We start from the raw sequence: 461,373 nt of genomic DNA, 5'->3' as shown, positions 1-461,373 counted from the left end.
CGTTGGTTGCGGCACTCGAACCGGACACTTCAGCATCCTGATAATTCAACATGAAGCGAAGCTGCGGTGAAGCAAAGTAACTGACGCCTAAAGTCAGCACATCCAATTCGGTACCCTGTGAACCGGCCGCCAGGGATGGATTATTGAAACTGGCGTCGGCATTGCTGTATCGGGCATAGAGCTCCCAGGCATTGCGCACACCCTTAGGTTGCTTGAATACACCTTTGGCGGCATCGTAGTGTCGACTTTCGCCGGTCAGGAAGTAGCTGGCGGTAACATAGTAGCCATCCAGTGTTGGCTCGGGATCAGAAGACAGAACGGTATCCGCGCCACGCTCAATGTATTCCGCCTGCAAAGACAAAGGCCCTGTCACGCCCGCAAATTCCAGACCGTACTCAGTGATCTTGTCAACCGCGATAGAACTGCCACCGGCATTCGAATCCAACAGACGAACATTCGTGTTGCGAATTTCACCGCGAGCTCGGTTTCGCAAACCGTTCCCCCCGAAATCACGATAAGAACCCCAAGCACCCAAGTGCAATACCTTACCGGTTTCGGCGAACGGCGCCCAGTTCACACGACCCGTAAAGGCCAGTAGATTGTTGCCGTCCTTACTGTCTCGGCCATTACTGGAACCATCGGCCGCTTGATACAAACCTGCAGCATAACGCAGGCCAGAATTTTTAAAACGTTGATTGACTCTGACACCCCAGTTAAAAAATGGAGATACACTGTTCACGATTGCCGAGCGCGACATCGTAGTGAGATGATTACTGCTCGTGACCGCCTCAAGAGTAACATCTTCTTTGATCTTGCCCAGTTGAATCTGCGGACCACCGTTGCGCTTAAAACCGTTATAACTCAGGATAGCGTTCTGAATTCGGCCATCCTCCCGGTTGGAACCTCCACGATTGCCACCGGCAAATGCCATGACGAACTGGTACGACCAATCTTGATCCAGATTACCGGAAACCCCGATGCGGGCGCGTCGTGCGAACACGTCACTCGCGGAATCTCCATTATTTTTAGCATTGTAAGCGCCATCAAATGAATTCACATCCAGATGCAGACGGCCATTCAATTTGAAACTGCTTTTACTTTTTGGGTCTTTTACGCGCAAGCCAGCGCCAGTCAGTTTCAGCTTTGGCTGCTCTTTCAGTTTGGCTTCTAATTCAGCCAGGCGTTTTTTTAGCGCTTCGATTTCACTTTGTACTTCACCCGCATGCACGGAACCCGCACCCATGAGCACTGCAGTAGATACCGCAGCAACCAGCGTTTTTATTCTGTTATTCATACTCTCCTCGACTTTTTGATAGACATAACTTCTGTCACTTTCTGGGATTCAGCGATTGCAATCTTCAGCTTTTTAAAACCTTTTCAATAAGCCTTGCATCGATTCATCCAGATTTGATGTGGTGTCGCACTGTGCCTTCAGTCCCATCTTTTCGAGACTTCTCGCAAAGTCATCACTGAGGCACAATGTTTCCAAATAGCGTTTTATGTTCGTTTGAAGGTCAGGATCTGTTTCTCGAGAGACAAACAGAATAATGTCGGAGGCCAAAACCTCATGGGTGCCAGACACTTCTTTAAAAGTGGGCACATTGGGAAACAGATGATGACGCTCGGCGGCATCCACCGCCAACACTTGCAGAAAGTCGGTAAAGCCTTTGGCCTGCTGAACACCCATCAATGAAAAATTAACGTGCTCGCCCATCAATGAGACCCGCGTTGAGGCACCACCATTGAACGGGACGTCTTTCACCGAGAGACCGTTGGCCGCTAAAAACTCTACACCGCTCAAATAGTGGAAGCTGCCTCGCCCAGGGTGCGACCAACGATAGGCATCAGGGTTTTCCCTCAATGCTTCCAGCAGTTCTTCAACATTTGAATGGGGGCTGTTGATGGGAACGACGACTGCCGTATTCAACGAACCCAATTTGGCTACCGCCGTAAACGCCTGAAGTGGATCGAAAGTTGCACCACTGATTTTGGAAGATAAGAGAAACGAACTGGCCGAAACCAATAGAGAACTTTTACCATCAGCCGGTGCTCTTGACAGTGCGAGAGCACCGTTAACACCACCGGCGCCAGGACGGTTGAGCACGGTGAAGACAGAACGATCAGTTTCCATAGAAGCGTTGCGCAGTGCCCTAGCGTAGGCGTCAACACCACCGCCCGCTTTATAGGGGACAATCAAGTTAACACTGGAAGGCAGTTCCGCATTAGCGCTCAGAGTGACAAACGAAAGAGCGGCGCTAAACAATGCCAAGCTTGTCTTTATACTTGCACTGCGAAACATAGAAATACCCTTCGACGTCGTCACTTGTAAAAGCTCATGGGATTACTATATACCCGCACCAAACTTTCAAAAAGTGCAAATAATCGATATGCTTTTGCATAAAACGCAACTAAGACACACAACAATCGATAATAAGCCACCATGAATATCAAAGCCTTAAGAGCGTTTCGACTCACCCTGCATGAAGGGTCAATCGCAAAAGCCTGTGAAAAGCTGCACCTGAGTCAATCGGCGGTCAGCCGATTAATTTCCTCGCTGGAAAATGAATTGCACCTGGAGCTTTTTCATCGCAAGGGGCGTCGCTTGATCCCCACCCCACAAGCCCTTGCTTTTCATAAGGAAGCAGGGCGTATTCTGGATAATCTCGAAGAGATCCGACACATTGCCGATCAGATACGTAATGACCAGATAGAACGCCTGCGCGTGTTAACCATGCCTCGAATTGCACCCTCTCTGGTGTCCCCAACCGCGCAACGCTTTATGAGCATGCAGCCAGATGTCCACCTCATTCTCGATGTGCGAACACGCCGAGACGCTGAGCAATGGCTGGTTGGCAGAGAATATGATTTGGGCATAGGCGTACTCCCCATTGAACACCCGGATATTCAAACGGAAGTTTTGTTGAAGGTTCGCGCCCAAGCCCTATTGCCCAAAGGGCATCATCTGTTATCCAAAAGCAGCATCAGCGCCGAAGATCTCAGTGATGAACCCGTTATCGCCCTGCTACCGGGACTATTATTACGCACCCAACTGGAAGACTTTTTCCACTCCGCTGGTATCCAAAAGAATTTCTCTTGTGATGTGGCTTCGTCTCAGCTGGCCTGTCACCTGGTTGCGGATGGCGCCGGCATTACCATTGCCGATGCACTCACGGCGAATATTGTCGATCAATCTAAAGTTGAATTACGCCCGATCGTACCGGAACGGTGGATGTCCTTTGGTTTGCTTTACCCCAAACACAATGAATTGTCCGAAGCGGGTAAACGTTTTGTGGAATACTTGAAAGAAGACATCCAATCACTGGTGGGAGAGAACACCCTTGTGGAAGGAAAATAGCACGCCCCATTGAATGGAGCGTGCGTTCACATGTGACTCGCGACAGCTTACAGCGATCTACGCGACTTGAACGTCACTTACGTGATCTTACGTGACGCACTGCCTGTTCAACCATCTCTGGCGCTGCACCCAGATAGTTTTCTGGCGCCAGAACAGCATCCAGATCATCACCAATATGATCTTTCAACTCTGGGTTGGTCAAGATGATATCTCTTAAACTCTGGCCAGGCTCCGCTTTTTTGATCGCAGACTTAACGGCTTTGAAAGCCTTGTTTCGACCAATTTTTCTTGCCAGGTGCTGCATCACCGATTCCGACATGGAATAACCTTCCGACAGCGCCAGGTTTTTCTTCATGCGCTCAGGATAGACTTCCAACTTGGCAAACATACGTTCTGCACGATTCAGAGAAGCCGAGGTGATCAAGAACATTTCCGGAATCAGTGACCACTCCACAATCCAGGGGGAGCCCGTGCGGGTGTCGGTATGGGCGGTAATCTCAAGCATGCCCGACATACGCAAGCGAGCCATTTGGGCCAATCCACCCATGAATTCTGACGCTCGAGGGTTCTTCTTCTGAGGCATGGTACTGCTCGCACCGCCTTCGCCTTCTTTCACTTCCCCGACTTCCAGGCGTGACCAATTGTTGATGTCGGTCGCCAAACGCCCCAAAGTACCGTGTACCAACCCGGTAACCGCAACAGCTTCAGCAAAGTGATCCCGGCTGGCATTCCAAGGTAACACGGGAACATTCAAGCCCAAATCTTCAATGACTTTTTTACGAACTTTCAGCCCTTTGGGGCCTGTCGCTGCCAAGGTGCCAACAGCACCATTGGACTGGCCGATTGCGACCCTCGGCATGAGCTGGGCAATACGCTCACGGTGACGGTCCAGCTCAACCATATAACTGGCCAATCGGAAACCAAAGGTGGTTGGCGTGGCTTGCTGACCGTTGGTTCTCGCCACCATAAGTGTTGCTTTGTGTTTTTCCGCTAACACGGCCATTTGTTCAATAACGGTTTTTAACTGTCGATCCAGAATTTCGAGGCCTTGTTTCACCTGCAAAGCCGTCGCAGAATCCATCACATCCTGGGTGGTACTTCCCCAGTGGAGGTAATTGCTCACGTCCTTCCCACCGGCTTTTCTGACCAGTTTGGTCAGCGTGGAAATGGAACGACCGGTTTTGTTGGTCCCCTTACGCAATTTTTTAATGTCGATGTTTTCATAGCGAGCCGCCTTAGCGATCGCTTCGGCATTCTTCTTCGGGATCACACCGTATTGAGATTGAACGTCGGCCAGAACACGTTCGTACAAAAGCCAGTTTTTGATGAGCTGCTCATCTGAAAACACGGCACGCATTTCATCTGTGCCAAACAAATTACTGTAAATCGCCGAATCAAAGACGGAGACGTTAGGTGCCTCGGCACCCTCGGCTTGAGCAAGCGTATTCGTCGCAATGCCGCCACTGGCCAGCAACACCGCAATCGACAGACAGCTGGACGCAAATATTCTCTTCATTATTTTTCCTCACTTTTGCATATCTTGCCCGGCAAACACATCACGCCTACCAGACCATTTGAACCAACAACAACAGCAGCACAACGCACATCATGTTGAGCACTAAACCTTTTTTCATCATTTCATTGAGGGGGACTTTGCCGGATGAAAACACAATGGCATTTGGCGGTGTTGCCACCGGCAACATAAAAGCACAGGAGGCTGCGACACCAATCGTGATAGCCATGGCCATGGCCGGCACCCCTAAAGCTTCAGCAACCGGAACAAATATGGGCACCAATACCGCGGCACTGGCCGTGTTACTGGATAACTCGGTAAGAAACACCACAAAGAGCGCAATGCTTGCAATCACCAACCACATGCTGACGCCAATCAAACCGCTACTGATAGCATTGGCAATAAAATCGCTGACACCCGTTGTTTTAAGAATGGCCGAAAGGCATAGGCCGCCACCAAAGAGCAATAACACTCCCCAGTCCGCCTGCTCTTCAATGTCTTTCCAGTCGATAACACGGCTGATACCCAACAGAGTGATGGACAGCAAAGCGACCAAAACATCGAAGTTTTTAATGCCCCCAAGTGCCGCCGATATGCTTTTGGAAGATACCCACAACAAAACGGTGATCAGGAAGATCGCAATAGTGAGGACACCTTCTCGGGTAAACGTAAAACTGGTTGGCTCGTAGTCAAACTTGTGATTCAAATCCGGGCGAATCATTAGCCACAGAGCGATTAACACACAAGGCAATAACACTGCAGAAATAGGTAAGCCATACTGCAACCAACCGTAGAAGTCTAAACCCATTTCAAGAGCAATAATGGCGTTTGGCGGGCTACCCACCAAGGTCGCGATACCCCCTACACTGGCGGAATAGGCCAAACCCAGAAGTGCAAAGAGATAAAGTTTAGCGCAAGGTTTCGGGCTGCTTTGCGCAATCAAACCCAGCGCCAAGGGCATCATGACGGCAATGGTCGCTGTGTTGGACATCCACATAGACATTACGGCCGTCAGGCCAAACAGCAGCAGAATAGCCGGCAGCAAATTGCCGCGCGCGAGTTGTATGACCTTATCCGCCAGGTACATATCAATGCCCTGTTTTTTAAGGGAGGCGGCCATGGCAAAACCGGCCAAAAACAGAAAGATAATAGGGGTTGCGAAACTCGCCAACGCCTCGCGCAAAGGAAGAATCTCGGTCAATGTTGCACACAGAGGCACCAACAGAGCGGTAATGCTCAGAGGGATGGCTTCGGTTAGCCATAAGATGGCAATGAACACGAACAAACTCAGCCCTTTCACGAGCATATCGTCGAGGGGCAAAAAGATAAGTAACCCTGCGTATACCAGGACACTCAAAAGTATTAGCAAATTTTTAGGCATTTATATTTATCTTCTGGACGGTATTTATTCGCTGCCCTGAAAATAAAGGTCATTTCCCGAAGGGCAGGATTACTTTAAGTGGGCCGTCAGGGATAAAAAAGTGAATTTTTGAGCACAGCTTATGCAAGATATGCAATAAGGCTGTATTTTTCAGACAGGTAATGCACTAGAAATCTCGGGAGAGCTCCTCCGACTAGGCGACAGAGATAGACAACCGTGGTAGTGAACGGCCAGACGATATAGAACGCAATCAATGAATCTTGCTTGCCCCCAAAAAGTGGGCTTATGAAACTTCCAAGCAGAAATTTCATAAGACCATCTTCCTTTTCCTCAAAACCACACACAGAAGATTTATGACGTTATCAACCCCTATGAATCACCAGCAAGTTCGAACACTTGATCAGGCCGATCTTCACTAGGGCTTATCTCATTCTCGTCACTGAACACAGGCAAAGACAACAGCGCCGCCATAAAGCTGATGCTGAACAGGGCACTGAAAATCATGCCACCACAAATTACAGCGGCCAGCCCGCGGTAGATTTCTGCACTGCTGGCGGGACTGATCATCAAAGGGAGCATACCCAATATGCTTGTGCCGGTACTCATATAGATAGCACGTTGACGTGTTGCAATGGCTTGGAACACAGCTGCGTCTTGAGTCAAACCCTGCCTGAGCCCCTGCTGAAACTGGCTGGCGAGGAGGATGGCATTATTAATGACCAAACCCATCAGAATGATAAAACCGATCATCGTGATAATATCGAGGTTCTGGGGAACAAACAGATTGAGTAACGTCAGATTTAACATGCCCCCAAAGATGGCCAATGGCATCGACAACAATACCGCCGCCGCAAGCTTCCAGGATTTCAAACTCAAGTACATCAGAATCGCCAGGATAGCGAGTGCCGACAGAAAGATCTGCACGAATTCTTGTAGGAACTCTGCCAATTTGTCGGCACTACCACGATAACTTAGATGTAAGCCCGGGTGGTGTTGGCTCATATAGGCACTGACACTCGGACGTAATGCGTCGACGAATTCACCCATCGCCTGACCTTCCGGCGGCGTAACGGCAATTGAGGTTGCCAGCTCGCGATTCACCCGAAAAATAGACTCAGGGGCCAATTGAATACTGGCTTCCGCAAGTTGACGCAGAGGAATCAGGCCATGTCCGATCACGAATATTTCCGTGTCCAATAACTCGTCCAAATACGCCGGGTCTTGGGCTTTAAAATAAAATGGCAAGGTGTTGGAGCCTGTATAGAAATCCCCCAGGTACACACCCCCACTCAATGCCAACAAATGTCGGTTCAACTCAGCAGGGGTAATCCCCAGATGGATCAATTGATCTTGCTTGGGAATAAATTCAACCCGAGTCGCACGATTGTCCAAGGGGGTGTCTTCTTCGATTCTCGCGTCAGGGTACTGCTTCCTCAGATACGTCAGCAGCTCCCGACCTGCCAATTGCAGCTTGGCCAAGTCAGCGCCTTTTATATCCAATTGCGTTACTCGGCTATTGGGCATAGCAAAGCGCAGCAAACCGCCTTGTACCGAGAAAACCTGAACACCAACAAGATCATGGGTAATCGTTTTTTCCAACCACTCTTTAAGCGTTGAAAATTCCATACTGCCGTCGGTGTAGAAGTAAATCTGACAACCGTCGGGGAAACAAAACATACCATGGGTTCGAATGCCCAGATCTTGCCGTTGTTGAAGCTGCTGTTCCACTCGAGCGACCATCACCTTGGCGTATTCCTTTTCGATTGTTTCTACCGACAGAGGGTCTTCAAAACGGACAAAACCGGAAATAATGTTTTGTTTTGGGTCGGGCAACACATCCACCGGTGGGCGCATCCACAGACTCAAGACGATCGCCACCGGAACGGCCAGTATCAAAATAACCGCTGCCATACGCCGATCTTTTGCCGGGTACACCAAGCAACGCGTCAGCGCCATAGAACGTTTTTCATCGAGGGGAGTTTTCCCTGCTGCTGATCCAGAGGGTGCAAAACGATGATACAAAAATGGCAGCACCAACAGTGCGAATAAAGCCGATGCCGCCAGTGCCGCTGAAATCGTAAAAGCCAAGTCCTGGAACAGACGACCTTCACTTGAATTCATAAACAACATGGGTAAAAACACGATTATGCTGGAGAGAATGGAGGAAAACAGCGCCCCACGCACATCTCGCATGGCCTGTGTCCGCCTTGCTTCCGTCGCAAACTCGGAATGGTCTGAAGGGGAATCGGCATCGGTTTTCTGCACGCGATTCAGCGTTTCCACCACGATAATCGCCGCATCCAGAATTAAGCCGATCGAAAGGGCCATACCCGCCAGAGAAATGACGTTCAGACTGTAGCCCCCCCAACTCATCAACAGAGCAACTACCGCCAGGCAAAAGGGAATGCTCAAAAATACCAGCGATACCGACATCCAGTTTTTTAGAAAGACATACAGAATACCGCAAGCCAGAACAATGCCGAGGACCAAGCTCCCGTAGACCAGCAACAAGGCATTTGAAATAGCGACAGAATCATCTCGACTGATGGCAATTTCAATACCACTGTCCTGTAACGGTCCCTCATTCAGCTCCGCCATGGTTTGCTTGATTCTTCCGATCGTCTCCAATACGTTGATGTCTTTTCCGGGCTGCAAAAAGAAATACAGGGAACGTTTGCCTTCCAAAGCAAAATAGCCCCAATCTGACGCCAGACGCGTATGCACGCTGGCAATATCTCGAACGCGAACAATGTGCTGGTCTTTCACCGCAATAGCCACCTCGGCCAATTCCTCCATGGACAACTGTCCCTTGAATTGCAAATCATATTCGCGCGCACCGAAGTTTAAATTGCCTCCCGATCGGTCGACAAAGTTGTTCAGTCGCGAGATGATTTCAGTCTGGGTCAGGGAGTATTTCGCCAAGAGTTTCGGATCAAACTCAATATCCACCCGGCGATCAACCGGTGTGCCAACCACGGCACCCGAAATACCTGGAATATTGGCGAAGGCGGGTTCCACATAGAACTTGTAAGCGTCAATCAAGGCATCCGGATCGCTAACGGATTTATCTCGATGATAAACAAAGAAGCTCGCCAAAGTGGCGCCGGCACCATTGCTGTAATCTTCAATAAAAGGTTTGGGCACCTGGCTCGGCCAGTTTGGCACCTGACTGGACGCCGACAACACATCAATATACGCCTGCTTCATATCAGCATCGCTTTGAAAGGTCAGCACCGTTGTGGCCGTGTCCGCTCGAATATTCGAACGCATCTCACTCATCTGCGCGATACCGGCCAGCTGCTGTTCAAGGGGCACAATCAGGCTTTGTTCAATCTGACTGGCCGTCTTTCCAGACCAGCGACTGAACAACTCAATTTGCGGCCTGGAAATATCCGGCAGTAAGCTGTTGGGTAAACCCACACCGCTTATTATGCCCGCTAGAATAATCAATAAAGTGCTTACCAAAATAATGGGGGCAAATCGCTGTTCCTGTTTCATGAACGTTCACCTATGCCACGCACCTGTTGTTGTTCCTGCAGTTGCTTCTGTCCACGGACAACCACCGTATCGCCCGCCTTTAAAGGCGAACGCACAACAAAGTAGTCTTTGCTGGTTGAAATCACTTGGGGATTAACTTTGCTGACGGTGTTGTCCGCATTAAGTTGCCACAACTCGTAGCTGCTGCCAGCCAGAGTGACTGCATCGTAAGGTACACGGCTAACGTCCTGATAACGCTGCTGTATCTCTACTTTCACTCGCTGCCCCACCAGTAAGGGGGCTCCGCCCAAGCGTTGGTAGTGGAAATACGCTCGCAGGTTTTGCGTATCAATATCCACATTCTGACTGAGCTCGCTTAGGGACAGTTGGCCATGAAAGCGTTCCCCCTCCGATGTTTTGGGCCCGGAGTCGTGGCTTAATATAAATTCCACACCACTCAGGATATCCGACCAGACATCGCGATTACTGCCTTCCGGGTTTGCATTGTTTATGTTGGTATCACGGCCCGACAATACTGTACTGAGCAGACCCAGCTCTCGGGCTATGTCCAAAGGCAATCGGCATTCAAGCTGCTTGTGTGCCAATGGCAATAACTGGAACAAGGTTTGTCCTTGGCCGACTTGCTGCCCGGGCTCCGCACTCACGGTCAATACTTGAGCATCGAAAGGCGCACGATGTTGCAGCCGTTTGATTCTCCGCTCCAGGGTCCGCTTGTCATTGGCCAGAGCTTCCAACGTCAATTGAGCACTGATGCGCACCAGAGTTGCCTGATTCAGCTGAGCATTCGCCACCAACTTTTGCTGATCCAATACTTCCAGCCGGCGTTGTTCACTCACCGCATGATCGAGCTCAGCCTTGGCTCGCTTTTGATCTATTTCGAGCTGCCCCAGAGCCTGCATCAGATAAAAGCGGTCTTGCTCGGCAACCAACTGGCCTTTTTTCACTCGGCTGCCCTCAGGCAAGATGGTCAGCAATTCTGCCTCGCTGTGGCTGTCGGCCTGAAAGACAAAGGGCGTATTCACCACGCAATAAAGCGCATGACTCCGGCCCTGCTGCCAGGCCTTAACTTTGGCGGTTTTCACTTGGGGGATTTCCGCAACCTCAGCATGGAGAGGGCCCACCGCGCAGCTGAAGAACCCCAGCCACCCCGCTAAGACTCGCCGCAAAGGCATTCCAAGCCTTGGGTTCCTGGAAGAAAACCCTGACTGGGTGTTGTGCTCAGCTCGTGTTCTATTCATAGCTCGCCTATCGATCATCGTTTGTATATAAGCCGGCGCTTTCACAGCAGCACCGGTGTTGAAGAGCGAGCAGTTCAACAAACTGGGGCGTGACTCACCAATGAGCTTTTAGGATCTTCTGTAACCATGGTGTAAAATACGTGATCACAAATAATCACACCAGTAAGCTATTGATTTAATGGGAAATTTAGAAAAAACAGCCCCTATAGGGAAAACTGTGCTAATTGCCGATTGGCAGTTTGACCTAGGCCGCGGTGAGCTGAGTAAAGGTGATAAGGCCGTAAAGCTGGAGCCCTTACTGTGTGATTTTTTACAGTATTTGGCCAGCCGTGCCGGGGAAATTGTCACCCGGGAAGAGTTGCTCGAACATGTCTGGCAGGGCCGAGTGGTATCCGATGATTCTTTACGCAGGGCGGTAAAAAAGCTGCGCTTGGCGCTCGGTGACGATGCCCGAAACCCCCGTTACATCAAAACCAAACCCCTTCAAGGTTACATCCTGGTTGCCGATGTTCGTCGGCCGATATTGCCCTCCGAGAAAGAGAACAATACACCCTGGCGGCAGATTGGATTGGCATCCCTGTTGGCGCTGGGAATGATCGCGGCCCTGGCGTATCCGTGGCTCACACAGAACAACAGCGATACCACAACAACGATCGCCCCCCTGAAAGAAACCGCACTGACCTCACTCACGGGTTCAGAGATTGAAGGCAACTTTCACCCCGAGCTCCAACGCCTGCTGTTTACGGTACGAAACCACAGCAATGAAGACTTACATTTATATACCAAGGATCTCGACAGCGCCTTCGTTCAAAAAATAAGCTACGGAGAGGGCAGCTATTACCGAGGCCTGTTTTCACCTTCCGGGACACAAATTGCCTACAATCTTCAAAGCCAGAACGATGAGCACACACAGATCTATATTGCCGACTATGACCCCATCTCAGGCTTGAGCAATGCCAAACCCATTAGCGTGGACAGCAGCACCAAATCGCTGAGCAGCTGGTCTTCGGATGGCAAAGCGCTGTATTTCTTCAACGAAATCCAGCACAACGAGCCCTGGGAAATCTTCCGCTATCGGCTCGACACACACAGCTTTGAACAAGTCACTTATTCCAGCAAACAAGGCTATGGCGCGTTCTACGCCAAAGAATCTCCTGATGGCCGTTATCTGGCCATTCTTAAAAATGTGGTCGGCCGCCGCTATGCCATGACGCTGATGGATATGAGCGACAACAGCTTGGTGGCGGAGAGGAACTTGAATTTTTTCGGTGATCGGGTGTTGTGGCTGTCCAAAGAGAGCGCTGTAAAAAACCATGATGGTAGCGTCGCCGATCTGGCCGTCAGCAGCTTCAAAGGTGATCTCTACTATTACAGCATCGACAGCGATCGCTTATGGGAACAAAATGGCACCGCCCCTGGGCTCAATGATATTTTTTACGACTGTGGCCCACGTTGTTTTTATATGCGCCGCCACACCATGAACTACACCGATACGCTGGAGATCGCAAACCCATTCCTGCCCGACACTTTCCAGCCCAGGATACAGCTGGAATCCCGTAAGGCGGAATTTCATCCAATATACAGCCACGATGGCCGTGATTTGTTCTACACCCAAAAGGACGCACACAGCGCTGCTATTGTCCGGCACCCACTCGATGGCATGCCGGAAATATTGTGGACGTTTAATCCACGTCATGTCACGCGAGAACTGGTACTGAGCCCGAATCAGAAATTTCTGGCTGGGCGTATGGAAGACCGACTGTTTGTACTGGACCTCGACAGTCGCGAATTCAAATACATCAGCAGCGAACTGGAAAAAGTCGGCCCTCCCTCTTGGAGCCGGGATAACCAACACATCTTTTTCTCTCGACTGAAAGAAGACAGTAGCGATTTGCACGCCTATCAACTGGCCAATGGGCAAATCAGCTACCAGTCCGGAAACAGCAGTTACTATCGGGAACAAGCGGATGGTCGCAGCTTTGTGATTGACCATGAATTGAAACTGCACCAGGTGAACAATAAAGGCGAACGACAGTTTGTCCACACCTTCTTTCACCTCAGCGGCAGCACTTGGCAAGTACACAACAACACGCTGTACTTCACCGAACCCGCACACGGAAGCACCTATCTTGTCCAACTCGACCTCAACACTCAACAGAAGCAACGACAACTCTTGGCCAAGAATTCAGATTCCTGGGAATTCCACCTTCACCCAGATGGAAGTCGCCTGTTGATGACCCGTTTCCAGGCCGCCGACAGCGATTTGGTCAAAGTCCAGTGGTCCGAACCTGCTGGGACTAAGGTGCAACCATAAGCCTTATACGTCCCAGGTCATTTCGTCTGCACAAACAAACGTTTACAACCTCAGAACTCTCGTAGCGCTTCATAAAGGCCGATGCTTTTAGGAGGCGTCGGCTTTCCCTATAAAGGTTTTACTGATTATTTTCCAACCATGGCCATCATCTATGAGGTGGAAATAATTGGTAAACGCCATATTGCCAGGAAATCCGGCTTCGGTTAAAACAACCGAAGCCACTTTGCCATCAATGGAGATGCTGGTGACCTGATAAGAATAAGGTGTTTTGGCCTTATGTATCTCCATTTTCACCACATCTGCTATAAACTGAGCAGGTTTTGAAATCATAAGCTGCTTACCCAAATAGCCATTCATTACGGCACTCGGATGAAAAACCGACTCAAGCAAGGCCCGATCGCCCAGATAAGTACCTTGTGTGTAATCATTGAGTACGGCATGAATGTCCTTATAGGCATCGCCCTCCGCCAGACCAGTGCCGGTGAACGTAACCGCACAAAAAAGCATCATGATACGCATTGTTTTCTTAACCATTGTCATTCCTGTCGCCACGTTGTTGGGTCATCCATCAATTGCTCATCTTCATTCTTTGAGATCGGTCGAAACAAAATGCCTGCTTCGCCATGTCTTCGCAAAGGGAGATATTGAACTCAGACGATCAAATTCTTGATCCAACCTGAGCCGGATTTTTTCATCAGACTCCGTTTTAGGTGGGCCGGCAATCCGATCGGATTGCCCGCCAAATATGCTTTTAAACTCTCTCAACACATCAAGTTCTTTCTGTTTGTACAGTTCTACGACTAGGTGAACGAACATGCCCTGATACCAAACATAGTCATCCGCACCGACTCCTGCATACAGTTTCTCAAGCCTGAGTAAGCTGCGATCTGTTGGCCCAGGCGCATTGACATTGAGCTGGTAGGCGTAGATTTCAAACACTTTAGCCAGTTTGGGATGCTTTTCCTGCAGGAATGCGTAGGCAAAAAAGCTTGCGAGAAACTCGCCACTCCATGCACTGAGCGGTTTGATACCGTAAGCCTGAGCATAAGAGTGCCCAAGTTCATGTATGGCAATAATATCCGTATAGGTGGAGGCACCCTCTTCGAAACTCATTCCATAACTGGCCAGAGTGTTCGCATCCTCTTTCGGCAAATACTCTTTCATATGGATTGCTCCAACGGTGACAACGCCTTGATCGTTGGCGGGCAATACCGCCACCTGGCGATCCTTCGGGCCAACAATATGCGGCATGCCATAGGGGATCCGTTCATTAACAAGGGTTTTCCAATCTGCCTGGTTTAAGACCGCCACATCAATGCGGTGATCAATCGCCAAACTGGTTTGATAAAATTGAATCGCTTCTTCAAGTAGATTGCGAATTTCAATGGCTCTCTGTTTGTTTTCAGATGCTGAATAGAACACTGTGATGTCATTCTTATCCGACAGGAGTTTGTGCTTCTGGAGCAAAGCCGATCCCAGCTGGTCCATGCCTTGGTTCTCTGAATCAGCCGAGACTCCAATGTGAAACGTACTTGAAATACATAAAGCGGCCAGCAACACTAGTCGTCTGGTATTACGGTAAAAAGTCCAACGGTTCATAAGTCTAAGTCCTGAAAAAAATGACAAAGCAATATCGCTATTGCTCTGTCAAACGCCCATGTGAGGAAGGAGGCTAAAATCGATACTGAGCTTTAATGCCCAGAGTTCTTGGTCTGGTAATGTAGATGTTGTCGATGCTGACGCCTGCAGAAGGTGAATAGGTACTTGACCACCCCAGAGGCGAACGATCGTCAAAGAGATTGTTTGCATAGAAGATCAGGGACCAGGTTTCGCTGTCCAGACCTGCACTTACATTGGTGCTTACGAAATCACCCCAACGGCGATTTCTAAAGCTGTTTTCAGCGAAGTCAGTTTGAGACTCCCCGGTATAAGAGGCTGTAACATTTACGTACGCGGCCTGATCGAATGCCGTGAAACGCTGTTCGACTCCAATAAAGGCGCTGTCGGAAATGGCATTGGGAATAGGGTCGCCCTTGTTTGCAAATGGGTTGCCCACATTATCCAGCGAATCTTCTCGCAATTCTTGCTTGGAGAGTGTTAAGCCGAAAGAAAACTTAAGGCCAGAAATCGATGCTGGGCTGTAGGTTGACTCCAGTTCCCAGCCGTACAATCTGGCAGAACCCAGATTGGTGACAAACTCATTTGGTCTTGTTGCTTCCAACAGTTCGACCTGAATATCGTCCCACTCCATCAAATACACCGCGGAGTTAACAATGAGCTGCCCGTCGGCCAGACTCAATTTAGCGCCGAGCTCATAATTCGTCACATAGTCTGGACGATAACTTGTTTCTGAACGCGTGTCAGTGGGGTCGAACAGAACATTGGCGCCCCCTTGACGGAAACCTTCGCTGCGGGTTCCATAAAGCAACACATCTTCATTCACATCATACGAAACCAATATTTTGAACACCGTGTCTTTGTCCGTGCTGTCGACATCGGTGGTGTACCCTAATGGACGTCCAAAAATATCGTTTGCCGTAGATACAATATGAGTAATGTTGGTGTCGATTTCGAAACGGCGCACCCCGACGAGCACATTGAGCTTTTCATTGAGGTCGTAGCTGAGTTCACCAAAGATTGCACGAGTTTCTCGTTGGTCAAATTGATCCAGTAGAAAGTTTTGTCCTACGGGCTCGGGAATTGATCGTGGATTGTAATCCCCCGGCAACACACCAGACTGCAAATCGATCGGCCCGCTGATGCTTAGGCTGAAGGCATCATAGTCTTGATAGTAGAGCCCTGACACCAGCTGAATGGGCCCCGAGAAATCTGAAGCAAACCGCAACTCATAAGATCGCGTATCAACATTGCTCGGCCCAGACACACTGTAAGGAACCGGATTAAACGCCGACACGTCAAAACTGAAATGCCCTCGGCGTTGGCTGTCACTGCCGGAAAAAGTCAGTGTGCCCACATCGGTCTCGTGATTAAGAGTAACATTGATGTGTCTGGAATCACGTCCAAATGGATTCCGAACAAACCCCGGAACATCATTGTTATCGACCCCCACAAGCGTACCGTCCTCGACGGTGACATCCTGGCTGTGGTAGGCAAGCAAAAGATCTGTGGAATCGTTCATGTCCCACAGAAGCTGAAGACGGCTATTGTTATTTTTAAATCGATCGGATTGGGAGCGCTGAAGATCAGGACGATTCACTAAGCCGTCATTGTCCAAACGGCCCACCACCGCCCTTAGAGACAGCGTGTCGTCAATCAAGGGAACATTCAACATCGCTTGAACGGAGGTTTCATTCCCGCCACCATTGACCTTGCCCAAATCAAGTTCAACCGACCCTTCCACCTCGTCATGATTGGGCCTTCTGGTGATGTAACGCACCGTCCCTCCCTGAGAACCATCGCCATACAAGGTTCCCTGCGGCCCTCTCAATACCTCGACACGTTCAATGTCATACAATCGGTATTCTGAATCCGTTGCAGAAACCGGTATCTCGTCCAAGTATGTGGATACTTGCGTGGCACCTGCACTCGTGGTTAAACCACGGATCACCAGCGTTTTGTTGCTCGGCCCCTGATCGATTACTTCCAAACCAGCAACGGTTCGACTCAGTTCCGTCAGATTACTAATGCCATTTTTTTCGATGGCATCCGCACCCACTGCCGAAATGTTATACGGGGTATCTTGAACACTTTGGGCACCGCGTTTTGAGGCCGTAACAAGCACTTCCTCAATAAAGGTGTCTTCGGCACTCTTTTGTTCATCCGCATGGGAATACAGAGCATAATTGCTTAAACCTAAAAGCAGCGCAATCGAGGATACACTGGCCTTGTTCATATCGTTTTCCTATTTCAATACCGATCGTCTCAGAGCGTGACGCTGTTCAGCCGGATGTTATTTTTCTGGATTTGATGCGATATCACACAGAGCATGACAAACGCCGCATCAAAACTGGCGTGACTAAAGGTATCAAAGAGGTGTGGGGCAATTATTTGACTGAGAGTGCCCAGTTGTAGAGAGTGGCTGCTCTCAGCGGGAGATTTTATCTTTTCGATAACGCGCGGGGGGAGCCCCAAAATGGCTTGTGAAACTTCGGGTAAAATGAGCTAAGTCCTTGAATCCACATACATAGCAAATATCTGCAACCGAACGATCAAGCTGGGTTTTATCCAATAGGAGATCACTCGCCAAAGCCAAACGAAGATTTTTCAGCCACTGGTTAGGCGTAAGGCTTTCCCGACCAAACAAGCGATACAGCTGCCGTCGCGACAGCGCATTGTTCTGCGCAAGATCATCCATGCTCAACTCAGAGTTGCCAATATGTTTGATCGCATATGACTTTACATCGGTAAGGCGCATGGATTGACTGTCCTCATTGGACAAGAACGACTTATCAATACTCAATGCTTCACCGAGCAGCTTGGTGAGCAAATTATTTTGGACCGTTAACTGCGAGTGACTTTTTCGGGTGCTGTAGTTCAATGCATGAACGAGATAGTTCCGCAGCGCAAAGCCCGAGCCATAGCGAGTTTGAATATTGACCGCATGGCTAGGGCAGGATGCGCCCAGAATGTCTATCATCATGTGCGTCGGTATTTGTACAGAAATCTGCTCCGACATACCATCGAATTCCATCATACAGGGGTAACGTTGATCCATGACGGTAACGTCGCCCGCTTCAAGAGTTACGCCACTGCCCATCTGCTCAAAATGCGATTGCCCTTTTACCTGCAATACCACAAAGTGATGGTCATCAACTCGTTCATCTGCATCCGGATTGGCTTTCGTGATTTTTTTAGCATTAGTAGAGATCGTCGACACGCAGACTTCGTCTTGATGATGGATATCCAGAACGCCTTCAAATGAGCGGTCGCTGTGCATAAGCGTGCTGTACCGACCACAAGAACGAAACAGTGATTCGTACCATTGCTGGACCAACGTATCGTTGGTGAGAGTTTGTCTTGGTATATTGCAGGGCATAGGTCATCGAATCCAGGCGAGAACCAAATCCCTGGTTCAAATGGTTAAAAATTATTCTAGAATCAGCCTAGAAATTCAGTCCAATACTTTTAACATATGAAATTGATACTTAATACGTATCAAAACGGAGGGCTCAACTCAGCACCGCTGCCAAGGCATGCGGTACTGAGACTGAAGAAAATAATTTGTTTAACAGCGTTTTACTTCCTCAACTATGGCCGTTGAATGCTTAAGTCGTCCCGGCTTTTAAACCAGGGGGCACCGAAACGCTTGCCATTGCCCTGAATAATTTCTGCTGTGACACCAGCCTGATCCACTTTGATTTTCATATAATTGTTGCGTGTACACGCTGTTCGTTGGCCAAAACTAAGATGCGCATGCTCAGTGTCATTCTTGAATTCGAAAAACTCCACCCGATAGTCACTCTGCTCTTTTCGTGCTTGAAGCGTCTCACGCAGCTGCAAGCGGGACTCCAGCAAAGGACCATCTTCCAGTTTTGGCAATAGAATATCATTCTCTGTGACAGGCTGAACTCCAAAAACAATCCAGTTAATGGCGCTGGAAATCAAACATGGTAAAGCGAAACTTTCGTCGTCTCGATGTTTTATTTCAACCACATTGGATAGATGAATATCGCCGCTTAAAAAAATAGGCATGATGTTAATATCAGGGCTCGTACGAATGGTTTCCAGCAGGTCTTTTCTTTGCTCCGGATAGGAACGCCAGGTATCGTCATGATCAAAGATTAGCTCATCATCAGGCACACCCTCTTCCCCATACTGTTCATCAGCATTGGTGTCTGGGGCCAAGGGCACCGGCGACACCACGAATTTGTAACGACTACCATCACCCTGTCTGAGAAAAGCTAACAACCGTTCATACTGTCCAGGCTCGCCGAGTATGTTAGCCCCTTCTTGATTAGGGTTACTTCTTTCTGAGCGCACATCCAAAACCAGGAAGTCAGCCAGCCCCCAACTGAATTCATAGCCCCAGTGTTTGGGCTTTTCATTCCACCTCTCCGTGCTGTTTGGGTTCAAGACCTCAGCGCAAGCCGGCAAATCATCAATGGCTACCTGGCCTTCGGTGTGTTGATACCCACCTCCCATGGAGGCCTGGTAGGCCAAATAAGCAGTAAGGCCTTGCAATAGCGTTTTGGAATCGCCGTACTCGTCCTGCCCATCATGCTCAGGATCATAGCGATAACCTTTCCAGTTATTTTCGATTTCGTGATCATCAAAAATTCTGAAGGCTGGCATTTTCGCCATCAGTTTTCGGAAGTGTTTTTGCCGATAATAGGAACGATAATGCCGGAAGTACGCCTCCACTCTCTGGGGCTTATGCCTTCCAGCCAACCAAGCAGGCACTATGGGGAGGCCATGCGTCCCTGGATGATCGCAGTAAACCTGATCTCCCATCAGCATCATAAAATCGGACTCACAATCTCCCGATGACACGATGCGCTTGTAAACTTCCTGCCCTTTTCTTAATGGCCCATAGCCTTTATGTGCACAAGAACCCGTGAGAAAGGTGAATTCACTATTGGAGTCCGGTGCGGGACGACAGCTTCCTTTTGCGATTTTTCGAGAATTTGACCAGTGTAAGGCTGCAGGATCTGTCAGCTCCAGATTGCTTGGCACCAATGTCACTTCCACTGAAACCGCGTCTTGGTTGCCATTAAAGTCAATCTTTCGAACACCGATAAAATCGAGATTTTCCTGGAGTGGTATATCGCTGTATTGCCAATCTCCATTGGAAAACCGATAACGCAAAATGGCTTTTCGAGATCGAGTTCCCCTGATCCACACTATCGTAGACTGCTGGTTCGTATAACCAAACATGGGGCCTAGGCTGGGTTTTTTACAAGGCATGCTCATTGAATAACGTCCTTTGTTTTTATTATTCTGATACAGAAATCGTCGTTGTTTTTATACTATATAAAGAGCACGCCCAGTGAAATACCTTTTTGAACCTTATTTTGCCGCGTGAGCCATCCCTTTCAAACGGCTTTCGGGAGGTCATTTTTCTTGCAATCGTCAGTATGCATTCTCTTGTGAGTTCAGTGCTTTCGCCCATTCCACGATCTGTCCAGATATATTCTCTTCCCAGCGCCCCGGCTTGCCGTGAAAGGAATTGCTCGGAGAGTCGTGTAAGGTCGCCCAATGGTCCAGCTCTGGGTACTTGTAAACTTCTACATCTTTATTACCACTGGCCTGTAACGTGGCAGTGATCATATCAATATCGTATTCCGACATGATCCAATCGTGGCGCCCCCACCGAACCCGAGCGGGCGCTTTCAGGTTTGCCCAGCCACCCTCAAAATTGAAATCCTGAAACTGGTGATAGAAACTCATTGGCCGGCCGTACATATGCTCAGGACCGTGATAGTTGTATTTCGCAAGTTCTGGTTTGGACTTGATCACTTCCGCATAGGACCTTTTCTCAATCAACATACCGTAATAAAGCGGAATGTAAGCCTGATTCAACTGCTGCTGAATGTCAGATTGCTTCATGCCCTGCATCGCTTTGATACGACGTTCGATTTCCAGCATGTGCTCAAACCAGCTGCGGAAAAACGGCCCATCGGAAATCACACCATTCAGCTGATACTTGTTGGCCAGGTAAGGTGCCAACGCACTGCCCATGCTGTTGCCATAAACAATGACCCGTTTGCGGTCGACATTTTCACGCGCCAACAGGGCTTGCAATGCGGCTTCATACACCTGAAGCTCGGTTTGAAAATCCGTTTGCGAACAATAGCCTTCACTGTCCCCCAAGCCTGGTTTTTCGACTCGCATCACCAACATATTGCTGTTGCGCACGATGTCTTTTAGCAGGCGAATGTAATTGGATTGTCGCTTGGGCAGGATTTCAATACTCGAGCAGCTCAAACCCTGGACAACAAATATGGCAGGCCAAGTGCTCTGCGATGCTTGTTCTGGGTGAGTCACAATGGTACGAATGCCCAGTCCCGCAGGGCCCGTGAAAGAACCGTAAACGGTATTCAAGCCCGGATGCTGCTCTCGTTCCAGTGGTGTAAAACTGACCTCGGCAGTTTGTGACTGTCCCGCTCTCTCGAATTGGAGGTGATACGTCTTATGGCCAATCAAGGCATCACTGATGTCATGCCATTGGGTATTCTTGTCCACCCTCTGCTCATCGAATTCCGTAATCAGATCACCCTGTTGCAGGCCCGCCAATGCCAGGGGCGATTCAGCCTCAAGTTCCCTGATTTCAACGCCCTTATCTGTCGGCGCTTTGAATTTTGCCTGCCAGGCAGCACGTCGCTCTAATGACTCAGCTGAACTGATTGCCGCCATCATCAAGCACAGCAGAATGCTAATCTGAACGCACAAGTGTAACAGTCGGTTTGTCATGGTTTCCCCCTGAAAATTAATTGTCAGTGAGATACTAGGAATATCCGATCCGTTAGGGTTCACATTTATGCCAACAGCCGGGGTTTTTATACGATGAGTGACTTTGCCATGATGTTTGCGAAAGATCTGGGGCGCAAATACCTCCTGCCGCTCTATCAACATCGAGTAGCAAGACATATCGCTTTCTGGCTATTGTATTATGTAACCTTCAGTTTGCTCTGGGCACGTGAGGGCAATTACTTCGCCTCGTTTTATCTGGAATTTGTTTTGCTACCTGCGCGCCTAATCGCGGTGTATGCGGTACTGAATTGGCTGATTCCCCACTACCTGCTGCAACGCAACTATCAGCAATTCGTTCCACTGTACATCGCTACGTTAACTGCCTGCGCCTTATTGCACTGCGTATCTGATTATTTTTTCTATCAGGGCTTGCTATTGAATGAACAGGGGCCTCTGCTCACCTTATCGGGTCTGGGGCGCAGTGTGATGTTGATCAATTCAACGGTACTGTTCCTATCGGCCATTAAGATATTTCAGCTGTACCTTATTGAAGTGAATAAAAATGGCGAGGCAACACCCAGACACCTGGCGCTGAAATCCAATCGCCGCACCTACATCGTTTCCCCACTGGAGATCCACTACATTGAAGGCATGGGAAACTACGCCAATTATCATATGAAGGACGGACGTAAAATAGTCGTCTACACCTCAATCAAGGCCGCCCTGACCGAGCTACCAGAAGGCTTCATTCGCGTGCATCGTTCTTACATAGTGAACAGCGGGCATATTGAATCTTTTAATCAAGATTGCGTGTTTATCGCCGGCGAAGAGATTCCACGCTCTAAACATATTGCCGACACTGACCTCTTACCAGAACTGATATGAGGTGACTCAGGAAGATTGTTGCAGCTTACAAAAAGCGGCGTTCACCAGCTTCTGATCATCACAGATACTGTTCTTGCCAATGCGCTTTGCCCGATACATCAACTCATCTGCATTGAACACGCCTTGCTCCACCTTTTCCAAACAAGGAGATGCGGTATACAGACCAATGCTGGCGGTAAGGCGCCCGTATAGTCTGCCATCGCTGAATCGGACTTTGATATTGTTGATTTCTTTCAGGATACGCCGGGAAAGTTCAAGGGATTTTTTATGCCCCATATTCCCCCAAGCCAAGATAAACTCTTCACCGCCGTAGCGCGCACAGATATCTGACGCTCTCCCCGTATATCTCGACAACACTTCGGCCACCTTTTTCAAACAATCGTCACCATGTTGATGGCCGCAATTATCATTGATCAACTTAAAGTCATCCAAATCAAGAATGGCGACCGAAAGCGTATGATTATTGCGCTTACAGTGCCCCCACTCCGATTGCACAAATTCGTCGAATGTTCGTCGATTCGCGATATTGGTCAGCGCATCGATTCTGGCCAATGTCCTGGCTTCCTGTTCCAGGCGCACACGATCAGTGATGTCTTGATGAGAAACCACAAAATACATCAACTCTTCTGACACAAAGCGGTCGATACGCATGATGAACCAACGGTCCTGATTCGGACTATGACAAGGGTATTCCATGATAAAGCTGTGTCTTTGGCCTGCCCTGATATCGGCCAGGCCTTTCATAGCCAAGACGACAAATTCATCGCCGTCCTTTTCAGAAGGCAAGCAGGAAGATGGGTAATTCAAACCCAGCCAGTTAAACGCTCTCTTCTGGCCGTTCTGAACCCCAAACTCAATCCAGGATTGGTTAACAAAAACAATATTAAAGTTTTCATCCAGCACGGCTATATTACTGCTCACCGAGTCTATTATTCGAATTAAAAAACCATCGGAGAGAGTGCTCATCGTTACATTACTCCATTGTTGCACGACGCTTAGGGCTTTAAATTAAAAACAAGAAGATCGCCATTCCATTAGCTGCATCTCACTTATTTAAAACATGGTCTTGTAGTTTATTACTGAGTAGCGCTGTCACTGGGTGACGCTTAAGAACTCAGCATATATATGATTATTTATATGTTAGGGCAATAAATTCCATGTAGGCTAACAGCACTTCGCCCGGCGAGAAAATACTGATTAGTCATATGTTGGCGAGTTTTATAATGCTGGGTTATTTATTGGATTATTGTCAGGAATTACTAATTTGCCCATAGGCGACATTTTCAGTTTTGGCTGACCGAATGACATCGAGTGTTTCTGTCAGGGTTGAGCCGTTAGCGTCGTAGATGTAAACCGTGTCGCCCTGTTTTAATGGCCTGTCGTTGCTGTCGTATTGGTAGGCCGTGGTTACACCATTGATGACCGACTGGATGCGGTTGCCTACTTTGTCGTATTGGAATTCACTGCGGTGATCGCCGTTGGCGGAATCCAGTATGGTTTCACCCACCAAGCGATATAGGCTGTCGTAGCTGTAGCTGCGAGTTCTGCCGCTGTCTTCATGACGTAACTGCGTCAGGCGGCTTACGCTGTCGTACACATAGTGAACAGTGTCGCCGTTTGGTTTCGTTTCTTTGCTCAATCAGAAGATGAGAAAACCACTTCTGATATCGCTTAAGAAAATTTCATAAACCTTGGATTTCCTCCCCGATGGCTATTCTTCCTTACTCATATTCACATGAGATCATACCCAGGGACTTAACGCTTTATATTGAATCTCCGATGAAATTAAAAGTTTCTGGAGATTCAGAAACCTCTTCAATTTTTGTCAAAATATCAAAAACCTCTTTTTTCTCTACCTCCTTCCAAAACACCCCTTCAGCCGATATAACTTCAATACAAAACAAAACCTTATTCCTGCACAAACCAATACATAATTTATTCTTTCTTCTATAGTCGCAGATAAAAATTGAATCTCTTTTCCATCTAAGCAGATCTATAAGCAATTTGACTTCAAAAAGGCTTTCTACCTTTGGCGACTTCCCTACAGATCGAAACTTTAGTCTGCTGGGGATATGATAGTAAATACTATACATTATATCTCCTTTTATTTACTTGAAGTTCACATGCTCGCAAATGTCATATATCAACTGGTAATTTTAGAATTTTTGAAAGAGGTGATCATTAAATTCTAGACTCAAAGATTGGCCACGTAAAATCGTTAAAAACCGAGATCAACAGCCGAGCTTGCCTTACGCCCTCAACAGAATCAGGCCACATCGCACCATGAAAACAGAGCTTTTGATGAACCGTTTGAAATAAAAGCACAATAGGTAGCGCAGTCATCCTCCAGCAAAATAACCCTACCAGAGTACACCTTCACCATCTCCTCTTTTATCTTTGAAAAAGAGCCGCCAGGAAACTCTTCTAAAATTTGATCATAAGACTCGAACAAACTAAAGATATCTTTTAATCGTGATTTAAAGTCCTTTGTATCAACTCCACTTAACTTGAAGTTTTTTCGCTTTCTCGAGTAATCCGACTCAATCTTATCTATCGGTGTACTTTCATTATATTCCTGAGCCTCAATCCAAAGTAATTTTAAGATTTCATCATCGGAAGTAAAGTCTTGCTTCACAACCACAAAGAGCAAATTACCAATACCTTCATCTTCGGATCTTACTTCAAAAATATTCATACTCATAAAGATCTTTAGTTTATGAATGTTTAGTCACTCCGCAATCCCAACTCCGAAAGAGCTCAGATTTTCTTATCACTTGGCCTGATAGAAATACTAAAACCATTTCATCTGAAACACTGGCATCATACTTATAGCTAGCGCCGCAGCATTCACATGAGATGAAAACAGGAAGTGTGCATAATAAGCACAACCATGACTTTGACTGTTTTTGGTTTACACCTATTGTAAATATTCCCCCAAACTGGGCTTTTCACATTAAATCCATTTAACGTTCTGCATACCTCTCGCTATTGATTCCAACGATCAACTGTTAGTAGCTTTAGCTCTTCAATGTTATTCAGAGTGTAAAAGCCTAAAGCTTCCACTATCTTTGATTTATCGCTCAACAATGAGCTACCGATGTAAACAATTCCTTCCGAATCAACGTTGGAAAAAACGTATCCGGCATCGCTTGCTATTGCAGACAAATCGTCAGTACTCAGCTGAAAACCAGAAAAGTATCCATTCTTACTTATAGATTCATTCACAATTCTATTCAACGCTCCTTCGGCATCTATAGAATTTGGAACTACAATGAAGGTTTCGCTTGAATCAATACAGAGAGCAAGAAATTTCAACGTTTCTACGTCCTGTATTTTTACAACGCTAAGAACCCTATTCCCTTTCATAGTAACTCGAGATATTTCATGATTACTAGGTTTAAATTCAGGGTGCAACCTACCGTTTTCAGCCTGCCAATCTATGATATTTGCGATTTCTTCATGGTCTTTAAAATCAAAATCACTATAAATAATAAACCCATAAAATCGAGAAAATATTGCCTTGGAAAAGTTGCCAGCATCAAGCTCAGGTATATATCTGTAATCCACTTTGGCCTCAACTATTAAAATATAAATGACACATATCATTCAGCCATATCTTATTGGCCTATGGGAATTGGATCGCCTGTACCCACTAACAATGCCTTATCAGTCACGTAAAGCTCGCTTAAAATCTCTGATTCATAACCCCAAAACTGGATTTATTTTTTCCCATCAACCCCACTTCATATTTGTGATTAAATTCTAACTATTTATTCACTTTTGAATCCACTTTCTATTGCCCACTGAATCATTTCTTCCATTTCATCTGTTATGCAATCATGTGTCATAAATACATCATCGATTGTTATTTCATCAAGATTTTTTTCAAACTCAAAAAATAGTTTTAGCTTCTGATTATTAAGTTTTATAAAACGAAGGGATTGCCGAAAATATGCCATTCCACATATAAGGCAATCAAAGGCTGATCGCCCTTCAACTTTTTTTGACTCCGAATAAAAACCAGATATCGCACACTCAACAACCCAATCGTTATCCTCGTCCCTACAAAATGGCTTTCCAAGTACCATATTTAATGGTTCAACTTTCCGTCGCGAGCTTCCTATCATTATCGAATAATTATATTTTTCATCTTTCATTTTGTTTCTCTATTTACGAACCGTCACCGAGACGAGTATTGATATACTATCGAAAGTCGCCATCACACGGCCTTTTAAAAATCGAGACGAAAACTGAACTCTAGCACCTACGAAGCGCCCCTAATAAAATCTTTACCATCTTAGAGAGCCCCTTGCTGTAGATTCCTAATTGTTATTTTCTTATTGATCTACTAACATCAGATTCCTTGTCAAGAAACTCTTTGTTTTCCAATATCAGTTGAACTTCTTTTTCTATCATACCAATAATCTGAACTCTCACATTTGGATATTGAGAGAATATCTTTTGCGCGTATTTTTCTGCATCACGAAACGAATCAAATTCACACAATGGAAGATCAATTTCCCGACAGCCTAAAAGGCTTCCATCAGGAAATTTACTCTTCCCAGTTCTTCCTCGGCGAAATAGAGTCACACCTTGGAAATTTGAATAATGTATAAAATATCTACTCATATCATTTTATCGGCGTAGGTATACCTTGTATTGGCCCCACAACTAAGAACTCATATTCTCTTTTTGTGGGCCTCATTCTCTCAAAGTCAAAACTTGCTTTCCTATCTGGGCTTTTGAATATTCTAAAAGGCATAATTTATAGATCGGCCAATCACAATGACTTCCACATTTTTTCGATAAGATAATTTCAAAGTCTTTATGATTTTCATAAAAGGCTTTCTTTAATTCTTTACCGCCAATTTCAATTCCAGTGTAGTATGTGGCGTCGATAGAGATTGGGCGGCCTGTATTGAGGCTTATTCCAACAGCTTTAAGTTTACCAACATCCTTGTCTTATCCAGTTTTTATAGTCTTTTTCTCATAAGCTCTGACTTTAATCTGAATACAATCAAGAAGATCGGCTAAATTTATTGTATCACTGTCATTCTCAGTCATATTAAATCACCCTATTTTTCATATGTGAGAAAGCTATAGAAGATCATTTATATCCCTACCTTGGTCTAAGGCCACCTGAAATTTACAGTGATTAACAATTCCATCAAGATTAAGAACAGTCATTACATTACTCTCTTATCTAAACCTCATTTCAATCCCAATGCAGTTTATCGAAGTAACGGCACCGGTTCTTGTGAGTTTGATCAGTCATCTTCCTGTATTCATAAGGCTGCAAAGTGTTTATAACGTGTATTTTTCCCCATATTAATATCAACACCTGGAGGAATGGGAGGGCCTAGAACATGGAAAGGTGCTCGCCCTTCTTGAGCATGATATATCTTCTCGGGATCGCCTGAATATCGCCCGCAGCAATCCAGCCTTATATTAGTAAAGCCTTTCTCTTCAGAGATAACTGAAACATTGATCCATTCCGGTACTTTACCTTCTCGCCATAATAACTTTATTACTTTCTCATAGCTTTCAAAGGTACGCATGTTTTCTTTGCAATCCTCAGGAAAGGTAATTTCATCACCTATCAAAGGACGGCCGTCATATGAGGCTCCTAAAAAAACAATACATTTAATTTTATCCGGAAGTTCATCAACAACTAACGTTCGGGCAAATTCAAGAGCATGCCTCGAAGCATCTAGAAAATTCCTTTCAAATGCTTCTCTACTAATGTCAACCAGCTGCTTATTTAAGTTATCTGATTTAACAATCTCAATATCACTAACTTCATATTTTTTTCTTGTCATATGCCCCTACTTATGGAACTGGACTATCTAGAATCTGTCCTGACCTTCTCAAACTATCAAACAGAGAGAACACAACAGATTGAACCGTCATTTCTAACTCTGGTGATCATGTAAACCTCCCCTAATTAGGGACAATCTAAATTAGAGTTTTCCGGTTCTTTGAGGCCCTACCAAAAATCGAAGCACCCGCAACTAGAAATTTCCAGCTTCTCGATGCCGATCCCGATACTGGATCGGCGTCATATTTTCCAATGACGAATGCGGTCGAAACTCGTTGTATTCGACTCGCCACTCTTCAATTTTATCCCGCGCATCTTCCAGTGACATGAACCAGTGGCTATTCAAGCACTCATCCCGAAAGCTGCCATTGAACGATTCAATAAATGGATTGTCCGTCGGTTTTCCAGGCCTGGAGAAATCCAAGGTGACTTGGTTCTCATAAGCCCACTTGTCTAATACCTTTGAAATAAACTCGCTTCCGTTATCGACCTGTATTCGTTCAGGACAGCGATCGTGTAGTTGCTGGATCGTATCAATTACCCCAACAACATGCTCGCCACGAATGCCGTGATCAACGTGAATCGCCATGCACTCGCGACTAAAATTATCGACTATAGTTAACGCCCTTATTCGCTTTCCGTCAAACAGGTTGTCCGCCACAAAATCCATGCTCCAACACTGATCGGTGGTGGTGATCTTGGGGCGCTCCATTCGGTGTGCCGCTGCCACCCGCCTTCGAGGGCGCTTACTACGTAGATTTAGGCCTTCTTCGCGGTAGATACGCAGTACTTTCTTGTGGTTGACTCGCCAGCCTTCGCGTTGCAAGAGAATGTGTATCCGCTGGTAGCCGTATCTCACTCGGGTAGCCGCGATCTCTTTGATGCGCTCTCTCTGCGGCGTATCGAGCCGCTTCTTGGATCGGTAGTAGTACACCGACATACTGATATCCATAAGACGACAGGCTCGGCGCAGGGACGCGCGGTAGGCCTCAGACAGATAGTTTACGAGATCACGCCGCTTGGCTGGCTTTAGACCTTTTTTGACAGCACGTCTTGCAGCATCTGTTTGTCCAGACTGAGGTCTGCCACCATCCGCTTAAGCCGCTGGTTTTCATCTTCCAGCTGATTCAGGCGACGTAGCTCGGATACTCCAAGCCCACCGTATTTCTTTTTCCAATTGTAAAAAGTCGCCTCTGAAATCCCTATCTTGCGGCAGACTTCAGCGACCCGAGTGCCCGTTTCCGCCTGGCACAGGGCAAATGCGATCTGTTGCTCTGTGTATTTGGTCTTTTTCATGGCAAATCAGCTCCTTTGGCTACCTGATTTTGCCAGAATTCTCTAGTTTAGACCGCTTCGATTTTCAGGGAGGAGGTCACTCATATAGAAACCCCAACAAAACAAAACCTCTCTTTGTCTTCAAATAAAAACTCACTGTAACCACCTTTATCTTCAACGACATATGTTTTTGCCTCTGGCGATATCTCTTCAACTTTCGAAATTAAGAGGCGCAAATCAATACTCCAATCACTTAGGCTATCAATTGCATTGGCCACCGATGACGCTTCAAAATCCCCATCCAGCAAGCTCTCAAAGAAATCCTCTTTGGCATCGGCATTACCACTATATGAACATAATTTTTTTACATTCAGAGCATAAAATTCTTCTATAGATCTAACCTCATTCTTCCCAATATATGAAAAAATCCCTTCGACATCCTCACTATTGATTTCAATAAACTTAAGATTTTCAACGTTTAGCTCATCAAAGCTATCTCTCAAATCTTTCAATATATCCATATTAAACATTAACAATACCTATTTAATTATTGGGTATGCGGTCAAAATTTCATTTCCTCGAACCACCACTTTAATGTGGACTCCTTTTGGCCCATAAGGAATTATGTTTTTTACAGGAACAATCCCTCCTTTTCCTCCCGTAGCTTTATACGCGGCCAAAATTGTAGACTTGACCACTTCAGAGCTCCAGGAATCAGGAAAAAAAGTAGACACCCCGTCATTAGCCCCTTTCTTTTTATATTTTCCAGCCCCATTGACGCCATACACCTTGGCAGTATAAAACCCTCCAGGACCAGGATTAATTGACAATAAACCTCTATCCTTCGGCGTTAATCCCTGGGGATTGTGATGCCAGCCACCAAACTGCCTTCTTTTATTAAAATTTCCACGTAGTATATGGTCCCAACTAACTTCTGGCTTTTTGCAGGGCCCCATATTATGACTCAAAACAGAATCTCGACCTACATAGTAGTTATGTAGTTTGTTAATTGTTAAATTGTAAACAACCTTTTCTTCACTGTATTTTCTTAATCCACTTATTTTTACTGATGAATCATTTAGATCTTTTAGCTCATCACCAACCTTTAACTTACTAGCAACCATCCAGTTTTTCGAATCTGCTAGAAAGAACCGATGATCTTCAGTTGTTACTATTGTATTCCCTGAAGATAAGGTTATTTCAACAATTTGTTTTAATCCACTACCAACAATGAAATGATCAACTAAATTTATCTCTCGTTTTCCAGTTTTGACGTTAAAACTCCAGACGCCGTCCCCAACAGATATATCTTCAATTGACTTAAGCCCACTATCTGTTAGGACTGACGTTCCTTCCTCGAAACTGTTACAGTTTAGGATTTTCTTACGATAAAATTTTGAGGCGAATAGAGAAAATGCTATTTCTGACGCGGTCATTTCACCTTGAGCAATATTGATTAGAGTTTGAGCATTGCTGTATGCGTTAATCACAGAACTGGCCAACCTTGCCATGTTTCCAACAGCACTCATTACTGACCCAATAGAAAAATTACCCGAGGGATCAACCATATTCCCAGGATCTGCATTCGCATACAAATACTTATGAAGCGTAATCGGATCTTGTGAATTCCCCATCCACGTATCCATCTGAGTAAATCGCCCAGCACTCTGACTGTAATACCTGGCCCTTAGATAAAACTGCCCCAGTGTCGGATCGTACTGCTCCCCGGTGAATGTGTACCTATTTTCTGTACTGCCCGTTCTAAACAACACCTCACCAAAGGCGTTATAGCCGTAGGTATCCGTTATCGCACCTGCACTGTTACTCAAGGCAATAGTGCTACCCAGGCCATCATAGTGGTAGTAATGGGTTTGGCTGTTCTGGGTTTTGCTTAGCAAGTCATCACCGTAGGTATAGCGGGTGGTGACTGAGCCGTTTACGACTTCGGCCAGTACCTGGGCGTAGTCACGGTTTTTATCGACCAGGAATTCCGTGGTTACGCCGTTTTCGGTTTTGGCTGAGCGAATGCCATCGATATCGTATTGATAAGTGGTGATGGTGCCGGCTTTTGTGAGTTTGACCAGTTCGTTTTTGGCGTTGTACTCGTAGCGGGTGACATTGCCATCCAGGGTTTCGGTCAGGATTGAGCCATTATCATCGTAGGTGTAAACCGTGCCGCCCTGTTTCAGCAGCCTGTCGTTGCTGTCGTATTGGTAGGCTGTGGTTACGCCATTGATGACCGACTGGATGCGGTTGCCCACTTTATCGTATTGGAATTCGCTGCGGTAATCGCCGTTGGCGGAATCCAGTATAGTTTCATCCACCAGGCGATAAAGACTGTCGTAGCTGTAGCTGCGAGTTCTGCCGCTGGGCTCTTCGATTCGAACGCGTCGCCCGGTGGCATCCAGGCTATAGTCACGTTGCTTCAATACTACATTGCTGCTGTCTTCATGGCGTAACTGCGTCAGGCGATTTACGTTGTCATACACATAGTGAACGGTGTTGCCGTTTGGCTTGGTTTCTTTGCTCTTGTTACCAACGGCGTCGTATTCATTGGCGGTCGTACCATTACTGTCGATGGTATTTGCCAAGCGGTTCAGTACATCGAATGTGAAACGGGTAATGTTAGTTTCTGTATTAACCGTTTCTTTGAGTTGTGTGCGATTACCAGCGACATCGTATTGGTATTCGAGCACTTTGCTGTTAGGCAAGGTTTCTTTTATGACACGATTTCTAGCATCGTATTCGAAGGCCGTTGTACGGGTTGTGCCATCTAGGTTTATGGAATGGCTTACTGTATTGCCGTTGCTGTCGTAAGACCACTCTTCAATACGCCCATCCGCATAGCTCGCCTGAATTCGGCGATCTCTGTTGTCATACTCATATGTGCTCAGCTGACCATTGAAATCGGTATGGCTGATCATATTGCCGGTGGCGTCATAGGCCATGGTTTCGAATTGGCCCATGGGCAGTATGCGCTTGATCACTCTCCCCATTTCGTCATAGGCCCAACGAGTCACACGGCCTTCTGCATCGGTTTGGGTGAGTTTATTACCCAGCTCGTCGTAGCTGTAACGGGTGATACCGCCAGCGGCATCGGTCACAGAGATGAGTCGTCCGTTTTTGTCGTAACCGTAATGCGTTACACGACCTAGCTGATCGGTACTGGATTTTTTCCAGCCGTTTTTAAGATAACGTTGGCCAATGCTAGTGCCATCGGCGAAAGTAGTTTTGATTAGGCGATCTGCCTTGTCGTATTCGTAAGCGGTTCGATTACCGCGAGCGTCTACCGCGGCCACTTTTCGGCCGGCTTTATCGTACTCATAACGCATGGTGTTACCCAGAGCATCGATAATCTGGGTACGTCTGCCTGCCTTGTCGTAACGGTATTGTGTTTTCGCGCCACGAGCATCAACGGTAGCCGCCAGCCAGCCGTTGTCCAGATACTCATTTTTGATGACGCTGCCATCGGCATAACGTGTCTCGATCTGGCGATTGGCTTTGTCGTACACATAGCGCGTGGTGTTGCCATTGGCATCGGTCTCGGCAATGAGATTGCCTTCCGCGTCGTATTGCTTTAGTTCCTGACTACCGTCGGGGTACCTTACCTGGGTTTGATTGCCGCGTTTATCGTATTGGTAGCGAGTTTCACGACCTAGCGCATCCGTAGCGCTGATCATTTGATCTACGGAGTTATAGCGGGCTTTGGTTTTGCTGCCGTTTGGATACTCTGTTGCAGTTCGGTTGCCTTTGGCATCGACGGTATAGTTTGTTTTAAGTTTTTGGCTGTTGCCGTTTTCATCGGTCCAGTCGACTTCCTCACCCAGCAAATGTCCGGATTTGTTTTTGTGCAAACGACGGGAAACACCTTCAGCATCGGTTTCTATCGTTGTTTGGCCGGTTCTGCAGTTGATGGTGAAGTTACGGGTGTAGCCTTCCGCGTCTTGTACGTTCAACACCGCGCCGTAGTTACAGTCATAGCCGACCGTAAGTTTGCTGCCGTCACCGTCAGTTGCCGACGTTATCGCGCGAGTTGCAACACCGCGTGCATCATTTTTGTAAGTAAACTCAACGGTTTCACCCAACGGGTTTACTTCTTTGGTGAGTTGCTGGCCACTGTACGACATCGTTGTGGTATCACCCAGCGCATTGGTTTCCGTCAGTACGTTACCGTTGACATCGTAACTGTACGCCATGACATTACCCAAGGCATCTTCGCGGCGAATTTCATTGTCTTCCTGATCGTACGCACGTGTCGTAGTTTCACCTTCACCATTGGTTTCGGCTAAAACATTGCCGTTGATGTCGTATACGTAAGTGCTGATGTTGCCGTTGCGGTCTTTCACTTGGCTGGTTCGGCCGCTCACATTGTGACTGAATTCAGTACGATTTCCTTGAGCATCGATTTGCGCTTCCAGACGACCATCATCTGAGTACTCCATGCGACTGGCGCGGTTACCGAGAGGGTCAAACACTTCTTTCAGGTAGTGCTTAAGTTTGCCATCGTAGTAAGTGTAATGACTGATGTTGCCATTTTCATCGATACTGGACGCAAGGTTGCCCGCACTGTCATAACGGTATTCCAGTGTCTCACCATCCGGCTTGGTGATCTTGGTGACTCGTCCCTGATTATCGCGCTTGATTTCCAGATTCAGGCCTTGACTGTGCTCGATACCAAAATCGGTGAAATCCAGGCTGTGCCCCTCTGCGGTGGTTACTTTACGAATGCCGAAATTTTGATCCAGCACATATTCCACACCTTCTTTGGTAGTCAACTTGTAGTTTCTTGGGTTGATTGGCTCAACGCCACCCAGTTCATACACCCCGGTGCGGCCACCTTGTGTGCGAACTCGCACGGTGCCGTAATCCAATTGCTCGAGTGTTGAGGTGCTGCCATTGATGGCTTTATATTCCAGGCTGAAGGTCGCATGCGGGTTTGAGGCAATGCTTGAACAAGCTGGTACGGCCACAGCTTTAAAGCTGTGGTTTTCACCATCGGGTGTGGTGATCGACACATTGCGATCACCGTTGGGGTTAAAACAGAATTTGCGATTCAGACCAAAACCCGATTCTTCGAGCAGCCACTTTCTACCCAGCACACCGTTTTCGGAAATACGGATATAAGAGTAATCCAACTTCCAGCCATGACCGAAATCGCCATTGCTATTACGCGCGCGCGAATCGTAGCTACGAGTTGCCAATAGTGGAATGCCAACGGTATCAATGTTTACGTCGCTGAAGCTTAGGGAGAACTGACCAAGCTTCATATCACCGTCAAGGTTTACGTGAGTTTCTATAGCGGTTCCGTTACCACTTTCGTCTTCGGCAGAAAGCGTTAAGGAATAGATACCGTTTTCACGAAGGGTTGGGTCCAATTTGCCCACAGTCGCTTTATCAAGATTGCCACTGCCTTCAAATAATAACTCGGGCTCAGCGTTTCGGTCGCTGAGGTCTTTAAGATGCAATGTCCAGGTCAGAGCATTGTCATCCTGCACTGAGACAATCACATCAATAGGTTCTTTGATGGTTGCCATCTCAATTCCATCAACCGGATTGTGGAATTCAATTGCAGGGGCTTGCTGATCGCTCGGGTCCTGCACAAATATTACTTCTTCGATGCTGATTTCTTCATCATCATCTTTTGCGACCACAGTAATAGCGTAGCGCCCCGGCTGATCAGACGAGAAAGTGAAGCTGTTGTCGGCCGCGAGAGTTTTTGATTCGCCGTTAATCGATAAGGTCAGGCTTTGCAGTGAACCACTGACGTTGCTGACTTGCGGGCGAAGTACCATTTCTTCATTGGCGTCCAATTGATGTTTTGCCAAGGGCAAAGACAACGATAAGCCATCGCCGCCCGTGCCATTCCCACTCCCAGTCGTGGTTATGGAGAACCCTTGTAAAGTACTGTGCTCACCATCATTTGCCGACACAATAACGCGATGTTTGCCCAGCTGTCCGGCATTAGGCACCCAAGTAAATTCTCCACTTACGGCATGAACTCGCAAGCCGACCGGACCACGCAGTAATTTGTATTCGATCTCGTCGCCGTTATCGTCTACCGCTTGGGCAGTGTAATTATAAGCACTGCCTACTGCTGCTTGCTTTACGGGTACACTGGTAAAGCGGGGTGCATAGTTTACGGCCTGTTCGGTAACTTCCATTTCCAGTTGAATGTCAGTTTTGTGGGAACCGTCGCTCAGTTGAATGGTCGCCAGATAATTGCCGACCTCTTCAGGTCGCCAGTTGATTTCACCGGTTGCCGAATTGAGATTAAAACCTTCCGGAGCAAGCAATAGCTGGTGACTAATAGTGTCTCCATCGGGATCGGCACTGTTGAGGTTTAGATACCAATCGGTATTCAGTTGGATTAAATGTGAGGTAGCAACATTTACAAAAGGAGGACTTTCTCCGCCTAATGTTCCTGAAACAAAGAGCTTAAACGATTGGGTCTTGCTTCCACCGTTGTTGTCAATTGCTGTGATTTGAATCGAGTGTGTACCTGCGGTTGCAGATGGCCAACTTACCAAACCACTCTGATTATCAATAATCATCCCAAGTGGTGCTTTTGAAAAGCGATATTGAATAGGATCGCCATCAGGGTCAACGGCTTCGGCTCGGTAACTCCAGCTCTCACCGATCGTAATGTTCTGCTGCGGAGTGGATACAAAATTTGGCGCACTATTGCCATGCGGACTTCGCACATAGATAAACCCGGCTATTTCCGAGTAAGCGCCATGCTCATCTGTAGCTCGATATCGGTAAGCGACATAGGGAAGGTGTTCGACACTGGGAAGAAAAGAGATCTTCCCGGTGAGAGAATCATATTGGACATTTTTCGGGATCATGCCAATAGAAAGCTTTATATCATCTCCATCAGCATCCGTGACGTTAGGGGTGTATTCATAGGGCACTCCTATCGTCGCATTACGAGGAAGCGGTATATTGAATACCGGTTTACGATTTGGCTCTTTAAGACTGAATCTAACTTTCTTTTCGTCACTCGCACCCTTGGGGTCCGATATTCTAATATGGACCAAATGATCACCCACGACCGGGGTCCACTTGACGATACCCGCCGCATCAATTGTCATACCCGCAGGAGCTGCTACCAATTCAATAGTAACCGGATCACCATCATAGTCTCGGGCATGAACGCGATGATGAAACTCTCTACCCAGTACCGGAATTGGAAAACTGCTGTTAAAGAAAGGCTTACGATTTCGAACTTCAACGTTCAACTGGAAACTTTGACGTGCCTCTGCACCGGCGCTATCAGAGACAACAATATCAACCGTGTGCTCTCCTTCGTCATTTTCGTTTGGTATCCAACTGATGAGATTTCCATTAATCTCCATTCCTGCAGGAGCAGTATCCAAACGATAGAAGAGACTGCTGTCTTCCCTGTCGGAAGCGCGCATTTGATACCCATAACTTCGACCCGCGAGAACGGAGGTTCCAGGTGAAGAAAGAATATAAGGCGGCCGATTTGGCGTACCACTGTCAGCCCTGACCAGTAGCACAAATCTTTGTGCTACTTTACCGCCGAACCCATCGCTGATTTCCAGGTCTACAGTAACGTCTTTTTCGACATTTGGCGCAGTCCATCTAATAATCTTTTTATCCGCATCTACAGTAAAACCAGGCTCACTGGCATTCACACTAATCTGAAGCTCATCGCCATCGGGGTCAATAGCACCGGGCCGGTATACAAACTCTTCACCAAATTGAATTTGGGTTTTAGGAATCGTATTAATGTAAGGAGGAAGATTGTATTTTTTCGGATAGACCGTGATTGTAAACTCGTGCTTTCCTTTTGCTCCGGTATTGTCCTCAATATCAACGGCAATAGTATGTTTGCCAACCTGACTCTCTGTTGGCACCCACCGTACAATATTATTATCCAAACTCACGCCAGCAGGGGAACTGGCCAAACTCAGAGTATAAGGCGTGTCAGAATCAGGGTCGGTTACACCAACAAAATAAGTCCAGGTACTTTCCGCGCGAATACTCCCAGGAGGCGTTGTGTATGCGTAGGGCTCTGAACTGTATGTGGGGGGCCAAACCTCAATTTCCCAACTTTGCGTGCTGGTATTTCCTGCCGGATCGGTCGCTATCAGTTTAACAGGAAAGCTTTTTCCATAGTCTTTCTGTTTCGGTACCCACGAAATAAACGGTGAATGGTACGTGCTGACATACTGATCATTGTACATAACCATTCCATCAAGCGGATTTTCCAACTTAACGCTAACATAGGCTCCTTCTGGATCACGCACCACAATATTGTAGCGATAACTTTTACGAGCCTGAACCTGTGTCACAGGATTGCTCTCAAATATTGGAGGAAAATCCGTGCCAACCTTAACGCTCAGAATGTATCTCTGTTCACCTTGGCCGCCATCACTGTTCGTGGCGAGCAGAACGACTTCATGTTTACCCTGTTTATCAATGGTGGGCTGCCATGTCACCTCACCACTGGACGTATCGATGCTCAAGCCTTCGGGACCGGCAAGTAAGGAATACTGAATGGCTTTACCATCAAGATCTTCGGCGATGGATTGATAACGATAGGCTTGACCCGCCACGGCCGTAATCATTGGGGCCGAAATAAATTCGGGGCCTCGGTAAACTTTAAGCTCAACGGTTTCAATTCCAACTCCACCATTCTGATCAACAACGCGAATATCAAAGGTGTATTCTTTATGAAGATTGTTAGGTTCCCATGACAATTCACCCGTAAGCCGGTTTATCGTCATGTCTCTAGGCGCAGAGTGTCCAGACAGCACATAGATTAAACGGTCACCATCTTCATCTTCTGCATTGACTTGATAGCGATAAGTCGACCCAATTGAAGCACGAACCGGTGCCGTTGAATGTATTAGAGGAATGTTGTTGATTTGTCCCAGGCTTTCAGCGGTTACTTCAAACTCCTGAACAACTGCTGCACCCTTTGGATCTTTTACTTCGACCAGAAAACTGTATTGCCGTGGGCGAGAACCCACGTCCCAGCTTAACAAGCCATTATTATCGATTGATGCCGAGTTTGGACCTTTCACCAAACGGTAGGCCAATGCACCGCCATCTGGATCATCAGCTTCTATTTGATAACGATACTCTGTACCGGTTTCTGCAAAGAGATTGGGAATGGATACAATATAAGGAGCCATATTCGTGCCAGGCTCACTGATTTTCTGGGGAACATAAGCAGATTCAGTTTGTGATTGACAGATTTTTACGCCGTTTTCATTGTATTCAACCAAACGGTAGTAAACATTTTCACCTTCAGAAACATTTTGATCCAGATACGTTTTTCTGGATGCATCGAAATCGGATACATCCATAAATTCAGAAACCAGATCTTTCTTCCGTTGAAGTGTATAGCGGGCATTATTGCGCGGATTCCACTTAAGCTGAACTTTTCCGTACTTTGATCGGGAGCGAATAGGGATATGGCAACTGGCATCGTTTACCAAATTCTCTATCACAATTGGAAGATAGCCCATTACCAGGCTGGTGGCGCTAATACGAGTTTTAAACGCTTCACTTTCCCAACTACCCAGCAATGCCACTTCCTGTTCGTTTTTGTGCTGACTATCTAATAAATAACGGATAGCTGTGCGATCATGATCTTCTAGTACAACACCATTAGTTTTTAACTCGTTGAGTGTCCCCGCTACCACCGCCGTTGACAGCGCATCTCCTGCGGCATCACCTTCCTTCAATTTCCAACTGCCGTCAGCCATTTGCCTGCTTACCAATAGAGCCTTGAACTCCAGCACTTCTTGGGAAACCTGTTGCTGCAATGATGATGCGGGTAAAGCCTTGGCTAAATGCGCAAGCGCTCGCATTTTGAATGACAGCGCAATGTTGTCTGTATTGGGTGCCGTTTCATTCGCTTTCCCAAGTAGATAGTTTGCGAATTTCGGCAGCAAGGCTTCGAAATAAATGGGCAAGTCAGTATCATTCAACATATTAGGATAACGCTTACTATCCTCAATAAAGTTGACCACCACACTGATATTCATGGCCGACAACGTTGAATTCGTTGCCCACCAACCACGGTCATCATCCCGTCCCCAGTAAGCATGATCACTACGAACGAGTAATTTGGGTTTTATGAAACCCAGTGCCCGCTCTCGTACCGGGAAGGTTTGTTCCGTTTCAGGCCACAAATCGATGGCCCAGAGCATTAGCGTGGTCTGCGTAAGCGGGTCGGTACTACTAGTGTTCGGATAAAGCCCACCACCCGCAGCCTGTTTGTGAATTGCCTCACCGATCATATAGTCGGCCACATCTTTATTGATGGCGGCTTTGCCAACTGACGTACCCAAGCCAACAATAGACTGCGAATGCATATGACAACCAAAACAGCGTTTATCGCGATCCAAATACCAACGCGCGCCCTCTTCTTCGACATAAGCACTCGCCCGGTTGAGTGATTCCAACACTTCGTAATACAAGGGATCCGATGGGCTGGGATTTTGAGCGTAACTGTACTCAGGGGAAGCCAGCCCCAAACCGACGAGCAAAACAACGCTGCTTACGATGTGTTTTTGCTTTCTGACGACACTCAAAAGCGCAAGTAGCATTAGCGGATACATCCAGATCGGTAGAGGTACACCGATAACATTGCTTCCGCTGCCTCCTCCAGCACCCCCACCACCAGCGCCGCCTCCACCACTGCCGCCACCGCCGGAAGCCGCATGGCGAGTAAAAGCGACCGAATTGATATTCACTGCATCCCCGGAGTCATCGTCCACTTGCTTAAAACCACCCACGGGGCTATCTCCTAAATGCAGTTCAATAAACACGCTTTCTCCAGGTGCAAGATCGCCAAGATCGTATTGCATGGCCACCGCCACATCGTTGGCGGCGGAAGCAATATGATTGCGATTATCGAGATAAAAAAGCTGATAGGCCGCATCCAAGCGACCGCCACTGTAACCGAGCTCATCCACACTCCATCTTGAAAAACCCTGGGAGTCGTAGCCATCGCGGTCGCTATGCGGGGGCGCATCGGTCTTGACGTCGTTTACTCGCTCATTGAAATAGGTATTGCTCTGCTGATCGATTTCGAGATCAAGCAACAAAATAGATTGGCTATTCGTCAGGGTGTCAGAGGAGTTATTGGTCACTTGCCAAACGGTTTGACCAGATTTCTGCAAGGTGCCCGCGCTAAGGGCAATCTCGGAAGGAAAGGTATTGCGGGTCTGGGCGCTGCCTACATTGATTTGCTCATACATGGGCCGGCCGTCAGCCTTGAACGCAAAACGCAACTCATAGACATCCAGATTGGTCTGCGCATGAGACACAGACGAAAAACACAGCGCACACGCGACGGCGACTTTCAGTCGACTTAACATAACTATCTTCCCTAATACCCAGGATCCCTTTAAACGAATCAGTGGGCGCCCACCAGGATTAACGCCCTTCGCTGTAACAGCAGGTATCCCTTACCTATATGGCTTTGCACCATAAGGTGCGTACCCTTTTGTTGAGGTAATGATTTGACTTTATTTACTCAGAAACTTGGCTTTTCAGTCCCCGCATGGACTGATTGCCGCGCCTCAAGTTGGATGAGGCGCCGCGACACTACCACTTCATACTGGACTGGTCAATATTACGGCGCTTTGTATTATTTTTACTAAGATGCTGGAAACGTAGAATCCGAAAATAAGGTACAAAAGAACCAAAAAAGACAAACTTAAAATTTACTATAGTGCTATTGAAACCTGATTAGCACATCAGCGCCGTAACCCTGGCAACACCTTAAACACTCAACAGAAGCAACCTTGCAGCCGCAATGATGGCCGCGCAAAGTTCGTAAGGCAGCTGACTCAGGGCGTGCTCAATGGGCTACAACCCCAGGCCTTGGCCAATAACACCGTTGAATCACTGTAAAAGCAGGCATGACTACTCTATACGGCTAGCTGCTCTGCGAACGATGTTTATGGTAATAGTTAATCAACGCCTGGGTAGATGAATCCATGGTTTCATGAACGATAGTTTTTTCAGTCAGGGCGCTCAATACTGTGTTCGCCTGCTTTTTACCAAGCTCCACGCCCCACTGATCGAACGAACAAATATCCAACAATATACCTTGAGCAAAAATCTTGTGTTCATAGAGTGCAATCAACGCCCCCAGTGTATTCGGGTCTAGTCGTGGCAATAGGATAGTATTGCTCGGTCGGTTTCCTTGATGCACTTTGTGGGGAATGACCTGTTCCATCTCTTGCAGCTTACACCCCGAACTCAGTGCAGCCCGTCGCAGGCTGTTAGCATCCACACCATTCATAAGTGCCTGGCTTTGCGCAATGAGGTTTGCCAGTAAGATGTCCTGGTGGTGCTCAATATTGATTTCACTGCTTACCGAGCCAATAAAATCCGCCGGCACGACATTCATTCCCTGATGGAGGTATTGATAAAAAGCGTGCTGCCCATCAATACCGGTTTGGCCCCATATTAGGGGTACCGTTTGATAGTCGATGGGTTCACCGTGGATGTTAACCGACTTACCGTTACTTTCCATTTCAGCCTGTTGCATGTAAGCCGAAAACAAATGCAAACCTTGATCATAGGGAAGAATCGCCTGGGCACGGAAATTTAAAAACGTGGTATTCCACAGACTGAGTAAAGCCAGCAAAATCGGCGCGTTGTCGCTGATGGGCGCAGAACGAAAATGCTGGTCCATGCTCTCGGCGCCACGAAGCAGTTTTTCAAAATTGTCAAAACCCAATTCCAGTGCAATGGGCAGCCCAATCGCTGACCACAATGAAAAGCGCCCGCCGACCCAATCCCACATTTCGAAGATATTATCCGAAGGTAAACCAAACTCACGGGCTTTATCAAACGCTGAGGTCACCGCCACAAAGTGCTTTTCGACGGCCTTCTTGTCAAACAGCGCCGACTCAAGCCAGTTCAATGCCGTTCTGGCATTTGTCATAGTTTCAGTGGTGGTAAAAGTTTTGGAAGAGACCACAAACAACACGGTTTGCGGGTTCAATGGCCGTAGGGTTTCCGCCAGACTGTTGCCGTCAACATTGGACACGTAATGCACCCGCAACTCACTGTCGGCATAGGGTTTCAGGGCCTGACTGACCATCTTGGGCCCGAGGTTGGAACCGCCCACCCCCAGACTGACCACATCCCGGATTTTCTTTCGGGTGCTCCCGCGCCACTCACCATCTCGCACCAAGTCCACAAAATGCTTCATGTTCTGCAGTTCTGCAGTGATCTTGGCTTGAACCTCTTCCCCATTCACCTGAATTGGCAAACCACTGGAATCTCGCAGAGCCGTATGCAGCACCGCGCGCTGCTCGGTGGTATTGATAACTTCGCCTGAAAACATCGCCCGGGTTTTCTCCGGCAGCCCGACGTCTTCAGCCAATTGAAACAAGCTGCTCATCACCTCTTCATTGATCAGGTTCTTGGAGTAATCCAAGTAGAGAGTTGGTAGCTCAACACTGAAACGGTCGGCCCGTTCTCCATCTTGGGAAAACAATGCTTGCATGGACCAAGCTCGTGCGGCTTCGGCCAGCGCCTTCAAACGGCGCCAGCTATCCAGTTGTGTTCGCATAGATCAGGCACTCCTGCTGTATCGAATTTATGGGCTTCGCGTGTACCTGTTGCAAAAGTCACAACAAATGACAACGTTGTCATTCAGAGTAAATAGAAACGAAAGAACTGTCAACGCTCATAATCCCCCATGGTGACAGGGTTGCGGGGTGGGGCTGTACACAGTAGGCTAGCTGCGCCGAATTAGTACAAAGTATCAAGTTCAATTATGAAGACCACTATTAAGGATGTCGCCAAGCTCGCGGGCGTGTCGTTTAAGACCGTTTCACGCGTCATAAACCACGAGCCTAATGTCGCTCCTAAACTCCAAGAACAAGTCTGGGCCGCAGTAAAGGAGCTGAATTATCAGCCCAATCGCTCTGCCCGGCTGCTGCGTGGTACGGCCTCATCTCTGGGTTTGATTTACGATAACCCCAATAGCCACTACATCATTGAATTGCAGAATGGCATTTTAAAAGAATGCCATAAGCACGGTTTCGAACTGATCATTCACCCCTGTGAAGCAACCTCGAAAAACATTGTCGATGAAATTCTAAGCATGACCCAACGCAGTCAGGTCGCGGGGCTGGTGCTGACGCCTCCGCTGTCAGAAATGCCAGAAGTCATTGATGAGCTGCAGCAGGCCGGTGTTGTGCTGGTTCGAATCATCTCGGCCCAACAAGCCGATACCATTTCCAGTTGCGTCTTTATTGACGACCACCGCGCGGCCTACCAAATCACCCAGCATCTGATTGATCTGGGCCATAAAGACATTGCGTTTCTCGGTGGTGACATTGATCACCGCTCCAGTCTGGAACGTAAAGACGGTTACCTGAATGCCCTGAAGGACAATAAACTGGAAGCCAATGCCGAGTTGATTCTCGATGGCCGCTATTCTTTTGAATCTGGCGTCGCCAACAGCGACATTCTACTCCAGCAGGATAAACGCCCTTCCGCCATCTTCGCCTGTAACGATGAAATCGCCGCCGGAACCTTGTTTACTGCTCGCCGCCTGGGCCTGGAAGTGCCCTCGGATCTGTCCATCGCGGGTTTCGAAGACAGCCCCTTTTCACGACAATCCTGGCCTCAGTTGACCACGTCCCAGCAAGCCGGCCGAGAAATTGCACAGAAAGCGGCCGGCATACTCATCGACGAGATTCGCCAGCGCAAAAAGTCCACACAAGGCTATGCCTGGCAGGGTTACGGCTTTTGCCCTCAATTGGTGGAGCGGGATTCCACCGGCCCCAAAACTACCGAGTAAGCTCCTCGAGCTAAACCCTTAGATGGGCTTTTATCGAAAAGATGTGACAACGTTGTCTCAATGATATTATACTGCCCACACATTGATCATACTGACCGTTGCAATATGGCTAAGAACGACCCGATCCGCGCAATCCTTTGCCAGGAAATCTTCGATGGTGAACGCCGGCATTCCCACGCGGCGCTCTTGGTGTCTGGTTCAAGCATTCTGGGCATCAAGCCCCAGTCACAGCTGAATGGGGACGAAACCCTGATCGATTTCGGAGATCGTTTACTCGCACCGGGCCTTATTGATATTCAGGTTAACGGGGGTGGCGACACCCTGTTCAACAATCAACCGACTCTCGAAGGCTTGATCCGTATCGCCAAGGCCCATCGCCGTTTTGGCACGACCCGGATCATGCCGACCATCATCAGTGACGTAAAAACGGTTCGTCAGCAAGCTGCCCAGGCAGTAAACGATGCACAAGATGCACGGATTTCTGAAATTCTCGGCTTACACCTCGAAGGGCCTTTTTTTGCAAACCGCAAACGCGGCGCCCATAAAGCGGACTTTATTCGGGATATTCAACCGGACGATGTTCAGGAGCTCATTCAAATCGCCAAGAAGATGCGCCTCATGTCGACTCTCGCCCCGGAGACCACCAAACCGGGAATGGTGCGCGAACTGCATCAACACAATGTTCGTGTGTGGGCGGGCCACAGCAATGCCAGTTATCAACAAACCCTCGACGCCCTCGCTGAGGGGGTTTGTGGTTTTACCCATATATTCAATGCAATGAGCCCCCTTCAAGCACGCGAGCCCGGTGTTGTGGGCGCCGCCCTGGAACACCAGGACAGTTACTGCGGATTAATCGCCGACGGTCACCATGTTCACCCGAGCAATATCGCTCTGCTGCTTCGCAGTAAAGCCCCGGGCAAAGTGGTACTGGTCAGTGACGCCATGGCCACTATTGGCGGCTCGCAAGCGGCTTTTGAATTGTATGGCGAACCGCTGAGTGTGAAAGATAAGAAACTGATTAACGCTGAAGGCAAACTTGCGGGCAGTGCCATTGCGCTGATCGACGCTGTACGCGTTATGTCAGAAAACAATCTTGTCGACCTGGACGAAGCCTTGCGCATGGCTAGCCTGTACCCTGCGCAAAGTCTCGGCGTGGACAACACACTCGGCTATTTAAAAACCGGTTACTCTGCAGATTTCGTTTGTCTCGACAAACATCTGCACGTTCATGCCAGCGGCTGCGCTGGAAACATTCTTATCAACTCAATCATACGGGGCAAGACAGGGTAAGCCATGAGGATCGTCATCAAAGAAAATCGATATGAGGCATCATCGTTTGCGGCAGAAACCATCGCCATGCAGCTTCAAAAAAAGCCCAACTCCGTGCTTGGCCTCGCAACCGGGTCAACACCTACCCTGTGCTATGAACAACTGATTCGCTTGCACAAGGAACACTATGTCGATTTTTCCGCGGCCTCCAGCTTCAACCTGGATGAATATCACGGCCTGTCTCCCGATCATCCCCAAAGCTATCGCTACTTTATGCAGCAAAAACTGTTCGATCATATCAATATCGACATCAGCAATACTCACGTGCCCGATGGACTGAATGAGAACCCGATTCAAGCCTGTGCCGATTATGAGAATGAGATTAACGCGCACGGCGGGATTGATCTGCAGTTACTGGGCATCGGCCGAAATGGGCACATCGGTTTCAATGAGCCAACTTCCGGCCTGCAGTCAAGAACACGAATTAAAACCCTCACCCAATCAACCACGCATGCAAATTCACGCTTCTTTGGCGACGAGGAGTTTCAACCTGAACTCGCCCTAACCATGGGCATCGGTACGATATTGGAAGCCAAAAAGATTTTATTGCTGGCCTTTGGTAAAGAGAAGTCCGCAGCGGTGCAAACCATGATTGAAGGCGCACTGAGCGCTTACTGCCCCGCGTCTGCCCTACAGCTTCATCCCGACGCCATCATTGTATTGGACCGTGAAGCCGCCAGCCGGCTGGAACACATCGAGTTTTTTATTGAAGTTGAAGAAAAACAACAGGCCCTCATGAAGAGCCTTAATTTGTCATGACCTAACAAGAACACATCGGCATCGACATACGCGCTGGAGAATAATAATGAAAAGGCTTTGGGTCTGTATCGCACTGTTTCTATGTTCCTGTGAACATCCGCAGAAATCGCTGAATACATTAGGCGAGGTACTGGATGTACGCTACCAAGTGTTGAACAATCAGGCCGACGGGAAATGCCATATATTACACGAGAAGGCGCCCTGCTTTGAAGCTGAGCTGTTTATAGAATCCCCCATCGACTACCCAGGTAACGATTGGCAACTATACTTCAGCCACTATTCCCCGATACATGAAGTGTACAACGCGCAGTTTACGATTGAACGCCTTCAGGGTGATTTGCACCGACTGAGCCCAAGTTCAGACTTCAAAGGACTTAAAGCCCAGCATGCGTATAAAATTCCCTTCCGAGCGTCCTTCTGGCATTTGAACGAAAGCGATATCTTTCCAAACTTCTTTTTACATGCCGATGGCCTGAAACCGGTGATTGTGCAATCTACGGTAATGACCTTTGACCCTGAGACCAAACTCGAGGCTCCTGGCTATGTCATTCCCCCCAAAGATCCAGTGCAACATCACAAGCGTAACAAAGACGACCAAACGCCTATCGCCGATGCGGAATTCATCTATACCACACTTCAAGCCATAGAGCCCGAACAAAGCAACCCTCTGCTCATCAGCGATCACGTCATTCCCAAACTAAAACAGGTCACCGCTCTCAGCGACCAGACCGTAGCACTCCAATCTCTGCACATTCATCACAACGATTTCCATCGTGATGCGCATGCGGCAGCATTGGAATATTTGAGCAAACAAGGCTTGCCCAATCGCCCAGATGGATTCCGCGTGGATGTTCATCACGATTCAACCCTGGTGGCGGATGCTTACACGCTTCAAATCAACGATTCGAAAATCAGTATTCGCTCGGGCGATATCGCGGGCAGCAATTACGCGCTCTACACGCTCGGCCAACTTTGGCAAGTGGGCGACGGACATCTCCCCCAAGTGCGCGTCGACGATGAACCGCGCTACGCCTATCGCGGCATGCACATTGATCTTTCACGAAATTTTTTATCAACGACCTTTATTCTTGAACTGATCCAACAAATGGCGGCGATGAAACTCAATAAGCTGCATTTGCATCTGGCCGATGACGAAGGCTGGAGACTGGCGATTAAGAGCCTACCCGAATTAACAAGCATTGGTGCCAAACGGTGCTTGGATTTGAATGAGCAACACTGTTTGATTACTCAGTTGGGTGATGGCCCCCATCCAAAGGAAGGGCAGTTTCTCACACAAGACGAATATCTGAACATATTGAGAGCGGCCAAAGCCAGAAACATTGAAGTGATTCCTTCGTTTGATGCACCGGGGCACGCCCGCGCAGCAATCAAGTCGATGGAAGCCCGATACCAGCGATTGATTCTGGAAGAGGATCCCGATGGCGCCAGAGAATATTTGCTCAGCGATTTTGACGATCAAAGCCAGTACATTTCACATCAACACTACAACGACAACACCATCAATCCTTGCATGGAATCCAGCTACCGATTTTTTGATACGGTGATTACTGAAATTCAAGATCTTCACCAACAGGCTGGCTGGCCACTGAATACCTATCATATTGGTGCCGATGAATCTCCGGGTGCCTGGAAGGAATCACCGGTTTGCAAGACCTTTCTCAACGACAATGCCTACGGTGTGCAAGACAATAGTCAGTTAGCGGCATACTTTATCGAACGCCTGGTCGCGCTTCTGGAAGACAAAGGCATTAAGGCCGCCGCCTGGAACGACGGCCTCACCCATGTTGAGCAATCTCTGGCCGGCCGCAATATTCAATCCCATGCCTGGACACCGTTATTTTGGAAAGGACATGAAATTGCCCAGCGGCACGCCAATTTACAATGGAATGTCGTAGTTTCAACGCCAGACGCCACTTATTTTGATTTCCCTCACCAGGCGCACTACAAGGAACGTGGTTTTTATTGGGCATCGCGGGGCATCAGCAGCAAAAAAGTTTTCGACTTTATGCCAGATAACTTACCCGCTCACGCGGAAATTTGGACGGACCGAAACGGCAAAGCCTATCAAGTAAACGACAATGTTCAAACACAAAAACATCGCTTTTACGGTTTACAGGGTCAACTGTGGACCGAAGTGGTGCGCGGAGATAAACAGGCCGAATATATGGTCTACCCCAGACTTTTTGCCTTGGCCGAGCGGGCCTGGCACAAAGCGGACTGGGAACTGGCCTATACACCGAATCGACACTATTCGAAAGACAGCCACTACTTCGGTCCGAATGAACCTGCCCGGGAGCGGGATTGGTTTCGCTTCAGTTATGCCTTGAATGAAGCTTTGCAGCGTTTGGACATCTGGGGTATCGAATATCGCCTGCCCGTGGTTGGTGCCACCATTAAAGACGGACACCTGTTTTGGCAAAGCCCAATCCCCAATCTCCCCTTGCAATACGCCCGGGGGGACGGAGAGTGGCAGCCCCTAGCTGCATCACAGGGCTCAATGCTTCTGGACAAGCCGAGCGCCTTGGAACCCATAAAAATTCGCAGCATCAACCACAAGAAAAACCGCATGGGGCGCGCCATAACCATGCCAATGGAATAAGGACTTATGAATCAACCGCTGAAATTTGTCATCGTTGGTGGCGGCAGCGCAGGTTGGATGTGCGCCAGCCTGCTGCAACAGCATTTTAGCGAATGCACCGTCGTCCTGCTTGAGTCCGAGAGCCGAGGTATCATCGGCGTCGGTGAGGGTTCAACGCCCTCACTTAAACGTTTTTTCGAGGCCATAAACATATCAGAAAGCGAATGGATGCCCCAATGCAATGCGACATACAAATGTGGCATTCGTTTTCCCGGCTGGCTGGCCGACGCACAAAAAAGTTATTTTCATCCGTTCTATTCCCAGGCAGATCACAGTTGTGCCCTGAAGTTTTTCCGCAATTGCCAATTGCGACGAGCCGGCTGGGACATGCCTTCTCACCCCGATGCGTTTTTTATCAGCTCTGAAATTGCGCGCTTGGGTCTGTCACCAAAATCAGAACATGAAGCGTTTTCCCTGTTTGATTACGGCTACCATTTTGATGCTCATTTACTGGCAGAATTTTTAGCATCGGTATGCATTGCGCGTGGCGTTGAACACCGAAAGCTGGATGTCGAACGGGTGAACTGCTCAGCCGACGGGTATATTCACTCCCTGATCGGTGAATGCGGAGCAGAAATCAGCGGCGACATCTTTTTTGATGCCAGCGGTTTCAGAAGACTCTTATGTGTCGATGCACAAAAGACGGATTTTCTGGATTATTCCAACCATCTGGTGAACAACGCGGCGGTAGCCATGCCATGTCCGCTTCCCAGCGACCAGGACATCCCCTCAGAAACGCTTTCGGAAGCCATGCCGTACGGCTGGCGCTGGCAGATTCCTTTACAAAATCGTATCGGCAATGGCTATGTATTCAATCGCGATTACCTGAGCCATGATGAAGCCAGTCTTGAGCTGTGCAAGGCTATTCATGTCGACCCGAAATCAAGCACACCGTTGAAGCTCAACTGGACACCTGGCCGACTGAAAACAAATTGGACTCAAAACTGTGTGGCGATCGGTTTATCGCAGGGCTTTCTCGAACCGCTGGAAGCCGCGATGTTGCATACCATTCAAGATACCATTGAAAGCTTCATTGACTGCTTTACTCAAGCGGACTTCAGCCATCACTTGCAAGGGCAGCACAATCAGAGAGTAAATGACCTGATTGATGGCACTCGAGATTACATTCAAGCTCATTATCTTTTGAACACTCGCCAGGACACACAATACTGGAAAGACGCCCGTGAACAAATGGATGTATCAAGCGACCTGGGTGCATTGATCGACGGCTGGATGCAAAAACACAGCAAAGACCCCGATGCTCTTGAGGCCGCTATGCAAGGGCATCGGCGCCGACAAGTTTATCGCCGAACGTCCTGGTATTGTTTATTCTCAGGTATGGAACACTTTCCAGATGCCCGACGGATTCCTAATGGCGACCTGGAAGACTACGGCTACAAATTGAAACAAATGAGAGATGTGGGCTTGGACACCTTTGTCTCTCACCGAGCGGCCCTGGCTCGACATCGCCGTTAACGCACACGAGCACACATACTGACCCAATAAACAGGGGATGCATCATGAGCGATTCACATCATACAATGGCACAATCCATACTGATCGTTGGCGGTGGCACCGCAGGATGGATAACCGCCAATCTATTGAAAAAACGTTGGCCGGAGGCCAGCGTCACACTGATAGAAAGCCAACAAATAGGCACGGTGGGCGTCGGTGAAGGGTCGACACCGGCAATGAAGTTATTTTTCTCTCAGCTCGGTATTCCTGAATCAGAATGGATGCCCGCCTGCAATGCCACTTTTAAAACCGGTATCAGCTTTCCCAACTGGACCGGAGACAAAGAATACTCAAGTTATTTTCATCCCTTCTATTCTCATTTTGATTTAGAAACCGCCAAGGCTTTTTTTAAGAACTGCGATTTGAGGCGGCAAGGCTTTGAGGCGGACGCCAATCCGGATAAATTCTGGTTATCAGCACGGCTGGCCTTAGACAAACGCGCCCCAAAAACCAAAACCAGACTGCCTTTCGAGCTCGATTACGCCTATCATTTTGACGCCGGCGCCCTGGGTGAATTTCTTCGACAAAAAGCTCTGAGTGCCGGCGTTCGACATTTGGAGGGTGACATTGAACAAGTTGAACTCTGCAACGAATCGGGTTGTATCGACCGTGTGCATAGCAAACAGCATGGCCCAATCAAAAGCGATGTATACATTGACTGCAGTGGCTTTCGATCCATATTGCTGCAGCAGGCAATGAACGTACCGTTTCACAGCTACGAAGATCGCCTCTTCAATGATCGTGCTGTGGCAATTCTCACCAACAAAGACCGTTCCGCCTCCATTTCTGCACAAACTGTATCGAGCGGAATGCAACATGGTTGGCGCTGGCAGATTCCCCTCCGCAATCGTGATGGTAACGGGTATGTGTATTCTTCTTCCCATTGCAGCCCAGAGCAGGCCGAACAAGAGCTTCGACGTGAGCTGAACGTGGGCGACGAGGTTGCCGCCAAACATTTGCGCATGAAAGTCGGCAGAAACGAAAGACACTGGGAAAAGAACTGTCTTGCAGTCGGTTTGTCCCAGGGGTTTATCGAACCCTTGGAAGCCACCGCCCTGATGCTGGTGCAATTCACCGTCGAGCAGTTTGTCTCCGATTATCACAGTAATGCACAAGACCGTTATAACCGGAAAATCAATCAAGCCTTCGATGCGATTTCAGACTATGTGCAGTGTCACTATAAAATTAACAGCCGTCGCGACACCGACTACTGGATTGAAAACCGTGAGAATACCTCGGTATCCGATCAGCTGTCCAAGTTACTGGAATGTTGGACATCCGGGGGAGATCTTGACCCCATACTCAGTCAGTATCAAACGTCGGTCGCGTATTTGAAACCGAGTTGGTACACCATTTTTTCTGGTATGGGCTTTTACTCAAACCAGGCATCGACACTGTCGTCAACGATGCATCCCTCAACAGCAGAAGCCGCGCCTGCGGATATGGCCGCTATTTATTGTGAAGAAATGGCCGCCATGTTTGAGGACCACCGGCAATTCTTGAACAAGCAGTAGACTATTGCTTGCTCCACACACCTTTTCCCAAGCGTTCAGCATACATCTTCAGACAAAAAAAGCCCTGCAAAGCAGGGCCAAATCTCAGTCACTATAGAGGGGCTGGGAGATCAAAACTTATAGTTAGCCCCCAGAATAAAACGGCGCCCGTTATACAGCTGGGTAGCTTTCACATTGTGACCACCTGCAGATGAGTAGAAATCATCGATGGTTTCGTCGGTGATGTTCAAGAACTCTGCGCGAATGGTGAAGTCATCGTTTACAAAGTAGTTCAGCTGAGCATCCCATTGGCTCTGCTCGTCACCGAACAGTTTTCCAGATTCCTGAGCAGTCTTGAAAAACTCAGAGCGATAGCTGTAGTTTAAACGTGCGCTGAACTTATCCTGCTCGTAGTAAACCGTACCACTCAACACATCTTTTGAAGCGTCTGGAAAGGGAATGCTTCGATTCACCAAGGCACCATCTTCGATGTCCTGTACCACACCATCACCCACATCCGAATAGGTGTAGCTCGCCGCAAAACCCAAACCATTATCAAAGGCATACTGCGCCGTAAGTTCCAAACCTTCAATTTCGGCCTGGCCACCATTCTCAAAGGTACTCAGTCGATTGATTTCCTGACCATTGATCACCGCTTTTTTGGTTAAGCTGTAAACAAAGTTCTGAATGTCCTTTTTAAAATAGGTTGCGCTCAACATAGAGGCGTTACCTATGTACCATTCAAGTCCCAATTCGTATTGATTGGACTCCTCAGGTCTCAGGTTCGGATTTCCTGCGGTTCCTGAACTTGTTTCAACCGTCAAATTCACCGCATAAGACAGAGCAAATGGTGCTGGACGAGCAATCGACTTACCGGCGGCAAATCGCATCACCACATCTTCACTTAGGTCGTAAACAATGTTGATACTCGGCAATACATTGTCGTAACTTCCGCTCTCGGAGATAGGGCGGTTGTTATTGAAATCCCAGCCTTTTGAATCCGTATCTGTTTCCACATAGCGAACCCCAACATTACCCCTTAAATTGTCGGTTTCAAATTTCGCCATTGCGTAGAATGCCGTGATATCTTCATCAATCGTATAAGAGGACTCGTTCCTGATCTGACTTCCTGTTCTACAGAGTTCACCGCTTGAATCACAAATTGGCAAGTTGAAGAATGCCGCCCGCATTCCAGCCAGATCTGGATTGAACACTGTTACGCTGCCCATCGTCGTCTCGTCATGCGACACAGTGATGGTGCCATTGCTCAGATTTCCGGCATAACCCAGTGCTTCGGTGCCAATAACGGCGTTTTGAATGTCGTCACTGAAACGGGTCTGTTGAAAGCTTCGATCCCGAAACTTGCTGCCCAACTTGATTTCATTGACCGCACCAAACTCCACATCGAAACTGACATCAAGTTGGGCATAGTCTTCCGTGTCTTCTGATCGAGTTTGACGATCAAACACATTCGTCAGTGACATTTCATCCGTTGGAGAAGCAAGCCAAGGACTGCGACTGTAGTCAATTCTAGGCGCCTGTCCTCCAGGGTTATAGAAATCAAAGTTGGCACGTGGATCTTGAGAACTGGCAAAGAATTCTGTGAAGAAGTCATTATTCGTCCCCTCACCCGTTGTAGTACCCAATCGACCTTCAATGGTGAAGTTTTCACCGCTGAATTCCAAATCCAGATCGATTACCTCGGTATCCATTTTTGAACCGGGACGATAGATCGTGTCGTAAGCAATGTGATTTGCCCACACCGCAGGATCGCCACCGTCAACATGCAGTTCAGTGACAATACCGTTTTCAACCACACCTTCAGAAGGATTGTTCGCCGCGAAAATGCCGCGGAACGGAATCCCAATAAAGTTGGAGTTAATGTTATCGGCCTTCAGTTCAGAATTCAGATAATGCAGCCCTAGGCTCAGATTGTCATTCGGCTTCCACTGCAGATTCAGGTCGACACCTGTGCGCTCGCGCTCCTGGGTAAACAACGCGGAACCAATCCCCCAAGGCAGCAGCCCTTGTTCGGTCGCACCCGATGGTGGGTTAAAAGGTGTGTCGGGGTTGGTTGCCGCGTTCCAGTCCCGATCGAACTGAGTAAAGTAGGCAGGAATAAACATTTCCGTTGCTTCACGTCGGACCGTGCGCTCCTGGCGAGACACAACAATCGAAGCACCGAAAGTTTCATCTTCGTTCTTCCAGGAATACAGGCCCGAGATGGAAGGGTCGGTTTCTTCGGCCAAATCACCATACTGAGCTTCAATGGAAACGCTGCCTTGACCGGATTCCATATCCAATGGTCGGCGGGTCTTCAGGTTTACCGTACCCCCCAAGCCACCTTCATCAATATCAGCTTGGGCAGACTTATACACTTCCACGCCAGCAAGCATTTCTGATGCCAGCAACTCATAGTTAAAGTTGCGCGTCGCGTCGGCGAGAATAAACCACTGTGAGGTTCCCACAGCCTGGCCATTAACCAGAGTCAGATTTCGGCCAGCACCCAATCCGCGAATCGTCACGCCCTGCCCTTCACCGAAAGTCCGGGAGATGGTAACACCCGGAATTCGAGCCAGTGACTCAGCCACGTTCTTATCGGGAAATTTGCCGACGTCTTCAGCACTAACCGCATCGACAACGGCAGAAGAAAAACGCTTTACATCCATGCTGTCCTGCAGGCTGCGTCGAATACCTGTCACGACGATTTCTTCTAACTCCGTCGCGTCGTTTTGGGCGAGTGCCGGGGCCGTAGACATACCGCCCAATGCAACGGCCGCTGCCAAATAACCGCATCGACTTGAGGCCCTGTTTATTGCCTGAATGGCTCTCCTAAGTTTAGGTGACATACTTAATCCTCATACTCTTTATTGTAATGATTTGATTTAGCCAAAAGTACTACCTGCTGACAACGTTGTCTAAACTATCCAGCAAATACAACGTTGTCAAGAAAAAGCAAACTGAATTTCAAATCCTTCTAAAAACCAAGCGCCTTATGCGGCGCTGTATTCCTTGGGTAATGCTTTTTTGTACGCGAGGGTCAACGTTAGCAGTCCGAGGACTGCCAAACTCAGTGCCAACCATTCGCGATCAAACAACCAAGCGCCCGTGGAAAACAAGGCGCTGTAAACAAACACGGTTCCAAACAGGGCGGCCCACATTCCTTTTCTGATCTCGCCGTCTTTCAAATCAACCGTTTGTTTGAATTCGTTAATTTTTTCAGATTTTTCGCCCTTGCTGAGCAAGGTCACCGCGATCCAGCAAGCGGTTGTCAGGGCAATGCTGTACACCAGCTTTTGCCATTCCACAATATGATCAAACGGTCCGAACTCAATAGCCAAACTGATCACGAACGACGCGACCATCGCGGTGATTTCGCTCCAGGCATTGATGCGCATCCAGAACCAGCGAAGTAAAAACAGCAAACCGGTACCCGCACCGATGGTCAGTAAAAGTCGAAAGGCCTGCAGCGCACTTTCGAGCAGGAGCGCAATGCTGCACGCCACCAACATCAACAGAACCGTGGACAATCGACCGACCAGAACCTTTTTCTTCTCGCTGGCCTCTGGATGAACAAAGCGAGCGTACACATCGTTCACAATATACGACGCCCCCCAATTCAAGCTGGTTGAAATAGTCGATACATAAGCGGACACCAGTGAGGCCACAACGATTCCTAAAACCCCCGCCGGCAAGAAAGTAAGCATCGCAGAGTAAGCCAAATCATCCTGAATCAAATGTTTTGGAACATTCGGCAAGGCCTTTTCCAATGAAGATAAATCAGGGAACACCACCAGCGAGGCCAATGCCACGAGAATCCACGGCCAGGGTCTTAGCGCGTAGTGGCAAAAATTAAAGAATGCCGAGGCACCAATAGCGTGTTTCTCGTTTTTCGCCGCGAGCATGCGTTGGGCAACATAACCACCGCCACCAGGTTCTGAACCGGGATACCACACACTCCACCACTGCACGAACAAAGGAATAATCAACAATGGAATGAACTGTTGAGGGTCATCAAAGCTGGGGAGAAACGATAATTTGTCTTTTACATTATCATGCTCAATCAATGCCGACAGACCACCAACTTCGGGATGGTTGACAGAGTAATAGGCCACCGCCACTGACCCCACCATCGCAATCACGAACAAGATTATATCGGTGAGGATGACGCCTAGAAAACCGCCCACAGCACTGAAAATCACCGTGATGATTCCTGCAATCAAAACAAGCTGTTTGGGTTCACTGCCAAACAACACTGCACCAATCTTTACCGCCGCCAGAGTGACTCCGGCCATAATCATAATATTGAAGAAAACACCGAGATATATAGCGCGAAACCCACGAAGAAAACCGGCCATTTTGCCACTGTAACGGAACTCATAGAACTCCAGATCTGTGGCAACACCCAAGCGACGCCACAAGCGTGCATAGACAAAAGTTGTCAACATTCCAGTAATCAACATTGACCACCAAATCCAGTTTCCACCCACACCGTTACTTCGGACAATATTAGTCACCAGATTGGGCGTGTCTGTGGCAAAGGTTGTCGCAACCATTGAACCACCCAATAACCACCAGGGCATATTCCGGCTTGCCAGAAAGAACGAATTACTGTCTGCAGACGATCGTTTACTCACCCAGAGACCAATAAATAAGGTAGTCCCCAGTACGGCGATGACGATTGACCAGTCGAGCATGCTTAAATGCATAATGTCCTCGTTATTATTATTTTGTTTCCGAATATCCTGCTTTCAGAAATAAGCGTTTACGTCTTAGTGTTTTTCAGCAATGAGTAAACCGCGCCCATTTCCGGATTCGCCAAGGGCCGCGAAATATGTTCTCTCAATCGATGATTCAAGAGCGGCATCAGAAATGGAGCAATGCCACCCACCAGTGAAAGCCGTGGTGGACCATATTCTAATATCGAGTGGGCCATGGCCTCAATGTAATCGATCGCTTCATTCAGAATACCCGCAGCTTGCACATCACCTTGTTTGTTCGCAGCAAAAACCGTTTTCGCCAACTGGGCATATTGCGCCGAACTGGCACCAACCATTCGAATCGCGAGATCTTCCGGTTTACAGGACAAACTCGTACACAGCAATTCCTTCATCAGCGTTGGCGGCCCCATGCCATCTTTCGCCAGCAGCGCGGCCTTCATAGCCTGTAATCCCAACCAGGCGCCACTGCCTTTATCGCCTACGGGAAAACCGTGGCCACCAAAACTTTTGCTTTGGCCATTCACGCAAACATAACCGCAGGAACCAGTGCCCACAATAATCACCGCGCCATCCCGCCCTTCATGAGCACCCAAACAGGCCGCGTGCCAATCTGTAATAAGACGCATGGAATGGAACGGGTGCGACCACTCATTCACTCTTTGGAAAACATGATCAAAGTTGACCCCGGCCAGAGCCAAACCCAATTCAATACGATGCTGCTCTTTGGACAATCCGGCCTCAGCCAAGGCACGGCCACACGATTCCGTAATCGAATCGATGGCCAGCTGGTAATCTACACAGGGATTCGCCGGCCCAGCAATGGCTGAACCTAAAATTTCCAGATTATGGTTGACGACCACCGCTTTGCATTTGCTGCCACCGCCATCCACACCAAGGTAGAAAGAAGAACTCTGGTTTCGCTGCACAGATTTACCCTGCTAATTCGAATGTTTCGTTTTTATTTGAGCCAAGAGTAAGATCACGAGACAACGTTGTCAACACGATTTTTCAACAAGTTAACAACCTGAAGCGTAAATAGGGGCTTATTTCAGTCGGGAATCGAGCTCTCGGAAGGAGCCCTATGAAAGGGAAATCTCCTTATACAAGGTGGCGTATTCTGGTCCTTTTTTCAGGATGCCAGGGGCAGTACAACCAGAATAGTTGTTAAAAATCAGTGGCCTATGGGAATCTCTATGCGTCTATTCCCGTAATCAGCGCAAGGCTCTCACCGCTCTAACGGGGTTTGAGCATCAGTCGCCACAGACTTCCGCAGTAAAGGAGGCAAAATAAACAAACCCGAAAGACCAAATAAAATGATTCCGAGCCAAATCACCATGGCGTAGTCCGCACCTTCCAGCAGAATCGCTGCCAACGCCGGGGCCAGAGCCAAGCCCAACATTTGCGCTGCCACACCCAGCTGTACCGCACGCCCTTCATTGTCGAAATCCGCCAGTAAGGCCAACATAAAGGGATGAGTTTTATTCCAGGCAAAATTAAACAAGCAAACCGAAATGGCAAACAAACTGGCACTGAGATCGCCCAATAGCATCAACAAGGCCACGATACTTGAGAGAATTCCCACTTGCAGAGGCATCAAACGACCATAACGGTTGGCCAAGGTCGCCGCGCAGACCGCACCCGTAATACCCAGCAATTGAGATATCGTTAAGCCCCAGGCAACCGTCTCTTCGCCCAGCCCCCCATTCACACCAATCAAAAATAAATAGGCCCACACCACACCTTGCGCCAGGAAATAGAAAAACAAGGCACTGATCGCATACCAGGCCAGACCTGTGGTTTTGATTGGATTCTGCTGTGTGTCCGCTGGCTGCGCTGGCATAAAACGCAGCACAGCCAAGCCGCTTAGATTAAAGGCGGCCCAAAACAACAACAAAGCATCAAGCCCAAATATGTTTACGATCGCAGGCATACAGGCGAAACCAATGGCGCCATAGATCAGGATCCACATAATCATAAACCCGAAATTCCGATCCGAATCTCGACTCAACCCAATAGCGGTGAAACTCAGGGAAATCATGGTGCCGGAACCCAAACCCGTTATAAAACGAACCCCGGCAAAACTGGCGGGCCCCTCCGGCATCACCGACACACCATTTCCTAAAGCCGTAACGAGAACGGAAAAGAACAGCACCCGCTGCCAATTGACATAGCGAGCACCGATGGTCAGCAGCAAAGTAGCGACAGCAATGCCCCACATTTCCGCCGACGCCACATAGCCCGCCTGGGCCTCACTGAAGTTCATCTCGCTCACCAAGCTCTGCACAAAGCCCGGCTGTACAATGAAGACAGCCGGCCCCAGTACACCAAAATAAATAGCGGCATAACGACTGGCACGACGGTCGGGATTGAAATCGAGTGAAGAATTCAGAAGGTAGTTTATGGTCATAAGCCTGCTCGGCAAAGGTTTCCAGGCAGTATAGGTAGAGCTGCCATAACACCCTATCCACCAAATGGTGGATAGCCGATAATGCCTTGATGTCAGCAAAAATCTTGTGGTAGTTTGGCTATTCAACAGCGGTTTCTACTATGTCGATAAAATCTCCCCCTAGTGATTTTCCTCAGCAGTTTCAAACGCAAGCACTCAAGCTGCTGGAAGATCTTTTGCCAATCAGCTCGGCTGCTTTTTATCTCTTGGACCCGGATATGCGCCATCGTGGTGTCGTGCTATCCAATATGTCGCCCGGAGTCGAGCGCCGTTATCATGAAGAGTTCAGTAATCTTGATCCTCTGGACGCTCGAAAATTTCATCATCGCGAAGAGAAAGTCGCGACTATTGACGAGCAAATGCCTTTCTCTCTTCTCCGGCAAACCATTTACTATCAGGACTTTATGTTGCCGCACGGGCATCGCTATGTGGCCGATATGTTCTTTCGCTACGAAGGCATGGTTGTGGCCGTCATCACCTTATTACGCCATGAATCTCTCGGCCAATATTCAGAAAATGAATTAGGTATGCTGCGAAAAATACAGCCTTTTTTGGAATACACCCTTAACAGCGTGTACATGCCCAAGCGCGTTGAAGAACGCCAATCTTTAGGGAACAAATATCAGTTAACCCCAAGAGAGCTGGATGTCCTGGAACACATTATCGCGGGCGCGAGCAACAAGCAGCTTGCCAAGGATTTAAACCTGGGACTGGCGACCATCAAAACCCACCTGCTGCATATCTTTCAAAAAATGTCGGTCGGTTCGCGTGCAGAATTACTGGCTAAGGTCATCTCCGATCTGCGCTAAGTCTGTTTGAAAACCATAATATCGAGCACTCCACCATTCGGTGGATGCTGATTGCTCGCACTTCTACTTACCATAGCTCCACCATTAACCCTAAGCTGTGGCCACAACGGAGCGCAACATGAGCAACCGTCTTTTGCAACGACGCAATCACCTGATCGGTGAACATGCCCCCCTGTTTTACGATGAACCGCTCACCCTGATCAAAGGCGAAGGCGTGTGGCTACATGATGCTCAAGGCAAACGCTATCTGGATGTCTATAACAATGTACCCAATGTCGGTCACTGTCACCCTCATGTTGTAGAGGCTCTGCACCGACAGGCCAGTCAAATTAACGTTCACAGCCGCTATCTACATCCAGCGTTGGTTGAGTATGGCGAGCAACTGACTGCAAGCTTCGATCCCAGTTTGTCCATGCTGTTTCCCACCTGTTCCGGCAGTGAAGCAAATGAGTTGGCTCTGCGTATGACCCGTCAGCATACCGGCAATATGGGCATCATCTGCAGCAACGCTACGTACCATGGCAATACGGCCGCCGTTGATGAACTGGCCACCTTGTTCAATGATGGCAAAGCCAAAGGCCCTAATGTGAAAGCCGTTGACTTTCCTGACAGCTATCGCTCCCTGAACGGGCTGAGCGGCGAAGCTTTGGCTCGCGCCTATCTTCAACAGGTCGAAGAAGCGATTGCTGAGTTTCAGAATTCGGACATTGGTTTTGCGGGCTTACTAGTCTGCCCGATTTTCGCCAATGAAGGCTTACCCAATGTTCCTGCAAACTATATGGCGCGTCTTGCCAAACTCGTGCGTGACGCCGGTGGCCTGTTAATTTTCGATGAAGTTCAAGCAGGCTTTGGACGCACAGGCGACATGTGGGCCTACCAGCATATCAATGTAGTTCCCGATATTGTTGTATTGGGAAAACCTATGGGTAACGGTCATCCATTAGCCGGTCTGGTGTGTAGCCAGGCACTTGGAAAAGCATTCCGGTCACAGGTTATGTACTTCAATACTTTTGCAGGCAACCCTGTTTCCTGCGCAGTGGGCAAAGCCGTATTAGAAGTGATTGAACAAGAAAAGTTATTGGATAACTGCCGTGATGTCGGAAGCTACATCAAACAAAACCTACAGCACTTCGCCGAACGTTATGAACTTGTTGGCGATGTACGCGGCAGCGGTTTATTTTTTGCTGTTGAGCTGGTGAAAGATCGTCAATGCAAAACCCCTGCACCAATTGCCGCTGCGCATATCGTCAACCGTATGAAGGAACGCGGTGTTTTAATTAGTAAAATCGGTGTATACGGCAACATTCTAAAAATGCGCCCCCCAATTTGTTTTTCTCGAGAACACGCTGATCTTTTGCTGAGAGAACTCGATCAGGTCTTACACGAGGTTTCTAAGGAGGGCGTGCTATGAACGCTGCTGAAGAGAGAGCCGTCAACACCACCGAGGAAGGCCTGTTTGTCGCCGCCCAAGAAGCACTCGGCTTTTGGGAATTGGAAGGTAAGCTAAACCTGATCAAGCATCGAGAAAATGCTGTCTTCGCACTGCAATGCAATACCGGCGAACGTTTTGCACTTCGCATCCACAGAGCTCATTATCATTGCAATGAAGCACTGCGGTCCGAGCTGCAGTGGATGAGGGCACTGGCCGAAGCGGGCATATCGGTACCGAACGTCATTCCCACCAAAAGCGGAGAATATTTCGCCATGTTGGATTCTTCTGCCCTCCCTGAAGCTCGTCAAGTTGATTTGCTAGCGTGGGTCGACGGTGAGCAGATCGGCAGTATTGAAGAACGTTTGGAAGATGACCCCAAGCGGGTTCATTTTTGTTACTCCCGCCTGGGTCAATTGGCGGCGCAACTGCACAATCATTCTGCTCAGTGGACACCGCCCGCCAAATTCAAGCGACACCATTGGGACAAGGCCGGGCTGGTCGGAGAGCAACCTTTTTGGGGCCGCTTCTGGGAACTGAAACGTCTGACAGACGAAGAACGCCGCAAAATAATTCGAGCCAGGGACACCATTGCCGGCGAGTTGGAGAAACTGGATAAACACCCCGAGCACTACGGCATGATCCATGCCGATTTTGTGCCTGAAAATGCCCTGCTGCATGGCGAGCAACTGCAATTAATTGATTTTGATGATGCCGGTTTTTCCTGGTATCTCTTTGAACTGGCAACCGCCCTATACTTTATTCAAGGCGATAAGCACTATACGTTGGCGAAGCAATCCCTAATCGAAGGCTATCGGGAGTATCGCTCTCTAAGCGATGAATCTCTGGCGCAACTGCCCTTGTTTATGGCCGCTCGCAGTTTGACCTACCTTGGCTGGGTCCATACCCGCGAAGGCAATCCAACGGCGGATGATATGCAAGCGGATTTGATTGCTCTGTGCCTGAAGACTATTGCAGCGTATCTGGACGGGTAAATTCCTTACCGAGCGATGAGGTGCGCGGGTTTCTCTTGAAGCACTAACCGAAAGTCGTTATTCCGAGCCTCTATTCGCATACGGCGCATAGCAACGTATTGATCATTGTCGACCAAAATTGCTGTAAACACACCACCGTGAGATTTTGCAATCTGTGTTTGATAATTCAGGAGAGGCGAAGGGCCTGCTGGTCGGTGTTGCTCAGCCATCGAAACCTCGCTTAAAACGGGATGATGCGCAGAAGACAACAATGAAAATGCGAATCCTACGCCGAACACTGACAACATCAACGCGAGCAGCGAAAGACCGAGAGTTTGGAGATAACGGCTTGAGTTCAGCCAGTAGTCCCTAGGCATGTTCCCACTCCGAAGCGCATTCTTCCATTCTCGGTCGCTCATCGGCTATCGACGCTTTAATCTGTCCGTCACTGATCGTTAACAGCTGATCAACGTGGCGTAAAATGGACTGTCGATGCGTGGCAAGGACAACGATTTTCCCCTTTTCTTTCAAATTCTTGATCGCTCGATGCAGACATTGTTCACCAAAGCGATCGAGGTTTGCATTGGGTTCATCCAACACAACAATTTGTGGTTCGTGGTATAGCGCACGAGCCAGAGCAATGCGTTGCTTTTGTCCGCCCGACAAGGGCATGCCTTCCGCGCCGATAGGCGTTTCATAACCACGCGGTAAACGCAGAATCAAACTGTGCAAACCTGCCTCTCGGGCAGCTTTAATCACTTTCGCCGGTTCTGGCGTAGAAAAGCGCGCGATGTTTTCGGCAATACTGCCATCAAACAATTGTACATCCTGAGGAAGATAGCCGATCAAGTTTTGCCTGAGCACTTCATCACAGCTCGACATTTCCATGTGATCGAGACGCAAGCGACCTTCTCGCACAGGCCAAATACCAACAATGGATTTAAGCAGACTCGATTTTCCAACACCACTTTCCCCAATGATTGCCGTCACGGTACCTGGCGTCAACTGGAAGTGAACATTGCGCAACGTCATCAGCTCTGAGCCTGGCGCAGCGATTGCAACATCACGAGCATAGATATTACCCATCGTATAAGGCAAATCATTCGCTAGCGAACCATCAGCATTCGTGCGCTCGGGATTGCGTTGCAAAGCCCGATCCAGCAAACGAAAGTTGCGCCTGACCTGAACAAAGGTGCTCCAGGAGCGAACCACCTGTTCGATGGGCGCCAGACTACGCCCCAGTAGTATCGAACTTACAATCATCAAGCCCAAGGTCAGTTCCTGTTGTATCAGCAAATACGCACCTAAACCCAAAATCGCCAATTGCGCAATAAGACGCAGGTGTTTCGATGCGATGGAAAAGCTGGATGTGTAAATATCCAGCTCGGCCGTCTTCAATGATTGTGAGCGTCGTGTTTCCTTCCAACGCCTTGCCAAAGCGGGCAACATTCCCATGGCCAAAGCGGCGTCAGAATTACGCAAATTCGATTGCAATAGCCGACTCGACTCACTGTCATGAAGCTGAACCGAACGACTCAGGTATTCGTTGGCAAACGCAATGACAAGCAGCAGGAGTACGCATGTCAACGCAAACAAACCAATGAAAAAGTGAAACGCAAACAGCGCGATGAGGAACACTGGAATCCAGGGCACATCAAAAAACGCCGTGATATTGGGGCCGGTGATGAAACGTTTAATGGATTCCAGCTCAGAGATGCCATTAACCCTATTGTCAGCTTCGATCGAATCGGCTTTCTGGGAAACATTGCAACGATAGAGACTTTCGAGCAAGCCATCTTCAAAGTGATTCCCCAAGCGAATCAGCATTTGTGAACGCACCCAATCGAAAAACGCCATGCACAGCATTAATGACAAGGCCACCGCAGTAAAGGCCAGCAAAGCATCCAGATTGTTCGTGCTGATCACCTGGCTGTATAACTGCAGCATGTATATTGGTGGCACCAACAACAGCAAATTGACACAAAAGCTGAACAGAAAAACGTAGACCAAGCTTTTCTTCAGGCCATCGTATGCGGTTCTAACTAAGCTGCGTGGTTCCATACGCCGTCTCAAAAAAAAGGGTGCGCACAGGCACACCCGTAATGGTGCAGGCAAAACTGGGAAGGGTTATCCAGCTAATTCTGCGGGGAAATCAAAGCTGGTTATCGTGTCCATGTCGTTACTGAGCGATGTCAGATCCAAAGTATCGAAGCTGATACTGTCATCAAACCGGGCCTCAGGATGCTGTTCATAATAGGCTTCGATTTTCTGGTAAATGTCGTTAACTTGTTTTTTCTCACTGGCATTTAAACTTTCATAGGATCGAACCCCATACAGCTTATCCAGTGCGTCGTACTGTTTGCTCAGTTCCCGCTCCTGATGCAAACTAAGCTCCCCTTTTTTGGAGGCTTCCATAATCTTTTCAATCGATTCAGAGATTTGCTTTTCCCTGGCCTGCTCCTGAGCATTCAACGCGGTTTTTGGAATACCGAATATGCCATCCAATTGCTGGTACAAGGCCTTCAGCTCTGCCGGCATGACGACGCTGCCGAATGGATGAGATGCTTCGCTCATGTTGGCTACCTTAATCATATTCTGCTGTTCGACCCAGGGCATCGCCCAGCTTCATGGCCTGCTATTTAAGCCAACATCCCTTATCAGGTAAAACAATAAAATGTTTGCAGTTGTTTCCAAATACCGATGCTCGCGTTACACCTGGATACATTCAGATACATAGCGCGCATTTGATCGTATTTTCTCGCCAAGTTTGCGGAAAGTGATAAACTATAAGGCTGTATTTTGACCCATTTGAGACCGCCGTTTTGCGACGTTTGTTTTTCAACATCATGCTATCGATTGTTATCAGCATATGCGTTGTGGCTGGTCTCACCTTCGCGTTTCTCGAATATACCAATCACGCCCGCTACAGCGCCCACTTGCGCAGCCAGCTCACACCAACCGCCACCTTATTGCGATTGGGTGTAGAGCGGCAGAAAGCGGAACATCTGGAACAATGGCTTGAAATTGTCTCGGGCATTATGCAAATCGAACTGGATATCGAATCCCAGTCAGGAAGAGACTCCATCGCTGTGAGCACCAATCCTCGTGGCGAGTTTGTTCTGACCACCCCAATTGATCATGGCCGGCACATTGATCTCAAGCTGAATGGTTTGAATGAATCGGTAATCAGTGCAACGGCTTTTTTGATTCTCAATGAATTGGGTGTCCACCCCAGCTCACAAAGGCAGGCCATTTTTGATCGTATTCGCTCTTCTGCACCCTATCCGGTTTATCGCTCCCTGAAAGTAAAGGACCGCCTGAACGACAAACAATTGGAACGATTAAGAAACGGCGAAATAGTTGTCGAATGGAAAAAAGTGTATGACAAAGGTGATCAGATTTACGCCTACGCCCCTTGGGGAAACAGTGGGCATATTTTGGTGCTGGGCCCTATCCCTTTGTTTGAGCCCTACCCAATCGAAATTATTCTGGTGACTTTTGCATTTTCCTTTCTGCTGATCACAGCCTGTGTATTACTCATTGTTAGCCTGCTAACCTCACGTTTAACCCGCGTGAAGCTCAGTATTGACGACATCAGCTCAGAAAAACTTGGCCTTGAAAACCTGGAACAACACAGCCATGATCCCATTGACGACATTACTCAGAAAATTCGTTGGTTGGGGAATCGAGTCCAGGCATTATTGCAAGAGCGAACCTATACCGTTCGGGCCATATCCCACGACTTGCGTACGCCCATTTCCAAACTTCACTTTCGAGTAGACACCCTGGCTGAAATGTTGCCGAAGGAAGAAAAGCTGATCAACGATTTAAAAGAAGACCTGTTCAGCATTAATCACCTTATTGAGCAATTGCTGACGTTTGAACAAGCTGAAGATAAACAGAACTTCGCGAGCATTGATATCGATGAGCTGTGTCAGGAACTGATAGAGGAATACCGTCTGATCAGTCCTAACGTCGAATTTGCGTATAAAGCGCAGCCAGGCTGTCGTTACACCATCAAAGGCAATCGTGCGCTGATCAAACGCAGCTTTGAAAACATCATCCAAAACGGTATACGGCACTGCTCAAAACGCTTCTGGATACAACTGGATTTCAACGAGAGCGAATTGATCTGCCGATTTTGTGATGACGGCCAAGGCCTGTCCGAAGTTTCTTTACCGCAGCTGTTCGACCCCTTTTATCGAGGCGACAGCAGTCGCAGCGGGAGCGGAACGGGTATAGGCTTTGGTTTTGGACTGGCCATCGTGAAACGCGTGACGACCCAACACGACGGTTCTGTGTCCGCACGCAATGCGAGCTATGGAGGCGCTATCTTCGAAATTGAGTTCCCATTGTTACGGACATCGGTCATGACGGAGGCTCTGTCATGACGGTACGTCTATTGATCATGCTTCTGTCCACATTGCTGATGATCAGTCCTACGGCCTGGTGCTCGGATGAAGACAAACCACAACATAACGAAAACCATCATAAAAAAGAGAATCAAAAGAAGAAGCCCCAATCTACTGAAAGCAACAAGGGCCCCAAGAACGATAAAGAAGAAATTGACTGGGGTTACTGGAATAAGAAACCAGGAAAAGACGGCAAGCAGTATGGCGTTGGTATTAAAGGGAAGCTGGAAGAGCGGCTAAACTCTCTGGATGAGAGCAGCTTAGTAGATGATCCAAGCGGGGTACTACTCGACGAGGAAATGGAAAATGATATTTAAAACGGGAATAGGATTCTTATTCTTTTCCTTGCTGCTGCTCTCATCAATCAGCCGAGCTACCGACAGCGCTCAGGATCGTCTGGAAAGCGCTTTGAATGCTATTGCTCAGGGCAATTTCAGCTCCGCTGAGCGTCAGTTGATTTTAATGCTCAGCGGCGATCCAAGCGCTCACCGGGCCAGATTGGAATTGGCTCGAATTCTAGCGCTCAGGGGGTCCTGTGATCGCGCTTTGGGTCAAATTAGAATTTTGAAACAATCCGTGGAATTGCCCGATAATGTCGATGAACGAGTCACCGCAATTTCAAATCGCTGCATCAAACGCTTTAAGCAGGATCGGCTCTACGCCAAAGTGGCCTACAACACCGGACGCGACAGTAACGCCTTGCTGTGGAGTGATCCCAGCCTCTTTGGCTTTACCAGTATTGCCGTCTTGGATGATTTGTTTGTGGGCCGTGCACAGGAAGTCTTTGTCTTTGATAACTACGGCCTACCCATCGGCAGTGATACCAACTCACTGTTTTTCCCCGATCGTGCTGAATGTGAAGGCAGCAGTTGCGCGGTGAGTACCGCCAGCAATTTTCACAAGGTAAGTTTTCAAGGCGTCATGCAACGCAATATGTTGACCGACAGCGAACGCCCTCTGTACTGGAACACCACATTGAAACTGTCGAATAAAACGTTTTCCGAAGACAGTGTGGATGATCATCGCAGCTACCAACTCAACACTGGTCTGCGTCGGCTGTTCGGAGAACACAGTTATTTGTCTGGCAAGATCCACACTCGCAAAATTGATCGGGATAATCTCGGCCATCTTACCTATAACGGCTTTAATGTGGGCCTGGAGCACTTCTTTTCAGTAGGCCGCTTCAGTGCGAATTACCACAAAATGCAGCAGAAATACCTCGGCCCAGACAGCACGGGCCATTCCAATCGATACCAATCCATTACTTTGCATCAGACATTTCCATTGTCACCCAAAGTACGCCTGTCTGCGCATATGAAGAGCATTAAGGTGAAATCCCGAGCGGTCGACCAGATCGACTATCGCTATGTCTATCCATACGAAGACAGCACGTTAAATCTTAATTACCGTGCTATCAGCAGCGGACTGAATCTTAACTATCGCCACAGTGCCCGACTGAATGTCGGGCTGTCTGGTCGATACATCGATTACAATTATGAGCAACAGTCGGATAGGCAGTTCTATCGCCTCGGCCTGGAAAGTTCTTATAAACTCAATTCGCGCTGGAAGCTGTTGGCCTCCTTCCGAAGAGAGCATCGTAGCCATCTCGGTCCGAATGCCGATGACAGAAACCTGTTTACCCTGGGCGTAGAGTGGAAACCCAATGGCAAAAAGTAAACTACTGATCGTCGAAGACGACGAAGGGCTTGCTCAACTCATCGCCGATTTTTTCTCTCGGTATGAGTTTGATTGCGGCATGGAACTCAATGCTGTTCAAGCGCCAGAGCGAATCTTGAATGAGCAGCCCGACTTACTGATTCTCGACTTAATGATGCCCGATATCGATGGTGTGGAGATCTGTCGACAGGTGCGAGATAAATTTCGCGGCAAGATCATTATGTTGACCGCACGCACGGACCTAATGGATCAGATTGCCGGACTTGAAATGGGGGCAGATGATTATATACCCAAACCCGTGGAGCCCAGATTGTTGTTGGCCAAAGCCCGTTCAGTACTGAGGCGAGACAGTCATACAACGAGCACACCCGAGAACAGTGATCAGAATCGCTTCGCCTTCGGGGATATTACCATCAATCTACGTCATCGAACCGTACAGAAAGGCGAAGACCTTGTGAATTTAAGCGGCCCAGAAGTTGAAATTCTAACGCTGTTTCTAAAAAATCCAGGCAAAGTGATTGATCGGGAATTCATTCTTCAAAACCTGCGTGGCATTGAGTATGACGGCCGCAATCGGCAAGTGGATATTACCGTTTCCCGTCTACGCTCAAAGCTGGAACATGACACTAAGAACCCAAAGCTGATCAAAACAATTCGCAATCGGGGCTATGTATTTGTGGGCGAGATGGAATGATGGATGGCACGATGCTCACAATTCAGAGCACTCAGCCCGCTCACCACAATGCAAAGGCTGATACCCGGACAGAGCTTTAATGGCCTTTTGAATCTTCGCCGATTGTAACTGCCGAATAAAAGATTCCAGTCGTTGTGAGACGATACGTTCTTTGTGGTACGCAAATAAATACTGTTCTTTGCACAACGGCAAAAAATCCAGCCCGAACTGCCGGGCAGCCTGTTCCACCCCAAACCCTACATCCGCCATCCCCGCCGCGATATGCGCCGCGACAGCGGAATGAGTGAACTCTTCACTGGTGTAACCATTGATATGCTCGGTTTTAATGCCCGCTCGTTCAAGAAACTGATCAAACAGAAAACGCGTACCCGAACTTTGCTGTCGATTTACAAAGCGAACATTCTCTCGTGCCAGATCACTGATCTGACGAATACCCAGTGGATTGTCGGTTGTCACCATTAAGCCCTGACGGCGCTGAATAAATCGAATCAAGCCGAAATTTCGATCGCTCAGATAACGATCAAAAGCATCGATGCGTTGTAAGTCGCTGTCACTCTCCGGCACATGAAAACCGGCCAAGTCGCATTCACCTGCTGATAAAGAACGCAAGGCATCTTCGGCGCTGGTAAACGTCAGTTTCAGAGAAGGCGATTCAATGTGTTCCGTTAACAAGGCCACGGCATAGCCGTGGCTGGCGTTGATCTTCAAAGGTGCGGCGCTATCGGGATTGAGTGCCCTTATGTGCAGATTGATCTCTGAAGTAATGTTCTCCAACTCGGGTTCCAGTTTGGCATCAATGCGCTTTTGTGCCCACAGCAACTTCTCACCGAAGGAGCTCAATTGTGCCCCTCGACCTTTTTGTAAATGCACAAGAGCGACGCCAAAGAACGCTTCCCAGTGCTGCAATTGATTCCAGGCGTGGCGATAGGATAAGCCACAGTGCTGAGCAGCAGCGGTGAGCTTGCCCATACTGTCGATGGCTTTCAACAGCTCAAACATATTGGCGCTGAGTTGCTGACCGGATTCGTCGGTGAATACCCAGCGCGCCTCAATGCCAAACTTTTCATATGTATTTTTGTTCATATTTTCACTCAAAAAATAGAGTGTTAATGTTAATACTGCTCGATAATAGATCAAATATATGCATTTTTTTACATATATCAAGTGCTCACCTTAAACAGAACATGCCGCGAATTATGTCTGACGATGACCTGAAACATGCCTTGGCCGAACTGGCCCTGGCCCACCGGGATCAACTGGGGGGATTACTGCCCTTGTTGCATGCGGTGCAAAAGCAATACGGATTTATTCCTGAGATATGCGCCGTCACTGTCGCTCCGATCTTTCGCCTGTCCACCGCCGAAGTGGACGGCGTAATCAGTTTTTACCATCAGTTCAAACGTCAACCTCAAGGCAAACACCGTGTGCAAATCTGCCGCGCTGAAGCCTGTCAGGCTAATGGCTGTCGATCCCTGGAACAATTCAGCAAGGACTATCTGCAATTGGACTTCGGCGAATCCAGCACCGACGGCCTGATCAGTTTGGACAGCGTCTACTGTCTTGGCTTGTGCAGCCACGGCCCCGCTGTGCGCGTTGACGATGAGCTCTTCGTGCAGGTCGATCAGGACAAAATGAAAACCATTATTCGGGAGCTGAGCTCATGACCCGAAAAATCTACATACCCGCTGACAGCTGCGCCATCGCATTGGGCGCCAATGACGTCGCGACAACACTCCGCTCAACATTGGGCACTGACTTTACCTTTGTCCGCAATGGCTCGAGGGGCTTATTTTGGTTGGAACCCTTAGTTGAAATCGACAGTGATCAGGGGCGAATCGCCTATGGTCCAATTCGACCTGGGGACATCGATGACACGTTCATTCAGGCGCTTCGAAACGCTGGCGAACATCCCCTGTGCCTGGGGCTCACCGAAGACATACCACAACTGAAATGTCAGCAACGCTTGAGCTTTGCTCGTCTGGGCATCATCGACCCTTTAGATATCGATGATTATATTGCCCACGGCGGCTTCGACGGCTTACACAAAGCCCTGAGCCTATCGGCACAAGAAATTGTCGACGAAGTTCAAACCTCAGGTTTACGTGGCCGCGGCGGGGCGGCCTTTCCGACCGGAATCAAATGGCAAACCGTTTTGTCGACGGAAGCTCCACAAAAATACATTGTTTGTAATGCTGACGAGGGTGACTCGGGTACCTTCGCTGACCGCCTCATGATGGAGGGCGATCCCTTTTGTCTGATCGAAGGCATGATTATCGCCGGTTTGGCCGTGGGGGCTGATACGGGCTTTATTTACTTGAGATCGGAATACCCTCGCGCGGCCACGCAACTGCAGAAAGCCATTGATATCGCCTACAACAAAGGATTGCTCGGGAATCGTATTGCCGGGAGTGATCAGCGCTTCCACCTTGAACTTCGTATCGGAGCTGAAGCGTATATTTGCGGAGAAGAAACGTCATTATTACGCAGCCTGGAAGGCAAACGGGGCATGGTGTCGGCCAAACCTCCAATCCCCGCCATCTGCGGTTTACTGGAACAGCCTACGATTGTAAATAATGTGATTACTCTGGCCAGCGTTCCCTTTATCCTCGTCGAAGGCGGTGAACACTATGAATCTTTTGGTTTAGGCCGCTCAAGGGGGAGCCTCGCTTTTCAGCTAGCAGGCAATATACAACGTGGTGGCCTGTATGAATTCGCCTTTGGACTCAGTTTACGAGAGTTAGTATTTGATCTTGCAGGAGGCTGCCGACATGGCGAGGCTCGTGCCATTCAGATTGGCGGACCGCTCGGTGCCTATTTGCCAGAATCGCTCTGGGATACTCAGTTGGATTATGAAGCCTTCGCCGAAATCGGCGCCGGTATCGGTCACGGCGGAATCGTGTTGTTTAACGATGAAGTGGACCTGTCCCAGCAAGCACGCTTTGCAATGGAATTCTGCGCCGCTGAGTCCTGTGGAAAATGCACGCCTTGTCGCATCGGCTCAACACGCGGTGTTGAAGTAATGGATCGCATTATCGCCAGACAATCTTCCGAACAACACCTGACCTTGCTGGACGATCTTTGTGACACCATGGAACTGGGCTCTCTTTGCGCAATGGGCAGCATGACCGTCATTCCTGTTCGCAGTGCAAAAAAACACTTTCCTGAAGACTTTCACTCGGAAGCAAAGCCACATGATTAATTTCTTTGATCCGAATATTGATTTGGGGACCCCCTCCGCCACGACAGAAAAAACCGTCACGGTGGTCATCGACGGCCAACCTCTGGAGGTAGCGGATGGCAGTTCGGTCATGCGAGCGGCGTTGGAAAATGCCATTTACATTCCCAAACTCTGCGCCACCGACAGCTTAGAGGCCTATGGCAGCTGTCGTATTTGCGCTGTCGAAATTGAAGGCGCCCGCGGCACGCCCGCCGCCTGCACCACACCGGTTCGCGAGGGTATGGTCGTGCACACCCAAAGCGAAAAGTTGCAAAAACTTCGACGCAATATCATGGAGTTGTATATTTCCGACCATCCGCTGGATTGCCTGAGCTGCAGCGCCAATGGAGAATGCGAGCTTCAGGATACCGCCGCCGCAGTTGGCCTGCGTGAAGTTCGCTATGGCTTCGAAGGGGAAAACCACCTGTCTCTGGAAAAGGACCAGAGCAATCCCTACTTTGATTTTGAACCCAGCAAATGCATTGTCTGCAGTCGTTGCGTGCGAGCTTGCGAGGAAACCCAGGGAACCTTCGCATTAACATTGGAAGGTCGAGGCTTTGATTCTCAAATAAGCGCTGCTGCGGACAATATTTTGGCGTCTGATTGTGTTTCTTGTGGTGCTTGCGTACAAGCTTGTCCAACCGCCAGCCTGATGGAAAAGCCTTATGCCGAAGGGCGTAATGCCACTCGCACCGTAAAAACCACCTGCGCCTACTGCGGCGTAGGGTGCGGTTTTGAAGTCGACCTTCAAGGTGAGCAACCCTTGCGTATGCGTCCGGATAAAAACAGTCAGTCTAATCATGGCCATGCATGTGTCAAAGGTCGTTTCGCTTTTGCCTATGTAAACCATCCTGATCGCATTCGAAGCCCACTGATTCGTGATTCTATTGACGAGGCCTGGCGTGAAGTCAGTTGGGAAGAGGCCATTCAATTCGCTGCGGGAAAACTAAAAGCCGTGCAGAAGAAATACGGTCGCCATTCCATTGGAGCAATCACCTCATCACGTTGCACCAACGAAGAAACGTATTTGGTTCAAAAATTGGTTCGCGCTGCATTTGGCAATAACAATACTGATACCTGCGCACGGGTCTGCCATTCACCCACGGGTTACGGTTTAAAAGCAACACTGGGAGAATCCGCCGGCACCCAGACCTTCGACTCCGTCTTAGCATCGGATTTAATTTTAGTCATCGGCGCCAATCCCACAGATGCCCACCCGGTCTTTGGTTCACTTCTGAGAAAACGTCTCCGCCAAGGTGCTGAGCTGATTGTGGCCGACCCAAGGCGCATTGATCTTCTGAATACGGTTCACAGTAAAGCGCCACAGCATTTACCTTTGCTCCCCGGGAGCAATGTCGCCCTGATTAATGCCATGGCCCATACCGTGATCACCGAAGGCCTGGAAGACCAACATTTTATTGCCGAACGTTGTCACAGCGACAGCTACCAACAATGGCGCGCATTTATTGCGGACAGTCGACACGCTCCAGAAAACATGGCCCACTATATTGGTGTCGATGCTGATGAGATTCGATTGGCTGCGCGACGTTATGCGACCGCCAAAAATGCCGCTATTTATTACGGTCTTGGGGTAACGGAACACAGCCAAGGATCCAGCATGGTGATGGGCATTGCCAATCTCGCCCTGGCCACAGGAAACATCGGTCGGGAGGGTGTGGGAATCAATCCTTTGCGTGGGCAAAACAATGTTCAGGGTTCCTGTGATATGGGCTCCTTTCCCCATGAATATCCGGGCTATCAGCACGTCAGCGACAAAGCCGTACAGGAAAAGTTTGAGGCAGCCTGGGGACGAGCACTGGATCCCGAGCCCGGTTTTCGAATCCCCAATATGTTTGATGCAGCCATCGCCGGACAGTTTAAAGGTTTGTATTGCCAGGGCGAGGACATAGCCCAATCTGATCCCAATACACAACATGTCGAAGCCGCCTTGCGTGAATTGGACTGCTTGATTGTTCAGGATATTTTTCTGAACGAAACCTCACGCTTTGCCCACGTGGTGTTGCCCGGCAGTTCCTTTCTCGAAAAGGACGGCACCTTCACCAACGCCGAACGAAGGATCAACCGCGTTCGAAAAGCGATTGAGCCTCTGGCAGGAAAAGCAGACTGGCAAACCACCATGGCCCTCAGTGAAGCGTTGGGCTACCCGATGACATATTCTCACCCCCGTGAAATTATGGATGAAATAGCCAGCTTGACCCCAAGTTTTGCCGGAGTCGACTATGAGCTGTTGGATGAGAAAGGCAGCATTCAATGGCCATGCAACGAACAGAACCCAGAAGGCATGGCCATCATGCACCGCGACAGCTTTCCGATCGGACAAGCTCGTTTTGCGATTACGGAATTTATTCCGACAGAAGAAAAGGTCAATCGGCGCTTTCCCCTACTGCTGACAACTGGGCGTGTACTCAGTCAGTACAATGTTGGCGCCCAAACCCGACGTACACCCAATCAAACTTGGCATACCGAAGACGTTTTGGAAATACACCCTTTTGATGCCGAACAACGTGGCATTCACCATGGTGATCGCTTGATGATTAAAAGCCGGGTCGGCGAAACCAGTTTGCTGGCCCATATATCGGAGCGCATGCAAGCCGGTGTCGTGTACACCACCTTCCACCATCCACTCAGTGGTGCCAATGTGGTAACCACTGAAAATTCTGACTGGGCAACCAACTGCCCTGAGTACAAAGTCACGGCGGTTCAAGTTGAAAAATGCATGAACGAAACCCAATGGCAATCAGATTTGCGCAATGCACGGCAGATATCGGTTCAGCCCAATGAACAAATAGAGATCCCCAATGGACGGGATTGAAATCAACCCATCACAGCTTCAGCCTTTGAATGAAAGGCAAGAAGAAGCTGTTGCACAGGAATCTCCCGTTGCATTGGTTTACAACGGTATTTCCCATGCTGTTCTTATGGCCAGCCCCTGTCAACTCGACGAACTGGCACTTGGTTTTAGCTTGAGTGAAGGCATTATTGAACGCCCCGGCGAATTTTATGGCTGTGACATTCAATCGCAGGATTTGGGGTGGGAAGTTGCCATCGACATCGCCAGCTCAGCAATGATAAAACTGAAACAAAGACGTCGTTTTTTGATGGGGCCCAGTGGCTGCGGCCTTTGTGGTCTGGATGCTTTGGAAAACCTTCCGCGTCCTTCGGTAGCGATTCAACCGCAACCCGCACCCGGCATGACGGCAATTCGAGAAGCCATTAGCCAACTGAATAGTTTTCAAACTATCCGACAAAAAACCGGGGCGACACATTGTGCCGCTGCCTGCCAGGAGGATGGGACCATATTGCAACTGCGTGAAGATGTCGGGCGACACAATGCGCTGGATAAACTCATTGGTGCCCAGGCCCGCGAAACTGCAGCCGCGAATTTTTATATCGCTTCCAGTCGAGCCAGTTACGAGATGGTCAGCAAAACCATCAGCCAGGGCGTCCCAAGCTTGGTTTGCCTATCGGCTGCGACCAGTTTGGCGATTTCAACCGCCAAAGCACACGGCTTAAACCTGATTGGTTTTGCTCGTGCTGACAAACACCGAATGTACTCAGGATTTCACCATGAATAGCCAGAGCCTGGTCAGTATGGCCGAGCAGATTATTGCCAATCAGGCGATAGCCAATACCCAAGACGCCGCAAATGCTCTTACACTGCACTTAAAAAAATTTTGGGCACCGCAAATGAGAAATGAATTAGTCCATGCCCTGATGGAAAACCCAAACCGTTCTTCGGAGGTTTTGGATATGACAATTCGCGAACTTCAACCCAAACCTTAGTCATGGGCCGGCAGAAACATGATCAGTTTCACGCCACCAAGATCACTCTCTCCAATGTTGACATGCCCACCATGCAACTCAGCAATGGATTTTACGATGGCCAATCCGAGACCACTGCCACCGGAATCTCGCGAGCGGCTGGGGTCCAATCGAGTAAAAGGTTCAAACACTCGCTCACGTTTCCCCGGGGGAATTCCTGGACCATCATCCTCGATAATCAAGGTAAAACCCCGGCGATCATGGTCGCAACTCACTCGACACTCTGATCTGGCGTAACGCCCGGCATTGCGCAGTACATTGATCACTGCTCGTTCAATCAATCGTTCATTCGCCAATATGCGAAGGGAATGATCAAGCTCATTAACAAAAATCAGCTTGGGGTAAATGGTTTTTAAGTTTTCTTTCACCCGATCAACCAGGGCAGCCATCTCGACGCTGTCTTTGCACTCATAACTGCCCCGATGCGCCAATCTGGAAAAGCTCAATAACTCTGCGATCAAATCGTTCAGCTCATTGATGTTCTGTTCCAGCGTTTGCTTCAGTTGATTTTGTTCAGGGGTGTCCTGGCTCAGCATTTCCAGCGCAAACTCCATTCGTGCCAGAGGGCTTCTGAATTCATGGGCCACACCGTGCAATAAATCTTTATGGTTTTGGATCTGCTCATCAATCAGTGCGGAACGGTTTTTTTCATCGTCGATCAATGCCTGGATAACATCTTGTAAACTTACCGCTGAATTCCCTCGATCGGAAGCATAGCGTTCCACCAGGTTAAGATGCTTACTTTCATATCGGTAGTGCGCCAGCAGCAAAATAGATGCGTTGATGAGAAATAATACACCAGCCAAAATCAGCTCATTCAAGAACATCAGTACCCATGGCAAATTGCCCATGTGTATCATGGCCATGGTATCGGACTCGACTCGCCAGTAGAGCACACCATCCTCGTCGGCACGGTATTCCGTTGGCGCTAAATCGGGTAGGTCACTGAGGAAACCCTCCATAGCGAACAAATCAACATTCACACCATAGAACGCGTCAATCTTATTCTCTATGGCTTCGGTCAGCGTGCCACCGCTGTTTACATATTCCTGATGCAGTTGTTCGAATTGTTTAAGGAAAGCATCATCATGCTGTTCAGTTTTTCTGAATTGATATTCGGCAATGATATTCTCGGTCAGAGAAACATGAATCAACAAGTACACGGCATTTAACGGCAAAGCCAACAGAAGATATTGAACGCTACGCTTAATCATCATTCTATCAACTGATAACCGCTGTTTCTGACGGTGACAATAAGGCTGGCTGAATACGCTGCCATCTTTTTTCGAATTCTCGAAATGCGTAAATCAATAGAGCGGTCCAGGCCGTCATATTCCAGGCGAAATATTGACTGATACAAGCTTTCACGACTCATGGCCCGACCTTTGTTCTCAGCCAACAACCAGAGCAAGTCAAACTCAGCGCTGCTTAGATCCAGAATATTGCCTTTATACCGGGCTTGCCGGCGCCCTTGATCTACTATTAATTCACCGTCGGCAGCCAAAATCTGCATATCCACATCGTCTTTCTGACGACCGTAACGCCGCAACTGGGAACGGATATGCGCCAACAGAACTCGTGGCTTAATCGGCTTGCTCAGATAATCGTCGGCGCCGAGTTCCAACCCGGTCACTTCGTCGATCTCGTCATCCAATGCCGTTAACATGATAATGGGCCCTGGAAAATCATCACGAATCGCCTGGCATATTGCTAAACCATCGGAACCGGGCAACAGCAGGTCCAACACGATCAGATCCGGCCGGAGCTGTTTTATGCTCTCAATCGCCCGACTGCCATCGTTTTCGACCTCAACAACATAGCCATTGTTTGCCAGATACTGAGATATCAGTCCGGTTAGCTGGGTGTCGTCATCCACCAACAACAGAGTTTCCGCCGCCATTCGCCCCCCGGCATGTGAGTCAAAAGAGATCATACTACCTCATTTTTCGAGCGAGTGAGCGGCAAACGGATTACTGAGAGAAAACGGGTGATCCAGTTCGGGCAAACCCACAATGATGGTTTTCAAGTAGGCTTTTCTTCGGCATTTGTCTGCCTGGTGCCGAATGAGTCGAATTTGTCGGTTTTCGTAGCTGAGACTGAAGTCTCTTGCTCGCGTGCACCCTGTTGATTTGACTTTGAACTCGATGCGTTGCTCGTCCAGTACACTGACGCCGTAAACAGGCTCTGGTTTAACACCCGTTTCAGCGCTCGTAAAGGCACTGAACAGGCCCAGCATAATCAGGTTCATTGGCATAGCCTCCTTGTCTACAGAATAAAAACCGGCGCAGCCATTGCTGCGCCAATATCTCAGCGAGTGAAAGCCATCAACTCCAGGCCTTCATAATCACTAAATGCCCCGATCGCAATATGCCAAACACCCGGCTTGGGATTGCGAAGCAAAATCTTTTCAACACTGCCATCCATCAACGGCGCATAGTCGTAATCGGATTCCGTTACTTTGCCGCCGTGTTTTAAATACAGATCGGCATCACCATTGTTACCTTTGATATCCACCCAAAGGATGCGCGCACCCTGTGGCACATGGATGCTGAAATGTTTGAGACCACTGGTCTGGTCACTCAAGCCATGTACCAAGCGACCACTTTCCAGCATGCCATCGGCCACGGGGCTTGGCGTCGAAGTCCCACCGCCCTGATTGCCTCCACCGCCAGAACTATTACCGCCCGCTGCCACTTGCCCGCTCTTAACCTGAGCGACCCATTGGGTGAACGAAGCCACTCGCGCGTACACGCCGTATTTATTGGGCAAGGCACAACCATCGCCCCAGCTCACAACACCCAACTGAATCGGTTTACCTTGTCGCATTGTCACCAGAGGGCCTCCGCTGTCACCTTGGCAAGAGTCTTTTCCACCTGCCGCTAACCCCGCGCAAATTTCAGTATCCGCAATCTGCCCGTTATAGGCTTGCGGGCCATTGCATTGCTCACGACTGACCAGAGGCACATTGACCTGATGAAGTTTTGTGGAAAAATCCCCACCGGAAGCACTGCGATTACCCCAACCACTCACCGTCGTTGTGATCCCCGGACGCACATGACTTGTCATAAACTGACTGTCAGCAATAGTCACTGGCTCTACCGTGGCCGGTGTTGCCAATTTCAACAAAGCAATATCGGCTGCGGCCCCTTGGCTGTAACTTGCGTGGGGATACACCGCCGTTACGGCGATTGTTTCACCTTCATTCGCATTCGCCAGGTCCATAACATTGAGTCGCACATTAAAAGACGACATTTCGTTTGCCTGAATATCTTCAACACAATGAGCGGCAGTCAATACCCACTGCTTGTCGATCAGCGAGCCACCACAAATCTGTTGGCCACCGATCGTCAAAGCGGCCATCCAGGGGCGTTCACCTTTAACACTGGGTTTACCACCAATAATGCGATGCAGAGTGGTCTCTTGTTTTAATTTGAGTTTGAGGTTGTAGCGCTCTCCCTGTGCACTGGCTTTTTGGCTGGCTTCCGCAAATGGCAAACTCAGCGCGCTTATTCCCAAAGCAGACAACAAAACGGTTTTTACAGATACAGTCACGATATTGCTCCTATCCGAGTAGTGTAGGCGCATTAAAGCCATCGCAGCGGCAAAGTATTAGTGTTGATATGTAGATGATTTGTATCGGATTGTACGAGGCCGAGCTACTCGTTCAACTCGCCAGACAAGCACTGCTCAATGGTCCTCAGTAATAACTGACTGTTGTTTGCTGACCACGCCCTATTCGACACATCGCACAACAACCAGCGTACCGTGAAGCCCAGCGTCTGGCCTTTATCTAAAGATCTCGCCGCACTTTGGACTTCCAATTCCATATAAGGCGCTGTGCTGCTGATGTATATCTCAACGTCACCCTCGCCTGTCGCCAGCTCGTCAAGAGGAACAGGCTCATAACGCTTGATATACAACAGGCCCGCGTTGAACCAAGCCAGCCAGCCATTGACGCTATTGCCAATCAGCTTTCCTTCATGGCTGGCTTGTGAAAAATCCACCAGCACCAGCCCATCAGGGGTTGAGGTATAATCCACCGTCCCCATGATGGTTTTAATTGAACCCGGTCGAGCTTTGAAAACGGCCAGCCCCTGCCGTTTAAAGCGACTCACCTCCCAGGCGGCAATTCGGGGGGTTGTAGCCTGAGCGTGAATGTCATAATTCATCAATATTTGATTGCCGTATTCGGCATCCAGAGTCAGCGTTTTCTCAACCACCAGAGACATCGCCTCCTGACTTCGCAAACGTACACTCTGGGCCGAGCGATCCAATTCGATGTACGCATCAGAATCAAACCGGCTGACCGGCGGCCAACCCCAAAGAGATTGAGGGCTGATCCAAAATGTTGACCCCCAATTGTTGGACGTTTCCGTATTTTCAGGCCGATACAAAATTTCTTGACCGCGCCAGGTCAATGACGACACACGAGCGCCCTGCGCAGGCAGTATTTCTACACGAAGCTGTTCGCCATTCAGGATACGCGCCGGCGCTTCTGCTTTAGTGCCGATTGCAATCAAACATAGGACGGCGGTCAGGCAAAGTGGCGGGACATACTTCATAGCTCGCTTCCAATATCAGGCATTTGAATATCAGTACAGATCACAAAGCGACTCATGGCGGCTACCACCACGAAACGTAGAATGCGGTTAACACCAACACCACACCTGCGGCCAGTAGATTAAACTGTTGGCTTGTTGCAAAACTCATATCCGATAGTTTGGCCACATCAGGTTGCGCTTTCTTGCCTTCGACCAACACCACAAACACTGCAAGCAACACACAGGCGATAAAAACCAGGCCCACACGATCAATAAACGGCAGCGCCGGCCAAAACAGCTTGAACGCCAGCGAAAATAGCGCCGAACCGATGGCTGCTGCCAAGGCCGAGTTGGCACTGGCCTGCTTCCAAAACATACCCAAAATAAACAGCGCCACAATGCCGGGCGTGAAGAATCCGGTGAATTCCTGAATGTACTGAAAAGCTTGTTCAAAGTTGCCCAATAACGGCTTTGCACAAAGAACACCGACAATCAGTGCAAACAAGCTGACCGATCTTCCAACAGTGACATAGTGTTTCTGATTCTTTCCAGGGCGATAGTAAGCATAGATATCCATCGTGAAGATGGTCGATATGCTGTTGGTCATCGAGCCCAGCGATGACACGATGGCCGCAACTAACGCTGCGAATACCAGGCCTTTTATGCCTTCAGGCATAAACTGCATCATCATAGGGTAAGCCGCATCGGGTGTTTCCAGATCTGTCAGCAAGACCGCGGCCGCTATCCCTGGCAACACAACAATGACCGGCATGAGTAATTTCAAATAGGCTGCAAACATAATGCCTTTCTGGCCTTCCTGCAGGGTTTTTGCCGCCAACGCTCGCTGAATAATGTACTGATTAAAACCCCAGTAAGAGAGGTTCATGATCCACATACCACCGATCAGCACGGAAATGCCGGGCAAGTTTGCGTAAAAAGGATGGTCTTTATCCAAGACCATATCGAATTTTTCGGGCACCCGATCTTGCAACAGCTGGAATCCAGCAATTGCACCCTGCCCTTCAGAAACCATATCCAGTGAGATGTAAGACAAAAACAAGCCGCCAAGAACCAAGATAACAACCTGGATTATGTCTGTGAATGCAACCGCTTTAAGCCCACCATACAACGAGTAAGCCGCAGCAAAAGCGGCCAGAAAAATCATTCCATACAGGTTGTCGACACCAGTGATGGTCTTGATGGCCAATGCACCTAACCAGAATATGGCCGTCAGGTTTACGAATACATAGACACCTAGCCAAAAAACGGCCATCACGGTTTTTACCCGACGGTCAAATCGGTGTTCGAGAAATTCCGGCATGGTGTAGATGCCATGCTTCAGAAAAATGGGTAAGCAATACTTTGCCACAATAATCAATGTTGCGGCCGCCATCCATTCATAGGAAGCAATGCCCAAACCAATAGCAAAACCGGAACCGGACATTCCTATGATTTGTTCAGCTGATATATTGGCGGCGATAAGTGATGCACCAATCGCCCACCAGGGCAAACTCCCCCCTGCCAGGAAATAATCTTTGGTGCTTTTTTCGTGGCCTACTTTTTCACGAGAGATAATGTAAGCGATCGCCAGGAGAACCACTACGTAGATGAAAAATACAGATACATCCAACTTAGACATCTGTGTATTACCTTATTATTGTGTAAAAAGAGGCGCTCACCGTGAGCGCCTATCAACGCACACTATCCCGAACAGGAGAGCATAGGGGTAACGCCTTTCACAGGTACAATTTTCACATTAGAAAGCTGAAGCGTGTTTTTGTCTTTTGACTGTAGAGAAAAGGCCGTTTTCACCTGGGTGAAGTCAACACCCTGCTTGGCCAGGCACGCCAGAGGAATATCCACTTTCTGCCAGGTTTTCAAATGATTCTGATCAACAAATTTTGAAAACGGAATATTTGCGCCACATGCGTCGCCACAGGACAAGGCCAGTTCAACTTCTCCATTGAGCGGTGCATCAAGACGAACTTCAAAGGTCAGTGCGGAACCTTCTTCCAAGTAGGGCTTGAAATCCTGATGAGACTTTGCACTGAATCTGATCGAAGCTTCAGCAGCTCCGCTCCAGACAATTTCACGCGCATCTTCCTGGGAAACGCGATCAATAGACATCACTTTAACAGCTTTGGATTCTGGACTGACCGCGACATTGCCATCAACACTGATCTCAGCACCATTCTTTTCCTGTAAAAACAATGTCCATGGTGGCATAACTCTGGACACCAGAACCCAAGCATCGTCTAACCTGCCAAAGTCGAACTTTCCACCATCTTCATTAAGAGAATCACTCAACTCGACATTCGATGCATAACTCAAACCGTATCCGTATGGGAAGAGAGGATCGTAATTTTCATCGCCCTTGTTCAGAACCGTCTGATTGACATACTTGGGCCAGGAAAAAGACAAACGTCCCTGGAAGTCATGCTGAACATTCCCCTTACTGTCACTCAAAATGACGTCGGCGATGCCCGCACCTTCGGAGCCCGGCAACCAGGCAGCCACGAACGCATCTGAAGCATTGAGTTCTTTATTCACCCACAGAGGTCTTCCGGACAAAAACACGCTAACCAGCGGAGCCTTGTACTTGGCAAGTTTCTTCAACACATTCAGATCGACTTTATCACCAAGCTGGTATTCAATGCCGGCAATGTCTCCATGCCATTCAGCATAAGGCTGTTCGCCATAGACAAAAATAATTGCATCGGGTCCCATAGCGTTCGCAAATTTAAAATTATCGATGTCGTCTGATTTAACAAAGTTGGCCTCACCGCCGGCCTTACTGACTTGCGCTTTGATGCCTTCAAAAATGGTCGTCGCATTTTTAAAGTCTTCTCGCTTGTTACCCGTCCCCTGCCAACTGATGGTCCAGCCACCGCTTTGCTGACTGACATCGTTCGCCGCATCACCCACCACCAAGATATTGGCCTTCGGCTGGATAGGCAGTACCTTGCCATTATTCTTCAACAGAACCAGTGACTTTCGAACGGCTTCTCGAGCCAATAAACGATTCTTCTTGCCTCCCATCACCCCTTCTCGACCGGCCAGCTTTCGACCGTCCACTGGACCTTTATCAAACAGGCCTGCGCGAAACTTCACTCGAAGAATCCGTCGGACGGCATCATCCACCCTGGCCATGGGAATCTCTCCCTCCTTAACTTGGCGCAAGGTATTTTCATATAGGGGCTTCCAATCCGAAGGCGTCATGAACATATCGAGTCCCGCGTTGATGGCGGCAGCACAGCTGTCAACGGAACAACCATCAACAAAACGGTGGGCATTCCAATCGCCAACCACAAAGCCATCGAAACCAAGTCTATTCTTCAGGACATCGGTGAGAATGTATCGGCTGCCGTGAAGCTTTTCACCATTCCAACTGTTAAACGAAGCCATGATGGTTTGTGCACCCGATTCCAGCGCCGACAGAAAACCAGCCGCGTGCAGGTCTACCAGTTCTTGTTCGGAAATTTTGGCATCACCTCGATCGATACCTCGATGAGTTCCACCGTCGGCCAAAAAATGTTTAGCGGTTGCTACGACATGCTCTTCATCCAGAAAGGACGGTTTGCTCACCACACCTTGCAGGCCATCCACCATCATTTTCGCGTACTGCTCAACAATTTCAGGATCTTCGGAATAGCTCTCGTAGGTTCTCCCCCAACGATCATCACGAGCAACAGCAACCGTGGGGGCAAAAGTCCAGTCAACACCGGTGACAGCAACCTCTTTTGCCGTGGCATCGCCGATGCGGCGAATCAACTCAGGGTCTCGAGCGGCACCCAAACCAATATTGTGAGGAAACAATGTCGCACCAACGACATTATTGTGACCGTGTACTGCATCACTTCCCCAGATCAACGGAACGGCAAGCTTTCCATCGGAATCGTCCATCGACGCTTGGTAGTAGGCATTCGTCATCTCCACCCAATCGCCCACACTTGAGTATTTATTGTTGTTGGGAGCGGTACCACCCCCATTCAACACGGAACCCAAGTGGTATTTTCGCACGTCATCTGCCGTCGCGAATTTGATTTCAGGTTGTATCAGCTGCCCCACTTTTTCCTCGACAGACATTGCAGATAGCAAGCCATCGATTTTGGATTCCAGCTGTTCGTCACGTGGAATCACCGGCGCCAGTGTTGGCCACCGCTTCAGATCTCGTTCGGTATCATGAGTTTTTATCGATGGGCTGTCCGAGATACTCTCCGTGCTCACAGAAAGCAAAGCGCCCAGTGCCAGTACCTTTATCCAGGAACCCGTGCACGTCATTTTGCACAACATACGTCACCCTTTTGTCACTTTCGAATGCTCAGAAAACAGGGGGCAAGCCCCCTAGCTGTATTGATATCGATTAGAAGTTCACTTTGAGACGCATGCCGTAAGTACGCGGCAGGTTTGTAAAGCGCAGGTTGTTACCGTGATCAATAATACCCTTGGATGAATAGACTTCATCAGTCAGGTTGGCACCAAATAGTTCGATTCGGAAACGCGCATCTTCACCGAAGTTGGCTCCAATACCCGCATCCAGATTCACATAGCCATCAACATCATCCGTATACTGAGGGTCATTGCCCAGCACGGATTGACCATCCACCAGATCGTAATCCTTGTTGTTCCAGATACTGAGGAAATAGTCACTGCGATACTGCGCAGAAACGATCCAATCGAACGATCCCCAAGACGTGTCCAAAACCTGAGACAGCGCCAGGTTGATCGTCACTTCTGGTGCAACAGGCAAACGATTACCGGACAAATCCACTGTGGGCACATCCGGGCCCCAGGCCTGACGTGTATCGGCCAGCGATCCATCTTTAATTTCAGTTTCCAGAAACAAAACATTGGCGTCGATCACCAACTGATTGGCGAACACTGCTTTGCCTTCCAGTTCCAGACCAAAAATCTCAGAGTTGGCAACGTTGACGTTCTGCAGCGAACTGGCACTGTCATCATCACCAATCGCTTCAATGACTTGAAACACCTGGTCGGAATAGTCGTAGTAGAACGCAGAAGCATTTAAACGCGCGGCAACGTCCCCCATCTGGAATTCGTTCTTGCTGCCCACTTCATACATCACCAGCGATTCCGGGTCGTATTGCTGGGAAGACAGGCTGCCATCGGGCATCACCAAGGTATCGTTGAAACCACCCGATTTATGACCGGTGGAAATGGTGGCGTACACCATACTGTCGTCATCCAACTGATAACTGGCGCCTACGCGAAAATCGACAAAGCTGTCCTTATAACGGCCTCGTTGCTGAATGGGCGAACTCCCACTCCAAGGCATCACCACATCATTGCAGTTGGGATCCAACACACAATTAAGTTGATCGTCTAACGTGTCATCGCTGCCCCAGCTGCTCACACCTTCCAGCAAAAAGCGGAACATATCCTCTTGCGAGGCCCCTTCCACATTGAAGTCGCTTCGACCGAGGCCGTTCCATACAAATCCTGGTGACCCAATTCGTGAAGGAATGGCGGTACCCCAAACATCATCTGGCGTGAAGAAGGCAAACGCCCAGTTACCACCAATACCGAAACGGGATTTTTCTTCGCGGGTATAACGCACACCACCATAGACGCTCAGTTTGTCGTCGATATCGTAAGAACCATCAATGTAAAAAGCCGTGGATTCACCCTGCACATCCGGCATGGTGTATTCCGTACCGGAATACCAAGTGCCGAAATCATTCAGACTGAACAGTCCCGCCTGCTGATCTTCATCGAAATAAAACACACCGGATGTCCAGCTCAGAGGACCCTCATCTGTTGAATAGAGACGTGCCTCAAAAATTTTCGATTCAGAGCGGGTATCCCAAATCTGAGTGCTGTAGTTCTCGGGATTCACTTCGCCGTGACCCGGGTAGAAGATACCGTCGTTTGAGGCATTGCGCTGGTAAAAATCCAGATCACGGAAGCTGCCGCTCAGCTCCAGGGCCACCGAACCAAAATCATGGGTCAACGTCGCCATAACGCCCTTGTGGACCGAATCAAGCTCACCTTCTTGACCGCGATACAGAACCCTGCGTGGATCACCTACATCTTCAAAGCTGGAGCCACCAAGCAAGGCCGAGCGGGTTTGAGCACCGGGATAGCCAGTACCTTCTTCATCAACTTGGTCCGCCACTAGATAGAGAGAGGTGTTTTCGCCGATATTCCACAACATTGAGAGACGCACAGAGAGATTGTCTTCTTCTCCCGCCGCCTTCAGAGAACTGTTGGGGCTGGCATTTTCAAAATATGGATCGTGCTCATTGCTTAATAAAGCAGCACGAAACGCCAGATCATCGGATACCGGCAGATTCACTGCTGCGCGGACGCCGCGTGTGCTGAAATTACCCACCGTAAGATCAACGTTCCCGTGAACGCCATCGAAGTCCGGCTTTTTAGCGACGATATTCAAACTACCCGCCGTAGCATTGCGCCCACGCAAAGTTCCCTGAGGGCCTTTATTTACTTCGACACGTTCGAGATCGAAAAACATGGAGCCGACACCACGAGGTCTCGGAATGTACACACCATTCACATGGGTGGCCGCGCCAGGGTCACCCAATTCGGTGTTATTACTGGAACCCACACCCCGTATGTAAACTTCGATATTGCCTTCCTGATTGGCAATATTCATTCCGGGTACGATGTTCTGCAAGTTTTGTATCTGGGTACCAACACCCAGTTTATCGAGAGCATCTTGATTGAAGGCCTGTGCGACACCCGCATAGTCTTGCAAACTTTGTTCTTTCCGTTCGACGGTAACGATAACCTCTTCCAATACCACTTCTTCAGCCAAAGCAAAGTGTGACCCAGTATACATACCGGTCGAGAGCGCGATCACCGCTGCCAAAGGTTTAGTCGGAAACTTATTCATCGGTTTCTCCATGAGTTTATTCTTATTTAAGCCAGAAGCCGTTTTGAGCTAATGCCATTTTTTGTTTTTGCATGGTTTGGGGGCTTACAAAAACCGAGTTAAACTTATCGATCTCCAGTTAATTCTGCGTCCGACTTTAGGTAATATCGGATATTAGTACGTCTAAACTCATAATTACTTGAACTCGTACTGTTAAAACCGACGATAATTGAAGGTCTGGTTATTAAGAATAAAAATATCAACAAATATAGTTATAAGCATTTCGCCAGACAATATGGATACTCTGTTATTTAATTTTCACGACCTCGTACTCGTTGGAACCACCTACCAGTGTTTATTGTTCGCACTGTTGCTGTTGCTGAGTCCAAACAAGAACCGAGTCAGCCAAATTCTGTTAGCGTGTTTTTTGCTCACCCAAGCGTTCATTCCGATGGATATCCTGGTGAATTTTGGTGCCGGCTTTAAAAGCTGGGCACTGGAAGCATCCCCCGATCTGTTCTATGCCTTTGGTGTAGCCTACTGGTTGGAAGGCCCTTTATTGCTTTGGTATACCCGGTCGCTGCTCTATAAAAACTACCAGTTTCGAGTCACGGATCTTCGCCTGCTGGTCCCAACACTTCTGTACCTTGTTTATATTTTCCTCGTATTTTGGAGCCTGTCCGCTGAAGATCAAATCATGTTGATTGAAAATTCCGCAGACGATTACCCCATTACCCATCACGCGATTTATTTATTCCGAGAAGTGTTCCGGTTTTCCCTGGGGGCCTATTGCCTGTACGAACTAAGAAAATACAGCAGCGCCGCTCTGAATGTGCACTCTGATATTGAGAAAATCGACTTTTCCTGGTTGCGCCTGCTCACCAGCGGATTTCTGATTTTGCGCGCCTGGGCCATTTTGGTTTCCCTGGCCATCATAACGTCGAAGGAATGGTTCTTCCCGATTAACTACGCCTTTATGGGATTGCTGTCGAATTATGTCGCTTTTGTATTGATATGCGCCCTGATCTTCCAAAGCCTCAGCAAAGCGTCAAAGCTGGAACGCTTGCTCGAACCCGAGTCCGCAGAGAATACGACGCCCTCACAAGAGGAAACCAAGACCTGTGATTTTCATGAGAATAGCGAACAGTTAATGGCTTATATGGACAGCGAGAAGCCATTCTTAAAGCCTTCACTGACCCTTGAACAACTGGCCAAGCAAATGAATTGGCCCCAGCGAAACCTGTCAAACACGATCAATCGGGCACTGGATAAGAATTTCTTTGAATTTATCAATGAGTTTCGCGTAAATGAAGCCACACGCCAGTTACGTGATGGCGAAATTTCCGACAAGAGCATTACCGACATCATGTTGGACTCGGGCTTTAACAGCAAAGCAACCTTCAACAGTTACTTTAAGAAAATAACCGGCACAACACCGTCGCAATATCGGAAACAGGGTCAGGGAAATGAGGGGGTCTGAGCCCTCCGTGGTATCCGTTCACTGAGACTGCTCGTTCAGCCCTTCCTCAAGTTTAAGTAAGATGGCGTTAGTCCAACCAAAGCCGTACTGGTTTTGATATTCCCCACCATCGGCAAAGCGTTCGGTGTTGACCACATCGTATTTTTCATACAACCTGCCAGTGCGGGAATATAACGCAGTGACATTCTTCAGCCAGGCTTCAGCGCCCTTGCGCGCCAAATCTTCAAAACCGTAATTGCGTAAACCTCGATACACCGTCCACTGTAAAGGCGCCCAACCATTGGGGAAATCCCACTGTTGATCGCTGCGCGCCGTCGATGTTACCCAGCCCCCCGGATACAGAAAATCGCTCTGTAAATGCTCAGCAATCACCGCCGCCTGCTCAGCTGTCGCCAACTCCGAATAAAGCGGATAGGCGGCCGCGAGGGTCTTCGTGGGCCGAAACGAGGCATCTTCTCGGTTCAAATCACAAAACCAATTTTGCTCGGGATTAAAAAATAATTCCTGAATGGCCTGCTTACGATGCTCGGCAAAGCCTTGATAACGTGTTGCCTGATCATCATTTCCGGCCAAGGTATACGCTCGTGCCAGAGTTGCCTCCAACTCATGCATTAAACAATTGAGATCAACGGGAATGACTCGAGTCGTCTCGATACTGCTAAAGTCTTGTTTGTCCGCGAACCAGCGCGAAGAAAAATCCCAGCCGCTTTCACAGGCACTGCGAATATCACGAAACAAGTTTACCTTGTTTGCCTTGAGCTGCTTTTCGAGCTGCTTGTCCTCAAAGAAACTTTCAGGGCGAGGCTCATTGAGATCATCATGGTATCGATTCAGGAAAAAAGTCTTTAACTTTACGACCCGGCTGTGGGCATCACCACTGTGAGTCAATCGCTCCTGCCCTTTCATCCAATAGGCGTACTCGGCCTCCATCACATCAATGTAACCCAACAGCAAACGCTCATTCTTCCTCAGCTTGGCGAGCAATTGAAGCATCAAGGCAAAATACGGTGGCTGTGTGCGACTCAAATAATATTCCCGATTCCCATTGGGAATCACACCATAATTGCGCATCAAGCTGGCGAAATTTTCAACCATGTCCTCTACTAGATCAACATGACCGCTCTTGGCCAAGCCCAGCATAGTGAAGTAACTGTCCCAGTAATAGATTTCCCGGAAGCGTCCCCCTGGCACCACATAGGGCCTGGGGAGATGCAACAAGGAGCTGTTATCAAAATCAGGACGACGGGTGAGCGTTAACCAAAGCTGATCAATATAGGTCCAGACATCCATTTTTTCGGTTGAAAGTTGCATGTCATGGTCAAGCGGTAAATCAAAGTGTCTTTCAACAAACGCCACAAGATCAACGTCCTGCTCGTTTTTCAGTTTCAGGTATTTTTCCCGGATGCTGCACAAGTCCATTTTTGGACTGGCATCGGCAAACATTTTTGAATCTGGAAATACCCTTTGCGTCTGCACATCAACGAACAGTTCTGGAACGTCCTTTGACAGACAGATGGATTTTAAGGTTTGCTGCTTCACACGTGTTAACTCTCTACACCCAAATCCTGGGAACGGCTTTGAGCATCCACTTTTGTCTTAAAGAGGTATAAACAAGCAACTAATCCAACGATCGGAATTAAGGAAAAATAAAAGGCTTCCTGTCCGCCAACAACTTCAAACAATTTGCCGGTGAGGATCGAACCTGTCGTCCCTCCCAAGGCTGAAAATACAACAATCAAGCCAGCCATGGCCGCATGCATTTTTAACGGCAGGGAAGACAGGATCAATGAGTTGACCGCAGGGTATATCGGTGCCAGACAGAAACCAATCAAAGGAAAAATAAACGCCGCCAAAGGAGCAGCTGACCAACTCTCTACCAGACGACCATCGTGGCCTGCTGCCAGCGGCATCGCTAACAAAACCAGGCCAGCGGCCGCAAACAGACAAATATTCAACAGGCTATACCAGCTGAAACGTTGCAAGGCGAAACCTGCACAGAACCGACCAATCGCTGTCGCAGCTGCTAACATACTCGCCATTTGAATACTCAGACTTGCCGACATATTCAGGACGCGGGAATTAAACGTTGGTAGCCAGCTCATAATGCTCTGCTCGACCAATACGTATAAAAAAACACTGACAACAAATACGGTAACCAAGGGTTTGGCGCACAATGACAACATCCCCAAGAAATCATCCTTAATACTCTTCGACTGCTCGGTCTCGGCGACGAGCCTGGATTCATTCAGCGGGGAGAAAAGCAACAGAAGAAAGGCCATCAAGGCCAAACCGGACATCAGGAAATACACATTCAGCCAGACCAAATTTCCTGGGTCTTTATTGTCGACATAAAACGAAAATAAAAAGTACCCGGAAAGTACACCAACCATAAACATAGCTTCAAGAAAGTTCATAAAACTGGCATGTTCCTGACGCTTTTCCGCGAACAGGGCGATACAGGCAAACGTGGACACTTTTACCAGAGCAAAACAAAACCCTGTGACGGCGAACAATAGTTTTATGGACCAGAAGCCAGGAATGTAGGGAATGCAAAAACAACAGATCGCGATCAGTAACAGGGACATCAGCATTGAACGCTTGTAACCGATCTTGGCAATAAAGGAACCCACCAAAAAAGACGTCAGTGCAATACTCAAGTCTTTATACGCTTCAATCACACTGGCCGCCGTTTCGCCCACCGCAAAGCTGTTTTGTACTTGAAAAATTACGGTGCCTACGCTGTTTAACAACATCGCAAACAAAAAGTAATTGATAAACAGTGAAAGCTTAACGGCCCAAAGTGATTTCATACCGTTCCAACTCCTAAAAAAGCTTGCTATCGCCCAACACTTGTCCAACTAGCGATAGCAAGCAACAGGGCACACTAAAATGCGTAAGAAATGCTGAATTTCGTAGTTCTTGGCAAAATGTAACGACCATTCGGCGCTGAAGGATTGCGAGGGTCTCCTTCTGTCAGACCTTCTTCGTCCGTCACATTATCAACCAATAACTGCACACTTAACTGCTCGTTGGGATAAAAAATCACCCCCAGATCGACTTTTTCATAAGCCGGTAAAACCACTGTGTTGCCGTTGTCACTAAAACGATCGTCCACTGCGGTCAATGTTCCGTAAAGCGTTGCCGACATACCGTCACTCAAATCAAAGTCGTAGCTCGGCGAGAGACGAATTTGATAAGGGGGTTGGCGCTGGGCTTCATTGCCATTGTTGTTCGGGCTTTCGGTGATTTCGGTCTCTTGAATGGTGGCATTGGCCAACAATGAGAAACCACTGTCATGAACCCACTTCACATCGACTTCAAGGCCATAAGCCTCGTTTGTAAACACCTGAGCTGGTGCACCAGGCTGAGCGACAAAGGTATCACCGATCACTTCATTACCAAAGAAGGTCAAGTACGCGGACACCGTTTCGAAGCTCGCCTTGTAGCCCAACTCGAATTGTTTCACTTCCTTGATCAGATCTTCACCGTTCTGGAACGCGCCGTAGTTATCTCTAAAATCATCGAAGTACGGCAACTTGAAACCTTTGCTTACCCGAGCGAACAAGCCCTGATCATCATTTAGGGCGTAATTCGCACCCAAGGTAAACGAGGTTTTGGTTTCGTTGTAGTTTACAAACTTACTGATGTTGCCAGTCAAACCTTCATCGACACTGTACTCAACATCGTGTTCTTCGTTACGAACACCGAGATCAACACTCAAGTCATCGTTGAAACGGTAGGTCACGGTGGTATAGATCGCATTCTGAGTCATGTCACCGGTGGCATCGATATCATAATTCCAACCACAGCTGTCAACATCCGCAGCGTTACAGGCAATACCGTTGACACGTTCACCGCCCTGACCCACGACATAGTATTTTTGATTGCCCAAAGACCAGAACTCATCCACTGATGTGGTGGCCGTGTAATAACCCAACACCAGATCAAATGCATCGTAACTGCCCGTTAAAGACAGATTGTTGGTGAAGGACTCGATATCTTTACGAACTTCCCACACACCAAATTGCTGAAGGTAACGATCACCCGAAATGGCGTTGCCCGTCACCGCACCGGTGATATCACCCACAACAACGGCAGAGGCATCGGCACTCGGGTTCGCCAATAACTGCGCCACATTTACCGCCCCACCATTAGGTACAAAACCCAGAGTGTCGGCATCGCCCTGGGTTACATTCAGGTTGTTACTCAGGGACCAATTGTCATTAATATCAAAGTCAGCGTTCAAGCCACTGACCGAGCCGTCCCAGCCGCGGCCATCACCCAAGTCGACATTGCGTACATCACCATTGGGGCCTACCTGGATTTGGGCCTGTCGATTCAAGGTGCCCACTTGTGTATACGACGCATCGACACCTGGCACATTGAGCGCACCGGGCAGATACCAGGTTCCATGGTCATCGGTAACACGGTGGTAAACGGACAAGCTGCCGTTTTCCAATTCCTTAGTGATGTTCACCGTAAACTGACGGCCCTTCTCAGCACTGAAGCCGGCATCGCGAACACCAGGCGACGATTTCACATAACCGCCTACCATGTAGTACAAGCCCTCGGTGATTTTGCCACTTGCGACAGCGTCGAATCGCTGCAGATCGTAATCAGAGGTAGTGTATTTGATGAGGCCTTCACTCTCATCGTGGCCGCGCTTGAGAATAAAGTTTGTCGTCAAGCCGGGTTGACCATTGTCCTGAACTGGTTGCGGACCACCGCGCAGACCTTCCACACGCTCGATAGTTTCGTCTACGCGAAACAACGTGGTGTTTTCCAAAAACGATAACGTTGATGGTGGGAAAATCGGAGCGCCTTCCAGCTGCAGCGTGTAAAACGGAGCATCACCGCCGGCCGGGAAGCCACGCACAAATACGTTAGCACCGGCAACACCGCCCGAGCTTTCCGCCCAGACACCAGGGATGGATTTCAACAGATCTGCCGTACTTTTGGGGGAAAGCTTAGCAATATCTTCATCATTCACATTGGTAATCGCAAAGGCAGCATCGAGCTTGCGCATCTCACTGCCATTTGCCGTACCCGTGACGACCACTTCCTCAAGGGCTGATTCTTGAGCCATAGCTGCTGTGCTCGCGCACGCCATTGCTGCCTGGATAGCCAGGGGTAAAAACTTGGCTTTCATTATTATTCTCCTCTTTTTCACAGAGCAATATATGAGTGTCTTACCGACAATGGCGAATTGCGCGCGTTTGTCCAAGGTCGATGAGCAGATATTAGCCACTAATGAAATCGATTTCAACAACTTTATGAAATGCATTTCATAACTTTTTCATAAATACCGAAAACCCCTGCATCACCGTTATTACAATCGATTTCAATGTTAATGCTGGTTTCCCCTTATGGGTGGTGATAGAGTTTTGTTTTTAAACAGATTTATCGATGGAGCAAGTGAGTGTCACGACAGAACCCGGTCACAATGGATGAGGTAGCCGCAGCGGCGAATGTTTCCAAGCCTACCGTTTCTCGGGCACTCAGTGGCAGTGAGTTGGTCAGCCCGGCCACTCGGGACAAGGTACTGAAAGTCGCCCAGGAACTGGGTTATACCGTCAACCGTAATGCCCAAAAACTCCGCCACAAACGCAGCAATACCATCGCGGTGTCCATCGATTTTTTATCTCATCGCCAAAATCATATTTCCGACCCTTTTATCTTTGAACTGTTGGCCGGTGTTTCAGAAGCGTTGGGCGAACACAACCAGGATTTACTTCTCACTGCCCCCAATCACAACAACAGCAACGATTTCCAACAGATGTTGTTGTCGCGAGGGGTGGATGGCTTTATTTTTCTCGGCCAGGGCCAGCGGGAAGACATGTTGATTGAGTTTGCCAAACTCAAATCACCCATGGTGGTGTGGGGCGCGAAACGCAAGAAAGAACCCTACTGCGTGGTTGGCAGTGATAACTTCGGCGGCGGCCAGATGGCGGCTGACTACTTATACCAGCAAGGCCGACGCAATATTTTGTTTGTCGGTAATACCGACCACACAGAAATCTATTGGCGTTTTAAAGGTCTGGAAGAAACGCTCAAGCAACACGAAGAAACGTCTGTTAGCAAATTGCAGCTTGATTCTTTTTCATACGAAAGCAGTTATCAATCCGCTGTGGATTATTTTGACCGTGTTGATGCCATGCCCGACGGCATTTTTACCTACAGCGATACCGCGGCGATGGCCATCATCATGGCGTTGAAGAAAATGGGGCTCCAGGTTCCGACGGATGTTTCTCTCGTTGGCTATAACGACCAGCCCAGTGCAGGTTTTTTTAACCCTCGCATCACAACCATTCGGCAGGACCCTTATGCCGCGGGCAAGCTCCTGGTCAGCAAACTCATGAGAATTATTGAGCAGAAACAGGTACGATCAGAAACCATCGACACTGAATTAGTGGTGCGCGAGACCTAATGTTGCAGTGCCCAAACTTAATCCGCCAGAGCACAGCCTTTCAGCCCAGGTTGTTCGGCAGTAACCAGGGCAATTGGCGTTTGGCGACATAAAGATTCAAAGCGGCCTTTGTTACTGAAGGTGTTTCGAAATCGTTCAACGTCAATGTGATTGTATAGTCTCGGCGTTACACCACCGGTCATATAAACCGCTGACCAAGCTCCCATCGCCAATGCCAGGTCTCCCGCAACTGCAGCCAGAATATCAAAAAAATCATTCACGCAGGCAAGGGCAACCGGATCTTTCGCGTTCAGTGCTGAAGTGATTTCCGGCGCGCTTAACTGACGCTCATCGCCATGTATCAATGAATTGGCCCAGTACAGATTCTCCAAACCGGGGCCAGACAGAAATCGCTCAACTGAAACCCGTGGAAAGCGTCGCTGCAACAATTGCAACAACTCGTTTTGATGCGCATTAATAGGCGCAAAAGCGATATGCCCACCTTCCGAGGGCACCAGCTCACCACTCGGCATAATGGCCGAAACCCCGAGGCCCGTGCCGGCCCCAAGCACCAGACGCATTCCCTTAACCGGGCCATCTGGATGATGATCCAACCACTGCACCTCTGTATTATCAATCTGCCGAACATAATATGCCTGAGCATCGAAATCATTAATACAGCGCAGAGGTAACTGCATTGTTTCAGACAGCGCTTTTTGACTGAATGTCCAATGGCTGTTCACCAGGGTGATCCGGTCCTGCTCTACCGGGCCAGGTACCGCCAGGCAAATCTTTTCAGGTCGGGCGATGTCGGGCTGATCCAAATAGTGATGCAAAGCAGCATCAATATTGTCGAAATCCTTGCAGGCATACTCCATCAAATTTGACAGGCCTTGATGATCACTATCGACGCTTGCAAAACGTGCATTGGTGCCGCCAATATCAGCAACCAGAGTCGATTTTTCAGAAAAGGCGGTACGGGCTTTCACAACTTAATCCCAATGTTTTCATGCGTATTTAGGTATTTTAAAACAGACACTGAGCCTCGATATCAGACACTCAGAACCTTCATGGTATTCGTGCTGCCCAGAACATTATCACAGTCGCCCAGAGTTACAATCACCAAATCTCCCGCACGGACCAATTGACGATCGCGCAGGTTTTGAATCGCCATGTTCAGACGTTCTTCTTTTGGATAACTGTTGATATCGAAAGTAACCGGCATCACACCTCGGTATAAAGCGACTCGATTTTCCGTTTTCTCATGGCGGGTAAAGGCAAAGATCGGTAATTTGGAATTAATGCGGCTGGTCAACAGAGGCGTGTTGCCCGTTTCTGTCATGGAAATAATTGCCTTCACACCGAGCAAGTGGTTGGCGGTGTACATTACGGCCATAGCGATGGATTCATCCACAGCATTAAAATCCTGATGCAGGCGATGCCCAGAATGAAACGCCAAGGGGTGGTCTTCCGCACCAATAATGATTCGGTGCATCGCTTCAACCGCTTCCACCGGGTAGCGGCCGGCCGCCGTTTCAGCAGACAACATAACCGCATCAGTACCGTCTAACACCGCATTGGCCACATCAAAAACTTCTGCTCGTGTTGGCAAGCAGTTTTCAATCATGGATTCCATCATTTGAGTGGCGGTGATCACAACACGATTCAGTTCACGTGATCGTTGAATCATATGCTTTTGCACGGCCACCAATGCAGCATCACCAATCTCGACCCCGAGATCTCCACGAGCCACCATGATGGCATCAGAAGCCAGAATAATATCATCGAGCAAACCATAATCGGCGACCGCTTCTGCCCGCTCGATTTTCGCGACAATATGCGCATCACTGCCCGCCTGTTTTAAGGCCGCGCGGGCGCGCTCAATATCTTCTGCGCTACGCACAAAAGACACTGCCAGATAATCCACACCAATATCTGCCGCCAACTCGATATCGCAAAAATCTTTTTCCGTCAGCGCCGGTGCCGATAGGCCGCCACCTTCTTTGTTGATGCCTTTGTTATCAGACAGACGTCCGCCAACCACCACCAGGGTTTCAATCTTCTGGCCAACAACCTTACTAACCTCTAGCACCAAGCGACCGTCATCCAACAGCAAGCGATCACCCGCTTGGACCTCATCGGGTAACCCTTCGTAGTCCAATCCTACGCACTCGCTGTTCCCATCCAATGGTGACATGGCACTGTCCAGGACGAAACTCTGCCCTTTTTCCAGTTGCACCGCACCGTCTTGAAAACGTGCAATGCGTATTTTCGGTCCTTGCAAATCACCCAGTACAGCGACACTGCGTTTCAACTTGCTGGCCAGTTCTCGTACGTTTTTAATGCGTTGACGGTGGTCGTCCGCATCACCGTGGGAAAAATTCAAGCGAACCACATTGGCGCCAGCTCGGATGAGTTGCTCTAAGGCATCACCTTTGTCAGTTGCGGGTCCAAGGGTCGTAACAATTTTTGTACGACGGATCATGCCACCGCCTCACTGAGACGCGCGGCAGCAATCAACGCTCGAGTATTGTCGAGCATGCGATTTGCGAAGGCCCACTCATTGTCGTACCAGGACATCACCTTCACCAGATTGCCATTCACTTTGGTTTGAGTGGCATCGAAGTTGGAAGAAGCCATTTCGTGATTGAAATCCACCGATACCAAAGGCAGCTGATTGTAGGCCAAAACACCCGGCATATCTTCAGAGGCTTTGCGCAGCAACTCATTCACTTCTTCAATGCTGGTTTCGCGCTGGGCGACAAAACTGAAATCCACCAATGAAACATTGGCCGTTGGAACTCGCACGGCCATGCCGTCAAGCTTGCCGGCCAGCTCAGGCAACACCAGAGCCACCGCTTGGGCTGCCCCGGTTTTGGTTGGGATCATCGATTGTGCTGCGGCACGTGCACGATAAATGTCGCTGTGAAAGGCATCATGCACCTGTTGATCATTGGTGTAGGCATGGATCGTCGTCATTATGCCGCGCTCGATACCCAAGTCCTGATTCAACACCATTGCCAGAGGTGCAAGACAGTTGGTGGTACAGGACGCATTGGAAATAATCTGGCTATCGGCATTCAACACATGATGATTGACACCATATACAACGGTCGCATCCACATCTTTGGCCGGGGCTGAAATAATGACCTTATGCGCGCCGGCATTGATGTGGGCCTGGGCCGCTTCACGGCTGGTAAAGAATCCAGTGCATTCCAGTACCACATCAATCGCCAACTCGGCCCAAGGCAAGTCTTCTGGATTACGCTCCGAACATAAGCGAATGTCATGCCCGTTAACTCGCAGGGTGTTGCCCTGATGTTCCACCCGCCCAGAGAAACGGCCGTGCACTGAATCGAATTGCGCCAAATGCGCATTGAAATCAGCGGGCGCTAAATCATTAATGGCAACCAACTCAATGCCGCTGTGCTGCTCGCTTTCGTACAGAGCTCGAAATACATTTCGACCGATACGGCCAAATCCATTGATGGCAATTCGAATTGTCATGGAAAACCTCTTGATAGTAATGACGGCGAGGGAAACGCTATCCTTTTGTAATTTAATAAAATATTAGTTTAATTTTCGTTACAAACCAATAGATTTGTGTAACTTAATTAAATACACTTGTTTGAATTAGGCGCTTTCCAAGCTCTGATTTGCTCAACTTTTAGGGCATAATCAATAACTTAAGCGATATCCAGCGGATCAAGATGAATCTTTTAATTCAGTTACAGAAAGAACTCGCCACCCTGAGTAAATCGGAAGCGCGTATCGCTGAGGCGATTCTGGCGCAGCCCGAAGCGGCCACGAACTACACCACGGCCCAGCTGGCTCGCCTGGCTGAAGTGAGTGACCCAATGATTTCTCGCTTTTGTAAATCCATTGGCTGCAGCAGCTTTCCCGACTTCAAAGTGAAGCTTGCCAAGAGCCTTGCCAGCGAAAGTTCTTTTATCAGCAAGGCCGTGAGCCCTGGAGATAACGCCCGGGATTTAATTGAAAAACGCGTCAGCGCCAATCAGCTCGCCCTGGCTTTTATTCGCGAAGAACTGGACCCTGAACTGATCGAAAAATGCATTGCGACCCTGAAGGCATCCAAGCGCATTGAAATTTTTGGCATGGGAGGCGCGGCCGCAATTGCAAAAGACGCCCAGCACAAACTGTTTCGACTGGGGATTCCCTGTATCGCCCACGAAGATCATTTGATGCAGAGAATGTCTGCTGCCGGTGCCGATAAAGACTCCGCCATTCTGCTCTTTTCCTTTACCGGACGCACCAAAGCCATGGTGGAAGTTGCACAGATCGCTGCCGCCAAAGGTGCCAAGCTGATTGCAATAACCAGCCCCGATTCACCACTTGCCAATGAAGTTGATCTGGCCATCCCCTCTGGTAACGAGCTGGAAGACACTACTATCTATGTTCCCATGACGGTGAGAATTGTGGTCCTCACCATCATTGACATTCTGGCAACCGGTCTTGCATTGGCACTGGGTGACGATATGGATGATCGTCTGCGTGAAATCAAACACAGTCTGGACGACACCAAGACCCAATAACCCTTAGCCGCACATTATCGGTACACCATTGCTGGGTTTGTTAAGCCAGGCTGGCCGCTTCACGCGCCTTGCGTTCAATGGCATCCCAGTTCTTTTCAGCAATGTCGCTTTTTTCCAGCATCCAACTGCCACCCACACAGAGGATATTTTTCTGAGCGAGATAATCCACGGCTTTTTCCGGATTAATGCCGCCAGTGGGGCAAAAACGTAATTGTGGCAAGGGTCCGGCAATGGCTTTCAGTACTTTTAAACCACCGACCGCTTCAGCTGGGAAAAACTTCAAGTGACGAATGCCTTTCGCCAACATTTTCATGGCTTCACTGGGCGTCGCGACACCGGGCAAAATCGGAACATTCAAGACCAAAGCACGATCAACCAATTCATCGGTGTGACCCGGGCTCACCAAAAACTCGGCACCGGCAGCAACCGAATTTTCAGCGTCTTCCGCACTGATTACGGTACCTGCACCCACAATCGCATCGGGCAGTTCCTGTTTGATTTTTCGAATCGCCGCCAATCCGTGTTCCGTGCGCAAAGTGACTTCCAGCACTTTCAAACCGCCAGCCAGAAGGGCCTTGGCCATTGGCACGGCATCGTCCAAGTCTTCGATCACAATCACCGGAATGACCGGGCTGCTTGTCATTATGTCTTCAATTCTGCTCATCATTAGTCCTGACTGTTTGTCCTTAAGCGTTTTTTAGTTAAGGCGCGTAAAACACATGAATGTCTTTTTCATACTGTTGCAAAAGAGCCGCCACCGGATGATCCTCAACGGAGGCGGTTTTTGACGCCTGGTATACCGCCAGTTTTTCGGGGCCGCTGATCATCAATGCGACGGTTTTGGCCTTCAGCACGGCTTTTTTATTTAAAGTAATTCGTTCGGTGTGAGGGCCTGTCACCTTACTCGGCTGTGCATTCACAACGCTGAGCAAAGTATGTTCGTGACCGGTGTTGCTCAACGCGTCGTCAAGTCCTTCCGCGTGAGGAAACCAAGAGGCTGTATGCCCATCCGTTCCCATTCCTAACAACGCAAAGTCGAACGAACGGCCCAGCTGGTGATACCGTTCCTCAGCCTCAGACAAACCCTCTGCAGCGTTGTCCGCTTGAGTTTTCAGACCAACAATATCCACATTGTCCTGGCCACTTTTGGTAAAGCAAGCTTCGATAAATGCTTCGTTGCTGGCGCTGTGATGTTTATCAACCCAGCGCTCATCGACCAGGGCAATTTTAATACTCCGCCAATCCAAATCCTGCTGCCCCAGAGATTCATACAGCGGTTTGGGACTGCTGCCACCGGAAAGTGCAAGCAGGGCCTGGCCATATTCCTGCTGAGCAGAAGTGATGGATTCCACCATCAACGTCTGGACGGCAGCCAACATTTCCGGCTTGGCATTAAAAAATGATTCAATCAGCAAACCGAATTCCTATTGATTCTCACCGGCATTAAACCAGTTGCGTCCATCTCGACGAATTAATTCGTTGGCCGCTTCCGGCCCCCAACTTCCCGCGCGATACAAATGAGGACTTTGCTTCTTCTCGGCCCAACTATTAATGATCGGATCGATCCAGCGCCAGGCACTGCGTACTTCATCGCGATGAATAAACAGGGCCGGGTCACCGGCAACCGCATCCATCAACAGTCGCATGTAAGCATCGCCATGGGGTTTGTTGTAGTTCAAATTAAGTGTCACGGGTTCAAGTTCAACACCCATTGACTGCATATTTTTGGAAGTGATGGTCAGCTGAATCAATTCTTCTTCCTGCAGACGAATCACCAATCGATTGGGATCGATGTTTCCGGCCGATTCCTCATACACCCGGTGTGGAATGGTTTTGAATTGAATAATAATCTCAGCGCAACGCTGTCTCAATCGCTTGCCCGTACGCAAATAGAAAGGCACTTCGGACCAACGCCAATTGTCGATGAAGCACTTTAAGGCCACGAACGTTTCTGTTTCGCTGCCACTGTTCAGCTCTTCCAGATAGCCAGGCACCATGTCGCCGTTTTGTTCTCCGGCGACGTATTGACCACGCACCGTCTGCTGCCCCATATTTTCCGGGAGAATAGGACGCAAGGCTTCCAGCACTTTGATCTTTTCACTGCGGATGCTGTTGGCATCCAGTTTGTTCGGTGGTTCCATAGCCACCAGACACAAGAGCTGAAGCAAGTGGTTTTGTACCATATCGCGCAATGCGCCCACTTCGTCATAGAAGCTTACGCGCCCTTCCAAACCAACCGTTTCCGAAATGCTGATCTGCACATGGTCGATTGCTCTGCCATCCCAAAGTTGGGCAAAAATCTGATTGGCAAAACGCAACGCCAGTAAGTTCTGGACCGTTTCTTTTCCAAGATAATGATCAATGCGGTAGATATTGTTTTCAGGAAAAAACTGAGCAATGTCTTCATTGATTGACTCTGCAGAAGCTTCGTCATAACCCAAAGGCTTTTCAACCACAACTCGGCTGTTGTCATTACACAAGCCATGTTCTGACAACAATCGACAACACACAGAAAACACGCCTGGCGGAATCGCCAAATAGTACACGCGATGGTGATCAGCCTGAGCATCCAGAATATTCGCGAGCTCTTGCCATTGGCCATCGTCGCAGGAAACATCCAGCAGCAGCGTCACCACACGACGCTGAAAGCTTTCCCAGCCCTCTTGGCTAAAAACGTCTTCTCCACTCAGGTAGCTTTCCAGCTTGCCACCTAGCTTTTCAAAATAATCATCGAGATCATCCGCCTGCCTGGCGGTGACAATAATTCGGCAATCATCTTGCAGGCTGCCCGCCTGATGAGCCCGAAACAAGGCCGGAATCAATTTGCGTTCAGACAAATCACCGGTGCCACCAAAAATGACGATATCGGTTTTATTCGACATGGTTTACCCCCGCCAGACGTCGAAGATGTTTATTCTGTAAATACACTTGCACCTTGCTCCGCATTACCCACCAGAGAACGAAAACCTTGGAACAATTCCCGTCCCATACCCGTTGTCTGCTGAATATCATAGGTTTTTGCTGGCCGTTGTAACACCGACTCGTCCAACACATTCAATCGACCTTCATTGGCATCCAACTCTATCATATCGCCCGTCTTAAGCTTTGCGATAGCACCGCCTTCAATGGCTTCCGGTTGCAAGTGAATAGCGGCCGGAACTTTGCCGGACGCACCGGACATTCGCCCATCCGTCAACAGCGCCACTTTAAACCCTTGGTCCTGCAACAAACCCAGCACTGGTGTGAGTTTGTGTAGCTCTGGCATACCGTTGGCCTTGGGCCCTTGCAATCGCACCACCGCCACAAAATCTTTTTCCAACTCACCTGCATCAAACAACGTCTGTAGTTCATCTTGATGCTCAATCACAATGGCCGGAGCACACACTTTGCGATGAGCTTCATTCACCGCAGAAATTTTGATAACCGAACGCCCCAGATTGCCGCTGAGTAATTTCAAGCCACCTTCTTTGCTGAACGGTTGTTCAATGTTACTGATTACATCGGCATCAAGACTTTGTTCAATACCATTTCGCCAGGCTACACGCCCTTCTTCAAGAAACGGTTCCTGACAGTAATTTTCCAAACCCTGACCTGCGATAGTATTCACATCCGGATGCAAATAGCCGCCTTTGAGCAACTCCCGAATCAATAGTGCAGTTCCACCAGCAGCCTGAAAATGATTAATGTCCGCCTGACCATTCGGATAAATCCGACAGAGCAAAGGCACGATGGCCGACAGCTCGGACATGTCCTGCCAGTCGATCATAATGCCAGCAGCACGTGCAATGGCCACCAAATGAATCGCATGATTGGTTGAGCCACCACTGGCCAGTAAACCAACGATGCCATTGACGATCGCACGCTCATCCAGAATCTCGACCAGCGGTTGAAAACCATCAACCAATGCCGTTTGTTGCAATATGGTTTCACTGGCTTCTCGAGTCAGGGCCTCGCGTAATTCGGTATCGGGGTTTACAAAAGAACTGCCTGGCAATTGCAAACCCATAAATTCCATCAACAACTGATTGCTGTTGGCCGTTCCATAAAAGGTACAAGTACCTGCACTGTGATAAGACTGACTTTCCGATTCCAGTAATTCCTGACGCCCCACTTTTCCGGCGGCAAACAGCTGACGCACACGGTGCTTTTCAGAATTGGATATCCCGGTTCGCATGGGGCCAGCCGGCACAAACACGACCGGTAAATGGCCGAAAGACAATGCACCAATAAGCAGGCCTGGTACGATTTTGTCGCACACACCCAGGCACATGACGCCATCAAACATATTGTGAGACAAAGAGATCGCGGTAGACATGGCGATCAGGTCCCGGGAAAACAATGACAACTCCATGCCATCCTGCCCTTGGGTCACGCCATCACACATAGCCGGCACCATGCCCGCCACCTGCGCAACCGCGCCCTGCTCGCGCACGGCATCTTTAATAATATCCGGGTAGTCTTTAAAAGGATGATGGGCTGACAACATGTCATTATAAGAAGAGACAATACCGATATTTGCACTGCGGTCGACCGCCAGCACCGATTTATCATCTTTACCGCAAGCCGCAAAACCATGGGCCAAATTACCGCAGGACAAACCACTGCGGTAAACACCACGCTGACGCGCCTCACTGATTTTTTCCAAATAGCGGGTTCGGCTGTCCTGACTGCGCTCCCGTATTCTTTGGGTAACGGCTGCAACGATTGAATGGAGCATAAATTCTTATTACCTTGGCAGTAACAGAGGATTCCTTCTTATCGGGAATCTGGGGGTTCCAGAAAGCTTAACGGGATCTCGGGCAAAAAGATGCCCCCATACTGCGGGGGCCATGGATAATACTTGAAACGAGACTCAATCCATTAAAAGCTGACAGTTACACGTGACACCCGTGTAACTAAATTAAATAATACACAATGTTTGACACAAAACAAGTAATTAAATTAAATTAATCATCGCCATACCACAAAGCTTCTCCCCATAGATGTAATTCAATGACATTAGGAAGCCACACCAGGATTATCGAGACTCTATGAGCACTGTGCACCACCCCTTATTGGATTACTTTGACACCATGGACAGCAGCCGATGCACCGTGATCTGGCGCGGTTACAAGGTGTTTCTATTCAAGCAACCCTGGGGAACACTGGCGATAGCTGAGCAAGGTGCCCAAATCCTGCACTATCAACCCCGGGGCTCGCAGCCTGTACTTTGGCTCAGCGCACAGAGTGCCGGACCTGGAAAAGCCATACGTGGCGGCATTCCATTATGCTGGCCCTGGTTTGGCAGCCACCCCGAGCGGGCAGATCAACCCAGCCACGGACTGGCACGCACCGCCAAGTGGTCACTGACCGGAGAAAGCCATCAGACCGAGCAAAGCGAATGGGTTCTCGACGCCCCATCGCTAATGGAGAATATCCTCCTGCAACTCCGCATCAGCGCCAGCCCACAACGGCTTCAAGTGCATCTCCGTACAGAAAACACAGGACAGGGGATCGTCACCGTGACCCAAGCGCTGCACAGCTATCTGCAACTATCCGATACCCGCAACATCGATATACAAGGCCCTGAAAACGCCGAGTTTTACGATAAGCTTGAACAACGTTATGCCCGTCGCCAGGCGCATTCCTGGGCATTGGCCATGGACCGCATCTATCAACATCAGGGCGACACCCAGCTTTCCGATAAAGGACTCGATCGCCGGTTGCGAATCGCTAAAGAGAGCAGCAAATCAACCGTAATCTGGAACCCTGGACCCAACACCTCGCTGACCGATATCGAGCCGTCTGAGCTGTCGAAATTTATCTGCATCGAAGCAGCCAATACCGAAGAATATGATTCAGTGACATTGCATGCTGGTGAAAATTTCAGCATCGGCACCACCATCGAATGCACCCCAAACAAGAAATAAACTAATCTCATATGAGAAAATATTTCCATGCTTGCTGCATGGAAATATTTTCATTAAGTCATTGAAATAGCTAAATAAACTGAAAGAAAAAATCTACTCCCACTACACAAGCGCTCACTAAACATTCAAAAACCACTTTACATTAGTTTCATATAAGAACATTATGAACAGCATAAAGCCTGTTTTGGAATGCTAATAACACCAGTGGGGGTAGTATGAACATCAAGCAAATCCATCATGTAGCCTATCGTTGCAAGGACGCCAAAGAGACGGTCGAGTTTTATCGAGATGTTCTCAATATGGACTTTATTCTGGCTATCTCCGAGGACAAAGTGCCTTCGACCAAAGAACCTGATCCGTATATGCACCTCTTTATGGATGCCGGCAACGGCAACATTCTGGCCTTCTTCGAAATCCCCAATTCACCTCCGATGGGGCGCGACCCAAACACACCAGAGTGGGTACAACACATCGCCTTTGAGCTGGAGAGCGAAGAAGAATTGATGGCGGCCAAGGGTGAACTTGAAGCAAAAGGTATTGAAGTTCTTGGCCCAACCAACCACGAAATCATCAAATCCATCTACTTTTTCGACCCAAGTGGCCATCGTCTTGAGTTGACAGTACGCACCGACAAGCCGGGACAAATCGAAGAGCTGAATCACATCGCCCCAGAAATGCTGGAAGAGTGGAGCCAGAAGAAAACCACCGTGAAACAAGCGGCCTGGTTACACAGCGATGAATTCTCAGGCGAATAAAACAGAGACAGGATGAGTGAGATTGGGAGGCAAAACCTATGTTAAATACCTACAGTTATCCGGAATTTAAATATCAGCAATCGCCCGAGCAAGCATCGGGAGACGTCAAACGTCATCCGGTGGTCATCATTGGCGCGGGCCCGATTGGCCTCACTGCCGCACTGGAATGCGCCGCTCAGGGGATTCCAGTCATCGTACTCGACGATAACAATACGGTGAGCATCGGCTCCCGGGCAGTGTGCTACGCCAAACGCCCACTGGAAATCTGGGACCGCCTCGGCGTTGCAGCACCAATGCTTGAGAAAGGCATCAGCTGGAAAATTGGCAAGGTTTTTTTCAAGGAAAAGCTGGCATACCAGTTCGATTTACTGCCTGAAGAAGGGCACAAGATGCCCGCGATGATCAATCTCCAACAGTATTATCTGGAGGAGTACATGGTCGCCGAGTGCGAACGCCAGGAACGGATCGATCTGCGCTGGAAACACAAACTACTCAGCCTCTCCCAAAATGACGAGTTCGCTACGCTCGTCGTTGAAACCCCTGACGGGGTGTTTACCATGGAAGCTCAATGGGTTATTGCCTGCGATGGCGCCAACAGCGATACACGCAATATGCTGGACGGTGAATTCAGCGGGCAGTTTTTTCAGGATCGTTTTTTGATTGCCGACGTCGTCATGAAAAACGACTTCCCCACCGAACGCTGGTTTTGGTTCGATCCGGTTTTCCACAAAAATCAGTCTGCTCTATTGCACAAACAATCTGACGATGTGTGGCGCATCGACTTTCAACTGGGTTGGGATGCAGACCCAGAAGAAGCCAAAAAACCTGAAAATGTCATCCCCCTCCTAAAACAAATGCTCGGAGAAGAGTGTGAATTTGAATTGGAGTGGGTATCGGTGTATCAATTTGCCTGTCGCCGAATGGATAAATTCCGTTATGGTCGCGTACTGTTTGCCGGCGATTCCGCCCATCAGGTTTCCCCCTTTGGCGCTCGTGGCGCAAACACTGGTGTTCAAGACATCGACAATCTCGGCTGGAAACTGAAACTGAACCTCGACGGTAAAGCACCTGCCGAACTTGTGGAAAGCTACAGCGAAGAACGTGTATTTGCGGCCGACGACAATTTAATGAATTCAACTCGCTCTACCGATTTCATTACCCCTAAAAGCAAAAGCAGCCGTGTCTTTCGCGACGCGGTGTTGCAACTGGCTGAACAACACGAGTTTGCTCGCCCACTGGTAAACAGCGGACGGCTGTCAACCCCAACGCCTTACCTTCATTCCAGTTTAAACACTGAAGACGAAGACTCGTTTGCCGGCAACATGCGGCCGGGAACCAACTGCGCGGATGCACCAATTCAGATCGAGGGCAACAATAGCTGGTTACTGCCGACGCTTGGAGGTGAATTCACGTTGCTCGTCATCAATAATGACACCGCCCATTCTGTCGAACAGGGTGGTGTTCACGCCAAGGTACTGCGTCTCGGCCAAGACTTTGACGATAGCGAAGGTTTGGTCTCTCAACGCTACGATGGCGAGCAAGGGGCCATCTACCTGATTCGACCAGACCAACACATTGCCGCCCGCTGGCGCAGCTTTGATGAAATTAAAATCAAAGCAGCCATCGCCAAAGCCTGTTGTCAGCATTGAGGAGAGCCATCATGAGTTTGATTGTCACTGCCAATATTCCCAACCCTGACCATTTCTATAATCGCCTTATTGATATGCAACGGGATTTGAGTGAAGACGACGTGCACATGATGAATGCCAAATTGATTCTTTTACTTGCCAATCATATTGGTGATACAGCACTGTTAAATGAAGCGATGGATCTGGCCAAGCCCGCAGAATCTTAAATATTACCCAAGCATAAAAAAGCCCCTTGCGAGGGGCTTTTATTGCTACCGTTTGCGATAGGCTTCCAATAGGTCATCAACTTTACTTGACCACACAGGCTCTGTTTCCACCCCATCCCATGGAATACTTGGCCACCAACGTTGATTCTCGGGTGGCTGACTGGGTTCAAAAGCCTGACCCGGTTTAGGAATAATAATGCGACTGTCGGAATTCGATTCGTCGGCAGCCATCAGAAGACGCTCAATCGGCGCAGTCCAGGCGTGGCGAGAGAGATTAAATCCCGCCCAATGAACCGGCAACATGGCCTTCGCCTGCAGTAATTGATGAGCAATAAAAGCCTGCTCGGGGCCAAGATGATTGTCTCGCCAGAGCGGGTTATAAGCACCGATTTCAATAATGGATAAATCGAAGGGCCCAAGACGTTTGCCTACTTCAGCAAAATCCGGATGCATGGATGTATCACCGGAATACACTACGCTGTGCTCTGGTCCGTTAATCGCCCAACCCGACCATAAAGTTTTCTTATGTTCACGGCCAGACAAGGTACGACCAGAGCTGTGGCGGCTGGGTATCGAACTGATGGTCACGTCGCCCAATGTTTGTTGCTGCCACCAATCCATCTCATAAATTTTGTCCTCATTCACTCCCCAGTAACGCAAATGGGATCCGACACCGAGAGGAACATACCAGTTCAAATCTTGCTCTTTCAATCGCTTCACTGTTTCCATATCCAAATGATCATAGTGATCGTGGGATATTAGAACAGCATCAATGTCGGGAAGATCCTCAAAAGCCAACGGTGAAGGATAAAAGCGCTTGGCCCCCATAAAGCTGAATGGCGAAGCACGCTCAGACCAAACAGGATCAATCAATATACGTTTGTCATCAATTTCCAACAATAAAATAGAATGCCCCAACCAAGTCACGCGCAAACCGCTGGCCGGTGCTTGTGCATAAATATTGGCATCCGTCGCATCCACTTCCAAGGCTGGATCAGGTTCAGTATTGGGATTGGAGGCCAGGAAAAAAGCACGTGCAGCTTTCCAACGATCCACCGGTTCCTGAGCCAGGGTATTCTTGAAATACTGTCCGTCCCATTGCGGTGACCGTTCAAATTTCTCGGTAACCTTGTCATCACTTAAATCGGGTAATTTGCCAAAGGAGCTGCAGGCAGAAATATAAACAGCGACAAGCACGGCAACGAATGCAATCAGGAAGTACTTAAGGGTTGTTGATAGAGCTTTTAACATGCTACGCAAATCTTACAGAGCCGGAGTTCAGCCGGCACTGTAAGCGTGGAACGATATTTGTACAAGTAAGAGAGTGTTAACTTAACGATTCTCTACACGCCCTTCATCGGTCGAACCTGCAGGTCTTACTTCCGAGTATGGAATCCAGACTCTAAACATAGACCTTTAACACAGATGTTGGACCCAGCCCCGAAACAAGCTTCCTCGTAAAAGGCAAAACATAAAGTGGAATGAAGAAAACCAACACTTAGTTTTTCGCCCAGCGAACAATATTACTCAAGGACTTCTGTAAGCCATTCATAGGCTGAACAATGTAAGCACTGCCCGCCAAACGCTGTTCACCTGTGCGTTGTAATTGCTGATGCAGCTCGGCCAACTGATCAACCGTCATGGTCATGGGCGCTTCCTGAGCCTGATATACACTGCCGATATCATAAGCCTTTCCTGCGTCGCTACTCATTTCAACATGGGAACCCAGAATATAACTCACCGGATGTTTTTCAGCGAAGGCGTGAAGTTTGGCAATACTGCTTTTGTAGTCTTGCCAATGCTTTACGTACAAAACGCCTGGGTAGAAGCTGTCGCCGGTGAGCAGCCATTGTGTTTTGGAATCATAAACCGCAATGGCTTCTTCCTGATGACCCGGGGTTTTGATAATCGTTAGCGCACGGTCACCCATCGCAATAGTGCTTATGTCATTTTTATGGAAGTCGGCAAACGATTGCTTATCCGCATTGACCACCCGAGTATTGTCAAGCGACGCGAACACCTCATCACCGGCTGTATGATCACTGTGATGATGGCTATGCAATACTAATAAGGCTTTGCTGTTTCCGTGCTGGTGAATAAGCTTCTGAACAATATGAGCCAATTCCTCACCACCGTCATTGCTTTTGGCGCCGGTATCCAACAACACATTTTGGCGCTCGCCCAACAATAAATACATCATAGGAGACTCGGGGTTACTGCACTTGTTTTGGCGAATGATGTAACTGCTTTTGTCGTACTGGTGAATCTCGTAATTGGACAAGACTGACTCTTTCATTAGACGGCTGTCACAATCATCTTTTCCCGAGTTCCAGTATTTATATTGCAGGTCTTTCCCGGCAGCCATGCGTTCAATACGAGGCGCATTAAAACGAACATCGCTTTGAGAAACGGCTTCTGTAGAGGTGGTATTGGCGCATGCGGCCAAACTGATGGAACTGAATGCTATGGCTATGGCGATTATTTTTTTCACGATCCTTCCCTCATCTTGGTATTGCAAATTTAGACGAGGGAATATCGAGAACAGTTTAAAAAAAGTAAAAATAGCGCCTGAATCAACAGGCGCTCACTCTCGCAGGAACAAATTTATGCAGAGGGGTACCAATGAATCGATCGCGATGAAAAACGCTGGTGAGTTCATTCACGTACACACCCGTATCTTCCAACTCATTGTTTTCATTTACAAAGCGCATGCCCTGGCCATTCGGCACTGAAATGGTACCAAGGTGCATGCGCTCATCATACGCCAACTCAACTTCCGCTTGTCCGGTTTCAGTCTCCAACAACACCCGCTTGCCTTCTTCCAGGCCGAAACGCTGAGCGTCTTCGGGGTGCATGGTCAATGCGGTCACTGCTCTTCCCTTCGCCCATTGCGGATCGCGAATATTACAATTGGCGGTATACGCACGGCGAACACCCGCCACCAGTGCAAAAGGATATTCATCGCTGGTTTTATGTAAGGGCTCAAGTTTGTCCAGCACATCCACCTCATCGAGCAACTCCCCCATCAACATTTGCAGCTTGTTGTCCGGATGTGGAATACGCGCCCAACTTTCCTCATATGTAGAAACACCAATTTCAACGGCTGTCGGGCTATCAACCAGCGCCTGGAACAAATCACTCCCAGCCGTTGGTCCACTGAAGCCTGCACGCGCCGCTTCAGCACTGTGCTTGAGCACATACATCTGGCACAAGCCCCAGATCGCCGCGGTGGCCTCCTGACCTGCTGGCAACGCTGGCCCAAGGGTTCGGTAAAGAACATAAGGCAGATAACTGGCGATCTTTCGATTGCTCCCCATTTGGGTAAACAATTCCCCTTGGTAGGCGGCTAAACCCGTTTGTGCAGCAGCCTTCAAACTGTCCAGCTCGCCGTCTTCAAACACCGCCAACGCTTCTAACAAACGTGCATGCATTTCTGGCTCGCCCAGAGTATTGGGCATCGGCTTAAGCACGGGCTCACGCAAATAGAAAATATTCGCCGGGAAGTTTCTGGGAAAGAACGTGGCTTCCCACTTTTCATATTGGCTGGATGCTGGCAGAACATAATCGCATTCCAGAGCGGTTTCACTCATGACCACATCGATGGCCAAACTGAAATCGAGGTGACGCAGAGCTTTGCGCATACGTTTGGCGTCGGACAATGAGTGTACCGGATTGGAACTTTCAACAATCAGGGCACGTGGACGTCGCGGGTCCTCGTTGAGAATTTCTTCGGTCAGATAGTTGGCGGGAAACAGGCCGCTGACAATAGGCGCCCCAGTGACCGGAAGGGTACGACGCTCTGTCTCATAACCGTTTTCGTCCACCGGGCCGTAATCGACCGCAATCATTTCCGCCAACTGAGTAAACATACCCATGGTACCAGGCTTACCGTAGTTGCCATTCATGAGCATCAAAAGGAAATTCAGGTAGGTAACCAAGGTTGAATGTGGTGCCATCTGCACCCCGATATCCTCTTCCAATGCAAAAGATTCCGCCTTGGCAATAATTTCAGCGGTATCTCTTACCTGACTCGGACTGATTCCGGCAAACTCGGCATAACGATCAACATCAATCGCCTTGAAACGCTCAATCACCTTTTCGTAACCACTGGCATGCTCAGCCAGCCAGTCCATGGGCAATAGATCACTTTGAACGATATGCGCCAGTATGGCACCCAGGCACCAAGCATCACGCCCTGGCCGCACCGCCAGATGGATGTCAGCGTGGTCCGCTGTTTCACTCCGCCGCGGGTCTATCACGATTAAAGTACGCTCAGGGTCTTTTTTGATCTCTTTGAGGAACAATCGTGCCCGATCCAGACCATTACTCATGAAAGGGTTTTTGCCCACAAACATGGCCACCTTCGCATGATGCACTTCTGGATGGACCAGGCCACCGATCATGCGGCTGAACACCCAGGAAAGGCCGGTTTTTTCCTGTGAGATCGCGCTGCTTTTGTAACGAATGCCGAGGGCTTTGCGCAGGCTGGTCGCATAGGCGCCACCCAGATGATTTCCCTGACCACCGCCTCCGTAGTACAGGATTTTATCGCCGCCATGCTCATCCCTTATCGCTTGAAGCTTTCCGGCAATCTCGCCAATGGCCGTATCCCAATCGACGGCTTCATAGCGACCATCAGCCGTGCGACGCATGGGACTGCTGATTCTGGCCTGACTGTTTTGGTAGTAGTCGAGTCGCGACGCTTTATTGCAGATGTACCCCTGGGAGGTTGGGTGATCCTTGTCACCGCGCACCTTGAGGATCTGACGCTCATTGTCGCCACCTAACTTGAGTTGAATACCACAATTGACAAAACACAGATTGCAGGCGGTACTGTGCCATTCTTCATTGGCTTGCTCGGACTTGGCCATCATCTCTACCTTTAGGCTGGGGCATGGGCGCTTACCGGGTCCCATGCTTTATTATCGATGCTCGTATGATGATTATTTTATACAGGTATCTTTTTGGAACCCACTGATACTAGTGCGTCAGAAAGAAGAATGTCAAGATTTATCGGGGGCAAACCAAGATCAAGCCACGAGCCCAATCCAGCCTGACCGCACCACTTGCAACAGGCATGCCCAGACTCTTGCTTTGCCAATACTCGGAAATACTGGCAGCATGGCCCTATGTGTTTACTCTGACTGTGTTGGAGCCCTAGGAATGACTGCTCTATATGACCACATTGGAACACGGTATTCCCTCGGTCGCAGAACCGATCCCGAGATAGCTGAGCGTATTCACGCCCATTTGATGACAGCTGACTCCATTCTCAATATTGGTGCAGGAACAGGATCTTACGAACCCCAAGGGGCCAATCTCATCGCGGTTGAACCCTCACTCACCATGATTCAACAGCGCCCAAGCAATGCACACCTTGCCAAACAGGCGACGGCAGAAGCCCTTCCCTTTGAGGATAACGCTTTCAGCCACGGAATGACGGTATTGTCGATGCATCACTGGTCCGATCGTCAAGCGGCCTTTGATGAAATAAAACGTGTAGTGCGAAAGCGCTTTGTCGCCCTGACCTGGAATCCAGATTCCAAACCCTACTGGCTGAGCGAACGATATTTTCCTGAAATCCACCAGATCGATCAGTCAATATTTCCGACCTTGGCCGAGTTAGAGGAGGCATTTCCCGGAATCAAATTCATCACCCTGCCCATTCCGGCGAACTGTAAGGACGGTTTCACCGCATCCTTTTGGGCTAGACCGGAGGCCTATCTCAATCCAGAAGTGCGTGCATCTATGTCAACATTCTCAAAAATAAACGCACTCGAATCCGGCCTACAAAAGCTCGAAGTTGAATTGAACAATGGCTTTTGGCAAACTCAATATGGAGATCTACGACACAGAAGTCATCTGGACACGGGTTATATCATCGCGGTTTGGGATCAATAGATCGACGTCAGTCACAAAGGAACTCAGCATGACAAATTACGTAACCTGGGGCATTGTTATCGGTTCTATTATCGGTTTGTTTGCCGGTATTTTCTGGTTTGAAATGGGCCTGTCCATGCTTGCCGGGGTTTCCCTTGGCATCCTTGTCTCGACAGCACTGGCAACTTTCCGTGGAAAGCGCTCTTCAGCGTAATCCCTCGCGAGCCCGGTTCCAACACAAACTCATTCCTTTTGCTTAGGTTTTGTGTCTGTGAACCTTAAAATTTTAATAATTGGTTCGAACTTCCTATTGGCCTGAGCTCACCGCCCAGTACCATCCTCTTTTAAATTTCCCGGAACTCGGTAAAAAGAGGAGAGGCTGTGCGCGCTATTCTGTGCTGTATCGTATGTCTGATGGGCGCCAATGCATATGCCGATTGTCAATCGGCCCTTTTACAAAGCCAGTACAACATTGCGATTAAACACGCTGAGCAATCCATAACGGAAAGCAAGGCTGGTTATCAAACGTATCTCTGCCTCGGTCAGGTTTACCAGAACACCGGGAGATTTCAGGACGCGATTCACTATCTTAAAAAAGCCATTCCCCTTGCAAACTCTGAACAAGACAAAAACAATCTTTATTTTGACCTGAGTGTCGCGTTCAAATACACCGGAGACCTCAAGCAATCTCTGGCCTATATTAATAAGAAACTGGCCTTTGATCGCCGAACTCAAAACAGCGCCGAGATGGGGGTCAGCCTCGCAACAAAAGCCGCCATTCTGGGAGACATCGGCCGCCACAATCAAGCGATTGAATTATCCATCGAATCGATTCAATATCTGGAACGCGACACTGATCGCGCCTCCACCTACAACAATATCGCAACTGGCTACTCTTCTCTCGGCGATTTCAGAAATGCCTTTAAGTACATTAATCTGGCGATTGCAATCGATCGCCGACAAGCCGCGGCCGGCCAGAAAGATCTGGCCATACACCTAATGAATAAAGCGTATCTTTATCGTCAGCAAGGCGAATACCAACGAGCGTTAGCGACAATTAATGAGAGTTTGAACATTATTGAAACCCAGAATCATCAGTATTGGTTAATGAGCGGCCTGATTCACCGCGCCAAGACCCACGAGCTTTCTCAAAACTACGACCATGCCCTTCTTGATTTTCAAAATGCCGCCGGCCTTGCCAAGACGACCAAAGCCCAGGAGCTGCACTATCTTCTGAGTAAGGTGGACCAAATGGAAGATCTGACCGATCAATCTTCTGACAATAAAAAATTACTGACTCAGCTCAGCCAGTGATGTGCAAATACACCACGCAATGAAGTTCTTGAACTTTTCTATTACGAAACACTGAAGCTTTAACAAAAGCCCCATTGCATATAACTCACCGCGATGGCACAAGAGACAGAACCGACCCAATCGCCAGCTCACCACGGGAATCAAACAGAACACGTTTAAACGGTTTTAAACTTGCCGACGTTGAGCACCAGCTCGCGACTTTGGTCCACCATCGCGCTGCTCAGACCTTCACTCTGGGTAGCACGATCCTTATTTGAGCGTGACAGTTCCTGGATCTGCTCTATGTTTGCCACCATGCCCTGCACCAATTGCTGTTGTTCAACCGAAGAGTTTTCAACACCGGCCACGATATCCGACAGTGTATTCAAGTTACCCTGCACACGCTGTAAAACTTGTACCGTCGCCTGGGTTTTATCCACACAACGCTCGGCATTTTTACGGCTGCTGTCCATAGCCGACATCGATTGCTTGGAACTCTGCTGTAAGGCTTCCAATGTTTCCTGGACCTCGTTGGTGGTTGATTGTGTACGCTGGGCCAAGACACGAACCTCATCGGCAACGACCGCAAAGCCTCTTCCCTGATCCCCGGCACGCGCCGCCTCGATGGCCGCATTCAATGCCAACAGGTTGGTCTGTTCCGAGATACTTTGAATGGTGCCCAATAGGGCGTATATTTGCTCGCAGTGGCTTTCCATTTCACTCACTTTGCCAGACGCATTGCCAATCAAAGAATTCAAACTTTGAATGTCGCGCAGGGAGGCGTCACCCGCCTCAGTACCGCGACTGGAATCTTGATTGGCTTCGTCGAGTTGAGCCGTCGCTTGCTTAACCGACTCTGCAACTCGACCAGCCCCATCACTCAGTTGAATCACTGAACTTGCAATCTCGTCCGTCTGCTGACCTTGTTCCACCAGTTCTCGGGCGATCGCATTATTGCTCACATTCAGTTCACTTCCCTGGTCAGCGAGCTGGCAGGCTGTCGTTTTGACTTGCGCGGCTAACTGTTCTGTAGATTCCAGAAAGGTATTGAGTACATTCACGACTTCACAGTCCATGTCCGCTCGAGCCATCAGATTAACTTCACCTTCGGTTTGCATCACTGTATCAATACAACTGTTGACCGCTTCGGTTTGAGCGTATTCCCGCTTAGCATCAAGTGCCATCCAGACGACCACGGCGGTTTCGAAAACAACATAACCCGCGTGAAGGAAAACCAAACCCCAGGACTGATTGTCGGGGTTCAACATATACACTGGCTTGCCCTGACTCTGCAGATAATAAAACGACAAGTGATGAACCGCCGCCACACCGGCCGCAACTACAGGAGGCGCCCAGTCGCGGTAATAGAGCAATAACGCCAACAACACAAAAATACCGAAATGGTATTCGATCAATCCATGCCCCTGTTGAATATGCATCGCACAAAAAACCATAAAAACCGCCGCGACGGTACAACGCATGATTCGTGTGCCTGGAACAATATGGTTGAGCAGAAAGACCAATGCAAGACAGCTGCCTCCTGTCAATAAAGCCAGCATCCAAGTGTCGTATAAACCAGCCAAGGCCAGTCCATAGAGAAACAGACCGCAGCATATGCCCAACATCAGCTTGTCGGCTTTACGATAGTGATTGTGAATATTCATGAAATGACAACTCTCGATTAGTAGCTAGACGCGAGATCGCGTATCTGGCCAGGGACAAAAGCAACCGACACCCGCTGTGTTGTTTATCTGCGGGTTTTCACCGGTTTTCAGTTGGTTTAAAACCGGTTCAATAAAACTGGTTTTAGCATTACAAATAACGCCATTGCTGTATGGCCCAAAGTAGGCCAAGCGACCGTCACGATCCCAAATAGCCACCGCGGGACTGGAGGGAACCGCTGCCGCTGTCAGCGAAGAAGGTGTGAGTAATTCAAAGCGAATGCTCTGCGAGCTGTAACGTGCTTGCAGCTCCTCTCGGTGCTCACGCACATAGCGATTGCAGGGACAGTCCGGGTCAATAAATTGTTGCACGGTTATCTGGCCATTGGAGATCGCGAGAAGGTTCTGCCCATCAAATTGCGCCAATGAATTGTCGAACTTACCTAGCCAACGCCACTCCAGCAACCAGAGTGACAATAACGCGACAGAGCCCAAAACCCCGATCAGCGTGAAGGCCAGTGCTTCACGTTTTGTCATGCCAAATTCACCTTCCTTTGACTAGGCTATCGACAAAACGGGAATGAACTTTATATTTGCAGGGATATTTTGCCGACAGGAATGTCGAATCAGACGCAAACTGCTGGAGGCGGGTTGTGAAGGAATAAAGGGATTAAAGCGAGCGCAACGCCTCACCGACATCCATATCCAGCTTAAGCTGCAACAAGGCATCGGCTCGGGTCATCCCCAGGTTGATGGCCGCTATCGGCTTATTGATTTCCTCAGCGTATTTGCAGAAGCGAAACCCGGAAAACACCATGAGCGAACTGCCTATGATCAGCAAACCATCGGCTCTGCGGATAGCGTCTTTGGCGAGCGCCACCCGTGCTTTTGGAACCGTACCACCGAAAAATACCACATCCGGTTTTAGCGTCTCCTGCCCACACCTGGGGCAAACTGGGCAACGCACCTGGGCCATGTCCCAATCGTCAACATTAGCATCGCCATCAGGGCCCGCATCTATACCCGCCCCTTTAACGTAATCCCATAAGTCCGGATTCCGTTCGATCAACTGTGTTTGCACGGTTTCTCGTTGTGCAATGTGATAACAACTTAAACACTGCACACGATCGAGACGGCCGTGCAGATTCAATACATTATTCGAGCCGGCTTTTCGGTGTAAGCCATCGACATTCTGGGAAATCAATAACTCTATGCGCCCTTCTCGCTCCCACTGTGCGAGAGTCTTGTGAGCACGATTGGGTTTCGACGCAGAAACCAATTGCCAACCCAACACGCTGCGTGCCCAATAGCGCTGACGTTCAGAAAGCTCCTGAACAAATCGCTGATGCTGAATGGGCTCTCTCCTCAACCAATTACCTTCAGCGTCGCGGTAAGTAGGAATTCCCGACTCCGCACTCAAACCAGCCCCACTGATCACAACCAGGCGCGGGTGTTGTTGCAGAAACTCTCGCATGGCAAGAATGTCATTTGAGTTCAGAGATTGGGACATAATATCGAGAAACGTTTATGCGCTTTGTCGCTGCAGCATTTCAGCAAACCAATGGGGATCGACATTCCCGCCACTAGCGATGACCACACAGCGCTTATTCGCCACATCAATCTTCCGAGCAAGAAGTGCAGCCAGAGCCGCCGCCCCACCCGGTTCGATCACCAACTTTAAATGCTTCCAGGCAAAGTACACCGCGGCCTCGACTTCTTCATCACTGACCGTAAGAACATCGTTAACGTATTCCTGGTTGATGGGAAACGTCAGCTCGCCCGGAGCGGGTGTCATCAGGGAATCACAGATCGAGCTTCCTGTCTGGGAAACACTTTGTCGCTCCCCACTCTCAAGGGACAATTGAGTATCGTTGTACCCCTCAGGTTCAACACCATAGACTGTCAGGCTCGGCCAATGATGTTTGGCTGCCATCGCACTGCCTGAACACAAACCACCGCCCCCCAGGGGACTCAGCAAAACATCCGCCTCACCATCCATTTGTTCACAGATTTCCAGGCCCACTGTACCTTGGCCTGCAATGACGTCTGCATGATCAAACGGCGGCACGAAGGTCGCATTCAATCGTTCACAAAGCTCGTGGGCAATCTGCTCACGATTTTCGCTATAGCGATCATAAAACTGAACGTCGGCACCGTATGAGCGGGTGCGCTCGACTTTAATGGCCGGTGCATCTTTCGGCATCACAATGGTGGCTTGGATACCCAGCATTTGTGCCGTCGCTGCAACCCCCTGTGCATGGTTCCCAGAGGAACACGCTACAACACCCGCCTGTTTCTGCGCGTCGCTTAGCTGTGCAATTCGATTATAAGCACCGCGGAATTTGAACGCGCCTACATGTTGCAGATTATCGGCCTTGACGAATATTTGCCCAGAGCATATTTGGTCGAGCTCACGGCTGTGTAATAATGGTGTGACTTCAGCAACACCACGCAGCCTCTGCGCGGCACGTTCGATGTCCTGATAAGAAATGGCTAGGCTCATAGGTAATGGGTTCCCCTTTCATGGCGGGAACATTATGCCAGAGTTAAACCGTATCAGAAATGCACTTCGGAGCTCGACCCTATGCCCACTACTCAGGCGACTGAACTCAGTATTTTTTTCGATGGCACCTGCCCCCTGTGCGTCAAGGAGGTTGAGGCGCTCAAACGGCTCAATCAAAAAGAGAAGCTGGCGTTTCTGGATATTGAAGCGGAGGGCTTTCACGCACAGTATCCCTCAATCGATCTGAACGCTGCACGCCAAATACTGCACGGCCAAAGATCAGATGGCTCTTTTATCTATGGTCTGGATGTCAGCCAGCTTGCCTGGCGCCTGGTTGAATCCGGCTCCTGGCGCCATATCGTATTTTCAATCACACGCTGGCCGGTAATCCGCCCTATCGCCGACCTTGCGTACATCACTTTTGCACGAAATCGTTATCGGATATCCTTCCTGTTCACCGGAAAATCACGCTGCGAGAATGGTCATTGCAAAATTCGATAAAAGCGTTTTTTACCGTGAAGACACTCAAGCATTCGAAGACACAACAAACCTTCTAATCAATCTAAAATACAGTCCGTAGGGTAAGGCTCGCAGAAGCGACATAAACTGCGAAAATACCCACGGGAAGCGAATCTCAAACCCGCTTTTATCCAACCCTTTCACTATTGTCTTTGCCGCCCACTCCGCGGTAACACGTTGTGGCATGGTAAATTCATTTTTGTCGGTCAAAGGGGTTTCCACAAAACCCGGATTAACAATCTTGATCTCAATATTATGAGCATGAAGTTCTGTGTAGAGGGACTCTGCCAAATGAATCAGTGCCGACTTACTTGCGCCATAAGCGGCAGAATCCGGCAGACCTCGATATGCCGCCAGCGACGCCACGAGAACAATTTGCCCGCCCCCCTGAAGCCGCAATGTCTTGAGGCAAGCTTCCAAACAATGGGCTGTACCGAATACATTCAGCTCAAAAAGCTCCCTTAAGGCTTGGCAGTTAAACTCTGTTGCCGGGGCCGGATGATACGTGCCAGCATTTAAAATAATCTTGTCCAGCCTCCCCTCGTGCTGAATGTCCTCACAAACACGATGCACATCATCGGCTTTACAGATATCCAGCGGCTTGGGAATCAACAAACCCGGATAGCCAAGGCTTTCGATTTCTTGCTTTAACTCTTGTAAGGCCAGTTCGTTGCGAGCGGATGCATAGATATGCCGCTTTTCTTTCGCCAGTTCTATTGCCAGCGCTCGGCCAATTCCTTGACTTGCGCCTGTTAGCCATACCGACTCCATCGCTCGCCCCTCTACTCTGGTTTCGTCAGTTCAAACAAACGCACATCCACCGACTGGTAGTTGAAACCTGCTTCGCAGTAACACAGATAGTACTCCCACATACGCTTGAAACGCTCATCAAAGCCCTGGGTTTGAAGTTCCGGCCAAGCCTGAGTAAAAGATCGGCGCCAGACATTCAGCGTTTTCGCATAGTCAGCGCCAAATTCTCTCTCCCCTGTTAATGCCAAACCAACAGCTTCCGCCAATTCGCGGACTTTATTCGGGCTGGGTAACATCCCTCCTGGAAAAATATACTTCTGTATGAAGTCAGTATTCTCGCGATAGTGTTCAAAACGATGCTCGTCAATACAGATCACTTGCAAAACAGCCTTTGCCCCGGGTTTGAGTTTCTCCATGAGAATCTCAAAATAAGCAGGCCAATGTTCCTCACCGACCGCCTCGAACATTTCAATGCTGACAATCGCGTCGTATTGGCCATCCAAGTCTCGATAATCCTTCAGCTCCAGGCGAGCGCGATCAGACTCCCGGATACGAGCCATTCGTTCCTGCGCCCACATCAGCTGTTCCATTGACAATGTCACGCCATGCAGTTCCGTACCCAATACCGACATTAGCTCTTCTGCAAAGCCACCCCAACCACAACCAATTTCAAGCACCCTGTCGTGAGGGGCGATATTGGCCATACGAATGACCTCCCGATATTTTTTTGTCTGTGCTTCCCGTAGCGACAGTTCTTGATTGTCATACAGAGCGGAGGAATAACTCATGGACCGGTCCAGCCAGAGACGATAAAAATCGTTCCCAAGATCGTAGTGATATTCGATATTTCTTTTACTGCCTTCCCGACTGTTGGCATTTTTTCGATGCGCTAAGCGATTCCATAATTGACTGAGGAAGCTACCCGAAAAGCCTTGTTCGATATTGTCCAGATTGGCCATTGCCCAGTTACATACATCGATCAGACTGTCTGTATCCCAATGCCCCTTGAGATAGGCTTCCGACCAGCCAAGAACACCGGAACTCAGAGCTGCAGTCAATGCTTTGATGCTGACAATTCGAACCTTGGCAACCGCTATCCCTGGTTTGATAACCCCTAATGTCACAGTCGACTGCTCTTTAGTGCCGAAACTGATTTCAAATCGACTCAAACCCAAAGACTCGAGATGTCGAACCAAATATCGCTGCCATAGATTCAGCATAGGATAGTTATCAGACTGCTTGGCAACACCGTTCTGAAAATAAGAACCTGACATTTCACTCACCGTTGTTTTTTTGATTTGATACGACCCATGCTCACAGCAGGTCCGGTTTGGGTTTGAAAGCGATACCACGGAACCGATCGCAGAAAAAGCTTCAGAGCATGCCAGTGAATAGCCAGGATGACTTTGAAGTTATTGAAGATCGATTGTTTGAAAAAGTGAAGGAGAGATCGCTTTTCTAAACATTCAAAGCGACCGTCCCATACCGCATGGAATGCCAGTTCATCTCGATTTGAAAAACGGATAACCAAACGGAATGCTCCTTCTGACAACGACAATTTGAAACGATACTCTCCCTCCATGGTAGAAAAGGGTGAAACATACATCTGCTTTTTAGCCACATGCCAGGGCAATTCTCCTGCGCTTGTCTGCTCCTCAGGAAGATTCACGACGTAATGATGCCTCTCCCCTCGAGTGTTCCTGACCTCGTAAACGATCGTATCTATTTTTCTTTCCTCATTGAGGCACAGCCACACACTCAATGGATTAAACGCATAAGTGAGTATTCTTGGACTGCACAAGAGCATGACTTGATGAGGAATCGGGCAGTCGTGTTTGCACAACAACTCATTAATGAATGCTCGTACCGAATGAGCACCACCTTGGCCATAATCCTTATCATGAAACGCCATTGCGGCCGTCTTATTTCGGCTGAACAGCGGCGAAAGCGCGCAACATGCCTCCAGTTCATCGATATCCAACAGCATACAATTATGCGCTTGCGCTAACTGGTATCGCTCGGGTTGCAAACGTGTGTGTTTTACCGAGCCATAGACCAACTTACTGTTCATCAGGCAGCCTCTGTAGAAAGTTTGCCACGGCACCAAGATTCCGGGAGGGGAATTCGCGCGTTCCAATGATCCCTGCGGTCAGACCAGGGGCGAGCCAATCCGCTCAATGCTTCGGCCACAAGTAAGCCTGACTGCAGACCATCTTCATGAAAGCCGTGGCCACACCAAGCGCCGCAGAACCAAGTATTGTTCTTACCCTGAAGATCCCAGAGTTGGGTTTGAGCCTGTTTGGTCTCATGGTTGAACATTGGATGGTCATACAAAAAACTGGCGTGAATTTTGTCTTCCCGAGGCATATTGAGCGGATTCAGGCTGACAATCATTGCCTCAGGGCAGTCCAGGTGTTGCAACTTATTCATCCAATAACTGACCGAAACATCAGAGGCGCCGTCGGATAAATAATTCCAGGCCGCCCAGGCCGCCTTGTTCTTCGGCATTAGAGTTTCGTCGCTATGAAGAATGGCGCGATTGCGTTGATAGTGAAACGCTCCCAGTAGCGCCGTCTCCTCGGCATTCGCATCGCTGAGCATCTTCAAACTTTGATCTGGGTGGCATGCAAATACCAATTCATCAAAGTCCTCTCGATTACCTTGCCAGTCTTCCAGCAGAATTCGACCGCCCATCCGTCGTACAGACTTTACCGCTCGGTTGCAAAGCAATTGCCCGCGATAATCATTCACGATGCGCGTTACGTATTCCCGACTGCCACCGACGACCGAATGCCATTGCGGGCGATTCGCCAATTGCAGAAGGCCATGATTGCGACAGAACTCAATAAAGCTGCTGGCGGAATATTCCAGCATTTTCTCCATGGGAGTCGACCAAATGGCCGCCCCCATGGGCAGCAAATGGTTGTAGATAAAAGAGCGGCTGAGTTTTTGTTGCTTCAATAGCTCACCCAGACTGATGTCATTGGGAATCGATGCGTTCTCGCTCCCCATTCGGCGATAAAAGCGGACAATATCAATCAACATGCGCCAGAATTCGGGGCGCAGGCCATTCGAGCCCTGCGCAAAAATCCCTCCCAGACCTTCTCCTCCCGCATATTCCATATGATGATTGCTCACTGAGAATGACATGGAGCACGCCTGGGTTTCGACACCTAGATAGTCAAATAAGGCCGTTAGATTGGGGTAGTTATGCTCGTTGTACACAATGAACCCCGTATCAACAGGCAATGTTCCAATGCTGCTGTTGACGTCAACGGTATTGCTGTGCCCACCGAGTCGATTGTCTTTTTCATACAAGCAAACCTCATGACGCTGTGATAGCAACCATGCACACGATAAGCCGGCAATACCTGAACCAATAACTGCGATTTTTTTAGACATTTTCTTAGACAATATTTATCGTTGGGTATACCTAGTCATACGCTGCCCTTAGTCGAGTGGATCAGTTCAGATTTTGTTATTTTTTGGTGATCCAAATACTGATCCCCGTCGTATAGAGAGTATGCAAACGGGAAATTCGATGAGTGAAGCCCAAGTAGAGTCAGTCGTGGAAATGGATTGGAACCAGTGCCTGGAGCAAATAGCGATAACAGGCGACAAACGCCTGTTCATGAAATTTTATGATCATTTTTCGCCGCGCCTGCATTCCTGGATGCTAAAACTCTGTGCCGACGCAACGCTCGCCGAGGAACTCTGCCAAGAGGCCTTCCTGCAAGCCTGGCGTAAAGCCGCCAGCTATGAACCCCGCAAAGCCAGCGCTTCCACTTGGCTCTTCACGATTGCACGAAACCTGTTCATTGATGCCAAGCGCCGACACAAAGTCGAGCAGAAGCACCTACACAGCCTGAAGAGCGAAGACATTCAAATCGAGCACTTCAATTTGGATTCCAACACTGTGAAAGAGGCTATTGCCAAGCTCCCACATCGACAGGCCCAGGTCATATACCAATCGTATTATCTTGGACACAGTCACAGCGAGATCGCCGAGATCATGGGGCTGCCCTTGGGCAGCATTAAGTCCAGTATCCGCCTGGCCTTTCAGAAACTCTGTAAAGACTTAGATGTAACGCCATGAATATCAATCACCACCCAGACGATTCCACACTCTTAAGTTACGCCGCCGGCAGCCTGCCAGAGTCATTTGATGTTGTGGTTGCCTGTCACCTGCAACGCTGTGCCCACTGCCATGAAAAAACCTTTCAGGCCGAGGCCGTAGCCGGTCAATTGCTTGAAGCACTCAGTAATCAGGCGCCCTCACACAGCCGTGCATTCAGAGATGATTTTTTCCAGAAACTGGAAAGAGAGCCCCTACCGGAACCGAATACTGATCTGATTGACCCACGTCCCGAAACGATACCTGAGGCAATTCACGCTATTTTGTCCGGTAACAGCGAGGACCTACCCTGGAAGCGCCTCGTCCCTGGAATGCACAGTATTGCTCTGGAATCGAGTGATGGCGGCCTTAAGTTACTGCGCATCGCGCCTGGCCGAAACCTCCCGATGCACAGCCACCAAGGCACCGAACTTACTCTGGTTCTGCAAGGCGCCTTCCAGGATGAGCTGGGCTGCTTTAATCCCGGAGACGTTGCTGACCTGAATCATGAGGTGGAACACCAGCCAATTACCATCGGCAATGAAGCCTGCATCTGCCTGGTGGCCATGGATGCCCCTCTGCAATTCAAAGGTTTGGTCCCCAAATTACTGCAACCTTTCATCGGCTTTTGATTTGATTCACCCCATTTTGTCTAATTTTATTAGACAAAAATTAGAAATAATCATACTTGTATAGAAAAAATTGAGTATTCATAGGCTGATATTGCTATATCTATAGTCATAACTTAGGCAGGGCAGGAAATAGCTATGAATCAATTTGCTGAATTTGGCATTGCTACCGTATCCAGACAAACAGGCATTAGCGCGCATCGGCTGCGCGCCTGGGAGCGTCGCCACCCTAGTCTACTGGTAGGTCGTAGCGACACCGGACGTCGACGCTATTCAGAGAAGGACATTCTCAAACTGCAAACCATCAAGCAATTGATCGATGACGGCTATAAGATTGGAGAACTCGCGACCTTGACTCAAAGCGAGCTTTCAAATCTTTGCGGCCGGCATATCGACGGTTCGAACCTCAGTCCCTCCCGTCCAGAAGGCGATCAGCTCCGCATACTGAGCTGCGGAGAATCGATTCCACCCTTGCTGATCAATAAGCTAAGCAACCATCAGGGCATGGATACACATACCCGTTTACGCAGCTTTGCCCAGATTGCCGAGGCGCTGCAGGGACATCACTTTGATATTGCGGTATTGCAGATTGAAACCCTGAACGCTGCCGCATTGCATAGCCTGCGAGAGCTTCATCACAGCCAGAAAATCAATTCTGTATTTATTCTGTTTCATTATGGCCTGCGTGAGCTGGTCGAAGAACTGAGAAGCTATGGTTTCAAGCTCTGGCGTGCACCCGTAAACATTGCCGAGCTGTATCAGGCCATTAGCCAGCTGGCGAATCCTGAGAATGAACACGAGATCGACAGCTCGGGCATGGCACCGGCGCATATTTTCAACCCTTCCCAACTGAACAAATTGAGTAGCGTCAGTACTGCCATGGACTGCGAGTGTCCCAAACACATCTCAGAACTCATACAAGCCTTGTGCGCATTCGAGAGTTACAGTCAACAGTGTGAAAACCGTGACACTGAAGATGCCATTCTTCATCACCGAATTTACCTGCAAACCGCACATGCACGCCATACCATGGAGAAAATGCTGCAACAGGTCATCGAAGCGGAGAACATTCAACTTTGAAAATACCATGAGCCGCTCACAAGACCGAAGGCGATTGTTGCTGGCGGCAGGCCTTATCCAAACCCACGGGCAATACCAGGATGGGACCTATCATCTCGATCACGTGCAACTTGATCAGGGCCCTGATGGCGACCAGATTTGCTTACCTTACTAAGGGTGTTAATCTGAATCTGGGTTTTCATCACATACTTAACAGCGACGCCCAGCCGTCGAGAACTGGAAGAGGTGTACGAGCGGTTGGGCAGAATCATTAAAAAACCATTCTTCGCTCGATCGCTGATTCTCCCTCAACCCTCAACATCGAAAAACGTCAGCGCACGCTGACGCGCTGCCTTGTAATCAACAATTGGGGCAGGATAGTTTCTCATCAACCGTTGTTCATGACTCGGCCAATGAATGGAGGCATTGTCGAGATCCGCAAGCTCAGGGAGGAACCGTTTGATGTATTCACCGGAGTCATCGAATTTTCGGGATTGAGTGATTGGATTAAAAATTCGAAACCAAGGTGAGGCATCACAGCCCGTTGAAGCACTCCACTGCCAACCACCGTTGTTCGAAGCAAAATCACCATCCACAAGATGCGCCATAAAAAAACGCTCTCCCTCACGCCAATCCAAACACAGCAATTTGCAATAGAAACTCGCAAGCAGCATGCGTAAGCGATTATGCACCCAACCGGTTTGAGCCAACTGTTGCATGGCAGCATCGATGATCGGGAAACCCGTTCTCCCCATTTCCCAGGCTTGCCGAGCCTTCTGATTTGACAACCACTTCCGAGTCAACGGCTCGCGTTTAAAGTCTTCGCCTCGACTCAAGTGATCAAAATTGAGCATGAGGCAACGATAAAAATCTCTCCAGGCCAGCTCTCTTACCCAGCTATGATGCAAACATTCTTCATAGTTCAAGCCCTGTTTGGCACAAACAGAAAATAAGACGTGTAAACAACGCCGGGCACTTAACAGGCCAACCGCCAGATAAGGTGACAATGCACTGGTGCCCGCGATAGAGGGGTAATCTCGCTTTTCGTGATAGTGTTTGGCCTTTTGCTGACAAAACCGTAGCAGTTGCTCATGCGCCTTTTTCTCTTCACCCTGCCATAAATCGTCCCGAAACGTCTCTGCTCTGGAAATGCAAACGGGCTCGGGTATGTTAACGGTCTTTGCAATGGCTTGAGGGCCAGGTAATACTTGTGGCAGCTCATCACGAAGCACGCTTAACCAGTTGTTATACCAGGGTGTAAACACTCGATAAACCGCCCCCTGCTTGTTAAGTAAAGGGGTATGAATAATCCGATCATCAGCGTACTGCTGCACAGACACTCCCTCGCTAACCAGTGTTTCAATAACAGCCTCATCTCGGCGTCTTTCGTTGAGAGGAATTTCACCGTTGAAGTGCAAATTGTTAATGCCGTTGTTCTGACAATAGTGCAGCAATGCCTTTGGAATATCGTCAAAGAGCGGGACCTTCAACCGCTCAAATGTAATCCCCAAATTTGCGAGCGTTTTTTGCAAGGCTCGTAATGCTGACTGGAGAACACCCAATTTTCGAGGCGACTCATTGTGCAAGCACCATTGTTCCGGGCAATCGATAAAAACAGCGTGTACTGCCTCACTATTATTTATAGCGTGTTGACAGGCGTAATACAGTGCTGGATTGTCATCTATTCGGATGTCATTTCGAAACCAAACAAGTTGCATTGTAACAACACCTCAAAGTCCATTGCGCAAGCCCAGTGCTTCGGGGTATGGATCAAAGTAGCTTTGATCATTGATATAGTCACCACCAAATCTTGGGGTGTAGTGTTTCAACAAAGTCATTGGTGCAATCAAAGGCAGTTCACCTCTGCGGTAACTCTTAATCACAGAGACCAAATTCTGACGCGACTTGCTATCCACATGCTGCTTTAGAAAGCCGAGAATATGCATCATGGTATTGCAGTACCCTGCTCTCGATGCTGGCTTAGCAAGAATATCCATAAAGCGGCGTTCATACTCCTCAGCCCCATCGATCAATGCTTCGCGTTCAAGCCCGGCAAGGAATCTCCCCAAGGCAACGGTTTTGTTGTAGTCGTGCGCTTGCATAATGAATTTGTGTCGACTGTGAAATTTCATCATCTCACCGACGCTCACTTTTTTCATAACCTGGCTACGCCATTGGTGATAACAAAACACTCTCAGTACAAAATTTTCAAATAGGTATTTATCATGCAGGCGCCCCTCTTCTTCAATCGGCAGGTTGGGGTAGGTTTTACGAAGCTGTTCAGTGAACAACCCCTCACGCGTTTTTGAGTGGGGATGGCCATTATCTTGGTACACCTTGATACGCTCGAGGCCACAACTAGGGGAATTTTTCATCAAAATGTAACCATGGATAGCCTGCATTTTTGGCATTGCCTCTCGGCTTGCGGTAATTAACTGCGCACTGACATCAGCGTTATGATCATCTCTGTAACTGAGTCGCGGCTTGTCTGGGTTACCGGTCAAACGCATGCTTGGACGAGGCACAGAAAACCCCGCGGCCACCTCTGGACAAAACGCGCTGTAATGAAAATGCTCGCTTAAGGTCTTGAGGCACAAGCTCGACTGACAGTGGCCGCCGTTGTAGCGAACTTCCTGCCCAATGAGGCAGGCACTGATTCCGATCTGTATTTTCTGTTGCATGGCATGTCTCCTGTTGTTTTCGGATCAAGGCTTTCAGCAAACGACGACTGACCATAGTTCATTGATAGGTAAACCTGATATTGCCCCCTTTACACGGGATCAATGAGGAACTGTTTTAAGTAAGGGCGCAGAGCTTCAACCGTAGGCGCTTGAGGAGCACCCCAATTACACGACATCACCGCTGTCGGAGCACGTCCTACCTTTTGATGGGGGTTTGAGATCTCTGCCAAACAAGCCACAGGCCTGTACTCCAATCCACTAGGTGACTGAAATAATTGTACAGAGCATTGAATCTCGCAATGGAATGGAGAAAAAGAACAGATTTTGCCTAACTAAATACGTTATTTATTAGGCAAAATCTTGTCAGAAATACGATATTGGACACTCAATCCAATAAACTGCGGTAGTTGTCAGAAAAGACATCACGACCAATGATCAACTTCATGATCTCGGAACTTCCAGCCAGAATGCGATTGATGCGCGCATCTGTGAACATTGTACAAATTGGGTATTCCTTCATGTAACCTGCACCGCCGTGAAGCTGCACCCCCAGATCCAACATGCGACCTTCAATTTCCGTAGCCTGCAATTTCGCCTTGGCCGCCATATTCACGGTCAACTCACCCTTGTTGTGCAAGCTCACACAGGTATCCACATACGCCTGCATAATATCAATCTCGGCATCCATTTCTGCCATGGTGAACTGGGTGTTCTGCATATGAGACAGCGGTTTGCCAAACACCTTACGCTCCATAACGAACTGACGCGTGAGATCAAATGCACGACGGGCATTCGCAGTTGACCCAACAGCAGCAATCAGGCGCTCTTCGGCCAATCCCTTCATCAAATAAAAGAAACCGTGCCCATGCTCACCCAAGACATTGTCTTTTGGAATGCGTACATTATTGAAAAACAATTCGGCGGTGTCTTGAGCTTTCATGCCCATCTTGTCGAGATTGCGACCTCGCTCGAAGCCGTCCATTCCGCGCTCAACCACTACCAGAGTCATGGCGTGAGGGTTGTTCTCGGGATCGGACTTGGCAGCAACAATCACTAAATCTGCATTGATGCCGTTGGAAATGTAGGTTTTCGAACCATTGAGAATAAAATCGTCGCCATCAGGCTTCAGTGTGCTACGCATGCCAGCCAGATCGCTCCCCGCGTCGGGTTCTGTCATGGCGATCGCCAAAATTTTCTCACCGCGAACACAAGGAGGCAGGAAACGCTTTTTCTGCTCATCATTCCCAAAGTGATCCAAATAGGGGCCAACCAATCGGCTGTGCAGTGTCGCAAACCACTCACCAGTCCCGACTCGAGCATTTTCCTCAATAATGATCTGTTCATAACGAAAATCACGATCGCCCATGCCACCGTACTCTTCATCGGGCCAGATCATTAAAAAGCCCTGCTCGCCGGCTTTTAAAAAGGCTTCACGATCGACAATTTCCTGCTCGCGCCATCGTTCCATATGAGGCGCAATTTCCAGCTCCAGAAATTTGCGATAAGCCTCGCGAAACATGGTTTGTTCTTCAGTAAAGCTTCTCATGGTGACTCTCCTCTTTTACAACATCATATGATGTTGTCGATGGGCATCACCATGGCGAAGTTTATCAAGCGAGAGACGAAAACTCTCAAATAGCGGGTTAATCCCGGACTCGAATCAAGCCTTCCTGAGCGGTGGAAGCGACCAAACGGCCATCGTGGCTGTAAAAGCTTCCCCGATTAAAGGCCCGGCTGCCACCGCTCTTGGGGCTGTCTAAATGGTAATAAAGCCATTCATCGACGCGCACCGGCTGATGAAACCACATGGAATGATCGAGACTGGCGCCCTGAATTTTTTCCATCAAGCCACGAACACGATGAGGCCTTAAGCCTGTGGTCATTAATTTGTAGTCTGAAATGTAGGTCAACAGAGTTCGGTGAACATTGATATCGTCCGACAACCTGCCGTTAAAGCGAAACCAAAAACCGTGCTCAGGCTCCGCTGGCTCCGGATCAATCGGGTGTTGCGGCTGCGAAGAACGGATATCCACCATACTCAGCGGAAAGATAAACGGGGCACTTTTATCATTGTGCTCAGCATAAATACGCTCGTTGCGGCTCTGGTCACTCTCCAAGTCTTCAGGCATCGGGGTGCCTTCGGGCAGGTCCATTTGATGCTCAAGCCCTTTTTCGACTTTCTGGAAGGATATTGAACAATTGAAGATTGCTGCACCATTCTGCTTGGCAACAACACGACGGGTATTGAAACTGCCACCATCTCGAATCGGGTCCACATCAAAAATAATTGGACGCTTGGCGTCTCCAGGGCGCAAGAAATACGCGTGCATGGAGTGTGGTTGGCGTTCACTGTCTATGGTTCTGGCAGCCGCATTGATCGACTGGGCAAGCACTTGCCCGCCATACACTCTAGGCAACGCCAGAGGAAGAGAATTACCTCGGAATAAATATTTATCCAGTTGCTCGACTTCCAAAGTATCGAGCAATTGATTGAGTTTATACATCGGGGATATCGAACCTGTTTACATTACTATGGGCATCACTTCAGATTTTGCGCCGCAAAACAGGCCTTGTGGAAGTCTTGGTGCTTCTTACATTGACGTGTACTGTTGAACGACAAAGCTCACTTTACTGAGCCTCGATCAAAAGAACAACTCATAATCCGCCAAGAAACAGGCACAGTAAACCGAGCGAGCGGTATTTTGCAATAAAAAGGGCGCTTGAAAACACCCGCGTTTCTTTACCAGCTTTCCACCCAGGGCCTCAGATCCATCTCAAATGTCCAGGCGTCTCGAGGCTGGCGATGCAATTGAACGTAGGCATCGGCAATGGATTCAGGGCGCACGATATCATCTTCCTGCCGGTCGGTTTTGTGGACCAAGAAATTCTCTCGTATCCAGGCGGTGTCCACCGCCGCATCAATCACCACATGGGCTACATGAATATTTTGAGGTGCCAGCTCACGTGCCATGCTCTGGGCCAGGGCTCGCAAACCATGCTTGGCACTGGCAAAGGCTGCAAACCCCGCAGCCCCCCGGACACTGGCCGTCGCTCCGGTGAAAATAATGGTGCCCTTGTTTCGAGGCAACATCGTTTTGGCCGCTTCACGACCGCTCAGAAATCCAGCAAAACAAGCCATTTCCCAAATTTTGGAGAATTTGCGGCTGCTGGTTTCAAGGATCTTCATGGGGACATTGGCACCGACATTGAACACCACCACCGCCAGCGGCCCAACGTCAGATTCAATACGAGCAAATAAGGCGACGATCGCCTCCTCGTCGCGGGCATCTACCGACCAACCATGAGCTTTGCCACCCGAAGCTTCGATCTCTTCGACCAAACCCTTCAAGCGATCACCATTGCGACGCACCGCAACCACGGTATAACCCTCTTGGGAAAAACGCCTGGCAATTGCACTGCCAATCGCGTCTCCTGCACCCACAATCAAAGCGACCTCACCTTTGCCTGCCATCTCTTCACCCACGCCCGTCACCTCACGCTATCGTATTGATCAGACCTTGCGAACTGACCCTCTTATGATTTTCACCATCATCAAACAATGGGTTCCATTTTGCAACCATATAGTGGAATGTATCCAAAACCCGAAAGCCAGACGGGTATTATCAGGAAGATTTAAGTGCGCGGATTCCCGGACGCAGCTCGTCCAGATCCAAATTTGACAGCGCCGGACCCGCCACAGGCTTCATATCTTGGGGGCGAATAGGGTCTTTGCATTCCGGACAAAAGTAGGTGGGCTTAATTCGCTGGCCGCAGGATTTATGCACATACTCAATCGGTGCTCCCTGGTCACCTGCCATCCAACGGTCACCCCACTGTACCAATGCCAGCATAATGGGGTACAAATCCAGGCCCTTTTCAGTCAATAGGTATTCGTAACGGGGAGGCTTTTCCTGGTACAGCACTTTCTCAAATACGCCTTGCTCTACCAGCTTGTGTAAGCGATCGGATAGGCGGTGCTTGGTCAGGCCAATATCAGACTGGAAATCTGAAAATCGACGGGCCTTCAGAAAGGCGCTGCGGATGATCAGCAGACTCCAGCGGTCACCCACGACCGACAGGGCTCGGGATACCGAACAAGTCTCGTTGCCAATGTCGTTCCAGCGCATGATATGTACCTTTTATGACCGTAAAGGGATTATAGGGCGATGGGAACGGGCTGGCAAAACCGCATATAACTCATTTGAGTACTTGATAAATATTTCACATGTATGACAATTGCCTTACCCATTCATGACGCAAGGATTATTCGCGGATTCTTCATTGATGCCCAGCTTTACACTCAGCGCCTCAATACTCCTGTTTACCATCGCGCTAGGACTCACCACCCGATTCACATTTAAGCAGACAACCCGCACGGTTTGTTTTTTACTCGCCATACTGTGGGTCATCTTAAGCTGTACGTTTTTTGTGGCGGACTATTTCAGCGGAAACGGAATCGACGAAGCAACCGTATATCACATGCAATACGGACTGGTGGGAGCAGGCTTCGGGGAATACCTGGAGCTGATCGCGGGAAGTTCGGCGGGGTTGATCCTCATCCTGGCATTGTTGATCTATTCGTTCTTTTTTATTCGTAGGCCCACAGCGCCAAAACATATAGCCGCTTTACTGCCAATCGGCTTACTTGCTGCAGTACTCTGTAATCCTGCAAGCCTTAACTTGTATCGCCTTTCCGGTCTCGACCGGCCTCAACAAGATTCTGACTTTCAGCAGTACTATCAAGCACCAAGTATTTCCGCGACCCGGAGCAAAACCAAAAACATCGTCTATATTTACGCCGAAAGCCTGGAGCAGAACTATTTCGACGAGACGCTTTTCCCTGGCTTGATGCCTAAACTCAACGCCTTGACGGCAGACGCTTCACTGTTTACCAATATTCATCAGGTCTACGGAACCAGTTGGACGATTGCCGGAATCGCCGCCAGCCAATGCGGCATCTCACTGGTCACACCGTCACATGGCAATTCCATGTCGGGAATGCCTGAATTTTTACCTGGTGCGACTTGCCTGGGTGACCTCTTAAGCAAAGAAGGTTACCAACTCAACTTTATGGGGGGGGCTCGACTGAAGTTTGCCGGCAAGGGAAAGTTTTTGAAGAACCACGGCTTTCAGAGCATCAAAGGCCTCAATCATTTTAAGAAAAACGACACCATCAACAAGAATACCTCGTCCTGGGGGCTCTACGATGATCAGTTGTTAAGTCTTGCCCGAGACGAATTCAAACAGCTGCAGCGCCAAGGCAAACCTTTTGGCTTATTTGCGCTCACCCTTGATACCCACCACCCGAAGGGACATGTATCCAAAAGTTGCCGTGAAAGCCGTTACCAGGATGGCAGCAATCCCATGCTCAACGCAGTCCACTGCACCGATACGCTGTTGGCAGACTTCATACAATCCATTCGAGCCTTGGATACGGACAATAATACGGTTATTGTTTTGGCCTCTGATCACCTGGCCCTGAAGAATCTCGCCTGGGACACACTCAAAAAGAAACCTCGAAAAAACTTTTTGATGATCTTCGATCCAGAGACAGACGGACAATCCATTCATACCAAAGGGTCTCCACTCGATATCGCGCCTACACTGCTGTCATCCGTGGGATTCGACGCAAACATTGGACTGGGTAAAAACCTCTTTGATCCCAGCGTGACAAGTTCAGCGAACATCAATGACAAACTGCCAAGCTGGCAAATGGACTTCTTGGCATTTTGGGAGTTTCCACAGTTGTATGGGCACACGACCATCGACTCAAATGAAAAGAAAGTGTCTTTTTCCAAGCAGGCACTGAATATTCCTGTACTGATTGAAGTGAAGCCCGATCTCAGAACGATTGCCCGTTTTCAATTTGATCGTTCCGTGGGACACCATTCCTTTTTAGACCATATATCGGAATTACCGCCCGGCTCTCATTTCCTCTGGATTGATTATTGCAAAAACATGCCATCATTAGAGCAGGAAGGCATCTTGAAGGGCACGTTCTGCCTGGGTGGTGGAAAACCGGGCAAAGTAAAAAATATTAAAGTCCTTGAGCCGAAGGAACGACTTTCAATCAAAGAGCTTCGACACTTAATGGATATGAGCTCCTGAGCCGGTCGATGCGGGCAATCATTGTGCGTAGGTCACGATAAATTTGAACCGCTTCGTCACCGGAAAAAATACATCGAGTAAAATACACGTAAAAATAACGGAAGAACCCGCTGCAAAATGGGAACTGCACGCCTTGAACACACAAGGCCACCCTCTGGAAGAACTGATGAAACCTAGCTACAGCACTACCTTTATTGCCTTGATTCTTGGCTTTGTACTTTCCTATTACTACTTAAACCAAGTACGCCCCATCAAGTACGAGTTCATTGTTGAACAGCTTGATGGACAAGGTCCCGCGCAGTTTTTTTGCGACGCCGGCGCAGGTTATCACGGGAAATATCACGCTTTATTCCCCTATTCAGACGATACGGCATTGGGAGGGAAACACTACAAATACTACGGGCAGATACCCTGTTCAGGGGAAGCCGAAAAACTGCGCTTCGATTTTGCCGTTGGGCCAGGAAAAATACTTGTTAAAAGCGTAAAAATCAGAACGTTTCGCTGGATCGATGTTGATCTGCAAACCATCCACGATGAACACCTGAGAGCCTTAAACGCCGTCAAATCAATGAATTTAACGGAGCGCGGACTGGTATTGGAAGCCTCCGCAAGCGATCCTCACGTACAAATACTCAACAACATTCAGAACTTTCGCACCGTTGACCCATTGTCTTATGGAGTCACCGTACTGTTCTTTTCCCTCATAAGCTATCTGTTCATGAGGGTGCTGATTAGATTGTGGGTATTCTTTGCCAACATTGCCATGAGCATTGAATCGGTACGCTATCGGCTTGGCGGGCATGCCGACTCTCTGGTCAAAGCTTTCGGTAAGTACTGCCTTGACGTCGTGAAACGATCCTCCGAGCTTAATTACATTATTGTTGTCGGCTGCTTTCTGATCGCCAGCATTGCCAATGTGTTGTTCATCAAGCACATTTATCAGAGCTATTCCTACGGCGCTCTGTCTGCATTATTTGCAGCGGAGCTGAGGATTACCGCACTTCTTATTGTCAGTGTGATTGTGTGTAGCTTGGTAAAACACCATAAGCGTCTGTATACATTGCTGCTGACCTTGGTTTTCCTGTCTTCCGTTGCTTATCTGGCCGATGCACTGCTGTATCGAATTAACGGTATGCATGTATCCCACGGTATCGGCATGCTTTTGGATGGCGGCATCGGTAATTTCTTCAGGAACCTGAAATTTACCAAGCTCACCCCGGTTGAATTGGTGATTTACCCTCTGCTCTTGCTTGCCGCGATTGTGGGCACCTATCTGATCAGTTTTTTGAGTGTAAACTACACTCGCACGAGACCGGTCACGGTGAACAACGCGCTTATGTTGTTCGTTTGTCTGCTTATTTTTTCCGGTCTGCTTGTTGAACAAAAATTCAGTGATACCATTAAATCATCCAAACTCTATGCCATAGAACAACAGGAATTGCCTCTCTACCTGAAAATCTACGAAGCTCGATCTTACCTGTTTTCTCTGGAGATCAAACTGAGAAACGACCAAACAAATTGGACAGCTACGGAAGAGGTCGAAGCCCTTAAAAAGCCCGACATTTACTTGTTTATTCTGGAGTCTGTCCGTCAGGATGTCACCAGTCCACACGTTACGCCCAGCCTGGAAAAATTAAGACAAGATGCCATTGAGTACCATTCTTCCATTTCCGACGGCAACGCCACGCACTACGGCTGGTATTCCATTGTTAACTCCCAATTCCCGCTGCACTGGGAATCGTACCGAAACTCTCAGGGCGTTTTGGGCTCAACGGCTTTGAGGCTCTTTAAAGACGCAGGCTATGCCATCAATGTTCACAGTGCCAAAGACCTCAACTATCTCGATTCCAAACGCATCATGTTTGGCGAGAAAGAAAAAGTGTACGACTACTTAACACCGGTTTCCTCGCTGTCAGCACCCGAGAGAGACGTTCGAGTCACTGAGGATTTAAAAGCATCCATCGCACAAGCACACAATGCGCAGCCCAGCTTGAACATTATTTTTTATGATTCCACTCACTATCCGTATACCTGGCCCGAAAATTATCCTGCCAACTTTGAGCCATATGCCGGCGAACCTGTATCCGCCATATCGTTAAACACAGCTCGGGATCTTTCGATCAGTGACCGGAAAATGATTGTTAATCGATACAAAAACTCTATTCATTTTACCGACCACTTAGTGGGTCAAGTGATGGATGCCTTAAAGGCCAATGACCAGTACGAAGATTCGATTGTGGTTGCGGTGGGCGATCACGGCCAGCAGTTTATGGAACATAATTTCTTGATGCACGGCAAATCCCTTTATGCTGAAGATTTAAGCATCCCCTTGATTCTGAAAATTCCTCAGCAAACGCCTGGAAAACGCCCTGGTGTTGCGTCTCAAATTGATATTATGCCGACGCTTCTCGACGCAGTTGGCCTCAAGCAGTACGCCGCTTTCGTGAGTGACGGCACCTCACTTCTTGACGACACACGAAGACACGAGTTTGCCATTAGCGCGGCAGCTGGCATTCAGAACACGCCTTTTAATATGATCTTAGAAACTCAACAAGGTAAATTGCTGTTTGATTTGGAACAACGAGCCCCTTTGAATTCGCGCAAGATTTTCATTAAAGGCTTGTTCACAAAGGACGATAAAGAGTTTGTTCCAGGAAATGGTAATCTTGAGGATTATCGCGACCACATCAACAAGCATTATTTGCATCACTTGGGGCATGCGCATTTCTTTCAACTCAGGCAGGCTATTTAGGGGTCAGCAATCGCTTTGCCACGAACCGCCAACGTGATGTAGTGCCATAATAGGCCTCTCTCTTTGCTCATGAATAACAGCAAAGATGTTTTGATGAGAAAGCGTAGAAAATCTCTGACTTTCCACGCGCTGGGCGCATAGGGTTGTTTGTATAAATCCAAGCGGTTCTTTGTGGTGTAGTAACTGCGTCTGGGCTTGTGTTGCTTTAGCCCCAGCAGTTTAAAAAAAGAGTTCGTTTGCTCTTCTCCAATGGAATGTACAAGTTGTGCGGCATCGCAACCAAGTACCGACATATTTTTGGAAAGGGCTCTGAAACACCATTCCAAATCAATGTTATCGATAAAGTATTCTTCCTTCATGAGGCCAACTTTATCGATACTGCGGAGGGGAATATAGCTCCCCGATGTGATCACAAAATCACTGTAGTAAATTCCGGGCAGATCAACGACCGCAACATCATTTTGATTAAAAGGCCATCTGAATTGCTTGAATCGGGTCGTCTCTTGAGTATCTGGATGTATGAGCCGAGGACCAATCAAGGCACAGTCTAACGAAGACTCTGCCTGTACCATGGCATAGCAATCATCCATATTCTTCACAAAGCCCTCTATCGGCAAACTATCCTGGTCGAACAATAAAACTGCTTTGTAGGTATGTTCCTGAGCACAGCGGATGCCTATATTCAAAGCCGCCGCTAAACCAATATTGGATGATTGAGGCAGAAAATACGTCAACTTGGAAGCAAACCGATCTCCCAACTCTTCAGCATTATGTGAGCCATTATCCACCAAGCAGACATCACTCTGCTCCGCCAACGATGCAATCAACTTGTCCAGTTCCGTGAGATCCGGATTAAAGCTGACAATTACAGAGAGTAATCTTCCTTCGTTGGCCACTTCAGCAGAATCGCTCATCAGTGTTTACACCAAGCGCTTCAGCTTTTGCTTGACGAAATGTTTAACCCTGAGGCCGAGTGACGGGTTCCAAACTGCAGCATTCTGGGCTTGAGCAACGGAATCGGCCAATGTAAAGAACTCCTTGGGACTTAAATCCAAACGCAGAATCTTTTGCTTTTCGAGTGCCTGTTGATAAGCCTCATCAAGTTTCTCTTGTCGGTCCAAAGAGGTTTGCGGACAGTGCGGCACGCGATACTTCGATGTGGTTTTATCCACCATGACAAAGTCATCTTCAAAGGTATACTTTGTCCACAGATTCCAGTCTTCGAGTTGATCCATATCGACTTCAAAGCCACCCCAGCGCTTGTACACATCACGGTGAAATAGAACCGTTTGAATCGGCAGATAATTTTGTTGCCACATTAATGGACGACAGAAGGGCTGGCGGTAAACCGTTTTACTGCTGTATTCGCGGTAACTCAACGGCGCAACAGAGGCCACATCGGTAGCCACTTCCCAAGCGGTGCCGTATACACCCTTCACTTTATGGCCGAGTGCTGCTTGAATCATGACTTCGACATGATCACAGAAAAACTGATCATCATCATCCAAAAAGCCCAACCATTCCCCTTTCGCCATTTCCAAACCGAGATTTCCTGCGGCCGAACGGCCGACGCATTCTCCAGTCGCGTGATATTGAATTCTCGCATCGGAGAATTCATTTTCAATCAGCGTTCGAGCATTGTCTTCGCCATCTTCAACCACCACAATTTCCAAATTATCGTAGCTTTGATTGACCAGGCTGAGTAGAGCTTCGCGCAGAAATTCGGGGCGCTTATGTGTGCGAACTACAATACTGACCAGCGGCTGCTCACCCTGTTCACTATTGCGTCTAAATTCAAAAAAGGCACCATCTCTGTGTTGAGAATAATCCCAGCCCGGGAAACTGGCCTTAAAATTCTCTCGATACTCACGATTGGCCTTTCTCACCGCCCATAAGCGTTTCAAAAATCTAGGCACCAACAAAGCCATATGCAAACGGCGACCCGGAAAGCTTGCAGGGCGACGAGCCTCATTCACCACGCCTAGAATTCCAGCACGGATGTCAGCCCAACTACCGTATTTAGCCCGCATCAACAAATTGTTCAGTGTGCCTTCGATAACCTGCAGGGGTTTAACGGCACCCGCTTCTGAATAAGTGTCGTGAAAAACTGCCGCCCGGGGAATATAATTCAAGGTATGCCCTTTAGCGCGCAGGCGCCAAGAGATATCCACATCTTCGGCATACATAAAGAAGTTTTCATCAAAGCCGCCCACTGCTTCATAGGCTGAGCGACGATAAACCACTGCGGCACCGGAATTCCACTCGGTTTCAAGGGTCGATGGATTGTAGACTTTCGGGTGCTCAAAAGGAATCTGTCGGCATTCCCAAGCCACAACATGTTCATCAGACTGTTCGATTCTTGCAGACAATTCCGCCAGGGTATTGTTTTCGGGAATCGCATCTTGATTTAATAGAAAAATCCACGGAGCTGAAGTCCGATCAGCCAAACGATTATTGGAGCGTCCAAAGCCCAGATTATCCTGGCTCTTTTCCCACACGAAGCTCTCAAAACTGTCGCCGTACTGAGCTTCCAGCTCAGTCAGCCCGGCGACATGTTCGCTGTTTATAGAGTTGTCCCATATATTAATATTAATTCCATCAAACCCATGCGCATTCTGGTGCAACAAGGAATCAAAGATCTCATTCAGATCTTTTACATTCGGATGAAAAATAACTAGAAATATATCTAGCGTTCCGATGCTCACAACTTTAATCTCTCTTTAATGTATCGAATCAAATATGACTTCAAATTTTTCAAAATCTGTTTTAAGGAAAATCGTGCTCGGTGGAGTTCTGCTTCGCTTAACTCAAGCTTTTCCGATGTTATCTCAAGTTTCTGACTGAGTTCTGTTTCTCGCTTGTCGAGAATGGCCTTGGTTTCAGCCAGTTCCTCAATCATCTTACTTTGGGAAGCGAGATCTTCTTCAAGCTTTGCTTGCCATTGTTTATGGCTGTCTTCAATAGATTCGGCCCAAGCTTTACGCTCACTGGCCAGTCGATCCAATGAGCGGACTTCTTCCTGGGCTATTTTCAGCTGACCTTCCAAATACGATTCAACTTCCGACAATCTTCGCAGTTCGGTGCGATACGGAAGCTGATCAACACTGTAGTGCTGTAGATGTTCCTGCAAAGAGTGAAAATTCGCCAAATCCAGGGTGTTAGTATTCACATGCAGCTCCTTAATATACATATCGAGAGTCTCCGCATAACCCTGTTCCTGAAGTTTATTTCGTTTAGACGGTACAAAATCAACAAGATATTTTGCCACTTCCTGATAGCTGGCGTCAGCAGGCAGCACATGGGTGTGGCCATACAGCTTTTCCACCCTTTCCCCAAGTGCCCCCAAACCATGAACCAACACGGGTACAGGTGACGCCAGCACATCCGATAAAGCATAGCAGTAAGACTCTGGAACGCCGAGGGGAAAATAGACAAGGTCCACTTGATATAATGCCAACATGTCGGGCAATGATTCCGGCTCATAGGCTCCGGTCACGATATAATTGGCTTGCACGCTCTGGCCGCTGATTTTGTCCGAATAGCCGATATGCAGCCAATTCAAACTGGGGCCATCACTTAAGGTGAGTTCCCTCAGCGATTCAAAATAGTCAAACCCCTTATGTTTTCCTAAGGCGCCGACTACAGCAATGGTTTTTTTCCCGCAATCAAATGCCTGTTCGCGCAGCTGAACAATATGTTCTGCCTGCTCGGTTTGGATAGCTTTGGGGTTTAAGGGTCGGTCCGGGCAGAAAACATAGCCATGATTTTCATTGGAATCGCTCTCAGAAAAAACCTTGCCGTACAGCGCTTTCAGGTATTCGCTGGGGAAGAAAAGTGCAGAGGCTGATTGCCTGAGAGGTTCGCAAGCATCGATCCACTCCTGCGAACGATAACGTTCGATTTGCTTAAAATCGATGCCATTTATATCCGAGAAAATATCACTTTTGAGAAAACTGATGTCGTGATAGGTGATGTACAGTTTGATGCGCGTGAAATCGATGCCACTGAACACATCAATAATTTCCGAACTGAAGCGATGCAGATGGACATTCGAAAAAGCGAGTTGTTCAAAAAGCAACCCCAGCAACGCTTCTTTTCTATCGTAGGTATTTAGATTGTAAAAAACAAAAGTATTCAAATCCTGGAGATAGCAATACTCACCATTGATCAGCAACGCAAAGTGTTTGAGCCTGTCTTTGGTTTCCTCTACCAAAGACTGAACATACTTGAAACTGCCCCCCCCGTCCAAACCCAACACATGCAGTATCGTTTTTTCAGATCTCAGATTTTTATACAGTGCTTGCCATTGGGCCTCTGCCAGCAAACGTAACTGATAAGGTTCTGCTTCGTTCTTCTCCAGGTAACGCTGCAATAACGATTTATACTCGGGATGCAGAGACTGCAATATTTGTTCAGCTTTCTGCTTTCTTTCTGAAGATTCGCTGGAAAAGCTCACCTCACCTTCGTGATGTACGAAGACATCCATCGCCATGACATGGTTTAGCCCGGATGCGATGCAACGCATACAAAAATCATTTTCTTCACCGTAACCTTTGCCGAAATGCGCCTCATCAAAATACCCGATCTGTTCAAGACAGTTACGCTTGATGTACATGCAAAAGCCTACAGCGGTGGGAATCTCCACGGTACTAGCGGCATTCAGCTCTGCGGCCAACGCATCAACCTCAGATACATCCAACGCACCGCCTTCGTATACCTTCGCGATACCGGGCACTGAGCATATGGTTGCATTATTCGATAAGGGCGTCGCGGTGGCAATTGTTTCCGATTGGTATGCCGCTGCCTGCAATCGCTTCAGCCAGTCGTTGCTGACCAGCGCATCGCTATTCAGCAACACGACATCACGATCGCTGTCGCTCATCGCTTTATTCACGCTGGCGACAAAGCCCAGATTGCGTTCGTTCACGATCAAACGAATGCCATTCAGGGCGGATTGTTCTTTGAGATACGCTGAAATTGCTGTTTCTGGGGAGCAGTCATCAACCAATACTAAGTTTACATTGGGAAAACACAGGCTGTATTTGGCCGCCTCGACACAGGCGACGGTCTCATCAAGGCCTCGATAGACCGGAATGATAATATCAACAGCTTGGCTCAGCGTTTCGCTCATAGACCATTATTACCGCTTGCGAAATCGGAGGGTAACATTGTCATTCCAAGCCCAGGTCTGGTTAATCTGCCAAAGTTTTTCGGTTCGGTCTCTTAGTTGAACAAGGGCTTGCTGCTGTCTATCCAATGTTGTTTTAAGAACGTGGACATCCTGAAGTTCAGCTCGACTGGCAATGCCCAGTCGCGACAGTATTCTTTGCCACCAAGATTGGGGAGCCGCGATACGTTCTTCCGGCTGCGTGGGAAAATCAATGGGCTCAGGTGTTTCAGCAAACGGGAACACCTGATGAGGCTGCTCATCATAGCTGCTCCACTCAAGGCTCAAACCATGCACAGACGCGATGGTGCTAATCAGCTCGGGATGGTAAAAGCGAACGTGTTCAGGGTCGCGCCAAAAACCAAGCAGTTGCGAACGAATCGATTCCGGATCGGGGAAGGTCAATACGGCGATACCCTCGCTGGGCAAACAATTTGCGATCTGCTCAATCAGCGACTCAACGAGTTCAATGGGTAAGTGTTCAACAAAGTGAGAGCAATAAATACCATCAATATCCTGCGTACCAGAGTCCAGATATTTCAGAGCGTCGTCACACATAATATTCAGACCTGTCGCCCGACCATATTCGGCAACGATGGGATCGCGCTCTACCCCACATGCGGCAATACCCTGTTCCTCCAGTAACTGCAGGAACAAGCCCGCACCGCAACCTAGATCCAGCACCTGCTTACAGTGTTCGAAGTGTCTAACATCTCCCTGCTGCATCGACATGAGCAGTGGGTGGTCGCGCAAACAGAATTCATAAATACTGTAGTCGAACTCAAAGCTCGTTTCCGCCAGCGTCTCCCGCGCCCAATCACTCCCCCAGGGCTGCAAGACGGTTTCGCAGCAGTTGCGCCAACCCTCTGTAACCTTGTCATCTGCAATATAAATGTTTGCTGCGCTCTTAAGGCAAGCGTTTAACCATTTGCCTTCGGCTGAACTTAATGACTGGGGAGCAGCACCATCAATCAATAGATCCGCCGCAACCCCCATTAAGGTCGCCACCCGAAGTAAATCAATACTGGCCCCATTGGCCCCAATGATCAGAACCCGGTTTGGCCTGAGACTCAATATTTTTTGAGCCAGTAGACGATTCAATGCTTGCTGTCGATAAACTCCGGCAAACCCTTCACACTCATTTTTTACCTGTATAAGGCCATCATCACCCCAGGCACTGAGCCCATTCCTTGAGGGTTCTGCGTTAAACGCATAGTCCATATAATGCAATTCAAAGCCATGGGCCAACTCATCGGGCTGCCGCTTCGACTCTGAGATCACTAATACCTTGTTCTGTTTTGTTTCTTCCATTTCAAATCGCTCCTTAAAGTACATCAGCAAAGCCGCGCTTTACGCGATTAAAAAACAGAAAAGCAAGTACATAACTGAGCAACGCTAACCCGGTCGCTTTAGCTAAGGCCACCCAATTTGGCCATTCACCCAAAACGACAATGGTGCGTGTTGCTTCAATATAGAAACTCAGTGGGTTAACTTCCATCACTCGAGCAAAGGATTCGGGAACGGCTTCAATGGGATAAAATATGGGACTCAGGAAAAACAAGGCGGTCGATAAAAATGTCGCCACATACACGGTATCTCGAACAAAAACACCCAGAGCAGACACAAACCACACCAAGGCCACTAATTGAATACTGAGCACCAGGGTTAGCGGTATCATTGACAGTAAACTGAGGCTTAAACCACTGCCCCATATCGCCACAAAGACCAGCAAGACCAGCAAGGACAATAAAAAGTGAAAAAGAGAGGAAAACACGGACACCCACGCCAGGGCATCCAGTGGAAACACGACTTTCTTTACAAAGTTGCTGTGCCTCAATATCAGAGTTGGCGAACTGGTGAGCTGTTCCGAAAAGTACATATAAATGACGATGCCACTGAACAACAAGGCGGCAAAGTTTTCATCTACGCCATTGGATTGCGGCCAACGCGCCTGAAATATCACCCCAAATACGAACATATACACCAACAGCAATAATATGGGTGTAATCAAACTCCACAGCATCCCCAACCAGGACCCTTTATACCTGGCTAAGACTTCGCGTTTGCTCAATCCGAAGATCAAGGATCTGTGGGTCCAAAATGCTAACATACTAACGTTTTCTGATTGGAGTCTGCGCAGCCCAGAGGCTACACGGGTTTAATCTGGCAATAGGACATGTGCACACCGATCAGGCCGTGCACCATGTGATCACTTAGCACATTCATCACCAGAGCGTCGTGACACCAGCAATGTTGCACATGCTCATCTTGCGTACCACTGGCGACACCCGCTGACATTACGTACTCCGCAGAGACCAAGTAGGGCAGACTGATGGCAAACTGTGCCTTGTATACGCTTCCGGCTTTGACAACCACCGGACTGTTCTTCAGGCTCAGGTAACTGTTATCACCAAACAGAACTTGTCCTTGAATTGTTTTAAACAGAAAGCCGACGATCACACTCTCAAGGTCCTCAAAGGCCCGAAAGCGTATCTCCACCACGGCTTTTTCGCCGCCAACGGCATACGATAACTTCTTTCCGTCTTCATTTCTTAGAAAAACGTCGATTATCTCAGCTTTTCCGGTTCCAAACGATGAACTTGTTGTATCAAAAGGTTGCAGCTTGATATCGTTTCTTAAAGAAGAACTGGCCAGAAAATCCCGCCGCCCATCATGCCAATACTCAAATTCAGCCATGGCTTCGGGGGCTTCATCACTCGGTGCCTGAAAAGTACTGATGGATATATCCTGCTGCTTGGCATAGATGTGCTCCAGGTAACCCTCCGTCACTTCCTTGGCTGTCCCCTCACAGCGCAGCCGGCCTTTTTCCAACCAGATCGCCCGATCACAGAGTCGAGTAACCGCACTGGAATCATGGCTGACAAACAGGATCGAGCCGCTTTCTTTGAAGTCTTCCAGGAAACGCATGCACTTTTGGGAAAACAGTGCATCCCCCACAGCAAGGGCTTCATCAATGATCAAAATATCAGCATCAACATGAACAATGACAGCAAAAGCCAGACGCACAAACATGCCTGAGGAATAGGTTTTAACAGGTTGTTCAATAAATTCACCGATATCCGCGAAGGCACAAATGCTGTCAAAACGTTGATCCATTTGCTCCTTGCTCAAGCCATAAATAGACCCGTTTAAATAGATATTTTCTCGACCGGTAAACTCGGGATTAAAACCAGCACCCAATTCAAGCAAAGCGGCGATCTTACCCTGACAGCTAATCTCACCAGAGCTGGGCGTCAATGTATTGCATATACACTGTAATAACGTTGATTTCCCAGCGCCGTTTTGACCCACGATTCCCACCGTTTCCCCTTTCTTAAGAGAAAATGAGACATCATCCAACGCCTGGTATTGATTGGGAGAGGAAGCCGCCCAAGGAAGCATGAGTTCCATTAGGCGGCGAGCGGGATTATCGTAAATTGGAAACGCTTTACTGAGGTTTTGCACCTGCAATACCGTTTCTACACGGCTAGTATCAATTCCGCTCATTCAAAGTTACACGTAATATTACTTAGAGCCGAAGCTGGACTGCAGGGATTTCAAAGACTTTTCATCAAATTCCAGTTTGCTTCCACTCAGCACGGATTGAACAAAGTCTTGGCGGAACTTCGCGGCCAGACGCTGTTTCAGTTCAGGAATGATCAACGGCTTTACTTCTTCAAAGGGCTTCTGTATTGGATCAAGACGAGCGGTAAACTTCAGAATATGGTAACCAAATTGGGTTTTCACCAGATCGCTGATCTCACCAGGCTTATTCATTTTTTTGGCGGCAGCCTCAAATTCAGGCACCATCTTACCTGCCCCGAAAAAGCCCACATCGCCCGAGTTGATTTTCGCGGAAGGATCATCGGAAAACTCTTTTGCCAAAGCCGCAAAGTCTTCGCCCTTTTCAATACGGGCCTTCAAGCTTTTTGCAAGTTCAAGTGCTTCTTCGTCTTTCTTAAGCTTATTGCTCACCAGAATGTGCGAAACACGGTTTTTCTCTTCAGACATAAATGACGCTTTTTCTTTTTCATAAATGTCTTTAGCCATGCTATCAAAGTTAACACTGCCCAAAGAAGCCTCAGCTACCTTGGCGAGTACCGACTCTTTCAACTCGTTGTCCGTTTGATATTCCCCTACCCAACGAATACGTTCGACGTCGATAGACTTATCATTGCTCGCTAGTGAGGCCAACTTCTTAGTGAGAAACAAATTTTCGGCAATCTGACGGTAAATATCCTTATCTGCCAAAGCCGCCTTACGTTTATCGGCAGAAATGCCCTGCTCAATAAAATACTTAACATCGGATTCCGTAACAACAATATCACCCGCCGTTAGTACCGCGTCGCCGATGGCCAAACTGGACAGGGAAAACATGGCCAGTACTTTCAAACTCTTTTTAATCATCATGTGCACAGCCATCGCTTACTTGTGGTAAACCCACCATTGGTTTTCAATACGGATCCACTTTTCATCAAGCGGGCGAGTAATGGGCAACCCTAACTGTGGAGAGGTGTAGGTTACATCGATCACCACATCACACACGTCTTCTTCGCAGGTCACTTTGTTTACTTTGGCAGCATTCCACATACCACGCCCAGCAACCCGAGCATTGTACTGTTCTGGAGTGGTGTACTGCCTGAATGAAGGCGTGGTGAATTTAAACGCTTCACCCAAACCTTCCATATTTTTCTGCATCAAACCGTCGTAGCGCTCTTGAGCGCGTTCGGCGACAATTTCTTCAGGGGTGCGATTGTCTTGCATCAAACCTGCGCAACCGCTGCTCACAGCAACAGCAAATAACACGGCTGTTTTTTTAATATCGATCACTTTTCACCTACAAATCTATGTTTAGTATTTGCCTTCAAGCAGGCTCAAATCGCTGATTCGAGCACGCATCTCACGGCTGATATCACGCATGTCCTGCTCATTAAATAATACCCGCGGAGTAAGAATCACCAGCAACTCCGTCTTCACAGAAGTCGTGCTCTTCTTACCAAACAAGGCTCCAACAACCGGAAGACTGTGCAGACCCGGCACACCGCTGGAACCATTGGTTTTGTTTTCCCGAATTAAACCACCCAAAACCGCCGACTCACCGGAACGAATAGCGATTCGAGTTTGAATCTCACGCGTTTGGAAACTTCTCTGACCAGACACTTCATCTTGCGCGCCAACATCTGACACTTTCTGCAAAATATCAAGCGTGACCATCCCCCCCGCATTAACCGAAGGCGTCACCTCCAAATCAACCCCCGTATCCTTGAACTCAATATTATTGGTCACAATACCCGTAGAGGTTGTCGAGCTTCCTACCTGGACCGGAGTCTGGCTGCCCACCTTGATCTTCGCTTCATTATTATCCAGCACCATAACGGACGGTGTAGAAATCACGTTCAGCAAAGAATCGGTGGCGAGGGCGTTCAAAATTGCCTGGATATTACCTGCCGAATTCACCAATGAATAGGAGAACCCTGGACGGATGGCTGCGGGTGCATTTCTTGTATTCGCCAATCCTCCCAAACCTTGATCACCACCCCCAAAGCCACCTTTAAAGGACCACTCCAAACCATACTCTAATGTATCGTTCAGAGTGACTTCGATGATACTGGCCTCAATCATGATTTGAGCTGGCGAGACATCCAGCTTCTTCATGGCTTGTTCAATTTTACGGTATTGCTTGCTGGTGGCGTAAATCAGCAAAGCATTGTTATCTTCATCGGCAACAACTTTGATATCACCTTCAATCGACACACTGGAGCTGCCGCCGCCCCTTTTGTTGGCGCTGGAGGATTTTTTACTGCTGGAGGCCGTGCTGCCTTTGTTTGCTGAATCGGTCACCGATTGACGTTTCATGCCCGGCGCAACACCTGAACGGCTGGAGCTGCCACCGTTACCGCTGCCAAACAATTGGCCCAGCAAATCCGCAATATGGCTGGCGGTACCATTTTGAACCGGATAGACATAGAGCTGAGGCTCTGCACCGCTGTCAGGCACAATATCAAGACGCTTGATCCAGGTTTTTACCTGCTCAAGCAAGCTCGCTCTGGGTGTAATGACCAGCAAGCTGCCTAACCGCTCCAAGGGGATCAGCTTAACGACTTTGGATGCCGCCGTTGCTTCTTCGCCATTACTCTCGATAATCTGGGTGATCGCCGCTTCAATTTCTGCAGGCTCAGCGTATTCGATCGGAAACACACCAACAGACATGCCCTTCAAAGTATCAATATCGAAGGCATTGATAATGTCCACCCAACCTGACATCTGCACGCGAGTACCGGCCATAATCAGGATATTACGCGCCACATCAATTCGAACAAAAGAGGCATCTCCGGCTACAGGGCGAAGAATATCCGCCATTTCGGCCGCACCGATATGTTGCAAAGGGATAATCGTGGTCGAGAAGCCAGCCCCTTGACTGTTCGGGCTTTCGTACTGAGGCACCATGGTCTTAATGGCTTTGGACGACGACACAAAATAGCGGTCATTCGGATCTCGAACCATCAACACGCCGTTGGCGTGCAGCAGGGATTCCAAAACTTCCAGCAATTGGTCTCGGGGAATCGGGCTGCGAGTTCGTAGAGTAATCTTGCCCTTGATTGGGTGTTCGATCACATAATCCAGTTTCAGGGTATCACCCAATATCGCGTGGACAACATCCGCTAAAGGCGCGCCTTCGAAATTCATCTGGACCGCATCGCCATCCAGGCGAATAGCGGGGCGAGCCTTGGGAAGATTCAGCTGGCGATCATTGCCTTTGTAAATCGTATCCGTTGCTTTGCGTACGTTATCGTCTTTGACTTCCACCTTAGGGGCTTCTGCTGCAACGTAAGGATCGTCGGATTGGAGAATGCGATCAAAGGAAAACTGATTTTGTTTCTCATCATTATGGGCGCAACCACTCAGAGCGATAATCGACGCCGCCAGTAATGAAACTTGTTTTTTCATAGATTGTGTCGCTTCTTACTACACTGTAAAAGCCGCTAGAGCCCACGGTGTGGTGTGTTTTTTGGGCCGTTGTGGGCCATTCTCTGGACGATAAGTCAAAGGGCGAGAGTATACCCTAAATGTATCGCATGCGTGACACCCTCAAACTCCGCTTTTATGGGGTTTCACACAATAGCTCTTAGGTAGGATATTGTTGAAAAGTTCACTGGAACGTCCGCAATAGCTCCCAGCGGAACGAATCCAGTGTTCAACGGTGCTTCAGGCGATGCTCAGCCAACGCTTTTTGCCAACAAACGGCCTGGCAGCCATTTCAACAGACGTGCGACCACGCACCAGGGCCAGCTGGGAATGTAGCTACGTGGGCATTTGGCCTCAATGGCATCAACCAAAGCCCGGGCGCCGACCTCCGGCCCCACCAGAAATGGCCGGCTCGCAGCCCCCTGATTGATGGGGGTATCGATATACCCAGGCTTGAGTAAAGTGATGTCGATATTCTCGTTCAGGCATTCCAAGCGAAGGCTCTCTGTATAACAGCTGATCGCTGCTTTTGACGCACAATAGTCAGCGGCTCCGGGCATTCCCCGTTCACCAGCAACTGAACTGATGGCGACCAACTGCCCGGCCCCCTGTTCCCTCAATAGCTCCACGCCATGATGCAATGTCGCCATGGCGGCAATCACATTGACTTCGATCGTTGCCCGGGTACTGGAAAAATCACCTTTGCCAATAGGCGAACTTTCCCCGATTCCGGCATTCGCAATGATGACATCCAAACCGTGAAGATCTTGGCGAGCCTGCGCCATCACGGCTCTCTGGGCTTCTTCATCCCGGACGTCCAGCGTATAGGCATAAACCTCCACTTGAAATTCACGACGGATTCGATCCGCCAACTCCTCGAGCTTTTCCATCCGACGGGCCGCCAATGCCAGACCATGACCTCGACGAGCAAACTCCAACGCCATATACCAACCAAGCCCGGATGACGCCCCCGTGATAAATATCTTTGCCATAACAAGCGATCTCTTTAGTCCTTGGCGCTACGGGTTATTCGGCGGCTAAATTCAGCCATCTCAGCAACGGTCTGTTTGGCCTCGGGGAAAAAAGGGTAAAAGACGGGCCAAACGTGGGGTTGATCATTCCAAACCCGAAGCTCTGCATCAACACCCGCTTCCTGAGCTTTATCAAAAATGCGCAGGGAGTCATCTTCCAATACCTCCGTATTGCCGACATAGATCCGAAGCGGCGGCAAATCGGACAGCTCACCATACAGCGGAGAAATAAACGGATTCAGTGGATCATCATCTCCCACATAGTGCTCAGCGGCATTACGAATCATATCGCCGGTGAAAAATGCACAGGATTCCGTATTGGCCTGCAGACTGGCTCCTGTGCCAGCCAAATCTACCCAAGGCGATAACAAAAGAGCACCGGCCGGCATAGGAAGCCCCTGCGCTTTCAACTTGAGCAACAAGGCAGTACTCAAGCCGCCCCCAGCGGAATCACCCGCCACGACAATGGAGCTAGCGTCAATTCCCTGCTCCAGCAAATACTCGTAGGCAGCAAGCGCGTCTTCCAACGCTGCCGGGTATGGGTTCTCCGGCGCCAAGCGATAGTCCACGCTGAATAATTGCGCACCCGCCTGTTCTGCCCAGGCGCGGGTCATATTCGCGTGGGTTTTGATGGAGCAGAACACATAGCCACCGCCGTGCAAATACAAAATGGTGTGACTACAATCACCCGACTTGGGACGCTGCCATTGCCCTCTTACCGCGGCCTGGCCATCATCTCCGGCGATATCCACATCGTCACAGACCACATCTGGCATGGACTTGAGGCGGCTGGCCTTGTTAACCGCCGCACGAATTTTGGCAGAGTCCCACGGTTTAGAGGTATCGGAAAATTTTGCTTTAAAGTTTTTGCGAATCGTCCAACTGAAAAAACGAGACCGCAGAGAGGGCGCATCCAAACGCGCCTGAATAGGGCCTGGGTCTAATGCTGAACGATTATCCTCCCCTAAAAAACGCTTCAGCACTTTCGGATAGGAGGCCGGCAATAGACGCTGAAAAAAGGATAGAATTTTGGCGTCGTTGCCAACCAGAATGCGATGTTTACGCTTACGTACCCCCGTTAAAATAATATCGGCGGCTTTTTCTGGCGGCATCACCAGGAATTTTTCATTGCTGCGCTTGAGCAGCTCTTCGCGGCTTTCATTGCCCTCATCAAACTCGGCACTGTTCGCTATATTGGTACTCACTCCACCGGGATGCACACTGGCGACGTGCACGCCGAATTCCGCAAACTCCTGGCGAATCGATTCATTAAACCCACGCACCGCAAACTTACTCGCGCAGTAGTGGGTGTTCCCGGGTACGCCGATCAATCCAAAGAGACTGGAGATATTAACGAACACCCCCTGACGGAGTTTTATCTGTGGAAGGAATGCCCGCGTGCCATAAACCACCCCCCAGAAATTAACATCCACCACTTTTTGAAATGCTGGAGATTCGGTGTGTTCAAAGCGGCCCACACGAGCAATACCCGCATTATTGAACAGCAAATCCGCCATGCCCAGCGCTTGCTCAACCTCATCCGCAAATGCCAACCAGGCGTTTTCATCAACAACATCCAGAACCCAGTGCTTGGCGCTGGGGGCGCCGGCCGCCTCAGCTTCTTGTGCAACAGCCGCAACGCTATCTTCATTAATATCAGCAAGGGCCAGTGAGGCGCCCTCTTTTGCAAGGGCCAGAGCCAAAGCTCGACCGATGCCCGAGCCAGCACCAGTGATGACCGCAAGGCGGGATTTAAAACGGATCATATTCGCTTCCAGTAATTAATTATTGTTCTTGGTTAGCGAATACCATACCGAAAAGAAAAGCGACTTTTTAGCGCTAGCTTTGACTAAAGACGCAACATTTGTTGCGACCGTCATTTTTGGCTTGATAGAGGGCCTTATCAGCCCGAGAGAAAACCGCACTCAGGTCATCGTCTTCGCGAAATCCGGACAAGCCAAACGATACTGTTAAACGCACCGGTTCATCCCGAAAGCGTAAGGGAGCCTCCGCGATCATACCGCGCACTTCATCCAGTAACGTTAACGCTCCCGCTTCATCGGTTTCCGGCAGCAGCAATACGAATTCCTCCCCCCCATAACGCGCCATAAAATCCACCTGTCGCAATCTCTGGCTGATCGCCCTCGCCACCAGCTTGAGAACCCGATCGCCGACTTGATGGCCGTAGTTGTCATTGAACGATTTAAAATGATCAATATCGCAAACCGCCAATACCAGACCATGACCGTATCGACGACAGCGCTGGATTTCATGTTCAGCGCGCAATAAATAGGCTTCCCGATTCGGCAAACCGGTCAGAGAATCACTTTGGGCGCGCTCACGCTCCTCCTGCAAGGCTTGCTCCTGTTGCTGGGCTTCCTCTTCCATATCTTTGACACGCCCGAGAAGCTGACGCATTTCTTCCAGCAGACCGCCGCTCTGCTGAGCATCACCATGCTGTGAAACAGCCGAACGTAAAGTTGCGATGTTGCCTGTGAGCATGGTTTTAAGTTCATCGACGCTGCCCGCCGTTTTTACGGTGTGCTCGAGTACATCAATCTCCGCATTAAGCGTGTCCTGCAAGGCAATATCAGCATCAGCCTGCTGGGCTTGCACTTCCAATGCCACTCCCAGAGACTCCCCCACTAAAGCAAGCTCACTGTTCAACTGTTGAAGATAATTCTGGAAATTCAATTCAGCCGCCAAAAACGCCTGCATAATGAGGTCGCGAATGTCTTCCAAGGTCGGAACCAGTTCGTACCAATTCAAGCCCCGGGCGATACGATTCTGGGCGCGCAAAGCCTGAGCAGCAACACACGCTTCCGGCTGCAAACCGTCGAGCAACTCAGTCAATACACGGGTAATATGATTGGAGATTCGACTGAATGCAGGCTCTTTCCTGGGACGATCCAAACCCGCTTCCAATTCGGCTTCGATTTCTACCCGGCTCAGGAATTGCCCTTCAATACCCATGTCGTCTTGACGAGCGCTCGCAGTAGCAGCGCCGTCAACACTGGCCCTAGATTCAGCATGAGGGTCTGACAGCTCAAGCGGCTGAGTCTGATCGAGAGATTCCTCTGCGGCCCTATCCGGTGCAAGTTGTTGATCCTGGACTTCCTCCCCATCGTCCTCGGAGGTTTCTTCAAGCGGGATGACCTGGCGCTTATTCTTAAGCTTGTCCCAGAAGCCGGATGGCCCTAACGCAACACTGTCGATTACCTGACTCTGTAAATCGGCCAGCTCTTCCAACATAACCGAGTACTGATATTGCTGCTCGACTCTGGACTTGAGCCCACGCCTAAAGCGTTTAAGCCTCTTGTCAGCTTGCTTGTCTCGTGAGATTGTTTGTAACTGCTCACTTACTGATTTGAGCGCTTCAAGACTGGCCGCGGCACGTTGATCCCGTCGACTGTCGTAGGCCACCACACTGGCATCCAGCCGGCTGAGCAAAGGGCCCAAGGGCTTGGGCTGAGCGCTGCGCAACTGGCGCCGCAGATCATCCAGACGCTTATCCAACTCTTCATCCAAACCCGTCGCAGCCACACTTAAGCGACCCAGAGCCTTCTTCAAGCTGTCCTGTTGGTCGTCAAAACGCTTCTTTTGACGCTCGTTGGAATCGATAAGGTTAAGGTATTTTTCTTTCCAGTTTTGATCGCTGCTTGTCATGTGTTCGCCGTCGCCTGGGTTAGCCATAAAATTCAGGCATAGATATCAGTTGCTAGCGGCGGGAAGCGCAGAAAATTGAGAGAACAAAGGACATGTCGATACGAATGAAAAGCGCACACAATGGAAGGGTTCTGAAACGAAAGAAGGCCCCGTAGGGCCTTCTGTATCGCGTCTTGTCGGCAGCTTTTATTTGGCCGCTTTTTCCTGGCGAATCTTGTTAATCAGGAAATCCGTAATCTTCAGCATATTGCCTTGACCACCCGCTTTCCGAGCACTCACCACATAGCGGCCATCAACCACAATCTCTGGTGTGCCTGAGATTTTGGCGCCACGAGAGCGAGAATGGGCAACGCGAACCTGAGTGGTAACACCAAAGGAATTGAAGATCTTTTCAAACTTCTTCGGATCAACACCATGCTTTTCAAACAAGGCTTTCAGCTCATCTTCGTCAGACATGTTTTTCTGCTCGACAAAAATGCCATCAAAGATAGGCATATGCACCTTGTCCAAGACTTTCAGCGCCTTGGCAGCGTAGAACGCTTTCGCCAGAGCAACCATCGCATACCCACGCTGGCCTTTGTTGACCAACTGCCAGGCAACGGGTGTTTGAACCAGCTCAACATCATCAGCCAGGGTTTTCTTCCACTGAGAAATAACCGGTTCAAATTTGTAGCAGTGACCACAGCTGTACGAAAAATATTCGTCCACCTGAATCTTATCGCTACCGGTTTTCAGCGGAACCGCCAGCTCAATGTAATCCTTGCCTACTTCGTATTGGGCAAAAGCCGTAAGGGAAAACAGCATCGCAGCTAAAGCCATAATGGCACGCATATTTCTTCTCCATAAACTGTGGTAGATAGCATTAGACAGCTAAATTTAGTGTAGTTCCGAGTACTCAACGAATACGGAAAGTGCAGACTCACTCGTCGGCACAAAAAAGGCGGCTTAAAGCCGCCTTCAGGGAAATTCTGCCGTAAGCTCGTGCTTAGTTCAAACCAGCAATGTAGTTCGCCACGGCTTTAATTTCAGCATCGGTCATATATTGAGCAACGCTGCGCATGGTCTTGTTATCACCATCGTTTACACGATCGCCATTGCGGAAGGCTTTCAATTGCTTCTCAATGTAATCCGCGTGTTGACCGCTCAAGCGAGGGTAGCCTGCGGGGGCATTGCCCTGACCGCGTGGAGAGTGGCAACCCGTACAAGCCGGCGTACCGGATTCAGCGTTACCAGCGCGATACACTTTTGCACCGAAGGCAATAGGATCTTCTGAACGCAGACCAGACTGCAACTGCACATCGATTTCCTTGGCACCACTGAGCTGCATGTTCTTGCTGCTGAAGTAAGCTGCGATGTCAGCCAGGTCCTGGTCGTTCATCGCATCCAGCATGCCCGTCATTTCCAGCACCGGACGGGTACCGGATTTAATGTCCTGCATTTGTTTGATCAGGTATTTTTCACCCAGATTAGCCAGTTTGGGGAAGTTAGGTGCAGCACTGTTGCCATCTTTCCCGTGACAAGCGGCACACACGACGGTTTTTGCTTCACCCGCAGCGGCATCACCCGCCGCCATCGCGGAAGGGGCAGTCGCTAAGGCTGCTAAGGATACAAGGGCGTATTTATATAGATTCTTCATTGGCTAATCCGTAATCCGGTTATGATTTCGCCTCTCAGGCGAGACTATCACTTATAAACCTGCTGCATTGGCATGGCTAGACCCTATTGTAGACGGCCAGCTCACCGAGTGCGTAATTTGCCTAAGTTAATCATGGAACCAAACCCGATTGGAACCAGAGCAGGGGCATCCGCCGTCATCGACAGCAACTTGGTATCCTGCACTCGACAGGCTACAATGCGCCCCCTCACCGAGGCCAAAGCCGCGACATTATATACACAACTCATTGATAACACACTATTTATAAAGGGTTTTGCAGCCGGATATGGCCCAGATCAAATACAGCGACGCTATTTTTACCCAAAGTGCCCCTACGATTCGTCAGTGTCCAACTGACACAGGTGCCGAGGTAGCCTTTGCCGGTCGTTCCAATGCTGGCAAGTCCAGTGCCATCAACACCCTGTGCCAGAATCATAAACTGGCGCGCACCAGTAAGACCCCCGGCCGCACTCAGCTGATTAACTTCTTCGAGCTGACGGAAGCACAACGATTGGTAGATCTCCCTGGTTACGGTTTCGCGAAAGTGCCACTGGCCATGAAGAAAGAGTGGGAAAGGCACCTGTCGGAATACCTTGCAGAACGCCAATGTCTAAAGGGGCTCATCTTGCTTATGGATGTCCGCCACCCCATGCAGGAATTCGACACTATGATGCTGAACTGGGCCATTGATCGAGAGATGCCTGTCCACATCCTGCTGACCAAGGCCGATAAGCTCAAAAAAGGCCCCGCACAAAGTACGCTGCTAAAAGTACGCAAACACCTCCGTGACGCCGAGGTTGAAGACCTTGTCAGCGCACAACTTTTTTCCTCCCTCAAGAAAACCGGCATCAAAGAACTCGAAACCAAACTCGACAATTGGTTAAGAATCGAACAAGACGTCCAGTAAAGCGAAGAACACCCTAACATATAAAGTTTTTTGTATAAAAAACCGTCGCCATATTCATCCGAAAAAGTACTCGTCATAGCCACTGTTTATTTGCATTTCTTAACGAATGCGGTAATCTCAAACAAGCGTCCAAATAATTTAATAATAAGGACGTAAAAACCAAAAGATTCTGCAAACTGGCAGTCAAAAGCCAGGCAAATTCCCTAATAAACATAAAAATGAAGTTGCAACAGAGGATGTCACCATGACACTACACCACCGACCAACATTGTTGGCTACAGCTATAGCCATGGCTGTAGGAGCAAGCTCAACATTTGCACAACAAAGCACCGAGCTTGAAGAAATCGTTGTCTATGCTCAGAAACGAGAGCAGTCAATTCTCGAAGTACCCGTTTCCGTATCCAGCTATAGCGCCGATTCTCTGGATCAGGCCAAAGTTCGTGATATCAATGACCTAACTCAAATTGCCCCCTCGCTGAGTATCGATAACTCAACCGGTGCATCCGATACCTCTATTTATATTCGTGGTATGGGTACCTCGGGCAACAACGCTGGCTTCGAACAGTCCGTCGGTATTTTTATTGATGGCGTTTATCGTGGTCGTCCTGGTTCAGCCATGTCGGACTATGTGGACATTGAAGGCATCGAAGTATTGAAAGGCCCACAGGGTACCCTGTTTGGTCGTAACACTTCTGCGGGTGTTGTCAGTGTGCGTACTGCAGCCCCATCCCATGAAGCTGGCGGTACCATGGAAGTCAGTGTTGGTAACTACGGTTACAAGCAAGTACGCGCGTCTGCGACCGGTTCACTGGTAGAAGACAAGTTGGCTGGCCGTATTTCCGGCTCTTGGCACGAACGCGATGCCTTTATGGATAACCCATTCACCGGCGCAGAAGCTCAAAACCGTGATCGCTACAGCATCCGCGGACAGTTATTGTGGGACATCAGTGATGACGCCACGCTGCGCATTATTGCCGACAAGTCTCACAGCGATGAAAACTGTTGCGCCGCCACACCACTGCTTTACGGTCCCGCGCAAAATGCAATCGACTTTGTTGATGGCTCTCAATTTGCACGCCTGTCAGCAACGCCGATTAACTATTCCAACTTGCCGGGCGCAACCATTCGCGACGTATTCGACCGCCAGTTCGCCTCTGACCAGCCTTATATTGACAAGATTGATGACAAAGGCATTTCGGCTGAGCTGAACTGGGATTTAGGTGAAACCGCGTTAACCGTTATTGCGTCAAGCCGAAACTTTGAAAACTTCCAATCTCTGGATGCCGACCACAACTCAGCCGATATCCTGAGCCGTATCCAGACATTCGATAATGACGAAAAGAGTTTGGAAATTCGTCTGGCTTCCACAGGTTCAAACACCATCGACTGGACCGTTGGCGCCTACGTATTTGATCAAGAGATTGAATACAACTCGCCATTACCTTTCGGAGCCGATCTTCGCGCTTATGTAAACGCACTAACCTCTCTCGATGCCGATCCTACCAACGGTGCCAACCTGTTTACGCTTGCTGAACTGGGTCAAGCCGCGCTGGGTAATATTTCCCCTGCTCAAATCGGTTCTCTGTACTTCGGTGCAGACGGCAAAGGTGGCAGCGGTAACGATTACTCCGCAGAAAGTTTCGCCTTCTTTGGTCAGGCTACCTGGAACGTTAATGATGACCTGAGCTTCACTCTGGGTCTGCGCTACTCTGACGAAGAGAAAAAAGCGGATTACATCCCAGACTACAACAACCCATGGTCACGTATTAATTCCCAGGACTTGACCAATGCTTACCTAGCAGCTCTGGCCGTTCAAAATGGCTTATTCCCGCTGGGCACTCCAACGGATGTTGTGAATGGCACCTTGGCAGCCATTCAGGCAGGTGCTGCAGCAGGTGATCCAGGTTCGGCCGCGTTGGTGGGCGGTGCACAACAATTGGCCGCTGGCGCTCGCGGTGTGCAATTGGTTGTACCTTATGAGCCCTTTACCGCGAATTACGCTGATGACAACATTTCCGGGACTGTGAGCGTAAACTATCAGTTCAATGAAGACATGAGTGCTTACGCGCGCTTTGCCCGTGGCTACAAGTCGGGTGGTTTGAACCTCGATCGTGCCGGACCAAGCACAACCCCGGACAGCCAAGTGGTTGCTGATCCCAACGTTGTGGTTTTCCAGCCTGAACTGGTTGATACATTTGAAGTTGGTTTCAAGTCTCGCTTGATGGATAACCGCCTGCAATTGAATGCTGCAATATTCGTTCAAGAGTTGGAAGATTATCAATTCCAAAGCTTTACCAGCACCGGCTTTGTCGTACGTAATGCGGCCAAGACCGAAGGTACAGGTCTGGAACTTGATTTCGCCTTCAAACCATCCGAAAACTGGTTCATCAGTGGTGGTGCAGTATGGCAAGACGTTACTTATGACGAATTCCCAGATGGCCCAATCACGATTGCGCAAACACTTGCCGGTCAAGCAGCAAATACCAACGACCTGTCCGGACAGCGTGTTGTTCAATCGTCTGACTTCAGCGCGTCACTGTTGGTTGCCTACAATCAGCCGATCACCGACGATCTGGAATTCAACGCTAACGTGAGTGGTAATTATCGCTCTGACTACTTCCGCCAGTCCTCGAATGAGCCATTGAGTGAGCAGAATGTCAGCTTGATTAACGCAACCATTGGCATTGGTTCCCAAGACGGTAGCTGGGCCCTGGAGTTGTGGGGCAAGAACCTGACTGACGATGAAAGCTACGCGTCATTCACGTCGACCTTCCAGACCAACAGCTTGAGCGCCTTCATTCAACAGGCGCCACGCACTTACGGTTTGACCGCGAAGTACAACTTCTAAGTTAACCCAACGCGTGATCAAAACCCGGCCCTGGCGCCGGGTTTTTTATTGCCTGGGAACTGGCACTGCGAGAGTGATGATAAACACCCGTATTTTCGATAGGCAATAAAAAACCCCGTACCATCCGGCCGGGGTCGCTTAACATTCTAGCAAGTACTGAAATTTCAGTTAATCAATAGAGAGGAGAGTCACATTAACTGTTACTTATGACTCGGCCCATTCGGGGAAGTTCCCCCAAACATGACAAATTTTTAATGTTTTTCACTTTCTCTATCGATTATGCCTGGGCTTAGTGGGCTTCATCCCAGTTATCACCCACTCCCGCCTCTACCACCAGAGGTACATCAAGATTTGCCGCACCTGACATCGCCTCGACCAAACCAGCCGTGACCGCATCGAGATCTGATTCGGCCACTTCTAACACCAATTCGTCATGAACTTGCATGATCATGCGGGCATCCAGACCGCTTTTTTCCAGCCAGCTGTTCACCGAAATCATGGCCAGTTTGATGATATCCGCTGCCGTTCCCTGCATTGGGGCATTGATGGCCGTTCGTTCGGCGGCTTGGCGACGCATTCCATTGCGTGAATTAATCTCAGGCAAGTACAAGCGGCGACCAAACAAGGTTTCCACGTAGCCCTTCTCAGCCGCAAGGGCACGGGTATCGTTCATATAATCCTGCACACCCGGATAACGCTCAAAATACAAGTCCATATACTGCTGGGCATCGTTACGGCCAATATGCAGTTGCTTTGCCAAGCCAAAGGCGGACATCCCATAGATCAAACCAAAGTTAATCGCCTTGGCGCTGCGGCGCTGTTCTGTACTGACCGCATCAATATCACAATCAAAAACCTCTGCGGCTGTCGCCCGGTGCACATCCAGCCCCTGGGCAAAGGCATTCAATAAACCTTTATCTTGGGAGAGATGAGCCATGATGCGAAGCTCGATCTGGGAATAATCCGCGGCCACAATCTTGTAACCCTCTGGAGCAACGAAGGCTTGGCGCACACGACGCCCTTCTTCGGTTCGAATCGGAATATTCTGGAGGTTAGGGTCGGAGGACGACAAGCGCCCTGTCGCCGTCACAGCCTGGTGATAAGAGGTGTGCACTCGCCCAGTTTCCGGCTGTACCATTTGCGGCAATTTGTCGGTATAAGTCGACTTCAGCTTCGAAAGCCCACGATACTCCATCAACAGCTTCGGCAATGGATAATCCAACGCCAGCTCTTGCAGCACTTCTTCAGCGGTAGACGGCGCCCCTTTGGGAGTCTTTTTAATCACCGGCAACTCAAGCTTTTCAAACAAAATCGCTCCCAGCTGCTTGGGCGAACCCAAGTTGAATTCTTCACCAGCCAGTTCAAAAGCGTCCTTTTCCAGAGTGCTCATGCGTTCAGCAAGCTCCAGGCTTTGCTGGCCCAAGCGCTGACAATCCAAATAGGCCCCCTGTCGTTCGATCTTCGACAAAATAGGCACCAAAGGCAGCTCGATCTTCTCAAATACCGAACACGGACCCTCGTCCTCTTGCAACTGAGGCCAAAGAGTCTGATGCAAACGCAAAGTTATATCCGCATCTTCCGCAGCGTAGTGGCCGGCGGTATCCAGTTCAATTTGATTAAAGGTGAGCTGCTTGGCGCCTTTGCCTGCGATATCTTCAAAGTGCACGGTATCCACGTCGAGGTGGGTTTTAGCAAGGGTATCCATATCGTGACGATTCGCGGTGCTGTTCAGGCAATAAGACTCCAGCATGGTGTCGTAGGCAATGCCATTGAGTTCTACACCATAATTGGCCAATACGCTCTTATCGTATTTGAGGTTTTGCCCCACCTTAGCTTTGTCTGGATCTTCTAAAATAGGCCTCAATAGAGTAAGTAAGCGCTCCCTATCAATTTGATTGGGCGCATCCAGATAATCGTGAGCACAGGGTACATAAGCGGCTTTCCCCGCCTCCACTGCAAAGGACACACCTACCAATTGCGCCTGCATATAGTTAAGGCTGTCGGTCTCGGTATCAAAGGCAAATAACTCAGCCTTTTGCAGCACATCCAACCAGGGCATCAATTCTTCTTCACTCAGAATGATCTGATAATCCACGTCCTCAATCTTGGGCGCTGCGATGTTCTCACTGATTTCTGCACCGTCTGCATCTGCCAGTTCACTGACCCAGGATTTAAATTCCATTTCCTGAAAGAGATCCAACAAGACGTCCTGCTCAGGCGCAGATTGTTTGAGGTCTGCCGGCCCCATGTCCATATCCACGTCCAGCTTGATCGTGGCCAATTCGTAGGATAGGAAGGCCTGCTCACGATTGTCGATCAGCTTCTGCTTCATGGTTTTGGAGCCTCGAAAACCAAGCGCGGCAATATCATCCAGTCGTTCGTAGATATCATTCAAGCCGCCCAGCCCCTGCAACAAGGCCAATGCGGTTTTCTCGCCGACACCTGGCACGCCTGGGATGTTATCGACCTTGTCGCCCATCAGCGCGAGGTAATCGATGATCAACTCCGGAGGCAAACCGAATTTATTTTCCACGCCCGCTATATCCATGACGGTCTCGGTCATGGTGTTAACCAAGGTTACGTGCTGATTGACCAGCTGGGCCATATCTTTGTCGCCCGTCGACACCACCACATCCATTCCAATGCCTGTGGCCTGTTCAGCAAACGTCCCAATCACATCATCCGCTTCAACACCGGGAATGGCGATTAAGGGCAGCCCCATAGCGCGGATAATCGAATGAATAGGCTCTATCTGACTGCGAAGCTCATCGGGCATAGGCGGACGATTGGCCTTGTAGTCCGGGTATATGTCATCGCGAAAGGTTTTGCCCTTGGCGTCGAAAATCACCGCAATTTCACTGCCTTGATAATCTTTTTGCAGTCGCCTCAGCATATTGATCACCCCTTTTACAGCACCCGTGGGCTGACCTTTTGAATTCGTAAGTGGGGGGAGAGCATGAAAAGCGCGGTATAAATAAGAAGAGCCATCCACCAAAACCAGTGGGGCCTGCTGAGTGTCCGACATAGGGTGTCTCTTGCTGGGTAAATAGCGAAGCATACACTAGATTGCCCCAGCATTGGGTCTACCGCCGATTGGGCTGCGCAACTTCCCTTTTGTTACCCATTGTTACGCCAAATTTAACATTTACCTCATAAGATAAGGTTTGTATTTACTTACGTTACAGCCCTGTAATATAAGCCTTACCAATCTTTACCATTAACCCATCTAGCGCATTTATTGAACAGCGACTACAATATGTAACGCAAAGTAACAAAACGAATTGATTTGAAGTAACACCAATCAATTCGCTCGTATTTTGAATTCCAAGTGATCAGTGAAACCAAGCGGGTCACTTTTATTTTTGCCTTTAGAAAGGAGGGCTACAGTATGAAAAAACTTGGTTTGTACGTTGCCCTAGCACTGTTTGTACCCAGTGTTATGGCCAAGGAAGTTGCGGTATCCAATATCGCCGTTGCCATTGCTGAAGCAGGCGCGAATTACAGTTGGGCGGTAGAAAAAATGACTACCAGCACCACTGAATCCAAGCTGCTTGAGCTTGAAGCACAGCATGAAGAGTTAACCAATAAGCTGAACGCTAAGCTGGAGCGTAAGATGACGGTAAAAGCCGAGCGTCAGTTCCAGCTGCCACCGAAGCAGTAATTTCCAATAAAAAGGCCAACAATGATGTTGGCCTTTTTATTATCTATCCCTCGACAACGTCGTCGAAACAGTGGCTAAGATTCGACATCATGCTCTCCATCCAGGGGTGATAAAACGATTCGCCCCCCTCGTTCGCCAACGGGTCTACCCACACCAGCTTCAAGCCTTCTTGACTGGCCAATTGCCTGGCTCGCTCAGCCTCACTGTAGGGTTCAGCCAAAAGGCAGCTGGCCGCCTTTAACTGGGATTTTAATTGAATCCGCTTGGCAATGCTGATGCCTTTACCTTCACCCGCCGATACCGCTGCCAGCACTTCAAGACCAAAAGGTTTGGCTAAATGATCATAGCCGTCGTGGTAGACCGCCAGCTTCTTCCCAGCCAGACGGGCTTGCCAGCGCTTCAACAATGCATCCTGCTCGTCTTGGTAGGCCTGGAGTTGCTGCTCAGAAAGGTTCAAGTGTTGCGCCATCGCAGCGGCCATCGCCGACGCTCGTCTGGGACTCAACCAGTAGTGCGGGTCTTCATGCAAACCTGAGTTATGACTTGTGTCTGATTGAAAATTAATGTGCGCTACGTCGGTTTTGTCCACAGCCACACTCAAATAGGGTTCAAGCCCAGGGCCATTCCATATCAAGAGAGATGCGGACTTAATACGCGCCAAGTCGGAGATTTTCAACGCATATTGGTGAGGATTAGCCCCCGCAGGAAGCAGCACTTCGACTTCGGCCGAATCCCCCAGAAGCTCGCGCGCAATCTTGGCCAGAGGCTCGATGCTGGCCAACACCTTAGGTTTTTCTTCATCGGCCCAGCTCGCCGGAAGCGCCATCAAAAACAGCAGAACCAGCCGCTGCAAACTACTCCACATGTGTACCACATACCTCAAGATTGATCGTTATGTTATATTGTAACACGATATCAGTTGGACACTTTGCCTATGCTAAGCAATATGGACTCCCCAGTCGCACATCCGGACCATGACCATCAGGCCTGTATTGACGCAGCCTTGGGTGCTGCCCGAGAACTCTGCAAAGAAAAGCAGCAAAAGCTCACCAAAACTCGGGAAAAAGTACTCAGGCTCATCTGGGATAGCCATCGCCCGGTTGGAGCGTACACCATTATGGACGGCTTGGCCGAGGGCGAGCAGAAACGCATTGCACCGCCAACAGTTTATCGGGCTCTGGATTTCCTGCTTGAACTGGGTTTGATTCATCGAATCAATTCACTGAACGCCTATATCGGCTGTCAGGATCCGAGTCATGAACACCATTGCTATTTCTTAATCTGCACCTCATGTAATCTTGCCATCGAAGTAGATCCAGAGAGTTTCCAGGCGCCTGTCGGAAAACTGCAGGAGCGTAGCGGTTTCGACATCCGCCAACAGAATATGGAACTCAGCGGATTGTGCCAGCACTGCCGGGAGGCAGGAAGTGACTGAAAGTTTTCTCCTACAAGCTGACGCGCTCTCTATACACCGACAAGGGCGAACCCTCGTCGACAACGCCAGCCTGACGTTGCAGGCCGGTAAAGTCGTCAGTCTTATTGGTCCGAATGGCGCAGGTAAAACAACTCTGATTCGAGCCCTAATGGGATTGACCCAAATTGACAGCGGGGGCCTTCAGGTTCAGGAAGGCCTGCGCACTGGCTACATGCCCCAAAAGCTCAATCTCGATGCCAGCCTCCCAATCACCGTGATGGCGTTTTTGTCGCTGAATCAACGGCGCGATGAACACTTTTTTGAAAGTGCTGATAAAACGGATGTCCGTTGTATTTTCGAACGCCCAATGCAATCTTTGTCCGGAGGCGAGCTGCAACGGGTCCTGCTTTGCCGAGCAATTTTGCAACAGCCACAACTTCTCATTTTAGATGAGCCCGCCCAGGGGCTCGACGTGAATGGCCAGGCTGAACTCTATCGCTTGATAGCCCAGCTTCGCGATGAACTCAATTGCGGGGTACTGATGGTCTCCCATGATTTGCATTTTGTGATGGCCGCTACCGATGAAGTCATTTGCTTGAATCAACACATCTGCTGCCATGGCCACCCTGAAAAAGTCAGCTTACACCCTGAATACCTGAAACTGTTCGGACAACAGCAAGCGGCCAACGTTGCCTTGTATACCCACCACCACGATCACCAACACGGTGTTCACGGCGATCTCATCGACTCTTGCAAACACCATCACTGATATGCTGGATTTACTACTCGCCCCGATTCTCACCGGAATTTTTATTGCGCTTATGGCCGGCCCGCTGGGTTGCTTCGTTGTCTGGCGTCGCCTCGCTTATTTTGGCGACGCTCTGGCCCATGCCGCCCTGCTCGGAGTGGCACTGGGTCTAGTCACTAGCGTTTCTCCCCAATTGGCCATTGTGATGAGCTGTGTCGTATTGGCACTGCTTTTGTCCCAGGTTCGCCAGGACAGTCAACTGAGTGGCGACACCTGGTTAGGGGTGCTATCACACGGTAGCCTCGCGATCAGCATCATCGCCATCAGTGTGGCTGGCGCCGGGCGCGTGGATTTATACGGCTACCTTTTTGGCGACTTGCTTGCTGCCACACTCAGAGATGTCATTCTCCTGGGTTTCTGTGGTGCCATTCTGGCAATTTACTTGATTCGCCATTGGGACTCTCTGGTTTGTCTCTGCCTGAACGAAGATCTCGCAAAAGTGGAAGGCATCGCTGTGGAACGCCATAAGGTCATCTTGATGATCGCGATTGCTTTTATTACTGCCATGGCCATGAAGCTTGTCGGGGCTTTGCTCATTACGGCATTGATGATTGTTCCTGCTGCCAGTGCCCGCATGCTGTCCAATGGACCAGGAAAAATGGCTCTCACCGCTATGGGCAGCGCACTACTGGCACTCGCGGTTGGCATGCTCGCCTCATTTCAATGGGATGTACCAACGGGCCCCAGCATTGTCACCGCAGCGTGTGCTGTGTTCGCATTCACCAAAATCGCCGCTTCAGTTCTCAGCCAAAAATAATCGTTCTTGCTGCTCGTTTGTCGCTCCTTTAAACTGATTAACACGCTTTAAAATGGCGGCATTGAAACGGAATTCTGATGTCAATCTTGTGGATGTTAGGTTTTCATTATGAACCGCGTTTCATGGCTAAATCTGTCGGCCTTTGCTCTTATCTGTTGCTCTGCTGCCAGCAGTGCCGAACAAAACGATCGTGCTTTTCGATTTACCACTGTGGCCTACCCGCCGTTTGTGATCTGTGATGAAAACAATATGGCAGTAGACGGGCTTGATATCCGCATTATTAATCGAGCGATGGCGAAAGCCAATGTTGAACTTGAGATCCATTGCACCCCCTGGCGACGAAGTATCCATGAAGTTGCTACGGGCAATTTTGATGGTGTATTGCCCATCTATCTCAATCAGAAACGACTCAGTTGGGGCCGTTACTTAATGACGCCACTGCACTATGAATCCTATGTAATTGTCAGTAAGAAAGAAAACGACGAAGCCGTTGAAAGATTCAGCGATCTGTTCGATAAAACCATTGGTTTGAACTCCGGCTTTTACGTCAATAAACAGTTCAGCCAGGCGCGAGAAGAAAAGCGTTTTGAATTAAAACAATTCAATACCACAGAGCTCGGTATAAAAGCCTTACAACGAGATCGCCTGCAGTACTACTTGAGTAATATCACGGTCCTTGGTTATACAACAACTCAAATGGGGGTTGAAGACGCTCTTCACATCCAGCCCAAGCGCTTCACCATGCCTAAGCCGACCTATATCGCGCTGTCCAGAAAGAGCCCACGCGCCATGGAACTCGCTCCACTGCTTGGCCCCATTCTTGAAGAGATGCGCAGCAGCGGCGAGCTAAAGAGAATTAATGATCAGTATTTGGATAAAGAACTTATGCTGAGCGATCACTACTGCCCACAACACGTCGATGCAGTAACCATCGACTGGTAGGTTAGCTTCATGCGTGCCAAATCCAATGGCGTACTCAGAAAGCCGTGATAATCCCCACGCGGATTAATGATCACAACCTGACCACCATGATCGATGGTATAGCTATCACCTTGGGGCACTTTAACGAAGGGCACATTCAACTGATTCCCTAATCGTTTCAAACTCAAAAAATCCCCAGTCACACCGGTAAACTCTGGATTGAAAAAGGGAACGTACTCCGCCAGTTTCTCGACCGTATCACGCGCAGGATCAGCGGTTACCATAACCACCTGACTTTGATCCAATATGCTGCCGTTCAGTTCGGTCATCAGTTGGTTTAACAAAGCCATAGTCGTCGGGCAGATGTCCGGACAATGAGTAAAGCCAAAGAACACCAAACTCCATTTACCTTTCAAGCTGTCCTTGGTAAAAGACTCACCGCGATGATTCTGCAATTCAAAATCAGAGAGAATTCTGGGCTGATCCAAAATGAAGAGTCCATTGATGCGCAACTCTTCATTGCTCAGCACTCGAGGGGAATTGATTTTGTGGATAAACATCATCAGCATGATTGCAATAGCGATGAGAATACCCACAACGGTTTTAATGATGCCCGCTTTTTGTTTTGCACTGACTGCATCAGATGCAGAACTGAAATCGTGTTCAGTGTGTACTTCTGTCACCGAAATCTCCTTGTGGGCAAATGAATCAACATCTAAGGCGCAATCACCATACGGACCGGGAAGGCATAGTGATCGATCAACATAACAACGAACAAACACATCAAGTAAATAATCGAATATTTGAACGTTTGCATGCCGGCATTTTTTCGATCAGTCAATAACATAACCAAGGCCCAATAAAGAAACCCAAGCCCCAAGCCTACCGCACCCAACAGATAAAACCAATTCAACATGCCCGTAGCAAAAGGCAAGAGGCTCACTGCCAGCAAAATGAAGGTATAGAGCAAGATATGGATCTTGGTATAGCGCTCACCATGAGTCACCGGCAGCATAGGGATATCCGCTTTGGCGTACTCGTCTTTACGGTGTACAGCCAAGGCCCAGAAATGCGGTGGCGTCCAGGCAAAAATAATCAGCATCAACAATAGGCCATGTCCCGCCACTTCCCCGGTTACCGCTGTCCAGCCTAACAATGGTGGCGCGGCACCGGCGATACCGCCAATGACAATATTTTGTGGTGTCGCACGCTTCAGGAACAAGGTGTACACCACCGCATATCCCAGCAATGAAGCGAGGGTCAGGTAGGCGGTAATTTCATTCACGAACAACAACAGAATGGCCATTCCCACAGTACCGAGTACCAGTGCAAATATGGCCGCATTTAATGGCTCCACACGCCCCCTCGCCACGGGGCGATTCAGGGTGCGCGCCATCTTCTGATCAATCTGACGGTCAACCAGGTGATTAATCGTCGCAGCAGAGCCTGCGCACAATGCGATACCCAGATTGCCCAACAGGAAAATATCCAGAGGCACCGCACCAGGAACGGCCAACAGCATGCCAATGACACTGGTAAGTATCATGAGAAGCACAACTCCCGGTTTACAAAGCTCGAGATAGTCGCGCCAGTTGGTATGATTTGATTTTACGACACTTGTTGTGCTCATCACGCTACCCTCATCGCCGTGAGTTGGTTATTTTTGTATAGCTTGTAAATAATGCTGATCAGAACCAGCAATAGAATGGCACCACCAATATTGTGAGCCACCGCCACTGCCAAAGGCAAGGCAAAAAAGACATTACTCAGCCCTAACGCCACTTGGATGCTTATTGCCGCCAACATGGCTAGGGCTGAACCATTAAAGTGCTTTGTCCATAATCTGAAAACAAACGCCAATCCCACCAATAAAACGATAACAGCGCCAATTCGATGGGCCAGGTGAATCGCTGTTCTCGCCTCAAGACCCAGTAAACCGCCCTCGTAATTTGGCCCGATTTGATGAGTTAACTCAAAACCTTCGGAAAAATCAGCGGCTGGCCACCATTGCCCCTGACAGGTCGGCAAGTCGGCACAGGCCAAGGCGGCATAATTTGAGCTGACCCAGCCTCCCAAGGCAATTTGCAAAACCACTAGGCACAGCAACACTACCGCAAGTTTGATCGGACCGCGATTTTGGTAGGCTTTTATTTCCGTAAATCGGGATCGAATTCGAAGACTCAGAAGCCAGAGCAGAGACAGTGTACAAAAGCCACCTAACAAGTGTGCCGTTACCACCTGAGGCAACAATTTCAGCGTGACAGTCCACATGCCAAACGCTGCCTGCAAGGTAACGAGAGCTATCAAAGCGACAGGTAATTTGATCGGTACACCCAAACCTTCCTTGCGACCCCGAAAGGCAAAATAAGCAATGGCTACAATGAGTAAACCAAGACTGCCTGCAAAATACCGATGGACCATCTCGGGCCAGGTTTTTTGTGTATCTACTGGTGAATCGGGAAATCTTTCTGCAGCCACTTGTTGTTCCGCAACGGTGTCGGGCCACAGTAAATGACCGTAACAACCCGGCCAGTCCGGGCAACCCAAGCCCGCATCAACCAAACGAGTAAACGCACCCAGACCGACAACCACGAAGGCCAGGCCCACAGCGGCCAAAACCAAACGATACTGCCATAGTAAATTCGACATTCCTGCCCGCATCATAACTACTCTTCGTTGGTAAACTTCAGAACGCGCTTGATATCTTTTAACAGCTGATTGCCATCGTGTTCAGCGTTATACGCCATCATGGCAAAACCATCTTCATCAACAAGAAAATAATGTTGGAGAATGTTGCTGTTTTCTGGAAGAGAACTGCTTGCCAACCAGTTTGAATACACCACGCTGTCTACTGGCATGACGCGCAAACGAGGATGTTCGAGCAAAAGTTTTTCCAACGTGGGGGTCATAGCATCGAGTGACACCATTACCCGCTCTACCCGACGAGCTTTTTCGCCCAAACGAATATGCACCTGACGAGTGACGTACAGCTTATTCAAACAAGCTTCATCGCAGTTCGCATTGTATGGAATTAACAGCCGCCATTTTTTACCGCTTGCCAAGAGACTCTGGCCTTCAGTATCCGCACGTGCAAACACATCAACCTGTTTGGCCGGGGTCAACATGATCCCCTCATTAATGGTTGAGCCGGGCATTCCGACACCCGTTTTATAAATCAACAAGGCCAACACCATCGGTAGGGCAATAATCCCAAAAAGAAACACGGCCTGCCAATTGCCGATTCTTTTCTTGGGTTTAGTGCTGTTATCAGCGTCTTGTACTTGTGCAACCATAGAATACTACTCAGCTTCTTCTTTATTGGAATGTTTATCTTTATTGAAACCTGCCAGCGTCAAAATATTGCTGCTGTAAATGATATACATGGTTAACAAGGCAAATGCCATAGCAAACCACTGAACGGCATAGGCCGTGTGCTTTTGTGGCAATACATTGACCGCCGGCCAATCGGTTATCAGCGCAGCCCGGCTATCTTGTTGCAGTCGGATAATATTATCAGCTACGTTTACCGCGTTGTTCTGGTCCAAGCTGCTGTACATGGCCTCAAGATGAACACGGCTGATCAGCTTTGGCCAACTCTCACTGCTCTGGAACGCGACCAGGGCATTCTCCATCGCGACGTGCACCCTCCCGATAATGGTCAGTTCACCCGTTGGAGTGATTACATCAGGCAGTGAACGACGACTCAAATCACCTTCAACCCATCCACGATTGACTAGAGCCACCGCGCCATCGGTATAAAACGGCATAATGATTTCGAAGCCGACCTTTCCTCGATGAATTCGGTTGTCCAACAACCAGTATTTTTGAGTTTCGAAATGCCCCGTCGCTTCAACCAAGCGTCCACTCTCAAGGGTATTGGCGTTCCACTGGATACCTGGCAGGCGTTTTACCTCTTCCAGAGCAGACAGTATCTGTATTTTTTCCTTAGCTCGATCCAATTGCCAAAACCCGAGGCTGACTAATAGCGGCAACAGCATTACCACGAGAAGGCTTAGTGGTATATTGAATTTAAATGTTAAACTTCGCAACGCTTACTACCAACAGAGGATGGACCAATGGCGATTAAAATAATTATTGTTCTGCTGTTTGTCGGGGTCTTGCTGTCTCTCTCGAGTGGCCTGTATTTTTTGCTTAAAGATTTTGGCCGTAAAGAATCCGATCGTTTGCGCATGGCGCTGGGCATTCGTATTGTCCTGGCAGCTGCCTTGCTGGGAGCGGTGTACTACGGTTTTTCCAGTGGAGAACTGCGTAGCCAGGCACCTTGGGATAAACGCCTGCACAGCAGCCAAGGCTCTGTGCAGGACGGCAACTGAGCGGTTGCCAATCAACCAAAGACGTAAACGTATAGGAACAAGCCTACCCACACGACATCAACAAAGTGCCAATACCAACTGGCCGATTCAAAACCAAAATGGTCATCCGACTTGAAATGGCCTTTCATCACGGAACGCAACCACATCACCAGTAACATAAAGGTGCCGAGGGTTACGTGGGCGCCGTGAAAGCCAGTCAACAAGAAGAAAGTCGCGCCGTAAATACCGGATTCAAGAGTCAGACCCATTTCCTGATAGGCGTGCACGTATTCTTCGATCTGAAGAATAATAAAGGCAATACCCAACAGTACGGTGAGCCCCAACCACAAGTTGAACTGACTACGGTTGTCTTTTTTCAGCGCACCGTGTGCAATATGAACCGTCACACTGGATGTCAAAAGAATGGCCGTGTTCCAGAATGGCAACCAGCCACCCCAATTGGTGAGACCGGGGTTACTCATATTCTGATCTGGACCACGCATCGTCGCAGCTTCACCATTTGCCGCCATATCGGGCGTGGTCATCACTGGCCACTCATGTTCATAACCAGGCCAAATCAAGTGATTACCCAAACCGGCATCCCCTTCTCCCGCCAGCCATGGTCCAGCTAGGCTGCGCACGTAAAACAATGCACCAAAGAACGCCGCGAAGAACATCACTTCGGAAAAAATAAACCACGCCATGCCAATGACATAAGACTTTTTCAACTGCGGACTGTTCAAGCCTTGAATATTTTCACTGATGACAATGGAAAACCAATTCCAGAGCACAAAGGCAAACATCAGTGCACCGCCGAAGAAAATCATCGGACCGTTTTCGCTGCCATTCAACCAGTTCGCTGCGCCCCAAACCGTTAGGAATAAACCAATAGAAGCAAAAATGGGCAGCTTACTTTGTTCTGGAACATAATACTCTTCATGCTCAACAGTGTTATTTTGACTACTCGACATAACTATCCCCGCCTTTTCAGTTATTTATGGGGTGGCCTTATGATTGGCCATTTAATTTTGGGCGATCGATTGCTGCGTTGCCGCCGCCGTAATATCAAACAAGGTGTATGACAATGTAATTGTATTGACCGATTTAGCGACACCGATATCTACAATAAAGCGCAGAGCCATCTCAGTACTCTCTCCCGCTTTTAGCGGTTGATTGTTAAAACAGAAACACTCTGTCTTATGGAAATACTCTGCCGCTTTAAAAGGAATTACACTCGGCACCGCTTGAGCAACCATGTTCTCGGCCGTTGGATTAGTGGCGAAATACTTAACCTCCACCTCTTCACCCGGGTGAACATAAATCTCGCTTTGCATTGGCTTGAACTGCCAAGGCATTGATTCATTGTTCGTCGCCAGGAATTGCACTTTGACCTTGCGGCTCTTATCCACTTCCGCCGATATGGCCTGGTACTGATCACCGGTCTTTCCATTCAAACCGGTTATCTCACAAAACACGTCATAGATGGGCGGCATAATAAATACAGCAAAGATAAACATGGCGACGACCGTGAACAGCAGTCGCCAGGTAACTCGCATGGTATCTTTTGCCGCCATGCTTACGCTCCTAGTCTACCTGAGGTGGTTTACTGAAGGTGTGGTACGGAGCAGGTGAAGCCACTGTCCATTCCAAACCTTCCGGATTTTCCCAAACCTCATCGGTCGCTTTCTTGTCACTGCGAATCGTTGCAATCACATTAAACAAGAACATGATTTGCGCAGCACCGAACAGGAATGCACCGACGGAAGACACCATATTCCAATCCGCAAACATCATGTTGTAATCCGGGATACGACGCGGCATACCCGACAGACCGGCGAAGTGCATTGGGAAGAACGTCAGGTTCAAGCCGATAAACGCAAGCCAGAAATGCGTCTTACCCATGGTTTCGTTGTACATATTTCCGCACCACTTGGGCAACCAGTAGTAGACCCCTGCGGTAATCGAGAAAATGGCACCCGGCACCAGAACATAGTGGAAGTGCGCAACCACAAAGTAGGTATCGTGATACTGGAAATCCGCCGGTGCGATGGCAAGCATCAATCCGGAAAAACCACCGATGGTAAACAGAATCACAAAGGCCACCGAGAACAACATCGGCGTTTCAAAGGTCATGGACCCTCGGAACATAGTCGTTACCCAGTTAAACACTTTCACACCCGTTGGCACTGCGATCAGCATGGTCATGTACATAAAGGCCAGTTCACCCGCCAGCGGCATGCCGACCGTAAACATATGGTGCGCCCACACCACAAAGCTCAAGAAAGCAATGGAAGCGGTGGCATACACCATGGAAGAGTAACCAAACAGCGGTTTACGCGCAAAGGTCGGAATGATTGCACTGACAATACCGAAGGCCGGTAAAATCATAATGTACACTTCCGGGTGACCAAAGAACCAGAATACATGCTGGAACAAAACGGGATCACCGCCACCGGCAGCATCAAAGAAGCTGGTACCGAAGTGGATATCAAACAGCATCATCGTAACCACACCGGCGAGAACCGGCATCACCGCAATCAGTAGATAAGCGGTGATGAACCAAGTCCACACGAACAGTGGCATCTTCATGTAAGTCATGCCCGGCGCGCGCATATTCATAATGGTCGCGATGATATTGATCGCACCCATAATGGAAGACGCACCCATGATATGAACAGCGAAGATAAAGAACGTTACGCTTGGAGGCGCATAGGTTGTCGATAATGGTGCATAGAATGTCCAGCCGAAGTTAGGCGCCCCGCCTTCCATAAATAACGTGGAAGTCATCATTGCGAACGCGAAGGGAAGAATCCAGAAACTCCAGTTGTTCATTCGTGGCAGAGCCATATCCGGAGCACCGATCATCATCGGGATCATCCAGTTTGCCAAGCCAACAAAGGCCGGCATAACAGCACCGAACACCATCACCAAGCCATGCATGGTGGTCATCTGGTTAAACAGTTCGGGCTCAACAATTTGCAAACCCGGCTCAAACAGTTCGGCGCGAATCACCAGGGCGAAAACACCGCCCAGTAAAAACATGGCAAAGCTGAACCAGAGGTACATGCTGCCAATATCTTTGTGGTTGGTCGTATACAACCAACGAGTAAAACCTTTTGCAGGACCGTGTGCCATGACGTGCCTCCTTATTGTTGTTTTGCTTTGAGCACATCAATGGGCTGAATGGTATCGCCCATATTATTGCCAAAGGCATTGCGCTGGTAAGTGACTACGGCTGCGAGATCAACTTCAGATAGCTGATCACCAAAAGCCGCCATGGCAGGGTTTGTCCGGCTACCGTTGATAACGATATCCATATGTTCTGCAAGTGGACCTGTGGCAATCGCGCTGCCTTTAATGGCCGGGAAGGTAGGAGGAATACCTTCACCATTTGGCTGGTGACAGGCAGCACACACGGTGTTGTAAACCTGCTCGCCTTTGGTATAAAGCTCATCGAAGGTAAACGTCTGATTGGCCATTTCTTTCAGCTTAGCCGCCATTTCCCGGCGTTCGCTAATCCACTGATCGTATTCTTCCTGGGGAACAGCTTTCACCACAATCGGCATAAAGCCATGATCTTTACCGCAGAGCTCCGCACACTGCCCGCGATAAATGCCCGGCTCTTCTACACGGGTCCAAGCGGCATTCATAAAGCCAGGGATCGCGTCTTTCTTCACCGCAAGATCGGGTACCCACCAAGAGTGGATCACATCGTTTGCCGTAATAAGGAAACGTACCTTCTTATTAATTGGAATGACCAGGGGCTCATCCACTTCCAACAAATAATTGGGATTTTTCTTTTGCTGGTTTTGAATTTCAGCAACGGGGGTACTCAACAGAGAGAAAAAGCTGACATCCTGACCGAGGTATTCGTATTTCCATTTCCACTGATAGCCGGTAATCACAACATCCATGTCAGCCTCTTCGGTGTCATAGATCTGCTTTAGGGTGGTGGTAGCGGGAATCGCCATAATGATCAGAATGACGAAAGGGATAATCGTCCAGATAATTTCCAGAGTGGTACTCTCATGAAAATTTTCAGCCTTGGCGCCCTTGGATTTACGGTGAGCCAACATGGTGTAAAACATCACACCAAACACCACAACGCCGATGCCAACGCACCACCAAAGGATATTCATATGAAGGCCGAAAATATCGCGACTGACGGTGGTGACACCTTCAGTCATGTTGAGCCCCCATCGCTCAACTTCTTCTTCGGCCATAGACTGCGTCGAAAAGGCGGCCAAAAAACAGGCGGCCAGCAGCCGGCTTAACAAGCTACGCGCTTGATATAACATTGCTTTTTATCTCCGTGTAGTCTTATACATTTTTATTACTACTTCTGGAGATGCCTAAATAATACGACCCAGCTTTATATCACTGGGAATGGGCACCCCCATTGGTCCGGAGCAGTTGTTGTTGCAACTACGACCAACTGGAGAACAAGGATCTACGTCAGTGTCGGCTATATACACTGTTAGCAACTTACGGTTGCTTTATGGTTTATTATTTTACTGCTGCGTGGTGGTTAACTCGCTTTCTATAAAGCGGACTACATAACTCCCGGCAAAACCCCAAACCGTTGTTTTCCAGAAGGCAGAACCAATGCTGTGCGACAAAACGTCGCAACAACAGCAGCACTAGAAGGCCACAGCATCAACATAAAGTCAATGTTTGATATTTAATTAATTCCTTTAGAAAAGGCCTTTGATCTCGTTTTGCTATAGCGATCATTTTATATTCGACTGCACTAATAATCGTATAATTAACGATATTTATGACTAAACTTTGCACGTTCAAAGTTGTTTGGAGATTTTTTTGGAAAATACACTTGCGCATCGCAAGGTTTTTAATCTTGCCATTCCAATGTTGCTATCGAGCATCAGCGTCCCCCTGTTTGGCTTGGTTGATACCGCCATTTTGGGGCACCTGGATACACCGGATTATCTCGCAGCAGTTGCCGTTGGCGCATCAGTCGTCAGTTTTCTGTTGTGGGCTTTTGGGTTTTTGCGCATGGGAACCACCAGTCTGGCAGCGCGAGCCTATGGAGCGGGGCACAATACCCAACTAAAACAGCTCTTCGGGCAATCCAGCGTGCTTGCCCTCGGCATTGGCTTGCTGATTGTGCTGCTGTCTCCCCTGCTCGTTCCGCTGGCCGTGGCATTGATGCAAAGCGATCAACAACTTGGTGAACTCAGCCAGGAATACATTCGTATTCGCCTGTTGGCAGCACCGGCCGTGCTCCTGTCTTATGCCATTATCGGCTGGTTTATCGGCCTACAAAATACTCGGGTGCCTCTTTATATGGCCGTCGCGGCCAACGCTGTGAATATCATTGGTGATGTGGTCTTCGTTCTGTATTGGGATATGGGAAGCCGCGGCGCCGCACTTGCCAGTCTCCTGGGTGATTTCACCAATCTGGCTCTCGGCCTCTATTTCGTGTTCCAGCAACTCAAACGCTTTTCTGACTCGCCATTTAACCTCAGAGTGCTCACCCAACTCGCCCCCTATCGGGAACTGCTCCAGGTCAATCGCCATTTATTTGTTCGAACACTGGTTTTGCTCGGCAGCTTGAGCTTTTTTACAGCACAAGGGGCCGCACAAGGCCCTTTGATTCTCGCAGCAAACGCTATTTTGTTGCAGCTGGTGCACCTCTCCTCCTATGCTTTGGACGGCTTTGCCCATGCCACAGAGGCGCTGGTGGGCAAGGCTGTCGGGCAGAAAAGCCCCGAATTATTCAAAGAGGCCTGCCTGAGCACTGCCTTTTGGTCCCTCATCGTAGCGGTTTTCATTGTACTGCTCTTCCATATTGGCCAGAGTTCCTTAATCACCCTATTCAGCGACGACCCAATGCTCCAACAGCAGGTCATTCACTATTATCCCTGGGTACTCGCCCTGCCTCTGGTCTCTGCCACCTGCTATTTTCTCGATGGGGTCTTTATTGGAACCGCCTATACCTTTGATATGCAGATCACCATGATTCTGTCCTCGTTTGTGGTGTTCCTGCCCACCTGGTGGCTCACCCAGGACCTGGGCAACCACGGTTTGTGGCTGTCGTTTTGTGCGTTTAATGGCGCTAGAGGCATTTTTTTGGCAATGATGTTCTGCTATCGTCAGCGGTCTGATTGGGGATTAGTCAATTAAAGGGAAATAAAAGACATTGGCATTGTCTATACTTAGCAGTACACCCTGAAAGCGACAGCTTTAAACACAGCACAATACACTGAAGATCAGCCCTATCATTTGATTTGTTTGAATTTGAGTCTATGTTTATCTGATTAAGATAATCATCGTCAGCAGAAAGATTTACGAAAAGAATGACTGATAATGAATGACGAACTGGTTCCACTGTCCGAGCTAAGGCGAGCGATCGACGTCGCCTTCAGCGAGAGTATGAACGATGTGAGCTTACATCGTTTTCTCGCGAGTCGAGCAAAAACGATGCATCGTAGCATCGGCTTTGCGGATGGTGATCAAGTAGAGCTTTTGCAACAGTTTGTTCATCGATACATCAAACAGGTCCCCGATGTTCTGGATCACTTCCATAAAATTTCAGTTGCTGCTGGTGTTGAAAGCGAACTCGAAGCGTTTTTAAACATCGCTATCGATTATTTTTTGCAACCATTGGACATCACCGCCAGCCACCGTGGTTTGATGAAAATTATGGATGCGGCTTACCTCGCACACCGTTTAATCGAAGAAGTGAATGATCGCTTTATGTCGAATGCAGGTGTGTCGATATCACCAATCGATAACACCGAAGATAATGTCGTGATGCACTTTCTGATCGGTGAAACCTTGGCCAATGAACTCGACTTGGCGGTTCACTATTCGGTCGAAATGCTCATCAGCCAGGATGCGCTGTTTAGCAAACATTCACTGATGCTTTATGTCGAGGCGCAGAAGTGCAGCCAAAAGAAAGCCAGAGAAAGCGACGACGCTAAAAGCGATAACGCTGTTCATCTGGCTCTGCTGCGCTAAGCTGACTCAAATTTATTCAAAACAACTCAATGCTTCTTGCCTAGCGGTTCGATTTGAATCACTTGCAGCTGATCCTGCTTTTCCTCTTCGGTGACATTCACTCGTGTGTCCAGTTCTCGAACCTGCGCTTGGAAATTCATTTTATCCTGATAACCACAAGATACGCACGCACGCCAATCGTGACCGTCTTCTTTATACATAACGATCTTATCCATCTTGGAACACTTGGGACATACGGCTCCGGCAATAAATCGCTTACTCATACTATCTCCTAAGCCATGCCATTGTGACGCAGCAAAGCCTGGCTGCTTGGGGCTCGTCCACGAAATCGTTCATACAAATCAGCAATATCTTCACTACCACCCCGGCTCAACAGCGTTTCCAAAAACCATTGGCCAGCTTCTGAACTGAAAATACCTTTCTCTTCAAAATAGGAGAAAGCATCAGCCGACAGAACTTCAGCCCATTTGTAGCTGTAATAACCCGCTGCATAACCACCCGCAAAAATATGGGAAAAGCCATTTTGGAATTTATTGAACGCGGGTGGTTTAATCAATGCGATTTCATCGCGAACCTGATCAAGCACTCGCTGGGGGTCGACTGGGGCATCAGCCTGATAATCTCTGTGTAACAGAAAATCAAACAATGCAAATTCAATTTGTCGCAGCATCTGCAAACCCGCCTGGAAATTTTTCGCAGCCAGCAACTTGTCCAACATATCCTGAGGTAAACTCTCGCCGGTTTCATAGTGAGCCGATATCATCGCAATCGATTCCGCCTGCCAGCACCAGTTTTCCAGGAATTGACTGGGCAGTTCAACTGCATCCCAAGGTACACCATTAATACCACTGACTGCCGCAACGTCGATCTCAGTCAACATATGATGCAGGCCATGGCCGAATTCATGAAATAATGTGGTTACTTCATCGTGACTCAGCAAGGCAGGTTTATCCCCCACCGGAGCCGTGAAATTACACACGAGATACGCAACCGGCAGCTGCAAACCGCTTTCGGTTTTTCGGCGTACTCGACATTCGTCCATCCAGGCACCACCGCGCTTATGTTCTCGGGCAAAAAGATCCAGATAAAAACGCGCTAACACCTGGCCGGATTTTTCGATACGAAAGAACTTCACATCCTCGTGCCATAAATCGGCTTCCGGCTCTTCAAATATATCAATACCGAAGAGTTTGTTGACGATATCAAACAAACCTTTAATAACAACCGGTGCCGGGAAATAAGGCCTTAGCGCTTCATCCGACACGTCAAAGGTTTCCTGTTTGAGCTTTTCGCCGTAGTAATTCAAGTCCCAGGCTTGCAAGTCACCTTGAAGGCCTTGTGCGATGGCAAAGCTTTGCAACTCCTGAAAGTCCTTCTCAGCAACCTCACGGCTGCTGTCGGCCAGTTCTCGCAGAAAATTCACAACGTCATCGGTTTGCTTCGCCATTTTCCTGGCAATGGAAAGCTCGGCATAATTATTGAAGCCCAACAAATCAGCCAATTGGTGACGCAACTGCAAGGTTTCTTCAATCAAGGGGCTGTTGTCCCATGGACCTTCTTCATCATTCAAACGCACCGTATTTTCACTGGCACGACTGACGTAGGCACGGTACATAGTCTCACGTAACTCTCGACGATCTGCGTACTGCATAACCGCCAAATAGGATGGAATATCAAGCGTCAACACAAAGCCTTGCAATGACTTGGCTTCTGCCGTCTGCTTCGCAATGTCCCGTTGCATCTGTGGCAATCCCGCCAACAGGGTTTCGTCTTCGGTATGGAAATACCAAGCCTGATTCGCATCCATGACATTGTTAGAGAACTGCGTACTGAGTTCGGACAGACGAGACTTAATCTCCCCAAAGCGGGCTTTATCTTGCTCAGATAAACTTACCCCTGCCAACTTGAAATCTCGCAATGCCTGCTCAATCGTGCTTTGCTGCGCTGCACTGAGTTGCGAGTACTCGGCACTGTCGGCGAGCTGCTGATAGGCTTTGAACAAGGCTTCATTCTGACCAAGGCCAGTGCTGTACTCTGTCAGCTTTCCAATACAAGCTTGGTAGGCTGCTCGTAGACCATCATTATTCACCACTGAATGCATATGGCTGACGGGCGACCAAGCCTTGGAAAGACGATCAGAGCGGGCCTCCAAAGGGTCAATCAGAGAGGCCCAACTGGGTTGGCTCCCCAGCTGAGCCAATTGTGTTTCCAATTCGGTTTTGGACTGATCAATCAACGAGCTGATCGCTGACTCAATATGTTCATTGTCAATTTTGGAAAACGGAGGCAAGAGAGTGTCTTGCAGCAAGGGATTGGAATTCATGTCTCTGGGATCTCATCATACCGAGGTGATCCGCCTATTTTAGCTGAAATCCATTCGAGAAATAAGCCGCCGGGCTGAGTCCAGTCCAGCGCTTGAAAGAACGTTTGAAGTTGTGCTTATCATGATAATTCAGTTTCGCCGCAATCTGCTCGGTATTGAGCTGACCACTGAGCAGATAGTAGATGGCCTGGTGCCGGCGAGCGCTGTCCAGCAACTGTTGATAACGGCTGCCTTCGGCCTTCAGATAGCGTTTAAAAGTCGCCACGCTCAAATCGAACTGCTCGGCCAATTGTTCCAAACTCGGCGGATCACTGATTTGCCTTTGCAGCTGATCATAAACCAATAAGGCAAGACTGCGACAAGGAACCGCCCCCTGCTCCCGAACACTGTCTGCACAGGCTTCCAGAGCCATACTGTACTGCGCCTGAGAACCTCGCGGTAACGTTTGGTGCAGGCAGGCCCGAGGAATAACAATCGCATTTATATGGGTATTAAAGCTGGGTGAATTTCCGTAGTGAACCAAATATTGTTCGCGGTAGGCCGGCGTCTTAAACGCATGCAGGTATTGCCAATGACGGGTATCCGCCCCAAGCCAACGACACAATGATAAGCAGGCACTGTTAACGGCTTCGAGTAGAAAGTCATGGATGTAATCATCTGCGTCGAGGCTCAGCAGTTGAACATAGAGCTCTTGATCATTGTAATGACAACGAAATTCCACTAAAGGCAAAGCCAGAGACCCGTAGGCCACCAACAGTTCAAAAACATCTTGAACCGTAGGCGAGGCCAAAATAGCCCGACTGAATTGCGGATGGTTGCCCGGTAAAAGATATTGCCCCAATAAAAAGCTGCAATCATCGGCCGAAAAACACCGCCTGGCATTTTGATAGAGTAACAGTAATTGCGCAGCGGAAATCATGTGCTTACGGTGCTCGATATCCTGCGCAAAGATTCCGGTACCACGCAATAGCTTGTCTAAATGAATCGAACGACTCTGCGCCAGCTCGAAGACTCCCAGTAACTGCTCCTGAGCGACAATTCGTTTTTCATGCAGGTCAATATAGGAACGATTCATTACGCTACCTTAAGAACTCGTTCTTCTTTCGCTTTCGCCAATCGATAGTTGGCGCGACGAAGCAATTGCTCAACAGGATCATCATCCGTAAGCTGCACATCAAGGCCATCGGTCGCTATACCGGTGCTTACCGTATGAAACTGGGCCAAGTCGCTATTGCGTGCGTGAAACGCAAAATGTTTGCAAACACCTTCCAATTGCTGAGCCAGTAATTCAGCCATAAGTTGGCAGGTCGCCGGTAACACAATCGCAAAGCGGTCACCTGCATAACGACATAACAAATCCCGACGCCTTAGATTCAGCAATAATAATTCCGTCAACTCTCGCAACAGACGGTCGCCCTCACCCATTCCCAAGCTACGATTGATTTCCCGAAAGTCATCAATATCCAGCATCAGTATTGACGTCGGCAAACCTTCAGCTCTCGCCATATTCAACTCCGCTTCCAATTGCTGGCGCAGGTATTGGGCATCCGCCAAACCGGTAATTTTATCCATTCGGCGATGGTCTCTTAAGCCCCGTTCGCGTTTGCGCAGCTGCTCATTCAACGCTTGCTGCTCACGATACCAGTACAATAAACCGATACTCATCAACAGCATTCCGATGGGCATGGGTATGGACTCTACAGCGTGGTTCCAGACAGTGGCCTCGGGTAGTCGCACAATTTCATCCAGCAGATCCTGTCCACTTGCAATTAAAAAGCAGGCAAATCCCCAAAACAGCAAACGAGTCACCGGTCCGTCTGGACGAGTGGACAAAACCCCAACAAGCCACACGAGGCACAACCAGACTGCGCCACCTTCACCCGCGATATCCAGCCAGTCAATTTCTTGCCAACTCTTGCTGTTACCCAGCGCAAAGGTGCTAAGAATTTGGATATTAAGTAAGACAAAAATCAGTGCCAGCTTGCGGCCATGATTTTTTAACTGTTGCAACATATTGAACCCTTCTCGATGTCGGTCCAATAAAACAGGCCGGCGTGACACATTTATGACAGACAGAATTCACCTGAAACCGGCCTGTGGCCCATCAGCTCAACACTTTTTGGAAAAAGCACTTTAAAAAAGGTTTTTTCTTCGCGTCTTTGATCAATATTCGGGCCTGTAACGCAACTTTAGGGGGTCTTAAAAGCTCAAGTTGCGGTCTTTTTCAACACCTTGTCACCCCGCCAGTCCCTCTCCTTCCTCACTGACATACGTTCGTCACCAATCTGTCACATAGTCTTCCTAACGTTCGCTGCAAAGCCTCAAGGCATATTGACAAAGGGAGCCACCATGGCCAACGCAACGCATCAACCATTTTTACCCAGCCGATTGGCTGTGGCGATTGCCACTTCCATTGCCGCCAGCGGATTCGTCAGCCACAGCACAGCACAGAGCAATGAAAAACTGGAAGAGATCATCGTTTTCGGGAACGCCGCCAGCTTGAACCGTGCACTGGAAAAGCAGCGTATGGCGGACAACATCAAGAGCGTGATCAGTGCAGATTCTATCGGTAAATTGCCCGACACCAACGTTTCCGAAGCTTTGCAACGAGTTCCAGGCGTCTCTATCGAACGAGACCAGGGCGAAGGACGATTTGTCAGTGTGCGCGGTCTGTCCGCCGATCTGAACTCGGTCAGTATTAATGGCATGAGCACCCCCTCCCCTGAATCCGATCGTCGCGCCGTTGCTCTGGATGTCATTCCCTCTGATCTGGTTGAAACTCTCGAAGTAACCAAATCGATTACACCGGATATGGACCCCGACGCTATTGGTGGCTCAGTGGACGTAAAAAGCGTTTCTGGTTTTGATCGCGACGGTTTGTTTTATTCTGTCAGCAGTGAAGGCAGCTACGACGATCTGAGTGGCGAAAGCAGTCCAAAATTTGCCGCCAGCGCCAGTAATATTTTCAGTGTCGGAAAAGGCTCAGATAATCTGGCGATTGCCGGTGCCATCAGCTGGTTCGATCGTGAGTTTGGCTCCAACAACAGTGAAACCGGAGGCAAGTGGGAGATTGAAGAGGGTGAAGCCAAACTGGAAGAGTTCGAGCAGCGCAATTACGACATCACCCGTGAGCGATTAGGCGCCGCGTTTAATGTCGATTATAAAATCAACGACAACCATCAAATCTACCTGCGCAACCTGTTCAGTGAATACACCGATACTGAGCAACGCCTGGCCAACATTATTGAGTTTGAAGATCCTCTGGCACCCGGTGAGCTGGGTGGTTTAAAAGAAGATGATTTTATTGACGGTGACGGCAATGAGCTCGAAGACACTCCCATCGCCGTTCGCGAATTAAAGCAGCGTTTGGAAACTCAAAAAATCTACTCATCTGTCTTTGGCGGCGAATACCAATTGAACGACTGGACATTGGAATACAATGTTGGCTACAGCAAATCCGAGGAAGTCGAACCTGAACATATTGCCGAAGCTAAGTTCGTGGCCCATATTGAGGGCGATGTGGGTTTTACTCAAGGTAGCCAACCTCAGCCAATGGTTCCAGAAAGTTTCTATGACCCCAATCGCTACTTTCTCGAGTCCGTCGAATTGGCTCGCTCCCACGCCCAGGACGAAGCCAGCAGCTTTAAGTTTGATGTGTCTAAATCTACCGAAATCGCCGGGAACCCAACGCTTTTAAAGTTCGGTGCCAAAATGACCCAGCGTGAAAAGACCGCCGATGAAACCGTCAATAAAGTCGAAGAAACGTTGCACCCACTGAGCGATTTTGCCAACAGTGATGTAAATTATAAACTGCATCGTTTTGGACCCGGCATTAACTCCAGTGCCGTGTTGGCCGCTATTCAGGGTGAAGAACGTGAATTGGATATCGAAGAATCCAACGCGGGAGACTGGACCATTGAAGAAGACTTGCGGGCTGTTTACGCCATGGCCACTATGGATATTGATCAATTGCGTGTGGTGTTCGGTGCGCGTTATCAGGAGGTCGATTTCGATGCGAACGGTTTTGCTTATGATGATGACGCCGATGATGGACAACAAATCAGCCCACGTCGTGCCCGTCGTAAGGATTCACACTTCTTGCCGGCCTTCCACCTGCGCTACTCGGTAAGCGAAAACACCCAGCTGCGTGCTGCTTGGACCAATTCCGTTGTTCGCCCAACCTTCGAGCAGGCACGTCCCGGTTATATTCTGGAAGACGACGGTGAAAAAGGTTCCTTCGGTAACCCTATGCTGCAGCCTTGGGAAACCAGCAACTTGGACCTGGGCGTCGAACACTATATGGGATTTGCCGGTGTTGTTTCAGCCTTTGCATTCTATAAAGACATTGATACTTTTATTTACGATACCGTTACTGATCAATTGGCGGGCTTTGATGCCATCGAAGAAGCCGAGATCGCCTTGAATGGCCAAGACGCTAAACTGTACGGTGTAGAATTTGCGTGGTCAAAACAACTGAATGAGCTCCCGGAACCTTTTAACGGTTTACTGTTGTCCGCCAATTTGACACTGGCCGAATCCGACGCACAAATCGACACTATTGAAGGCTCACGCAGTATTCGTCTGCCTCAGCAGTCGGATACGACGGGTAATTTCACCATTGGCTATGACAACGACAAATTGAGCCTGCGTTTAGCTGCCAATTACAAATCCAACTATCTGGACGAAATCAATGCTGAAAGCCCGGTGAACGACATTATCGTCGATGACCATTTCCAACTGGATTTCAGTGCGCGTTACTTTATCCAGGACAATATTCAAATCTTCTTTGAAGCAATCAATATTAACGACGAGCCATTCTACGCCTATGTGAGCAATCCTCGCTGGAATGCCCAGTTCGAAGATTACGGCCCCACCTTCAAACTGGGCGCCACCATTACCAACTTTTAATGGTTCCATTTTCCCAGTGGTACTGTCGAGTCTCCCCTATAACTCGGCAGTGCCGCTGATTTTAAGAAGACAGTTATGCAAACATATACTTTTCTGAAAAATACTCTGCCCTACAGTATTGCCCTGGCAATTCTTGGCTTAGGCCTTGCCGCCTGTGGCGAACAGAACAAAGCACCGGAACAGAATCATTCCCCGGATATTCAAGCAACAAACAAACATCTTACAGAAGACATTTCCGTTATATCTACCTTCTCGATCGATCAGGCTGATCAGTTGATTACCGCACCGGGATTTTTAATCGCTGTCAGCGAGGCCTTTGGTCTTCAGTTACTGGATAACAACGGAACCTTAATTGACCACTACAACGGAAAATTTGAATTGGGTGATCATCGTTTTCTTGACGGGCAACTTCGTTTGCTATTGGTGGATAAAAACACCAACATCCCAACCTTATTTACGATTGTTGATCGTCGTTTAACGCGAGTGAATCAATTCGAGAGTCCACATTTTAATATTGATGGCTTGTGTTTGAGCCAGAATGCCCATCAGTTATTCAGCTTTTATCTCGATGGCGAAGGCCACGCCCAGCAATGGTTGTTGGCGGATTATGGCGATGCTCGTTTAGTCCGTAGTTTTACCACCGCGCCGGGAAGCTATTGCGCCGTCGATGATTCAGCACAGCGACTCTACATCAGCGAAGAAAACAGTGGCGTCTGGTCATATGAAGCACAAGCGGAAGCGGAAGCCGGCCGTGAACTGATCGCTCTCAGTAAAACCTGGGGTGGCATACTAGGCACGGACATTGCGGCTATCAGCCCGGTTGCTGGCGGCTTCGCGGCTATCTCACCGAGCGATCACTCCGTTACGCTTGTCCAAAACGGTGAACTCACTGCCCGCTTCGCTTTGGAAAGCGCCGCCGAAAGCGAACAACTCGCCGTGCAGCACAGTGGGACTCAAATCACCTTCAGCACGGTGGATGAACATGGCCAGGCCTATCGTTGGGACTATGCTGTTCAGCCCCAGAAACCTGACTCTACTAACATGATTGTCGAGATTCCCGCTGAGATGGAAACTCTTGCTATGCCTCGACATGGGGATGTTGCGGACGACCCTGCTATCTGGTTTAACAAGGCCGCGCCCAAGCGCTCCCTGATTCTGGGCACAAACAAAACCGCCGGTTTGCACAGTTATACCCTAGACGGCAAACAGCGTCAGTTCCTTGGGACCGGCCGCCTGAATAATGTCGACATTACCTACCAAACCATATTGAGTGACGGGGAAAGCGATATCGCTGCCGCCAGTTTACGCAATAACAACAGCATCGCCATGTTTCGGATTTCAGGCAACGGCAATTTGTCGGAAGCCGGACAAATTGCCACCAATATGCATGAAATTTATGGCCTCTGTATGTTCCAGGCTGAGGATAAAACCTATGTACTGGCCAACGATAAAAGCGGCCTCTACCAACAATATGAAATTGCTGGCTCATCCACAAACATGACCGGCACCCTGAGAAGAGAATTCAGCTTACCCGGTCAGCCCGAAGGTTGCGCGATCGATGAAAAGCAGGGCCTGTTGTTTATGGGCGAAGAAGATGCTGGCATCTGGGTTGTGAATAGCCAGGCCGATAGCCAGGATACCCCCGAGCTTATCCATAAGATTGGCGACTACCTGCACGACGATGTCGAAGGCATAACCGTGTACCAAGGTAAACAACAAAATTATTTAATTGTATCCAGTCAAGGGAACAACAGCTATGCGGTGTTCGAAACAACGGCACCTTACCGATATCGCGGCTCCTTTAGAATCGGCATGAACCCAGTTCTCGGCATCGACGGCACGTCAGAAACCGATGGCCTGCACGTCAGCAATGCAAACTTTGGTGGCAACTTCAAAGAAGGCATGCTGGTGGTCCAGGATGGCCACAACGTCCTGCCCACGGAACCACAAAACTTCAAAGCGATCTCCTGGACGGCCATTAAATCCACCTTGCAATTGGATTAGCGTTTGCCCTCAGCCTCCTGTTTTTTGAGGTGGTCCATTTTGTTAACTCACCGTTAACAAAATGGACCTTGTCTGCGCTTGTTCCCCCAGATGAATATCGGTAGCGTAGATCAGCCAATGTATTCTGGGGAACATCATGAAATCCATCGCGACAACTATTCTGTTTGGCGGCGCCTGCATGCTGACCACGGCCACCAGTATTGCCGATAAAGGCCGTGCTGAAGCTCTGGCCTGGCCCCCAAAACAGGACTCAAATTCCAGCTATATTCTTCGCTATGACAGCATCCATCACAGCGTGAACAGCCGAAAAGGTATGGTGGTGAGTCAAAACGCTGTCGCGAGCCAAGTCGGGCGCGATATTCTGGCCAAAGGAGGTAATGCGGTCGATGCCGCCGTTGCCGTTGGCTTTGCTCTGGCCGTCACTCTGCCCCGGGCAGGCAATCTGGGCGGAGGGGGATTTATGCTGATGTATTCCGCAGACGACGGCAACACCACCGCCATTGATTACCGGGGCGAAGCGCCCTCCTCGATCCGCTCAGATGACTATATTGACGACAAGGGCAAAGTTGATCGCAATAAGACTCGACTGGGCCATACCGCCTCCACGGTACCGGGTACAGTCTCTGGCTTATACGCTGCCCATCGGGCCCGGGGCAAACTACCCTGGGCCAGCCTGCTGGAACCGGCTATCCGATTGGCGGAGAAAGGGATTACGGTGACCGAAGACCTCTCCTGGGCCTTGAAAGCAAAAGCCAAAGTGCTGACCCAAAACCCGGAGAGCTGTCGCATCTTTTTCAAAAATTGCAGCGGCTATCTCGAAGCTGGGGATACACTGGTTCAAAAGGATCTTGCTGACTCTCTACGTCTCGTTGCCAAACACGGAGAATCCGCTTTTTATAAGGGTGAACTGGCCGAGAAAATCATTGCCGACATGAACGCCAATGGTGGTTTTTTCCAGGCCAAGGACCTCGCCAGCTATCAGGCTCGCACCGTTGCCCCCCTGAGCAGCGCCTATCGCGACCATCAGGTACTGACCATGCCCCCACCCGCCGGTGGTTTGCCCCTGCTGCAGATTCTCAATATCCTGGAACATTATGATGTACGCGCCATGGGGGCTGGCTCTGCAGACAATCTTCACGTCCTCGCCGAAGCGATGAAGCAAGCCTATGCCGATCGTTTTGAGTATCTTGGCGACCCACGCTTCAGCACAGTGCCCGTGGACGCATTGCTGGACAAGAAGCTGGCGAAACGACAAGCCGAACGTATCCACTTGAATCAAACCTTGGACGCCCGCAAGCTCAACGCCAGTGTGCTGGAAGGCCCTGCACCCGGACCCGATACCACCCATTACTCTATTGCCGACAGTGAAGGTAACTTGGTGTCCAATACCTACACCCTCAGCGCGTCCTTTGGTTCCGGCGTGACGATACGAGGCACCGGTATATTGATGAATAACCAAATCAATAACTTTGTGATTCGACCAAGCCATGTCTACCAAGACAGTCCCCGTGAGCCCAATGCCATCGCCCCTGGCAAGCGCACAAAGAGTACCCAGTCACCCACGCTGGTATTCAAAGACGGCAAGCCGGTTCTGGTCACAGGCACTCCGGGTGGACGCCGAATCATTACCACCGTCGCTCAGCTGATCTCCAATGTCGTAGACCACCAGATGAACGTGGCCGATGCCACAGATTTTCCTCGCATTCATCAGGGCTGGGGCAACCGGGATTACAAACTGGAGCACGAGGCGGGTTTCAGTCCAGATACTCTCAAGTTGTTGAAAGACAAGGGCCATCAGCTCAAAGCCGGGGCCACCATGGGCAGCACCCAATCGATCGCCATCGAAGACGGCCTCTATCGAGGTGCTGCTGACAGTCGGAGACCGGGCGCCGCGGCCATTGCCTTGTAAGGTGGCCTGTAACAATTCATTTACAGCCTGTTACAACTTATCACAGGCTTGCAGCAGTTGGTTTACTCACGGTCGTTAGTATGGAATGGCTGGAATTTGCCCATTGGACAACCGACGGGCCCAGCCCATGACTGTCACATGATGCTGAACAATAATAAAGGCTGACTCTGAAGTCAGTCTGATACCGGAGAGTCCATATGTTTAAACCGCACCCATTAAGCATTGCCATACTGGCAAGCTTAAGCGCAGGGTCTGCAGTAGCCCAAGAGACATCTTCCCTCGAAGAAGTCATCGTCACTGGTACCCACATTAAAGGCGTTGATGTTGCTGGCGCCTTACCTGTTAGCCAACTCGGAAAAGAAGATCTCGATTTGGCAGGCGCCTTAAGCACCGAAGAGTTAATTGGAGAACTGCCCCAGGCAGGTCAAGTTGAATTCAACAGTTCCAGTGAAGGTACGTCATCGAACAATGTCCGTGGTGATGTTGCTTCAATCAATTTGCGAGGCCTCGGCGCCGACAGCACATTGGTTCTGGTCAACGGTCGTCGCATGGTATTAAACCCGTCTTCCTCTACCCGCGATGGTGTACCCATTCAATTTGTGAACAGCGCCATGATCCCAGCCTCCGGACTTGATCGTGTTGAAGTGCTGCGTGATGGTGCTGCCGCCATTTACGGTACCGACGCAATTGCTGGTGTTGTTAACTATGTCCTGGATACGGACTACGAGGGTTTCGAAATCAAAACCCGTTACGGTTCCGGGCACTCCAACAGTCTAGGTGAAACCTCCGTTCAGCTGCGCGGCGGCTTTGAGTTTAACGAAGGTGCATCCAATCTCACTTTGTTCGCCAGCGATTTCAATCGCTCTGGTGTCACGGCTCAGGAAATTGATTACACCCGCAGCAGTGATTTCCGAGATACCGATCGCACCCCAGCGTTGTTTGTGGGTGATGCTTCCCTGCGTAATCTGTCGACCTTTACCCCTTGGGGGCAATTTAATCTGGGTCAGCTAAACAGTGACGGCAGTTTCACACCGGTTGGTGTTTCCGGTATTGCCCGCAGCAGTGATGGTCGCTTTCACTTACAACCCGAAGGTGCTTCGGGTGGTGTCAGCTATCAAGGCGGCCTGGAAATTGATGACGGGACGTTGAACAGCGATCTGCGCTACAACATTAATGATCTGCGCATGATCATACCCAACCTTGAACGTCGTCAATTTTTTACGACGTTTACCCATGAATTTGACAATGGTATGGAATTCTTCTCGGAAGGTTCTTACTACGAGTCGGAGTACGATACCTTTTTCGGACCAAACGTCATCTCCGACGTGAATAAAATGTACATCCCAAGCACCGCTTACTACAACCCCTTTGGTGCGGTTGGAAACCCAAATCGCCTGGCAGGCTTAAGTACCGATGATGTTCCCGCTGAAGGACTGGATGTAAAAATTGATCGTTTACGTTTATACGATACCGGTCCTCGTAAGATTCAAACCGAAAGCGATTCTTACCGCTTCCTGTTTGGCCTTCGCGGTACCTGGGATGACTGGGATTGGGAAACCGCGGCATACAGCTCTGCGGCCAAAGCAGAAGACAGTCAGTTGAGTGTGAGCCGCAGTAAATTTTACGCAGCTGTTTCTCGCTCTACCCCGGACGCTTACAACCCCTTCACCGGTGGTAACTTTGCCGATCCGGCCAACGGAGACCCAAGCAGTGGCGGTGATGCCTCTGAGTTCACCGTGAATGTCCAGCGCAAAAACAAAACGGAAATCAGCGGTGTAGACTTCAAGGCTTCCACGCCAAACCTGTTCACTTGGGCCGGTGGTGATGTCGGTGCGGCTTTTGGTATTGAACAACGTCGTGAGACCTATAGAGATGATCGCGATCCGTTATTGGACGGTACCATCACCTTCACACACCCATTGAGCGGCGAGTTTTTCAGCAGCGATGTAATGGGCGTAAGTGCAACACCGGATACCTACGGTGCTCGCGATGTCTATTCCGCATACGCTGAATTCTTGGTGCCATTGATGGACGAATCTATGGGCGTACCTTGGGTACAAAGCCTGGATGCTCAAATCGCATTACGTGCCGAAAACTATTCCGATGTTGATGAAGATATTCTGAAACCAAAATTTGCGCTGTCCTGGCGCCCGAGCGAATGGTTACAAGTGCGCAGCGCTTACTCTAAAGGTTTCCGCGCCCCCAACCTCGAAACACTGAACCTCACCGTACAAGAGCGCTTTAACAACAACCAAAGTGACTTCCTGCGCTGTGAGGCCGGTCAGTCACTGGGTACGCCTGAAAGTGATGTGGATGCCTGCTCCCAGTCAATCAACACTCGTCGTTTAGGCAATAAAGACCTGCAAAGTGAGGAGTCGGAAAACCTGACCTTTGGTTTTGTACTTGAACCTCTGGAAGGCCTGGTGTTTACCGCGGATTGGTGGCGCATCGAACAGGAAGGTGTTGTCGGCTTATTCGGTCGCGATAACCACCTGATTCTGGATCAAATCATGCGCTTAAACGGCAGCAGCAATCCCAATGTGATTCGCGCAGATGTCACCGCACAGGATCAGGCTGAGATCGATGCTTACAACGCCGCAAACGGTACCAGCCTTAGCGCCGTAGGGGCATTGTTGCACGTAAACGACACGTTCCTGAATTTGCAGCCACGCACAATTGAAGGTGCTGACCTGAGTGTAAGCTACGATACGGAAGAATACAGCTTCGGTAGTTTCACCCTGAAGTTCGACGGTGCCTACATCGCCAAGTGGGATCAGGAAGCATCCCCTCAAGTTGAAGAACTTCAGCAAGCGGTCGCGAATAATCCTCTGGTTACCGGTTCAGTATCGGCGTTCAGCAGTGGTTCCCGTATTCAAGACGAAGCCACACCACGCTGGCGTGCAAAAGCCAGTGTCACCTGGCGCAACGAAAACTGGCGCGCCGGTGTCAGTGCTCGCTACGTTGGCAAAGTTTACGATCCCGACGTAAAACAGGATGACGATCCTAGTATTATTTTGAAGATCCCATCCTGGACAACCGTAAACACCTACGTGAACTATCGCTTCGAAGGTGGTGTACTCGACAAAACCAACATCCGTTTGGGTGCGAACAATCTGTTCGACGAAGAGCCACCTTTGTTTGATGCTTCACGAGGTTACAGCCCGGCACTGCATTCCGCCCGTGGCCGTTATGTTTATCTTGATGTGAGCAAGAAGTTTTAGGGGCCTGATGGCCCCACCCCTCACCCTCGTATAGCAAAGAGGCGGCTACCCGCATGCTTGATCTCTACTGTGAGTGCAGTTTATACGAGTTTTTGCCCGTCTCTGCTACGGGCTTTTTTTCCGTCTTATCCGCTGATGAATTATGAATATATCGATTAAAAAAGCTTGTGTTCTCGCCTGTAGCAGTCTGCTACTGTTCAACACCCAAGTGCCCAGCTCTCAGGCGCAAACCGCCCATGGCTCAGAAGCGATCATCGATTTGGCCGGCCAGTTCCACCCCGTGGTTGGCCGTAAGGGTATGGTGTCCAGCCAGGAAGCCAGAGCCAGTCAAATCGGCGTCGACATACTTCGTCAGGGTGGCAACGCCGTCGATGCGGCTGTCGCTGTCGGCTTCGCTCTCGCCGTTACTCTGCCCAAAGCCGGTAATATAGGTGGTGGTGGTTTTATGCTGGTGCACAATGCAAATACTCAGGACACCCACGCCATTGATTATCGAGAAACGGCGCCGGCCGCCGCTCATCGAAATATATTCCTTGATAAGGACGGTAGCGTAAACAAGCAAAAAGCGCGCAACAGTTTTCAAAGTGCCGGTGTTCCCGGCACCGTAGCGGGCCTACTGCTGGCATTAAAAAAATACGGCAGCATGAAACCCATTCAGGTTATGGCTCCGGCTATTAAACTCGCCAGAGAAGGATTTGTATTGTCAGAAGAACTGGCGCTGGAACTCCAACAACGTCATTCCCAATTAAGCCGTTCAAAGGCCGGACAGCACATTTTTTACAAACCCGATGGCAGCTTTTATAAAGCCGGTGAAAAGTTGGTGCAAAGGGATCTGGCCAACACGCTGGAAAAAATAGCCTTGTCGAATGGTGAATCGTTCTATCAAGGCGAAACCGCTGAGTTGATTGTCAAAGATTCACAACGACACGCTGGCTTAATGACCCGCGAAGACCTCAAACACTACAAACCGGTTTTACGCAACGCTGCCACTGGAAAATATCGTGGCTATGAATTGGTCACCATGCCACCACCCAGCGCCAGTGGTATTCATATTATTCAAATGCTCAATATTCTGGAAAACAGCCAATTGCAAAATGTTCCCCATAATAGTGCGGCACATTTGCACCAGCTGAGCAGCGCCATGCAATTTGCTTTTGCCGATCGCAGTGAACATTTGGGTGATCCCGATTTCTATGATGTCCCGGTTGATATCATCACCAGCAAGTCCTACGCCAAAAAGCTTGCGGAAACAATCAACCCGAATCAAGCCAAGACCGCAGCCGAAGTTAAGCCGCTGGATGTTCAGGTCTTTAAAGAAAGCCCCGACACTACCCATTTTTCGGTAATTGATAAAGACGGCAATGCCGTTTCTAACACCTACACTCTGAACTTCAGCTATGGCTCAGGCATTGTGGTTAAAGGTGCCGGTTTCATTTTAAATAATGAGATGGACGACTTTTCTGCAAAGCCTGGTGAGCCCAACGCCTTCGGTTTGCTCGGCAATGAAGCCAACGCCATCGAAGCCGGCAAGCGCCCATTGAGCTCTATGGCACCCACTATTATTTTCAAAAACAATAAACCTTTTATGATTACGGGTAGCCCGGGTGGCAGCAAGATTGCAAATGCCGTGCTGCAAACCATCAGCAATGTGATTGATTATGATATGAACATTGCTCAGGCCTCTTCAGTACCCAGAATCCACCACCAATGGTTGCCCGATGTCCTGAACTATGAATCGGGCATCAGTGCCGACACCGTAAAGATTTTGAATCAAATGGGTTACACCACTAAAACCAGTAAGGGCATTGGCAGCACACAGTCCATATTGGTCAAAGGTGGAATCGTCTACGGGGCTTCCGACCCGAGACGACCCGGCGCAGCAACCATCGCTGAATAAGCTATCTGGAAATGGAAAGGCATACCTGCACGCTGTCGGCGTGCAGGTTTAGAACGTTTTCAAAAATCGATCTTCGTCAGGGCTGTTCATCCGTTCGCCCATAATTTTCGCCAGCGAGCCATTATCGTCCAAACGCTGATAACTCGCTTTGAGTTCTTCCAGCATCTGTTTATCCGTCTCGAGACTGGCAGCGATATAAAGCCCTTTGGAAATACCCTCCAGTTTAATGACGGGCTCAAAACGATTGCAGTCCACTTTTTCCTTTTCGCACAGCGTTAACAGCCCGGCAGAACTCGAGGCAAACAGCTCAACCCGTTTGCGCAAGAGCTTGTGGAAGTTTTGCCGGTTGGAGTTTACCTGCTCGACATTATCAACACCGTGCGCACTCAAATAGACGTGGTGCGCATGAAAATTAACCACACCCACTTTGTAACGATTGATCTCATCCAGAGAATCGACCGTAATATCAGTGCGTTCACGCAGCTTGAAAAGATAATAGTGAACCGGTGTAATTTGACCAATCCAGTGAAATTTATCTTCCCGAACCGAGGTTCTGGCCAAGGGGTAAATAATGACATTCGCCTCTGTTTCCGCACGGCGATAAGCGCGCTTCCAAGGCGTAAAGTATAAATTGTAGTCAAAGCCTGTTTGAGCAATAAGCTCCTGTACCAGCTCAGTCGCCTGGCCATCGGCCAGATTATCGCGGCTGCGATAAGTGATGGGGGTTTTTTCTGTGAGGACGTCCAGCTTGGGTTCCGCCAGACTGCTTGATGCTCCAAGTCCGCTCCCCAATAACAGTGCCGCTAACACACTCCAGGAGAAACGCCGAGGTAATCGCTTCATTATTATTTACATCTTATTCGGCTGATATTGATTGATTGCACTCTGCGTTATTCTCATTGTTTTCATCCACAGCGCATACGTCGCGGGGCTCAATATACCATCATCGTCAGCGAAACTCTCAAATAAATCGAGCATGCCTTTGAGACCGAAATTGCCAGCCAGGCCCTTCAACTTGTGTAACTGCTCCTTGCTGATCACTTGTCCAGCAACAACGCCCTCTTCTTCAGACATGTTTTTTTGAAGTTCTTGCAAGGCTTTGTCATACAGCTGAGCCGCAGGCTCCAAGCCCAGATTACTGAAATGCTCGTGCACGATATGGTTGTCCAGAGCCAGATTTTGGCAAGCGATGTCATCGGCTAGCAGTTTGATCAGTTCCGGATAGTCCACCGGTTTTTCAATCACGCCATCCATACCCGCCTGATAGCAGCGCGACTTGGTTTGTGGGTCAACATGGGCAGTAACACCATAAATCACGCCACAGTAACCCATTTGCCGCAGCTGCCGCGTGGCTTCAATTCCATCCAGACTGGGCATATTGACATCCATCAACACGGCCTGGGGATTCTCTTCGTTCGCCAGGGCAATGGCTTCTAAACCATTTTCCGCACTCAGTACACTGTGCTGGCTTTCTTCAAAATACCATTTCGCCAGATTCACATTCATCTCAACATCATCAGCGACCAGAATGCGCATGGGACTGATTGAATGCCCTTGTTGCTTTTCATCAATAGTGGGCATTTGCTGAGCGTTTTTAACAGGCACTTCAAAGAAGAACTCCGAGCCTTCCGACTCTCGGCTGCTGTAGTCAATCCTGCCGCCCATTTTTTCAACAATGGCTTTACAAATAGCCAGCCCCATGCCCGCACCGCCATACATGGCGTGAATGTTTTTATCCGCTTGTTGATAGGGAGCAAAAATAATGTCTTTCGCATCTTTTGTAATGCCCACACCGGTATCACTGATGGTGAATTTTAAAAGGCTCGTTTCGGCAGTTTTCTCCAGACAAACCACATCGAGGTGAATCTCACCGTCACGCGTGAACTTAATCGCATTGTTGATCAGATTCAGTATCACCTGGCGCAATCTTTCTGAATCAAGCTCTATATATCGTTCAACATCACGGGCAATGTGATAGCTGAGTTGATTCTGGTTTTTCTTCGCCGATGTGCTCATTAAAAAAACAATGGAGCCAATCAGCCTTTCCAGATCAAACACCTTATCCGTCAGTTCCAGCTCGCCCTGCTCATTGCGCGTATATTCCAAGGCATTGTTCATAAGACTCAACAGCGATTCACAGGCATCGTTAATCGAGTCCACGTATTGCGCCTGGGCTTGGGGCAGGCCGCTGTCCGAGAGAATTCTCAGCAGACCCAATATTCCGTTCATTGGCGTCCTGATTTCATGACTCATTACCGCCAGAAAATCAGACTTGGCTTTACTTGCAGCCAAGGCGGATTGTTGTTCTTTTTTCAGCTCTGATGTTCGCTCGAGCACCTGGGCCTCAAGGTTTCGATTGGCCGCTAAGATCTGCTGGTGTTGGTGCTCAATGGTCTTCAATTGCTGATTGAAGGCCATCAACAACATACCGATTTCATCCCTCTGATGCGCCTCTGGGACATCAATACTTTGAATTTTCTCTGGCCGACTAACCTGCTGGCTCGCCAACAAAATCGACTTGGTCACACCGAAGTAGAACACCAGCATGATGCAGGCCGCCAACACAATGTTGCGGATAATGCCAAACACAAAGGTCAGCATTGACCGTTGAATAAAGGCCTGCGCTTCATTGGCGGGATCCACTTGAATAAAGAGAACTCCCACATTATCAGACGTCTGATGTTGAAGGGACGTTTCAATATTACGCAAATCACCGAATAACCATCGCCCAAGATGCGACACCTCCTCTGGCGCCTTGCTCGCGCTCGCCAACACATTGCCGTAGTTATCCTGAATACTGGCCTTAAGAATAAAACGGTTATTGAGCAGTCCGGCAACAATTTCACCCGCCGTCGCATCATCCAGATTGTAGGCCGCAAATTGCGCGGACTTAATCGCTGTACTCAGAATTCTCTGGACGTCATTGTCGTGATTGTTTCTTTGCTGAAAATAATCCGCCGTCAGCTGGCCGCCGGTCAGAAGTAATCCAATCAGAAATGCGACCAGAACAATGTTTCTGGTTTGCTTAAACGCCAGACGTTGGTGAAGGGGAAGCTTATGCTGCTTATACGGCACGGTCAGGAATCTGCCGATTCGATAGGTGCAATAAATAGATAACCTGCGCCGTGTACGGTGCTGATGTATTTCGGCGAACCTTTATCGTCGTTGAGCTTTTTTCTCAAACGCGCAACCATCACATCGATGGTACGATCTGTAGGGTACCAATCCCGACGCTGCATTTTATTCATGAGTTGATCACGACTCAGCACCAACCCCGGATTGGCCAGCAATGCCGCCAGGAGCTTGTACTCGCCCTCAGTCAAGCTCACTTCCTGACCGTCCTTGTGAATTAACAGGCGGCGACCGGGCAAAAAGCTCCAACAGTCAAAATTAATCTGTTCGCCCAATTGATGAGTATTGTTGAGCGTTTCCTGGTGCAGTCTCGAACTCAGGTTTTTCACTCTCACCATCAGCTCGCGAATATTGTAGGGTTTAGTGACGTAATCATCGGCCCCTAACTCCAGCCCGACGATACGATCAATATCATCAGAACGCTGGGTTACCAGAATGATGCCCATATTCGAACGACTGCGAATTTCACGGGTTAAGGCGAGGCCATCACCATCGGGCAAAGTGATGTCCAATAACACGATATCGATGGTCTTCTGGGCAAGCAGTTCTCTCGCCTGGCTGCAATTGTGGGCTTTATAAACCTCATAAGGCTGCTGATTAAAATAGCTGTACAGCAGTTCCATACTGGCTAACTCATCTTCAACAATGAGAAGCGTCGTAACTTTATTGGTGGCCTTGCTGGATGGATTAATCATTTATCGGTCTGCGCACATAGGGACTGTTCAAATTATAACCCATCTGCCGTTGGCTCCAACGGCCAGCAAGGGCTTTTTTGTAAACCAATGATTATCCTTTAATATGCCCGCATAATCTAAACGACCCAAATCTTTCATGAGGCCCCTATGAGCACTGATGTACCTTCAACCCCCAGCCCAGCCATCCGGTCTCACAAAGGCATGAGCCCCAAGCTCGGCGAGCGGGTAATGATTGATCCTGCCGCTGTGGTGATTGGCGATGTCGAACTCGGTGACGACTGTTCCGTATGGCCCTGCACGGTAATTCGGGGAGATATGCACTCTATTCGCATTGGGCAGCGTTGCAGTATTCAGGATGGTTCGGTTTTACACATCACCCACGCCAGTGATTTCAATCCCGGTGGCTGGCCATTGACTCTGGGCGATGATGTGACCGTTGGCCACTCGGTTAATCTGCACGGTTGCACCCTGGGCAGTCGAATTCTGGTTGGCGTCGGCTCGACCATCATGGATGGTGCCGTAGTTGAAGATGAGGTGATTATTGGCGCCGGCAGTCTGGTGCCACCGGGTAAACGTCTGGAATCCGGCCACCTCTATGTCGGCTCACCGGTTAAAAAAGCCCGTCCGTTGAAGGAAAAGGAACGTAACTTCTTTCCCTACACTGCCGGTAATTACGTCAAACTCAAAGATGAATATCTGGCGGAACTGGAAGAATAGTTTTCGCGGGCCGAAAAGAAAAAGGGCAGCTGAGCTGCCCTTTTTTATTTACGCCTTATTCTTAGCGATATACTGGTCAACTTGCTCTTCCAGAATATCGAGAGGCAGCATACCGTTACGCAAAATCACGTCGTGGAACTTGCGAATATCAAATGCTTTACCCAGTGCTTTTTTCGCTTTCTCGCGCAGCTGCTGAATTTTGATTTGACCGATCTTATAGGCTGTTGCCTGACCTGGCATAACAATGTAACGCTCAATGGCTTTCACCACGTCAAGTTCAGGGCTTGGAGTATTGTCACGCAAGTACTGGATCGCCTGCTCACGAGTCCATTTTTTATCGTGAATGCCAGTGTCGACAACCAGTCGGCAAGCGCGCCACAATTCCATGGACAGACGACCAAAGTCAGAATATGGATCCTGGTAGAAACCAATTTCTTTTGGCAGGGTTTCTGAGTACAGACCCCAACCTTCAGTATAGGCTGTGTAACCACCTATTTTACGGAACGTTGGAATGCCATCCAGCTCCTGAGCAATCGCTAACTGCATGTGGTGACCCGGAATACCTTCGTGGTAAGCCAAAGCTTCCAGTTCATAAACAGCCATTTGATCCATGTCGGCCAAATTTACGTAGTAGCGACCTGGACGGCTGCCATCCAGAGCAGGACGTTGATAAAACGCGCGACCGGCCGAATCTTCACGGAATGGTTCGACGCGAGTAACCTCAAGATCGGCCTTCGGTTTGGTCAGGAACAACTCGTCCAAACGAGACTTCATAACATCGATGGTTTTAACTGCATCGTCCAGATACTTCTGACGGCCTTCATCGGTATTTGGCAGTTTAAACTGCTCATCTGTGCGCATAAATTTGAAGAAGGCTTGCAGATCACCTTTAAAGCCAACCTTGTCTTTAATCGCACGCATTTCATTGTGAATACGAGCCACTTCTTCCAGACCCAATTTGTGGATCTCGTCAGCGGTCATATCGGTGGTGGTCATGTCCTTCAGGCGATACTTGTAGTATTCCTCACCCTTTGGAAATTTCCATACACCGTCACGGGTATCTGCGCGTTTTTCCTGCTCACCCAGAAAATCTACGAGTTCGCTATAAGCGGTTTTAAATTCACCCAACAACGCCGTTTTACCGCTGTCCAACAGCTTGGTTTTTTCTTCCGCACTGATTTCGAGTTTGTTTACTTTGCCCTGGAAGTCCGCCCAGATTGGGTTATCTTTGTCAGCTTTGGCATCGAAAGGTTTACCCGCCAGGATGTTTTTGCTGTCGCGAATCACCATGGGGAAAACAAACTTCGGTGGAACCACGCCAAGCTTTTCACTGGCTTTCAAACGTACGATCAGCTGATCGAACAGCGGCTTCACTTTTTGCAGGCGGGAAATATAGGCTTCAGCGTCGCTGACATTATCGATACGGTGCATATTGATCAGGAAAGACGGCAGCTGGGACTGAATACCGTGCATCTGATTCACAGGGTAATCGTAGTCACGATAACGATCCGCGTAGATATCGTCTTTGGCTTCAGCTTCGAACAGGCGATAGCTCAGCTTTTCCTGTTCACTGAGTTTGCTGAAGTCGAGTTTCTTCAACTCTTCCAGATGCTTTTTAGTCAGGGCCAGATCACGGTCATCCTGGGCTGATGAAAAATCACCCCACTCGCCGTATTTCTTCTTCATCCCCAGGTATGTCAGATACATGGGTTTGTCGGCCAGCGCCTCTTTGAAGGTTCGATCAAAAAAGGCAGCGGCCTTTTCCGATTCAGTCTCCTGAGCCAAAGCAAGGTGGGCACTGCTGGCAGCCACCAGCGCTACCGCCATGCGGGTCGCTTTCGTCATCAACTTCATTAGTCTTCCTCATGCTATAGCTCCTGACGGCGGCTCAATGTGAAAGCCGACCAACAGAGCAAATATTGCCCTTTTGAGGCACGTGTTAAGAAATTTGGATTCGGTGCTTTGATTGATTGCACCCTACTATTGCACTTTTATTGCACTTTCTATGGCAGTTTTTATTGTATTTAAACTTACAATACTGATTTACAGTACTTAGACGAACAAGGGCCAGTGATCGCCACCGGCCCTTGTGAAAAAAGTGCTCTATTTAACGCTTATAGCTCAAATAGGCGAGTTCGATCATTCCATACAACCAAAGCAGACACGGCCAACATGCTAAGGCCCAGACCCAACAGTGTCGCCCAGTTTGCGCTCGGCTGGGTGAAAATTGAGGCGAAGCCCTGCAACATCGATTGTATGGGCAAAATGGCGACTACGATGGCAGTGGAGATAATGCCCGACCAGATCACCAGGCGATTCGGCTTGGCTTTGGCACGCTCGGGCTTGGCCGGTAACTGGGCCATTAATGCCGCCGTAAAGCCATCGTCTTCAATATAGTCGTTTTGGGCCTTCAGCTCACGCTGAAGAAATAATTCAAATTCTTGATCATTCATTGCTACTTATTCCCCCGCTACTTGAGCGGTTGCGGGTATGGCCAACAAACTCTTCAACTTCTGTTTTGCCCGCTGAACATGGGATTTTACCGAACCCACGGGACACTGCAAGATTTCCGCAGCTTCACTATGGCTCATACCTTGAGTATAACACAGGTCAATGGTTTGCCTTTGAATCTCCGGCAGCTGGGCCAGGGCTTGATCAAGGTCCCTGCTATCACCCACATGCTCCAGATCAGAGCCTGCTGCCGAATGCACATTATCAATGTCTTCAAAGGTGTCCTGGAAATTGTTCTTCTTAATCTTCTTATAATCGAGGAAGGTATTATAAGCGATTCTATATAACCAGGTACTCAGCTTAGCGTTGGACTGAAAACTGTCCAGCTTGCGGAAGGCCTTAAGAAAGGTCTCCTGCGCCAGATCATCAGCCAAAGCATCGTTCTGACACCACTGCCGCAACGACGCGCGCAGTCCAGATTGATGCCGATTAACCAGTACAGCAAAGGCGCGTTGGTTACCCGCCTTTACTACCAGGTCAATCAGTTGTTGGTCGCTAAGCTCTATCACTAATGTGGCCTAAGTTATTCTGTCGTTATGCTGATTGGCTGTTATCGTCTTTCTGCTGAGCCTGCTCGGTCTTCCAAATGAAGAGGTGAGCCGCACCAATCAAGGCTGGAATCAGGCCTACAGCGCCGACTTCTCCGGCCACAGCTCCCAGGAAGCCCATCAGGCCAAGGCCAATGGCGATCAGCATGACGCCTTTACTCAGGGTGCTCTTTTCGTCTTTACCTGTCGCTTCCTGGAAAATTTCAGCCGGGATCTCCTGGCCACTTTCCAGCATTTTGTCGATGCTCTTGTTAATCAGCTCGCGGCGTTTGTAGCGACCGTACATGACTACACCCACGATAAGTACAGGCATACCGAAGATCAGGACAATGGCGACCACAGCAACCAGGGCCTCCAGGAAATCACCGATGGAGTTGGTAAAGATATTCCCGCCTTCCTTATAAACCACGCGGCCTTCCTGCTCACTTTCGCTGCGTCGTTCCTGTTCTTTTTCTCGTTGCTTCTCGGCATCACTCTCAATGACGATCTTGCCATCTATGTTGACGCCTTCCTTTTCCAACTCAGAGGCAATCTCTTTAAGGATGCTTTCTCCCAGGAAAGACCCCAATTGAATGGTGACCTTATCCTCGTCACCACTCTCATTGGAGCGCACGATGATTTCGCCGGATTCGACGTTCAGGTCGATGGTTTTCTCAATATCACCATCTTTCACCACAATAACTTTGCGGTGGCTATCAGTATCGCTTTCGGCCGCAACCACTGCTGCACCCATCAAGGTGCACAGCATGAGCAGCGCGGCGAACAGCTGCTTCAGGTTTAAAGGGTTCATATCTATCTTCCTCATATGTTTGATAAGGGCAATGATCACTTGCCCTGCTATTGCACAGGCGTTTATCGCTTGGTATTGCTTAAGACGGCGTAAACCACCGATTGGATGCAAGTACCCGAAAAACTTTGACTTTTTATTAAGATAATTGGAGCGTCTGGCGCAGTTCGGAGAGTACAGGGCCGGTATCCGGGCGTTTGCCACGCCAAAGATAGAAGGACTCTGCCGCCTGTTCCACCAGCATTCCCAGTCCATCGGCTACTGCCAGAGCCCGGTTTTCCATGGCCCAACGCATGAATACCGTAGGCTCCGCCCCATACATCATGTCATAGCAGGCGCAGTCGGCAGCAACGTCATCCGCCAGCGGCGGCCGATCGCCTTGCAAGCTCGCGGCACTGCCATTAATAATCAGATCGAATTGGCCAGGACCAATGTCTTCAAAACCGGAGGCGGTAATACTCGCCAAATCGTCAAATTCAGCGGCCAAGGCGTCAGCCTTGCTGACGGTTCGGTTGGCGATATGAATCATGCTGGGTTGCACCGCCAGAAGGGGCTCCAGGATACCGCGAACCGCACCCCCAGCCCCCAGAATCAGGACTCGTTTGCCGGCAATCGGCCAGGCCAGATTACTCTCAATGTCTCGCACTAAGCCCACGCCATCTGTGTTTTCGGCCTGGACGCGGCCACTGTCGTCCAGGATCAGCGTATTACTCGCCCCGGCCCTTGCAGCACGCGGACTGAGCTCATCAGCAAAATTCAACGCATCTAACTTAAAGGGCACGGTCACGTTCATGCCTTTGCCACCGTCCCGGAAGAAGACCTCGGCTTCTCGAGCAAAATCTTCGGCACAAATGGCCTCATAACTCAGCCGTTCCCCGCACTGCTGGGCAAAAGCCCGGTGAATAACTGGAGATTTTGAATGGGCAATAGGGTTACCGACGACCGCATAGCGGTCTGTTTGCTGATCAGTCACGTTAAGCGAACTCTCTATTGTAAGGTTTGAACACTCTGGCTATCAGGACAACCAATCACGAGCCGGCAGGAATGCTTCTGTTAATTCGGCTTCCGGGCTTCCAGGCTCAGGCTGATAGTCATATTCCCAGCGCACCAGCGGTGGCATGGACATCAGAATAGACTCCGTGCGCCCACCGGTCTGCAAGCCAAACAATGTACCCCGGTCCCAAACCAGATTAAATTCCACATAGCGCCCGCGGCGATAGAGCTGGAATTGACGCTCGCGTTCGCCAAAGGCCCTATCCTTGCGACGCTCCACGATCGGTAAATAGGCGCGGGTATAACTGTCACCGACCGCTTTCATGAATTCAAAGCTGCGCTCAAACCCCCACTCATTGAGGTCATCGAAGAACAAACCACCAACGCCGCGCGCCTCTTGACGATGTTTCAGATAGAAATAGTCATCGCACCATTGTTTATAGCGTGGGTAGACGTCCTCACCAAAAGGCTCACAGGCTTGTCGGGCGGTCTCGTGCCAGCTGCGGCAGTCGTCTTCATCGCCATAATAAGGTGTCAGATCATACCCGCCACCAAACCACCAGACCGGATCGGCACCGGGTTTCTCGGCGATAAAAAAGCGCACATTGGCGTGGCTGGTTGGCACATAAGGGTTGTTGGGATGAATCACCAGAGACACCCCCATTGCCTCAAAGGATCGTCCCGCTAATTCTGGACGATGCGCTGTAGCAGAGGCCGGCATCGCAGCACCACTGACATGGGAAAAGTTGACGCCGCCCTTTTCAAATACTTGGCCATTCTCGATCACCCGCGAGCGACCGCCGCCGCCCTCTTCCCGGGTCCACTCATCCTGCTTGAATTCAGAGCCGTTATCGGCTGCTGCCAGTTCGGCACAGATTCGGTCTTGGAGCTGCATTAAATAGGCTTTCACCGCGTGTTTATCAACCAGGCTCATAACTGCGTCTTCTATCGTGTCAGGGGTTGGGCATAGTACCAAAAGCCACACTGGAGCGCTGCCGGCAATTCATGTTCACCGGGCGAGTTCGATGCAGAGAATAGATGTATAAAAGGGGCGTCTAGGCGCGAATAATGTCGCCGCTGCGCAGATCACGAATCGTCGACGGCTTTGCCTGAGTATTCACCACTCCCGGAGCGAGCCCATCCAGGCTGCCACGAAAATAACGCTCGGCTTGCATAGCGTTGAGTGCGGGGGGTAAACCCTGGGGGTTTGCCGAGGTGGAAACAATCGGGCCACCGAAAGCCTGACATAATCCAGACACTACAGGGTGAGCACTTACCCTAAGCGCAACCGAGTCAAATCGACCACTGATCCATTCTGGACAATAGCCATTAACGGGAACCAACCAAGTATGGGGTCCAGGCCAGCTGTCCTCGAGTAGTTGCAATTGTTCTTGGGAGAGTCCGGCCAGAAACGGCTCGAACTGATTGATGTCGGCCGCGACCAATATCAAGCCTTTCGCTTGAGCTCGGCCTTTGAGCCAGAGAATTTTTTCAACGGCAGGTTGCTCAAAAGGATCACAGCCCAGGCCCCAAACCGCTTCAGTGGGATAGGCGATAACGCCGCCACCCTGCATAACAAACGCAAGGCGGCGAATTCGCGGATTCAGGGCCCAGTTCACAGTCAATTAGCGCTGAGCTAATTTTTCCTGCAAAGATGCGTCTTTGGCGATCACGGCATCCGCATTCGCTTTACGCTCGTCGATCAACTTCTGGTGCAGATCCGCGTCGGACACACCCAGAATCTGAGCCGCCAAATATGCAGCGTTCTTGGCACCGGCTTTACCAATCGCTACGGTTGCTACCGGAATACCGCCAGGCATCTGTACGGTAGACAGCAACGCGTCCAAGCCATCCAGAGAAGAATTAATGGGTACACCAATTACTGGCTTCAGCGTGTTGGCAGACACTGCACCGGCCAGGTGAGCAGCCATACCAGCAGCACAGATAAAGGCGCCAGCACCACGGGCATCGGCATCTTTAACATAGGTATGAGTGGCTTCCGGGGTACGGTGGGCAGAGCTAACTTTAGCTTCAAACGGAACACCCAGCTTGTCCAGAGTATCGAAAGCGGCTTCCATAATAGGCAGGTCTGAATCAGAACCCATCAAAATAGCAACAAATGGTTTGCTCATTGGCGTAGTCTCTTGTGCGAAAAAGCGGCAAATTTACCCGAACTCTTAATCGCGCTCAAGCCTTTTTGCACACCTTAAATTCCCTATTTTATGCGTTGATATAGCCCGGCCTGCTGGCAGATCAGGCCGCTGATCTCTAACTCCATGAGTTGTACCGATATTTCTTCTGCCGTCAGGCCCGAAGCAATCTGAATTTCATCCAGACTGATGGGATCAAATCCGACATGCCGCAACAGGCCAGCCTGCTCGGAATGCGCCTCTTGAACCGATTCATCGTCTGTTTCCTCCCGCGCAGGCAACAGTGCCAGTTGACCTTGAATCGTCGAACTGAGCTGCTCGGCAATATCTTTCGCACTTTCAACCAAAATAGCCCCCTGTTTAATCAGTTTATGGCAACCACGGCTCAGGGGATTGTTGATGGAACCCGGAATTGCGAATACCTCTCGGTTTTCTTCCAGCGCCAGGGAAGCACTTATCAAGGAGCCACTGCGCTCAGCAGCTTCGACCACCAACGTACCCAGCGCCATACCGGTCACGATGCGATTGCGCTTTGGGAAATTAGCTGGCAGGGGAGGCATCCCAAAAGGGTACTCACTGATGATGACACCACCTTCCGTAATGATCTGCTGACTCAATTGAAGATGACGCTTGGGGTACAAGCGATCCAGCCCACTGCCAAGTACCGCAACGGTTCTGCCGCCTGCGCGTAAGCAACCGCGATGAGCAGCCGCATCAATTCCCAACGCCAATCCACTGCTGATCGCCAAGCCCACTGACGCCAAATCAGCCGCAATCTGCTCTGCCTGTTTTATGCCCGACGGGCTGGCCTTACGGCTCCCCACAATGGCCAGTTGGGGCCAATGCAGAACCTCCAAACAACCGCTAACAAACAATAACTCAGGTGGATCTGCAGTTTCCTTCAGTAAGGACGGAAATTCATCGTCCGAGGAAAAAAGCAAACTAACACCCAGCGTGCGACAGCGTTCCAAGGTATTTTGAATCTGGCTCCCCAGCAGACTGTGTTCCCTTTTTTGTATATAAGGAAGCAGCTGCTCATAAGCATCCGATGCCAACCGCTGGCGCTGTTCGTTTACAGGTAAGGCAAAAAACTGGCAGGCCGATTCCAGCCCCTGCAGTGAACGGCGCAAATAACGCCCCTGCCAGTGTTGGCACATCAGCAGGGCCAGACGACTCTCTCTTTCGCTATCCAACTCCATATGAACCTCGCTCTCAAACCTTTATCAACCACCTCGGTATCGGGCATAAGCTCGCACCGAAAGAGGAAGAAACATAAACGGCTTCACATAAATTGAAACGAGCCAAATTTCTTATTAGTCTGTAACCCCTGTCGGGTGGAGATGCATAAAATAAGCTGTCAAACCTGACATTTAGCAATCATGGAAGGAATTTAAGGCAAAAGCTTCATTCCCGTGTGCACAGTCAAATAATGTCGTCTAGTATAGAAATTAGACGTCTCAAAGGATGCCTTTATGCCTGAATACAGTTTTCTGAGTAATGAAAAGCCCCAATTTGAGCCTAAGCCGGTTCTTGGGGATCCGTGGAAAGTGCTCGTTGTTGATGATGAACCGGATATCCATACCATTACTGAGTTAGCCTTAAGCGATTTTGAGTATCAAAATCGCGGTATTGAGCTTCTGCACGCCAACTCCGCCGCCGAGGCCAAAGAGATACTGAAACGGGAAGAGGATGTCGGTCTTATCCTCTTGGACGTCGTAATGGAGTCGAGGGATGCTGGTCTCTTGCTCGTGGTCTGGATTCGCGAAGAGCTGAAAAACAAACAAGTCCGTATTGTCTTGCGCACAGGGCAACCTGGCGACGCACCAGAGCGCCAGGTTGTGCGTGACTACGACATCAATGGCTATAAAGAAAAATCTGAACTGACCGCAAATAAACTGTATACCGTCACCTGCAGTTCCTTGCGCTCCTATCAGGATATTCATTCCCTGATGGCCCATGAAGCGGGCATGAAAAAAGTCATCGAATCAACCGGTGATGTGTTTGGCAAACGCTCCCTCGGTTTATTTGTGGAAGGCGTGCTCGAACAGATTTTTTCTCTCAGCAGTCTTGAACGCAGCGCCAATTTGGTCATCGAAGATAATGCCATCGCAATTCAACGCAACGACGGCAAGTATGAAGTCGTGGCTGCCACCGGTTGTTATCGTGGCATCAGTGATATTGATGTCAAAGCCGAGTTTGGCACGACCGTTGAAAAGTTACTGGCCATTGATGAAACTCTGGTTAATTTACCGCACGACAAATTGGCCATTATTTTACGCTGCCCGTTCGCCGACCCTACCGTCTTGCTGTTAAACAACATGGCCTACAAGCAAGAGGAAAATAATCAGTATTCACTACTGAATCTGTTTATTAACAACGTCAATATCGCTTACGAAAGTTTGTCATTGGAAGCGCAAACCGAGCGCACTCAAAAAGAAATTGCCTACCGTCTCGGTGAAGCCATCGAAAACCGTTCCAATGAATCCGGCAACCATGTAAAGCGTGTAGCCATGATATCGGAGCTATTAGCACTGGGCTGTGGTTTATCAGAAGCGAAAGCGCAAATTATTAAAATTGCCTCACCGCTGCACGATATTGGCAAGATTGCTGTACCCGACGCTATTTTGCATAAGGAAGGCAAACTTGATCCCGATGAATGGGAGATCATGAAGCAACACGCCATTATCGGCGAGGAAATGTTGTCAGGCTCTGATCTGGAAATTATTCGTACCGCCGCGAACCTCGCGGGTGGTCATCACGAACGCTGGGAAGGCGGCGGCTACCCTCGAAATCTATCCGGGAGTGATATTCCTGTCGAAGCTCGCATCACCGCAGTTGCCGATGTGTTCGATGCCTTGCTGTCTAAGCGCTGCTACAAAGATGCCTGGAGTCTTGACGACGCCTTGGGTTTGATTAAATCGGAAAGAGGAAAGCAGTTCGATCCGAGGGTGGTCGATGCCTTATTGGACAACCTGGAAGATATCCTGGACATATACAAACACTATAAATAAGCCTCCCGCCAATTCTACTCGACTGCACAGTGGTCACTTTAACGTTGCCAGTGGCCGCTGTGCAGATCAACCCTTTGCGCTTGCCTCGATATAATTCAATCAAAAAGGAGATATCGAGATGAAGTACTTAGCAGGCATTTTCAGCGTATTGGCTGTCGGTTTTTTAATTGTCCTGAGTTTATATACATCAGCCTTCTCGCCCTACAAGGTGGAGCCGTCGGTACACCCGATTCTCGAAATGAAAGGGCAACGCGCGGATAAACCACAACTCATCAAGATAGGTGACCGCATTCACCAGGCGTTTGCTTATGACTTTTCCAATATCTTTTTTATTGAAGGTGACAATGGCCTGATTGTTATCGATTCAGGTTGGTCGGCCGATGCTACCGCACGCGCACTGAATGATTATCGCACCATAACGAAGAAACCGGTTGTGGCATTGATCTATACCCACGGTCACGGTGATCACCTCGGTGGCGCCAGAGTATTGACTGAAGAAAACCCAAATGTTCCGGTTAAGGTGTATGCCGCTGATCGCTGGCATCAACATTACGCCCATTTTAATACCGCGTTGGCGCCTCACCTCACCATGCGCGCTGCGGCGCAACTCGGGGCATTGCTTCCCGATGGTCCACATGGGCGAGTGAACATTGGCGTTGGAAAAATGCAGCTCAAGGATGATATCTCGATTGATTTTGTTGCGCCCACTGAAGAAGTGTCTGAATTGACTGACATTACGATCGAGGGTGTTCGTCTGCAATTAATTCCCATGGCATCGGAAACCATTGATCAAATGTTAATTTGGCTGCCCGATGATCAAGTCATGCACGCAGCGGATGTCGCCGCCAGTGCGGTACCCATTCTATCGACACCACGAAATGAACCGGATCGATCACCGGTTGGCTTCATTGATTCGATTGAATTAATGATGGAAAAACCCGCCGTAAATCTGATTGCGGGTCATTCTCTTCCCGTATTAGGTAAAGAAAACGTTCAAGAAGCATTACTGGTACAACGCGATGCCGCACAGTTTATTTACGATCAAACCCTTCGAGCCCTGAACAATAACCTCGGGCCAAGAGAAACAGCTGAAACCGTTCAACTGCCAGACCATCTCGCCAATCACCCTGTTTTGTCACAAACCTATCACCGAGTACCCTGGTTGGTTAGAGGTTTGTACTCGCGTTACGGTGGCTGGTTCAGTGGTGATACCGTGGACCTGAATCCACTGACAAAATCTGAAGAAGCAAAACGCATGATTGTTCTGGCCGGTGGTATCGAAGCGTTTCTCAAGCATGCCGACAATGCCTTCCATCAAGGGGATTATCAATGGGCTGCTCAGCTCGCCAACTATATGTTGGCTGCAAACATGAAAGAAAAAACCGCTCGCGATCTTAAGATCGCCGCGCTAAAAGGTATGGCCTATGCCTCTTACAGTGGCAACCAGCGCCACTACATGCTCACCGAAGCGCTGGCACTGCAACTTGATGTCAACCCAAATAAGGCGAGACTGTTGCCGACTGATGCAGCACCTTTACGCTTGCTTTCCACGAAAGAACTGCTGAGATTAATGGGGCCACATGTGAATCCGGATGCCTGTACCGACAAAACCACCACCATGGCCATCCACATTGACGACGGTTTAGAAAACAGTGACGATAAACACTTTATTACCTTGCGCCGAGGGGTATTCCACTATCACAGGCACCACAAGGGTGAGACAGATACTGAAATAAAGACAGAGCGCGCCATGTTAGAGTCCATTCTTGCCAATCGATCCAGCTGGAAAAAAGAGGTAAACGAAGGCCGGATCACCATTATCGGTGACGCCTCCCAGTTAAATGAATTTCTGGGCTGTTTTGATTTCTATGAATTGTGATAAAGAAGCCTATTATCTGAAATGACCAAGCCATCGTCTTTGTGCTATTCACATTTTATACGGCCAGCCTTGAGGGTCTTGGAAAGCCGTTGTGTGGATACTGAAGACGTTTTACTGCGCAGTGGCTTTCGCTCCTCGATTGCTGAACACCCATACCACAAAATCAGCTCACTTCAATTGACACAATTTTTCTACAATATCCTTGAGTTGGATATCTCACCCAGTCTGGGTTTGGACATCGGTCAACACATTCGACTTGCTGATAAAAGCGCGCTCGGTCACGCTCAACTGTCTGCTCAAACCATGCGTCATGTTATGGCGCTTGGGCAAAAGTATATGCCCATGTTGATGCCTCTTGTTCGATGGGATATGAAAATCAACCAGAAAACCATTCAGTTGCACTATTCTACGTCAATCCCCAACGATTTCTCACTCTCGCAAGACTCTGATGGTTTGCAAACACTGGAACGTTTTCTGATTGAAATTATTTTGAGTATGCACATCAACCAAGCCTGTCTGGTATCCGAGGAGCTCTGCCCTCGACTATTGGAAGTTCCGTACAGTAAAACGGAGAAACAACCACACTACTCATCGATGTATCAAGGCGATATTGCTTACGGTCATGACGCATACCGCCTCAGCTTTCCCATGGACATCTTCGACCAGACATTGCCCAACTATGATCAACATATGGTTGATTTGATTGAGCAGCACTGTATAAAAATGCGCGAAAGCTTGAACCAGGAAATGAATACCCTGGATGAAGTAGAGTACCACCTAAACGCCAGGCTTGGGCACTTTCCAGGTTTGGAACAAATTGCCGCAAAGATGGACATTTCACCACGTGCATTGCGTCGCCGCTTGCAACAGAGTGGCAGCAGCTATCAACAATTGCTGCAACACAGTAAGCATCAACTCGCCTTGGATTTACTCGGAAACAGCGAACTGTCAATCACGCAAATTTCAACGTTGTGTGGTTTCAGCGAAACTCGCAACTTCAGCAGCAGCTTTAAACGCTGGCAAAGCTGCTCACCCCAAACCTACCGACATCAACACAAAACCTAGTGCTTTTCGACCATAAAAAAACCCGGCGTGTTGTGCCGGGTTTTTGGCGTCTCAGAACAAAAGCCTGACTCAGGGAGATCTCAACTCATCACCCGTACGCAAAGGGCGCTCTGCTTCAAGAACAATACCGAAAGACATTTTCTCAAACACACTAAACACCATCAACACACCGGATTTTTCAGCGGGCAATTGAATGACCTCATCCGTGATTCGATCACGAACCGTGTCACCCTTTTTATAAATCAGCAACACATCACCAATTTGAATCTCGTCTCTCTCACCTTTATTCAGTGCGACAACATCCAGTTTACCCACCTGGTTCACACCACCTTCAACACCGATAATTTCGGCTCGGGTTTCCTCCGCCGGAGGGCGTGGGAAAAACGTTGAATCAATTGAACGCTCAACGGTTTCCAGCAGGCGGTCACCCAGACGAACTTCTTGCGTGGTACGAATAATATCGAAGGTACCAATATCACCGTTCAAGGCTTTTTGCTTCACTGACGCAACATCTATAGCCTGAACACCCAAGGCCTCTTTTGTCTGTGGGTCAACATAGACTTCGCCCTGACGATAAACGCCGTAAGATTTCACCTCGGTATTAAACTTGCCTCGTGCATACATGGTATCGCCGGCACCGGTCACAACGTGCTCATCACCCCCAGCCAAAACATAGGGCGCAGCATCCAGAAGACCCACTTCCACTACGCGACTGCGTGACAGGAACGCATTGATTCGTTCCAGGGGAATGGTGGTGATCGCCTGCTCTTTAGGCACGACATGAATCTCAGGGCCCAGCTTCGCTTTGTAGGTACGCCCAGCTTCACCGCGATCCAATGTCAGGCGAGGTTTACCGTCGAGATACACCAGGCGGATACGATCGCCGGGGAAAATCAGGTGCGGGTTCGCAATTTGGTCATTGGCGTGCCAGATTTCAGGCCACATCCACGGGTTTTCCAGAAAACGGGCAGAGATATCCCAAAGGGTATCCCCTTTCACCACCGAATAGGTATCCGGGTGGGTATTTTTCAGGCGTGGCTCATCGGCCCAGCCGAGCAGTGGCGCGGCTAAGGCGGACAGGCTGACCAATGACGCCAGCAGTGTTTTTTTCATAGAAAATGCCCTTTGTGGTCGGCCCCTTCACAGAATCCCGGTATAATGAACCGCTTAATACCTGCATTTTGCCGATGAAAGTCGATGTTAAGTCACTAATATAGCAGCTTCGCTAGCAAGACGGCAGGTTAAGGGGACGATAAGTCGTCCAATATTTGCTGCTTGATCATAATGTTAGCAGCGCTCCTTACATTTTTACTAGAAGTTTGTCACAGGCAGTTTATCTACTCACATGGCCATTTTAGAAATTTTAGAATTCCCAGACCCAAGGTTGCGTACCACTGCTGAAGATGTCAGTGAAGTGAACGATGAAATTCGCAGCCTGGTCGATGATATGTTTGACACCATGTATGACGCACCCGGCGTCGGACTGGCGGCCACCCAGGTGAATGTGCACAAACGTGTCGTTGTAATCGATGTCAGCGAGGAACAGGATCAACCCCTGGTCTTTATCAACCCGCAGGTTGAGGTGTTGGATCAGGATAGCCTTCACGATTACGATGAAGGCTGTCTATCTGTGCCCGGATTTTACGAAACCGTCAGCCGTCCAGATCGCATACGCGTGACGGCACTGGACCGCGATGGGAAGACCTTCAGCTTAGAGCCCGATGGCCTCTTAGCCGTCTGCATCCAGCACGAGCTGGATCATCTCAACGGCAAGCTCTTTGTGGACTACATCTCCAATATGAAACGCCAGCGAATCCGTAAAAAGCTGGAAAAGCAGCATCGCACCCAAGCCTGAGAGCGCTGATACCTTCATGCCTTTGAATATTGTTTTTGCCGGTACACCGGATTTTGCCGCCGCTCACCTGAAAACCCTGTTGGAAAGTGAACATCGCATCGTCGCGGTGTACACCCAACCCGACCGCCCGGCTAACCGAGGCAAGAGCCTGCAAGCCAGCCCCGTTAAACAACTCGCCCAGGAACACGACATTGCGGTTCATCAGCCGCTGAATTTCAAGGAAGCCGGTGACCGGGACGCGCTCGCCGCACTCAATGCGGATCTGATGGTGGTGGTGGCCTATGGCCTGCTGCTGCCCCAAAGCGTTCTGGATATTCCCAGACTCGGTTGTATAAATGTGCACGCCTCCTTATTGCCCCGCTGGCGCGGCGCGGCGCCGATTCAGCGCGCTGTGGAAGCGGGTGATGCTGAATCCGGTGTCTGCATTATGCAAATGGACGCCGGTTTGGATACCGGCCCGGTACTGGTGACACGCCGCTGCCAACTTACCCCGGAAGAAACCGGCGGCAGCTTACACGATAAGCTCTTAGGTCTCGGAGGGCCGGCATTGTTAGAGGCTCTGGATAAACTTGAGGCCGGCGAGAGTCAGCCTCAGAACCAGGTCCAAGACGGGATTACCTACGCCCACAAGTTCAGTAAGGTCGACGCCGCCATCGACTGGCAACGCCCAGCTATTGAGTTGGAAAGAACCGTTCGAGCTTATAACCCCTTCCCCGTTGCCCACTGCGGCTTTGAAGACAAAGGTAAAGAACAGCGTCTGAGAATATGGCAAGCCAGTGTCGAAGAAACCGAAACCACTTTAGCACCCGGTGAAATTGCCAAGGTATCCGTTGACGGGCTTTGGGTGGCTTGCGGCGATGGCCGCCTGTTGCACATCCATTGTCTACAGTTGCCTGGCAAGAAAGCCATGACCTTGAAAGACCTACTCAATGGCCGAGCCGATTTGTTTGTCGCCGGCGGGCGACTGAGCTAACCATGGCTCTGGATACCCGCGCTGCTGCTGCCAAAGCCATAGCCCAAGTGTTTCGACAACAGGGCTCTCTGGCCAGCGCCTTGCCGCCTGTTCTCAAGCAAGTCAAACCCCAGGATAAAGGCTTACTGCAAGAACTTTGCTATGGCAGCCTGCGTTACTTCCATCGCTTGAATCATTCCCTGCAAGGCTTGTTAACCCAGCCCTTAAAAGCCAAGGATCAAGATATTCAGGCGCTCTTGTTGATTGGCTGCTATCAACTGGATTACAGCCGAATCCCCGCCCATGCTGCCGTCGCCAGTTGCGTTGAAGCCTGTCGGGCTTTGAAAAAGCCCTGGGCCTGCAAACTGGTGAATGGCGTATTACGCAATTATCAGCGCCAGGCCACAAACCAACACGACATGAGCGCTCAGCCCTGGTTGGAACACAGCCACCCCAAGTGGTTTTACAACAGACTGCAGAAAGCCTGGCCAGATTATGCCGACGACATTCTGTTGCAAAACAATCAGCACCCGCCTTTCAGCTTGCGCTTGAATCTGGAACGCCTGTCGGTGGATCAATATCTGGATTTGCTCTCCCAACGCGGTATTTCAGCTCGAGCCTGCCCATTCAGTCCCAACGGCATTACTCTGGAAAAACCCTGCCCTGTTGAACAGCTGCCTCATTTCGAGGATGGTTGGCTCAGTGTGCAGGACGAAGCCGCGCAATTCAGCGCCCATTTATTGGAACTGGCGGATGATCAACACATTCTGGATGCCTGTTGTGCACCAGGCGGGAAAACCGGGCATATACTTGAGCTGGCAAAAAACCCTTCGCTGACCGCCATCGATACGGAAGCCAAGCGTCTGAAACGAGTTGAAGAGAATCTGGCACGCCTGGGATTCAGCGCTAAACTCCTCTGTGCAGATGCTTCGGATACCAGGCTGTGGTTTGATGGTGAGCAGTTCGATCGCATTTTGCTGGATGCACCTTGTTCGGCCACCGGCGTGATTCGCCGCCACCCGGACATCAAGTTATTGCGTAAGCCACAGAATATTGAAGAGTTGTGCGAAATCCAAAAGCGCCTGCTCGAAAGCCTCTGGCCACTGCTAAAGCCCGGCGGCATTTTGCTCTACGCCACCTGCTCAGTGTTGCCAGAAGAAAACGACGAACAGATAACACAATTCCTCGCTCATCATGCCGATGCTGAGGAATACGCCATTGAGGCTCCCTGGGGGGTCGCGGTCGCCCATGGCCGCCAGCTTTTCCCACAAGCCCAAGGGCACGATGGTTTTTATTACGCACGCCTGCAAAAAAACAAACAAAAGGCGTAGAATTAGTCAGCAAAGGCCGAAATAAGCCGCAATGGATTAGCTAAGCTGCTCAACCTATGAAAATTATTATACTCGGGGCCGGCCAGGTCGGTGGCACCCTGGCCGAAAACCTGGCCAATGAAGCTAATGACATTACCATTGTCGATACCGATGAAAACCGCCTGCGTGAGTTGCGGGATCATATGGATATCGGCGTGGTCACGGGGCACGCCTGTCACCCCAACACCCTGTTGCGTGCGGGGCTCGATGAAGCCGATATGTTGGTTGCCGTCACCAACAACGACGAAATCAATATGATTGCGTGTCAGGTGGCGTACAGCTTATTCAAAACACCCACCAAAATTGCCCGCATTCGCGCTCAGTCTTATTTGAACAAGCCCGGACTGTTCGCCGATGAAAATATTCCTATCGATGTACTCATCAGCCCAGAGCAATTGGTCTCTAACTATATCTTCCGCCTAATAGAACACCCAGGTGCACTGCAGGTTGTGGACTTTGCCGACGGCAAGGTGCAACTGGTGGCCGTGCGGGCTTACCATGGCGGGCCACTGGTGGGGCAGGAATTGCGCTTTTTGCGCCAACATATGCCGTCAGTAGACACTCGAGTGGCCGCTATTTACCGTCGCGGCCGAGCCATCACACCAGAAGGCTCAACCGTTATTGAAGTCGACGATGAAGTCTTTTTCATTGCCGCCAAAGCCAACATCCGTGCCGTGATGAGTGAACTGCGTCGATTGGAAACGCACTACAAGCGCATCATTGTTGCCGGCGGCGGAAACATTGGTTATCGCCTGGCGAAGAAGCTGGAAAGTCGTTACGCCGTTAAAGTCATCGAATACTATGCCCAACGCTGCCAGTTTTTATCGGAACAGCTGGAACGCACCATTGTTTTGCACGGCTCCGCTTCTGATCAGGAAATGTTGTTGGAAGAGAACATTGAAAATACCGATGTCTTCCTCGCTGTGACCAATGATGACGAAGCCAATATCATGTCTTCCATGTTGGCCAAACGATTAGGCGCCCGCAAAGTCATGGCCTTGATCAGTAACCCAGCCTACGTCGATTTAGTGCAGGGCGGCGATATTGATATTGCGATATCGCCCCAGCAAACCACCCTGGGCAGTCTGCTCACCCATGTGCGAGAAGGCGATACCGTTAACGTACACTCCCTGCGACGCGGCGCGGCCGAAGCCATTGAAATTGTGGCCCACGGTGATCAAAGTAATTCCAAAGTGGTTGGAAAAGCCATTGAAGACATTGACCTGCCGGATGGCGCCACCATCGGCGCCATTGTTCGAGAAAGCAGTCGAGGCAGTGAAGTTCTGATCGCCCATGACCATGTAGTTGTGGAAGATGGGGATCACGTAATTTTGTTTCTTGTTAATAAAAAATACACCCGCGATATCGAGCACCTTTTCCAAACCGGTATCAGTTTTTTTTAGCGGCGTACTAAATAGGCAACGCAAACACTAATGCATTTTTCAGTTATCTTTCGCGTACTGGGCATTCTGCTCATGCTATTCAGCATGACTTTGCTGCCGCCTATTTTTGTTTCGATTTACTACAGCGATGAGTCTCTCGTTGCGTTTCTTTCCGCAATGGGTTTGATTTTTGCCACCGGTTGTTTGCTTTGGTTACCCAGCAATAAAACCCGTCATGATTTACGCACACGTGATGGCTTTTTAATTACCGTTTTGTTCTGGGCCGTTTTGGGTATTGCCGGTTGTCTGCCCTTTATTTTCTCTGATCAGCCCGGGCTGAGTTTTACCGACGCCATGTTTGAATCGCTCTCTGGGCTGACAACCACTGGCGCCACCGTCATCACAGGTTTGGATGATTTACCCAAATCCATTTTGTATTATCGCCAGCAACTACAGTGGCTGGGGGGAATCGGTATTATCGTTATTGCGGTGGCGATTTTACCCATGCTCGGTATTGGCGGTATGCAGCTTTACCGGGCTGAAACACCTGGACCTGTCAAAGATTCAAAGCTCACACCTCGAATTACTGAAACCGCAAAAGCGCTGTTTTTAATTTACTGCACACTGACCATTACCTGTGCCCTATCTTATTGGGCTGCGGGCATGACCTTGTTTGACGCTATTGGGCATGCGTTTTCAACCGTCGCTATTGGCGGCTTTTCAACCCACGATGCCAGCATGGGGTATTTCGACAGCCCAATTATTCTGATTGTATGCATGCTCTTTATGATCCTTTCCGGTGTTAATTTTGCGTTGCATTTTTATACCAGTCGCAATCGCAGCATCAGCCATTATTGGCATGATCCGGAATTTAAGTTTTATATCAGCTGTTTGGCAGTGGGCATTCCCATCACCATCGCCTATCTTGCCCACACAGATACCTACGATCTGGAAACCAGCGCACTTCATGGCAGTTTTGAATTTATTTCGATTTTAACCACCACGGGTTTCGGTACTGCCGACTTCACCATCTGGCCAGGATTTCTGCCTTTCTTTCTGTTTTTATTTGCCTTTATGGGTGGCTGTGCCGGCTCTACCGGTGGCGGCATGAAAGTGATTCGTGTACTGCTGATCTGCAAGCAGGGTATCCGGGAAATCAAGCGCCTGATCAACCCCAATGCTGTCATTCCCATTAAGCTGGGCCAAACATCCGTCTCCGATCGCGTGGTTGAAGCCGTGTGGGGATTCTTTGCCGTATTCGTAATCAGCTATATGATCATGTTTATTTTGCTGATGGCCACAGGCTTGGATTTCCTGACCTCGGTTTCAGCGGTCGGCGCTTGCATATCAAACCTCGGCCCTGGCATGGGTGACGTTGCCTTGAATTACACCGACATTAACAACCCAGCGAAGTGGATTCTGTGCTTTGCCATGTTATTGGGGCGCTTGGAAATTTTTACTTTGCTGGTGTTATTTTCACCCAGCTTCTGGCGCCGCTAAACTCTATGAACACCATTCAAAACACACATACAATGACAATGAAAACGAAACTCGTCTCCGCTCTGTTATGCCTCAGTGCGACCAACCTGGCTTACGGTGAAAATGCACTCAACACTTTATTGGAAAGGGTTCTGAGCAAACAATTGCCTGAAGTGCTGTTCGACGCTAAGGATATCCCCTGGCAATACGGCCATTACAATTTACACATCAGCAAGGCAGGTGACGCTGGCATTGGCAGTGACCCTGAAACCATTACGGCAAAACTACCGTTGAACATTCAATTAAGCGGCAAGGTGAAACAGAAACTGTTTGGTCAGGACATTGATATCGATTGCTCAACCGAATTTGAAACCAATAGTGAAATGATCTTCAAGCCCGTCTTTGCCGAAACCTTGAGCAGTAAGCTGGATATGCAAATTCCAATTCCGGAAACCGAGCTCGACTGCCAGGGCTTAAGGCTTCCAATCAAATCAGCATTGGAACAGCTGATTGCCAAAGAGAAGCCGGAATGGGAAGCCCAGGCCGAAGCCGAACTGACAAAGCGCTTGGCAGAATTCGGCCTGTAATAAAATAAGAGCTCAGCTCAGTTGGGTATAGGGGTCTTGGTACCCCTCCTCAAAACACTTATAACGTTTGTACTCCCATTGATACTGACTGGGAATCTCTTTGATCGCATCTTCGACGCTGCGATTCAAAGCTCGCAGTGATTCGTCACAGTCCTCATTGTACAACTCCGGACAAGGCTTCTTGAACACCAATTTAAAACCACCGGGAATGCGCTCCGCGTAACTCACCAAGGCTTCGCAACCGGTTTTGCTGATCAGATTACACAGCAGAGTCATTGTATACGCCGGGCGGCCAAAGAACTCGACCAACTCACCCGCACCATCGTCAGGCACTTGATCAGGCAGAATACCGGAAATTCCCCCGGCTTTAATGGCCTTAAGCAATCTCATTACCCCCCGGCGATCCGTCGGCACCAATGTGGCGCCGGACTTTTCACGGGATTCCTGAATGATTGCGCCCACTTCAGCGTTTTTGGGTGGCTCAAACAGACTGGTAATCGGGCCCAATGTGGCCGCGTACAAACCGACGACCTCCCAATTTCCGAGATGGGGAGCAATCAACACCATGCCCTTCCCTTTGGCCAGGGCTTCTTCCACCAGATCACAGCCTTCGGTTTCCAGCACTTTCGCTCGCAACCAATCCATGTCCTGCATCCACACGGCCGGGGTTTCCATCAACATGACCCCGGTTTCCTTCAAGCTTTGCTTGGCAAGTGTGAGACGTTCTGCCTCAGGCATATCCGGGAAACACATCGCCAGATTCCGTCGGGTAACCTTGGCTTCGCGGCTGTTACAAAGCCACAGCAAACTGCCTATGGCTCGGCCTATCGCGCGGCTGAGTCGCAGGGGCAAACGAGCCACAATGGCCATAATCAGGTAAATAAGTCCTCGCTTGGGAACAGGCGAGTTACTGGCGTTTGTCATAACTTAGTTGTACTTCAGGTGTATCAAGGGCGCAGCTTAACGTAAACCGCTTTGAGTCCCAAGTGAAAGTAGGCTTTTGTCCGCTCTCGAGCCCCTTCCGCCATAGAGTTATTGCGCTGCCGACGATATAATCCGCCCCTTTGATTCATTCTGCCGGAGGCAATGTCGCGGTGTCCGACCCCAAAGCTGATACAAGTACTTTTCAAGGGCTGATTCTCGCCCTGCAACAATATTGGGCCCAACAGGGCTGTGTGGTTTTACAGCCCTTGGATATGGAAGTCGGTGCCGGTACCTTTCACCCAGCCACTACGCTGCGCGCGGTTGGCCCGGAAAGCTGGAACGCCGCCTATGTGCAGCCTTGCCGTCGTCCGACCGATGGCCGTTATGGTGAAAACCCGAACCGCCTGCAACACTACTATCAGTTCCAGGTGGTAATGAAACCCAATCCGGAAAATTTCCAAGAGCTCTATCTTGGTTCTTTGGATGCCCTAGGTATTGATACCACCGTTCACGATGTTCGCTTTGTGGAAGACAACTGGGAGTCGCCTACTCTGGGAGCCTGGGGTCTGGGATGGGAAGTTTGGCTAAACGGTATGGAAGTCACCCAGTTTACCTATTTCCAACAAGTCGGTGGCCTAGAGTGCATGCCAGTCATGGGTGAAATCACCTACGGCCTGGAACGTATAGCCATGTATCTGCAGGGCGTCGACAGCATCTACGATCTTATTTGGACCGTTGGCCCACAGGGTCCTGTGACCTACGGCGATGTCTTCCATCAGAATGAAGTGGAAATGTCCCGCTACAACTTCGAAGAAGCAGATGTGGATTTCCTGTTTCAGTGTTTCGATAAATACGAGAGCGAATCCGCTCGCTTGGTAGAAGCCGGTCTCCCCCTGCCCGCCTACGAGATGGTCATGAAAGCCTCCCATACCTTTAACTTGTTGGATGCGCGTCACGCAATCTCAGTGACTGAACGCCAGCGTTATATTCTGCGCGTTCGAACCCTGGCTCGTGCCGTTTGCCAGGCCTACTATGACGCACGTAAAGAACTGGGCTTCCCACTTGCCGAGGAAGGTCTTCGCAATGAGTTCTTGGCCAAGGAGGAGGACGCCTGATGAAAAAAGATTTTTTAGTTGAGCTCGGTACTGAAGAACTGCCTCCAAAAGCCCTGAAAACCTTATCCGATGCCTTTCAACAAGGCATTGAAAGTGGCTTGAACGAATTGGAGCTGTCTTTTGATTCGGTAAAAGCTTACGCAGCACCACGTCGCTTAGCGGTATTGGTTAATGGCCTGGATGAACAAACCCCATTAAAAGAAGTAACCGTATGGGGCCCGCCAGCCAAAATCGCCTTTGATGCCGAAGGCAATCCGAGCAAAGCTGCTGAGGCCTTCGCCAACAAAAACGGTATTGCGGTTGATGAACTAAAAACCGAAAACGACGGTAAGCAAGACAAACTGGTTTATCGTAAAAAAGCCGGTGGCGAATTCACCACTGGCAAACTCGAAGCCATCGTGCAGAATTCTCTGGCCAAATTACCGATCGCCAAGCGCATGCGCTGGGGCGCTCGCCGCGATGAATTTGTTCGTCCAGTGCAATGGTTATTGATGCTGTTTGGCAACGAGTTGGTTGAAGCCGAAGTCTATGGTGTCAAAGCCAACCGCGAAACTCGCGGTCATCGTTTCCATTACAATCAAACTTTGATTATCGATCAGCCCAGTGAGTATTTTGAAAAGCTTCAGTCTGTTGCCTATGTCATGGCGGACTTTGAACAACGTCGAGACCTGATCAAGCAACAGGTTCTGGCCGAAGCCGCGAAAGTGAATGGCGAAGCCATGCTCGACGAAGATTTGTTGGATGAAGTGACGGCTTTGGTTGAATGGCCCGTTGCCCTGACCGGTAAGTTTGAAGAAAGCTTCCTGGAAGTGCCTTCGGAAGCTCTGGTTTACTCGATGAAAGAGCACCAGAAATACTTCCCGATTCAGCAAGCTGACGGCCAGCTGATGCCTTACTTTATCACCATCAGCAACATTGAAAGTAAAGATCCAGCCCAGGTCATTTCCGGTAACGAAAAAGTAATTCGCCCTCGCCTTGCCGACGCAGCCTTCTTTTTTGAGACCGACAAGAAAACCAGCTTGAGCGATATGCGCAAGCGTTTGAAACCTATTGTCTTCCAAGCGCAGCTCGGTTCGATTTTCGACAAAACCGAACGCATTCGCAATCTGTCCCAGATGATAGTTCAACAAATTGATGGTGATCTGGCAAAATGCCAACGTGCCGCAGAGCTCTGTAAGAGTGATCTGGTGTCTGACATGGTGGGCGAATTCGACAAAATGCAGGGTGTGGCGGGTTACTACTACGCCAAACACGCAGGTGAAGACGAGGAAGTTGCTCTGGCACTGCAGGAGCAATACCTGCCTAAGTTTGCCGGTGATAAGTTGCCCAGCAGCACAACGGGTACCATTATCGCACTGGCGGACCGACTCGATACTTTAAGCGGTATTTTTGGTATTGGCCAAAAGCCCACCGGTTCAAAAGATCCTTTCGCTCTGCGCCGCGCCAGCGTTGCCGTATTGCGTCTGCTGGTCGAAAAGGCATTGCCCCTGGACCTTGGGCAACTTTTGAAGCTGGCCACCATTAATCACGGCGATAACATTAAAGACAGCGAAACTTCCGTAAACACCGCTCTTGAATATATGCTGGAGCGTTTCCGCGCCTGGTATGAAGAAGAAAAAATAGCCGCCGAGGTCTTTATGGCCGTTAGCGCCAAAAACCTCACCGTTCCTTTGGACATTAACCGTCGTGTTCACGCGGTTCATGCCTTTAGCCAATTGGAAGATGCCACGGCATTGGCCGCAGCCAATAAACGTGTATCCAATATTCTTGCCAAACTTGATAGTCCGGTTGCCGATGAGGTGAATGACACTTTATTGACCGAAGCCGCAGAACAGGCATTGGCCAAAGCCGTTGCCGAAAAAGCTGAGCAAGTTGCACCGTTGTTCGCCGCGGCTAATTACACTGAAGCATTGAGTGCGCTGGCGGACTTGCGCCCGGTAGTCGATCGCTTCTTTGATGAGGTTATGGTGATGGCCGATGATATGGATCTGCGCAACAACCGTTTAGCTCTGCTGAATAAGCTTCGCCAATTGTTCTTGCAGGTTGCCGACATTTCCCTGCTGGCACCGGCTAAGTAAGAGGCCTTCGTGAAACTGGTTATCCTCGACAGAGACGGTGTCATCAACCACGATTCAGCTGACTATATTAAGTCGGCTGAAGAATGGCAGCCGATCGAAGGCAGTCTTGAAGCGATTGCCAAACTGTCTCGTCTCGGCTTTACCGTTGTAATCGCAACAAATCAGTCTGGCCTGGCCCGAGGACTGTTCGACCTCGACGACCTGGAAGCCATGCACAGCAAACTTACCGAGATGGTAGAAACCCGGGGCGGCAATATTGCGGCTATATTCTACTGTCCGCACGGCCCCGACGATAACTGCAGTTGTCGCAAACCTAAAACGGGTTTGGTTGATGCCATCGAAGTGGAGTTTGATGTCTGCGCCGAAGGAGCACCATTCGTTGGTGACAGCCTGCGCGATCTGCAAACCGGCCTGGCCAAGGGCTGCCAGCCGATTCTCGTGCGCACAGGCAAAGGCGAACAGACGCTGGCCAAGCTCGCCGGAGAGCCCCTAAGCGGGCTGGAAAACACCCCAGTATTTGATGATCTCGCAGCAGCGGCTGCGTATATCGCCGATCATTTCGGTTAAGGTATGGACTCTTGATAGCAAAGCTACGCGCAATTGTTTTTTATATTGGTTATGTCATTACCGGTATTCTCTTTGGCGCATTGGCACTGCCACTTATGTTGCTCCCCTATTCTCTGCGCGCACCGGTCCTGGTCGGCTGGAATCGTTTTTGTTTGTTCTGGCTCAGAGTCTGTTGCGGTGTTCGAATTGATATTCGAGGCAATGCTGAACGATTGACTCAGCCCTGTGTGATTCTGGCTAATCACCAGAGCAGCTGGGAAACACTCTTCTTACAAGCGTACTTTAGTCCCGTTGCCACCATCCTTAAGCAAGAGCTTTTGTATATCCCGTTTTTTGGCTGGGGCTTAAAGGCACTGCGATCCATTCCTATTGATCGCGGTAATCCTAGAGAAGCCCTCAAGAAAATCCGCAAGGAAGGCGTTTCGCGTCTGGATGATGGCATCAGTGTACTGGTCTTCCCCGAAGGCACTCGAAAAAAACCCGGCGAGCTCGGTAGTTTCGCCCGCAGTGGCGCAGATATTGCCATCGCCGCCAACGTTCCCGTCATTGCCGTCGCGCACAACGCTGGTGTCTCCTGGGCACCACATAAACTAGCAAAGCAAGCCGGCGTCGTCACTGTCTCAATTAGTGATATGATCAGCAGTGAAGACCGCAATAGCAAAGAACTCACCCAAGAAGTACGGAACTGGATCGAGCAACACAACGTCTAAAAATGCGCTCGATTCATTGGTAACTCCAGCATCCCATCGAAGGGGTGCTGCCCAATCATAAGGAGCCAGCTATGGGCTTGTCTTTTCGTAAAACCCTGATTGCGTCAGCGATCATTGCCGCCAGTACATTATCTCAAGGTATTTTGGCGAAACCTGTCAAAGTCACCGAAGTTGAAGGTATCAGTGAATACCGCCTGGACAACGGCCTACGCGTTCTCCTCTTTCCAGATGTCACTCAGGAAACCGTAACCGTAAACGTCACGTATCAAGTTGGTTCCAAGCACGAAAACTACGGTGAAACCGGTATGGCTCACCTGTTGGAACATCTGGTATTCAAAGGCAGCCCAAAGCACAAAGACATCCCCAAAGAATTGAGCGAGCACGGTGCTCGCCCTAATGGTACGACCTGGACAGACCGAACCAACTATTTCGAAACGTTTAACGCAACCGAGAAAAACATCGATTGGGCTTTGGATATGGAAGCCGATCGTATGGTGAATTCTTTTATTGCCCAGAAAGATCTCGACAGTGAGATGACGGTGGTGCGCAATGAATTCGAACGCGGCGAAAACAGTCCTTACAACGTACTGGCAAAACGAGTGATGGCATCCGCCTACAGTTGGCACAATTATGGGAAATCTACCATTGGTGCTCGCTCTGATATCGAAAACGTATCGATTGATCGCCTGAAAGCCTTCTATAAGAAGTATTACCAACCCGACAATGCCACCCTGATTGTTGCTGGTAAGTTCGAACTGAAAGATATGCTGAAAAAGGTCGAAGCTGCTTTCGGCCCCATCCCCAAACCCGAACGGGTTATTGAACCTCTCTATACCCAGGAACCAGCGCAAGATGGCGAAAAGCTGGTTACAGTACGACGTGTTGGTGATGTGCAGGTTTATTTGATGGCCTATCATGTACCCGCCGGCTCCCATGAGGACTTTGCTGCTCTGGAAGTCCTGTCCGGTATTATGAGTGAAACGCCGCGCGGCCGTTTACATCAGGAAGTGGTTGAAAAGAAGCTCGCGACCCAAAGTTATGGTTTTAATTTTCAATGGGCCGAACCTGGCTTGATGATGTATGGCCTGGTTGTCGACAAAGCGGAAGATCTAAACAAAGCCATTGATGCCAGCCATTCAGTGCTGGAAAACCTAGCGAAAACGCCCATCACCAAAAAAGAAGTTGAGCGCACCAAACGCAAGCTGATCAAAAATTTTGAACTCGGTTTTAATTCTTCTGAAAGCGTTGCATTGGAATTGAGTGAATGGCTTGGCATGGGTGATTGGCGCCTACTGTTTTTGAATCGCGACCGCATTGAAACCGTCAGTGTTGAAGATGTACAACGAGTAGCTGAAAAATATCTGACCCGCAACAATCGAACAGCCGGACGCTACCTTCCTGCCGAGACCCCTGAGCGGGTTGAGATTCCGGCCGTCGCCAGTGTCAGCGATATGTTGAAAGACTATAAAGGTCGCAAAGCCGTTAGCGCCGGCGAAGTATTCGATGCTTCTTTCGACAACATTGATAAACGCACCGATAACTTTACGATCGCTAAAGATTTGAAGGTGTCTTTGTTACCTAAGAAAACGCGCGGCGAGTCCGTTGAGTTTTATATGAGCTTGAACTTGGGTGATGAAAAGTCATTGATGTCGAAGTCGAACATTGGCAGTGCGACAGCGAGTTTACTTATGCACGGCACCAGCAAGTATACGCGCGAACAACTACAGGATGAATTCGACAAACTCAAATCCAGTGTTTCCATCGGTGGTGGCGCAACGGGTATTGGGATTCGTGCGAACACCAAACGTGAAAACCTACCGAAGGTTATTGAACTCGTTGCACATGTATTGAAAGAAGCCAATTTTGATTCAAAAGAGTTCGATCAGTACAAAGCCAAAACCAAAGTGAATCTTGAACAAAGCATGCAAAACCCGCAGTCGTTGGTTTTCCGTGAATACAGCCGACGCCATCGCCAGGTTAGTCAAGATCACCCGCATTATGTACCAACCTTTGATGAAAGCCTGACGCGTCTGGAAGCCTTGAAGCTGGAAGATATTAAGTCTTTCCATGAGCTATTTTACGGCAGCCAATTTGGTGAAATTGCTATCGTAGGTGACTTCGATGAAAAAGCCATTCGCAAACAATTGAAAACACTCTTCGCCGACTGGAAACCGAAAACGGATTATCAGCGCATTGAACGTGCCTATAAAGCGGTGGACAATAAGGCACAACAGTTTAATACACCAGACAAAGAAAACGCCGTTTTTGCGGCGACCATTTCCTTGCCAATCAACGACGATCACCAGGACAGCCCGGCGCTGGTTCTCGGAAACTATATGCTCGGTGGCGGCTTTTTGAACAGTCGCTTGGCAACCAAATTACGCCAGGAAGATGGATTGAGCTACAGTGCGGGTTCTTTCCTGAATCAAAGTGAGTTGGACAACCGTTCCGCACTGGGCATTTACGCAATCTGTGCCCCACAAAATCTGGCAAAAGTGGAAGCCGGCGTGAAAGAGGTTTTGCAGAAAGTGATTGATTCCGGTTTCACCGAGGAAGAAATTGCCAGTGCAAAATCCGGTTACCTGCAGCAACGTAAAATTGCACGTTCGAAGGATGATGAGCTGGCACCGGCTTTGGGTAACAATGCGTACCTGAAGCGAAACATGCAGTGGTCAAAAGACTTTGAAGCTAAAATTGAGTCCCTTACAGCCAAGGATATTCATGACGTTATGAAACGTTACTTGGGTATTAAGGAGTTTGCGATTCTTACCGGAGCCGATTTTAGTAAAACCAAATAAGCGAAAAGCACGTTTATTCTAAGCCGCCTCCGGGCGGCTTTTTTGTTTTCTCGCTCCTTTCCTAGCACCCTCCCCATTCTGGGCTATGATAATTTTGTATTAACTTTTTTTGAGAAGAGCCGATAAGTAGCTTACTTCTTAGGTTCACGGACGAGATTAATCGACAGAGGTACTTGGGCAGGAACTCTATCCAGCCTTCATGGATGTGTCTTAAGGCAAGTCACCATACATCATCAAGGAAAAAGGGTGGATCAATGTTCGTATTACAATCAAAATATCGACAATTAGAACAAGAAAATGATGAGCTTCGTAAGCAGATTCGCTTACTTGAGCAGGAAAACCAGCAACTCAAAACACCGGTGGAAACCGAAGTCCTTCCTGAGCAACACAGTTCTGCCGACGCATTTGAATCAAAACTGCTCGGCTACACCCTGGAATGTTTAGGCCAGATCGAACGCATTCGTGAATCGGTTCTCTCTTCCCACCAATCCATTGAAGCCGAAAGTCAGTCCTCAGATAAGATTAACGAACTTCTTGATGTCTCGAATGAATCCCTAAAACAAATCGTCAGCGAAATGCAGGGCCTGACCAACAATATGGGCGGCATGACAGAAAATATCTCGGGGTTGTCAGAAATGGCAGACAACATTAATTCTTTTGTTGAGACCATCTCTAAAATCTCAGATCAAACCAACCTCCTGGCGTTGAACGCCGCTATTGAGGCGGCCCGTGCAGGGGAAGCCGGTCGGGGGTTCAGCGTAGTAGCAGACGAGGTTCGCTCCCTGGCCAACAATACCAACACATCCGCCAATGAAGTTTCCGAGCTGGTGGGCCAGATTATCCAATCCACCTCTGAAACGGTGGACTCTGTGAACACGATCCAAAGCAGCAATAATGACCTTTCGGAAGGCGTCGGCCGCCTTAATGAAGATTACGGTGCCATCATTGGTTGCTGTAACACCATGAAATCCACCATCAGCAACGCATCCATGCGTACCTTTGTTCAGACCGTCAAGCTTGATCATATTGTCTGGAAGAGTGAGGTTTACGCCGTCGCGTCCGGCAAAAGTGATAAGGCTATAGGTGACTTTTCTAGCCACATGAACTGTCGACTGGGGCTTTGGTATAAAGATGAAGGCATGGCAAAGTATGGTGACCTGGCGGCCTTTAAGAATATCGACCTGCCACACAAGCGAGTCCACGACTGCGGGATCGCCGCCATAAACGCTCTCGCAGAAAACCAGCAGGACCTGGCCGGCCAATATCTGGAAGAAATGGAGCAAGCCAGCCACCAAGTCATGGATTCCCTGGAAGAACTCAGCCAGCTATGCAGTAATCAACAAGCTGTCGCTTAAATCACCTCACGTCTCAAGGTGACCCTACTACAGGGTTACCTTTCTCCCGTTTGTTATACTTTTTAATCAACTTGTGATTTTTTCTTTAGAAAGCAGTGACTGGATAGTGTGTTTTGCTCTGTAACGTTATCTGCGGTTTTGCAGTTAGTACCCAACGTCGCAATAGAGGAAATCACAGCATGTCTCTTAAGAAAACACTTATCGCTTCAACGGCTATTTTGGCCGCAGGTTTGAGCTTGTCCACCAGTGTGTCTGCCCAGGCTCTGGAAACTTATCGAGTTAAAATCACGAACATTACCCACGGTATTACGTTTACCCCCTTTTTAGCCGCGTCCCATAAAAGCGATTTAAAGGTATTTGAAGTCGGCCAGGCGGCCAGCGATGAAGTTGCTCGCGTTGCGGAAGGCGGTGATGTAGGCCCATTGGCGACCCAATTGGATGCCTCTTCAAGTGTTGCCGACACCGCTACAACCAGTGGTTTATTGGGCCCAGGTGAAAGTACTGAGTTTGAACTTCAATCTCGTCCATTTGTGAGTTTTGTCAGTATTGTTTCAATGTTGCTACCCACCAACGACACGATGGTGGCATTGAACCAGGCCGTGCTGCCCGGTTTCAGAACCGCGAAACTGACCTACTACATGAACGCTTACGATGCCGGAACCGAAACCAACTCCGAGTTGTGTGCGGATATTCCAGGCCCTCGTTGTGGAGGTAGCCCATTTTCTCCCGACGATTCTGGTGAAGGCTATGTATTCCCGAGCCCTGGTATCCACGGTGAAGCCGATTTGACCCGTGCACGTTACAACTGGGGTGGCGCAGTTGCTAAAGTAGAAATTGAGCGCATTCGCTAATTTCGCCATATGGCTGCATTAAAGTCTGAGTGGTTGTTGTGCTGATATAGTTAACAGCAGCGACTCAGGTTTTGTCTTGTCGAGACAAGTTTATTTCCAGCCTATCTTATATTGTTGCATGCGACTTCCATTATTTATTTTAATTCCTCATTTCTCTTCAGAAAACCGAACCACTCAAGCAACTTATTGGCAACTTTATCGATTACGACGATAAAAATTGCCCTCTCCCTTTATTTCCTGTTATTCCAAATGCATAGTAGACCCTCCATGGGGATCACCAATAATAAATGGATATAAACCTATTCATTTTTACGAATAGAAATTGTACACACCTAGCAATAAGTATTTGAATATCTCGTTTCGCATGAAGCAGAGTTGATTTTCCAATTCAAGGTGACAACTTTTGCATACATGCTCTTTTCACTACAGAGTTTCTTGTTCGTGTACAGTGAATATGAATTGAAATGTTGGCGCCCCAAATATCAACATTAAAGTCAAGTAACGTGCAGGACGTATGTCAGAAAGGAATCAATCAAAACACTCGATGCCCGGGTTAACGGGACTCAGAGGAGTTGCCGCGTTTATGGTGTTGCTCTTTCATTGCTGGGGAGAAACTGGATTCTCGCCCTTGCCCATTGCATTGGGAAAAATCAATATTCAGATAGATCTTCTGCTATCAATCGGCTGGTCTGGGGTTCAGATTCTTTTTGTTCTCTCTGCTTTTTTGCTATCTCGCCCGTTTATACGGGCTAATAGCCATCTGAAACCTTGTCCCTCTACACAGTCCTATTTACTTCATCGCGCGTCGAGAGTATTTCCTGCCTACTACGCACAACTGCTCATCTTGGTAATCGTATTCTATGCCATCAATGGGGTGCTGCCCTTTGGCTTGGAGAAAGTTCATGGTTATGCACTGATGTTATTTGTTCCCGAACCCCTTGGGATCGGAAACCCGAATTTGAATGGCGTATGGTGGACCCTGCCCATCGAACTGTCTTTTTATCTTTTTTTACCTCTGCTGGCACCGTTTCTGACATGGAAAAATAGATTTTATTTATTGGCATTTTTTTTACTGTGTATGGTGATCTGGCGTTATTACGTCGTCAGTGTGTTGACAGGAATTAACGTCACCGGCTGGACATTGCAACTTCCTGGGAGTATGGATTCCTTTGGCATAGGCATAATGGCGGCTTTAATTCATGTACACTATTTTGAATGTCTGAATTCACGACGGTATCTCTTCTGGCTTCGACTTGCCTTCACGCTTTCAATACCCGCGTATATGCTTCTGGTCATCTGGATGGGAAACGAAAAACTCCTGTACTGGAAAAACAGTTTAATCTTTTTCAGCTGGACAATGGCCTTTAGCGCGGTAACGGCAGTGGTCATTCTCGCCTGCGCAGCTAATCTGGATAGTGCTCGACGACTACTCGCGAATCGGTATGTATTCTATCTGGGCCTGATCAGTTACGGTTTGTATTTGTGGCATTTTCCAGTCATGAAATGGCTTTATCAATACAGTCCGATTTCAACGATGGCTGAAAACCGTTTCCTATATTTAACCTTTACAACCAGTATTCTGACCTTTCTGCTTGCAGCCTTCTCTTGGCACTTTATTGAATCCAAGGTCATCGCCTGGGTGAAGCACAGAACCGACACACCTGAACAGAGAACTTCTGTGAACAATGGACTCGCTCAACAAACCTAATGTTTATCAGAAAAATGCCATTTGGTACCTACTGTCGGACTTGTTAGAATCACATAACAGCCAAGCTCTATCTTTATTGTTGCGGAGTGATTGCCATGAACGAAAGTAAACTTCTTGCCGATTTGCTTGCTCTGAAGTTACAGCGTTCAAGTGGGAAGGCTCTGCATCAACAAGTTTATGAAGTAATTCGCCAAGCCATTATTGATGGTGTGCTTGCACCCGCATCCAAAATTCCCTCAAGCCGTTCCTTGGCGTCTTCCCTGAGTTTGTCCCGCACTACAGTGTCCACTGCTTTAGATCAGCTGTTTGCAGAAGGTTTTTTGTTTACCAAGCAGGGAGACGGCACTTATATTGCAGAACTCAACTTGACGACGCGCTCACACCAACAAGAAACCAGCGAGCATTCTTCGCAGGCTAACATTGATATATCGGTGTCTAGCCGCTTAGGCAAAACGCCTTTGAAAGGTCGCAGTATTGTTTTCAATGGAAAATCACTGCTTCCAGGTTTTGTCGATCATTCTCTCTTTCCTTATGGGCTGTGGAACAAACTCTGCAAAAAACACAGCCTTCAAATTAATGAGGCCTTACCGCAGTTTGCCTCCGGTAACGGTTACTTTCCTCTTTGCCAATCGATTGCTCGGCATCTGGCCATATCGCGGGGTGTTCATGTTCAAGCGGAACAGGTTTTTATTACTCACGGCGCATCACAATCGGTTTCCTTAATTGCCAAGGTTTTGAGCGAACCAGGCGACAGTGCCTGGATTGAAAATCCGGGCTATCCTGTTATTGCTGAGACTCTGGAAATGGAAGGCTTGGAATTGGTAAACACCGCCATAGATCAAGAGGGTTTATGTCCGAGCCGCGAGCAAATCGAGCGTTCTTCACCCCGTTTGATGTGCACCTCAACGTCGTATCAATTTCCGCTTGGCTACACCATGCCAATCCGCCGCCGCTTGGAACTGATCAACCTCGCGGAATCAAAAAACTGTTGGCTGCTCGAAGACGATTATGATGGCGAGTTTCGATACAAAGGCAATCCCATTCCCGCTATGTTTGGTTTGGAAAACAACCGCCGCACTCTGTACATGGGTACATTCAGTAAAACCTTGTCATTGGGTTTGCGGGTGAGTTTTGTGGTTGTACCGCAATCTCTAGTGGAAAGTTTCCAGGCCATTTACCCTATGTTTGGAAATTTCAGTAGCATTGTTACCCAAGCAGCACTCACCGAACTGATCAGCTCAGGCCAATTTGCCAAGCATGTTTCTAATATGAGAAAAGTGTATGGCAAGCGTCGACGGGTACTTGAAAATGCCCTCGTTGGCGATCAAAGCGAATACCATAGGCCATTTAACCCCGGTGGGTTGCATATTGTTGCTGAGCTGCGGAGTGAGAATGATGAGCTCAGTGACTCAGAGATCATGGAAGCGATATCTGATACTCACATCAGCTGCATCCCTCTTTCTTTCCTCTACCGAGAACCCGCCCAGGCCAAGCAGGGCTTTCTTCTCGGGTTCACATCCGGTAGCGAAGACGAAATTCTGGCTTCAGTGTCGATATTGCAATCCGCTGTTCAAGCACGGGGCGCAACATTGGCCCCGCTATAGGATAGAAAGAATGCACAATCAGGCAGGCGTGATATAGAAACGAAAATCACTGGCTTCAGCGTATTGATCATACAAGGATCTCGCTGTGGAATTCCCGTCCTGGGTTAATAATGTCAGTGCCGGCCAACCCTGTTCTTTACACACCGCCATTAAGTATTGATAAAGTGTTTTACCGACACCTTTCCCTCTAAACGACGTCGACACAAACAGATCACTCAAATAACACACTTCTTTGCCATAGATGCTTAAAGGCCAAGCGTGATAGTGAGCCAATCCAGCGAGATCGCCGTGTTCGTCGCAGGCAACCAGCCCTTGAAGCATATTGGTCTCATCGTGTAGCCAATTCCATTCGGTCATCACCTTTTCTTGATCGGCCGGGCTATCGTAGAAGTCACAATAACCTTTGAACAGCGCCTTCCACTGGTCAAAGTCATCTTTGCTTAGCGCTCTTACCTGAATACTCATTTTCGTCCTCGTTCGCGTCTTATTTGACCTCAGTCTCGCTCAGTTGGCTGGCCTTAAAAAGGTCCACTTTTTTCCAATTCTAAGAGGCCAATATTCAGAGCTATCCAAATAACTATAATATTGAAGTATTTTTATATTCAGCTATAATTTTGGAAAGCTTGAGGAGAAAGACCATGAGCCAATTTGCCAATTTCACTACCGAAAAGCGAAAAGAGGCCGCCGGGCCTTTAATCAAAACCATCCTGCAGATTTTCGAACGTTGGAAGCTCAATAATGGCCAGCAACAGGCTTTATTAGGCCTACATAATGAAGGGACTTTTTATAATTGGAAGAAAAAGCCCGAATCCGCCACGCTCACCAATGATCTCCTCGAGAGAACCAGTTACATACTGGGCATCTGGCGGTCACTTCAAATTCTTATTCCGGAAGAACGCATTTCCGATACCTGGATCACCTCCCCCAACAGCAGCACTGCATTCAATGGGCAGTCCCCTCTTGAGCGCATGTTGGCAGGACACATAGTGGATTTGGCACACGTTCGCCAATACCTGGACGCTGAGCGAGGCGGCTAGGAATGGATGTCGCTGACCTGGAAGTCACTCCTGTTAAAGAGACCACTTACCGCTTAATCCCCAGCCGATTTCCGCCCATCGACCTGTATGAGCGTGTTGCCGGACCAGAGGAATTTGACATTCTTCATGAAATCGAATCCCTTACCAATGACCGTTTAAGGGATGAGGTTGGCGACATCAATTTGGTTGCGCGAGAAGACCGCATCGCCGGTCCTGGAACCAGCTATATCATGGCGGCCTTTACCCACGCTCGTGTCAACGAAGATGGCGGCCGCTTCGATCGTGGCTATGGGATGTTCTACTGCGCCAAAGAATTGGAAACAGCCATTGAGGAAACCAAATATCACCGCGCCAAGTTTTTCACCGATTTCAACAGCAGCCCGACCACGGTCGATATGCGCTCCCTGCTAACCGACCTGGAACAAACACTGCATACCGTTTTGGGTAGACAGGAAGAACTGCCTGATATTTACCATTTTGACGATTATTCCGCGGGACAAGCGCTCGGCAGGCAATTGAAAAGCGCCCGCTCCTGGGGCATTGAGTTTTCCAGTGTGCGGCGAGATGGAGGCACTTGCTATGGTATTTTCAGGCCGCCGGCCTTATCGAACTGCCGACAAAGCAAACATTACGAGTATCACTTTGATGGTAAGACCATTTCCCATGTAATGGAAAAGACACTGCTCAACCTTTAAGCAAAAAAGGCAGCTCGAAAGCTGCCTTTTTTATTGTCTCACTAACGAGCAAACTTACACATCCAGGTTCGCCACCGAAAGCGCATTACTTTCGATAAAGTCACGGCGGGGCTCCACCTGATCCCCCATCAACGTGTTGAACATCTGATCAGCACTGATGGCATCTTCGATAGTCACCTGCAACATGCGGCGAGTCTCCGGATCCATGGTGGTTTCCCAAAGTTGTTCGGGGTTCATCTCACCCAGACCTTTATAGCGCTGAACATTGTAACCACGCTTGGATTCCTTCATGAGCCATTCCAGGCCATCTTTGAAATCACGGGTTTCGAGCTTTCGCTCACCTTTTGAGAAGTAAGCGCCGTCTTCCATCAATCCATTGAGTTTTTTGCCTAACTCAACCATCGATTGATACTCGCCAGACTGGAAGAAATCATGCCCAAAATGATATTCAGTATCGACACCGTGGGCAGTCACCTTGAAGGTAGGCAAGAAGACATGACGCTCATTGTCTTCGCTCACCGTTACATCGTAGCGGTGGCTACCGGTGGAATTATCCTTCTGAATACTTTGTAGTAAGGACTCACTCCAACCTTGAACATGTTCTTCAGTCGTCAGATCATCCAGACTGATTGCAGAGTGATAGATCATCTGCTCGAGCACTTCAGAAGGGTACAAACGTGATAGACGCTCAATCGTTCCCATGACCGCACGATAGGCGTTCACCAATTCTTGCAAAGAACCGCCTGTGATGGCGGGCGCATCCGGATTTACATGCAATGCACCGGACTCCAAGGCTACATTGGTCAAGAACTCTTCCAGTGCCGCCTCGTCTTTCAGATACTGTTCCTGCTTGCCTTTACTGATCTTGTACAGCGGGGGTTGAGCAATATACACGTGACCACGCTCAATCAACTCTCGAGTTTGACGGAAGAAGAAGGTTAATAGCAATGTACGGATGTGCGATCCATCCACATCCGCATCGGTCATGATAATGATGCGGTGATAACGCAGCTTGTCTGGATCAAACTCTTCGGCTCCAATGCCACATCCCAAAGCGGTAATCAAGGTTCCCACTTCTGCACTGGACAGCATCTTATCAAAACGCGCTTTTTCTACGTTCAAGATCTTACCTTTCAAAGGTAGGATCGCTTGGGTTCGGCGATCACGGCCCTGCTTGGCAGAACCACCCGCCGAGTCACCCTCCACCAGGTAGACTTCTGATAGAGCTGGGTCTTTTTCCTGGCAGTCTGCCAATTTTCCAGGCAGTCCGGCAATATCCAAGGCCCCTTTGCGGCGAGTCATTTCGCGAGCTTTACGGGCGGCTTCGCGAGCTTTCGCCGCTTCAATCATCTTGCCCACAACCGCTTTGGCTTCTTGGGGATTTTCCAGCAGATAGTCGCTGAAAGCGGCACCCATTTCCTGTTCCACCGCCCCTTTCACTTCCGAAGAAACCAGCTTATCTTTGGTTTGGGAAGAGAATTTCGGGTCAGGAACTTTCACAGAAATAATGGCGGTAAGGCCTTCACGGGCATCATCACCGGTAGTGGAAACCTTCTCCTTCTTACCCATGCCCTCTTTTTCGATATAGTTGTTCAGTCCACGGGTCAGGGCCGAGCGAAAACCCGCCAGATGAGTCCCCCCATCACGTTGAGGAATGTTGTTGGTGTAGCAGAAGATGCCTTCCTGGAATGAGTCGTTCCACTGCAAAGCAACCTCGACACCAATACCATCGTCGCGTTGCACATCGAAATGCATTACTTGGTTTACCGCATTCTTATTCTGATTGAGGTATTCAACAAACGCTCGCAGACCACCTTCATACTCAAAAACATCTTCTTTGGCGGTACGTTCGTCCTTCAAAACAATGCGTACACCAGAGTTCAGGAAGGACAGTTCGCGCAGACGCTTAGCAAGCTGATCATAGTGGAACTGAATATTATTAAATGTATCAGGAGACGGAGTGAAGTGAATCTCTGTACCACTGATTTCAGTATCCCCCACTACGGTTAATGGGGCCTGTGGAACACCATGATGGTAAACCTGCTCATGAATTTTACCTTCACGTCGGATAGTCAGTTTCAGCTCGGAGGACAAAGCATTGACCACCGATACACCCACACCATGCAGACCACCGGAGACTTTATAGGTATTGTCATCAAATTTACCGCCTGCGTGCAGAACGGTCATGATCACTTCCGCAGCGGAAACCCCTTCTTCATGCATTTCAGTCGGGATTCCACGGCCATTATCCGATACAGAGACCGATTCATCGGGGTGGATAACAATCCTAATCTCAGAACAGTGGCCAGCAAGCGCTTCATCAATCGAGTTATCGACAATTTCGAACACCATATGATGCAAACCTGTGCCATCATCCGTGTCACCAATGTACATACCTGGGCGCTTACGCACAGCATCCAGGCCTTTCAATACCTTAATACTGGACGAATCATAAGATGATTCTTCTGACATAGCATACTCCGTTGTTATATAGGCGCTTGTTTCGGCGCCGGTCGGCCTCTGATATTACGGCCGATTTGTATGTTCCACTAAGCCATGTTTCACGTGAAACATGGCTGTTTGTTCTTTTTCGCTTCCAGGCCAAGCATTCAATAGAGCCTGTTTCTCCACTGCAGTCACAAAAACCTGTGCTCCAATAAGACTTAACCAGTTAGCCAATCGCTTTTGGTTGTCGCTATCAAGCTCAGCGGGCAAATCATCAACCAGATAGATACAAGGTTTACCCGTAAGTTCGCTATACGTCTTGCCTATCGAGATTTTTAACGCGCACACCAGAAGTTTTTGCTGTCCCCTAGAAAGCGCTTGTTCCGCCGGATGACCTTCTATTTTTATTTTGATATCAGCCTTTTGCGCCCCATACCAGGTGTAACCCAGCTTAGTGTCGCGCTCCTTGCCTATCTCAAGTTGCTGTTCCAGAGTTTTGTCTCTATCCCAGCCCTTATAAAAGTCGATACTAATGCCCTCAAGAGGAACAAAGTCACGAATAACTTCATTCAAATTAAGCTTCAGCTTGTCGAAACATTCCTCTCGCATTAGAGCCAGCTGCTCGGCCTTAGAGCACATTTCCTGCTCCCAGGGCCGCAGTTCAAAGCCTTCTATTCTACCACGTCGGAGCAGACTATTCCGTTGTTTCAGGGCTTTTGAGTAGCCTTTCCAGCAATCATGGAAGGAGTGTTTCACGTGAAACACTAACCAATCAAGGTAAGATCGCCGTTCCTTAGGAGCGCCCTCGATCAACTCAAAGCTGTGAGCATCAATAATTAACGTAGGCAGTAACGAGGCCAGAGAGGATGCTGAATACACAGCTTTCCCGTCGATTTTGGTTTTAGCCACATTTGCGCCCTGCCTCTCTAGACCGATACTGTGCTCCAAGTCCTGAGATATCAGTTTGGCAAACAAGATCAAGCTGTCCGCGTCATGTTTGATCAACGGTTTAACCTTGTGAGAACGGAAGGAACGCCCTGTTCCCAAAAAGAAAATGGCTTCCAGCAAGCTCGTCTTGCCACTGCCATTGGCGCCGAATATAAAATTAAGGCTGGGGCTTGGGTGCAGATTCACTGCACCCAAATTGCGTAGATTAGAAATATTAAGGCGGGTTAAGGGCATCTAATAGGAAAAGCCCAAGCCTTACAGGCGCATAGGCATCACAACATACACGGCGTTGCCACCATCTTCGGCTTCTACCAAAGCGGAGCTGTTCGAATCGGACAATGTGAATTTTACATTTTCAGACTGAAGAACGTTCACCACATCCTGTAAATAGCTGACGTTAAAACCAATTTCCAGGCTATCACCGCTGTAGTTTACAGTAACTTGTTCTTCGGCTTCTTCCTGTTCGGGGTTGTTGGCGGTGACAGTGAGCTGACCGTCGCTCAACAACAAGCGTACGCCACGGTATTTTTCGTTAGACAGAATCGCGGTACGGGCGAAGGCTTGCTTCAATTCCGCTCGCTCACCAATCACGGTCTTGTTGCCATTCTTCGGCAATACGCGCTCATAGTCAGGGAACTTACCGTCAACCAATTTCGAGGTAAAAGTATAGTGCTCGGTAATAGCGCGGACATGGTTACTGCCCAGACTGACCGTCACTTCGGCATCACTGTCTTCCAACAGGCGGGACAATTCAACCACACCCTTGCGAGGCAAAATTGCGTGCTTGTTCTCGGGGCAGTTGATATCGATTTGTTCGGTGCTCAACGCCAAGCGGTGACCGTCTGTAGCCACAAAGCGTAGTTGGCCCTGACTTACTTCCCACAACATGCCGTTTAAATAATAACGAACATCTTGTTGTGCCATCGCGAAACCAGTGCTGTCGATCAAGCCCTTGATGATGGCCTGACCACAGGAAAACTGCAGGTCCTGGGCGGAATCTTCAACATTCGGGAAATCATTCGCCGGTAAAGTCGCCAAGCTGAATCGACTGCGCCCGCTTTTCACCGTCACTTTTTGGCCGTCTTCAATAAAATCAATCAGCGCTCCATCGGGCAATGAACGACAAATATCAAACAGCTTACGTGCCGGCACCGTAATCTGACCGGAATCGCCAGCTTGCTCCAACTGAACGCGCCCAACGATTTCCACTTCCAGATCCGTACCGGTCAGGGATAGCTGATCGCCCTCAAGAACAACCAGTACATTCGCCAGAACAGGCAGAGTTTGTCTGCGCTCGACAACCCCCGCAACCAGCTGCAGGGGTTTTAATAAGGCATCTCGAGAGATTGTAAATTTCATCAATTTATCCCAAATCCTAATGGTTTTATATTAGACACTTCTTATATAAATTCAACGTAGTTAAGTCGTCAGGGAACGCAGAAGATTCTTCACATCTTCGCGGATATCGGCATCTTCTTCCCTTAACTCCTTAATTTTACGGCAGGCGTGCAATACGGTTGTATGATCTCGTCCGCCGAAGGAGTCACCAATTTCAGGCAAACTGTGATTGGTTAATTCCTTTGCTAACGCCATCGCGACCTGGCGAGGTCGGGCAACGGATCGGCTACGCCGCTTCGACAGCAGGTCAGCAACCTTGATTTTATAGTATTCCGCCACAACGCGCTGAATATTATCGATGCCAACTTGCTTATCCTGAAGAGCCAGTAAATCCTTCAACGCCTCGCGAACCAAAGGCACATCTATATCGCGTCCGGTAAACTGCGCATTGGCAATCACCCGCTTCAAAGCGCCTTCCAATTCCCGAACATTGGAACGAATACGCTGAGCTATAAAGAACGCAGCATCATTCGGCAACAACATGTTAGATTGTGCGGCCTTCTTCATCAAAATGGCCACTCGAGTTTCCAACTCTGGAGGTTCAACAGACACCGTTAATCCCCAGCCAAAACGACTTTTCAACCGCTCTTCCAAGCCCTGGATCTCTTTTGGATAGCGATCACAGGTCAGAATAATTTGCTGGCCACCTTCCAATAGCGCATTAAAGGTGTGGAAAAACTCTTCCTGAGAACGCTCCTTGCCCGCAAAGAATTGAATATCATCAATCAAAAGAGCGTCAACAGAGCGGTAAAATCGCTTAAAATCGTTGATTGCGTTCAACTGCAGAGCTTTAACCATGTCCGCTACAAAACGCTCTGAATGCAAATACACGACTTTGGCATGGGGGTTTTGCTCCACCAAATGGTGGCCAACCGCATGCATCAAGTGGGTTTTACCCAAACCCACACCACCGTAGATAAACAGCGGGTTGTAGGAACCGCCGGGGTTTTCGGCAACCTGACGTGCTGCGGCCAAACCCAACTGATTTGATTTACCTTCAACGAAACTCTTAAAGGTAAACCCAGCATTCAAATAAGTCCGATGCTTCAGACCGCCTTCAACTTCAATATCCCCACTGGGTTTGATGATTTCAGGGGCCGCTTTGGCAATTTCGACGGGTGCCGCTGGATTTGAGTCCAGAGACATCTGCCCGGATAAAGCAGCATCAATAGCCCCATGGCTGTCCGCCAGGCCGCTGCCGTTCAAATTCATCGTCTCGGAGAGCGAATCACTCGGGCGTGTACTCAAAATATTGGATGTGGGTCTATCCACATCACGATGATCAACGACCGGAACTGGATTCATCGTTGGCGTGGCAACCGCCGTTTGAATTGGCTCTGGGTTTGCTCTCTGGCTGCGACGCTGAAAGCGGGTCGCCTGACGATTGGCCACCGCGACACTCACATTCAGGCGAGCACCCTCGGCATAGTTGTTGGCCAACTCAATAATACGAGATAGGTACTTATCGTTTACCCAATCGTGGATAAACCGATTGGGCGCCAACAAGCATAAGCCGCCAGCATCATCCGATTGTGCTTGCAGCGGTTTGATCCAGGTATTGAACTGCTGAGAGGGCAACTCCTGACTTAAGCTGCTCAAGCATTTATCCCAAATAAGACCTGACAAAAAATCCCCCAATAACCCAGCAGGTTTGTTTTATTCTTGTAAGCTTTCACCCACAACCACGCAGCAAGGACCAACATAAGGCCGCTATGTTGATAGGCTTGTGCGCAACAATATCTATATATAAAGAAGGAAGACTTTATTCTTCGGATCGCCCAATCTGCTTTTTGCCTTCTTTTTATGTAAAGACATGGCGACTTTCATGAGCTATAGCATGATGAAAGCCTATGGCGACGTGTGTATAAGTCTTCTTTCCCAGCTGTGTTTGTTCAAATAACTCAAGTTAACCACAGCAATTGGCCTAGACTACCTCAATAGGGATGAGTTATCCACAAAAACCGTATTTAATTTCCCAGCTCTCATCAAAAACTTCCCTTATATCAACAACTCATCCAACTATCGCTTATGACTGACTAGGCCGCTAAAAAACAATTTCTGTGGAAAAGTCTGTTGAAAACCTGGATATAGACTGTACAAATGCAGTTTAAAAACCGTTAATCCATCCATATCTGATCATTTTCTAATTATTCATTGCATTTTCTGGGTGGATTCATTAAAATCGCGCCTCATTTTTCCACGAGCTCGGCTGTTCAAATGGGTTTCAGTTAAGCTCTAAAGCCGACATGATTGAACAACGGGTATTATCATGAAAAGAACTTTTCAGCCAAGCGTATTGAAGCGCAAGCGCACTCACGGTTTCCGCTCTCGCATGGCCACTAAGAACGGTCGTAAATTGCTTGCTCGCCGTCGTAGCAAGGGCCGTAAAGTATTGGCAGCATAATTAGCGCCAGTACCGCCCTGACACTGGAGTTTTCGCTTGTCGCACCATTTAGGTTTTGATAAATCCCTGCGACTGCTGAACTCCAGTGACTTTAAGCCTGTCTTTGACTCGCCTTCCTTTCGTGCTTCACATCAGCACTTTCTTATCCTCGTAAAACGCAATCAGCTCGATCACCCTCGACTGGGTTTGGTTATTGCCAAAAAGAATGTTCGCCACGCTGTGGATCGCAATCGCCTAAAACGTGTGATTCGGGAATCTTTTCGGCTACAGCAACACCAATTGCCTTCATTCGATGCTATAGTGCTCGCTCGCCGCGGCATGGACACCCTCGATAATGCGGCGCTGACACGTCAGTTAAATAAACAGTGGCAAAAGCTGATTCGCAAAGCTTCGAGCAATGACTAATGAAAGCGCTATTGCTGGGTTTGATAAAAATCTATCAATACCTCGCCAGCCCTTGGGTTGGCAACCAATGCCGTTTTTACCCAAGCTGCTCTAATTATGCGAAAGAGGCGATCGAAACCCACGGCAGTTTGAAAGGCTGCTATTTAGCCTCATGTCGATTGGCCAAATGCCACCCCTGGCATCCAGGTGGAATGGACCCGGTGCCAACTAAACCTTCAACTTCTCAAGACCAAGAATAGATATTATGGATTGGCAAAAGTATTTATTGATCATCGCCATGGCAGTGGTCTCTTATCTTTTGGTGCTGGAATGGAATGACTTCCAGGATCGTAAGCTGGCCGCAAGCAAACCCGTCGCCGCCAGTGAGGAAACCCTGGCTTCCGCCGTCGCCAGTGAACTTCCAACACCGGCCCCTTCGAAAACTACGGTGGCAAGTGACTTACCAAGCACAGGTACTGAACCGCTTGAAGATACCTCAACCAGTTCACAGCTGATCCACGTTAAAACCGATGCGCTTGAGCTGATCATCGATACCCACGGTGGCGATATTATTAAAGCAGCCCTGCCTCAGCATTATGCTGAGCTGAATCGCCCAGAGCTGCCTTTTGTTATATTGAATCGCACCGCCGACAAAACCTATATTGCCCAGAGTGGTTTGATTGGTCCGAACGCGACTGATACTGCGAAAGGCCGTCCGGTATTCCAGACCAGTCAAAGCCAATATGAACTGGCACCAGGTAAAGATAACCTGGCCGTGGATCTGGTACTGCAGCAAGGTGATGTGCAAATCACCAAACGCTTTAATTTCGCACGCGGCGAAAACCTGATCAAAATCCAGTATCTGATCGACAATAAAAGCAGCAGCAACTGGAAGGCGAATTTCTACGCTCAAATCAAACGTGACCGCTCGCCAGTGGCAACCGGCAGCAGCGCCATTGGCCTCCAACCCTATCTCGGTGCCGCACTGACCACACCCGATGAAAACTACAAGAAAGTTGATTTCGACGATCTCGATGAAGAATCCGTAAAAGTTGATATCCAGGGTGGTTGGGTAGCCATGGTTCAGCACTACTTTATTGGTGCCTGGATTGCCGATAAAGAACAAGACAACAGCTTTACCCTGCGTCGGATTCGCAACACTCAAATGTACACCTTTGGTTATACCGCGCCTCAAGTGTTGGTTGAGCCGGGCACTTTGGGCGTTATTGATTCTGAGTTTTATGTGGGCCCGAAAGATGTTTATCGCCTGGAGGAAATCGCTCCTCACCTGGATCTGACCGTTGACTACGGTTGGTTGTGGTGGATCGCCAAACCACTGTTCTATTTGCTGACCTGGATCCAGGGCTTTATCGGTAACTGGGGCTGGTCCATTGTGGTGCTTACGCTGATTATTAAAGCGGCCTTCTTTAAACTGACCGCGACCAGCTATCGCAGCATGGCCAACATGCGCAAACTGCAACCAAAGATGCAACAATTGAAAGAACTTTATGGGGATGATCGTCAAAAGATGTCCCAGGAAACCATGAAGCTCTATCAAAAAGAAAAAGTAAACCCGCTGGGTGGTTGCTTGCCTATTCTGATTCAAATGCCAGTGTTCATTGCCTTGTACTGGGTGCTTTCTGAATCTGTAGAACTGCGCCATGCGCCATTTATATTGTGGATTCAAGATTTGTCGGTGAAAGATCCTTACTTTATTTTGCCGCTGATCATGGGCGCGACCCAATGGTTTATGATGAAGATGAACCCGACACCGCCCGATCCAATGCAGGCAAAAATCATGAGCTATATGCCCATCGTATTTACTTTCCTGTTTATGTGGTTCCCGGCAGGTCTGGTATTGTACTGGGTAGTGAACAACACGATCTCAATGATTCAACAGTACATTATTACCAAACAGATCGAAGCAGAAGCCTAAGCTTTTAGCTTTACCAAAAGGGGCTTTTAGCCCCTTTTTTTATAGAGTGAAATCGATATTGATTATTTTTTGTAAAACTATTTTTACAAAATAGCGAGCCAAAAAACATGCAACAATCCTATCAATTCAACGACACCATTGCCGCAATTGCCACAGCACCTGGACGAGGAGGTGTCGGCATTATTCGTGTTTCAGGTAAACTCGCCGCCGATATTTCTGAAAAAATTTGCGCAAAAAAATTAAGCGCTCGGCATGCTCATTACTGCGATTTTCATTCCAGTGAGGGGGATGTTTTAGATTCCGGGATCGCACTGTTTTTTCAGAACCCGGATTCTTTTACTGGCGAAGACGTGTTGGAATTACAAGGTCATGGTGGTCCGGTTATTTTGGATTTACTGCTGTCTGAAGTATGTAAGCTGGGTGCTCGCATGGCCCGCCCCGGAGAATTTTCCGAACGCGCCTTTATCAATGACAAAATGGATTTGGCGCAAGCCGAAGCCATTGCTGATTTGATTGAAGCCAGTTCGGCGCAAGCGGCTCGCAACGCATTACACTCATTACAGGGCGTATTTTCAAAGCAGGTTCATGAATTAGTAGAATCATTAATCCGCTTACGTATTTACGTGGAAGCAGCAATTGATTTCCCTGAAGAAGAAATTGATTTTCTCAGCGACGGTAAGGTGGCCGGCGATCTCACTCAACTACAGGAACAACTCCAACAATTGCTGGCAGACGCCAAGCAAGGTGTCCTGGTACGTGAAGGCATGAATGTGGTCATTGCCGGTAAGCCCAATGCAGGGAAATCCAGTTTATTGAATGCTCTGGCAGGAACCGACAAAGCCATTGTGACGGATATTGCGGGAACCACCCGAGACATATTGCAGGAACAGATCCATATCGACGGCATGCCTTTGCACATCATCGATACCGCCGGCTTGCGTGAAAGCCCGGATGAAGTTGAGCGCATTGGTATCGAACGTGCATGGCAAGCCATTGAAAAGGCCGACCGTGTTCTCTTATTAGTGGACGGTCAAACCGTTGACCCCCAATTTAGTAAAAACACGATCTGGCCGGAGTTTACCCAAAAGCTGCCAAATCTTGAGCAATTAACAGTCATTCTGAACAAAGCCGATTTAAGCCAGCACGGAGTAGGTATTCTCAACTCAGAAACAGACGATTGCCTGGGAATCAGTGCCAAGACAGGTACTGGGCTGGATGAGCTTAAACAGCATCTGAAATCCGTTATGGGTTATCAGGGCGCCAGCGAAGGTGGCTTTACGGCGCGGCGCAGACATCTGGAAGCCATTGAAAAAGCTCAGGAATCCTTGGACAACGGCGCATTGCAGCTACACGAGCTGGGTGCAGGTGAACTGCTTGCAGAAGACCTGCGAGCGGCTCAGGAAGCCTTGGGGGAGATTACCGGCAGCTTTACACCGGATGAGTTACTTGGGCGGATCTTTTCCAGTTTTTGTATTGGGAAATAAGCTGCTTCAGCTGCCTCGATCAACAGCTTCTCTATATAGAAAACTTCGAGTCCGCACACAAGCACTGGAGTTTTCTATCTGAAACGCGCTTAAACCATCCACGGGCGCTCGGGTCGCGTCTTCCATGACGCTCTACGGTTCCAGATAGAAAACTCCAGTACTTATGCGCTACCTATTTACAGGCCTTCAGCGAGTTACTGCTTTTATATAGAGTAAGAAAAAGTTTGTCGCTTCACCCAGTCACAGATCCCCCAATAATCATAACGCCCCATTATCTGATCTTTCCTCAAAAGCTCTCCCAATCTCCAATACAAAGACTCAATAGCACGCAACCGGTATAAGAAGCTGTCAGGAACCGTAGAGCGTCACGGAAGACGCGACCCGAGCGCCCGCGGATGGCTTGAGCGTGTTCCAGGCAACTTCTTATACCGCTTGTGTGCGGCCGAATTCCCATTAATTTTGAAAAAATACTCATCAACAAACGCCATTCTGTTTTTCGGCTTCTTTCAATTTTCACAAAAAAACAGAGGTGGTCAAATCAGGCCAAACAAAGTTATCCCAAGTTACCCACAGAAAATTTGAATAAATACGGTTACTTAGATAGGGTTATCCACAATTACCCACAGCTTTATCACATAAGTGCTTAATTCTGCAGGTTTTTTGTTCGATTCAAAGTATTTAAAAAGCGGTTGTGAATAAATCATGGTAGAAGTGTTGAGCTTCTTCGGCGTAAAAATGTGAATAAACCTGACTTGACCACAAGCCCCAAATTTATCCAGATTTCATCCTAGGTTTAAACAACGCTTTTACCCCCGTTCAACAAAAGCTTTTGTACAGAGTTAGACAAGACCTAAGTAACTGATATTAAAAGAGTAAAGTGGCTTATCCACAGAAATTTCGCTCACTATATATAACAATAAACATAATCTTCTTTATCTATACATATATATAAATATTTATTTATCTACTTATATATTTAATGATTTAAAAATTAAGAAAATCATTCCTGATTAATATTTAACCAAGTTTTGAACTATTGGATAAAGATCCCTATAATGCCTGCCCTTTTTCTTACCCCTGCCTGGTTCAGGCAAAGGCGATACGGTGGATTACAAAAAGACCTTTGATGTCATTATTATTGGTGGTGGACACGCTGGCACAGAAGCGGCCTTGGCGGCTGCGCGTATGGGCAGCTCTACCCTATTGCTGACCCACAATATTGATACCCTCGGTCAAATGTCCTGCAACCCAGCTATTGGGGGTATCGGTAAGTCTCATTTGGTGAAAGAAATTGATGCTCTGGGCGGTGCTATGGCGTTGGCGACCGATCGAGCCGGCATTCAATTTCGGGTATTGAATAGCCGCAAGGGCCCAGCAGTCAGGGCTACACGTGCACAAGCCGACCGAATTCTCTATAAAGCGGCGATACGCGAAACCCTCGAGAACCAGGAAAACCTGCAGATCTTCCAGCAATCGGTTGATGATCTGATTCTTCAAGGCGAAGAAGTTCGCGGTGTGGTCACACAAATGGGGCTGCGTTTTTACGCTCCCGCCGTAGTACTTACGGCCGGTACCTTCCTGGGTGGCAAAATTCATATCGGTTTGGAAAACCACTCCGGTGGTCGAGCCGGAGATCCTCCTTCCATTGCTTTGGCTGACCGCCTGCGGGAATTGCCATTACGAGTCGAGCGACTCAAAACTGGAACACCGCCCAGAATTGATGCGCGATCGGTTAACTTTGAAGGCCTAGCTGAGCAATGGGGGGATAAGCCCGCTCCTATCATGTCTTACATGGGCAAAGCCGAAGATAAACCTGAGCAAACCTGCTGCTGGATTACCCATACCAACAGCCGCACCCATGACATCATCATGGCGGGGCTGGATCGTTCGCCCTTGTATACGGGGGTGATCGACGGAGTTGGACCACGTTACTGCCCCTCCGTCGAAGACAAAGTAAAACGTTTTGCCGATAAAGATTCCCACCAGGTCTTTATCGAACCCGAAGGGCTCACTACTCATGAGCTCTACCCCAACGGTATTTCCACCAGCCTGCCGTTTGATGTCCAGCTGGATCTCGTCCACTCCATCAAAGGTTTTGAACACGCTCATATCACCCGCCCGGGTTATGCGATCGAGTACGATTTCTTCAACCCTCAGGATCTGCAATACAGCTTGGAGACCAAACACATCAAAGGCCTGTTCTTTGCGGGTCAGATCAATGGCACCACCGGTTATGAAGAAGCCGGCGCGCAGGGCTTACTGGCTGGAAGCAACGCGGCCTTGCTTGCCCAGGGGCAAGCTCCTTGGCATCCCCGTCGAGATGAGGCTTACCTCGGCGTGTTGGTGGATGACTTGATAACCCTGGGGACTCAAGAGCCCTACCGCATGTTTACCAGCCGTGCGGAATACCGCTTGCTCTTGCGTGAAGACAATGCCGATGCCCGTTTGACTGAACAGGGTCGGAATATTGGTTTGGTGGATGATGCCCGCTGGCAGCATTTTTGCGAAAAGCAGGAAGCCATCGCCCAGGAAGAGCAGCGTTTGAAGAGCACCTGGGTCCAGGCGGGTAGCGAAGCGGCCACCTTGTTGGCGCCCAAGCTGAAATCCCCTTTGAGCCGTGAATACAGTTTGATGGATTTGTTGCGTCGCCCTGAATTGGAATACGGCGATATCGCTGAACTCCCTTATCCCAAAGGGGATATTGCGAAGGAAGTGTCTGAACAGGTTCAAATCAGCGCAAAATATGCGGGCTATATCGAGCGTCAAATGGGCGATATCGAAAAGCTTCGCCAGAATGAGAACACCCTGATTCCTCAAGACTTCCCCTACGATTCCGTCGAGGGTTTGTCGAATGAAGTAAAACAGAAACTGAAAGAATCTCTGCCCGGTACCTTGGCCCAGGCTTCCCGAATCCCCGGTGTTACGCCCGCTGCGGTGTCATTGTTGCTGGTGTATTTGAAAAAACATGGCCTGCTGCGCAAGCAAAGTGCTTGATAACGTGACTGAGTTTGCCGCGAAATTGAAGGATCGTCCCTAAACATGTCCACCGCACAGCGTACCCGCCTGGATGCAGGCCTTAAGCAACTCGGACTGCATCTGCCCGATGACATCGTCGAGCGCCTCCTCGCGTATATTCAGCTTTTTGAAAAGTGGAACAAAACTTACAATTTGTCCGCCGTGCGTGATATCAATGCCATGATTTCTCGTCATCTGCTGGACAGTTTGGCCATCCTGCCCTTTGTCGAAGGCCAGCGCTTGATTGATGTCGGGACCGGGGGCGGCTTGCCGGGCATCCCCATGGCGATTTGCCACCCTGAGCGTGAAGTGCACCTATTGGACAGCAATGGCAAGAAAACCCGCTTTCTCTTTCAAGTGAAAACTTTGCTCGGGCTGGACAATGTGCAGGTGCACAACTGTCGGGTTGAGAGCTATCAACCGGAAGCGCTCTTTGATGGCGTGATGAGCCGGGCGTTTGCCAGCCTGGAAGACATGACCAATGGTTGCCAGCATTTGATTAAGGAAAATGGGCGCTTTTGGGCAATGAAGGGAATTTATCCAACAGATGAATTGAAGCCGTTGGAAAAAAACTATATCGTCGCTAACTCCCATGCATTAACGATTCCGGGTGAAGAGGGTGAACGCCACCTTTTGGAGATCCGCCCCCGCTAATGGGCGAGAGCAATCCCCCGCACGGCGACAATAAAGCTTGTGAGCGCACACTTAGCTGCCAGAGCAGGCTAGAAGGATAACGACATTGAGTACCCAAGGCCCTTGCCACTTATACGCCATTGCCAACCAGAAAGGTGGAGTGGGTAAAACCACCACCACGGTCAATCTGGCCGCCTCCCTTGTAGCCACAAAAAAGCGGGTCCTACTGGTGGATTTGGATCCCCAAGGCAATGCGACCATGGGCTCGGGCATCAACAAGAACGAGCTTGAGCTGTCCATTTACGATGTCATGATGGGTGAGGTCGTTGCGAAAGAGGCCTTAGTCAAATCCGAAGATGGGGGGTATTTCGTTTTGCCGGCCAATGGCGACTTAACGGCCGCCGAAGTGGAAATGCTCGGTCTTGAGCAGAAAGAGCGCCGATTGCAGCTCGCGTTGGAAGAGTTGAAGAAAGAATTTGATTATATTCTGGTCGACTGCCCGCCATCCCTGAACATGCTGACCCTGAATGCCCTGGTAGCTTGCCAGGGCATTATCATCCCGATGCAGTGTGAGTACTATGCACTGGAAGGTCTGTCGGCGCTGATTAATACGATCAATCAGATTCAAGCAAACTTGAATTCCAGCTTACAGATCGAGGGTATCCTGCGCACGATGTACGATCCGCGTAACAGTCTGACCAATGATGTTTCTGCTCAATTGACGGATTTCTTTGGGGATAAACTCTACCGCACCTGCATTCCAAGGAATGTTCGCTTGGCGGAAGCCCCGAGTTTCGGGCAGCCAGTATTGGTTTATGATCGCCAATCCAAAGGGGCGACCGCTTATCTGGCTTTGGCTGGTGAGCTGATTCGACGTAATGAGCACAGCCAAAAAAATGTGGCGAAAGCCGAAGCATAAGATCAACGTAAACAGTATTCGCAATTTTTTAAGAAGTAGGAATCACGATGGCGGGGAAACGCAAAGGTTTAGGTAAAGGCTTGGATGCACTCTTGGGCAGCAGTGGCACGAGTCAGGTGGAAAATGCCACCCAGGCAATTGCGGCCGTGTCCTCCCCCGAGCCTGGCCGAGATGGCACCTTGGCCGATATCCCTGTGGAATTCATCCAACGCGGTAAATACCAGCCCCGCCGGGACATGCACCCGGATGCTTTGGAAGAGCTGTCGGAATCCATTAAAGCCCAAGGGGTGATGCAGCCCATTGTGGTTCGCCCCATCGATTCGGGCAATGACACCGTTAAATACGAAATCATCGCCGGTGAGCGTCGCTGGCGGGCTACCCAGCTGGCTGGCCTGGATAAAATCCCGGCCGTCATCCGCGAAGTGGCTGATGAAGCCGCCATTGCTATGGCGCTGATCGAAAATATTCAGCGTGAAGACCTGAACCCCATCGAAGAAGCCATTGCTTTGAAGCGTTTGCAGGATGAATTCGAACTCACTCAACAGGAAGTGGCCGCCGCGGTGGGGAAATCCCGCACCACCGTGACCAATCTCCTGCGTTTGATCAGCCTCTCGGATGAGGTGAAAAAAATGCTCGAACACGGTGATTTGGAAATGGGCCATGCTCGCGCACTTCTGCCCTTGCCCAGCCATGAGCAAAAAGACGTGGCTCGACAGGTATCGGCAAAAGGCTTATCGGTTCGCCAGACCGAGGCATTGGTGCGTCGCCTGCAACAGCTGGAGCAGAACGAAGTGGGCTTCAAAGCCGATAAAGCGGTCGATCCCGATATCAAAAAACTTCAGGATGGTCTGTCCGAGAAGATCGGTGTACCGGTCATGGTTCAGCACGGTGCCAAAGGTAAGGGCAAGTTGGTTTTGAGCTATTCCAGCCTTGATGAGCTGGACGGCATTTTGAACCATCTGAATTACGAAGCCTGATCACTCCCAATACAGAGACCTTTGCGGTATCAGCTTGGGTCTCCGCCCCCTATTCGTTCGTAGGCTTCCCGAAATTTTCCGGTACGGGTAAAAACACATTACGCCTTAGTGTAATGCCCCAATATCGCATCGACTTTTGCCTGAATGATCAAAAATCATCCCGAAACTTTAGATGATAACGCTACAAGCAATATAATTATTATGAATATTCTGAATAGTGATTGCTGAATTGCTGGGTGTTTTTTGAACGTCGATTCTCGTGCTCGGGTTTTGCTGATTAGTAAGTGTTTACATATCCCGAAATTGCCAATTTTAGGGGATTTTATCGCCTTGAATGCAAGGTCTCTTAACACTATAATGCGCGACGCCTAACTGCGCCCGAAATAAGCGCAGATGCAGGCATATTCGGTGCTAAAAGTGGGGCTTATTGGAAATCGGCGTTGCCATCATGCATAGCAATACCATCGATAAACCCGCAATTTTGCGTGTGATGTTACAGCTTTTCCTGCTCAGTGGAGTGATATCTCTGCTGGTGTATGGTCTGCGCCCTGTTGTCGGGCAGTCGATCATGGCAGGCGCTTGCCTCTACATCATCCCGCAAAGTTATTTTGCCCTGTATGCCTTTCGCTTTCGTGGTGCGAGGGCCAGTCGTTTGATTGCCCAGTCGTTCTACCGAGGTGAAGTAGGCAAATACCTGTTAACACTGGTGGGCTTTGCTTGTGTGTTTAACAGCCCGGTGAGTTGGTCGATTGCTGCTGTTTTTGCCGCGTATGCCCTTACCCTGCTGCTGGGCAATCTATTGCAAACCCGGGCCATTAGTCAGGTTCGTTGGTAAGGCTTCGGCCACCACGAGAGCGAGACGAGCGCTGCGCTCGTAGCTAGGGGTTCTAAAAGCGCTTTTGGATGGCAAAAGAGTGTTTTTACAACTTCTATCTTTTAGCTTTTAAATTTAAGGTGCTTGAGACATGGCAAGCGAAGGTCAAACTTCAACGGAATATATCCAACACCACCTCCAGAACCTCGCCTATGGCAAGTTGGAAGCCGGGTATACCCGTGCTGACGGGACGGTGTTGACCCAGGATATCTGGACCATTGCCCACTCTTCCAAAGAGGCGGCGGACATGGGCTTTTGGGCAATCCACTTGGATACCCTGGGCTGGTCAGTCGTATTGGCGTTAATTCTGGGTTTTGTGTTCCGCAAAGCAATTTCCGGTGCCAGCACCGGTACTCCAAAAGGCGTTCAGAGCTTCGTTGAGATGATCGTCGATTTTGTTAACAACACCGTTACCGATATTTTCCATCATAAAAATCGCCTGATCGCCCCGATGGCTTTAACCATCTTCACGTGGGTGTTCATGATGAACCTGATGGACTTGATCCCCGTTGATTGGCTTCCCTGGGCAGCCACCAAAATCACGGGCGACCCGCACTTCTTCTTTAAAGTCGTACCGACAACTGATCCGAATGCCACTATGGGCATGGCCTTAACTGTATTTATGTTGATGATTTTCTTCAGCATCAAAGAAAAAGGCTTCATGGGTTTTGTGAAGGAACTGACTCTACATCCGTTCCATAGCGGAAAGATTTATATCGATATCTTCCTGATTCCAATCAACCTGATCTTGGAAACGGTTTCTTTGATCGCCAAGCCTATCTCTCTCGGCTTGCGTTTGTTCGGAAACCTGTACGCAGGTGAGATGATCTTCATCCTGATCGCTCTGATGTTCAGCGCAGGTTTGATCATGGGTATCGGTGGCTTCTTCTTGCAAATGGGTTGGGCAATTTTCCACATTCTGGTAATTACCCTGCAGGCCTTTGTGTTCATGGTATTAACTACCGTTTACATGGCCATGGCCCACGACGTAGAAGAACACTAAGAATTCAGCGCAGTGCCCTGGCACTGCGCTAATAATTTAAACCTAAACTTTTAATTTTAAACTTAACTACTCTCTTAAGGAGAACACAATGGAAGCACTTGGTTTAGTATATGTTGCGGCAGCTCTGTTGATCGGTCTGGGCGCTCTGGGTACTGCGATTGGTTTCGGTACTTTGGGTGGCAAACTGTTGGAAGGTTCTGCTCGTCAACCTGAGCAAGGTCCTGCCCTGCAAGGTAAAATGTTCCTGATGGCTGGTCTGTTGGATGCGGTTCCAATGATTGGTGTAGGTATCGGCATGTACCTGATCTTCGTTGTTGCTCCAGGTTTGGCTGCTTAATTCACCGCTTTTTGCTGAATTTAACGTTAACTAAGCAAGAGGTGTTAGTGTGAATATCAACCTAACTCTGATTGGTCAATCGATTACTTTTGTAGCCTTCATCTGGTTCTGCATGAAGTACGTTTGGCCTGCACTCATTTCCGTAATGGAAGAGCGTGAGAAGAAAATCGCCGATGGTCTGGAAGCTGCGGATCGTGCGGACAAGGATTTAGAACTGGCTCAGAAAAAAGCCGTTGAAACCCTGTCCGAAGCCAAGCAACAGGCGGCGGAAATTATCGAGCAAGCTAACAAGCGTGCTAACCAAATTGTTGATGAAGCCAAAGATCAAGCGCGCGCCGAAGGCGATCGTTTGAAGGCGGCTGCTCAAGCTGAGATCGAACAGGAAGCAAACCGTGCGAAAGAAGAACTGCGCGCGAAGGTTGCAACCTTGGCTCTGGCTGGTGCTGAAAAAGTACTGGGCAATGCTATCGATGCCAATGCACACAACGACTTGGTAGACAAGTTGGCGGCAGAGCTTTAAGCGAGGAATATCATGGCTGAACTCACAACGTTAGCCAGACCATACGCCAAAGCTGTATTCGAATTTGCCGATGCGGCGGGTGATCTGGCCTCCTGGTCAAACACCTTAGCAGTGTCGGCAGCGGTGGCCCAACAAGGTGCCATGCAAAAAACCCTGGCAAACCCAAGCCTGACCGCAGCACAAAAAGCAGAAGCTTTTGTTACTGTCTGCGGCGATGAAATTTCAGAGAAGGCAGCTAACTTGCTGCACGTTTTATCTGAAAATAAGCGCTTGGAATTACTGCCTGAGATTGCTGTTTTGTTTGAACAGTTTAAATCTCTACGGGAAAAAGCAGTCGACGTTCACGTCGAAACCGCTTTCGAACTGTCTGGCGACTTGGAAACAAAATTGGCGAAAGCATTGAGTGCCAAACTGGACCGCGAAGTCACTGTACAGAGCTCTGTTGATCAGAGTCTTTTGGGCGGTGTAGTGGTACGCGCCGGCGATACAGTAATCGATGGTTCGGTGCGAGGCCGTTTGGCTAAGCTGGCCGAAGCAATGAACTCCTAACACGATTTAGGAATTGAGGAACAGAGCATGCAGCAACTGAATCCTTCTGAAATCAGTGAAATTATCAAGCAGCGAATCGACAGTCTCGACGTTGCAACTGAAGCACAGAACGAAGGTACTGTAGTTTCCGTAACCGACGGTATCATCCGCATCCACGGCCTGGCCGATGTGATGTACGGTGAGATGATCGAGTTCGAAGGCGGCATCTACGGTATGGCACTGAACCTGGAGCAAGACTCCGTAGGTGCCGTGATCTTGGGCGCCTATGAAGGCGTGGCCGAAGGTCAGAAATGTAAATGTACAGGTCGAATCCTGGAAGTACCGGTAGGTAATGAATTGCTGGGTCGCGTTGTTGACGCGCTGGGTAATCCTATCGATGGTAAGGGTCCAATCGGCAATGCAACTACCGATGCGGTAGAAAAAATCGCACCGGGCGTAATTGAGCGTCAGTCGGTTGATGAGCCTGTACAATTTGGTTTGAAAGCGGTCGACTCCATGGTACCTGTGGGTCGTGGTCAGCGTGAGCTGATCATTGGTGACCGTCAAACCGGTAAAACCGCCATTGCCGTTGATGCCATCATCAACCAGAAAGGTAAAGGCATTAAGTGTGTTTACGTCGCTGTTGGCCAGAAAGCATCTTCTGTTGCCGCGGTTGTACGTAAGTTGGAAGAGCACGGCGCAATGGATCACACCATTGTTGTTGCTGCAACCGCTTCCGATCCAGCTGCGATGCAGTTCCTGGCACCTTTCGGTGGTTGTACCATGGGTGAATACTTCCGCGACCGCGGTGAAGATGCCCTGATCGTATACGATGATTTGACCAAGCAGGCTTGGGCCTACCGTCAGATTTCCCTGTTGTTACGTCGTCCACCGGGTCGTGAAGCTTACCCTGGTGACGTTTTCTACTTGCACTCACGTCTGCTGGAACGCGCTTCTCGCGTAAACGCTGACTACGTAGAAAAATTCACCAACGGTGAAGTAAAAGGCCAAACCGGTTCTTTGACCGCTCTGCCTATTATTGAAACCCAGGCGGGTGACGTATCTGCATTCGTACCTACCAACGTAATTTCGATTACTGATGGTCAGATCTTCCTGGAGACTGACTTGTTCAACGCCGGTATCCGTCCTGCAATGAACGCCGGTATTTCGGTATCTCGAGTTGGTGGTTCTGCACAGACTAAAGTGATCAAGAAGCTGTCTGGTGGTATTCGTACTGCCTTGGCACAGTATCGTGAATTGGCGGCGTTCTCTCAGTTCGCTTCTGATCTGGACGATGCAACCAAAGCCCAGCTGGATCACGGTGAGCGCGTAACCGAGCTGATGAAGCAGAAGCAGTACTCTCCTCTGTCAATTGCAGAGATGGGTGTTGTGCTTTACGCCGCGAACGAAGGCTACTTAAACGATGTTGCTGTGAATAAGATCGGCGACTTCGAAGCCTCTCTGTTGTCCTACATGGGCGCAGAGCATGCTGACCTGATGAACAAGATTAACGATACCGGTGATTTCAACGGCGAAATCGAAGGCGGCTTCAAAGCAGCCTTGGATAAGTTCAAAGAAACTCAAACCTGGTAATTTATTCATGCCTTCGGTTGGCTAGCTAACTGAAGGCCTTGTTCGAGGGCCGGTTATGGCAGGCGGAAAAGAAATACGTACTCAGATAACGAGTATTAAATCTACGCAGAAAATCACCAGCGCCATGGAAATGGTTGCGGCGAGTAAGATGCGTAAAGCCCAAGACCGCATGCAATTAGGCAAACCTTACGCACAACGTATTCGCGATGTTGTTGGTCATATCGCCAACGCCACGCCTGAATACAAGCATATTTATATGCAAGAGCGTGAAGTTAAGCGGGTTGGATTTATTTTAGTTTCCACCGACCGTGGCCTCTGTGGTGGCTTAAACATTAACTTGTTTAAAGCAGCCATTAAGTCCATGAAAGAGTGGGACGACTTGGATGTGGGTATCGACCTGTGTTTGATCGGTGCAAAGGCCCAGGCATTTTTTAACAGCTATGGTGGTAACGTCGTTGCAGCAGTACGCGACTTGGGTGAAGACCCGTCCATCGCCGATTTGATCGGCAGTGTTAAGACCATGCTCGATGCTTTCGCCGAGGGCAAGATCGACAAACTGTACCTGGTTGGCAATGAGTTCGTGAACACCATGACTCAGAACCCGAGTGTACAGCAGTTGCTGCCATTACAAGCGCAAGAAGACACCGAGAGAAAGCACGCTTGGGACTATATCTACGAGCCGGATGCACGTCAGTTGCTGGATGGCCTTTTGACTCGCTATGTTGAGTCTCAGGTTTATCAGGCGGTCGTAGAAAATGGTGCTTGTGAGCAAGCCTCGCGCATGATCGCGATGAAGAACGCTACCGAAAATGCGGGCGATCTTATCGATGATCTTGAGCTGGTTTACAACAAAGCTCGTCAGGCAGCAATTACCCAAGAATTGTCTGAAATTGTAAGCGGTGCCGCGGCAGTTTAAGCCGAAGCATCCAAGGAATTCATTATTTAAGAGGATCCGGAAATGAGTAGCGGACGTATCGTACAAATTATTGGCGCCGTTATTGACGTGGAATTTCCCCGTGATTCCGTACCTAAGGTTTACGACGCATTGACCGTTGCTGAAAAGGGTTTGACCCTTGAAGTTCAGCAGCAGCTCGGTGACGGCGTGGTACGTGCAATCGCCATGGGCTCATCAGAAGGTTTGAGCCGTGGTTTAAGCGTTGATAACACCAGTGCCCCTATCTCTGTACCTGTAGGTACTGAGACTTTGGGTCGTATTATGGATGTATTGGGTAACCCAATCGATGAGTGTGGCCCTATCGGTGAGAAAGAGCGCAGTGCTATTCACCGTAAAGCACCTGCTTACGATGAGTTGTCAGCATCCAGCGACCTGTTGGAAACAGGTATTAAAGTCATCGACTTGGTATGCCCATTCGCCAAGGGTGGTAAAGTTGGTCTGTTCGGTGGTGCGGGTGTAGGTAAAACCGTAAACATGATGGAATTGATCAACAACATCGCTTTGGAGCACAGCGGTTTGTCTGTGTTCGCAGGTGTTGGTGAGCGTACTCGTGAAGGTAACGATTTCTACTACGAAATGCAGGAGTCTGGCGTTGTAAACGTTGAAGACCAGAGCAAATCCAAAGTAGCGATGGTTTACGGTCAGATGAATGAGCCACCAGGTAACCGTCTACGCGTTGCGTTGACCGGTCTGACCATGGCGGAAAAATTCCGTGATGAAGGTAAAGACGTACTGTTGTTCGTAGACAACATTTACCGTTACACCCTTGCAGGTACTGAGGTATCGGCACTGTTGGGTCGTATGCCTTCTGCGGTAGGTTATCAGCCTACTCTGGCGGAAGAAATGGGTGCTCTGCAAGAGCGTATTACCTCCACTAAAAATGGATCGATCACCTCGGTTCAGGCGGTATACGTACCTGCGGATGACTTGACTGACCCATCTCCAGCAACCACCTTTGCACACTTGGATTCAACCGTAGTATTGAGCCGTGATATTGCTTCCAAGGGTATCTACCCGGCGATCGATCCTCTGGACTCTACTTCACGTCAGTTGGACCCACTGATCATTGGTCAAGAGCACTATGATGTGGCTCGTGGTGTACAGACTGTTCTGCAGCGCTACAAAGAGTTGAAAGACATCATTGCGATTCTGGGTATGGACGAACTGTCTGAAGAAGACAAGTTGACCGTATCTCGTGCTCGTAAGATCGAGCGTTTCTTGTCACAGCCTTTCCACGTAGCGGAAGTATTTACCGGTGCTCCTGGTAAGTACGTGCCACTGAAAGAAACCATCCGTGGTTTCACTGGTCTGCTGGCGGGTGAGTACGACGATCTGCCTGAGCAGGCGTTCTACATGGTTGGTTCTATCGACGAAGCTATCGAAAAAGCCAAAAACATGTAAGGGGCTGGGGGCTGAACCTGAAAGGGAGTAGCCCCCACCACACACCCGAAAGAGGCTAGAACAATGGCAATGACTGTCCACTGCGAAATTGCAAGTGCAGAAGAACAGCTCTACTCCGGTTTGGTAGAAATGGTAATTGCTGCAGGTACAGAAGGTGATATCGGTGTCGCTTACGGCCACGCCCCACTTCTGACTTCATTGCAGCCAGGCCCAATTCGCATCATCAAGCAAGATGGTGAAGAAGAGATCTACTACATCTCCGGTGGCTATTTGGAAGTGCAAGCCAGCCAGGTATCTGTTTTGGCGGATACGGCGTTGCGTGCTGATGATATGGATGAATCCAAAGCATTGGCCGCTCAGAAAGAAGCTCAACAGGCACTGACCAATCAGTCTGGTGAGTTTGACTACTCGGCTGCAGCCGTACAGTTGGCGGAAGCCTCTGCACAGCTACGCACCTTGCAGGCCATTCGCAAAAAACTGGGTAAGTAAGTTACTTAGCCGGTGTAAAAAAGGCAGCTTCGGCTGCCTTTTTTTTCCTCATCGTTTGAGCACTTTTTTGCATTAAACTGTCAAACACTCATAGTATCGTGAGAGTATTCAAAGTACCTGCCCAATTGAGCGAGACGCCAATAGCAGTTACCTTAAAAAACAACAAGGAACCCCTATGTTATTAGACATCGTGATCCTGGCGGCCGGTAAAGGGACAAGGATGAAGTCCAGCCTGCCCAAAGTATTGCACAAGGTGGGTGGGCACAGCTTGCTGTCTCATGTACTCGGCGCGGCCAAAGACCTGGAATCCGACAATATCAATATTATTGTGGGCCATGGTGCCGATATCGTTAAATCTGAATTCTCAGGCGAGTCGGTTAACTTTATTGAACAAACCGAACAATTGGGTACCGGCCATGCCATGCAACAGGCCCTGCCTCAGCTGCGCGATAATGCCACGGTGTTAATTCTGTATGGGGATGTTCCCCTGACCCCAACGGCCACCTTGCTTGAGCTATTGGATCGAGTCAGCGAAGACGCGATGTCACTACTGACCGTAGAACTGGACGACCCCAGTGGTTATGGTCGCATCATTCGAAATGCCCAAGGTAATGCCAGAGCGATCGTCGAGCAAAAAGACGCCAATAAAGATCAACTGGCCATCAGTGAAATCAATACCGGCATCATGGCTGTACCTTCTGCGTTACTCAAAGAGTGGTTGCCGAAGCTGTCCAACGATAATGCCCAGGGCGAATACTACCTGACCGATATTGTCGAAATGGCGAGTGAAAATCACATCGACATCAACATTGTTCAGGCCGATGATGAAATGGACGTGCTCGGTGTGAATAACCGCGTGCAACAGGCCGAACTGGAACGCTATTACCAGTCTGTACAAGCCATGATTCTGCTCGAAGAAGGCGTTGGCCTATTGGACCCGGATCGTTTTGACTGCCGAGGCGAACTCAACGCCGGTAGCGATGTGACCATCGACGTGAATTGTGTTTTCGAAGGCACAGTAAGCATCGGCAACAATGTGTATATTGGTCCGAACTGTGTGATCAGTGATTGTGAAATTGGCGACAATACCACAATTAAAGCCAACAGCGTTTTGGAAGACACCGTCATCGCAGGCGATTCTGATATTGGCCCGTTTGCGCGTTTACGCCCCGGAACCCAGTTGGCCAAAGGTGCAAAAATCGGCAACTTTGTAGAAACCAAAAAAGCCATTATTGGTGAAGGCTCCAAAGTGAATCATCTCAGTTATGTGGGTGATGCGGAGCTTGGCAGCAATGTAAATGTGGGCGCGGGTACTATTACCTGTAACTACGATGGCGTGAACAAATCCAAAACCACGATTGGTGACGGTGCCTTTATTGGCTCCAACACTGCATTGGTTGCCCCGGTTACCGTGGGCAGCGAAGCGACCGTCGGTGCGGGTACCACTTTGGCAAAAGATGTTGCCGATGGTGAATTGGCCGTGGCACGAGCAAAACAACGCAATATTTCAAACTGGCAAAAGCCAGAGAAAAAATAAGCCAGGACGACATTCAAATACACTGGCCACTCTGTCACTGAAAAAGCAGAGTTATAGAAAAACGAAAATTAGAAAAATTAAAAGCTGTAAAAAAGATAGGAAAGACTATGTGTGGAATTGTCGGCGGAGTAACACAAAGGAATGTGCTGGGTATTCTTGTTGAAGGTTTAAAACGCCTGGAATATCGCGGTTACGATTCAGCAGGTGTTGCCTTGGTAGAACCCTCGGGCGATCTCACTATACGTAAAGCCTTGGGCAAAGTCAGTGAACTTGAAAAAGAATTGGCCGACAAACCTACGCGCGGCAATCTGGGTATTGCGCACACGCGTTGGGCAACCCACGGGAAGCCCAGTCAGGCGAATGCCCACCCACACTACTCCGACCACATCGCCATCGTTCACAACGGTATTATCGAAAACCATGAACCACTGCGTGAACAGCTCACGGCCGACGGTTACGAATTTATCACTGAGACTGATACTGAAGTCATTGCTCATTTATTGCATAAAGTCTACGAGCAAGAACAAAACCTATTTAATGCATTACAAAAAACCGTTGCCCAGCTTGAAGGAGCTTACGGCTTGGCGGTGATTTCCAGTCGTGAACCCGAACGCATCGTGGCGGCGCGCAGTGGAAGTCCTCTGGTGGTGGGTATTGGTATCGAAGAAAACTTTCTCGCCTCAGACCAAATGGCCCTGCGTCAAGTTACTGATCGTTTTGTGTATCTTGAAGAAGGTGACATGGTCGACCTGCGCCGTGAAACCTACCGTATTGTGAGCCGTACCGGCGAACCCGTCGAGCGTCCGATCACCAAAATCGCCGAGGCAGACGAAGTAGTCGACAAAGGTCACTATCGTCACTTCATGCAAAAAGAAATCTTTGAGCAGGCTCGAGTGATCGGCAATACTTTACAAGGCCGAATTGGCCAACACAAAGTTTTAGAGCAGGTCTTTGGCACTTCAGCTGCGGATATTTTCGATCAGGTTCAACGCGTACAAATTATTGCCTGTGGCACCAGTTACCATTCTGGTTTGGTGTGTAAATACTGGTTGGAAGATTGGGCCGGGATCCCCTGCGATATCGAAGTTGCCTCAGAATATCGTTATCGCAAGGTAGTGGTCAGCCCTGGTACTTTGTTTGTTACCATTTCTCAATCAGGAGAAACCGCCGATACACTTGCCGCATTGCGTCTGGCGAAAGAGCTGAACTATCTGGCATCGCTCACCATTTGTAATGTACCAAACAGCTCACTGGCTCGTGAGTCTGATTTGGTGTTTATGACCCAGGCGGGTCCAGAAATTGGTGTAGCCTCAACGAAAGCGTTTACCACCCAATTGGTTTCCCTTCAGTTATTAACGATTGTTCTTGGCCGTCGTCATCAACTCACGGCCGAGCGCGAAGCGGAATTGGTTGAAGCGCTACACAACTTACCCTCTTTGTGCGAAGAGGTTTTATCACTCGATCCTGAAGTCTTGGAAATGTCCGAGCACTTCTCCGAGAAACACCACTCGCTCTTTTTAGGGCGTGGTCCGCAGTATCCTGTGGCTATGGAAGGGGCACTCAAGCTCAAAGAGATTTCTTACATCCATGCTGAAGCCTATCCGGCGGGCGAATTAAAACACGGCCCACTGGCACTTGTCGATTCCGATATGCCTATCGTAGCGGTGGCACCGAACAACGACCTGCTGGAAAAACTGAAATCAAACTTGGAAGAAGTTCAAGCGCGTGGCGGAATGCTGTTTGTATTCGCCGATAAAGATGCCGGCTTCAAAAACAATGGCAGCACTAAAGTTATTAACCTACCCCACGTTCCCGCCAGTCTGGAACCCATCATCTATACCCTACCCTTACAGCAACTGTCTTATCATGTAGCAGTACTAAAAGGTACAGATGTGGATCAGCCGCGGAATTTGGCTAAGTCGGTGACGGTGGAGTAGGTTTTTTCTGTCCTTGTATCTTGTTGTGGGTGAACAATAAAGTTGTTAATTACACAATAAAGTTACTAACTAAACAATATAGTTGTTAACAAATACAGTTTAGGTTATCTTTTATACAGGATGGCTTAAGTGGTGTTTGCGTATGTGCAGAAGGCAATACTGGAACTCTGAAGCCAAAAATGTTCGCTGGCGTAAACAAGGTCGTGGACAAGGCACAGGTTCTAACTACAAACCTTGGTTCACTGTTAGGGATGTTCCCTCGGAAGGCCGGTCTCACCGTGTCTTTGGCCACCTAACTAAACGCACCCACCACCTTCTGTCTGATCTCGAGCTAGCCACCTTCCTCCTTCTCAGTGGCGCACCACAGTCACCGATATCCGTGAACAGTTCCCACTAGAGCGCGAGCTAACCCAAGACATTTGCAATCGCTTGGGAATCGAGCACCCAAATAACCAAGGTGTAGACCAATATATGAGCAGCGATTTTGTCGTTGATTCAAAGGAAAAAGGTCGTACTCGCTTTGCCTTGCAAGTGAAATCAGTAGAGGCTTTTAAGAGCGCAAGGACAGTTGAGAAGCTACAGGTTGAGCGAACTTATTGGCAGGAGAAACACATACCGTTTCTGTTAGTGACCGAGAACCAGATTCCGGCAACGGTATTTGAAAACATTAATATTCTCTATAATCATGCGTGCGGCAGGTTGGATCAGAACGAACTAAATGAATTACTGATTCACCTTCAGTTATTTCAACAACAACTCCCCCAATATGAGACCCTACGTCTGAAGGATTTATGCATTCATCTCGATACGGTCTACACGCATGAACCTGGCGAAAGCCTCTACCAAATAAAACGTCTGTTGGCACTACGACACTTCCACTTTGATATAACCAAACCATTTATAGAATTGCGTTGTTCAGATTTAACTGCTGAAAATACCGATGCGCTTCAGGAGGGCTGGCGTGTTTCAAGTTAATGAAGTCGTTCTTCTTGTAGATGATCTTTATCGAATACTGCTTACCACCAATACTCATGCGATATGGGTAGCGCTCGAAGATCCCAAAGCCTTTCCTAATATTGTTGAACTATCTGAGCTTGACGCACTGGTCTTACAAGAAAAGCTGAGTCGCACCGAAGATCCGTACTTATATGTTCAAAGCCTACTTGCGGAGTCGGGTTCAAAAGAAGCTAAGATTAGAGATAATAACTACCAAACAATAAAACCACTCGTAGAAGACCCTCAGTTTTACCTAAAAAAAGTTAGATCTAAGCACGCAGCAGAAATCATAGCGACAGGAAAGGTTTCAAAACCATACTTCTACAAATTGATTCGCCGATACTGGCAAAGAGGCCAAACGCCAAATGCGTTGCTCCCAGATTACAAAAACTCAGGCGCAAAGGGTCAGAAGCGAATAGCTAAAGACAAAAAACTTGGTAGGCCAAGAGTTATAATGGAAGGCGTTGGCGCGATAGTAGATGAATCTGTCGAACGGTTATTTCGAATTATCATAGATAGATACATTATTAAGAAAAAATTTTCCATTGCAAAAGCTCATCGCAGGTTCAAAAGGCTGTATAACAATATAGCTCCCGATACCCCCGAAGCTGAAAAGCCTACCAAGCGCCAGCTAAGCTATTTCTATGACAGGGAATATAGCCATATTGAAAAAATTAGGGCCCGTGTGCCAATTATTACCTACAGGAAAGATGTCAAACCACTAAAAAGTACCGCTACCACACAAGCTTTAGGCCCTGGTTCTCGCTTCGAGATTGATGCAACAATCGCTGATGTTATCTTGGTTTCCGATCATGACAGGAATCAGCCTGTTGGCAGACCTACAATATATGTTGTGATTGATGTTTTCTCCCGGCTTATTGTTGGTTGGTACATTGGTTTCGAGAATCCATCTTACGTAGCAGCCATTCAAGCGTTACATATGGCGCTTTCGGACAAAAGCCACACCCTTCAAAGCCTTGAGATTGAAACCGATGACTTTACTTGGCCAACTCCTGGTCTACCCGAAGCAATTCTTGCAGATCGCGGCGAGCTCCTGGGTCATCAGATTGAAGGCCTGGAGTCCAGTTTCAAAGTACGAATAGAAAATACGCCGCCCTACCGAGGTGATGCGAAGGGTATCGTCGAACGACGCTTCCGTACTCTTCAGGCGGAATTCAAAGGCTTTACACCTGGGGAGGTTATTGGCCCAACGGTAAGAAAGCGCGGGGGGAAAAACTACTGGCTTGACGGAGTTCTAACAGTTTCTGAGTTCACCGAAATTATTGTCTCATCAATCGTCATGAGGAATTTCATAGATCCAATGGCTAAGTATGATAGGGCGCGAGATATGCCCGCCGACCTACCGTCAATACCTATTCATCTGTGGAACTGGGGCCTGCAAAATAGAACCGGTCGACTACGGAAAGCTGAAGCAGGCGGAGTTCGCATCGCTTTACTTCCTCAAGCTGACGCGACCAGTTCTGAGCAAGGCATTTGCCTATTTGGTATCTATTACTCAGCAACGGAGATTATTGAGCTAGGCTGGATGCATCGAACCGACCACACCATAAGGCCCGACAAAGTCAAAGTTGCTTACGATCCCAACTATACAGATGAAATTTACCTATTTCACACGCCAGGAAGCAGAGAGCATTGGGTCTGTAGAATCACGGATATGTCGCGTGAATACAGAGGATGCACTTTTTGGGAGGTCTGGCGTAAGAGAAAGCAGACTAAACAGCAGCAATCTAAAGATGCCTTACACGCGGATAAAATCCGGGAGCAACAAGAGGATCGAGTTGAGAAAATTATTAATAAAGCCACCAAACAAACACCCAAGCCCTCAAAAACTAATACTGAACGAATGCGTGGAGTTAGTTCTGCGCGTACGGAGCAACTCGATAAAGAGCGTGACAAGCGCCGACCCGATAAACCCAGGAATGAAAAAACAGAAAATGTAGTTAACCTAACCACAACAGAGGATAGCGACGACTACCCGGATTTTGAAGATGAATTGTTTGATGACGGAGATGACTAATGCAACAGCCTAATCACTTTGTGGTTGCTTCGTATCAGCCGACAAACATCAAACGCTACGACGGCAACCCTTTTATTGAAGCTCTACCGCCAATCTTATCAGTTGCACAGGCAGGCAAGAGCATTAAAGGGCAAGTTGAATTTCACCCTTCGGATCGACTAGCCGACCCAAAGTCTAGAATGCACATGGTAGTTTCTTTGCTAGACGACTATTTCCAACCTCTTTCTCAACATGTTCAACTTCAAGAAAAGATCGATATGATGCTACGTATGGGCTACGTAGGACGAAATATAAATGATGGTTCACTAAACAGAAAACTCCAAGAAGGCTATGAGCTGATCAAAGCCGGGGGAGAGGTCAATGCTAATTTTTCAACAGAGAAAACAACGGCTCGAAGCATGTCGCTCATTGGGGTTTCAGGAGGAGGGAAAAGTAAGTCCCTAGAACGGGTCCTTGAAACCTATCCACAAGTTATTTTCCACGAAAAACACAATTTCTTTCAAATTTCCTACTTAAAAATTGAATGCCCAAGTAATGGAGATCTTGAAAGCCTATGCTTGAATTTCTTTAGTGCTGTTGATCGTATCTTAGATACAGATTATGAGCGCCGCTATGCCAAACAACGACTTTCAGTTCCAAAAATGCTCGCGTTAATGCGGCAAGTTGCCAATGACCGAGCAATAGGAATTTTGGTTATCGATGAAATTCAACGCTTAAGCCAAGTACGCTCGGGTGGTAAAGAACTCATGCTGGAGTTTTTTGTTGAACTGGTAAACACCGTGGGTATTCCAATCGTACTTGTTGGTACGCCAAAAGCTCGCCCTATATTTGAACTTGAATTACAGTCAGGTAGGCGAAGTGCCGGTCTAGGTTCTGTTTACTGGGAGACAATTCCACAAAAAGTGAGCACAAGGGGCAATGTATCACTAAACCCAAATTGGATTCGGTTTTCAAATGATCTTTGGAAATATCAATGGGTACGAAATGGTGATGACGAACTTACGGACGAGATCAGAGATTGTTGGTATGACCTTTCTCAAGGTGTTTTGGACATAGTTGTAAAGCTATTTGTTTTGGCTCAGCTACGCGCAATTGCAAATAAAAAAGAGCGAATTACCGTCGGTATTTTGCAATCAGTGTATAAGCAAGAGTTAAAGCCAATTCACCCAATGATGGACGCGCTCCGATCAGGAGATGCCGATAAGATTATTAAATACTCAGACATGCGTATAGTGGACCTGGATAAACGCCTCGTACAGTTAGGTGCTGAGATTCTATCTAAAGTTCAAAAACAAGAAAAAAGCCTGTTTAAGGATAATCAAGAAGCGCTTCGGTTGTATAACTTAATTCTTCAGATCGAAAACTCGTTTAATGAAGAAATAGTAGCTCGATTGGTAAAACGTATTTTTAGCGAGCAACCGAATCTTAGCCTTGCCAGTATGATCCCGGTTGTAGTGGATTGGTATAATTCAGGCAGCAAACCTAAGGTTCCTAAGAGGCCAAATACTCGGGTCAGGCAAAAAGACTGGCTTAACCTGGACGCTACTGATTTTCGCTACCAATACATATACTGCAAAGAAGAAAAGCTCAATCTTGTTGAGCGGCTTGAGCAAAATGATGAAATGTTCGATCTAGATAGCTGGGCTGCAGGTCATTAATGTTAGGGTTTCCAAAACCTTACTCTGAAGAATTGCTCTATAGTACTGTGGCTAGGGCTGGTGCCCACGCTGGAGAAACCTCCCCAAAACAGCTATTGGATCAAGTATTTGCTAACCGTAAAGTCATAGCGACAGTAGATCTTCCTAACTACGTAAATTCATTGGCGAGGCATTACCCAAGCGGACTCAACCTGGATACCGAAGCGCTTATTTCTCGGCATACACTGTTGCCCATCTATGCTCCTTTTATGCCAACTGAGCGAAACAAACAACTTAAGCGCTGGATGGCTGACAGATCTCAAGGAGCTGTGCATTTGGCAAGCGGCGTAGCTGCCTCCCGAGTAAAAGCTAAATCCCGACTATATGTTTGTAGAGAATGTTTGAAAGAACAAAAGACAAAATATGGAGAATGCTATTGGCAGCGACTCTGGCAAGTCCCACTGGTAAAAATATGCCCTGTACACGGTCGGTTGAGCGTTACCAATATTGAGCTTGACGGTGAGCATCGCCATCGATTTTTTGCTGTAGAAGAAGCTGTGATACAGAATGAGGTTGAAGTTAAAGCCTCTGATGAGATTTTTTCCCAAAAAGTGATTAAGGCTCTACAAGTATTAAGCAACGGCGCCAGCTTTGATCAATGGAGTGCTTTCTACAAGCAGCTTGCAAGCGAATTTTCATTTGTAACCGGGACGAGAATTGCCCATGCCGATATTCACGACACTGTCGTTGATTTTTGGGGAACGGAATGGCTCAAAGATGCTGGAATCCACCCTACCAGATCCGATAGCTCATGGCTAAAAGGGTTATTTCGTAAGCATAGAAAAAGCTTTAGTTTTGCTGAGCACATAGTCGCGATAACAGCTTTATCTGATGGAACGCTCAGTTTACATAAAGCTGCTGAAAAAGCGGCGAATATAGAGGTACACCCGAAAGTACTAAGTCATCGAAATATTTACACCCTGCCAGACGCAGATCACCTAAACGAAGATCAAAGTCAATGGGTGAAACTACTGGTGCTAGGCTCGGCTAGTGCAGCACGTAAAAAAAGCCCAGCACTATATGCTCGATTATATCGAAATCACCGCGATTGGTTATTAAATATTGATAGCAAGTTCCACAGTAGGAATGTATCGGTCAATAAACGTGTTGATTGGCAAAAAAGGGATCGACAAGTAGCTAAAGTGCTTCGCCACAAGTGTGAGGTGTTAGGCGAGGATCTAGAAGTGCCCCACCTTAGCCGTACTTATCTTATTCATCAGCTCGATCAAAGGGCAACTATTGAAAAGAATCTTCATCGCCTACCCCATTGTGAGCATTTACTCTCCTTATATTCTGAAAGTACTACAGAGTACCAGGCAAGAAGGCTTACCCGTGCCTATTTAGAAATGCTTACAAACCGTCAAGAAATTAAACGTTGGTCCCTACTTAGGAAAGCTGGATTGAGTGATGATCGAATGTGTAAAATTGTTGCTGAGTTACTACAGAGGATATTAAGTGAGCAAGCGTAAAGCTAGGTTCAAGAAACTTGAGGATGACTCAAAAATCCTTGGGGTTGGAACCCTCTTTCGTGGCCAGGGTAGAAAGAGCTGGGCTATTAATGTTGCTCTTTCTGGCAAAAACCCTAATAGCTTGCAATTTAGCAATGTTCCCATTATTGCGAGGAGGCGTATCCTAAATCCAACGGTATACCACAGGCCCGCCGGTAGACTTTTAGAGTTCGATATAGAAGACGCCCAGGCTTGGGAAGTCGCTAAGGCATCAGATTGCCCAGCATTTTATACTCTTGGGCACAGCAATGATGGTGACCAGCTTTGTTTCGTTATTCAAGTTGAAAACGTACAGGTATTCATACCGCAACTGGAGATGGCGCGGGCTCTTTTTTACCACGACCCGTTTCTTGCTCGACTTAGCCTCCAGCATAACGCATTGGCCGAAGACTTCTTTCTTGATTACAGGAAAGATGGTCAGCCTCTTGTTGTGGTTCGAGAGGGAGCAGAATACCCAATATTTTATTTTAACTGTGAAGATAATCGGCGTTTCTTGAGCTGGGTATTACTTGATAGCGAAGCAAGGGCTTCTTTTGAAAGCATTAATGTTTTACTCACTAAGAACAGCTATCTTAAAAGCAACTATCAGCATTGGAACTATGAGTTTGTACCGCCCCCATTGACTGGAGTATCAATTGAGGTTAGAGGTTGGGAAGAGAAAAACTTAGGAAGCTTTTTCGTGTGGGAAGTTAGCAAGTTGGAAAGCTTACCTTCAGATGTATCAGGAGAAATTGATTTTTATCACCCTGGTTATGAACGAAGAGTCGGAGGCAGACCAACTAAAGGCAATGGTGGAAACAACCCACCACTTGATGAACACGATCTCGACGATGACGAGCTATCTGATTCAGATAAGGCAACCTTAGCGCTAATATCAGGACAAGTAACCGTAACGTTCAAGAATCCACATGTAACGAACCGTGTGGCGAAAAGAATTAAGTCTGTGAACGGCGCTGTTGGCGATAATGAAACAGAGGATTCGGGTAAAGATCTGAGCCCAAATGAGAAAGAGGAATCGGGCACTTTGCCATCAGGAGCATGGAATAATCTGGACGACCAGACAGATGATACTCACCTTTACATGAGTAAGTTCGATTCTTTCTTCAGAGTGATTGATAGCTTAATCTCAAAGCACGACTGTAAGAAAGTCGGATTTAAGTTATTGAAGCTACCAAAGGTAGGAGAGGGGAAAAAACACCGGTTGAGTGACACACAAAATCCTCGCTGTATGGCTATTGTTGAACTGGAGCACTGTGGTCAATTTTTCACGCTATTGGAGATCGATACATCTGATGGTGCAGCAAAGCTATCAACCATGCTTCTCTCGTCCGCTTCTGGCTGGGCGTTAAATAATAAAAAGAGTTTATTGCTGCGGATCATGAAGAAGTCTCTCGGGTGGCCAACTGATTTTTTCAAAGAGAAGCTAGGCGAAAAAGCGTACAGCGGCATACCGCATCCCAAATCCAAGCATTCAGGCGTATTACCCCCTGAAGTTATTGAGCCATGGGCGCAACGGATTGCGAACTGGATCGAGAGAAGCGCTTAAGTTGCATCCCTGACTTTGAATACCGCGCAAGCGGAAAGCATCACGTTAGATAAGCACACTATTCATTTAGAATAGCTGACAATATTGGCTTTATGACTTTCTAAGAACTTGTTAGAACCATCAAACCGGGCAAACAATAGTCGGTCAAAGGATTTGACACATCTGAGTGCATGCACCGGCCAGATTTGCTTGTCCTGCTGGTGGGAACTGACCACCTTTTCCAGTATGGGCTGCGCACTTTGCTGTTAAAAGTGATCACTATCGACTATAGATGGGTGTTCTACCAAATTACCACTCCGGCGTTCGATTAGCATTTTATATAGTAAACGAGAAATTCAGAGGTGTTTCCGATCTCGAACAATGGAGCTTTAGGCCAATGAACTTGGGTGTCCTATATAACTTCATCATTGACCTATTAACTAGTTTGTCACTCTCTTTAACCAAACATTTTTTTCTAAAGACCATTCGAATATCACATTTCCACACAAGACATAATCAGCATCAACCAAAAAAGCACTTCCAGAATATATTTCATAAACCCCTTTAACTCTACAAAGCTTACCTTCCTTAATAAATTCATAAATTTCTGAGCTATTCTCCCTGAGTTTTACGAAAGCCGAGTTAAGAATTATACTGCTTTGCATATCTTGCTCCGAAAAATAAAGATTCATTCCTTCACCAGGAGGCCTTGACAACCATCCCACTGTAGCTATCTTGTCACCCTCTATGCTTTTATCTAAGCTAATTAACTTTGCCATAGAATAGGTATTGTTTTTCCATTCAGAATCTTTTTTATAAACATACACAATGCTCACAGCCATTAAAACTGCTAATACTATTGATATAGCTTTCTTCACAAGACACTCCATAAAGAACTATCCAGAAACAACATTCTCTACTGCCAATTATTAATCAACAACATATAATTGATTAGTAATTTGTCGGGCATTTATCAATGCCCTCTCCCAAAATAGTTTCACAACCACCATCCTGCGTGAACTTTCTTACGGCTCCTGAAGGTGCTGCATAATATCCATACATGTAATTCTGTTGCCGTAGAATTTCATACATTCTAGCACCCGGTATTTCAGAAAGTTGACTCACTCCGTTATCAAAACCAGCTCCTATAACCCAAGCCACTGCATCAGGAGGCCTTCTCAGATTAAGACCAAGACCATACCTTTCCAAACCTGTTGTGCCATCTTCAGACGGCTTTCCAAAGGAATAAGGAGGCCCATCATTATCACTGTTAAACAACAGTCTTTCATCTGTTCCCCATATTAGTACCCCTGCAGGTATGTTGTGCGGTCGTTGATCATTATACAAATTTGAACCGGAAAGAGCCTTCTGCATATTATGAACGGCGTTTGCAGCTGCAATTGCTGCTTCATCTAGATCGCTGTATCCCATACCGGTCACTCCATCTGTCGATCCAGTTCCCTTTTGAACAAAATTATACTTATCGATTGTAGTACTTACATTTGATGGTGAATCACCACCCAAAGCATCCAAATCCTGCAGTGCAACGAAACCATAATTCCTCGCGATATTTGCGATGACAGAATCTAATGTTCTATTCACTAAGTTTTCTATCCATAATAAATAAGCAGGTATACCATTAATTGTCCTGTCATAGAGGTCATCATGGTATTTCGATTTATAATTTGGGTTCCACCCACCTATACCGACTACAGGTGTTAACGGTTCACCAATTTCATATCCATTGAGATCCACGTATCGAAGCGGATTATTAAAGGCATAACTATACCGATTATAATTCCGCCCATTATCAGGCTCAGCCGTCACAGGGTCAGGACTCATCATCTTACCCAGCTCGGCCGAATAAACCCGCCCATTCATATGAATAATATCCACGCCTGAAAGGTGTTCATGACCTGTGTAACCGCGATCAAAGTTATCGAAACTTGCCGGTGCTTGATAAGCGCTGGCCCAATCGCTGGCACTGCGTCGTTTACCCCAGGCGTCGTAGCTTACTTCGCCTAGAGCACTGCCATCACTTTCTTTACTGATAGTCGTGATCGATCCTAGATGATCACGGTGCAGGTACTCATGATCTGTGCTGGGTGTGCTCCCAGTTTTTTCACGGCGCATCATCACCACTTGACCGTTCGCCCGAACTAAATGTCGATACTCGGTCGTGCTGCCTTGGGCAATGACTTCAAAGTTACCCCCAACATAATGCGTGACACGATCCGCTTGTCCAGTCTCTTTATAGAGTTGGCGATAACGAGCTCGATTCGGTCCGTAACTGAACTCATAGCGATGGCTACCTTCGGTTAAGGTCAGTGGCTTGTTATAGCTACTCCAGGTGGCACCAGGCATATTGTCGCCGGCAAAGAGGTTGCCATTGTTATCGTAGCTGTAGTTGGAGGCTACGCCATTCAATACGGTATTAATCACCGCATTTGCTCTGGCGGCGCTGTAACCGTAGCTGCCAATGTCAGATTTCAAGGTGATGTTATCGGCTTCGTCAAAGCCATAATCGACTTTGGTTTGACCTGCTACCTGAGCATTGGTTAAACGATCCAAATTGTCGTAGGTAAAAGCTTCGCTCAGATTACGCGTAACATCCTGGCGTTGTGTCATATTACCCAGATTATCGTAGGCGTAGTTAAAATGTTGTAAGTCGTTATTGTCTGCTTTTACCGTTTTCTGCGAAGTCACTCGCAAACTGTTCGCCGCGTAAGCCTGGGTTAAAGTACTGCCATCCCCCATCCATTGCTCGGTTAGGCGTCCTGCTGCATCCGTATTGACCAACTGGTAATACACTTCGGTATCGGCATCGTTCGTAACACGCTCCAAGAAGCCCAAATCATTGTATTGATAACGTGCTTTCCAACCGCTCGGACTACCCGGAGTCGCCGGATACGTTATGGTTTCCAGATTACCTTCACTGTCATAACTCACTCCCTCGGTGTAGCTCACACTTTGAATCTGAGTAGTGGTTGACGTTAAACGGCCAAACTGACCCGCCGCGTAAGCGTATTGTCGACTGAAGCCGGTCATGCTTTCGCGATGCAGTTTACCCAGGCCCATATTGCCATTGGCGGTATTGTCATACTCCCATGTGGTTGTGCCTTCAGGCTCGTAACGGTGAGTCATACGCCCCAAGAGATCGTAGGCAAACTGCACACTTTGGCTGGCCGCCCACATTTTCGGGCTGACTTCTTTTACTCGTTGCCCCAGAGCGTTGTATTCGTAACTGTAAACGCCGTGGCTTGGATCATCCTGCTGCGTCATACGCCCCAAACGGTCGTATTGATACAACACCGAAAACTGTTTGCTTAAGCCCACCGCGCTACGAACGCGAGTGCGCTGGCCGGCCGCGTTGTAACTGAAATCGGTTTTGGTACCCGCCTTGTCAACAGACTCAATCAACCAACTATTGGCATTGGTTTTTACTACCTGACGTCGATTGGCACTATCACGCATACCTGTTTCTAAACCATCGTAATCAAACGTGGTATCTGAAACATTATCAGCGGCATCAATCGAACTGATTCGGTGATAGGCGTCATAGTGCGTGGTATTCCAAACAGGAGCTACGCCATCGAAATAGGGTTCTGACACTCTATACTGGCGACCATAGGAATCGTATTGAGTATCTTGATTTAGGTAGCGGCCATCGAAGCTTTGAGTACGAACTCGCACTTCACGACCCAACATATCATAGAAAGTACGGACGGCTGGCTTACCGGCAGGAACAACCTCCGTGTAATACTTGGCTCCGTTATTTTGACCTGTTGTATCAAAATTCAAGGCGTAGCGAGTGATGTTTCCATTGGGGGATGTACTTGTTCTCAAAAGCGTTCGATCATAGCTATTGGATACCGACAGTCCATTAGGATCGGTCTGAGTGCTCAACATGCCGCCTCGTGTCCACTGGAAACTGGTTTGATGACCCAACGCATTGGAGGTTTGCGTTGGCAACAAACCTAAGCTGCCGTACTGTGTTGTCGTTGCGCGCGTTGCAATGCCTGGCCCAGAAACTTCCGATTTGGTGACACGCCCTTGAGGGTTATATTCAAAACGCTGTGTCAACTCCAAAGGAGCACCGGCATTCGGTTCTTGGTAGCGATGATGGACAAGACCATTAGCGTAATAATTAAAACCTGTGGTGCGAGTGAGCGCAGAATCAAATACACCACCTTGGCCAAACTGCACCTGCTCTTGGTCCAATTGGGCTAAACGCCAAGTACTTGTATTCACCGTAAAGTTACGCTGTTTCTGAGTATTAAACGTCACACCCGATTCATGATCGTTCAGCTCGGTATTGGATAAAGTCACATTGCCATAACTATCAACGGTATTGTTCACAATGCGAGTGCTCAGCAAGCGGCCATCTTCAGGGTCGTACTTTTGACTCGTAGAGCTGCTCACATATGGGAAGACAGGGCCACTGCCAACCGTGCCATGAGTAGCATAGGTATATTGCGTACGAGACAGGCGACGTGAACTGGCAATATGCTGTTTTTCAATTTCGATGGGACGACCCACGGTAGGGAAAGCTTGAGAATAGCTTGTTTTGGTAGCAATGCCTGTTTGCGAGTTACTCACCGTAATACGTTCAAAGCCAAGATCACCACGACCATCAATACTTAACTTGCGCCCCTGATAATGGTAGGTCTTGGTCCATTGACCACCAATCCCATTGGGTTGTTTTAAGGTATGAACCACGGTTCGACCACCGTTAACATCCCTGACCGGTAGTACAGAACCACTACTTGCAGTATGAACAGCGCTATTCCCAATCGAGTCGTAACTAAACTCGACATGCGTACCCAAACCATTGGTAATCTTACTGACTTTATTGGCATTAACCGTTTGGTTAATCTGCAGAAGCATTTTGCCTTTTTCCGCAAATTGCGCGGTCGGATAGCTGGACTGGTATGCGTTATGACAAATACTCGCCAAAGAAATAACACTGTCGAGCTTTCCATCATTATTGAAGTCTACAGTGTTATTGTAAAAGGTGTGCCCCTTGTTGTTATATCCTCCCGGCAAGCCTGCAAGCATATTGATACTACCTCCACCAGCTGTCCCTAGAGGAGGATTGAGCACGGATAGGGAGGCGCTCACCGAATAACTGTGAGAAGCTAGATTGACAACGTTATTGCCACCATGTACATAGCTGGGCCCGTAGGAGGAAAAATTCAGAGCATCAACAAACCCATCACCATTGACGTCTGATATGATTCCAGCGCTGGTAAAAAGGCCCTCTAATTCAAACCCGGTGCCATTGTTCAGTCGTCGGTACCAACCTACTTGCCCATTGATATCCTTGCGCTCCAAGCGGTCAGGCAACCCATCCTGATTAATATCGATAAATCGAGCTTTGTAGTAATTGCCTGCATAACCGCTTGCGAGACTATACCCTTGCCCACCAGGATTATTGGTCCAGTGTTCGCCGGCCAAAAAGGTACTGCCATTATTAATGTAGACTTTGTGGTCAACACCTATTAGGTCAACTTGACCATCATTATTGATGTCGACCCAAGCCGATGACATATTTGTCTTGGCATCATTCGCGGACGCAACTTCTGCGGCCCATAGCGTCTCAGCCCCAAACTGCGTACCTGTATTCAAACTCACATAGACATCCATCCAGTAGTCTGTGCGATGAGTATTTACATAAGGTCGAGTGTGATCAAATACATAAAAGCTTACCAAATCTGGCAAGCCGTCACCGTTTACGTCTCGTAGAGCATACTCAACGCTTGACGCATTCTGGGAATACTGGCTACCACCGAAATTGGTTACGGACTTATCTAAAGGAGCAAGTCCCCAGTTTTGAGTCGTAAAACTTGTCCCTGTTGAAACCGACACTTCAATATTACCTGAAACGTCTTTATCGACATTAACAATATCAATACGACCATCGTTGTTAACGTCTCCGAACAGCAGCTTTTCAACATCGTTGGCCGCATCACTGGGCCAAGTTTCTATTGCATTGCGACTGCTGACCCAGAGTTTTGCGTCCAAAGTAGAGGACGCATCAAACACGAAAGAGTCTTGGGGTTTAAAGAACAAATAGTCTACCCGACCATCGCCATCAAAATCATGCCAGCGAGGGTAATCCTGCATATTCTTTGGGCAGTAATTCGGGCCAGTATTTTTGAAAGGTTCATAGGGTACATCCAATACTTGGGATGTCGCAGCTAAATTACTTTTCCCAGCCCATTCGATGTTAAGTCGCGAAGGACACCCCGAATATTGACCGCATTTTTTTATTGATTTAAGTTGATAAATTGTTCGGTAATCGGCGGTGTTATAGTATTCGAACTCATAATCTGAGATTCCATCGCCTTTAACATAGGTTTTGATTCTGGTGATGTAGCGCGGCGCGGCAATTTTGCGCTGCCCACCTTCAAAAATGGTCCTCGTCCAGCCCGCTGTGGTAAAAACCAACCTTTCACGGATACCAAAGTTATTGTTGCGCCCAAAGCGAATTTCCGTAACATGAAAATTGGTATAGTCGTACATGTATTTGAACATATTGCCCAAGCGATCTTCGACCTTACCCAGTGCCCAGGTCACAATATTTGCTTGATCGCTCGTATGATATTTAGCGGTCTCTACACCATAGTATTTTGTGAGGCCGGATTTAGTTTCAACCTTGAACGACTCGGGGCCACTGCCTTTCTGGCCGATTGAAGTAATGCGTGCGAAACGATCATTCTCAGTCCGGTATTCTGTGCCATTTGCGCCGTATGTGCCTTGCACTGCAATCAGACGCTGGCCATTCAAACAATAACGGTCATCACTGTCGTATTTAATGCTTCCTGCTTGGCCATCTTGAGCCTTGGTTTTTGCACAGCGTTCGATCTTGTCATCAAGCCCACGGATCGTCCAACCCATGCCCAAGGAGCCTTCTTTGGCATTGCTGTTGTAATAAATACTTAGATTGGGACGTAAAGCACCGATGTGCTCAGGGATTTCGAAAGGAATTTCATAGACAGCCCCTCCCAGATGATCGACTCGAGCTTGTCCAGGCAGTTCACCACGATACACGCCACCGAGGTTTGATTCGAGGGTTATATTAGGAAGACTTAATCCCGGGGGCGTTGCCGTTTGGGCCGCCTGGGCACCAAGTGCAAAAACAAGGCTACTGGAGAGAAATGCAAGTGCAGACGAACGGAGGGCATGCAGGGTACGAGAGGCCATAATCTATCCTTGAAAAACTGCGTTACCAATAAAGCCCATCCTAATGCCTAATGGCGAGCCAATTAAGATTGGTTATTATTCATGCTGTTGCATAAAAAACAACCCCCTGAACTAATGCAGTCAAATGTTGAGGCAAAACAGAGCAGCTAATCTTTAGAGGCTGCTACTGATTACTCGGGCCGTATAATTTTGTGACAAGGCCATATCAAATCACTTCAAAGAAGCTTATTTTGTTGATGTTTTCATTGGAGAATGAACTTTCCGCTTGGATTCACCTTTTAGGTTGAAGGTATATGCACGTTGGACAATACGATCTAAAATCGCGTCGGCAATGGCGGGCTTTCCCATAAAATCTTGCCATTGAGCATAGCTGGTAGTTGATCAGGGAATCTCTATCTGTTCGGTCTTCAGGAATTTCAAAAGGGCCCTGACAATGAGCGTTCGATAGTCAACAGGTGGTTTACGGAACAACCTTATTTCGTGAAAATGAAGTCATGGTCAGAGGTTCAAACGCCAATTTCTAGCTTCCCTGCCAAATACCTCTAATCTTGCGGTATTAGGTAGTAGTTACACCTAAAAACAATAGGAACCAACCCAGTTTACAGCTACGCTTGAGTTGGTTCCTCTGATTGACCTATTCTAAAATATCACTCATTAATGCTAAAAGAGTAGGCTCCAGTGTTTCAAAATTAATTGCTAACTGCCTAGCATTCCCTGCATAGAATACGGGGTCATGTTTAGAGGCATTCCCTATATCAGCAATATCCTTTAAAGCAGCCCTAATTGATGCGCCATGAGATGAAGCAATATTCCAAACAGACAACCTGTTTTTACTGAAAAATGCCTGAAAGTCACCACTATAATTTTGTTCTGATTTATGAGAGTAAAAACTGCAAAGAGTTTCGATAAAAGACCAAGCCCCAACATAAGAAAGAGCTGGGTGACTATCTAAAGAAGTTGAGCAGAGGGAGTTATATAGGCTCTTTAATTTATTTGAGCCTAATTGATTTAGCTTTTCAACAATTTTATCTGAAGAGGCTATTCTTGTGTTTCCCGACTTATTAATTTCTACAGATTCACCTTTAGGAGGATCATCTTTGGGAGATTCTGAATCAGATCCATTATTGATGTTACTATCAACCCCCTCAGTATATTGATTAGTATTCGGGGCAATATTGGATGGTGTTATGTTATTTTGCTGAAAGCCAGCTTCGTTTTTATCATTGGAGTCATCATGGCTAGATTCGTCGTTGGGCGATTCAGGAGTTGGAGATATCTTTGACTTTCTCTTTCTAAAATTATTGGTCTGCTTGAAATAGTCTTCGCCAGAACCGTTACCTTTAAGTAGCACATTCAAATAATCATACACTTCGTTTAATTCATCGTCGAAATCTGTTTTCATAAAATTAACTCTAAAGTCATTTAGTGTTAATTCGCCATATATCCTTTGGGCTCCATATTTGTTAGCGGTTTTTAACAGTAAAGGGGGTCTATTCTGTCTGCCTCCCCCTTGAGTCCCGACTATCACCCTATTATTGCGGAGCAGCCGTATCCCTGGCTGATGGTAACCACCTGTTTCCATTATCATAATAAACCCTTTAACCTGCTTGCCATTGACTGTAAAGTCAACTTTCATCTTCCATTCTTTATCATTACTGGTTATCGGATTACTACTCGCATCTACTGGTGGATAAACTAACGGCTTGGGCAATTTCAAGAAGGCTTTATCTGAATTAAGAACCTCACCATCATAATTCATTGAAATAGAAAAAAATTTAAATTTAAAAAATGTTTCTTGGAGATAAGGAAGGACGTTATCTTGAAATAATGATTTTTGATCCTTTAACTTTCTCAAAGAGTCCTTGATAATAATTTTTGTATAGTGTTGATTTATTTCCTGTGGTTCTGAATTTACAGGTATTCTTACATCGCCTGTTTCTAATAGCCTGTTTAAATCAAACTCAGCAATCAACTTTTCATTCGAACCAAGAGCTGATGTTTCAATTACCCAGCGATTTGAGAACCAGATAGCTGAAGATTTCATCCCTATACCATAAACAGATAAGCTTTCATCGTTATGAGCTAAATTAGCATCTAACCCCATTTTTATAGCTCTTTGAAAATCAGCCCTATTTATTCCACTTGCATTATCTTCAATAATGATTTCATTCTTATTGGAATCTATAGATATTCTAATACTTAAGGTGGCGTCTTTGCCCTCTATTGCCGTGATTGCTTTTTTCTTATCTATAAATGCTTGAATAGAGTTATCAATAAATTCCGCAATAGCAGTGCCTACCCCGTAGGATTGTCTCTGCAATATTTTGTAAAGCTGCATTTCTGGAGAAACATCAACAAAGAACTTGTCGTTTGACATCATACTATCCTTGTAATTTTATTAATTTCTTAGCAATCAATTCAACCACTTTAGCATTCACAGCATTACCAAAAGCTTTAAAGGCTCTAGTGTCATTTTTAGGTATAGACTTTAGCTTATGAAGATTTTGTAATTTAGCCGCTTCATGCTTTGAGAGGTATCGCATTTGAGACCCAACAATAGGAATCTGTGTTGGTGTCATGGATATTAGTGACGGTGCTCTAACTGCCCTTATAATTCTTATTCCCGAAGCCCTAAACTGTATCAGATGTCTATCAAAATTTAAATAGTCGCGATGACCTCTCCATTCTAGTATTTGCCAACTATTATTTTCTTTTTGTAGGTTTTTGTGCCAACTATTCAAGAACCTTTTATGTTTACGATAAAAAGAACGACTATATTCGACCGATTCCAGCATCCACTCGGGAGCTGCCTTGTTCTTTTGTACATAACTAGGCATTAACATCATAACTTCAGACCAAGATTTACAGTCTTTTAAGCTCTTTCCGTATGCGCCTTTATAGTTCTGCATGTCTTTTACCCGAAGATTATGAAAATCTAATGGGTATGTTGCTCCAAACTCAGGCGCACATAATGAAATTGGCGGCATAGTTTTCAAGCCACAATCAATCAGTAAGCGTTGCCAGTGCTCAAGCTGTAAACGTTTTCCATCCTCAAGCCTTTTATGGTTACGTTTAATCTTTTTCTCTATGACAGCCTCAAGCGTTTTTTCTTTTTTCTGCAATGGCCACTCAAAACAATCTAACAACTGATGATCAAGAGAACCAACTATAAAAAGCCTCTTACGATTTTGGGGAATACCTACTTCATCAGGCGATATAACCTTGTGTATGATTTTGTAACCCAAGCCCTCAAAAGAGCTTTTGATGTAATGCCAGAAACTGCCATTTTCAATGGTCAGGACATTTGGCACATTCTCTAACATTAAAAAGTTAGGCCGCCTATATTCTGCTATCCGTATAATGTCGTTAATAAGCTTTCCTGATTCTGGACATTTAGCGCCTTTTTTCGAACCTGCTAACGAGAACGGTTGACAAGGAAAGCCCGCGCATAAAACATCGTGCTCTGGGACAGATGACTCATGAACTTTAGTAATATCGCCATGAGGCGATAGTCCATGATTATTGGCATATATTTCTCGGAGGGATTCATCAATTTCTGAAGCAAAAACACATTCAAACCCACCGGCATTCACCAAGCCTTGATGGAAGCCTCCTAGTCCAGCAAAAAGATCAATAAATTTCATATTAATTAACATCCCTATCGTTAGAGGCAGTCAAAGCTGCTAGAAAGTTCATCAACCCGCCAAAGCGCCGCACTAGTAATGGGTTCTCCGACAAGTATTTTTCAAAATCGATAATTTGTTCAGAGAGAGCTACCAAAGGCTGGTTATTATTTTTTTGCTTTGTTGTTCGCACTTCTAAAAATTCGCACAGTTTTAGTATGCGAGGAGACAGCACCTCAAATTTCTTTCTCTTGACGCGAGAAAGAAAATCCTTATTTAAAGCCCTTACCTCTCTGTTTTCTATAGCTTTTTTATATTTTCTGTTGTGCTGCTCACAACATTCTTCAAGCGTCCAGCTCTTTGCGTGGATGGCTTGTGAAATGGAATCAGCAATATCTGAATGGGGTAACTCTGCAAGCATAGTTATTACTATATTGATAAATATTGGTTAATATTATCATTATTTTGATATACATCAAGTAATAAAAACAAACTGAAAAGAGAGCTGGCCCCTTTCCTTTGAACAACTCATCCCCATTCTATAAGTGGATCTCTGTCCTTGGTTAAGCCACCAGGGACAGCGGTGGTATATCGAAATAAACCCCATCCGGGGTTTGCCGGTCAAGGCTCGAGGGTGGCCGTTGTAAAACTGGAAGTTACGATCCAGCCCTGACCGAGCTGCCGATACTGTGTCGTAAGCGTGCAAATAAACCTCTTCGTATTTCACCGAGCGCCAGAGCCGCTCAACAAACACATTGTCCCGCCAACAGCCTTTGCCACCCATGCTGATGAGAATGTTTTTGTCCTTGAGCATTTGCGTAAAGGCCAAGCTGGTGAACTGGCTGCCCTGATCAGTGTTCATGATCTCTGGCGCACCATACCTAGCTAAAGCCTCCTCCATCGCATCAACGCAGAAGTGCAACTCCATGGTGGTGGAGAGCTTCCAGCTCAGCACCCGGCGCGTGTGCCAATCCACTACAGCGGCCAGATATACAAAACCTCGTGCCATTGGGATATAGGTGATATCCATGGCCCAGAACTGATTGGGGCGGGTAATGGCGAGTTGGGGCAGCAGGTACGGGTAGACCTTGTGGCCAGGATGACGCTGCATGGGCTTGCGATACAGCGCCTCAATGCCCATCTGCCTCATCAAGCTGGTGACCTGTTTGCGTCCCACTTGATAGCTTTCACGGCGCAACAGGTCACGCAGCATGCGACTGCCAGCAAAGGGATAATCCAGGTGCAGGCGGTCAATACGGTTCATCAGCGCCATTGTGTCAGGGCTGACCGGTTGCGGCTGGTAGTACACACTGCCACGACTGATGGAGAGTTTATGGTCGCGGTCGATCATCTTTTTTCGCTCAGCAACCCCGCCTTGGTGAGCGCACCTTCTAAAAAATCGTTTTCCAGCGTCAGCTCACCAATTTGTTGCGAGCAGAAAAATACGTGCTTGCTTAAGCAGGATAAGTCCGTCTGGACTTTGCAATTGTGCAGAGTTCAGACGGAAAACCGACACCTTGAGGGGCTTTTACGTTCAAATTTCGAGATATTGGTCGTGCGTTTTTGAAAAGTGCGAAAATCGAGTGATTTTCAGAGGTGCCCTAAAGCCTTTGATACCTAAATCCAAGCTTATGCATGGGCTTCTGAAACTGAACAAAGCATCACTCCCGAAGGTATCGTCAAAGGTAAAACGCTTGGAGATTCATTTCTTCGTTACTGTGATGAAGTTTCCCTCACCAAAAAAGCCATCGCAACGAGTACAACCGCCTTAACCGACTGATCAAACAATCCATATCAAAACGCTTACTCATTGATACAAGACCGCATCATTTTGAACTATGGATTAAGGAAGAACTCAGGCATAGTAAAAGCAGCAATGCTAGCCGTGACCTCAATGTCATGAGTGCTGTATTTGAACTAGAAACCGCTATGCACTAAGGTGAGATATGGAATCTTGACTGGAAAGACGTATTTCTCAAGAAGCGTTATGCTCGCCTGCATGAAACTAAAAATGTCACGAGAAGAGATGTGCCGCTTTCCTCAGAAGCCATACGTCTGCTCAAACTTCTAAGACGAAATAAAAGTGTAAAGGTTTTAAATACCAGTTAAGTCTCATCCACCACTCGCTAGAAAGCTAAGGGGGATTGCATTTAGTCAGAATGGTCGGGAATCGTGACCCTATCATTGATGATTTAGTATACGCTAGCGCAGGGGAAATTGCCCAGCGGCTAGGTTAGCGGCACCATTCGTGGCATTTAATTCATCCAAAGACAGGCGTTTTGCGCGCAAAATAAGAAACTATCTAAATTATGAGCGAAATTATTGAGTTGCTAGTAAAGTTAAACGACCCGAAGTTTCAACCTATAGAACAGTTCGGTTCAGCTCGACTAAGAAGAATTGCTAAATCTGTTTGCTCAGAATCTATTCAGGCAGAGACTCTTGGAGGTGAGATTGCCTCTAGATTGTCAAAATTGAGCCCAAAGAGTAATGTCGCAAATGGATTCAAAATGGCGGCAGAAGACGAAAAATATCATGCCGATTTTTTTCGCTGTTACCAGCGAAAGTATTGGAACGAAACTGATTCGCAGTATTCTCAAGACATAGATATATTGAGAGATGAGCTATTGGGTGACACAGATTTCAGTAGTTTGGCTGCAAAACATGCTGCATTGGAGGCAATGGCTACCGTCGAATTTGACTATTTATCAAAGTTATTTGACACCACCATTCTTGGAGAAGGGTATTCGCGCGCGCGTATAGATGAATTGAGACATGTTCGACTTGGGGTCAGTGTTGTTAGGCGTTTTCCTCCAGCAAAAATAGAACCCATCATCGAATTTATTTTTTTTAAAGCCATGCCGCCCCGTAAGACTTTAATTTTTTTTTCTAACCTATTGCAGGTTGATTATATTTCAATCTACAATGATTTTAAATCAAGCATCAACGATCTCATGAGGGCATTAACAGTGGATAAAAGCTTAGTTAATCAGTTTGAAGAAGAGTTCTATAGCGAAGAGATTAATTCTTATAGAGTTCTTCCCGAAGACGATGATGAGGATGAAGACGAAGAAACAACCAGCCCTTCTCCCGATAGTCCCGACGAAACCGATGAAGAAAAGTAAGAAAATTTAGAGTATCAAATTTTCTTACTTAAGGTGGTGGATTAGTGCATAGCTCAATTGAAGCTAGAGATTTCGCGCAGACACACTGGGAAAAAGTTAAATATTTTTACCCTCTATTGTTTCCTGAGATAAGCTGGAAAGAAGTTATAGAGGGTCTAGCCTCTGCCTCACCACAAAACAAAGAGACTTGCTTTAAGAGGTCATTGATTTACTTTGGTAATGATAAACACGCCAAACTCTCAAAGCACCCTGATATTTCTCCTGACGTCAAAGAATCTCCCGAAAAATACCTATCTCGCATTACTGAAGTTTTTTCTAATGAAAAAGAATATCTACTGGTAATCAATGATGCCCAGATTTTAATTCCCGAGCTTCACCGTAAATTGATTTCGCCTTTTAATGGTATTTTCTCGAAAGAGCTAACAAGACCAAGAAACAATAAAGCCTCAAAGGGTGGTTCTGACCTTGCGATTTTTATTGGGAGATATCCTCAAACTCCCATTGGCATACACAAAGACCCTAATCATAATTTTTTTATTAATCTTCTTGGAGAAAAGAGTATATTTGTTTTTCCTGACTCAGATGATTTACCAAATGATATTGTTAAATCTAAAAACCCAAGTAAGTTTCTATATCACGGGGAAAAAATTGATTTAGAGAATGGGAAAGCAATTTATTGGCATCCCTCAGTTTGGCATACTGCCGAAAACAACCATTCAGGAGTAACAGTCAGTCTTGGACTTGGAATATTCTAAATATATTGATGTCGATGATTCTTATTTGTCTCAGTTAATTGACGAGGACGGCGTACCTTTGAGAATTCGATACCAATCTGACGATTGGAAACACAATTTTCGCCTAGCAACACTCCAACTTAAAAGAGAACTCAAAAATTCAGAAGAACTTATAAAAAATGTTATAGAGTCTAGATTCTCCATGGAAGGTAATTCTGCGATAGGCTTTTACCCAAGAGTTGCATTCATAAGAGATATTTTAGCGTTATATTGTATGGGACAAGATACCATACCAGCCTCGGTGAGCGTCGCTTACCGTTCATCTCGCGGATTACTAGATGCAGCATTATTATTTGCCATAAATCACCCTTCTTCTTCGCCCTCTCATCTCATAAAGTTCTCAACAAAAAGAAATATGTTCACCAACATCGCAAGCTGTCCCGCTACTAAAGAGAGCATTTCAATACTAATTGAAACAATTCTCACTTCCTATAACAATTCCAAAAAAAACGACACGATATATTTAGAATCACAACTCAACGATCTCCTGCACCTTAGAGTAATTCAACCTCTAGCAGCAATATTATATGTAACCGATACTAAACATGATGCCACTTCCCCTGCACTAAAGCAGTATGGTCAGTGGGTAAGAAGAAACTCAACCAAAAAACATAAATTAGTTAGTCAGCATATCAGTGGAATTCTTGATCAAATCAACCACGAAACACCTAAGAGATTGCTTTTATCAGAAAATACCATATTGGCCTATCGAAAAAAATTCATGAAGACTGACTATTTTTTGAAGGCAAAGAAAACCACCGACTCGATTATAGATACGCTTATCTACAACTAACTCATACCGTTTTTTTACAAAAATCAGTTCTGAATATATATTTTATGTAACGACTTCGTGCCAAGTTAAAACACATACTAACTTCTATTTTATTGGCTCTCTATTTTTTCAACCCCTATAATCACTTCGTTCCTATACCATCTACCATCGCCGCCTTCCCAAGCCATTTTCAGTAGGAATTCAAACAGCACGCGGGAAATCTTTACGACATATTACCCTCGATTGTACCGACGAGGTAATAAAGCGCATATAACGAGCTATATCACTGGCATTTCAAAGCTCTGTAAACCTCCCCTAAACTAGTAGGGGCATCCACATTTAGGGTTCTCCGGCGTAAACTACGCTCATAGGGAGAGCTAATAATGAAAAGATCGCGCTACACGGAAACGCAGATCGTAAAGATTCTGAAGGAAGTAGAAGGCGGCAGGCTGGTCAAAGAAGTCTGCCGAGAATACGGGATATCCAACGCCATCTATTACAACTGGAAATCCAAATCCGGTGGTATGGAAGCGTCCGATATCAAACGGCTCAAGGAGCTGGAGGAAGAGAATCGTCGCCTAAAGTCGATGTTCGCTGAACTTAGCCTAGAGCATAAGATTCTCAAGGACATCGTAGAAAAAAGCTGTAAAGCCAGCGATAAGGCGTGAGCTGGTTGACTATGCCTAACAAGAGCATGGCGCCAGTCTCCGCATGGCCTGTCGCGCAGTTGGCATCAGCGATTCCGAGTATCGGTATCGGTCCATTCCCTACCGGAATGACGAGGTGATCGCCAAGCCCCAAGAGGTAGTGGAACGCTACCCGGCTTACGGGTTCGACAAGTTGTTAAAAATTCTGCGTCGCTGGGGACATGCCTGGAATCACAAAAGAGTTCGCCGCCTGTACTGCGAGTTAAACCTGAATAAGCGTCGTAGAGGCAAGAAAGGGCTACCCGGCAGAAACCCGGAGGCGCTGTCGGTTCCAGCTGAGGCGAACCACTGCTGGTCGATGGACTTTATGAGCGATAGCTTGTTCGGTGGTCGCCGCTTTCGAACCTTCAATCGGGAAGCACTGGCCATCGAAATCGACCTGAACCTGCCGGCACCACGGGTAATCAGGGTCCTCGAGCGGGCCGTGGCCTGGCGAGGCTATCCCAACAAGCTGCGAATGGATAATGGCCCGGAGTTCATCTCCACCGCATTGGCTGAGTGGGCGGAGGAGCACAGCATCGAATTGGAATTTATTAAACCTGGCAAGCCAACACAGAACTCGTATGTTGAGCGATTCAACCGTACCTACCGTGACGAGATCTTAAACATGTATGTGTTCCGCACGCTGAACGAGTTGCGTGAGCTGACCGAAAACTGGATCAGGGAATACAACGAAGAACGGCCACATGACTCACTGGGAGATCTCACTCCCTGGGAGTATCTGGCCAAACATAAAGGGCTGGGAAACTCTAATTTAGAGTGTCACTAATTAGAGGAGGTTTACACGTCCAGGGTAATGCAAAAACAGCACGAAGTTTAACTATTGACATGCTGGAACAAAATAAAAGTCATTTTCAAAGTGACGATTAGCATTCCTGGCTGGGTCTAGATAAAGGTCGAAACAACTCATCTATATCACTCATCAGAAAATTTATCACAGAATGTCTGCCTACCCTATAAAAGTACAATACTTGTTATCAATCAAAAAATATATTGCCTGTTAACAACTTTATTGTTCTGTGATGGCTCGTTTGGTAGTGTGTGTTAACAAAAAGTTAACAGCTTTATTTAATTGAGCTACGACTCAACAAACAATAATCAATAACTTGCAGAGCTAATTGTTAACAACTTTATTGTCTATCAACACTTGTTAAAAAATTTTTAAAAAGTCGAAAGATATAGTATGCGAAGCTAAAAAATATGCTTATAAAACCTTAATGTTTTTAGCTTTGTTTCGGTATCTTTCTAGTAAGGTAGTTGATAAATCAACAAATTAAACACTAAGAAAAGGGATGCAGAATAGTGCTTAAAAGGAAGTTGTCTGTTTTCTTGTCATAAAATCTTTAATCCTAAAATGGTTATCGGCTCCATTAGGTCACAGAGTTGAATTTCCTGTACTGTAAATTTTATATAAAGAAAAAGATATGAAATATATATTTACGATTATTCTTTTATTTATAACACAAATATCTATTGCTAAAGAGCAGTGTGATCCAATTTCTATTGGCCTTGACAAGGAATCTAGCAAAATAGAGAAACATTTTTATACTGGTACTTGTCACTATAGAAATAAAGATTATTTACTTTCTGTAAAAAACTGGGAAAAGTTATCTAGTTTAAAGTCTGAGTCAGCGAGTGATAAAGAGTTAAAGGTGGATGTTCTCAATAACCTCGGATATATGAAGTTCTTTGGGTTTGGAACTGAAAGAGATCAAAAAACAGCTGTTTTATACTGGGAAGAAGCAATCCTACTTGGACATTCTGAAGCAGAATACCATCTTTGCCATGCTTTCGCAGATCAAAATGAAACAACATTCAATCTTTCCAAAGCTATAAAACACTGTGAAAAAGCTAGATCTATATACAGTAGGAAAGATAATCTTGATCCCCAAATTCTTTCAATTATTGAGTCATACATACAGAAAATAAGTGACTAACATATCTTATACGTTTAACCGGTTATATATGAAAATTATTGCAGGATTTATAACTCTCTTATTTTTAGGGCTTGGGTTTGGTCATCTGTTTGTAGATAGTTTTGAAGTTGATGTTATTTCCATTGTACTTTTAATTCTTGCAGCATTACCTTGGGTTTTTCCTTATTTAAAATCTTTAGAATTGCCTGGTGGTGTAAAAATTGAACTAAAAGATGTACAAAGTGCCATTGGTAAGATTACAGGTGAGACTGAGTTAAGTGAGAGTAATTCACCTCAATATGTCGATCCCCAGCTAGCTCTTGTAGCATTACGTATAGATATAGAAAAACTAATACGCTCCTATCAAGTGGATATTGGACCAAAAAATCATTCGCTGTCAATTCGTCTACAGATACTAGAAAATGAAGGTGTGTTAACCAAAGAAGTAGTCAACGGCGTTCTTGATATTATAAAACTAGGTAATTCAGCAGCACACGGAGTTGAAGTGGATAAAGATGCTGCAGAATTCACTTTGTTTAAATCTGGTTCAATCATTAGGCAATTGGAAGCGCAGTTAAAGCAAGCAAAAAATGGGAATTGAGATATGTAGGTCTTCTATAGCTTCATTGCCCAATATTCAAAAATCTTCATAAAAAAAATTGCTTAAACAAAGTTTGGTTTGTAGTACTTGTGATAACCTCTCTACACAATGCACGTTTTAACACTGATAAAAATTAATATGCCTGTTGTATGAGACGTTTGAAACTTACTTTTTCTTCCTTATATTTTCGTTGTAATAACGAAAACCCGTAAACCCCCGATCAGGACAAAAAGTGTAAATATTGTCCTGATTTCTTCTCTTCCCCTCTCCGATTGTCCACCGGAAAGTTAAGCAATGATCCGGACCATCCAATTCGATAATTTCTATTCTTGTTGGTCTGCGTGAGTTGTATTCTCGTACTTCGCCCTGTTTCCAATAACCCAGCGGAAATTTACTCCCCAGGCCGTCGTAGGTTCGGGTGCCCCATTGTTTTCGTTGATCGTAAATTCTGACCAGTCCATCTTTGGAATTATTGATGGTGAAAAAAGATTCTACCTGGCTCTCTCGGATCTTGAATATTCTTCGGTAGTAGGGAATTTCATCACCACGCCATTCAATCTTGGTGTTGTTTTCTTCAGTCTTGAACGGCCCAGTGATTTGGAATTGACTGCAGGGTCTTTTCTTTCCGATGAAAGTAACGCAAGTGGAAGCGGAGACTTCTTTCATTACCAATTCATGCTTTCCATCCCACTTTGCTCCTGTGAAAAGTTCAACAGGAATGAATCTTTGTTTTACTGGGCTATCCACCTCTTTATGTTTGGTTGTACTGTCTTCTGCAAACAACCTGGCCGAGCCAAAGATTGAGATACATAAAAAGGCTATAAGATAAGGGTTTAAATAAATTTTCATTGTCACGGTTTCTCATATACAGAATTCTGTATAAGCCTTATTCATTATCTATGTCCTTAGGAAAGTTGAATAGACGCCTGCGAGGATCAGTCGAATAATTGAGGTAGTCCGAGCCTCATTCTTGAGTTAGACGTTTATTGCAATGAAATCGTACGTTTTTGATCGTGGTGTACAGAAACGGACAGGTGACCATGGAATCCTGAAAGGATTGTCATTCCATATCGTTAGAGAATAAAGTAGTAAAACTTAGAGATGAATCTGATCTGTGTGTTGCAGATTAACAGAGATCATTCAGTAAAAACTTTTCGAGTTTAGTGGAATATGTTTATTGGATGTTGAAAGCCCCAGGGTTCATGCTAGGGCTTTCCAATAGATTGATCGATTAAATTAAGCAAGCGGATTCGCTGCAACAAAAGCCGCAACGACTTCAGCGAGCTTTTCTCCCTGGTCTTCCTGCAAGAAGTGTCCACCGTTGACGATGGTCGTATGTTCTTGCCCCTGACAACCGGGAATCAGCTTTTGCATAACGGCATCGCCGCCTTTTGTGATCGGGTCCGAGTCACTGAATGCGGTGAGGAAAGGTTTGTTCCACTGCGTCAACACGCCCCAAGCTGCTCGGTTGGCTTCTGATGCTGGGTCGTCCGGTGTGATGGGCACTAGCGTTGGAAACTGACGCGCCCCCTCTTTATAGGACTCGTCGGGGAAGGGTGCATCGTATGCTGCCACAACCTCTGGTGATAAATCGGTGGTGGTTGCGCCAGAGATAATGCCACCCACAGGGAACTCTGGAACTTCTTGAGAGAATTTTCGCCAGTCCAGAAACGCTTGCCCTGGATCATGATCGCCCGTGGGTAACATGGTGTTTGCGGCGACAGCACGAACAAAGCGATCCGGGTTTTCAGCCAGCAATCGCAAACCGATTAAGCCGCCCCAGTCCTGGCAGACCAGGGTGATGTGGTTAATATCGAGTTGGTCCAATGCGGATTGCATCCAGTTCACATGGCGTTGGTAGGTATAATCGCTGCGTTTGCTGGGTTTATCCGAGCGGCCAAACCCCGGTAAATCGGGGGCGATGACTCGCAAACCGGCGTCCACTAAAACCGGTATCATCTTACGATACAGATAACACCATGAAGGTTCGCCATGCATTAACAACACGATGTCACCATCGCGTGGCCCTTCGTCTAAATAGTGCACACGCAGTTGCCCACCGTCGCAATCATCAATATTGAGATAGTTGGCTTGGTAGGGAAAACCAGGCAGAGCTTCAAAACGTTCGTCGGGTGTTCTTAAATATTCCATCATGGCCTCTCGTTCTAATTGTGCAGAATGATGTCTGCGGGCTTAGCTATTTATTTATACGGTGCTATTCAAAGCTTTCAGGTCAAAGTTGTTCAGGCGTACTGATTAATTCGACATAAGTAGTTCACGAACGCTCGTCATGGCATTTTTCAGCCAACGCTTGTCAGTGGCACCGCGCCACTGCACCAACATGCCGTTGAACATTAATGAGAGGGATTGCGCCCTCTGACGGTAATCAACAGTGCTACTCAATTGCCCCTTCGCTTGTGCCCCGTTCAAACTGTACTGAATGCCTTGTAAGACTTTTCTCATAGCCTCCGTTGTGCGTTGGCGTACGGTTTCCTCATGGGGGCCAAGTTCTACGGAGGTATTGACCATCAAGCATCCCAAGCACAGCTCGGCCGGGCCCGGCTCAAATGCAGTGGCAATAAAATTTTCGATGCCTTGTAAGGGGGCTTCCTGATATTCGCGAATGGCCGGTTTCAAGTAATGGCGGACTCGTTCGCCGATGACGGTGTCGTTGTAATGATCGAGACAAGCCAGAAATAGGCCATCTTTCGAACCAAAGCTGTTGTATAAACTTCCCGGGGTTAAACCGGTAGCCTGCTCCAGATGCTTCATACTGGTAGCGGTATAACCGTGCTGCCAAAAGCACTCGGTAGCGCGATCCAAAACGTGCTCTTGCTGATATTCTTTAGGGCGTGGCATTCAGCTTTTCCGTCGTTGCTGTTGTGTAGGCGGATTATAGGCAATGGGCCTTGGATTTAATACATTTTAGAGTGATCATTCTAGAATGAAAAGCAAGGTGCTGCAATTGCTAAAGACATCAAAATGTTCCATCATTTATGCCAATCGATTCTTACTGTGAAGAGTTCTATACATTCTTATGGAATGTGGGAATGGGCATATTCCCTTGTGATGGCGGTGTTTCCCGTATGGCCCATCAGACAGGTTGAGGTCGTGCTTTGGAGGTTATATTCTGATTGTACGCGATGTTGATAATGACGATTGGCGACTGATTTCCAAGCTTGTAAAAAAACAGTGGAATTCAGAGACATTATCCTTGCAAGGAGAGGCGCCGCCAGGACGGCATATTGAGTTTGCCTGTATAAATAGGAGCATAAACGAGATTACTCTTCTCGATGAGTATCTGCCTGGGCATATTCTTTATACAAAGAACAAAACCAAAACATCGCGAAGCTCATCAATAATAAACCCAAACCACCTAAAAATGTACCGATTGCGCTGAGTGCGTCCATGTTTCGCTCCCAAAATCAAAATACGGATCCTAGGAAGACTCGAGTCTTAGGTCAATATCATGGGGTTTGATTTGGGCGCGCAATCGGGTCGTTTAATCTAAACGATGCCGTTAGGACGCCTCCCCAAGCTGCGTATGCGACGATTTGTGCAGAGCTTGGGTTTGGCTTCTTACAGGCTAGGGTCAGGCGACCTCTTGTTCGGGGAAGTCATCGGGTTCAGTGTGACAGTTTTGGTTCCGTAGCAATTGGCCCATCTGAACCTTACCCAGGTCTTTTCCAAAAGAATCGTCTTTCCAGGCAATGTGCCCGCTAACCATCACCAGTGGGACAACCCCTTCCGAGCGATTCACCAGTTGATGATGCTGGAATTCATCGCGCATGACTCGTTGGGTATTGGCTTCGCCGTCGTAGTGTTTAAGCGCTTCAGGGTCAATCAGAATCAAGTCGGCTTTGTCACCCACATTGATGCTGCCGCCTTCCACATTAAATAAATCGGCGGCGTCTTTACTCAGGCGTTTCACCATAAAGCTGACGTCTTCATCGCCTCCTTCGGCGGCCAGTTTCAAGCTGCGCAGATTCACATCATAAAACGCCATATTGGTTAGGTGTGCGCCGCTGTCATTAAAGCCGGGCATCAGCAGTGGATCCATAATCAGTTCGCGTACGGTTTTCAGGTCGCGGTTTGCCGTTACCGTACTCCAGCTCAATTCCAGATCAAAGGTTCGTAGGGTTTGCAGTACAAAATCAGCTTCATCGCTGATCCAGAAAAAATCCCGTTTCAGAATTTCGGCTTCGTCTTCAAGCAAATCTGGGATAGAAACGCCCCGTTTAAAGTCGAGTACACGATCAAACAATTCTTGAAAGTTTTTTCCTTGCCAGTATTCTACTGGGCACAGATCGACGAGCATGTCTTCTAAGGTTCGATTGAAGGCGTAGTCTTCCATGTTCAGTAAGCGTTTCAAACGTGCAATACCAAAGCCGGATTTGCCTTTAAGCCACATGTCACGGAAAGTCTGAATGTATTCGGGATCGTTTAATATTTGGCGACGGCCTTCTTTGTCTTCCAGATCGGTTTCGTTTAGACGTCGAAGTTCGGGAATTTCTTCAGCCAAGGGAGTTACTGCACCATCGGACCAGACTTTAAAAGGCGCCCCCAATGCCTGCAAATGAAAATCACCTCTCAAAAAACTCGAGTTCAAGGTGCGTGACAGCAAGCGCCCCAATTTTAGAATCTTCCAGTTATTGAAAATATCCAGTGCCGCAACAACGGTCGTTTTCAGTGGTTTTCCATGGAAGAAACCACTCGACAACATAAATGTTTTTAGGGTCCCAATGGCGCTATCTTTCGGTGGTGTCGCCTGCCAAAGAGCGTCTTTTTCACGTAACACGTGTGTCAGGGTTTTGATTTCTTCGTATTTGGCGAATTGAGTGGGAATGGTTTTGTCGCTGTGCGCAGCACTGGCCAGGTAATGGAAGGGCAAGGCATCGGTGGACATACCAACGTAACCGAGGTCAATGGCCTCAGCCAGAGTTGTTTCCATTGATTTAACTTCCGCGTCACTGGGGTCGCGGCTAATACTGTCTTCAAAACCCATCGCATCGATACGCAACATGGAATGCGGTAATAAAGTAGCCACATTCGGGCCGAGCTTTAAGGTATCCAGATGATTTAAATAGGCCTTGGGTGTTTCCCAATCTACCTTGTCCGCGCAACTGCGCAGAATAGATTTGGGTACATTTTCAACCCGTGCAAAGCAATCGACTATTGGGTCGTTACGACCGTCTCGTTGATTTCCAAACGCCAAGCCCAAGCTGCAGTTTGCGATGATCACTGAGGTGGTACCGTGGCGAATGGATTCAGGAAGACCAGGAGAAACTTCGAGCTCCAAGTCATAGTGCGTGTGGATATCAAACAGGCCAGGCATCAGCCATTGGCTCTGACCGTCAATTACCTGTGCGGCTTGGGCGGCGTCCAGGTTTTTTCCGCGGGCGATTACAGTTCCATCTTTGATGGCCAAGTCTTCAATGAGAGGGGTTTTACCTTCATTGAAGATCTTCGCACCCTTAATGAGGGTGTCATAGGCTAATGGATTATCACTCATTTTTATTCTCTTTGTCTTTGTGACAGCGTGTGCTGATGGTTAAAAGTAATGGGTTTAGTGGGACTCACATTCGAAATAACAGGCGAGCATTTTGGCTCCCAGATCTAAGGTTTCTTCCTTACTGCTGCCTGGCTGGCCGAAGACATGGCGGTGCACTAAACCCTCAGCCATTGCGAACAGGTTATACGCAACCGCATCGGGATTTGGGGTGTTGTGTGCCTTTACATAAGCCAGGACTTTCTCTTCCATGACCCCTTCCGAGCGCAGCAGAATGTCATCCAGGTCTTTGTCGATGAAGCGTCGTTGCTCCATGACCTGATGCAATTCAGCTTCACTCTCGTGATAGTCGTACACAATTTCCAGTACCTGGCGGAACAGGGTTTCGGTGGAATATTCGGTAAGCTTGCTTTCAGTACCATCAATGGCCTGAGTATTTAAGCCTGGGACAGCTTGATAGATTTCGTCACGTTTCTGCTGGGCGATGACGCGTAGCAGCTCGTCCTTGTTTTCAAAATTCTGGTAAAAAGTGCCGGTGGCCACGCCGGCCGCTTCGGCTATGATTTTAGCCGTCGTGTGTTCATAACCACGTTCAGCGAAGTTTACCCTGGCGGCCTCGATCAGAGCGCGGCGTTTTTCCAAAGCCCGTTTTTGGGTGGGGAGTGTTTTCATTATTTTCGTCATCCAGAGATCAATAATTGCACTCTAATTAAAATATGAACTAGAAGTCAAGTTCGTATATGTTTTACACTACGACGAAGACAAAAACACCTGGAAACGGGATACACAACAAGAATAAACGACACAGGAAGACGCGATCATGACCGAAACGGCCGAGAAACAGTCGCTATCTGAAGCGAATATTAGCAAAGCGATCGAAAGTTGGCGGAGTAAGGGGGAATATCGCCAGCTGTGCGGCCATCGCCTGTTTACGATTGACGAGCAGTCTGGGAGTGCGGACAAGCCGGTGATTGTATTGATTCACGGCTTCCCTACCTCGAGTTGGGACTGGCAAGGTATATGGGATGGCCTGCTCTCGAGCTATCGCCTGATCAGCCTCGATATGTTGGGCTTTGGCTTTTCAGACAAACCCAACCAACGTAATTACCGCATTCATGGTCAGGCCGATCTATTTGAGGCCTTGATTGCTGAGTTGGGCGTGAAGGAATACCACCTGCTGGCTCATGATTACGGCGATACCGTAGCTCAAGAACTGCTCGCCCGACAATCTGAAGGACGAGGCGTGGGTCAATGTCTGTCGGCATGCTTTCTCAATGGTGGCCTGTTTCCTGAAACTCACCGCGCCTTGCTTACTCAAAAGCTCTTGCTTTCTCCGTTGGGGCCATTGATTAATCGCTTCAACGGTTTTGCATCATTTAAAAAGAACTTCAGCAGTGTGTTCGGGCCTGAGAGCAAGCCCAGTGAGTTTGACTTGAAGGTATTTTGGCAGTTGATCAATGAGCATAACGGCAAGCATCTGTTCCACAATCTGATTACCTATATCAATGATCGCAAACAACATCGAGAACGTTGGCTCAAGCCCTTGCAGGAATCGGAGATTCCCCTTGCTCTCATCAATGGTTCGGTCGATCCGGTGTCCGGTGAACATATGGTAGCGCGGTACAAAGAACTGAACTGTCGCTTGGATTATGTGAAAGAATTGCCTGGCATTGGGCACTACCCTCAAGTGGAGGATAGTGAAGCGGTGTTATCGGCGTATTTGGAATTTTTACATCACTGAACTTTGCAACCTACATGGCGGCGAACAGAGGACATCTTTTGAGTACAATAAACATAAAAACCCCATTCACTTTTAGAAATGGTACGCAAAGTAAAAATCGATTTTTCAAATCGGCTATGAGTGAACAATTAGCGGATGAGAATCACAACCCGGGTGAAGGTCTCTGTAAGCTCTATAAACTGTGGGCCAAGGGTGGTGCGGGAATTGTGGTGACTGGAAACATCATGATTGATCGAGAGCACCTTGGGGAACCTAAAAACATCGTGTTAGATAAAGAAAGCGAACTCGGGACATTCAGAGATTGGGTGGCCTCAGGAACGGAAAACAATACGCAGTTATGGGCCCAACTCAACCATCCCGGAAAACAGTCACCTAAGTTTATTCAAGCCGTGCCGCTTGCGCCTTCGGCCATCCCACTAGAAGGGGCATTACAAAATAACTTTAATCTTCCAAGAGCGTTGGAAGAAGACGACATTCATCACATTGTCTCGAAGTTTTGGGAAAGTGCTGCGCTGGCGAAATCCGCTGGGTTCTGTGGTGTGCAAATTCATGCCGCCCATGGTTATTTAATCAGCCAGTTTTTGTCTCCACGGCACAACAAGCGAAAGGATAACTGGGGTGGTAGCCTGGAAAATAGAATGCGCTTTCTAATGGAAGTGTATCGTGGCATTCGCAACGCAGTAGGTGACGACTTCCCTATCGCAGTAAAACTAAACTCTGCCGACTTTATGAAGGGTGGTTTCAGTGAAAGTGACTCCATGGAAGTTGCTCGCGCTTTGGCAGACGCGGGTATTGATTTGATTGAAATTTCCGGCGGTTCGTATGAAGCACCGGCTATGGCAGAAGGCATAAAACAGAAGAGCAGCACACAAAAGCGCGAGGCCTATTTTCTTGAGTTCGCAAAGAGATTGCGCGAAACCGTGAGTGTTCCCATTGTGGTAACCGGTGGGTTTCGTTCGGTAGACGCTATGAATCAGGCACTTTCAAGACACGCAAGCGATCTAATCGGCATTGCTCGCCCGTTGGCGGTGGACCCGGATTTACCCAATAAAGCCTTGGCAGACCCCAATTTCAAGATTCAATTAAGGCCGTTATCAACAGGGCTGAAGAAAATTGATGACATGATCCTGCTGAACATGAGTTGGTACGAAGCACAGTTTGATCGAATTGCGAAGGGCAAAGCCCCCAAACCGGAACTCAATGAATGGTATGCTGCTTGGAAAGTGTTCCTTAATCTGGGTGTGTACGCGTTTCGAAAGCGCCGAGCTTGAATGGTGTTAAGCTATACCCCATACAAACGATGTCGATACTGCAGAGGCGAAAGCTGATGTCTCTGGCTAAAGGCTTTTGAAAACGCTGAGCTGTCTGCAAAGCCGCATTCGCTGGCGATCTGTTTGATGGGGATATCTTTATCGCCGAGTAAGGTTTTGGCTTGTTCCAGTCGTAATTCATTAAACATTTTTGCCGGTGAGAGATGCAAGCTGTCCTGGCAATAGCGATGAAGGCTGCGCACTGAGGTCGCCATGTGATCCGCCATGGCTTCGACGTTGATGGGTTCTGCCAGATTGTCCTGCAACCATTTAATCAATTTGAGTAAACTGGTATCCGAGGCTTTTTCCTGCAAGCTGATGGGCAGCGACAGTTGCGGCTGGTGCCCTTCTCTGAACATAAAAGCCAGAAGGTTTTTGGCAATTCTTAAGGCCAGAGAATGATTGTGATCTCGGGCGACCAGGGCCAGGGCCATGTCTACGCCGGCTAACACACCAGCCGAGGTCCATAGCTGGCCATCGTTCACATAAAGATTATTTTCAAGCACGGTGCTGGCAGGACACATTTGTTCTAAGTGGGAAAGTGCCGCCCAGTGACTGGTAATACGCTTACCTTCCAGCAAACCGGCTTTGGCGAGCAACAGGCTGCCGCTGCATACTGAACAGAGAGTGTCAGCGTGAGGAGCCACTTCGGCAATCCAGGAAATAAACGCCTCTCTTTCACTGGCAGCAAATAAGGGGTCGGCATTGGCGCCGGGCACAAACAAGTAATCCACCGGAGCCTCGCAGACCGACAGCGGCTCGCAAACAATAGGCAGGCCCGAAGCACTGGCGAGTTTTTCTTCTTCAGCGATATAGCGCAGCGTATACACCTCTTTACCGAGTTCCTGATTTGCCTGGGCAAAGACATCCGCGGGGCCCGCGACATCCAATAATTGGAAGCCCGGGTAGCAAAGAATATAAATCTGTTTGGCAGAATTTGACATCTGATTATCATAACGGCCATTTCACGTAATTGCTATGGTGAGCTTATCTCAATCATGAGCCTCAAATCAGAGCTCACACAGGAGTTGACCATGAAGATATTGATGTTGATCTATCCCGGCATGACCCCATTGGATTTCCTGGGCCCATTGCAGGTGTGGTCGCAGTGGCCAGAGGCGGAAATTCAGGTGGTGTGGAAAAATCACGAGGTGGTTCCCACCGACACTGTCGCAGGCATCATGCCCAGCCACAGCTTCGATAACTGCTTCAGTGAGCCCGATATTCTCTTCGTTCCAGGCGGCGGTCTGCCCACCTTGGAGCTGATGGAAAACCAGACCGTTCTGAGCTTCCTCAAAAATAAAGCCCAAAATGCTCAGTGGATTACCAGCGTCTGTACCGGTTCTTTGGTATTGGCGGCCGCGGGCCTGCTGGAAGGTAAGCGCGCAACCACTCATTGGGCAGCACTGGATGCCTTGAAAACCATGGGAGTTGAGGTGGTGAAAGCGCGCTATGTGATTGATGAAGGGGTTGCCAGCGGAGGTGGTGTAACGGCTGGAATCGATTTTGGCTTGGCGCTGTTGGAAAACCTTGCGGGCCGCGATGTGGCGGAAGCAGTGCAATTGGCGCTGGAGTACAACCCCCAGGCGCCCTTTTCTTCAGGGACCCCGGATCAAGCTCGGCCAGAGATTGTCGATGCGGTATTAAACCGGTATTTGAGTGTTAGTCAGGGATTGCAGAGCTAAAGATAATATTGTTGAGGCTTTACAAGCTTGGAAAGAAGTAAAAAGTGGGCTGGAGGTCGTGATTTGGAGTGACTAGGCTCCTGGATGGAACGGGTGGCTGCATGGATGCAGCATTCGGAACGGAAAAGCGCGGCCTCCTGCCCGCTTTTGGTCCGTCCCGCACTGAATCGTCAGAGCCGGTGTTTACTTCAACTTAACGGCCGTGCCGCTGACGCTGACCATCATCATGCTGCCGCCTTGACCGACAACCTCGTAATCAATATCGATACCCACAATGGCGTCTGCACCAGCGGCTCGGGCTTTGGCTTCCATTTCCTGAAAGGCAATCTCTCTGGCCTTGCCCATCTCCTGCTCATAGGCGTTTGAACGTCCACCGACAACATCGCGCACCATGCCGAAAATGTCCTTGAAAATGTTTGCACCCAAAATGGCTTCACCCACAACGATATCCAAATACGTATCGATGGTTTGGCCTTCAATATTGGTGGTAGTGGTCTTTAACATAGTCGACTCCATAAATGATGTATTCCCGATGTTAGACGAGGGATCACCGCAAATGGAGGCAAATTCCGGCCGCTTTACGAGTTTTTACACTCATGAGGCTAACCGGGAAAAGAAGGTGTGGGTTGAAAAGAGTTAAACGGCGCGCTTGAGTTCGGTCAATAATTCACCGCTTTTGAAAATCTGAAAAGGTGCTCGGCCAAAACGCAGTTTGCCGCGTTTGCGTTCCACCAGTTTGTTAATGCCGATTAAGTCTGGCATGGCATCGCTCAACTGTTTACGCAGACGGTAGAGCTGAATGTTGATATGGGCCAGGTCCATGCCCATTTCCCGGCACAGGAGATTGTTGTCGATCCAACCCTGATCGTATTCATTGATGCCCTTGGCTTCATCGATAGCTCGGCAGCGAGCCAAATGCAAAAGCACATAGTGATGGCTGCGCTCACCCAGATCGCATTGATTGCCACCATTACTGAGGATCAGGCTGGTATTTTCCTCATCCTGAGTGGTATTAAAGCGAAACAGAAAATTATCCACAGACCAGTCAGCGTCGATGACCATGGTTGGGGAGTTCGACTTGTCGGTGAGGTGAAGTACCCAGCGAAAATCCCCAAGCACGATTTCATCGCCGTGCTTAAGTTCTCGTACTTCGTGGGATTCGTCGAGCGATTCTAGAAGCCACTGATGGTTATCCGGGGACAGATGCAGCGCCAGCTTGGGGTTTTCATCGTCGGGCAGCAACATTAGCTCGCTCATGGGAATGGCTCCATCGCGGCTGTGCTGGGGGACGATATAACTGTCGGGGGCGGAAATATCTTCCACCAAAAAGCGCAGTTCCTTGCTGACGAACTGGATTAATTGTCCGGCCTGAATGGGGTAGTTTTGTTGACTTTCAATCTTCTTGCCGTCCACCCACACACCATTGCGGCTGATATCCTTGAGTAACCACTGCGCGCCATCCCATTCGATGGAAGCATGGATTTTGGATATTTGCGGAGCATCGAGAAAGGTATCTACCTTATCTTCCCGGCGACCAAAAGTGTGATGTGGTAATAAGTGACAGAGCTGTTTGCTCTGGACATTAATCAGGCTAGCCATATTGTTATTGCATTTGTCAGGGTTAACACAGGCTGCCCCCATCTACAGCTTAACTAGGGTGGCAATTGAGTTGGATTCTACCAGACTCACTATATAAACGGTTAGTGATGTTATTGTTTGGATTCGCATTTTAACGACCTATATAGCTAAAAGCCTTTAACTTATGGTTAAAGGTCATTTTGCATCGCTACTTCCTTGGTTTACCATCCTCCACCTTGTTTTAGTAAGGTAACAGAATCATGGATCTTCAGGCGATTAACCAAGAGTTAGCCTCAGCCAGTCCGGCCGACATTGTTAAATGGGCCTTAGGCTTGGGTAAAAAATCGATTTTAACCACCAACTTTGGGCCAGGTGAGGCATCAATTATTCATGCCGTGTGCGCGCAAGACCCGAATGTGCCGGTGGTCTGGATCGATTCCGGTTACGCGCTGAAAGCGACGTATCAATTTGCGGATAAAGTCATCAAGCGTTTTGATCTCAATCTGGATGTGTATACACCGAAAGTCAGCGCGGCCCGTCGCGATGCTGTAATGGGTGGCATTCCAATGGTGGATGAGCCTGAGCACGCTGAATTTACTGAGCAGTTCAAACTGGAACCGTTTAATCGTGCGATGAGTGAGCACCAACCTGAAGTGTGGTTTACCAATTTGCGTAAGCACCAAACCGCTTTGCGTCAAACTTTGGATATTGTTTCTGTCAGTAGTGATGGCGTGATTAAAGTGTCACCATTCTTTCATTACAGTGATGAAGCACTTGCAGAATATTTGCAGGAAAATGATTTGCCGAACGAAGAAAACTACTACGATCCAACCAAAGCATTGGCCAATCGCGAGTGTGGTTTGCACACCCGCTAATGATTAGCTTGGATAGTGTTCCTGTTGTGGGTATAGCAGGAACACTATCAAGTCGCTTCCAGAGTACGCTTTCGCCACTCTTCGGGTGATAGCGTGGAGTAACGCTTAAAGGCCCGCGAAAAAGCGCTCAATTCACTGTACGCAATCAACTCTGAAATTTCCGTCAACAGTATATCCGAGTTCAGCAGCAGTTCCTGTGCAATCTCCATTCTTGTCTGTAACAACAAGGCCTTAAAGCTGATTCCCTCTTTCAATAAACCTCGCTGCAGTGCGCGGGGGTGCATGTTTAATAATTCTGACATCTTGTTTAAATCCGCATTGCCGCTACTCAGGCCCTGCTGAATCAATTTGCGTACAACGGTTTTCAGTTGACCGCCGAGCTCAAAATGTTTTTTCAATTGATCTGCATGGTTTTGCAAAATATCGAGAAGCTCTTCGTCTGAACTGCGAAGGGGCAGATATAAATCCTCTTCGGGAAAACAGTAGCTGTCCGCTTCGCGGTTAAAATACACCGGCGTGCCGAATAGGCGTTCATAGGGGCCTGGGCCAGGTTGTGAAAAGGAAAAACTGATGGACTGTGGCCGCCAGTCTTCCCGTAGCAGCAATTGCCCCAGGACAAAAGCTCGGGTCAGGGTAAAAAAACGATGCTGGCGGGTATCGAAGTGGAAGGGAGCATTGTAGAAGCGGTGAACAATGGCGAGCCCCTCTTCCACCACGACTTTAAAAAAAGTGACCTCTGATTCCAAGCCCCGGTAGCGCTCTGACAGCTCCTGGGCGGCCGCGAGATTGGGGCTGCGCTTAATGATTTGCAAGAAGGTATCAAACGGGGCGCTTTCGTGCATTTTCGCGCATAAAACACCGAAATAGGGACAATCCAGGCGTTCGGCACCGAGATTCAGCAAGCGATTAAAATCCACAAAAGCGAACAGGTCATTCGGCCGCTCGATCAGCCCTGGATCCAGCTTCAATTCTTCGAATAGTGGCCGGTGGTCACCCCCCAGGCTGCGCACGGCCTGGTCAAAACCGTATAAATTGCTGGCGCGTACCTGTAAAGGATTGATGATGGCATTGCTCATGGTCTTAAGTGTCAATCTCTAGTGTTTAAATGTCAAATGTAAATCCTCCAGATTGCTAGCATGTAGGCCTCTATAAAAATAATGAGAGGAGCCCTGTATGCGCCTGTACACCAAAGCCCTGATTACTTTGGCCACCTCAAGTGTGCTGTCGATGTCCAGCATCGTTCTGGCCAAGCCTGAAATTACTGTCACTGACCAGGATGGCAAGCCATTGGCAACTGCCATGGTGAGCCGATTGTTAGACGATAAGCCCCAACAGGACCTGAGTGACAACGGTTACAGCCCCCATGGGATAGCGAATACGATGGCTTTGGAACACAACCGTTTCAGCGATAAAACCGGTAAGGTTTTGTTTGATTCTCTGGTTGGAAATTCGGGCACGGTAACGTATCGGGTGCGTAAGCCAGGCTATCAGGACCGGTTACTCAGCCAACAGGATGCAGACACTGAAATCACCATCCGCCTCCAGGCCAATAAGGATCCCAAATCTCTGGCCGAGGATAAGCCCAGCAATGTGTGGATCAATGCCATGGATTTTGAAGGCGATCAGGAACTGAAAAAGCATTTCCAGTTGAACTGTGCTTTCTGCCATCAGCAGGGCTCCGCGTTCATGCGTGCTGAGCGAAGCCCCGAGCAGTGGTTGGACATCATCAACCGTATGGGCAAATACGGTGCCCGTGTTGCCGATGAAGATAAAGAACGTTTGGCTGGAGTGTTGAGTCGCCAATACAAAAAACTGAACGCGAATTTCGAGAATCTACTTGAGCCGCGCCCTTGGTCCGACACCTTGTCCGGTGTTGAAATTATCGAGTACCCCATTGGGGATGCGTTCTCGCAAATGCATGATTTTCTGGTACACCCCAATGGGTTTGTTTACGTGGGTGACAATTTACAAGACCGTATTTACGAAGTTAATCCAGAGACAGGCGACTATAAAGTCTATGTAGTGCCGCACGAAAAAGGCGCCAAACTGGGTGGTATTTTAGGGAATCGCTTCGGTGAGATGATTCCTAAACTGTACAACTATATGGGGGTGCACTCTTTCGCTGTATCACCAAAAGATGGCCATATTTTTATCACACCGTCCATGCAGCAGGCGTTGATTGAATTCAATCCGCACACCAAAGAATTCACGACGCATAAAATGGATGATGGCTATTATCCACATACCATCCGTGCGGACGGCAAAGGTCGCATCTGGTTTACCTTGGCGGTTTCTTCTCAGGTTGCCAGTTGGGACAGGAATAAAAAAGAATTCAAAATTTACAACCTTCCCGCTCGTTCATTTAAAGAGTGGATGATCATTAAGTCGATCCCCTTTATTTTGAGTCTGGATGTTGAAGATCGCCCGCTGCCCAAAGTGGATCGCAAATCCACCGGCGTGCCTATGCCTTATGGGATTGATGTGGCACCGGACGGCAAAATCTGGTTTGCACGCTTATACGGTGACGATATCGGTTTTATCGATCCAGAAACGGATGAAGTCTCAATGATTCAAACCCCGTTTAAAGGTCCGCGTCGTTTGCGTGTGGATGCGGATAACAATTTATGGATCGTTGCCTTCCAGGATTCTCAGTTGGCGAAGTACGACCCAAAAACCAAAAAATTCACCATGTACGATTTGCCGGTGGTGAATGAGTTGCCTTACTCGCTCAACATCGATCGCCCTCGACGTATGGTGTGGGTCAACGGTAACCAGTCCGATACTATTTTCAGTTTTGATATCGATAAAGAAGAGTGGCTGGTGTATCCCATGCCCCGCAAGCGCACTTTTACCCGCGATATTGAAGTGGGCGAAGACGGTTCGATCTATACCTCCAATTCCCATTTTCCCAGCTGGCAGATTGAAGGTGGCCAACCCACGCTTATCCGCGTGAAGCCAAGCAATGGTGAACGCGTTAAGGCCACTAAAACGGAAGTGTCGGTTCGCTGAAGCCTAAGGAAATGAGCATGATGAAAAAAATAGTGACATTGATGAGTTGTTTTCTGGTGCAACTCAGTTGGGCAGCGGAATCTCCCTTTCTGGGTGTGGGAGTCGTAGTCGATGACATTCCCAGTGCACTGCCGGCGTACCAACAGGCCTTAGGCATCAAGCAGTGGAAATACATAGATCTCAATGTGGCGTCCGGCGCTATTCGTATGGCCCGTGCCGAATTCAAGGGCAAACATTTTGATTTGCTGCAGCCCTTATACGGTCAAAGTAAAGTAGCGGATTTTCTGGCGCAAAGAGGTCCGGGTATTTTTCATGTGCAAGTGGCGCCAGACTATTTGCAGGACCAGGCAGCCAAACGATTGGCAACGCTTGAAATGGCCACGTCCGACAACAGCCATCTGACGAACAGCAAGCCTTATCAACAAACATGGTTGGACAGCTACGCGCAGTTGGGTGTGTATCTGAGCAGCTCAGAAAGCTCGCCAAAGAAAAATCAGTTCTGGGGGGTTGCGGACGTAACTGAAGAGCAGGCGTCCGCACCACTCGACAATGCTCGCCTCGCCCAAATTGGTATCGTGGTCGCTTCTGCGGATAAAACGGCGAAAGCCTGGAAGCAACTGTTGGGCTTGGGGCCCTGGTTGTTTGTGGATTTCAAACCACCAATGACCAGCAATGGACAGTATCTGGGCGCGGTCGGCCAGGCTTATAGTGAGGTACATGTGGCGTATGGCCAATGGTTCGACCTGCAAATTGAATTGCTACAGCCCGTCGCAGGCCCAACGCCCCACCGAGATTATTTGCGTCGATACGGCAATGGCGCACATCATTTCAGCCTGGGGCGCTTGCCCGAACACGATCAGTTGCAGGCGCATCTGCAGTCAGCGGGTATCCAGCTGCAAATGCAATCCGACAACGGTGGCGAAGGTCGTACAGCAACCTATATGGCCAGTGAAAAAGAGCTGGGCTGGGTGTTGGAGTTTACGAAAGCCTTCAAAGGTTTGGGCTCATTAAAAGTCGTTAAGCAACTGCCTTAATCAGTACACGCGAAAAAGAATCGAGCTTATGTATCGTTATTGGAAATCGTCTCTGACCGCGCTGACGCTGTTTGCCTGTGCTCACAGTTCATCGACTCAGGCCGAACAATGGTTGCATTACCGTGCGAACGAAGGTGCTTCGGCCTTTGCGGATTTGCGCCAGATTAACAGCAGCAATGTTAAAAACCTAGCCTTGGCCTGGCAGTTCCGCACAGGTGACAGCGAACACATGGCCGAACATATGTCGCGCACCTCAACTCAAGTGACGCCGATTCTGTTGCCGAAAGCCGCGGGCGGGCATCTGGCGTTTTGCACGCCGTTTAATCGCGTGATTGCACTCGACCCAAAAACCGGGCACGAGCGTTGGTCCTTTGATCCCAAAGTGAATCTGAGTGGCACACGCCCTATGCGGTGTCGAGCGGTGAGTTATTGGCAGCATCCAGAAGCCTCTGAGCAGGATAAGCACTGCGGTCGACGTTTATACGTGGCCACCCATGATCGCCGCATAGTGGCGATTGATGCCAAGCAAGGGCAGCGCTGCAAAAGCTTCGGCGACAATGGGGAAATCGCTCTCTATAACAAGGCCTTAGGTTACCAGCCCGACTACGTCAATAATTCTTCGGCCGCCGTTGTTGTGGGAAATAATATTGTGGTGGGCTCCGCCATCATCGACTTTGCTGAGTCCCATGCGCCCCAGGGTACAGTGGTTGCATTTGATGCCTTCACGGGTGAACAGCGGTGGAGCTTTGATCCGATACCCAAGCACAATGATCACCCGATGGCCAAAGATTGGCCTCGTGTTAAAGGAAAAACCCCACAGCATTTCGCGGGTGGGGCCAACGCTTGGGCGCCCTTGTCAGTCGACAGTGAACGAGACCTGGTGTTTATTCCCACCAGCAGCCCGTCACCGGATTTTTACGGTGGCATGCGCCCCGGTGATAACCGCTACGCGAATTCGGTTGTGGCATTAAAAGGGTCTACGGGTGAAGTGGTTTGGCATCAGCAAATTGTTCATCATGATTTATGGGACTACGATGCCCCAGCCGCTCCGGTACTGGTTGATATAGAAAAAGACGGCAAACAACGGGCCGTCGTGATTCAAGTGACCAAACAGGGGCTGGTGTTCACTTTTGATCGAGAGACTGGTGAGCCGGTATTTGGTCAGGAAGAACGCCCGGTCCCCCAATCCAAAATGGCGGGTGAATACAGTTCGCCTACTCAACCCTTTCCGCTTAAACCTCGGCCACTCATCGACGTGAACCTCGATCCGAAAAACGATGCCTTTGGCATGTTGTGGTTTGACCGAAAGGCCTGTGAAAAACGGTTGGCGTCTCTGCACAGTGAAGGGCTATTTACGCCTTTATCCGAGCAACGCACTCTGATGCTGCCAGGAAGTTTAGGGGGTGCGAATTGGGGCGGCGCCAGTTTTTGGCCGCGTCGAAATCTATTGTTTGTCAATTTAAACACCGCGCCGTTTGAAGGGCAGCTCAAACCCATCGACCCCAGTAATCCGGGTGACCATATCGTCGCTCATGGCAGCGAAATGAAAGTCACCATGAAAGACTCGCCCTATATGGTGATTACCGACACCGTTACCTCGCCGCTGGGTGCTCCCTGCACCAAACCACCTTGGGGAAAAATGGTGGCGATTGATATGGGCAGCGGTGATGTGCGTTGGGAATCCCCTTTGGGCTCAATTCACGATATGGCTCCTTTTCCCGTACCTTTTGATATCAACTGGGGCACGCCCAATTTAGGTGGCTCGATGACCACCGCAGGTGGGCTAACGTTTATTGCCGCGACCATGGATAAACGCTTTCGCGCCTATGACAGCCTCAGCGGAAAAGTCCTCTGGACCGCCAAACTCCCTGTGGATGCCACAGCCGTTCCTATGAGTTACGAATTGGATGGCAAGCAGTATGTCATCCTGGCGGCGGGAGGCCACAAAATGTTTAACCGGGGCACGGGTGATTATATTCTCGCCTATGCCTTGCCTGATTGAATGCCCTGATAAAAAAGCCATTAGCCTGGAACACATAAAACGAGTATCACCATGAAAACTCTGAGTCGATTAGCCCTGACCTTAAGCGCCCTGATTCCAGCCGTCCTGGGCGGTAATGCCCTAGCGGGAGAAATGAACAACGCCCAAAAAGGTGAGCAACTCTATAAAAAATATTGCGCGGCCTGCCATGATCAAGGCCTGGATAAAGCGCCCAAGGTAGAAGATTTAAAACGCCTGAGCCAAAGTCAGATTATGCTGACGATTTCCATTGGCCGTATGCAACCCCAGGCTGCGGCGATGAGCAAGGATGAACGCAGTTGGGTGTCGGAATATCTATCCGGTGGTGGTGAAGTCGATAACAGCTGGTTAGAAAGCAATCGCTGTGACAAGTATCCAGTGAATACCCAAGCGAATAGCGAAGTGATCAGTGGCGATTGGGGCATGGGTAAATTCAACAGCCGTCTGCAGGAAAACAGTCTGATCACGCCTGACAATGTGCATAAGCTGAAATTGAAATGGGCGTTCGGTTTTCAAAAAGTGAACGATATGCGCAATCAGCCGGTGTATACAGAAGACGCACTGTACGTTGGTAGTAAGAGCGCGCATGTGATGGCGCTAGACCCTGAAAGCGGTTGTATTAAGTGGCAAAAGCAAACCGCAGCAGGTGTTCGTTCCAGTCTCGTGCTGGGAGAGATCGCCGGCGAGCGAGTTTTGTTTTTCGCTGATGAACTGGCGAACGTCTACGCAGTGCGCGCAAAAGACGGTAGCCAAATCTGGAAGGAAAACCTGGGTGTATTCCCTACGTCATTGATCACCGGCACTCCGGCTTTCTTTAAAGGGACCGTCAAAGGCCAGAAAAAAGAAAGCGCACAGTTAATTGTGCCCATCTCTTCCTTTGAAGTCGCCGCTGCCGGAATGCCCGGTTACCCCTGTTGCCGTTCCCATGGGATGGTGATCTCGCTGGATGCCAACACCGGTAAAACCCAATGGCAGTGGCATGCTACCGAACAAGCGAAGCTTCTGGGTAAAACCGCTAGCGGTGTGCCCAAGTTTGGTCCTTCCGGTGCGGTGGTGTGGACAACGCCTACGATCGATGCGGCGCGTGGTCTGGTGTATATCGGTACGGGTGAAAACACCTCCAAGCCGGCGACCGATACCAGTGATTCGGTGATCGCGCTTGAAATGACCACAGGCAAAATGCGCTGGAAATTCCAAGCGCTCGCCAACGATATCTGGAACGCCGCTTGTCTCAACGGCGGTGAAGCTTGTCCCGAAGACATGGGGCCGGATTTCGATTTTGGTGCGCCTATGATTCTGCATCATATGAGTGATGGCCGCCCGGTCTTGTTAGCGGGTCAAAAGTCTTCAGAAGTATTTGCCTTAAACCCAGATACAGGAACACTCTACTGGCGCAAACGCCTGAGTATGGGAACCACCAATGGTGGCATTCATTGGGGCATGACGGTGTATAAAAATTCGGTTTATGTTCCTTTGGCTGATCCAGAGCGTGATATTCCCGGGTATACACCCAAGCCTGGTCTGTATCGATTGAATATCGATAACGGCAAGGTGGAATGGGCTAAGCCTGCTGAGCGTGGTTGCGAGTTTGATATGGCTTACGCGCCGAAAATTGGTTTGGAGCAAGTCCGTAGCGGTAAAAAACGTAAGCTGGAAGATCGTTATGCCTGCTCTTGGTATTACGGCTTATCCGCTGCGCCGAGCGCGGTACCTGAATTGGTTTTTGCGGCAGGTTTGGATGGCAAGCTCGCCGCCTACCGCATGAGTGATGGCAAGGTGCTTTGGCAAAGCAAAACCGCAGTGCCGTTTAATACCGTAAATGGCATTCCTGCACATGGTGGTGCGATTGATGTCGATGGTGCCGTATTGGGCAAGGACAAGCTGTTTATTAACTCTGGCTACAGCATGTTTGGTCAACTGCCGGGTAATGTCTTGCTCGCTTTTGAGTTGGAACAACAGAGTGACGCAAAAGAAGAGAGATAGCGAAACACCATGCCGATAGCCGTACTTATTTTTTGCCTGGCCTACGCGACTTTGCGCTACATCGTATTTGGCGACGTCGCGCTTGAGCAATGGCCAGTGCTTATCGTCAACAAAAGTGTGAGCTTTTTTATCGCCGCCTGCATGGCCGCTTCAGCGTTCTATTCCCTGAAGTTAAAGAAAGAACCGCAAGATCAGCAGTCCGCAAACGGTTCTGCTCGCTATGGCCGCTGGGCATGGCATGCACTGATATTGCATATTCTTTTATCCATCGCTTTATTGAACCCCGCATACTTCGCAAAATTCTATGAAGAACAAAAGCTCAATTTGCTTGGTAATCTTATGTTGCTGGCAGGTGCACTGGGTAGCTACGCCTTTTATCGTCTGCAAACTGAGCGTTTAAATAACCTGATTAAAGCCCTGGCTTCCCTGGCCTTGTTTGCTCATCTTTTGCCGATGTCCAGCTCTTGGGCAAGCCCTGATCAATGGCCTGCCTACTTCCCGCCCATTTCCATGCTGAGTGCCCTGCTGGCGGCATACGCTATGTTAGGTTTTGGTCGCTGCGCCATTTTCTGCCAAAGCCAGAACAGCTAAATACCAACCGGGTGTTTACCTTGTAAGCATCACCGAAAAGCAATACATTAGCTGCCACAACGGCTCAGGGATGACGGTTACCTTATTGATACGCCTTCCCGATAGTTAACGATTATTTTTCAGGAGCAAACTGTGCCCCATTGTATTGCCGAGCATTCATCAACGATTGATGGTAACAAACTGTTAAACGCTGTTTTTCAGGGAAGTCTGAAATCCGAGCTGTTTGAAGCGGATGGCAGCGACATAAAAGCTCGCTGCATTGCCTATGATCACTATATGACCGGCCCGGAAAAAACCGACTTTGTGCATGTTCAACTCAAATTGCTTTCTGGCCGAAGCCTAGAGCAAAAGGAAGCATTTTCTGAAAGCGTTTTTAATGAAGTGAAAGCCCTTAATCTGGGGCGTTGTTCAATAACGGTAGAAGTAATTGATATTGATATCGACAGTTATTCCAAGTGTGTCGGCTAAAAACAACAAAGATTCTTCTGGATAAGGCGAATGAATAAAGATATCGAAAATGCTATTCGATGCTATATCAGGGCGAAAGACGACAATAAACCCCATCTGATGAGTTGTGTGTTTTCAGAACACGCTACGCTCGAAATGGAAGTAAGAACCGGCGCTATTGATTTCCCTTCGGCAACCCAGGGTAGAGATGAAATCACCAAAACACTGGTTCGGGACTTCAATAAAACCTATGAAAATATTTACACCTTTTGCCTAAACGATACCGTGATAGAGAAAGAAAATACTCTGGATTGCCAATGGTTTGTCGTGATGTCTGAAAAGCTATCGGGAAGTATTCGCGTGGGGTACGGGAATTATAAGTGGAGATTCTCCAATGATAATTCATATTTCGTAGATAAGTTAACGATAGTGATTGAGGACGTGATGATATTATCGAGCTCTGAGGAAGGTCAAATACTGTCTTGGGTTTCAAGTTTGCCCTATCCTTGTCTTCCCTCGTCTGACGTTTTAAATTCTATGCCAGGTATTCATTCACTTACTGAGTGGCCACGCAAATGGTCTGATTGAATGTTCAAGGACGGGATCGATTCAATACTGAAAGGGAAGGAATTCATTGAAAATCTGTGTCAACCTGGATAAACGCGACCTCCCATTTTTTACTCTCTTTGGTTTCCTAATATCTTCGATGATGTGGTGGGTTGATAAGTTTAACTTACCAGCACATATGGAGAGAGGATACTTAGTTGATCTATTGTTTGATCATATTCCGTTTATAAGTATTGCTACACTGTTGGTAGTTATGGCACTGATTGAACTTCTATCGATAGCGATATCGACGCAGCGAGCTTTTCTGGTTCGACAGAACATTCATATTGCCAGGCGCATATCACAGTTCTCTTCTCCAGCATTTTTTATTGTTATTGGTTTCTCTATTCCAGTTTTATTTGCAGGCGCCTGGATGAGAAATGTCGAGTATATCAGTCAGTTTTTCATACTCTTACAATTTTCGCTAATGATATGGCTGTTATCGTTTTTGTCTTCCCAAATCGTACACCAGTCTAAATTTCTTCATGAAGCAATACCTCGGGGCGTAGCGGTTCTTATAATATTTGCAATATTGGGAGCTACAATACTCATTCCCGGATTTAACGGAGAGCCGAAATCAATACGGCTTGATTTAGATTTGGGCACCTACCAAATGGCCGAAAAAGCGGCGGAAAGTCGTAATATGACGATTGATCAATACATCCAGTTTTCCGTAAATAGCCAACTTAATGAATACAATGACTCAAAGCAGTAAGTTCCAAGATGGAAAATCAGGTATGATGCCCTAATCGCAATCAGGAATTCCCGAAATGACAATCTGGGTCGACGCCGACGCTTGTCCGGTGGCCATTAAAGAAATCTTATTTCGTGCCGCGAATCGCGCTGAAATGCCCTGCTGTTTGATTGCCAATCAGTATATCCCCGTGCCCAAGTCAAAATTTATCAGCAGTGTGCAGGTATCCCACGGTTTTGATGTAGCGGACAATGAAATTGTGCAACGTTGTGCTGAGGGGGATCTGGTGATTACGTCGGATATTCCTTTGGCGGCTGAAGTGATCGAAAAAGGTGCCAAAGCTCTGAGTCCACGTGGGGAACCGTTCAGTAAAGCCAATATAGGTGCGCGTTTAAATATGCGGGATTTTATGGACACCATGCGAGCCAGTGGCATTCAGAGTGGTGGGCCACCGCCACTGGGCGTGAAGGAAAAACAAGCCTTTGCCAATCAATTAGATAAGTACTTGGCAAAATGTAAGCGTGATCAATCGAAAACTTGAGCATTGACAAGACTGGCTTTGTCACCCAGTATTAAAACCATGAACCCGTTTATGACACAGCAACACCACACCAGCCTGATTATTACCATCATTAAACATCAATGGTGGGTTTGCTAGTGTCTGACTGATTTTTAAAAACCCGCCCACGAGGCGGGTTTTTTGTATCTGCCTCTGGGCCAGGCCATGAGGAGGCAATATGAACACCCCAGTAGGCATGCTCACACTGTTTTGCGGCAAGATGGGCGCCGGTAAATCAACTGCAGCCAGACAGTTGGCAGAGGAAAGCCATTCGATTCTACTTTCAGAGGACGATTGGTTAGCTGCGCTGTATCCTGAGCAGATTCGAACGCTTGAAAACTACATTGAGTTTTCTGCCCGACTAAAGCCACAAGTCAAACCTCTGGTGCAATCTATCCTGTGTGCAGGTACGGATGTAGTGATGGATTTTCCGGCCAATACTCTGGCGCAGCGAGCTTGGTTACGCAGTATTTTTTCAGAGGTGAAGGCTCCCCATAAACTGGTTTATCTGGCATTGAGTGATGAAGAATGTTTAAAGCAAATCGCTCAACGACGTATTGAGCAAGCTGAGCGGACGGCGACGGATACGCGTGACATGTTTGAACAGCTTACACGGTATTTTGTCGCACCCACGCCCAGCGAAGGTTTTCATATCGTGCTGGAGCGTTGGGCCGACTATTGATGGCATGGTTATATTCTGGGATCGGTTTCCTTAACCATCGTCTGGCTGTCGCTGCTGTGTTTAAAGGCCTGCAAGGAGGGATACGATGCAAGATCGTAGAGTTCGCGAAACTCAATCCAGTCCAGCAGACAGTAAAGACAAATGGCGGGGTACTGCCATTCGTTGAACTCGCCGCTTTGGCATTTTGCTTCAAGTATATTGAGCGTTTGCTCGATGCGATCGCGCTGAAGATTGGCGATCAAAATATCCTGGCTGTTATCGATGCCCGAGCGATCCATCATGATCATGATGACAAAGGAATCGTTAACGGCGTCAATAAGTGTCAGGGTATTTTGTTGTTCCCAGCTGAGCTGCTCTTTCTTCAGCTTCCGGTTGAGGTATTCGTAGATAACACGGGAGTCATAGACCGTGTGCTCGCTATCGATCAGCACCGGGATTTTCATGGCAGGAGTGTGTCGGCGCAGGGCTTCGCGTCCTTCAGGGCCTAGAATGTCCAGTTGCACATAGTCATAGTTTTCGGCTGCCAACCATAGGCGCAGGCGTCGAACATAGGGGGAAGGTTTTGAGCCAATTAGTTTCATAGCATGGTCCATTACGGAAGGGCCTTTATTTATTGTAGTCCTGTGCAGCACAATGCAAAAGGCTGTTCCCCGACCGCTGGGCTTATAGAGGCTTGTTGTTGCTTTGGCACGGAACTCGTGGTGCCAGAGCCCGGTCTGATGAAATTGACAGGCTTCGAATGTGGCTCTATACCTTCACCGACATTGAAAAAATGCGTTTGGTTCAGGCCAGATTTACCTTCAATGATTAGAATTTACCGCCGTTAAGTTGAGCGACGCGACTTGTTTGGTAAAGCTCGACCGATGACACAAAAGTGTCATAGAGGCTCGGCTATACTCGCGCCGCTTGATGGATTTGTCTTAGGAAATTGTTTTGCGAAAAGTGCTTATCACCGGAAATTCAGGTTCCGGTAAATCAACATTAGCCAACTACTTAGCCACCACGGAAGGTTTGGGGTATTTGGATTTGGATACGGTTGCCTGGTTGCCGGAGCTGCCGCCCAAGCGAATGCCTCTGGATGAATCCATGGGTCTGATCACCGCTTTTGTGGAACAACATGAAGGTTGGGTGATTGAAGGCTGCTATGCCGACTTATTGGAACTGATGGAAGAGGATGCCAACGAATTGATCTTCCTGAATTTGCCCATCGAGGATTGTGTGGCCAATGCCCAGGCCCGCCCCTGGGAGCCCCATAAGTACTCCAGTAAGGCGTCACAGGATAAGAATCTTGAGATGCTGACCCAGTGGATTCATGATTACGCCCACCGGGAAGATGCCTGCTCACTGTCTGCTCACCAGGCGTTTTTTGAGCGCTTTGAGGGCAAGAAAACCGAACTCGACGGACGCCCGTTGATTCAGGACGAATCCGGGAATCAGGACAAGAAAGCTTCTTAGCCTTCTTGTTCGAACGAGTCCTGATGCCCTTCAGATCAACAGTTTGTATCGATTGGTGTCGATCAAGCTGATAACTTCGCCGAAAACTCCTTGATGTAGCTCAGAGCAATCGCTGCCGTCTTGGTGATGCGAAGGCGCAGACGCTCTTTCCCGTCGGCTTCGGCATTCGGCTCAAAAATATTGTGCAGTTGGCGACGCAACGCGCGGATATGCTCAACTGTGCGAGCCCCCTTACTGAGTCCTTTGCTGCGTTTTTCCATCAGGAAATTTCCCTTGTTTTCACCGCGAACCAGCAGCGCGGACTCTGGCTTGCCAATTTTCTTTGCCGTGGCGGCGACATAGCGGATGGCCAGGCCAATACGGCGATCATCGCTTTGGTTCGGGTCCGAGCCATGCACCAGCATAAAGTGGTGCAAGGACATCTGTCCGGGTTCCAGCTCCATATATACTTGTTTTTCGGGCTCGAGCTCAGTGTCGGGAATGGCTTGCCCGCGAGTCAGCAAATTATCCTTGGCGTAGGTGTTTACCTGAGAACGCTCGCGGGTGTGGCTGCCGGGCTCGACTTTCATCACACCGGATTCCGCGGTAGCGGGGCTTAAGGCAATCCAGGCGGTGACCACATCATCGGCATCGACTCCCCAGTAGGCGGCGTCCTGATGCATAGACACATAACTGCCGGTGCCCGCCTCTTTGGTGAAGAGGTTGGTCATATAGCAGAGAATATTGGGGCCAATTAAGGCTTCCACTGCGTCGAGTACTTTGGGGTGGTGAACCAGTTCATCGGCCCAGTCGTACAACAAGTAGGTTTTATTGCACTGAATTCGATCCATGGGTTTGCCCTGCAGTTCTTCCATGGCTTCTAATTGAGCGCGACTTACCTTGGCCTCTTCAGGGCTTAAAATATCCACCGGACAGATAAAGCCCTGCGTTTTATATTGCTCAACTTGAGCCGGGTTTAATGTACTCATCTCAGGCCACTCCTAAATGATGTATGGGCTGCTTATGCCACTGAATTCAGGTTGATCAGTTCAAGGGCGGTCATGGCGCCCCCCGCCAGGGCGCATACCAGCAGTATGGCCAGTGCACCCAGGCGCTCACGGGTGCCGCCGTTGGGGTCCATGCGAGTGAACAACATGGCGTACAGGTTTCCGGCCATAAATGTCCAGGCGACGAGCATCATCACCAGTCCGTACAGCTGGTTCAAATTGAACGCACTAAAGGCCAACAGAGCGCAGGCCGCGTAATCATCCAGGGACAGAGGCCAATATTTCTCGGTTTTAACCAATACCAGGGTCTCCCCAATCGTAAGCACCACGGCCACAATCAAGGCAAAATAGAACAGAACATCCAACATAGAGATCACCAACTAAAGAATATTACGTTTTTATGCTTATGGGAAACATTGTTTCCCATAAGCATAAAGGAGTCAATAGTTGAGTGATAAAAGTACAGAAAGAGGTATGCAACCGCGCGAATAAGCGTGGTAGCTTGGATTGAGTGGCGTCGACAGCATGGATGCAGTCGACGAACACTCAGGCGGTGGGCATTAACAAAGCTTCACAACCCGTGCCTGCCATCCAGGAACTCACACGTTGTTGATCATGTGCGCTGAGCTGTCGATATTCTTCATTAATCCATTGCAGGCATTTGCCCTGATAAGGAAAGCTTCTTTGAGACCACAGCTGGCCATCAATGTCTGTTGCCCATTCCTTTTCACCTGCCATGAGAGCCTGGGCATTGGCCAACAAGGCCGGGACATAGCTTTGCCCAATCTCTTTAAGGATTTCATAGGTGGTGTTGGGCAGCGATTCCAGTTCCGTCCAAGGGTTTTTCTCAAGATCGAGACCAGCGCGATCTTCCATCGTCCCCACCCAAGCCACCGTGCGCGGAGAAACCTCATGAGCAATGGCTCGGGGTGTAGGATCGAAGCCCACAAGCTGGGTCAGTTGTCCGAAGATGGCAAAATCACCGGAACCGGGTCGATGGCCGAGCAGAAAAGGCAAAGTCTTGAAATGCGCTTCCAGCAAACTCAAAAAGCGACGATAACAACGATCGATAATTGGCGCTGTGCTGTCATTGGAACCCACATACCCCAAGCGCCCTATTTGTCGCTCACTGAAAAAGCGTTTGAAATCCAGCAGCGCAGCATCGGGCAATGTCACATCCCGACACAAAGGCAACTCGGTGCCTGCATTGTCTGCGTCTTCCGAGAAATGCCAGCGATAATGAAACATAAACTTGGTGCACCATTCATCACCAAAATCTTCAAGAAGATAATTGATAAACGCCAGAGCGGGGTCATCCGGAATGACCGAACGTTCTGTTTGCAGCTGCTCCAGTCGATGAATAATCGGTGTTGAATCACATACCGCTTCGGCTTGCCCTTTGGCATTCTCAAAAATAAAGGTTGGTAAAAATGGAATTTTCGGCTTCTCAATTCCCATCTCATCCAACACCAATGAAGGGTCGTCCCACAAAATATAGTGAGGAATGCGACGATAACGCAGCAGCGATAACATCTTGCGAGTATAGGGAGAGCCAACGGCACCAATTAAGGGAATGGGTTTCGACAGGGACATAGTTATTATTCTCAGAGTTTTTTAGCCAAGGCGATATCGACAAAGTACCTTATTGTGAATCTGAAAGCACTGTCTATTGGAATTTATGTAGGCGTTACGGCGTAAGACAGTTTGCAGCCGAGTTAGTTTGTAGTGACTAGGCTCCTGGATGGAACGGGTCGCTGCATGGATGCAGCATTCGGAACGGAAAACTGACTCGGCTGTAAACTGTCTGGGAAAAGAACTACGATTGGACGGCCTTCACTCCATCGGCCATTGGATTTGACGCAGACTCTGCCCCACCCAAGGGTCCACCTCTAGACCTTCATCCTCAAAGCGCGCCCTGCGCAGACCCGCCACACTGGCATCATTAAACGCCGTCGACTTACGACTGCGCTCATCCACATTAATCGACATACACTCATTCATGGCCACGAGTGACAAATTATCGGCCGTTAGCATCTTATGCAGATAGTGCACTTTATTGTGGTCGTAACCCAGCAACTGACTGTGGATCACAAAGGCGTCACCCAGCCGCAATTCTTTGCGATAACAAAGGCGGGATTCAATCGAAAAGATCGTGTGGCCATCGTTCAGATGACACACACCACCAATATTTAAATCACGATAAAAATTGGCCGTTGCCAGATCGAAGACCACCAGATAGTAGCCCATATTCATATGTTGATTCAGATCGATCCAGGATTCTTCAACACAAGCACTAAACGTTTCTCTCACCGCGAATTCCTACTGAACATAAAAAGTTAGCTTAACTGACTCCAATGTTTAAGCATATGCTCAGCGCCCATCAAGCTCAAGGCCGTCACCGTAAAGGTAGGGTTTACCGCACCGCTGCTGGGAAATAGACTGGGGCCAGCAACAAACACATTGGCCACATCATGTAATTGGCCATAAGGATTGCACACAGAGTTTTTGGCCGAATCCCCCATGACGGTGCCTCCCATAATATGCATACCGGCTCTTGGCCCGGTCCAGGGTTCTTTCGCCCCGGCGGCCTTAAAAATCTCCAGCCCCTCCTGCACCATATGGTCGGTTAATCTGGCGACACGAGGGTCAAGATCATGATGGGTCTTTGCGATCGGCAGGTTCGAGGAGTCCTTGGTCTGACTGAGTGTGATGCGATTCTTGGCCAGTGGAATGTCATCACAAATACCCACCATCGTACCGAAATGTTGAGTAGCCTCTTGCATAAAAGTTTTCAGTTTTTCGCCAAAAAGATCAGCTCTTGAGGTTGCAATGCCGAGTAAATCATTGGGTTTGCTGGCATTGGCAATTAACCACTGATAACTGCCATAGCGTTCATCACTTGCACGCTTATTGGCATAGGCGTCCTGACACATCAGTTGACCGCCGCTTAAGCCCATATGAGGTTGTGTCTCTTCCTGGAACAGGCCCCAAATGGTATGGGCGGGATGGGTCATCAAATAACGGCCCAACAAGTCGTGATTATTGCCGAGGCCTCTGGGGTGTTTTTCGTGTTCAGACAGCCACAGCAGGCGCGCGGTTTGAACGGTAAACGCTGCGAGTACCACGACCTTGGCTTTTTGAACAAAAACCTCTCCGGCAGCGTTTTGATATTCTACTCCGATCGCTTTATCGCCCTGTGGGTTTAACAACAGGCGTCGGACCGTGCATTCATGAAACAACGTAGCGCCGTGTTGCTTGGCCTCGGCGAGACTGGTGACCAAGGGATTGGCCAGTGCGCCGTTCGGGCAACCGGCGTCACACCAGCCATCAAAAATACAGGATTGGCGCTCACCCCTGGGAAGGGAATTGACGGCGTAAGGTATTGGAGCCGTGTGCATGCCTTTGGCTTGGAAGCCCTTGGCAATAACACGACCTTGAGAAAAAATCGGTAAGGGTGGCATAGGGTACGCATCCCCTTTGGGGCGCCAGCGTTCGGCGTTCGCGTCTCCACTCAAGCCAATGTGAGCTTGAACCCGATCGTAAAAAGGCTGTAGATCGGCGTAATTTATTGGCCAGTCCAAGCCCGTGCCGTATTCGCTTTGGGTGTTAAAATCGTTCGCGTGTAAACGCGGCCAAACACCATAGTGATGGATGGCGCTGCCGCCGGTACCAAAGCCTGAATTAAAATTATGCCCTATTTTATGATTGCCACTTTCCTCTACGGGGCTGCCCGCCCACTTTAATTGACGAGCCCAAATCTGTGAGCTTTGCAAATCCGCTAATGTTCTTTCCGGACCTGCTTCGAGAATCATCACTTGCTTGCCCGCTTTCGCGGTAACGGCGGCGTAAAGACTGCCAGCGGCACCAGAACCAACTACTAACACATCGACTTCGTCACGTTGAATCACTGTACTCACGACATCACCAGGAAGTTTTGGGTTTGATATGGGCCATATAAGGCACGGAAAGCTCAGCGAAACCTTGCTCAGTGCCGTAGGTGACATCAACAGCGTCAGCGCGCAGAACGAAATAGAAAAAAGAGGCTGGCGGTCCCTGCCAGCCATCGAGAGCATCACTTGCCATCTTCCCAATAAACTCTGAACGTTCTTTTTTATTCAGCTCAGCAAGCGCCTTGTTGAAATGTGTCTGAGCGGATTTTTGCGCGGCCTTTAATCCTGCCAGATAAAATGACTTGAACGGTGGGGCTACGCCCAAATAACGAATCATCAGCAGGCAGTCGTGATCGCCATCGCGTTGCAATTGCTGATCAAGAAAATGAACCACACCCTGCTGAGCAGCACCGGGCACCAGCCCATCCGCCAAATGCGCCAGATCATGGGCCTGGTCTTTATCAAAATGATGGTAAGGCAGTTTCAAGCTTGCAGCTTGGGCACAACTTAATTCCAGTAAACTGCCGGCGACATTAACACTGACAACCAACGCACTGGCTTGTAAAAACTGACGGCGTTTCATCACGTTATCTCCAACGAAACAAGGTTGGAAGAATGCGGCGCTTGTTCGCGCCGCGGCTTGCATTTTATAGCAGTGTAATCAGATTCACTGATTTTAAAAGCGATACTTAATGTTCACACCCGTCCAGCGCGGATCACGATAGGACACCTCATTACAACCACAGAGTGTGGCCAAATCGAAGCCTTGTACGCCAGCACGCTCGTCGGTAACGTTGCGTACAATCAGTGACGCTTCCCAGCTGTCATCACTGCTGGCCCAGCCCAGGCGTGCATTGGTCATGACATAGCTGTCAAATTTATCGGCGTCAAAGTTACGCAGATTGTAATAAAATTCATCGGAATAACTGACGTCGGCCGCGACATGCATCATGCCACCAAACGCTTCCCACTCATAACGAACCAGAGCGGTTGCCTGAACTTCCGGTGCGTAAGTAGGGCGTACATCGCGAGGCGGCAAAGGTGAGCCAGAGCGCAACAAAATATCTTTTACGGTGGCGTCCAAATAGGATGCACTGAGCAGAATATCCCAGCCATCGGCAGGGCTCGTGATTAACTCAAGCTCCACCCCTTTGTTGACGGCATCGGCATTTATCACAACACCGCCCACACCCACAAACAGGAAGGCCTGGTAATCGCTGTAATCGTAATAATAGGCAGAACCGTTCAGGCGCGTGCTGCCGTCACCCAAAGTGGCCTTAAAGCCGGCTTCGTACGCAAGTAGAATTTCTTCATCATAAGGCAAAGCGGCTTCGCCCCCGGAACCGAGATAAGCTCCCAGCAATGGCGCATTAAAGCTGCCGGCTTTTACACCGCGATTTATGCCCGCGTATAACAGCAAGTCATCATTCGGGCGATAATCCAACTGTACCTTGCCTGTCCATAAAGTATCCGAGCTTTCCAGTTGATGATTGAATGGTGAACCCGCACCAAAAGCGTTTGGAATCGGTGAACCTTGATTGACCGTGTCATTGCCTTGGGAGATATACACACCGACTTCGATATCAAAATCTTTTTTCTCTTCCATCACACGCAGACCAGCCGTTAATGCCAGTTGGTCGGTAATGTCGTATTCGATTTGACCAAAGACGCTGTAAGAATTGGTTTCCAGATTGGCCTGCACGCCAATATCCACAGGTGGGAAGAGCGCATCAACAATGCTGTTGACAGGTGCTTTCAAGCCATTGTCAGAATGATTGTCGATATTCAGATAATACAAACCCGCAACCCAGCGACTCGATTCTGTTTCGCCATTAAAACGAATTTCCTGGGAAAAACTGTTGGCATCCACACCGGCATAGTTGGCGAGCTGATTAATCGGTGCGGCATCCACATCAATAAAGAGCAGTTTTTCATAATCTTTGTAATCGGTAATGGCCGTCATGGTGACACTGTCACTGAGTTCTTTCGACAGATTGACGTTCAAGCCCCAGGTATCAGTCGAGCCTTGATCTTCAAACGCAAAGTCGCCCGAGAAGGTAAAATCATCGCCATCCGGATCGACATAACCAAAGAAGTCGCCGCCAGGAACCGGGCGGCCGCTTAAGCCAATACCACCCCCAGGAATAAATTGATCACCGTCGATCACATCGCCACCACCATCGCCGTCACCTTGGATGCTCAAGCGGGTTTCGCCAGCAGGGGTATCGATCACATTAATCAATTCCCCGTTCGCATCCACAATCGCAATGGTGGATTTGGATTGATAAGGGCCGGTACTGGCCTCTGAGCTGGCATAGTTTGCAGAAAACTGAAGGGTTGTGGTGTCGTTGGCTTCGTAGCTCAAATTCAAACGTCCGGCGGTGGTGTCATCGCCACCCAGATCGGCGCCTGAACCGGTTCCGGGTGCACCACCGCCGGGTAAATTGCTGTTGGCCCCAAAGGGATACACATTTTTCAGATGGCCATCTTGCTGGTTGGTTTTAAACGCGACACGTGCGCCGAGCTTGTCGGTCAGTGGGCCGCCCACAGCGCCTTCCAACGTCCACTTGTTGGCATCGGCTGGAGTATCAAAGCGGCCAAAGGTCAGATCCAGATAACCTTCCACTTCCTCCATATTCGGTTTCCGGGATATATAGTGTACGAGGCCGCCAGTGGCATTTCGTCCAAACAATGTGCCTTGAGGGCCTTTCAAAATTTCCACGCGATCAACGTCGAAGACAGCAAAGGTCTGCGCTTGGGCAATGGCTAGATAACCTTCGTCGAGATACACCGCATTGGGCGCCTCGACGATATCGTTGAAGTCATTTTGTGTGACACCACGAATGGTGAACTGAGTGTTTTGTCCGGCCAGGTTCCCCGAGATATGCACACCGGGGCTGAAGGTGGCGATGTCGTGGCTTTGAGTAACGCCCAGCGCCGACATCTGGTCTCCGCTGAAGGCGGTAACGGCGATGCCGACATCCTGCAGACTTTGCTCACGCTTTTGTGCGGTTACGGTTACTTCTTCCAGAACAGAGGCATGGCTAGAGTAGGAAATCAGGGCGGTGCTTAAAAATGCGATGGTTGAGCTTAGAACGTTCTTCTTGAAAGTCATCGTGCTGTCCTATTTTTTATTATCTTGGGTTTTTATTATGTTTGGGCATTAACGCTGTGGATTATTCATGAGAATGGGAATAAAAATTACAGGTTAATTTAAGCGTTACAATAATAATTTAAACATAAGTGTTTTATATGTAAATAACTATTTGACGGCAATCGCGTATTTGAGAGCAATTAGGCGGATCGCTGCATATACATGAAATTTCATGCTTTTTGTCGCAAGATGGCGTCTTTCTTGAGTCAAGCAGGCGGAATCAGCCGACACCGAATCGCTTGCAAGGCCTTGGTATTCGCAGGGTTACTGGGGAAAACGATGGGCTGAAAAGTAAGGCCGTAGACTGTCTGGGGCCCGTCGAGTGGACCTCAGACAGCATTCCGATGGGGGGCGCTTATTTAGAGCGATCTTCAGGCTGAATACGCAATGAGCGCAGGCCTTGTTTCAACTTAAACAGATGATCATGCAACTCAGGTCCTTTGCGCTGGGCAACACCAATGGCCAATACATCGATAATGACCAAGTGGGCGATGCGTGAGGACAGCGGTGTGTAGATTTCAATATCTTCTTCTACGTCCACTTCGATTGGGATGCTGGCGTTTTTGATGACGGGGGTGCCGCTTGGGGCCAGGCCAATCACAATACCGCCCATGGCTTTTACCATTTCCATGGAGTGCAGCAGTGCTTTGGTTCGGCCACTTTGGGAAATTGCAACCACCACATCACCGGGCTGCATGCTCATGGCGGACATATTCTGAATGTGGTGATCCGAGTGGGCGGCCGTTGCTAACTGCAAACGGAAGAATTTATGTTGCGCATCCGCAGCGACGGCACCGGAGGCCCCAAAGCCGTAAAACTCCACTCGGTTCGCAACACAGAGCGCGGTTACTGCCTGGTCGAGGATTTCCGGATTCAATCGATCTCGCACTTGTAGCAGAGTATCCACCGTGGAATCGAAGACCTTCTGGGTAAACTCTTCTACCGCATCGGTCTCGGTTACGGCGATTTGACCAAAGCTGGGGCTGGAGGCCAGTTGCTGCGCCAGCTGTAATTTGAATTCTTGAAAGCCATCACAATCGACCGCGCGGCAAAAGCGCACTACGGTGGGTTCACTCACCTCGGACTTCGCCGCCAGATCAACAATGCGCATATGGATAATGTCACTGGGGTGGCTCAGCACATACTCGGCAACCTTGCGCTCGGATTTGCGCATATCGTCCAATGATTCGGAGATTCGTTGTGTTAATTCGGCGGGTTTCACGGTGATTTCAGCTCCATACTACTGACAATCTTTTGCTGTAATCGGGTTTAATATCGTTTTGATTACGTTGCTTGGTTACGTTTTGGAAAATAGTAGCCAAGATATGTAGTAAATACAGCAAAAACATGTAAATTTTCTACATAAGCTGACAAAGTTCAGCTCAGCTGCTTGAAATATAAACAAATCCAACCATCTGGTGATCGAGTGATGCGAACCTTTATGCAAAAAGCCGTGCTTGGCATGGCTTCCCTGTTAACACCGCTGAGTCTTATGGCGGCAGAATTTAGTACTGAAAACCTTGAGCAGGCAAAAGCCCTGGCCGAAAAAGCCGGCAAATCGGAACTGGCTTACGAACTGGACGAAAGCCTGAGCACAGAAGTGGGCCCTCGCCGCGTGGGAACACCGGGTGACAAAGCGGGCATCGAATGGGCGGTCGCAAAAATGAAAGCCCTGGGTTTCGATCGCGTTTGGACCGAAACCGTCACGACGCCAGGTTGGGAGCGTGGAGAAATCCATGTGGAGGCCGTTGCGCCTTTCCCTCAGCGCATGGTGGCCATCGCTTTGGGTGGCAGTGTGCCGACTCCGGCAGATGGCATTCAGGCTGATGTTGTGGCCTTTGATAATCTGGATGCCCTGAAAGCCGCAGAAGCTGGCAGCCTGAAAGGCAAGATTGCCTATATCGGTTATCAAATGAAGCCTTCGATTGATGGGGCGGATTACGGTGTGGCCGGCAAGCAGCGCTATCTGGGTTCTGAAGTGGCGGCCAGTAAAGGGGCGTCGGCGGTACTGATTCGTTCTGTAGGCACAGACAATGATCGCATTGGCCATACGGGTGCTCAAGGCGACAAGTCCACCATCCCGGCTGCGGCTCTCTCCATTCCCGATGCTGATTTGCTGGAAAGCATGTTGAAGCGCGCTGATAAAGTGACTCTGAAAGTGACCATCAGCTCACGCAAAACCGCCGACGTAAAAACGGCCAATGTGATCGGTGAAGTCACCGGTACTGAGCGTCCAGAAGACTTTGTGGTTCTGGGCTCCCACTTGGACAGCTGGGATGTAGGTACGGGTGCCGTTGATGATGGCATGGGTGTTGCCATCACTATGGCGGCGGCCAAGCACATTATCGACAGCGGTAAAAAGCCCAAGCGTTCCATCCGTGTGATTCTTTTCGGCGCCGAAGAGATTGGCCTGTACGGTGTTAAGCAGTACTACGAGAAGCACAAAGACAAGCTGGGCAATCACATCATTGGTGCCGAGTGGGATTCCGGTACCCGTATGATCCACCAATTGCGTCCGGGTGTGGGTGAAGAGTCTTTGGCGGCCATCAAGCAAATGGCGGAACTGCTGAAACCTTATGGCGTTGCGTTGCACCCTTCCAACAGTGCCAAGGGCCAGTCGGATATTTCAGTACTGGGTAAAGCGGGTATGCCGGCGATCAATTTCGATTCGGATCTGACCGACTACTTTGATTACCACCACACCGAAAACGACACCATGGCCAATGTGCCCCCGGAAACCATGCGTCAAGCTTCGGCGGTTTATACGGCATTTGCCTGGTTAACGGCGAACAGCCTGATTGATTTTCGAAAGTAAGTGAATGGGCCCTCATCTTAAGTTTTCACAGCTTGGATGGGGGCGCATAATTGCCCGCCTTACAGTGCCAGTTTTGCTCCTCACTCTGTCAAACGTTTAAGCAAATGTCCGTATCTTGCGAGCGCCATTCTTCCTGTAAGACCTTGAATACGATGAGCCATTATCGTGAGTTGTTAGTTGATAAACATCATATATAGTAGCCTATTGCGAATCGTTTGATGCACAGCTGAAGGCTTATCGAAATAGGAGATATACGTGTCCAGAAAACGCACCGTTCATGAAGTGGCCTTTCGCCTAAGCCACGATATGGCCTTGCAAATCACCCCCCGGATGGGCGAGCTTGGCTCAGGCTTGGCCTCACAACAATTACGGACCCTACGCCTTATTTGGTCCGGTGATCATGCCACGCTGGTCGATGTCGCCAAGACATTGAAGCGCGACAAGGCGCAGGTGACCCGTCTGATCGATGAGCTGTGCAAGGCCGGTCTGGTTGAGCGAAAGCCCAACCCGAATGATGGCCGATCCAAAATTCTGGCGTTGACCCCGAAAGCCTATACCTTTTTCGAGCGTGTGGAGACCATAGAAGATGAGTTCGCCAATGAGCTTATTGATGGGATTGACCCAAAAGACCTCGACACTTTTTTCAAGGTTTCTGATCAGCTGTCACGCAATCTAAGAGAAATCAGTGCTGATAAGGACTAGCCACCTTGGCTCCCTGCGCGCGAAGAAGGTAAATGGCGACTTGGGAGATTGCGAACAGGCCAAAAGTTAAAATCAAACCACGGATCATCACCGGTTCGTAGCCCTCACCAATCAAAGAAATCACCCTGGCCGAGCCATTAAACAGGAAATAGAGAGAGGCTGGGAGCACAAAGCGCCAGTCACGTCGAATAAGGCCAAATAGCGCGGTTAAGGCCAATGCCAAGGTGGGTGCACCAAGCGTGCGGACATTGGTGATTCCATAATTCGTCTGAGCGCTGAACCCGGAGGCTTCGCTCACAAGGTGCGGATTAAAGATGCTCATGATCGCGGCGGTTCCAAGCACCAGAATGCAGAGCGCGGTAATTGCCTGGGCGATACGGATCAGAGTATTGCCTTCTACGGTTTTTCCGGGCGCTTGCTGAGTGGAGGAGTTTTTCATGGTTACGGTCCTTTTTACTTGCTTAAGGGTTGTTGAAATATAGTTGATGTTTGACAACTAAATATCATTGGTTGTTAATTGTCAACTATAATCGGCGCTATTCCGGCGGTTTACCCTGAGTTTGAGCTTGGAAAAGGCGTTGTTTGGCTGAATTAATGAGGGGTTGTAAGGCCGGGGTCAGGGCCTTTGCGGGATGGACCACGTCAATTCGGCTCCTCGAATATCACTCAAAGCTAATAAAACCCAGCCATGATCTGGATTGGGTATTTCCCAGACAATAGTGCGATAATGCCGCCGACTATGGGGTCAGCCCCATCGCTTTATTGGAGAGAAATATGACTACCCGTATCGAGGCCGTCGATTACCAGGCCCCAGATGCCCAAGCCCGTTTTGTGCAATCCCTGAGAGACACCGGATTTGGTGTTCTCAAAAACCATCCGATCTCGAAAGATCTGGTGAGCTCAATTTATGCCAACTGGAAGCAGTTCTTCGACAGCGAAGAAAAAGACCAGTACGAATTCAATGTGGATACCCAGGACGGCTTCTTCCCGAAATCGGTTTCCGAGGTTGCCAAGGGCCACGAAGTGAAAGACATCAAAGAGTACTTTCACTACTACACCTGGGGTCAGTGCCCACCAGAATTGAAAGATGAAATTCACAACTACTATGAGCAGGCGAATGGCCTGGCCCGAGAATTACTGACCTGGGTAGAAGGTCATAGCCCTGAAGATGTGGCCAGTCATTACAGCGAGCCTTTGACGACTATGATTGAAGGCAGCGAAAAAACCCTTCTGCGTGTATTGCACTACCCGGAATTTAAAGGCGATGAAGAACCCGGTGCCATTCGCGCCGCGGCCCATGAAGACATCAACCTGCTGACCATTTTGCCGGCCGCCAATGAGCCTGGACTGCAAGTAAAAACCAAAGAAGGCGACTGGCTGGATATCCCCTGCGAATTTGGCAATCTGATCATCAATATCGGTGATATGTTGCAAGAGGCTTCCGGGCACTACTTCCCATCGACCACTCACCGAGTGATTAACCCCGAAGGTAGCGACAGTCGCCGCGCGCGCATCTCCCTGCCTTTATTCCTGCATCCACGCCCGAATGTAAAGTTGTCGGATCGCTACACTGCCAAAGAGTATCTGCAGGAACGCCTGCGTGAGCTGGGTGTAATGTAAACCTCGTCTAAGTGGGCTACACTGCCGAAAAATTCGGTTTCTGAAATAGGAAGGTAAGACTATGGAAGCCCCCAAATATGCCGGCTTTTGGATTCGCCTGGTAGCCCACATTATCGATGGTTTTGTTTTTTCCCTGCTGATCGTACCCCTGGCCTTATGGATGGTGGATTTCGATCTCGCCCGCTACAGTGAAAATAGCGCGGGTGCCAGCATCGTACAAAATATTTTGCCTATGCTGGCGGTGTGGCTGTTCTGGTATTACAAATCGGCAACGCCAGGCAAGATGGTGTTTCGAATTAAAATTGTCGATGCCGAAACCCTTGGGCGTTTAAGTATTGGTCAAACCATTGGTCGTTACTTTGCTTACATCGTATCCATCTTGCCTCTCTTGCTGGGATTGATCTGGGTGGCTTTCGATAAACGCAAGCAAGGTTGGCACGATAAGCTGGCCGGAACGCTGGTGATTATTGACGAGCCCAAGGCGTCGGTACCTGCCCAGGAAACCGCAGCCAATCAGAATACTTAAGCCCGCTCAGGAAAATAAAATGCGTTTGGAATTAAAAATACCGCCATTGTTATTGATGTTTGTATTTATTGGTCTGGTGTTTTTACTTCACCAAGTGTTGCCGATGTTATCGCTCAACTTTGGGGCTCAATCGGCATTGGCGGCTTTGATGTGTTTTGCGGCGGCGGGCATTTGTGCGGTTGCCGTGTTGCAGTGTCATTTTGCGGGCACCACGGTTGACCCGCGCAATCCCAGAGCGAGCAGCGAATTAATTACCTCGGGTGTGTTTCGTTTCAGCCGCAATCCCATGTATCTGGGCTTTGCGATGTTTATTGCCGCTGCCATTTTGCTTAGCGGAAACTTGTTATCTATTGCGGCGTTGCCAGTGTTCGTTTGGTATCTGAACAAATACCAAATTGTGCCTGAAGAAAAACAGCTGCAGAAAAAGTTTTCTGACGCCTACAGTGATTACCAGCGAAAGGTTCGTCGCTGGGTTTAGGGGGCTGCTGGGTATAGAGTTGAGAAAACCTTACTCTTCTTCATCTCCGCCATCACGCCAACGCAGATCATCCAGTGGATAACCCCCCATCCATTTGGGGGTGTCCATGACAATGCGGGTATCGATCCGCTGAATGCCCAAATCCTGCCCGAGCAATTCATCACACAACTCATTCAATTCTGCGACCGATGAGCACACACTGAATGCCATATAGTCGGAACCGCCCGACATGCGCATGCAATCCACGATATTACCGTGCTCTCTAACGGCCTTCTCAAATCGCCTTAAGGTGGGTTGCTCATGATGACTCATGGTGATGTCGAGATAGGCTGTGACGTTTTCACAGATCTTATTGAGATTCACCACAGTGAGGTAGCTGTGAATATAACCCGCCTCTTCCAGAGCCTTGGTACGCTGTAAGCAGGCACTGGGCGACAAGCCGACATCATTGGCCAAATCGATATTACTGATGCGCGCGTTATTTTGTAAAAAGGTCAAAATTCGACGATTCAATCGATCGAGCTTGATACTACGTTTCATGGCTCCGCTCCCGTAAGTGCCCGCTTAGCCTAACTGTCCTTTGTGGCGGGGGTCAACCATTGCCACTTTGCCGTACAGGCTTGCGCAGACGCAGCCGATAAAAAATATCCTTCTGCCCACCGGCACGCGAACGAAATCATATGCAGCCGCATCTTGGTACCGTAGAGAAACATAACGACTACCCAATGTTGAGTGAGAAGATAAGCAATGAATCTGCGAGTGGCGACTGATGTCGGGGGCACTTTCACCGATCTGGTGTATATCCAGGACGGCGAAATTAAGGCCGTCAAAAGTGATACGGTTTACCCCAACTTTGACCAGGGGGTAATCAATGCAACCGCCAAAGCTCAATTGAGTTTGAGCGATGTGAGCTTCTTTGCCCATGGTACGACGGTTGTCATCAATGCATTGACCGAACGAAAAGGCGTCAAAACGGCCTTGATCACGACCGCAGGCTTCCGCGATGTTCTGGAAATCGCTCGGGGAAACACACCGGACATTTTCAACAACTATTACCGCAAACCTGAGCCCTTTGTGCCGCGGTATCTACGCCGGGAGGTTCGAGAGCGCTTGGATCACGGCGGGCACGTTATTGAGGCGCCTCAACTGGAAGCGCTGGATGCGATCATCAGTGATTTCCAAAACGAGGGCGTTGAGGCTATTGCCCTGTGTTTTCTGCACGCCTATCTGAATCCCGCGCACGAACAACTTGCCGCAGACTATATTCGCGCGCGTTGGTCCTCTGTGCACATCATTTGCTCCCACGAGATTTGTGCGGAATGGCGGGAGTATGAAAGAAGCAGCACCACGGTACTTTCCGCATACGTTTTGCCACCGGCGCAGAATTACCTCAATACCTTAAAGGATCAATTGAGTCGCCGAGGTTTGCTCAACGACCCGTTCATTATGCAATCCAATGGTGGAATAGCGACCTTGCAGGCGGCGAAAGCCAATCCTATCAGCCTCGTAGAGTCCGGCCCCGTTGGCGGTATGCTGGGTGCGGTGGCTTATGGTCGTTTGATTGATGAAAGCAATATTATGGCACTGGATATCGGTGGCACGACGGCAAAGTGTTCATTGGTGCATCAGGGCCGCACGCGAGTGACGACGGAATACATCATTGAAAAAACCGCCACCACGGCGGGTTATCCAATTAAAACGCCCGTGATCGATATTGTTGAGATCGGCAATGGCGGAGGCAGTATTGCGCATCTGGATGCCGCAGGTTCCCTGAGAGTCGGCCCTAAAAGTGCAGGCTCCACACCCGGGCCGGTGGCGTATGGCCGTGGTGGCGAACAAGCCACCACCACGGATGCCAATTTAATGACTGGAAAAATCAACCCCGATAATTTTGCTGGCGGTGACATCGAGCCAGATATGGCCGCTGTACACAGCGCTTTCGATACTTTGGCGAAACCACTGGCTGTTGAAGCGATCGACGTGGCGCATGGCGTTATTCGAATTGCCAATGCCAATATGGTTAATGCCCTCAAGTTGATTTCTGTGAATCGTGGTCACGACCCCAGAGATTTTGCCTTAATGGCTTTTGGCGGTGGGGGGGCCATGCATGCCTGTGCGCTGGCCCGTGAGTTAAATGCCCGCAAAGTCATTATCCCTCCATTGGCGGGTGTGTTCTCGGCCTTCGGTATGTTGATGATTGACTTGCGTCGCGACTATGTGCGGACTCACCGTTTGGATCTGAACGAAGCCGGTATCACTGAAATTCGAAATGGGTTTGCTGAGCAGTTGAAGCAAGCGGAAACGGATTATGGCCACGACGGATTCGGTTCAGAGCAATTGCTGCATGAACTGCACCTTGATGCTCGTTATCAGGGCCAGGAGCATACCGTGAAAGTCAGGGTGGCGGATTTGGATGCAGACGGTCCGGCATTTATTGATGCTTTATCAGCCGCATTCCATAAACGTCATGAACAGGAATACAGCTTTCAATTGGCAGACTCCCCCATTGAAGTGGTGAACTTTCATTTAGTGTCTTATGCCCTGCTTGATAAAGCGGAATTAAAAGCCCAGGAAAAAACAGGCAGCGATGCCTCCTCGGCGGTATTGGAAACGCGGTCGGTCGATTACGACGATTTGGGGGTGCACGAAGCCTCGGTGTATCAACGTGAAAAACTGCGGCATGGCATGAGCTTACTAGGGCCAGCGATTATCGAAGAAGACACCACCACCACCGTTGTTGAGCCTAATACGCATGTAGAAGTGGATGGCTTTGGTGGTTTACATATTTATCTGGAGGCCTAGGGTATGCAAAAAACCATGGATATTTTTACCATTGAAGTGATTAAAAATTCACTGGTGGCCATCGGGGAAGAGATGTTTCTGGCCCTTAAACGCAGCAGTAAAAGCCCGATTATTTATGAGTCTCTGGATTATGGTATTGGCATTACCGATGCCAAGGGGCGTTTGATTGCCCAAGGCAATGGCATTCCCGGTTTTATTGGAACACTGGACGGTGGTGTGCAAACTTTGCTGAAAAAATTCAGCGCCGAAGCTATTTTCCCGGGGGACGTCTATATCTTGAATGATCCCTATGCGGGAGGCGGCACACACCTTTCGGATGTGTGTATGATTCGCCCGGTGTTTTTCAGTGATGAGCTGGTTGCGTGGACGGCGAACAAAGCTCACTGGACAGAAATCGGTGGTAAGGACCCAGGCAGCTACAGCGCCGATGCGAGTGAGGTCTATCAGGAAGGTTTACAGTTTCCAGGCATCAAAGTCTTTGAGCGGGGCAAAGCCAATCAGGCATTGCTGGATTTAATTGCCGCGAACGTTCGTCTGCCCGACATGACGCTTGGGGATCTGCACGCCTGTGCGGCGTCCTTGCAAGTGGGTGAGCAGCGTTTTTTGTCGGTAATGGAAAAGTACGGCCGCGACATCACTCTTCAAGCCATTGACAGCTTACTTGATCATGGTGACACCATGGTACGTGAACGTTTCAAAGATTTACCGAAGGGTTGTTGGTCTGCTGAAGACGTGATTGACGAAGACGGTGTGGGCCATGGCCCCTTTACGGTAAAAGTCAGTGTCAGCATCAGCGATGATGAATTCCTGTTGGATTACACGGGTACCGATGCGCAGGCACCGGGTCCGATTAATTGTTCAATGGGGGTGTTGGTCTCTGCCGCTCGTGAGGTGTTTATGGGCGTAGTGCAACCCGATGCACCCGCCACTGAAGGTTGCTTTCGCCGCCTGAAAGTTATCTGCCCGGAAGGTACGCTGTTAACGGCTCAACGCCCGGCACCGGTATCGTCCTATTTCGAGGCGATGGTTTGTGCGGCGGATGTCGCGCGCCGAGCGCTGGCCGAAGTGTTACCCGGTGTTGTGACCGCCGGACAATTCGGTTCGGTGTGTACAATGAATCTGTCGGGTCGCTTACCGGACAGAGATGAAAACTATTTGTTAGTCGAGCCTTTAGTTGGCGGTTGGGGCGCCGGTGTGGATAAACACGGTGAGTCGGGTCAGTTTTGTGTCGGCAATGGTGAGACCAGCAATATTCCGATCGAAATTTTGGAGGCGCGTTACGGCATCCGCGTTGAGCGTTACAGCTTTGATACTGATTCCGGTGCCGGTGCGGGTGAATATCGAGGTGGCTTAGGAGTGATCCATGAGTACCGTGTGTTATCGGCACCCGCGGATATTTCCAGTTTTTTTGGTCGCGCGAAAACCCCACCTTGGGGCATTGATGGCGGCCACGAAGGCAGTTGCAATCGAATCGAAGTATTCGACAAAGAGGGAAACCTCAAAGGCCGCTTTGCGCGAACCAGTCGCTTTTCATTGTCGGAAGGTGATTTAATTCGTTTGACCACCGGTACCGGAGGCGGTTGGGGTCACCCTGATCAGCGCTGTCGGGAATCGTTAATGAACGATATCAAAAACGGCTATATCAGTCGCACACGAGCTGAAGAGATTTACGGCCTGTAAAACCGGTATCAGCAGACAGCAAGGACATAGTATGAATCCAACTCGCGCCGGAAGAGAAGCCATCCACCCGGGTGTTGCCGGTACAATTTGTGCTCTGGTGGGCTACTCGGTGATTTTTCTGCTTCCTTCTTTTGTTGAAGCGGCGGCGCAACATTATGCCTTGAATGATCAACAACTCGGTTGGTTGGGTGCAGCCGATACAGCCGGTCTCGCCCTGTCCACGACGGTGATGGCCATCAGTTTGCAGCGGTTTAAATTGCCCCAGCTGTTAATGGCAGGAGTCGTGATCGCGGTTTCGGCGAATGTTTACAGTCTGCTCGCTGGTAACCTGGGTCATTTATTGGGGTCTCGTTTTTTTGCGGGCCTCGGTGAAGGCTTATTAGTCGTGGTTGGTATGTCAACCCTTGCGCAAACGCGGGATACCAATCGCTGGTTCGCAATCTATACCGCAGCGGCCGTGGTACTGCAGGCCATCGGTTTATTTGTTTTGCCCCGAATCATTGAGCTATGGGGATTCGACGGCGTCATTGTCTGCTTTTTAATACTGTTGCTGAGCCCTTTGCTTTTCCGGGCTGACATTGTGCCCTTGGTTTCAAACGAGCAGCCCGTTTCGGTACCGCACACAGTATCGCGTTTTTCAAGCCTTCCACTCTATAGCGCTTTGCTCGCCGTTCTGGGTTTTTACATCAGCATTGGTACGTTCTGGACCTACGCGGCCACTTTGGGCACTGCACAGGGTTTCAGTTTTGATTCGGTATCCGAAGCCTTGAGCTTGTCCATGATAGGCGGCTTTGCGGGTGCGTTGCTGTTGATGTTTTTGGGTACGGCTGCGAAGAATTACCGAATTTACCTGATCTCTGCGTTGGTAATGGTGGCAAGTCTTTTGGCATTGCGAAGTGGTTTTACGCAGTTCTTGTATCTCGGTGCCTTGATAGCCTACAGCGTGGTATGGAGTGTCATTGCCTCCAAGCTGTACGCCGACGTCGCTGAGGGCGATGGCAGTGGCCGCTTTATTACAGCCTGCCAACCGTTAATCAATATCGGCTTTGCCTTGGGCCCTCTATTGGCTTCGCAGTGGGTATTGGTCCACGGGAATCAGGTGGTGATTTATGTTGCGGTGATGGCATTGCTTGTTTCCATGGTATGCATCTACCCCCTGGTCCATTTTCTTGGAAAAAGGCGCCGTACAGAAGCCCTCGAGGTTACCCATTGAACAGCTGCAAGATTGTTATGCACACAAGTTTAGGCTCGATGATCTTCGAACTTTATCCCGATTGCGCTCCGAATACGGTCGCCAATTTTTTACGCTATGTGGCATCACAACGTTTTGATGGCAGTGACTTCTTTCGGATTGTGACTGAGGACCATGAGCAAGCGGGAGATCCGGTGAAAATTGAAGCCATTCAAGGTGGTTTGAATATTGATCATCCCGATTTACTTAATGGGATCGAACACGAATCCACAAGCGCCAGCGGTTTACATCATCAACGTGGCAGCTTGTCCATGGCCCGTTATGAAGTGGGTAGCGCCAATGGCAGTTTTTTTATTTGTTTCCGGGATGAGCCCGCTTTGGATTTTGCGGGCGCTCGTCAGGCGGACGGTCAAGGTTTTGCCGTCTTTGGCCAACTGATAGAAGGTTTCTCTGTGTTGGATGCAATGTACAAGCGTGCGGAAGCGCGTGAGTATTTGCAATCACCGATTGCGATTGAACAGGTCAAAAGCTTAGACCGTCCCTAAACTCGCACAATTTTTCCTATCGCTTTTTCAGCATCATTAAAATACGACAACGCGCGAGGATCGCACCAAGGTGTTTCCAGGCTGCCTTGACTGCTGGTATGCCAGCCAAAGTGTTGTTGATTCTGAGCTGCGTGTTTTGCCTGGCTCAAGGCGGCGAGTGCAGGGTCGATTACGGGCACAGATACGCGATTCTGTAGATGTCGGTATATTCCCAGATTTGCTGAACAGCCCAATATGATCGCTTCGGCCTGATCTTCTTGAATGGCTTTTTGTGCCAGGTTTAAAAATGGCTCCAGATCGTCCTCAGTTTGCTTGAGATACTCACTCACCTGGCATTGGCTCTCGGGCAGTGAGCTGATAAAGTCATGATATCCATAACGATGCAGATTTTCACGGATGCGTTGCTGCCATTTGTTTCGACCAATGATAATCGAAGCTCGATTGGCCAGTAGGCTGGTGGTTTGTAGTGAGCTTTGGCAAGGAGCGGTCACGATCATGCGCTCACAAATTTCACGAGCTTCATGAAGGCATAAATCGTAAAAGCATCCAATGACAGCGGCATCATAGCCGGCTTTTTCAGCCCAGTAGATAGCTTTCATCAAATCGCCACTGACCAGGGCTTCGTAGCTGTGGTATTCCAAATTGTCCCAGGGTAAACCTGGTCTCAGTGACAGCACATCGATTTGAGTGTCGTCGTCTTTTAAGCATTGAAAGTGATGACTCAGTGCCGGTAAAAAGTCGGGGCTGCTAACCGGATCGATGTAACAGAGTTTGGTGCTGGCCATGGTGTCGCTCTCCAAGACAAAAAAAGCCGCGATGGATTGCGGCTTCAAGAGGGTTTGCTGCGATGTACCGGCTCCGTTTGGGAGCTTAGTAAAAGTTAAAACTCACCTCAATGCCATAACTACGAGGCTGTTGACGATAATATTGCGCACCTGAATAAAAGTTGGCGGCCGAGTAAGTGACATCGCGGCTGTCGGCCAGATTTTTACCCCACAGGGACACTTCCCAGTTGTCGCTTTCACTGCCGACGCTTAAACGAGCTGAGCTGTTATTAATGGGGCCATAGATGCCATTGGGGTCAGCCAATGCAGCGGCTTGTTCTTCCACACGACTGAAACTGGCGAAGGCGCGCGCGTAAAGCTCGTCACTTAAATTCCAACGATAGGCCATGGCGAGGTTGTAACTCCATTCCGGAGCTTGAGCGAGCGCAGTGCCGGGCGTGACCGGTGTGAACAGCGTCAGGCCACGCAGGCTGTTTGGAGCAACAGTAACTTCGGCATCCAGATAGGAAATGCCCGCGCGAATATCCAGACCATCAAGGGGTAACCATTCCAGTTCCACTTCGGCGCCGTCGATTTCAGATTCCGGAATATTGTCCAGGGTCACGATAAAGATATTGTCCGGAGTTGCCCCTAGCAGTAGCGACTGACGGTTGTCGTAATCGTAGTGGAAGTAAGCGGCATTCAAGCGCAGAGTTTGATCCAACAGATCGCTTTTAAACCCGATCTCATAGGAAAATACTTCTTCGGGGCGAGTGTAGCCCCAGACTTCCGGGGCGAGGGCCGGGCTGCCGTAAAACACACCGGTTTTGTAACCGGTGGCCACATTGGCGTACAGCAGAGTGTTGTCATTGAGGTCGTAATCCAGCCCGACGCGATACGATACGTCCGATTCAGTGCGACTGTCATTTAAGCGGGCCACTTCGGCACCTGGGTAGGTGAAAATCACATTGCCATCCACATCAACAGTATTACCGTTGAAGCTGCGTTTATCGTGGGAATAACGCAGGCCCACGGACAAATGCAGCAATTCACTCAAATCTGTTTCGGTGTGGATAAAGGCGCCTAATGAATCGGTTTCCTGAACATAATTCGCCGCTGCGCGAGAACGGCTGGGGAATACGCCAAAGGGAACGGCGGAATCACTGATGTCCCGAACGGTGATTTCGTCATTCGAAAAGCTGATTCCGGCTACCCAGCTGAAACGGTCACCGACATCAGAATTAACACGGAATTCCTGGGAGTACTGGCTGACTTCGCTGTCTTGAAAGAAATCAAAAGTCGGAAAAGGGTCGCCATCAAGGTTATCAATGACCTTACGCTCATAGTCGTCCCAAGCGGTGATGGAGGTCAGGGTGAGCTTATCGAATTCATAGGTCAGATTTAAAGCACTGCCTACGCCCTGCTCATCGCGCATGACATTCAGATCGCCAACGCGCACTTTATCTGGAGCGTCAGTGCCCGTAGCGATATCAAAACCGGCTGGTGCAAAAGGACCCCCGGTACTCTGAGGGGATTCCGGGGTTGAATCGTCCTTTGACACATGAATGTTCAACAGGCCGGACAAACGTTCATTGAGATCAAAAGCCAATAGTCCCCGTGCCGCAAAACGATCAGTCAAACCAAATTCCCGGCCAGTATCCAGATCCTGTTGCCAGCCCTGATCTGACTTTTCATAGTCAAAGGCGACACGGGCACGCACATCGTCACTCAGTGAGCCGCTGATAAAGCCGGTGGCGCTGGAGGTGCGCCAGTTACCATAGCCCAAGGTAAGGCCAGCTTCGAATTCATCGCCCGGTTTGTTGGAAATAAAGTTTATGGCACCACCGGTGGTGTTTTTACCGTACAAGGTACCCTGCGGGCCTTTCAGCACTTCCACGCGCTCAATGTCGAAGAGCTGGCCACTCAGCAGAGCAGGCGAGCTGGCAAAGACTTCATCCGTGTACACACCCACACCGCTGTTATTATTGATGTTGAAGTCATCCAGACCAATGCCGCGAATGGCAAAAATAGGTGTGCCGCCCGAAGTGGCATTCGCTGTGCTTAAACCCGGTGTAAACGTGGCCAGATCTTTGGGTGAGCTCAAATTCATATCACTGACTTGCTCACCATTAAAGGCACTGACGGTGACACCGATGTCCTGCACTGATTGTGCGCGTTTCTGCGCCGTAACGACAACCTCTTCGAGAGTCTGTTGTGCTTGTGACTGGCCGCTGACTGCCAGTGGCAACGCCGCGAGTAAAAGACGGTTTATACGCATCGCCTGGGTTCCCCTCATTATATTTTTATCGATTCGCACTGAAGTCAGTGCCGATTGATGGATTTCTAAACAGTCTATCAACAGGCTGCGAAACAAGAGGCGTTACTCGGGGGTGAGCGATAAACATTATGCGGTAATCAAGAGTGGCGCTGAATATCCTGCGGTGGCAGAAAATCGTGCTGCAGGTATTCTGCAATCCAGGCGGGGAGTCTGATAAACTAAGGCCATGGACGTATCCCCTATTTTAGATCAATTGAACGATGCCCAGCGCCAGGCGGTTTCTGCGCCGGCGGGCAATCAACTTATTCTCGCGGGTGCCGGCTCGGGTAAAACCCGTGTACTGGTGCACCGTATCGCCTGGTTGATTCAGGTTGAGCGCATTTCGCCGTTTTCGATTATGGCCGTTACCTTTACCAATAAGGCGGCCAGAGAAATGCGCGGCCGAATTGAAGAGCTGTTGGGCTTGAATCCACGTGGTATGTGGGTAGGCACTTTTCACGGAATTGCCCATCGTTTGTTAAAGGCACATTGGCAAGACGCTCGCCTGCCACAGAATTTTCAAATTCTGGACAGCGATGATCAGTTGCGATTGATCAAACGTGTCAGTCAGGGATTGCAGCTTGATGAAGAACGCTGGCCTGCCAAGCAAACTCAGTGGTTTATCAATCACAATAAAGATGAAGGCCTTCGCCCGGATTATATTCAAACTCACGGCGACCCACATCAGGAAACGCTGGTCAGAATCTATCGCGCTTATGAGGAAGCTTGTCAGCGTGGTGGCATGGTGGACTTTGGCGAGTTGTTGTTGCGTGCCCATGAACTGTGGTTAAACAATCCAAGATTGCTGCAACACTATCAGGATCGTTTTCCCTTCTTGCTGGTGGACGAGTTTCAGGACACCAATACCATCCAATACGCCTGGCTACGGGTGTTGGCGGGTGATCGCTGTGCGGTGACGGCGGTGGGTGATGATGACCAATCTATTTACGGCTGGCGCGGCGCCAAGATTGAAAACATCCAGCGTTTTAGCCAGGATTTTCAACAAGTTGAAACGGTTCGTTTGGAGCAGAACTATCGCTCTACCCGTACAATTTTGAATGCGGCCAATGCGGTGATCGAAAATAACTTTGGTCGCTTGGGTAAAACTCTGCGCACTGATGGTGACGATGGCGAAAAGATTTCGCTGTATGCGGGCTTCAACGAGCAGGATGAAGCTCGGTTTATCGTAGAGCGCATTGAAGATTGGCAGCGCAAAGGAAAAAAACTGGAAAGTTGTGCGATTTTGTATCGTTCAAACGCACAGTCACGCATTTTGGAAGAAGCCCTATTGCGTGAATCGGTGCCCTATCGCATCTATGGCGGCCAGCGATTCTACGAGCGTTTGGAAATTAAAAACGCATTGGCGTATATGCGTCTGATCATCAACCGTAATGATGATGCGGCTTTTGAACGCGTTATTAACACCCCCACACGAGGGGTTGGCAGTAAGACCGTGGACAGTGTGCGCTTGTTTGCTCGAGAACAAGGCTGTTCTATGTGGGATGCGGCCGAGCAAATGGTCAGCAATAAAGGTCTGAGTGCGCGCGCGGCAAATTCCGTTGGTGGTTTTTGTGCGCTCTTGAACGAGTTGGATAGGCAGACCCAGGAACTGAGACTGGAGAAAATTGCGTCGACGGTCATTAACAGTTCTGGCCTGATCGAATTCCATGAAAAAGAAAAAGGTGAAAAAGGTCAGGCTCGTGTCGAAAACTTGCAGGAACTGGTGAACGCCTGTCGTGCCTTCAATCCAGAGAATGATGACTTAAGCCCTCTCGAAGAGTTTCTTGATGGTGCCGCTCTAGATGCCGGTGAAGCCCAGGCAGATGAGTTTGAAGATGCCGTGCAATTGATGACGTTGCATACTGCCAAAGGTCTGGAGTTCCCGCTGGTGTTTATGGCGGGTGTTGAGGAAGGTTTATTCCCTCACAGAATGTCGGCTGAAGAACCCGGCCGTTTGGAAGAGGAACGTCGCCTGTGTTATGTGGGCATTACCCGGGCGATGGAAAAGTTGTACATCAGTTACGCCGAAAGCCGTCGCATGTATGGTTCCGAAACGTTCAATAATGTGTCGCGCTTTGTGAAGGAAATCCCCGATGACCTGATCGAAGAAGTGCGTTTAAAAACCGCGATTACTCGTCCGGTCAGTTTTGGTAGCTCCTATGGCGAAAGTGCCCAGAGTCGCCCGAGGCTGGGCCAGCGAAAGCTTGCTGGACGATTGTCAGACGATGGCGGTGATACCGGTTTGAGTCTGGGGCAGCGCGTTTTGCACCCGAGTTTTGGCGAAGGTACAGTCCTCCACTTTGAAGGCAATAAAATTCAAATCAACTTTGATGATGTTGGCAGTAAGTGGTTGATCGCTGGTGCCAAGTTGGAGCCGTTGTAACAACGCTCTTTTTTAACGTGTTTTATCGTCTTTATTCTCTCGGCAGTGGCTCAATATGGGCAACTGCCGGCCCTCTCCTTATATTTCTCCTAAGTTTGTCAGACTGGCTTATTATCGCCACGGGTCGTTCTTATTGACTCGCCTGAGCCCCTAAGCAAGCGCGACTTCTGTTGTATTGTCCACTCAAGGAAGCGGCATGCGTTCAAAGTAAGGCGGTGATGTACTGGAGAATGTCGAACGTTTAGTTCACGCTAAGCTTTGTGGTCGGCGTGGTCATTATTTATTTTGGTATGAGCCAAATTGTGAACTACAGCTCAATTCGAGTGGTTCCTGATCGTTTGCCAATGTATCGTAGCCCGCTGCCATTATTAGTTGGTAAATCCATTGCGCGGAGCGATATTGAGTAACTGTACGTTCATCAGCACAACCCCGTACTCAAATGGAATGATCATCAGTTTCGAATGGCGAATGCCAAGCCGGAGCGGGAAAGATGATTGTCTGCTGAAACAGCTGACTGAAAAAATCAGCAAGCAATACCTTGAACAGGAAACCGGTGTGCCTCACTAGAATTGGGTAATCGGTGCGTGCAGAAAACAGACAGGCAAAAAAAACGGGCCAGAGGCCCGTGCTTAAGCAGTTGTGTTCTTTACAGCTTGCAGGTATGGGGCCTAGCGGCCGAACAACTTACCTGCCATATTGAGTGCGCCAGAGACGCCCCCAACCATATCCAATAGGCTACCATCATTGGAAGATTTATCCACAATATTGGGTATCGCCTCCTGCAAACCGGATATCGCTTGATCTTCATTGAGCGATAGCTGGGATGCGAAGTCGCTGATTTTATTTTGTCCTAAAATCTGGGTCAACTGATTTGCTGAAATTCCTTCATTAGAACCGTTACCCAACCACGATTGGGCGATATTGACCAAATCACCCGCATCCATGTTGGATACCAAGGACCCGATGTCGACATTGCCTTTACCGTCAGACAGCAGACCGGTCAATGCTGGTAAAATCGACCCCAGGTCAAGTTGCTGACCTTGTTCGGATAATTTGCTCTGAAACAGCTGAGCGCCAATTTGTAAAATACTGTTGATGTCCATGCTAAACACCCTTTGTGAAGCTTTGATTAACGGGCCCCGAGCTTAGTCTTGCTTGGGAATTCGGATCTTCTGGCCTGGGTAAATCAGATCAGGGTCTTTGATCACTTCGCGGTTTGCTTCAAATATGGCCTGGTATTTTGCACCATTACCATAGAATTCCGAGGCAATTTTCCACAGTGAATCACCCGACTGGATCACATAATACTGAACGTCTTCAACCGCAGGCTCAACGGCAGGTTCACCCTGAACCGTCATTTCTTCGGCTTGTACTGAGCTGATGCCCAATGCATTACCGACCATTAAAATGGCTTTTTCAAACGCGCTCGGAGATTCGGCTTCGCCGCTCACCTTGGCCACACCGTCCTGTACGTCGACTTTAAGGTCTTTTACACCCGGATTGTCGCTTTCAACGTGTTCCTTGAGCTTATCGCCGGCCTCGTCTTCGCTGCCGAACAGTTTCTTACCCAGATCGCTGGCAAAATCAAATAGTCCCATTTCTCTTTACCTTTGTTGTGATGGATGGGGGCTTCCCCTAAAACACGCGCCGCCGACTGCTCAATAGCGACGCCAATGTTAAAATCATTCTGTTATGTTGCGGTTATTTCAGCAGTGAACCCAGCACGCCGCGAATCAACTTGCGGCCAATGCTGGAACCAATGCTACGTGCAATGCTCTTCATAAAAGCCTCGCCAACGCTTTGTCGATTGCTGCTGCGACGTTTGGGGCGACTGCTTTGCGGAGTATCTTCGGCTTCCTCTTCAGCCCGGGCGGTTTGCTCAGCCCGTCGCTGCAACATCTCGCGCGCAGAATCCGTATCGACCGCATCCAGGTACTTGCGGTGAAAGGGATTACCATTGACCAGTTGTTCTCTTTCCTGAGGGGTAACGGGCCCCATGCGCGATTCGGGTGGGCGGACCAAAACCCGCTCAACCTGACTGGGCACCCCGCCTTCCTGCAGGACCGAAACGATTGCTTCACCAATGCCGAGTTCAGTGATGACCTCAGCCGTATCAAAATCCGGGTTTGCCCGAAAGGACTGGGCTGCGGCACGAACCGCTTTTTGGTCTTTGGGGGTATAGGCACGCAAGGTGTGCTGAATGCGGTTGCCCAGTTGCCCAAGAATATCCTCGGGAATATCCGCTGGGCTCTGGCTTACAAAGTAAATACCGACACCTTTTGAGCGAATCAGGCGAGCCACCTGTTCGATTTTTTCTACCAGTGCACGAGAAGCGTTTTTAAACAGCAGGTGCGCTTCATCGAAAAAGAACACCAGCTTGGGTTTGTCAGGGTCACCGACTTCGGGCAGGCTTTCGAACAGTTCAGACAGCAACCACAGCAGAAAAGTCGCGTACAAACGTGGGCTTTGCACCAGCTTGTCGGCGGCCAGAATGTTGATGATGCCTTCACCGCGTCGGCTGTGGCTGATGAAGTCGTCCAGCTGCAGGGCGGGCTCGCCAAAAAATAAATCCCCGCCTTCGCGTTCGATCATAATCAAGCGACGGAGGATGGCATTCACAGACGCTTTTGAAACTTTCAGGCCGACACCAAGCTTGCCATTGTTTTCGGCCAGGTATTCGAGAACGGAGCGCAAGTCGTTTAAATCAACAAGCAGCAAACCCTCATCGTCAGCAAACTCAAAGGCCAGGGTCATTACGCTTTGCTGGGTTTCGTTCAAATCCAGAAGTTCAGACAGCAGCTGTGGGCCCATCTCGGAAATTGTTGAGCGCACGGGTGTGCCTTGATCCCCAAAAACATCCCACAGGTTTACCGGGAATGGCAAGTGTTCGAAGTTGTCGATACCAATGCTGTCGATGCGTTCCTGAATCTTGGGATGGGGCTTGCCGGCCTGACCGAGGCCAGCCAGATCGCCTTTCACGTCGGCCATAAAAACGGGTACACCGAGCTTGCTAAAGCCTTCAGCAAGAATCTGCAGTGTCACGGTTTTACCGCTGCCGGTGGCACCGGCAATCAGGCCATGGCGATTCGCATAACGGGGATCGATACTGATTTGACCGTTGCTACTGCCGCCAACCAATACCTTCGCTTCACTCATTTCAGCCGATTCCTTATCGCGTCAGAAAGCCCCTAACTTAAAGCAAAGCGGTAGCTGGATCAAAGGAAATAATTTCACGCAATTCAGCATGAATTCAGATAGTAATTAACAAGCTAGAGGCTAGAGAGTTCGCCATCCCCAGGCGCAAGCAGTACACTGGGAGATGTCTCTAATGACTTAATGCTTCGTCGGTTTGGAGCGATTAAGAATTGGGGCGGACGTTTCATCCTGGGTGGCAACACCTGATCATATATTGAACAGTTTGATGGAGTAAGAAATGGCTAAGTTGTCAGATATTGAAGGTATCGGTGAAGTATACGCGTCCAAACTTGAAGCGGCTGGCGTGACTTCCTTGGAAAATTTACTGGAAAAATGCGCTCAGAAAGCGGGCCGTAAAGAAGTGGCTGAGTCTTCCGGCCTGAGTGAGAAGCAAATTTTAAATTGGGCCAACCGTGCTGACCTGGCCCGAGTGAAAGGCGTAAGCACCCAGTATGCTGACCTACTGGAGTTTGCCGGAGTGGACACTGTCCCAGAGCTGGCCCAACGCAATGCGGAAAATCTGGCCGCTAAAATGGCCGAAGTGAACGAAGAGAAAAATCTGGTTCGCCAAGTACCTTCGGCCAACCAAGTTGCTGATTGGGTTGCACAGGCGAAAGAATTACCTCGCGCGATTCACTATTGATCCCCAAAGCACGGGGCGCTCAAATCGCCCCGTGCTGTCTAAAATAGCCTCATGATCCCTCCATTTCTTTTGTCAGTATTCCCTGCTGTCCAGCACAACCTTCCAGATTGTTTTTTTGCGTCAATCTTTCCGAAAAATATCCGCACGCCGTAGAAGCGAAACGAAACAACAGCGCCACTTCAGTCGTGCTCGAAAAAGACGACCGATGTCGGTTGGGGAGTCCCGTCTATGGCCTTGATGGACGATATCTATTACCCTAATCGGAAATGATAACGACATAGCGCAATGACAATGACAAAACGTGTGAACTGGTCCCCTCTGGTCATCATCCTATTATTGGCGGCACTGGTGGCCACCGTCTCCCAGCTTGTGGTTCAAAAGGCCGACCAGCAGCCCACCCAACTCACGGAAAGCAGCAAACAACAAAAGCACTATGAGTGGCGCATGGTGACAACTTGGCCGAAAGGTTTACCCGGACTGGGATTGGCCGCAGAAAACTTTGCCCGCATAGTTGAACAGTCCAGCAATGGCCGTTTGAAAGTGAAAGTGTACGGCGCTGGAGACCTGGTGCCGGCACTTGGGGTATTTGATGCCGTGTCGTCGGGCAGTGTAGAAATGGGTCACGGTGCTGCGTACTACTGGAAAGGAAAAATTCCCGCTTCGCCATTTTTCACCTCCGTGCCCTTTGGCATGAACGCCCAGGAAATGAATGGCTGGTTGTATTACGGCGGCGGTCTGGAATTGTACCGCGAAGCCTATGCGCCTTTTAATCTGATGCCTTTCCCAGCCGGCAATACCGGCGTACAAATGGCGGGTTGGTTTAACAAAGAAATCAATACTATCGACGATATTCAGGGTACCAAAATGCGTATCCCCGGTTTGGCTGGGGAAGTCTGGAACCGCGCCGGTGGTGTTGCGGTGAATATTCCCGGTGGTGAGTTATATACCGCCCTGCAAACCGGGGTAATCGATGCCACCGAATGGGTGGGCCCATACAATGATCTGGCTTTGGGGTTTCACCAGGTTGCCAAGTATTACTATTACCCGGGCTGGCATGAACCCGGCCCAACTCTGGAGTTGCTGGTTAATAAGGAAGCTTTTGAATCCCTGCCGAAAGATTTGCAGTCTATTGTGGAATCCGCAGCCCGAGTGGTGAATCAGGATATGCTTGATGAATACACCGCGCGTAACAATGCCGCCTTAAAAACCCTGATCAGCGAACACGGTGTGCAACTCAAGCCGCTGCCCAAAGATGTTTTGCAGGAACTGCGCAAACACGCCGATGCCATGTACAGCGAATTCGCTGCAAAAGACCCGTTCTTTGCCAAGGTGTATGAGCACTATCGCCGCTTTGCGGATCAAGTGGCTCAGTATCACGACATCTCAGAGCAAGCGTACTACGAAGCGAATTAATGATGATCAAAAAGGTTGGACCCCGCGTCTACCTTTGAAATGACAATAGATAAAAATATCAAAGGTAGCTTTATGCCCCTGGCCATTCGGGTTTGTGCCTATCTGGCGGATTTGCTGGATAGTGTGTCGGAGTTTATCGGTCGCAGCGTTTCCTGGTTGACCATCATTATGGTGCTGATCAGCTGTGTGGTAGTGCTGTTGCGTTATGTTTTTGAGATTGGCGCGACGGCCTTACAGGACAGCGTCACTTATATGCACGCGACGGTGTTCCTGTTGGGGGCCGCCTATGCTCTGAATCATAATGGGCAAGTCAGGGTGGATGTTTTCTATCGCCATTTTAATCGTCGCCAAAAAGCCTGGGTGGATGCGGTTGGCAGCGTTCTGTTTCTGTTGCCCATGTGTGGTTTGATTTTTTTTAGCAGTCTCGATTATGTTGAGCAATCCTGGGCAGTGAAGGAAAGTTCACGCGACCCGAATGGTTTGCCCTTTGTGTATCTTCTCAAAACCCTGTTACCGGTGGCGGCGGCTACTTTAGCTTTGCAAGCGGTGGCCGAGTGTTGTCACGCTTTGGCTACGCTAATGCACCCACACTCCAGTGAAGATGGTGAGGTGGATCATGCTTGAGTTAATTCCCCTCTTTATGTTCGCCGTCGTCTGCCTGGCGTTAATGGCGGGCTATCCGGTTGCGTTTACCCTGGCGGGTGTGGCGTTGATTTTTGCGGCGGGCGGCATCGTGTTGGGTCACTTTGATGCCAATTTGTTGCTGACGATGCCGGATCGACTGTTTGGCACCATGAGCAATATAACGCTCATAGCGGTTCCCCTCTTCGTATTAATGGGGGTGATGTTGGAGAAATCCCGATTGGCCGAAGAGCTGCTGGAAAATATGGCGAAACTCAGTGGCAGCTTGCCCGGTGGACTGGGTATTGCTGTGGTGATTGTGGGCATGTTGCTGGCGGCCAGCACCGGTATTGTTGGTGCGACGGTGGTGACGATGGGCCTGATGAGTTTGCCAACGATGTTGAAGCGCGGTTACAGCCCAAGTTTTGCGACAGGTACCATTTGTGCGACCGGGACATTGGGGCAGATCATTCCGCCGTCCATTGCATTGGTATTGTTGGGGGACACGTTATCGACGGCCTACCAAAAAGCTCAGTTGAGTGCAGGTGTGTTTAATCCCAAACCGGTTTCCGTCGGCGATTTATTCGTCGGCGCCCTGGTGCCGGGTTTGCTTCTGGTGATTTTCTACTTGCTGTACGTCTATTTTACCGCCAAGTTAAAACCTGAGCTGGCGCCCGCCAATCAAGACGTGGAAGAGGTGGATCGCGGTAAGATCCTGTTAAGCTTGGCACCTCCAATTTTGCTGATCGTATTGGTGTTGGGGTCGATCACTTCCGGCGTGGCGACACCGACCGAAGCCGCTGCGGTGGGAGCCTTAGGGGCGACCGTGCTGGCCTTTCTGAAAGGTCAGTTGAGTAAAGCCCGCCTGGCCGAAGTCTGCCATTCGACCACCTTGGTAACGGCCATGGTGTTTACCATTTTGGTGGGTGCTTCCATTTTCTCATTGGTGTTTCGGGGCTTTGGTGGCGAAGAGCTTATCGAGCGCTGGTTCTCGGAATTGGGCGGCAATGTTGCCCTCGCGGTTCTGATCGTAATGGTGCTGATCTTCCTGCTCGGTTTTATTCTGGACTTTATCGAGATTACGTTCGTGGTCGTGCCGATTATTGGTCCGGTTTTGCTGGCGATGGGTGTCGACCCTATTTGGTTAGGGGTGATGATTGCCATTAATTTGCAAACGTCCTTCCTGACCCCGCCCTTTGGCTTTGCCTTATTCTATTTACGAGGGGTGGCACCGGAGTCAGTTCGCACTGGTGAAATTTATCGTGGCGTTATTCCATTTATTGTGCTGCAATTGGCGCTGCTGCTCGCCCTGGCTGTATGGCCAGAATTGGCAACCTATTTACCTGAGGCCATCAAAGCCGACAAATAGAGGGCTGCATAGCGAGCAAGCATTTACGTAGAATATATATAAAGAATGATATTGAAGGTTATACATAGCGATGAGTTCCCTGGATGAAGAACCCACCCCAACGGGCAAATTAACTCTACAAACCCTGACCATGCCGGCGGCAACCAATCCGAACGGCGATGTTTTTGCCGGTTGGCTGATGTCCCAGATGGACTTGGCTGGTGCTATCCTGGCCCAGCAAATTGCCAAAGGGCGTTGCACCACCGTGGCAGTCGGCAGTATGGCGTTTTTGCGCCCGGTACCGGTAGGCGCAACGGTGAGCTGCTATTCTGAGGCTCTGGAAGTTGGCCGCTCTTCCATCCGCACCTTGGTGGATGTGTGGTTGACCGATGTGGAAAGTGGCGAGTGCAGCAAGGTCACAGAAGGTGAGTTTGTGTACGTGGCCATAGATGATAAAGGGCGTACCCGCCCCATCCGCTAGCGTTATCGACGGGCCGAGATGAGCGGTAAAGTCGATGCTAAATAAAAAGGCGAGCTTAAAGCTCGCCTTTTTTGTGTTCATTCACCGTAGGTAGGCCCCGAAACTCAGGGGCAGCTGCTGTTGCTCATTAAGCGAACAATGTTGATCTCACCGCTTAGGCCAAGACTTGGCATGTCATAGCGTGCCAGACCTTTTTTACAGCTGTCGAGGTCCACTTCCAGTGTGCCGACCTTTGTGGTGTTCACACTGTTATTGGCATCGAATCGGCCATTGCGCGATTGGTACAGGTCGAGCACGGCGCGGCGCCCAGAGTATTTGCCCTGGGCGGTAAACCAGCGTTGCTCTGCGCCTGGAATCTGACCGCTATCACTGCCCGCCTCGTTGTTATAGGTAAACCAGGCCCCGAACAACTGTTTGTTGCGGTCATCCAGATCCAGTAGCAGGCCCTGCCCGCTGGTGGCGGGCTCATACCAGCTCCCCACGGATTGTTGGCCGAAGCTGTGTTGGCTGATCTGATAAATCCAGTCATACATAGCATTCGCGATGCTTTGGCCACCCGTCACTGTCACAGTAAAGGGATCGATGGCACCAAAGCCGTGTCCGCCACCTTGAATAACGTGATATTCATGGTCCAGCCCAACCTCTTTTGCGCGCCTATCCAACAGTACGGAATAATTGAAGGCGACAATCACATCGCTGCTGCCATGGACAATGAACATGGGGGCCTCGCCGGCCTCAACACTGTTGACGGCCTCGGCTGGATTACCGAAAGGCAACAGCACCCCACCCCAAAAATCCACCACGAAACTGATTCGGTGTTTCTGGGGAGACTCGACGGAAAAGTCATCAGTGAGGTACGCGACGTTGATGGCGGTAATTGCTCCCGCTGAACTGCCAATGATGCCGATATCTGAGATTCGATAACGTTCAGACACGGAGACCAGCCATTCCAGGGCGGTCAGGGCATCTTCGAAAGCGGCCTGAGCGGCAATTTGCTGAGCGACGGGGGCAATGACGCCTGTTTCAGTGGGGATATGGGAAACCCGAGACGATGGCAGCGGGTTATCGCCCTGCAGGCGGTAATTGATGCTCGCCGCAACATAGCCCCGCGCGGCAAGATCGCGAGCCATGGCCACTAGAGTGGCGTTTTCCTTACTGCCTGTCTGGAAAGAACCGCCATGAATCAGCAGCACAGCGGGGCGTTGTTTGATGGTGAAGGCCGTCTCTACGGGCCGGTATAAATCCAGCAGCAGTGATTTTTGACCCCCCTCGATATCTCCCAGGCCATATTCGATGTCCCTGTCGACCTGCACGTCATAGATGGGCTCAAGGTTTTGTGACAGGGCGAATTGGCATATCAGTAAACTGATCACCGCACAGCAGCGTTGTAATAATTGAGGCAAGAGGCGTACTCCTTACGCGAATAAAATAGGACCCTCGTGACTTAAGGGCGCGTGGCCTGAGGGCGTTAGCAACTATATATAGGGATGAGTAAAAGGCAATAATACAAGGTGTAGGTATGCTTATTTAGATGCCAGCTCTGTAACACTTCTGTCATATTACATTCATAGAATTGTCACTCGTAAAATCTAGTATCGCCCTTGATTGAACACTCGGCTCAGTAGCCAGTTCATTAACATAGCGCGACTACAAGCAAACAGCGCTTTCGACTAGAAAACACGATCCTCAGGAGGATAACGTGAAAAAGACTCTCATGACCGCAACACTGGCTGCTGCAGCACTGGCTGGTACTCAAGTCGCTTCTGCTGCCCGCGATTACATCACGGTAGTAGGTTCTTCAACCGTATATCCGTTCGCAACCGTTGTTGCTGAGCGCTTTGGTAAGTCTACCCAGTTTAAAACGCCTAAAATCGAGTCTACCGGTTCTGGCGGTGGTTTGAAGTTGTTCTGTCAGGGCGTTGGTACTCAGCACCCAGACGTCACTAACGCATCTCGTCGCATCAAGTCTTCTGAAGTTGATCTGTGTGCGTCTAACGGCGTTAAAGACATTGTTGAAGTACTGATCGGTTATGACGGTATCGTTATCGGTAACGCTAAAGCAGCCGACACTATGAAGCTGACTCGTCGCGATCTGTTCCTGGCTTTGGCTAAAGAAGTTCCAAACCCAGACGGTTCTGAAACTCTGGTTGCCAACCCATACAAAACGTGGAAAGAAGTAAACCCAGCACTGCCTGCTAAGAAGATTGAAGTATTGGGTCCTCCTCCAACGTCCGGTACCCGTGATGCATTCGCCGAGTTGGCAATGGAAGGTGGCTGTAAGAAGTTTGGTTGGATCAAGGACATCAAGAAGCAGTCCAAGAAAGCCAAGAAAGCTGGCGACAAAGCCAAAGCGAAGACTCTGAAGAAGAAGTACAAGGCAATTTGTCACAGCGTTCGTGAAGATGGCCCTTACATCGAAGCGGGTGAAAACGATAACCTGATCGTTCAGAAGCTGAATGCCAACAAAAATGCGTTGGGCATCTTCGGTTTCTCTTTCCTGGATCAGAATTCTGACATGATCCAAGGTTCTATCGTTGACGGTAAAGAGCCTACTTTCGAATCCATCGCAGACGGTTCTTACCCGGTATCTCGTCCACTTTACTTCTACGTTAAGAAAGCACACATCGGTGTTGTTCCAGGTATCAAAGAGTACTTGGCTGAATTCACCAGCGAGAAGGCGTTCGGTGAAGAAGGTTACTTGACTGAGAAAGGCATGATCCCACTGGGTGATTCCAAGCGCACTCAAGTTGCTGCTGACGTTAAAAACTTGAAGAACCTGAGCATGTAATTGGGTTCGGAAAAGCAGCGATAGGATAGCCCAGCCATCGAGCTGGGCTATTCGTTTCTACTCCAGGTCTTTCGGTTGTTTCAGAAATAGCCTTGTAGACGAGAATTAAATAAAGTGGTGCTTTTCGATTTACACTCTTGGTATATAAGGACGTATTGATGTCCAAGAGTGTAATTCTAAAAGTACCTGAACCAACGATTGCAGAGACACGGTGATATGGACACCTCGACATTATTTGCCTTTTTAGCACTGCTAATGGCTGGCGCATTTATTTTGGGTCGCGGACGCTCGCTTGCCCAAGCTTCCAATGCTGGCGGTGTGCGTGCCTTGAACTCACTGCCTTCCTACTACGGCATGCTGACCCTGTTATGGTGTGGCATTCCAAGTTTGGCGGTATTGGGTGCCTGGATTGTGTTTGATGATTTGATCATCCAGCAACTGTTGATTCAGTCCTTGCCAGAGAACATTCGCAATCTGGATCCAACGGAACTCAGTTTGCGCATCAATACGATCGAAAACCTGGCCGCCTCTGGTATGGGCGAAGGCGCTGAACCCTATGTTCAGCAGGCCATCGCTACTCTGGATCGTCTGCACCAGACCAGCAACTATGCTTTGACGGGTGTCGCTCTGTTGGTTGCCGTGATGACCGGTGTGTGGGGTTGGAGTCGCATTCAACCTCAATTGAAAGCACGTAATCAAGTTGAGAACGCCTTTAAAATTATTTTGCTGGCCTGTTCCTGTCTGGCCATTTTGACCACTGTGGGCATTGTGTTGTCGGTATTGTTCGAATCGATTCGCTTCTTCAGCATGATTCCAATTACCGACTTTGTGTTTGGTGCTGAGTGGAGTCCACAAATGGCGATTCGCGCCGACCAGGTGGGTGGCTCCGGTGCCTTTGGTGCGATCCCTCTGTTCGTGGGTACTTTGCTGATTTCCTTGATTGCAATGATTGTCGCTGTGCCGGCGGGTTTGATGGCTGCGATTTATCTGTCTGAATACGCCAGCACACGAGTTCGCTCTCTGGTTAAGCCTGCTCTGGAAATTCTGGCTGGTATTCCTACGGTTGTTTACGGTTTCTTTGCGGCCCTGACGGTTGCACCGATGATTCGAGACGCTGGCGGCCTTGTGGGTTTGAGTGTGTCCTCTGAGAGTGCACTTGCCGCAGGTCTGGTCATGGGCATCATGATCATTCCTTTCGTTTCATCACTGTCCGACGATGTGATTAACGCGGTGCCGCAATCGTTGCGCGACGGCTCTTTGGGTTTGGGGTCAACGCAATCTGAAACCATTCGCCAAGTGGTTATTCCTGCCGCGCTGCCCGGTATTGTTGGCGGTATTTTGCTGGCGGTTTCCCGAGCCATTGGTGAAACCATGATTGTGGTTATGGCGGCGAGCCTGGCGGCAAATTTGACGGCAAACCCTTTGGAGCCGGTGACCACCGTAACGGTACAGATCGTAACCCTGCTTGTGGGTGACCAAGAGTTTGACAGCCCGAAAACGCTGGCCGCGTTTGCATTGGGTTTGATGCTCTTTATCGTGACCCTGGGGCTGAACTTCCTTGCCCTGCATGTGGTGAAAAAGTATCGCGAGCAGTACGACTAATAGATAGTCCGCTCGATTGTTCTACTGACTTGCTAACTGAGTGAATAAAAACATGAACTCAACAGAAAAAATGAACGCCATCGATTTGGTGAACAAAAATCTGGCTAAGCGTTACCGTGCAGAAAAGCGCTTTAAGGCGTACGGTATCGCCTCAATCACTTTTGGTTTGATCTGCCTGGTATTTTTGTTCACTGATATTATCGGTAAAGGCTATACCGCCTTTGTTCAGAACTACATCAAGCTGGAAATCAATCTTGATGCCGAGGCTCTGGACATTCGTGACCCAAGTGATGGCAACCAAGTTGCTGGTGCCAACTATATGGGGGTGGTGAAACAAGCATTGCGAGAGCGCTTCCCTGACGTCAGCGGCCGCAAAAATAAACGTACCTTGTATAAGCTGGTCAGCAATGGCAGTGGTTTTGATCTGCGTAAAATGCTGGAAGCTGACCCCTCAATTTTGAACACCACTCAAACCGTTTGGCTGATGGCCGACGATGATATTGATACCTATATAAAGTCGGCTTCTAAAGATGGCAAAGTATTTACCGGTCGCGTAAATGATATGCAGCAAGGTTGGGTGAAAAGCCTCGAAGACAATGGCGAAATTGAATCTCGTTTCAATACCGTGTTTTTCACCAATGGTGATTCCCGAGAGCCTGAGCAAGCCGGTATTCGTGGCGCCATCATGGGCTCCCTGTTTACCATGTTGGTGACATTGATTCTGTCTTTTCCAATTGGTGTGGCTGCAGCGGTTTATCTGGAAGAGTATGCACCGAAGAATAAGTGGACGGATCTGATTGAAGTTAACATCAATAATCTGGCAGCGGTTCCCTCGATTATCTTTGGTCTGTTAGGTGTTGCAATCTTTGTGGGGATGTTTGGCATGCAGCGTTCCCTGCCGTTGGTAGGTGGCATGGTGCTGACGCTGATGACCTTACCCACCATTATTATCTCCAGTCGTGCGGCGATCAAAGCCGTTCCGCCTTCCATCCGTGAAGCGGCTTTGGGTATTGGTGCGTCAAAAATGCAAATGATTCTTCACCATGTGTTGCCTCTGGCTATGCCGGGTATGTTGACTGGCGCCATTATCGGCCTGGCCCAGGCTTTGGGTGAAACGGCACCATTGCTGATGATCGGCATGGTGGCCTTCATTGTGGATATTCCCGGTGGGGTATCTGATCCGGCGACCGTTTTGCCGGTACAAATTTTCTTGTGGTCTGACAGCCCTGAGCGCGCTTTTGTGGAGCGTACCTCGGCGGCTATTATGGTGCTGCTTGGCTTCCTGATCGTGATGAATGCCCTGGCAGTCTGGTTGCGTAAACGTCTGGAGCGCCGCTGGTAATCCCGGCCTTACAGCAAAGAATGAATACAGGTGATACTATGGAAGCCACTGCAAGTGTCGACAATGCCGTGCAAGCGGAAGAAAACAAGTTAAAAACTATGAAAGAAGATGTAATAGCGCAACCTAATGTTGATGATATCGAAGGTACTGTAGGTACGCCTTTCGTTGAAAATGCCAAGATGTCCATGCGTGATGTAAACGTCTTTTATGCGGAAAAGCAGGCCATTTTCAATGTCGGTCTGGATATCGGTAAAAATGAAGTTGTTGCGATGATCGGTCCATCAGGTTGTGGTAAATCCACATTCCTGCGCTGTCTGAACCGTATGAACGACACCATTGATATTTGTCGCGTTCAAGGTTCACTGACATTGGAAGGTCAGGACATTTACGATCCGAAACTGGATGTTGTGCCTTTACGTGCACGCGTTGGCATGGTGTTTCAGAAGCCCAACCCGTTTCCAAAGTCCATTTACGATAATGTTGCCTACGGCCCGCGCATTCATGGTTTGACCAGCCGTAAAGCCGAGTTGGATGAAATTGTGGAAACCAGCTTGCGTAAAGCCAGTTTGTGGGACGAAGTTAAAGATCGTTTGCACGCGCCAGGCACCGGTCTTTCCGGTGGTCAGCAGCAACGTCTGTGTATTGCGCGCACCATCGCGGTAAGCCCTGAAGTGATTCTGATGGATGAACCTTGTTCGGCGTTGGATCCTATCGCTACCGCTAAAATTGAAGAGCTGATCGCAGAGTTGAGTGAAAATTTCACCATTGCCATCGTGACTCACTCCATGCAGCAGGCTGCACGTGTTTCCAATCGCACCGCGTATTTCCACCTGGGCAAACTGATTGAAGTGAATGACACCGAAAAAGTCTTCACTAACCCGGAACATGAACTGACCGAAGCCTATATCACCGGTCGATTTGGTTAATTGCTGGTTGAGCTAAGATCGAGGAGCTTTAACAATGGATAATCTTAATCTGGACCAGCACATTTCTGGTCAATTTAATGCCGATTTAGAAGAGCTGAAAACCCAGCTTTTGGAAATGGGCGGTGTTGTACAACAGCAGATCATCGATGCCGTTGATGCCATCGAACAAGCTGATAGCGAGCTTGCCGAAAAAGTGATGGTGATAGAAGACGAGGTCGACAATCGTGAAGTGAGCCTCGATGAAAACTGCACCACCGTATTGGCGCGCCGCCAGCCGGCCGCTTCTGATTTGCGTATGGTTCTGGCCGTATCAAAAGCGACGCGTGATTTGGAGCGCATGGGTGATGAAGCCCAGAAGATCGCCAAAATGGCGATTGCCCTGAACGAAGAAGGACAAGCCCCCCACGGCTATGTTGAGCTGCGCCATATTGGTGATATCGTTGAGAAGATGGTGAATTCCACTTTGGACGCTTTTGCCCGCTTTGATGTTGATGCTGCGGTGAAAGTGGCGCGTGATGACAAAGCCGTTGATCGTGAATACAAATCCGCCATGCGTGAGCTGGTGACCTATATGATGGAAGATCCGCGTTCTATTGGTCGAGTCATGAATATCATTTGGGCGCTGCGTTCATTGGAGCGTATCGGTGATCACGCTCGAAACATTGCTGAACACATTGTTTATCTGGTGAAAGGCCTGGATGTTCGCCACACCTCCGTTAAGGAAATGGAACGCCAGGTTAAAGACGCCTAAGCTTCCTCCACCTCTCTGAACGCCGTTACTCTTTCGCGGAAAACCCGTCGAAGGAATAACGGCGTTTCCATGTCTTGATGGATATCAAGAAAAAGTATGGGTGATTCAAGCGGCATGGCCTATACTGTCTGGCAGTTTATGTACTACTAGGCTCAGTCATTCGGATGATCGCATGGTCATTCATGGCGCTTTGGTGGGCTTTAGTGTTGGTTTAAGCTATTGCCAGGAAGTCAGAGCGGTCTCATGTCACAACATACGGTCAAAGAAATACTGCAATCCGTATCACCCGGTGACCAGGCATTTTTCCCCTCAATTGTCAGAGCGTTAGCCGAAGCCCTCAGCGCGAATATGGTTTTCATCGCGAGCATCGATAACGACACAAATACCGCAAAAACCATCAGTACCTACAGTCCCGACGGTGAACTTGAGGACTTTAACTACCAACTGCAAGATACCCCCTGTTGCCAGGTGGCCGAATCCGGCGATTTGGTTTGTACTTACAACGGCAATGTGCAAGCCAATTTTCCTGAAGACGATATGCTGATTGATATGGGCATCAACAGCTATATGGGCACACCGCTGCGCAATGCTGATCATGAAGTAATCGGTATCTTGGTCTCATTGTTTTCAGGCACTATTCCCGATCTTAAGCATGCAGAGCTCATGTTTAATTTATTTTCCGGATTGATCTCTCGAGAATTAGTGGTCGTTGAAAGTATGCGTCAACTCAGTGTGGCGAATCAGGTTTTCAGTAGCCTGGATGAAGCCATCGTTATTTTTGATCCGCAATTTAAAATCAGATTGGTCAATCGAGCGTATGAACGTATTAGTGGCTATCAGTTTGAAGAGCTAAGTAATAGACATATTTACGACACCGAATTTCTCGGGCGTAATAAGCAACTGTTGTACACCTTTTCGGAATCTATGGAGACCGTTGGGAGTTGGGTGGGAGAAATTAATGGTCGCCACAAGGATGGGGTTTTCTACACGGTTCAAGTTCAGGTAACAGCCAGCCGAAATCGAAGCGGCGATATTGAAAACTACGTGGCCGTACTGAACGATATCACCAGTAAAAAGCACGCTGAAAAAACCATTCACTTGCAAGCGAACTATGATAGTTTGACTGGCCTTCCCAATCGTCAGCTGTTTAATGATCGTCTTGATCAGGCCATTCGAATTTCCCGCCGTAAAAGCAAAAAGTTTGCCGTTATATTTATGGACATTGATATGTTCAAGTCCATCAATGACAGCTTGGGGCATTCCTGGGGAGATGTGCTGCTGGCTGAAGTATCCTTGCGTTTAAAACAAACCTTGAGATCCAGTGATACAATCGCCCGCTTTGGTGGCGATGAGTTTACGTTTATTGTTGACCCGATTGATAAAATGTCTGATGCAATTGCCGTATTGGAACAGATCACCAAAGCCATGCAGGAGCCCTTTAACCTACAGTCCAATCGCCTGTTTGTGACCAGCAGCTTGGGCATTGCGTTGTATCCAAGCGATGGTTCTGATCGGGAACAATTGATTGCACACGCCGATCAGGCGATGTATAGCGCTAAGAGCTTAGGAAGAAATCAGTATCAGTTCTTCACCTCTGATATGCATCAGGCGATGGAAGAAAAGTTGGCGTTGAAGAATGCGCTACAAGAAGCCATCATCAATCGGGAGCTTGATGTCTGTTTTCAGGAAATCCGAAACGAAAACGACAAAGAACAGTTGAAACTGGAGGTGTTGGCGCGCTGGTGTTACGAAGGAGAGTACGTGGCGCCAGATGTGTTTATCGATATTGCCGAAGAGTTTAACTTAATATCGAAGTTGGACGATTTGATTCTGGAACAAGCTTGTTATGCGGGGTTTCAGTTGCAGCAGGCGGGCATTCGTAATTTGATGCTGTGCACGAACCGCTCGCCGAAAGAGTTGGCCAAACGACGCAACCCCGTCGAGCGTTGGACAGACATTATTGAATCCTTTGGCTTGTCTGTGAATCAGTTCAATATCGAGGTGACAGAAAATATTTTGGCCCAGGACAGTGATGGTCATTTTGATGTTTTGTGTCAGTTGGCGGACGCCGGTTTTTCTATATCGGTGGATGATTTTGGTACCGGTTATTGTTCCCTGGGCTATCTTAATAAATTCCCGATCGACACCATCAAGATAGACAAAAGCTTCATCGACGAACTCGGCCAGAATGATCAACAGTCAGCGATCATTGATGCCATGATGGCCATGGCCAAAGCACTGAATAAACAGGTGGTTGCCGAAGGTGTTGAGCATCAGCATCAATACGAAGCCTTGCAACGTTTGGGGTGTCGCCAATTTCAAGGGTATCTGTTCAGTAAGCCGGTGCGACTGGCCGAGTTGATGTCCTCGCTGAACGAACGGGGGTTCATTTCCCGCTAGTGTGTTAAGGGCATGAGTCATGCCGCTTCTTGTTCGTTACACATAGAACAAGCCTCGAACAAAATAATCCTTAATTCAAACTACAAGGTACATTGAATGTTAGCAAAATACTGGCGTAGGAAGTCGAGCCTGGGTGTCGCCCTGCTGGCCCTGACTTCGGGTGGCGCGCAAGCTGAACAAGCGTTTACAGAAGAACAAGCCAAAGCAATGGCGAATTTGGCCTCCAGCTGCATTCACAAGGAGTTTCCCAATGTGGTGAAGCATTATTTTCTGGGCCCCCAGGATGTGCGAACCCCTAAGGAATTATACCCGTCATTTTACGGCTGCCTGGATTGGCATTCTTCGGTTCATGGGCACTGGTTATTGTTGCGCATGCTGCACAAAGCCGGAGACAAGCTGGACAGTGAGGCTATCCGCAGGCAGTTGGACCAGAGTTTTCAGCCGAGTAAGCTCACCGGTGAGTTAGCCTATTTCAATCGCCCTAATTCCGGCACTAGCTTTGAACGCCCTTATGGTCTTGCCTGGTTTTTGCAGTTGACCACAGAGTTACGCCAATGGGGCGACCCTCAAGCGAAGGAGTGGCTGCAGCGTTTGTTGCCCTTGGAACAAAAGATCGTTGCAAACATTTCCGGTTGGCTGCCTAAGCTGGCTTACCCCATCCGCGTTGGAGAACACAGCCAAACGGCTTTCGCCTTTGGTTTGATGTTGGATTGGGCGCGGGAAGCAAAGGATGAGAAGTTTGAAACTCTGCTGACCTCCCGCATCAAACACTATTATTTAAAAGATAAGAATTGCCCGCTGGCCTATGAACCCTCGGGTCAGGATTTTCTGTCACCATGCCTGGCCGAGGCTGATTTAATGCGCCGGGTTATGGATAAGAAGGCGTACCAGAAATGGTTGGGCGATTTCTTCCCAAGCTTACCCACGGACGGCAGCGCGGACTGGATGCCAGTCGCCACCGTCACGGATCGAAGTGATGGCAAACTGGCCCATCTTGATGGCCTGAACCTGAGTCGAGCCTGGATGCTGGAAGGCATCGCCAGCGCTTTGCCTGAATCTGACCTACGACGCGCGTCGGTAATGGCAGCGGCCGATGCACACAAAGACGCCAGTTTACCCGTGGTAATGGGCGACCTGCATTATATGGGCAGTCATTGGCTCGGCAGTTTTGCTACCTACCTGATCAGTAAACGCGGCTTGTAACACACAAAAAATATAAGGCCTCATTCGAGGCCTTTTTTCAGTCAAGCAATCAGTGCTGTTAGCGGCGGCGTTGTTGAGAGGGTTGCTGGCCGGGCTGCTGAGGATAAATCTGATGCATTCGTTGTTGTGCTCGCTTGCCCAGCTCGCCACCTGAAGCGGCGGCAAACTGGTAATATTCGTAAGCTTTGCGGCTGTTGCCTTCTTTTAGTTCAAGCTCGCCTAAATGAAAAGTAGCATACTGGGTTGGTAACATACTCAGACTGGTTTCAAAATCGATACGGGCACGCTGATCGTCGCCCATATTTTTACGTACGATACCGCGGCCGACATAAGGCCCAAAGTAGTTCGGATTGATCTCAATGGCGCGCGAAAAGGCTTTCAAGGCGGGTTCGCTGCGTTTCTGGTTTAACAGCAGCTTGCCTTTGGTATCCCAAAACAGGGCCTCTTTCGGTTGTTTGCGGATGGCTTGTTCGGTCAAGCTTAGGGCTTTATCCATCTGCTTTTTATTTGCCGCTGCCAAGGCTTCCTGGTGCAGTTTGTAGGCGGGGGCATCTTTGCGCAATTGTGCCATGGCACGATCAAACGCCTTCTTGTTGCGAACCCCTGGGGGCATTTGTTGTGCGCGGGCTCGGTTGGCGGCAACCCGTTCCTGGGACGGTGGGTGACTGGCAAACAGATTATTTAACCAGTTACTTTGACGACCCTCCGAGAGCTTCACAAAGGTTTCCTGCAATTCAACCGCGCCTTGAGGGTCATAGCCGGCGGCTACCATGTACTCCATGCCATAGGCATCCGCCTCCAATTCCTGGCCACGGCCGTAACTGGCGTGGAAGGCCGCTGAACCCATCCCAATGCCCTGCTGAATCAAACCACCGTAACGGCTTTGGCTGGCGGCGACAGCGGCCAATTGACCGCCAACCCCCAGGAGCTGACGTTGGCTCATCTGCTGGGCACTGTGGCTGGCTGCTGCGTGCACAATTTCATGACCGAGCACGGCGGCGAGTTGAGCTTCATCCTGCAAATGAATCAGCAGGCCGCGGTTGAAGGCTATTTTCCCACCCGGCAGAGCCCAGGCATTGGGTACATCATTGTTGAGCACCACAAATTCATAAGGCAGATTCGGGCGATCACTGAGTTTGGCCAGTTTCTGGCCAACGGAATTGATGTAGTGACTCAGGGCGGGGTCCACCTCATACGCACCTCCCTGGCTTTGTTGCGAAGGGCCGTATTGTTTTGTGCCCAGGGCGACTTCTTGGGCAGGTGAGATAAAGTTGATTTGGCTTTTGCCGGTTACGGGGTTGGTGCTACAGCCAACCACTGTGGATGCAAGGGCCAGCATAGCGATCAGCTTTGCAAATCCTTTCTTCACGGTGACACCTCCAAGACCTTGATTCGGGTATAATGCCGCTCATTCTAGCAGCCTGTCCTGGGGCTGACATTAGCAGGGTCGCCTTAACCAAGACTTAACTACTGACCCGCCACGTTTAAAGAGATCAAAGACATGCAAGCCCTACAAGTGATCGAGCTGTTCGCTGGATTGGACGCCAATGGCCAGGCCGTTATCGAAAGAATGCCTGTTAAAATCAGCGAAGAAGATGACAGTTGCCAGCTCGTAAAATCACCCGCATTTGTCAAGGGTATTGCCAGTGGAGACACAATTAAACTTCGTCCGGGTAGCCAGGACTTCGAATTGATTAAACGCAGTGGCAATCTCTGCATCCGAGTTCTTAGTCGTGATGATATTGGGCCTGTGGCGGAATCACTGGCGCCGGAGTTGGAAAAACTCGGTGGCGAACTGGATACCGAAACCGAACGCATGTTGGTGTTCAGCATTCACGTCAGTTGTGGCTTTCAGGCCATCGAAGCCCTGTTGAACAAGCACATTGATGGCCAGAGCAGCGTTTGGCTGTATGGCAATGTTTATGACCCACAGGATGGTGAGACTCCGCTGAACTGGTGGCAGTCTATTCTGGAAGAAAAATAATCGATCGTTAGCAATTAAACGTATTGTTATCTTTAATTGTTCTTGGCTGGCGAAATCCCTAATAATGTCAGACTTGAAACCAAATGCGAGGAACGTCTATGTTAATGGTGGTATCCCCGGCGAAAAATCTGGATTATGACACGCCGGCCAAAACCAAGCAGTTTACCGAAGCGGATTTCCTGGATCAGGCAGAAATCCTGATGGAAGATCTGCGTGAATTGGCGCCCCACGATTTGTCCAAATTGATGAGCATTAGCGATAAACTGGGCACATTGAACTACGATCGCAACCAATCCTGGGGGCAGCCTTTCACCACCGACAATGCCAAGCAAGCGGTATTGGCCTTTAATGGTGATGTGTACACCGGTTTGGATGCCCCGAGCTTCAAGGCCGACGATTTTAAATTTGCCCAGAAGCATCTGCGGATTTTATCAGGCTTGTATGGGTTATTACGCCCACTGGATTTAATGCAACCCTATCGCCTGGAAATGGGCACAAAGTTCGCCAATCAACGGGGTAAGAACCTCTATGAATTTTGGGGTGACATCATTACCGATGCTTTGAACGCCCAGCTGAAGAAGCTCAAAAGTGATGTGGTTTTGAATCTGGCGTCTAATGAGTACTTCAAATCGGTAAAACCCAAGCAACTTAATGCGAACATCATGACGCCGGCGTTTAAAGACCTTAAAAACGGTCAGTATAAAATGATCAGCTTTTATGCCAAAAAAGCACGAGGTTTGATGGCCGCGTATGTGATTAAAAACCGCATTACCGATATGAAAGACATTAAGAAATTCGACAGTGAAGGTTATGGCTTTAATAAAGAGCTATCTACCGAAAAACAGTGGGTATTTACCCGCGATCACGCTGAATAAATATATCACAGCCTGTTCACTGTGCATGGTGGGCAGGCCCTCTTGTTGTGATCGAACAGCTGTTTTAAAACCCTTTCTGTATTTTATTTTTACTCCCCGAATCATTAAAATAAGTCTGTCAGACGAATAGAACGATTGAGTTATGAGTGATTTAGATTCCGGTAAGCCGTTTTCACAGGCTTGTGAAAATAATCGTGAACCGATTTTTGATGTACTGAAAAATACCTTTGCCGAGAAAAAAAGCATTTTGGAAATTGGCAGCGGTACCGGGCAGCATGCGGTTTATATGGCACCGCGCATGGAACATTTGTTGTGGCAAACCAGTGATCTTTCGGAAAATGCAGAAGGCATTAATCGCTGGATTAACGATGAGAAAGTTGTCAATGTATTGCGTCCATTGGAAATCGATATTGAAAAGCATTGGCCAAACACCGAGTTACTGAATAACTTCGACGGTTTATATACGGCCAATACTTGCCACATTATGCCTTGGGAAACCGTACAGAAGTTTTTCGTCGGTTTGAAGGCCATGCGGGAAGGCTCACATCTGGCTATTTATGGCCCCTTCAAATACAGTGGCCAATTTACCAGTGAGAGTAATGAACGTTTCGAACATTGGTTAAAAGCTCAGGAAGCCCATCGCGGCATTCGGGATTTTGAAGCAATTGCCGATGAAGCGCACAAATCCGGTTTTGAGTTGCAGGACGACCATAAAATGCCCGCCAATAATCAATTGTTGATTTGGCGGAAGCGCTGATGCGAACGCTGCCGTTACGGCGGTAGCGTTCATCTTTCCTAAATAGCCGTGAACCTCAGGCTTCGTTTTGTTCCAATACTAGACGGATGCGTGTGGCGAGCTCACTAAGAGCGGTTGTCAGTTGTTCGATTGCGTGAGGGTAGCCATCACGGCTTAGATCCCGTTTAATATTAAACGAATGGATATTGAGGTCCTTACTTTCACCTTTCACCCAGAAATTTCCTGATACCACTGCCGTAGAATTTTCCGTGATTAAAAAATGCTTCAATTCGACAAAGAGGTGTTGTGCAGTTCCGTCTCCTAGTTGTTTCCGGTTGAGGTAAAGAATATCTTGGGATTGCTGATTTAAGCTATTTAATAAGGCTTTCTCGACGCTGACGTGAAGGTTTTCGGCCCACCGATGCTTGTTGGAAAACTGCAGCTTATTGGTGCTGAGTTGCATAACAATATGACGACTTTGAAGGTACTCGGCCAGTTCCAGCGATTGCAACACAACCTTTTGCTTCGCTTGTGGTTTGTTCAAGTCAGATAGATGGTCAGGGTTACTCAACAGATAGTAGTGAATACTTTCAGGCTGAGAGGCGCAAGCACTCAGGAGAACAAGCAATGGGGCGAGGCTCAGGGCTCGTTTTAAATGTGTCATTGTTGATGTCCTTTGGGTTCCACTTCAGGGCTTTCTGCTGGCGGGAAAACCAGACTGTTTGGTGCGCGATTCAGTTGTTTGATCAGGGGCTGCAGATCGCCTAACAATTGTTGAACGCTTTTCATGGTGCGGTTAATTTCAGTATTCGTAACGGAGCCCTGTTGGTAATCGCTGAGCAGACGATTGACCTCGACCAGAGTTCTGCTCATCTCGGCGATGATAAGCTTGTCGGCATTGTCACTGCTTGCTTTGATTGAACGGGCGGTATCGGAGAATTGCTTGAGCATGTGGTTGGTATTCTTGCCAATATCGTCCAGCGGCATGTGGTTAATCTTATTGAGAATCTGATTCATTTTTTCTGCAATCTGACCAAACTCTTCTGGAATGCTTGGAATCACTGGAATGTCCATAAAGCTTTCGATGGTCTCAGGCGGTGTCATTTCAGGGTAAATATCCACATCCACATACAGCGCGCCAGTGAGTAAATTTCCCGTTTCCAACGTTGCCCGGAAACCACGGTGAATCCAATGCAGAGTTTGCTGCTTAACAAATTCAACCCCTTCATCGGTGTCGGGTTGCTGTACTCGGCCAGGCTGAATTTCGATAATGACGGGGATGGAATACCCCTCGTCCAGAATAATTTGCTGTGAGTAGAATTCGGGGTTGATGTCTACCACCTGACCGATAACTAAGCCACGATACTCGACAGGTGCGCCAACTTTCAGACCGCGAACGGTGTCTTCAATCATCAGGGCGAACTTAACCCCCCGTTTGTATCGCTGATCACTGGCGGCTTGATGGTCCGGGTAGATATCAAAATAATCTCGCTCGGTGATGCGCTCTCCCAGTGACATTCCTTCGGGTACGCCAAAAGTGACACCGTTGGTGAGCAAGGTTTCGACGCTGCCCGTTTGTACTTCAAGGCCGTTTGCACCCAATTCAAAATTAATGCCGCTGACGTTCCAGAAGCGAGTGTTTTTGGTAATCAGTTGGTGATAGGGGGCCTCAATGAAGACATTGTAGTAAACCACCCGCTCTTCCAGGTTGAAATAAATGTCTTCAAACTCACCGACTTTCAATCCCTTATAAACAACGGCATCGCCCTTTTCATAAGCAAACTCATCATTGCTGTTTAAGGTAATGTGCAACCCTGGCGTCCCAATCGGTGTTACCGGTGGTTCGCTGCGGGCGATAAAGTCTGACTCAGAATCGCCCTCAAGGCTTGGTTCCATATTGATGTAAGGGCCTGACAAGAGTGTGCTCATGCCCGATACCCCACTGAGGGAGATGCGTGGAGTCACAATCCAGAATTCGGTGTTTTCCGTGAGCATCGTTTCAGCTTCTTTCGACATTTGAGCCGTGATCACAACGCCACTCAGATCGTCATTCAGCTTGATGTTTTTAACCAAGCCGATGTCGACTTCCCTGGCTTTGATTTTGGTTTTGCCCGCTTCCAGGCCTTCAGCGTTTTCAAAGGCGATGGTGATGACCGGCCCCTGATTGCTCAATTGATAATAGACAAACCAGAGGCCAATCCCCAGGGCGATTATGGGTACCAGCCAGACCGAAGACAGCCTCTTGGATTCTTTAATCGCAGCCAATTCGGAGAATTGCGTATCGTCACTCATTGTTGCTTATCCGCCCCATGATTGTTGTCTGTACGTTGATCATTATTCCACATCAGCCGTGTGTCGAAGGTCATGGCCGCTAACATCGTCGCTATGACAACACCGCAAAATGCCATGGCGGCTGGTCCAGGGTAAATACTCATCAAATTGCCCAGCTGAATCAAACTGACCAATATGGCCACCACAAAGACGTCGACCATTGACCAGCGTCCGATAAATTCCGTGACTCGATACCAAAAGATTCGGCTCTGGGTATTGCCGGTAAACCCCTTTTGCACGGTGTAGTTCAACCAGATCAGGATGATCATTTTGGCCACGGGTACAAAAACGCTGGCGATAAAAATAACCAAGGCAATCGGGTATGAACCCAATTTCCACAGTAAGAGCACGCCACCCATTATGGTGCTGGGTTCATCCTGGCCCAAGGTGCGAGTGTACATAATTGGCAGTAGATTGGCCGGGACATAGAGAATAACCGAGGTAAGCAACAGAGCCCAGGTGCGCTGAATGCTGAGACTCTGATTGATCTTACTGTGAGGGAAATCCACATCGAAGGTTTTTTTGATTTGGTGCTTGTCGACATACACCAGCGTAGCCACTGTCGTTAGGGTAAAACCGATATAACTGTAAAACGATAAGCCCAAACCGACATCAGCAAGGGAAACAATTTTAATCAGGCTGACGGTCACGCCCACCAGAAAGATTTCCACCATGCTCCAGGGGAGAAAGAGGTAAATCATCTTTGCCAGACGGGCGGCTCCCAGTGGTTTGACCTTCAGCAGGTGGCAGGTGTACAGATACAACAAGCTCAGCAAGATTGCCGCGGGTAGAATGAAAATCACCAGCAATAAGAGCGCGGCAAGCCCAAGGTACTCGTTGTTGGCCAGAATACGGATGCTGCCAGGTAAGTTCATGGATTGAGCGAGGCCCTGACTGGAAAAAGACAGAAACTCAAAGGGCAAGGAAAAGCCCAGAAAAATCAGCGCGGTCAGTGCCAGTGAGACAATGGCCTGTTCGTGATTGCGCTTATGGGAGGTTAACCGATAGCCACAGCGTGGGCAGTGCGCATTCTGATTATGGGTCAGCTCGGGAATAGCAAGCGGCAACTCGCATTCATGGCATGTGATGCTCTCGTGATTGTCCGCTGCCATGGTCGCTTCCTGGGTTCCTGCCATCTGCTCGGGGCCTATCTCTCGTTGTATTGCTGTGCAGTCTTATTGGACGTTTTGGGAGCTAAAGTCGACAAAAAGACATATGAGGCCAAAATTCTGATTCTCATCTCGGAATTCCTACAGGCATGTCATAAACTGGCCAAGTATGGATTGCCATAATAACAAGATAATAAGCCGTCGCTACTACGGCCCAAGGTACCGGAGATTGCCATGCCCTTTGCTGCCAAGCTACAACTTGCTGTACGTAAACTCGCTATATCCCTTATCGCTCAACCTAAACCGATCACCTACGTTGGTGAAAATTCTTCCCTGAAGCTTTGTGAGTCTGTGGCTCAGTTTGATGTGCGCAAGGTGCTCATTGTAACCGATGCCATGTTATGTGAATTAGGCTTAATAGATCCTTTACAGAAGTCGCTGAGCGATGCGGGTGTTGAAGTGGTGGTGTATCAAGGCGTCACGCCAGACCCCGTGTGGACAGTCGTAGAAGAGGGTTTGACCCTGTTACAGGCAGAGCAATGCGATGGCGTGCTTGGTGTCGGCGGTGGTTCTTCTATTGATGCTGCAAAAGTCATCGCCCTGGCGGCAAATAATATTTCCATGCCGCTGAGGGATCTGGCGGGCTTTAAGAAAGCCAAGCAGGACAGCCTACCTCTGTTTGCCATTCCCACCACGGCGGGTACGGGCTCCGAGGTAACCGTTGCGGCGGTCATTTCCGACCCCGATACCCATAAAAAAGACCTGATTGGCGATCCCAGAGTGATTCCCCGCGCCGCGGCTCTGGACCCTTCTTTGATGCTGGGTTTGCCGCCAGCGGTAACTGCGGCAACCGGTATGGACGCGTTGACTCACGCGATTGAGTCGTATATTGGCGAATGGGCCAATGAGGAAACTGACGCGCTGGCGAAAGCGGCCATCAAATTAATTTTTGAGAACCTGCCGACGGCGGTTGCGGAAGGTTCGAATGTGAAAGCCCGTGAAGCCATGGCATTGGCGTCTTACTATGCGGGTTTGGCGTTCACTAAAGCCATGGTGGGCTATGTTCACGGTATCGCACATCAACTGGGTGGCAAATATGGTATTCCCCATGGCCTGGCCAATGCGGTGGTTTTACCCGAGGTTTTGAGTTTTTCCAAAGATGCCGCGTCCTACCGATTGGCGGAGCTCGCTATTCATACGGGTCTGGGTGAACACTATGAAGGCGATGCAGTGCTAAGTCAGAAGTTTATCGATCATATCAAAGCGATGAACGAAAAAATTGGCATCCCCGTGGGGTTTGAACAAATCAAGAGTGCGGACATTCCTGAGCTGGCCGAAGCTGCTTTGGAAGAATCCCACGGAACCTATCCGGTGCCAGAGTATATGGATCAATCTCAATGTGAGGCGATGATTGGACGTTTGATGTTGCCGGCGTCGTAATAGAGTTGTTTAAAACGGTGGCTGTCGTTGGATTCGGCAGCCACCCTCTCCATCTAGAAACCTGATTGTTCCAACTCAGTTCTTTCACGCTGCGTTTTATTTTCTTTGTACCTTGTTATTAAATGGAAAAGTGTTAATAGCATGTTGTGCTTGAGCAAGACGCTTGTGTACTTGATAATCGTCTGCCATCGAAAGAAGAACTTGGCAAGAATATGGAGAACGAAATCAAGGAGTTTGTTGGAGAGAAAAGGCCCATTACTCACATTATAATACTGTCCATTTGTATGCCTTTGTTCTTTTTGATTTTAGAACGGTGGAAGGAAATGGACTTGGGCCAGCTTGCTGTCGTGTTAATTGTGGCTGTCTTGTTGGTTTTCGTGATGGTAAAAATCTCTCCCAAATTTGAGCCAAGAAAGAGGATTCGCTTCGGTGAACGTTCCTTGGCGATGTATCAGGATGACGCCATTCACTGGCATATCCCCTATTCTGACATCCATAGTTTTAGTATTGCTCTATCTGAGTCTGTGTACTTGAATCGGGGCAATAGGCTAACCGTTTTTAATAGCATCGGTGAGCAACTGATTGATCAGGACGTGAGTTTTCTATCTGCCAATCAAAGAGACGAGTTACTTGAAATGCTTAGCCGTCGGCATGGTGACCACTAAGCTGGCTTATTGTCAGATTCTTTAAACGGCAAATACGTTTTTGCATCTTTTTGATACATCTGTATATGCTCTTTTTCCTGATCCAGAAAATCGGCAATAGCGGGGCGAAATTCGTCGGCGGCAATCCAATGCAGTGAGTAAACGAAGCTGGGGATAAAGCCTCGTTGAATCTTGTGTTCGCCCTGAGCGCCTGGGTCGAATTTCAGTAATTGCTTTTCAATAGCGTATTCAATGCCCTGGTAATAACAAGCTTCAAAGTGAAGCGCATCAAATTCATCCAGGCAACCCCAGTATCGCCCATAAAGTGTTTTATGATCTTTAAAATACAAGGCACCAGCCACCATTTGCCCATCGAAGAAGGCCTGCACCATCATGAGCGATTCCTGGCAGGTTTTGGAAAGTCGTTGAAAAAAATCTCGGTTGAGATAACCCTGCCGACCGCTTCGTTTTAGATAAGTGAGGTGGTAACAATGATAAAACTGATGCCATTGTTCTTCCGTAATATCCTCTCCTTCGACTCTGCGCATGTCAACGCCTTGCTGCACAACTTTTCGGCGTTCGCTATTCAGGCTTTTCCGTTTTCTGGATTTGAAGGTAGCAAGAAAGTCATCAAAGTGTCGGTATTGATCGTTTATCCAGTGAAACTGCACAGCATAGCGTTGCAAAAAATCATGGCTATTTTCCAACATGGTGAATTGTTCGGCGTTGGGGAACAGGCTGTGAAAACTCGAAGCACCCAACCTTTGGCTTTCTTCTTTTAACTGCTGGATCAGTATTTTGGAAAAGAGTTCTGCATCGAGTTCGGCTTTCAGAGCAAAACGAGGACCGGTAGCCGGCGTAAATGGAATCGCATTGAGCAGCTTTGGGTAATAGTCCTGGCCGTAGCGATGGTAGGCATCGGCCCAAGCCCAATCGAATACATATTCGCCATAGGAGTGGCTCTTAATGTACAGGGGCATGGCGAGTAGTGGTTCGCCCTTATCCTCTGCGTGATCGCCCGACCAGAGTAAAAAGTGATGAGGTATCCAGCCGCTGTCTTTACTGACGCTGCCGCTTTGTTCCAGGGCCAACAAAAACTCATACTGAACAAAGGGGTAATCGCTCGCCCAAAGCGCTTGCCAGTGTTCACGGTTGATGGATTCAATGGATGAAATAAATTCTGCAAGCATGGTGAGCGTTTATTTGTAAAGGCCCACCATCATAACGTTTGCCAAGCGCAAGGCAAGTGATGTTAGACCGCCTTACTCCGCCGCTTCCAGGGTTTCCTGTTTCAGCACTTGGTATCGATCCCTCGGGAAGATGCAGCTGAAGGTGCTGCCTTTGCCGAGTTTGCTTTCGATACTCAAATGCGCGTCGTGGCGCAATAGAATGTGTTTAACGATAGCCAGCCCCAGACCGGTGCCGCCCGCGTCGGAATTGCGGCTGCCGTTATCAACGCGGTAAAAGCGTTCGGTCAGGCGAGGTATATGGATGGGATCGATTCCGTCACCTTGATCTTTTACCGAAAAGATCAAGGCTGATTCATCAATGGCGATAGTAAGTTTGATGTCACTGTCTGGTTTGGAATATTTCACCGCATTGAAGGCCAGGTTGGAAAATGCGCTATGCAGTTCTTTTTCATTCCCGATCAGTGCAATGTCCTCGTCGCAATTTACTGTGACGTTATGCTGGCGATCATCGCTCAGAGCCATGGCATCTGCAGCAATGATGTTCAGCAAGGGTTTTAGCGGCACGGTTTGTTGATTGCGTTCACTGTCATCGGTTTCCAGATTGGAGAGTACCAACAGATCGTTGATCAACAAGTTCATGCGATCACTTTGCTGTTGCATCTGTTCGAATGCCCGGTTCATCACGGGATTTAAGTCCGGTGACATGCTCAGAGTTTCGATGTAACCACGTAAAACGGTCAGAGGAGTGCGCAGCTCGTGAGACACGTTGGCGACAAAATCTTTACGAACCTGCTCAAGGCGATGCACGCGGGTCACATCGCGCACCACCACCAGACGCTCGCCTTTGCCAAAGCGATTGATTTGATATTGCAGTTGCTTGGATTCATTGCGGGGCGAAGGCAGATCGAGGGGCTCGTAGTAATCGCAGGCTTCGAAGTAGGCAATGAAGCTTGGATGGCGGACAAAATTCACCAGCGGGTGGCCTTGATCGATAGGTTGTAAACCCAATAGGGTTTCAGCGGCTTGGTTCCACCAGTTCAAGCCCCCATTGGCATCAAGCAGTACAACTGCGTCGCGTAAGGCGGCGGTGGTTTGCTGGCCGCGTCGAATCATTCCCTGCAAGCGTCGGCGCTCTTTTTCATGGCGCTTTTGCATACGGTAAATATTGTCGAAAATTTCACCCCAAATGCCAACAGTATCAGGTGGGGGTTCGCGTCGGCGAGACGTAACCCATAAATACAGCTGGCGAATTTGCAGCAGTACCCAGCCCATGTACAGGCCGCCACCAATGATCAGCGTCCAGCTGATGTAACCATTCAGCCACCCAAAGATCAGACAAATCAGAGTAAAGAATGCAATGCGCTTGAGTTCAGCGCCTAAGCCCTGGTGCAATTAGAATACCTGCCATTGGTTGTGGAAGCTCAATGCCTGAAAGTGTATCAGGCCAGATGTTACGACAAGAAGACGTTTAAGGCCTGTTGTTGCTCATTGGTTATCGCACAATGCCTCCATGAGTATGCACAGGCTCTTGCCTAATTGACGGCTGTTACCTTGGTTGAGAAGCGGTAACCGGTTCCACGCACAGTTTGGATGAAGCGGTCATGATCGTCCAGTGTCAGTGCTTTGCGCAAACGGCGAATATGCACATCGACGGTCCGCTCTTCCACATAGACATTGCCGCCCCAGACGTGGTCCAGCAACTGGCTGCGGGTGTAGACGCGTTCCTGGTGGGTCAGGAAGAATTCCAATAGGCGGTATTCGGTGGGGCCCATTTGCACTGGGGTGTCGCCGATAGTGACGCGATGACTGATTGGGTCCAGGCACAGCTCGCCTACCATAATCGGGTCGGCATCCTGATGATTGTCGGTGCGTCGCAGTACCGCTTTGAGGCGAGCAACCAGCTCGCGTGGAGAGAAGGGCTTGGTGATGTAGTCGTCGGCGCCGATTTCCAATCCCTGCACTTTGTTGTCTTCTTCACCTTTGGCGGTCAACATGATGATGGGGATGCGGGAGGTAACTTCATCGCGCTTCAGGCGGCGAGCCAGTTCGATGCCGCTGGTTCCGGGCATCATCCAGTCCAGCAAAATAAGATCCGGTTTTTCATCGATGATCAGACTGTGCGCCTCTTGGGCATCACCTGCTTCAAGGCACTGATAATCGGCCATCTCCAACGCTATGCGCAGCATGTCGCGGATGGCCTTTTCGTCATCGACGATGAGAATTGTCTTATTAGGCATGGTAGCCCCTCTATCAACAACAGGGCTTTACACAATCGTAATGCCCCAAGGTCTGTGAAGAAGGCATTATTAAATAAAGGTTTTGTTGCAACTTTATGACAATTTCTTGTCTGGCAACAGACCTGCCGTCCGATATTGTGTCTCTTTCAGTCGATATGGCTGAAGATAATACCAAGGAAAATGGCCGCACCGACATAGTTATTGCTGAGAAATGCCTTGAAACAGGCCTGGCGTTCTCGGCCTCGAATGAGGACTTGTTGATACATAAACAGAGCAGCGGCAACAGCCAGGCTCATATAAAACGCAAAACCCAGCTCAAATCGATTGGCGATGACGACGAGGGACATCAGCGTGAGCCCCTGCAGGCAGGCAATGATCATCTTGTCTTGTTCACCAAATAGAATGGCGGTGGATTTGATTCCAATTTTCAGATCATCCTCGCGATCCACCATGGCGTATTGCGTGTCGTAAACCACTGTCCACAGTAGGTTCGCAGTGAAGATCAGCCAGGCGGTTGCAGGCAGCTCGTTCAGGCTGGCGCTAAACGCCATGGGAATACCCCAGGAAAAAGCGGCCCCCAGTACCAATTGAGGCAAGTGGGTATGACGCTTCATGAACGGGTAGCAGGCAGCGAGAGCCAAGCCGCCCACCGATAACAGCACCGTAAAGGTATTGGTGAGCAGAACCAGTCCAAAGGCAATTAGGCCAAGCGCCGCAAACAGAATTAAGGCATGTTTGGGAGGAATTTTGCCCATCGCCAGTGGGCGCTGTCGGGTGCGTTCGACATGACCATCAAAATGACGATCGGCGTAGTCATTGATGACACAGCCCGCCGCACGCATGACAAAAACACCCAGGGTAAATATGATCAATATCGACCAGGAAGGCATGCCTTCATTCGCGATCCACAGCGCCCAATAGGTCGGCCAAAGCAGCAGCAGGGTCCCGATGGGTCGGTCGATTCGCATCAGCTGCGCATAGGCTTGGAGTTTTTGCTTCCAGCTCAAAGCCGGGGTCGCGCTGGCGCTCATAAATAATCCTGTCTGCTGGCCTGTAAAAGGTTCTGGCGAATGATTCTGGAACTCTATCGTTTCCCGTAAAAGTGAGCAAACTCGGGCAGGAACACTTCAGCCACGAGCAGTGGTTTCTGGTCGAGATAAAAGACGGATCGCCTGGCCCAGCAGCGTTCTTCGCAGGGGTAGCGAAAGTGTTCCGCCGCCAGCGGGCAGATTTCAATCGCGCTCCGTTTCATGCTGGGGTCTTTGAAGAGCAATGCGCCCAGGGGACGATTATCCAGGGTTTTCAGCTGTCGAAGTCGCCCGGTTAAGGTGCTCAAGGGCAATACCGAGCGGGCAAACACCCAATCCTGGCCGTGGCCAGACATCACAATCTCACGAATGAGGGCTTGTTGCCGAAGCGGCAGGCCCAGCGCTTTTGCTTCGTCGGCACGGGGGGTAGCAAGGCCCTGACGGAGAATGCGTAGGGAAAATTCGCCCTCACAGGCGTCTTGTAATTTTCGGGTCAGGGAGCCTTCACCAAGTAACCACTGGCGCTGAATTTGGGTGAGTTCGGCATGGGCGTGCTTATGCCAGCGGGGAGCGTGTGTTCTCAAACAGGGGATTCCGAAATCTTGCGGGCAACGGGCCGCGCATCGTTATGCTTAACAAAGGCGCTATTTTAGTGGTCATTGACCTATGGCGCCAGCCCAGATGCCCTTTGTGGAGGCTAAAGCCGGTTCAACCCTTGGTTTATGGGCGCGGGCTTGGTTTAATGTGGGGCCAATCCAACAGCAATAAGAACAGGATAAGAATTATGCATAAGACCGATCTTGTGGCCGCCGTGGCGGATCAGGCCGATCTACCAAAAGAAAAAGCCAGCGATGTACTGAATGCCATTCTGGATGAAATCACCAATGCCGTGAGCCGCAATGAAACTGTGAGCCTGGTGGGCTTTGGGTCGTTCAGCCAACGCCACCGTGCCGCGCGAACGGGTCGCAGCCCGAAGACGGGTGCCAGTATTGAAATCGCGGCCAGCAATACCGTGGGCTTTAAAGCGGGTAAAGCGTTGAAAGACGCGGTTAACAGCTAATTTACAATCCCCTTCGTGCCTTATTCGGCAAAGTAGTATTTACTCAAGCGATGTATCCATGATTTGCCTCCGAGTGCTGGGTAGCTAAGCAGTCGGTGGCATTCAACTTTCATAGGTTTTTTATGAGTTTAACAACACGAATTCTCCTGGCCATGGGCCTGGGTTTGCTGGTCGGTATCATCTTCAAGTCGGTGATTGCCGGCGGTGGTGATTTCGGCCAATGGCTGCAGTTATATATGGTTGAAGGCGTTTTTGATGTTGTGGGGCAGATTTTTGTAAAGTCCCTGAAGTTATTGGTTGTGCCGTTGGTACTGGTTTCTCTGATTTGTGGTTCCGGTGCTTTGGGTGAGCAAGGTCGTGTTGGCCCTATGGCGGGTAAAACAGTGGGCCTGTATTTGTTGACGACTTGTATCGCCATCAGTTTTGCACTGTTGGCTGCGACGTTTATTAATCCAGGTGCGGGTATGGATCTGCCCACGGCTTCTGATTACGTTGCGAAAGAAGCCCCACCATTTAAACAGGTGCTGATCGATATTTTCCCAAGCAATCCCGTGGCATCAATGAGTGCGGGAAATATGTTGCAGATTATTGTTTTTGCACTGTTGTTTGGAATCTCCATGTCGCGTGCGGGTGACGCGGGCAAGCGTTTGCTGTCTTGGTTTGAAGATGTCAACGAAGTGATTATGAAAATGGTCATGATGTTGATGAACCTGGCTCCATACGGCGTATTTTGTCTGTTGGCGAAATTGTTTTCGGGTTTGGGCTTCGACGGTATTAATAAGCTGGCTGCGTACTTCTTCACCGTATTTGGTGTATTGGTACTGCATGGTATTGTGGTGTACCCAACCCTCCTGCGCTTATTTGGCGGTTTGAACCCTCTGGTCTTTCTGTCCAAGCTGCGCCCATTGATGATGTTTGCGTTCAGCACTTCGTCTTCCAATGCTTCTATTCCCGTTACCCTGCGTACCGCTGAAGAGCGCCTGGGGGTCGACAATCGTATCGCCTCGTTTACGGTTCCTTTGGGGGCAACGATCAATATGGACGGCACAGCCGTAATGCAGGGTGTGGCGACGGTCTTTATTGCACAGGCTTATGGCTTGGATATTGGTCTGACGGGATACTTAATGGTGATCCTGACAGCTACCATGGCATCCATTGGTACGGCGGGCGTGCCGGGTGTTGGCTTGATTACTCTGGCGCTGGTACTTGAGCAGGCTGGCCTGCCTGTTGAAGGCATTGCCTTAATCATTGGCGTCGACCGTTTATTGGATATGGCTCGTACCGTGGTGAATGTGACGGGTGATTCTGCGGTGACGGCGATTGTTGCCAAAAGTGAGGGCGCTTTGGACCAAAACTGTTTTGATGGTCCCGTAAAACCCATGGAAGATCACTAGAATTGGTTAGTGCCGATGAACGGTTTTCAGAAATGAAAAAGGAGAGCTAAAAGCTCTCCTTTTTTTGTCCATTCGGGCGTCATCCAACGTGCCTGCCCCTATTGCATGCTCCCTGCGCCTCTCCCTGAATAGTTTTCGTCACGGTCCCTGTGACAGGCCCTCTTCCCTCAAGACGAAAACTACTCACGAACGGCGCCTGTCCTTCTCATATATAACGCGAAAGCTATGTGCCTGCCGAGCTGCACTGATTACTTCCTGTATCGTGCGCCTTCCATGTAGCTGCGAAATATCGAGTTTTCTGATCGCTTCTTACGAAGTGCCACTCCTTGTGGCCATTAACGATCACGCCGGATCGTGAGATTTGAATATAGTACAGGCGACAGCATTTCTGTATTACAGCATATTACACTTACCGGCGTATTATGGTGTAATAAAGCGCTTAAACGGCGGCGGCAAAATAACGTAAATTGTTTCACATTGAACGCCGTCATTGTCGCACGTTAATTCAGGGTCGGCGTATGCTGCGTCATAAAGCCTGAATAGAGCCTGACTACTAAAAGTGTTGTTTGGCCGAGATAAAATTATAGCTACGACTTGAGTAGTTGAGCGTTACGCTACCAAGGACTTCGGGAGTAAAAACATGGCGCAGATGCGGGATCTTGGATCTGGCCGCGTTCAGCCCTTGCGTGCCCATCACACTTTTGGTCGTTTAGCCGATCAGGTGGATAGCTGCGTTGATTTGGCCGCTGTGTCACGAATTCACGCGGCCATTGAATGGAATGGTGCGGCTTGGTTGCTGCGCGATTTGAGCCGAAACGGCACGTGGCTGGATGAAGAAAAATTACAAACCGGAGAATCTTACCCGCTCAAGCTTGGTCAGGAAGTCCGCTTTGGTTCACCGCAGCACAAAGGCTGGCAGGTGGACTGTCTTGAGCCACCTCAGGATTTATTACTGAACCAGGACGGTGGACAAACCTTCGGCCTGGAAAAGTATCACTTTCTTCCCAACGACGAGTCCCCGGAGCTGGCCCTGAGCCTGAGCGCTGAAGATGGCCAGTGGCATATCGAAGATATCTCCACAGGAGAGTCCCGCGTTTTGCGCCACGGTGACAGCTTTGATTGTCACCGTCAGCGCTGGCAATTGTTTTTGGTGGAACACCTTGTTGCAACCGAGCAAATGAGCTTTGAGCCACGGCACTTTGCCGATTACGAATTTTGTTTCGAAACCAGTTTGGATGAAGAAAACAGCCGCCTGAACTTATCCGCGGATGGTGAGCAAATTGATTTGGGCGAGCGATCTCATCATTATGTGTTGTTGCACTTGGCCCGCCGCCGAGCCGAAGATGCCGACAATGGTTTGGATGTGAACAGCCAGGGTTGGGTGGATACCGAATTACTGGCAAAGGAGCTTGGTCTCGATGCCGGGCATCTGAATATTCTGATTTTCCGGGCTCGTAAACAATTGGCTGAAGCCTTGCCCGCTGTAACGGGGTTGAACAAATTGATTCAACGCATGCGCGGTCGTCTGCGTTTTGGTGGCAGTTGTTACAGTGTTTGCAAAGGCGCAGAAGTCACCCATCGTTTGACCGCCAAAGCTGAATAATCCCCGCTATGGACAGTGCAGATCATCCCCAATCTATCGCTAATTACCGTGTGCATTCCGTCATCGGACAAGGCGGTATGGGGGTGGTTTACCTTGCAGAAGATGATCGTTTACAGCGGCAGGTTGCGATCAAATGCATCAATGAGCACATCACCGACGACATCCTCACTGAACGCCTGCGCCATGAGGCGCAGCTATTGGCGCAATTAAATCATCCGAATGTGGTCCAGGTTTACGATTTCATCGACGATGGTGACAATCTTGCCTTGGTCATGGAATACGTCGAAGGGCGCACCCTGCGTCAGTATCTGCGAGAAAACCTTTGTGACCAAAAGCAGAAGCTGCTTTTTCTTGCGCAAATTGCCGATGGTCTGGCAGCAGCGCACAATGCGGGCATCGTGCATCGCGACTTAAAACTGGATAACGTTTTAGTTAACCGACAGGGGTTGCTGAAGTTGACCGACTTCGGGGTTGCCAAATCCCAGGACCCCGATGCAACCCAGCTTACACAGCACGACGCAGTGTCCGGCAGTTACAGCGCCATGTCACCGGAGCAAATTCGCGGTGAAAAAGTAGGACCGGGCAGTGACCTGTTTGCCTTTGGCATTTTAGCCTGGCGAATGTTCCTGGGGCGCCACCCCTTTGGAGACGAAGCTGGCCAGTTAGTTATGGTCGAAAAAATCCTTAACAACGAAGCTGAAAAGCTGAGTGCATCCGAAACGGATTTACCCGCGGAGTTGTGCCAGCTTATTGATCAGTTATTGATTAAAGACCCAAAGCAAAGACCGTCGAATGCCGCGTGGTTGGCCAGGCAGTTGCAGATATTGCTGCCCCAGGTGTCGGATGAGCTAAGTGGCGAAATGACGGCGCACAATATTCTACGTTCCGACTACGAGAGCTCCTCAGATCAATCTCGATATTTGCTGCGTTTTGCCAAAGTTCTATCGCTGGCCTGTCTGCTGGGGCTTGCGGCTTTCGCTGTGATCAAATTTAAACCATTGGATTTGCTCTTTGCCAAACCGGTGAAACACATTGCGGTGATTGAACCGGAATTTGAAGGCGACAACTCCGAACAATATCGCGAGTTGCAGGCCTCTCTTTTTCTGGCCTTGCAGGATGGAGTTCGCAGCCTGGAAAACAGTCAGTTGGTGTCCCCCGAAGAAGTGCATTCTGCCCGACGCAGTGGCGGTAAATTGGGGGCGGCCGTAGGGGCCGATATTGTTCTGAGCAGTCAGTTGCAATGCCAGTTACAACGATGTCAGTTAACCCTGTCAAAACTGGCGGGCCAACGCTGGACGGTACTGAAGCAAGATCGTTTAACGTTGGTGCATAAAAATTTACTGGATGCCTATGCCAGTGGGCAACAAGCGGTTCGTAAGCTGTTCAATGCGACAGGCAGTGCTAAACCCTTGTCGGAAGTTGTATCGGAAGAAGACTACCAAACCTATCTGGCCATCCTTCGGCAGAAAGACGATGATCCCCGAACAGCGGATCATCTATTGGCTCAGTTAGAAGCCATTCAACGGCGTGCCCCGCGCTTTGCACAGGTTTATGAACTGTACGCCGATATCAGCCTGGCTTTGCAACGCCGCCACAATCACGGTGACTATCTGAGCAAACTCAGAAGCATGTTGGAAAAAGCATCTTCGCAGTTCTCCCAATCCATTTTCTACCACCAGCTGTGGTTCGAACTGTATCTACGGAGCGAAGAATACAACAAAGCCACGGGAAGCATTGAAGTCCTTGAAAAGCTCAAGTTGGATCGTTGGGTCAGTGAGCGTATGCGTGCGCAAATTGCCCTGGCAAAAGGAGAAAATCAGGAAGCCATTCAGCGCTTTAAAGAGCGCTTGGCCAAGCGCAGTAGCAGCCAAGCCTACCGTGATCTGGCGATGGCGTATTGGAAAGATGGCAATAAAGAGCTGGCCATTCAAAATCTTGAAAGCAGTTTGAAGTACAGCCCCGAAAGCATACAAAGCTATAACCTGATGGCCAGTATCTTCTTGAGTCGTGGAGATTTGGCCGAAGCCAGAACAATCTATGAAACCGTTCTGGAAAAGCACCCGGTTGTTGGTGTGTATGAAAGTTTGGGTTTGTTAGCTCTACTGGAACGGCAGTACGGTTCTGCTGTTGAGTATTTTTCAGAAGCCAAAGCGCTTAAACCCGAAGAACGTTTGTACACACTTTACCTTGGGGACAGTTACCTTCTTGCAGGCAAAGCCTCTGAAGCCAAGAAAGAATATCAGCAGTTGAGTGAAATGCCGCTGGATGAAGATAATGCTAAAGAATATAGCTATCTAGCCCGAGCGTTGATTCAACAGGATCAAACTATGGATGCTTTGCGTGTCCTGCAAAAGGCTCAAACGCTGGACGCAAGAGACAAAAGTGTCGCCTTTGCATCCGCGCTGGTCTACAGCAAAGTAGGCAATACCGCTTCAGGTTTGCTCTGGATCGAAACATCCTTGGAACTGGGGCTCGAAAAAAATTGGTTCGCCTTGCCCTGGTTTGATGGCTTGTGTCGTTCGCCAGATTCCGCTGGAGAATTTGAAAGTGTCACAGGCTTGCAATGCCCAGTTGCAAATTCGGGCCCCGTGGTTGCCACTCCATAATTCGTCAAAACTGACAAATAAAAAACGACTTGTTAATTACTTCTTTTGGCTGATACTTCAGTGTATTGCAGGTATCGGTACATAGTGCTTCGTATTTTCCTGTGTTAGCATCTGCCGCAATCTGAAATTCTACATAGCAAATCGCAATGAAGTACCCGGAGTTACCCCAAAAAATAGCCCACTACAAAATCTTGGCTGTGTTAGGGCGTGGCGGCATGGGTATTGTGTATTTGGCTGAAGACAGCCGCCTGCGTCGCCAGGTCGCGATTAAGTGCCTGTACAAGCAGCAATCCGATATTCTCGTCAAGCGCCTACGCCGCGAAGCCAAAGTGTTGGCAACTCTGAACCACCCAAACGTAGTTCATTTATACGATGTTGTTGAAGGCGAACAGGGCTTTGCTTTGGTCATGGAGCATGTGAAGGGCAACTCACTGGACCAGCATCTGCGAGAAAACTCCCTGAGTGAACAAGATAAGTTGGCTTTGCTTGGCCAGATTTTGGAGGGACTGGCAGCTGCGCATCGTGAGGGCATTGTTCATCGTGATTTAAAACTGGAAAACATTTTGATCGATGCAAACGGGCGTGCAAAGATCAGCGATTTTGGTATCGCAAAATATCACCATGGCAATACCATAGAACTTTCTCAACACCAAAATCCATCGGGCAGCCTAAGTGCGATGTCTCCCGAACAGATCCGTGGAGAGCGGCTTAGTCCAGCCAGTGATGTATTTTCTTTCGGCCTATTGGCTTGGCAAATATTGCAAGGCCATCACCCCTTTGAGGGCAAGACGGATCTGGTTCGTGTGGAGAAAATTCTGAATGAACCCGCGCCTTCGTTAAATTTGGAAGCGTTTCCTGCCGGCTTTGTTCAATCAATGGATGCCGCGCTTAAAAAAGAATCAGAAGACCGGCCAAAGAATGCTGATGCACTAATTTCTCTGTTAAAGCATTATTTACCGATCAAAAACATTCTTGTTTCAGATTTTGCCTCTGATTCGACTGTTGATGATAACCAAAAAAACTTGCTGACTTTTCGGCGTATGTGTATTACGGCAATTATATTTGCTCTAGTGTCACTGCTGATCGTTTGTGGAAAGCTAAGTGGTTGGTTTTATCCAGAGTCCAAGCCGGTATATGTTGCGATATTGCCCACAGCCATCAAATTCAAAGATGAATTTGATTATGAAGATATCCAGCAAACTGTTTATTACGCCTTGCAAGATGGAATCATCGATCTCAGTGGTAGTAATCTCATACCACGCCGGGAAGTCGAGAGTTATGAAGGTGAAAGTAATCAGATGACCATGGCTCTTGGCGCAGATGTTGTCATCAGAAGTGATCTCGTATGTTATGAGTTGAAATGCGATTTGACCCTTACCTTGTCTGAAGATAAGGGTCAAATTAAAAGTAAAAAGCTTAGTATCATCGAAGATCGATTGTTAGAAGTTCACAGGATCACACAACTTAAGTTGGCAGAACTTTTTCCAAATCGAAAAGGTTTGGACCCCTTGAGTGAGGTAATAAATGAAGAAGACTACAAGGAATATATTAAGCTAGTTCAAATTGCAAGGGAAAATGAAAGCCATCACGCCGATATCTTTAGAAAGCTCCGAGTTTTACTGGATAAGGCACCAAAATTTGGCCCCCTTTATCGTTTGTATACAAAGATAGGCCTCGATTTGTTTTCTGAAACAAAAGACAATTATTTCGCGGAACAGGTAAAGCAAGTCTTAGAATCGTCTGATCAGTCGAGACTTAGCGACAAAGATGTCCGGTTACTATGGGTAGAAGCTCATGCTGAGTTGGGTGAATTAGATCTAGCTTTAAGTAAGATCCAACAAATTGAAAAAATTTATCTCGAGGACAGGCAAACTAAGTCTCTGAGGGGGCTGATTGAGGAGAGTCGAGAAAATTACGAATTAGCTATTCGTTATTATCAAGAAGCAAATGACATGCGCTTCAGTGTGAGAACCTACAGAGATATTGCCATAAATTACTGGTTCCTAGGTGATGTCAAAAAAGCAATTTTTGCTCTTGAAAAGGCCCTAGCGTTGAATCCTAAAGATATACATGCAGGCTTAACTCTGGCGACTTTCCATATGACGTCTGGAAATCTTGATAAAGCTGAAGACATGTTTCTTAGTTTAGAAGAAAAATCAAAAATCACTTCGACTTACGATAATCTAGGGTTGCTATATATGCTGAAAAGGGATTACAAGCGAGCGGAGCAATACTTTGTAAAAACCAGTAGGATTTCCAGTGATTCAAGGTTTTGGTCACTTAATTTGGCGGATACCTATGCTTTGCAAGGAGAGGATAAAAAAGCTAGGGAGCATTATCTTCTAGCCTTGAAGAGGCTGAGTAATTCAAGTCATAGTGGCGAATTGGGAGCTATTGCTCAGGCGTACATACATCTTGGAGAGTCAAAAAAAGCACTAGCGGCACTAAAACAAGCAAAAGAAATAGCGCCGGATAATTCTGATATTATTTATGCGGAAGCCATTATCTATTCAAAACTTGAGGATTACCCGTCAGCGCTAATTGCGATAGAAAGATCTATTTTCCTTGGTTTAGGGAAAATCTGGTATTCCTTGCCTTGGTTTGATGCTCTTTGCAAACATGAAAAATACGGAATAGAGTTTAGACGGCTGACTGACCAGTCTTGCCTAGAGTAATTTTGGTTAAGCATTGATTAGCTTGAGTTGAGCGCATCGATATGGTCTTGCTTCTGCTATATGCCCAATAGTTTCGATTGTTTGGCTGTGCTAGCATTCCTTTTCAGAAAACATCAATAATAAGCAGACAATCATGAAATACCCAGAGCTCCCCGAAAATATTGCCCACTATAAGATTCTGAGCATCCTTGGACGCGGTGGTATGGGTATTGTCTACCTGGCGGAAGACAGTCGCTTAAGGCGTCAGGTAGCGATTAAGTGCCTTTATAAGCAGCAACAGTCCGAAGCGCTCGTCGAGCGCTTGCGCCGGGAAGCCAAGGTGCTCGCCAAGCTCAATCACCCTAATGTTGTTCATATCTATGATGTGGTAGACGATGAGCAGGGTTTTGCTCTGGTGATGGAATACGTAAAGGGTCGTTCGCTTAAACACTACTTGAAAGAAAATAACCTAAGTCAGCGCCAGCAATTGGCCCTGCTTGTGCAGATTCTGGAAGGCTTATCAGCTGCTCATAGTCAAGGCATTATCCATCGTGATTTAAAGCTCGATAATATTTTGATTGATGAACATGGGCGCGCCAAGATAGGCGATTTTGGTATTGCCAAACGCCAAAGCGGTGACACGGTAGAGCTCACCAAACATAATAATATTTCTGGCAGCCTGAGTGCCATGTCGCCGGAACAGATTCGAGGTGAAACGCTGACAACCGCAAGTGATACTTTCTCTTTTGGTTTGTTGGCCTGGCAGATTCTGCGTTCACAGCACCCTTTTGAAGCCGATAGCGAACTGCTTCGTGTTGAAAAGATATTGAACGAAGCTGCGCCTTCACTTTCAAGTGAGGATCTCCCCAAAGGTTTTACCGATTGCCTCGATGAAACGCTTCATAAGGAACCTGGACAGCGGCCGCAAGATATTGCAGCTTTGGTTAGGTCGTTAAAGTCGTATGCGGCTGAGCTGAGCGAAGAAGTTGAAGACCCTACTCTCACCTTGCGACCAAGTTTTTTACGGCCGGTTTCCTCTAATCAAGCTTGGGTATACCTTGCAAGCATTCTTTTAGCGTTATTGCTTGTAGTGGTTTCTGTAAGAGAGGCGTATCTTTGGTTACAGCCTGAGCCGGATTCGGTTTATGTGGCAGTGTTGCCCCCTAAACTCGATGCGAAAGATGAGTTGGATTACGAGGACATTCAGAAAACAGTTTATTTTGCCTTGCAAGATGGTGTTATTGCATTGCAAAACAGCTTCTTAATTCCTGCGGGTGAAGTTGAAGGCTTCGAGGGCGGAAATGAACTATTGGCTAAGGCAATTGGCGCGGATGTGGTCGTTGAAAGTCAACTTGATTGTGAAAACTTAGTTTGTAATTTGAATCTTAGTAGCGTTACCGAAAGCGTTACTTTAGAGGCTACCATCGAAATTGATGACAAGCTGTTAGAAACGCACCAGTTGTCACAATATAGATTGGCAGATTTATTTCCGAATAGAGATGGTTTAGTTAAGCTTAGTGAGCTGATAAGCGAGGAAGACTATAAAGAGTATTTTGAATTAGATGCTCTTGTTAAAGAGAGCGAAAATAATCATCTAAAAGTTATTGAGTCTTTGGAAAATTTACAAGAAAGAGCTCCAAGATTTGAACCGATTTATTTTCTTCATGCACAAATATCTCTGGATTTGTATGTGGAAAAGAGAATGAAGTCTTTTGCTGAAAGAACTGAAGTTTTACTAAATAAGGCTCGATTGGAAATTCCTAGAAGCACTTTAGTAATGAGGCTTTTAGCTGAGTTATATTCAGAAACTGATAGGCATGACCTTTCTGAAAAAATGATATCTGAATTTAAGGTCGCAGGTGGTAACCCGCGTGAGATCGAAGTCTTGAAAGGGTTACAGCGAGAATCAGAGAAAAGCTATAATGAGGCGATTGTTCACTTTTCTCGTGCCAACGAATATAGAACCAGTGTTCGAACTTTGAGGGACTTAGGAATTAACTATTGGTATCTGGGAAATGCAGAAAAAGCAATTGAATATATGAGAAAGGCAAGGAAAGTTGATCCAGATAATATACATGCGGGATTAACTTTAGCTACGTTTTTAGTGGCTGCAGGTGAGCTTGATGAGGCTGAAGTACTTTTTTTGCATTTTGTAGAGTTATCAAACATTGGATCTACTCATTCCAATTTAGGTGTACTATATTTGTTTAAACGAGACTATGAAAAGGCGATTTACTATTTTGAAAAAGCGCGGAGTTTGACGAATGACCAAATTTCTAGTCGTTTAAACTTGGCAGACACTTATATGTCTATGGGTGATTCTGATAGGGCTCTCGAACTTTATACTGATGTTGTAAATAACGTTTCCGACGAAGCTGGATTTAAAGACTTAACTTTTAAGGCTCAGGCGTTAATCCATTTAGGTTATATCAGGCGTGCACTAAAATTGCTCGATAAACTTAAATCAATGTCAAACAGTGTTGAAACAAGTTACGCGGAGGCATTATTGAATGTGAAATTAGAGGACTATCCTTCAACAATAATTGCTATTGAAAAGTCTCTAAAAGGTGGGATGGGAAAGGTTTGGTTTACATTACCATGGTTTGACAGCTTATGCTCGGACCCAGTTTATGGATCCGAGTATGCGAATTTGATTGATGTTAAGTGTGAAAGTTAACGTCTAATTTCTAATCCTGGGTCTGGAGACTGATAAATATTTACACTTCCATCATCCGAAGTGAGAGCTGCTACAAAGGCAAAACCAACAGCTTCTCCAACCTTGCTCAAACTTTTTATGGTTGCAGTTAAAACTTTTCCGTTTGCAGTGATTGCGGTTTCTACGTCATGCAGCTGATCTGTAGTGTTAATTTCGCTCAGGCAGCTTTTGGTACCTCCAAGAACAAAACGCCAACCAGGCTCATCCATGGTCACAACTAAGACGCAAACTTCCGATTGGCGTTGCAGCCAATTCGAATTTGGATCAAAACTAATATCCAAATTTTCAACAGCTTGCTGAGAACCATCACTTTCAATCGTTTGAAAAACCCAATCCCCAGGTTGGCCATTTGCAGGCAAACTTGGCTTAAGAGTAAAATTTTTAATTTGCCCCTGACCTTTTGGGACGGTAATCGTTAAAGTATCTGATGTTGACATAGCAGTCTCCGTATTGCTGTTTCTTATTAATTAGTATGGCGACAAGAAGAGTACTTAGGCGACTTCCCTGCTGCCATTACGCAGTATTACAACGACTTACAATAAGTCGTTGTAATGATTTGGAAATGATTCAGAACCTAGCAGAGTTCTTTGACGATAGAGAGCAATTCGTCTTTTGATTCGGCGATACTTTCGACCGCTTCTTCAACTTGCTCGCGTTTCAAATGCAAAGCATTAAGCAGTGAATCATCGACGTTTAAGGCGGGGCCATGAATTAAATTTTCCTGGCACAATAATGCACGGGCGGTGTAAACCAATTGCGCATAGGCTATTTGATCATCCTCAGCTTCCGGTACACCTTGCAAGCGTAGCGCGGCGACCACTTCTGGAGGCATATTCCACAAATCCATTAACCAAGCGCTGAGTTGATCTCGACTGACATCGAGAACGTGACGATCAATAGCCTGATAAGGAATGTGGGGATTCGCTTCTTGGAGGCGACAAATGTCGCTGTAGTGCGGACTGAATACTTCCGCCATGATCAGGGTTCCGAAATTGCTTAGCAGTCCAGACAAGTAAGACATGCCAAAGCCTGGACGATGTTCGCGTGGAATTTTTGTGACCAGCGCTTCAACCATGGCAGCGGTAAAAACGGATTGGTGCCAGTAGTTGGTAGAACCAAACGGTCCGTCCTGGGGCATGTTCAAGGTTTTGCCCAGAGCCAGTCCCAGAGCCAGGTTTAACACCATATCAAAACCCAGTACGCGCACGATGGCATCGTGAATGGATTTAATTTTTCCCGGTGCAGAGTAATACGGTGAGCTCGCCCAGCTGACCACCTGCGCCGCCAAGCTTGGGTCCATTTCCACAATACTTGCCAGATCTGAAATATCTGCATTGGGGTCGACGCGTAAATTAATAATTCTTTGAGCGGTTTCAGGAAGCGAGGGTAGTTCCAGTGTTTCTTCCAGGCGTTGTTCAACTCGGCGCTTGGTAAACGATTGCACTGACTGGGTAATTGCGAGGACATCGTCTCCCAAGGCATCGGCTTTGATGGCTGTGCTGATGTCTCCAATCTCGGCGTCGTTCATCGCGAGCTTGAAATCTGAGGTGCGCACCGCCAACACTTCACCGAGGCTGCCGGATGCCAGCAGGAGGTTATCCGTTTGCAACAAACTGGCATCAACAATCGTTGGCATGCCTGCAAGTTTTGGCAGCGCGGGAATATTTTGAAGCTTGTATTTATCAAATAAGGGCTGCAGATCTTTTTGCCGAGTCGCTCTCAGCTCTCGACCAAGAATTTCGTTGACCAGACGCACATCCAGTAGGCGGTCGGCAGGCAGCAGCGCCTGCAACTGCCCAAGATCATCTTGCAGAATTGTGGCACGAACACGGCGGCCGCTGCCGGGCGGGAATTTGGCACTGGCAATCTGATAGCCGATTTTTTGTGTGTCCAGTTGCTCCATTACACTGGTAGGTACGCTAGACAATCTGACCTCCTTACGTCGTTGTGCAGAACGTGGCTAAGCAACGCGATAGCATGTAATAGGATTTCGGCCTATTTCCCTTAAACCTGAGCATATTCTTCAGCTTGGCCCAACCAACGCTGAATTATGGGTTCTTGCAGGTGGGGATGATGCTCGGCAATGTCCTGGGCAGAGCGCCTGATACTCTTAATTAAGTTAGCATCTCGTTGCAAATCTGCCAGTTTGAACTGCATTTCTCCGGTTTGTTTGGTGCCAAGCACCTCACCGGGTCCACGTAGCTCCAAATCGCGTTCCGCAATCTTGAATCCATCGCTGGTTTCTCGCATCGCGCTGAGCCTGGCTCGTCCGTATTCCGACAGGGGTTGGCCATAGAGCAGGACGCAGTGGCTGGCGATGCTGCCACGCCCGACTCGGCCGCGTAATTGGTGTAATTGGGCCAGGCCCAGACGTTCGGGGTTTTCAATGATCATCAAGCTGGCATTAGGTACATCAACACCGACCTCAATCACCGTCGTGGCAACGAGTACCTGCAGCTGCCCAGCTTTGAACTGCGACATGATCTCTTCTTTCTCGGCGGCTTTGAGGCGTCCATGAATCAAACCCACTTTAAGTTGTGAGAGCTGTTGCTGGAGTTCGTTGGCCGTCACTTCCGCTGCCTGAGCTTCCAGAGCTTCGGATTCTTCAATCAGGGTGCATACCCAGTAGGCCTGTCGCCCTTCTCCGCAAGCTGCCCGGACTCGGTCGATGACTTGCTGACGCCGTTCGTTGGCGATCAACACGGTTGTTACCGGGCTGCGGCCGGGTGGTAGCTCATCGATGATGGAGATGTCCAGGTCGGCATAGGCGCTCATGGCCAAGGTGCGCGGGATGGGGGTTGCAGTCATGACCAGTTGATGTGGCCGTGCCTGATCGCTGTCGTTGTCTTTGCTGTGACCCTTGGCTCGCAGCGCCATACGTTGATGCACTCCGAAGCGATGTTGCTCATCAATAATGGCGAGCCCGAGATCGGCAAATTCAACGCCGTCCTGGAACAGCGCGTGGGTGCCAATGACCAATTGATTTTCGCCACTGAGAGTCGCGGCCAGCTGAGTCTTTCGCTCACTGGCTTTTTGTTTACCGTTTAACTGACCTACCGTGATGCCCAAGGGTTCAAACCATTGACTGAAGTTCTGCCGGTGCTGTTCGGCGAGAATTTCGGTAGGAGCCATCAATGCCACTTGGAAGCCATTAGCAATAGCCTGTAGAGCCGCTGCTGCTGCCACCAGGGTTTTGCCCGAACCAACGTCACCTTGCACCAGGCGTAACATTGGCACGCCTTTGGCCATATCGGTGCTGATTTCGTGGATGACGCGTTGTTGGGCCTCCGTAGGGGAAAAGCTCAAGCTGTCGAGAAACTTCTGTTGGCTTAGATCGTTAGCCGGCAAGGCCGGCGCCTGGGTGGCCTGGATCTTCTGGCGCACTCTGAGCAGGCTCAGGTTATGGGCAAGCAGTTCCTCGAAGGCCAGCCGCTGTTGATAGGGGTGCTGACGCTCCATGAGCTGGTCGACATCGGCATTCGTCGGGGGCTGATGCAGATACTTCAAGGCATCAGCCAGGCTGACACTGCTCCCCTTCCCACTAGGCAGTAGCTCTGGCACGTTCTGCTCATTGACCTGGGGCAGCAGCTGAGCAATCAGCCCGCGCAGGCGGGATTGAGTAATGCCCTCTCCGACGGGATAGACGGGTGTGAGGCTGTCGGGCAGGACGAGCTGTGATTGCTCATCGTAAAACTCGTATTCCGGATGGTACATCTCCAGGCCGGAGGAGCCTCGGCGGGCCTCTCCGTAACAGCGAACATGGCTGCCCGGAGCCAATTTGGCTTTCTGGCTGCCTGAGAAATGATAGAAACGCAGGGTTAGGGTCCCGGTTCCGTCTTGCAAGCGGCACATCAAGCTGCGCCGCCTTCCGTAGACTACATCACTGGCTTTGATAATGCCCTGTACAACGGCGTTCTGGCCGGGCTGTAAGCCGCCGATAGGGGTGATTTTGGTGCGATCTAAATAGCGACTGGGCAGGTGAAAGAGTAAATCCTGCAGGTTGATTATGTGCAGGCGAGCCAGCTTTTCAGCCAGCTGCTTGCCAACCCCTTTCAGAGCGGTGACATCAATGTGCGCGAGGCTTGGGGCAGCCTGTTTGCTCATGAATCTTAACGCTCAAGAATGGTGCAAATACCGTGGCCATCGCAGATGGCACTTCGCAGGGCATCGATGGCTTGGTGACGTGGAAAGCTGGCCCGCCAGGCCAGGCCAACGGTGCGTGTTGGGGCTGGGTCCTGAAATTGGCGTGTTGTTAATACGCCCTGTGCATAATGGCTAGTGCCGGCTGCGGATTGCGGTAATACGGTAATCCCTAAGCCAGACGCCACCATATGGCGCAGGGTTTCCAGGGAACTGCCTTCGGTTGCGGCCTGCAATGTAGTCGTACTGCTGCTGTCGAATTTGGCCTGCAGGTTCGGGCAGGCCTCAAGGATTTGGTCACGAAAGCAATGACCTTCGCCTAAGAGCAGCACATTGTAGTCGTCGAGATCACTGGCTTCGATGTGGGTTTTTTCGGCCAGGGGGTGATCCACGGGGATCAGCACCTCGAAGGGCTCTTCATAGAGCGCCTGGGTGACCACATCCGCTTCGGTGAATGGCAGTGCGACGATAATGACGTCCAGTTCACCGTTACGCAGGCGATGGCGCAAAGTGGCGGTGTAGCCCTCTTCGATGTACAGCGGCATCTGTTTGGCGTTTTTTTGCAGCTCTGGAATAAAGTGCGGGAACAGATAGGGACCAATGGTAAAGATGGCGCCAATTTTTAACGGGCTGGACAACTGGTCTTTACCAGCGGTGGCGAGATCCTTGATGGCCGCGGTTTGCTCCAGCGCGATCTGGGCTTGGGCAACAATTTTCTCGCCCAGAGGGGTTGGGTGCACGCGGGTTTTGCTGCGCTCAAACAGAGCCACATCCAACTCTTCTTCCAGCTTCTTTACGGCGATGCTCAAGGTGGGCTGGGAGACAAAACAACGCTCGGCGGCGCGGCCAAAATGCTCTTCCTGGGCGAGGGTAACGATGTAACGTAGCTCGGTTAAAGTCATGTTTGGGTCTCGCGGTAGCCAAAGTAATGTTTTAGAATTTAACTATTAATAAATTAAAGTCAATAGCTAAATTCTAATCAGTTGGTGTTTACGTGCCAGTACCTCCCATAGGAACTGGCGGTGGAGCGACTTAATTTCTTTGAGGGCAGTATGAATCGGGAAGACAAAAACCTCCGCATCGCGGTCTTGGGGCATGGCGATATAGGCCAGCGTCTGTTGACGCGCTTGCAGGGTAAGGCAAGTGGTTATGCATTCAGTCGCAGCGAGAAAGTCCTACCCGAGGGCTTTCGCTGGCACCAGGCCGATACGCGGGATGTGGAAAGCTACGGGGCATGCTTGCCGGAACTGGATGCCTTGTTGATTACCCTAACCCCCTTCGACAGAGGGGATGAAGCGTATCGCCTGAGCTATGTGGAGCCCATTCGCCAGCTGGTCGAGTTTGGTAAAACCCTGGCGCGTTGCCCTCTGTTGATGTTTGTTTCCAGCACCGCAGTGTATGGGCAGAACGATGGCAGCCGCTTGAGCGATGACTCCCCCACCGAACCGCAACAATACAATGGTATTCGCATGCTGGAAGCAGAGCAGCTGCTCGCCGACAGTGGTTTGCCCCATTGCCGGGTGCGCTTCTCAGGTATTTATGGTCCGGAACGCAAACGTCTATTTCACAAGCTGGTGGATGAGGTTCAACAAGGCGGTCAATACACCGACGCCGATGCTCATTGGGGGAACCGTATTCACGTTGAGGATTGTGCGGGTGTGCTGGAACATATTTTGAATTTGCCAGAGGCGCAGCGCGAGAATATGTACCTGGCGACAGATACTGAGCCCGTGTTGCGCGGCCAGCTGAAGGCGTATCTGGCAACTCAGTTAAGTGCTGAGGGTTTGCCGGAATTTCAATGCGATGCCGCCAGTGGCAAACAGTTGTTTCCCGAGCGCCTGTTGCGATCCGAGTATTCCTATCGTTACCCCAGCTATCGAAAAGGTTACCAAGCTCAATTGGCAGCGCTGAAATAAGATCAATAATTTACCTAAGTCGAGTTTCATGGAGTGAATGTGAGCCAGAGTATCCGTTTAGATGAACGTATCAACAGCATTGATACGATTCGTGGTGTGGCGTTGCTAGGTTTGTTGACAATGAACCTGGTGGGTATGGCAATGCCCTTTGGGGCGTATTTACAGCCCTTGGCATATCGTGCAGATGATATGTTGAATCTCCCGATTTTTTCGATCTTTTTTGTGTTTTCCGATCAGAAATTTATGGGGATGTTTTCTCTGCTGTTTGGTGCCAGTGTGATGCTGTTGATCGAGCGTTTGCAATCGAAGGGTGAACCCAGTCTGGGGGTGCACTACCGACGCAATATCATTCTGATCGTGATGGGGCTTGCTCATGGCGCGTATCTGTGGGAAGGCGATGTTTTACTGATTTATGGTTTTTGCGCATTATTTCTTTACCCATTACACCGCTGTTCGCCGTGGGTGCTTACGTTATTTGCCGTTGTTCTGTTGGCTGCTTCTGCGTACAGCGCAGGAAACTTTGCCGGGAGCATTGTTGACTACAGTGTCGATGAATTATATGAGCTTCGTCAGCTGTTTAATCCCAGTGCAGAATCCATTGCCGACGACAAACAATTATACTCCCTTAGTTATCAGGAAATTGTCGCTGCTCGATGGTCTATAGACGAGGAGATTGATGTAGCACTGATGCAGTTTGATGTCATGATGCTTATGAGCAGTTTGTATCGCGCAATGGGCATGATGTGCTTAGGTATGGCCCTATACAAATGGCGTTATTTACACGGTCAGTTGCCTATGGCCTTGTACAAATACGGTGTGTCTGCAGGGCTACTGATTGGCCTGCCTCTTGCGTTCTGGGCCTGGTTTGCCGGAGTTAATTCACATTGGTCAATCGAAGGTTATCTCGATCATTGGGGGGTTTTACCGGTGAACACCCTGGCGTCGGTGTTTTTGGTTTTGGCGTATATTTCTGGCATCGCGCTGCTGTGCCGAATTCAATGGGCGCCGTATGTTCAAAAACGTTTTCAAGCTGTGGGGCAAACAGCGTTGAGTAACTACTTGCTGCAATCTCTGATTGGCACCACGCTGATGTATGGCTATGGTCTTGGGCTATGGGGAGAATTGGCCCGCTGGCAACTGGTGATGATTATGTTGATGATCTGGGGCTTGCAGTTGTGGTTGGCACCATGGTGGTTGCGTTACTTTCGCCAAGGTCCGGTGGAATACATTTGGCGTTGTCTGACGTATTTTTCACTGCCGCCTTTGCGAAAATAAGGCGTAAACACTCACCAGAAAATATCAGGTGAGTGTTTACGGTGAGGTTAATTGATCACGACACGGTGCAAAATTCGTTCATGGCCTTCATAACCGCCGTTGGCCTTATGCAAAACAGAACGGTTATCCCACATCACCAGCATATTGGGTTCCCAGTTGTGACTGTATTGAAACGCTTCGCGGGTTTGCCAATTATAGAGGTCTTCCATTAAACGTTGCTCTTCCTCGGGAGTGGTGTCTTCAATGCCTACGATGTAGCCGAAAATTGTCCCGAAGACTCCTTCTTTCCCACTTTCTGGGTGTTTGCGAATAATCGGATGGGTCTCTACGTGATACGCCTCGTCGGAGTACAAAATTTTCATGCCACGCTTGGCGTCTTTTTCCCGCTCTCCGTAAAGCCCGTCGGGCGCGTAGGCAAGCTTGGCGGAGTGTTGGGCAATCTTTCCTTCCAGGCGTTCGCGCAAATCAGCGGGCATATCGTCCAGCACTTTGTGCAGATTAATAAAATCTGTATGGCCACCCACCGGAGGAATTTTAATGCCGTAAAGGATCGTGCCTGCAGGTGGGTCAGCACGAAAGCTCCAGTCGCTATGCCAGGCTTCGGCGAAAATCGGGGTGGTTTCATCGGCGGCACGGCGCAGTTCCGCAACATACTCGCGTCCTTCAATGGGGGGGAAGAACGGGTCGCCTGCGAAACTTCCGAAATATTGGCTGAAGCGTTCCAGGTCATCATCGCTGAGTTCTTGATTGGGGAAGGCCAGAACATGGTGTTCCAGCCAGGCAGCGCGCAGTTGATCCACCTGTTCCTGACTGAGTTCTTTGGAGAGATCGATGCCTTCGACTCGAGCACCACAAGCGCCATCGGATGGAGTGATCAACATGTTGAATTCCTGATTATGGTTGTTAGGTGGGCTCATTGTCGCGGACAATTGGCGGTTTGCCATTGACAGTGAGTGTAAAAAATTAACATTATGCGACTGAATAATTGACGTAATTTGTAAATAATACAGGTACTTCTCATGCGGCATTCCCATATTACTCATTTGTGGATCAGCGGTGTCCTGGCGGGCTTTGAACGCTTGGGGCTCGATGTGTCTGCGTTGATGGAGGCCGAATCAAGCTTGCCCGAAAATTCTGGCGCAGCTCCGAATGCCGGGACGATGGAGCTGGGTGATGCGCGACGCTTATGGCATAGAGCCGAAGCGCTCAGCGATATGTCGAGTCTGGGGGTGCAACTGGGACTGCTGCAAAACCAGCGAGCGAGCGGTGTGCTTATGCCGATTTGCTGGCACAGCCCAACGCCAATTCAAGCCCTCCGTCATATTGCGAGCTTTCAGAACTTGATCAGTGACAACGGCGTGTATCGCATACGGGAAGATGAGGCGCAGGGGCTCAACCATTGTGATTATGTTCCCAGTGCGCATGCCGTTCCTCCCAGTCAACAGCAGATCTTATCGGTGATTACTGGCACGGTATTATTGTTGCGGGCCATCAGTCCAGAGGATCCCGTTTTAGCGATTCATATCCCGGAAGGGATGGCCGAAGGTAATATTTCCGAATTGTTGAATGTCACTGTGCAGCCGCTTGGTCTCGACTTTTCCTTGCAGTTAGATCGAGCGCGAATGCATCGGCCGATTGTCGGACGAGATGAACATCTTTATGAAATTAATCTTGCTTACGCTGAAGGTATGATTCGTCATAAGCGGGAAGGCAAATCTCTACGCGAGCAGGTTAAGCAAATAATCGAGCAAGGCCCCCCTGCTCTTGTCAGCATCGAGCAAGTGGCGCGGGCTTTGGAAGTCAATAAACGTGTTTTGCAACGTACGCTGGCGGAACAAGGCAGCAGCTTTCGTCAGCTGAAAGAAAGTTTATTGAAAGAAAAGGCGTTGGCTATGTTGATCACTCAGCGAGAGGATATCGCTGATATTGCTCAGACATTGGGCTACTCGGAAGTGAGTGCCTTCCACCGAGCGTTCAAAAACTGGTTTGGCGCCAGCCCGAAGCAGTTTCGTGATATTGCTATGACTTAGCCATCGCTGACATTTTCGCTCACTCTATGGTACTGACTTGATGTTCATTCGGCGGCTGAATGAGTGGTGCGGCGGCTGGAAGGTCGAGATGCTTTCTAAAAAATGCGTCCAGGCGAGAGTAAAACTCATAGTAACTTTGTAACTGGCTAAAACCGTGGACTTCATCAGGGAGCAATAAATATTCGGCGGTCTTGCCGTACTTTTCCAATACATGGCGCATTCGGTAAAAATGTTCTTTATCGACCACTCGGTCTTTTTCGCCCTGAGCCAAAAACACCGGTACGGTTAAGCGTTGAGCCTGATAAACCGGCGAATGACGCATCAGTTCCTGCTGTTGGGCTTTGGGGTCGCCAACATAGTCTTTGCGCCAATTCAGAATGCTGTTGGAATTGTGCACGTCATTGTTGTACATCAAACTGATATCGGTAACCCCCACATAGGAGGCCGCACACTTGAATAAGTCAGGGGATCGGATGGCACTCATTAAAGCGGAATAGCCGCCGTAACTGCTGCCGTAAATGCACACTTTGTTGCCGTCAACGAGACCTTGAGCAATCACTTCGCGTACCGCGGATTCAATGTCATCCTCGATCAGCTTTCCCCACTGCTGTTTGCCGGCTTCGATAAATTCCCGCCCATAGCCTGAGGAGCCTCGAAAATTAGGGCGTAACACAGCGTAGCCGAGGCTGGCCAGGTACTGTACATGAGGGTCGTAGTCCGCAGACGATCTTACGGATATGGGCCCACCGTGTGGCATAACAATCAAAGGGGCCTTCTTTGTTTCATGATTGCTAGGCAGAGTCAGATAGCTTTCGATTTCCAAGTCATCGCTGGATTTAGAAGTAATGGCGAGTGTATCGCCCAACTGAAATTGTTTCAGCCAGGGTTGAGTGTCGGCCAGTTCCGTCAGTTGCCATTGGCGCGTGTTAAACAGGTAAAAAATACCCGGATTCTTACCGTCGCGCTTTAAGGCGATAATGATTTTATCGTTCAGGCTGTTGTCGACAACCCAGATGTTCGGTGTGTTGAGGTCGCGCTTCAAACTGTTGCTGAGGAAGTCTCCGAGCTCATTCATGTAGTGGCGTCTATGGTTGCCATCCTGCGTATAACTGGCAAACAAAATATCATCGCGACGTTTGTTCAGTTCGACAGATTCAATATCATAGCCTGGAATTTTTAACACGGTATCGACAAAGGTTTTTGTTTTAATGTCGAAACGTAACAGTTCAACAAAGTTTCGTTGAAAATTACTCAGTACCAGAATTTGCTGTTTGTCTTCTTCGAATAGAATGGGTCTGAATGTCGTACGTTTTTCGCCTTCCCATATGATGCTCCAGCGTTTGCTGTCCTGGGGGCGATACCATACTTTCTTTGCTCCGTGGCGAGGAGAAACATAGCCGATTCTGAGGGCGCCTGAAGTGTCGCTCAGCCAATGCTCGGCGGCGGGTGCCAAGCGGTTCAATTTGAAACGGTTGCGCAATTGACCGCTGATATTTCTGGCGGCGAGATTCAAATTATAGATATACGATTTTGATTCACGAAATTGTTTTACTAAAACCCGATCTTCTTTGTAAGGCAAGGTGTCAATGACAACGGCATTGTTCAGCAGAGGGCGCTGGTAGATGTTGCTCAGTTGGCGATCGATAAAGTTAATGGACAGCTGAGACAGGGATTGTCGATAATCTCGATCGACTTCGTGGAGTACCAGAGTGTCATTATCAATCCAGGAATAATGGTTGATTTTACCCTCAAGATCGTTCAGTAGAATCTGCAAGCTTTCATCTTGCAAATTCAACAGCATCAAACGCTGACCGTGATCGAGCCTTTCAATGTACGTGATCAACGACCCTTCAGGGTTGCTGTCGACCAAATAGTAAATCGAGCTACGAAAAATATCTTTCGCGTGTTGATAAGCAGCACCGTTATCGTGCTCAGCAATCGCTGTTTGTGATGCGGAAGCCAAGGAGATCGCAACAAGTAAGCATAGGCGGCTCAACCGATTTCTAAAACCTGTCATGGTTACTGAGTCCCTTGATCGAGTTTCAAAAAGTCCAGAAAAGGATCAGGGTAAGAACCGGTAAAGCTGAGTGGATAGCGCTGCAAAATTTCCGCACAGCAGTTGCGCAAGTATTCATGGGCTTGGCTGCTGCGGTTTCGATAGACGAAGTCTATTTCCTGTTCTCCGTACATTTCACTGATAAAGTGTCCGGAATAGGAAACGGTATCGGCTTTGACATCAATATAATAGTCAAAATCCAAAATGTCCCAATAGGCTGACTCGTCCTTCTTACCATCATTGTAAACCTGGCTGAAATAGTAGCGCCCGGCAGGCACCGGCATCAGACGATAGTTATTGCCAGGTTCGATGGATTGCACACTGGGGCTGGAAAAAAGTTTGGGGCCTTTCAATAGAATTTTGTTGGGTGTTGTTCCCAGGCTTTCGATGGCGAGTAATAAGTACCCATATCCTTCTTTTAAGGCCTCTGTATTCCTCTCAACACCTTGAGCCGGTACCGCCGGAACGGGCAGAACCAATAGTGCAGCAAGAGTGAGGTAGGCAATGGCTTTCATAAAACGCTTATGTGCGAGGCAACAGAACGAATTGGCAGTTTAACTGCTTATCGGGGGTTGGGCAATTTGACGATATCGTCACAATGGAGTGAGGCCTCTGCAGTCAGAGGCCTCTACCGATGACATGAGCGCTATTTCACCAGCACTTTGGCTTCGGGTAAATCCAGACTTTTGCGGAAGAAGGCGTCCAAAGCTGAATACAGCTCGACATTGGTGTTGAGATATTTCAGACCGTGTCTCTCATTACTCAAAATCAGGCTGCTTGCGGGATTGCCGTTTCTTTTCAACTCGGCCTTCATGCGATAGAAATGTTCTATATCCACAACCATGTCCTTCAATCCGTGAGCCAGGAAGACCGGTGTCTTAAACTTATCTGCTTGATAAACAGGTGATTTAAGCAACAGTTCCTGTTGGTTCGTTTCAGGATTGCCATAGTATTCTTTAATCCAGCTTAGGGTATCCTCTTTGTCAGATTCGAAGTGATTGCTGAGCATTAGATTGATATCGCTGACGCCATTAAGCGAGGCCGAACATTTGTACATGTCTGGGCGTCGAATTCCACTGATTAACGCGGAATAGCCACCGTAACTCGCACCGTAAATGCATATTTTATGTTTATCGATCAGGCCTGAGTCGATAACTGCTTGAGTGGCAGAATCGATGTCATCCTCGATCAATTTCCCCCATTGCTGTTTGGCCGCTTCTTTGAATTTCTTTCCGAAGCCTAAAGAGCCACGGAAGTTTGGGCGCAGAACGGCATACCCTAAACTGGCAAGATATTGCACCGTTGCATTGTAATTACTGCTGGCACGAACATTCACTGGTCCACCGTGAGGAATCACAATAAGAGGCGGTTTTACGGTGTCACTATCTGCGGGCAGAGTTAGGTAGCTTTCAATTTCCAGGCCATCACTGGATTTGGATTTTATGGTTTGATTTTTACCAAGTCTGAACTTGGAAAGCAAAGGCTTAGTTTCGGTGAGAACACTAAGGCGAGTTTGATTGGTTTCGAATAGATAGTAAATTCCCGGTTGCTGGCTGTTACGCTTCAGCGCGAGTACGACAGAATTATCGAGGCTCTTGTCGTGAACCCAAAAGCCAGAGGCTTTGATGGATTTGTTGAGCTGCTGTTTAATGAACGATCCCAAATCAGAGAAGTATTCTCTCTGTTCAACTCCATTCACTTGATAAGATGCATACAGAATGCCATCACGTTTTTGATTCAATTGGACAGACTCAACATCGTGATTGTCAATCTTGAACAGTGTTTCTCCGAATGTCTTATCGTGTACGTTGTACCGTATCACTTCAGTGAAATTTCTATCATGATTGCTGAGAACCAAAAGCTCTTCAGTATCTGAGTTGAAACTTAACGGAATGAAAGTGGTAGCTTGTTTTTCATTCCATATTTCAATCCAGCGGCCTTTCTCCGGTTCTTTATACCAAGCAGTGATTTTACCGTCCTTTCTGGCACTCATGACTTTCAGGTTGCCGTGCGTATCGAATATCCAGTCATCTCCGTCAGGGGCATTTTTGTTCAGTTTATGCCGGCCGCCAAGTTGGCTGCTGATGTTCTTGGCATTCAAGTCGAATGTGTAGATATCTGGTTCATCTTCGCTGTAGTAGGCAACTGCAATTTTGTTTGTCAGCGAAGGTAAGGCATCAATCAGGTAGGCGTTGTTCAGAATAAGCTTTGACTCGATGTTCTTTAGCAAGCCATTTTCATAAACAAAATCAAACTTATAGAGTGAGCGGTTGAAATCCAAGTAGCGCACAGAGGCGACTATTGTGTCTTCATCAACCCAGACATAGTTTTTGATTCGATTGTCATCGTCTACAAACACTGCTTGCATGTTGTTGCTTTTCAGATCCAGAAACATCAGTGTATCTTTAGTTTTATCGTGCTCGATAAAACTGACCCTTTGCCCGCTTGGATCAATCTTAGCCGAAGAATATTTGCTTTTTTGGAAAATTTCTCTGGCGTGCTTGGCACTGATGGGCTCCGGACTTGCTGTTTTTTTGTCTTCACTTTCGGCCTGTGCAAAACTTGCAAGGCTAAAAAGCAGGCTACCTGTTACGACAAAGATTTGCAGGACAATATTCATTATTTCTTCTCCTGCAGTTTTGTCAGGTAAGGGTCGGTCACTTTGCCGGTATATTTGAGTTTGTAGTTTTCCAAAAGACTAGAGCAGCAGTATTCCAAATATTCCAAAGCTTGGCTGCCCCGATTGCGTAAACGAAAAATGGCTTGTCGACTGGCCTGAACTTCACTGATTAAATGGCCGCCATAGCTGATGGTTCCCGGCTCAACTTTCACCGTAAAATCTATGGCCTCCAGGTCCCAATAGATCTTGTCATTGAGTAGAGCATTGTTGTATACCCGGTCAAAGGTGTATTCACCCGCTTTTACGGCAATCAAGTCGTATTGATCTCCGGGAATTAGGTCTGTCATGCTTTCCGTCGATAGAAAGCCATCACCTTTTAACATGATCTTGCTGGGAATAATGTCATGTACATAAAGGCCCAGCAGTAAATACCCTTCGCCCTCGCCTAATTTGGGGATCTCTAATTTGTCTTCGCTGAAAGCACTGAATGAAACGAGAAGCATTGCACCAAGCAGATAGTGGCGCAAGATATGGGAGGCCATAAAACATCCTTATTGTTGTTGAGTAAAGTGACTAAGAAAGGGAAGTCTCAACGTGTTCCAGACTTCCCTGTCTGGATGATGAAGTTTATACGACTAGGATGCCGTCCGCTTCAATCAAGGAATCTTTGGGCAGCTGGCTGATACCGATCGCTGCACGTGCGGGGTAAGGTTGCTCGAAGTATTGGGACATCACCTCGTTAACAACCGGAAAATTGCCGAGATCGGTCAGATAGATGTTCAGTTTAACGATCTGCTGAATGTCGCCACCCGAGGCTTTGCATACCGCCGCCAGGTTTTTAAATACCTGATGAGCCTGCGCTTCGAAATCACCTTCTACCAAAGTCATGGTTTCGGGAACCAAAGGAATTTGGCCTGACAGATAAACAGTGTTGTTGACTTTTACGGCCTGTGAGTAAGTGCCGATTGCAGAAGGTGCGTTGCTGGTTTCTACGATAGAACGATTTGGCATGGTGTTTCTCAAATAAATATAAGCGATTAATTTTTGCTACGGGTTAGTTTAATGACCGAATGCATATTACGTACCCGGCGGATGACGTTGGCCAGGTGTACACGGTTTTGTACGCCAATACACAATTCGATCACGCTGTTATGCGCATCGCGCTCATCAACATTAATGCGTTCAATATGAGCGCCCGCCTCCGCCATGCGATTGGCTAGGCTGGCAATAATGCCGCGTTGTGACTCTACTTCGACTTTGATGTCGACGAGAAATTCGCCGGTAACATTGGGTGCCCAGTTTACCAAACTGATTTTCTCTGGGGAGTGACGCAGTTCGGCAATATTATTGCAGTCCTCTACATGGACCACCAAGCCTTTTCCTGCGCTGAGGTGTCCGATAATCGGGTCACCCGGAATAGGTCGACAGCAGCGGGCAAAGCTGATCAGCATGCCTTCATCGCTGTCAATCATCAGGGGCGAGTGAATGTGCGTGGCTTTCGAATCTTCCTGATCCTGTTGTAGAAGGTTGGCCACCGCGTTCGCCAGACGATTGCCGAGGCCAATGTCTTCCAGCAAGGCTTCCATATTATTCATATGGGTCTCATCCAGCAGGTGCTGGATCTGCTGTTCACTGAGCTCGTCGAGGCGCATATTGATATTGCCAAGGGCACGTCCAAGCAGACGTTCGCCGAGTTCTATCGATTCGTGATGACGTTGGTTTTTCAGGAAGTGGCGGATGGAGCTGCGAGCCTTACCGGAGGTGGTGAAGTTCAGCCAGGCAGGGTTGGGCTGAGCGCCCGCCGCGGTAATAATTTTCACTTTTTCGCCGCTCTGCAAGGGTTGTGACAGGGGCGCCAAACGGTCATTGATTCGACAGGCCACACAGCGGTGCCCCACTCCAGTGTGTACGGCGTAGGCGAAATCTACGGCGGTGGCACCGGAAGGCAGGCTGATAATTTTGCCTTTGGGCGTAAAGACGTATACCTCATCGGGGAAGAGGTCAATCTTAACGTTTTCGATAAACTCCAGAGAGTTACCGGCCTGTTTTTGAATTTCCAGCAAGCCTTGCACCCATTGGCGTGCTCGCGCCTGGTTACTGACGGGGCTGTCTTCGTCCGCTTTGTATAACCAGTGAGCGGCAATACCGGTGTTGGCCAGCTCGTCCATTTCCTTAGTGCGAATTTGAACCTCAATGGGGACACCGTGCATGCCGACCAAAACGGTATGCAGGGACTGATAACCGTTGGCTTTGGGAATGGCGATATAGTCTTTGAATTCGCTGATGACAGGCTTGTAGAGATTGTGCATTACGCCGAGAACGCGGTAGCAGGTGTCGACGTCTTCAACAATGATGCGGAAGGCGTAGACATCCATGATTTCGCGGAAGGATTTCTTTTTTGCTCGCATCTTCTGGTAGATACTGTACAGATGCTTTTCCCTGCCCAGTACCAACGAGGCGATGTCTTCCGTTTCCAGGCGGGCTTCAATGGCGCTTTGAATATTTTCGACCAGCTCTTTGCGATTGCCTCGCGCTTCCTGCAAAGCGGCTTGCAGGCGTCGCGCTCGCAGTGGGTACATGGCAGAAAAACCACGGTTCTCGAATTCGATACGCATATCGTTCATACCGAGGCGGTGAGCAATAGGGGCGTAGATATCGAGGGTTTCGGTGGCGATACGTCGCATCTTTTCCGATGCCAGAGCGCCCAGCGTTCGCATATTATGAAGACGGTCGGCCAGCTTTACCAAGATGACACGAATGTCATTGGCCATTGCAAGGGCCATTTTCTGAAAGTTTTCGGCCTGTTTTTCTTCGCGTGAACCAAACTCAATCTGGGTCAGCTTGCTCACGCCGTCGACGAGTTCGGCAACGGTATCGCCGAATTGATTGGCCAGCGCTTTTTTAGGAATGCCAGTGTCTTCAATCACGTCGTGTAGCATGGCGGCCATCAAGCTTTGATGGTCCATGTGCATGGAGCTCAAAATGCCTGCAACGGCCAGGGGGTGAGTTACGTAGGGCTCACCGCTACGTCGGGTTTGGCCATCATGGGCCTGCTCGGCGTAATAGTAGGCGCGCCGCACCAGGTTGATTTGCTCGGAATCAAGATAAGATGAGAGTCGGTTGCTGAGGGACTCAATGGTTTGCAATGTAGGCTCCAGTAACTCAAGAACCCCGTTGATAAATCACATCACACGGCGGCCAGAAAACAAAAAAGCTAGGGCGTTAGCTCTTGCTAACGTACCTAGCTTTTAAAGTAACACATTCCGTGGCTATTGGCAGCCGGGTGGCTGAGCCATTCGTAGTGTGATTACAGCTCGATGCCGGGCTCTTGCTGAGGCATGATGGGCATTTCGTCCTGCTCGTCTTCTTCAACATCGAACATGGTCGGATCGATCAGGCCTTCTTCGATTTCGCGCAGAGCGAGAACGGTAGGCTTATCGTTTTCTTCCGGAACCATAGGCTCTTTGCCCTGGACAGCAATCTGGCGGGCGCGTTTGCTGCCTACAATTACCAGTTCAAAACGGTTATCAACGTGGTTGAGGCAATCTTCAACGGTGATACGGGCCATCAGTATTTCCTTCAATATGCCTGCCATGGGGCAGGTCTTTGGCAAATGTCTTCTGTCGCTGAGTTATAGCCCGAAAGAAGCGCTTTTGCAAAAGCTCGGGACTAATTTATCGCGACAGATATAAAAAAGGGGGCGCTAGTGTACGCATTTTGACCAGCTCAGGCAAGCATTGGTCGTGTATGGGCGCCTATTTCAGCAGTTCCTGCAGGAGAGTTTTATGGCGCTGTTGTTGCTTGCCTTGTTGTAAGCGTTGGCCGCGCAGGATAGCCTCAAAATCGATCAATGCTTCCTCAAAATCATCATTGATCACGATAAAATCCGCTTCCACATAGTGGCTCATTTCACTGACCGCTTCCGCCATGCGCCCGTCGATAATGCTGTCATCGTCCTGGCCACGACCGGTCAGGCGTTGGCGAAGGGCCGATTGGCTCGGAGGGAGGATAAATACCCCAAGTGTTTCTGGCATCAAGCGTTTCACCTGTTGAGCACCCTGCCAGTCGATTTCCAGAATCACATCGCCTCCTCTGGCCAGGGTTTCTTCCACCCAGGCTTGAGAGGTGCCGTACCAGTTGCCGAATACCTCGGCATGCTCCAGAAAGGCGCTATTGCCCAGCATCTCTTGAAATCTCTCCTGGGAGACAAAGTGATAGTTCACGCCATCTTCCTCCCCTGGGCGCATGGCTCGGGTGGTGTGGGAGATGGAAACCTGAACATCACTCAGGTTGTCGATCAAAGCTTTGACCAGGCTGGTTTTGCCGGCGCCAGAGGGCGCAGATACCGTATAGAGAGTACCGCTGTTACTCATGTAAAATCTCGTTATTAAGCGTGGGTAAGGTTTTCGTCACGTATGATGCGTATTTTAACCTAAGCCCTGCGGCCTTGCTCGTTGAGTTTATTGTGCCAAGGCATGTCGAAAGCAAAAAAATGAGGGAAACCGATGAAATGGCGAAATAGCCGTCGCAGCAGCAATGTCGATGACCAACGTAGCAGTTCTCCTGCCCGCTTTGGTGGTGGTAGAGGCGGTCTTGCGAATTTCCTGCCTATTATTCGCATGCTGATTGGGACCAAAGTGGGGCGTATTGTTCTGGTGGTCGGCGCCATCGCCTATTTTCTGGGCTTTAATCCAATGAACCTTCTGCAGCCCGGCCAGCAAGGCATTAGTCAGGCCAACGTGCAGAACAGTCAGGAAGATAATCAGCGTGCGGATTTTGTGACCGCAGTGCTGGGGCAAACCGAGGATGTGTGGCGCAGTGTCTTTAAGCAGAGTTTTGGTAAGGCTTACCCGGAACCGCGCTTGGTGTTGTTCCGCAATGGTGTTCGCAGTGCCTGTGGGCAAGCGTCGTCCGCGATGGGGCCCTTTTACTGCCCAGGTGACAATAAAGTGTATCTGGACCTCGGATTTTTTGATGAGCTGGCTCGCCGGCATGGGGCGCCGGGTGATTTTGCCCAAGCTTATGTGATCGCCCATGAAGTTGGGCACCATCTGCAAAATGTTTTTGGTGTGTTGGATAAAACTCATCAAGCTAAACGCCGATTAAGCAAAACCGAGGGCAATGCTCTGCAGGTTCGAGTTGAGTTGCAGGCCGATTGCTATGCTGGTGTTTGGGCTCACCATGCGCAGAAACAGCAGAAGATTTTAGAAGCTGGTGATGTGGAAGAAGCTTTGCAGGCAGCCAGTGCTATTGGTGATGATACCTTGCAAAAGCAGGCACAGGGTTATGTGGTGCCAGATGCCTTTACCCACGGTTCGGCTGAGCAGCGAATTCGCTGGTTTTCGACAGGTTTGGAAAAAGGCAGCTTACAGGCTTGCGACACATTTAAAGCCGCAAGCCTGTAAGGATGACACTGGTTTACAGATGGGACTCGGCGTATTCGGCCAGGATTGAGCGTGGTACGCCTTGCAGTTGAATATTCCCGCCCTGCTGGAAGCCCTTGAAGCGTTCGCTTAAATAGGTCAGGCCTGAACTGGTGGCGTTCAGGTAAGGCGTATCAATTTGCGCCAGGTTACCCAGACAAATAACTTTAGAACCCGAGCCGGCACGGGTAATGATGGTTTTAATTTGGTGAGGTGTCAGGTTTTGGCACTCATCAATTAAAATCAAGCTATGTTGAAAACTCCGTCCCCGAATGTAATTCAATGATTTAAAGTGCAAAGGCACTTTGTTCAGCACGTAATCCACACTGCCAGAACAGTCTTCGTCATCACAATGCAAGGCCTCCAGGTTATCGGTAATGGCGCCAAGCCAGGGCTCCATTTTTTCCGCCTCCGTGCCTGGTAAGAAACCAATATCTTCGTCAAGCCCTTGTGTAGAACGCGTAGCGATAATTCGGCGATACAGTTTATTGGCCACGGTCATTTCGATAGCCGCGGCAAGCGCCAGAATGGTCTTGCCCGAACCGGCTGACCCGGTGAGGTTGACGATGTGCACATCGGGATCAAGAAGAAGGTTCAAGGCGCAGGCCTGATAAATGTCTCTGGGTTTCAGGCCCCAAGCTTCGGTTTCCAACAGTTGGTGATGGTCGAGGTGCAGTAATGAGACCTCTTGATCGTTGACTTCCAGAACCCGACCGACGAAGGCCTGCTCATCTAAAATAAATTGATTGGGTGTGCACTCCGATAAAATGCTGCAACGCTCCAGGCGATGCACGGTTCTGCCCATTTCCTGCCGGGTGTCCACCTGATTAATTTTTTCCCAGAAGCTACCCGGAAACTCAAGAAAGCCTTTATTGAGTTTTTCAATGTCAGTGACGAGCTGATCGTTATGGTAATCCTCAGCTTCGATTCCGCACCCCTTGGCTTTCAGACGCATATTGATGTCTTTGCTGATGAGAACAATATGCTCCTCGGGGTTTTGGCGTTGTAAAAAGTAAATGTCGTTAAGAATTTTATTGTCGTTCAAGTGAGTGGGTAAGGTGCTCACTCCGTCGGGGTTTTCGCGCATGATGATAGACAGGCTGCCCAAAGCCTGGCTTTTGTCTCCGCGTTTTATGGGAACGCCTGCCTCGATGTCGTCGAGATTGGCGCGACCTAAAATTTTGTCGAGTTCTCTGATGGCTTGTCGGCAATCGGCGGCGACCGCATTGCGACCACTTTTCAGGGAGTCCAGCTCCTCCAGCACAGTCATTGGAATGGAAATTTTGTGTTCTTCAAAGTTCAGAAGAGCGGTTGGGTCGTGAATCAATACATTGGTATCGAGTACATAGCGAGTGCGTTTATTGTGTGTATTCCTAACGGACAACAGCGATTCACCCATATGCGATCCCTTTGGTTGTTGAGTTGGCATTGGAAGCTGAATCGGTCGGCTGTCATAGCGTGTTCGAATAGCCCCCTGACGTTCTTATAGCAGTATTAAAGGGTGAAAACTAGGGCAGTCATATGACGTTTTTGTCATATATAAAGGAATGAGGGCTGGACTTTTTACGGCAGGGTGAACTCACCATGCTTTCAGTTTTTTCCGTTTTTAGCAAGAAAAAAATACACAGAATAAAAACTAAAAAAGTTTCTTAAAAACACCCTATAAATCATTGGCTTATGACATCGTTCATGGCATGGTTTTTGAATTTTTAACAATTGCTGAGAGATTGTCGATGATTTACCGAGACGGAACGTTCACTGAGTGATGCTGAAAATTTTATTCAATAGATGGACGGTGGTCACACCTATTGAATAGAAAAGAGAAATGACGTCGATCTGTAACCTTAAGCGCTTATTGCCTGGGGATTTTCCTGGCGAAGCTTGTACATGGCTTCTTCGGTAACATCGTACACAATGACGCAGATATGATTGACCTCACCCGTAGTGGAAACCAGGGGAATAATCGTTGTGTTCTGATACATATGAGGGGCGGTACAAGTGATGGGGCGATAGGTTTTGAACTTGAACAAATAAGGACGCTGTTCCCAACTGCTGAACGCACTGCTCTGTAATAGGAATACTGATTCGGCTTTACTTCTAAAGCGTGCCTTATCAATTTCCGGAAAGAGTTCAAAGAGGTTTTTATCTTTTGTGGAATTGGGGTGGTGGCCGCTGTGGTTTTCCATAAAACCATTCCACAATTGAATGTTGTATTCCCGGTCCAGCACAGCCAATCCGACATCGACATTTTGCAGGATGTCGATGTACCAATAAAATTCTTTCAACTGATCATCTTGTTCGATCATAGCGATTAATCATCCAGTAAATAAGAAGCGTGATGAGCCAGGTGCGGGATGCTGTCTTCGGTGAAGAACAGCAACAGATCACATTTAATGGGGTAGTCTTCGATGGCGTAACTCAGCTCAATGGCGAGGGTGCGGCTCCAGGCCTGGTTTTTGGTTTGCAGTAACTGAGTGACATCGCAATGTTGTCCTAATACAACCGGTGCGCCTCGACTGAAATGTAAATCCAATTGCTCGGCCAGACCTTTCAAATAGGCACCAACCAGAATATTGGAAATGTCCATTAAGACTTCCAGTTCTGCACTGTCATCAAGTTGGCCTTTGTAGTTTAACAGGGCTGCCATGTCGCCGAAGCTGGAATCGTTCAGGATTAACAAGGCTTCGCCGCTGATGCCTGAGCCGATAAACCCCTGGCACACGCCCGATGTTTCATCAAAATCTTCAACGGAAGCGAAGGCCATGCACAATTCACTGACTTCAATCAGATTGACGTTAGGGATAGGCAGTTCGACAAAGACTTTCAGCAGACGTGCCAGCATATCGCCGGCCTGACCCATCGCAACATTGGACAATTCCTGCAAACAATCACGCAGTTGAGGGTCCAGCTCAGTGATGGTGGTGTCTTCAGTGACTGCTTGCCGTGGGGCAGCAGTCACTTCGGACTTAGGTTCAGCCGCCTTAGCGGGTTCGTCTGCTTCAGTGTTGGCAGCTTTCATCAATTCGGCATCGATGATGCCATAGTCCAACAGCATGCCCGTGAGTTTTTCTTTATCGACAGGCTTTTTAATGAAATCGATGGCGCCCAATTGTTTAACCCGGCTTCGCGCTTCAGGTTGTATATCACCGGAAATAACTACGACCATGGTTTCCAAATCCTGGGCGCGAATCGCTTCGAGTACCTCGTAGCCATCCATTACAGGCATGTTGAGGTCTAACAGCAAGAGTTCAGCCTTGCCTTCTTTTATCGCCTCGACGCCTTCCTCTCCATTGGTGGCGAAGCTGATATCAACTGGCCAGCCATCGGGTAGAGAACGAGCGCATTGCTTGCGCGCCATGTTCGAGTCATCACAAATGAGTACGGGAGTTGCCATGATTTGCTCTTATCGTTAATCACTACTCATTAAATGTAGCAGAGAATTTCTGACTTTCTTGGGGATCTCGGCCCTGTGTATTTTGAGCGGGGATACTGAGGCTTTTTGCGCCATATTTGCACGCTAAATAATCAAGTTGTGCGTTTTATTTCCTTAAATTCGTTAGCGCTATTCATTTAGGGTTCAAGTTGAACCCGCATAATATTTGGTTCTTAAGTACTAGGTGGCAGTGAGCACTTTAATCAGTCTTACTAGCCTTAAGTTTGGGAGCTAGGGATTACCCACAGGGAAGAATCATGAACAAACAGAAAGTTGTTTTTGTCGGGCCGTCCGGTGCGGGAAAAACCACAGCAATTCAAACAGTTAGCCGATCCAGAGCAGGCTTTAGTGAACATCAGCAAAACGGCCAGGAGCTACAGCATAATATGCTGTTTGGGCAGTCCGTCGACTATGAACTGATCAATCTGCGAGATGGCCAAACTCTGCAACTTTTGGGCACTCAAGGGAGCCAGAACAGCGAAACCATCCAGGTGTTATTGCACCGTGGGGTTGCGGCCGTCGTGATTCTGATCAGCAATGCCGTTTCTAACCCATTGGCTAAGCTTCGGGAGCAGCTTCTGCAAATTGGGGAGCTGGCTAAGACGACCCGCATTGTTGTAGGCGTCAGCCATATGGACGTTAAGCCCGACCCAGGTGCTACGGTGTTTAGCTGCGAGCTGCACAAGTTTGAAGTTTTTGAATGTCTGGAGCACAACATCCCTTTATTGGTTGTTGATCCCAGAGACCCACAGGATATGGGGCTGCTGCTCGAAACCGCCTTATACATTCGAAAAGACGATGCAGAGCTGGAGCTGGCGTAACGTCAGCTCCAGTGCGTATTCCCCCGCGCTTTGTGCAAGGCGCTATTGGACCCCTTCCATAAAATCCAACATGGCTTGATGACGCACGGTTTTGCGGTGCTTGGCCCACAGCTCCTGAATTTTATCGGTATTGCAGACTTTGCGATCCACCAGAACCCGGGTTTGCAATTCCCCAACGGCTTGAGTGGCCGGACATTTACTGAAAATAGTCTGATGACTGATAAGGTCCATAAAGGGGCCGGACTTGCTGGTGGGCATAATGAATAACAATTGAAGGCCTAAGGATTCGGTCAGGTAATGGATCACTTGGCGCGAGCGGGTTTCATCCATTTTGGAGAAGGCCTCATCCACCAGCACCATGCGACAATGGGTATTGCCTTCGTTGAAACGGAAAGCCGAGGTGACGGCCGCCGCGCGAATAATGTAGGCCGGGGTTTCCAGCTGACCACCGGAGCCGGTACCGTAGGTGCTGAGGGCAATGGCTTCTTTATTGAGCGGCTCTTTGTAGATCTCATAACTGCGGTAGTTGCGGTAATCACTGATACGGTTGAGTTCTCGCAGTGCGGTCTGCTCGTCCTTGTCCAATAGCATGGCCAACAATTTATCGCGTACCTGCTGAGACTTTTTACTGAGCTCGGCATCAAATAACGAGTTGCCGTCACCAAGATCCGGTGTGTCGATGACCTCTTTGAAGAACTTCTGGTATTCGCGAAATTCCGGTATCCAGTTGAAGCCGAAAAAGAAACGCTCGCGATCATCACCAAAGCGATGGTGCTCCAGTTCCTGGTTCAGTAGTTCCAATTGTTCCTTGCCGTCGCCAATCGCTTGATAGATAGAATGGCAAAGATTACTGACGAAGGCCGTATTAAAGCTGTCTTTCAACGCCAGCAAATTTTCATGTTTGCCAACCAATACATTGTTTTTCAGTGAGTGGTAAATCGATTCAATGTTTTGTTGGGCGTGCTGTACCTGTTGGTACATGGCGATACTGTCGCGGCGATCGCTGTTCGCCAAGTACGGAATCACACAATGGCTGTTACAGAGTTGATTGTGTTGAGCAAGCTGTTGGTCGAGTCGGCGCTCCACTTGCTCAAGTTGGCCTCGCAAATCATGACACTGGGGCAATAAACTGTCACCGGCCTGCCCGGCCAGAACTTCAGCGTTGCTTAGAGCTTCCTGACTGTCGAAGTGTCGGCTGTGTTTGGCAATATCATCAACGGCGGCTTCACCCTGTTCCAGCTGCATTTGCAGGGCGTCCTGTTCGTCTGCCAGTTTATCAATCGCCAATTCCAGTTGTTGGGCTTTGGTTTGGTATCCGCCCTGAGCCTGGTGTTGGTGATTAATCTCTTTCTCGATATCGCTGTGATCGCGCTTGAGCTGCTGCAGTTGTGCTTCAAGATCATCGAACTCACTCAAGTCGAGATTATTCATGGCCTGCTCGGCTTGTTCGAGCTTGCGATAGCAATCGAGCAGCTCGTGAACAATCATGGCCGACTGAGGTGCGGTGATATTGTCGCAGGCATCCAGACAGTTGGCGACTTCGCGGTAGGCGCTTTCCAGATGTTGGCTTTGCTGAAGCAGTTCGTCAAGTTGTTCGCGCTTGGCGAGCAACGCTCGATCACGAGCGCCTTGGCCGAACAATAAATCGCTGGCATCGATGTCACAACGGAACATGGCGTAGTTACCTGCACCCACGCCGCTGGCGCAGAGGCCGCGATGCAAGCCGCGTAACTCCTCTTCACTTGCTGCGCGTACGACGCTGCCATAGGAAGCGCGCACGTAGTATTCGGCGGTTTTATGGCTGAACTCCATCAATTCCAGAATGGAGCCTTGAGGTAATTTCACGCGATGGGCATCGCGTGCGGCTTTCTGCCCTTGAATAACCCGGGCTTTATTTTTGCGACCACTGATGGCGCGCACAATGGCGATGGCCTGGGCTTCAAACTCGGGTTCGACAATGATGCCAAAACGAGCCCCGCCAATGTAGCCTTCAATGGCCATTTGCCATTGTGGATCTCTGACCTCAATGAAGTCACACAAGACACTGGGCTTGGCGGCTGGGCATTCCTGTTCGATGGCCTGCAAAGCGTGTTGCACATAAGCCGGATAACTGATTTTACTTTGGCCCAGGCGCTGAATCTCCAACTCACGATTTTCGATCTTTTGACGGTTTTTGTCTTGTCGCTCGCGGCGTTTCTGGCTCAGGCTGAACAGTTGATCCCGTAAGCTGTTCTGATGTTCAGTGGCCTGATGAATAAGGGCCTGTAAATGCTGGTGGCTGCTGTCGCGTTTGACCAGATCTTCCAGTTTTTTCTCCAGATCACCGCTGCCCAGAAAGTCGATGGTCATCAGCTTCTGCGCATCGATGCCCGTATCATCTCCCAGGCCAACCACCTGCTTCAGGGCCTTTTGTATAGGGCTTTGGGTCAGTGCAGGGCATTCGAGTTCAAGGGAGCTTTGTTGTATCGACCGTTGCAAATTTTGGGCTTGGCGGAAATTTTCACTGAAGCTGTGAAGTTGCTGTAATAACTGTGGTGCCTGTTTCGTGAGTTGTTGTTGGGCGAGATCGGCTTGATGCTGAAGTTCATCTTTGTCTTTGAGGGCGGCAATGCCTTTGCGTTTCGCGGTAAGCTCGGTGATCTGATCAAATAGGATCGATTTTTTGCGTTCAGCCAATTCAATGCTGTGTAAGCCGTCTTGAATCGCCAGCTGATTGCTCTGCTGTTGTTCTTTTTTAGCGAGATAACTTTTCTGCAGGCTGCGCTGACGGCGGTAAAGTTCGGCGTACTCCATGATTCGAATCTGCTGCCAGATATCGATAAACTCATTGGCATTGCCGTTGGCTTGTTCCAAGCGTTCTATGGATTCGTTGAGGGAACGGGTTTCCTGTTCCATGCCGTGAATGGTTTTCATCAGCTCGGAGACCTGGCGAATGTCTTCACTGAGATCCTTGGGCTCCAGAACTTCCCGGGCAACAAAATCGTTAATGCTTTTAACGGGCTTATACGCCATAAAGTTTGAAAAGGTTTTTGCGGCGTGCTTGGCTTCTCTGTCTGAGACCGCGGCAGGCTGTCCACGCAGGGCGCCATATAAGCGTCGTAAATAGGCGCTCTTCTTGTCGTAGACTTCGATGGCCTCCTGGCCAAATTCGATGCGCAAGTTTTTACCCAGGTTGGCCATAGGGAGGATGTACTTACCACCCTTGTCCTCTTTAACAAAACTGCCGAGAGTGATCGCCCCAATGGGAACCTGATCACCGGGTAAAATGAAGAACAGCAGTTCGTCCTGGCGAGCCTGGCGTTGTTTACCGGCCGTTTCTAAACTGGCTTGCACGGCCATAATCGCCCAAAAGGCCTGACCGCTTTCTCCTTGGGTGGGGTGAAACTGAGCGGCTATGTACCCCTGACATTTGCCTGGACGAGCGTAGCTGCCATCGTCACAGCCGAGAATATAGGAAGCGAGGGTACGTACCTGTTTACCACCGCGACCGCGTTGACTGGTTTCATCTTGACCCGGATTGTAGTTAAACAGATTTTCATGGGCGGCCGTCATTAATGTTTGAAGGGCATCGGCGGCGGTTGTCTTACCCGAGCCGTTACCGCCAGAAAACAAATTCACGGGGCCGAAGTCAAACTCGATGGGGGGAATATTGCCCCAGTTTACCAAAATGGCTTTCTTACAAAACATCAGGCTTGCCCCCCATCGCTATGAACGAGCTGATTGTCTGTGGCCAGTTCGGGGTCAAGCTGCGCGAGCACCTCATGGTTGACGAGGCTGCTGATGCCAGGTTGGATACTGATCCAGTTTTCAGCTTCTTCGGTACTGCTGTCGGTATTGAAACGAATGATTCGGAGTTGGCGTAAGTTGCGAAACAGTTGCTTTCTTTCCTGTAAGCCATCGGGCAGCTTGCGCTTCAACAGATTGTTCAGGCTAATAGCAATCTCTTCCATCGAAATTAATACGCAGCCTTTGTCATCCACCAAACCTTCACGCAGGGATTTTTCGTATTCCACCCGCAACACGAGAATCAACGCCATTTCCATCTGATTGGGGCGATGACGAAAACCCTGGTTAAAAGGGCTGTGCTCCTCGTCCTGCAGATTTGGAGCGCTTGCTCCGGGAGGGTAGAGGCGAACAGAACAAAACTGCTCATCGTGTTCGATGCGCACACCGATAACAGAAAGGTAGTCGTCGACCAGATCCTGACACTGCAGGTAGCGATCATAGAGACTGGCTTCGACCTGACTTTCATCGCGATTGATGATGCCGTAATCGAGCAAGCGGATCATCAGCTCGGAAAAGTCTTCGGGACGTATGGCCTGTTCTTTTAAGGCCTGTTGTAGCATTTGGTTGAACATAAATTGTTTTTAGTCGTCGCTTACGGGCGTTTTGCCGCGCAGCTCAATAGTGAATTCATCAAATTGCTGAAAGTACTCATTACCTTCAACGGCGGCGCGCTGAAACTGAACATCGAATTGTAATTCCGAGCTCTGATTGTTCACGGCGCCAATCTCAATAGCTGAGGCCATACTCATTAGGCTGTATGCATCGTCGATTTGCAGTTCGCGGGTGGAAATGTGTCGGCCGCCACGTAGAGAATCAACAATGTAATTTCGTAAACCTTGTTTGTTGCTGACAAATGCTTGATCCAGTAATTGCTGGATCATCAGCTCTCGCTGGGCGTCACTGTCCAATTCCGGACTTTCCTGAACCTGAGTGTTGAGTACGGCTGTGCTTTTGCGTTCCTGCCACTTGATTTGTGCGGGGTCAATAAACCCGAGGCGCATACTGGCGCATTCTTCCGCAGCGGCTTCCAGGCGCTGTTGGTAGTCCTTTTCGTCGAGGTCAGCGAGTTCCCGACAAATTTCCACCAAGTCGTTGTCGGCTTGACTGTGCAAATAACTCAGCTGGCGAATAATAATATCTGCGCGCTTGGTAAAGCCATGCAGGGCGCTGCGCAAGGCCGGCAGCATAATGTCAGCTGCACTGCGCATGCGTTGTTCGATCTGTTCCAACAAATAATACAGATAGGATTGTTCATTGGAGCAAAGGTCCGGAACGACGCGACGCAGTTCCTTTTCGGCCTGCTGTTTGACCTCTTTGGGTCGGCCGCGAATTTTGCGAATGACTTTTTTAATATCGTCGCGGTATTTTTCCACACTGTCGGCGGAGAGCCGCACCTGAATATCCGGTTGAAAGCGTTTTTCCATAAAGTCGAAAAACTGCTCGCTGGCCTGCTGGACCAACTGTTGGGCTTCAACTTCGCGCACCAATTCACGTTTACGCTCTTCGAGTTCAGAAATAATATCGGTGAAGTCGGTGATGATTCGCTCAGAATGATCAAAGGCATCCAGCAGGTCATACACTTCGGCGCGGCTGTGAAAGGCCTCCAGAGCGTTTAGGGTGTTGCGTGTATTGCGATGGCGTGTGCGAATCTGGCTACTATCCGACTCCAGAATTGCCTGGGCAAAAATCCTACCCATTCGGCTGAAGGGATAACTGGTGGCCAGCGTGGCTGGATCGACCTGGCGTTCTACCCAGCCGCAATCAATCAGTACTTTCAGTACCCAACTGGCTTGCTCGCGAGGGTGTTTGAAGCGTGGTTCATTATCGGCCGTATCCTTGTCTTCGCTGTCGAGAACCAGCTTGGCGTTCCGGGCCAGGGCCTCGCTGATGATATCGACAATCAGCTCACGATCAGGGGCGTGGCCGTAATCCGCGGTAGCGCTGTATTGGCGTTGATAGAGAAGCGTCAAGCAAGCGGCCACCTGGCCCCGGTACTTCCCGGTTAAGGCCTTAAAAAAGTGTAGACGCTCATCGCTGAAAAACATGGTTAACCCTCGGCATTCCCTGCCATCGCGGGGCCAAAAGCGGAGATTCTAGCGCTTTGGGCCACGGGGGTAAATAAGACTTGTGAAGTCGAGGACGTGGGGGATTCAGCGACGGGAGGTCAGCGGCTAGATATAGACCGCAGGTCCTGGATAGACGTCTTGGGGAAGAGCGGACATTGGGGTGCCCCTCCCCATTTGACCCGCTGAGTTCGAGGTAGGCTACTTCGCCATGATAAAGACCCTATCCGAAATAGACTTGCTGCGTTGGAAGCTCTTCAGGCGTGAAATCACAGCATCGCTGGTTCGAATGCCCTTGGAGAGCAACAGGGTGCCAGCCTCGGTTTCGACATCGCGTGCGAGTGTCATGTTGGTGTCCAACTTGGCAATTTCGATCAATTCTTCGCCCGTATGGGTAATGAACTTAAGAGATTTTTTAAACAGTTCTATAAATTTGGGGTCGTAATAGATACCTGATTTCGCCTCCAATTTTTTCATGGCGATATCGGCATTCCCAAAGAGGGACTCATAGTGGTCAAAGTCGATAATGACTTTAAGAAGCCGGGAGGCGACGGGAATATTGCTGCCCTCCATTTCGACGTCCGGGAAGCCAGAGCCATTGAAGTTCTTGTTTTGATAGCGAATGGAGTTGGCGACATCCTCCATGCGGGGAATCTTACTGATCAGTTGATGGGCCAATTCCGGATGGTGGTTGTACATTTGAACGAAATTGGCGTCCAATCGTTGGCCCTGATTGATTGCTTTAATGGCCTCATCAGGCATGCTGACCAAACCCACTAGACACAACATGGACAAGGCTTCATAGCGCCAGGTCTCTTTGACACCCAGAAGCTCAACGCAACGGGTGACATGACCCTTCAAGCGCGAGGTGCGCCCAAAGATCTCTGGGCTGGCGAGAGCCAGGGTTTCGCTCAAGGCTTCAATGCTGGAGCGCAAAGTGTTTTCTAAGAGGTCTTCTTCGAGGGTTGAAAGTTGGTATTGCTGAATGGCCGCGTGCAACGTTTCGGAGACAAACTGTGGAGTCGACGGTTTATTGATGAAGCGGAAAATATTGCCCTGATTGATGGCATCAATGGCCGTCTGTTGATCGGCATTGCCTGTTAACATCACTCTGACAGCATTGGGTTGAACGCTCTTAGACTTTTCCAAAAATTCGATGCCATTCATGTCGGGCATTTGCATGTCGGATACAATGACCGAAAATGAAACTTCAGAATCCAAAACTTCCAGGCCCTTGGGGCCGCTTTCCGCAACATGGACGTCAAATTCTTCGCGAAGATTTCTGCGGAAGGCTCGCAGTACATTGGGTTCGTCGTCGACTAATAATACAGAGTGTTTCATGTTGACCTCGCTTCCTTAGTTCTGGCCGTCGGCAAGCAGCAACCAGTCGTCAATGGTTTCCTGTTCAAAATAGGTTAATAGGGTTTTCTGATAATCGCGTTGACCTTTTCGAATCAACACAATTTTGTGTGCAATAAACACCAGTTCTGCAGAATTCATGGTATCAAAATTCAAATGCGCCTCTTGATGAAGCAGTGCCAGGCTGGTGGATATGCTTGAGGGCAGTCCCCAAAGATCCAAAAGGTAAGCGCCGACTATGTCATGGCTGAAGCCAAAAACGTGTTGTTCGGCCTCAATCAATGTCATGCCTTGATTGAGGCAAAGTGCCTCAACGTTTCCGTACTGTTCGGCCAATTCGTGGCGCAGAATAATTTCGCCAATATTATGTAAAAGGCCTCCGGTATACGCCTGATTAATCAGCGATTTGTCGCACCCTGCCTTGCTGGCGATAGCCTTAGCGAGCATGGCGGTTGATTGGCTGTCAAGCCAAATGCTTTCCAGTTTTTCCTTGGGCATACCGGTTTCAGAAAACTGTTCAAAAATCTTAATTGTTAAAATTAAACTCTTAATGGTGTCAATACCCAGGTAGTTGACGGCATCAACCGGCGAGTCAATGTTTCGGTTCAGTCCGAAATACGCTGAGTTGCATATCTGCAGCAGCTTGGCTGTCATGCTGACATCTGCGCTGATGAGTTCTGATATGGTTTGGAGGTTAACATCCTCTTTTTTCAGTTCGTTGTTAATGTCGTCGTATATTTTCGGAAGGCTAGGTAAGTTTTCCAGTTTGGAGATGGCCGTTGACAGGGCTTCGTTGGCTAATAGGTGTTTTAGTCGAAGAGCCTTTTCTACAGTTGATTTTATGGTTTTATAGTCCGTAGGCTTGGGCAAATACTGATGAGCGACTTTGACACAGCTCAAAATCAGTTCGGTTTCGCTATAGCCGGATAACACAACACGAAGCGTTTCCGGATACAGATCTTTAATTTGAGTCAGTAACTCAACACCGTTCATTTGCGGCATTCTCATGTCGCTGATGACAACGTCAAAATCTTCTGCCTTCATTTGTTCCAGTGCTTCCTTGCCTGAATTTGCAAAACTCATAGACCAGTCCTTGCGAGCCGGGTGCAAAACTCTTCTCAAGCCTTTAAGGACATTTTCTTCATCATCAACAAAAATAACGTTCATTTTCATGTTCCTGCAATCAAAGTCTGCCTCTAACCTTCGAGTGGAAGGGTGATGTGAAAGGCAGTTCCTTTTCCTTCCTCGCTGTCTATACTGATGGAACCATTGTGTTTATCCTTAATAACCGAGTAGGAAATGGAAAGCCCCTGACCCGTGCCTTTGCCAACACCTTTCGTGGTAAAGAAGGGGTCGAACACCTTATTGATAATATTTTGTGGAATACCACAGCCATCGTCGTAAATAGAGATCAGTACATCGTTCTCTTGCTTTTTTGTCGTGATCTTGATTTTTCCCATGCTGCTGCCTTGATACTTCTGTTCAATGGCATGGGCAGCATTGACGATGATATTGAGAAAAACCTGGTTTAGCTCACTCGGGTGGCAACTCAGTGGTGGGAGATTATCTTCCAATTCCAAAACCATTTCAGCCAAGTACTTCCATTCGTTTTTGGAGATAATGGAAGTACTTTCAATCGCTTTGTTTAAATCAATTTTTTGCATTTCTTCGCCGTCAGGGTGCGAGAAGTTTTTCATGGCTCCAACAATGCGATTGATTCGGTCTAAACCCTCTTTAGATTGTTGAATGGCATCGGGGAGTTCTTCTTCCAGAAATTCAAAGTCAAGTTCTTCAAGCAGGCTGTTCAATTTCTCCAGGCTGACGGTATCGCTGTCTGATTGAATGCTGTCTTTAACATATGAGATCAAGTCTTTGCTTGAAGAATCGATAAAGGTGAGGTTGTCACCGACAAATTGTGCTGGGGTGTTGATTTCATGAGCGATCCCGGCGGCGAGTTGGCCTATGGACTCAAGTTTTTGGGCTTGCCTCAGTTGAGCTTCAATTTCCTGGTTTTTCAGCTCCTGGATTTTTTGCTTGGATATATCTATATACACTCCGCGTAAGCGATGCAGTTTTCCATGTTTGTACACTCGGGTAACCAGGCCCTTAAGCCAAATTTTCTCTTTATTGGCGCGCTGACTGCTGAACTCTAATTGAAAGCTATTGTTTTTTTCGGGTTGGTCCCGCATCTTTTCAGCAATGTCGCTTTGGCCAGCGCCTTCCATGAGCGTACCGATTACAAAGTTTCCCTGGGTGAATTTCTCTGGAGTGAAACCCAAGATGCGTTCCACTTGATCGCTGACATAAGTGTATCTCATGGTTTTGGGATCGCCTTCCCATAGAATGCCATCGACAGAATTGGTCAGTGCGGTTAGTTCATCATTAGATTCCTGCAGTTTTTCGAACAGAGCCGTTGATTTGTTGACTTGGCTTTGAAGTTGATTCTTAGCCTCTTCCAGCTCCTTGGTTTTCAGCTTAACTTTGTGATTAATGACTTGAGTTTCTATCGATTTGGCGCGAATGTAATACAAGCTGGCGAGTGTCAGGGTCAAGCCGAAAATAAATGGCAGATAGTCCAGCCAGCTGTCCAGATTATAAAAATCATTCCCCGGGTCAAAGGCGATGGAGATTTCCAGGTCAGCGTAGCTTGCAACATAAGGCAAGAGAATCAGATTTTGACGCTGTGTCCTTAGTTCATCGACTCCTATCGGTTGTGACAGCGTTTCTGGATAAGAGTATAAATGACTGAAGCCTTTAATTCGGTTGCCGGTATAGAGGTGGGTTTGCTGCCATTCTTCGCTGGATCGTTCTATGACTTTGGCAAGCAAGCTCTCCAGACTGCTGCAAATGATCAGTCGGGCATGCGTGACATCAGGTATCTTGGTCACCATGCAAATTTCATTGTGAAGTTCGTCCTCAGACTTGATTAATATAGAAAATTGATCCGGTTTTTCTTTCAATTCAACCATTGATTTCATGATGTCTGATTTCAGATCCAGATTTGAGACTTTCTCCAGAGAATGTAAGGCTTCTGATTCACCATTGGGTTCCAGATAAATATAAAACGACTCGTAGTTGGAAAGCTTATTTACAAGGTGTCTAGCCTTGTCCTTGTAATCTTCAATGTTATTGAAATTATGGTCCGATACCTCGGAAATGGATATTGCCAATAGATTGGAGTAGTCCTGCTTGTTTTTTAAGGTATCGCCGATAATCAACGTCAGACTTGCTATTTTGGATTCAAAGTCGATTTTTTTCTGGTTTCGATATTCGGTCAGTTTTGAATTTTGGGCCAATATAGAGACCGACAAACCTATGGCGAGCACGATAAAAAAAACGAGTACATCTCTTCGAGTGTTTTTAATCTTCATTGTCTTATCGATCTGATATAGATAACCAGAGACTCAATCTCATGGCTAAGCAATTCATATTTCCAGGCTGGCATTTTATTGGATCGCCCCATTTGTTCGCCGCCATCAAGAATAATCCCCTTTAAATAGTCGGCGTCCTGCCGACTCTTTGTCAGATCAAACGGTGGCGGGTTGTTAATGACCTTGCCTGATAAGACACCGTCGCCTTCCCCGTTCTCACCGTGGCAGATTTTGCAGCGGGTTAGGTAAATCTTTCGTCCGGTTAACCTGCTGCTAGGCAGGTTTTTAGAGGCTTGATCGATATCCTGCCGAGCGGCATCGGCGTGATTTCGCATCTTTATGATGAATTTCGACACCGATCGGATTTCCTGGTCGTTAAGCTCGCCCTTCCAGGGAGGTGAAAGAGGACTCATGTTTCCCTGAGATCCGCCCCAGCTGATGACTTCGGCGATTTGTTCCAGTTTATTTCCATACTGAGGTTCAAACAGACTGGTGTTCGGATACTGGTTCAGTGACAGAGGAATGTAGCCATCTCCGTAGCCGTAATTACCATGGCATAGGGCGCAGCGTTTAATATATATAGACGCACCCGTACCAGCGGTGCTTTCCGCTTTCGCGCTAGCGTTGCAGGCAACAACAGTTAAAAGCAGTGCAGTGATCGTATGTCTGAGCAGACGGATCACTACTCCACTTTGATTTTCATTTTCATAAACGGATGTATGGCGCATTGCACGACAACCTCTCCCTGCTTTTCGAACTTGACGGATTTGGAATTCCCTTTCGCGTACGATCCTAAATCAAACGCGGTTGTTTCGGACATGCTGTAAACATTGTGAAAAAAGGGATCTTGGTTAGTGAAATGAACAGTATCGCCGACTTTCACCTTCAAGGTCTTTTGGGAAAACGCTTTGTTTTTTTGCCCGACTTCATGCTCACTGGAATAAGCATTCGAGCAAACGATGATACTCAATAAAAATACGATGGCTGCGATCTTCATGATCATTGTCTCACTGCAGAGTCTTGAGAAAGGAGACCAGCTTTGACTTATCTTCCTTGCTCAGTGCGATGTTAATTAGGCTTGGTGATAGATTGTCCTTGGCGATAATGCCATCCTGATAATGGTCGACGACTTCTTCAAGGGTATTGGCACTGCCATCATGAAAATACGGTGCAGTTAAAGGGGCACCGCGCAGGCTGGGTGTCTTAAAGGCCCCTTTCATGATGTTTAAAGGCGTTTGGTTGAACCTTCCCAAGTCGGCCGATTGCCCTTCCAATGTGGCGACACCAACATTGTGAAAACCATGGTCGGTGAAATTGGGTGGGTTGTGGCAGTTAATGCAGCCGCTTTTCTGGCCATCCAGGAATATTTTGAAGCCTTCTCGCTCGGTCACGGTCATGGCTTCTGAGTCGCCTTTTAGCCAGCGATCGAAGCGTGTATTGCGTGCTGTAATGGTGCGTTCAAATTCAGCGATGGCTAGGCCCACTTTATTGATCGTGATCGCATCGTTATCGAAAGCCGCGTCGAAAAGTTTTGCGTAGTCGGGGTTTTGCTCAATTCGCTTCACCAACAGATCAGCATTCAAGCCCATTTCATCTGGATTAAAGATAGGTAGTAGAGCTTGATGCTCGAGACTGGGCGAGCGCCCATCCCACATAAAGGTGAGTGAATAAGCCGTATTGATAATAGACGGGGTTGCTCTTTTGAGCGTTTTATTTCTCAGACCAATAGCCTTAGCCTGCCCGTCTGACCAAGCGTACTTGGGGTCGTGACAGGTCGCGCATGACGTACTGGAGTCAATGCTCAAATTGCTGTCAAAAAAGAGCTTTTTCCCCAGAGCGACAAGCTGCTGATGCCGCTCTCGATAACTGAGTTCGGGCAGTAGCCATTGTTGTTTCAACAAATCCATTTCCCCCTTCTCGAAAAGGGACTCCGCTAAGCAAGGGCTCATACAAGCTAATGATAGATACATCCAAACTCTCATAACTCGACATACCTAGTTTTTAACAGTACCTCAGTACTCGTTATGCATATCTGTTTTTATACAAATATAGGACAAGAACATGATTTGGCAATTATTGGCTTGACTATCGGACGCCGTTTGTCTTTTGGGGTGTGCTATTTGTCTTTGTGAGGCAAGGTGTCGTTTACCTCAACTTAAAATAACAAACCCTCATGTGTAATTGAAAATGAATAACCAGTGAAAATGGGAAGATGGAGAGTATGATGAGATTGCTCAGAACGGGATAAACCTGAGTAAAATTCTAGGTTAATTCTGGGGTTTCATAGACGGCTTCGATGGCCTTGTGGGTTTTCAAAATGGGTATGGAAACTTGATCGTATGCAGTCGTACTTGGCTGTTCTCATTTCTTCAGAAAGTATTTATTCATGCACTCGGTTGTTAGGTTTCACTGGAAAGATAGCGGCTAACTTAAAAGCAGAGTAGATCTTCCAAACCCAAACCCAAACCCAAACCCAAACCCAAACCCAAACCCAAACCCAAACCCAAACCCAAAAGTAGTGGCCAGGATACGGTAGAGCATCAGCTCAACAAGTTTGTTGCCAATCGTTATCTGAGTCGCGAGCGGAGTCCAGAATGTTGTCTATGCGATGGATTCATTGTCATGCTTCATTCAATTCCCATCGGGAACGAAACTTCGATGACATCTTAGGGGACGTTTTGGCAGGGGCATGAGTACCCCTGTTTTTTGTTATCAAGGGTGGCAGCGTCGTTACGTGGAAAGTTCTACCTTACCGAAACGTTATTCAATATTTTGAATCTGCTCTCGCATCTGTTCAATCAACACTTTCAGTTCTACGGCGGCTGCGGTTGTATCTGTGACAATGGATTTGGAAGACAAGGTATTGGCTTCGCGATTGAGTTCCTGCATTAGGAAATCGAGGCGGCGACCAATGGCGCCTTTCTGTTTTAGGGTGCGGCGCACTTCGGTGACATGAGTGTCCAGGCGATCCAGCTCTTCGTCGACGTCGGCTTTTTGGGCAAGGATAACAATCTCCTGCTCTACGCGATCTGCGTCCAATTCAGCCTTCAGATCACCCAAGCGTTCTTGCAGTTTTTCCCGCTGAGCCTGGAGAATGTGTGGCATTAATCCGCGCACCAAGGTGACCTGTTCGCTAATGCCCTGCAGGCGCTGTTCGATCATATTGGCCAGTTCAGTACCTTCACGGTTGCGGCTATCGATCAGTTGATCGATAGTGCCGCTAAATTGTTCTAAGGCATCTTGCTTGAGTTGTTCGGCATTGATGCGATCTTCAACAATGACACCAGGCCATTTCAACAGCTCCAGTGGGTCCAGTGGGCTGAATTCACCAAGCCCTTGAAGTTGTTTGTTGGCTGTAATGAGTTGATCAATCAAGTCTTGATTAAGGCCCAGTTGGCCCTGCTCAAGGCTGCCGAGCTGGATGTTCAAACTGATATCCAGTTTGCCTCGGCTGAGTTTATTGCGAATTTGTTCGCGCAAGTTAGGTTCCAGATTACGGTGGGCTTCAGGTAAGCGGAAATTTGGCTCCAGGTAGCGATGGTTAACGCTGCGCAGTTCCCAGCTGATGTTGCCCCAAGAGTATTGTTGTTCGGAGCGTGCAAATCCCGTCATACTGCGTGGCATAATGCTTACCTTTTAATCAACTCATATTTGCCGTGACAACGGATAGAGGATCCGCAAGTCGCCTGAAGCGGAATCTTATCATAAAGGGTATACTGCGCGGCTAACTCAACACAAAGGTTTATCTATGAGCAGCATCGAGCGCCCCAGCGGCCGTCAACCCCAGGACTTACGTCCTGTACGTATTACCCGTAACTTTACTTGCCACGCTGAAGGCTCGGTTCTGGTGGAGTTTGGAAATACCAAGGTGATTTGTACAGCCAGTGTGGCGGATGGTGTCCCTCGTTTTATGCGCGGTGAAGGCCGTGGTTGGGTCACGGCTGAATACGGAATGCTCCCCCGCTCCACAGGTGATCGTATGAACCGGGAAGCGGCTCGTGGTAAACAAGGTGGCCGCACCGTAGAGATTCAGCGCTTGATTGGCCGCTCATTGCGTGCGGCTGTGGATATGGAAGCTTTGGGTGAAAATACCATCACCATCGATTGTGATGTGATTCAAGCCGACGGCGGCACTCGTACGGCGTCAATTACCGGCGCCTGTGTTGCCCTGGCCGATGCCGTTCGCTGGATGAAAGCCAACGGTAAGATTAAAGACGGCGTAGAGCCTTTGGCGCGCATGATCGCTTCCGTATCGGTGGGTATTTACAAAGGTGAGCCGGTACTGGACCTGGATTACCCAGAAGACTCCAATGCTGAAACCGATATGAATATCGTGATGGCCAGCGATGGTGGCATTATCGAAATTCAAGGTACGGCCGAAGGCGAGCCTTTTAGCGAAGCTGAGTTTATGTCGATGCTGGGTTTGGCGAAAAGTGGGATTAAAGAATTGCTGAATTTACAGCAGGAGGCACTGGCCGTTTGACGATTGTCAGAATATGTCAGTAGGAAAAAAGGCAGAGTAAAAAACTCTGCCTTTTTTGTTTGAGAGATGCGATAGTTAGCGCATCATTTGGAGCGAAGCGTGAGTGCTTTGCACAGATTATTTTGACTATCACAGGAGCAAGACCATGATCGGATACGTTACTTTAGGCACGAATGATTTTGCCAAGGCCGCAGATTTTTATGATGGCTTATTGGGCTCGATTGGTGCTACGCGTTTTATGGAAATGGACACTTTTATGGCGTGGGCAGTGGACCCCGGTAAGCCGATGATTTGTATTTCCAAGCCGTTCGATGGCAATGAAGCCACCGTGGGCAATGGTTGTATGACCGCTGTGGCGATGGATGATCAGAGCAAGGTTGATGCTTTTTATCAAAAGGCGCTGGAACTGGGTGCCCGTGATGAAGGCGAGCCAGGTTTGCGCGGCGACACGTTCTATGCCGCGTATTTCCGTGATTTGGACGGCAATAAGCTCTGCGCATTTACCATTCTGGGTTAATGGGCTACGTGAGAGAGATCAGAGCCCTTGCTCTGATCTCTCATTTTCTTTTCTATCAAATTGCTTTCACTTCAACCGGAACACCATTGAGGGCGGCATTGCCCGACACTTGATCGTAAAATTTCTCATCCGTCAGATCGTTACAATTCACGCCGGCCTGTTCATTGGCGATGCTCATCTTCACACCCTTGCGGGAATTGTGTCCCCAGCCGTGAGGAATGCTCACGACGCCAGGCATCATTTCATCCGTTGCTTTAACGGCGACATTTAGTTGGCCCACTCTGGATTGAATACTAACTGTATCGCCATCGTTAATGCCTCGGGCGATCAAGTCATCTGGGTGCATATAGAGCTGCCAGCGATCTTTACCTTTGGTTAGTCGGTGGCTGTTGTGCATCCAGGAATTGCAATCTCGAACATGTCGACGCCCAATCAATAACAGGCCGTCCCGAGCCGTATGATTAAGTTGCTGTTCCAGTCGGGAAACATCTTCTGGAATTAATTCTGGCAAGCAGTGAATCAATCCGTCTTCGGTGCACAGGCGGCCTTCGGTAAGGGATGGTTTTAAGGGGCCGAGATCCAGGCCGTGCTGATGTTTGTTGAGTTCATCGACGTTGAGTGCCCAATCATTATCGGCTGCTTCACCATAAGGGCCCATTTGAATGGCAAAGTCGATAATGTGCTTGGGTTCTGGAAGTGCCTGAAAATCAATGCCTTGTTTGTGTGCTAATGCCGCCGCGAGTTCATTGAAAATTTGCCAGTCGTGCTTACTGCCTTCACCTGGTTCAAAGACCGCTTCGTTGAAGCGCACAGTATTTCTTACGGCCAATCGTAAAAAGGCTAAATCAAAATGGTCGTGCTCAAGTGTGGTGGTGGGTGGCAAGATGACATCGGCATGACGTGTGGTCTCATTGATGTAAATGTCGACGGCGACCATAAAATCAAGCTGTTCCAAAGCCTTGTCGAGTTGTTGACCATTTGGCGAAGAGGAAACGGGGTTGCCGGCCATGATGAACAAACCTTTGGCCTGGCCCTCGCCTTCCGTCAACATTTCTTCAGCCATCGCCGCAGCTGGGATTTCGCCGTTGAATTCGGGCAGTTGGCTGACGCGACTTTTCCAACGACCAAAATTACCGGCGCCGGCTTCACCTGGCTTCACCATGCCAACGGCGGGATGAGTCAGCAATGTGCCACCTTGTTTGTCGAGATTGCCGGCTAAAATATTAATGATTTGAATCGCCCAGTTACACAAGGTGCCGTATTGCTGAGTAGAAATGCCCATGCGCCCGTAAAAGGCGGCTCGCTCCGTGTTGGCCAGTTTGCGAGCCAGTTCCCGACACTGTTCTGCACGAATGCCTGTGTGTGCTTCGATGAGTTCAGGTTTAAAAGGCTTGGCGAGATGTTCAATATCGGCAATGTCTTTCAGAAGCGGTTCCAGGTGGCCGAGGCGAACAAGGTTTTCTTCAAACAGCGTGTGAATAATGGCCATCAATAAAAAGGCATCACTGCCGGGGCGGATGGGCCAATGTTCACTGGCAACCTCGGCAGTTTCGCTGCGCCTCGGGTCGATAACCAGCACTTCACCATCGCGTTGCTTAATCGCTTTCAAACGCTTGGCAATATCCGGTACGGTCATCATGCTGCCATTACTGGCCATGGGATTCCCACCCATAATGACGAAGAAATCGCATTGATCAATGTCTGCGATTGGCACGCCGAGCTGATGACCATACATCCAGTAACACACCAATTGGCAAGGCAGTTGGTCGAGGGAGGTGGCAGAAAAGCGATTCTTGCTGCGCAGTAATTTGGACAGCATGCTGCCGTGGGTCAGGCTGCCATAATTGTGCACATTGGGGTTGCCGGCGTAGATGGCCAGTGCATCTCTACCGTGGGCCTGCTGCAGTTTGACAATACCATCAGCAGTCATTTCGATAGCTTCTTCCCAGCTGATTTCCTGCCACTGACCATCGACTTTTTTTACGGGTTTGCGCAGCCGTTCAGGGTCATTGTGGAGATCTTGCAAAGCAACGGCCTTGGGACAGATATGCCCACGTCCGAGCGGATCGTTTTTATCCCCTTTAATCGAAAGGATTTCGTCGCCCTGGGTTTTAATTTCGATGCCACAGATGGCTTCGCAGAGATTGCAGGCTCGATAATGGGTTTTGATTTCATTTGCAGACATGACGGCGCTCACGGGTATTATTATTTATGAAAGTATTTAAGGGTTATTCGTTTTATTTCACAAGAGTGAAAACTGACATTTAGCCACCCTGTAGTTGGGTGTTATGGACGATGATTATGAACATACCGGAATTAGAGACCGACAGCTTGCGCCTGCGTGCGTGGCAGGAAAGTGACATTGAACCTTATATCAATATGTGCGCCGATGCGGAAGTCATGCGTCATCTCACCGGTAAACCCATGACGCGCCAGGAAGGGTGGCGCCATGCAGCTTATATTATCGGGCACTGGCAGATCCGGGGTTATGGCCATTGGGCGTTGGAACACAAGGACAGCGGTCGATTTGTTGGGCGCTTGGGTTTCTTCAATCCAGAAGATTGGCCTGGTTTTGAAATTGGTTGGGCAATCAGCCGGCCTTTCTGGCGCCAGGGGTTAGCGGAAGAAGGTGCCAGAGCAGCACTGGCCTACGCCTTTGAGGAGATGGGGCGAGAGGATGTGATCAGTGTGATTAACCCGGAGAATGTGGCCTCTATCGCTCTGGCGGAAAAGCTGGGTGAGCGCTATCGGCGCGACGGTGAGATATTGGGCCACAAGGTATCGATTTATGGGATGGACAAGCAGGATTGGCTCCGGACACAACAAGGCTAGCTGTTTGCCCAAATATCCCGGGCCCAGTGCCAGATCGATTCGGCGGCCTCTTCGGTGGTTTCACCGCCGCTCCACAGCACAATTTCATCGTCTTGGGTAACCGCGTAATACCCTTCAGGGCAAGGACAGACCGGTAACAGTTCTCGTGGCAGTCCCTGTTCCCAAGCATCGGGCGCCATATCGGCGAGATAACTGTGGGAGCTTGGGTCAGCGGCCGTTGCCGGTTCCAGGCTGCCAATGATCAAATCGCTGGCATACAATAAAAAGTCCCGGTAGAGGGGAGGAATAGGCAATAAAATGGCTTCCTCGATATCCACCAGGTCATCGTGTTCCGGGAGATCCAGGGGTACTGGCACGCTCTCGGCTATATCCTGCAAGGCTTCCAGAACGTCTTCAAAATCTTCGTTGAGTGCCATACTTACCACATCAAGTCGTCGGGAATTTGATAGTCCGCGTATGGATCGTCCTCTTCCGCTAGGTCGGTACTGCGTTCATTCTGCAGGACGACTCGGGCGGCGTCGCGTTGGGCAATCTTGTCCGCCACGGGCTTGGGGACAAGCTCATAGCGTTCACCTTCGGCCACGATCGCAATTTGGCCTCGAGCCAGCTGACCCTGCAGGGTTTCGTTGACGTAGAGCTTCTTGACCTTCTTCTCATGGGTAAAGGAGTAGGCAATCTCACCGTCTTTGCGGGCGATGGCATTTTGCTTAATCAGCTGCCGGATTTGTGCTTGAATCTCCTTGGCTTCCACCGCTTTCTGGCGCTCCTGATTCATGGCGCGATCGCGCTCGGCTTTTTCTGCGAGCTTTTGCTTGGCGGCGGCCTTGATCTCGTCTTCCTGCTGATGCCCCTTAGGGGTCTGTTTGGCCTTTTTGCGCTTTTCTTTGCTGATTGCTTTGGCCTTCTTTTGGTCGACCAAACCTGCGCCCATCAGCTGCTCTTGTAGGGATTTACTCATTTCCCAAAATCCTGCCTTGAAACCGAAAAGTCCATTATAAGCAAACTCCCGGCTCTGAAATAGGTCATGGAGAATCTTCTTCAAAACTAGGTGATCAGAACAGATCGATGAAGAGACGTACGAAGCTCGGTCTTTCGCGTCATCTCGCCTGCGTCAAAAGCGAGCCAGGAAAACTACTAGTTTTGGGGGGACATACTTGTCAGGTTCTCACGTAGTATTGGCACCTCACTTATCACACCTTTTATGGCTCTAGCCTCCAGTAACGACTAGCCCCTGTGTCCAACCAAGCCATTTACCAAATTGCCGATTTTCATCTTGACCTGAAGCGTCGTCAGTTGTGCTTTATGGACGCGCTAGTGAGCGATGATGAAAAGCTGATTCAATTGTTGTTGAGTCTGGTGGAAGCCTATCCACAATCCCTAAGCAAGCAAACCTTGCTGGATGAGGTCTGGGGGGAGGTTGTGGTATCGGAGGCCTCTCTGGCCAAGTTGGTTTCGGAAGGGAGGCGCTTGTTTAAGCAATACGCTCCTGATGTCGAGTTGGTTAAAACGGCACATGGCAAGGGGTATCGTTTGGGGCTTGAACCCCAACTGCAATCGCAACCAGTTGCTGAGTCTCGCGGAGATTGCGATCCGATCGCCGTCGTCACTCCTGCTTCACAAAGTCCTGAACATATTGCTTCAACCAAAGGTCGAGATGGGGCGTTTACCTGGATATTTATTCTGAGTCTGTTGCTGGCAGCAATACTGGCGTTTGCCGGCGGTGCTTATTTTTTCCCGAGAGAGAAAGAGCCGGATTCCATTGAAGGGCGATGGCAGCTCATTGATAACAATGTGGTGACTAAGACCGGCATTAACAGTGATGGGTTTCCCCATTGTGAAGATAATGTTGAGTATATGAATGCCAAGCTGGTGCGACGTGACGGGGCGTATTTTATGGTCACCCCATTGCTGGAAATTAATCTGGGCTTGAGTATTGAATACGGAAAAACCGTGTGGGCCAATTTCCATTATCGCGATGGTCACGGTACCACTAGAACACAGCTGGAACTGATCTTTGAAAGCCCAGGTAAAATGTTAGGTAAATCCAAATGGACATGGGAAATGGAGGGCACCGGCGTACTTTGTGAAGGTATCAGTACAATGGTCAGCGAGCGCTAATGTTGGGCTTACGCCCCCGAAAAGCCGATATGATAAGCGATTCATAATTTTTCAGAATTCATAAAAGCCTTTCAGGCCTTTCATTCTGGTCAGGCTTATCGTGTCGCTGTTGGTCGAGCGGCAGGGCTCTATGGATGCGCTATCTTATCCATCGAGCTGGTTTGAGAGTCCCTTCTGCCGTTTTGACCACGCTCTGAATATACATTTTCAATGTTAGGCGCTTTTTTCTTGTCTCGTTTTGTAGAGCTAGTGAGATGTGCTCAGAAGACATCCCACAGCGTTCAATGATCTAACCGTTTGAGTTCCATCAGTGGCTCAATAAAAACTCACTGATTTTCTCCAGAGCCAAGTCGGCTTCCGGCAAAAAGGGCGCGAAGCCCTGAAAGACGTGGGGCATGTCTGGCCACAAATCCACTTCCACTTCCGAACCTTGTTCTTTCGCCGCGTCGGCGAAAATAATGCTGTCACCGAGCAAGACTTCCCGTTCTCCTGTTTGCAACAAAGTGGGCGGCAGTTGGCTTAAATCGCCTTTTGATGGTGATACCAGCGGATCGTTTACATCGGCACCTTGAGTGTAGTTTTCGACAACTAATGGGAGCAGGTCGGCATTAATAATCGGGTCGATATCCTTGTTGGTGTGAACCGTTGGACTGGCAAAATCCAAACTGGTCGCGGGCGAAATGGCAGCGACCGCATCAGGCACACGAATGCCCTTTTGTTGCAGGGCTAAGACGAGGCTCAAGCTCAGATTACCCCCAGCAGAATCGCCGGAGACATAGATTTTTTCCGCGGTTGATTGTTCTTCCCGCCCGTTTTCCAGTAACCATTGATAACTGGCAATGCAATCATTTAAACCGTTCGGGAACGGAAACTCCGGTGCCAGGCGGTAAGCAATTGCCAGAACTTCACAGCCCGTCAGTTCTGCCAGACGTGAGGTGACCGAGCGATGACTTGTTGGGGAACCGGCCATCCAGGAGCCGCCGTGTATGTACAACAGACGTTTGCCGGGTGTGCTGTTAGGGGCAATCACCCATTCGGCTGTCACACTCAATTCACCCTCACTGGCAATAACCGGATAGATGCGAGATCGAATTGCGCTGATGCTTGGGTCTGCTGCGCAGTACATATCCAGCAGGGCCCGCTTGGCAACGGTTTCGCCTCCGGATTGGCGAGTGGCCGCGGATACGGCTTCCATATGTTCAATGACTTGTTGGTATTTTTGATCATCGATAGGCATCGTCAGGTTCCCTCGCCGTGTGTTCATTGCTATGTATGGTCATGCCGAGGACGGTGTTCCCCGGCGGTTTTCATTCAAATCTGCGTCGGGTATTCAGCGGTCGCTTTGATCACCCCAGCGCCCTTCGGCGGCCGCGGTAAAGACAACATCAGTCGAGCTGTTTAACGCGGTTTCCGCTGAATCTTGTATCACTCCGATAATAAAACCAACCGCAACCACTTGCATGGCGACATCGTTATCGATGCCAAATAGGCCGCATGCCAGAGGAATCAATAAGAGTGAGCCGCCGGCGACACCGGAAGCGCCACAGGCGCATACCGCTGCGACCACACTTAATAACAGAGCTGAGGCAATATCCACGTCAATGCCGAGTGTGTTGACGGCAGCCAGAGTCAGTACGGTTACCGTAATGGCGGCACCGGCCATATTGATGGTGGCGCCCAAAGGAATGGATACGGAATAGGTGTCTTCGTGCAGATCCAGTGTTTTACACAGGTTCATGTTGACGGGAATATTGGCCGCCGAGCTACGAGTAAAGAAGGCTGTGACACCACTTTCACGCAAGCAGCGGAACACCAGTGGGTATGGATTGCGACGGGTGCGAACAAAAACAATTACAGGGTTGACGATCAGCGCCATGATTAGCATAGCGCTGAGCAATACCATCAGTAGTTGAGCGTATTCGGCCAGTGCACTGAAACCGGTTGTGGCAATCACGCCGGCAACCAGACCGAAAATACCAATAGGGGCGAGGCGAATCAGAACCTTCACAACGGCGGTAACCGCATCGGCGCCGTCGGCCAGAAAGTTGCGGGTGTTGTCGCTGGCTTGACGAAATGCCAGACCGAGACCAATGGCCCACACCAGAATACCAATGAAGTTACCACTGCTGATGGCATTGATGGGGTTATCAACCATCTTCATCAACACACCTTGCAAGACTTGGGCAATCCCTTCGGGAGGGGTCAGTGAAGATTCATTGGTCACCAGCGTCAGGCTTACGGGAAAGGTAAAGCTCAACAGCACAGCAACAAAAGCGGCCGATACGGTACCAATCCCATACAGCACCAGAATGGGTTTCATATGTGTTTCTTGCCCCTTCTGATGGTTTGCTAAAGAAGACATTACCAGCACAAACACCAGTATGGGTGCCACGGCTTTTAATGCGCCGACGAATAAGGCGCCGAGCAAAGACAGCTTTTGGCTGAACTCAGGCAGCAGGCTACCGGCAATAATGCCCAGAACAATGCCGATGGCGATTTGCAACACCAATGAACCTTGTAAGAGGCGTTGAAAAGGAGATGGTGAGTGTGATGGAGAGGTAGCTGAGGTCATCGCGAACCCTATTATTTTGTGAGCAAAGCCGCCCTTGTGAGGCGTTTCAGTGTACGATTTTGTTCTAATCGATTTGTTAACACAACGATTGAGCCTGAAAATGATTCAATTTGCACTGTCTCGAGTGTTGACAGGCCCTACAATAAACGCCAGTTTTAAAATCAGACGCACTCCGTATAAGGGAATAGACCGATGAAAAGAATAACAATAACTGTAATCAGTATATTGCTGGTGTTGCTGCTCGCGATGGGTCTGCTGCGCTTGCTGGCGCCGCCAATGATTGAAAAAGATTTGAATAAAGTGATTCCACACGAACCCTGGCGCATTTCCGAACAAGCCAACGCCTTGCATGAAACCTTGTTAATTGGCGATTGGCACAGTGATTCCACATTATGGGATCGAGACTTGAATGCGCATGCCGATCGCGGCCATATGGATGTACCTCGCCTGCAGGCAGGTAATGTAGCGATGCAGATGTTCACCAGTGTGACCAAAAGCCCTTCTGGTCAAAATTATGATCGAAATGAAAGTTCTGCCGGCGATAACATCACCTTGTTGGCGGTGGTACAAGGTTGGCCAGTTCGTACTTGGAGCAGTTTAACGGAGCGCGCCTTATATCAGGCGGAGCGTTTGCAGGCAGTTGTCGATAGCAATCCCGGTGCTATCCAATTGGTGCGTAATCAGGCCGAGTTGCAAAACGTTTTGCAGCAACGTCAGCAGGGTAAGAAAACCATTGCGGCGCTGTTGGGCACCGAAGGCTCCCATGCTTTGGATGGTGAGCTGGGTAACATCCAACGCCTGTACGATGCGGGTTTTCGCATGATGGGTTTGCAGCATTTTTTCGATAATAAACTGGGGGGCTCACTTCACGGCACCAGTGGCGCCGGTCTCAGTGACTTTGGTCGAAAAGCAGTCGAGCAAATGGAGCAGCTGGAGATCATTGTGGATGTGGCGCATTCTTCTGAGGCGGTGGTACGGGATGTGCTCGCAATCGTGAATCGCCCCGTGGTGGTCAGCCACACCGGCTTTAATGGCCACTGCCCTGGCCCGCGCAATATTTCCGATGAGTTAATGCAGGCGATTGCCGCGAAGGGTGGTTTGATCGCGGTGGGGTATTGGGATGCAGCCGTGTGTGATATCAGCCCGGCGAATATTGTCAAAGCCATGCGCTTTGGTATCGATTTGCTTGGCCTAGAGCACATCAGCCTGGGGTCTGACTACGACGGTTCCACCGAAGTACAATTTGATACCTCTGAGTTGGCAATCCTGACCGAAGAAATGTTGAAAGCGGGTTTTACGGAAACTGAAATTCGCGCCGTGATGGGTGAGAATATGAAACGCTTCTTGATGAGTCACCTGCCCTCAAAGTAAGGCGGAGCGATGCCAGATTATGATGCGGTTATTATCGGTGCGGGCATAATTGGCGCCGCTACGGCTTGGCGCTTGCAACAGTGCAAGCCGGCGTGGCGAATAGCCGTTATTGAGAAAGAAAGTGCCTGTGCCCAGCATCAAAGTGGGCGTAATTCGGGGGTCATCCATGCCGGTGTTTACTACGCGCCCGGCAGTCTCAAGGCCAAACTTTGTGTGGCAGGCAACCAGCGCACCAAGGATTTTTGCCGGGAACATGACGTTGCCTTTGAGGAATGCGGAAAATTACTGGTGGCCTGCAGTGAGCGTGAATTGCAGGGGCTGGCCCAGCTTAAAACACGTGCCGAGCAAAATAGTCTGGAAGTCGATACGCTGGATGAGCGGCAACTTCGACAGCGCGAACCTCATATACAGGGTCTAGGCGCCCTCTTTGTGCCCGCCAGCGGCATTGTGGACTATGCCGAGATTTGTCGGGAGTTGCTGAATCAGTTTTGTGAGCATGGCGGTGAGGTTTTGTATCATCACCAGGTGCACCGTCTGGTCGAGGAGCACGCTGAGGTGCGATTGTTTTGTAAGGCGGCGAACGATTCTGAACATGTGATCTCCTGTCAGCAATTGATTGCCTGTTCCGGAATTCAGGCTGACAAGCTGGTGCAGAGTTTGGGGTTGGATCTGTCGTTTCGTATGATGCCCTTTCGTGGGGAATATTTTCAGCTCGCAGCGGAACACAATCAGATTATTCGCCACCTCATCTATCCCGTCCCCGACCCCAGTATGCCGTTTCTGGGGGTGCACCTTACCCGCATGATTGATGGTTCGGTGACGGTGGGACCAAATGCGGTATTGGCCCTTGGGCGCGAAGCCTATCGTAAAAGCCAAGTCTCATGGCCAGATCTCGCCTATATGGCGACGTATCCTGGCAGTTATCGTTTGCTGGGGCGTTTCTGGAAAGCGGGGCTGGGTGAGCTGCGGGACAGTCTGCTTAAAGGAGCATACCTGAAGCGTGTCCAGCAGTATTGCCCTGGTTTGAAGAAGGCGGACTTGAAACCCTATCGTGCCGGTATTCGTGCCCAGGCGGTAGACAGTCAAGGTCGTATGATTGACGACTTTTTGTTTGCCCGGGGTAAGCACAGTTTGGTGGTATGTAATGCGCCCTCACCGGCGGCCACCTCGGCCTTGCCGATTGCGGATCACATTCTGGCCGAACTGGGCTTACACTGAGGGTTGTCGTCACGGCGGTAGGCGCGATGTCAGGATCAGAGTTGATCAAAATAGCATCGCTTTTGCCTGGCCTTTCTGCTACTGTGCGCGCCCTTTATATGCCTAGTCCTGAGAAAAGCCATGAGTCACGAGTTCAAGCAATTAGCCCTGCGTCCGGAATTACTGGATAACCTCAATAGTCTGGGGTACCAGCAAATGACGGACATTCAGGCGGCCTGTTTGCCACTGGCTCTGGATGGCAAAGACTTGATTGCTCAGGCGAAGACCGGCAGCGGCAAAACCGCCGCTTTTGCGTTAGCGCTTTTGCAGCGCTTGAACGTAGAACGCTTTCGCATTCAAAGTCTGGTGCTGTGCCCCACTCGTGAGTTGGCGGATCAAGTGGCCAAGGAAATTCGTCGTTTGGCGCGCCGGGTTCATAACATCAAGGTGCTCACTCTCTGTGGCGGCATGCCTATTGGCCCACAAATCGGTTCCTTGGAGCACGGTGCCCATATTGTGGTGGGAACTCCGGGCCGCATTCAGGATCATTTGCGCAAGGGCACTTTAGATTTGGGAAATATTCACAGTCTGGTTCTGGATGAAGCTGATCGCATGTTGGATATGGGCTTTGCCGATGCCATCTCGGCAATTCTGGCAGAATGCCCATCTGAGCGACAAACCCAGCTTTATTCAGCAACTTACCCAGAAGGTATTGAGGCCATCAGCCGCCAGTATCAACGCGAACCCCAGCGAATCACTGTCAGTCGTACCCACAGCGAATCCAATATTGCCCAGCAGGCTTATGCGGTTGAAGGTGGTGAGCAGGAAAAAAACGATTTGAGTCATCGCTTACTGGCTCGCCAACAGCCCAGCTCCTGCGTTATTTTTTGCGCCACCAAAAAGCAAACTGTGGATATTGCGCAATCACTCAATGAGCAGGGTTGGTATTGTCTGGCTCTGCATGGTGATATGGAACAACGCGAGCGCGATTTGAGCCTGCTGCGCTTCGCCAACGGCAGTGCAACCGTTTTGGTGGCGACCGATGTTGCTGCACGCGGTCTGGATGTCGACACCGTTGAATTGGTGATTAACTACGATTTGCCAAGAGACGCCGAAGTGTATGTGCACCGGATCGGCCGTACGGGTCGAGCCGGTCGCAGTGGTTTAGCGGTGAGCCTGGTTAATGACAAACAGCGCCGTGCCATGGGTGACATTGAGAAGTATATTGGTCAGGACATCGAATGGGCAGAGCCAGCCGCGGTGGACGATATCTCGATGGTCGACCAGCGCCCAGCCATGATCACCATTGGTATGGACGCGGGAAAAAAGAACAAATTGCGTCCCGGTGATATTCTCGGGGCGTTGACCGGGGATGCCGGTATTGAAGGGAAATACGTTGGTAAGATTAACGTGTTACTGTTTCAATCTTATGTGGCTGTACAACGTGCCGTTGCCAATAAAGCGTTAAAGCAATTGCAGGCAGGCAAGATCAAAGGCCGTAAAATTAAGGTGCGTAAAATCAGTCGCCCGAATGTGTAACGATAAGCAAGAAGGGGCTCTCTTATGTCGACGGCCAGTGCTCGCCATATTTTGGTAAAAACCGAAGCTGAGGCGAACAAAATCAAACAGCAGCTTGCTCAGGGGAAAGACTTTGGGCAATTAGCCAAGCGGCACTCCACTTGCCCTTCGGGCAAAAAGGGAGGCAATCTCGGTGAGTTTCGTCGTGGGCAAATGGTTAAAGCCTTTGATGATGTGGTATTCAAAAAACCAATTCTCACCGTGCATGGGCCAGTCAAAACCAAGTTTGGTTATCATCTGATCGAAACGATTTATCGGGATTAAGCAAAGCAAATGACAACAGACATAAAACAAGCCGACTATACCAACCCGGAAGATGCCCAGGCCGTGGTCAACGTTTTGAACTCCTACGCCTGTGATCCGATGGGTGGCGGAGAAGCGTTGAGTGCGCAGGTGCAGGCGACGTTGGCTGATAGCCTTGCTGCAGTTCCTGGAGCGTTTTCGATCCTCGCGTATGTGGACGGTAAACCCGCGGGACTGGTTAATTGCTTTATGGGGTTTTCAACGTTTAAGTGTAAGCCGCTGGTGAACATTCATGACGTTGCTGTGGTGCCTGAATATCGAGGTCTGGGGCTGAGTCGTTTGATGATCGATAAAGTTGAGGGCATTGCACGTCAGCGTGGTTGCTGCAAACTGACCCTTGAGGTGTTGGAGGGTAACACCTTGGCGCAAGCGGCCTATCGCAAGTTTGGTTTCAGTGGCTATGAGTTGGATGACGCTCAGGGTAAAGCCATGTTTTGGGAAAAGACCTTGAGCTAAACCGCTATGTGCGAGTGTTAGAAAAACTTCTACCATTGTCACGCTGAGGAATTTTAAAATACGGAAGCCAAACCCAGGATAAGGCTTAGAATGGGGGCTGCGACGTATTAACTGGATACAACAATAATAATATTACCGCCACACTAGCCGGATCAGGAACGACGATGGATAGACGACATTTTTTACAGGCAACCGCTTTGCTTAGTGGTGCCTTTGCGACTCGGGCCTTGGCGGATCTATCCGGTTCGGTTCTATCGAATTCCAAAGACGCTCAACCGCTGCTGTCCGGCCCTTCAATCGGGGACTTCCCTGTTAGCTTATTTACGCCCCAAGCACGCGTTGATATCGCTGCAATGGTTGAAACCGTCATCCCTCGGACCGATACGCCGGGCGCTATCGATGCCGGCGTGCCCAATTTTGTTGAGCATATGGTTCAACATTGGTTGTCGGATGCCGAACGGCAGATTTTCTTGGACGGATTCGAAAAATTACGCACTTTCAGCCGGGCAGAATATTCACAAGCCTTTTCGAAACTGTCATCAGAACAACAGATCGATTTGTTAACGTCTCTTGAAGATGAGGCCAGCGATTCCCCTTGGTACGATTTTGCCAATGTACAGCGCCAATATGTGGAAGGCGCGCCCTTTATCTGCCAGTTGAAAGAACTGACCATTTTCGGCTTCTATTCTTCTGAGGTGGGTGCGACCCAGGTATTGAGACATGACCCAATGCCGATGCAGTTTGATGGTGAATTGGCACTTAAAGAAGACGACAGCACCTGGTCAATGATTCGCCTGATGTAGAGTGCCCCGCGCACAAATACGCATAAATTCCAATCAATGGACACGGGAATATACCTTGAGCAATAGCAATAAAAAATACGACGCGATTGTGGTCGGTTCGGGAATTTCAGGTGGTTGGGCAGCAAAAGAACTGTGTGAAAAGGGTTTAAGAGTACTGCTGCTTGAGCGTGGTCGCAATATTGAGCACGGTCTCGATTATCTTGGGGAACATGCGCCCCCTTGGAAGATACCGTTTGCAAATAAAGCAGATCGCAAATCCTATGAAGATGATTATCCCATTCAAAGTAAATGTTATGCCTTTGATGCGGCGACGAAAGACTTTTTTAGCAAGGACAGCGATGCTCCTTACCAGCAGGATTCAGATAAACCCTACGAATGGATTCGCGCAAACGGTGTCGGTGGTCGCTCGCTGATTTGGGGGCGGCAGAGTTATCGTTGGAGCGACTTCGATTTTAAGGCCAATAAAGAAGATGGTCACGGTTGTGAGTGGCCCATCGCGTACGATGATATTAAAGATTGGTACAGCTATGTGGAGCGCTTCGTCGGTATTTCTGGAGCGAAAGAAGGTTTGGCTGAATTGCCCGACAGCGAGTTCCTTCCACCAATGGAAATGTACGCCATTGAAAAAACCATTCAAGGTCGACTGAAAAAATACATGCCTGAGGTCACCATGACCATGGGGCGTACAGCCATTTTAAGCCAGAATCACAATGGTCGCGCTGCTTGTCATTATTGTGGTCCTTGCCCTCGAGGTTGCTCGACAGGCAGTTACTTCAGCAGCCAGGTGTCCACGCTTCCGGCCGCGCAGGCAACTGGGAATCTGGAATTGCGACCTTACAGTGTGGTTGAGAAACTGGAGTACGATGCGGAGAAAAACCGGGTTTCTGCCGTTCAAGTAATCGATGCCGAAAGTAAGGAGCGTTTGAGTTTTTCTGCTGACTTGGTGTTTCTCTGTGCATCCACTCTGGGCAGCACTCAAATATTATTAAATTCAAAGTCGGAACATTTTCCGAACGGTTTGGCGAATCGCAGTGGTACCCTTGGGCACTATTTGATGGATCATTTCAAAATGCAGCACGTGGCGGTATTTGCAGATAACCTTGATCACTATTATAAGGGCTTTCGTCCGACCGGCAGCTATATCCCTCGTTTTAAGAATCTCCCTGGGAAAGAGAAGGCCTCCTATCTTCGTGGCTTTGGTGTGCAGGCCGATCCAGTTCGACCCGATTGGCGTTTTCATTTTAATCAGAAAGGTTTTGGTAAGGGACTGAAAGATACTTTGCGAAAGCCTGCCCCATATTGGATTTGGGTGCTTGGAGCCTTTGGTGAATGTTTGCCAAGCTACGACAATAAAGTCAGCCTGGATGAAGATAATCTGGACCCGTACGGTATCCCGCAAATTAGAGTCTCAATGAGCTTTGGTGACAATGAACACAAGATGGCGAAAGATATTATCCAAAGCGGAGAGAAAATTTTTAAAGCAGCCGGGGCGGTATACATTGAAACCTCAGACAAAATGAGCGTGCCCGGCAGTGCGATTCATGAGATGGGAACGGCCAGAATGGGCAAAGACCCGAAGACCTCAGTTTTGAATAAATGGAACCAAAGCCATGATGTGCCCAATTTATTTGTGACTGACGGTTCCTGCATGGCTTCCAGCTCATGCGTTAACCCTTCGCTGACTTATATGGCGTTGACAGCGAGAGCCTGTGACTACGCGGTTAAACAATGGCAGCAGGGAAATATCTAAACACATTCGGATTTTTCATTCAGGAAAGTAAAAAATGCTAAAGCTATTACGCACGATTCTGATATTTACCCTGATCGCCGTGTTGTCGATTGCGGCTTATGTGACTTATCAGTTATGGCGTTATGAGGTGTTCAAAACGCCGGTTTATGAACAGACGGCTCCCGAGCTTCCCGAAATGCCTTCAACGACGAGCGTATTGTTGTTTTCCAAAACCAACAGCTTTCGCCATTTGGAAGCCATTCCGGCTGCCGAGGCCTTGTTTCAAGAATTCGCTGACAAACATCAATGGGATCTTTTCATTACAGAAAATGCAGCAGTTCATCGTTCGGATTTATTGAATCAATTTGATCTCATTGTGTGGAACAATGTCACTGGTGATGTGCTTACCGAAGCACAACGAACCGCGCTGAAACAGCATATGTTGAAAGGCGGCCGATTTCTCGCTTTGCATGGCACGGGAGGAAATGAACATTACGATTGGTCCTGGTTCCCGAAACAGTTGATTAAATCCCAGTTTATCGGCCACCCGATGTTTCCGCAGTTTCGGGATGGGACGCTGACGATTGAAAACCGTACCCACCCTGCCACCGCTCACCTTCCCGAAACCAAGGCCTGGCATGAAGAGTGGTACAGTTTTGATACGAGCCCCCGAGATGATGTCAATGTGCTGATCAGTGTCGATGAAAACGGATACGATGTGCCAGAGTCTTTGAAGATGGGTGAGGATCACCCCTTGGTTTGGCACCATAAAGTTGGGGATGGCACAGTGTTTTTCAGTGCTTTAGGGCATCTGGCTGAGGCTTATGATGATAAGGAATACCAAACCTTGCTTGAGAATGCTTCGATCTGGTTGCTGCATCAGTAAATTATTTTCGCCGGCCTCATGATGTGCGCCGGCGTTGCCGTAACCACACCATTAAAGCCAAGGCGATTCCTGCCATCACGGCGCTGGCTTCAAAAAACGCCCAGCGCGGATAATAAACGGATAACGCCTTAAACCCGGAGTAGAGATAATAAAGGGGCTCCACTTTAGTAAAGTGGTACAGCTTGAATAAAGCGTCGCTGGTGCTTGGTAGCAGGAACAGCAGAAAAATGCTCAACAGCATTCCGTAAGAAATAGAGCGTAAGCAAAACGGCAAATCACAATCCTCACTGTTGAATGATCTGTTGTCATTCTATCGTAAGAATCGTCGGTCAACTCTTCGATTTCAAAATAGATGGGTTGTTTTTGGTGGAAAATCTATCACGGGATAGCTTTTTATAGCAAAGGGCTATGCTTGTGATGGCCATTCATTGAGGTTGTCATGATGGCTGTTGATGGAGAGGAATTAGGCGACAAAATATCAGCAAAGGAAAGAAAGTTCTTGCAATGCTAATGATAACAATTATCATTAGCAAAGGTTGAGTGTTAGCGATAACGTCAACCGGAAGCGGCTTGTGCCACTTCTCCTTATCAGGCTAATCACGGTTGTCGGTCACCTTCGGGTGACCGTTTTTTTATCGCTCGGTTTTATTCTGCTTTTTCCAGGCGCTCGGCCTGAGACCATACCAGCGTTCAAAGGCGCGACCGAAAGCGGTTTGGCTTGAATACCCCAGGGTCTCGCTGAGATGGCTGACTGAAATGTCTGAGGTTAAGAGCTTTTCCTTGGCAATGGCCTTGCGCTGCTGGTCGAGAATATTCTGAAATGTTTGCTCTTCTTTGATGAGCCGGTATTGCAGTTGTTGTTTACTCAGACCCAGGCTATGAGCCACCCCCTCTATAGTGCAGCTTTGGTTTCCAAGGCGAGTCGCAATAGTGCTTGCCACTTTGTCACTCGTACTTTGTGGGAGCCTTTCAAACAGCTCTTCGACATGTTCCAGCACGCTCATATAGAAGAGTTCGCTGTGATTGGGGAGGGGCAAATCAAGCAGCTTTCGTTCATAAACAATGGCATTGCTATCGTGGTTGAAGACTACTGGAGCCCCCAACAACTGGCGATAAGCATCATTGGGCATGGGGTTCGCGTGTGCGAGATACACGGTTTTGATCGCGTTCGCCTGTCGGGTTAGTGTTCTGACGATATTGCAACTGATCCCAATGGCCATATCGATGGTGGTGGCCGCGTCTTCTATGCCTCCAGTGACTTGAAAGGTATAGATTGCCAGGCGCTCGCTTTCCTCTAGAGAATGCCGAATACCTTCGGCGTGTAACTGGAAAAAGTGGATGCCGTTGAGTACGGCGGAGCGAACGTCCGGCGATGTTTCCATCAGAACCCCAATCAGCCCAAGGGTATGGTAGCTCTGCTGTTTAGCGAGTTTAAGGCCAAAACAGGGGTCCCCACAGCGCTCGGCGCTGAGGGTCAGCAGGCGGTTCAACTGTGTTGAGAATATCTGGCCTTGTTGTGAGCGCAGTTGCTCAATATCGAGCCCACACTCGCTCAGCAAGGTTTGAGCATCAATACCATAGCGCTCAATGAGCTGTAGGTATCCATGCAGTGCGGTGATATTGGTTTGGCTGTCCATGGTATGAGAAAATTCTTAAGTTCATATCAAATATAATATTTACAAGTCTAAATGTAACATGTATGTCGCTTGGCTTTGTATCCTGTTGCTGGCCACCTGTTTTCAGGTTCGGCTGGTTAGAGAACAGATACGCAATGGGACAATGATGACGATTAAAAAAGTGGCAGCCATTCAAATGGAATCTCGCATCGGGAACCTGGACTACAACCTTTCTCATGTTCGAGAACTGGCCCTTGAAGCAATAGAGCAAGGCGCAGAAATTATTGCCTTGCCGGAATTTTTTACGACATCCATCGCCCTGGATGATCGCGTGTATGCGGCGGTGCTTCCCCCTGAAAATCCAGCTCTGGATTTGTTGATGGAGTTGGCGGCAGACCACAATGTTTTGATCGGTGGTTCGTATCTGGAAAAGCGTGGCGCAGAGGTTTACAACAGTTACAAGTTGGTCGGCCCTGAAGGGCTCATTGGTCACCATGATAAAGATCAGCCAACGATGATTGAAAATGCGTTTTATATTGGTGGGGATACGACAGGCATTCATCAAACCCGGTTCGGGCGAGTCGGAACGGCCGTTTGTTGGGAAACGATTCGCTCGCGCACCGTCGCGAGGCTGGCCAATAACATTGATTTTTTAATGACTGGCAGCCATTGGTGGACAAGTGCACAGAATTGGACGGCGTTAAGCTCTATTGGGGAATCAGTTGATGCGGAAAGTCGCGCGACATTGTTTGACGCTCCGGGTAAGCTGTCGCGATATTTAAAAGTGGCGAATATTCACGCTTCTCATTGTGGCAAATTACATGGGGGCTTTCCTTTGTTGCCGATGCAGTCTTTGGCGATCCCAATGGAAACGACATTAATTGGCGAGGCTCAGATTATCGACCGTAACGGGCAGATCGTTGCTCGCCGAAGGGAAAGTGAAGGGGCGGGTATCGTTTCAGCGACGTTGGATTTGCGCCCTCGAGAAGAAGAGCCAATCATTCCCGATGGGTTTTGGATATCAAAACCGGGCTTATTCATTAATCTGTCTTGGTGGCAACAAAACTGGGTGGGAAAGCGGATTTATAAGCAGGCGAAAAAAGAAGGCAAGTTTTGAAAATGTTGAAGTGCTATAAACGCACTTCAACACCTTGCTCACGCATATACTGTTTGGCTTGCGGTACACTGTATTCGCCAAAGTGAAAAATGCTGGCTGCTAATACCGCATCCGCTTTGCCCTGTTTTACGCCGTCCACTAAATGTTGCAGATTGCCCACTCCGCCGGAGGCAATCACCGGCACGTGCACGGCTTCACTGATGGCTGACGTGACATCGAGATCAAAACCATTTTTCATGCCGTCTTGATCCATACTGGTCAATAAAATTTCGCCGGCGCCATAGGCCGTCATTTTTTTTGCCCATTCCACGGCATCAATGCCAGTGGCTTTACGCCCACCATGAGTGAAAATTTCCCAGCGTTTGCGTTCGCCTGCTGCGCTGACGCACTTTGCATCGATCGCGACAACGATACACTGGGAGCCAAAGCGATCGGCGGCTTCTTTTACAAAATCCGGATTGAAAATAGCGGCCGAATTAATGCTGACTTTATCGGCGCCGGCATTGAGCATGGTGCGAATATCGTCAACGGTGCGAATACCTCCCCCTACCGTGAGTGGAATAAACACTTCACTGGCAATTTTTTCAACGGTATGCACAGTTGTGTCTCGACCTTCATGGGTAGCGGTAATGTCGAGAAAGGTGATTTCATCGGCACCCTGCTCATTGTAACGTTTGGAGACTTCCACTGGGTCGCCGGCATCACGAATATCCACAAACTGTACGCCTTTCACCACGCGGCCGTTTTCTACATCCAGGCAAGGAATGATGCGTTTTGCTAAAGCCATGGGATACCTTTTTTATTGATCGCAAAAGCTCTGGGCTTCGGCCATGTTCAATGTGCCTTCGTAAATAGCGCGGCCGGTAATCGCGCCACAAATACCTTTATCGGCAACGTCTTTAAGGGCACGAATATCGTCCATATTCGTGACACCCCCTGAAGCGATAACGGGAATACTGGATGCTTGTGCCATGGTTACAGTGGCCTCAACATTGACACCCTGCATCATGCCATCGCGAGCGATGTCGGTGTACACAATAGAACTGACACCATCTTGCTCAAAACGCTTGGCCAGTTCAGTTGCTTTTACTTCGGAAACCTCTGCCCAGCCATCGGTGGCTACCAGACCATCCTTTGCGTCCAGGCCAACGATAATATGGCCGGCAAATTGTTTGCACATGTCGGTGACAAATTCAGGTTCTTTCACGGCTTTGGTACCGATAATCACGTAATCGACACCGGCATTGAGGTAATATTCGATGGTGTCGGCGCTGCGAATACCGCCGCCAATTTGAATGGGCAGCTCCGGGTGGGCTTTGGCAATAGCGGTAACCACATCGCCATTAACCGGTTTGCCTTCAAAGGCGCCATTGAGGTCTACCAAGTGCAAACGGCGGCAACCCTGTTCAACCCACTGCGTCGCCATGGCGGCAGGGTCATCTGAAAACACTGTGGAATCTTCCATCAGGCCCTGACGTAAACGTACACAGGCGCCGTCTTTTAAATCAATCGCTGGAATAATTAACATGCTATGGTTCTCGTATAATTTTGTTATGAGTCAGTTTGCCACTGACTGAAATTCTTTAACAATTGCAGGCCATTGCTGTGGCTCTTTTCTGGATGGAATTGCACGGCGGCCAGATTGTCTTTTGCCAGCACCACATCGAATTCCAAGCCGTATTGGCACTGCCCGATGACCACCTCGGGATTGTCGCTCTTGGCGTAATAACTGTGCACGAAATAAAAGTGCGAGTGGTTATCTATATTGTGCCAGAGAGGATGCTCAGCATTCTGTTGTACGGTGTTCCAGCCCATATGTGGGACTTTCAAGCGCTCGCCGTTCTCGGTGAGATCGTCTCCAAAAAAGGTTACTTGGCCGGGCAGTTGATCGATGGCATCGACGCCACCGTTTTCTTCACTGTGGCTCATCAGAGCCTGCATGCCGACGCAAATTCCCAGGACGGGTTTGCCATCGGAAATTAATTCCGGCACGAGTTTATGAAAATTCAGACGCTTAATTTCGGCCATGCAGTCTCGCATGGCGCCCACACCGGGAAAGATGATTCGTTCGGCGTTGCCGATCACTTCGGCGTCACTGCTGATCACAATATCGTGATTGGGGGCCACATGTTCCAACGCGCTAGCGACAGAGTGGAGGTTGCCCATGCCGTAATCAATAACGGCGATTGTTGCTTTGCTCATGGCGATTACTAATATGTATTTTTATGCTTGGCCTGGTGGGGCATCAGGGCTGTAGGGCGCCGTGAACCCATCCCTGTGGGCTTGGTCTTTCGCTTCCGACGAAAGACGCCTTCGGCCCCAATGCCCCACCAGGTCTCAGTGCAGAACTTCAACTACAAAGTTCTATTTATAAACTGCCCTTGGTCGACGGCATCATGCCCGCCATACGTGGATCGGTTTCCAGAGCCATGCGCAGGGCACGACCAAAGGCTTTGTATACGGTTTCGATCTGGTGGTGGGCATTCGCGCCACGCAGACAATCAATGTGCAAGGTAACCTGTGCGTGATTTACAAAGCCGTGGAAGAATTCACTGAACAATTCCGTATCGAAGGCCCCAACCCGCTTTTGAGTAAATGGCACATTCATGACGAGGCCCGGGCGGCCGGAAAAGTCGATCACTACGCGGCTCAACGCTTCGTCCAAGGGGACATAGGCGTGGCCATAGCGGCGGATACCTTTTTTGTCACCCACGGCCTGGGCAATGGCTTGACCCAGAGTGATACCAATATCTTCCACGGTATGGTGATCATCGATATGGGTGTCACCATCACACTGAATATCAAGATCGATCAGACCGTGGCGGGCAATCTGATCCATCATATGCTCTAGAAAAGGAACCCCGGTATCAAACTGGCCTTTGCCAGTGCCGTCCAGGTTCAGGCTAACGCTAATCTTGGTTTCCAGTGTGTCGCGTTTTACGCTGGCACAACGATCGGACATGTTTCTATCCTCGGTAAGCAGCTGGCTCCAGCCCGCCTGGACCAGCAAAAAGAGGCCGGATTATAGCCTCTCAGCCTGTTCGTACCAAGGCACATGTATCGAGAGCCACCCCATTAGACGAATGATTATTGCGTCCGATGATGTTTACCTTGGGAATTGAAGTGTTATAACATAACAGCATGAAGTTCTCTCTGTCTCGATTTTTGCCCCAATCACTCTGGCTATTCGTTCTAGCCAGTGCTTTGCTGTGGGGACAAATCGTCAATGCTCAGCACATCCATTTGGAGAACCATGCCCCCCATGAGTGTATTAGCTGCCAGCAGCTGAACACCAGTGAGGCGGCAGCAAGTCCCCCGCTCCTGTTCTCTCAAACTGAGACCGCTGAGCCTGGCTTTTCTGAGAAAGACAACGCCCCCCTTGCGTCGGCTCTGACTTTCAATGCAATTCGAGCGCCGCCGTCCATCTAGGCTCCCTTGAGCCCTTCCTGATTGTTGAAACACTCGGCTAAGCCTTGGGCTTATCGCCGTATCTTTACTTTGGCGCCCCGCGCCCGAAATTGAATTTGGAAGACCGATGAACAAGCGTCCATTATGCGCAGCAATTGCTGTAGCAAGCTCTTTGATGATTGCAAGTACTAACTTACAGGCTGAGGCTGCACCAGGTATCAGCCAACATGCCGAGCACCAAAACACCATTGAAGAAGTGATTGTCAGTGCTTCACCGCTGGATAAAACCCACTCGGACAATACCCGTCCTGCGGCGATTATGAGTGGCGACCAATTGCGCCAGGCGGCGGCCGCGACCCTAGGGGAAACCCTGAAGGGGCAATTGGGGGTTGCGAGTGCCTCTTTCGGTCCAGGTGTCGGGACACCCGTCATTCGTGGCCAGCAGGGTAATCGCGTAAAAGTGATGCAGGACAATCTTGACACTCTGGATGCGGCCAACGCCTCCTCCGACCACGCCAATGCGGTTGAGGCCTTATTGGCTGAGCGTATTGAGGTGCTGCGCGGCCCCCAGACTCTGCGCTACGGCAGCGGCGCCATCGGTGGTGTGATCAACGTCATCGACAATCGCATTCCCTCGTCAGTCCCTAATGAGATCAACGGGAGTGTCGAAACGCGTTACAACAGTGTGAACGAAGAAAGTGCGACGGTATTTAAAATTGAAGGTGGTTCTGGAAACCTGGCCTGGCATCTGGATGGCTTGTACCGCAGCAGTGACGATGTGGACATTCCCGGCTACGCCGATATCCATGGTGACGAACATCCGGAAGACACAAGCAACGGTTTTATCGAAAACAGTGACAGTGAAAGCAAGAGCGTTACGGGTGGTCTGAGCTGGGTCGGTAATGACGGAAGTTTTATGGGTTTCAGTGTGAGCCGCCTGGACAATGAATACGGGATTCCCGCTGGCGCTCATGCCCATGAGGATGAAGAAGAGCACGATCATGATGAAGATCATGACGAGGACGAGCATGGCCATGAAGACGAAGATGAGCACGGTCATGGGGAAGAAAATGTCCGTATCGATATGGAACAAACCCGTTACGACATCAAAGGCCAGTTTCTCAAGCCAATAAGTGGTATTGAGAAAATGACCCTACGCTTGGGGTATGTGGATTATCAGCACAAAGAATTGGAAGGTGCAGAGATTGGTACCGTGTTTGACAGTGAAGCCTTCGAGGGTCGCATCGAAATGGTTCACAACCGTTGGATGGATGGCAAAGCGCGCGGTGCTTTCGGCTTGCAGTTTCTGGACAAAGACTTTCAAGCAGTCGGTGCCGAAGCCTTTATTCCTGGCAGCACCACCGAGAACGTCGGTGTCTTCTTGATCGAAGAATGGGATTTCGACAGCTGGTTACTGGAAGCGGGTGCTCGTCTTGAGCGCACGGAAGTGGATGCCCAGGGTCACAGCACCGTAGATTTCAATACACACAGCTTAAGTCTGGCAGCCCAGTATCGTTTCAGTGATCAACAGCAACTCAATTTGGTGCTGAGTCGCGCTCAGCGTGCGCCTTCCGTCGAAGAGTTGTTCTCTGATGGTGTCCATGTGGCCACCCAAAGCTACGAATTGGGTAATGCGGATCTGGATGAAGAGACGAGCCACAATATCGAATTCGGTTACAAATATCATGTGCCAATGGGAAGTGATTATATCGAACTGGATATCGGTGTTTTCTACAATGATATTCACGATTTTATTTACCGGGATAACACCGGTGACCTCCGTGAAGAGCAACCTCTTTTCCAATATCGCCAACAAGGCGCCGAGTTCTCGGGTGTTGAAGCGGCTCTGACCTTACCGATTTATCGCGCAGAGGGGCACAGCTGGGACGTTCAGTTTTTTGCTGACAGCGTAAGAGCCGAACTGGATTCTGGAGAAGATGTGCCTCGTATTACTCCACGTCGTTTGGGGATGCAGGTCGATTATCACGGTGAGCTGGCGTCCAATCCTTTTGATGCCCAATTGCGCTTCACTCATGTGGCGGAACAGGACCGCCCCGGGCGCAACGAAGAAACAACAGAGAGCTACAAGCGCCTGGATGCGAAATTGAATTACCGTATAGAAAGCGGTCAGGGTGAGTGGACAGTGTTTGTACGTGGCGACAATCTTTTGGACGAAGAGATTCGCAATGCGAGTTCCTTCCTGAGAGAGATCGCGCCCGAACCGGGCCGGGGCGTGACTTTGGGTGCGCGCTTTAGCTTCTAAATAAAACACCGAATGGTTGGCCTGTCGATAAGCCTGAGCTGTTTTCAGCTCAGGCTTATCGACCTGAACAGTTTTAGGTGTAAACAATGTGAATTCTTTGTGGAGTTTTTCATTAGCCCGCCACCATGGGGAGGTCACTTTCAAGGATTCTCTCCGATTTTTTCGGTAAATGCGCAGAATATGACGGCAAATTGCAAGCGGATTGGCTTGTCCTTCTGACCTCCGTGAAGTTTTGTAAAAACCCGCCGTTCGGGCGCTCTACCCCCACCTTTTTCCCTTTTCCCAAATCCTCTACACTCGCCACTTAATTCTGATTCAGACTGAATAACAGTGGGCAGTTTAGATGCGTAAAAAATGGATATCCGTCGCGATTGTCGCGGCCTTCGCTATGTTGATTTTCGTGATCAGCAGTAATCCGCCATCGGCAAAACGACGGGGTGGTAAGCCTCCGGCTGACATCGCCGTGGATGTACAAGCCATTGAGGCACGCGAATATGCCATCCAGTTGGACAGTTATGGTCTGATTCGTCCACGTACACAAACCCAGTTGCTGCCTGAAGTCTCTGCTCGCATCACCTGGGTCAGTCCCCAGTTTCGCGCGGGTGGTTTCTTCGAAGCGGGCGAAGCGCTTTTGCGCTTGGAAGACCGGGATTATCAAGTTGCCCTGGTAAAAGCCCGAGCCAGTCTGGCCAGTGCAGAGCAATTGCTCAGTGAAGAAGAAGCCAGAGTTAAGCAGGCGAAAGCGGATTGGAAACGCTCCGGTAAAAAAGGCGAGGCGCCAGATATCGTTACACGTAAACCCCAGTTGCTGGCGGCACAGGCGAATGTGCAGTCGGCTGAAGCCAGCCTCAGTCAGGCTGAGCTGGATGTGGAGCGCACCCATATTCGCGCGCCTTTTGCTGGACGGGTGTTGAGTAAATCCGTTGACTTAGGGCAGTTTGTCTCGAGCGGGACGGTGTTAGCGACGATATACGGAGTCGATACAATTGAGGTCAGGCTACCAATCAAAAGTCGCGACTTGGCCTATATTCAACTGCCGGAGCGCTATCGTTTCAATCAAAGCTCGGAAGAAAAGCCCTCTGTCGAGTTTATATCGACCTTGATCCGCCCGGAGCATTGGTTTGGTCAGGTGATCGAAACCGAAGGTGCCATCGACAGTGGCAGTCGGCAGCTTTATGTTATTGCCGAAATCAAAGACCCATACGGTGCGGCGGCATTGAGTGATGGGGATCAGAAAAAGGCACCATTAAAAATAGGTCAATATGTGCAAGCCAAAATCAGTGGTAAAACACTGAACAATGCCATCGTGATTCCCAATCGTGTGATTTACCAAGGCAGTTATGTTTATGTGGAAGTGGATGGCACTTTGCAGCGACGAAATATTCATATTGCTTGGCAGAACGAACACGAGGCCTTGATTGATGATGGGCTGCAGGTAGGCGATAACTTGGTTGTGACCAGTCTCGGTCAGCTGCCATCCGGCACAGCGGTGCGAGTGATTACAGACAAGCCCGAACAGCGTCGAGCCGTCTCCGGTCGACAAGGTCAAGGCCCGCAGCTGGGTAAGCCCCGACAGGCAGGTGAGCGTGGGCAGAAAAAATCCTCGGAAAGGCGCCGCACGAACGCCCCCGAAGCGCATGTTCAGCGAGGTGATTCATGATTGCCTGGTTTACCAAAAATCATGTTGCGGCCAATTTATTGATGATCGTTATCGTCATCGCTGGTGTGTTCTCTTTGAAAACCCAGGTGCCGCTGGAAATCTTCCCAAGCGTTGAACCCAATATTATCAATGTGTCGGTGAGTTTACGTGGGTCCAGCCCGGAAGACGCCGAGCAGGGTTTGGCCATGCGGATTGAAAATGCGGTGGCTGATCTCGAAGGCATCAAGGAATTGAGTAGTCGTTCTGTAGAAGGTGGTAGTACCGTTAGCATCGAAGTTGATGACAGTTACGATCCGCGTGAATTGTTGGCCGATGTAAAAGCACGGGTAGATGAAATCAATACCTTTCCAGTAGAAGCTGAAAAGCCGGTTGTAGCCTTGGCGATTCGCAAACGGGAAGTCATTACGGTCGCAATTTCCGGAAAGCTCAGCGAACAGGAGCTGCGACATTATGCCGAGAAAGTTCGTGACGATTTACTGCAGTTGCCAGGCATTACTCAACTGGAGTTGGTGGGCGTGCGCAATTATGAAATGACGGTAGAAGTCAGTAAAAATACTCTGCGTGAGTATGATCTGGCCCTGGATGATATCGCAAACAAAGTGGGCGATGACTCTCTCGACCTTTCAGCGGGTAATGTGAAAACTGACGTAGGTGAAATACTGGTGCGCTCGAAAGGCCAGGCCTATGTGCGTAATGAGTTTGAAAGCATTCCCGTGAAAACCAACAGCGATGGCAGTGTGATAGCGTTAGGCACCGTCGCGACCGTTCGAGATGGCTTTGAAGAAACACCTCTGCGCAGTCGATTCAATGGTGAGCTCGCCGTGATGATCGAGGTGTATCGTGTTGGTGATCAAAGTGCAATCGAAGTTGCAGAAAAAGTAAGGAACTATATCGCTGAGCAACAAGAGCGTTTGCCGGCTGGAATGTCCCTGAGTTATTGGGATGACGATTCTGAAATTGTCAAAGGTCGCCTCAGTACCTTGATCAGCAATGCTATGCAAGGTGGCATTTTGGTTCTGGCATTACTAAGCCTGTTTTTACGGCCGTCGATTGCCTTTTGGGTGTTCCTGGGCATTCCTGTGAGTTTCATGGGCGCGTTTATTTTTATGCCCTTTTTTGGTGTCACTCTGAATGTCATGTCGTTGTTCGGTTTTATTCTGGTGCTGGGCATCGTGGTAGATGATGCCATTGTGACGGGAGAAAATGTCTACAGTCATCTCGAGCGCAGCGACAACGGTATGGAGGCTGCGATTCGAGGTACCGGAGAAGTGGCGGTGCCGGTAACCTTCGGTATTCTGACAACTGTCGCCGCATTTATGCCTATTGCGTTTATGGAAGGGCGCCGTGGCGCATTCTTTGCCCAGATTCCGTTTATCGTCGTACCGGTGCTGATTTTCTCTTTGATTGAATCAAAATTTGTATTGCCTGCACACTTGAAAAATGTTCGCTTTCGAGAAGAGCGAGGCCGTCTTTCACGCTGGCAGCGGAACTTTGCTAAAGGTTTCGAGCGTTTTATTATCACCTCGTATCAACCCGTGCTGGCGATCGCCCTGCGTAATCGTTTGAATACACTGCTGTTGTTCTGTGGAGTATTTGGCTTAATTCTAACGTTGATCATGACCGGTTGGACGAAGTTTATCTTTTTTCCGCGCATCCAGAGTGACACGGCAAGGGCGACGGTTGTTATGCCCGCAGGGACGGCGTTCGAAGTGACGGATCAAGTCGTTCTGAATATGGTCAATGCCGCCAGAAATATCCAAGACCGATATCGAGATGATGAGACCGGCGAAAGTGTGATACTGAATATCTATTCCAGTACAGGACACCGAGGGCAAGCTGAAAATGGCAATGTACGCTTTGAATTGGTGCCTTCTGAAAAACGCGATCCGGAGTTGAGTACTGCACATTTGGTTAAAGAATGGCGTCAGCTTATTGGTGAGGTTCCTGGTTCAGAGTCATTGACGTTTCGGGCAGAGATTGGCCGCAGCAGCGACCCTATTGATGTGCGTATGAGCTCCAGCAATGCTAACGATCTGGAAAAGATGGCCGGGCAGTTGAAGGAGCGCTTGGCTACTTATCCCACGGTTTTCGATATATCGGATAATTTGTCGGACGGCAAGGAAGAGCTGCGCCTTGAATTGACACAGCAAGCAAAAACCTTGGGCATCAGCCGTAGCCAGATCATTCGACAAGTGCGGCAAAGTTTCTTCGGCATTGAAGTTCAGCGTATTCAACGTGGCCGTGATGAAGTGAGAGTGATGGTTCGTTTGCCGGCGGATGAACGTCGGGCGATCAGTGATCTTCGAAATATTGATATTAAAACGCCGGCCGGTTTGATTCCTCTTGATGAGCTGGCGCAGCTGATTCCTGATCGGGGGGCGGCCGCAATCTACCGAATTAATCAGCGTCGTACAGCCAGCGTTGTCGCAGACTTCGACAAAGGCAGTACCAATGCCACCGTGTTGTATCGTGATCTGTCTGAATTTCTTAATGAACTGAGTCAACAATACCCAGGTTCAAGTTTCAGTTTGGAAGGTGAAGCTCAGGAACAGCGCGAATCGTTCTCCTCTCTGGGCATCGGTATTGCTCTGGTGTTGTTTGTGATCTATGCGTTGCTGGCGATCCCTTTTGGTTCATATTCTCAACCCTTGATTGTGATGTCGATCATTCCTTTCGGGGCCATTGGGGCAATCGTTGGGCATTGGATTATGGGAATGGATCTCACCATCATGAGTTTACTTGGGTTGTTGGCTCTGGTGGGGGTTGTCGTAAACGATAGTCTTGTTTTGGTTGAATTCTGCAACCGGCGTCGTGAAGAGCTGGCAAAAACCATGTCATCTGCTCAAGCTTTGATGGAGTCGGTATTACAGGCAGGTGCAGCGCGTTTCCGCCCGGTGATGCTGACTTCTCTGACGACGTTTTTGGGTTTGATGCCGCTACTGTTTGAGAAAGCCGTTCAGGCGCAATTCTTGATTCCGATGGCAGTCTCGTTGGGCTTCGGTATTCTATTTGCGACCCTGGTCACGTTGATTCTCGTTCCCGTCAATATATTGTTATTGGAGAGCGCTAAGGATTTTCTCAAAGACAAACCGGCGCCAGTTGTACAGCCCTGAATCAGACGGCAGATTTGGCGGAAAAAAACAACAAAATAAACGGTTACTAAAAAGGTGGCTACTGCCACCTTGTTATCATGACCCGTCGGGGCGTATTCCTCAGGCTTGACTGCGACCGCCATCCACTACCAGGGTATGTCCAACGACATAACTGGATTGGTCGGAACACAGCCAGCAAATCGCATTGGCAACTTCATTGCTGCGCCCCATACGCTTGAGGGGAATGCGCGATTCAATTTCTTTTAAACGGTTTTCGGGGCTGGGTGCGCTGTCGATTTGCTGCTGAACTCGAGGCGTTAAGGTCGCGCCCGGGGCGACCGAATTGATTCGAATGCCTTGTTGAATATATTCCAGAGCCAGAGATTTAGTAATGCCTTCCAGACCGAACTTGGCGGCACTGAAGGCCGCGGCACCAGGAGTTGCAGAGAGGCCATTAACGGACGATACGTTCACTATCTTTCCGCCACTGGGCATAAGTGCGATTTCTCTTTGCAGACAGAACATCTGAGACCAGAGATCAGCATCAAGGGTTTCTTTCAGCTTTGCCGTGGGGACATTGGCAAACAGGCCATGAGACGCCACGGTGGGTGAGGCATTGTTGATGGCGATATCCAAACGGCCATGAGTTTGTTCGATACGCTTAAATAGAATTTCTGTTGCGTGCTCATTATTCAGGTCGGTAGCAATGAACTCGACGGCATCTTTCAGTTCTGGGTTAGCCTCAACAGCATTTTCCCAATTTTTCTGACTGCGACCACAGCAAATTACCTGGGCACCTTGGCGAACCAATTGATTGACCGTGGCCAAGCCGATGCCTTGGCTACCACCAGTGATCAATGCGACTTTATCCTGAAATTGCATATCAGTAGTACTGTTCATAAGATTTCCGACGTCAAATGGTCAAATATAGAGAGGGCTTGTTATTCCAAGCCTGTTCTTTTAAATATAGCGTATAGATGAAAGTTTGCTTGGGCAGTAGATCGGGGATGACTAAGTAAGATGGATAGCGCCCGTTGCTGGGCGCTGTAGACAATGGCAGATGATCAGGCGTCTAGTTTACTGTCGGGCGAGAGATCAGTCGTTTTGCCATTTGATTTGAAATTCAATCTCTTCCTCATTGCCTTCACGTTCGTGCTCGATATTGTAAATCGCGCGCACTGGCACATAAATGCGTTCACCGGCAATTTGAATTTCAAACTTCTCACCTGTCTCCAAGGCGTCAGCCAGGCGGCGCAGCTTGGACACAAACTCAGCAGTTGAGTAGGACTTTTCGATATCGCGATCACTTTTATGGCTCATGATGTTCCTCATTTTTGGCGTTGGTTTGATCAATCCCTTCCTTAGACGAGTCTTTTGAGCAAAGGGGAATCTGTTTCAGCACGGGTTTCAGCAATGAGACCTCTTCCAACCCTTTGCCATCTTCCATAACCTGCCTGGTTACCAGATACCACTGTGCGTCGTTCAGATGGTCTTCAAAGCCTTTCATGACACAGCTGCAGTGCTGCCAGGCTTTGCTCAGAGATTCACTTTCACGGTATTCCGATTCCATACAGCCTGCGCGAATGCCCATTTTAAAGGTGAATACCTGCCAGGGGTTCATGGCAGAATCTGCCAATGTGGCGGGACTTAGAAAAAGAAGTAGAAGTACGTAGAGAGAAAATGCTTTGCTCATTAATGTTCCGCGGCGAATAATAATGTCCTTATTAAAGCATGTTCAGAATCCGTTGCCGAATCAGAAGCGAAGCAGATATCCGTTCACAACGGATATCTGCAGCATAAGCGAGAATGATGTCAAGGTTGCTCGATACGCTGATCCTGACTCAGATAAATCGCTTCACCATCCACTTCCAGATTGGCGGCGCTGTGAATGGTGATTGGGCCTTTGTATTGCGGGTTTAACTCGAAAAGTTGTTTGAAGCTTTTGGTCTCATAAGGTGCAATCTCGATGTCTACAGTCTGTACACTGTTCTTCACGGCTTGGCTGGGCATAACATCAATGCGTACTGTGCCATGGGTTTTCCCAGAATAAGGGCCGGTAATTTTAATCAGATTTTGCAGCTTCCCGTCACGTAGGTTGTTGCGATCGACCAGGCAGACACCATCGAAGCCAGGGTTGTCAAACGTCTCATTGACGGTGAAATGTCGACCTTTCCATGTGACTCGTTGGGTTAAATTCAGTTTGCGGGCTTTGACATTGTGAAGGTCTACTACCGCGCGGTTTGAAAGGGATTGCTCAATTTTCTGGTCGAGATGCTGGTCCTGCTGCTGCCAGCTGAGCGTGCTATTGAGTTTGGCATCGCCGGAAATTTCGCTCAGTAGTTGTGGTTTGCCTCCGTTGTAACGCAAGCGATTGCTCAGGCCGGCAAGTTGTTTCAGGGTCTCGGCGTTGTTGCTGTCAAGCAAAGCACGTTCAAGTGTATCCAATGACGCTGAAGCCAGTTGATGCTGCTGGCTGTCGTCCAGTTGGGCGTATACCTTAGGCAGTGTTTGGGCGCAGGGCTCCGCCAGCTGAGTACTCTGTTCCTGTAAACAGGCGCGGAATATGCGTTGCAATTTCGGCATGTCGGCGAATTGCCAGGGATTACTGATGAGCGTTGCGTGTTGGCGAGTGGCCGCCCTTGCAGGAAACTGCAAATACGGCGTTAGACGGTGACTGACATCATTCGCGAGTAAGCTTATCGCTCGAGTTCTGAGGCGTTCCATGTGATCGCGGGAAAGTGGGATGTTTTCGATCTGGCTGATGAGTGTGCCCTGATGTGAACCACGGATTTCAATGGTGATGTGCTCCCGGGAGAGTTTCACATTCACACCCAGTGCAGCGCCCTCTTCATTTTGTGCGTGCAATGCGTCGGCCAGCCGAGGTGATAGTGCAAAGGCTTGATATTGTGGGCCTTCAAAAATCAGGTAGCGCCCTTCTTTGATCCATAGAGGGAAGTAATGGTCGAGCCGATAGTTCGGGCGTTTGTTGCCGCTTGTTTGTTGGCTGTCAGTTTTTGTGTCTTCCGTGTTCGGCTTCTCTTCTTTAACGATTTGATAGTCGGTACGGTAAGCCTGGTTTTCCGGATGAAGCTCAAGCCCCAAGCCAATCCCCACTTGGCCACGATGCAGTTGGCCAGGTTGATATGTCACCAGTAATCCCAGTTGAGATTCCGTAGCGGGAATGATCAGTGGGTTGTCCAAAGGGCCAGGAAAATCGACGGCCTTTTGCATGGCGCTGAGCAGTTCACCTTTGGGATTAATGCCGATATCCAGGCGGGGTTGTTGTTTTTCTTCCTGAACGCGAATCCAATAGGCGTTGCCATCCTGCTCCCAGGGGCCGGATGCAATGTGAAAGCTGCTGTGCTGACTTTTGACGTACTTCTGAAATGCCGCTTCAAGTTGCTCCCAGTCAGGGAACACATCTTTCAGTAATTGATTGGCTGTCGGTAAAGTGGCTTCTGAATGTGGGTTAGCCGCCATCAGCTGATCACGGAACCAGGCAAAATATTGGGCGCGTTCGGGGTCGCTCAATAAAAAGTGAATGATAAAAAAGTTGAGGCCGCGCTTGAGTGCGGGGTTGTCATTGATTTCGGCAATGCCTGGTTCATCGGCGGCATAAAATTGCTTGAGGCCGCTGATCAGATAGCTCATGGGAGCCCGGTCTCGCACCATAACCGCCAACTGTTGGCGTTCAGGGTAATAAACGTGGCTGGCGATTGAGTCCGCGAGACCTTCGGTGATCCAGTTTGGTGCCCAGCTGGAATGGCCACTCAGTGCCATATGGTAGGCGTGCATGGTTTCGTGGATCACAATATAACGTTGATGCTGTTCCCGGCTGGAAGGAAAGCTGTAACCAGCTCGGTTGTAATACATGGTTTCTCCGCCCGCGTTTTTGTGAACCCCTCGACGAAAGCCATCATCAAGCATGGTATTGCGGGTGCTGGCCCGGCTTTTGCCATAGACCACCGCGATACGTTGGTTGTCGATATTGGCGGGCTCGGCTCCAAACAGCTCCACATAATGGGGATAAGACATCTCCAGAAGCTCCAGATAGAGCCTTACTTTATCTTCAGGCAGATCGCTTTTGATGGCAAAGTGCTTGCTAACCCACCACTCATAACCCGGGCTGTTGGCGATTTTACCGGCGCTGTAGGTATAAGGAATTTGCCGTCCCAGTTTTTTAATGTCCATGTTCAGGAGGGTGGAAAGCCGCCCCTCGACGTGTACGTCGGCTCTCATTTCGGTGGGCTTGGGAATGCTCACTTCCATCTTTGCGGCCATAGCATCCGGGGACTTAGGCGCCTGCGGGCTACAGGAGCTCAAGCCAAGAGCTGCGAGACAACAGGCGCTCAGAATACCGGTGTGGCGCAGGAATGTGCGGGTTCTGGATGGATGGGGACCCTGGGACTGACGAATCGAGTGAGTGCGCGCCAGGGGCGTAAAATGATTATTCGTCATGCCGGGTCCTTTATCATTGACTAAATTGTATATTTTATACAATATGCCCTATTACAGGACAAGTGCATAATGCGACAATTGTGAATGGGCCCTCTCATCCGGCAGCGTCGCGCTGCGCTTAGCGTCCAATATCCAGGGCGGCGTTGAGACTTGCCCCAAAGATCACAATAACAACAGACAATGGTGGCGATTTCATGTCTACGACAGCAGCCTCGCCGGCGAGCTCGGCATTTCCCAGGTCTTTCTATGTTGCCAATGGCATGGAAATTTTTGAGCGCCTGGCCTGGTACGGTTTTTTTACCGTATCTTCGGTGTATATGACGACCCCGGTTGATCAAGGGGGCGTGGGTTTTACAGAATCTCAACGCGGTGCGCTGCAAGGCATCATTCCCTTCTTTCTTTATATTCTGCCAGTCATTACCGGTGCCCTCGCCGACCGCTATGGCTTTAAGAAAATGTTCTTGCTGTCCTTCGCCATCATGGCACCGAGTTATTATCTGCTCGGGCAGGTCAGCAGTTTCGGAGGGTTTTTCCTGGCTTTTTTTGCCGTCGCACTCGGGGCGGCTTGTTTTAAGCCCGTCGTGCAGGGAACCATTTCCCTGACCACCAATAAACACAACCGAGGCTTGGGTTTCGGTATTTTTTATACCATGGTGAATGTCGGTGGTTTCCTAGGGCCTTTTGTGGCGGGTTATGTGCGGGCCATCAGTTGGGATGCGGTCTTTTTGATGTCGGCGTTGTGGATTTGCATCAACTTTTTTCCGGCCGCGTTCTTATATTCCGATCCTCGTGATCCGGAGCATGCGGATGCACAAGCCAGCAAGAGTTTGAAACAGGTGCTTCAGGAAGCCCAAGAGGTTTTAGGCAATGCGCGGTTTGCCATGACCATCTTTCCCTGCATTCTTTTATTGATGTGCGCCGGTGCGAGCTGGCTCAGTTACCCCGTGGCTTTTGCCGGTATTGTGGCTTGGTTGTTGTTGAATGTTGTCTGGAATAAATTTGCTTTGGACAATGAAGATGCAACGTGGTGGCAACAAAAAGTTCGCGTCAGTAATGTGCCCTTTGCTATCTATTTGGGAATTCTTTCTGGTTTCTGGGCGATCTATAACCAATTGTTTTACACCTTGCCGCTGTATCTTCGCGACTATATTGATACCGCAGACGTGATTGCCTTTATCAGTGTGTTTGGTCAGGGAGCGGTGGACTATTTTGCAATTGTGAATGTCGATGCACTGACTGAAAAACTGCAGGCGCTGGCGGGGCAGGACGTGCTCGCCAGTTTGGATACGCTGCGGCTAGAGTTGGTGCACTTAAAGGTGATGGTGCCTCAGACTGAAATTGCCTCGGCTATGGAGGCTATTCGCCAGGGTACAGAAGCTCGCGACATTGCGTTGCAATGGCAACAAGATTACCGGCAAATTAACCCGGAATACATTGTGAATATCGGCTTCGCTATGATTATTTTTGGTCAAATCGCTGTCAGTTATGTCTGTCAGCGTTTTAAAGCCATTAATGTGATTGTTGCCGGTGTGATCATTTTTGTGTTGGGCTTACTGGTTGCATTGACATCGGGCAGTGTTGCCTTGGGTGGCAGCACCATTGTGTTGGCCGTAGTGATGATGTCCTTCGGTGAAATGGTGACGGTACCTAAAAGCCAGGAATACGTAGCCAATATTGCGCCGAAGAATCAAGCGGCTTTGTACATGGGCTACTATTTTGTGTCCATGGCCTTGGGTTTTCTGTTCGCGGGATTGTTGTCGGGTTGGGGTTACGGAACCGTGGCCAAGGAGTGGGGGCGA

Annotated in this window: 374 protein-coding genes and 3 pseudogenes (2 of these 377 running past the window's edge); 177 read left to right on the top strand and 200 right to left on the bottom strand. The window is 48.9% G+C overall.

From position 1 onward, the window contains the following. A protein-coding gene (locus ABWW03_RS05050; protein WP_353406761.1) for a porin crosses the window boundary here: on the bottom strand, window positions 1–1,294 show its 5' portion. 62 nt of this gene lie to the left of the window's left edge; 1,294 of the gene's 1,356 nt are visible here — the first part of the coding sequence; the start codon lies at window positions 1,292–1,294; its stop codon lies off the left edge, out of view. A 72-nt stretch (window positions 1,295–1,366) separates the two neighbouring features. Beyond that, window positions 1,367–2,299 carry a tripartite tricarboxylate transporter substrate binding protein gene (locus ABWW03_RS05045; protein ID WP_353406760.1) on the bottom strand — a complete coding sequence of 311 codons (933 nt, stop codon included), beginning with the start codon at window positions 2,297–2,299 and terminating at the stop codon, window positions 1,367–1,369. Between the two features lie 141 nt (window positions 2,300–2,440). On the opposite strand from ABWW03_RS05045, the gene ABWW03_RS05040 reads away from it, so the two are divergent. After that, window positions 2,441–3,355 carry a LysR family transcriptional regulator gene (locus tag ABWW03_RS05040; RefSeq protein WP_353406759.1) on the top strand — a complete coding sequence of 305 codons (915 nt, stop codon included), beginning with the start codon at window positions 2,441–2,443 and terminating at the stop codon, window positions 3,353–3,355. Between the two features lie 73 nt (window positions 3,356–3,428). On the opposite strand, the gene ABWW03_RS05035 is transcribed toward ABWW03_RS05040, so the two are convergent. The 4 genes from ABWW03_RS05035 to ABWW03_RS05020 all read right to left on the bottom strand — a co-directional run bounded on the left by ABWW03_RS05035 (window position 3,429) and on the right by ABWW03_RS05020 (window position 10,985). Then, window positions 3,429–4,871 (bottom strand): class-II fumarase/aspartase family protein, encoded by a 1,443-nt coding sequence (locus ABWW03_RS05035; protein ID WP_353406758.1) that lies wholly within the window; start codon window positions 4,869–4,871, stop codon window positions 3,429–3,431. 46 nt (window positions 4,872–4,917) lie between these two features. After that, complete coding sequence (locus ABWW03_RS05030) at window positions 4,918–6,168, bottom strand: SLC13 family permease (RefSeq protein ID WP_353406757.1); 1,251 nt, start codon at window positions 6,166–6,168, stop codon at window positions 4,918–4,920. A gap of 450 nt (window positions 6,169–6,618) precedes the next feature. After that, window positions 6,619–9,747 (bottom strand): efflux RND transporter permease subunit, encoded by a 3,129-nt coding sequence (locus tag ABWW03_RS05025; protein WP_353406756.1) that lies wholly within the window; start codon window positions 9,745–9,747, stop codon window positions 6,619–6,621. Continuing rightward, complete coding sequence (locus ABWW03_RS05020; protein WP_353406755.1) at window positions 9,744–10,985, bottom strand: efflux RND transporter periplasmic adaptor subunit; 1,242 nt, start codon at window positions 10,983–10,985, stop codon at window positions 9,744–9,746. The genes ABWW03_RS05025 and ABWW03_RS05020 overlap by 4 nt, the downstream gene beginning before the upstream one ends. 217 nt (window positions 10,986–11,202) lie before the next feature. Here ABWW03_RS05020 and ABWW03_RS05015 point away from each other — a divergent pair, with 217 nt between their 5' ends. After that, the gene (locus ABWW03_RS05015) at window positions 11,203–13,299 is read left to right on the top strand and encodes a winged helix-turn-helix domain-containing protein (protein ID WP_353406754.1); all 2,097 of its coding nucleotides are present in this window, start codon (window positions 11,203–11,205) and stop codon (window positions 13,297–13,299) included. A gap of 87 nt (window positions 13,300–13,386) precedes the next feature. Here ABWW03_RS05015 and ABWW03_RS05010 read toward each other — a convergent pair whose 3' ends face one another. The 6 genes from ABWW03_RS05010 to ABWW03_RS04985 all read right to left on the bottom strand — a co-directional run bounded on the left by ABWW03_RS05010 (window position 13,387) and on the right by ABWW03_RS04985 (window position 21,669). After that, entirely contained in the window at window positions 13,387–13,833 is a 447-nt protein-coding gene (locus ABWW03_RS05010; protein WP_353406753.1) for a nuclear transport factor 2 family protein, read from the bottom strand. 48 nt (window positions 13,834–13,881) lie between these two features. Beyond that, entirely contained in the window at window positions 13,882–14,925 is a 1,044-nt protein-coding gene (locus tag ABWW03_RS05005) for a hypothetical protein (protein WP_353406752.1), read from the bottom strand. 46 nt (window positions 14,926–14,971) lie between these two features. Next, on the bottom strand, window positions 14,972–17,152 hold the full coding sequence (locus ABWW03_RS05000) for a TonB-dependent receptor (RefSeq protein ID WP_353406751.1): 2,181 nt from the start codon (window positions 17,150–17,152) through the stop codon (window positions 14,972–14,974). 192 nt (window positions 17,153–17,344) lie between these two features. Continuing rightward, window positions 17,345–18,295, bottom strand: a complete 951-nt coding sequence (locus ABWW03_RS04995; RefSeq protein ID WP_353406750.1) for a helix-turn-helix domain-containing protein — start codon at window positions 18,293–18,295, stop codon at window positions 17,345–17,347. A 212-nt stretch (window positions 18,296–18,507) separates the two neighbouring features. Beyond that, the gene (locus ABWW03_RS04990; RefSeq protein WP_353406749.1) at window positions 18,508–20,169 is read right to left on the bottom strand and encodes an alkaline phosphatase D family protein; all 1,662 of its coding nucleotides are present in this window, start codon (window positions 20,167–20,169) and stop codon (window positions 18,508–18,510) included. A 159-nt stretch (window positions 20,170–20,328) separates the two neighbouring features. Continuing rightward, a complete protein-coding gene (locus ABWW03_RS04985; RefSeq protein ID WP_353406748.1) occupies window positions 20,329–21,669 on the bottom strand; it encodes an alpha/beta fold hydrolase in 1,341 nt (446 codons plus the stop codon). Window positions 21,670–21,762: 93 nt separating this feature from the next. On the opposite strand from ABWW03_RS04985, the gene ABWW03_RS04980 reads away from it, so the two are divergent. Next, window positions 21,763–22,554, top strand: a complete 792-nt coding sequence (locus ABWW03_RS04980) for a LytR/AlgR family response regulator transcription factor (protein WP_353406747.1) — start codon at window positions 21,763–21,765, stop codon at window positions 22,552–22,554. Between the two features lie 6 nt (window positions 22,555–22,560). Here ABWW03_RS04980 and ABWW03_RS04975 read toward each other — a convergent pair whose 3' ends face one another. The 12 genes from ABWW03_RS04975 to pgi all read right to left on the bottom strand — a co-directional run bounded on the left by ABWW03_RS04975 (window position 22,561) and on the right by pgi (window position 43,220). Continuing rightward, window positions 22,561–23,520, bottom strand: coding sequence for a sensor domain-containing diguanylate cyclase (locus ABWW03_RS04975; RefSeq protein WP_353406746.1), 960 nt, complete (start codon window positions 23,518–23,520; stop codon window positions 22,561–22,563). 283 nt (window positions 23,521–23,803) lie between these two features. Beyond that, entirely contained in the window at window positions 23,804–24,193 is a 390-nt protein-coding gene (locus ABWW03_RS04970) for a hypothetical protein (RefSeq protein ID WP_353406745.1), read from the bottom strand. 124 nt (window positions 24,194–24,317) lie between these two features. Continuing rightward, a complete protein-coding gene (locus tag ABWW03_RS04965) occupies window positions 24,318–24,647 on the bottom strand; it encodes a hypothetical protein (RefSeq protein WP_353406744.1) in 330 nt (109 codons plus the stop codon). Window positions 24,648–24,820: 173 nt separating this feature from the next. Next, entirely contained in the window at window positions 24,821–25,255 is a 435-nt protein-coding gene (locus ABWW03_RS04960) for a hypothetical protein (protein WP_353406743.1), read from the bottom strand. A gap of 284 nt (window positions 25,256–25,539) precedes the next feature. Next, window positions 25,540–26,160 (bottom strand): hypothetical protein, encoded by a 621-nt coding sequence (locus ABWW03_RS04955; protein ID WP_353406742.1) that lies wholly within the window; start codon window positions 26,158–26,160, stop codon window positions 25,540–25,542. 164 nt (window positions 26,161–26,324) lie between these two features. Beyond that, entirely contained in the window at window positions 26,325–26,711 is a 387-nt protein-coding gene (locus ABWW03_RS04950) for a hypothetical protein (RefSeq protein WP_353406741.1), read from the bottom strand. A 172-nt stretch (window positions 26,712–26,883) separates the two neighbouring features. Next, window positions 26,884–27,183: a hypothetical protein gene (locus tag ABWW03_RS04945; protein ID WP_353406740.1), complete on the bottom strand. Its 300-nt coding sequence runs from the start codon at window positions 27,181–27,183 to the stop codon at window positions 26,884–26,886. 656 nt (window positions 27,184–27,839) lie between these two features. After that, window positions 27,840–28,373 (bottom strand): hypothetical protein, encoded by a 534-nt coding sequence (locus ABWW03_RS04940; protein WP_353406739.1) that lies wholly within the window; start codon window positions 28,371–28,373, stop codon window positions 27,840–27,842. A gap of 192 nt (window positions 28,374–28,565) precedes the next feature. Then, window positions 28,566–29,668, bottom strand: a protein-coding gene (locus ABWW03_RS04935; protein ID WP_353406738.1) for an IS3 family transposase whose coding sequence is annotated in 2 segments (ribosomal slippage) — window positions 28,566–29,407 and window positions 29,407–29,668 — 1,104 coding nt in all. Because the reading frame shifts where the segments join, the coding sequence is not laid out codon by codon here. A gap of 80 nt (window positions 29,669–29,748) precedes the next feature. After that, window positions 29,749–30,177, bottom strand: a complete 429-nt coding sequence (locus ABWW03_RS04930) for a hypothetical protein (RefSeq protein ID WP_353406737.1) — start codon at window positions 30,175–30,177, stop codon at window positions 29,749–29,751. 9 nt (window positions 30,178–30,186) lie between these two features. Beyond that, window positions 30,187–41,007 (bottom strand): putative Ig domain-containing protein, encoded by a 10,821-nt coding sequence (locus tag ABWW03_RS04925; RefSeq protein ID WP_353406736.1) that lies wholly within the window; start codon window positions 41,005–41,007, stop codon window positions 30,187–30,189. Between the two features lie 563 nt (window positions 41,008–41,570). Beyond that, a complete protein-coding gene (gene pgi, locus ABWW03_RS04920) occupies window positions 41,571–43,220 on the bottom strand; it encodes a glucose-6-phosphate isomerase (protein ID WP_353406735.1) in 1,650 nt (549 codons plus the stop codon). A 207-nt stretch (window positions 43,221–43,427) separates the two neighbouring features. Here pgi and ABWW03_RS04915 point away from each other — a divergent pair, with 207 nt between their 5' ends. The 6 genes from ABWW03_RS04915 to ABWW03_RS04890 all read left to right on the top strand — a co-directional run bounded on the left by ABWW03_RS04915 (window position 43,428) and on the right by ABWW03_RS04890 (window position 52,235). Further along, the gene (locus tag ABWW03_RS04915) at window positions 43,428–44,459 is read left to right on the top strand and encodes a LacI family DNA-binding transcriptional regulator (RefSeq protein WP_353406734.1); all 1,032 of its coding nucleotides are present in this window, start codon (window positions 43,428–43,430) and stop codon (window positions 44,457–44,459) included. A 105-nt stretch (window positions 44,460–44,564) separates the two neighbouring features. Beyond that, window positions 44,565–45,749: an N-acetylglucosamine-6-phosphate deacetylase gene (nagA, locus tag ABWW03_RS04910; RefSeq protein ID WP_353406733.1), complete on the top strand. Its 1,185-nt coding sequence runs from the start codon at window positions 44,565–44,567 to the stop codon at window positions 45,747–45,749. Between the two features lie 3 nt (window positions 45,750–45,752). Continuing rightward, complete coding sequence (nagB, locus tag ABWW03_RS04905) at window positions 45,753–46,547, top strand: glucosamine-6-phosphate deaminase (RefSeq protein WP_353406732.1); 795 nt, start codon at window positions 45,753–45,755, stop codon at window positions 46,545–46,547. A gap of 46 nt (window positions 46,548–46,593) precedes the next feature. Continuing rightward, complete coding sequence (locus tag ABWW03_RS04900) at window positions 46,594–49,167, top strand: family 20 glycosylhydrolase (RefSeq protein WP_353406730.1); 2,574 nt, start codon at window positions 46,594–46,596, stop codon at window positions 49,165–49,167. Between the two features lie 6 nt (window positions 49,168–49,173). Continuing rightward, window positions 49,174–50,682, top strand: coding sequence for a tryptophan halogenase family protein (locus ABWW03_RS04895; protein WP_353406728.1), 1,509 nt, complete (start codon window positions 49,174–49,176; stop codon window positions 50,680–50,682). Between the two features lie 44 nt (window positions 50,683–50,726). Then, entirely contained in the window at window positions 50,727–52,235 is a 1,509-nt protein-coding gene (locus tag ABWW03_RS04890; protein ID WP_353406727.1) for a tryptophan halogenase family protein, read from the top strand. A 110-nt stretch (window positions 52,236–52,345) separates the two neighbouring features. On the opposite strand, the gene ABWW03_RS04885 is transcribed toward ABWW03_RS04890, so the two are convergent. From ABWW03_RS04885 to ABWW03_RS04870, 4 genes are all read right to left on the bottom strand, one after another. Next, entirely contained in the window at window positions 52,346–54,973 is a 2,628-nt protein-coding gene (locus ABWW03_RS04885; RefSeq protein ID WP_353406726.1) for a TonB-dependent receptor, read from the bottom strand. Window positions 54,974–55,207: 234 nt separating this feature from the next. Then, complete coding sequence (locus ABWW03_RS04880) at window positions 55,208–56,923, bottom strand: sodium:solute symporter family protein (protein ID WP_353406725.1); 1,716 nt, start codon at window positions 56,921–56,923, stop codon at window positions 55,208–55,210. A 56-nt stretch (window positions 56,924–56,979) separates the two neighbouring features. Next, window positions 56,980–57,861 carry a BadF/BadG/BcrA/BcrD ATPase family protein gene (locus ABWW03_RS04875; protein WP_353406724.1) on the bottom strand — a complete coding sequence of 294 codons (882 nt, stop codon included), beginning with the start codon at window positions 57,859–57,861 and terminating at the stop codon, window positions 56,980–56,982. Window positions 57,862–58,160: 299 nt separating this feature from the next. Continuing rightward, a complete protein-coding gene (locus ABWW03_RS04870) occupies window positions 58,161–59,342 on the bottom strand; it encodes an MFS transporter (RefSeq protein WP_353406723.1) in 1,182 nt (393 codons plus the stop codon). Between the two features lie 140 nt (window positions 59,343–59,482). On the opposite strand from ABWW03_RS04870, the gene ABWW03_RS04865 reads away from it, so the two are divergent. From ABWW03_RS04865 to ABWW03_RS04855, 3 genes are all read left to right on the top strand, one after another. Continuing rightward, window positions 59,483–60,190: a response regulator transcription factor gene (locus ABWW03_RS04865; protein ID WP_353406722.1), complete on the top strand. Its 708-nt coding sequence runs from the start codon at window positions 59,483–59,485 to the stop codon at window positions 60,188–60,190. A gap of 118 nt (window positions 60,191–60,308) precedes the next feature. After that, a complete protein-coding gene (locus tag ABWW03_RS04860) occupies window positions 60,309–61,601 on the top strand; it encodes an aspartate aminotransferase family protein (RefSeq protein WP_353406721.1) in 1,293 nt (430 codons plus the stop codon). Beyond that, entirely contained in the window at window positions 61,598–62,614 is a 1,017-nt protein-coding gene (locus ABWW03_RS04855; protein WP_353406720.1) for a phosphotransferase enzyme family protein, read from the top strand. Before ABWW03_RS04860 ends, ABWW03_RS04855 begins: the two co-directional genes overlap by 4 nt. A 5-nt stretch (window positions 62,615–62,619) precedes the next feature. Here the strand turns inward: ABWW03_RS04855 and ABWW03_RS04850 are convergent, their stop codons facing one another. The 3 genes from ABWW03_RS04850 to ABWW03_RS04840 form a co-directional block, all read right to left on the bottom strand. Further along, window positions 62,620–62,970: a hypothetical protein gene (locus tag ABWW03_RS04850; protein ID WP_353406719.1), complete on the bottom strand. Its 351-nt coding sequence runs from the start codon at window positions 62,968–62,970 to the stop codon at window positions 62,620–62,622. Further along, window positions 62,963–64,654, bottom strand: a complete 1,692-nt coding sequence (locus ABWW03_RS04845) for a type I secretion system permease/ATPase (RefSeq protein WP_353406718.1) — start codon at window positions 64,652–64,654, stop codon at window positions 62,963–62,965. The genes ABWW03_RS04850 and ABWW03_RS04845 overlap by 8 nt, the downstream gene beginning before the upstream one ends. A gap of 66 nt (window positions 64,655–64,720) precedes the next feature. Further along, the gene (locus ABWW03_RS04840; RefSeq protein WP_353406717.1) at window positions 64,721–65,167 is read right to left on the bottom strand and encodes a hypothetical protein; all 447 of its coding nucleotides are present in this window, start codon (window positions 65,165–65,167) and stop codon (window positions 64,721–64,723) included. Between the two features lie 302 nt (window positions 65,168–65,469). Here ABWW03_RS04840 and ABWW03_RS04835 point away from each other — a divergent pair, with 302 nt between their 5' ends. The 4 genes from ABWW03_RS04835 to ABWW03_RS04820 are packed head-to-tail and all read left to right on the top strand — an operon-like array spanning window position 65,470 to window position 69,376. Next, window positions 65,470–66,984, top strand: coding sequence for a sensor histidine kinase (locus ABWW03_RS04835; RefSeq protein ID WP_353406716.1), 1,515 nt, complete (start codon window positions 65,470–65,472; stop codon window positions 66,982–66,984). Beyond that, complete coding sequence (locus ABWW03_RS04830) at window positions 66,981–67,322, top strand: hypothetical protein (protein WP_353406715.1); 342 nt, start codon at window positions 66,981–66,983, stop codon at window positions 67,320–67,322. The genes ABWW03_RS04835 and ABWW03_RS04830 overlap by 4 nt, the downstream gene beginning before the upstream one ends. Continuing rightward, complete coding sequence (locus ABWW03_RS04825; RefSeq protein ID WP_353406714.1) at window positions 67,312–68,682, top strand: hypothetical protein; 1,371 nt, start codon at window positions 67,312–67,314, stop codon at window positions 68,680–68,682. Before ABWW03_RS04830 ends, ABWW03_RS04825 begins: the two co-directional genes overlap by 11 nt. Beyond that, window positions 68,669–69,376, top strand: coding sequence for a response regulator transcription factor (locus tag ABWW03_RS04820; RefSeq protein ID WP_353406713.1), 708 nt, complete (start codon window positions 68,669–68,671; stop codon window positions 69,374–69,376). The genes ABWW03_RS04825 and ABWW03_RS04820 overlap by 14 nt, the downstream gene beginning before the upstream one ends. Before the next feature lie 15 nt (window positions 69,377–69,391). On the opposite strand, the gene ABWW03_RS04815 is transcribed toward ABWW03_RS04820, so the two are convergent. Next, a complete protein-coding gene (locus tag ABWW03_RS04815) occupies window positions 69,392–70,459 on the bottom strand; it encodes a substrate-binding domain-containing protein (protein ID WP_353406712.1) in 1,068 nt (355 codons plus the stop codon). A 113-nt stretch (window positions 70,460–70,572) separates the two neighbouring features. On the opposite strand from ABWW03_RS04815, the gene ABWW03_RS04810 reads away from it, so the two are divergent. Genes ABWW03_RS04810 through ABWW03_RS04790 form a run of 5 tightly spaced genes read left to right on the top strand, consistent with a single transcriptional unit; the run spans window position 70,573 to window position 76,397 of the window. Further along, complete coding sequence (locus ABWW03_RS04810) at window positions 70,573–71,040, top strand: NAD(P)H-dependent oxidoreductase subunit E (RefSeq protein WP_353406711.1); 468 nt, start codon at window positions 70,573–70,575, stop codon at window positions 71,038–71,040. Next, window positions 71,037–72,575 (top strand): formate dehydrogenase beta subunit, encoded by a 1,539-nt coding sequence (locus ABWW03_RS04805; protein WP_353406710.1) that lies wholly within the window; start codon window positions 71,037–71,039, stop codon window positions 72,573–72,575. Before ABWW03_RS04810 ends, ABWW03_RS04805 begins: the two co-directional genes overlap by 4 nt. Then, window positions 72,568–75,426 (top strand): formate dehydrogenase subunit alpha, encoded by a 2,859-nt coding sequence (fdhF, locus tag ABWW03_RS04800; protein WP_353406709.1) that lies wholly within the window; start codon window positions 72,568–72,570, stop codon window positions 75,424–75,426. The genes ABWW03_RS04805 and fdhF overlap by 8 nt, the downstream gene beginning before the upstream one ends. Next, a complete protein-coding gene (gene fdhD / locus ABWW03_RS04795; RefSeq protein ID WP_353406707.1) occupies window positions 75,413–76,189 on the top strand; it encodes a formate dehydrogenase accessory sulfurtransferase FdhD in 777 nt (258 codons plus the stop codon). The genes fdhF and fdhD overlap by 14 nt, the downstream gene beginning before the upstream one ends. Beyond that, window positions 76,182–76,397: a formate dehydrogenase subunit delta gene (locus ABWW03_RS04790; protein ID WP_353406706.1), complete on the top strand. Its 216-nt coding sequence runs from the start codon at window positions 76,182–76,184 to the stop codon at window positions 76,395–76,397. Before fdhD ends, ABWW03_RS04790 begins: the two co-directional genes overlap by 8 nt. Here the strand turns inward: ABWW03_RS04790 and ABWW03_RS04785 are convergent. The 8 genes from ABWW03_RS04785 to ABWW03_RS04750 form a co-directional block, all read right to left on the bottom strand. Further along, window positions 76,394–77,653: an ATP-binding protein gene (locus ABWW03_RS04785; RefSeq protein WP_353406705.1), complete on the bottom strand. Its 1,260-nt coding sequence runs from the start codon at window positions 77,651–77,653 to the stop codon at window positions 76,394–76,396. The genes ABWW03_RS04790 and ABWW03_RS04785 overlap by 4 nt on opposite strands. After that, window positions 77,650–78,369: a response regulator transcription factor gene (locus ABWW03_RS04780; protein ID WP_353406704.1), complete on the bottom strand. Its 720-nt coding sequence runs from the start codon at window positions 78,367–78,369 to the stop codon at window positions 77,650–77,652. The genes ABWW03_RS04785 and ABWW03_RS04780 overlap by 4 nt, the downstream gene beginning before the upstream one ends. A 6-nt stretch (window positions 78,370–78,375) precedes the next feature. Continuing rightward, complete coding sequence (locus tag ABWW03_RS04775) at window positions 78,376–78,684, bottom strand: hypothetical protein (protein WP_353406702.1); 309 nt, start codon at window positions 78,682–78,684, stop codon at window positions 78,376–78,378. A 59-nt stretch (window positions 78,685–78,743) separates the two neighbouring features. Further along, on the bottom strand, window positions 78,744–79,988 hold the full coding sequence (locus tag ABWW03_RS04770; RefSeq protein ID WP_353406701.1) for a DUF1986 domain-containing protein: 1,245 nt from the start codon (window positions 79,986–79,988) through the stop codon (window positions 78,744–78,746). Window positions 79,989–80,092: 104 nt separating this feature from the next. Then, window positions 80,093–80,998, bottom strand: coding sequence for a DUF4380 domain-containing protein (locus ABWW03_RS04765; protein ID WP_353406700.1), 906 nt, complete (start codon window positions 80,996–80,998; stop codon window positions 80,093–80,095). Window positions 80,999–81,059: 61 nt separating this feature from the next. After that, window positions 81,060–82,616: a sodium/sugar symporter gene (locus tag ABWW03_RS04760; protein WP_353406699.1), complete on the bottom strand. Its 1,557-nt coding sequence runs from the start codon at window positions 82,614–82,616 to the stop codon at window positions 81,060–81,062. Window positions 82,617–82,678: 62 nt separating this feature from the next. Further along, window positions 82,679–85,270: a glycoside hydrolase family 3 protein gene (locus tag ABWW03_RS04755; RefSeq protein WP_353406698.1), complete on the bottom strand. Its 2,592-nt coding sequence runs from the start codon at window positions 85,268–85,270 to the stop codon at window positions 82,679–82,681. Window positions 85,271–85,340: 70 nt separating this feature from the next. Continuing rightward, window positions 85,341–87,851, bottom strand: coding sequence for a TonB-dependent receptor (locus ABWW03_RS04750; RefSeq protein ID WP_353406697.1), 2,511 nt, complete (start codon window positions 87,849–87,851; stop codon window positions 85,341–85,343). Between the two features lie 274 nt (window positions 87,852–88,125). Here ABWW03_RS04750 and ABWW03_RS04745 point away from each other — a divergent pair, with 274 nt between their 5' ends. Further along, complete coding sequence (locus ABWW03_RS04745) at window positions 88,126–89,310, top strand: helix-turn-helix domain-containing protein (RefSeq protein ID WP_353406696.1); 1,185 nt, start codon at window positions 88,126–88,128, stop codon at window positions 89,308–89,310. A gap of 18 nt (window positions 89,311–89,328) precedes the next feature. On the opposite strand, the gene ABWW03_RS04740 is transcribed toward ABWW03_RS04745, so the two are convergent. The 3 genes from ABWW03_RS04740 to ABWW03_RS04730 all read right to left on the bottom strand — a co-directional run bounded on the left by ABWW03_RS04740 (window position 89,329) and on the right by ABWW03_RS04730 (window position 94,459). Then, the gene (locus ABWW03_RS04740; protein WP_353406695.1) at window positions 89,329–90,849 is read right to left on the bottom strand and encodes a trehalase family glycosidase; all 1,521 of its coding nucleotides are present in this window, start codon (window positions 90,847–90,849) and stop codon (window positions 89,329–89,331) included. 5 nt (window positions 90,850–90,854) lie between these two features. Continuing rightward, window positions 90,855–92,120: an MFS transporter gene (locus tag ABWW03_RS04735; protein WP_353406694.1), complete on the bottom strand. Its 1,266-nt coding sequence runs from the start codon at window positions 92,118–92,120 to the stop codon at window positions 90,855–90,857. A gap of 74 nt (window positions 92,121–92,194) precedes the next feature. Beyond that, the gene (locus ABWW03_RS04730; protein WP_353406693.1) at window positions 92,195–94,459 is read right to left on the bottom strand and encodes a TonB-dependent receptor; all 2,265 of its coding nucleotides are present in this window, start codon (window positions 94,457–94,459) and stop codon (window positions 92,195–92,197) included. A 270-nt stretch (window positions 94,460–94,729) separates the two neighbouring features. Between ABWW03_RS04730 and ABWW03_RS04725 the strand changes: the two genes are divergently transcribed. Further along, entirely contained in the window at window positions 94,730–95,737 is a 1,008-nt protein-coding gene (locus ABWW03_RS04725; RefSeq protein ID WP_353406692.1) for a LacI family DNA-binding transcriptional regulator, read from the top strand. 17 nt (window positions 95,738–95,754) lie between these two features. Here the strand turns inward: ABWW03_RS04725 and ABWW03_RS04720 are convergent, their stop codons facing one another. The 3 genes from ABWW03_RS04720 to gap form a co-directional block, all read right to left on the bottom strand. Further along, entirely contained in the window at window positions 95,755–96,705 is a 951-nt protein-coding gene (locus ABWW03_RS04720; protein ID WP_353406691.1) for a glucokinase, read from the bottom strand. 62 nt (window positions 96,706–96,767) lie between these two features. Next, a complete protein-coding gene (gene pyk, locus ABWW03_RS04715; RefSeq protein WP_353406690.1) occupies window positions 96,768–98,201 on the bottom strand; it encodes a pyruvate kinase in 1,434 nt (477 codons plus the stop codon). Beyond that, on the bottom strand, window positions 98,198–99,223 hold the full coding sequence (gene gap, locus ABWW03_RS04710; RefSeq protein WP_353406689.1) for a type I glyceraldehyde-3-phosphate dehydrogenase: 1,026 nt from the start codon (window positions 99,221–99,223) through the stop codon (window positions 98,198–98,200). Before gap ends, pyk begins: the two co-directional genes overlap by 4 nt. A gap of 203 nt (window positions 99,224–99,426) precedes the next feature. On the opposite strand from gap, the gene ABWW03_RS04705 reads away from it, so the two are divergent. Then, window positions 99,427–100,269, top strand: a complete 843-nt coding sequence (locus tag ABWW03_RS04705) for an SIS domain-containing protein (protein WP_353406688.1) — start codon at window positions 99,427–99,429, stop codon at window positions 100,267–100,269. A 40-nt stretch (window positions 100,270–100,309) separates the two neighbouring features. Here ABWW03_RS04705 and ABWW03_RS04700 read toward each other — a convergent pair whose 3' ends face one another. From ABWW03_RS04700 to edd, 4 genes are read right to left on the bottom strand one after another with little or no spacing between them, the layout of a single operon-like run. Then, entirely contained in the window at window positions 100,310–100,933 is a 624-nt protein-coding gene (locus ABWW03_RS04700; protein ID WP_353406686.1) for a bifunctional 4-hydroxy-2-oxoglutarate aldolase/2-dehydro-3-deoxy-phosphogluconate aldolase, read from the bottom strand. A 37-nt stretch (window positions 100,934–100,970) separates the two neighbouring features. Further along, the gene (gene pgl / locus ABWW03_RS04695) at window positions 100,971–101,684 is read right to left on the bottom strand and encodes a 6-phosphogluconolactonase (RefSeq protein WP_353406685.1); all 714 of its coding nucleotides are present in this window, start codon (window positions 101,682–101,684) and stop codon (window positions 100,971–100,973) included. A gap of 9 nt (window positions 101,685–101,693) precedes the next feature. After that, entirely contained in the window at window positions 101,694–103,151 is a 1,458-nt protein-coding gene (gene zwf, locus ABWW03_RS04690; protein ID WP_353406684.1) for a glucose-6-phosphate dehydrogenase, read from the bottom strand. A 29-nt stretch (window positions 103,152–103,180) separates the two neighbouring features. Beyond that, window positions 103,181–104,986: a phosphogluconate dehydratase gene (edd, locus tag ABWW03_RS04685; protein WP_353406683.1), complete on the bottom strand. Its 1,806-nt coding sequence runs from the start codon at window positions 104,984–104,986 to the stop codon at window positions 103,181–103,183. A 313-nt stretch (window positions 104,987–105,299) separates the two neighbouring features. Between edd and ABWW03_RS04680 the strand changes: the two genes are divergently transcribed. The 4 genes from ABWW03_RS04680 (at window position 105,300) to ABWW03_RS04665 (ending at window position 108,788) form a co-directional block, all read left to right on the top strand. Next, window positions 105,300–106,178 carry a D-hexose-6-phosphate mutarotase gene (locus ABWW03_RS04680; RefSeq protein ID WP_353406682.1) on the top strand — a complete coding sequence of 293 codons (879 nt, stop codon included), beginning with the start codon at window positions 105,300–105,302 and terminating at the stop codon, window positions 106,176–106,178. Between the two features lie 215 nt (window positions 106,179–106,393). Then, window positions 106,394–106,933, top strand: a complete 540-nt coding sequence (locus ABWW03_RS04675) for a VOC family protein (RefSeq protein ID WP_353406681.1) — start codon at window positions 106,394–106,396, stop codon at window positions 106,931–106,933. Window positions 106,934–106,971: 38 nt separating this feature from the next. Further along, complete coding sequence (locus tag ABWW03_RS04670) at window positions 106,972–108,582, top strand: FAD-dependent oxidoreductase (protein ID WP_353406680.1); 1,611 nt, start codon at window positions 106,972–106,974, stop codon at window positions 108,580–108,582. An 11-nt stretch (window positions 108,583–108,593) separates the two neighbouring features. Next, on the top strand, window positions 108,594–108,788 hold the full coding sequence (locus ABWW03_RS04665) for a DUF2783 domain-containing protein (RefSeq protein ID WP_353406679.1): 195 nt from the start codon (window positions 108,594–108,596) through the stop codon (window positions 108,786–108,788). Window positions 108,789–108,833: 45 nt separating this feature from the next. Here the strand turns inward: ABWW03_RS04665 and ABWW03_RS04660 are convergent, their stop codons facing one another. From ABWW03_RS04660 to ABWW03_RS04650, 3 genes are all read right to left on the bottom strand, one after another. Then, window positions 108,834–110,039 (bottom strand): MBL fold metallo-hydrolase, encoded by a 1,206-nt coding sequence (locus ABWW03_RS04660; protein WP_353406677.1) that lies wholly within the window; start codon window positions 110,037–110,039, stop codon window positions 108,834–108,836. Between the two features lie 247 nt (window positions 110,040–110,286). Continuing rightward, a complete protein-coding gene (locus ABWW03_RS04655; protein WP_353406674.1) occupies window positions 110,287–111,279 on the bottom strand; it encodes an MBL fold metallo-hydrolase in 993 nt (330 codons plus the stop codon). A gap of 82 nt (window positions 111,280–111,361) precedes the next feature. Continuing rightward, window positions 111,362–113,662 carry a molybdopterin-dependent oxidoreductase gene (locus ABWW03_RS04650; protein WP_353406673.1) on the bottom strand — a complete coding sequence of 767 codons (2,301 nt, stop codon included), beginning with the start codon at window positions 113,660–113,662 and terminating at the stop codon, window positions 111,362–111,364. A 289-nt stretch (window positions 113,663–113,951) separates the two neighbouring features. Here ABWW03_RS04650 and ABWW03_RS04645 point away from each other — a divergent pair, with 289 nt between their 5' ends. From ABWW03_RS04645 to ABWW03_RS04635, 3 genes are all read left to right on the top strand, one after another. After that, a complete protein-coding gene (locus ABWW03_RS04645; RefSeq protein ID WP_353406672.1) occupies window positions 113,952–114,689 on the top strand; it encodes a class I SAM-dependent methyltransferase in 738 nt (245 codons plus the stop codon). Between the two features lie 28 nt (window positions 114,690–114,717). Further along, on the top strand, window positions 114,718–114,882 hold the full coding sequence (locus tag ABWW03_RS04640) for a hypothetical protein (RefSeq protein ID WP_353406671.1): 165 nt from the start codon (window positions 114,718–114,720) through the stop codon (window positions 114,880–114,882). Between the two features lie 167 nt (window positions 114,883–115,049). Beyond that, on the top strand, window positions 115,050–115,982 hold the full coding sequence (locus ABWW03_RS04635; RefSeq protein WP_353406670.1) for a tetratricopeptide repeat protein: 933 nt from the start codon (window positions 115,050–115,052) through the stop codon (window positions 115,980–115,982). A 155-nt stretch (window positions 115,983–116,137) separates the two neighbouring features. Here ABWW03_RS04635 and ABWW03_RS04630 read toward each other — a convergent pair whose 3' ends face one another. The 4 genes from ABWW03_RS04630 to ABWW03_RS04615 all read right to left on the bottom strand — a co-directional run bounded on the left by ABWW03_RS04630 (window position 116,138) and on the right by ABWW03_RS04615 (window position 120,125). After that, the gene (locus tag ABWW03_RS04630; RefSeq protein ID WP_353406669.1) at window positions 116,138–117,625 is read right to left on the bottom strand and encodes a methyl-accepting chemotaxis protein; all 1,488 of its coding nucleotides are present in this window, start codon (window positions 117,623–117,625) and stop codon (window positions 116,138–116,140) included. A gap of 24 nt (window positions 117,626–117,649) precedes the next feature. Continuing rightward, the gene (locus ABWW03_RS04625) at window positions 117,650–118,159 is read right to left on the bottom strand and encodes a DUF6436 domain-containing protein (RefSeq protein ID WP_353406668.1); all 510 of its coding nucleotides are present in this window, start codon (window positions 118,157–118,159) and stop codon (window positions 117,650–117,652) included. Window positions 118,160–118,292: 133 nt separating this feature from the next. Then, complete coding sequence (locus tag ABWW03_RS04620; protein WP_353406666.1) at window positions 118,293–119,132, bottom strand: NAD-dependent protein deacetylase; 840 nt, start codon at window positions 119,130–119,132, stop codon at window positions 118,293–118,295. 15 nt (window positions 119,133–119,147) lie between these two features. Next, window positions 119,148–120,125 (bottom strand): threonine ammonia-lyase, encoded by a 978-nt coding sequence (locus ABWW03_RS04615; RefSeq protein ID WP_353406664.1) that lies wholly within the window; start codon window positions 120,123–120,125, stop codon window positions 119,148–119,150. Window positions 120,126–120,206: 81 nt separating this feature from the next. Between ABWW03_RS04615 and ABWW03_RS04610 the strand changes: the two genes are divergently transcribed. Then, window positions 120,207–120,626 (top strand): thiol-disulfide oxidoreductase DCC family protein, encoded by a 420-nt coding sequence (locus tag ABWW03_RS04610; protein ID WP_353406663.1) that lies wholly within the window; start codon window positions 120,207–120,209, stop codon window positions 120,624–120,626. Between the two features lie 24 nt (window positions 120,627–120,650). On the opposite strand, the gene ABWW03_RS04605 is transcribed toward ABWW03_RS04610, so the two are convergent. From ABWW03_RS04605 to ABWW03_RS04590, 4 genes are read right to left on the bottom strand one after another with little or no spacing between them, the layout of a single operon-like run. After that, complete coding sequence (locus tag ABWW03_RS04605) at window positions 120,651–121,415, bottom strand: SDR family NAD(P)-dependent oxidoreductase (RefSeq protein WP_353406662.1); 765 nt, start codon at window positions 121,413–121,415, stop codon at window positions 120,651–120,653. Between the two features lie 11 nt (window positions 121,416–121,426). Then, window positions 121,427–122,668: a cyclopropane-fatty-acyl-phospholipid synthase family protein gene (locus ABWW03_RS04600; protein ID WP_353406660.1), complete on the bottom strand. Its 1,242-nt coding sequence runs from the start codon at window positions 122,666–122,668 to the stop codon at window positions 121,427–121,429. Between the two features lie 5 nt (window positions 122,669–122,673). Then, a complete protein-coding gene (locus tag ABWW03_RS04595) occupies window positions 122,674–123,465 on the bottom strand; it encodes a DUF1365 domain-containing protein (RefSeq protein ID WP_353406659.1) in 792 nt (263 codons plus the stop codon). Next, a complete protein-coding gene (locus ABWW03_RS04590; RefSeq protein ID WP_353406658.1) occupies window positions 123,465–124,796 on the bottom strand; it encodes an NAD(P)/FAD-dependent oxidoreductase in 1,332 nt (443 codons plus the stop codon). The genes ABWW03_RS04595 and ABWW03_RS04590 overlap by 1 nt, the downstream gene beginning before the upstream one ends. A gap of 139 nt (window positions 124,797–124,935) precedes the next feature. Here ABWW03_RS04590 and ABWW03_RS04585 point away from each other — a divergent pair, with 139 nt between their 5' ends. The 4 genes from ABWW03_RS04585 to ABWW03_RS04570 all read left to right on the top strand — a co-directional run bounded on the left by ABWW03_RS04585 (window position 124,936) and on the right by ABWW03_RS04570 (window position 127,371). After that, a complete protein-coding gene (locus tag ABWW03_RS04585) occupies window positions 124,936–125,490 on the top strand; it encodes a sigma-70 family RNA polymerase sigma factor (protein ID WP_353406657.1) in 555 nt (184 codons plus the stop codon). Continuing rightward, window positions 125,487–126,140: a ChrR family anti-sigma-E factor gene (locus ABWW03_RS04580; protein ID WP_353406656.1), complete on the top strand. Its 654-nt coding sequence runs from the start codon at window positions 125,487–125,489 to the stop codon at window positions 126,138–126,140. Before ABWW03_RS04585 ends, ABWW03_RS04580 begins: the two co-directional genes overlap by 4 nt. A gap of 135 nt (window positions 126,141–126,275) precedes the next feature. Next, entirely contained in the window at window positions 126,276–127,217 is a 942-nt protein-coding gene (locus ABWW03_RS04575) for a MerR family transcriptional regulator (RefSeq protein WP_353406655.1), read from the top strand. Between the two features lie 7 nt (window positions 127,218–127,224). Next, window positions 127,225–127,371 (top strand): hypothetical protein, encoded by a 147-nt coding sequence (locus ABWW03_RS04570; protein ID WP_353406654.1) that lies wholly within the window; start codon window positions 127,225–127,227, stop codon window positions 127,369–127,371. A gap of 133 nt (window positions 127,372–127,504) precedes the next feature. On the opposite strand, the gene ABWW03_RS04565 is transcribed toward ABWW03_RS04570, so the two are convergent. The 6 genes from ABWW03_RS04565 to ABWW03_RS04540 all read right to left on the bottom strand — a co-directional run bounded on the left by ABWW03_RS04565 (window position 127,505) and on the right by ABWW03_RS04540 (window position 134,004). Continuing rightward, the gene (locus ABWW03_RS04565; protein ID WP_353406653.1) at window positions 127,505–128,914 is read right to left on the bottom strand and encodes a cryptochrome/photolyase family protein; all 1,410 of its coding nucleotides are present in this window, start codon (window positions 128,912–128,914) and stop codon (window positions 127,505–127,507) included. Window positions 128,915–128,926: 12 nt separating this feature from the next. After that, window positions 128,927–129,877, bottom strand: coding sequence for a YbgA family protein (locus ABWW03_RS04560; RefSeq protein ID WP_353406652.1), 951 nt, complete (start codon window positions 129,875–129,877; stop codon window positions 128,927–128,929). 385 nt (window positions 129,878–130,262) lie between these two features. Further along, on the bottom strand, window positions 130,263–131,423 hold the full coding sequence (locus ABWW03_RS04555) for an acyl-CoA dehydrogenase family protein (protein WP_353406651.1): 1,161 nt from the start codon (window positions 131,421–131,423) through the stop codon (window positions 130,263–130,265). A 97-nt stretch (window positions 131,424–131,520) separates the two neighbouring features. Beyond that, a complete protein-coding gene (locus tag ABWW03_RS04550) occupies window positions 131,521–132,381 on the bottom strand; it encodes an acyl-CoA thioesterase (RefSeq protein WP_353406650.1) in 861 nt (286 codons plus the stop codon). 236 nt (window positions 132,382–132,617) lie between these two features. Further along, window positions 132,618–133,361, bottom strand: coding sequence for an SDR family NAD(P)-dependent oxidoreductase (locus tag ABWW03_RS04545; RefSeq protein ID WP_353406649.1), 744 nt, complete (start codon window positions 133,359–133,361; stop codon window positions 132,618–132,620). 139 nt (window positions 133,362–133,500) lie between these two features. Further along, window positions 133,501–134,004, bottom strand: coding sequence for a winged helix-turn-helix transcriptional regulator (locus tag ABWW03_RS04540; protein ID WP_353406647.1), 504 nt, complete (start codon window positions 134,002–134,004; stop codon window positions 133,501–133,503). A gap of 157 nt (window positions 134,005–134,161) precedes the next feature. On the opposite strand from ABWW03_RS04540, the gene ABWW03_RS04535 reads away from it, so the two are divergent. Together ABWW03_RS04535 and ABWW03_RS04530 are read left to right on the top strand one after the other, a co-directional pair. Then, window positions 134,162–135,985 (top strand): sulfatase-like hydrolase/transferase, encoded by a 1,824-nt coding sequence (locus ABWW03_RS04535; protein ID WP_353406646.1) that lies wholly within the window; start codon window positions 134,162–134,164, stop codon window positions 135,983–135,985. A gap of 43 nt (window positions 135,986–136,028) precedes the next feature. Then, the gene (locus tag ABWW03_RS04530) at window positions 136,029–138,737 is read left to right on the top strand and encodes a sulfatase-like hydrolase/transferase (RefSeq protein WP_353406645.1); all 2,709 of its coding nucleotides are present in this window, start codon (window positions 136,029–136,031) and stop codon (window positions 138,735–138,737) included. Here the strand turns inward: ABWW03_RS04530 and ABWW03_RS04525 are convergent. From ABWW03_RS04525 to ABWW03_RS04455, 15 genes are all read right to left on the bottom strand, one after another. Beyond that, window positions 138,734–139,651, bottom strand: coding sequence for a glycosyltransferase family 2 protein (locus ABWW03_RS04525; RefSeq protein WP_353406643.1), 918 nt, complete (start codon window positions 139,649–139,651; stop codon window positions 138,734–138,736). The genes ABWW03_RS04530 and ABWW03_RS04525 overlap by 4 nt on opposite strands. Before the next feature lie 6 nt (window positions 139,652–139,657). Further along, window positions 139,658–141,442 carry a glycosyltransferase family 2 protein gene (locus ABWW03_RS04520; protein WP_353406642.1) on the bottom strand — a complete coding sequence of 595 codons (1,785 nt, stop codon included), beginning with the start codon at window positions 141,440–141,442 and terminating at the stop codon, window positions 139,658–139,660. Further along, entirely contained in the window at window positions 141,439–143,868 is a 2,430-nt protein-coding gene (locus ABWW03_RS04515) for a glycosyltransferase (protein ID WP_353406641.1), read from the bottom strand. The genes ABWW03_RS04520 and ABWW03_RS04515 overlap by 4 nt, the downstream gene beginning before the upstream one ends. A 9-nt stretch (window positions 143,869–143,877) precedes the next feature. Further along, window positions 143,878–145,215, bottom strand: a complete 1,338-nt coding sequence (locus ABWW03_RS04510; RefSeq protein ID WP_353406640.1) for a class I SAM-dependent methyltransferase — start codon at window positions 145,213–145,215, stop codon at window positions 143,878–143,880. A gap of 13 nt (window positions 145,216–145,228) precedes the next feature. Continuing rightward, window positions 145,229–146,014: an ABC transporter permease gene (locus ABWW03_RS04505; protein WP_353406639.1), complete on the bottom strand. Its 786-nt coding sequence runs from the start codon at window positions 146,012–146,014 to the stop codon at window positions 145,229–145,231. Window positions 146,015–146,052: 38 nt separating this feature from the next. Next, window positions 146,053–147,411, bottom strand: coding sequence for an ABC transporter ATP-binding protein (locus ABWW03_RS04500; RefSeq protein WP_353406638.1), 1,359 nt, complete (start codon window positions 147,409–147,411; stop codon window positions 146,053–146,055). An 18-nt stretch (window positions 147,412–147,429) separates the two neighbouring features. Next, window positions 147,430–148,314, bottom strand: coding sequence for a peptidylprolyl isomerase (locus ABWW03_RS04495; RefSeq protein WP_353406636.1), 885 nt, complete (start codon window positions 148,312–148,314; stop codon window positions 147,430–147,432). Between the two features lie 15 nt (window positions 148,315–148,329). Continuing rightward, window positions 148,330–148,734: a hypothetical protein gene (locus ABWW03_RS04490; protein WP_353406634.1), complete on the bottom strand. Its 405-nt coding sequence runs from the start codon at window positions 148,732–148,734 to the stop codon at window positions 148,330–148,332. A 21-nt stretch (window positions 148,735–148,755) separates the two neighbouring features. Next, entirely contained in the window at window positions 148,756–150,852 is a 2,097-nt protein-coding gene (gene gspD / locus ABWW03_RS04485) for a type II secretion system secretin GspD (RefSeq protein WP_353406633.1), read from the bottom strand. 269 nt (window positions 150,853–151,121) lie between these two features. Beyond that, window positions 151,122–151,862: an SDR family oxidoreductase gene (locus ABWW03_RS04480; protein ID WP_353406631.1), complete on the bottom strand. Its 741-nt coding sequence runs from the start codon at window positions 151,860–151,862 to the stop codon at window positions 151,122–151,124. Window positions 151,863–151,876: 14 nt separating this feature from the next. Further along, window positions 151,877–153,667, bottom strand: a complete 1,791-nt coding sequence (locus ABWW03_RS04475) for an SDR family NAD(P)-dependent oxidoreductase (protein WP_353406630.1) — start codon at window positions 153,665–153,667, stop codon at window positions 151,877–151,879. Window positions 153,668–153,740: 73 nt separating this feature from the next. Next, on the bottom strand, window positions 153,741–155,567 hold the full coding sequence (locus ABWW03_RS04470; protein ID WP_353406628.1) for a GGDEF domain-containing protein: 1,827 nt from the start codon (window positions 155,565–155,567) through the stop codon (window positions 153,741–153,743). Between the two features lie 186 nt (window positions 155,568–155,753). After that, window positions 155,754–156,398 carry a thiol:disulfide interchange protein DsbA/DsbL gene (locus ABWW03_RS04465; protein WP_353406626.1) on the bottom strand — a complete coding sequence of 215 codons (645 nt, stop codon included), beginning with the start codon at window positions 156,396–156,398 and terminating at the stop codon, window positions 155,754–155,756. A 154-nt stretch (window positions 156,399–156,552) separates the two neighbouring features. Continuing rightward, complete coding sequence (locus tag ABWW03_RS04460; protein ID WP_353406624.1) at window positions 156,553–157,203, bottom strand: c-type cytochrome; 651 nt, start codon at window positions 157,201–157,203, stop codon at window positions 156,553–156,555. Between the two features lie 101 nt (window positions 157,204–157,304). Next, window positions 157,305–157,469, bottom strand: a complete 165-nt coding sequence (locus ABWW03_RS04455) for a hypothetical protein (RefSeq protein ID WP_353406622.1) — start codon at window positions 157,467–157,469, stop codon at window positions 157,305–157,307. Window positions 157,470–157,507: 38 nt separating this feature from the next. Here ABWW03_RS04455 and yihA point away from each other — a divergent pair, with 38 nt between their 5' ends. Both yihA and ABWW03_RS04445 read left to right on the top strand, forming a co-directional pair. Beyond that, window positions 157,508–158,128: a ribosome biogenesis GTP-binding protein YihA/YsxC gene (gene yihA / locus ABWW03_RS04450; protein WP_353406621.1), complete on the top strand. Its 621-nt coding sequence runs from the start codon at window positions 157,508–157,510 to the stop codon at window positions 158,126–158,128. Between the two features lie 244 nt (window positions 158,129–158,372). Further along, window positions 158,373–160,976, top strand: coding sequence for a TonB-dependent receptor (locus ABWW03_RS04445; RefSeq protein WP_353406620.1), 2,604 nt, complete (start codon window positions 158,373–158,375; stop codon window positions 160,974–160,976). Window positions 160,977–161,265: 289 nt separating this feature from the next. Here ABWW03_RS04445 and polA read toward each other — a convergent pair whose 3' ends face one another. Further along, window positions 161,266–164,001 carry a DNA polymerase I gene (gene polA / locus ABWW03_RS04440; RefSeq protein WP_353406619.1) on the bottom strand — a complete coding sequence of 912 codons (2,736 nt, stop codon included), beginning with the start codon at window positions 163,999–164,001 and terminating at the stop codon, window positions 161,266–161,268. A gap of 363 nt (window positions 164,002–164,364) precedes the next feature. On the opposite strand from polA, the gene ABWW03_RS04435 reads away from it, so the two are divergent. Then, window positions 164,365–164,637, top strand: coding sequence for a hypothetical protein (locus ABWW03_RS04435; RefSeq protein WP_353406618.1), 273 nt, complete (start codon window positions 164,365–164,367; stop codon window positions 164,635–164,637). 43 nt (window positions 164,638–164,680) lie between these two features. Here ABWW03_RS04435 and ABWW03_RS04430 read toward each other — a convergent pair whose 3' ends face one another. Further along, window positions 164,681–165,502 (bottom strand): metal ABC transporter substrate-binding protein, encoded by an 822-nt coding sequence (locus tag ABWW03_RS04430; protein WP_353406617.1) that lies wholly within the window; start codon window positions 165,500–165,502, stop codon window positions 164,681–164,683. A gap of 69 nt (window positions 165,503–165,571) precedes the next feature. Between ABWW03_RS04430 and ABWW03_RS04425 the strand changes: the two genes are divergently transcribed. From ABWW03_RS04425 to ABWW03_RS04410, 4 genes are all read left to right on the top strand, one after another. Then, entirely contained in the window at window positions 165,572–166,072 is a 501-nt protein-coding gene (locus ABWW03_RS04425) for a Fur family transcriptional regulator (protein ID WP_353406616.1), read from the top strand. Next, window positions 166,065–166,820: a zinc ABC transporter ATP-binding protein ZnuC gene (gene znuC, locus ABWW03_RS04420; RefSeq protein ID WP_353406615.1), complete on the top strand. Its 756-nt coding sequence runs from the start codon at window positions 166,065–166,067 to the stop codon at window positions 166,818–166,820. Before ABWW03_RS04425 ends, znuC begins: the two co-directional genes overlap by 8 nt. Then, window positions 166,741–167,616, top strand: coding sequence for an iron chelate uptake ABC transporter family permease subunit (locus ABWW03_RS04415; protein WP_353406613.1), 876 nt, complete (start codon window positions 166,741–166,743; stop codon window positions 167,614–167,616). The genes znuC and ABWW03_RS04415 overlap by 80 nt, the downstream gene beginning before the upstream one ends. 108 nt (window positions 167,617–167,724) lie before the next feature. Then, complete coding sequence (locus tag ABWW03_RS04410) at window positions 167,725–168,558, top strand: substrate-binding periplasmic protein (RefSeq protein ID WP_353406611.1); 834 nt, start codon at window positions 167,725–167,727, stop codon at window positions 168,556–168,558. Here ABWW03_RS04410 and ABWW03_RS04405 read toward each other — a convergent pair. From ABWW03_RS04405 to ABWW03_RS04385, 5 genes are read right to left on the bottom strand one after another with little or no spacing between them, the layout of a single operon-like run. After that, window positions 168,516–169,220, bottom strand: coding sequence for an SCO family protein (locus ABWW03_RS04405; RefSeq protein WP_353406609.1), 705 nt, complete (start codon window positions 169,218–169,220; stop codon window positions 168,516–168,518). The genes ABWW03_RS04410 and ABWW03_RS04405 overlap by 43 nt on opposite strands. 32 nt (window positions 169,221–169,252) lie before the next feature. Continuing rightward, on the bottom strand, window positions 169,253–170,167 hold the full coding sequence (gene cyoE / locus ABWW03_RS04400; protein ID WP_353406608.1) for a heme o synthase: 915 nt from the start codon (window positions 170,165–170,167) through the stop codon (window positions 169,253–169,255). Further along, on the bottom strand, window positions 170,167–171,186 hold the full coding sequence (locus ABWW03_RS04395; protein ID WP_353406607.1) for a COX15/CtaA family protein: 1,020 nt from the start codon (window positions 171,184–171,186) through the stop codon (window positions 170,167–170,169). Before ABWW03_RS04395 ends, cyoE begins: the two co-directional genes overlap by 1 nt. A gap of 17 nt (window positions 171,187–171,203) precedes the next feature. Then, window positions 171,204–171,830, bottom strand: coding sequence for a hypothetical protein (locus ABWW03_RS04390; protein WP_353406606.1), 627 nt, complete (start codon window positions 171,828–171,830; stop codon window positions 171,204–171,206). Between the two features lie 6 nt (window positions 171,831–171,836). Next, window positions 171,837–172,535 carry an SURF1 family protein gene (locus tag ABWW03_RS04385; protein ID WP_353406605.1) on the bottom strand — a complete coding sequence of 233 codons (699 nt, stop codon included), beginning with the start codon at window positions 172,533–172,535 and terminating at the stop codon, window positions 171,837–171,839. Between the two features lie 78 nt (window positions 172,536–172,613). Here ABWW03_RS04385 and ABWW03_RS04380 point away from each other — a divergent pair, with 78 nt between their 5' ends. Beyond that, complete coding sequence (locus ABWW03_RS04380) at window positions 172,614–172,871, top strand: DUF2909 domain-containing protein (RefSeq protein ID WP_353406604.1); 258 nt, start codon at window positions 172,614–172,616, stop codon at window positions 172,869–172,871. An 11-nt stretch (window positions 172,872–172,882) separates the two neighbouring features. Here ABWW03_RS04380 and ABWW03_RS04375 read toward each other — a convergent pair whose 3' ends face one another. Genes ABWW03_RS04375 through coxB form a run of 4 tightly spaced genes read right to left on the bottom strand, consistent with a single transcriptional unit; the run spans window position 172,883 to window position 177,148 of the window. After that, window positions 172,883–173,821, bottom strand: coding sequence for a cytochrome c oxidase subunit 3 (locus ABWW03_RS04375; protein WP_353406603.1), 939 nt, complete (start codon window positions 173,819–173,821; stop codon window positions 172,883–172,885). Window positions 173,822–173,872: 51 nt separating this feature from the next. Next, window positions 173,873–174,424, bottom strand: coding sequence for a cytochrome c oxidase assembly protein (locus ABWW03_RS04370; RefSeq protein WP_353406602.1), 552 nt, complete (start codon window positions 174,422–174,424; stop codon window positions 173,873–173,875). Between the two features lie 10 nt (window positions 174,425–174,434). Further along, window positions 174,435–175,985, bottom strand: a complete 1,551-nt coding sequence (ctaD, locus tag ABWW03_RS04365; RefSeq protein WP_353406601.1) for a cytochrome c oxidase subunit I — start codon at window positions 175,983–175,985, stop codon at window positions 174,435–174,437. Between the two features lie 11 nt (window positions 175,986–175,996). Further along, window positions 175,997–177,148: a cytochrome c oxidase subunit II gene (coxB, locus tag ABWW03_RS04360; RefSeq protein WP_353406600.1), complete on the bottom strand. Its 1,152-nt coding sequence runs from the start codon at window positions 177,146–177,148 to the stop codon at window positions 175,997–175,999. 520 nt (window positions 177,149–177,668) lie between these two features. Here coxB and ABWW03_RS04355 point away from each other — a divergent pair. Beyond that, entirely contained in the window at window positions 177,669–178,994 is a 1,326-nt protein-coding gene (locus ABWW03_RS04355; RefSeq protein ID WP_353406599.1) for an MATE family efflux transporter, read from the top strand. 183 nt (window positions 178,995–179,177) lie between these two features. Further along, on the top strand, window positions 179,178–179,831 hold the full coding sequence (locus ABWW03_RS04350) for a hypothetical protein (RefSeq protein ID WP_353406598.1): 654 nt from the start codon (window positions 179,178–179,180) through the stop codon (window positions 179,829–179,831). A gap of 26 nt (window positions 179,832–179,857) precedes the next feature. Here the strand turns inward: ABWW03_RS04350 and ABWW03_RS04345 are convergent, their stop codons facing one another. From ABWW03_RS04345 to ABWW03_RS04330, 4 genes are read right to left on the bottom strand one after another with little or no spacing between them, the layout of a single operon-like run. Beyond that, window positions 179,858–180,094, bottom strand: a complete 237-nt coding sequence (locus tag ABWW03_RS04345; RefSeq protein ID WP_353406597.1) for a YheV family putative zinc ribbon protein — start codon at window positions 180,092–180,094, stop codon at window positions 179,858–179,860. A gap of 8 nt (window positions 180,095–180,102) precedes the next feature. Then, on the bottom strand, window positions 180,103–182,154 hold the full coding sequence (locus ABWW03_RS04340) for a M3 family metallopeptidase (RefSeq protein WP_353406596.1): 2,052 nt from the start codon (window positions 182,152–182,154) through the stop codon (window positions 180,103–180,105). A 34-nt stretch (window positions 182,155–182,188) separates the two neighbouring features. Continuing rightward, entirely contained in the window at window positions 182,189–183,229 is a 1,041-nt protein-coding gene (locus tag ABWW03_RS04335; RefSeq protein ID WP_353406595.1) for an AraC family transcriptional regulator, read from the bottom strand. Next, window positions 183,229–184,167 (bottom strand): GGDEF domain-containing protein, encoded by a 939-nt coding sequence (locus ABWW03_RS04330; protein WP_353406594.1) that lies wholly within the window; start codon window positions 184,165–184,167, stop codon window positions 183,229–183,231. The genes ABWW03_RS04335 and ABWW03_RS04330 overlap by 1 nt, the downstream gene beginning before the upstream one ends. A gap of 336 nt (window positions 184,168–184,503) precedes the next feature. Here ABWW03_RS04330 and ABWW03_RS04325 point away from each other — a divergent pair, with 336 nt between their 5' ends. The 5 genes from ABWW03_RS04325 to ggt (ABWW03_RS04305) all read left to right on the top strand — a co-directional run bounded on the left by ABWW03_RS04325 (window position 184,504) and on the right by ggt (ABWW03_RS04305) (window position 196,093). Further along, window positions 184,504–187,062, top strand: a complete 2,559-nt coding sequence (locus tag ABWW03_RS04325) for a TonB-dependent receptor (protein ID WP_353406592.1) — start codon at window positions 184,504–184,506, stop codon at window positions 187,060–187,062. A gap of 75 nt (window positions 187,063–187,137) precedes the next feature. After that, window positions 187,138–189,066, top strand: coding sequence for a phytase (locus ABWW03_RS04320; RefSeq protein ID WP_353406590.1), 1,929 nt, complete (start codon window positions 187,138–187,140; stop codon window positions 189,064–189,066). A 136-nt stretch (window positions 189,067–189,202) separates the two neighbouring features. Then, window positions 189,203–190,975, top strand: a complete 1,773-nt coding sequence (gene ggt / locus ABWW03_RS04315) for a gamma-glutamyltransferase (RefSeq protein ID WP_353406588.1) — start codon at window positions 189,203–189,205, stop codon at window positions 190,973–190,975. A gap of 197 nt (window positions 190,976–191,172) precedes the next feature. After that, window positions 191,173–194,196, top strand: coding sequence for a TonB-dependent receptor domain-containing protein (locus tag ABWW03_RS04310; RefSeq protein ID WP_353406586.1), 3,024 nt, complete (start codon window positions 191,173–191,175; stop codon window positions 194,194–194,196). A gap of 142 nt (window positions 194,197–194,338) precedes the next feature. Beyond that, window positions 194,339–196,093 carry a gamma-glutamyltransferase gene (gene ggt / locus ABWW03_RS04305; protein WP_353406584.1) on the top strand — a complete coding sequence of 585 codons (1,755 nt, stop codon included), beginning with the start codon at window positions 194,339–194,341 and terminating at the stop codon, window positions 196,091–196,093. A 48-nt stretch (window positions 196,094–196,141) separates the two neighbouring features. Here the strand turns inward: ggt (ABWW03_RS04305) and ABWW03_RS04300 are convergent, their stop codons facing one another. Genes ABWW03_RS04300 through ABWW03_RS04290 form a run of 3 tightly spaced genes read right to left on the bottom strand, consistent with a single transcriptional unit; the run spans window position 196,142 to window position 199,920 of the window. Continuing rightward, entirely contained in the window at window positions 196,142–196,936 is a 795-nt protein-coding gene (locus ABWW03_RS04300; protein WP_353406583.1) for a substrate-binding periplasmic protein, read from the bottom strand. A gap of 6 nt (window positions 196,937–196,942) precedes the next feature. After that, complete coding sequence (locus tag ABWW03_RS04295) at window positions 196,943–199,168, bottom strand: ATP-binding protein (RefSeq protein ID WP_353406582.1); 2,226 nt, start codon at window positions 199,166–199,168, stop codon at window positions 196,943–196,945. A gap of 2 nt (window positions 199,169–199,170) precedes the next feature. Further along, window positions 199,171–199,920, bottom strand: coding sequence for a response regulator (locus ABWW03_RS04290; protein ID WP_353406580.1), 750 nt, complete (start codon window positions 199,918–199,920; stop codon window positions 199,171–199,173). A 147-nt stretch (window positions 199,921–200,067) separates the two neighbouring features. Between ABWW03_RS04290 and ABWW03_RS04285 the strand changes: the two genes are divergently transcribed. Then, on the top strand, window positions 200,068–200,637 hold the full coding sequence (locus ABWW03_RS04285) for a gamma carbonic anhydrase family protein (protein WP_353406579.1): 570 nt from the start codon (window positions 200,068–200,070) through the stop codon (window positions 200,635–200,637). Between the two features lie 48 nt (window positions 200,638–200,685). On the opposite strand, the gene ABWW03_RS04280 is transcribed toward ABWW03_RS04285, so the two are convergent. From ABWW03_RS04280 to dprA, 9 genes are all read right to left on the bottom strand, one after another. After that, entirely contained in the window at window positions 200,686–202,491 is a 1,806-nt protein-coding gene (locus ABWW03_RS04280; protein WP_353406578.1) for a DUF885 domain-containing protein, read from the bottom strand. A 260-nt stretch (window positions 202,492–202,751) separates the two neighbouring features. Then, window positions 202,752–203,090 carry a hypothetical protein gene (locus ABWW03_RS04275; protein WP_353406577.1) on the bottom strand — a complete coding sequence of 113 codons (339 nt, stop codon included), beginning with the start codon at window positions 203,088–203,090 and terminating at the stop codon, window positions 202,752–202,754. Between the two features lie 6 nt (window positions 203,091–203,096). Then, the gene (locus ABWW03_RS04270; RefSeq protein WP_353406575.1) at window positions 203,097–203,657 is read right to left on the bottom strand and encodes an RNA polymerase sigma factor; all 561 of its coding nucleotides are present in this window, start codon (window positions 203,655–203,657) and stop codon (window positions 203,097–203,099) included. Window positions 203,658–203,682: 25 nt separating this feature from the next. After that, entirely contained in the window at window positions 203,683–204,486 is an 804-nt protein-coding gene (locus ABWW03_RS04265; RefSeq protein ID WP_353406573.1) for a DUF6249 domain-containing protein, read from the bottom strand. 136 nt (window positions 204,487–204,622) lie between these two features. Next, the gene (aroE, locus tag ABWW03_RS04260) at window positions 204,623–205,456 is read right to left on the bottom strand and encodes a shikimate dehydrogenase (protein ID WP_353406571.1); all 834 of its coding nucleotides are present in this window, start codon (window positions 205,454–205,456) and stop codon (window positions 204,623–204,625) included. 42 nt (window positions 205,457–205,498) lie between these two features. Then, complete coding sequence (gene hemF / locus ABWW03_RS04255; protein ID WP_353406570.1) at window positions 205,499–206,410, bottom strand: oxygen-dependent coproporphyrinogen oxidase; 912 nt, start codon at window positions 206,408–206,410, stop codon at window positions 205,499–205,501. A gap of 121 nt (window positions 206,411–206,531) precedes the next feature. Further along, window positions 206,532–207,095, bottom strand: a complete 564-nt coding sequence (locus ABWW03_RS04250; protein ID WP_435372738.1) for an L-threonylcarbamoyladenylate synthase — start codon at window positions 207,093–207,095, stop codon at window positions 206,532–206,534. A gap of 6 nt (window positions 207,096–207,101) precedes the next feature. After that, window positions 207,102–207,608, bottom strand: a complete 507-nt coding sequence (purE, locus tag ABWW03_RS04245) for a 5-(carboxyamino)imidazole ribonucleotide mutase (protein ID WP_166852077.1) — start codon at window positions 207,606–207,608, stop codon at window positions 207,102–207,104. An 83-nt stretch (window positions 207,609–207,691) separates the two neighbouring features. Beyond that, window positions 207,692–208,825, bottom strand: coding sequence for a DNA-processing protein DprA (dprA, locus tag ABWW03_RS04240; protein WP_353406569.1), 1,134 nt, complete (start codon window positions 208,823–208,825; stop codon window positions 207,692–207,694). 273 nt (window positions 208,826–209,098) lie between these two features. Between dprA and ABWW03_RS04235 the strand changes: the two genes are divergently transcribed. The 3 genes from ABWW03_RS04235 to ABWW03_RS04225 all read left to right on the top strand — a co-directional run bounded on the left by ABWW03_RS04235 (window position 209,099) and on the right by ABWW03_RS04225 (window position 213,581). After that, window positions 209,099–210,637, top strand: a complete 1,539-nt coding sequence (locus ABWW03_RS04235) for an HD domain-containing phosphohydrolase (RefSeq protein WP_353406568.1) — start codon at window positions 209,099–209,101, stop codon at window positions 210,635–210,637. Between the two features lie 118 nt (window positions 210,638–210,755). After that, complete coding sequence (locus ABWW03_RS04230) at window positions 210,756–212,516, top strand: alkyl sulfatase dimerization domain-containing protein (protein WP_353406567.1); 1,761 nt, start codon at window positions 210,756–210,758, stop codon at window positions 212,514–212,516. 93 nt (window positions 212,517–212,609) lie between these two features. Next, on the top strand, window positions 212,610–213,581 hold the full coding sequence (locus ABWW03_RS04225) for a helix-turn-helix transcriptional regulator (RefSeq protein ID WP_353406565.1): 972 nt from the start codon (window positions 212,610–212,612) through the stop codon (window positions 213,579–213,581). A 69-nt stretch (window positions 213,582–213,650) separates the two neighbouring features. Here ABWW03_RS04225 and ABWW03_RS04220 read toward each other — a convergent pair whose 3' ends face one another. Then, window positions 213,651–214,694 carry a LysM peptidoglycan-binding domain-containing protein gene (locus ABWW03_RS04220; RefSeq protein WP_353406563.1) on the bottom strand — a complete coding sequence of 348 codons (1,044 nt, stop codon included), beginning with the start codon at window positions 214,692–214,694 and terminating at the stop codon, window positions 213,651–213,653. A 232-nt stretch (window positions 214,695–214,926) separates the two neighbouring features. On the opposite strand from ABWW03_RS04220, the gene def reads away from it, so the two are divergent. From def to ABWW03_RS04190, 6 genes are read left to right on the top strand one after another with little or no spacing between them, the layout of a single operon-like run. Further along, the gene (def, locus tag ABWW03_RS04215) at window positions 214,927–215,436 is read left to right on the top strand and encodes a peptide deformylase (RefSeq protein ID WP_353406562.1); all 510 of its coding nucleotides are present in this window, start codon (window positions 214,927–214,929) and stop codon (window positions 215,434–215,436) included. A 16-nt stretch (window positions 215,437–215,452) separates the two neighbouring features. Continuing rightward, window positions 215,453–216,409, top strand: coding sequence for a methionyl-tRNA formyltransferase (gene fmt / locus ABWW03_RS04210; protein WP_353406560.1), 957 nt, complete (start codon window positions 215,453–215,455; stop codon window positions 216,407–216,409). 2 nt (window positions 216,410–216,411) lie between these two features. Continuing rightward, a complete protein-coding gene (gene rsmB, locus ABWW03_RS04205) occupies window positions 216,412–217,719 on the top strand; it encodes a 16S rRNA (cytosine(967)-C(5))-methyltransferase RsmB (RefSeq protein ID WP_353406559.1) in 1,308 nt (435 codons plus the stop codon). Window positions 217,720–217,775: 56 nt separating this feature from the next. Next, window positions 217,776–219,161 carry a Trk system potassium transporter TrkA gene (trkA, locus tag ABWW03_RS04200; RefSeq protein ID WP_353406557.1) on the top strand — a complete coding sequence of 462 codons (1,386 nt, stop codon included), beginning with the start codon at window positions 217,776–217,778 and terminating at the stop codon, window positions 219,159–219,161. A gap of 30 nt (window positions 219,162–219,191) precedes the next feature. After that, a complete protein-coding gene (locus ABWW03_RS04195) occupies window positions 219,192–220,640 on the top strand; it encodes a TrkH family potassium uptake protein (RefSeq protein WP_353406556.1) in 1,449 nt (482 codons plus the stop codon). 38 nt (window positions 220,641–220,678) lie between these two features. Further along, a complete protein-coding gene (locus ABWW03_RS04190; RefSeq protein WP_353406555.1) occupies window positions 220,679–221,206 on the top strand; it encodes a DUF4403 family protein in 528 nt (175 codons plus the stop codon). A 12-nt stretch (window positions 221,207–221,218) separates the two neighbouring features. On the opposite strand, the gene ABWW03_RS04185 is transcribed toward ABWW03_RS04190, so the two are convergent. Continuing rightward, complete coding sequence (locus tag ABWW03_RS04185; RefSeq protein ID WP_353406554.1) at window positions 221,219–222,130, bottom strand: lysophospholipid acyltransferase family protein; 912 nt, start codon at window positions 222,128–222,130, stop codon at window positions 221,219–221,221. A 170-nt stretch (window positions 222,131–222,300) separates the two neighbouring features. On the opposite strand from ABWW03_RS04185, the gene glyQ reads away from it, so the two are divergent. The 9 genes from glyQ (at window position 222,301) to ABWW03_RS04140 (ending at window position 234,916) form a co-directional block, all read left to right on the top strand. Next, complete coding sequence (gene glyQ, locus ABWW03_RS04180; protein WP_353406553.1) at window positions 222,301–223,245, top strand: glycine--tRNA ligase subunit alpha; 945 nt, start codon at window positions 222,301–222,303, stop codon at window positions 223,243–223,245. Then, complete coding sequence (gene glyS, locus ABWW03_RS04175) at window positions 223,245–225,323, top strand: glycine--tRNA ligase subunit beta (protein WP_353406552.1); 2,079 nt, start codon at window positions 223,245–223,247, stop codon at window positions 225,321–225,323. The genes glyQ and glyS overlap by 1 nt, the downstream gene beginning before the upstream one ends. Window positions 225,324–225,332: 9 nt before the next feature. After that, the gene (gmhB, locus tag ABWW03_RS04170) at window positions 225,333–225,890 is read left to right on the top strand and encodes a D-glycero-beta-D-manno-heptose 1,7-bisphosphate 7-phosphatase (RefSeq protein ID WP_353406551.1); all 558 of its coding nucleotides are present in this window, start codon (window positions 225,333–225,335) and stop codon (window positions 225,888–225,890) included. 11 nt (window positions 225,891–225,901) lie between these two features. Continuing rightward, a complete protein-coding gene (locus tag ABWW03_RS04165; RefSeq protein ID WP_353406550.1) occupies window positions 225,902–226,600 on the top strand; it encodes a lysophospholipid acyltransferase family protein in 699 nt (232 codons plus the stop codon). A 71-nt stretch (window positions 226,601–226,671) separates the two neighbouring features. After that, window positions 226,672–229,398 (top strand): M16 family metallopeptidase, encoded by a 2,727-nt coding sequence (locus ABWW03_RS04160; protein WP_353406549.1) that lies wholly within the window; start codon window positions 226,672–226,674, stop codon window positions 229,396–229,398. A 254-nt stretch (window positions 229,399–229,652) separates the two neighbouring features. Further along, entirely contained in the window at window positions 229,653–230,753 is a 1,101-nt protein-coding gene (locus tag ABWW03_RS04155) for a methyl-accepting chemotaxis protein (RefSeq protein WP_353406548.1), read from the top strand. Window positions 230,754–230,932: 179 nt separating this feature from the next. Next, entirely contained in the window at window positions 230,933–231,604 is a 672-nt protein-coding gene (locus ABWW03_RS04150; RefSeq protein ID WP_353406546.1) for a spondin domain-containing protein, read from the top strand. A gap of 514 nt (window positions 231,605–232,118) precedes the next feature. Beyond that, the gene (locus tag ABWW03_RS04145; RefSeq protein WP_353406545.1) at window positions 232,119–233,312 is read left to right on the top strand and encodes an acyltransferase family protein; all 1,194 of its coding nucleotides are present in this window, start codon (window positions 232,119–232,121) and stop codon (window positions 233,310–233,312) included. A gap of 95 nt (window positions 233,313–233,407) precedes the next feature. Beyond that, entirely contained in the window at window positions 233,408–234,916 is a 1,509-nt protein-coding gene (locus ABWW03_RS04140; RefSeq protein WP_353406544.1) for a PLP-dependent aminotransferase family protein, read from the top strand. Window positions 234,917–234,934: 18 nt separating this feature from the next. Here ABWW03_RS04140 and ABWW03_RS04135 read toward each other — a convergent pair whose 3' ends face one another. After that, a complete protein-coding gene (locus ABWW03_RS04135; RefSeq protein WP_353406542.1) occupies window positions 234,935–235,381 on the bottom strand; it encodes a GNAT family N-acetyltransferase in 447 nt (148 codons plus the stop codon). A 173-nt stretch (window positions 235,382–235,554) separates the two neighbouring features. Here ABWW03_RS04135 and ABWW03_RS04130 point away from each other — a divergent pair, with 173 nt between their 5' ends. Continuing rightward, on the top strand, window positions 235,555–235,953 hold the full coding sequence (locus ABWW03_RS04130; RefSeq protein ID WP_353406540.1) for an MbcA/ParS/Xre antitoxin family protein: 399 nt from the start codon (window positions 235,555–235,557) through the stop codon (window positions 235,951–235,953). A 2-nt stretch (window positions 235,954–235,955) separates the two neighbouring features. Continuing rightward, window positions 235,956–236,648: an RES family NAD+ phosphorylase gene (locus tag ABWW03_RS04125; protein WP_353406539.1), complete on the top strand. Its 693-nt coding sequence runs from the start codon at window positions 235,956–235,958 to the stop codon at window positions 236,646–236,648. A 54-nt stretch (window positions 236,649–236,702) separates the two neighbouring features. Here the strand turns inward: ABWW03_RS04125 and gyrB are convergent, their stop codons facing one another. Genes gyrB through dnaA form a run of 4 tightly spaced genes read right to left on the bottom strand, consistent with a single transcriptional unit; the run spans window position 236,703 to window position 243,038 of the window. Then, window positions 236,703–239,120 carry a DNA topoisomerase (ATP-hydrolyzing) subunit B gene (gene gyrB / locus ABWW03_RS04120; protein ID WP_353406537.1) on the bottom strand — a complete coding sequence of 806 codons (2,418 nt, stop codon included), beginning with the start codon at window positions 239,118–239,120 and terminating at the stop codon, window positions 236,703–236,705. A gap of 54 nt (window positions 239,121–239,174) precedes the next feature. Further along, window positions 239,175–240,275 (bottom strand): DNA replication/repair protein RecF, encoded by a 1,101-nt coding sequence (gene recF, locus ABWW03_RS04115; RefSeq protein WP_353406536.1) that lies wholly within the window; start codon window positions 240,273–240,275, stop codon window positions 239,175–239,177. 21 nt (window positions 240,276–240,296) lie between these two features. Further along, on the bottom strand, window positions 240,297–241,400 hold the full coding sequence (gene dnaN, locus ABWW03_RS04110) for a DNA polymerase III subunit beta (protein ID WP_353406535.1): 1,104 nt from the start codon (window positions 241,398–241,400) through the stop codon (window positions 240,297–240,299). A gap of 60 nt (window positions 241,401–241,460) precedes the next feature. After that, window positions 241,461–243,038 carry a chromosomal replication initiator protein DnaA gene (gene dnaA / locus ABWW03_RS04105; protein WP_435372737.1) on the bottom strand — a complete coding sequence of 526 codons (1,578 nt, stop codon included), beginning with the start codon at window positions 243,036–243,038 and terminating at the stop codon, window positions 241,461–241,463. Window positions 243,039–243,708: 670 nt separating this feature from the next. Here dnaA and rpmH point away from each other — a divergent pair. The 25 genes from rpmH to ABWW03_RS03980 all read left to right on the top strand — a co-directional run bounded on the left by rpmH (window position 243,709) and on the right by ABWW03_RS03980 (window position 272,150). Further along, complete coding sequence (gene rpmH, locus ABWW03_RS04100; protein ID WP_166851970.1) at window positions 243,709–243,843, top strand: 50S ribosomal protein L34; 135 nt, start codon at window positions 243,709–243,711, stop codon at window positions 243,841–243,843. 36 nt (window positions 243,844–243,879) lie between these two features. Then, entirely contained in the window at window positions 243,880–244,248 is a 369-nt protein-coding gene (gene rnpA / locus ABWW03_RS04095; protein ID WP_353406533.1) for a ribonuclease P protein component, read from the top strand. Next, a complete protein-coding gene (gene yidD / locus ABWW03_RS04090) occupies window positions 244,248–244,487 on the top strand; it encodes a membrane protein insertion efficiency factor YidD (RefSeq protein ID WP_353406532.1) in 240 nt (79 codons plus the stop codon). The genes rnpA and yidD overlap by 1 nt, the downstream gene beginning before the upstream one ends. A gap of 5 nt (window positions 244,488–244,492) precedes the next feature. Further along, window positions 244,493–246,163, top strand: coding sequence for a membrane protein insertase YidC (gene yidC, locus ABWW03_RS04085; RefSeq protein ID WP_353406531.1), 1,671 nt, complete (start codon window positions 244,493–244,495; stop codon window positions 246,161–246,163). A 107-nt stretch (window positions 246,164–246,270) separates the two neighbouring features. Next, window positions 246,271–247,647, top strand: a complete 1,377-nt coding sequence (gene mnmE, locus ABWW03_RS04080) for a tRNA uridine-5-carboxymethylaminomethyl(34) synthesis GTPase MnmE (protein WP_353406530.1) — start codon at window positions 246,271–246,273, stop codon at window positions 247,645–247,647. 1,104 nt (window positions 247,648–248,751) lie between these two features. Beyond that, complete coding sequence (gene mnmG / locus ABWW03_RS04075) at window positions 248,752–250,641, top strand: tRNA uridine-5-carboxymethylaminomethyl(34) synthesis enzyme MnmG (RefSeq protein ID WP_353406529.1); 1,890 nt, start codon at window positions 248,752–248,754, stop codon at window positions 250,639–250,641. Window positions 250,642–250,686: 45 nt separating this feature from the next. Continuing rightward, on the top strand, window positions 250,687–251,316 hold the full coding sequence (gene rsmG, locus ABWW03_RS04070; protein ID WP_353406527.1) for a 16S rRNA (guanine(527)-N(7))-methyltransferase RsmG: 630 nt from the start codon (window positions 250,687–250,689) through the stop codon (window positions 251,314–251,316). 85 nt (window positions 251,317–251,401) lie between these two features. Beyond that, window positions 251,402–252,214 (top strand): ParA family protein, encoded by an 813-nt coding sequence (locus tag ABWW03_RS04065; RefSeq protein WP_353406526.1) that lies wholly within the window; start codon window positions 251,402–251,404, stop codon window positions 252,212–252,214. A gap of 47 nt (window positions 252,215–252,261) precedes the next feature. Then, window positions 252,262–253,191 carry a ParB/RepB/Spo0J family partition protein gene (locus ABWW03_RS04060; protein WP_353406525.1) on the top strand — a complete coding sequence of 310 codons (930 nt, stop codon included), beginning with the start codon at window positions 252,262–252,264 and terminating at the stop codon, window positions 253,189–253,191. Between the two features lie 448 nt (window positions 253,192–253,639). After that, a complete protein-coding gene (locus tag ABWW03_RS04055) occupies window positions 253,640–254,026 on the top strand; it encodes an ATP synthase subunit I (protein WP_353406524.1) in 387 nt (128 codons plus the stop codon). 130 nt (window positions 254,027–254,156) lie between these two features. After that, window positions 254,157–255,068, top strand: a complete 912-nt coding sequence (atpB, locus tag ABWW03_RS04050; protein WP_353406523.1) for a F0F1 ATP synthase subunit A — start codon at window positions 254,157–254,159, stop codon at window positions 255,066–255,068. A gap of 88 nt (window positions 255,069–255,156) precedes the next feature. Next, window positions 255,157–255,405, top strand: a complete 249-nt coding sequence (atpE, locus tag ABWW03_RS04045; protein WP_166851939.1) for a F0F1 ATP synthase subunit C — start codon at window positions 255,157–255,159, stop codon at window positions 255,403–255,405. Window positions 255,406–255,454: 49 nt separating this feature from the next. After that, the gene (locus ABWW03_RS04040; RefSeq protein WP_166851936.1) at window positions 255,455–255,925 is read left to right on the top strand and encodes a F0F1 ATP synthase subunit B; all 471 of its coding nucleotides are present in this window, start codon (window positions 255,455–255,457) and stop codon (window positions 255,923–255,925) included. Between the two features lie 12 nt (window positions 255,926–255,937). Then, complete coding sequence (locus tag ABWW03_RS04035) at window positions 255,938–256,474, top strand: F0F1 ATP synthase subunit delta (protein ID WP_353406520.1); 537 nt, start codon at window positions 255,938–255,940, stop codon at window positions 256,472–256,474. Between the two features lie 27 nt (window positions 256,475–256,501). After that, complete coding sequence (gene atpA, locus ABWW03_RS04030) at window positions 256,502–258,046, top strand: F0F1 ATP synthase subunit alpha (protein WP_166851930.1); 1,545 nt, start codon at window positions 256,502–256,504, stop codon at window positions 258,044–258,046. 55 nt (window positions 258,047–258,101) lie between these two features. After that, window positions 258,102–258,962 carry a F0F1 ATP synthase subunit gamma gene (gene atpG / locus ABWW03_RS04025; protein ID WP_353406519.1) on the top strand — a complete coding sequence of 287 codons (861 nt, stop codon included), beginning with the start codon at window positions 258,102–258,104 and terminating at the stop codon, window positions 258,960–258,962. A 42-nt stretch (window positions 258,963–259,004) separates the two neighbouring features. Beyond that, entirely contained in the window at window positions 259,005–260,402 is a 1,398-nt protein-coding gene (gene atpD, locus ABWW03_RS04020; protein ID WP_353406518.1) for a F0F1 ATP synthase subunit beta, read from the top strand. 63 nt (window positions 260,403–260,465) lie between these two features. Beyond that, on the top strand, window positions 260,466–260,891 hold the full coding sequence (locus tag ABWW03_RS04015; protein WP_166851921.1) for a F0F1 ATP synthase subunit epsilon: 426 nt from the start codon (window positions 260,466–260,468) through the stop codon (window positions 260,889–260,891). 175 nt (window positions 260,892–261,066) lie between these two features. Next, a complete protein-coding gene (gene glmU / locus ABWW03_RS04010; RefSeq protein ID WP_353406517.1) occupies window positions 261,067–262,428 on the top strand; it encodes a bifunctional UDP-N-acetylglucosamine diphosphorylase/glucosamine-1-phosphate N-acetyltransferase GlmU in 1,362 nt (453 codons plus the stop codon). A gap of 107 nt (window positions 262,429–262,535) precedes the next feature. Next, window positions 262,536–264,365 carry a glutamine--fructose-6-phosphate transaminase (isomerizing) gene (glmS, locus tag ABWW03_RS04005; RefSeq protein WP_353406516.1) on the top strand — a complete coding sequence of 610 codons (1,830 nt, stop codon included), beginning with the start codon at window positions 262,536–262,538 and terminating at the stop codon, window positions 264,363–264,365. 375 nt (window positions 264,366–264,740) lie between these two features. Beyond that, complete coding sequence (locus tag ABWW03_RS04000; protein ID WP_353407122.1) at window positions 264,741–265,340, top strand: TnsA endonuclease N-terminal domain-containing protein; 600 nt, start codon at window positions 264,741–264,743, stop codon at window positions 265,338–265,340. Next, window positions 265,327–267,399 carry a Mu transposase C-terminal domain-containing protein gene (locus ABWW03_RS03995; RefSeq protein WP_353406515.1) on the top strand — a complete coding sequence of 691 codons (2,073 nt, stop codon included), beginning with the start codon at window positions 265,327–265,329 and terminating at the stop codon, window positions 267,397–267,399. The genes ABWW03_RS04000 and ABWW03_RS03995 overlap by 14 nt, the downstream gene beginning before the upstream one ends. Further along, window positions 267,399–269,057: an ATP-binding protein gene (locus ABWW03_RS03990; protein WP_353406513.1), complete on the top strand. Its 1,659-nt coding sequence runs from the start codon at window positions 267,399–267,401 to the stop codon at window positions 269,055–269,057. The genes ABWW03_RS03995 and ABWW03_RS03990 overlap by 1 nt, the downstream gene beginning before the upstream one ends. Further along, window positions 269,057–270,565: a TnsD family Tn7-like transposition protein gene (locus tag ABWW03_RS03985; RefSeq protein WP_353406512.1), complete on the top strand. Its 1,509-nt coding sequence runs from the start codon at window positions 269,057–269,059 to the stop codon at window positions 270,563–270,565. The genes ABWW03_RS03990 and ABWW03_RS03985 overlap by 1 nt, the downstream gene beginning before the upstream one ends. Beyond that, window positions 270,552–272,150, top strand: a complete 1,599-nt coding sequence (locus ABWW03_RS03980; protein ID WP_353406511.1) for a Tn7-like element transposition protein TnsE — start codon at window positions 270,552–270,554, stop codon at window positions 272,148–272,150. Before ABWW03_RS03985 ends, ABWW03_RS03980 begins: the two co-directional genes overlap by 14 nt. A gap of 419 nt (window positions 272,151–272,569) precedes the next feature. Here ABWW03_RS03980 and ABWW03_RS03975 read toward each other — a convergent pair whose 3' ends face one another. The 7 genes and pseudogenes from ABWW03_RS03975 to ABWW03_RS03945 form a co-directional block, all read right to left on the bottom strand. Then, window positions 272,570–273,007, bottom strand: coding sequence for a hypothetical protein (locus tag ABWW03_RS03975; RefSeq protein WP_353406510.1), 438 nt, complete (start codon window positions 273,005–273,007; stop codon window positions 272,570–272,572). Window positions 273,008–273,080: 73 nt separating this feature from the next. Next, window positions 273,081–279,335, bottom strand: a complete 6,255-nt coding sequence (locus ABWW03_RS03970; RefSeq protein ID WP_353406509.1) for an RHS repeat-associated core domain-containing protein — start codon at window positions 279,333–279,335, stop codon at window positions 273,081–273,083. 225 nt (window positions 279,336–279,560) lie between these two features. Further along, a pseudogene (locus ABWW03_RS03965) lies at window positions 279,561–279,701 on the bottom strand (ATP-binding protein); the annotation flags it as partial. A gap of 268 nt (window positions 279,702–279,969) precedes the next feature. Then, window positions 279,970–281,712, bottom strand: coding sequence for an ATP-binding protein (locus tag ABWW03_RS03960; protein ID WP_353406508.1), 1,743 nt, complete (start codon window positions 281,710–281,712; stop codon window positions 279,970–279,972). Window positions 281,713–281,716: 4 nt separating this feature from the next. Beyond that, window positions 281,717–282,979, bottom strand: coding sequence for a DNA cytosine methyltransferase (locus ABWW03_RS03955; protein ID WP_353406507.1), 1,263 nt, complete (start codon window positions 282,977–282,979; stop codon window positions 281,717–281,719). Between the two features lies 1 nt (window position 282,980). Beyond that, window positions 282,981–283,379, bottom strand: a complete 399-nt coding sequence (locus tag ABWW03_RS03950; protein WP_353406505.1) for a hypothetical protein — start codon at window positions 283,377–283,379, stop codon at window positions 282,981–282,983. Window positions 283,380–283,521: 142 nt separating this feature from the next. Further along, a pseudogene (locus ABWW03_RS03945) lies at window positions 283,522–284,386 on the bottom strand (IS3 family transposase); the annotation flags it as partial. 516 nt (window positions 284,387–284,902) lie between these two features. Between ABWW03_RS03945 and ABWW03_RS03940 the strand changes: the two are divergent. The 7 genes and pseudogenes from ABWW03_RS03940 (at window position 284,903) to ABWW03_RS03910 (ending at window position 290,870) form a co-directional block, all read left to right on the top strand. Continuing rightward, entirely contained in the window at window positions 284,903–285,067 is a 165-nt protein-coding gene (locus ABWW03_RS03940) for a hypothetical protein (RefSeq protein WP_353407121.1), read from the top strand. A 200-nt stretch (window positions 285,068–285,267) separates the two neighbouring features. After that, on the top strand, window positions 285,268–286,080 hold the full coding sequence (locus ABWW03_RS03935) for a hypothetical protein (RefSeq protein WP_353406504.1): 813 nt from the start codon (window positions 285,268–285,270) through the stop codon (window positions 286,078–286,080). Window positions 286,081–286,124: 44 nt separating this feature from the next. Beyond that, the gene (locus ABWW03_RS03930; RefSeq protein WP_353406502.1) at window positions 286,125–286,835 is read left to right on the top strand and encodes a hypothetical protein; all 711 of its coding nucleotides are present in this window, start codon (window positions 286,125–286,127) and stop codon (window positions 286,833–286,835) included. After that, window positions 286,816–287,667, top strand: coding sequence for a hypothetical protein (locus ABWW03_RS03925; RefSeq protein WP_353406501.1), 852 nt, complete (start codon window positions 286,816–286,818; stop codon window positions 287,665–287,667). Before ABWW03_RS03930 ends, ABWW03_RS03925 begins: the two co-directional genes overlap by 20 nt. Before the next feature lie 362 nt (window positions 287,668–288,029). Continuing rightward, window positions 288,030–289,122 (top strand): annotated as a pseudogene (locus tag ABWW03_RS03920) (IS3 family transposase). A 655-nt stretch (window positions 289,123–289,777) separates the two neighbouring features. Next, a complete protein-coding gene (locus ABWW03_RS03915; RefSeq protein ID WP_353406500.1) occupies window positions 289,778–290,290 on the top strand; it encodes a sel1 repeat family protein in 513 nt (170 codons plus the stop codon). Between the two features lie 28 nt (window positions 290,291–290,318). Continuing rightward, a complete protein-coding gene (locus tag ABWW03_RS03910) occupies window positions 290,319–290,870 on the top strand; it encodes a DUF4145 domain-containing protein (protein ID WP_353406499.1) in 552 nt (183 codons plus the stop codon). A 165-nt stretch (window positions 290,871–291,035) separates the two neighbouring features. Here ABWW03_RS03910 and ABWW03_RS03905 read toward each other — a convergent pair whose 3' ends face one another. From ABWW03_RS03905 to ABWW03_RS03880, 6 genes are all read right to left on the bottom strand, one after another. Further along, window positions 291,036–291,719: a hypothetical protein gene (locus ABWW03_RS03905; RefSeq protein WP_353406498.1), complete on the bottom strand. Its 684-nt coding sequence runs from the start codon at window positions 291,717–291,719 to the stop codon at window positions 291,036–291,038. A 387-nt stretch (window positions 291,720–292,106) separates the two neighbouring features. Further along, window positions 292,107–293,024 (bottom strand): haloalkane dehalogenase, encoded by a 918-nt coding sequence (locus ABWW03_RS03900; protein ID WP_353406496.1) that lies wholly within the window; start codon window positions 293,022–293,024, stop codon window positions 292,107–292,109. Window positions 293,025–293,126: 102 nt separating this feature from the next. Beyond that, window positions 293,127–293,729 carry a TetR/AcrR family transcriptional regulator gene (locus tag ABWW03_RS03895; protein WP_353406495.1) on the bottom strand — a complete coding sequence of 201 codons (603 nt, stop codon included), beginning with the start codon at window positions 293,727–293,729 and terminating at the stop codon, window positions 293,127–293,129. A gap of 422 nt (window positions 293,730–294,151) precedes the next feature. After that, window positions 294,152–294,280 (bottom strand): hypothetical protein, encoded by a 129-nt coding sequence (locus ABWW03_RS03890; protein WP_353406494.1) that lies wholly within the window; start codon window positions 294,278–294,280, stop codon window positions 294,152–294,154. A 182-nt stretch (window positions 294,281–294,462) separates the two neighbouring features. Beyond that, on the bottom strand, window positions 294,463–296,382 hold the full coding sequence (locus ABWW03_RS03885) for an N-acyl-D-amino-acid deacylase family protein (protein WP_353406493.1): 1,920 nt from the start codon (window positions 296,380–296,382) through the stop codon (window positions 294,463–294,465). 54 nt (window positions 296,383–296,436) lie between these two features. Next, complete coding sequence (locus ABWW03_RS03880; RefSeq protein WP_353406491.1) at window positions 296,437–297,051, bottom strand: TetR/AcrR family transcriptional regulator; 615 nt, start codon at window positions 297,049–297,051, stop codon at window positions 296,437–296,439. Window positions 297,052–297,199: 148 nt separating this feature from the next. On the opposite strand from ABWW03_RS03880, the gene ABWW03_RS03875 reads away from it, so the two are divergent. Both ABWW03_RS03875 and ABWW03_RS03870 read left to right on the top strand, forming a co-directional pair. Further along, window positions 297,200–298,120, top strand: a complete 921-nt coding sequence (locus ABWW03_RS03875; protein WP_353406489.1) for an alpha/beta fold hydrolase — start codon at window positions 297,200–297,202, stop codon at window positions 298,118–298,120. 14 nt (window positions 298,121–298,134) lie between these two features. After that, entirely contained in the window at window positions 298,135–299,391 is a 1,257-nt protein-coding gene (locus ABWW03_RS03870) for an NADH:flavin oxidoreductase/NADH oxidase family protein (RefSeq protein ID WP_353406488.1), read from the top strand. 11 nt (window positions 299,392–299,402) lie between these two features. Here ABWW03_RS03870 and ABWW03_RS03865 read toward each other — a convergent pair whose 3' ends face one another. After that, window positions 299,403–300,374: a GlxA family transcriptional regulator gene (locus ABWW03_RS03865; RefSeq protein WP_353406487.1), complete on the bottom strand. Its 972-nt coding sequence runs from the start codon at window positions 300,372–300,374 to the stop codon at window positions 299,403–299,405. A gap of 90 nt (window positions 300,375–300,464) precedes the next feature. Here ABWW03_RS03865 and ABWW03_RS03860 point away from each other — a divergent pair, with 90 nt between their 5' ends. Next, a complete protein-coding gene (locus ABWW03_RS03860) occupies window positions 300,465–301,115 on the top strand; it encodes a DJ-1/PfpI family protein (RefSeq protein WP_353406486.1) in 651 nt (216 codons plus the stop codon). 183 nt (window positions 301,116–301,298) lie between these two features. Here the strand turns inward: ABWW03_RS03860 and ABWW03_RS03855 are convergent, their stop codons facing one another. Together ABWW03_RS03855 and ABWW03_RS03850 are read right to left on the bottom strand one after the other, a co-directional pair. Further along, window positions 301,299–301,619: a heavy metal-binding domain-containing protein gene (locus ABWW03_RS03855; RefSeq protein ID WP_353406485.1), complete on the bottom strand. Its 321-nt coding sequence runs from the start codon at window positions 301,617–301,619 to the stop codon at window positions 301,299–301,301. A 132-nt stretch (window positions 301,620–301,751) separates the two neighbouring features. Continuing rightward, complete coding sequence (locus ABWW03_RS03850; RefSeq protein ID WP_353406484.1) at window positions 301,752–302,714, bottom strand: FHA domain-containing protein; 963 nt, start codon at window positions 302,712–302,714, stop codon at window positions 301,752–301,754. Between the two features lie 239 nt (window positions 302,715–302,953). Between ABWW03_RS03850 and ABWW03_RS03845 the strand changes: the two genes are divergently transcribed. Further along, window positions 302,954–303,568 carry a phosphoadenosine phosphosulfate reductase family protein gene (locus ABWW03_RS03845; protein ID WP_353406483.1) on the top strand — a complete coding sequence of 205 codons (615 nt, stop codon included), beginning with the start codon at window positions 302,954–302,956 and terminating at the stop codon, window positions 303,566–303,568. Window positions 303,569–303,615: 47 nt separating this feature from the next. Here the strand turns inward: ABWW03_RS03845 and ABWW03_RS03840 are convergent, their stop codons facing one another. Then, window positions 303,616–304,644 (bottom strand): helix-turn-helix transcriptional regulator, encoded by a 1,029-nt coding sequence (locus ABWW03_RS03840; protein ID WP_353406482.1) that lies wholly within the window; start codon window positions 304,642–304,644, stop codon window positions 303,616–303,618. 97 nt (window positions 304,645–304,741) lie between these two features. On the opposite strand from ABWW03_RS03840, the gene ABWW03_RS03835 reads away from it, so the two are divergent. From ABWW03_RS03835 to ABWW03_RS03790, 10 genes are all read left to right on the top strand, one after another. Continuing rightward, window positions 304,742–306,577 (top strand): virginiamycin B lyase family protein, encoded by a 1,836-nt coding sequence (locus ABWW03_RS03835; RefSeq protein WP_353406480.1) that lies wholly within the window; start codon window positions 304,742–304,744, stop codon window positions 306,575–306,577. Window positions 306,578–306,594: 17 nt separating this feature from the next. Continuing rightward, window positions 306,595–307,611: a VOC family protein gene (locus tag ABWW03_RS03830; RefSeq protein ID WP_353406479.1), complete on the top strand. Its 1,017-nt coding sequence runs from the start codon at window positions 306,595–306,597 to the stop codon at window positions 307,609–307,611. 28 nt (window positions 307,612–307,639) lie between these two features. Continuing rightward, a complete protein-coding gene (locus ABWW03_RS03825) occupies window positions 307,640–309,613 on the top strand; it encodes a pyrroloquinoline quinone-dependent dehydrogenase (protein WP_353406478.1) in 1,974 nt (657 codons plus the stop codon). 51 nt (window positions 309,614–309,664) lie between these two features. Then, on the top strand, window positions 309,665–311,614 hold the full coding sequence (locus ABWW03_RS03820; protein WP_353406477.1) for a PQQ-binding-like beta-propeller repeat protein: 1,950 nt from the start codon (window positions 309,665–309,667) through the stop codon (window positions 311,612–311,614). A 9-nt stretch (window positions 311,615–311,623) separates the two neighbouring features. Next, window positions 311,624–312,205, top strand: coding sequence for a hypothetical protein (locus tag ABWW03_RS03815; protein ID WP_353406476.1), 582 nt, complete (start codon window positions 311,624–311,626; stop codon window positions 312,203–312,205). Window positions 312,206–312,337: 132 nt separating this feature from the next. Continuing rightward, window positions 312,338–312,673 (top strand): 5-carboxymethyl-2-hydroxymuconate Delta-isomerase, encoded by a 336-nt coding sequence (locus tag ABWW03_RS03810; protein ID WP_353406474.1) that lies wholly within the window; start codon window positions 312,338–312,340, stop codon window positions 312,671–312,673. A gap of 30 nt (window positions 312,674–312,703) precedes the next feature. Beyond that, window positions 312,704–313,240: a hypothetical protein gene (locus ABWW03_RS03805; protein ID WP_353406471.1), complete on the top strand. Its 537-nt coding sequence runs from the start codon at window positions 312,704–312,706 to the stop codon at window positions 313,238–313,240. A 46-nt stretch (window positions 313,241–313,286) separates the two neighbouring features. Then, on the top strand, window positions 313,287–313,973 hold the full coding sequence (locus ABWW03_RS03800) for a hypothetical protein (protein ID WP_353406470.1): 687 nt from the start codon (window positions 313,287–313,289) through the stop codon (window positions 313,971–313,973). 55 nt (window positions 313,974–314,028) lie between these two features. Continuing rightward, window positions 314,029–314,493 carry a YaiI/YqxD family protein gene (locus ABWW03_RS03795; protein ID WP_353406469.1) on the top strand — a complete coding sequence of 155 codons (465 nt, stop codon included), beginning with the start codon at window positions 314,029–314,031 and terminating at the stop codon, window positions 314,491–314,493. Window positions 314,494–314,689: 196 nt separating this feature from the next. Then, window positions 314,690–315,193 (top strand): AAA family ATPase, encoded by a 504-nt coding sequence (locus ABWW03_RS03790; protein ID WP_353406468.1) that lies wholly within the window; start codon window positions 314,690–314,692, stop codon window positions 315,191–315,193. Window positions 315,194–315,201: 8 nt separating this feature from the next. On the opposite strand, the gene ABWW03_RS03785 is transcribed toward ABWW03_RS03790, so the two are convergent. Next, window positions 315,202–315,774, bottom strand: coding sequence for a glutathione S-transferase family protein (locus tag ABWW03_RS03785; protein ID WP_353406466.1), 573 nt, complete (start codon window positions 315,772–315,774; stop codon window positions 315,202–315,204). 361 nt (window positions 315,775–316,135) lie between these two features. Between ABWW03_RS03785 and ABWW03_RS03780 the strand changes: the two genes are divergently transcribed. Beyond that, complete coding sequence (locus ABWW03_RS03780) at window positions 316,136–316,648, top strand: AAA family ATPase (protein WP_353407119.1); 513 nt, start codon at window positions 316,136–316,138, stop codon at window positions 316,646–316,648. Window positions 316,649–316,710: 62 nt separating this feature from the next. On the opposite strand, the gene ABWW03_RS03775 is transcribed toward ABWW03_RS03780, so the two are convergent. The 8 genes from ABWW03_RS03775 to hexR all read right to left on the bottom strand — a co-directional run bounded on the left by ABWW03_RS03775 (window position 316,711) and on the right by hexR (window position 325,900). Then, window positions 316,711–317,616, bottom strand: coding sequence for a phytanoyl-CoA dioxygenase family protein (locus tag ABWW03_RS03775; RefSeq protein WP_353406464.1), 906 nt, complete (start codon window positions 317,614–317,616; stop codon window positions 316,711–316,713). A 32-nt stretch (window positions 317,617–317,648) separates the two neighbouring features. Continuing rightward, window positions 317,649–318,002, bottom strand: a complete 354-nt coding sequence (locus tag ABWW03_RS03770; protein ID WP_353406463.1) for a hypothetical protein — start codon at window positions 318,000–318,002, stop codon at window positions 317,649–317,651. 178 nt (window positions 318,003–318,180) lie between these two features. Continuing rightward, the gene (locus ABWW03_RS03765) at window positions 318,181–319,227 is read right to left on the bottom strand and encodes a glutathione S-transferase family protein (protein ID WP_353406462.1); all 1,047 of its coding nucleotides are present in this window, start codon (window positions 319,225–319,227) and stop codon (window positions 318,181–318,183) included. A 240-nt stretch (window positions 319,228–319,467) separates the two neighbouring features. Next, the gene (locus ABWW03_RS03760) at window positions 319,468–319,944 is read right to left on the bottom strand and encodes a thioesterase family protein (RefSeq protein WP_353406461.1); all 477 of its coding nucleotides are present in this window, start codon (window positions 319,942–319,944) and stop codon (window positions 319,468–319,470) included. A gap of 26 nt (window positions 319,945–319,970) precedes the next feature. Beyond that, window positions 319,971–321,551, bottom strand: a complete 1,581-nt coding sequence (locus tag ABWW03_RS03755) for a GMC family oxidoreductase (RefSeq protein ID WP_353406459.1) — start codon at window positions 321,549–321,551, stop codon at window positions 319,971–319,973. Window positions 321,552–321,555: 4 nt separating this feature from the next. Continuing rightward, complete coding sequence (locus ABWW03_RS03750) at window positions 321,556–322,107, bottom strand: gluconate 2-dehydrogenase subunit 3 family protein (protein ID WP_353406457.1); 552 nt, start codon at window positions 322,105–322,107, stop codon at window positions 321,556–321,558. 93 nt (window positions 322,108–322,200) lie between these two features. After that, window positions 322,201–324,639, bottom strand: coding sequence for a TonB-dependent receptor (locus ABWW03_RS03745; RefSeq protein ID WP_353406456.1), 2,439 nt, complete (start codon window positions 324,637–324,639; stop codon window positions 322,201–322,203). 394 nt (window positions 324,640–325,033) lie between these two features. Then, complete coding sequence (gene hexR, locus ABWW03_RS03740; protein ID WP_353406455.1) at window positions 325,034–325,900, bottom strand: transcriptional regulator HexR; 867 nt, start codon at window positions 325,898–325,900, stop codon at window positions 325,034–325,036. Window positions 325,901–326,119: 219 nt separating this feature from the next. On the opposite strand from hexR, the gene ABWW03_RS03735 reads away from it, so the two are divergent. Then, a complete protein-coding gene (locus ABWW03_RS03735; protein ID WP_353406454.1) occupies window positions 326,120–327,493 on the top strand; it encodes a M20/M25/M40 family metallo-hydrolase in 1,374 nt (457 codons plus the stop codon). A 255-nt stretch (window positions 327,494–327,748) separates the two neighbouring features. After that, a complete protein-coding gene (locus tag ABWW03_RS03730) occupies window positions 327,749–328,195 on the top strand; it encodes a MarR family winged helix-turn-helix transcriptional regulator (protein WP_353406451.1) in 447 nt (148 codons plus the stop codon). Here ABWW03_RS03730 and ABWW03_RS03725 read toward each other — a convergent pair. Continuing rightward, on the bottom strand, window positions 328,176–328,634 hold the full coding sequence (locus ABWW03_RS03725; RefSeq protein WP_353406449.1) for a hypothetical protein: 459 nt from the start codon (window positions 328,632–328,634) through the stop codon (window positions 328,176–328,178). The two genes, ABWW03_RS03730 and ABWW03_RS03725, sit on opposite strands and share 20 nt — an antisense overlap. A gap of 335 nt (window positions 328,635–328,969) precedes the next feature. On the opposite strand from ABWW03_RS03725, the gene ABWW03_RS03720 reads away from it, so the two are divergent. The 3 genes from ABWW03_RS03720 (at window position 328,970) to ABWW03_RS03710 (ending at window position 330,819) form a co-directional block, all read left to right on the top strand. Next, the gene (locus ABWW03_RS03720; protein ID WP_353406447.1) at window positions 328,970–329,815 is read left to right on the top strand and encodes an isopenicillin N synthase family dioxygenase; all 846 of its coding nucleotides are present in this window, start codon (window positions 328,970–328,972) and stop codon (window positions 329,813–329,815) included. Window positions 329,816–329,876: 61 nt separating this feature from the next. Beyond that, on the top strand, window positions 329,877–330,341 hold the full coding sequence (locus ABWW03_RS03715; RefSeq protein ID WP_353406445.1) for an RDD family protein: 465 nt from the start codon (window positions 329,877–329,879) through the stop codon (window positions 330,339–330,341). Between the two features lie 19 nt (window positions 330,342–330,360). Further along, on the top strand, window positions 330,361–330,819 hold the full coding sequence (locus ABWW03_RS03710; protein ID WP_353406444.1) for a methyltransferase family protein: 459 nt from the start codon (window positions 330,361–330,363) through the stop codon (window positions 330,817–330,819). Between the two features lie 30 nt (window positions 330,820–330,849). Here ABWW03_RS03710 and ABWW03_RS03705 read toward each other — a convergent pair whose 3' ends face one another. Next, window positions 330,850–331,359 (bottom strand): Lrp/AsnC family transcriptional regulator, encoded by a 510-nt coding sequence (locus ABWW03_RS03705; protein ID WP_353406443.1) that lies wholly within the window; start codon window positions 331,357–331,359, stop codon window positions 330,850–330,852. A gap of 207 nt (window positions 331,360–331,566) precedes the next feature. Here ABWW03_RS03705 and ABWW03_RS03700 point away from each other — a divergent pair, with 207 nt between their 5' ends. Genes ABWW03_RS03700 through ABWW03_RS03685 form a run of 4 tightly spaced genes read left to right on the top strand, consistent with a single transcriptional unit; the run spans window position 331,567 to window position 337,038 of the window. Next, window positions 331,567–333,621 (top strand): hydantoinase/oxoprolinase family protein, encoded by a 2,055-nt coding sequence (locus ABWW03_RS03700; protein WP_353406441.1) that lies wholly within the window; start codon window positions 331,567–331,569, stop codon window positions 333,619–333,621. Window positions 333,622–333,624: 3 nt separating this feature from the next. Beyond that, a complete protein-coding gene (locus ABWW03_RS03695) occupies window positions 333,625–335,301 on the top strand; it encodes a hydantoinase B/oxoprolinase family protein (protein WP_353406440.1) in 1,677 nt (558 codons plus the stop codon). 31 nt (window positions 335,302–335,332) lie between these two features. Then, complete coding sequence (locus tag ABWW03_RS03690) at window positions 335,333–336,514, top strand: MFS transporter (RefSeq protein WP_353406439.1); 1,182 nt, start codon at window positions 335,333–335,335, stop codon at window positions 336,512–336,514. A 17-nt stretch (window positions 336,515–336,531) separates the two neighbouring features. After that, window positions 336,532–337,038 (top strand): peptidylprolyl isomerase, encoded by a 507-nt coding sequence (locus ABWW03_RS03685; protein WP_353406437.1) that lies wholly within the window; start codon window positions 336,532–336,534, stop codon window positions 337,036–337,038. Here ABWW03_RS03685 and ABWW03_RS03680 read toward each other — a convergent pair. Both ABWW03_RS03680 and ABWW03_RS03675 read right to left on the bottom strand, forming a co-directional pair. Beyond that, window positions 337,035–337,823 (bottom strand): aspartate/glutamate racemase family protein, encoded by a 789-nt coding sequence (locus tag ABWW03_RS03680; RefSeq protein ID WP_353406436.1) that lies wholly within the window; start codon window positions 337,821–337,823, stop codon window positions 337,035–337,037. The two genes, ABWW03_RS03685 and ABWW03_RS03680, sit on opposite strands and share 4 nt — an antisense overlap. An 85-nt stretch (window positions 337,824–337,908) precedes the next feature. Then, window positions 337,909–340,080 carry a TonB-dependent receptor gene (locus ABWW03_RS03675; protein WP_353406435.1) on the bottom strand — a complete coding sequence of 724 codons (2,172 nt, stop codon included), beginning with the start codon at window positions 340,078–340,080 and terminating at the stop codon, window positions 337,909–337,911. Between the two features lie 226 nt (window positions 340,081–340,306). Here ABWW03_RS03675 and uvrD point away from each other — a divergent pair, with 226 nt between their 5' ends. Together uvrD and ABWW03_RS03665 are read left to right on the top strand one after the other, a co-directional pair. After that, window positions 340,307–342,502, top strand: coding sequence for a DNA helicase II (gene uvrD, locus ABWW03_RS03670; RefSeq protein ID WP_353406433.1), 2,196 nt, complete (start codon window positions 340,307–340,309; stop codon window positions 342,500–342,502). Between the two features lie 399 nt (window positions 342,503–342,901). Then, complete coding sequence (locus ABWW03_RS03665; RefSeq protein ID WP_353406432.1) at window positions 342,902–343,069, top strand: hypothetical protein; 168 nt, start codon at window positions 342,902–342,904, stop codon at window positions 343,067–343,069. Between the two features lie 101 nt (window positions 343,070–343,170). Here ABWW03_RS03665 and ABWW03_RS03660 read toward each other — a convergent pair whose 3' ends face one another. The 3 genes from ABWW03_RS03660 to ABWW03_RS03650 form a co-directional block, all read right to left on the bottom strand. Then, window positions 343,171–343,605, bottom strand: a complete 435-nt coding sequence (locus tag ABWW03_RS03660; RefSeq protein ID WP_353406431.1) for a YidB family protein — start codon at window positions 343,603–343,605, stop codon at window positions 343,171–343,173. A 42-nt stretch (window positions 343,606–343,647) separates the two neighbouring features. After that, on the bottom strand, window positions 343,648–344,100 hold the full coding sequence (gene lysM, locus ABWW03_RS03655) for a peptidoglycan-binding protein LysM (protein ID WP_353406430.1): 453 nt from the start codon (window positions 344,098–344,100) through the stop codon (window positions 343,648–343,650). 103 nt (window positions 344,101–344,203) lie between these two features. Next, window positions 344,204–345,658: a helicase HerA-like domain-containing protein gene (locus ABWW03_RS03650; RefSeq protein ID WP_353406429.1), complete on the bottom strand. Its 1,455-nt coding sequence runs from the start codon at window positions 345,656–345,658 to the stop codon at window positions 344,204–344,206. Window positions 345,659–345,935: 277 nt separating this feature from the next. Here ABWW03_RS03650 and ABWW03_RS03645 point away from each other — a divergent pair, with 277 nt between their 5' ends. The 5 genes from ABWW03_RS03645 to ABWW03_RS03625 all read left to right on the top strand — a co-directional run bounded on the left by ABWW03_RS03645 (window position 345,936) and on the right by ABWW03_RS03625 (window position 350,203). After that, window positions 345,936–346,340, top strand: coding sequence for a DUF4332 domain-containing protein (locus ABWW03_RS03645; protein WP_353406428.1), 405 nt, complete (start codon window positions 345,936–345,938; stop codon window positions 346,338–346,340). Between the two features lie 291 nt (window positions 346,341–346,631). Beyond that, complete coding sequence (locus ABWW03_RS03640) at window positions 346,632–347,753, top strand: TRAP transporter substrate-binding protein (protein WP_435372746.1); 1,122 nt, start codon at window positions 346,632–346,634, stop codon at window positions 347,751–347,753. A 72-nt stretch (window positions 347,754–347,825) separates the two neighbouring features. After that, window positions 347,826–348,377 (top strand): TRAP transporter small permease subunit, encoded by a 552-nt coding sequence (locus tag ABWW03_RS03635; RefSeq protein ID WP_353406426.1) that lies wholly within the window; start codon window positions 347,826–347,828, stop codon window positions 348,375–348,377. Next, complete coding sequence (locus ABWW03_RS03630) at window positions 348,370–349,743, top strand: TRAP transporter large permease (protein ID WP_353406425.1); 1,374 nt, start codon at window positions 348,370–348,372, stop codon at window positions 349,741–349,743. Before ABWW03_RS03635 ends, ABWW03_RS03630 begins: the two co-directional genes overlap by 8 nt. A gap of 70 nt (window positions 349,744–349,813) precedes the next feature. Beyond that, window positions 349,814–350,203 (top strand): acyl-CoA thioesterase, encoded by a 390-nt coding sequence (locus ABWW03_RS03625; protein ID WP_353406424.1) that lies wholly within the window; start codon window positions 349,814–349,816, stop codon window positions 350,201–350,203. Between the two features lie 104 nt (window positions 350,204–350,307). Here ABWW03_RS03625 and ABWW03_RS03620 read toward each other — a convergent pair whose 3' ends face one another. Then, window positions 350,308–351,606: an alpha/beta hydrolase gene (locus ABWW03_RS03620; protein WP_353406422.1), complete on the bottom strand. Its 1,299-nt coding sequence runs from the start codon at window positions 351,604–351,606 to the stop codon at window positions 350,308–350,310. Window positions 351,607–351,917: 311 nt separating this feature from the next. Between ABWW03_RS03620 and ABWW03_RS03615 the strand changes: the two genes are divergently transcribed. The 7 genes from ABWW03_RS03615 (at window position 351,918) to ABWW03_RS03585 (ending at window position 361,215) form a co-directional block, all read left to right on the top strand. Further along, window positions 351,918–352,991 carry a PstS family phosphate ABC transporter substrate-binding protein gene (locus ABWW03_RS03615; RefSeq protein WP_353407118.1) on the top strand — a complete coding sequence of 358 codons (1,074 nt, stop codon included), beginning with the start codon at window positions 351,918–351,920 and terminating at the stop codon, window positions 352,989–352,991. 216 nt (window positions 352,992–353,207) lie between these two features. Further along, entirely contained in the window at window positions 353,208–354,593 is a 1,386-nt protein-coding gene (gene pstC, locus ABWW03_RS03610; RefSeq protein WP_353406421.1) for a phosphate ABC transporter permease subunit PstC, read from the top strand. Between the two features lie 52 nt (window positions 354,594–354,645). Next, entirely contained in the window at window positions 354,646–355,935 is a 1,290-nt protein-coding gene (pstA, locus tag ABWW03_RS03605) for a phosphate ABC transporter permease PstA (RefSeq protein WP_353406420.1), read from the top strand. 98 nt (window positions 355,936–356,033) lie between these two features. Then, window positions 356,034–356,861 carry a phosphate ABC transporter ATP-binding protein PstB gene (gene pstB, locus ABWW03_RS03600; RefSeq protein WP_435372745.1) on the top strand — a complete coding sequence of 276 codons (828 nt, stop codon included), beginning with the start codon at window positions 356,034–356,036 and terminating at the stop codon, window positions 356,859–356,861. Window positions 356,862–356,895: 34 nt separating this feature from the next. After that, the gene (phoU, locus tag ABWW03_RS03595) at window positions 356,896–357,612 is read left to right on the top strand and encodes a phosphate signaling complex protein PhoU (protein WP_353406419.1); all 717 of its coding nucleotides are present in this window, start codon (window positions 356,896–356,898) and stop codon (window positions 357,610–357,612) included. Window positions 357,613–357,855: 243 nt separating this feature from the next. Further along, a complete protein-coding gene (locus ABWW03_RS03590) occupies window positions 357,856–360,012 on the top strand; it encodes a putative bifunctional diguanylate cyclase/phosphodiesterase (RefSeq protein WP_353406418.1) in 2,157 nt (718 codons plus the stop codon). A 96-nt stretch (window positions 360,013–360,108) separates the two neighbouring features. Beyond that, a complete protein-coding gene (locus ABWW03_RS03585; protein WP_353406417.1) occupies window positions 360,109–361,215 on the top strand; it encodes a DUF2891 domain-containing protein in 1,107 nt (368 codons plus the stop codon). Window positions 361,216–361,273: 58 nt separating this feature from the next. Here the strand turns inward: ABWW03_RS03585 and ABWW03_RS03580 are convergent, their stop codons facing one another. Then, on the bottom strand, window positions 361,274–362,554 hold the full coding sequence (locus ABWW03_RS03580; protein WP_435372744.1) for a M48 family metalloprotease: 1,281 nt from the start codon (window positions 362,552–362,554) through the stop codon (window positions 361,274–361,276). A gap of 162 nt (window positions 362,555–362,716) precedes the next feature. On the opposite strand from ABWW03_RS03580, the gene ABWW03_RS03575 reads away from it, so the two are divergent. From ABWW03_RS03575 to ABWW03_RS03565, 3 genes are all read left to right on the top strand, one after another. Beyond that, complete coding sequence (locus ABWW03_RS03575; RefSeq protein ID WP_353406414.1) at window positions 362,717–363,199, top strand: DUF4265 domain-containing protein; 483 nt, start codon at window positions 362,717–362,719, stop codon at window positions 363,197–363,199. Between the two features lie 98 nt (window positions 363,200–363,297). Beyond that, on the top strand, window positions 363,298–364,074 hold the full coding sequence (gene yaaA, locus ABWW03_RS03570) for a peroxide stress protein YaaA (RefSeq protein WP_353406412.1): 777 nt from the start codon (window positions 363,298–363,300) through the stop codon (window positions 364,072–364,074). 142 nt (window positions 364,075–364,216) lie between these two features. Further along, on the top strand, window positions 364,217–364,831 hold the full coding sequence (locus ABWW03_RS03565) for a DUF938 domain-containing protein (RefSeq protein WP_353406411.1): 615 nt from the start codon (window positions 364,217–364,219) through the stop codon (window positions 364,829–364,831). Window positions 364,832–364,886: 55 nt separating this feature from the next. Here the strand turns inward: ABWW03_RS03565 and ABWW03_RS03560 are convergent, their stop codons facing one another. From ABWW03_RS03560 to ABWW03_RS03550, 3 genes are read right to left on the bottom strand one after another with little or no spacing between them, the layout of a single operon-like run. Continuing rightward, window positions 364,887–365,474, bottom strand: coding sequence for a PqiC family protein (locus tag ABWW03_RS03560; RefSeq protein WP_353406410.1), 588 nt, complete (start codon window positions 365,472–365,474; stop codon window positions 364,887–364,889). After that, the gene (gene pqiB / locus ABWW03_RS03555; RefSeq protein WP_353406409.1) at window positions 365,471–367,102 is read right to left on the bottom strand and encodes an intermembrane transport protein PqiB; all 1,632 of its coding nucleotides are present in this window, start codon (window positions 367,100–367,102) and stop codon (window positions 365,471–365,473) included. Before pqiB ends, ABWW03_RS03560 begins: the two co-directional genes overlap by 4 nt. Beyond that, window positions 367,099–368,253 (bottom strand): paraquat-inducible protein A, encoded by a 1,155-nt coding sequence (locus ABWW03_RS03550; protein WP_353406408.1) that lies wholly within the window; start codon window positions 368,251–368,253, stop codon window positions 367,099–367,101. The genes pqiB and ABWW03_RS03550 overlap by 4 nt, the downstream gene beginning before the upstream one ends. Window positions 368,254–368,484: 231 nt before the next feature. Between ABWW03_RS03550 and ABWW03_RS03545 the strand changes: the two genes are divergently transcribed. Continuing rightward, window positions 368,485–369,690: an iron-containing alcohol dehydrogenase gene (locus ABWW03_RS03545; RefSeq protein WP_353406407.1), complete on the top strand. Its 1,206-nt coding sequence runs from the start codon at window positions 368,485–368,487 to the stop codon at window positions 369,688–369,690. Between the two features lie 146 nt (window positions 369,691–369,836). Next, on the top strand, window positions 369,837–370,355 hold the full coding sequence (locus ABWW03_RS03540; protein WP_353406406.1) for a hypothetical protein: 519 nt from the start codon (window positions 369,837–369,839) through the stop codon (window positions 370,353–370,355). Here ABWW03_RS03540 and ABWW03_RS03535 read toward each other — a convergent pair. The 5 genes from ABWW03_RS03535 to ABWW03_RS03515 all read right to left on the bottom strand — a co-directional run bounded on the left by ABWW03_RS03535 (window position 370,352) and on the right by ABWW03_RS03515 (window position 375,373). After that, entirely contained in the window at window positions 370,352–371,524 is a 1,173-nt protein-coding gene (locus ABWW03_RS03535) for a GNAT family N-acetyltransferase (protein WP_353406404.1), read from the bottom strand. The two genes, ABWW03_RS03540 and ABWW03_RS03535, sit on opposite strands and share 4 nt — an antisense overlap. Before the next feature lie 72 nt (window positions 371,525–371,596). Beyond that, the gene (gene phoR / locus ABWW03_RS03530; RefSeq protein ID WP_353406402.1) at window positions 371,597–372,916 is read right to left on the bottom strand and encodes a phosphate regulon sensor histidine kinase PhoR; all 1,320 of its coding nucleotides are present in this window, start codon (window positions 372,914–372,916) and stop codon (window positions 371,597–371,599) included. Between the two features lie 140 nt (window positions 372,917–373,056). Beyond that, window positions 373,057–373,761, bottom strand: coding sequence for a phosphate regulon transcriptional regulator PhoB (gene phoB / locus ABWW03_RS03525; protein WP_353406399.1), 705 nt, complete (start codon window positions 373,759–373,761; stop codon window positions 373,057–373,059). Between the two features lie 146 nt (window positions 373,762–373,907). Continuing rightward, a complete protein-coding gene (ubiA, locus tag ABWW03_RS03520; protein WP_353406398.1) occupies window positions 373,908–374,792 on the bottom strand; it encodes a 4-hydroxybenzoate octaprenyltransferase in 885 nt (294 codons plus the stop codon). 53 nt (window positions 374,793–374,845) lie between these two features. Then, window positions 374,846–375,373, bottom strand: coding sequence for a chorismate--pyruvate lyase family protein (locus tag ABWW03_RS03515; RefSeq protein WP_353406396.1), 528 nt, complete (start codon window positions 375,371–375,373; stop codon window positions 374,846–374,848). A gap of 200 nt (window positions 375,374–375,573) precedes the next feature. Between ABWW03_RS03515 and ABWW03_RS03510 the strand changes: the two genes are divergently transcribed. From ABWW03_RS03510 to ABWW03_RS03485, 6 genes are all read left to right on the top strand, one after another. Beyond that, complete coding sequence (locus tag ABWW03_RS03510; protein WP_353406394.1) at window positions 375,574–375,849, top strand: HU family DNA-binding protein; 276 nt, start codon at window positions 375,574–375,576, stop codon at window positions 375,847–375,849. Between the two features lie 122 nt (window positions 375,850–375,971). Continuing rightward, complete coding sequence (locus tag ABWW03_RS03505; protein WP_353406393.1) at window positions 375,972–377,243, top strand: dicarboxylate/amino acid:cation symporter; 1,272 nt, start codon at window positions 375,972–375,974, stop codon at window positions 377,241–377,243. Window positions 377,244–377,883: 640 nt separating this feature from the next. Then, window positions 377,884–378,846, top strand: a complete 963-nt coding sequence (locus ABWW03_RS03500) for an FHA domain-containing protein (RefSeq protein WP_353406392.1) — start codon at window positions 377,884–377,886, stop codon at window positions 378,844–378,846. 8 nt (window positions 378,847–378,854) lie between these two features. Further along, on the top strand, window positions 378,855–381,452 hold the full coding sequence (locus ABWW03_RS03495; protein ID WP_353406391.1) for a protein kinase domain-containing protein: 2,598 nt from the start codon (window positions 378,855–378,857) through the stop codon (window positions 381,450–381,452). Window positions 381,453–381,598: 146 nt separating this feature from the next. Further along, on the top strand, window positions 381,599–384,127 hold the full coding sequence (locus ABWW03_RS03490; protein ID WP_353406390.1) for a protein kinase domain-containing protein: 2,529 nt from the start codon (window positions 381,599–381,601) through the stop codon (window positions 384,125–384,127). Between the two features lie 133 nt (window positions 384,128–384,260). After that, window positions 384,261–386,783: a protein kinase domain-containing protein gene (locus tag ABWW03_RS03485; RefSeq protein ID WP_353406389.1), complete on the top strand. Its 2,523-nt coding sequence runs from the start codon at window positions 384,261–384,263 to the stop codon at window positions 386,781–386,783. Here the strand turns inward: ABWW03_RS03485 and ABWW03_RS03480 are convergent. The 4 genes from ABWW03_RS03480 to ABWW03_RS03465 form a co-directional block, all read right to left on the bottom strand. Next, on the bottom strand, window positions 386,780–387,259 hold the full coding sequence (locus tag ABWW03_RS03480; RefSeq protein WP_353406388.1) for a DP-EP family protein: 480 nt from the start codon (window positions 387,257–387,259) through the stop codon (window positions 386,780–386,782). The two genes, ABWW03_RS03485 and ABWW03_RS03480, sit on opposite strands and share 4 nt — an antisense overlap. A 137-nt stretch (window positions 387,260–387,396) precedes the next feature. Continuing rightward, window positions 387,397–388,749 carry an aminoacyl-tRNA deacylase and HDOD domain-containing protein gene (locus tag ABWW03_RS03475; protein WP_353406386.1) on the bottom strand — a complete coding sequence of 451 codons (1,353 nt, stop codon included), beginning with the start codon at window positions 388,747–388,749 and terminating at the stop codon, window positions 387,397–387,399. Between the two features lie 77 nt (window positions 388,750–388,826). Further along, window positions 388,827–390,926 (bottom strand): ATP-dependent DNA helicase RecG, encoded by a 2,100-nt coding sequence (gene recG / locus ABWW03_RS03470; protein WP_353406385.1) that lies wholly within the window; start codon window positions 390,924–390,926, stop codon window positions 388,827–388,829. A gap of 5 nt (window positions 390,927–390,931) precedes the next feature. After that, entirely contained in the window at window positions 390,932–391,864 is a 933-nt protein-coding gene (locus ABWW03_RS03465; protein ID WP_353406384.1) for a hydrogen peroxide-inducible genes activator, read from the bottom strand. A 120-nt stretch (window positions 391,865–391,984) separates the two neighbouring features. Here ABWW03_RS03465 and ABWW03_RS03460 point away from each other — a divergent pair, with 120 nt between their 5' ends. Then, a complete protein-coding gene (locus ABWW03_RS03460) occupies window positions 391,985–392,878 on the top strand; it encodes an NAD-dependent epimerase/dehydratase family protein (RefSeq protein WP_353406383.1) in 894 nt (297 codons plus the stop codon). A gap of 39 nt (window positions 392,879–392,917) precedes the next feature. Next, window positions 392,918–394,153 carry a DUF418 domain-containing protein gene (locus ABWW03_RS03455; protein ID WP_353406381.1) on the top strand — a complete coding sequence of 412 codons (1,236 nt, stop codon included), beginning with the start codon at window positions 392,918–392,920 and terminating at the stop codon, window positions 394,151–394,153. Between the two features lie 47 nt (window positions 394,154–394,200). Here ABWW03_RS03455 and ABWW03_RS03450 read toward each other — a convergent pair whose 3' ends face one another. Next, window positions 394,201–395,034, bottom strand: a complete 834-nt coding sequence (locus ABWW03_RS03450) for a TauD/TfdA dioxygenase family protein (protein WP_353406380.1) — start codon at window positions 395,032–395,034, stop codon at window positions 394,201–394,203. Window positions 395,035–395,172: 138 nt separating this feature from the next. On the opposite strand from ABWW03_RS03450, the gene ABWW03_RS03445 reads away from it, so the two are divergent. Further along, a complete protein-coding gene (locus ABWW03_RS03445; protein ID WP_353406379.1) occupies window positions 395,173–396,183 on the top strand; it encodes a helix-turn-helix transcriptional regulator in 1,011 nt (336 codons plus the stop codon). Between the two features lie 19 nt (window positions 396,184–396,202). Here the strand turns inward: ABWW03_RS03445 and ABWW03_RS03440 are convergent, their stop codons facing one another. The 8 genes from ABWW03_RS03440 to gmk form a co-directional block, all read right to left on the bottom strand. Then, complete coding sequence (locus ABWW03_RS03440) at window positions 396,203–398,200, bottom strand: alpha/beta hydrolase family protein (protein WP_353406378.1); 1,998 nt, start codon at window positions 398,198–398,200, stop codon at window positions 396,203–396,205. A gap of 2 nt (window positions 398,201–398,202) precedes the next feature. Continuing rightward, complete coding sequence (locus ABWW03_RS03435; RefSeq protein WP_353406377.1) at window positions 398,203–398,754, bottom strand: hypothetical protein; 552 nt, start codon at window positions 398,752–398,754, stop codon at window positions 398,203–398,205. Window positions 398,755–398,885: 131 nt separating this feature from the next. Next, window positions 398,886–400,859 (bottom strand): alpha/beta hydrolase family protein, encoded by a 1,974-nt coding sequence (locus ABWW03_RS03430; RefSeq protein ID WP_353406375.1) that lies wholly within the window; start codon window positions 400,857–400,859, stop codon window positions 398,886–398,888. After that, window positions 400,859–401,401, bottom strand: a complete 543-nt coding sequence (locus ABWW03_RS03425) for a hypothetical protein (RefSeq protein WP_353406373.1) — start codon at window positions 401,399–401,401, stop codon at window positions 400,859–400,861. The genes ABWW03_RS03430 and ABWW03_RS03425 overlap by 1 nt, the downstream gene beginning before the upstream one ends. Before the next feature lie 85 nt (window positions 401,402–401,486). Then, complete coding sequence (locus tag ABWW03_RS03420) at window positions 401,487–401,870, bottom strand: RidA family protein (protein WP_353406372.1); 384 nt, start codon at window positions 401,868–401,870, stop codon at window positions 401,487–401,489. Window positions 401,871–401,896: 26 nt separating this feature from the next. Beyond that, window positions 401,897–404,005 (bottom strand): bifunctional GTP diphosphokinase/guanosine-3',5'-bis pyrophosphate 3'-pyrophosphohydrolase, encoded by a 2,109-nt coding sequence (spoT, locus tag ABWW03_RS03415; protein WP_353406371.1) that lies wholly within the window; start codon window positions 404,003–404,005, stop codon window positions 401,897–401,899. A gap of 161 nt (window positions 404,006–404,166) precedes the next feature. After that, complete coding sequence (rpoZ, locus tag ABWW03_RS03410) at window positions 404,167–404,427, bottom strand: DNA-directed RNA polymerase subunit omega (RefSeq protein WP_353406370.1); 261 nt, start codon at window positions 404,425–404,427, stop codon at window positions 404,167–404,169. A 187-nt stretch (window positions 404,428–404,614) separates the two neighbouring features. Next, on the bottom strand, window positions 404,615–405,232 hold the full coding sequence (gmk, locus tag ABWW03_RS03405; RefSeq protein WP_353406369.1) for a guanylate kinase: 618 nt from the start codon (window positions 405,230–405,232) through the stop codon (window positions 404,615–404,617). Between the two features lie 132 nt (window positions 405,233–405,364). On the opposite strand from gmk, the gene ypfJ reads away from it, so the two are divergent. Beyond that, a complete protein-coding gene (gene ypfJ, locus ABWW03_RS03400; RefSeq protein WP_353406368.1) occupies window positions 405,365–406,264 on the top strand; it encodes a KPN_02809 family neutral zinc metallopeptidase in 900 nt (299 codons plus the stop codon). A gap of 13 nt (window positions 406,265–406,277) precedes the next feature. Here ypfJ and ABWW03_RS03395 read toward each other — a convergent pair whose 3' ends face one another. The 3 genes from ABWW03_RS03395 to ABWW03_RS03385 form a co-directional block, all read right to left on the bottom strand. After that, a complete protein-coding gene (locus ABWW03_RS03395; protein WP_353406366.1) occupies window positions 406,278–407,681 on the bottom strand; it encodes a PhoH family protein in 1,404 nt (467 codons plus the stop codon). A 445-nt stretch (window positions 407,682–408,126) separates the two neighbouring features. Beyond that, a complete protein-coding gene (locus ABWW03_RS03390) occupies window positions 408,127–408,588 on the bottom strand; it encodes a PAS domain-containing protein (RefSeq protein ID WP_353406364.1) in 462 nt (153 codons plus the stop codon). Between the two features lie 5 nt (window positions 408,589–408,593). Continuing rightward, a complete protein-coding gene (locus tag ABWW03_RS03385; protein ID WP_353406362.1) occupies window positions 408,594–409,676 on the bottom strand; it encodes a response regulator in 1,083 nt (360 codons plus the stop codon). 296 nt (window positions 409,677–409,972) lie between these two features. Between ABWW03_RS03385 and ABWW03_RS03380 the strand changes: the two genes are divergently transcribed. Further along, entirely contained in the window at window positions 409,973–410,536 is a 564-nt protein-coding gene (locus ABWW03_RS03380; RefSeq protein WP_353406360.1) for a hypothetical protein, read from the top strand. A gap of 42 nt (window positions 410,537–410,578) precedes the next feature. Here the strand turns inward: ABWW03_RS03380 and ABWW03_RS03375 are convergent, their stop codons facing one another. The 10 genes from ABWW03_RS03375 to ABWW03_RS03330 all read right to left on the bottom strand — a co-directional run bounded on the left by ABWW03_RS03375 (window position 410,579) and on the right by ABWW03_RS03330 (window position 424,739). Continuing rightward, the gene (locus ABWW03_RS03375; protein ID WP_353406359.1) at window positions 410,579–414,223 is read right to left on the bottom strand and encodes an ATP-binding protein; all 3,645 of its coding nucleotides are present in this window, start codon (window positions 414,221–414,223) and stop codon (window positions 410,579–410,581) included. Beyond that, window positions 414,223–414,894: a DUF4194 domain-containing protein gene (locus ABWW03_RS03370; protein WP_353406358.1), complete on the bottom strand. Its 672-nt coding sequence runs from the start codon at window positions 414,892–414,894 to the stop codon at window positions 414,223–414,225. Before ABWW03_RS03370 ends, ABWW03_RS03375 begins: the two co-directional genes overlap by 1 nt. Before the next feature lie 9 nt (window positions 414,895–414,903). Beyond that, a complete protein-coding gene (locus ABWW03_RS03365; protein WP_353406357.1) occupies window positions 414,904–416,367 on the bottom strand; it encodes a Wadjet anti-phage system protein JetA family protein in 1,464 nt (487 codons plus the stop codon). Window positions 416,368–416,586: 219 nt separating this feature from the next. Beyond that, window positions 416,587–417,726 carry an HD domain-containing phosphohydrolase gene (locus tag ABWW03_RS03360; RefSeq protein ID WP_353406355.1) on the bottom strand — a complete coding sequence of 380 codons (1,140 nt, stop codon included), beginning with the start codon at window positions 417,724–417,726 and terminating at the stop codon, window positions 416,587–416,589. Between the two features lie 15 nt (window positions 417,727–417,741). Continuing rightward, window positions 417,742–418,911, bottom strand: coding sequence for a response regulator (locus ABWW03_RS03355; RefSeq protein ID WP_353406353.1), 1,170 nt, complete (start codon window positions 418,909–418,911; stop codon window positions 417,742–417,744). 29 nt (window positions 418,912–418,940) lie between these two features. After that, entirely contained in the window at window positions 418,941–421,115 is a 2,175-nt protein-coding gene (locus tag ABWW03_RS03350) for a PAS domain-containing sensor histidine kinase (protein WP_353406352.1), read from the bottom strand. Beyond that, window positions 421,112–421,843, bottom strand: a complete 732-nt coding sequence (locus ABWW03_RS03345; protein WP_353406351.1) for a c-type cytochrome — start codon at window positions 421,841–421,843, stop codon at window positions 421,112–421,114. The genes ABWW03_RS03350 and ABWW03_RS03345 overlap by 4 nt, the downstream gene beginning before the upstream one ends. Then, window positions 421,798–422,112: a plastocyanin/azurin family copper-binding protein gene (locus ABWW03_RS03340; RefSeq protein WP_353406349.1), complete on the bottom strand. Its 315-nt coding sequence runs from the start codon at window positions 422,110–422,112 to the stop codon at window positions 421,798–421,800. The genes ABWW03_RS03345 and ABWW03_RS03340 overlap by 46 nt, the downstream gene beginning before the upstream one ends. A 10-nt stretch (window positions 422,113–422,122) precedes the next feature. After that, complete coding sequence (locus ABWW03_RS03335) at window positions 422,123–423,022, bottom strand: cytochrome-c peroxidase (RefSeq protein WP_353406348.1); 900 nt, start codon at window positions 423,020–423,022, stop codon at window positions 422,123–422,125. An 853-nt stretch (window positions 423,023–423,875) separates the two neighbouring features. Beyond that, the gene (locus tag ABWW03_RS03330; protein ID WP_353406347.1) at window positions 423,876–424,739 is read right to left on the bottom strand and encodes a YicC/YloC family endoribonuclease; all 864 of its coding nucleotides are present in this window, start codon (window positions 424,737–424,739) and stop codon (window positions 423,876–423,878) included. 133 nt (window positions 424,740–424,872) lie between these two features. Here ABWW03_RS03330 and rph point away from each other — a divergent pair, with 133 nt between their 5' ends. Next, on the top strand, window positions 424,873–425,598 hold the full coding sequence (gene rph / locus ABWW03_RS03325) for a ribonuclease PH (protein ID WP_353407116.1): 726 nt from the start codon (window positions 424,873–424,875) through the stop codon (window positions 425,596–425,598). 145 nt (window positions 425,599–425,743) lie between these two features. After that, window positions 425,744–426,115: a VOC family protein gene (locus ABWW03_RS03320; protein WP_353406346.1), complete on the top strand. Its 372-nt coding sequence runs from the start codon at window positions 425,744–425,746 to the stop codon at window positions 426,113–426,115. A 55-nt stretch (window positions 426,116–426,170) separates the two neighbouring features. On the opposite strand, the gene ABWW03_RS03315 is transcribed toward ABWW03_RS03320, so the two are convergent. After that, window positions 426,171–428,300, bottom strand: coding sequence for a molybdopterin-dependent oxidoreductase (locus ABWW03_RS03315; RefSeq protein WP_353406344.1), 2,130 nt, complete (start codon window positions 428,298–428,300; stop codon window positions 426,171–426,173). Between the two features lie 116 nt (window positions 428,301–428,416). Between ABWW03_RS03315 and ABWW03_RS03310 the strand changes: the two genes are divergently transcribed. Then, a complete protein-coding gene (locus tag ABWW03_RS03310; protein ID WP_353406342.1) occupies window positions 428,417–428,947 on the top strand; it encodes a GNAT family N-acetyltransferase in 531 nt (176 codons plus the stop codon). On the opposite strand, the gene ABWW03_RS03305 is transcribed toward ABWW03_RS03310, so the two are convergent. Both ABWW03_RS03305 and ABWW03_RS03300 read right to left on the bottom strand, forming a co-directional pair. After that, window positions 428,944–429,363, bottom strand: a complete 420-nt coding sequence (locus tag ABWW03_RS03305; RefSeq protein WP_353406341.1) for an SMI1/KNR4 family protein — start codon at window positions 429,361–429,363, stop codon at window positions 428,944–428,946. The genes ABWW03_RS03310 and ABWW03_RS03305 overlap by 4 nt on opposite strands. A 2-nt stretch (window positions 429,364–429,365) precedes the next feature. After that, window positions 429,366–429,905 carry a DUF2058 domain-containing protein gene (locus tag ABWW03_RS03300; protein WP_353406340.1) on the bottom strand — a complete coding sequence of 180 codons (540 nt, stop codon included), beginning with the start codon at window positions 429,903–429,905 and terminating at the stop codon, window positions 429,366–429,368. 275 nt (window positions 429,906–430,180) lie between these two features. On the opposite strand from ABWW03_RS03300, the gene ABWW03_RS03295 reads away from it, so the two are divergent. Then, window positions 430,181–431,065, top strand: coding sequence for a winged helix-turn-helix domain-containing protein (locus tag ABWW03_RS03295; RefSeq protein WP_353406339.1), 885 nt, complete (start codon window positions 430,181–430,183; stop codon window positions 431,063–431,065). Between the two features lie 307 nt (window positions 431,066–431,372). Here ABWW03_RS03295 and ABWW03_RS03290 read toward each other — a convergent pair whose 3' ends face one another. Further along, window positions 431,373–432,302, bottom strand: coding sequence for an alpha/beta hydrolase (locus ABWW03_RS03290; protein ID WP_353406338.1), 930 nt, complete (start codon window positions 432,300–432,302; stop codon window positions 431,373–431,375). Between the two features lie 93 nt (window positions 432,303–432,395). Beyond that, window positions 432,396–433,637 carry a serine/threonine transporter SstT gene (gene sstT, locus ABWW03_RS03285; protein WP_353406337.1) on the bottom strand — a complete coding sequence of 414 codons (1,242 nt, stop codon included), beginning with the start codon at window positions 433,635–433,637 and terminating at the stop codon, window positions 432,396–432,398. Window positions 433,638–433,829: 192 nt separating this feature from the next. Here sstT and ABWW03_RS03280 point away from each other — a divergent pair, with 192 nt between their 5' ends. The 8 genes from ABWW03_RS03280 to ABWW03_RS03245 all read left to right on the top strand — a co-directional run bounded on the left by ABWW03_RS03280 (window position 433,830) and on the right by ABWW03_RS03245 (window position 441,960). After that, complete coding sequence (locus ABWW03_RS03280; protein WP_353406336.1) at window positions 433,830–435,008, top strand: dipeptidase; 1,179 nt, start codon at window positions 433,830–433,832, stop codon at window positions 435,006–435,008. A gap of 9 nt (window positions 435,009–435,017) precedes the next feature. After that, window positions 435,018–436,226, top strand: coding sequence for an L-2-hydroxyglutarate oxidase (gene lhgO / locus ABWW03_RS03275; RefSeq protein ID WP_353406335.1), 1,209 nt, complete (start codon window positions 435,018–435,020; stop codon window positions 436,224–436,226). A gap of 120 nt (window positions 436,227–436,346) precedes the next feature. Then, a complete protein-coding gene (dbpA, locus tag ABWW03_RS03270) occupies window positions 436,347–437,744 on the top strand; it encodes an ATP-dependent RNA helicase DbpA (RefSeq protein ID WP_353406333.1) in 1,398 nt (465 codons plus the stop codon). 24 nt (window positions 437,745–437,768) lie between these two features. After that, window positions 437,769–438,047 (top strand): peptidylprolyl isomerase, encoded by a 279-nt coding sequence (locus ABWW03_RS03265; protein ID WP_353406332.1) that lies wholly within the window; start codon window positions 437,769–437,771, stop codon window positions 438,045–438,047. 9 nt (window positions 438,048–438,056) lie between these two features. Then, window positions 438,057–438,542, top strand: coding sequence for a GNAT family N-acetyltransferase (locus tag ABWW03_RS03260; RefSeq protein WP_353406330.1), 486 nt, complete (start codon window positions 438,057–438,059; stop codon window positions 438,540–438,542). 164 nt (window positions 438,543–438,706) lie between these two features. Next, complete coding sequence (locus ABWW03_RS03255; RefSeq protein WP_353406328.1) at window positions 438,707–439,345, top strand: gluconate 2-dehydrogenase subunit 3 family protein; 639 nt, start codon at window positions 438,707–438,709, stop codon at window positions 439,343–439,345. A gap of 55 nt (window positions 439,346–439,400) precedes the next feature. Next, entirely contained in the window at window positions 439,401–441,095 is a 1,695-nt protein-coding gene (locus ABWW03_RS03250; protein ID WP_353406326.1) for a GMC family oxidoreductase, read from the top strand. 34 nt (window positions 441,096–441,129) lie between these two features. Further along, window positions 441,130–441,960: a ThuA domain-containing protein gene (locus ABWW03_RS03245; RefSeq protein WP_353406324.1), complete on the top strand. Its 831-nt coding sequence runs from the start codon at window positions 441,130–441,132 to the stop codon at window positions 441,958–441,960. A gap of 16 nt (window positions 441,961–441,976) precedes the next feature. Here the strand turns inward: ABWW03_RS03245 and ABWW03_RS03240 are convergent, their stop codons facing one another. Beyond that, the gene (locus ABWW03_RS03240; protein ID WP_353406323.1) at window positions 441,977–442,195 is read right to left on the bottom strand and encodes a hypothetical protein; all 219 of its coding nucleotides are present in this window, start codon (window positions 442,193–442,195) and stop codon (window positions 441,977–441,979) included. Between the two features lie 397 nt (window positions 442,196–442,592). Further along, the gene (locus ABWW03_RS03235; protein WP_353406322.1) at window positions 442,593–443,597 is read right to left on the bottom strand and encodes an AraC family transcriptional regulator; all 1,005 of its coding nucleotides are present in this window, start codon (window positions 443,595–443,597) and stop codon (window positions 442,593–442,595) included. A 145-nt stretch (window positions 443,598–443,742) separates the two neighbouring features. Between ABWW03_RS03235 and ABWW03_RS03230 the strand changes: the two genes are divergently transcribed. Further along, window positions 443,743–444,693: a carbon-nitrogen hydrolase family protein gene (locus ABWW03_RS03230; RefSeq protein ID WP_353406321.1), complete on the top strand. Its 951-nt coding sequence runs from the start codon at window positions 443,743–443,745 to the stop codon at window positions 444,691–444,693. Window positions 444,694–444,706: 13 nt separating this feature from the next. Here ABWW03_RS03230 and hisF read toward each other — a convergent pair whose 3' ends face one another. The 4 genes from hisF to hisB all read right to left on the bottom strand — a co-directional run bounded on the left by hisF (window position 444,707) and on the right by hisB (window position 447,655). Beyond that, on the bottom strand, window positions 444,707–445,480 hold the full coding sequence (gene hisF / locus ABWW03_RS03225; RefSeq protein WP_353406320.1) for an imidazole glycerol phosphate synthase subunit HisF: 774 nt from the start codon (window positions 445,478–445,480) through the stop codon (window positions 444,707–444,709). Window positions 445,481–445,492: 12 nt separating this feature from the next. Further along, on the bottom strand, window positions 445,493–446,221 hold the full coding sequence (hisA, locus tag ABWW03_RS03220; RefSeq protein ID WP_353406319.1) for a 1-(5-phosphoribosyl)-5-[(5-phosphoribosylamino)methylideneamino]imidazole-4-carboxamide isomerase: 729 nt from the start codon (window positions 446,219–446,221) through the stop codon (window positions 445,493–445,495). A gap of 23 nt (window positions 446,222–446,244) precedes the next feature. Then, complete coding sequence (hisH, locus tag ABWW03_RS03215) at window positions 446,245–446,895, bottom strand: imidazole glycerol phosphate synthase subunit HisH (protein WP_353406318.1); 651 nt, start codon at window positions 446,893–446,895, stop codon at window positions 446,245–446,247. Window positions 446,896–447,061: 166 nt separating this feature from the next. Beyond that, window positions 447,062–447,655: an imidazoleglycerol-phosphate dehydratase HisB gene (gene hisB / locus ABWW03_RS03210; RefSeq protein ID WP_166851445.1), complete on the bottom strand. Its 594-nt coding sequence runs from the start codon at window positions 447,653–447,655 to the stop codon at window positions 447,062–447,064. A gap of 573 nt (window positions 447,656–448,228) precedes the next feature. Here hisB and ABWW03_RS03205 point away from each other — a divergent pair. From ABWW03_RS03205 to ABWW03_RS03195, 3 genes are all read left to right on the top strand, one after another. Next, window positions 448,229–450,364, top strand: coding sequence for a TonB-dependent receptor (locus ABWW03_RS03205; protein ID WP_353406316.1), 2,136 nt, complete (start codon window positions 448,229–448,231; stop codon window positions 450,362–450,364). 343 nt (window positions 450,365–450,707) lie between these two features. Further along, window positions 450,708–452,024, top strand: a complete 1,317-nt coding sequence (locus ABWW03_RS03200) for an efflux RND transporter periplasmic adaptor subunit (protein WP_353406315.1) — start codon at window positions 450,708–450,710, stop codon at window positions 452,022–452,024. Continuing rightward, the gene (locus tag ABWW03_RS03195; protein ID WP_353406314.1) at window positions 452,021–455,137 is read left to right on the top strand and encodes an efflux RND transporter permease subunit; all 3,117 of its coding nucleotides are present in this window, start codon (window positions 452,021–452,023) and stop codon (window positions 455,135–455,137) included. The genes ABWW03_RS03200 and ABWW03_RS03195 overlap by 4 nt, the downstream gene beginning before the upstream one ends. 99 nt (window positions 455,138–455,236) lie before the next feature. Here the strand turns inward: ABWW03_RS03195 and ABWW03_RS03190 are convergent, their stop codons facing one another. The 4 genes from ABWW03_RS03190 to ABWW03_RS03175 form a co-directional block, all read right to left on the bottom strand. Continuing rightward, window positions 455,237–456,016 (bottom strand): SDR family NAD(P)-dependent oxidoreductase, encoded by a 780-nt coding sequence (locus tag ABWW03_RS03190; RefSeq protein WP_353406313.1) that lies wholly within the window; start codon window positions 456,014–456,016, stop codon window positions 455,237–455,239. Between the two features lie 195 nt (window positions 456,017–456,211). After that, complete coding sequence (locus ABWW03_RS03185) at window positions 456,212–456,436, bottom strand: amphi-Trp domain-containing protein (RefSeq protein WP_353406312.1); 225 nt, start codon at window positions 456,434–456,436, stop codon at window positions 456,212–456,214. Then, a complete protein-coding gene (locus tag ABWW03_RS03180) occupies window positions 456,426–456,809 on the bottom strand; it encodes a hypothetical protein (RefSeq protein WP_353406311.1) in 384 nt (127 codons plus the stop codon). The genes ABWW03_RS03185 and ABWW03_RS03180 overlap by 11 nt, the downstream gene beginning before the upstream one ends. 119 nt (window positions 456,810–456,928) lie before the next feature. After that, the gene (locus tag ABWW03_RS03175; RefSeq protein ID WP_353406310.1) at window positions 456,929–459,574 is read right to left on the bottom strand and encodes a hypothetical protein; all 2,646 of its coding nucleotides are present in this window, start codon (window positions 459,572–459,574) and stop codon (window positions 456,929–456,931) included. 194 nt (window positions 459,575–459,768) lie between these two features. Between ABWW03_RS03175 and ABWW03_RS03170 the strand changes: the two genes are divergently transcribed. After that, on the top strand, window positions 459,769–461,373 hold the 5' portion of the coding sequence (locus ABWW03_RS03170; RefSeq protein ID WP_353406309.1) for an MFS transporter. It continues 99 nt past the right edge of the window; 1,605 of the gene's 1,704 nt are visible here — the first part of the coding sequence; its start codon is at window positions 459,769–459,771; its stop codon lies off the right edge, out of view.

This window comes from Pseudoteredinibacter isoporae, from assembly GCF_040372805.1.
Lineage (GTDB): Bacteria > Pseudomonadota > Gammaproteobacteria > Pseudomonadales > Cellvibrionaceae > Pseudoteredinibacter > Pseudoteredinibacter isoporae_A.
This window is presented reverse-complemented; position numbering and strand designations above follow the sequence as displayed.

Bases quoted from the DNA above. Each gene is read 5' to 3' on its own strand.
- ABWW03_RS05045 (WP_353406760.1), bottom strand. From the start codon at position 2,299: ATGTTTCGCAGTGCAAGTATAAAGACAAGCTTGGCATTGTTTAGCGCC.
- ABWW03_RS05040 (WP_353406759.1), top strand. From the start codon at position 2,441: ATGAATATCAAAGCCTTAAGAGCGTTTCGACTCACCCTGCATGAAGGG.
- ABWW03_RS05035 (WP_353406758.1), bottom strand. From the start codon at position 4,871: ATGAAGAGAATATTTGCGTCCAGCTGTCTGTCGATTGCGGTGTTGCTG.
- ABWW03_RS05025 (WP_353406756.1), bottom strand. From the start codon at position 9,747: ATGAAACAGGAACAGCGATTTGCCCCCATTATTTTGGTAAGCACTTTA.
- ABWW03_RS05020 (WP_353406755.1), bottom strand. From the start codon at position 10,985: ATGAATAGAACACGAGCTGAGCACAACACCCAGTCAGGGTTTTCTTCC.
- ABWW03_RS05010 (WP_353406753.1), bottom strand. From the start codon at position 13,833: ATGGTTAAGAAAACAATGCGTATCATGATGCTTTTTTGTGCGGTTACG.
- ABWW03_RS05000 (WP_353406751.1), bottom strand. From the start codon at position 17,152: ATGAACAAGGCCAGTGTATCCTCGATTGCGCTGCTTTTAGGTTTAAGC.
- ABWW03_RS04995 (WP_353406750.1), bottom strand. From the start codon at position 18,295: ATGCCCTGCAATATACCAAGACAAACTCTCACCAACGATACGTTGGTC.
- ABWW03_RS04990 (WP_353406749.1), bottom strand. From the start codon at position 20,169: ATGAGCATGCCTTGTAAAAAACCCAGCCTAGGCCCCATGTTTGGTTAT.
- ABWW03_RS04985 (WP_353406748.1), bottom strand. From the start codon at position 21,669: ATGACAAACCGACTGTTACACTTGTGCGTTCAGATTAGCATTCTGCTG.
- ABWW03_RS04980 (WP_353406747.1), top strand. From the start codon at position 21,763: ATGAGTGACTTTGCCATGATGTTTGCGAAAGATCTGGGGCGCAAATAC.
- ABWW03_RS04975 (WP_353406746.1), bottom strand. From the start codon at position 23,520: ATGAGCACTCTCTCCGATGGTTTTTTAATTCGAATAATAGACTCGGTG.
- ABWW03_RS04965 (WP_353406744.1), bottom strand. From the start codon at position 24,647: ATGTATAGTATTTACTATCATATCCCCAGCAGACTAAAGTTTCGATCT.
- ABWW03_RS04960 (WP_353406743.1), bottom strand. From the start codon at position 25,255: ATGAGTATGAATATTTTTGAAGTAAGATCCGAAGATGAAGGTATTGGT.
- ABWW03_RS04955 (WP_353406742.1), bottom strand. From the start codon at position 26,160: ATGATATGTGTCATTTATATTTTAATAGTTGAGGCCAAAGTGGATTAC.
- ABWW03_RS04950 (WP_353406741.1), bottom strand. From the start codon at position 26,711: ATGAAAGATGAAAAATATAATTATTCGATAATGATAGGAAGCTCGCGA.
- ABWW03_RS04945 (WP_353406740.1), bottom strand. From the start codon at position 27,183: ATGAGTAGATATTTTATACATTATTCAAATTTCCAAGGTGTGACTCTA.
- ABWW03_RS04940 (WP_353406739.1), bottom strand. From the start codon at position 28,373: ATGACAAGAAAAAAATATGAAGTTAGTGATATTGAGATTGTTAAATCA.
- ABWW03_RS04930 (WP_353406737.1), bottom strand. From the start codon at position 30,177: ATGTTTAATATGGATATATTGAAAGATTTGAGAGATAGCTTTGATGAG.
- ABWW03_RS04925 (WP_353406736.1), bottom strand. From the start codon at position 41,007: ATGTTAAGTCGACTGAAAGTCGCCGTCGCGTGTGCGCTGTGTTTTTCG.
- pgi (WP_353406735.1), bottom strand. From the start codon at position 43,220: ATGCGAACACAACTGGATAGCTGGCGCCGTTTGAAGGCGCTGGCCGAA.
- ABWW03_RS04915 (WP_353406734.1), top strand. From the start codon at position 43,428: ATGAAGACCACTATTAAGGATGTCGCCAAGCTCGCGGGCGTGTCGTTT.
- nagA (WP_353406733.1), top strand. From the start codon at position 44,565: ATGGCTAAGAACGACCCGATCCGCGCAATCCTTTGCCAGGAAATCTTC.
- nagB (WP_353406732.1), top strand. From the start codon at position 45,753: ATGAGGATCGTCATCAAAGAAAATCGATATGAGGCATCATCGTTTGCG.
- ABWW03_RS04900 (WP_353406730.1), top strand. From the start codon at position 46,594: ATGAAAAGGCTTTGGGTCTGTATCGCACTGTTTCTATGTTCCTGTGAA.
- ABWW03_RS04895 (WP_353406728.1), top strand. From the start codon at position 49,174: ATGAATCAACCGCTGAAATTTGTCATCGTTGGTGGCGGCAGCGCAGGT.
- ABWW03_RS04890 (WP_353406727.1), top strand. From the start codon at position 50,727: ATGAGCGATTCACATCATACAATGGCACAATCCATACTGATCGTTGGC.
- ABWW03_RS04885 (WP_353406726.1), bottom strand. From the start codon at position 54,973: ATGTCTACGGCCCCGGCACTCGCCCAAAACGACGCGACGGAGTTAGAA.
- ABWW03_RS04880 (WP_353406725.1), bottom strand. From the start codon at position 56,923: ATGCATTTAAGCATGCTCGACTGGTCAATCGTCATCGCCGTACTGGGG.
- ABWW03_RS04870 (WP_353406723.1), bottom strand. From the start codon at position 59,342: ATGACCATAAACTACCTTCTGAATTCTTCACTCGATTTCAATCCCGAC.
- ABWW03_RS04865 (WP_353406722.1), top strand. From the start codon at position 59,483: ATGTCGATAAAATCTCCCCCTAGTGATTTTCCTCAGCAGTTTCAAACG.
- ABWW03_RS04860 (WP_353406721.1), top strand. From the start codon at position 60,309: ATGAGCAACCGTCTTTTGCAACGACGCAATCACCTGATCGGTGAACAT.
- ABWW03_RS04855 (WP_353406720.1), top strand. From the start codon at position 61,598: ATGAACGCTGCTGAAGAGAGAGCCGTCAACACCACCGAGGAAGGCCTG.
- ABWW03_RS04850 (WP_353406719.1), bottom strand. From the start codon at position 62,970: ATGCCTAGGGACTACTGGCTGAACTCAAGCCGTTATCTCCAAACTCTC.
- ABWW03_RS04845 (WP_353406718.1), bottom strand. From the start codon at position 64,654: ATGGAACCACGCAGCTTAGTTAGAACCGCATACGATGGCCTGAAGAAA.
- ABWW03_RS04840 (WP_353406717.1), bottom strand. From the start codon at position 65,167: ATGAGCGAAGCATCTCATCCATTCGGCAGCGTCGTCATGCCGGCAGAG.
- ABWW03_RS04830 (WP_353406715.1), top strand. From the start codon at position 66,981: ATGACGGTACGTCTATTGATCATGCTTCTGTCCACATTGCTGATGATC.
- ABWW03_RS04825 (WP_353406714.1), top strand. From the start codon at position 67,312: ATGATATTTAAAACGGGAATAGGATTCTTATTCTTTTCCTTGCTGCTG.
- ABWW03_RS04820 (WP_353406713.1), top strand. From the start codon at position 68,669: ATGGCAAAAAGTAAACTACTGATCGTCGAAGACGACGAAGGGCTTGCT.
- ABWW03_RS04815 (WP_353406712.1), bottom strand. From the start codon at position 70,459: ATGAACAAAAATACATATGAAAAGTTTGGCATTGAGGCGCGCTGGGTA.
- ABWW03_RS04810 (WP_353406711.1), top strand. From the start codon at position 70,573: ATGTCTGACGATGACCTGAAACATGCCTTGGCCGAACTGGCCCTGGCC.
- ABWW03_RS04805 (WP_353406710.1), top strand. From the start codon at position 71,037: ATGACCCGAAAAATCTACATACCCGCTGACAGCTGCGCCATCGCATTG.
- fdhF (WP_353406709.1), top strand. From the start codon at position 72,568: ATGATTAATTTCTTTGATCCGAATATTGATTTGGGGACCCCCTCCGCC.
- fdhD (WP_353406707.1), top strand. From the start codon at position 75,413: ATGGACGGGATTGAAATCAACCCATCACAGCTTCAGCCTTTGAATGAA.
- ABWW03_RS04790 (WP_353406706.1), top strand. From the start codon at position 76,182: ATGAATAGCCAGAGCCTGGTCAGTATGGCCGAGCAGATTATTGCCAAT.
- ABWW03_RS04785 (WP_353406705.1), bottom strand. From the start codon at position 77,653: ATGATGATTAAGCGTAGCGTTCAATATCTTCTGTTGGCTTTGCCGTTA.
- ABWW03_RS04780 (WP_353406704.1), bottom strand. From the start codon at position 78,369: ATGATCTCTTTTGACTCACATGCCGGGGGGCGAATGGCGGCGGAAACT.
- ABWW03_RS04775 (WP_353406702.1), bottom strand. From the start codon at position 78,684: ATGAACCTGATTATGCTGGGCCTGTTCAGTGCCTTTACGAGCGCTGAA.
- ABWW03_RS04765 (WP_353406700.1), bottom strand. From the start codon at position 80,998: ATGAAGTATGTCCCGCCACTTTGCCTGACCGCCGTCCTATGTTTGATT.
- ABWW03_RS04760 (WP_353406699.1), bottom strand. From the start codon at position 82,616: ATGTCTAAGTTGGATGTATCTGTATTTTTCATCTACGTAGTGGTTCTC.
- ABWW03_RS04755 (WP_353406698.1), bottom strand. From the start codon at position 85,270: ATGTTGTGCAAAATGACGTGCACGGGTTCCTGGATAAAGGTACTGGCA.
- ABWW03_RS04750 (WP_353406697.1), bottom strand. From the start codon at position 87,851: ATGAATAAGTTTCCGACTAAACCTTTGGCAGCGGTGATCGCGCTCTCG.
- ABWW03_RS04745 (WP_353406696.1), top strand. From the start codon at position 88,126: ATGGATACTCTGTTATTTAATTTTCACGACCTCGTACTCGTTGGAACC.
- ABWW03_RS04735 (WP_353406694.1), bottom strand. From the start codon at position 92,120: ATGAAATCACTTTGGGCCGTTAAGCTTTCACTGTTTATCAATTACTTT.
- ABWW03_RS04730 (WP_353406693.1), bottom strand. From the start codon at position 94,459: ATGAAAGCCAAGTTTTTACCCCTGGCTATCCAGGCAGCAATGGCGTGC.
- pyk (WP_353406690.1), bottom strand. From the start codon at position 98,201: ATGATCCGTCGTACAAAAATTGTTACGACCCTTGGACCCGCAACTGAC.
- gap (WP_353406689.1), bottom strand. From the start codon at position 99,223: ATGACAATTCGAATTGCCATCAATGGATTTGGCCGTATCGGTCGAAAT.
- ABWW03_RS04705 (WP_353406688.1), top strand. From the start codon at position 99,427: ATGAATCTTTTAATTCAGTTACAGAAAGAACTCGCCACCCTGAGTAAA.
- ABWW03_RS04700 (WP_353406686.1), bottom strand. From the start codon at position 100,933: ATGAGCAGAATTGAAGACATAATGACAAGCAGCCCGGTCATTCCGGTG.
- zwf (WP_353406684.1), bottom strand. From the start codon at position 103,151: ATGTCGAATAAAACCGATATCGTCATTTTTGGTGGCACCGGTGATTTG.
- edd (WP_353406683.1), bottom strand. From the start codon at position 104,986: ATGCTCCATTCAATCGTTGCAGCCGTTACCCAAAGAATACGGGAGCGC.
- ABWW03_RS04680 (WP_353406682.1), top strand. From the start codon at position 105,300: ATGAGCACTGTGCACCACCCCTTATTGGATTACTTTGACACCATGGAC.
- ABWW03_RS04675 (WP_353406681.1), top strand. From the start codon at position 106,394: ATGAACATCAAGCAAATCCATCATGTAGCCTATCGTTGCAAGGACGCC.
- ABWW03_RS04670 (WP_353406680.1), top strand. From the start codon at position 106,972: ATGTTAAATACCTACAGTTATCCGGAATTTAAATATCAGCAATCGCCC.
- ABWW03_RS04665 (WP_353406679.1), top strand. From the start codon at position 108,594: ATGAGTTTGATTGTCACTGCCAATATTCCCAACCCTGACCATTTCTAT.
- ABWW03_RS04660 (WP_353406677.1), bottom strand. From the start codon at position 110,039: ATGTTAAAAGCTCTATCAACAACCCTTAAGTACTTCCTGATTGCATTC.
- ABWW03_RS04650 (WP_353406673.1), bottom strand. From the start codon at position 113,662: ATGATGGCCAAGTCCGAGCAAGCCAATGAAGAATGGCACAGTACCGCC.
- ABWW03_RS04645 (WP_353406672.1), top strand. From the start codon at position 113,952: ATGACTGCTCTATATGACCACATTGGAACACGGTATTCCCTCGGTCGC.
- ABWW03_RS04640 (WP_353406671.1), top strand. From the start codon at position 114,718: ATGACAAATTACGTAACCTGGGGCATTGTTATCGGTTCTATTATCGGT.
- ABWW03_RS04630 (WP_353406669.1), bottom strand. From the start codon at position 117,625: ATGAATATTCACAATCACTATCGTAAAGCCGACAAGCTGATGTTGGGC.
- ABWW03_RS04625 (WP_353406668.1), bottom strand. From the start codon at position 118,159: ATGACAAAACGTGAAGCACTGGCCTTCACGCTGATCGGGGTTTTGGGC.
- ABWW03_RS04620 (WP_353406666.1), bottom strand. From the start codon at position 119,132: ATGTCCCAATCTCTGAACTCAAATGACATTCTTGCCATGCGAGAGTTT.
- ABWW03_RS04615 (WP_353406664.1), bottom strand. From the start codon at position 120,125: ATGAGCCTAGCCATTTCTTATCAGGACATCGAACGTGCCGCGCAGAGG.
- ABWW03_RS04610 (WP_353406663.1), top strand. From the start codon at position 120,207: ATGCCCACTACTCAGGCGACTGAACTCAGTATTTTTTTCGATGGCACC.
- ABWW03_RS04605 (WP_353406662.1), bottom strand. From the start codon at position 121,415: ATGGAGTCGGTATGGCTAACAGGCGCAAGTCAAGGAATTGGCCGAGCG.
- ABWW03_RS04600 (WP_353406660.1), bottom strand. From the start codon at position 122,668: ATGTCAGGTTCTTATTTTCAGAACGGTGTTGCCAAGCAGTCTGATAAC.
- ABWW03_RS04595 (WP_353406659.1), bottom strand. From the start codon at position 123,465: ATGAACAGTAAGTTGGTCTATGGCTCGGTAAAACACACACGTTTGCAA.
- ABWW03_RS04590 (WP_353406658.1), bottom strand. From the start codon at position 124,796: ATGTCTAAAAAAATCGCAGTTATTGGTTCAGGTATTGCCGGCTTATCG.
- ABWW03_RS04585 (WP_353406657.1), top strand. From the start codon at position 124,936: ATGAGTGAAGCCCAAGTAGAGTCAGTCGTGGAAATGGATTGGAACCAG.
- ABWW03_RS04580 (WP_353406656.1), top strand. From the start codon at position 125,487: ATGAATATCAATCACCACCCAGACGATTCCACACTCTTAAGTTACGCC.
- ABWW03_RS04575 (WP_353406655.1), top strand. From the start codon at position 126,276: ATGAATCAATTTGCTGAATTTGGCATTGCTACCGTATCCAGACAAACA.
- ABWW03_RS04570 (WP_353406654.1), top strand. From the start codon at position 127,225: ATGAGCCGCTCACAAGACCGAAGGCGATTGTTGCTGGCGGCAGGCCTT.
- ABWW03_RS04565 (WP_353406653.1), bottom strand. From the start codon at position 128,914: ATGCAACTTGTTTGGTTTCGAAATGACATCCGAATAGATGACAATCCA.
- ABWW03_RS04560 (WP_353406652.1), bottom strand. From the start codon at position 129,877: ATGCAACAGAAAATACAGATCGGAATCAGTGCCTGCCTCATTGGGCAG.
- ABWW03_RS04555 (WP_353406651.1), bottom strand. From the start codon at position 131,423: ATGAGAAGCTTTACTGAAGAACAAACCATGTTTCGCGAGGCTTATCGC.
- ABWW03_RS04550 (WP_353406650.1), bottom strand. From the start codon at position 132,381: ATGTATAAACTCAATCAATTGCTCGATACTTTGGAAGTCGAGCAACTG.
- ABWW03_RS04540 (WP_353406647.1), bottom strand. From the start codon at position 134,004: ATGCGCTGGAACGACATTGGCAACGAGACTTGTTCGGTATCCCGAGCC.
- ABWW03_RS04535 (WP_353406646.1), top strand. From the start codon at position 134,162: ATGCCCAGCTTTACACTCAGCGCCTCAATACTCCTGTTTACCATCGCG.
- ABWW03_RS04525 (WP_353406643.1), bottom strand. From the start codon at position 139,651: ATGAGCGATTCTGCTGAAGTGGCCAACGAAGGAAGATTACTCTCTGTA.
- ABWW03_RS04515 (WP_353406641.1), bottom strand. From the start codon at position 143,868: ATGAGCGAAACGCTGAGCCAAGCTGTTGATATTATCATTCCGGTCTAT.
- ABWW03_RS04510 (WP_353406640.1), bottom strand. From the start codon at position 145,215: ATGGAAGAAACAAAACAGAACAAGGTATTAGTGATCTCAGAGTCGAAG.
- ABWW03_RS04505 (WP_353406639.1), bottom strand. From the start codon at position 146,014: ATGTTAGCATTTTGGACCCACAGATCCTTGATCTTCGGATTGAGCAAA.
- ABWW03_RS04500 (WP_353406638.1), bottom strand. From the start codon at position 147,411: ATGAGCGGAATTGATACTAGCCGTGTAGAAACGGTATTGCAGGTGCAA.
- ABWW03_RS04495 (WP_353406636.1), bottom strand. From the start codon at position 148,314: ATGATGATTAAAAAGAGTTTGAAAGTACTGGCCATGTTTTCCCTGTCC.
- gspD (WP_353406633.1), bottom strand. From the start codon at position 150,852: ATGAAAAAACAAGTTTCATTACTGGCGGCGTCGATTATCGCTCTGAGT.
- ABWW03_RS04480 (WP_353406631.1), bottom strand. From the start codon at position 151,862: ATGGCAAAGATATTTATCACGGGGGCGTCATCCGGGCTTGGTTGGTAT.
- ABWW03_RS04475 (WP_353406630.1), bottom strand. From the start codon at position 153,667: ATGATCCGTTTTAAATCCCGCCTTGCGGTCATCACTGGTGCTGGCTCG.
- ABWW03_RS04470 (WP_353406628.1), bottom strand. From the start codon at position 155,567: ATGACAAGCAGCGATCAAAACTGGAAAGAAAAATACCTTAACCTTATC.
- ABWW03_RS04465 (WP_353406626.1), bottom strand. From the start codon at position 156,398: ATGCGTGCCATTATGGCTTTAGCTGCGATGCTGTTTTCCCTTACGGCT.
- ABWW03_RS04460 (WP_353406624.1), bottom strand. From the start codon at position 157,203: ATGAAGAATCTATATAAATACGCCCTTGTATCCTTAGCAGCCTTAGCG.
- ABWW03_RS04455 (WP_353406622.1), bottom strand. From the start codon at position 157,469: ATGAGTTGTGTATATAATGTCGCGGCTTTGGCCTCGGTGAGGGGGCGC.
- yihA (WP_353406621.1), top strand. From the start codon at position 157,508: ATGGCCCAGATCAAATACAGCGACGCTATTTTTACCCAAAGTGCCCCT.
- ABWW03_RS04445 (WP_353406620.1), top strand. From the start codon at position 158,373: ATGACACTACACCACCGACCAACATTGTTGGCTACAGCTATAGCCATG.
- polA (WP_353406619.1), bottom strand. From the start codon at position 164,001: ATGTCGGACACTCAGCAGGCCCCACTGGTTTTGGTGGATGGCTCTTCT.
- ABWW03_RS04435 (WP_353406618.1), top strand. From the start codon at position 164,365: ATGAAAAAACTTGGTTTGTACGTTGCCCTAGCACTGTTTGTACCCAGT.
- ABWW03_RS04430 (WP_353406617.1), bottom strand. From the start codon at position 165,502: ATGTGGAGTAGTTTGCAGCGGCTGGTTCTGCTGTTTTTGATGGCGCTT.
- ABWW03_RS04425 (WP_353406616.1), top strand. From the start codon at position 165,572: ATGCTAAGCAATATGGACTCCCCAGTCGCACATCCGGACCATGACCAT.
- ABWW03_RS04410 (WP_353406611.1), top strand. From the start codon at position 167,725: ATGAACCGCGTTTCATGGCTAAATCTGTCGGCCTTTGCTCTTATCTGT.
- cyoE (WP_353406608.1), bottom strand. From the start codon at position 170,167: ATGAGCACAACAAGTGTCGTAAAATCAAATCATACCAACTGGCGCGAC.
- ABWW03_RS04395 (WP_353406607.1), bottom strand. From the start codon at position 171,186: ATGTCGAATTTACTATGGCAGTATCGTTTGGTTTTGGCCGCTGTGGGC.
- ABWW03_RS04390 (WP_353406606.1), bottom strand. From the start codon at position 171,830: ATGGTTGCACAAGTACAAGACGCTGATAACAGCACTAAACCCAAGAAA.
- ABWW03_RS04385 (WP_353406605.1), bottom strand. From the start codon at position 172,535: ATGCTGTTGCCGCTATTAGTCAGCCTCGGGTTTTGGCAATTGGATCGA.
- ABWW03_RS04380 (WP_353406604.1), top strand. From the start codon at position 172,614: ATGGCGATTAAAATAATTATTGTTCTGCTGTTTGTCGGGGTCTTGCTG.
- ABWW03_RS04375 (WP_353406603.1), bottom strand. From the start codon at position 173,821: ATGTCGAGTAGTCAAAATAACACTGTTGAGCATGAAGAGTATTATGTT.
- ABWW03_RS04370 (WP_353406602.1), bottom strand. From the start codon at position 174,424: ATGGCGGCAAAAGATACCATGCGAGTTACCTGGCGACTGCTGTTCACG.
- ctaD (WP_353406601.1), bottom strand. From the start codon at position 175,985: ATGGCACACGGTCCTGCAAAAGGTTTTACTCGTTGGTTGTATACGACC.
- coxB (WP_353406600.1), bottom strand. From the start codon at position 177,148: ATGTTATATCAAGCGCGTAGCTTGTTAAGCCGGCTGCTGGCCGCCTGT.
- ABWW03_RS04350 (WP_353406598.1), top strand. From the start codon at position 179,178: ATGAATGACGAACTGGTTCCACTGTCCGAGCTAAGGCGAGCGATCGAC.
- ABWW03_RS04345 (WP_353406597.1), bottom strand. From the start codon at position 180,094: ATGAGTAAGCGATTTATTGCCGGAGCCGTATGTCCCAAGTGTTCCAAG.
- ABWW03_RS04340 (WP_353406596.1), bottom strand. From the start codon at position 182,154: ATGAATTCCAATCCCTTGCTGCAAGACACTCTCTTGCCTCCGTTTTCC.
- ABWW03_RS04335 (WP_353406595.1), bottom strand. From the start codon at position 183,229: ATGAATCGTTCCTATATTGACCTGCATGAAAAACGAATTGTCGCTCAG.
- ABWW03_RS04330 (WP_353406594.1), bottom strand. From the start codon at position 184,167: ATGTTGCAACAGTTAAAAAATCATGGCCGCAAGCTGGCACTGATTTTT.
- ABWW03_RS04325 (WP_353406592.1), top strand. From the start codon at position 184,504: ATGGCCAACGCAACGCATCAACCATTTTTACCCAGCCGATTGGCTGTG.
- ABWW03_RS04320 (WP_353406590.1), top strand. From the start codon at position 187,138: ATGCAAACATATACTTTTCTGAAAAATACTCTGCCCTACAGTATTGCC.
- ggt (WP_353406588.1), top strand. From the start codon at position 189,203: ATGAAATCCATCGCGACAACTATTCTGTTTGGCGGCGCCTGCATGCTG.
- ABWW03_RS04310 (WP_353406586.1), top strand. From the start codon at position 191,173: ATGTTTAAACCGCACCCATTAAGCATTGCCATACTGGCAAGCTTAAGC.
- ggt (WP_353406584.1), top strand. From the start codon at position 194,339: ATGAATATATCGATTAAAAAAGCTTGTGTTCTCGCCTGTAGCAGTCTG.
- ABWW03_RS04300 (WP_353406583.1), bottom strand. From the start codon at position 196,936: ATGAAGCGATTACCTCGGCGTTTCTCCTGGAGTGTGTTAGCGGCACTG.
- ABWW03_RS04290 (WP_353406580.1), bottom strand. From the start codon at position 199,920: ATGATTAATCCATCCAGCAAGGCCACCAATAAAGTTACGACGCTTCTC.
- ABWW03_RS04285 (WP_353406579.1), top strand. From the start codon at position 200,068: ATGAGCACTGATGTACCTTCAACCCCCAGCCCAGCCATCCGGTCTCAC.
- ABWW03_RS04280 (WP_353406578.1), bottom strand. From the start codon at position 202,491: ATGAAGTTGATGACGAAAGCGACCCGCATGGCGGTAGCGCTGGTGGCT.
- ABWW03_RS04275 (WP_353406577.1), bottom strand. From the start codon at position 203,090: ATGAATGATCAAGAATTTGAATTATTTCTTCAGCGTGAGCTGAAGGCC.
- ABWW03_RS04265 (WP_353406573.1), bottom strand. From the start codon at position 204,486: ATGAACCCTTTAAACCTGAAGCAGCTGTTCGCCGCGCTGCTCATGCTG.
- hemF (WP_353406570.1), bottom strand. From the start codon at position 206,410: ATGAGCCTGGTTGATAAACACGCGGTGAAAGCCTATTTAATGCAGCTC.
- purE (WP_166852077.1), bottom strand. From the start codon at position 207,608: ATGAGCAAACCATTTGTTGCTATTTTGATGGGTTCTGATTCAGACCTG.
- dprA (WP_353406569.1), bottom strand. From the start codon at position 208,825: ATGGAGTTGGATAGCGAAAGAGAGAGTCGTCTGGCCCTGCTGATGTGC.
- ABWW03_RS04235 (WP_353406568.1), top strand. From the start codon at position 209,099: ATGCCTGAATACAGTTTTCTGAGTAATGAAAAGCCCCAATTTGAGCCT.
- ABWW03_RS04230 (WP_353406567.1), top strand. From the start codon at position 210,756: ATGAAGTACTTAGCAGGCATTTTCAGCGTATTGGCTGTCGGTTTTTTA.
- ABWW03_RS04220 (WP_353406563.1), bottom strand. From the start codon at position 214,694: ATGAAAAAAACACTGCTGGCGTCATTGGTCAGCCTGTCCGCCTTAGCC.
- def (WP_353406562.1), top strand. From the start codon at position 214,927: ATGGCCATTTTAGAAATTTTAGAATTCCCAGACCCAAGGTTGCGTACC.
- fmt (WP_353406560.1), top strand. From the start codon at position 215,453: ATGCCTTTGAATATTGTTTTTGCCGGTACACCGGATTTTGCCGCCGCT.
- rsmB (WP_353406559.1), top strand. From the start codon at position 216,412: ATGGCTCTGGATACCCGCGCTGCTGCTGCCAAAGCCATAGCCCAAGTG.
- trkA (WP_353406557.1), top strand. From the start codon at position 217,776: ATGAAAATTATTATACTCGGGGCCGGCCAGGTCGGTGGCACCCTGGCC.
- ABWW03_RS04195 (WP_353406556.1), top strand. From the start codon at position 219,192: ATGCATTTTTCAGTTATCTTTCGCGTACTGGGCATTCTGCTCATGCTA.
- ABWW03_RS04190 (WP_353406555.1), top strand. From the start codon at position 220,679: ATGAAAACGAAACTCGTCTCCGCTCTGTTATGCCTCAGTGCGACCAAC.
- ABWW03_RS04185 (WP_353406554.1), bottom strand. From the start codon at position 222,130: ATGACAAACGCCAGTAACTCGCCTGTTCCCAAGCGAGGACTTATTTAC.
- glyS (WP_353406552.1), top strand. From the start codon at position 223,245: ATGAAAAAAGATTTTTTAGTTGAGCTCGGTACTGAAGAACTGCCTCCA.
- ABWW03_RS04160 (WP_353406549.1), top strand. From the start codon at position 226,672: ATGGGCTTGTCTTTTCGTAAAACCCTGATTGCGTCAGCGATCATTGCC.
- ABWW03_RS04155 (WP_353406548.1), top strand. From the start codon at position 229,653: ATGTTCGTATTACAATCAAAATATCGACAATTAGAACAAGAAAATGAT.
- ABWW03_RS04150 (WP_353406546.1), top strand. From the start codon at position 230,933: ATGTCTCTTAAGAAAACACTTATCGCTTCAACGGCTATTTTGGCCGCA.
- ABWW03_RS04145 (WP_353406545.1), top strand. From the start codon at position 232,119: ATGTCAGAAAGGAATCAATCAAAACACTCGATGCCCGGGTTAACGGGA.
- ABWW03_RS04140 (WP_353406544.1), top strand. From the start codon at position 233,408: ATGAACGAAAGTAAACTTCTTGCCGATTTGCTTGCTCTGAAGTTACAG.
- ABWW03_RS04135 (WP_353406542.1), bottom strand. From the start codon at position 235,381: ATGAGTATTCAGGTAAGAGCGCTAAGCAAAGATGACTTTGACCAGTGG.
- ABWW03_RS04130 (WP_353406540.1), top strand. From the start codon at position 235,555: ATGAGCCAATTTGCCAATTTCACTACCGAAAAGCGAAAAGAGGCCGCC.
- ABWW03_RS04125 (WP_353406539.1), top strand. From the start codon at position 235,956: ATGGATGTCGCTGACCTGGAAGTCACTCCTGTTAAAGAGACCACTTAC.
- gyrB (WP_353406537.1), bottom strand. From the start codon at position 239,120: ATGTCAGAAGAATCATCTTATGATTCGTCCAGTATTAAGGTATTGAAA.
- recF (WP_353406536.1), bottom strand. From the start codon at position 240,275: ATGCCCTTAACCCGCCTTAATATTTCTAATCTACGCAATTTGGGTGCA.
- dnaN (WP_353406535.1), bottom strand. From the start codon at position 241,400: ATGAAATTTACAATCTCTCGAGATGCCTTATTAAAACCCCTGCAGCTG.
- rpmH (WP_166851970.1), top strand. From the start codon at position 243,709: ATGAAAAGAACTTTTCAGCCAAGCGTATTGAAGCGCAAGCGCACTCAC.
- yidD (WP_353406532.1), top strand. From the start codon at position 244,248: ATGAAAGCGCTATTGCTGGGTTTGATAAAAATCTATCAATACCTCGCC.
- yidC (WP_353406531.1), top strand. From the start codon at position 244,493: ATGGATTGGCAAAAGTATTTATTGATCATCGCCATGGCAGTGGTCTCT.
- mnmE (WP_353406530.1), top strand. From the start codon at position 246,271: ATGCAACAATCCTATCAATTCAACGACACCATTGCCGCAATTGCCACA.
- rsmG (WP_353406527.1), top strand. From the start codon at position 250,687: ATGTCCACCGCACAGCGTACCCGCCTGGATGCAGGCCTTAAGCAACTC.
- ABWW03_RS04060 (WP_353406525.1), top strand. From the start codon at position 252,262: ATGGCGGGGAAACGCAAAGGTTTAGGTAAAGGCTTGGATGCACTCTTG.
- ABWW03_RS04055 (WP_353406524.1), top strand. From the start codon at position 253,640: ATGCATAGCAATACCATCGATAAACCCGCAATTTTGCGTGTGATGTTA.
- atpB (WP_353406523.1), top strand. From the start codon at position 254,157: ATGGCAAGCGAAGGTCAAACTTCAACGGAATATATCCAACACCACCTC.
- atpE (WP_166851939.1), top strand. From the start codon at position 255,157: ATGGAAGCACTTGGTTTAGTATATGTTGCGGCAGCTCTGTTGATCGGT.
- ABWW03_RS04035 (WP_353406520.1), top strand. From the start codon at position 255,938: ATGGCTGAACTCACAACGTTAGCCAGACCATACGCCAAAGCTGTATTC.
- atpA (WP_166851930.1), top strand. From the start codon at position 256,502: ATGCAGCAACTGAATCCTTCTGAAATCAGTGAAATTATCAAGCAGCGA.
- atpG (WP_353406519.1), top strand. From the start codon at position 258,102: ATGGCAGGCGGAAAAGAAATACGTACTCAGATAACGAGTATTAAATCT.
- atpD (WP_353406518.1), top strand. From the start codon at position 259,005: ATGAGTAGCGGACGTATCGTACAAATTATTGGCGCCGTTATTGACGTG.
- ABWW03_RS04015 (WP_166851921.1), top strand. From the start codon at position 260,466: ATGGCAATGACTGTCCACTGCGAAATTGCAAGTGCAGAAGAACAGCTC.
- glmU (WP_353406517.1), top strand. From the start codon at position 261,067: ATGTTATTAGACATCGTGATCCTGGCGGCCGGTAAAGGGACAAGGATG.
- glmS (WP_353406516.1), top strand. From the start codon at position 262,536: ATGTGTGGAATTGTCGGCGGAGTAACACAAAGGAATGTGCTGGGTATT.
- ABWW03_RS03990 (WP_353406513.1), top strand. From the start codon at position 267,399: ATGCAACAGCCTAATCACTTTGTGGTTGCTTCGTATCAGCCGACAAAC.
- ABWW03_RS03985 (WP_353406512.1), top strand. From the start codon at position 269,057: ATGTTAGGGTTTCCAAAACCTTACTCTGAAGAATTGCTCTATAGTACT.
- ABWW03_RS03970 (WP_353406509.1), bottom strand. From the start codon at position 279,335: ATGGCCTCTCGTACCCTGCATGCCCTCCGTTCGTCTGCACTTGCATTT.
- ABWW03_RS03960 (WP_353406508.1), bottom strand. From the start codon at position 281,712: ATGTCAAACGACAAGTTCTTTGTTGATGTTTCTCCAGAAATGCAGCTT.
- ABWW03_RS03955 (WP_353406507.1), bottom strand. From the start codon at position 282,979: ATGAAATTTATTGATCTTTTTGCTGGACTAGGAGGCTTCCATCAAGGC.
- ABWW03_RS03950 (WP_353406505.1), bottom strand. From the start codon at position 283,379: ATGCTTGCAGAGTTACCCCATTCAGATATTGCTGATTCCATTTCACAA.
- ABWW03_RS03935 (WP_353406504.1), top strand. From the start codon at position 285,268: ATGAGCGAAATTATTGAGTTGCTAGTAAAGTTAAACGACCCGAAGTTT.
- ABWW03_RS03915 (WP_353406500.1), top strand. From the start codon at position 289,778: ATGAAATATATATTTACGATTATTCTTTTATTTATAACACAAATATCT.
- ABWW03_RS03910 (WP_353406499.1), top strand. From the start codon at position 290,319: ATGAAAATTATTGCAGGATTTATAACTCTCTTATTTTTAGGGCTTGGG.
- ABWW03_RS03905 (WP_353406498.1), bottom strand. From the start codon at position 291,719: ATGAAAATTTATTTAAACCCTTATCTTATAGCCTTTTTATGTATCTCA.
- ABWW03_RS03900 (WP_353406496.1), bottom strand. From the start codon at position 293,024: ATGATGGAATATTTAAGAACACCCGACGAACGTTTTGAAGCTCTGCCT.
- ABWW03_RS03895 (WP_353406495.1), bottom strand. From the start codon at position 293,729: ATGCCACGCCCTAAAGAATATCAGCAAGAGCACGTTTTGGATCGCGCT.
- ABWW03_RS03890 (WP_353406494.1), bottom strand. From the start codon at position 294,280: ATGGACGCACTCAGCGCAATCGGTACATTTTTAGGTGGTTTGGGTTTA.
- ABWW03_RS03885 (WP_353406493.1), bottom strand. From the start codon at position 296,382: ATGAGTGATAATCCATTAGCCTATGACACCCTCATTAAGGGTGCGAAG.
- ABWW03_RS03880 (WP_353406491.1), bottom strand. From the start codon at position 297,051: ATGAAAACACTCCCCACCCAAAAACGGGCTTTGGAAAAACGCCGCGCT.
- ABWW03_RS03875 (WP_353406489.1), top strand. From the start codon at position 297,200: ATGACCGAAACGGCCGAGAAACAGTCGCTATCTGAAGCGAATATTAGC.
- ABWW03_RS03870 (WP_353406488.1), top strand. From the start codon at position 298,135: ATGGCGGCGAACAGAGGACATCTTTTGAGTACAATAAACATAAAAACC.
- ABWW03_RS03865 (WP_353406487.1), bottom strand. From the start codon at position 300,374: ATGTCAAATTCTGCCAAACAGATTTATATTCTTTGCTACCCGGGCTTC.
- ABWW03_RS03860 (WP_353406486.1), top strand. From the start codon at position 300,465: ATGAAGATATTGATGTTGATCTATCCCGGCATGACCCCATTGGATTTC.
- ABWW03_RS03855 (WP_353406485.1), bottom strand. From the start codon at position 301,619: ATGTTAAAGACCACTACCACCAATATTGAAGGCCAAACCATCGATACG.
- ABWW03_RS03850 (WP_353406484.1), bottom strand. From the start codon at position 302,714: ATGGCTAGCCTGATTAATGTCCAGAGCAAACAGCTCTGTCACTTATTA.
- ABWW03_RS03845 (WP_353406483.1), top strand. From the start codon at position 302,954: ATGGATCTTCAGGCGATTAACCAAGAGTTAGCCTCAGCCAGTCCGGCC.
- ABWW03_RS03840 (WP_353406482.1), bottom strand. From the start codon at position 304,644: ATGAGCAATGCCATCATCAATCCTTTACAGGTACGCGCCAGCAATTTA.
- ABWW03_RS03835 (WP_353406480.1), top strand. From the start codon at position 304,742: ATGCGCCTGTACACCAAAGCCCTGATTACTTTGGCCACCTCAAGTGTG.
- ABWW03_RS03830 (WP_353406479.1), top strand. From the start codon at position 306,595: ATGATGAAAAAAATAGTGACATTGATGAGTTGTTTTCTGGTGCAACTC.
- ABWW03_RS03825 (WP_353406478.1), top strand. From the start codon at position 307,640: ATGTATCGTTATTGGAAATCGTCTCTGACCGCGCTGACGCTGTTTGCC.
- ABWW03_RS03820 (WP_353406477.1), top strand. From the start codon at position 309,665: ATGAAAACTCTGAGTCGATTAGCCCTGACCTTAAGCGCCCTGATTCCA.
- ABWW03_RS03815 (WP_353406476.1), top strand. From the start codon at position 311,624: ATGCCGATAGCCGTACTTATTTTTTGCCTGGCCTACGCGACTTTGCGC.
- ABWW03_RS03805 (WP_353406471.1), top strand. From the start codon at position 312,704: ATGAATAAAGATATCGAAAATGCTATTCGATGCTATATCAGGGCGAAA.
- ABWW03_RS03795 (WP_353406469.1), top strand. From the start codon at position 314,029: ATGACAATCTGGGTCGACGCCGACGCTTGTCCGGTGGCCATTAAAGAA.
- ABWW03_RS03790 (WP_353406468.1), top strand. From the start codon at position 314,690: ATGAACACCCCAGTAGGCATGCTCACACTGTTTTGCGGCAAGATGGGC.
- ABWW03_RS03785 (WP_353406466.1), bottom strand. From the start codon at position 315,774: ATGAAACTAATTGGCTCAAAACCTTCCCCCTATGTTCGACGCCTGCGC.
- ABWW03_RS03775 (WP_353406464.1), bottom strand. From the start codon at position 317,616: ATGAGTACATTAAACCCGGCTCAAGTTGAGCAATATAAAACGCAGGGC.
- ABWW03_RS03770 (WP_353406463.1), bottom strand. From the start codon at position 318,002: ATGTTGGATGTTCTGTTCTATTTTGCCTTGATTGTGGCCGTGGTGCTT.
- ABWW03_RS03765 (WP_353406462.1), bottom strand. From the start codon at position 319,227: ATGTCCCTGTCGAAACCCATTCCCTTAATTGGTGCCGTTGGCTCTCCC.
- ABWW03_RS03750 (WP_353406457.1), bottom strand. From the start codon at position 322,107: ATGAAACGCCGTCAGTTTTTACAAGCCAGTGCGTTGGTTGTCAGTGTT.
- ABWW03_RS03745 (WP_353406456.1), bottom strand. From the start codon at position 324,639: ATGACTTTCAAGAAGAACGTTCTAAGCTCAACCATCGCATTTTTAAGC.
- ABWW03_RS03735 (WP_353406454.1), top strand. From the start codon at position 326,120: ATGCAAAAAGCCGTGCTTGGCATGGCTTCCCTGTTAACACCGCTGAGT.
- ABWW03_RS03725 (WP_353406449.1), bottom strand. From the start codon at position 328,634: ATGAAAAACTCCTCCACTCAGCAAGCGCCCGGAAAAACCGTAGAAGGC.
- ABWW03_RS03720 (WP_353406447.1), top strand. From the start codon at position 328,970: ATGACTACCCGTATCGAGGCCGTCGATTACCAGGCCCCAGATGCCCAA.
- ABWW03_RS03715 (WP_353406445.1), top strand. From the start codon at position 329,877: ATGGAAGCCCCCAAATATGCCGGCTTTTGGATTCGCCTGGTAGCCCAC.
- ABWW03_RS03710 (WP_353406444.1), top strand. From the start codon at position 330,361: ATGCGTTTGGAATTAAAAATACCGCCATTGTTATTGATGTTTGTATTT.
- ABWW03_RS03705 (WP_353406443.1), bottom strand. From the start codon at position 331,359: ATGAAACGTAGTATCAAGCTCGATCGATTGAATCGTCGAATTTTGACC.
- ABWW03_RS03700 (WP_353406441.1), top strand. From the start codon at position 331,567: ATGAATCTGCGAGTGGCGACTGATGTCGGGGGCACTTTCACCGATCTG.
- ABWW03_RS03695 (WP_353406440.1), top strand. From the start codon at position 333,625: ATGCAAAAAACCATGGATATTTTTACCATTGAAGTGATTAAAAATTCA.
- ABWW03_RS03690 (WP_353406439.1), top strand. From the start codon at position 335,333: ATGAATCCAACTCGCGCCGGAAGAGAAGCCATCCACCCGGGTGTTGCC.
- ABWW03_RS03685 (WP_353406437.1), top strand. From the start codon at position 336,532: ATGCACACAAGTTTAGGCTCGATGATCTTCGAACTTTATCCCGATTGC.
- ABWW03_RS03680 (WP_353406436.1), bottom strand. From the start codon at position 337,823: ATGGCCAGCACCAAACTCTGTTACATCGATCCGGTTAGCAGCCCCGAC.
- ABWW03_RS03675 (WP_353406435.1), bottom strand. From the start codon at position 340,080: ATGCGTATAAACCGTCTTTTACTCGCGGCGTTGCCACTGGCAGTCAGC.
- uvrD (WP_353406433.1), top strand. From the start codon at position 340,307: ATGGACGTATCCCCTATTTTAGATCAATTGAACGATGCCCAGCGCCAG.
- ABWW03_RS03660 (WP_353406431.1), bottom strand. From the start codon at position 343,605: ATGGACATCAACAGTATTTTACAAATTGGCGCTCAGCTGTTTCAGAGC.
- lysM (WP_353406430.1), bottom strand. From the start codon at position 344,100: ATGGGACTATTTGATTTTGCCAGCGATCTGGGTAAGAAACTGTTCGGC.
- ABWW03_RS03650 (WP_353406429.1), bottom strand. From the start codon at position 345,658: ATGAGTGAAGCGAAGGTATTGGTTGGCGGCAGTAGCAACGGTCAAATC.
- ABWW03_RS03645 (WP_353406428.1), top strand. From the start codon at position 345,936: ATGGCTAAGTTGTCAGATATTGAAGGTATCGGTGAAGTATACGCGTCC.
- ABWW03_RS03640 (WP_435372746.1), top strand. From the start codon at position 346,632: ATGACAAAACGTGTGAACTGGTCCCCTCTGGTCATCATCCTATTATTG.
- ABWW03_RS03635 (WP_353406426.1), top strand. From the start codon at position 347,826: ATGCCCCTGGCCATTCGGGTTTGTGCCTATCTGGCGGATTTGCTGGAT.
- ABWW03_RS03630 (WP_353406425.1), top strand. From the start codon at position 348,370: ATGCTTGAGTTAATTCCCCTCTTTATGTTCGCCGTCGTCTGCCTGGCG.
- ABWW03_RS03625 (WP_353406424.1), top strand. From the start codon at position 349,814: ATGAGTTCCCTGGATGAAGAACCCACCCCAACGGGCAAATTAACTCTA.
- ABWW03_RS03615 (WP_353407118.1), top strand. From the start codon at position 351,918: ATGACCGCAACACTGGCTGCTGCAGCACTGGCTGGTACTCAAGTCGCT.
- pstC (WP_353406421.1), top strand. From the start codon at position 353,208: ATGGACACCTCGACATTATTTGCCTTTTTAGCACTGCTAATGGCTGGC.
- pstA (WP_353406420.1), top strand. From the start codon at position 354,646: ATGAACTCAACAGAAAAAATGAACGCCATCGATTTGGTGAACAAAAAT.
- pstB (WP_435372745.1), top strand. From the start codon at position 356,034: ATGAAAGAAGATGTAATAGCGCAACCTAATGTTGATGATATCGAAGGT.
- phoU (WP_353406419.1), top strand. From the start codon at position 356,896: ATGGATAATCTTAATCTGGACCAGCACATTTCTGGTCAATTTAATGCC.
- ABWW03_RS03590 (WP_353406418.1), top strand. From the start codon at position 357,856: ATGTCACAACATACGGTCAAAGAAATACTGCAATCCGTATCACCCGGT.
- ABWW03_RS03585 (WP_353406417.1), top strand. From the start codon at position 360,109: ATGTTAGCAAAATACTGGCGTAGGAAGTCGAGCCTGGGTGTCGCCCTG.
- ABWW03_RS03580 (WP_435372744.1), bottom strand. From the start codon at position 362,554: ATGCTGGCCCTTGCATCCACAGTGGTTGGCTGTAGCACCAACCCCGTA.
- ABWW03_RS03575 (WP_353406414.1), top strand. From the start codon at position 362,717: ATGCAAGCCCTACAAGTGATCGAGCTGTTCGCTGGATTGGACGCCAAT.
- yaaA (WP_353406412.1), top strand. From the start codon at position 363,298: ATGTTAATGGTGGTATCCCCGGCGAAAAATCTGGATTATGACACGCCG.
- ABWW03_RS03565 (WP_353406411.1), top strand. From the start codon at position 364,217: ATGAGTGATTTAGATTCCGGTAAGCCGTTTTCACAGGCTTGTGAAAAT.
- ABWW03_RS03560 (WP_353406410.1), bottom strand. From the start codon at position 365,474: ATGACACATTTAAAACGAGCCCTGAGCCTCGCCCCATTGCTTGTTCTC.
- pqiB (WP_353406409.1), bottom strand. From the start codon at position 367,102: ATGAGTGACGATACGCAATTCTCCGAATTGGCTGCGATTAAAGAATCC.
- ABWW03_RS03550 (WP_353406408.1), bottom strand. From the start codon at position 368,253: ATGGCAGCGGACAATCACGAGAGCATCACATGCCATGAATGCGAGTTG.
- ABWW03_RS03545 (WP_353406407.1), top strand. From the start codon at position 368,485: ATGCCCTTTGCTGCCAAGCTACAACTTGCTGTACGTAAACTCGCTATA.
- ABWW03_RS03535 (WP_353406404.1), bottom strand. From the start codon at position 371,524: ATGCTTGCAGAATTTATTTCATCCATTGAATCCATCAACCGTGAACAC.
- phoB (WP_353406399.1), bottom strand. From the start codon at position 373,761: ATGCCTAATAAGACAATTCTCATCGTCGATGACGAAAAGGCCATCCGC.
- ubiA (WP_353406398.1), bottom strand. From the start codon at position 374,792: ATGAGCGCCAGCGCGACCCCGGCTTTGAGCTGGAAGCAAAAACTCCAA.
- ABWW03_RS03510 (WP_353406394.1), top strand. From the start codon at position 375,574: ATGCATAAGACCGATCTTGTGGCCGCCGTGGCGGATCAGGCCGATCTA.
- ABWW03_RS03505 (WP_353406393.1), top strand. From the start codon at position 375,972: ATGAGTTTAACAACACGAATTCTCCTGGCCATGGGCCTGGGTTTGCTG.
- ABWW03_RS03500 (WP_353406392.1), top strand. From the start codon at position 377,884: ATGGCGCAGATGCGGGATCTTGGATCTGGCCGCGTTCAGCCCTTGCGT.
- ABWW03_RS03495 (WP_353406391.1), top strand. From the start codon at position 378,855: ATGGACAGTGCAGATCATCCCCAATCTATCGCTAATTACCGTGTGCAT.
- ABWW03_RS03490 (WP_353406390.1), top strand. From the start codon at position 381,599: ATGAAGTACCCGGAGTTACCCCAAAAAATAGCCCACTACAAAATCTTG.
- ABWW03_RS03485 (WP_353406389.1), top strand. From the start codon at position 384,261: ATGAAATACCCAGAGCTCCCCGAAAATATTGCCCACTATAAGATTCTG.
- ABWW03_RS03480 (WP_353406388.1), bottom strand. From the start codon at position 387,259: ATGTCAACATCAGATACTTTAACGATTACCGTCCCAAAAGGTCAGGGG.
- recG (WP_353406385.1), bottom strand. From the start codon at position 390,926: ATGAGCAAACAGGCTGCCCCAAGCCTCGCGCACATTGATGTCACCGCT.
- ABWW03_RS03465 (WP_353406384.1), bottom strand. From the start codon at position 391,864: ATGACTTTAACCGAGCTACGTTACATCGTTACCCTCGCCCAGGAAGAG.
- ABWW03_RS03450 (WP_353406380.1), bottom strand. From the start codon at position 395,034: ATGTTGATCACTCCATCCGATGGCGCTTGTGGTGCTCGAGTCGAAGGC.
- ABWW03_RS03445 (WP_353406379.1), top strand. From the start codon at position 395,173: ATGCGGCATTCCCATATTACTCATTTGTGGATCAGCGGTGTCCTGGCG.
- ABWW03_RS03440 (WP_353406378.1), bottom strand. From the start codon at position 398,200: ATGACAGGTTTTAGAAATCGGTTGAGCCGCCTATGCTTACTTGTTGCG.
- ABWW03_RS03435 (WP_353406377.1), bottom strand. From the start codon at position 398,754: ATGAAAGCCATTGCCTACCTCACTCTTGCTGCACTATTGGTTCTGCCC.
- ABWW03_RS03430 (WP_353406375.1), bottom strand. From the start codon at position 400,859: ATGAATATTGTCCTGCAAATCTTTGTCGTAACAGGTAGCCTGCTTTTT.
- ABWW03_RS03425 (WP_353406373.1), bottom strand. From the start codon at position 401,401: ATGGCCTCCCATATCTTGCGCCACTATCTGCTTGGTGCAATGCTTCTC.
- ABWW03_RS03420 (WP_353406372.1), bottom strand. From the start codon at position 401,870: ATGCCAAATCGTTCTATCGTAGAAACCAGCAACGCACCTTCTGCAATC.
- rpoZ (WP_353406370.1), bottom strand. From the start codon at position 404,427: ATGGCCCGTATCACCGTTGAAGATTGCCTCAACCACGTTGATAACCGT.
- gmk (WP_353406369.1), bottom strand. From the start codon at position 405,232: ATGAGTAACAGCGGTACTCTCTATACGGTATCTGCGCCCTCTGGCGCC.
- ypfJ (WP_353406368.1), top strand. From the start codon at position 405,365: ATGAAATGGCGAAATAGCCGTCGCAGCAGCAATGTCGATGACCAACGT.
- ABWW03_RS03395 (WP_353406366.1), bottom strand. From the start codon at position 407,681: ATGGGTGAATCGCTGTTGTCCGTTAGGAATACACACAATAAACGCACT.
- ABWW03_RS03390 (WP_353406364.1), bottom strand. From the start codon at position 408,588: ATGATCGAACAAGATGATCAGTTGAAAGAATTTTATTGGTACATCGAC.
- ABWW03_RS03385 (WP_353406362.1), bottom strand. From the start codon at position 409,676: ATGGCAACTCCCGTACTCATTTGTGATGACTCGAACATGGCGCGCAAG.
- ABWW03_RS03380 (WP_353406360.1), top strand. From the start codon at position 409,973: ATGAACAAACAGAAAGTTGTTTTTGTCGGGCCGTCCGGTGCGGGAAAA.
- ABWW03_RS03375 (WP_353406359.1), bottom strand. From the start codon at position 414,223: ATGTTTTGTAAGAAAGCCATTTTGGTAAACTGGGGCAATATTCCCCCC.
- ABWW03_RS03370 (WP_353406358.1), bottom strand. From the start codon at position 414,894: ATGTTCAACCAAATGCTACAACAGGCCTTAAAAGAACAGGCCATACGT.
- ABWW03_RS03365 (WP_353406357.1), bottom strand. From the start codon at position 416,367: ATGTTTTTCAGCGATGAGCGTCTACACTTTTTTAAGGCCTTAACCGGG.
- ABWW03_RS03360 (WP_353406355.1), bottom strand. From the start codon at position 417,726: ATGAAACACTCTGTATTATTAGTCGACGACGAACCCAATGTACTGCGA.
- ABWW03_RS03355 (WP_353406353.1), bottom strand. From the start codon at position 418,911: ATGAACGTTATTTTTGTTGATGATGAAGAAAATGTCCTTAAAGGCTTG.
- ABWW03_RS03350 (WP_353406352.1), bottom strand. From the start codon at position 421,115: ATGAAGATTAAAAACACTCGAAGAGATGTACTCGTTTTTTTTATCGTG.
- ABWW03_RS03345 (WP_353406351.1), bottom strand. From the start codon at position 421,843: ATGCGCCATACATCCGTTTATGAAAATGAAAATCAAAGTGGAGTAGTG.
- ABWW03_RS03340 (WP_353406349.1), bottom strand. From the start codon at position 422,112: ATGAAGATCGCAGCCATCGTATTTTTATTGAGTATCATCGTTTGCTCG.
- ABWW03_RS03335 (WP_353406348.1), bottom strand. From the start codon at position 423,022: ATGGATTTGTTGAAACAACAATGGCTACTGCCCGAACTCAGTTATCGA.
- ABWW03_RS03330 (WP_353406347.1), bottom strand. From the start codon at position 424,739: ATGCCACGCAGTATGACGGGATTTGCACGCTCCGAACAACAATACTCT.
- ABWW03_RS03320 (WP_353406346.1), top strand. From the start codon at position 425,744: ATGATCGGATACGTTACTTTAGGCACGAATGATTTTGCCAAGGCCGCA.
- ABWW03_RS03315 (WP_353406344.1), bottom strand. From the start codon at position 428,300: ATGTCTGCAAATGAAATCAAAACCCATTATCGAGCCTGCAATCTCTGC.
- ABWW03_RS03310 (WP_353406342.1), top strand. From the start codon at position 428,417: ATGAACATACCGGAATTAGAGACCGACAGCTTGCGCCTGCGTGCGTGG.
- ABWW03_RS03305 (WP_353406341.1), bottom strand. From the start codon at position 429,363: ATGGCACTCAACGAAGATTTTGAAGACGTTCTGGAAGCCTTGCAGGAT.
- ABWW03_RS03300 (WP_353406340.1), bottom strand. From the start codon at position 429,905: ATGAGTAAATCCCTACAAGAGCAGCTGATGGGCGCAGGTTTGGTCGAC.
- ABWW03_RS03290 (WP_353406338.1), bottom strand. From the start codon at position 432,302: ATGCCTATCGATGATCAAAAATACCAACAAGTCATTGAACATATGGAA.
- sstT (WP_353406337.1), bottom strand. From the start codon at position 433,637: ATGACCTCAGCTACCTCTCCATCACACTCACCATCTCCTTTTCAACGC.
- ABWW03_RS03280 (WP_353406336.1), top strand. From the start codon at position 433,830: ATGAAAAGAATAACAATAACTGTAATCAGTATATTGCTGGTGTTGCTG.
- lhgO (WP_353406335.1), top strand. From the start codon at position 435,018: ATGCCAGATTATGATGCGGTTATTATCGGTGCGGGCATAATTGGCGCC.
- dbpA (WP_353406333.1), top strand. From the start codon at position 436,347: ATGAGTCACGAGTTCAAGCAATTAGCCCTGCGTCCGGAATTACTGGAT.
- ABWW03_RS03265 (WP_353406332.1), top strand. From the start codon at position 437,769: ATGTCGACGGCCAGTGCTCGCCATATTTTGGTAAAAACCGAAGCTGAG.
- ABWW03_RS03260 (WP_353406330.1), top strand. From the start codon at position 438,057: ATGACAACAGACATAAAACAAGCCGACTATACCAACCCGGAAGATGCC.
- ABWW03_RS03255 (WP_353406328.1), top strand. From the start codon at position 438,707: ATGGATAGACGACATTTTTTACAGGCAACCGCTTTGCTTAGTGGTGCC.
- ABWW03_RS03245 (WP_353406324.1), top strand. From the start codon at position 441,130: ATGCTAAAGCTATTACGCACGATTCTGATATTTACCCTGATCGCCGTG.
- ABWW03_RS03235 (WP_353406322.1), bottom strand. From the start codon at position 443,597: ATGGACAGCCAAACCAATATCACCGCACTGCATGGATACCTACAGCTC.
- ABWW03_RS03230 (WP_353406321.1), top strand. From the start codon at position 443,743: ATGACGATTAAAAAAGTGGCAGCCATTCAAATGGAATCTCGCATCGGG.
- hisF (WP_353406320.1), bottom strand. From the start codon at position 445,480: ATGGCTTTAGCAAAACGCATCATTCCTTGCCTGGATGTAGAAAACGGC.
- hisA (WP_353406319.1), bottom strand. From the start codon at position 446,221: ATGTTAATTATTCCAGCGATTGATTTAAAAGACGGCGCCTGTGTACGT.
- hisH (WP_353406318.1), bottom strand. From the start codon at position 446,895: ATGAGCAAAGCAACAATCGCCGTTATTGATTACGGCATGGGCAACCTC.
- hisB (WP_166851445.1), bottom strand. From the start codon at position 447,655: ATGTCCGATCGTTGTGCCAGCGTAAAACGCGACACACTGGAAACCAAG.
- ABWW03_RS03205 (WP_353406316.1), top strand. From the start codon at position 448,229: ATGAACAAGCGTCCATTATGCGCAGCAATTGCTGTAGCAAGCTCTTTG.
- ABWW03_RS03200 (WP_353406315.1), top strand. From the start codon at position 450,708: ATGCGTAAAAAATGGATATCCGTCGCGATTGTCGCGGCCTTCGCTATG.
- ABWW03_RS03195 (WP_353406314.1), top strand. From the start codon at position 452,021: ATGATTGCCTGGTTTACCAAAAATCATGTTGCGGCCAATTTATTGATG.
- ABWW03_RS03190 (WP_353406313.1), bottom strand. From the start codon at position 456,016: ATGAACAGTACTACTGATATGCAATTTCAGGATAAAGTCGCATTGATC.
- ABWW03_RS03185 (WP_353406312.1), bottom strand. From the start codon at position 456,436: ATGAGCCATAAAAGTGATCGCGATATCGAAAAGTCCTACTCAACTGCT.
- ABWW03_RS03180 (WP_353406311.1), bottom strand. From the start codon at position 456,809: ATGAGCAAAGCATTTTCTCTCTACGTACTTCTACTTCTTTTTCTAAGT.
- ABWW03_RS03175 (WP_353406310.1), bottom strand. From the start codon at position 459,574: ATGACGAATAATCATTTTACGCCCCTGGCGCGCACTCACTCGATTCGT.